The following is a 449962-nucleotide window of genomic DNA, read 5'->3' as shown; positions in this document are numbered from 1 at the left end:
CCCGGCCCCATCTGGACACCCCTGATCCCCGCCACCGAGTGGCCGGACAAGCTCCCGTCCTTCGGCCAGGACACGCCCCTGGAACGCGCGGGACAGCCCGCGGAGCTGGCAGCCGCATACGTGCTGCTCGCCTCTGAGGACGGCTCCTACATTTCGGGTGCAGTCCTGCCGGTCACCGGCGGCAAGGGGCTGTAGTCCACAAAAGTTTCACCAGGCCAGCACCATCGGCAACGCACAACAGGAGGAAGCATGACGCAGGAAAACCAGCAGGCTGAACCCGAGACCGCACCGGGCGGCTACGGCACCCCCACCGCCGAACAGGAGGCGGCCGGCACGCAGGGGGGCCAGCAGTCCAGTGGCGGCGGCCAGCAGTCCGGCGGTGGCACGTCTTCGGGCGGTGTGGAGACCAACGAGCCGCAGTCGGGCACGGGCGGAGACCCGCTCTCGCACGATATGGACCTTCCCTCCAGCGCCGCGGACATCGATGAGTCGAATGACGATTCCCAGGGGTCGGCAGGGGTCTCATCCGAGTCCGGCCAGGAAGCCACGGGCATTCCCGACGGAAGCGGCAACGACCTTCCCCAGGAGGAATCCCCCAATGACGACGACGAAAGCTTCGACGCCGGATAAATCATCCTGAACCATAGGCCCCCGTTCCGCTGCCACCTGGCAGCGGAAGCGGGGGCCTTTTGCCGTTCCGGAAGGGGCCGGTCCGGGACTCCGCGGAGTTGCGGCGGGGGATGGCGTGCGAATACATCCCGCACGGCTGGGTACGGAACACGCGAAACCAATTCGCCGGCAACGGGCAGCGGCAGGTTGTGCTGCCCCGCCGGCGCCAACTTCGACGGCAGGAAGGTGGACCGTGGCATGAGGTTTTCGGAGCATTGGGCGCAGCAACTGGACCGGCCGGACACGGCAGCGGTGGATGTCCTGGTGCCCACGTGCAACCGCCCGGCCGAACTCGCCGTCACCCTCGCGGGGCTGGCCGCGCAGCAGGAACCCGGGTTCGCCGTCGTGGTCAGCGACCAGTCAGCGGGGCAACCGGCCTGGGAACACCCCGCGGCCGCCGCGATGGTGCGGGTGCTCGAGGCCCAGGGCCGGCCCGTCACGCTGCTGCGCCACCTCCCGCGCCAGGGACTGGCAGAACACCGGCAGTTCCTGCTGGACCAGTCCACCGCGGACCAATGCCTTTTCCTGGACGACGACGTCTGGCTGGAACCGGGCGCCCTGGCACGGCTGAGCCGGGCACTCGACGAACTCCAGTGCGGCTTTGTGGGAATGGCACCCCAGGGCCTGTCCTTCCTGGACGACCGCAGGCCGGAACAGACCGCTAACTTCAAGGTTTGGGACGGCCCCGTGACCCCGGAGCGGGTCCGGCCGGGCACCCCGGAATTCGAGCAGTGGCCGCTGCACAGCGCCGCCAACCTCAGCCACCTCAGCGCCGAACTGTCACTGCAGCCCGGCCAGTGGGTGCCGTACCACGTTGCATGGCTGGGCGGGTGCGTGCTCTACCGAAGGGAAGCACTGAACGACGCCGGCGGGTTCCGTTTCTGGACGAGCCTTCCGGCCGGCCACGCGGGGGAGGACGTGGTGGCCCAGTGGCAGGTCATGGAACGGTACGGCGGGGCAGGCATCCTGCCCTCCGGCGCGGTCCACCTGGAAGCACCCACCACAGTGACGGACCGAAGCGTGGAGGCGTACGACGTGGTCCTTGGACAGGAGTCCGCCCGCACCCCCTAGGGGAGCGTTGGTAGTGCCTTAGTGGCCCGGGGTTGCCGCGAGTTTCAGGCCAAACCCCACCAGGACCGTTCCGGTGATGCGGTCCACCACCTTGATGCTGCGCGGACCCTTGAGCCACTTGGAAGCGAACTGGGATCCGAAGATGAGCAGCGTGAACCAGGCCATGGTAAGCAGGCAGTGCACGCAGGCCAGCACCACCCCCGTGAGCAGCGGTGACGTCCCGGCAGGGATGAACTGGGGAATGGTGGCGATGTAGAAAACCCCCACCTTGGGGTTGAGCAGGTTGGTGCCCGCCCCGGTGGCCCAGCCCCTCAGCAGTTGCCCGTTTGCCGCAGCAGCTACCGCAGCCTCAGTTGGCCTTCCCGGGGTCCCGGCCTTGCCCCGGCTCTTCCACAGCAGCGAGACGCCCAGCCACACCATGTAGGCGGCACCGGCCAGGGTCAGGACGCGGTAGGCAAGTTCGGAGGCTGCCAGCAGGGCGGAAATGCCGACGGCGGCTGCCACCCCCCAGATCATCGCACCGGTGCTGATGCCCAGGGCGGTGGCGAAGGCGTACCCCCGCGTCCTGGTGATCGATGAGCGCAGCACGAGCGCGGTGTCGATGCCCGGGACCAGGGTCAGGAGTCCGGCCACCACTGCAAAGGAAAGCACAGCCTGGGTAAGAGTCACTCCTCAAGGGTAATGGGGGACCCGCGCTCAATTCCCGTTGCGGCCTGCTGCTGCTTCCAGCGGGTACGCCACGTAGGCGAAACGTTCGGAGTCCGGTGACCAGCTGTTGACGTTGAGGGTGCCTTGGCCACCGAACACCGGCCAGGTGTGCAGCGGCGCCGTCCAGTCGCTGGTGGACACCAGGACGACGTCGACCGGCAGGTCCGCGGGGTGGCCCCGGGTTCCAGCCGGGAAGCGGATGTAGCTGGCCAGTCTGCCGTCAGGGGACAGGTGCGGGAACCAGTCGACGGTGCTGCTGTCCAGCAACCGCTCGAACCCGCTGCCGTCGGGCCGGATCCGGGCAAGCTGGGCGTGGCCGGGAACGCTGCTGAAGGATTCTGTGTTGAGGTAGAGCCAGTCTCCCCCGGGGGAGTACTCGGGCCCGTCGCAGTGCCCTGGACCCACCTCCACGTCGTGGGAAGCTCCGCCTGCTGCCGGGATGGTCCGAAGCCGGCCGGGTTTGCTGAAGTCCCCGCCCTCGATGTCCACGTACGCCAGCCGCCGGCCGTCGGGGCTGACACCGTGCAGGAAGTGCCGGGACCCGTCGTGGTCCGTGATCCTGGTGGCCGAGCCGCCAGCAAGGGGTGCCCGGTAGATATGGCCGTCGTCGCCTGACAGGAAGACTCCGCTGCCATCCGGGTCCAGGACATGGTCGTTGTTGAGCTCCGGGATGCCGTCGAGCGGAACCTCCGCGATGGCACCGGACGCCAGATCGAACCGCCACAGCCTGCCATCTCCATTGAGGATCAATGCCCGGCCATCGAGTGTCCAGTTAGGTGCCTCGAGGAGTATATTCCTGGTGGAGTATACGGGTTCCTGCTCCCCCGACATTGAGGCAACCCACACTTCGCAACGCTGGCCCGGCTGAAGCCTGCGCACCGGGTTCAGTCCTTGCTGCTGAACGCGGCGTCGAAGCTGGTTTGGGAGGCGGGGAAGTCGTACTTCTTGAGGTTGGCGAGGGCTTCGGGGGCGCCGTGGAGGCGGTCCATGCCGGCGTCTTCCCATTCGATGCTGATGGGGCCGTCGTAGCCGATGGCGGCCAGGGCCCGGAAGGAGGCTTCCCAGGGGACGTCGCCGCGGCCGGCGGAGACGAAGTCCCAGCCGCGGCGGGGGTCGCCCCAGGGCAGGTGGGAGCCGAGGACGGTGTTGCGTCCGGTCTGGCGGATCTTGGTGTCCTTGCAGTCCACGTGGTAGATCCGGTCTTTGAAGTCCCAGATGAAGGAGACGGGGTCGATGCCCTGCCACATCATGTGCGAGGGGTCCCAGTTCAGGCCGAACGCTTCGCGGTGGCCGATCGCTTCGAGGGTACGGACGGTGGTCCAGTAGTCGTAGGCAATTTCGGAGGGGTGGACTTCGTGGGCGAAGCGGACGCCGCATTCGTCGAAGACGTCCAGGATCGGGTTCCAGCGGTCGGCGAAGTCCTGGTAGCCGGCGTCGATGACTTTTTCCGGGACGGGCGGGAACATGGCCACGTATTGCCAGATGGAGGAGCCAGTGAACCCGACGACGGTGTCCACGCCGAGGGCTTTGGCGAGCCGGGCGGTGTGCTTCATTTCCTCGGCGGCGCGGGTGCGAACGCCTTCGGGATCGCCGTCGCCCCAGACCTTGGACCCCACAATGGCCTGGTGGCGGAAGTCGATGGGGTCATCGCACACGGCCTGGCCCTTGAGGTGGTTGGAGATGGCCCAGACTTTGAGGTTGTACTTGTCCAGGATCTCGAGCTTGGACTCGACATAGCCGGGCTCGTCCCAGCGCCAGGCGTCCAGGTGGTCGCCGGAGACCGCGATTTCCAGGCCGTCGTAGCCCCAGCCGGAAGCAAGCTTCGCGACTTCTTCGAAGGGCAGGTCGGCCCACTGGCCGGTGAACAGGGTGAAGGGGCGGGACATAAGGGGTCCTTAACTTGTGGGCGTTAGTGGCGGACGACGGTGAGGGTGCTTTTATTGGCGGCGGATTCCTCCACGGCGTTCAGCACGTACTGGACGTTCAGTCCTTCTTCAAACGACGGCGAGGGCTGGGTTCTGTCCTTGATTGCGGTAAGGAAGTCGCGGATTTGGTGGGTGAACGTGTGTTCCCAGCCGATGATGTGGCCCTGCGGCCACCACGCCTCGAGGTAGGGGTGCTCGGGTTCGTTGACAAGGATCCTGCGGAAGCCCTGTTCGCGGACCGGGAGGGTGGCGTCCAGGAAGCCGAGTTCGTTGAGGTTTTCCAGGTCGAACAGGAGGCTGCCCTTGTCGCCGTAGATTTCGATCTGGAGGCTGTTCTTCCTTCCGGTGGCCACCCGGGAGACCTCCACTGAGGCGATGGCCCCGGAGGTGAGGGACAGCGTGGCCCAGGCGGCGTCGTCGACCGTGACATCTTCGGTGCCGTCCTCCCCGGGGCGCTGGTTGATGAAGGTGTTGAGCCGGCCGGACACCTCTGTGACCTGGTCCCCGAGGAGGAACAGGACTTGGTCGATGGCGTGGGAGGCGATGTCCCCGAGCGCGCCGGACCCGGCGGTTTCCTTGCGCAGCCGCCAGGTCATGGGCGCCTGGGCGTCGGACAGCCAGTCCTGCAGGTAAGCCGCGCGGACGTGCCGGACCCTGCCGATCCGGCCTTCGGCGATGAGTTCCTTCGCCAGGGCGAGGGCGGGGACGCGGCGGTAGTTGAAGCCGATCATCGACTGCACTCCCTTGGCCCTGGCCTTGGCAGCGGCGGCGGTCATGAGTTCGGCCTCGGCCAAGGTGTTGGCCAGGGGTTTTTCGACCAGCACGTGCTTGCCTGCTTCCAGGGCTGCGATGGCGATCTCGGCGTGCATCCAGCCCGGTGCGCAGATGTCCACGATGTCGATGTCATCCCGGCTGATCACCGTTCGCCAGTCCGTGGCCGATTCCGCCCAGCCATACTTGGCCGCGGCCTCCGCGACGGCGCCGGCGTCCCGGCCCACGAGGACTCTCTGCTCGAAGGCCGGGACGTCGAAGAAACTGGCCACGTTCCGCCACGCGTTGGAATGGGCCTTACCCATGAAGGCGTAACCGATGGCGGCGACGCCCAGCGGGCGGGAAACCGGGCGGGAGGCCGGGGGTTCTGACGGGGGTGCGGGTGTGGTCATGATGCGTTCCTGCTGGCTTCCTGCTTGCTGGAGAGGTGTGGCCGGGTTAGATGGTTGCGGTTTCCGGTGCCCAGTCCTCGGGGAGGGCGGGGGATGCCGGGGCGGAGCTTTCCACGTTGATGAACGTGCCGGAGTCGATGGATTCCGAGATGGAGACCATGGTGTCCAGGACGTGGTAGGCCAGCTCACCGGTCGCGCGGTGCGGGACGCCGGCGCGGAGGGACCGTGCCATGTCCAGGACGCCCATTCCGCGGCCGTTGGCCGGCCCGGTGGCAGGAACGGTGGTCCAGTCCTCGTCGCCGGCTCGCCAGAGCTTGATGTCGCCGGTGAAGTAGTTGGGGTCCGGCAACGAAATGGTGGCCTCCGTGCCGGTGATTTCCACGAAGCCCATGCGGGTGCGGGGGGACTCGAAGGAGAAGACGCTGTGCGAGGAGGCACCGGATTCGAACTGCGCCATCGCCGAGACGTGGGTGGGCACCTCGACGGTGAACTCCTCGCCGGCCTTGGGGCCGGAACCGATCACGCGCACGTCCTTGGCCTTGGAACCGACGGCGGCCACCTTGCGGATGGAACCGAAGGCCTGCACCAGGGTGGTGAGGTAGTACGGGCCCATGTCGAACAGGGGCCCGGCACCGTGCTGGAAGAGGAACGCAGGGTTGGGGTGCCAGGACTCCGGGCCGGGGGTCTGGAACGTGGTCATGGCGGTCAGCGGGGTTCCGATGTCGCCGCGGCGGATCAGCCGCAGCGCGGTCTGCAGGCCCGCGCCCAGGAAGGTATCCGGGGCGCAGCCCAGGCGGATACCGGCGGCGTCGGCGGTCTTGAGCAGGCCCAGCCCGGATTCGCGGTCCAGGGAGAACGGCTTTTCGGTCCAAACGTGCTTGCCGGCATTGACGGCGGCGGTGGCCACCTCCACGTGGGCCGCGGGGATGGTGAGGTTGACGATGATCTCGACGTCGGGGTGGTTCAGGGCCTTGTCCACCCCGCCCCATTCGGCGATTCCGTACTCTTTGGCACGCGCCTCGGCTGCTTCCTCGAACAGGTCCGCAATGACGTGGACCTTCAGGTCCGGGAACGCGGTGAGGTTGTCCAGGTACTGCTTGCTGATCACGCCGGCGCCGATGACGCCGACGCCTACGGGTCCCTTGCGGGATGCTGTGGTGCTCATGCCTTGACTCCTTCGCCTGCGGCGTTGAGGAAGGACAAGCTTTCGTTGATGCCCTCGAAGATGTCGCCGGCGTAGTCGTCGAACTCCACCACGCCCACCTCGAGGGACTTTGCGGCGGCGATGACGTCCATGACCGGCACCTTGCCCTGGCCTGCCGGCTGCTGGGCCTTGTTGTCCTTGTTCAGCGGGCCGTCCTTGATGTGGATGAACTTCACCCGGTCGCCAAGCCGCTGGAGGAGTTCCACGGGGTCCTGGCCTCCGACGGCTGCCCAGTAGGTGTCCACTTCCAGGACCAGTTCCGGATCCAGCAGCGACTCGAAGTACTCCAAAGCTGTGCGGCCCTCGATGGTGGACTCCAGCTCCCAGGCATGGTTGTGGTACCCCACCCGGATGCCATACTCCGCACCCTTCTTCGCGGCCGTGTTCAGCTTTTCGGCCGTGGCCTGGATGTCTTCGGCCTTCTGCCAGTGTTCGGCCGGCAGGAACGGATCGATGACGGTGGTGATGCCCAGTTCCTTGGCGGCCGCGAAAATCTCGTCCTGGTCCTGGCTCATCAGGGGAGCGTGGCCGGAAGGTGCGGTGAGGCCGTTCTCCTTCAGGGCCGCGCCAAGCTCCTTGGCCGTGGCCACGAAGTTGTACGGCTCAACCTGGGTGTAGCCGATCTCCGCCACCTTTTTGATGGTTCCCGGAAGGTCCTCCGAAATGGCGTTGCGGAGGGTGTAAAGCTGCAATGAGTAAGACATGGATTTCCTTTTTGGAGTGGTTGTTCAGAGGAAGTTGGGGAGTCAGCGGCCGGCCAGCGAGCCGCCGATGCCGCCGACGCTGAAGTACTTGTTCAGGGTGGCGAAGACAATCACGGGCGGGAGCATCATGACCACGGCCAGGGCCATGACCGAAGTCCAGTCTGTCGCGTTCTGCTGGAAAAAGGACTGCACACCCATGGGAAGGGTGAAGATTTCGTTGGAGCGCAGGAACACGATGGCTACCAGGTAGTCGTTCCAGGCCAGGAGGAAGGCGAAGATCGCGGTGGACAGGACACCCGGAAGCGAGTTCCGCAGGACCACCCGGGTGAAGGACCCGAAGACGGAGCAGCCGTCGATCCAGGAGGCTTCCTCCAGGCTGATGGGGATGGAATCGAAGTACGCCGCCATCATCCAGGTGGCCACGGTCATGGTGGACCCAACGTAGATGATGGTCAGGCCCAGGAGGTTGTCCACCAGGCCCATGCCGGCGAACAGGATGAACAGTGGCACCACCGAGGTGATGATGGGCAGCGACTGCATCACGAACAGCAGCAGCGAGTAGCCGGAGACTGCCTTGCTGCGGCCGCGGGAGAGGACGTAGCCGGCAGGGGCGGCCACGGCAACGGACACCACCACGGTGGAGAGCGTGGTGACCAGGCTGTTTTTCAGCCAGGTGGCGGCCAAGGTCTTGGAAAAGACGTTGCTGAGGTTTTCGAAGGTGAAGCCGGTGGCGGTGCTGTTGGGTCCGGGCGTGAAGGCCAGCAGCACCGTGACCATGATGGGTACCAGGACAATCCCGGTGATTATCAGGATCGCGGCGAACCGCCACCAGCGGCCGCGCTGGCCGGCTTCCGAGAGGGACCTGCGCCGTTTGCCGGCATCGATGCCAAGAGACGGGCCGGATTCGGGATGGGCGTGGAGGACTGCGCTCATTATTCGACGCTCGACTTTCGGATCTGGCGGTACAGGATGACCGAGATGACCACCAGGGTCATGGTCATGAGGAAGGCGATGGCCACGCCGGGGCCGGTGGCGAAGTCCTGGAACACGGTCCGGTAGGCCAGGACCACCAGGGATGTGGTGGCGTTGACCGGGCCGCCGCCGGTGAGCAGGTAGATGGTGGGGAAGTCGTTGACGCAGAAGATGGTCATCAGGATCCAGCTGATGTAGGTGGAGCGGGCAATCAACGGCAGGGTGATCTGGGTGAACTGCTGCCAGCGGCTGGCGCCGTCCATGCTCGCTGCTTCATAAACGGTGGTGTCCACGGACGCCAGCGCGGCCGAGATCATCATCATCATGAACGGGAAGCTGACCCAGACCTTGAACACCATCACCGTGATGGAGGCCAGGTTGGGATCGGCGAGGAAGAGCGGGGTGCCCATGCCCAGGTTCCGGAACAGCGACGGGATCAGGCTGTCCGGGGTGGCCACCAGCCAGTTCCATGCGGTGGATGAGACCACGATGGGCACCACCCAGGGCAGGAGCAGCAGGACCTTGAACGTGCCGGCGGCCGGGATCTTGGTGCGCAGGAGCAGGGCCAGGCCGAGCCCCACCAGCCAGGACCCGAAGACGCCCACGATGGTGAACCACAGCGTGAACTGGGCGGCCTTCCAGAACGCCGGCGAGGTCAGGACGGTGGCGAAGTTCTGCCCGCCCACGAAGTTGCCGGTCTGGAGCAGGTTTCCGTCGTGCGTCGCCTGGACGGCGGCGTAGATCAGCGGGTAGCCGTGGATCAGGACAAGGAGGACCACGGAGGGGAGCAGGAGCCAGAAGAATGTCCTGGTGGCCTGCGCCGAAAGCTTGCTCTTGCGTTTTCCGGGGACAGCCCCGGACCCGCCGGGGGCAACCCCTCGGCGGGCCCGGGACAGGCCGGACTGGGTGGTGGCGCTGGACATGGGCGCTCCGTCCTACTTCTTCAGGACCGATTCGAGGCCGGACTGGAAGGTCTGCAGGGCGGTCTTGGCGTCCGACTTCCCAGTGATGATGGTCTGGCTGAACTGGTTCAGGGCCTGCCCGCCGTCGAGCGCTGCGAGGTTGGCGTTCAGCTTGCTGCCCTGGGCAGCGAAGGTCTTGGCGATGGGCTGCCAGTCCTTGACGATCTTGACGTTGTTGGGGTCGTTGGCGAACTCGGGAATCTCTGTGATCGACTTGAAGACCGGCAGGGCGGACATCAGCTTCTTCTGCCACAGCTGCTTGAGCTGGCCCAGGTAGTACACCAGGAACTCCTCCGAAGCGTCCTGCGACGGGGTGTTGGTGTACATCATGATGTTGTTCGGGAACACGATGGTGGCCTTGTCGCCGTGCGGGCCCTTGATGGGGTCAGCTACCAGGAGGTCGCCCGAGGTGTCGCCGACTCGCTGGGGCACGTTCACCTGGAACAGGCCGTAGCCTGCCTTTCCATCCTTCCACTGCGCCGACATGTTGTCCGTGGTGTAGCTGACCGCGGCGGGATCGATGATGCCGTTGGACACGAGTTCCAGGACGAACTCCATGGCCTCGACGTTGCGGTCGTTCATCAGGTCCAGCTCGCCGTCCTTGTTCCAGACACCGCCGCCGTTGTTGACCATCATCATGATCATGGAGTGGTTGGCGTAGTTGTTGCCCGCACCGGCGCCGGTGGTGAAGCCGAACGCTCCCACCTTCTTCAGGGCCTTGCCGGCTTCCAGCAGGGACGGCCAGTCGGTGGGAAGAGCCACATTGGCCTTCTCGAACAGGGACTTGCGGTACCAGAAGACGCGCATGTCCAGCTGCCACGGGACGGCCACGTAGCCCTTGTCCGACTTGAACGGGTCCAGCACGCCGGGCAGGAAGTCGTCGAACTGGCCGTTGGCCTTCAGCTTCTCGATGACCTTGTCCGCGTAGGCGATCTGGCCCTGCTGCTCGAACTGGAAGGCCTGGAAGCCGCCGCCTGTGGACACAGCCGGGCCCGTCTTGGACGCAATGGCCGAGGAGAAGGTCTGGTAGAAGTTGTTCCACTGGATGATCTGGTAGCTCGCCTTGGCGCCGTTGGCACCGTTGAAACCTTCCGCGATGCCCTTGGCGGCGTCGTTGTAAGCCGGTGTTGCCCACGGCATGTCCCAGAACTTCACGGTCCCGCCGGCTCCGCCTCCGCCGCCGCCCTGTGAGGCCGAACCGCCGCCGCAGGCCGCGAGGAGGGGTGTTGCGGCAGCGGCAGCCGTCAGGCCCAGGAAACCGCGCCGGGAGAAGGAGCGGCGCTGATCGGAAGTTGCGTTCATGATGTGTCCTTTCGGGACCGCTTGCGCTGTGCGCCGTTGGTGCGGTCCTGCTCATCGTTGAGAGTGGAGGTGGGACTGGACTGCTTTTTCGGTTGCGTATCGGTTGGGGCTGGTTACGTGGCAGCGAGGGTTGCGTAGAGGTCGGTCAGCCGGGCGAACCCGGCCAGATCGTCCGGGCTGGTGCCGGCGCGAAGATGGTCCTTCAGGCGCCGCCACGCTGACCGGTGGGCGGATTCGTAGAGCGTGGGAAGCCAAAGTTCACCGTGGGGGCCGGTGACCCGCACTTCGGCGGGCCAGGCGGCGTCCGGATCGGGAACCTGGACGCTCACCCCGCCGTCGGCGGTGTAGAGGCGGATGTCGACGCCGGCCGGCCGCGCAGCGGTCAATATGCCCTGGGCGGTGAACGGGGCTCCGTTGGCAAGTCTGCCGCCCACCGTGTACCCGGTGGCACCGCTGCGCAGGACGCGCAGGGCGTCGAGCGGCCCGCAAACGACCAGCAGTGCAGCGAGATGGTCGGCAAGGAGCCGCTGCGGATCCGTGCCAGGTGCCGCCGTCGCCACACTGTCCAGCAGTGACGCGGTGCCTGCGGCGCTGCGCACCGCCTCACGGGCGTCCGGTTCCGTGGAACCACCCACCAGGGCGGGGTTGGAGCCCCAGCGGAGATCAAGTACGACGGCGGTTCCTGCGGAGCCTGCCGCGGCTGCCAGTTGCGTGGTGTCTTCGGGGACGGGGTTGGCCACCACGATCCCGCGGGCACCCGCCGTGACGGCACTGGTGGCCTCGGCGCTCCAACCGGGGCCGCCCGCGATCACCAGCACATCCGCGGTACCCGGTTGCGTGTCCTGGGCGGGGCCGAAGGTTTCAGGCAATGAAGCCATGGTTGGGATGACAGCCCCGGCTTCCCGGGCTGCCGTGCCCGCCGCGACCGTGTACTGGGCGCTCATGCCGAAACTCCTGCTTCTTCTGCGGCGCCCGCGTATCCTGCCGCGGCGCTTGCAACCGTTGCATCCGCGATCGCCAGGGCGAAGGTGAGGTCGTCAATCAGGGTTTGGGCGGAGGGGGCAGGGCGGGTTCCCCGTGCGAGCCCAGCGAGTTCACGCCATTCACCCTCGTAGCCGTTGTGGCCGTACGGGCCGAAAACGCTGGTTTCGCTTCCGTTGCCACGGGAAATCATGCCGACTGCGGACCCGGCCTGGACGTAGGACGGCGTGAAGTCGATGTGCAGTGCAGCATCATCCCCGATGGCCTCGAAAGTCCATTCCGGCTTCCAGGTGCTGTTCATGACGGCCCGCAGTTCAATGACGCGGGTGGGAGTGCGGAGCGAGACTGCGTAGCCGAACGGGCGGACGTGGAACACGTGGAGGACCTCGATGTCCGCGAAGTCGGGCGTAAACCGGCGCACCAGGGGCAGGTCGTGGATGGCCAGCCCCATGATCCCGCCCTGCAGTGCGCCCTTGATCACCTCGATGTCCGAGTAGTCGGGGTTGCCGGCAGCGGGACGGGTGATGATTTCCGTTGCGAAATCCTCGAACCGGGCATTGGGCGGCAACACGATCGACGAGCGGATGGTGTGCACCTGCCCCGGAAGGTCGCCCCAGTTCTGTTCAGCCGCGAGCCAGCCCGGATCGAACGTGTGCATCGCCCCGACGACGATCGGAACGGCGGTCTCGGTGCTGACCGCCGAGATTCGGGCAGCTTCTTCAGCGTTCATGGCGAAGGGCTTCTCGCAGAGGACGGCTTTCTTGCCGGCCCTGCAGGCGGCGATGACCTGGTCTGCGTGGAATTGGTGCGGACTGCAGATCGCCACGATGTCCACGGCGGGGTCCGCCAGCAGGGCGTCCATGCTGGTGCCGGCAACCGCGCCCACGCGGGCGGCCACGGAGGAGGCCACTGCGGGGTCCACATCCATGATGTGCCGCACCTCGAAGACGTCCTGGAGGCGGGCCAGGGCCGGGAGGTGGATGGCCTGCGTGACCGGTCCGGCGCCGAGGATGCCGACGCCGAGGGGCCTGTCTGCGGGCGCTGCGTGCTGGGACAAGTTCCTACCTCTTTGTAAGCGGACTCGGGAGTGCCTGGCCATCACTGCCGCCGATGCCAGGCATCGGCTTCGCGGATGTGCCGTGAGTCACAACCTAGGACGACTTTTGACGCGCGTCAAGCAAAAGTTGTTTGTTGCGCGTCATTCTTCTGCCGTGATGACAGCAAGAAGTAAGAGTGTTATGACTTAGACATGACTCAAGCCACGGGGAAACAGGCCGCGAAGGACGCTGACGTCGGCAGCCTGTCACGGGCGGGCGACCTCTTCCAGCTGCTCCGGGACGGCAGGGCCCGCACCCGGGCCGAGCTGGCCCTGACCACCGGGCTGGCCCGTTCCACCGTCGCTTCCAGGATTGACGCACTGATGCTGTCCGGCCTGGTGGGTCCGGCAGGGGAGGCCCTCTCCAGCGGCGGAAGGCCGCCGTCGCGCTTTGCCTTCAACCCATCAGCCCGCCTGGTCCTGGCCGTGGATGTGGGTGCCACGCATGTCATCGTGGCGGTCACCGACCTTGGCGGCACCATCCTTGCCGAACACCGGCTGGCACAGCAGGTGGCCGATGGGCCGGAGGTGGTGCTGGACCGTGTGGTGGCGCAGGGCAAGGAACTGCTGGCCTCGGTGGGACGCAGCGTGGGGGAACTCGCCGGGATCGGCATCGGGCTGCCCGGCCCGGTGGAACACGATACCGGCAAGCCCGTGAAGCCGCCCATCATGCCGGGGTGGGACGGGTTCGATGTGGTCAGCTACGTGCAGCGGTCCCTGCCCGTCCACGTGCTGGTGGACAACGACGTGAACATCATGGCGCTGGGGGAGCAGTCCGCGCACTGGCCCGAGCACAGCAACTTTTTCTTCGTGAAGGTGGCCACCGGCATCGGCTCCGGCATCATCAGCAACGGGGAGCTGCAGCGCGGTGCCAACGGCACGGCAGGGGACCTGGGGCATGTCCAGGTGGCGCGGGGCGCGGACGTGCTGTGTGCCTGTGGAAACTATGGGTGCCTGGAGGCGCTCGCGTCAGGTCCCGCCGTCGTTCGCTCCCTGAAGGATCAGGGACTTGATGTGGCAATAGGCGCCGATGTGCTCCGGCTCGCCGCCGACGGCAACCTGCAGGCCATCCAGGCCCTGCGCCAGGCCGGGCGGGACATCGGCGAGGTGCTGGCCACCGTGGTCAACCTGCTCAACCCGTCCGTCATCGTGGTGGGCGGCAGTGTCGGCGAGACGGGGGAGCACCTGGTGGCCGGCATCCGCGAGGTGGTGTACCGGCGTTCTCCGCCGCTGGCCACCTCGCACCTGCGCATCAACGTTTCGCGGGCCGGCGCCCATGCGGGCGTGCTGGGGGCAAGCCAGCTGGTCACCCAGTACGTCCTGTCGCCGGCCATCATCGAGGCGACGCTGACGGCCGCAGCAGCCGGGTAGCGCCGGGGAATTCCCGGCGCCACCCATGGCTTTAGGCCTCCGCCTCCGCCTCCGGTGCCTCGGTCAGGCGCAGCGCGGTTCCGCCGTAAGCGGGCAGTTCCAGGAAGAAGCTGTGCAGGTCGTCCACCTGCCCCACGGTCTCGCCGCTGAACAGGTCCCGGACGTTGGCGCCGGACGGCAGCTCGTTGGACTGGATGCTGCCGGCGATGTCCTGGCCGGAGAAGTTCAGCGCCGTTACCTGCAGGGCGCCGTCCTTGAGCCGGTTCACCAGCACCAGTGCCCCGCGGTTGGAGACGTCCGGCACGTCCAGCAGCGTGCCGGTGGCGATTTCGTTGTCCTCACGGACGGCGAGGATCCGCTGCAGCCGGCGTGCGAACGAGTCCGGGTCCTTCAGCTGTTCAGGCAGCGGCCCGTACAGGCTGCGGGCCCGCGGCATTCCGGCCGATGAGGTGGTGGCGTCCGGGCTTGTTCCCATGAGGTCGTGGGCGCCGCGGTTGATCCAGCGCGTATCGCCCTGGGAGGTGAGTTCCCGGACCCTGCTGCGGTCCAGGGCCATGATGCCGGTGAGGTCCCAGCCGGAAAGCGCGAAGACGCCGGGCTGCAGGGCGTTGTACATGGCCAGGAGCAGGTGGACGTCGCGGATCTGGGCTTCCTGCTCCGGGGTGACGGCGTCCGGGTCCTGGATTCCCAGGGCGGCCATGATGAAGCTGACCGAGGTGCAGGCAATGCCGTTGGTGGTGAAGACGGCGTTGTAGGGTGCGTTTTCGCCGGTGAGCCGGTCCCGCAGGGTCTGCTGGATCTGTTCGGCCAGTTGGGCGCCGGTCAGTTCTTCGCCGTTGAGCTCGAACATCTCGTCCCGGTGCCCGGCAGCGAAGTGCAGGAGTTCGTAGGTGAGCTCGTCATGGTTCTGCAGGGCATGCACCAGCGAGGCCTGGTCCACGCCGATTTCCCGCGACAGGCGGAGGGTCAGCCGCAGGAACTCGGTATCGCCGGTGACCAGGGAGTAGTGGTACGCCGGCCGGGTGATGAAGTCGTAGGAGAGGTCCGGGCCGGACTCCGAGGTTGCCTTGATGTCGTCAATGGTCAGGTTCAGTTCCTGGAAGGAGAACCCGCCCACCTTGCGGATCATGGAACCGATGAGTTGGTTGGCGGCCTCGGAGAGGGGGTGGCCTTCGGACCAGCCGGGCTGTTCCTCGGCGCTCTTTTCCACGCCCAGGAAGCCGTTGGCATCCAGGCGCAGCGCCCCGGTGCCAAGGTCCACGAGCGAGTGCAGGGCATCGCCCACCACCAGCCGCATTCCGGCGAAGGTGGGGTCCAGCCAGTTGATGGAGGGCTGCCCGGCCTTGAAGTAGTGCAGGTAGACCCAGCGGCGGGTCTTGCCCGTGGTGTCCACGATGGGCCGGGTGACGCTCCAGTTGGTTTCCTTTACCCCGGGCTCGTAGAAGATCACGCGTTGCAGCCGGCCGATGATGTACCCGGCCTTCTGCAGCGCCTGCTCGGCGTCCGGGCTGAGGTTGACCGAGTCGGCCCCTTCCGGGACGTCTGGGAGCAGGTTCCAGTCCTCCTCCGGGATGTCGATCATGTGGTAGATGCCGGGGTAGTCACGGAAGTTCATTTCGGCGAGCCGGAAGTCGGCTCCCTTGCCGGTGTGGCCGGGGACGATGTCGTCGATGATGGTGCCCTCGTGCTCAGCAGCCACCTCGCACATCCTTCGGAACTCGTCCTCGGTGCCGAAGACCGGGTCGATGGCCATGCTGATGCGGTCGAAGTGGCCGTCCACGCTGGGCGTGTGGGACCAGCCGCTGATGCCGCCGGCAAGTTTCACGGGTCCGGTGTGGATGCCGCGGATTCCGATTTCGCGGAACGCCTTCCACATCTCCGGGTCACCCAGGGCGGAGAGGAATGACTGGCCGGTGGGGGTGATGAAGGACAGCGGGTAGGCGGTGAACCACACGGAGGCGCGTTCGACGGCGGCACGCGGGTTTGGGTGCGCGTACGAGTTTTGCCACATGCTGGCCTGCCCCGACAGCTGGCGTGCCAGCGTGTTGGCGTCCCCGAGCATGGCCTGGTTCCGCAGCCACTCCACGTAAGCCGCATTGCGCCCGTCGAATTCGAAGGACGGCTTGCTGCCGACGAACTGCCGCCTCCGTGCGATGGGACGCAGAGCCTTGGGGCGGGCCGCGAAGAACTGCTCGTCGAACGTGACCTCAAGGTCCGGTGACGGCTCCGCCGCGTCCTCTTCCACTTCCATGCTGGCCTCCACGGCCTCATCCGCTTCCGAAGTACGCTCGCTGGTGCCCGGCTCCCGCATAAGCTCCTCTTTCCATTGCTCGTTTCCGTGCTGGCATGGATGCTCCAAGACCCCTTGCTCAAGGTCAGGTACCCATGCGGGCAGGGAGTATTCGGTGTTCCCTCTCCCGATGCTACTGCGCAGCGGGGCCGGCGGAAGGGACACCGGCGTGCCGCTCATCCCTAACCCGTTGAATCCCCCTTGTTTCCCCGTTGTTCCCCACCAAGGCCCTTTGGGGTCGTATTCTTAGTGCAAGGGTTTTGCAGTGGGCCGACGCGCTGATAGCAGGGCTGGAGCATGGCCGCTGATCCCACGGGGCAGGTTGGCTGGGGACCGCTTCCAGTTACCCCGGAGCCGGTTTTCGACAGCAAGGACGTTGAAGACTACCTCTGGGAAGTGACCCGCGACTTCATGGCGGGTATCAAAGGTGAGCGCCGCAGCATCAGCTGGGCGGCCACCCTCTTTCGCCTGGGCAAGGCACGCACCCTCGCGGCCAGTACCGAGCAGGCAAGAGAGGCTGACCGGGAGCAATGTTCGTTCGCCGACGGACCGGTGATGGAAGCCGTGCGCTCCGGGGAATTCGTCCTGCTGTCGGACCTGAGCCGGGACCGCCGCTGGCCTGGGTATTCCAGCGCCGCCGCCGTCCACGGCGTGCAGTCACTGCTCTCGGTCCCCATCCTCACTGAGGGCGCCACCAGCGCCGCCATCAATCTTTACGCGCCGTCTCCGCACACCTTCACCAGTGACGACCTGGTGCACAGCCAAAGTTATGTGCGCCAGGTGGCGCGGGCCCTGCGTGTTGTGGTCCGGGTGGCTGAGCGCGCGGAAGCAACGGCGGGTCTCGCCGTCGTCCAAAGCTCCCTGGTCCTGGTGGACCTTGCGGTGCGCAGCCTCATGAACGAATACGGGCTCACCCGTGAGGGTGCCCTGCGGTTCCTGCAGACGCAGGCGCTGCACCACGAACTGGACCTCCGGGACGCGGCACTGAATGTAGTGGCTCCCAGCGGAATGGACCGCGGGGCCGGGCAGCCTTCGGGGCTGCGGCAGGAAACGTACGACGGCGTGTCGGAGCTCCCGCGGCCGTCGGCGGCGGGGCGTGACTTTCCAACCGGAACGTCGCCCCGCAAGGACGCGGCGGCGGGGAAGGAACCCCCGTCAGCTGCAGAAGGGAGGACGGCATGACCATCGAGAAGCAGGAACTGCGCTCCATTGAGGCAGGACCGGCCAGGCACCCCTGGCACCGGTTCGTCGCGCTGGGGGACTCCTACACCGAAGGAATCGGCGACCCCGAACCGCACAGCCTGGGCGGCCTGCGGGGCTGGGCCGATCGGGTGGCGGAGGAACTGGCCGCCGGCCAGCCTGATTTCGCCTATGCCAACCTGGCCATCCGCGGCATGCTGCTGAGGCAGATCCTCGACGGGCAATTGGCGCCGGCCCTGGAACTCAAGCCCGACCTGGTTGCCATGTCCGGCGGCGGCAACGATATCGTGTTCCGCCACGGCGACCCGGACAAGCTGGCGGAAAAGATCGACGAGGCTGTAGGGGTCCTGGCCGCCACGGGTGCCACCGTGCTGCTGTACGCCGGCCCCGACTGGGGGAATACGCCGGTCTTCGGCAAGATCCGCGGCCGCGTGGCGATCTACAACGAGCACCTGCACAGGATCGGGGCCCGGCACCACGCCATCATGGTTGACCTGTGGTGCCTGCCTGAGCTCCAGCACGCGCTGATGTGGGACCCGGACCGGCTGCACCTGTCCCCGCTGGGCCATCACTCCGTTGCCGTCGCCACCCTCAACGCCCTGGGCGTGCCACACGCGCTCAAGCCACTCCAGCCGCGGCCGCTTCCCGCCCACGGGTGGACGCAGGCCCGGGCCGAGGACCTGGTGTGGGCGCGGCAGTACTTCGTGCCATGGGTACTGAAGCGCCTGCGCCCGCACCAGTCTGACGACTCCCTCGCGGCGAAGCGGCCGCTGCCCGGTCCGGTGTTCGGCCTTGGCCGTCCAGGTCCGTTCCCGCCGGGCCACCCCGTCGCAGGCCACCCCGTCGCGGGCCGGCACACCGGAATGGCCGGCGGGCCCGCGCCGGAGGGCCACGCGGCCTAGCGTCTATTCGCCGGGCGCCCCCCGGGCGCTCGGCCTTAGCGCTTTTTCGGTGCGCGCTTCGCGGCTGCCTTCATCGCGGCCTTGGCCGCGGGAGGCAGCACGGCCTGCTCGGTTTCGGGCTCGGCCACTGTTCCGCGTGCCTTCGCGATGGCCTTCATGCCGTGGTAGATCACCAGCGCGGCAGCGGAGCCCAGGGCGATGCCGGTGAACTTCAGGTCGCCGATGGTCCAGGTGTAGTCAGCGATGCCGATGATCAGGGCTACGGCGGCTGTGGTCAGGTTGACGGGGTTGGAGAAGTTCACCTTGTTCTGCACCCAGATCTTCACGCCCAGGATGCCGATCATGCCGTAGAGCATGGTGGCCGCGCCGCCCAGTACGCCTGCCGGGACGGTGGCAATCAGTTCGCCGAACTTCGGCGAGAAGCTGAGCAGGACAGCGAACATGCCCGCCACCCAGTAGGCCGCCGTCGAATACACCTTCGTGGCCGCCATGACGCCGATGTTTTCCGCGTAGGTGGTGGTGCCGGAGCCGCCGCCGAAGCCGGCCAGCATGGTGGCGGCTCCGTCAGCCATCAGCGCCCGTCCGGAGACGCCGTCGAGGTTCTGCCCCGTCATGGCCGCCACCGACTTCACGTGGCCGATGTTCTCTGCCACCAGTACCAGGACCACCGGGACGAACAGGCCCAGGACGCCGATGTGGAACTCGGGCGTCTGGAAGTGCGGCAGGCCCACCCATGCTGCGGCGTCCATCTTGTCGTACTTCACCTCGCCGCGGAGCATGGCCACGATGTAGCCCACCACAACGCCCACCAGGATGCTGAGCCGGCCCAGGATCCCGCGGAACAGGACGCTGACCAGGATGATGGTGACCAGCGTGACCAGGGCTGTGATGGGGGCGGCATCGAAGTTTTGCTTGGCGGCGGGAGCCAGGTTCAGGCCGATCAGGGCCACGATGGCTCCGGTGACGATGGGCGGCATCAGCCTGTTGATCCAGCCGGCCCCGAACTTTTGCACCACGGCACCCACCAGGGCCAGGGTGGTGCCTGCCAGCACCACGCCGCCCAGGGCTCCGGGGATGCCGAACTGCGCCTGCGACGCGGTGATGGGCGCGATGAACGCGAAGCTTGAGCCCAGGTAGCTGGGAACCCGGCCCTTGGTGATCACCAGGAACAGCAGCGTGCCGATGCCGGAGAAGAACAGCGTGGTGGCCGGCGGCATCCCTGTGATGATGGGAACCAGGAAGGTGGCGCCGAACATGGCCACCACGTGCTGCATGCCCACGCCGATGGTCAGCGGCCAGGCCAACCGCTCGTCCGGGGCAACTACCTGGCCGGGCTTGATGTTCTTGCCGGTGCCGTGCAGCTTCCATTTGATTCCGAGCATGCTCATGGGAAGGAAAGCCTTTCAAGGGGGATGCCGCGAATGGGCGAAAATCGACTCGCTCCAGAATACCGCCAAGTTTTTCGCGTAACCCTGCTGTGTTCAAGGTCACCCGGCGTCACGGGAAGAGGAGGAAAGCACTTGAAGTTGCAACTATGGAAAGCAACAGAGGCCACCCCGGCAGGCGGGCGGCACAGCGAAAGGTAAGCCAATGACCATTGCCCATGACGAAGCAGTAATCGATTCGGCAGCCGTGGACGCCATCTTCGCCCAGGCCCGCACCGCCAACTCCTTCACTGGCGAGGTGACCGAGGAGCAGGCGCAGGCCATCTACGAGCTCACCAAGTACGGCCCCACCGCCTTCAACTCCCAGCCCCTGCGCGTCACCTACGTCCGCTCGCCCGAGGCCCGCGCCACCCTGGTGGACGCACTCTCCCGCGGCAATCAGGCCAAGACCGCCTCCGCCCCGCTCGTGGCCATCCTCAGCTATGACACCGACTGGGCCGGCAAGTGGGACAACTTCCTCCCCGGCTACAACGCCCCCAAGGCCATGTATGACGCCGATCCCGCCCTGGCTGCCGCCACCGGCAACAACAACGCGCACCTGCAGGCCGGCTACTTCATCCTTGCCGTCCGCTCGCTCGGCTTCGCCGCCGGCCCCATGACCGGCGCCGACTTCGATGCCATCGACGCCGCCTTCTTCCCGGCCGGCGACCAGAAGAGCTTCCTGGTGGTCAACATCGGCCAGCCCGGTGAAGAGGCCTGGGGCGAAGCCAAGCCGAAGTTCTCCTACGACGAGGCCGTCCGCACCGTCTGACTTCTTCCCCGGATGCTCTATCACTTATGGTCCCTATCCAGCCGAAATGGGAACCATAAGTGATAGGGCATCGGTGTTTAAAAGGCGTGCGGTGGGAGACTGGGGTATGCCGGTGCGGAACCTGATCTTTGTGGCATTCGTGGAGCCCGTTGCTGAGGGCCAGGTTTTCCCGCGGACGGACTGGCCGCTGCACATCGCCCTGGTGCGGTTTGACGTGAGGTTCGACGCCGGCAGCCAGGACAGCACGGACGTCACCGAACGCATCGCCGGGCTCGCCGGCGGCCCCGCGACCACCGCGCTCGGGGCCGGGCTGACAGTGGGCAAGGATGCTGGCTTCGGGCGCAACGGCTCCGTCCCCGTCAACCTTGTGCAACCGCATCCAGCCCTGCAGGAACTGCACGAGCAGCTGGTGCAGGCGGTGGTGGATGCGGGCGGCAGGATCCTCACCCCGCACCACACCTTGACCGGCTACCGCCCGCATGTGTCCCACCAGGCGGGCACCAACCAAGCCGGCGCCGCCCCAACCAGCGCGGATACTGAAGCCAAACGCCTTCACCCGGGTGACGCCGTCGTGCTTGACCGTATTGCCCTGGTGGACATGGCTCCCGACGGCGACCACACCATCCGCCGCATCCTCCGGCTGTGGAGCCGGGACGGTGGAAGCTAGGCGATGACGCTGTCCACCAGGGCCTTGGCCTCGGCCTGGACCTGCTTCAGGTGGTCCTCGCCCTTGAAGGACTCGGCGTAGATCTTGTAGACGTCCTCGGTGCCGGACGGGCGGGCGGCGAACCAGGCATTCTCGGTGACCACCTTCAGGCCCCCGATGGGTGCGCCGTTGCCCGGGGCTTCGGTGAGTTTGGCGGTGATGGTTTCGCCGGCCAGTTCCGTGGCGGTGACGTCCGCAGCGGAAAGCTTGCCCAGCTTCGCCTTCTGGTCGCGGGTGGCTGCGGCGTCGATCCTTGCATAGACCGGGGCGCCGAACTGGTCCGTCAGGCCCTTGTAGAGCTGGGACGGGGACTGGCCGGTGACCGCGGTGATCTCGGACGCGAGCAGGGCCAGCAGGATGCCGTCCTTGTCCGTGGTCCACACGCTGCCGTCCAGCTTGTTGAAGGATGCGCCGGCGGATTCCTCGCCGCCGAACGCGCCCTCGCCGGAGAGCAGGCCGGGTACGAACCACTTGAAGCCCACCGGCACCTCAACAAGCTTGCGGCCCAGGCTCTCAGCCACGCGGTCGATGATCGAGGAGGATACCAGGGTCTTGCCCACCACTGAGGCCGGGTTCCAGCCGCTGCGGTTGCGGTAGAGGTAGTCGATGGCCACGGCCAGGTAGTGGTTGGGGTTCATCAGGCCGCCGTCGGGGGTGACGATGCCGTGGCGGTCGGCGTCGGCGTCGTTGCCGGTGGCCACGTCGAAGGCGGGCTGGCCGGATGCGGCGGCGTCGGACATGCGCTGGATCAGCGAGGCCATGGCCGACGGCGAGGAGCAGTCCATCCGGATCTTCTCGTCCCAGTCCAGGGTCATGAATGCCCACTGCGGGTCCACCGTGGGGTTCACCACGGTGAGGTCCAGGTGGTGGCGCTCGGCGATCTCGCCCCAGTAGTCAACGGAGGCGCCGCCCATGGGGTCGGCACCGATCCGGACGCCTGCGTTGCGGATGGCATCCAGGTTCAGGACGGACGGAAGGTCGTCCACATAGCTGCTGAGGAAGTCGAACTTGCCGGTGGTGTCAGCTGCCTGGGCTTCCGACAGCGGGATCCGCTTTACGCCCCGCAGGCCGTTTTCCAGCAGTTCGTTGGCGCGGTTGGCGATCCAGCCCGTGGCGTCGGAGTCTGCGGGGCCGCCATGCGGGGGGTTGTACTTGAAGCCGCCGTCGGCCGGCGGATTGTGGCTGGGGGTGACCACGATGCCATCCGCCTGCGGTGCACCCGGCGCGGCCTTGCGGTTGTATGTGAGGATGGCGTGGCTCAGCGCCGGGGTGGGGGTGTAGCCGTGGCGGGCGTCCACCAGGACCTGTACGCCGTTGGCCGCCAGCACCTCCAGGGCCGAGTTCTGGGCCGGCTCGCTTAGTGCGTGGGTGTCCTTGGCCAGGAACAGCGGGCCGGTAACGTTCTGCGCTGCCCGGTATTCAACGATCGCCTGGGTGATGGCCACGATGTGCTGCTCGTTAAAGGAGGCCTTGAGGCTGGAACCCCGGTGCCCGGATGTTCCAAACACCACGCGCTGCCCGGGATCACCAAGGTCCGGTGTGATGTCGTAATACGCGTCAAGGAGCGCAGTGATGTCAACAAGGTCCTGGGGTTGGGCAACTGTGCCCGCGCGGCTAGCCATGGCTCCAGCATGCCAGAACCTGGCAGGAGGCAAAACGACCCGCCCAGAATCCGGACCCTGTGACACGCCATGACGACTGCAACCAAGTAGTCCACCTGAGTACAAGCCACTGAAAGTACCTATATACCGGGCCTTTCCCGCACTGCTACTTTCGGAAAAATTCCACGAAAACAAGCGGAGGGAACGGACGACGGCGGCCCGCCGCCCTGGTCGGTTCCGGCAAGGAAACGGGGACGTCCAATGGGGGCAGGAGACGGGGCAGCGGAGCAGTCCAGGCTGGCGGCCGAGCGTGTTGCCCGGCTGAAACGCCGGCTCGACGAGGCCGAACGCTCCACCAAGTCGTGGGATGCCGGGGCCGTGGGGGAGCGGGTGGTGGCGGACAAGCTCAGCGAACTGGTCCCGCACGGCTGGTACGTGCTGCACGATGTCCATTGGCCGGGCCGCCCCAAGGCAAACCTGGACCACGTCCTGGTGGGTCCCGGCGGGGTGGTGGTCATCGATTCCAAGAACTGGACCGGAGAAGTCCGCGTGGCGTCCGGCGTGCTTTGGCAGGGCCGCTATGCCAGGACCCAGGCCGTGGAAGGCGCGCTGGCCCAATGTGCTGCCGTGGCTTCAGTGCTGGCTCCGCCGCACCGCAGGCTGGTACGTCCGCTCATTTGCATGGCCGCGCAGCCGGACCTGTTCGGGGTGACCGACTCGGACGTCGCCGTGGCCGGTTTCCAGCGGGTGGTGGGGGCCATCGAAGCGCTGCCGGAGGTACTCGACCAGCAAGCAGTGGTAGGAGTGTACGCGCATCTGGGCCAGCAGCTCACCCATGAGCAGGAGCCGGGCATCACCGCCCTCCGGAACGTGCGGCCGGGAACCGTGGTGCGGCCGGCAGGAGCACTTCCGCCCGCCGCCCCCTCGACAAACCCGCGGGGAAAGCCGGGTTCCGGCGAGGATGCGGACCGGAGCCGAAGTGTGTCGAGGCACCCCGCCGGCCGTGCCCTGCCTGCGAAGGGAACGGCAAAGGGAACGCCGGCAGGAAAGTCCGCAGAAAGCCGGCAGGCGGCCCCGGGACACCGGGCAGGAACCCCCAGGGGACCCGTCCGCCATGGCCGGAACGGCAAAGCGCAGCAGCACGGCAGCACCAGCGGAGGAAAACTGGCGCTGCTGGCGGCCTTCGTCATTTTCGCCGTCTATTTCCTGCCCTACTTGGGCCGGTAGCTTCCCCCGGATCACCCGGCCGCAGTTGGTCTTTGGCTGCACTGCGCACCGCAGCGGTGAGCCGGGTGAGCCGTTGAGAATCGAGCGTCCAGGCCTGCCAGTAGAGCGCCACATCCTGGTAGGCAGCGTCCTCCAACCGGACCAGGGCGCCATTGGCCAGCTCACCGGTGAGCTGGAGTTCGGGGATCATGCCCCAGCCCAGCCCGGCTGTGACCGCGGCGAGGAATCCCTGGGAGGACGGCACGGTGTGCGTGGGCGGAGACTGCTGCACGTTTCTTGCGGCCAGCAGCTGCTGCTGCAGGTTGTCCTTCATATTGAATTTCAGGACCGGCATTGCGGACCAGTCCAGGCCCCGGGAGGTGGAAAAGCGCCGGCGCAGTCCCGGGGCAGCCACCGGGATGTACCGCATGGAGCCCAGCAGCTCCACCCGGCAGCCGCTCACGGGAACGGGGTCCGAGGTCACGGCCCCCATGACGTCGCCGTTGCGGAGCAGCTGGCTGCTGAAGCCCTGGTCCTCCACGTGGAGATCGATGATGGCGTCCTCCCACCCGGCGGCCTGCTGCAGGACGGGGACAAACCAGGTAGCCAGGGAATCCGCATTGATGGCCACCGGCAGGTGGGCCCGAATGTTCATTCCTGAACCAAGCGCCGCCGACGTCTCCGCCTCCAGTACCTGCACCTGGCGGGCCATCCGCAACAGCAGCGCACCGGCGTCGGTGGCCGTGCAGGGCAGCCGGCGGCGGACCAGGACCTGGCCCACGGAGGCTTCGAGGGCCTTGATCCGCTGGCTCACCGCGGAGGGCGTGATCCGGAGCAGGTCTGCCGCTGCCTCGAATGTCCCTTCATCGACAACGGCCACGAGGGCTTTCAGGTGCTCCAGGTTCATGAAGAAATTCTAACGATTCCCAAGAATCTGTTATTTGCCTGCATGTCCCCTGGATCCTACCGTCGTATGTGTGTGGACCGCAGGAATAACCGGAACGCTGACAGGCCTGGCGCTGATTGTGGCCATCGGTGCGCAGAACGCCTTCGTGCTGCGCCAGGGCATCCGCCGGGAGCATATCGGCGCGGTGGTGGCAGTGTGCATGGCGGGCGACGCCCTGTTGATTGTGGGCGGAACCGCGGGCATCGGTGCGGTGGTCACCCACTTCCCGGAAGTGCTGGAAGTCCTGCGCTGGGCCGGGGCCGCCTACCTGCTGTGGTTTGCGGTGCGGTCCTTCATGGCTGCAATGAAGCCCTCCGTCCTAGCCGAGCAGGCGCCCCGGTCAAGGAATTCGGTGGTGGCCACCACGGCCGCCCTGACCTTCCTCAACCCCCATGTCTATCTGGACACCGTGGTGCTGCTGGGCAGCCTGGCCAACCAGCAGGGCACCGACCTGCGCTGGATCTTTGCCGCCGGTGCGGTGACCGGGAGCGTGCTCTGGTTCTCCGGACTGGGTTACGGGGCCAGGGCGTTGGCAGGCGTGCTCAGCAGTCCCCGCACTTGGCGGTGGATCGATGGGGCCATCGGTGTGCTGATGGTGGTCCTGGCCATCCGCCTGGCGCTGCACTGAAGTAGGCTGTAGCCAGATTTACAGGGGAGAAATCATGAACAACCAGCCATCCCAGGGACCTGACTACCAGCGCAGCGGGTCTTCACCGTGGCCCGGCTACCAGCCGCCACCGCAGAATCAGGGGTCCGCCTACGGCCAGCCCCAGTACAACCAGGGCCAATACAACACGGGACAGTACGGCCAGTACAACAACACCCAGTACGGCCAGCCCCAATACTTTGGCCAGCCGTACTACGGCAGGGCCGTCGAACCGAAGACCCTGAGCATCGCCAGCATGGTCTGCGGCATCGCCTCGGTGATCATGGGTTGGCTGTTGCTTCCCCAGTTCGCCGCCATCATCACCGGCCACATGGCCCTGCGCCGCGAACCCTCCGGCAGAGGGATGTCCATCACCGGCCTGGTGTTGGGCTACCTCTGCCTGCTGGGCTACGGCGCAGTCTGGCTGCTGTTCATCATTGGCGTGACCGTAGCCGCCACCAGCGGGTCGAATACCGGCACGTTCTAGCCCGGCACCTTTTAGCCCGGTCCTCAAAAGTCCCCACCGGATGGTCAGTTCCCCTGCACAGGGCGGGGGGACTGGTCTGTGGGGCGGGCAGTTGTCTAACGCGGCGTTGCTTCGCTCCCCTAGCGGAGCAGTTCCACATCCGAGACGAGCTCGATGTGCGCCAGCATGGCCTTCGCGGCGGCGTCCGCGTCCTGCGCGCGGATCGCGTCGGCGATATTGCGGTGCGAGGCGAGGGACTGCTCGGGCCGCCCCGGCTGGCCCAGCGACTCCATCCGGGTTTCCAGGATCATCTCGGCGATGAAGGCCATCAGCTGCGCCAGTACCGAGGAGTGGGCGGCGGCGGTGACGGCCTGGTGGAACAGTTCATCGCCCTGGGCGCCGCGGTCGCCGTCGTCGATTTCCTGTGACATGACGTCCAGGGCGTTGTCGATGGCGGCCAGGTCTGCATCGGTCCGGCGTTCTGCTGCCAGGGCGGCAAGCTTGACCTCCAGCGTGCTGCGGGCCTCCACGATTTCCGGCAGCCGGCTCTGGTGCTCGCGCAGGCCCTTGACCACCGAGGCCACGCTGGGCCGCCGGGCCAGGACGGCCCCGGTGCCATGCTGCACGTCGATCACGCCGAGCACCTCCAGGGCCACGAGCGCCTGGGCCAGGGTGGCGCGGGAAACGCCAAGCCGCTCGGCGAGGTCTCGTTCCGCTGGGAGGAGGTCGCCGGGCTTCAGCTGTGCGGACTCGATGTAGGCAAGAATCTGCTCCACCAACTGCTCATAAAGTCGGGGGCGCGAGACCCGCTCCAGGCCCAGCCGTGCTGTCTTCTCCACAAAGCCTCCCTAGGACGTACCGGATCAGGATACCTGCTTCGTCTATTGACAGATAGACTCACTGTCTAAGAGGCTAGTCCAGTGAGCCAGTAACTCACGTCACACTCGTCGCACCCCAATGGAGAACCAACGATGTCCGCTCCTGTCTTATCGATCATCATCCTGGCGGCGATGTTCCTGCTCGCCACCGTCCTGCCCCTCAACATGGGCGCACTTGCCTTCGTGGGCGCCTTCCTGCTCGGCGCCGTGGTGCTTGGCATGTCCACCAACGAGATCCTGGCCAACTTCCCCGGCGGTCTGTTCCTGACCATCGTCGGCGTCACCTACCTGTTCGCCATCGCGCAGAACAACGGCACCATTGACCTGCTGGTCCGGGGCGCGGTCAAGCTGGTGGGCAGCCGCGTTGCCCTTATCCCGTGGGTGATGTTCGCCATCACCGCCGTCATCACCGCCGTCGGCGCACTGTCTCCCGCCGCCGTCGCCATCATTGCCCCCATTGCCCTGAGCTTTGCCGGCAAGTACAAGATCAGCCCCCTGCTGATGGGCATGATGGTCATCCACGGCGCCCAGGCCGGCGGTTTCTCGCCCATCGCGGTCTACGGCGTCACCGTCAACGGCATCCTGGCCAAGACCGACCTCGCTTTCAGCCCCACCGCGCTGTTCCTCTCAAGCCTCATTTTCAACCTGGTCATCGCCCTGGTGCTCTTCGTGGTCCTGGGCGGCAAGAACCTGATGTCCTCCAAGGTGGGCCACTTTGTGGAGCAGGCAGCGGAAGCCCGCATGGCCGTCAGCGTCGGAGCCAAGGCGGCCGGCGGCGACGTCCCCTTCAAAGGCTTTGGTTCCGGCATGTACGGCCCCCGGGACCCCGCCGGCGACGGCGTTGCAGCCACCAAGGAGCGCAAGGACCGGATCCCGCAGTTGGTCACCATTGCCGGGCTGATCGTGCTGGCCGTCGTGGCGCTCGGCTTCAAGATGGACGTGGGCTTCGTGTCCATCACCATCGCCATCGTGCTGGCCCTCGTCTCGCCCGCCGCCCAGAAGGGCGCCATCAACAAGATCAGCTGGTCCACCGTGCTGCTGATCTGCGGCATGCTGACGTTCGTCGGTGTGCTGGAGGAAGCCGGCACTATCAAATTCGTCTCGAGCGGAGTGGCAGGAATGGGAATGCCGCTGCTGGCGGCCCTCATTATCTGCTTCATCGGCGCCATCGTCTCCGCCTTCGCCTCCTCCACGGCCATCCTGGCAGCGCTCATCCCGCTGGCCGTCCCGTTCCTGTCCACCGGCGAGATTGGCGCCGTCGGCGTTATCTGCGCCCTCGCCGTCTCCGCCACCATTGTGGACGTCTCGCCGTTCTCCACCAACGGCGCCCTGGTGCTCGCCAACGCCCCGGAAGGCGTGGACAAGGACCAGTTCTACAAGCGGATCCTCGGCTACAGCGGAATCGTCATCGTGGCCGGCCCCGTCCTGGCATGGCTGGCACTGGTGGTCCCCGGCTGGCTCTAACGTCCACCGCACCCCAACGCAGCCTGTTTTTAGAAAGGAAACCCACACCATGAGCACCGAGAACCGCCAAGGCCCCCTGGCTGGGCACACCGTCGTCGACCTCAGCCGGGCACTGGCCGGACCGCACGCCGGCATGATGCTGGCGGACCTCGGCGCCCGCGTCATCAAGGTGGAAAACCCCGGCACGGGGGATGACACCCGCGGCTGGGGCCCGCCCTTCGTTGGCCCGGAGGACGACCTCCAGTCCACCTATTTCATGTCCTGCAACCGCAACAAGGAATCCATCACCCTGGACCTGAAGAGCGCCGACGGAAAGGCGGTCCTCCGCCGCCTGCTGGAACGGGCCGATGTGGTGATCGAGAACTTCCGGCCCGGCGTCATGGACCGGCTGGGCTTTTCCACCGCCGCGATGCATGAGCTCAACCCGCGCCTGGTGATCCTGTCCATCACAGGCTTTGGCCACGACGGGCCCGAGTCCCAGCGCAGCGGCTACGACCAGATCCTGCAGGGCGAAGCCGGGCTGATGTCCCTCACCGGGTCGGGGCCGGACGACCCCCAGCGCGTGGGAGTGCCCATTGCCGACCTGCTCTCCGGGATGAACGGGGCCTTCGGCGTGCTGGCCGCCCTGGTGGAGCGGAACCGGACGGGCCAGGGCAAGGTGGTGCGGACCTCGCTGCTGGCCTCGCTGATCGGGGTCCACGCCTTCCAGGGCACCAGGACCACGGTTGCGGGCGAGGTTCCGCAGGCCCAGGGCAACCACCACCCGTCCATCGCCCCCTACGGCCTGTTCAACTGCAAGGACGGGAGCGTGCAGATCAGCGTCGGCAGCGAGAAGCTCTGGCAGTCGTTCGCCGCGGCCTTCGGCCTGGACCCGGCGGCCCCGGGCTTTGCCAGCAACGCCGAAAGGGTGCGCAACCGCGCCGAGGTGATTGCCGCCGTCGAACGCGCCTTCGCTGAGTATGGCGCCGAGGAACTGCTGCAAAAACTGAACGACGCCGGGATCCCGGCAGGGAAGGTCCGCTCGCTGGATGAGGTATACGCCTGGGAGCAGGTGGCGTCCCAAGGGCTGGTGGTGGATGTTGAGCATCCGCTGCTGGGAAAGGTGAGCCTGCCAGGGCCGCCGCTGCGGTTCTTCGCCCCTGGCGACGCCGCCGAAACAACGGAAAAGCACCATGACGCCCCGCCGCTGCTCAACGAGGACGGGCCGGCGATCCGGGAGTGGTTGGGGCTCACTTCTGCGGCTCCCGGGGCCGAATAGCATGGCGACGGCGGAGAAGGTGCGGCACTTGAAAGCAACCGAACTGCTGGATGCAGTGGTGGACCCGGGTTCGTTCACCTCCTGGGACACCGAGCCGGAACAGCCGGCCCTGTCTGAGGAGTACTCCCGCGACCTGGCCAGGGCCCGCGAACGCAGTGGCGCCGACGAATCGGTGATCACCGGTGCCGGGCTCATCCGCGGCCGCCGGGTGGCGCTGATCGTCAGCGAATTCTCCTTCCTTGCCGGCTCGATCGGGCATGCGGCGGCACAGAGGGTCGTTGCCGCCGTCGAACGCGCCACCGCGGAGGGCCTGCCGCTGCTGGCCGGCCCTGCATCCGGGGGGACGCGGATGCAGGAAGGAACCCTCGCGTTCCTGTCGATGGTGAAGATCACCGGCGCCGTCCGCGCGCACCGCCAGGCCGGGCTTCCGTACCTGGTCTACCTGCGGCACCCCACTACCGGCGGCGTTATGGCGTCCTGGGGTTCCCTGGGGCACATCAACGTGGCCGAGCCCGGCGCACTGCTGGGTTTCCTGGGCCCGCGGGTGTACGAGGCGCTGTACGGCGAACCGTTCCCGGAGAACGTGCAGGTTGCCGAGAACCTCTTCCACAAGGGCTTGATCGACGGTGTCGTGGAACCTGGTGAGCTTGCCGACCTGGTGGGACGTGCACTGGACATCCTCTCCGCGAAGGAAGGTGCCGCTGCCGCGCTGCCTGCCCCGCCCGAAACCCTGAAAATCCGGCCTTCCACCGTCGATGCCTGGACGTCCATCGAGATTTCCCGGCGGCAGCGGCGGCCCGACCTGCGCCAACTACTGAAGTTTGGGGCCAGTGACGCACTGCCCCTGAACGGCACCGGGCAGGGGGAGAAGGACCCGGGCCTGCTGCTTGCCCTGGCCCGCTTCGGCAGCCAGCCGTGCATTGTGCTGGGGCACGCGCGTCCACTGCGGAAGGACGCAGCCGGCATGGGTCCCGGTTCGCTGCGCGAGGCGCGCCGGGGGATGAAGCTGGCGGAGGAGCTGCGGCTGCCCCTGCTCACCGTCATCGATACAGCGGGCGCCGCCCTGTCGCAGGAGGCGGAGGAAGGCGGGCTTGCGGGGGAGATTGCGCGCTCGCTGCACGAACTGATCGGGCTGGAATCTCCGTCGGTCTCCGTGCTGCTTGGCCAGGGTGCCGGGGGAGGGGCGTTGGCCCTGCTGCCGGCGGACCGGACCATTGCCGCCCAGCACAGCTGGCTTTCACCGTTGCCTCCGGAAGGTGCCAGCGCCATCGTGCACCGGACCACCGCGTTCGCTCCGGCCATGGCGCAGGCACAGGGCGTGAACGTCGGGGCGCTGTATGCCAACGGCCTGGTGGACCACATCGTGGATGAGCGCGGCGATGCTTCTTTGGAACCGCGCGAGTTCTGCGGCCGGATGGCGAAGGCCATTGAGTACGAGCTGGCTTCCGTGGCAGGTGTTCCGGTCCCTGAACTGGTGGCCGCCCGGGCCGGCAAGTTCGCCAGCCTGGGCTTCCGCTGACGCTTGGTTCCGCGGAGGGGAAATGGGGGTTCCCGATTCCCCTACGCTCTTGTCCCGCTCCGGCAGGCGTCCCTAATCCTGCTTGTCCGGGGTGTACAAAGCCATGAGGACACCTGTGCTTGTGTGGTCGGCTTCGATGAGCCGCAGCCGGGCCTTGGTGCAGCCCGCGAAAAGCTGGTGCCCGCTGCCCAGGACCACCGGGTGGATCATGAGCAGGTATTCGTCGATCTGCCCGGCCGCCATGAGTGCGCGGATCAGCACCCCGCTGCCCATGATCACGAGGTTGGACGCAAGACCTTCCCGGAGTTCCTTCACGGCCGCGGGAACGTCACCGTGGAGGAGCGTGGAGTTGGGCCACTCCAGGATGGCTGCCGGATCCGTCGAGGCGACGTATTTGGGCGTGTTGTTCAGGGCATCTTTGAAGGGTCCGCCTTGGCCGTTCCAGGACTCGAGGAGCTGCCTGTAGGTACGGTGCCCGAACAGGAAGGCGTGGTCCTGGCCCATCCGTTCGCCCATCTTCTGCACGGTGGCCTGGTCGGCGTACGGAACCGCCCAGCCGCCGTCGCTGAATCCGCCCCGTGTATCCTCGTCCGGCCGGCCTGGACCCTGCATGACGCCGTCGAGCGTCACATGGTTCATCACCACAACCTTGCCCATCGCCAGCCGCCTTTCCTTGCCGGGGGCTCTTCTGGTAGTGCCCGGTGCCCTTACCTGCGCTGTTGAGCCCTGGACCGATGGGCGTTCCGGCGCAGCTGCAGGATCCTCGCGCCGCCCGCCACGGCCACCAGGACAGCACCGGTCACCGCGGCGATGAATAGGGCCATTCCCAGCGGGACGGATCCCTCGAAGCCCAGGAACTTCACCAGGACCAGTTCCTGGTTTTGCAGGATGAAGATGATCAGCAGGATCAGCAGCACCAGGGCCGCCACTACGGCTGCCCATATGACTCCGGTGCGCGTGACTTTGCGTTCCGGAGCGCCGGCCCTGGGGGCGGTGGTGGTTCCCGCGGCAGGCGTCACCGGCTCACCCGGTGAGTAGGACGGTGCGTTGCCATAGCTTGCGCGGTCTGCCGCCGGCTGGGCTGCGTTTGACTGCGGCGTGCTGGTGTCCGCTTCCGGCCGGCGGTCCGGCCCCGGAGTGTACTGTCCTGCGCTCATGCTCGTCCCCTTTCCCAGAATGCTAAGCATGCTTATGGTTCAACCATAGACGGCCCGGTGGGACAGCACAACGACCGGCCGCCTGGGCTGGTGTCTAGAGCTTCTTCATGTACGGACAGGCTGCGGGGAAACGTGGCGGAGGGGTCCCTGTGGGGAACCCCTCCGTTTATTCGTGACTTCTGCCCGGGTATTTGCCCGGACGTCAGACCCTCTCCCTGCTCCGTTGGTTCTTGTCCTCTTCGGCGGAGGGGGTGCGCGGCGCAGGCGTCCTGCGCCAGTTGGGGAAGGCCCAGAACGTGAAATTCTGTGCCTTGACCGGCTCCTCCGGAGGTTCCGCAGGGGTTGCCGGTTCCGCTCCAGGGTGGCGTCTGGTTTCCTTCTTAGCGCCCCACCCGAAGTCCTTGCTCGATGCGTAGCACATCACAGACCTCCTTATGGTGACTGCCCTTTAATCGTCCTCCTGCCGGACGCGGGAGTCGAGAGAGCAGCGCCGGCAGGTCAGTCACCGCCGGACACCACGTCCTGCGCCTCCTGTGGGCCGTGGAACTCGCAGGGCCCCTGGTGGCGGAGCTGGAGGAGGCAGGTCCGGCCCGTGGGCAGGTGGACCAGTGCGCATCTGCCAGCCAAGGCCAGGTCCTCCCTGACATTGGCGTTGCTCAGGTCCGGCCGTTCGTCGTCGACGGTCTCTGTGGGCATGGCGCTCGCCGCAGCCTGTTCAGCGTTCATGGTGGCAACTCCTCGTCGGGGGAGGGCGAATGGAGGGTGCTGAAACGTGCATTTCCAGTGTGCGCGGCCCCGGTTACCAGCGGGTTAAGGGGGCGTTAGGTTCAGGTCAACAGGCCCGCGCAGCCAGCCGCCTAATGGGCGGCTTTCCTAATAGCCCAGCTGGTGCGCCACCTGCAGGAGGAGGGCTTCCGAGCCCGTGGGGCCCACCAGTTGGATGCCCATGGGAAGTCCGCTGCCGGCACCCCCTCCCGTCCAGTGCACGGGAAGGGTGATGGCCGGCAGTCCGCACACGTTCACCATGGAGGACCACGGCGCGTATTCGCACTGTTTCCGGTAGTCGCCGTCGGCATCCCCGGGCCACTCGGCGGCTGGCCAGCGGTCGCTTCCGTGGGCCGTACCGGTGAACCAGCCAACGGGCCGTGGAGTCTGCGCCAGCGTGGGCATCAGCATCAGGTCCCATTGCCCAAACTGCGTCACCGTATCGTGCTGGAACTGCCGCAGGAAGGCCAGCGCCTCGGCGAGCCTGGCGGGGCTTCGCTGCTGGGCCCGCCGCCGGAAGGTCCTGGTGAGGGGTGCCAGCAGCGCCTCACGGGTGGGGCTGATCCTGGCGGCACCCACACCAGCTGTCCAGGCCGTGGTGAAGGCATCCGGATAGCGGTTGTCATAGCGGATGGCGGCATCACCAAGAACGTGGCCGGCATGCTCCAGGAGGGCCGCGCCTGCGCCCAGCGCGTCCAGGGCCTCTTGCTCCAGCGTGAAGGGGAAAGTGCTTGACCACGGGCTGTCCTGGGTGATTCCAATCCGCAGCCGTGGCGGCTCCTGTTGCATCGTCCGGAGGTAGGCGTTCCCCGGGGCCAGGACGTCCATCATCAGTGCTGCGTCCCCTGAACTCCGCACGAGGGGGCCGGGCACCACCAGCCGGGCGGGGTCGCCCGCGCTTTCCCCGGCCGTCACGAGGCCCCGGCCCGGCTTCAACCCCACAAGGCCGCACGCGGAAGCCGGAATCCTGACGGATCCGCCGCCGTCGGTCCCCGGGGCGAAAGGCAGGAGCCCCGCCGCCACCGCAGCGGCGCTGCCACCGGAGGAGCCTCCGGAACTCCTGCTGGGTGCGTGGGGATTGCGCGACGGCGGCGCGATGCGGTTTTCGCTGTACGCGGTCAGTCCAAACTCGGGCACCTGCGTCTTGCCCAGCGTGGTCACGCCGGCCTCCTTAAAGAGGGACACCAACGGGCTGTCGACGGGGGCGGCCTTGTGCTCCAGCGCGGCGCTGCCGTGTGTGGTCACAACGCCGGCGACGTCCGTAAGGTCCTTGAAGGCAATCGGCATCCCGTGCAGCACGGGCAGGTCCCCAACGTCGGTGCGCGAGTGCCGGGCATCCGCCGCACGGGCCTCCTCCAGGGCCTGGTCCCCGGTCACGGTGATGAAGGCGCCGAGGAGCGGGTTCTGCTGTTCAATCCGCCCCAGGAAATGGGTGGCTGCTTCCACTGCGGACACCGTTCCGCTCCGCAGGAGCCCGCGCAGGACCAGTGCCGGGAGTTCGTGGAGTTCAGCCATGTAGACGCGCGACCGTTCGTGGCCCGGGCGCCGGTTCCATGTTGCAGCCGGGCTCTGCCGATGCTCCGGTGAGGGCGGCGATCTTTTGGGACATGGAAACCTCCTTGGATTCCTCCAGCCTAACCCGCGGCTTTTCCGGCCCATTCGGGGCGCCAAGGGGCGGAAGGGCTAGGCTTAAAGCGAACTCTGATCCGCCAAGACAGGACTCCGATGAGCGATTTCGATACCGTCCCCGTCCACGACGTCCCCGCTGACGCAGTGATCCTGGATGTCCGGGAAGACTACGAGTGGGTTGCAGGGCACGCCGACGGCGCACTCCACATCCCCATGGACCAGATCCCGGCCCGGCTCGGCGAACTCGATCCGGACGAGGACCTCTACGTCATTTGCCGTACGGGCGGGCGGTCCTTCCGCGTTGCCCAGTGGCTCACCGGCCAGGGGTACACCGCCATTAACGTCTCCGGCGGCATGGATCAATGGCTGGAATCCGGCAAACCCCTGGTCTCGGACAACGGACTTAAGCCGCTGGTCCTTTAGTGCCCGGCAGTTCCCGAGCCTATGCCTTCCTGGGACCCGAGGGCACCTTCACCGAGGCTGCCCTCCTGCAGGTGCCGGACGCACTCCAGGCCGTCAGGGTCCCGGCCTCGAACGTCAACGCAGCTCTCGACCGGGTGCGCAACGGATCAGCGGACGCCGCCATGGTCCCCATCGAAAACTCGGTGGAGGGCGGAGTCACCGCCACCCTGGATGCGATCGCCTCCGGCGAGGAACTGCGCATCATCCGCGAGGTCCTGGTTCCCATCAGCTTTGTCCTGGTGGCCCGGCCCGGAGTAAGGCTGGAAGACGTGCGGCGGGTTTCGACCCATGGCCATGCCTGGGCTCAGTGCCGGCTGTGGATGGACAAGCACGTACCTGGCGCGGAATATATGCCTGGCTCATCAACAGCTGCGGCAGCACTCGGATTGCTGGACCGGGACTGCACCTACGACGCCGCAATCTGCGCCCCGCTCGTGGCCCGGGAGCACCCGGAACTGTCAGTTCTGGGAGAGGACATCGGCGACAACCCCGGAGCCGTGACACGCTTCATCCTGGTCAGCCGGCCCGGTGCACTCCCGGCGCGTACCGGAGCGGACAAGACGACGGTTGTGGTCCCGCTTCCGGAGGACCGCCCGGGCGCATTGATGGAGATCCTGGACCAGTTCGCCAGCCGCGGCGTCAACCTCAGCCGGATTGAATCCCGGCCCACTGGGCAGTACCTGGGCCACTACTTCTTCAGTATCGACGCCGACGGCCATGCCTGCGAAGCAAGGGTGGCTGATGCGCTCGCCGGGCTGCACCGCATCAGCCCGGCAACCCGCTTCCTTGGCTCATACCCCAGGGCCGATGGTCAGGTCACGCCGGTCGCGGCGCATACCTCCGATGCAGCCTTCTCGGCGGCGAACACCTGGGTCAAATCCATACTCGCCGAGGAGTCCGTCGCAGGTGAAAGCGGTTCCGGGGCTTCGCGCACAGCGTAGGCGAATGCCCTTGGAAGTACTTCCGCGGGCTGTGGACAATGCGTATGCTTGCTTGATCCACATGGGGTATGGCCCCTGATGAAGGGAGCGGGTCATGACCAGCAGCAATGACAACGACGGCCAGGGGATGATCGTCAACCCCAAGCCGGCGGCGGACAACCAGGATTGGGACGGGGACGACGCGGACCGCGCCGACCGCCTGCGCTTCGAAGAGGAGCAGGCCATGATCCGCGAGCAATCCGAGGCGCACGCCGCTGCGAAAGAAGCCCATACCGCTGCCAAGCACGGCGCTGAGGCAGAGACGGAATCCGGGGACTGACCACGGCTGGATTGCGGCGCTGCATCATTCCGGCATCCCGTCTGGCGCCGCTCCCCATTACCGCGCGGTTGCCCCGCTGATCTGTACCTGACCCTTAACCCGGACCAGAAGCGACCGGGGCTCCACCTGGACCGTAAGCTGCGTCGCTTCCCCCGACGTGTCGCCGTCGAGCTGTGTGGGCATCGGCTCGGGGCACTTGATGACCACCTTGGTTGACCGGTATACGGTCATGATGGGCAGCTTCCCGCTGTGCTTGAACATGATCTTGACGTACATCAGGAGCCAGCCAATGGCGCTGCGAGGGCTCATCACCACCACGTCCAGCATGCCGTCGTCGATCATGGCCTGGGGGATGAAGTCGATGCCGCCCGGCACCAGGCCGCAGTTGGCGAACAGTACGCTGCGGATGTTCCGGATCTGCTCGGGACTTCCGTCCAGGGCGATGGATACCTTCTTGCGCCGGCCCGGGAGGTGCCGCACGCCGGCCTCGGTGTAGGCCAGCCAGCCCACGGCCTTCTTCAGCCCTGCGTTGGTGTCGGCCAGGACCTCGGCATCCATGCCGATGCCCGCGATGACCAGGAACACGTGTTCGGAGTAGTGCCCGGTCCGCGAGTTCTCAATGGCCATCCGGGCGGTGTCTATATAGCGCTGCCGGCCGAAAAGGGCTATCTGGATGTTGCCGTGGAGGTCGTTCACGTCCAAGTCCACGTTGCGGGCCAGCAGGTTTCCGGTGCCCAGGGGAATCAGGCCCATGGCAACATCGGTGCGTGCGAGGGCCTCAGCCACGACGCGTACCGTGCCGTCCCCGCCGCCCACCAGTACGACGTCGGGCTTTCCTGCCAGCGCGGCCTGCATCTGGGAGAAGCCGGGGTCCTCCGCCGTCGTCTCGAAGAAGACCGGTTCGTCCCACCCCGCCGCAAGGCACGCCCTGTGAATCATTTCCCTGGCTTCCCCGGCCCGCGCCTTGATGGGGTTCAGGACTACTGCCACCCGCTGCTGCTCCAGCCCGGAGTCGTAGGCTTCGCCGGCCACGGTACTGCGCACATGCAGGGCCTTGAGGCGCCGTACCCCCCACCAGCTGGAGGTGGCGAAGGCAAGCGCCACCGCAATCAGCAGGTAGAGAATCCAGTCGCTCATGGTGTTTCAACAGTAGCCCGGCACGCGGCGGGAGGGGGCACGGAGCTCACCGCCCGCCGTCGTGCGGTGAATTGGATACCCTTGTCAGGTGATCGACGTAAAAGACCTCAGCGAAAACCCGGACAAGTACCGTGCCAGCCAGCGCGCCCGCGGCGCGGACGAATCAGTGGTGGACGCGATCATCTCCGCGAATTCCGCCCGCCGCGAGGCCTTGCTCCGCTTCGAGAACCTCCGCGCCGAGCAGAACGTGTTCGGCAAGAAGGTGGCGAAGGCCAAGGGCGAGGAGAAGCAGGCCCTGCTGGCCGAGGTCAAGGAGCTGGCCAACTCCGTCAAGGCTGCCTCCGCTGAGGCCGATGCCGCGCAGACCAAGCAGGAAGAACTGCTCCGCACCATCCCCAACCTCGTGGAGGACGGCGTTCCCGAGGGCGGCGAGGACGACTACGTGGTGGTCAAGACCGTCGGCACGCCCCGTGAATTCCCGGACTTCGAGCCGCGCGACCACCTGGAGATCGGCGAGCTGCTCGGTGCGATCGACATGGAACGCGGCGCCAAGGTTTCCGGTGCACGCTTCTACTTCCTCAAGGGCGTTGGAGCGCGGCTGGAGATGGCGCTGCTGCAGATGGCCATGGACCAGGCCATCGAGGCCGGCTTCGTTCCAATGATCACCCCCACCCTGGTGCGTCCCGAAACCATGCAGGGCACCGGCTTCGACGTCAAGCACGACGCCGAGATCTACCGTCTCGCCGAAGACGACCTTTACCTGGTGGGCACCTCGGAGGTGGCGCTGGCCGGCTACCACGCCGACGAGATTCTCGACTTCTCCGCCGGCCCCATCCGCTACGCCGGGCAGAGCTCCTGCTACCGCCGTGAGGCCGGTTCGCACGGCAAGGACACCCGCGGCATCATCCGCGTGCACCAGTTCAACAAGGTTGAAATGTTCATCTACACCACCGTTGAGGAAGCTGCTGCCGAGCACCAACGCCTCCTTGCCTGGGAAGAGGAGATGCTGGCCAAGTGCGAGCTGCCGTACCGGGTGATCGACACCGCCGCCGGCGACCTCGGCACCTCCGCGGCACGCAAGTTCGACTGCGAAGCCTGGGTTCCCACCCAGGGCGCCTACCGCGAGCTGACCTCCACGTCCAACTGCACCACCTTCCAGGCACGCCGCCTGAACATCCGCGAACGCATCGTCAATGCGGAGGGCGTCTCCAAGGGGACCCGTGCCGTGGCCACCCTGAACGGCACTCTGGCCACCACCCGCTGGATCGTGGCCCTGCTGGAGCACCACCAGAACGCGGACGGCTCGGTCAACGTGCCCAAGGCGCTGCAGAAGTACCTGGGCGGCCTCGAGGTCCTGCCGGTCCTGTAGGCGCTCCCGTCTTCTTCGCGGGTGCACCCGCGACTGGCTGGCGCACCCTTGGCCGGACAGAGCACCCCCGGGTTCGGAGGTGCACTGTCCGTTATCGGGTGCCCGGTTGTCTGCTTCGGCTGCTCGGTAGGCCTGCCTGTCGGAGGCATGCTGCGAGGCGAGCCGGGTCCGAGGCCGTTGCCCAGTCCCACCGGACAACCCGGAAACCTGCCGCCCGAAGCCTGTCCTCCCGCTTCTTCTCCGCCAATACGGCCTGGCGGGCCGTTTGAGTGCCCAGATATTCATCATTGAGATATTTGGCGTCGCCGTCGAACTCACCAATGAGCCGGTACTTGGGCCAGAAGAAGTCGGTCCGCGCCAGCAAAGTCCCGCCCTGCCGCATCTTTGCCTGGAGCATAGGGGCTGGGAAGCCCAGGACATGCATTTGCGCGCGGCTGAGTGATTCACCAGCTGACTCCGATTCGGCCACTGCGAAGTTGAGTACCTGTGCCACCCAGCTTCGACGGGCCGCTGATTCGAGCTGGAAAGCCGTTCTAAACAGTTCGTCCTTGCTAACCGGAGGCCCGGATCCCCGGCGCCCGCTGATCGCATGATCCGCCAACACCACTCCTGCCGTGAAGTCCTCCCCCGCGATGACGCCAATGACTGTTTCCGCAAGAGGCGTTACCAGCAATCCTCCCCGTTGGACTGCTGCTGCATTCCCTCGATGCCGGTGGATGCCGTAGGCGGTGATGTGTTCGATGCCTGTTTGCCCGGACCTGGCACATGCCGCCGACGTTGTTGGTTTCCTGCGGCCCGCGTGGCCTCTGGTTGCCCCGGCCAGATGGATATATGCCGGCACGGCGAGAAGTTCCAGGTCCCAGATGACAGCGGCCGTGTGCAGGCAGAATGTGGATTGCGGGAGCTCCAGATCCACCGCCCGGACGGTCTGGAAGTATCTTTCCCAGGGCGGCAGTGACACCCATGCACGTTTTTCGGCGTAGATACCCTTCCGTATGCGGACGAGTTCACCTTGCGCATAGCGCCTGCTGAGTGAACGGGTGTCCCCGGTGGTGCGTCTGAGGTCTTGGGCGGAAATCAGTTGCATGCGACTCATCGTCGCCGCGTCACGGTCGGTCGCTGAAGGGCTCTGTGAGCGCATGTGGACAACCAAGAACCGCTCATTAGCACCGCAAGTGGACCGTGCACCTGCGAGTGCGGGGGTGTGGTGTCCCTGGGCGGGTGCTTACCGCAGATAACGGCGAAGGGAAGCCTGCCGCAAGGGGACTGGACCGCGTCGGCGCACCTGCATGTGGAAACCCGCCGAGTTAATCAACAGTTCAATAAACCTGTGGTCCCCGTCCTAGCGCGTGTCAGTTACGTCTGGTTCACTATGTGGATGACAACGCTGACTGAAACCTCAGTCGCCGGCAACGATGACCGGCGAGAGAACAACCAGAACACCACCCTGAACAACATCGAGTTCACCGCTATCGACCAGAAGTTCATGGTCGCCCTGGACGTGGACGGCACGCTGGTGAACCATGATGGCCACATGTCCCCGGGCGTTCGCGAGGCGGCGCAGGCCGTGGTGGCTGCCGGGCATGAGGTGATGATCGCCACCGGCCGCTCCCTGAATGCCACGCTTCCCATCATCGAAAAGATCGGCATCGAGCGCGGGTACGCCGTCTGCTGCAACGGCGGGGTGACCCTCCGGCTACATCCCGACCTGGAGAACGGCTACGAGGTGATCCACAAAGCCACCTTCGATCCGGCCCCGGCCCTGCGCGCCCTCCGCGAGCGCCTCCCGTCCGCCAAGTATGCGCTGGAGGACGCTGACGGCAACTTCCTCTCCACCGAGCGGTTCCAGGACGCCAGTTTCGGCGTCGAGGCCGTGGGCGTCGACTTCCACACCATGCTGGAGTCCACCGCAGTCCGCGTGGTGGTGTTCAGCACCGAGAACACGCCCGAGGAGTTCAACGAGGCCATCAACCACGTGGGCCTGGCGGGAGTGACGTACTCCGTGGGCTGGACCGCGTGGCTGGACATCGCCGCCGCAGGGGTGACCAAGGCCAGCGCCCTGGAAAACCTCCGGGTCCGGCTCGGCTTCGAAGAGCACCTCACCGTTGCCGTGGGCGACGGCCGGAATGACATCGAGATGCTCACTTGGGCAGGCCGCGGCGTGGCCATGGGCCAGGCTCCGGCCGAGGTGGTGGCCGCAGCGGATGAGGTCACCCACTCCGTGCACGACGACGGCGCTGCCCACGTGCTGCGCAGCCTCCTGTAAGGCGTCTGAAGACAAGGCCCGCTGCCGCGATTCCGGTCCCGGCCCGGAGCCAAGGCAGAATAGGGGCATGACCCTTACGACGTTCGCCCTCGTCCGCCATGGCCAGACCGACTGGAATGCCGAGCGCCGGCTGCAGGGGGCAACCGACATCCCCCTGAACGACGTTGGACGCGGCCAGGCGCGGGACGCCATCGCCATCCTTGCCCCGTACGAATGGGACGCCATCGTCTCCTCGCCGCTGAGCCGCGCCGCCGAAACCGCGGACATCATTGCCGAGGGGCTCGGGCTGACGGTGTCCCGCCGCGTCCCGGAACTCACCGAGCGCAGCTTCGGCCCCGCCGAAGGGATGCAGGCCGGCCCGGAGCTGGACGCGCTGCGCGTGCCCGGCGGGTTCAAGGGCGCGGAAAGCGAAGACGAAGCGGCAGACCGCGGAATTGCGGCACTGGAAGCTTTGGCGGAGGAGTTCCGCGGCCAGCGGCTCCTGGTGGTCACCCACGGCACCCTGCTGCGCGTCAGCCTCAGCCGCGCCATCGGCCAGACCCTGGCCAGCGTGGACAACGCCGCCCTTAACCTCGCACACCACCACGCGATCGATGGCTGGAAACTGGAGTACTTCAACGGCGAGCCCGTGATGGCGGCCGCCGGCAGCTGAGGGTCCAGGCGGCCCAAAACAGATGACGACGGCGGCACCGGGCTGACGCGGTTAACCCACCGCCAGGATCAGCGCCAGCAACCGGGCAGCCGCGGGCCGCGCGGCATGTTCCTCGTTCCACTGCGCGCGCGCCACGGCTTTGCTGACGGCCTGGGTGGTGATCCCCAGTTCCTGCGCCACGGCTTTTTGCTGCCCGCGGACGCCGGGAGTCAAGAGGTCCAGGACCCGCCATTCCGCGCCTGAGCGTTCCCGCACGATGTGGCCAAGGAGCCGGAGGATGGCTTCGGCATCGTGGGCTACATCAGCCCGCGGCCCCTCCACGGCAACAGGGATCCGCTCCTTGCTGTTGCGGAGCCGGTCCACCGAACGGCGGGCGTAGACCAGGCCATGGCCGGATGCATCCTTGATCTGGTTGGGCAGTGGCTCATCCACCGGCCCTGCCCCAATGCCCACGTACCAATGCCCGCTGCGGAGCGCGATCAGGGCGGCATCCACCGCCTGGTGCGGGCAGTCGACAATCCCCTGGACCTCGTCCTCGACGGACCGGTCGAAATCCAGGCGCGCGGGGATGTGCCGCAGTGCCTTGAGCAGCTGCGGAACCTGGTCGCCGTCGCGCCGGCTGTCCGTCTGGTTGATGGTGAGGGTGAACATTCTGGGTCCACACTACCCGGAAGTAGGTACGGCGGGACGGCCGGTTTCGCGGGTGGCCGCCCCATCAGGCTCCCTCCGGAAACGCCGAGGGCCCGCATCGGGTTCGATGCGGGCCCCAGTGCAGAACCAGTGGACCAGAAGTCCGGTGCAGGCTTACTGCTTGACGGAAGCGGCCGCTCCGGTTGCCGGGAACCGGTCCCAGGCGCGGTGCGCGGCGAGCAGTCCGGAGACCTCGGAAGTCACCTCGGCAGCGTTGTCGCCCGCCGCGATGCCAACCGTTTCCTGTCCAATACCGATCGCCTCAAGAACGGCCGAGCCGGAGCCCCACACGCCGATGGCCTTGGCGTGGCGGTACGCCTCGGAGAGCATGAGGGCCACCCGCGGATCCGGGGCTCCAACCGGTTCCCCGGCTTTGGCGTCGCGCCCGGCGGTGGCGTCAGGCCCGGGCTGCTTGCCCCCGGCGACGATCAGAGCATCGAACTCGGTGGACCGCGCCGTAAGGAAGGTCCGCTGCACCGTTACCGAAAGCCCGTCAGAGGAAAGCACCCCGCCGGTGGGTGCTATGACGAGCGGAACCATGCCCCCGCCGTCGAGCGCTTTGCGGGCAGCCTCCACCTCGGCCAGGTTGCTGGAGGAGTCGGCGATGATGCCCACCACGCGGCCGGCAACCGGCCAGGTTTCGCCCACCTGGGACACGGCCGGGCTGGGGTCGCGGTCCTGGACCTGCTCGGTGGCTTCGGGAGCAGGCATGCCCAGGCCGGCGGCGACGGCGGCGCAAAGTGCGGCGTCGATGTTGGCCAATGCCTGCAGCTGGCGTTCGCGGACGGCGGTTTCGAAGCACTTGCCGAGTTCGAACGTATACGCCTGGATCACGTGGTCCTGTTCCACGGCGCTGAGGCTTCGGAAGAAGAGCCGGGCCTGGCTGTAGTGGTCATCGAAGGATGCCGGATTGCGCCGTTCCTTGATGGATTCCGCAACCGCCTGGGGCACGTCCACGAAGGCCCCCATATCCTGCCCGGCCAGGAACGGGCAGCCGCCGTCCAGTGAATTGGGGCGGTACGGTGCAACTCCGGCGTGGTCCGCCGTCTGGTGCATGCCGTCGCGGAGCATGTCGTTGACCGGCGCGTGCGGCCGGTTGATGGGAATCTGTGCGAAGTTGGGCCCGCCCAGGCGCGAAATCTGGGTGTCCAGGTAGGAGAACAGCCGGACCTGCAGCAGGGGATCGTTGGTGACATTGATGCCTGGAACCAGGTGCCCGGGGTGGAACGCCACCTGCTCGGTCTCTGCGAAGTAGTTCGTCGGGTTCGCGTTGAGGGTCATGAGCCCGATGGGCTGGACCGGCGCAAGTTCCTCGGGGACGAACTTGGTGGGATCGAGCAGATCGATGCCCTGGAACATCTGGTCTTCGGTGTCCGGGAAGGTCTGGATGCCGAGCTCCCATTCGGGGTAGGCGCCGGCTTCGATGGCGTCGGCCAGGTCGCGGCGGTGGAAGTCCGGGTCCATGCCGTTGATGATCTGGGCTTCCTCCCAGACCAGCGAGTGCACGCCCTGCTTGGGCTTCCAGTGGAACTTCACCAGGGTGGTGTCACCGGCGGCGTTGACCAGGCGGAAGGTGTGGACGCCGAAGCCCTCCATGGTCCGGTACGACCGGGGAATGCCGCGGTCGGACATGTTCCACAGGGTGTGTGCCTGCGCCTCGGTGTGCAGCGATACGAAGTCCCAGAACGTGTCGTGCGCGCTCTGGGCCTGAGGAATTTCGCGGTCCGGATGCGGCTTGGCGGCATGCACCACATCCGGGAACTTGATGCCGTCCTGGATGAAGAACACCGGAATGTTGTTCCCCACCAGGTCGTAGGTGCCCTCATCCGTGTAGAACTTCGTGGAGAATCCACGGGTATCCCGGACCGCGTCCGCGGAACCCCGGGAGCCAAGCACGGTGGAGAACCGGACAAACACCGGCGTTTCGACGTCCGGGGCCAGGAAGCCGGCGCGCGTGACTTTCGCGGCGGTCCCGTAGGAGCGGAATACGCCGTGCGCCCCCGCGCCGCGGGCATGGACAACACGCTCCGGAATCCGCTCGTGGTCAAAGTGCGTGATCTTTTCGCGCAGGTGATGGTCCTGCAGCAGGATGGGCCCGCGCGGGCCGGCTTTCAGGGAATGGTCCGTGTCCTGCAGCCGCAGCCCCTGGGCCGTGGTCAGGTACTGGCCGGACTGGGCGCGTGCGGTGGCCGGCGCACCGGTCGGGCTGCCGGTGGGTGACACTGCCTCGGGACCGCGCTGGTCCGGTTTTGGCGGCAAGGGCTCCCGCGGGGTGGTGGGCTCTTCAAGCGCCGGAGGTTCACTGGACGGAACTCCGGGAATTACGACGTCGTCTTCGGCTGGCATGTCTTGATCTCCCCACATTTGATGGTCCCAGCCCCGCCAAGCGGAAGCTAAGCTTACTTACTACCCTACAGGTGGCCAGGGCCAGCAAAACAAGGTTCGACGGCGGGGGTTGCCTGCCTGCCCTTCATCTGTTGCGATGGGGGAACGGCCGCCTGCAGCGGCACACCCGAGGTGAGGATGGTTATGGCCGGCAGCGCAGGACAGGATGTAAAGCCGCAGAAAGAGATTCAGCAGGAGGGCCTGCGGCAGGAAGAACTGCACCTCGTTGACAAGTGGTGGCGGGCGGCGAACTACCTTTCCGTGGGGCAGATCTACCTGCGGTCCAACCCGCTGCTGCGCGAACCGCTGCAGGCGGAGGACACCAAGTCCCGCCTGCTGGGCCACTGGGGAACCACCCCGGGACTGAACTTCGTCTATGCCCACCTGAACCGCGTGATCCGCCGCGACAACCTTGAGATGCTCTTTGTTGCCGGTCCCGGCCACGGCGGCCCCGCCGTCGTCGCCAACGCCTGGCTGGAGGGAACCTACTCGGAAATCTACGCGCACGTGGGCAATGACGAGGCGGGCCTGGCCGAGCTGTTCCGCCAGTTCTCCTACCCCGGCGGAATTCCCAGCCACGCGGCCCCGGAAAGCCCCGGCTCCATCAGCGAGGGCGGCGAGCTCGGGTACTCCCTGGCCCACGCCTACGGATCGGTGTTCGACAATCCCCAGCTGGTGACCGCCGTCGTGATTGGCGACGGCGAGGCCGAAACGGGGCCGCTCGCAGCCAGCTGGCACTCGCACAACTTCCTGGACCCGGCTGTGGACGGCGCCGTGCTGCCCATCCTGCACCTGAACGGCTACAAGATCGCCAACCCCACCGTCCTGGCCAGGATGCCGCAGGACCAGCTGGAGCAGCTGCTGCGCGGGTACGGCCACGAGCCGTACTTCGTCAGCGTGGAGGATCCGGACAACACGGAGCAGGCGCACCGTGATTTTGCCGCCGTGCTGGACCGTTGCCTGGCCGATATCAGGGCCATCCAGGACGCCCACCGGCAGGATCCGGCCGCCGAAAAGGAGGGAGAGGGCGGGCATCGCTGGCCGCTGATCGTCCTGCGTTCCCCCAAGGGCTGGACCGGGCCCCGCACCGTGGACGGGCTCCAGGTGGAGGGCACGTGGCGGGCCCATCAGGTGCCGTTGTCCGAGGTCCGCACCAACGGCGAGCACCTGAAGCAGCTGGAGGAGTGGCTGGAGTCCTATCGCCCCGACGAACTGTTCGACGGCGAAGGCCGGCTGCGCCCGGACGTCGCCGAAGGGGCGCCCACCGGGGACTTCCGCATGAGCGCAACGCCCCATGCCAATGGCGGAGTGCTGCGCCGGGCGCTGAAACTGCCCGCGTACCAGGACCACGCCGTCGAGGTACCCACGGCCGGCGTCGAGCGCGTCAGCCCCATGGTGACGCTGGGCTCCTGGATGCGGGACGTCATCGGGCAGAACATGGAGAACTTCCGGCTGTTCGGCCCGGACGAGACGGCATCCAACCGGCTGCAGAACGTCTACGAGGTCACCGACAAGGTGTGGCAATACCGGATTGACGACGTTGACGAGCACCTTGCGCGCTCCGGCCGCGTCATGGAGGTGCTGAGCGAGCACCTGTGCCAGGGGTGGCTGGAAGGCTACCTCCTCACCGGCCGGCACGGGGTGTTCAACTGCTACGAGGCCTTCGTGCACATCGTTGATTCGATGTTCAACCAGCACGCCAAGTGGCTGAAGGTGTCCCGCAAACTGCACTGGCGGCAGCCGGTGCCGTCGCTGAACTACCTGCTGTCCTCGCACGTGTGGCAGCAGGACCACAATGGGTTTTCGCACCAGGATCCCGGGTTCATCGACCACGCCGTGAACAAGAAGGCCGAGGTTATCCGCGTCTACCTGCCGCCGGATGCCAACACCCTGCTGTCCGTTATGGAGCACTGCCTGGCGTCCACGGACTACGTGAACATCGTGGTCAGCGGCAAGCAGCCCTCGCCCACCTGGCTTGGCCCGGCGGACGCCGCCAACCACTGCCGCCGCGGCCTGGGCATCTGGACATTCGCCGGCTCGGAAGTGCCCGGGGAGGAGCCCGACGTCGTCCTCGCCTGCGCCGGTGACGTCCCCACCGTGGAGACCGTCGCTGCCGCCGAACTGCTCCGCGATGGCGCTCCCGGGCTCAAGGTCCGTGTGGTGAATGTGGTGGACCTGATGCGGCTTCAGGACGAGAGCGAGCATCCCCACGGCTTGCCTGCCCATGACTTTGACGGGATCTTCACGCCGGACAAGCCCGTCATCTTCGCGTACCACGGTTATCCGGCGCTCATCCACCGGCTGGCCTACAAGCGCACCAACCAGCAGGGCCTGCACGTGCACGGTTATAAGGAGGAGGGGACCACCACCACGCCCTTCGACATGGCCATGCTGAACGGTATCGACCGCTACACCCTGGCCATCGACGCCATCGACAGGGTTCCCGGCCTTGCCGAGAAGCACTCACTCCTGCGCCAGGAACTGCAGGACCGCCGCGCCCGCGCCCGCGAGCACACCCGCACCCACGGCGAGGACCCGGAGGAGATCCGCAACTGGAAGCTGGGCGGCTGAGCTCCTAGCCCGGGAGTCCGTCCAGGCCGCAGGACGGAAGGTGGATCCAGCCTTCGCTGCGGGCGGCGGCTGCGTGGGCGGCATCCGGCAGGAGCGTACGACGGCGGGCCACGGCACGGGCGGTCAGCGAGGCGATGACTGCGTCAAACAGGTCGTCCGAAGCAGTGATTTGGTCCCGGTGCCCGGCCAGGTCCAGCCAGGGCGCCTGCTTTTCGAGTTCTGCCAGCAGGAGGCTTAGGCGTTCGGCTTCGGGGACGCCGCGGCCCTTGTAGCCACGCCCGTTGAGGCCCCAGATCTTCAGTGATGCCGCCGGGTACACCTCGGCAAGCCGCCCGGATCCGTCCCGGAGTTGCGGGCCGTGCAGTGACGCGATCTTCGCCTGGATCACCGCGCAGCGCATGGCAGGATGTGCCAGCCGGTCCGCGGAAACGCTGAGCGGGATCAGTCCCGTTTGGGCGGTGCAGAACCGGTCGGTGTCCCGGTAGGCCAGCAGTCGCCGGCCCGCGATCCCATCGTGTTCCAGGACGGGCGCGGCGTCGAAGTCCAGGTGACCGGCAAGGAAGGGGATCAGTGCATCAGGCCAGCCCACGGGACAGTCGACGCCGGTCATGTCGCAGGTGCCGAACAGGTCCACGATTGCCTGGTCGTCCACGTCCAGGGCAAGGTGGGCGAGCCTGGCCCGGTTATCGCTCCATTCGATGACCGCCCCGGCGGTCTTCTTGGTGGCTGCCGCGAGGTCCACGCCGAGGGTTCTCATTAGCTGTCAGACGCGCCGGTAGTGGAGAGCGCCGTCCACTGCGCCAGCCTCACCGAGGTCATCCCCACGGGCAAAACCGGCCCACAATGACCTCACCGCCCTGCCGGTCATGTCCACATCCTCCCAGTTGGCGCCGGCGATCAGTCCCACGCCATCCCACGTCTTCCGGTTTCCCAGCAGCAGCGGCAGGTCCACGGTGTGGGCGGCGCCGAAGATGTTGCCGGGCGCGTGCCAGTCCATGATGTAGCGGTGCACTTTTCCGCCTGCCTTGGCATGCCGGCGGGCGAAGCGACGGTTTGCCCTTCCGTACACGGTCTCGGTCACCACCCAGTCGATGGCCCGGACGGCGGCGGGACCCACCAAGGGAACGCCGGCCAAGCGCATCAGCCGCGGACTGCGGGGGAGGAACAGTCGCGCTTCCTCTGAGGTATGCCCGATCAGCACCTCGATGGCAGGGGCCGTCCGATTCCAGGCCGCCTCGATCCCCGACTCCTCGGGGAGCGGATCGTGGCCGTATTGGGTGCCAAACGGCATGGCCGCCAGCATGCCGAACTTCTTGGCCACCTGCGTGACCTGCGCTTCGAAGGCCACCACGTCCAGGGCCGGCGTCTTCCCGGTCACAGAATCGGCAGCGATGCCCATGGCATGGTTCATCCTGGCCCGGCCCCGGGTAATGCCCAGCGGCGCGCTCTGGATGATGGCGCGCTGGAAGAGGGCTGGCGCCTCCGATGTGGCCATCAGGTGGGCGATCGCATCACCACCGGCGGACTGGCCGAAAGCCGTAACCCGGCCGGGGTCGCCGCCGAAGGCAGCGATGTTCCGCTGCACCCAGCGGAAGGCCTCGAGCTGGTCCAGGAGCCCAAGGTTGCCGGGACGCCCGGCAGGCGTCGCCAGGAAACCGAACAAGCCAAGCCGGTACGTCACGGAAACCACGATGACCCGGTTCTCGGCCACCAGCCGGGCAGGGTCGAAGATTGCCAGGTCGCCGGACCCCGTGGTGTAGGAACCGCCGTGGATCCAGACCATGACGGGCAGCTTTTCGTCCGGAGCGAGGTCGCCGGGCATGGTGATCGAAAGGTTCTGGCAGTCCTCGCTGCCGGGCAGTTCGCCGTATTTGGTGCCCAGTACGGCGTCGAGGAATGGGACCGGTGCCTGCGGGCACGCCGGGGAGAGGGACGTTGCGGCAAACTCGGCAGTCCAGTCCGGGACCGGCGCGGGCGGCTGGAAGCGTTGGGCCCGGGCGTAGGGGATGCCGGTGGCACGGATGACGTCACTGTCCCGCCATCCGCTGACGGGGCCGCAGGGCGGGTGGAACAGAAGCTGGGAGGTCAGGGCTGGCTCGGGACTCACAGCCCCACCATGCCACAACTTCCTGGGGCCGGTTCAAACGGAAAGTCCCCGCCTCCCGGACAATTCCCCCTCGCGTTGCGCGGGGATTTGTCCAGCAGACGGGGACTTCTGGTATGGGCCCACGCCGTCAAGGTTCCCTGACCGAGCGAAGCGAGGTTAGGGAGACGGTGGGGACGATCAGTGTCCGGTGGGCACGTAGCGCTTGATGGACGCTTCCAGTTCGGCCTCGGCGGCGGCGCGGTCGCCCCAGCCCTCGGCCTTGACCCACTTGCCGGGCTCCAGATCCTTGTAACGGGTGAAGAAGTGCTCGATTTCCTTGATCAGGAATTCGTTGACGTCGCTGACTTCCTGGATGTGGTCAAAGCGGGCATCCACGGGAACGCACAGGATCTTGGCGTCTCCGCCGCCGTCGTCGGTCATGTTGAAGACGCCGATGGGGCGGGACTCGACGATGACGCCAGGGTGCAGGTCGAAGTCCTGCAGGAGCACCAGTGCGTCCAGCGGGTCGCCGTCCTCGCCGAGGGTGTTCTCGAAGTACCCGTAGTGCGTGGGGTACTGCATGGAGGTGAAGAGGACGCGGTCCAGGCGGACGCGGCCGGTCTCGTGGTCAACTTCGTACTTGACGCGTGATCCCTTGGGGATCTCGATGGTCACGTCGTGCTTCATGGGAATGCTCCTCGGCAATTGCAGGGGGTGCGCGGCACACTTGACGGGCCCGCAAAAAAGAGTGTCGGTGCCGCCGACTACAATTGAGGATATAGCGAGAGGCCCTGGAATCAGGAACTTGTGGGGAAATTTCAGGACTTGAGGACCAGCACCAGCATGACCAAATCAACCGGCGGGGAACCGTTGCGCGCCCGTCGGTCCAGCCGGCGGGAAAGCCAGGGCCAACGTCCGCGCAAGCCCTGGCCGCTGGCCCTGGCGGCCTTGATCCTGGTCGTCCTTGCCATCCCGGGAGCCCTGCTGGTGGCCCCCGGGTTTAGTGGTCCCCAGGCTCCGGCGCCCGCCCCGGCGCCGCCTGCTTGGCAGCAACCGCCCGCCACGCTTTCCGCCCCGCAGGTGCTTGCCCCGCTCCAGCCCTCCGCCCCGGTCCCCGCGCGGCAAGCAGTGACAGCGCAGGTGGACCCGGTGTTGAAGGCCGACGGCGGCGGTACTTTCACGGGCATGGTGCAGGATGCGCTCACGGGCCAGGTCCTTTTTGACCGGGGCGGCGCGGACGGCCGGGTGCCGGCGTCGAACCTGAAGCTGCTGACGGCGCTCGCCGCGCTGCGAACCCTCGGCCCCGACCACCGGTTCAGCACCAAGGTGGTTCAAGGCACTGCCCCGGGACAGGTGGTGCTGGTGGGCGGCGGCGACGTCCTACTGGGCGCCGGGGAGTCGCAGCCGGAACAGGTGATGGGCCACGCGGGCCTCGCCACGCTTGCCGCAGCTACCGTGCAGGCTCTGCAGGCCGCCGGCACCACGGGGGAAGTCACCTTGTTGGTGGATGACTCCCTCTTTACAGGTCCCGCATTGAACCCCAACTGGCAGTCCGGCGACGTGGAGGCCGGGGAAATCGCCCCGCTGTACCCGCTGGCGCTGAACTCCGCGCGGTTCGATCCCGCCGTCACCACCGGTCCCCGCCCACAGGACTCCGCCATGGCTGCGGCCCAGGAATTCGCTTCCCGGCTCCGTGCGGCAGGTGCCGGCGCGGGACTCACCGTAGCGGCCGCCGTCGAACGTTCACCCGGAGCTTCCCCATCCAACGCCGCAGTCCTCGCCGTCGCTGACTCCGCCACAGTGGCGGAGCAGGTGAACCTCATGCTGCAGGTCTCGGACAATTACCTGGCCGAGACCATGGGGCGCATGGCGGCGGTGGCCACGGGGCGGCCGGGCAGCAATGACGGCGCCACCGCGGTGGTCGCTGCCGAAGCCGGGGCCGCGGGCTTGTCCCCGGGCACCATGAAGCTCGTGGATGTTTGCGGGCTGGCCATGGGCAACCAGGTTTCCGCCCGCCAGTTCACGGACGTGGTGCGGGCCATTACCACCGGTGCCGATACCAGGCTTCGTACCGTCCTGGACGGCTTCCCGGTGGGTGGCTTGTCCGGCACTTTGGACATGCGGTACGGAGACGCCACCACCTCCGGGGGCGCCGGGCTGGTGCGGGCCAAGACCGGGACTTTGAACACGGTGCTGGCGCTGAGCGGCTATGTGGTGGACGCCGACGGCAGGCTCCTGGTGTTCTCGTTCCTCGGAAACGGCCTGACGCCCGGGGCGGCCGGCAACAAGGAAGCACTGGACAGGGCGGCCACGGCGCTTGCAGGCTGCGGCTGCCGCTAGTGCTGCTGCCGCTACTGCGGCTGGACTCCCAGGAATGCAGCCATCACGACGGCGGCAAGCACCGATGCCCAGCCCTTGCGCGGGCCTGCGGCAAGGGGAGGAACAGGGCGGTAGGGGATCATGGCGGCCTCCTTCGGGGCGGATTCTTCCTGCGCTTCCAGCTTGGCTGGCGTGGATGGGGCCGCGCTTTCGGCCTCCTGTGCAGCGGCTGTGGAAGTTCGCCGGTGAGCGAACTTAAGGACGATCCCCAGCCTGCTGTGTTCTGATGGGACTCATGGAGTCCACTGCGCGCGAGTCCGCATCGACGTTGTCCTCAGCAGCCCAGTCCAACGGGGCCCAATCCAGTGGGGTCCAGCCCGACCAGGCGCAGGCCCTGATCAATTGGGACCTCGCTGCTTCCACCGCAGCGCGGCTGGCTCCGGCCGGTCCCGTGCTTGACGAAAAGGCCATCGGCGAGGCCGTGGACAGCCTGCGCCGTCTTGCGGACGCCTCTGTGCCGCACGTCCACGAAATCACCGGGCTGGAGGCAGCACGCGATCTACGCGACTCCTCGGTGCTGGTGGTGGACCGGGCGTCTTGGGCCAAGGCCAACACCCAAAGCTTCGCTGTGATGCTCAAGCCTGCCATGCAGAAGATGCTGGACAGCCGGCGCGGATCCCTGAGCCCCTCTGCGGCCAGTGTCAGCGGTGCCATCACCGGCAGCCAGTTGGGCGCCGTCCTGGCCTTCCTGTCCAGCAAGGTCCTGGGCCAGTACGATCCGTTCGCGGCACTGGCCGAGAACTCCACGGCTCCGGCAGGAGGCCGGCTCCTGCTGGTGGCACCGAACATCGTCTCCGTGGAGCGCGAACTCAACGTCACGCCGGAGGATTTCCGGCTCTGGGTGTGCCTCCACGAGCAAACCCACCGCGTCCAGTTTGCGGCAGCACCCTGGCTGCGCCACCACATGCTGGAGCAAATCGACAACCTCAGCGGACACCTCCTGGGCAACGTCGATTCCCTGATGGAGCGGGCCTCCGCTGCCGCCCGGTCCCTGAAGGACCGCTCCGCAACCGGTGACGCGCCCCGCCGCGGCGCCATCCTGGACCTGCTGCAGGACCCGGAGGAAAAGGCCGCCATTTCACACCTAACAGCGGTGATGAGCCTGCTCGAAGGCCACGCGAACGTGGTGATGGATGCCGTGGACGCCAGTATCGTTCCGTCCGTAAAGACCATCCGGCAGCGCTTCAACGACCGCGGCAAGGACCGCGGCGTGGTGGAGAAGTTCATCCGCAGCCTCCTGGGCCTGGACGCCAAGATGCGCCAGTACTCCGACGGCGCCCGGTTTGTCCGCGCCGTGGTGGATGTGGCAGGCATGGACGGGTTCAACAAGGTCTGGGAGTCGGCGGACCACCTGCCCACCGAGCCCGAAATCCACGACGCCAAGCTGTGGCTTGAGCGGATGGGCCTCTGATTGCCTGACGCCCAGTTGCCGGAAGCGGCGCCTGCCGCCATGCCCAGCGGACGACGCCGGCCCGGAAGGCTTTCGCCCGTCGTCGGCACTGCGCGCAAAATGCTGCAGAACGCCTTGGCGGACGCGGGTTACCCCCGCCACGTCATGGTGGCATGCAGCGGTGGCCCGGATTCCCTGGCGCTCGCCGCCGTCGCATCCTACTTCGCCCGCCGCGGCCACGTGGACGGCCACCCTGTCACCGTGGGGGCCGCGGTGGTGGACCACCAGCTGCAGGCCGGATCGGCTGACATCGCCGCCCGCACCGCCCGGGCATTGCAGGAGCTTGGCCTCTCACCAGTGGAAATCCGGACCGTCACCGTGGCCGGCGCCGGCATGGGCCCGGAAGCAGCTGCCCGCGAGGCCCGGCACGCGGCCCTCGAAGCCGCCGCCGCGGAACAGGGCGCGGAGGCAATCCTGTTGGGCCACACCCTGGACGACCAGGCCGAACAGGTACTGCTGGGCCTGGCCCGCGGCTCCGGCACCCGCTCGCTCGCCGGCATGCGCCCAACCCGGGGCAAACTGCTCCGCCCTTTCCTGGGGCTCCGCCGGGCAGACACGGAGGAGATCTGCGCGGTGGAGGAGCTGGACCCCTGGCACGACCCCACCAACGCCGATCCCGCCTTTGCGCGGTCGCGGACCCGCGTGGAGGTCCTCCCGCACCTTGAGGAAAAACTCGGCCCCGGCGTGGCCGAATCACTGGCCCGGACCGCCGCCATCCTGCAACTGGACGCCGACTACCTGGAGGATGTGGCGGAAAGCACCTACGCAGCGCTCGTGGAACGGGACGACGGCGAACTGAGCCTGCCGGAGGAGGTGTTGCGCGCCTTGGCCCCGGCCATCCGGTTCCGGGTGATCGCCAAGGCAGCGGCCGACGTCGGCGGGCAGCAGCCCAGTTACCAGCGCCTTTTGGCGGCGGAAGCGCTGCTGCGGCGGCAGGGTTCGGCCGGTCCTGTTGAGCTTCCCGGTGGCGTAAGTGTGTACCGGTTGTCGCTGGCGCAGTTGGAGGAATCCAAGGGCAACGCCGGCCCGGCTGCGTCCGGGGGCGGCCCTTCTGTTCCCCGCGAACGGGCGCGCTGTGGGAAGCTAGTATTCCGGCCTCAAAAACCGCCCGCAAAATAGTCGCACCCCGCATCTAAACAGGAGCCATTGGTGGATTCAAACGACGTCCAGGCAGACCTCAAGCACGTTCTCTACTCCAGGGAGCAGATCCAGCAGCGGATCACCGAACTCGCTGCGCAGATCGACAAGGACTACGAAGGCCGCGAGATCCTCATTGTGGGCGTCCTCAAGGGCGCCGTGATGGTTATGGCGGACCTGGCCCGGGCACTGCACAGCCACATTTCCATGGACTGGATGGCCGTGTCCTCCTACGGTTCGGGAACCCAGTCCTCCGGTGTGGTGCGCATCTTGAAGGACCTGGACACGGACCTCATGGGCAAGGACGTGCTGATCGTCGAGGACATCATAGACTCCGGCCTCACCCTGTCCTGGCTCAAGACCAACCTGGAATCCCGCGGGACCGCCTCGGTGGAAATCTGCACCGCGTTCCGCAAGCCCACCGCTGCCAAAGTGGAGATCGACGTCAAGTACGTCGGCTACGACATCCCCAACGAGTTCGTGGTGGGCTACGGCCTGGACTACGCCGAGAAGTACCGCAACCTGGACTTCGTCGGAACCTTGGCCCCGCACGTCTACGAGTAAACCCAGGCCCTTCCAACGCATTTGGTGCGCTGTCTGCCCCGCTACGCCCACAGGGAACTTTTGCTTTTCGCTATGCGTGATGTACTCCGGACGGTGTATAGCTAGAAGCTGACGCAGCACCATCACGGGCGCAGAGTACTCGCCGTGAAGCACTACCGGAAGGACGGGGCCAGCCCCCGAACAGATGAAAGCTAAGAACTTCTTCAAAGGCCCGGGCATCTGGATCGTCGTTGTGGTCGGTCTGCTCCTCGTGGCTTTTGCAACGCTCGCCCCCGGCGGTGCGGCCCGGATCGACACGGACAAGGGCCTGGAACTGCTCTCCGGCAACAAGGTGGAGCAGGCCAAGATCTTCGACGGCGAGAACCGTGTTGACCTCACGCTGAAGGACGACCTGCAGCTGGACGGGCAGGACAAGGGCAAGAGTGTCCAGTTCTTCTTCGTCGATGCCCGTGCCCAGGACGTAGTGAAGGCTGTCACCGACGCCAAGCCTGCCCAGGGCTTCACGGACCAGCCGATCGAAAGCAACTGGTTCTCCGGCCTGCTCTCCCTCCTGATCCCCGTCATCCTGCTGGGCGCCCTCTTCTGGTTCCTGATGACTCGCATGCAGGGCGGCGGCTCCAAGATCATGCAGTTCGGCAAGTCCAAGGCCAAGATGGTCAGCAAGGACATGCCGCAGGTCACCTTCGCTGACGTCGCAGGTGCGGACGAGGCCGTGGAGGAACTGCAGGAAATCAAGGAATTCCTGCAGGAACCGGCCAAGTTCCAGGCGGTGGGCGCCAAGATCCCCAAGGGCGTGCTGCTCTACGGCCCTCCAGGCACCGGTAAGACCCTGCTGGCCCGCGCAGTTGCCGGCGAAGCAGGCGTGCCCTTCTTCTCCATCTCGGGCTCGGACTTCGTTGAAATGTTCGTCGGTGTCGGCGCGTCCCGCGTCCGCGACCTCTTTGAGCAGGCCAAGGCCAACTCGCCGGCCATCATCTTCGTGGATGAAATCGATGCCGTTGGCCGCCACCGCGGCGCCGGCATCGGCGGCGGCAACGACGAACGCGAGCAGACCCTCAACCAGTTGCTGGTGGAGATGGACGGCTTCGACGTCAAGACCAACGTGATCCTGATCGCCGCCACCAACCGGCCCGACGTCCTGGACCCCGCGCTGCTGCGGCCCGGCCGTTTCGACCGCCAGGTTTCGGTGGAAGCGCCGGACCTGATCGGCCGCGACCAGATCCTGCAGGTGCACGCCAAGGGCAAGCCGATGGCGCCCGGCGTCGACCTCAAGGCTGTGGCCAAGAAGACCCCCGGCTACACCGGTGCGGACCTCGCCAACGTCCTCAACGAGGCAGCACTGCTCACCGCGCGCTCCAACGCCAACCTGATCGATGACCGCGCGCTTGACGAAGCGATCGACCGCGTCATGGCCGGGCCGCAGAAGCGCAGCCGCGTCATGAAGGAACACGAGCGCAAGATCACCGCATACCACGAAGGCGGCCACGCCCTGGTGGCCGCTGCGCTGCGGAACTCGGCCCCGGTCACCAAGATCACCATCCTTCCCCGCGGACGTGCCCTGGGCTACACCATGGTGGTTCCGGAGAATGACAAGTACTCCGTCACCCGCAACGAGCTCCTGGACCAGATGGCCTACGCCATGGGCGGCCGCGTTGCCGAGGAGATCGTCTTCCACGACCCCTCCACCGGTGCTTCGAACGACATTGAGAAGGCCACCGGCACCGCACGCAAGATGGTCACCGAATACGGCATGAGCGAACGGGTCGGTGCCGTGCGCCTGGGCCAGGGCGGCGGCGAACCCTTCCTGGGTCGCGACGCCGGGCATGAGCGCAACTACTCGGACCAGATCGCCTACGTGGTGGATGAGGAAGTGCGCCGCCTGATTGAGCAGGCCCACGATGAGGCCTACGAAATCCTCACGGAGAACCGCGACATCCTGGACCTGCTGGCCCTTGAGCTGCTGGAGCGGGAAACCCTTAACCAGGCTGAGATCGCCGACATCTTCCGGGACGTGCGCAAGCGCGACTTCCGCGAGGTGTGGCTGTCCAAGGAAACCCGCCCCGTCCTGGCCGGACCGGTGGAGACCCGCCGGGAGCGGGCAGAGCGTGAAGCGCAGGAAGAAGCGAAGAAGGCCCGGCTGGACGAGCCGCTGGACGCACAGCCCCCGCACCCGCAGGGCGTGCCGGAGGATGCACCCTTCAAGGGCGGAGTCACCGACTCGGGGCCTGACACCCTTCGCGGCTAAGCTTTCCCTGTGACTTCCTTCGACGACGACGACGTTCCCGCCTCCGCCGGATATCCGGCGGAGGACGGTTCCCAGCATTCGACAAGCCATAGGGTGGACCGGCCAAGGATCGAGGCGGCCGTCCGCGAAATCCTCCTTGCCATCGGCGAGGACCCGGACCGCGGCGGCCTCCTGGACACCCCCAAAAGGGTGGCGAAGGCGTATGCCGAGATGTTCGCCGGGCTGCACCACGATCCTGCGGAAATTCTTTCCACCACCTTTGACCTGGACCACGAGGAACTGGTCCTGGTCAAGGACATTCCCTTCTACTCCACGTGCGAGCACCACCTGGTGCCGTTCCACGGCGTGGCCCATGTTGGCTACATCCCCTCGCATGACGGAAGGGTCACCGGGCTGAGCAAGCTTGCCCGGGTGGTGGATATGTACGCCCGACGGCCGCAGGTGCAGGAACGGCTCACCACTGAGATCGTCGAAGCGCTGGTCAGCCACCTCAAGCCCCGCGGCGCCATCGTCGTTGTTGAATGCGAGCACATGTGCATGTCCATGCGCGGCATCCGCAAGCCCGGAGCGAAGACCGTCACCAGTGCGGTCCGCGGGCAGCTTCATGACCCGGCCACCCGTGCCGAAGCCATGAGCCTCATCCTCGGAAGGTAACCACATACCCATGGATTCACTCGCTGCAGCCCCCGGAACGGGGCCCGCAACCTCCCCACTGCCCATCCTGCGCAAGCCCCGCCCGGTTGCGCGCTTCCAAGACCTGCCCACGGGGCGGACCCTGGTCATGGGCATCCTGAATGTCACCCCTGATTCCTTCAGCGACGGCGGAAAGCACGACACGGCGGACACCGCCATCGCGGCCGGCCTGCGGATGTTCTACGCCGGTGCGGACATCATCGACGTCGGCGGCGAGTCCACCAGGCCGGGTGCGGACGACGTCAGCCCGGACGAAGAGCAGCGCCGGGTCCTGCCCGTGATCGAGGCCCTGGTCAAGGCCGGCGCCCTGGTCAGCATCGACACCACCCACGCCTCCACTGCCGAAGCGGCAGTCAAGGCAGGCGCCGCCATCATCAACGACATTTCGGGACTGAGCATCGAGCCTGAAATGGCGGAGTTCGTGGCAGCGTCCAAGGTGCCCTACGTGCTCACCCACCGCCGCGGCGACGCCCGAACCATGAACTCGCTTGCCGAGTACACCGATGTTGCCGGGGAAGTGGTGGCGGAACTGGCGGGAGTGCGCGACAAGCTTTATGCCGCCGGCGTCAGCCCGGAACAAATCATCATCGATCCGGGCCTGGGATTCGCCAAGAACGACGCCCAGAACTGGGAACTGCTGCAAAACCTGGACCAGCTGGACAGCCTGGGCCACAAGGTCCTGGTGGGCGCCTCCCGCAAGCGCTTCCTGGGCACCCTGCTCACCGTGGCCGGGAAAGCCGCCGCTCCCGAGGAACGGGACGGCGCCACGGCGGCCATTACCGCCATCAGCGCCTACCGCGGCGCCTGGGCGGTCCGCGTCCACGACGTCGGCTCAAGCCTCGACGCCGTCAAGGTGGCAGCCCGCATGGCGGCCGTACCTACAGCATCAGCCGTACCCGAAACGCAATAGGGCCGGGGGACCCATGGACAGGATTACGCTGACTGGAGTGACCGCAGTGGGTCATCACGGTGTCTTCGATTTCGAACGCCGGGAGGGCCAGCCCTTCGTGGTGGACGCGGTGCTCTACCTCGACTTCACCGAAGCGGCGCAGTCCGACGACGTCCGGGACACTGCACACTACGGCGAGGTTGCGCAGCGTATAACCGAGTGGATCTCCGGGGAACCCCTGAACCTCATCGAGGCACTTGCGGTGCGGATCGCCGACAGCCTCCTTGCCGAGTTCAAGCTCCAGGCCGTGGAGATCACCGTCCACAAACCCCAGGCCCCCATCGAGGTTCCCTTCGGCGACGTGGCGGTCACCGTCCACCGGACGCGGGTCCCCGCCGGCGCACTGTCCGGGGCCGGGACATGAACGGCATCTACACCAAGGCGGTGCTCGCCCTCGGCAGCAACCTTGGTGAGCGGAACGAGACCCTGACCGAGGCCGTGGCGGACCTGGTGGATCCGCCGGAGGTGCGCCTCCTTGCCGTCTCACCCATTGTCCAGACGAAGGCCGTGGGCGGACCCGCCGGACAGCCCGACTTCCTGAACATGGTCATTACCGTGGAAACCAGCCTCACGCCCATGGAACTGCTGAAACACTGCCAGGCCGTGGAGAACAAGCACCTCCGCGTCCGCGAGGTGCACTGGGGGCCGCGGACGCTCGACGTCGACATCATCATCTACGGGGACCTCCGCAGCGACGATCCCGCCCTGACGCTTCCGCACCCCCGTGCGTCCTCCCGCGCGTTCGTCCTCTACCCCTGGTCGCTGATCGAACCGGCTGCCACCCTGGGGGGCGAAAGGATCAGCGCGTTGGCCGCCCAGGCGGATGACTTCGCCGGCCTGGCACCCTTCGACGGCTTCGGCGACTTTGACGGGATGCCCACGGCCGGCGCGGTGGAGGAGCGATGAAACCCATCAACCCCCTACGCCTGCTGCTGATCGGTGTCATCCTCGCCATCGCCGGCTGGTCTGCCACAGTGGTGACCAGCCGGTACAGCATCGCAACGCCGGTCCTGCCTGCCACTGCGCTGGCCACCATGGGCGTCATCGTCATCATCACGCTGATCCTCGGCATCCGCATCCTGAGGTGGCGCAACAGCCACAAGCCCAACAGCACGGCTAAGAAGACGCAGTTGGACCCCCTCCTGGCCGCCCGGACCCTGGTCCTGGCCCAGGCCTGCGCGTACGCCGGAACAGTGCTGCTCGGCTGGCATGTGGGCATCTTCCTGGACCAGTTGCGAATCTGGAGCATGCGCAGCGACCAGGGAATCACCTGGCTGGCGTTGGCCATGGCCGGCGGCGGCCTGGTGATGATCGTGGTGGGGCTCATTGTGGAGCGGTTCTGCAAGATTCCGCCCGAAGACGGTGACCCAAACCTGGACGGGAAAAAGGGCCGCCCTGCCCGCGGGGAGGCCGCTGGGGAAGGCGAATATGCGTACCGAGGCGATTGACCCGCCGGGTATCGCCTGGCAGCGGGTGTCACCAAAGTACATAACAGTCCGCCTCGTGGAATGGGCCCTGGCCAACCTGGCGGCGGTCCTGGTCCTTTCCGCTCCGCTGGTGTTTGTCCTCCTCGGCTGGTGGCGCTGGCCCCCGCTGTGGCTGGCCATTACCGTTCCGGCCGTCATGACTGTGGTTGCCGTATGGCGGCTGGTGCTGATCCCGCGGCAGGTCAGGGCCATTGGCTACGCTGAGCGCGGTGACGACTTGCTGGTCAGGAGCGGCATCTTCTTCCAGCGCACCATGGCCGTTCCTTACGGGCGCATGCAGTACGTGGATATCGCCGTCGGCCCCGTGGAGCGCGGCCTGGGGCTGTGTACCGTGAAGCTCCATACGGCATCGCCCGGCACCAACGCCCGCATCCCCGGCCTTCCGGCTGCTGAAGGCGCGCGGCTCCGGGAACAGCTGGCCGCCCGCGGCGAAGCCAGGCTGGCAGGGCTGTGACGGCTGACGGCCAGCTGCCCGGGCAGCCGGCCCGGCCTCCTGTGGCGGCCGGCCCGGAAAGCAGCAGAACGCCCGACGGCGAGTGGCTGCGTGTGCATCCGGCGTCACCTTTCGTCCGCGGCTGGGTCGCCCTGGCTGCCATCGCCTTCTTTTTTGGCCGGGACCTTTTTGAGCGTTCCCTGCAGGGCCAGCCAGTTTTTGAGGAGGGGTTTGACCGCCGCGCGCCCTGGCTCCTTGGCGGCGGTGCCGTGGTGCTGGCCGTGGCCGTGCTGGGATTCGTCCTGACCTGGTACTTCACCAAATACCAGGTGTCCGCCGGGTATGTCCGGGTCAACAGCGGGCTCCTCTTCCGGCAGCACCGGCAGGCGCGGCTGGACCGGGTGCAGGCCATCGATATCGTGCAGCCCCTCCTGGCCCGCATCTTTGGCCTGGCCGAACTCAGGTTCGAGGTGGCAGACGCCGGCGAATCAGCGGTGCGGCTGGCTTACCTGAAGATCGCCGATGCCCGCCAACTACGGGCCACCATCCTGGCGCGCGCTTCCGGGGCTGTTGCCGGCGCCGGCTCTGGCAGTTGCTCCGTGGGCGGTTTGGACGGTCCGGCGGGCACTGGTCACGGCGGTTCCGCCGGTCCGGGGCAGCTTACCCAGCCCGCACCCGAGGCGCCGGAGTTTACGGTGCTGGCCGTGCCGCCGTCGCGCCTTATTGGATCGCTGCTGCTGAGTGAGCAAAGCTTCTTCATCGTGGTGGGCGGCGCCGCGTCCGTGTTCCTCTCCGCGCTGACGGACAACCGGGCCTTCTACTTTTACCTGGTGCCCGCCGCGCTTGGCCTCGCGGCAAGCTACTGGAACTTCTTCAACAAGGGGTACAACTTCACCGCGGCCATCTCGCCGGATGGCATCCGGTTGCGGTACGGGCTGCTGGATACCCAGGCGCAGACGCTGCCGCCGGGCCGGATCCAGGCCGTGAAGGTTGCCCAGCCGCCGCTGTGGCGCCCGTTCGGCTGGTACCGGATGCAGGTGAACGTGGCCGGCTACGGGACGTCGGGCAACGCCGTGGAGGGCAATACCAGGACCATCCTGCTGCCGGTAGGTAAATTCGCCGACGTCCTGGCCATGCTCTCGCTGGTCCTGCCCGACCCCGGAACCGACCAGCCGGAGGCGGTTTTCGCTGCCGGGCTTGGTGGCTTCCATTCCGACGGCGGCTTTGTCACCACCCCGCGGCGGGCGTGGCTGCTGGCTCCCCTGGCATGGCGGCGCAACGGCTTTGCGGCCACGGACACGGCGCTGCTGATCCGCTCCGGCCGCTGGTGGCGGGAACTGGTTGTTGTCCCGCACCAGCGCACGCAGTCGATGGCGCTTCACCAAGGGCCCGTGGCACGCCACTTCCGGGTGGCGGACCTGGTGCTGCACACCACCGCCGGGCCGGTGGCCCCGCGGCTGACCCAGGCAGGGTTGGATGAGGCCCGGCAACTCTTTGACGAGCAGTCGGCACGCGCCCGGCTGGCACGGAAGCGTCAAACCACCGAACAATGGTTGCGGCAGGTTGTCCCGGCCGTTGAATCAGTTGCGGTATCCTCGTCGGCCGTCGAGCCTGCGGCTGCATCAGAGCCCCGCACCCACTACCAACAGGAAGGCCAGCACCATGGCTAAGCCCGGACGCCTCGGCGTCGGAATCATCGGCGCCGGCAAGGTGGGGGCGGTGCTTGGTGCCGCCCTCCGCGCAGCCGAGCACGCCGTCGTCGGGGTTTCGGCGGTCTCGGACGCCAGCCGGGAGCGGGCCGAAACCCTGCTCCCCGGCGTGCCCATCCTGGAAGTGCAGGACATCGTGGAGCGCGCGGAACTGGTGCTGCTGGCAGTGCCGGACGACGCGCTGCCGGATTTGGTGGAGGGGCTGGCCAAGCTCGGCGCCTGGCAGCCCGGCCAGCTCGTGGCGCACACCTCCGGCCGGTTCGGCGTCGGTGTACTTCATCCAGTCCGCGCCGCGGGCGCCGTTCCACTGGCACTGCACCCAGCCATGACCTTCACCGGCATGAGCCTGGACCTCACCCGGCTGCTGGACTGCACCTTCGGGGTGACGGCCGACGCGCCCATGCTGCCCATCGCCCAGGCGCTGGTGGTGGAGATGGGGGCGGAGCCCGTAGCCATTGCCGAGGCGGACCGGACGCTCTACCACGCAGCCCTGGCCCACGGGTCCAACCATCTGGTCACCCTGGTGGCGCAGGCGTCGCAACTGCTGCGCGAGGTGGGCGTTGAATCGCCCGAGCGTATGCTGGGGCCGCTGCTGCGGGCCACCCTGGAGAACGCGCTGGCCTCGGGGGAGTCTGCGCTGACTGGTCCGGTCGCACGCGGGGACGTGGGAACGGTGCGCGCGCACGCCGAGGCGTTGCGGGAGTACGACGCCGGCGGGCACGGTGATGTGCTGGAGGCCTACCTTGCGATGGCACGCGCCACAGCCCTCCGCGCCGAAGGGCGCGCACTGCTGAAACCCGACCAGCTGAAGGGGCTGCACGAGGCCCTCGATCCGAAGGAGGACTGAATGTCCATTCAACTTGTCACCACCGTGGCCAGCTTGCGGGCCGAAAGTGCCCGGCTCCTTAGCGCCAAGCAAGGCACTTCGCAGGCATTGGTGCCTACCATGGGTGCACTCCACGAAGGCCATGCCACACTGGCCCGCACCGCCGTCGAAAACAATGACGTGGTGGTGGCGAGCATCTTCGTCAACCCCCTTCAGTTCGGCGACGCCGTGGACCTGGACCGCTACCCGCGAACGCTTGATGCAGACCTTGCCCTGCTGGAGGAACAGGGCGTGGACCTGGCCTTTGCGCCCTCCGTGGAGGAGGTCTATCCCGGCGGGGAGCCTTTGGTGCGGATCACCTCCGGACGCCTTGGGGAGAAGTGGGAGGGTGCCTCCCGGCCCGGCCACTTCGACGGCGCCCTGACTGTTGTTGCCAAACTGCTGCACTACGGGATGCCGGCGGCCGGCCTTCCGGCCGGATCTGCGGGCACATCCGGGGGCAACCTCCCCGCCTACCGGGCTTACTTCGGCCAGAAGGACGCCCAGCAGCTGGCCCTGGTCCGGCGGATGGCTGCGGACCTGAACTTCCCCGTGGAGATTGTGGGCGTGCCCACGGTCCGCGCTGACGACGGCCTGGCCTTGTCCAGCCGGAACCGCTTCCTGTCCGATGACGAACGCGATGCCGCGCTGGTCCTGTCCAGGGCGCTGCGCCTGCTGGAAGAGCGGGCGAACGCCCACGAGCCACTGGACCTTGATTCTGCGCTGGCGATGGTTGAGTCCCAGCCCCTGGTGGAACTGGACTACTTCGATGTGGTGGATCCGGGGACCCTTGAGCCGCTGGCGGAGAACTGCCGGGAAACTCCCTTCCGCGGCGAGGCCCTGGCGCTTATCGCGGCCAAGGTGGGCCCCGTGCGGCTGATCGACAACGTCCCGCTGAGTTCCTGACTTCCCGCCGCTTAGAAGTGCAACCCGTCCTCGCTGGCCATCAGCTGCTCCAGGAGTGCCTTCTCCGGCTGGCCGGGGTTGCGGGCGACGCAACGGCGAAGCCGTGCTCTGGCCAGTTCTTCGGCTGGGTTGGTGTCCGCCAGCAACTCGTCGATGATCTCCTGGGCCTGCCAGCGGAGGGATTCGAGGGCGAACTGGCGGATCTCGGCAGGAGTGTCAGAGGACATCCAGGGGTCCGGATCCGAAGGAACGCCTTCGAACATCCGCTCTGCTGTCATCTGGAGCCTCCTTGCACCATTCCGAAGCGGCCGGTGGTCTGGCCTACGCGGCCTTCAAAGCGCGGCGCGTAGGAAAACAGTACAGCGGGAAAGACCGGTCTGTCTGCCCCGGAGTACACTTCAATTGCAATGGATCCCAATGCAGATTTCTCACCGTCTGCCGCGGCTCTCACAGCCGGGGCGGCGGTTGCTCCTGCCCACCCCACAGAGCCTGCCAACCTCACGGATCTTGCCAACCCGGCAGAGCATGCCAACCCTGCGGAGCGGATCCTTTCGGTGGCGTACGAGCTGTTTTCGCGGCGGGGGATCCGCGACGTTGGCGTCAACGAGCTCATCGAACGGTCCGGCGTAGCCAAGGCCACTTTTTACCGGCATTTTCCCTCGAAGGACTCGTTGGTGCTGGCGTTCCTCGAGCGGCGGGACCGGCAGTGGACGGTTGACGCCATCCTTACTGAGGCGCGCCGCCGGGGGAGTACGCCGGTAGAGCAGTTGCTGGCCATTTTTGACGTGTTTGGCGACTGGTTCCAGCGTGATGACTTCGAAGCCTGCTCTTTCGTCAACGTCCTGCTGGAAATGGGTCCTGCCCACCCCTTGGGCCAGGCCAGCATCGACTACTTGGCCAGAATCCGAGGACATATCCAGGCGTTGGCAGAAGAAGCCGGCCTGGTGCGTGCTGAAGAATTTGCCCGTTCCTGCCAGATCCTGATGAAGGGCTCAATCATCTCGGCCACCGAGGGAGACTGGCTGGCCGCACAGCGAGCCCAGCAGATGGCGGTCTGGCTCATCGAGCACCACAGGGCTTAGCACCACGGGCCGCGGCGGAGTCGGCCCGAGCATGCCGCCGCGTGACTATGAGCTCCTGTCATCCGGAGGGTACGAGCGGCGTCGCGAGGAGTTCGGCCCAGAGTGGATAGCCCGGTGGCAGGTCGTCGGGGTGTATGAGGTGGTCGTCTACGAAGTTGTCGTCCTCCGGTTCCCAGGGAGGCAGGTCTTCGGGGCTGATCTCAAGGCAGCAGATATTGCCGGAGCGGATGGTGGGACAGCGGGCGTCGATACACCTGGTGTCCGGACACTTGGTTTCCGGGCATCTGGCGTCGGGGCCCTGGGCGCCAGGAGACTTCAGTCCGGCGGGCATCACCCATTGCGGCCAGTACGTGGGTTCGGCGTCTGGGTGTTCGGGTTTGTAGTGGCGGCCGGTGGGTGAGGTCCAGCCGGGTGGGTCGTTGGTGGTGGCTGGGTCTGGTGTCCAAGTGCTGTGGTGTTTGAGCCGGTGATGTTTGGGGCAGAGCTGTGCCAGGTTGGTTGTGCCGGTGGTGCCGCCGTCTTTCCAAGCTTGGAGGTGATCGGTGTCGTTGTCGGGGCTGTGGTTGGTGGAGCCGGGGAAGGTGCATTTGGCGTCGCGCATCCTGATCCAGCGTTTGATGGTTTCGGGAAGGCGGTAGTTCTTCCTGCCGATTTCCAGTGGTGCCCCGTCCCTGGGGTCGACCAGGACGCGGTAGAAGGACTCCGCCCCGTCGGTGACGAGTTTGCGTGCCATTGACGCGGGGATGGGGCCGAGTCCGTCAAGTACTGCCGGCTCATCCGTCGCACCCAGCAGGGAGAACACCGGCACCATGACCAGGACATCGGCCCGCGGGGCGGGGACCTTCCCGATCTCCCGGACGGGCCGCGAACCGGCAGCGGTGCCGGTCCCGTCGTCGTTACCGGGTCCTTCATCGTTGCTGACCGGCTCTGTTGCTGCGGCGGTGGTGTTGCGGTTGGTCTCCATGGCGTTGCCGGTGCTGAGGAGCAGTGATGCTGCGATGTCGGGGCGGAGTTGGGTGAGGGTGCGTGGTTCGTTGGGTCCTTGGAGGCCGCGGGCGGTGGCGGTGGTGCGGTTCCAGATGGCGCAGGCGGTGTCGCCGGGGAGGTAGAGCGTGACCCGGGCCATGCCGTCGCGGTCGGGGGTGTATTCCATGCGTCGGTCGGCAATACCTTTGGTGTGGCGTTTTTCGATGGATTCGGGGTGGTGGCGTTCGCGCCAGCCACGGACCTTGGCGCGGAACCGGGAGGGGACGAGGTCGCCGGGGGCGGCGCCGCGGGCGGGGTGGGGTGCGTCGGGGTCGAAGAAGTGCGCCACGAGCCCGGCAGCACCGGCGGGGTCGAGGCCTTCGGTTTCATCGGCGATGACCTTCGCGTGCTGCCAGGACATGCCACCGGCGGCCAGGGCCTCGAACACGGGTGGGGGGGAGCAAACTTTCTGGGACTGTTCCAGGAACGCCCCGGCCGCGGCGGAGCTGATGGTCAGGACCCCGGCGATCTCCTCCACCACGGACATCTCGGCGTAGGTGCGGTCGTGCAGCGACGCGCCCGGCGGGGTTTTGGCCTGCTGGAACCCGATGGCTTCGGCGGCGTCCCGGGCTTTCATCGCGGCGAGTTGCGCCTCCAGCCGGGCGATAACTTCGAGCCTTTCCAGCCGGATCTCGTACCGCCGCTGCAATACATCAACACTGGAACCAGCAGCAGCACCCGAACCAAAAGCAGTACCGGACGCCATCGCAGCACCTTCACAGTCCATGGCATCAAGGGCAGCAACAGAGGCAGGAACACCTTCCAAAACCACCCCAATGCCGCTGCTGATTCCCAAAAGAGAATCATCCAGCGAGGGTGTGACATTGTGAGCCTCGCTGGCGTCGGACCCGCGCAGGCATGCCGGCGCACCCAACCCGTGCCGTCGCCGTCGTACGTTTTCGACGCGAAGGCTCTTTGTCGAACCCCAAACATCCGAGGCGAAAAGGAGCTTGCGCAGCGCGGGGATCTCCAGCCTGCCGCTCCCAATATAGTCAGCTTGCTTATTACTTTCGGTTTTCCTAGGCTGGAACATGTCAGGCAATCAACTCTCGGGCGGTTGCTGCGTGCCTGAGGGCCGCGGACCGCCTCAGGCGAGGAGGAACAATGTCAGAGCACAGCATCGCAGGCAAGAAGGTCGCATTCCTGCTGACTGACGGCGTGGAGCAGGTAGAGCTCACCAGTCCCTGGCAGGCAGTGAAGGACGCCGGCGGCGAGCCCACCCTGGTGGCTCCCAAGAGCGGCAAGCTGCAGGGCTACAACGGCACGGACAAGGGAGATACCTTCGACGTGGATCTCACGGTGGCCGAAGCAAACGCTTCCGACTTCGACGCCCTGGTGCTTCCCGGCGGCGTCGTCAACGCGGACCACCTGCGCGTCGACAAGGATGCGCAGAACTTCACCCGCAGCTTCTTCGAACAGCACAAGCCGGTGGCATCGATCTGCCACGGACCCTGGCTGCTGATCGAGGCCGGCGTGATCAAGGGCCGGAACGTCACCTCCTACTTCACGCTGGAAACGGACCTGAAGAACGCGGGCGCCAACTGGACTGATGAGGAAGTGGTGGTGGACCAGGGTCTGGTAACCAGCCGGAACCCGGACGACCTCCCGGCCTTCAACAACAAGCTGGTGGAGGAGATCTCCGAAGGCCAGCACGCAGGCCAGACTGCCTAACCCCTAAAGTTCCCTCAGGGTTTTTAAACCCGTATGGAGGAATTACTCCAGCGGGTAGAGTGTTGGAATCTGCAGCGGCGCCGACCGCGCATCACTCATAAAACACCCCTGAGGGAACACCCATGTCTACCGAAGTCTCTCCGAACGCCGGCGGCCAGCCCGTCCCAGGCGAAGGCACCCGCGACGAATTCCGCGGTGGAGCCCGCCAAGGCGCCCAAACCGCTGCGCCGGAGAAGATGTCGCGGGAGTCCGTGACCATCATCAGCACGCTGCTGGTGGCGACGTTCGTGGTGATCCTCAACGAGACCATCATGAACGTCGCCCTGCAGCGGCTCATGGTGGACCTGCGCGTGGACGCCCCTACCGTCCAGTGGCTGTCCACCGGCTTCATGCTCACCATGGCCGTGGTCATCCCCACCACCGGCTTCATCCTCCAGCGCCTCTCCACGCGCGCCGTATTCATGCTGGCCATGGGCCTGTTTGCCGGCGGAACCGCACTTGCCGCGGTGGCCCCGGGATTCGAGGTCCTGCTGCTGGCCCGCATCGTCCAAGCCGGCGGCACCGCGATCATGCTGCCGCTGCTGATGACCACCATCCTCACCCTGGTCCCGCTGGCCAAGCGCGGCGCCGTCATGGGCAACGTGAGCATCGCCATCTCGGTTGCGCCGGCAATGGGTCCCACGGTTTCCGGGCTGATCCTGGAGCACTTCACCTGGCGCTTCATGTTCGTCTTCGTCCTGCCGGTGGCCCTCGCGGCGCTGGCCATCGGCGCCAAGTACCTCACCAACGTCGGCGAGGTGGAAAAGGCGCGGCTGGATGTACCGTCCGTCATCCTCACCGTCCCCGCCTTCGGCGGCCTGGTCTACGGGCTCAGCCAGATCGGCGGCGGCCACGGCGGCCAGGCCGGTCCGGGTGCCGGCGCCATCGCGGCCCTGGTGATCGGCGTCGCTGCCCTGGCCGTGTTCGTCCTCCGCCAGGTCCGGCTGCAGAAGGCCGCCGCGCCGTTGCTGGACCTGCGCGCCTTCAACTTCCGGATGTTTACTGTCTCGGTCCTGCTGATGGTGGTGGCCATGATGGCCCTGTTCGGCGGGGTCATCCTGCTTCCGCTCTACCTCCAGCAGGTCCGCGGCCTCGGCTCGCTCGAAACCGGCCTTGCGCTGCTCCCTGGCGGCCTGGCCATGGGCCTGCTGGGCCCCGTGATCGGCCGCGCGTTCGACAAGGTGGGCCCACTGCCGCTCACCGTCACCGGATCCGTCCTGATGGTGGTGACCCTCTGGCAGTTTTCAATGCTCGACGCCGGCACGGCAGTCTGGTGGATCATCACCCTTCACGTGGGGCTGAGTTTTGGCCTGGCGCTGCTGTTCACCCCTGCCTTCACCACCGGGCTGAACCCGCTGCCGCCGCACCTCTACTCCCACGGGTCAGCGATCATGAGCACCACCCAGCAGGTGGCCGGTGCCGCCGGTACGGCACTGCTGGTGTCCATCTTCGCGGTGGTGAGTGCGGCTTCAGGGCTCGTCGCCGGGATGAGTGCCGCGTTCATGACGGCAACCGTCATAGCCTTTGCCGCCGTCGTGCTTTCCGCCATGATGCGCAAGACCGAAGGTGCCGGTCCGGCCCACGGCGCAGGACACTAGCGCAAGCCGCGCTAGCCGGCGAAGAAGTCGCTCAGTTCCTTGATCAGCTTGTCCGGGGCCTTGATGGCGCCGTCGTGGCCGAAGCCGGGCAGGATGGTGTAGCTGGAGCCGGACAGTACGTCGTGGATCTGGCCGCAGGCAATGCCGAAGTAGGCCGGGCTCTTTTCGCCCACCACGATCAGCGTCTCCAGGGGCAGGTCCAGGAACGGCTCCGCAGGCATGTCCGCCGCGATGATCGCCTTGATCTCACGGACGCCGGTGCGCATGAGTTCCCGCTGCTGCTTGCCTTCGCTCGTGCCCGCGGTCAGCTTGTTGGCCAGGGTGAGCATGGAGAGCGGCATGCGCGATGAGAAGGATCCACCGGCTTCCAGGCCCCGCTGGATCACGGCGAGGGCGCGGTCATCGTCACCGGCGGCGATGGCCTTCTCGTACTCACCGATCCAGGTGGCGGTGACGCTGCCGTTCACGGACACCGCGGGATCATAAACGGCGAGGCGCTCCACCGGCAGGGTCCGCGCGGCGTGCAGGGCAACGGCACCGCCGAAGCTGTGGCCGAAGACGTCCGTGCTGGAGGTATGCTTCATGACGGTATCCAGGTCCCGGATGTCCACGTCCAGCGTGTAGTCCTCGGGCTGGGGCGACGACGAGCCGCGGCCGCGCCGGTTGAAGGTGTGCACCGGCCGGCCCAGGGAAGCGCTCAGTTTCTGGGCAAACTTGGTGTAGTCAGCGGCCGTCACCATGGAGGGCGGCACCACCACCACGCCCGAACCTGCCGAAGCCAGGTCCGCGCCGGTGGAAAAGAGCTCCACAGTGCCGCCGTCGGGGGTCCTGATGTTCTCTCGCGTCATGGTCCGAGCCTAGCCGAGCAAGCTGGCTGGGGGCATCACGGACGCGGGGTCTCCAGCTCACGCCAGTTGGTCGATCAAGGCGTGGCTCGCTGTGCGGATGGCCGGCAGTTGGTCCCCGAGTCCGCAAAGGATCAGTCCCGCGTCCGCTGCCTGCAGTGCGGACTCCGCCGTCACGGCACCATCGGCCCGCAGATAGATCAGGGATTCGACCAGTCGGAAGGTGAAGTCACCCCCGCCCGGGCCCGCGGCGGTCGCTGACAGCCCGCCACCCAGTTGCCCGTACAGCCGCCGCAGCTCCTGCCGGTCACTGAGGAAGCGGGCAAAGCGCGTGCTGCGGACTTCCGGCAAGTGGTACAGGACGCCAAGGTTCCACCGGGCACTGCACAGCTGCGTGCCGTCATAAAGCGCGACGGCGTGCAGCCGGCTTCCGGCGGGGCCGTCGGTTCCGGGACGGCCGTGGGGCAACGCGGCAACTGCGCGGGCGAACCTCAGGCCGCCCGAAACGGTCCCCTCCAGGAGGTCCTCGAGAATGTCGTCCTTGGTTTTGAAGTGGTGGTACAGGGACGACTGCCGGATACCCACGGCGTCCGCGATGGAACGGGTGGAGGTGCTGGCAAAGCCCTGGGTGGTGAACAACTCCGCCGCGGCGTCGAGGATTTCGTCGCGGGCGGTGGCGCCTGGCCGCGAGGGCTGTTGGTGGCGGGGACGTCCCGGTCCGGCTGAAGTCACGGCCTCATTCTTGCATCACGGCCGGGACCAAGGGACAACCCGGGAAGGGCCTTCCGCCGTTGTGAGGGAACGGAAATCTACGCGAAACAAGATGTCTATCCCCCTTTTACAGAGGTGAAACTGTTTGGGGACATCCCGCTGGAAAACTATCAATTGACCGGTAATCCGCAGCCTTCGGCCGAGCGCTGCAGTGCCGGGAGGCTTTGCCCCACAATCCCTTTCCAGCCCGGAGATTCCCGATGACTTCAACCGTTCTTCCCACCGTCCACCAGGACGATGCAGACCTGACGTCCCTTGGCTACCAGCCCACCCTCCACCGAAAGCTCGGCCGCTACGCTTCCTTTGCCGCCGGCTTCTCTTTCGTTTCGATCCTCACCACCATCTTCCAGCTCTTCGCGTTCGGCTACTCCTTTGCGGGGCCGGCCTTCTTCTGGACCTGGCCCGTTGTCCTGGTTGGCCAGCTGCTGGTTGCCCTGAACTTCGCCGAACTCGCCGCCCGCTACCCCCTTTCCGGCGCCGTGTACCAGTGGGCGCGGCGTGTCGGGGGAGAGGGCGTGGGCTGGTTTGCCGGCTGGTTCATGGCCATCGCGCAGGTGGTTACCGCAGCTGCCGCGGCCATTGCCCTGCAGGTGGTCCTGCCCCAACTTTGGGACGGCTTCCAGGTGGTGGGCGGCGACCCCGCACTTAACACCGTGACCGGTGCCAGCAACGCAGTGGTCCTGGGCGCCGTGCTCCTGGTGGCCACCACTGTCATCAACTCCCTGGGCGTCAAGCTCATGGCCCACGTGAACTCGGTGGGTGTTACCTGCGAGATCGTGGGCGTTGCCGCCGTCATCCTGGCCCTCATCAGCGCCGCCCAGCGCGGACCGGATGTTGTCGCGGACACCACGGTGCTGCAGGGCTCCGACCTCGGCGCCGTGGGGGCCTTCCTGGTCTCAGGACTGATGGCCGCCTACGTGATGGTGGGCTTCAACTCCGCCGGCGAGCTGTCCGAGGAAACCAAGGACCCGCGCCGCACCGCCCCGCGGACCATCCTCTCCGCCTTGCTCATCTCCGGCATCGGCGGCGCGCTGATGATCATCACCGCCCTGATGGCGGCACCCAGCCTTGACGACGGCCGCCTGGCCACCGAAGGCCTGCCCTACGTCCTCACCGCGGTCCTGGGCACCTTCTGGGGCAAGGTTCTGCTGGTGGACGTGGCCATCGCCATCTTCGTCTGCACCCTGGCCATCCAGACCGCCGGTTCCCGGCTCGTGTTCTCCATGGCCCGCGACGGCAAGCTCCCGGCGTCGGCCCTGCTTTCCTCCGTCCACCCCACCCGCGGCACGCCCATGTGGCCCTCCATCGTGATCGGCGCCCTGGCAGTTGCGGTGCTTGCCATCAACGTTGGCAACGCCGCCCTGTTCACCACCCTGTGCAGCGTCTGCATCGTGATGGTCTACCTGGCCTACCTCCTGGTCACCGTTCCGCAGTTGGCCAACCGGCTGCGGGGGGACTGGAACCGGGTGGGGCAGACCATGCCGGCGGGCCTCTTCTCACTTGGCCGGTGGGGCCTTCCCGTCAACATCCTCGCCGTTCTCTACGGCGGCGTCATGGTGGTCAACCTCGCCTGGCCCCGGCCCGAGGTGTACGACCCCACCGGTGAGAACGGACTCCTCCTCTGGTCCGCGCCGCTGATGGTCGCCGCCGTCCTGCTCCTGGGCGTCTGGGTCCGGCAGCGGAACCTGGCAGCCAAAGCCTGACACCCACAGAACTTCACGATCCACCAAGTACAGGACTGACATGACACAGACCCTTGAAACACCCGCCCCCAGCACGGCCACGACGGCCGGCGCCCGCGCCCACGCCCGGGAACAGCACGGCAAGACAGCGGACACCATGCGCTTTGTGCCCGCAGCTTCCGCCCCGGCCCACGTTCTGGCGGGAACGCCCGACGGCGTGGTCCCCACGTGGGCGGAATCCCTCGCCTTTGGCCGCTATACCACCATGGCGCTGGCCCGCGGCACCCGGGTTCGGCTCACCGACACTGCCGGCGACGCGTGCGTGCACACCCTCCTTTACCGCGCCGGCAACCTGCACGAGCGGCTGAACATCGCGGACACCGTCAAGGTCCCGTGGCAGGCCTACCCCGGCGCCGGACACCCGCTGCTGTCAGACGCCGGCCGGCTGATGGCCACGATCGTTGCCGACACCTCATCCCGCCACGACGCACTCACCGGCGCCACCACCCTCGCCGGCAACACTGCCAAGTACGGGGCCGGAACCGCCCACAGCGCCTCCCCGGCAGCCCGCGAACTGCTCACCCTGGGCACACTCAAGAACGGCCTGGGCACCAGGGACGTGGCGCCGTCGCTTGCCTTCTTCAAAGGCATCACCGTTGACCCGGGTGGCAGCATCACCTTCACCGGAAGCGCGGGGCCGGGTGCCGCCGTCGAACTCCTGCTCCAGATGGACGCCGTGCTGGTCCTGGCCAACTCCGCCCACCCGCTGGACCCCCGCCTGGACTTCACCGGCACCGCCATCGACATCGTTGCCTGGCACGCGCCCAAGGATCTCGAGGGACTGGAGGCCGGACGTCTCACCGGGCCGCTGGCCCCCGAACACCTGCAGGCCCTCCGCAACACCGACCAAGACCTCACCACAAGGAACGCCCGATGAACACCGCCACTTTCACCGAAACCCCCGCGGACACCAAGCCAGCCCCGGACGCTGCCGATACCGCACTCGCCGCCGGCAACGTGATTCTGGACGAATTCGTAGAGGCCCGTGGCCCGTGGTCAGCAGTAGTGGCAGCAGGTGACGTGCTGACTATCGTGGACCTGGAGGGCAACCAGGCCGTCGATTGCCTGCTGTATTCCGCAGCCGACACCACCGTTCGCTACTCCGCCCCCGCAACCATCGCCGCGCAGCAGTCGATCGTCCTCACCACGGGCTCGGTCCTAAGGGCGGACACTGGCACACCACTGATGACCGTGGTGGCTGACGAGGTGGGGGTGCACGACACCATTGGCGGTGCCTGCTCGCAGGAATCCAACACCCTTCGCTACGGCCAGCACACACGCGAACAGCATGCCTGCGTGGAGAACTTCCTGATCGAGGGCTCACGCTGGGGCCTGGGCAAGCGGGACCTGGTGTCCAACATCAACTGGTTCATGAACGTGCCGGTGGACCCGGACGGCGCCCTGGGCATCGTGGACGGACTCTCCGCCCCCGGCAAGCGCGTGGCACTCCGCGCGGAAGTGGACACCCTGGTGCTCGTCTCCAACTGCCCGCAGATCAACAACCCCTGCAACGGGTTCAACCCCACGCCTGTCCGCATGATCGTCACGAGGCCGGAGGCTGCACGATGAGTACTTTTGACACCCTGCTCATCGCCAACCGCGGCGAGATCGCCTGCCGCATCATCGATTCCGCCAGGAAACTGGGCCTGCGAACCGTTGCGGTCTTCTCGGAGGCGGACCGCGGAGCCAGGCACGTCCGGCTCGCCGACGAGGCCGTGCTCCTGGGACCCGCACCCGCCAAAGAGTCCTACCTCCGCGTCGACGCGATCCTGGAAGCTGCCAAGGCCACCGGCGCAGGCGCCATCCACCCCGGTTACGGGTTCCTGTCAGAGGACGCAGACTTCGCCGAGGCAGTGCAAGCGGCCGGACTTGTCTTCGTGGGCCCGACGCCTGAGCAGCTGCGCATCTTCGGCACCAAGCACACAGCGCGCGACGCCGCCCGTGCGGCCGGGGTGCCGATGATCGCAGGCTCCGGGCTGCTTGAGGACGTGGACGCCGCCGTCGCGGCCGGCAAGGAAATCGGCTTTCCGCTGATGCTCAAGGCCACCGGCGGCGGCGGGGGTATAGGCATGACGGTCTGCCGCTCGGAGGCGGAACTCGCCGAAAGCTTCCCCCGCGTGGCCCGGTTGGCCAGTGCCAGCTTCGGCACCGCGGGCGTGTTCGCCGAACGGTACGTGGAAAACGCCCGCCACGTGGAAGTGCAGGTCTTTGGCGACGGCGGGGGCCGGGTGGTGAGCCTCGGCGACCGGGACTGCTCGCTCCAGCGCCGCCACCAGAAGGTCCTCGAGGAAGCACCTGCCCCGGACCTCCCCGACGAGCTCCGGGCGGAACTGCACCGTACATCCCGTGCACTGTGCGCCTCCCTTAACTACCGCTCCGCCGGCACCGTCGAATTCGTCTACGACCCCGCACGCAAGGAAGCCTCCTTCCTGGAAGTCAACGCACGGCTCCAGGTGGAACACCCCGTCACGGAAGCCATCACCGGCGTCGACCTGGTGGAATGGATGCTCCGCCTGGCCCAGGGCGGCCCGGACGCCAGCGCCGTCCTCGCCGATGTCCCGGACGCCCTCCCCGTGACCGGCCACGCCGTGGAAGCCCGCGTCTACGCCGAGGACCCGGCCCGCGGCTTCCAGCCCAACGCCGGAACTGTCACCAACGCCGCCTACCCCACAGCGGACCAAGCGAGGGTGGACGCCTGGGTGGAAACCGGAACCGAGGTGGCCACCAACTACGACCCCCTCCTGGGCAAGATCATCACCTCCGGCGCAAGCCGCTCGGACGCCCTTGACCGGCTCGCGGCAGCATTGGAGAACACCCGCATCGACGGCATCGAGACCAACCTTGGAATGCTCCGGGCCGTGAGCGCGATGGACGCTGTCCGCAGCGTCCTGCACTCCACCAGCACCCTGGACGACGTGGGGGATCCGGAACCGCGCATCACCGTAGGCCGCCCCGGGCTGCAGACCAGCGTGCAGGACTGGCCGGGCCGTACCGGGCTGTGGCAGATCGGGGTTCCGCCCAGCGGCCCCATGGATGATCTTTCCTTCCGCCTTGGCAACACTGCCCTAGGCAACCCGGAAGGCGCCCCCGGCCTGGAGTTCACCATGACCGGCCCCAGCCTCACCTTCACCCACGCCACCACCGTCTGCGTCACCGGCGCAGAAGTAACGGTGACGGTTGGGGGTGCGGAGGTGCCTGCGTGGACCCCCGTCACGGTCCCCGCGGGAGGAACGCTCGACGTCGGCACGGCCGGCGGGAAGGGCCTGCGCGGCTACATCCTGTTCCAGGGCGGACTGGACATCCCGGAATACCTGGGCAGCGCCTCCACCTTCACCCTTGGCCAGTTCGGCGGCCACGCCGGGCGGGTCCTGCGCGCCGGCGACGTCCTTCGCACGGTGAAGTCCGGCGTCGGACAAGCCCCTGCGGAAGCGGTGCCGCTGGACAGCCGTCCCGCCCTGACCTCCACCTGGGAGCTCGCCGTAGCCGAAGGCCCGCACGGTGCCCCCGAATTCTTCCGGCGCGAGGACATCGATGAACTGTACGCCGCGGAGTACGAGGTGCACTTCAACTCCGCCCGCACCGGCGTCCGGCTCATCGGACCCAAGCCTCGATGGGCAAGGACCGACGGCGGCGAGGCAGGCCTGCACCCGTCCAACATCCACGACACCGCCTACTCCGTGGGCGCCCTGGACTTCACCGGCGACACCCCCATCCTGCTCGGTCCCGACGGACCAAGCCTGGGCGGTTTCGTCTGCCCCGTCACCGTGGTGACAGCGGAGCGCTGGAAGCTCGGCCAGCTGCGCCCGGGGGACAAGGTCCACTTCGTGCCCATCAAAGCCAGCCGGGCGCCGTCGGCCAAGGACCTGGGACCAGGCCGGCAGCTGGTGCTGCCGGGCGACGCCGGGTGGCCGCCAGCCCCTTCGCTGGGCACTCCGGCACGTTCGCTCCAAGGCGATGGCGACGACGGCGTGTTAGCCCGGGTGCCGGAAGGTTCCGGCCGTCCGGCGGTCACCTACCGCCGCTCCGGTGATGACAACCTGCTGGTCGAATACGGCGAACTGGTGCTGGACCTAGGCCTCCGGGCCCGCGTCCACGCCCTGCACCAGCAGATCGAAGGGCTCCGCGTGCCGGGCGTGGTGGACCTGACCCCGGGCATCCGGTCGCTGCAGATCAAGGTGGACCCGTCCGTCCTGTCCACCACCCGCCTGCTGGACCTGGTCCAGGAGGTGGAGGCCGCGCTGCCCGCCAGCTCCGAACTGGTGGTGCCCAGCCGCACCGTCCGGCTGCCGCTGTCCTGGGACGATCCCGCCACCCGCGAGGCCATCGAGCGGTACATGGCAGGCGTCCGCGACGACGCCCCCTGGTGCCCATGGAACATCGAGTTCATCCGGCGCATCAACGGCCTGGACTCGGTCAACGACGTCTTCGACACCGTCTTCAACGCCGAATACCTGGTCCTGGGCCTCGGTGACGTCTACCTGGGCGCTCCGGTGGCCACGCCGCTGGACCCCCGCCACCGCCTGGTGACCACAAAGTACAACCCGGCCCGCACCTGGACGCCGGAGAACGCCGTGGGCATCGGCGGGGCGTACATGTGCATCTATGGCATGGAAGGCCCTGGCGGTTACCAGTTCGTGGGCCGCACCACCCAGGTCTGGTCCCGGTACGCCGACGCAGCCCCGTTCGAGCCCGGTTCGCCCTGGCTGTTGCGCTTCTTCGACCGCATCTCCTGGTACCCGGTCAGCCCGGAAGAGCTCCTGGACCTCCGTGCCGACATGGCCGCGGGCCGGGGCCGGGGCGTGGAGATCGAGGAGGGCACGTTCTCGCTGGCCGAGCACGAACTCTTCCTGGCGGAGAACCGCGGGTCCATCGACGCGTTCCGGGAGAAACAGGGAGCGGCCTTCGCAGTGGAACGGCAGGCCTGGGCCGACGCCGGCGAGTTCGACCGGGCGGAGGCACTCGCCGCCGTCGTTGCCCCTGATGCAGACGAAGTGGAAGTCCCGGAGGGCGGCTCGCTGGTTTCGGCACCGTTCGCCGCCAGCGTCTGGAAGGTGGACGTGGCGGAAGGGGACCGCGTGGCCAAGGGCCAGCCGCTGGTGTCGCTGGAGGCCATGAAGATGGAAACCGTCCTGGAGGCTCCCTGTGACGGCGTAGTGCTCCGCGTCCTGCCGGCCGCGGGCTCGCAGGTGGTGGCCGGCGAGGCAGTTGTGGTCCTGGGCGGCAGTGAGCTGGAAGCCGTGGGTATGGACGCCCTGGACCTCGAGGCGCAGGAACTGGAAGAGGCAGCAGTATGAACATCCCATCCACTGGCGGCGCCACCCGCCGGGTCAAGGCAGCGCTCGCGGCGATTGACAAGGTGGACCGGCCGGAAATCTGGATCACGCTTCGAGGTGCTGAGGACCTGCTGGCCGAGGCCGCCGAAATCGACGCCGCTGTTGAAAGCGGCACGGACCTGCCGCTGGCCGGATTCCTGCTCGCCGTCAAGAACAACGTTGACGTGGCCGGCATCCCCACCACGGCAGCCTGCCCAGGGTTCGCTTACACCCCCGACAAGGACGCGGACGCCGTGGCGCGACTCCGCGCCGCCGGTGCCCTGGTCCTGGGGGCCACCAACCTGGACCAGTTCGCCACGGGACTGGTGGGGACGCGGAGTCCGTACGGCGCGGTCCGCGACTCACGCCGGCCGGACTACATCTCAGGCGGCTCCAGTTCCGGCTCCGCTGTTGCAGTGGCACTGGGGTTGGCGGACATCGCGATCGGGACTGACACTGCCGGCTCTGGCCGCGTCCCGGCCGGCCTGCAGGGCATCGTTGGGATCAAGGCCACCCTCAATGTGGTCTCCATAGCCGGGGTGGTGCCCGCCTGCCGGTCCTGGGACGCCGTCACCATCTTTGCCCGGCACCTGGCCACCGCCGAACTCGCCATGGGTTTCATGGCCGGCGACTCCCGGGCATGGCCCACGGACATCCGGCTCGCCGCGCCGTCCAGGCCGCGGGTGGCATATCCGGCGGCATTGCCTGCGCTGCCGCCTGAGTGGGCGGCGGAATTTGCCCGGCAGGTTGACCGCCTGCGCGCCTCGGGGGTGGACGCCGAACCAATCGAATTCGGCGACTTCCTCCAGGCAGCCCGGCTGCTGTACGACGGCGGGCTGGTGGCCGAGCGCTACGCCGCCGTGGGTACCTTCCTGGAGGAGCACGACGGCGCCGCGGGCAGTGCGGGCATTGATCCCACAGTGCAGGGCATCATCAGTGCGGCCGGCACAGTGCCCGCCCACCGGTATGTCGCCGATACCGCCAGGCTGGAGGAGCTGAAGGCCAGGGCCATGGCCCGGCTGGAGGGCTTCGACGCGCTGCTGGTTCCCACCGCGCCGTTCCACCCCACGCTGGTAGAAGTAGCTGCGGACCCCGTGGGCGTGAACTCGCTGATGGGCACCTACACCAACTTCTGCAACCTGTTCGATCTCTGCGCGGTGGCCGTGTCCGCCGGGGAGGTGGACGGCGCCCAGTTTGGACTCACGGTGGTGGGACGCACCTTCGAGGATGCCGTGGCCGCGGACATTGCCCGTCTGATCGAAACCACACCACCGGCGCCGGAACTCTTCGCCGCCGGAGCTGCGGTTCCCGGCAACCCAGGCGGGGCCGGCACTGAAGTCGGCCAGCCGTCGTCGTCCGTTCCCTGGCCCTTGGCCGCGGGCGCGGTTGCCGTGCCGCTGGTGGTGGTGGGTGCACACCGCAAGGGACAGCCATTGGCGCCGCAGTTGGAGAAGCCCGGGGCGTTCTGGGATGGCCCGGTCCGCACAGCCGCGCGGTACCGGATGGTGGCACTGGATACCGTGCCGCCCAAACCCGGCGTTTACCGGTCCGACGCCGGCGCGGAACTGGTGGGGGAGCGATGGCTGGTGTCTCCAGCGGCTTTGGGGAGGTTCCTGGCTGCCCTTCCAGAACCCATGCTGCTGGGCTCAGTGGTGCTCTCGGACGGGTCCACCGCCGTCGGGTTTGCCTGTGATGCCGTTGCCGCTGCGGACGGGGAAGACATTACCGCATGGGGCGACTGGTTGGCGGACCGGAGCGTGGAACCGAAGCCGCGCACCGTGTGGCGGAACCTCGGGGAAGTCGCCTTGGCGGGCTTCAGCCGCGGGGAGCGGGGATAGCGCCGGCCTGGTCCGGGCGGGAATCACCGTCCGGGCGGGCCTCCCCGTCCGGACGTTCGTCCTTGAAGTACGCCGCGATGGCCACCACCAGCTCCTTAACTGCTGCGGGGACAGAACCATGGAAGCACTTGGGGGAGAGCTGGTAGGTGCTGCCAGGCACGGCCGCGTGGAGCCGCTCCGCAGTCACCCTGTAGTAACTGGGACTTTTCCCGCCGGCCATGAAGTGGGTGCCCGGCGGCAGAACGCTGAAGTCCCGGGCGTGGTCCTTTTCGTCGTAGGCCGCGCGCAGCTCGCCCACGCCGCTGGGCATCACCTGCCGGAAGATTTTGTTCACCTTGGTCCCGGAGAGGACCGCCATCAGGCCGGCCAGGACGGGTTCCGGGATCCTGGCCATGGCCGAGCCCGGGCTGGTGGCCTTCTTCATGTGGGCCAGGGCGTGGCCCACCCTGCCGTTGTTGACGGCGTCCTCGAACCCGTCCAGCCACCGGGTGTCGATGCTGCCGTCGATGTTCACCGCTGCGTCGTACACCGCCAGCTTGTCCGGGACGAACGGTGTCCCCGTGAACTCCTGCACCGCGTTCAACGCCACCGATCCACCCAGGCTGTGGCCCAGGATGTTGCGGGCGCCGGTGGCGGTGAGGACGGTCCGGACATCCTCGATCTCGGTGGCCATGCTGTAGCCGGGCGGCTGTTCGGACGAATTGCCCCTGCCCCGCCGGTCATAGACGTCAACGGCCCACCCGTCGCCCAGGCCCTTCGCCAGCGCAATGGAAAACGGGCGATAGATCAGGGCCGTGAGGAATGCGCCTCCAATCAGCAGCACCCGCTTTTCGCCCGGCGCATCCTCGGCGCCGTAGCTGTACAAAGCCAGCCTGCCGCCGTCGTGCGTTGGAAGGACCCGTTCTTTCACCAGCCCATCCTAGGCAGCAAGGCTGCGCGGCAGCTGGGAACCCGGGTGGCCAATGCCCGGTAAACTTGATGATTGTGACTTCCCAAAACACCCCCGCGCCCAAGAATGCCCCAGAGCCCGTCGATGCCAGCGAGCAGATGCGGATCCGCATGGAAAAGCGCGCCAAACTCCTTGAGCGCGGCACGGAGGCATACCCCGTGGGAGTGGAACGCACGCACTCGCTTTCCGAGATCCGGGAAAAGTACGCCCACCTTGAGGCGGACGACACCACCGGCGACATCGTCGGCGTCACCGGCCGCGTGGTCTTTGTCCGCAACACCGGCAAGCTCTGCTTCGCCACCCTGCAGGAAGGCGGCACCGACGGCAAGGGAACGCGCCTGCAGGCGATGCTGAGCCTGGCCAACATCGGCGAGGAAGCGCTCGCCGACTGGAAGGCCCTGGTTGACCTGGGCGACCACGTGTTCATCAAGGGCGAGGTCATTTCGTCCCGCCGCGGCGAGTTGTCCATCATGGCGGATTCCTGGTCCATGGCCTCCAAGGCCCTGCGCCCGCTGCCGGTGCTGCACGCGGACCTGAACGAGGAAACCCGCGTCCGCCAGCGCTACGTTGACCTGATGGTCCGCGACGAGGCCCGCGAGATGGTCTACACGCGCGCTGCCATTACCCGTTCCATCCGCGAAACGCTGTTCCGGCACCGCTACGTGGAAGTGGAGACGCCCATCCTGCAGCTGGTCCACGGCGGTGCCCTGGCGCGGCCGTTCGAGACCCACATGAACGCCTTCGACCAGAAGATGACCCTGCGCATCGCCACCGAGCTGTACCTCAAGCGTGCAGTGGTAGGCGGCATCGACCGCGTCTACGACATGGGCCGCGTGTTCCGCAACGAGGGAGTTGACTCCACCCACAGCCCCGAGTTCACCACGCTCGAATGCTACGAAGCCTGGGCGGACCAGTTCGTCATGGCGCAGCGGATCAAGGAGATCATCCTTGACGCCGCCGACGCCGTGGGTGCCGGGCGCGTCCTTCAGACCGAGGCGGGGGAGATCAACCTCGACGGCGACTGGGCCTGGCTGCCCGTCTACCCCGGGCTTTCCGACGCCGTTGGGCAGGAGATCACCCCGGACACCCCGGTTGAGGTGCTGCGGGAGCTTGCCGCGAAGCACGACGTCAAGGTGGACCCCAAGTGGGACGCCGAGAAGCTGGTGGTGGAGCTCTTCGGCGAAATCGTCGAGCCCACCCTGCTGAACCCCACCTTTGTCTACGACTACCCGCCCTCCGCGCAGCCGCTGGCCCGCCCGCACCGCGAGGACGGCCGGCTCATCGAGGCCTGGGACCTGATCATCGGCGGCATGGAGCGCGGCACCGCGTTCTCCGAGCTGATCGACCCCGTCATCCAGCGTGAGCGGCTCACCGAGCAGTCCATGCACGCTGCCGCCGGCGACGTCGAAGCCATGCAGCTTGACGAGGACTTCCTGCGCGCCCTCGAATACGGTGCTCCCCCCATGGGTGGCATTGGCCTGGGCATCGACCGGCTGGTGATGCTCTTCACCGGTGCCGGTATCCGCGAAACCATCCTGTTCCCCCTGCTGAAGCCCGAAGGGCACTGATCATGGAATACGTAGCTGTACTTCTTCCCTCCCTGGTGGTGGGCCTGCTGTTCTGGTTCGCCATGAAGGCAATCTTCAATGCCGACAAGGCGGAGCGGCAGGCGGAGGCCCGCGCCCAGGCTGAGGCGGATTCCCTCCCGTCGCAACCCATGGACCGCCCGGGTTTCGAATCCAAATAGATAAAACCCCCTACTTTCGGGAATTATCCCCAAGGAACCATTAGGCGCTTTGACGCGTTGCCAAGATAAGAGTCATACTTTTTTGGGAAACATCCTGCTTTTCTGAAAACCGACTTTCCAGCAAGAGGAAGACCTTAATGGCACAGAAAGTAAACATCATCCTCGTTGATGATCTGGATGGGGGATCCGCAGACGAGAATGTTAAGTTCGGCCTCGACGGGGCCAACTACGAGATTGACCTGTCGGCAGCCAATGCCGCTGAACTTCGGTCTTCGTTGGAGAGGTTCATCAACGCTGCGCGCAAGGCGTCCGGAGGCCGCGGCCAGCGGGCCACCAAGGCGTCCACCGGGGGCCGCAGCCACGATTCAGCACAAATCCGGCAATGGGCACGTGATAACGGCTACACGGTTAACAGCCGCGGCCGAATTCAGGCCGAAATCCAGGAAGCCTACCAAAAGGCAAATTCCTAGGGCCGGCTTTAGCTCCACAGAACCCCGCTTACCGCCGCACGGCGGGGCGGGGTTTTTCAATTTCCCGATAATCCTGCTATGGGCAGGATCCGCCCATGCGCCAATTGCCTTATTCCGAGGGGCGGGCTGCAGTTGGACGGCCCACGGAAGTATTGGTTTCCTGTAGCGTTCGATGACCTGCCGAACCCGGGGACCCGGTTTCTGTGGCCGCCTGCAGTGCGTTTGCCGGCCGGATGCGCAGCGCTGAACTTCACTGCTGCTTCTATTCCCGCAAGGGGCCGGGTTTCCCCTGTGGCGAACACGCTCCACATCGCCGGACGGGCCACGTAGCATCAAAGTACGTCGTAGCTAGGAGTGTGGCGAAATGTTTGAGCGATTTACGGACCGTGCCCGTCGCGTAGTTGTGCTTGCCCAAGAAGAGGCACGCATGCTGAACCACAATTACATCGGTACCGAACACATCCTCTTGGGTCTGATCCATGAGGGTGAGGGCGTTGCCGCCAAAGCTCTTGAGTCCTTGAGCATTTCGCTCGACGGCGTTCGCGAGCAGGTGCAGGAGATCATCGGGCAGGGCCAGCAGGCCCCCTCCGGTCACATCCCCTTCACCCCCCGTGCCAAGAAGGTACTGGAGCTCTCGCTGCGCGAAGCCCTGCAGCTGGGCCACAACTACATCGGCACCGAGCACATCCTGCTCGGCCTGATCCGCGAAGGTGAAGGCGTTGCCGCCCAGGTTCTGGTCAAGCTCGGCGCCGACCTTAACCGGGTCCGCCAGCAGGTCATCCAGCTCCTCTCCGGTTACCAGGGCAAGGAAACCACCGGCGCAGGCGTCGGCGGCGGACAGCCCGAAGGCGCACCCGCCGGTTCCGTGGTCCTGGACCAGTTCGGCCGCAACCTGACCCAGGCTGCGCGCGAGAACAAGCTGGACCCGGTCATCGGCCGCGAGCAGGAAATGGAACGCGTCATGCAGGTCCTTTCCCGCCGTACCAAGAACAACCCTGTCCTCATCGGCGAGCCCGGCGTCGGCAAGACCGCCGTCGTCGAAGGCCTTGCCCAGGCCATTGTGCGCGGCGACGTCCCGGAGACCATCCGCGACAAGCAGCTGTACACCCTGGACCTCGGTTCCCTGGTGGCAGGCTCCCGCTACCGCGGTGACTTCGAAGAGCGCCTCAAGAAGGTCCTCAAGGAGATCCGCACCCGTGGCGACATCATCCTGTTCATCGACGAGATCCACACCCTGGTGGGTGCCGGTGCAGCCGAAGGTGCCATCGACGCAGCCTCGATCCTGAAGCCCATGCTGGCCCGCGGCGAGCTGCAGACCATCGGTGCCACCACGCTGGATGAGTACCGCAAGCACATCGAGAAGGACGCCGCGCTGGAGCGCCGCTTCCAGCCGATCCAGGTCAAGGAACCCTCCGTGGCACACGCCATCGAGATCCTCAAGGGCCTGCGCGACCGGTACGAGGCACACCACCGCGTAACCATCACCGACGGTGCCCTGGCCTCGGCCGCCAGCCTCGCAGAGCGCTACATCTCGGACCGCTTCCTCCCGGACAAGGCGATCGACCTGATCGACGAAGCCGGCGCCCGGCTGCGCATCCGCCGCATGACCGCTCCGCCGGAGCTCAAGGCCATGGACGAGCGCATCGCCAAGCTGAAGATGGAGAAGGAATCCGCCATCGACGCCCAGGACTTCGAAGGTGCAGCTTCGCTCCGCGACAAGGAGCAGAAGATGATCTCCGAGCGCGCGGAGAAGGAGCGCAACTGGAAGTCCGGCGGCATGGACGACATCTCGGAAGTGGATGAGGATCTCATCGCCGAGGTGCTGGCCAACTCCACCGGCATCCCCGTCTTCAAGCTGACCGAGGAAGAATCCTCGCGCCTGCTCAAGATGGAAGAGGAACTGCACAAGCGGGTCGTCGGCCAGGACGAGGCCATCAAGGCGCTGTCCCAGGCCATCCGCCGCACCCGTGCAGGGCTCAAGGACCCCAAGCGCCCCGGTGGCTCGTTCATCTTCGCCGGCCCCACCGGCGTCGGCAAGACCGAGCTCGCCAAGGCACTCGCGGAGTTCCTGTTCGGTGAAGAGGACGCCCTCATCACCCTGGACATGTCCGAGTACTCCGAGAAGCACACCGTTTCGCGGCTCTTCGGTGCCCCTCCGGGCTACGTGGGCTACGAAGAGGGTGGCCAGCTGACCGAGAAGGTCCGCCGCCGTCCGTTCTCCGTGGTGCTGTTCGACGAAGTTGAGAAGGCCCACGCGGACCTCTTCAACTCGCTGCTGCAGATCCTGGAAGACGGCCGCCTGACCGACTCCCAGGGCCGCGTGGTGGACTTCAAGAACACCGTGATCATCATGACCACCAACCTGGGTACCCGGGACATCTCCAAGAGCGTCGCCACCGGCTTCCAGTCCGGCACCGACACGCAGACCGGTTACAACCGCATGCGTGCCCGCGTCACGGAGGAACTCAAGCAGCACTTCCGCCCCGAGTTCCTGAACCGTGTTGACGACGTCGTGGTGTTCCCGCAGCTCACCCAGGACGAGATCATCGAGATCGTGGACCTGTTCGTGACCCGCCTGGAGAAGCGCCTCAAGGACAAGGACATGGGCATCGAGCTCACCAAGGCCGCCAAGGTGCTCCTGGCAACCCGCGGCTACGATCCCGCCATGGGTGCCCGGCCGCTGCGCCGCACCATCCAGCGCGAGATCGAGGACCAGCTCTCCGAGAAGATCCTCTTCGGCGAGATCCACACCGGCGACATCGTCGTAGTGGATGTCGAAGGCGAAGGCGACGACGCGAAGTTCACCTTCGCCGGCAACGCCAAGCCGCGCATCCCGGAAATCGCCCCCAGCGTCTAAGCGCTAACCCGAAAGCCCCGCCACTCCAAAAAAGGAGCGGCGGGGCTTTCGTTTTGCCTTCCGTCCCGACAGTGGTTCAGTACGGCGGCGGACGGCACAGATTTACCGGCGCCTGCTCCTTCGTCGCTTTGACGGCGCCTACATAAATCCCTGCCGTCAGCCACCTCGTGCACTGGTGGGCGTTAGGCGAAAGCGCAGGCGCCGGGGTCATTTGTGTAGCTTGCGTCAAAGCGACGAAGGAGCAGCAAGCGGCAAATGGCGCCGGGGCCGGAGCGTACCCAGCCGCGGAGAGGCACCCACGCACGTAGCCGGGCGCCGTGTGGCGACTGTGATGGCGGGCACAAAACGTGTTGAATCGGGAGCATGGCTAATCAGAATCCGGCGATCCCGGACGAGCAACCACTGACCCCTTTCCACGACCTCGACCATTACCTGTCCATCCCGCGGGTAAGCGGCCTGGCCCTGAGCCCGGACGGCTCGCGCCTGGTGACCACGGTGAGCACCTTGAACGGCAAGGGCACCGAATTCGCCAGCGCCCTGTGGGAGCTGGACCCGGCCGGGCAGAAGCACGCCCGGCGCATCACCCGCAGCGCCAAGGGCGAGGCCGGCGCCGCCTTCGCGGTCAACGGGGACGTCTACTTCACATCAGCCCGTCCCGATCCGGACAGCCCGGACGAGGATCCAGTGAGCGCGCTGTGGCTGCTGCCGGCTGACGGCGGTGAAGCGCGCGTGGTCCTCAGCCGGCCAGGCGGCGTCAGTAGGGTGATCACCGCCAAGGGCGCAGATGCTGCGTTTGTGACCGCCGAGGTCCTGGCGGGCTCAGCCGATGAGGAGGACGATGCCGAACGGCGCAAGTCCCGCAAGGACAGGAAGGTCTCGGCCATCCTGCACAGCGAGTATCCGGTCCGGTACTGGGACGCAGACCTGGGACCGGGCCAGCCACGGATCTTCGCGGTGGAAGCGGGTAAAACCGAAGGAGCCGGCAAGCCAACAACGGTTGACGCCACCGCTCCCTTGGTCCTGCGCAACCTCACGCCCGACGCCGGCCCGCGGCTTCGGGAGGCGGAGAGTGTGGTCAGCCCCGACGGGAAGACCATCTACAGCGGCTACACCAGGCCCCTTGCCAAGGCAGACAGCCGGTCCATCCTGGTGGCCGTGGATGTGGCGTCCGGCAGCCTGAAAGTGCTGCTGGACCAGGAGGGCATGAACTACTTCCCAGGCCCGGTCAGCCCCGATGGGCGCACGCTCGTGGTGGTCAGCGAGAGCGATTCCACCCCGCGGCAGGCCCCCGAGATCAAGATGCACCTGCTCGACGTCTCCGGCCAGGCGGAGGAGGATGGCGCCGGCCTCCAGCCTTTGGCACACGACTGGGACCGCTGGCCCAAGCCTGCCGCGTGGCTTCCGGACGGCTCGGGCCTCCTGGTAACAGCGGATGACGACGGCGCGTCGCCGGTCTTCCGGGTCAGCGTTCCGTCGGCTGCGGCTGAAGTGGGCGTCACCCGGGTGACGCAGGACGCTGCGGCCTACTCCGACGTCGTCATTTCGCCGGAGGGGCGCAGCGCCTACGCCCTGCGCAGCTCGTACGAGTTTCCTGCCGAGGCCGTGCGGATCGACCTGGCCACTGGGGAAACCACCCGCCTGCCTGCTCCAGCTGACCGGCCGGCCTTCCCGGGCCGGCTGGAGCGCATCGCCGCAACCGCTGCCGACGGCTCGCGCGTGCCCGCCTACCTCGCCCTCCCGGAAGGTGCTTCCGCGGACCAACCGGCACCGCTGCTCCTGTGGATCCACGGCGGTCCGTTGGGGTCCTGGAACGCGTGGACATGGCGGTGGAACCCGTGGCTCCTCACGGCGAAGGGGTATGCCGTGCTGTTGCCTGATCCGGCGCTGTCCACCGGCTACGGGCAGTCGTACATCCAGCGCGGCTGGGGATCCTGGGGTAAGGCGCCCTTCACGGATCTCATGGCAGTGACGGATGCCGCCGTGGAGCGGCCGGACATCGACCAGACCCGGACCGCGGCGATGGGCGGTTCCTTCGGCGGCTACATGGCCAACTGGGTGGCGGGCAACACGGACCGGTTCAAGGCGGTTGTTACCCACGCCAGCCTCTGGGCCCTGGACCAGTTCGGGCCGACCACCGACGCATCCCAATACTGGCTGAAGGAAATGACCGAGGAGATGGCGATGGAGAATTCGCCGCACCTCCACGCGGAAAACATCAGCACCCCCATGCTGGTAATCCACGGCGACAAGGACTACCGGGTGCCCATCGGCGAAGGCCTGCGGCTCTGGTACGAACTGCTGTCCAAGTCAAAGCTGGCGGCGGACCAGGACGGGCAGACGGCGCACCGGTTCCTCTACTTCCCGGACGAGAACCACTGGGTCCTCCAGCCACAGCACGCCAAGGTCTGGTACCAGGTGGTGGAGTGGTTCCTGGCCAAGAACGTCCTGGGCCAGGACCTCGACCTGCCGGCGGAACTCGGCCTCTAAACTGGTCGGCTCGGCGCCGTCGGCCGAGGCATTTGCCGGCGCCTGCTCCTTCGTCGCTTTGACGGCGCCTACACAAATGCCTGACCGCCGCCGCCTGTGGGCGGCGCACCTCTAGCGAAGTGAAGGTGCCGGGGCTATTTGTGTAGCTTGCGTCAGAGCTGGGCCCACACTGGCAGGGTTCCTTGGCCGAGCTTGCGAGGCCAGGGGCCAGTGGGGACGAAGGAGCAGCAAGCGGCAAATAGCGCCGGTACCGGAACGCCCCGCCCCAATCACAGAGCCGCGAGCCGTTCGCCTCGTAGGATGGCATTGTGACCGACTCCTTCCACATCCGCCCAGCACGCACCAGTGACGTCCCTGCCATCAAGAGGCTGGTGGCGCCCCTGGCCGAGGAGCGCATCCTGATGGCGAAGGAGACGGTGGCCTATTACGAGAGCCTCCAGGAGTTCCGCATCGCCGAGTCCAGCGACGGCGAAATGATCGGCTGCGGAGCGCTGCATGTCATGTGGGAGGACCTGGCCGAAATCCGCACCCTTGCAGCGTCGGGGGAGTGGCGCGGCAAAGGGGTGGGGCATGTCCTGGTGGAGAGCCTGCTGGAGGAAGCCAAGGCCCTGGGAGTGTCCCGCGTCTTCTGCCTCACCTTCGAGGTGGATTTCTTCAAGCGCCATGGCTTCGAAGTGATGGCAGACCAGTCAGCGGTGGATCCGGAAGTCTATTCGGAGCTCCTGCGCTCCCACGACGAGGGCGTGGCGGAATTCCTGGACCTGGCACGCGTCAAGCCCAACACCTTGGGCAACACCCGGATGATCCGCGCCCTCTAACACGGCGCCCGGAGGCAGCATTCCGCAGAGCCCTCTTGGTTTTACTCGAATTGATGGATAAACTGCTGGAGGCCGATATGTGGGGGGCCTCAGGAAAGGGACAGTCATTGGGGGCTGTCCCTTTGCTGCGTCCGGGGCACAAACCTGTGGGATAAGTGCGGAAAAGCGGGCTGGACGAACCTACCGCGAGCCGCGATCCCGGTAGTAGGGTCAGACACACATCCTTCAGGAGCACAGCCAGGAGCAACGCCATGAAGAAACTCATCAACGATCCAAAATCCGTTGTCCAGGAAGCTGTCCAGGGCTTTGGCCTGGCGCATGCCGCACTGGTCGCAGTCAGCGAAGACCCCATCTACATCACGCGCAAGGACGCGCCTGTGGCTGGCAAGGTGGGGCTGGTTTCCGGCGGCGGCAGCGGACACGAGCCGCTGCACGCCGGTTACGTGGGGCAGGGAATGCTCGACGCCGCGGTGCCGGGGGCGGTGTTCACCTCACCTACGCCGGACCAGATCCTTCCCGCCACCCTCGCGGTGAACTCAGGTGCCGGCGTCGTACACATCGTCAAGAACTACACCGGCGACGTCCTGAATTTCGAGACGGCTGCCGAACTGGCTGAGGCCGAAGGCGTCAGCGTCCGCACCGTCCTGGTCAATGACGACGTGGCGGTGGAGGACTCGCTGTACACCGCAGGCCGCCGTGGTGTGGGCGGCACCGTGCTGGTGGAGAAGATTGCGGGCGCCGCCGCCGAACGCGGTGACGACCTCGACGCGGTGGCCGCCATCGGCGAACGGGTAAACGCCAACGTCAGGACCATGGGCGTAGCGCTGTCCGCCTGCACCGTCCCGCACGCCGGCACACCCAGTTTCGACCTCGCCGAGGATGAAATCGAGATCGGCATCGGCATCCATGGTGAGCCGGGCAGGCACCGGATTCCCATGGAGACCGCGGACAACATCACAAACCGCCTGCTGGAGCCCGTCCTGGCCGACCTCAAGATCAGCTCCGGGGACAAGGTGCTGCTCTTTGTGAACGGCATGGGCGGCACTCCGCTGAGCGAGCTGTACATCGTGTACCGGCGGGCAGTGCAGGTACTCGGAGATGCCGGCGCCACGGTGGAACGCTCGCTGGTGGGCAACTACATCACGGCCCTTGAGATGCAGGGCTGCTCCATCTCGGTCCTGCGGCTTGATGACGAGATGACGGAACTCTGGGACGCGCCCGTGCACACCCCCGCGCTGCGCTGGGGCGTGTAACCGTGGTCCTGGACGTCAACTGGGCCGTGAAGTGGCTGACGCTGTGTGCGCAGGCCATGGCTGAACACCGCGTTGAACTCATCGAACTGGACCGGGCCATCGGCGACTCGGACCACGGCGAGAACATGGACCGCGGGTTCCAGGCTGTCCTGGCCAAGCTCGGCGAATCAACACCGGAGACGCCCGGCGCCGCGTTGAAGATGACCGCCATGACGCTGATGTCCAAGGTGGGCGGTGCCGCAGGACCCCTCTACGGCACAGCCTTCCTTCGCGCCGCCACCGCACTCGGCGATTCCGCTGAGGTTGATGCAGCCGCACTGGCCGGGGCCCTTGCGGCTGCGCGGGACGGGATTGTGGCGCGCGGGAAGGCGGAGTCCGGGGACAAGACCATGGTGGACGCCTGGACTCCGGCCGTCGACGCTGCCCGGGCGGCAGCTGACGGCGGCAGCGCGGATGTCCTGGGTGTCCTGGTGGCGGCCGCCGAGGCAGCGGAGGCAGGGGCCGTGGCAACCGATCCGATGGTCGCGCGGAAAGGCCGGGCCAGCTACCTGGGCGAACGCAGCGCCGGCCACCGGGACCCCGGCGCAGTGTCCAGCGCGCTGATCCTGCGCGCAGCCGTTGGGGCGGCTGCGTGACCGTCAGCATCGTTGTGGTGTCCCATAGCGAAAAAATTGCCGACGGCGCCGTGGAGCTTGCCGCCCAAATGGCGCCGGACGTGATGATCCTGCCCGCCGGCGGCACCGACGACGGCAGGATCGGTACCAGCCTGGAGAAGGTCCTCGCAGCCTTGGAGCAGGTCAGCGATCGAGGTGGCGGGCAGGCTGGCGGGGACGGTACTGCTGCCGATGGCACCGTGGTCATTACGGACCTGGGGTCGGCAGTGATGACCGCGGAATCGGCCCTGGAGTTCCTGGAAAATCCGGCCGGCGTCCTGCTCGCCGACGCGCCGCTGGTGGAAGGTTTGGTAGCCGCCGCCGTCGCTGCCCAGGGTGGAGCTGACGTGCAGGCGGTACGGAAGGCGGCTGAAGCTGCAGGCGGCCCGGCGCAACCGGCTGGATCGGCTGCTTCCGGGGCGGTGGAGCCGGTCACCAGCGCCGCGCCTGACAGCACCGGGGACTTTGAACTGGTCAACCAGGCAGGCATGCACGCACGGCCTGCCGCGAAGGTGGCCGGGGGGCTGGCTTCCCTGGATGCCGAGGTCACCATCAACGGCGTGGATGGTGCGTCCATGACCGGGCTGATGACCCTGGGCGCCGGTAAAGGCACCGTGCTGCACGTGGAAGCGTGGGGCCACGATGCGGAACGTGCCGTGGAGTATGTGGGCGGCCTGGTAGAGGCAGGCTTCGGCGAGCCCTGACCGCCCCGGCCGTTCCTGCTAATAAGCTCGGTGGCATGGAACGGCCGCTTACAGACAACTCCCAGGAAATCGAAGTGCTGGACGGCCAGATCTCCGTGGAGGAACTGCTCGCCGAACTCGGCTTCAACTGGACGGCCGAACCTGTGGGCGGCGGCCCGGCAGCCGGCACGTCCGAGGGCGAAGACTTCAGCCAGCCCGCGCTGTTCTAGCTGACCCTGCTCCGGGTCCGGGCCGCCTCTAACCCAGCGGAAAGACGCCGATAAACCAGAACGAAACCACGGCAAAGACGGCGAAAAACGCAATTAGGCAGCCCATCACGGTACGCGGTTCCGAGGAAACCTGGAGCGACTCGTTCGGGTTGGCCGGGTTGTAGGCCACCTCGATCAGAGAGCCCGGCGCCGGCTGCTCAACCGTTGAGACCTCTGACTTGCCCATGAAGAGGGTGCCCTGCGGATCGGTGAACTGGTAGGTGGGGTAGTAGCGCAGGTTTCTGCTCGAGCCGCCCGCGCCACTGGTCCATCCCGTGGCGCTGCCGGTGACGGTAGCCTGCGCCTTGGGCCACGCTGCCATCTGCTGCTGTTGGCGCTTAGTCCTCCGTGCCGCGTAGACCAGCGAAAATATGGCGGCAGCAACAAACAGCGCCCACACGATGTACAGGATGGTTTTCATGGTTCCCCCGGTTCCGGTCACCAAGAAGTATGCCATCCCGGCCCCGCGGCCGGTTTGCTTAGGCTGGTAGCCGGAAGCCGCCGTCGTGCATCTCCGCCAGTCCGTCCGCCAGCAGCCCTGCCAGCGCCCGGTCCAGTTGCTCGGGGGCGGAGTTGAGCCGGTGCAGGGCGGCCAGGGGCATGCCGATCCCCACTGGCGCGTAGCCAAGATCGGCGGGTTCGCGGTGGAACATGTCCGGGGGCACGGGTGCGTCCGCCAGCCGCAGCACGGCCAGCACGGCGCCGCGGACCTGGCGGTCGGTGCCGTGCCACGCCTGGCCCTTGGGAACGTACGACGGCGGGGGCTCACCGGCGGCGAGCCAGGCGCAGGAGTCTCTCACGGGACAGTCGGCGCATTTGGGTGCGCGGGCCGTGCACACCAGCGCCCCCAGCTCCATGACCGCGGCGTTCCAGCGCACGGAGGTTTCGTCGTCGTCCGGCAGCAGGGCGGCAGCCAGGCGCATTTCCGCCGCCGTTAGGGCCGGGGCGGGCAGCGCCGTGCCGGAGATGAGCCGTGCGTGCACCCTGCGGATATTGGTATCCACCACCGTTTCCCGACGGCCATAGGCGAAGGCCGCCACCGCCGCGGCGGTGTAGCTGCCCACGCCGGGAAGGGCCAGCAGTTCCGCATAAGTGCCCGGGACCCTGCCGCCGTGTTCCTGCACGATGGCCGTTGCCGCGGCGTGCAGTCTCAGGGCCCTCCGGGGGTAGCCCAGCCTGCCCCAGGAACGGACAGCTTCGCCTGCCGGTTCACCTGCCAGGCCGGCGGGAGTGGGCCAACGCTTGAGCCATTCGTACCAGACGGGCAGCACCCGGACCACGGGGGTCTGCTGCAGCATGATCTCGCTGACCAGCACGCCCCAGGGGGAGCAGTCGGGTTCCCGCCACGGCAGGTCACGGGCAATGCCGGCGAACCAGTCGTTGATCCGCCGGTGCAGCAGCTCCAGGTCTGCATAGTCGGCTGGTGCGTCCGTAATGGGGGAGGTTTGAGTTTCGATGCCAACACTGTAGTGGATGGATTCCGGCGGGCCGAAAACCGGTGTGACCAGAGCAATGGACCGGCGGCGGCGTGGTGGCCGTGCAGAACCGGAGGCGTTCCCTAGCCTAGAAGGATGGGCAGGCAAGGCAATTCATCAGCACGCGGCACGTCGGGTTCCAGCAGCGTCCGGAAACCGAGCGCCGCTGTGTACCGCCGCCGCCGGCTGGTTGTTGGCGGTGCCCTGCTGCTTGTAATCGCAATCGTGGTCAGCGGTTTCGCCTTGGCGGGCGCCTTCAAGGGCGGTTCGCAGCAGGCCAAGCCTTCTCCCACTGACCCTGCTTCCGCGAATCCGGCTGCCTCAGCCACCCCCTCTGCCTCCGCCTCGGCAACTGCTTCAGCCACGCCGTCGCCCACTGCCTCAGCAACCCCCACCTGCAACCAGAACCTGGTGACGGTCACTGCCTCCACCGACAAGCCCGCTTACGGCCCCGGGGAAAACCCGATGCTCACCCTGAAGGTGACCAACGGCGGCAAAGTCCCCTGCGAGGTCAACATAGGCACCTCGCAGATGGAATTCCTGGTGACCAGCGGCTCGGACCGGATTTTCTCTTCCAAGGACTGCCAGGCGTCCAGCGAGGACCTGGTGAAGGTCATAGCGCCCGGTGCCAGCGAAACCGCCAACTTCCCGTGGAACCGGAACCGCAGCGCCGATGGCTGCAAAGAGGTGGCCGCCGCCCCGGGCGGTGGCGGGGCGTACTACATCTTCACCGCGAAGCTGGGCTCGCGGGCCAGCCCCAAGGCCGTCTTCCAGCTGAACTAAGCGGTTTAAGTCAGGAACTGTACCGGGAGTTGGTTTGGCGCCTTTTTGAGTCTCCGGTTGTTTAGAGGAATCGGTCCAGGAGGCTGGCTTCGGCCATGCGGCTCAGGCCCTCGCGTACGGTCCGGGCGCGCTGGTCGCCGATGCCGTCAACGGTCATGAGGTCGTCAATGGTGGCGGCCATCAGGAACTGGAGGCCCCCGAAATGGTCAACCAGGCGGTCGGCGACGGCCTTGGGAACTGCCTTGAGGCCGGACAGCAGCCGGTAGCCGCGGGGCTGGACCACCGCGTCCAGATTCGCCTCGCCGCCCGCAAACCCAACTATTGCCGAGATCTTGCCCAGGTCGATCAGTTCGGTGGGACCCAGGTTGACCAGCTCATTGACGGCTTTTTCAATGTCTTCGGCGGAGGCGTTGGGGCTGGCGTAGTCGCGGATGATCACGTCGCTGCCCGGACCACGGCCCACGGTCAGCTCGTCGAGCTGGAGGGAGAGGAGGCGGCCGTCCTCGCCCAGTTCCAGGACGTACTGCGAGATTTCCTCTGAAATGCGGCGGACCATTTCCTGCCGCTGGAGGGTGACGGCCACATCGCGCACGGTCACCATGGCCTCGATTTCCAGTGCTGAGAGCGAACTGGTGACCTGGTCAAGGCGGGCGCGGTAGCGCTCCAGGGTCGCCAGGGCCTGGTTGGCGCGGGCCAGGACGTTTTCCGAGCCCTCCAGGACGTGCCGCAGGCCGTTGACATAGAGGGCGATGATCTGCATGGACTGGCTGACCGATATGACCGGTACGCCCGTCTGTTTTGCCACCCGTTCTGCGGTGCGGTGGCGGGTGCCTGACTCCTGGGTTTCGATGCTGGAGTCCGGGACCAGCTGGACGGCGGCGCGCAGGATGTTGCCGGCGTCCTTGTCGCAGATGATGGCGCCGTCCATCTTGGCCAGCTCACGCAGGCGGGTGGGCGAGAACTCGATGCCGATGTCGAAGCCACCCGAGCAGATGGAATCGATGGTGCGGTCAGATCCCAGCACGATGAGCGCGCCGGTGCGCCCGCGGAGGATTCGTTCCAGGCCGTCGCGAAGGGGAGTTCCGGGTGCAACCCTGCCCAGAGTGGCCCTCAGCGATTCTTCGGGGCTCCGCGCCATAGGTATTTCCCTTCAAAGGTGCGGACCGCCGCCCGCAGGAATGCCGGCATCCGCAGTTGGCCGGCAGGATCAAAAAGTGCTCTGATTCCCGCAAGCTCAATGATAGGGGTAAGAAACCCAAGTTCCGCACGGGCAAGCCCCAAAGTGCCCCATTAGGGGGTTTCGGAAAGTGCCGGGAAAACGCGTTCGACGGCGGGTGCGGGCAGTGCATTTTCGCCCCCCTTTTAGTTCCGGCTGGAGTGCCGTTGCTCAGGCCATCCCTCCCAAGGGCGAGATGGCCCGGGTACTGCTGTCCCAGAGTCGGGCCCCCGTGCACTGGCCTTCGAGGCGCAGGTCCAGCAGGTCCATGGCCGTTCCGAGGTGGTGGCCGGGGATACGGCGGGAAATGGTGACGTGCGGCGTCCACGCCCCCGGCAGTGTCAGCGGCAACGCGCCGGACAGGTCGTGGTGGAGGCACCTGTGCAGGTCCAGCAGGGGAGCGGTCAGCAGGACCGCCCTCGCCAGGACATACTTGCCCTGGCCCGCGGGGAAAACGATGGCGCCGGAGAACGTGATATCCATGGGCAACGCCTGCCACGGGCCATCCCCATTAACCTGCAGGTCCGCCCCGGCGGCAAGCGTGATGTGCGGGCTGTTACTGGGGGAGGTGTGGGCTGCAAGGCTCGGAAGGCCTGCGGCCTGCAGCCGCGCCCAGTCCGCCCTGATCAGGGAATCGGTGGAGCCGTCAAAGACCAACTCGATGCTGCGCATGAACCCATCATCCGGGATCAGCGCTTCAAGTCCCTGAGCATCCGCTCCAGGTCCCTGCTGACTTTTGAAAGGGACGCCGCCCGCAGCGCCTTATGTTCTTCCGCTGTCTGGACCCCGCGCTTTCGCGATGAGCCGGAGGAAAGGCTGGAATCGGAACCCCGTGTTGCGGCCGCATCGAGGCTGTTGCCGGCGCCGAAACGGTCGGCAAGGTTGGTGGCCAGCGGGTCGAAGAAGAGGTTGCCGGTGAAGGTGGCGCCATGCATCATGGGCCCAAGCTAACGTGCAGGCATTTCGCGGCTTTGAACGTTCGGTTTCGCCTTCGTTAAGCGGCGCCGCTGCCGTTTGCGGCCCTGCGATAAACTTGTACTTTGGCCGTTTGCCAATGACATTCCCCGCCCTTGAGTCGCAGAGCAGAAACCCGACAGGCCCTGGGCAGCCACAACCGCAGCGAAAGTAGCACCGTGTCCCAAGATGTCCTGACCCCCGCCCGGATCTCCGAGATTCACAAGGAGGCGGGCCGCCGCAGGACCTTTGCCGTCATTTCCCACCCTGACGCCGGCAAGTCCACGCTCACCGAAGCGCTTGCCCTGCATGCAAAAGTCATCGGCACCGCGGGCGCCTCAAGCGGCAAGGCAAACCGTAGGGAAACTGTCTCCGACTGGATGCAGATGGAAAAGGACCGCGGCATCTCCATTAGCTCTGCCGCCCTGCAGTTCTCCTACCGCGACACCGTGATCAACCTCCTGGATACCCCCGGCCACGCCGACTTTTCCGAGGACACCTACCGGGTGTTGGCCGCCGTCGACTGCGCCGTGATGCTGGTGGACGCAGCCAAGGGCCTGGAAACCCAGACCATGAAACTCTTCGAGGTCTGCAAGCAGCGCAACCTGCCTATCATCACCGTGATCAACAAATGGGACCGCCCGGGCCTGGACGCCCTGGCGCTCATGGACGAGATCACTGAACGAACCGGCTTGCAGCCCATGCCGCTGACCTGGGCCGTGGGCATTTCCGGTGACTTCCGCGGCGTCTGGGACCTGCGCAACGACCGCTTTGCCCGGTTCCAGCGCAACAATGCAGGCGCGCAGATCGCCATCACGGACTACTTCACGCCCGAGGAAGCCGCGGAAGACCAGGGCAGCAACTGGTCCGACGCCGTGGACGAGGCGGGACTGGTGATCGAGTCCAACCTCGAATTCGACATCGAGGCCTTCCACGCCGGCAAGGCCACACCCATCCTCTTCAGTTCCGCCGCGCTGAACTTCGGCGTCAAGGAACTGCTGGACGCCCTGGTGGACTTCGCTCCGCCGGCATCGCCACGTCCGGACGTGGACGGCAACCCCCGCCCGGTGGAATCCCCGTTCTCCGGCTTCGTGTTCAAGGTCCAGGCCGGTATGAACAAGGCACACCGCGACCACGTGGCCTTCATCCGGGTCTGCTCCGGCGTCTTCGAGCGCGGCATGGTTGTCACCCAGACACGCACCGGCAAGTCCTTCGCCACCAAGTACGCGCAGCAGGTGTTCGGCCGCGAACGCGAGGTCATTGACGAGGCCTACCCCGGGGACGTGGTGGGCCTGGTCAACGCGTCCTCGCTGCGGGTGGGTGACAGCCTGTTCCTTGAGGAAGCCGTGGAGTACCCGGCTATCCCGCTGTTCGCACCGGAACATTTCCAGGTGGCCCGCTCCAAGGACCCCAGCAAGTTCAAGCAGTTCCGCCGCGGCATCGAGCAGCTGGAACACGAGGGCGTCATCCAGCTGCTCCGCTCCGACCTCCGCGGCGACCAGGCGCCGGTGCTCGCCGCCGTCGGACCCATGCAGTTCGAAGTGGTGGAGGACCGCATGGCGCACGACTTCAGCGCCCCCATGCGCCTGGAGCGCCTGCCCTACTCCCTGGCAAGGATTACGACGGCGGACGCCATGCCGGCGCTGGCCAACGTACCGGGCGCAGAGGTGCTCTTGCGGTCCGACGGCGAGTACCTCGCCTTGTTCAACGACGTCTGGGCCCTGCGGCGGATCGAGAAGAACCACCCTGACCTCACACTGGTGCCGATCGGCACGCACAACCCGGCGAAGTAAGCACTGTGACTGCTCCCGGACCCCGCGCCGTCGTTACCGGACTCGGCACGATTAATCCGCTCGGCGCAAGCGTCAAGGAAACCTGGGAAGCCCTTTTGGACGGACGGTCCGGGATTGCGGTGCTGGAGCAGGACTGGGCGGAACAGCTGCCGGTCAACATCGCCGGGCAGGTGACCGCGGATCTTTCGGCGCACCTCAGCACGCGCGAAATGAAGCGGATGGACCGGTGCGGCCAGCTTGCCTTGATCGCGGCCCGGGAAGCCTGGGTTCAGGCAGGTGCCCCCGAGGCGGATCCTGAGCGGTTTGCCGTGGTGATCGGCTCCGCGTACGGCGGGCTGGGCTCCACCATCGAACAGGACCGGGTGCTGGCGGCGTCCGGCCCGCGGAAAGTCTCGCCGCATACCCTAACCCGGCTGATGGCCAACGGCCCGGCGGCCTGGGTCTCCATCGATCTCGGTGCGCGTGGCGGTGCCCGGACGCCTGTCAGCGCCTGCGCCTCCGGGGCTGAGGCGATTGTCCAGGCAGCCGAACTGATCCGCTCAGGTGCTGCCGACGTCGTCATTGCCGGTGGTGTTGACGCCTCGGTCAACGACCTGGTGATCAGCGGCTTTGCCCAGATCCGCGCCCTGTCCACGCGCTCGGACGATCCGGAACGCGCCTCGCGCCCGTTCGACGGCGGCAGGGACGGCTTCGTGCTCGCGGAGGGGGCCGCGGTGGTGGTGCTGGAGAGTGAAGAGCACGCGCGGGCCCGGGGGGCCGCCATCCTGGGAGCGGTGGCCGGCGGAGCGGTGACATCCGATGCGAACGACATCGTGGCCGCCGATCCCGCCATGCAGCGCAGGGTCATGCAAAAAGCGCTGGATTCGGCAGGCATGCAACCTGCCGACATCGGTTTCGTCCATGCGCACGCCACCTCCACTCCGGTGGGCGACCGGCTGGAAGGCCAGGCGATCAGCGCCGTCTTCGGTTCCGGTGTGCCTGTCACCTCCACCAAGGGGCATACGGGCCACCTTCTTGGCGGCGCCGGTGCGCTGGCCGCCGTCGTGGTCCTTGAAGCCCTGCGCACCGGCCGGCTGCCGGGAACCCTGAACGTCGAGGAGCTGGACCCGGAAGTGGACCTCAACGTCATCACGGAAGGCACCCACCAGTTGCCGCCGGATTGTGCGCCGGCAGGGCTGGTGAATGCCTTCGGTTTCGGCGGCCACAGCGTTGCGTTAGTGATCACAGGCCCCTAGCCAAACGCCGAAAACGCCGGAACGGTGCGCGGACGCCGGAACTGATCGGCGTTTCCGCACCGTTCCGGGGATCCGGATGTATCAGTGCGCTAAGCGGCTGGTCTAGCGGGCTGCCATGTCCTCAACCAATGCGTCGAGGATGGGCAGCTGGCCCTTGACGAGCTTGAGCCGAGCTTCCTCCTCCGGGAACCAGCGAGCGTCGTCAATTTCCGGGTAGTGCTGGATCCTGCCGGACCCCTTGGGCCACTCGAGCGGAAAGGTGTTGCTGTTGATGACCTCCGGATCGAAAGCGGCTTCCGCCGTGTAGACGGTGATGAGCTTCCCGGAGGATTGCCGGAATTCGCCAAGCAGCCGGTACTCAACTCCGGGAGCTTCAGTGCCCATCTCCTCGGCGAATTCGCGCAGGGCGGCGGCCAGCGGGTCCTCGCCGTCAACGTACTCGCCCTTGGGAATGGACCAGGCGTGCGCATCCTTCCGTGCCCAGAAGGGGCCGCCCATATGGCCGATCCAGACCTGCAACCCATTGTGGGTGCCGGCAGAGGTGCCGGTGCCGGCGGGTGCGGGCAGGTCCTGCCGGTACAGCAGTATGCCTGCGCTTCGAATGGGCATTGATCCTCCAAACAGGTCACTTCCCAGCGGAAGTGCAATTGCCGTCCGCCGTTAACGTGCAGTTCACGGCGCTGCTCTAGGTTATTCCTTCAGGCACTTCGCTCGAAGGGACCACTCATGGCCAGCATTGCTGAAGTTTTGGGACGGCTGACACCGGAAGAAGTGGACGAGCTGCGCAGCCTGGGCCCGCAAGGGCACCTGCCGCGGCACCTTGTGGACGCCCTGGACCGGGCGGCCGGGGGAGCGGGGTCCGGCCGCGGGTACTACGTGGCAAACGGCAACGTGAGCGCCACCGGCGACCCGCTGCTGGTGTTGCGCAGCGATGTTTCCCGCTGGTTGACGGCCGGTTCCTGACCGCTGACCTTTAGCGGACCTCCGCCCGCCGCGGGGATCCACCGGGAACCCGCTCAGGATGCCGGCAGGATGAAGGTTACGGTGGTGCCCACCCCGGGCGCACTGTCCAGGCTGATTGATCCTCCATGGCCCTCAATGATGGTCTTGCTGACGGACAGTCCCAGGCCTGCCCCGGGGATGGCTGTTTCACGTGAGCGTGCGGCACGGAAGAACTTGGTGAACGCCTGTTCCTGTTCCTCCCCGGTCATCCCCAGGCCGGTGTCCCTGATGGTGCAGACCAGGCCTGCTCCGTTGCGGTAGGCCGTGGCGGTGACCAGGCCGCTGTCGGGGGAGTACTTGATTGCGTTCGAGAGCAGGTTCCGGATCACCTGGCTGATCCGCTTTGGGTCCATCCTGCCGGGCAGCGGCTGCTCCGCATCGAGCGCCAGCTGCAGCCCGCTGCCGGCCGCCTTGGGCAGGACTGCATCGACCTCGACGGCGAGCAACCGGGCCAGGTCAGTCTCCTCCAAAGACAGGTCAATCCGCTCGGACGCCACTGCGATCAGGTCGTTGACCAGGTTCAGCAGGTGCTCCGCATTGCGGCGGACTACCAGGAGCTCTTCCTGGATCTCCTCATGCCCGGGCTCATCCAGGACCAGTTCGAGGTAGCCGAGGATTGAGGTGAGCGGGGTCCGGAGTTCGTGCGAGACAGTGGCAACGAAATTGTCTTTCGCCGCCAGCGCGCTGATCAGGCTGGTGACGTCCACGAACGTGATCACGGCACCGCCCTCCTGCCCGCCGGCCGGAGGGAAAGACTGCGAGCTTACGGAGTAGGCGCGCTGGCGGTCGGCAGGACCTGCCCAATACAGCTCGTCCGTGAACGCTTCCCCGGCGGCGGCGCGGGCCGCGGGAAGCAGGCCGGCTGTGACAGGGGTGGAGCGGTCTGCCGCCATGAGCAGCCCCGGCCCACCGGCAGGACGGCTTCCCCCCGTGGGCCCGACGACGTCTGCCAGGATGGGGTCCGACCGCATGGCCCTGTTGGCCAGGACGGTGCCTCCCTTGGTGTCCACCACCCAAACGCCGACTCCGACGGCCTTGAGTACTGCGTCGAGGAGGCTTTGCCGGCGGACGCTTTCGTCTAGGGTCCGTGCCATGTCGTGCTCGTTTTCGACCAAAGTCATGCGCTGGCGGCGGATGGTGGTTGCCACTACGTGCGCCGTGACCGCAATGACGGACATGACCAAGGGGAGTATCAGTGTGCGGATCATCGATCCGCCCGCAGGCGGAGCGCCTTGCAGCGCCGCGGGAGCAACGATGCTGAGGATGGTCCCTCCAATGGCAAGGGCAGGCATGTAGGGCCGGACCTGCGCAGAGAGCCAGATGACGGGGAACACCAGCATCACGCTCAGCACACTGAACGTGGGGCCGCCCGCCTGCCGGGTGAGCCCGATGGCAATGCAATCCAGGAGCGGGACCACGGCAAACGCCCCGGCCGGCACCCGGCCCCACGGCACGCCGACGCACAGTGCGGCAATCGCCAGGTGGAACACCAGGGCCGCCACGAACATACTGTTGGTGAATGTTTCAGGGCTGAAAGCAACCGTTGCTGCCAACACAAGGGCCATGGCCAACGTGACCGGCGATTGGGCAGCCACCACCCGCATGCGGGCGCTGAAGCTCCCGAACAGTCCGTCAAGCCGGTCCGACACGACCGGCTGCACCGGTGCCCTGCGTGCATGGCCCGCTTCTTCGGCGGTGCCCTGCTGTTCCTGGATTACCAAGCTTCCCCCAGCACAGAAATGTAAGCCTCCGTCTGCGGGAAGGCTCCCACTCACAGTACCCCGACCTGGAGCACCATTTGCCAAGCACAGCGGCCAGCTACCGCCCGAAAAGCCGGGGCTGCTAACCGATCAGGAGGCTGAGCGCCTCCGTGAGGTGTTCCACTTCACGGACGGAGAACCCCGGGGGCACCGGGCCCGGACCGGTGTGGCTGGCCGGAACCACGGCGTGGGTGAATCCCAGCCGGTGGGCCTCCTGGATGCGCTGGTTGATGCCTGGCACCGGCCGGACCTCGCCGGCCAGCCCCACTTCCCCAAAGGCGATCAGCCGGATGGGCAGGGGCTTGCGGGCTTTGGCCGACGCCACGGCAAGGGCAACTGCAAGGTCAGTGGCGGGCTCGCTGAGCTTCACCCCGCCAACGGTGGCGACGTACGAATCGTCCTTGTGCAGCAGGGTTCCGGCCCGCTGCTGCAGCACGGCCAGGAGCATGGACACGCGGGAACTGTCCAGGCCGCTGGTGGCCCGTCGGGGCTGCGAGTTGGGGCTTTCGGCCAGCAGCGACTGCACCTCGGCCAGCAGGGGACGCCGCCCTTCCATGGTGACGGTGATGCAGGTCCCTGATACCGGGTCCTTGGTGCGGCTGACGAACAGGCCGCTGGGATCGGCCAGGCCCTCAATGCCGTTCTCGTTCAGGTCGAAGCAGCCCACGTCGTCGGTGGGCCCGTACCGGTTCTTGACCGCCCGGAGCAGCCGCAGCCTCGAATGCCGCTCGCCCTCGAACTGGCACACCACATCCACCAGGTGTTCCAGCAGCCGCGGCCCCGCGATGGACCCGTCCTTGGTGACGTGCCCCACCAGCAGGGTGGTCATGTTCCGCCGCTTGGCCGCGGCAATGATGGAAGCCGCCACTTCGCGCACCTGGGACACGCCACCGGCACTGCCGTCCACGTCCGCGCTGCTCAGGGTTTGTACCGAGTCCACGATCAGCAGCCGCGGCTCGATCTTCTCCACCTGCCCCAGCGCCTGGCCAAGATCGGTCTCCGCGGACAGATACAGGGATTCGGCCACGGCGTCGATCCGCTCCGCGCGTAGCTTCACCTGCGCGGCCGATTCTTCACCCGTGACGTAAAGGACGTCCTGGGCAGTCCGCGCGAATTTGGCGGCGACGTCCAGCAGGAGCGTGGATTTGCCCACGCCCGGCTCACCGGCCAGCAGGATGACGGCGCCCGGAACCAGTCCTCCGCCCAGCACCCGGTCCAGTTCGTCCACTCCGGTGGGCAGGAAGGCGGCCGTGGTGGCGTCCACGTCCGCAATCCGCCGTGCCGGCTCCACGACTGTTGTGGCCGCCGTCGTCCGGGCCACCGCGGTGCCTGTTTCCTCAACGGTGCCCCAGGCCTGGCACTCGCCGCAGCGGCCCACCCACTTGACCGTGGTCCAGCCGCATTCGGCGCATTTGTACGCAGGCGCTTTGGACGCCCGGGAAGTCTTTGTTGCCATGTCTTAAACCCTAGTGGCGGGCACCGACACTACAGTGCGGGCAGCACGTCCCGGGCCTCGTCCGCGTCCATCCCGGTGGCCTCCAGCAGGTCCACCATCAGCGGCCGGAACAGCATGACCACCGTTTCGCCCTCCAGCCGCTGCACCTCCAGGAGCTTGGGATGCAGGCGAAGGGCGATCTCGCTCAGGTCGCGCCGGGCGGTGCGCAGGTGGGCGCGGCGGACGCCGTCGTGCGATTCCGCAAGGCCCAGTGACAGCTCATCAATCGCGGCAGCGGTCTCCTGCAGCACCCCGGCGATGCTGTCCGTCGCCTCGTCGGACAGCGCCGCATTGTTGATGGCACTGGTCAGCCGGCGCGCAAAAACCCGGCTGTTCCGCAGTGCCAGGTCAATGAAATCCAGGGACTGCTTGAGCCGGTCCAGCTCATCCCGGTGCCGGCGGTAGGCGGGCGCCAGGGTGGCAACCTCCCCAGAGGCGCGGAGCGACTGGCGCATTGCATCGACCAGCGGTTGGCAGTTGCGGCCCCGGATGAGGGCATGCCACGCCTGGCTGGAATCACTGTTGACCATGGCATCGGCGCACTCCCGGAGCACCTCCGCCAGCTCATGGAGCAGCTTCTGGACGTCCCTGCGAGGCTCCCGGCGCGGATCCTTGGGCATCAGGATGGTCACCAGCAGCGCGCAAACTCCACCCACCACGGCGTCGATGCTCCGGGTGAACGGGCCACCCGCCGGCGCCGGCAGCAACACCACAAGCACCGACTGCAGGGCCAGTTGGGTGGTAAAGATGACACCGCTGTCCAGGAAGCGGGCCAGCAGGATGGAGAAAAGAAGGACGACGGCGGCCTGCCAGATTCCGCTGCCCAGCCAGTGCAGGAGAAGATCACCCACGGCAATCCCGATGGTGCAGCCCAGGCCCACCTCCACTACCCGCCGCAGCCGCGGCTCGCGGGAAAAACCAAGGGCGATGAGGGACGACGTGGCCGCAAAAAGCGGTCCCGTGTGCCCCAGGACGTACTCGGCGAAGGCGTAGGCCGCCACTGCGCAGACGGTCATCTGGAGTGCTGGAATGAGGGAATTCCGGCTGCGGATCAGCCCGGTGCGGATGCGGCCATGCAGGAACCGTTTGCCTGCTGAAAGTCCTGCTGCTGGAGCCATGCCGTTCAGTCTATTTGCTGTCCGGTCCTGCACTTCGTGACGCCACTACGGCCGGACCTGTGATCCGCGCAATGGTGACCCGGCATTTGTCAGCCAATATCCCGCCGTCGTTAATCCTCCGTTCACTTTGGACAGCCCATCCCGTTACCTGCGGCCCATAACTTTCTTGAAGGTACACAACGTACGCATCGCGCAGCAGGGTTCTCCGTCCCTGTCCCGCACCTGAATAACCCTGGAAGGGGTACATCTAGTGAAGGCACTCCGCTTCGGCCGCCACGCGGCTATTGCTGTTATCGCAGCCGGCGCACTCGCGCTCAGCGCCTGCGGTTCAGACAACGCCACTGGCACCGCTCCTGCCGGCAATCAGTCCGCCGGCGGCACCAAGGTCACCGGCACCCTGACCGGCATTGGTTCCTCCGCCCAGGGCGCTGCCATGGACGCCTGGAAGACCAACTTCGCTTCCGCCAACTCCGGCGCCAGCGTGCAGTACTCGCCGGACGGCTCCGGCGCGGGCCGCAAAGCCATCCTGGACGGCTCGGCCCAGTTCGCTGGCTCCGACGCCTACCTGAAGGATGACGAATACGCGTCCTCCAAGTCCGTCTGCGGCCCCGAGGGCGCCATCAACGTCCCGGTCTACATCTCCCCGATCGCCGTGGCCTTCAACGTTCCCGGCGTCACCGACCTGAAGCTGGACGCCCCAACCGTGGCCAAGATCTTCCGCGGCCAGATCGCCAAGTGGAACGATCCCGCGATCGCCGCCCTGAACGCCGGCGTCTCGCTGCCCGACCTGAAGGTCACGCCGGTGAACCGCTCCGACGACTCCGGCACCACCCAGAACTTCACCGACTACCTGGCCGCAGCGGCACCCGAGGTCTGGACCGACAAGGCTGCCGGCGTCTGGCCCGCCAGCCTCCAGGGTGAAAATGCCAAGGGAACTTCCGGCGTGGTCAAGACCGTCACTGACACCCCCGGCGCCGTGACCTACGCTGACGACTCGGCCGTGAGCGGCAAGCTCGGCGTGGCCCAGATCAAGGTGGGCGATTCCTTCACCAAGATCTCCGCCGACGCCGCCGCCAAGGCCGTGGACGCAGGCAAGCCGGTTGAAGGCCGCGCCGCCAACGACCTCTCCATCAAGCTGGACCGCAAGACCACCATCGCCGGCGCCTACCCGATCGTCCTGGTCTCCTTCCACGTCCTGTGCAGCACCTATGACAAGCAGGAGACCGTTGACCTGGTCAAGGCCTTCGAGCACTACGTAGTTTCCGCAGAGGGCCAGAAGGCCGCGGCTGAGTCGGCCAAGTCCGCCCCGCTGTCCTCGGACCTCGCCGCAAAGGCTGCCAAGGCCATCGACTCGATCAAGGTCAAATCCTAGCCGACGCTGCAAAACCGGGTTCCCCGCCTGCCGGAAGGCAGTGCGGGGAACTTGGCTTTGCGCCCCGCCTCCTCAATCCAGCAACGAATCGAAGGGCCGTCGAATGACCGCCACCTCCTTGACCAGTACCCAGGGCGCCGGACGCGCCGGGGACAAAGTCTTTTCCGGCGCCGCGCTGGCAGCCGGGTGCCTGATCCTCGCCGTCCTCTTCGGCGTCGCTCTCTTCCTGGTAGTCCAGGCAATTCCCGCGCTGACCGCGCCCGCGGACAAGATCCAGGGCGGCCAGGGCTTTTTCGCCTACATCTGGCCCATCGTGATCGGCACCCTGATCGCCGCCGTCATCGCGCTGGTGATAGCCACCCCCATCGCCATCGGCGTGGCGCTGTTCATCTCCCACTTCGCACCCCGTGGCCTGGCCTCCGGACTCGGCTACGTGGTGGACCTGCTGGCCGCCATTCCCTCCGTGGTCTACGGCGCTTGGGGTGCGGCCTTCCTGGCCAAGGAAATCTCGCCCGCCTACGGCTGGCTCGCGGCGAACATGGGCTGGCTGCCCATCTTCGAGGGTCCGGCGTCCACCACCGGCAAGACCATCCTCACCGCCGGCATTGTCCTGGCCGTCATGGTCCTGCCGATCATCACCTCGCTGTCGCGCGAGATCTTCCTGCAGACCCCCAAGCTGCATGAGGAAGCGGCGCTGGCGCTCGGCGCCACCCGCTGGGAAATGATCAAGATGGCCGTGCTGCCCTTCGCCCGCCCGGGCATCATCAGTGCCGTCATGCTGGGCCTGGGCCGTGCGCTGGGCGAGACCATGGCGGTGGCCCTGGTGCTCTCCTCGGGTGCACTGACTGCCAGCCTGATCCAGTCCGGAAACCAGACCATCGCTGCCGAGATCGCCCTGAACTTCCCGGAAGCCAGCGGCATCAAGGTCAGCACCCTGATCGCCGCCGGCCTGGTGCTGTTCATCATCACCCTGGCCGTGAACATGATCGCGCGCTGGGTCATCACCCGGCACAAAGAATTTTCGGGAGCCAACTAAATGACCTCCACGCTTACCCCCGTCCGCAGCAAGCGGTCGGCACTGACCAAGGGCCAGCTGCCCAAGTACGCACCATACGCAGTGCTCGGTGCGGCCCTGATCGCCGGCGCTGCCATCATGGCCCTGATCGGCTTCAACCCGTTTGGCTGGGGCGTGGTTTCCGCGATCCTGTTCGCGATCGGCCTGGTGTCCTGGAGCGCGGCCGTGGAGGGCTCCCGCAAGGCAAAGGACAAGCTGGCCACCTGCCTGGTGGTGGGCTCGTTCCTCGTGGCGCTGCTGCCGCTGGTTTCGGTCATCTGGACCGTGCTGGTCAACGGCATCCCAGGGCTTCTCGATCCCGGATTCCTCACCACCTCGATGAACGGCGTGACCGGTGCCTTCGACAACAAGTCCGTGGAGAGCGGCGCCCCCGTGGTGGGCGGCATTTACCATGCCATCCTAGGTACCGTGCAGATCACGCTGCTGGCCACGGTGATCTCCGTCCCCGTGGGGCTGCTTACCGCCATCTACCTGGTGGAGTACGGCCAGAATGGACGACTGGCCAGGGCCATCACGTTCTTCGTGGATGTCATGACCGGCATCCCCTCCATTGTGGCCGGCCTGTTCGCGGCCGCATTCTTCTTCGCGGTGGTGGGCCCCGGCACCAAGACCGGCGCGGTGGCCGCCGTCGCGCTTTCGGTGCTGATGATCCCCGTGGTGGTCCGCTCCAGCGAGGAAATGCTCAAGATCGTCCCCAACGAACTCCGCGAGGCCGCGTACGCCCTGGGCGTGCGCAAGTGGCGGACCATCCTCAAGGTGGTTATCCCGACGGCGATCTCCGGCATCGCGTCCGGCGTCACCCTGGCAATCGCCCGGGTGATCGGCGAGACGGCGCCCATCCTGGTCACCGCCGGCTTTGCCACCAGCATCAACTCGAACGTGTTCGGCGGCTGGATGGCCTCGCTGCCCACCTTCATCTACACCCAGATCCTCAACCCCACCTCGCCTTCCAACCCGGACCCGTCCTCGCAGCGGGCATGGGGAGCGGCGCTGGTGCTGATCATCCTGGTGATGGTCTTGAACCTGGTGGCACGCCTGATCGCCAGGATCTTCGCTCCCAAAACGGGCCGGTAAGCAGCACCCCGTCCCGCCTTCCGCCCCTCCGCGGCGGAACCTAGACTTCAACCCATACCCAGTAAGTGAAGGAACACCATGTCTAAGCGCATCGACGTCAAGGACCTGAACGTGTACTACGGCGATTTCCTCGCCGTGGAGGACGTCAGCATCAACATCGAGGCCAAGTCCGTCACCGCGTTCATCGGTCCGTCCGGCTGCGGAAAGTCCACCTTCCTGCGCACCCTGAACCGCATGCACGAGGTAATCCCCGGCGCACGCGTCGAGGGCGAGGTCCTGCTCGACGGCGACAACCTGTACGGCCCCGGCGTGGACCCCGTGACCGTGCGCTCGCAGATCGGCATGGTCTTCCAGCGGCCCAACCCGTTCCCCACCATGTCCATCCGGGACAACGTGCTGGCGGGCGTGAAGCTGAACAACAAGAAGATTTCCAAGGGCGAGGCCGACGTCCTGGTGGAGCGCTCGCTCAAGGGCGCCAACCTGTGGAACGAGGTCAAGGACCGGCTGGAGAAGCCCGGCTCCGGCCTCTCCGGCGGCCAGCAGCAGCGCCTCTGCATTGCCCGCGCCATCGCAGTGGAGCCGCAGGTGATCCTAATGGACGAGCCGTGCTCCGCCCTGGACCCCATCTCCACCCTGGCCATCGAGGACCTCATCAATGAGCTCAAGGACCAGTACACGGTGGTGATCGTTACCCACAACATGCAGCAGGCCGCGCGTGTGTCGGACAAGACGGCATTCTTCAACATCGCGGGCACCGGCAAGCCGGGCAAGCTGATCGAATACGGCGACACCCACACCATTTTCAGCAACCCGGTCCAGAAGGCCACCGAGGACTACGTTTCCGGTCGCTTCGGGTAAGCCGGGCTCCTGTTGGCGCTCTACGCAATCATTTAGTACGCTCAACTAGATACTTACGGAACTAGTAGTAAGCCAGCTTAAGGAGTTTTGCCATGACGCAGACGGCGAGCAGCCCTCTGGGCCCCCAGCTTACGGTTTCCGTACCGGCGGTGGACGCAGGCGCAACGGTACAGGACGCGGTCCTGCCCGATCTCGGGTTCCCGGATTCCGTACTGCCTGACCCCGTCCTGCCGGCGGAGGGTTTTGCCGCTGCGGCCGGCTTGGCCGGACCCCTCGCGGCCGGGCCCTTGGCCCCGGAACTCGAACCCCACCTTGCCGTCGCTGCCGAGGAGGAGGACGTCCTCTCCGTTGTCTGGCGGGCCAGTTCGCTCGTAGAAAGCATGCAGTGGGAACTGGACAATGCCCAGGAGTCCCTGCGGCAGGCAGTCCGGGCAGCTTCCACTGCTGGAATTGCGCAGGATGAGCTCTGTTCAGCCGCGAACCTGACGCCGGAAGAGCTTGCAGCCGTCCTTCTGGCCGCGCCGGGCGGCCCGGCGGCCATCAAGCTCTAGCCAAGAGCTAAGCTCCCTCGGCAAAACCTCGCGCCGAAACCGCGACTCATTGCGAACGGGCTGCCCCTGCGCAGCGAGCCCGACTGTCACTGCGCAGGCCCGTACAGCCTGTCGGCGCTGTCACTCCGGGACTTCCAGCTGGAACCCGCAGTGGCAGCGCAGCACCCGGGTGGGCAGGGACACCGCGTTGAGGCTGCGGCCGGTCCTGCTGCTGCGGTAGCAGAGCCGCTCAACTTCGAACTCGGCCTCCTCCATGGGAAAACCGCAGTGGATGTAGTCGTCCCCGAAGATGACCACCTTGGCCATCCACCGGACCTGGTTCAGCGCAGCGGCGACGTCGGTAGCGTAGGCGGTGTGTTCCTGGAACAGGTTGCAGTCGTTGCAGGTGTAGGAGACCGTCACCAGGTCCCCACCCGCGGCGCCGATGGCCGTGATGGCGTGGATGGTCAGCTGGTGCTCGGTTCCACAGGCCTCGCACTGGGGCTGCCGGGGCTGTGGCAGGGGGCGCCGGGAATACTGGAAAGACATGACGCGTGCTCATTTCCGCGTGGTGCATCCAAGCCGCCGTGTTGCTGCAGCGGCGCTCATCCGCAGCCCTGCACACGGCGCGGACGCCGCTCCCCGGCACCATCGACCGGGGGCGCACTTTCGAATGTACGTCACGGCGGATTCCCTGTACAGGGGAGCCGGAGCCTGCGCCAACCCCGCCTAGACGGAGATGGGGGAGAGCGCCAGGGCCAGCACGAAGGCCAGGGCGCAGGTAACCAGGGGAGTCAGGGCCCAGAGCCACAGGATCCGGATGACCAGCTTCCGGTTGGTCACGGAGAAGTGCTGGTTTTCGCCGGCTCCCAGGGCTCCAGCGGTGACGGTGTGGGTGGTGGACAGCGGCCAGTGCAGCCCGATGGCGCCCACAAAGAGCATCAGCGCGCTGAAGGTCTGGGCCACGGAGCCGCGGAGGGGATCGATCCTGGTGATCTTGTAGCCGATGGTTTGCGAGATCCGCCAGCCGCCAAAAAGTGTTCCGGCCGTCATCATGACGGCGGAGAGTGCTGCCACCCAGGTGGGGATCCCGCCGTCGGAATAGCCTGCCGCCAGGAGGGCCAGCAGCAGCACGGCGCTGACGCGTTGCCCGTCCTGCAGGCCGTGGCCGAAGGCCACTGCACCGGCGGCAACAGCCTGGCCCCGGCGGAAGCGCTGGTTCACCACGTTGGGCTGGGTGTAGCGGGCCACCCACGTGGCCGGATACACCAGGAGGAAGGAGCCGCTGTAGGCCACCAGGGGAGACAGCACCAGCGGCAGGACCACCTGGAACAGCAGGGACTGGTCCACGCCGGCCACTCCCGGTCCGCCGATCGCCAAGCTGGCAAGGCCCGCGCCGGCAAGGCCGCCCACCAGGGCATGGGTGGATGAGGCCGGAATGCCGCGCCACCACATCAGCAGCCCCCAGGCGCAGGCGCTGGCCAGCCCGGCCACCAGGATGGTGAGGCCGTCGGCGCCGCTGGGAAGGTTGATCCAGGTCTGGCTTGCGGCGACGGCCAGCAGGGCGCTCAGGAGGGCCCCGACAAAGTTGAAGAACGCGGCAAGGAGCACGCCGACGCTGGGGGTGAGGGCACGGTTCCGCACGGCCAAGGCAACGGAGGTGGATGCATCGCGGAAGCCGTTCAGGAAGGCAAACGCCGCGGCCAGCAGGACCACCGCGCCGAAGATGACCGCTGCCACCTCAGGATTCCTTGACGATGATGCTGCCTACCTGGGTGGCCACCCGCCGCATGTCCTTGGTGACCTCCACCAACTGGTTGGCGATGTCCCGGTTGCGGGAGTACTGGGCCCACTTCATGTCCGCGATCATGTCCGCCACCCAGACGCGATGGGTCCGCTCGGCCCGTTTGGCGAGGCGGAGGATCTCGATCCAATAGTCCTCGAGGTCATCCAGGTCATTGAGCCTGCGCATTGCGTCCACGGTCAGTTCGGCCTGCCGGCTGATGATCTCGAGCTGGTCGGCGGCACGCTTGGGCAGGCGGTCCAGCTTGTACAGGGCCACCAGCTCCGCGGCGGCATCCATCTTCTCCATGGCCTCGTTTAGGTACCGGGACAGCGCATACATGTCTTCGCGGGGGAGGGGATTCACAAAGCTGCTGCGCATGTGGGTCAGCAGGGCGAAATGCAGTTCGGCGGACTTGGCCTCGATGTTGTGCATGTCCTCCACGAGCTTGGCGTGCTCGTCCGCGGGTACGCCAAGGATCTCGGCCAGGGTGGCACTGGCCAGCACGATCTGTTGTGCCATCTGCGAGAGCAGCTTCAGCCCTGCGGGCTCCTGGGGAAAAAGGCGCAGCTTCACGTATTTACCGGTCTCCGGGGACTTATCAAGGCGGGGTTGCTGCGGTGTGACTTGACGCCGGCGGGCAACTGTCGCTTACTCTACCGGCCCGTAGCAGCACCCTCTGAATCGGCCACCTGGATGAGGGCAGAAAAATGGTGCCGAACCGGATACGCCTCTCGGCGGTAGGCCGCTCTAGGCGGCTAATTGTTGAAGCCCGGGGGTTTCGCGGCTCGGCACCGGTTTCAGTCTTCTACTTCACCCGGCCCAAGTCAATCTTGACAGCGGGGGCCCGGTGCCTGCCGGAAAATCCGGGTTTCGGGCAAAGGCCGCCGGAAAAGAGGACTCAGTCCAGCTCGCCCAGGCGCCACGCGTTGGCGGCGTGTTCCAGGTCCTCGGCGGTCTTCACCAGTTGGTGCGAGTTCCGCGTCAGCTTGCTGGCATGTGCCTCGTTGGCATGCTCGGCACCGTCTGCGAGGGTGGCCTGGCCGAGCGCCACCACGCGGCAGAAGGCGGCGGAACGTTCCAGCGCCACGTCGAAATCGCCGTCGAATGCGCCGGAGAGGATGGCATCGGCCATGGTGCGCATTTCGTCAGCGCCCGGCGGCTCGGCGGCCCCGGCCACCACATTGGAGACCTGGGCGGTGTCCCTGCCGGCACGGAAGTACACGGAGATGCGCTCCGGGTCCTGGACGGTGGCGGCGCGGAGGGCGTAGAGGCGCCAGAGCGCGCCGGGAAGGGAACGCGCGGGGCTTTCGGCCCACATTTCGGCAATGGCGTCCAGGCCCTGTTCGTCGGCGAGCCGCACCAGGCGTTCGGTGATTTGGGGGTCGTCGCTGTCGCGGCCGTGGCGGACCAGGGCCTGGGCGGCGAGGTGGGCGGCCTCGGATACGCGTGCGGGATCAGCGCCGCCGGCGAAGGGCTCGAAGTCCATCGGTGCGAAAGGCTTGGGCTTGTGGTGCCGGTTGCTGCCGCCGTACGGACTGGTCCCTGCTTGCTCGCTCATGCCCCCACGCTACTCCTGTGCCGCAGTGGAAATCGAGCACGTTTGCGATCGTCCCGTTCCGGGCAAAAGGGCCTTCACCAGTCGCTTCAGGCGCACGACGGCGGCTCCCGGAACAGGTGCGAAAGACGCCGGAACCATGGGTTAGAGTATTAACGTCCAGAAATGGATTGGGCCGGACGGGCGGACACAACGTGTTTGGCTGGCTGGCAGGGGCCTTTAGCTCAGTTGGTAGAGCATCGGACTTTTAATCCGTGGGTCGTGGGTTCGAGCCCCACAGGGCCCACCATTTACGCAGGTCAGCGGCATGCAGCCGCTGGCCTGCCGGTGTCTTAGGACCTTGAACCAATCAAACCCCCTGTGCAGTGCCCCATCCCGCCGGGGTGTCGACTGGAAAAGTAGCATTTGCCCTACTACTTTTAGGGAAGCAGGAACGCACGTCCCCCCAATGTGCGGAGCAGCTAAAGGAAAGACCCTCACGGATCGTGTCAAGGACGTGGGGGTCTTTCCGCTTCAGGGAGGCAGGGTCAAGAAGACGGCTCCTTGGGCGGACAGCCTTTGCACAGGCGGCCCTTAAAGTGCCAGTACGGTCCCGTTCCTGGGCAGCCCGCCGGGAAACGTGATGGGAACCGCGGAAGCCTGTTCCGGATCGGGGCCGTCCATGGCCTGCACGTGCAGGTGCGGTTCGGTGCTGTTGCCGGAGTTGCCGCACGCTCCCAGCACTTCGCCGCACTCAACCCATTGCCCCGGCCGGACCCGGACGCTTCCCCGCTTGAGATGGCACAGCGAGACGAACAAGCCCGCGCTCTCGATCATCACGTGGTTGCCGGCCAGGCCCAGCCACCCTTCCCGGACACGCCTGGCCTGGGTGGCGGCATAGCCGATTGAAGGGAGGCCGCGGAAGGCGGCATGGTCAGTCTCGCCATCGTGGGCGGCGCACACCAGACCGGACACCGGCGCCTGGACTGCCCTGCCGAAACCGGCGAAGTGCTCCGGCGGCTCCGGCCGGACCAGCGACGCCAGGGTGAACCGCGCAGAACGCCCGTTCCGGTCCACCGGCGTGAAGTCGATGGCGTAGCTCGTGCCCAAAAGCCGCGTCCCATGGCTGGGGACCCGGTCCGCGGGGGAGTTCTGCACCAGCCAGGCACCCGTGAACGGATACTGCAGTTCCACTATTACTCCAGGTCCAGGCGGCCGGGTTCAGCGTTCAGCTGGCGGGGTCGTACTGGAACGCCCGCACTTCCTGGGCGCAGCGGCAGGCGGCGGCGATCTTCGCGGCCCAGTGCAGCGCAGCGTCATAGCTGGGCAGCTCCAGCACTGTGTAGCCCCCTTCCAGCTGCGCCGTCTGCGGGTAGGTGCCTTCCGTGACGGTTCCGCCGCCGTCGACCATAACCGGCCGGACGCTCTCGTCGATGCCGCCGCCGAACACCCAGACGCCGGTGTCCTTTGCCTCCTGCACCACCGCATGGGCGGCGTCGGCAACCTCCTGCAGGCCGCCGTCGGGGATGTCCATCACGCCGCTGGGAAACGAGATCAGGTACTTGGTCATTGGGCCGGCTCCTTCGTTGCAGACGCGGATGGCCTTCATCCTTCCCATCCCGACGGGACAGCGCAAGCATTCATCCACCATCAGCAGGGCCATGATTTGCATCGCGCAACACAGGCAGCCGCAGGGGCCGCAGCAGGCACAATAGGCACATGGCAAAAATCAGCAAGGGCCGGATGCCGCGCCTGGAAGACGTGGCCAAAATCGCCGGGGTCTCCCACCAGACCGTGTCCCGCGTGGTGAACAACCACCCCAACGTCAGCAAGGCGACCCGGGAAAAAGTGGAAGCGGCCATCGCGGAACTGGGGTACCGGCGCAATACCGCTGCCCGGAGCCTTGTCACGCGGCGCTCGCAGACCATCGGCGTACTGGCCAGCGAGCTCTCGCAGTACGGCCCGGCCAACACCCTGGTGGGCGTTGAAAATGCCGCCCGGAACGCTGGCTACTTTGTCAGCATCGCCGCCCTTCGGGAAGTCAGCAAGGACGCCATCTCCGATGCTGTCGGCCACTTCATGGACCAGGCCGTGGACGGCATCGCCGTGTTGGTGCCGCACTCGCAAACCCTGGCCGTGCTGGAACAGATGAACCTCCCGGTGCCCGTGGTGGCTGTGGGCTCGGCCGGCAGTGCTTCGGTGAGCGGCGCGATGGTGGACCAGCGCGCGGGCGCCAGGCTCGCCGTCGAACATCTCATCAAGGAAGGCCACCGGCAGATCGGGCACATCGCGGGCCCGCCGGACTGGACCGACGGCGCCGAGCGCGCGGAGGGCTGGCGCGCCGCGCTCCGGGACGCGGGGCTGGATGAGTCCCTGCTGGTGGAAGGCGACTGGAGTGCCGGCAGCGGCTACTCGATTGGCCGCGAGCTGGCGTCCGGACGCGCAGCGACGGCCATTTTTGTGGGCAACGACCAGATGGCACTGGGCCTGCTGCGCGCCTTCACCGAGGCTGGGGTCAAAGTGCCCGACGACGTCTCCGTGGTGGGCTTCGACGACCAGCCGGAGGCAGGGTACTTCACGCCCCCGCTGACCACCGTCCGCCAAGACTTCGAGGAGCTGGGCCGCCGCTGCATGGACATCATGCTCGAGGAAATCGAGTCCGGCGCCCCGGTCAGCTCCACCGTGGTCCCGCCGGAACTGGTCCTCCGCGCCAGCACCGCTCCGCCGGAATCCGCCTAGGAGCCAAGCCGCCAAAAAAATCTCCATGAATCTGCATCCAAATCCGGGGCTCCGCCGGTAGTAGGGGTGTCAGCACAAAATGCCCGGGAGCCGGGCCGTTCAAGGAGATGGACATGCGCAACACAATCTTCACCGCAGGTGCCGGTGCAGCAGCCATTGCAGCGGCAATCGCTCTGGCGGGTCCCGCCAGCGCAGCCGACGGGGATGCCCAGCTTTCCGTCCTGCACGGGGTCCCCGGACTGACCGTGGACGTCTGGGTCAACGGCGAACGCACGCTCGATGATTTCGCCCCGGGAGCCCTTGCCGGGCCACTGGCGCTTCCGGCCGGCACCTACGACATCGCCATCACGGCAGCCGACGCCGCCGACGCGTCCGCACCGGCCATTGGCCCGGTCAGCGTCAACCTGGCCGCCAACGGAAACTACACCGCTGCTGCCCACCTGGGCGCGGACGGCAAGCCCACCGCCAGCCTCTTCACCAATGACGTGTCCCAGATCCCGGCCGGCAAGGGCAAACTGACCGTCCGGCACGCCGCCGCTGCACCCGCCGTCGATGTCCTGGCGGGCGGCACCGCCGTCGTCACCAACCTGGCCAACCCGAACGAGCAAACCCTGACCCTCGATCCCGGCACAGTCCCGGCTGCAGTTGCCGCCGCCGGCACCACCACCCCGGTGATCGGCCCGGCGGACGTAGCTGTGGCGGAAGGGACGCACACCATCGTCTACGCCTGGGGCAGCCTGGCGGACCAGAACCTGAAGCTCGCTGTGCAGACCATCGACGGCCTGCACTCGGCCCCGGCCTCCGTGCCAGGTGCCCTTAATGGTTCCGCTGATTCCGCCGGGGTGGGCTCCGCTGCCACCACCGCCGGATTCGGCCTGGCAGCCGTGGCATTGCTGGCCGGGGCGGTGGGCGTAAGCCGCGTGGTCCGCGCCCGCCGCGCGCAGCTCTAACGCTCCCTTCGCAGGACCATAAAAGGCAGGGGCCCGGCCGCACACCCGCGGACGGGCCCCTGCCCCGGTCCTTCCAGTTGTTCGATGCACGACGTTTCCAGGAGGCGGCAGGCGTGAAGACAGGTACGACGAGGGCAGGCGCCCAGCGCCGCCGGCATTCCTTTAGTGCCGGGGCAGCAGTGCTGGCCGCCGCTGCGCTGGTTCTTTCCGGCTGCGGCGCCGGGGACCCCACCACTTCCGGGCAGTCGCCGGCTCCTGTGGTGGCTTCGGCTGTGCCCGCTCCGCCCAGCACCCCGGAGCCCCCCGCAGCTGCCGTTGACGCTGCCTCTTCCACCCCTGCTGCTGCGCCGCCAGCGGCCATCCCGGTCCGGCCGGCAACCCTGCCGGCCGCCGCTGCCGCCCCGCCTCCCACCTCGATTACTGTGGCCGGGACGGCCATCGACATGCCCGTGGTGCCCGGGGGAGTGTCAGCCGGGGGTGCGATGGAAATTCCAGACGTGTTCGACCGTGCCGCCTGGTACAAGTACGGCGCGGCCGCGGGGGCTGCCGAAGGTACGGCCGTCATCGCCGGACACATCGACACCACCTCGGACCGCGCGCCGTTCTCGGCGCTGAAGTCGCTCGCGGCGGGAACCGTTATCAGGGTGGGGCGGGAAGGTGCCCCGGCCGTTACCTACCGGGTTGTGGGCGTGGAGCTGATGGCCAAGGACAGGTTCGACGGCGCCTCCGTGTTCCGCCGCTCAGGACCGCACGAACTCAAGCTGGTAACCTGCGGCGGCAGATGGCTGGACGCGCGGATGGACTACAGCGACAATGTCATTGTCACCGCAGTCCCTGAATGAACCAGTCCCCGGATGAACCACTTCCTGGATAAGCGGTGGCCCGCAATGTATCTCGTCGCCGAAGCCGGGAGGGAGGCGCCCGTGACGCTCCCCGGCCGCGCCGCCCAAGGATGGGACGACGGGCTGACCGCCTCCTTCCTGTCCGGCGATGAGCATGCGCTGGCAGCGGCCTATCGCGAGTTCGCGCCCCTGGTGCATACCCTGGCCCTCCGGTCGCTGGCCGACCGGGCCGCAGCGGACGATGTGACGCAGGAGGTCTTCATCCGGGTGTGGCGGTCGCGGAGCACCTTCAACCCGCAGGTGGCGAGGCTTCCGGCATGGATCGTGGGGATCACAAGGAACGCAATAACCGATGCGCAGCAGTCATCGGCCCGCGAAGCACGCAAGGCGCATGCTGCTGCCGGGGCCGGCCTCGCTGCGGATCCCGGGGCGGGAACTGAGGCGGCGGAAACCCTTGCGGACCGGCTGCTCCTGGACGGCGAACTGGACAGGCTCGGCGAGCCCCAGGGTTCCATCATGAAGCTTGCCTTCTATGAGGACCTGACGCACGAACAGATCTCGCGGAAACTGGACCTGCCCCTTGGTACCGTCAAGAGCCACATCCGGCGCAGCCTGACGCACCTGAGAAGCAGATTGGAGGTAGACCATGCCGCATCTTGATCCGGACCAGTTGAGCCTCCTGGCGCTGTACGACGACTGGGAGGACCCGGCAGGCCGCGAACACCTCCTGGCCTGCCCCCAGTGCGCCGCCGACTACGCCGCCCTGCGCCGCACGGTGGAGGCAGTGAAGACGACGCCGGATACCAGCCGCCTGTCCGTCCCCGGGCCCCAGGTCTGGGCGGGAATCCACCAGGAACTTGGATTGGGGGAGTCTGTCCGGGAGGACCCGCTGGCTGCGGGACCACCCAAGGAAGGCGGGGCAACGCCTGCCGCCACGGCGGCACCCGGGGACGCGGCGCCGTCGAACGTTGTTCCCATGCCTGCCCGGCCAGAAGGTGCCCGGCCAGAAGGTGCCCGAATGAAGGGCGCCTGGTGGCAGCGCCCCGGTGCGTGGCTGGCGACGGCCGCTGCTGCTGTCCTGGTGGTTGCGGGTGCGGTCTGGGCCGTGAACCGCCCGCCCCAGCCCCGGGAACTTGCCGAGGCCCAACTGACCCCGTTGGCCCAGCATTCCGCCGCCGGATCAGCCAAGGTGGTGTCCGCTGCCGACGGTTCACGCAGCCTGGAGGTCAGCCTGGACAAGGATGAAGCCAAGGGCTACCAGGAGGTGTGGCTGATCGCCCCGGACCTCTCCAAGCTGGTCAGCCTTGGCGTCATGAACTCCACGTCGGGAACGTTCCAGGTGCCCGCCGGCCTTGACTTGTCGCAGTACCCGGTGGTGGATGTGTCGGACGAGCCCATGGACGGGAACCCGGCCCACTCCACCGTGAGCATCGCCAGGGGCACCCTTACGTCCTGATGCGTGCCCGGACCCACGCGGAGACCTTGCTCCACTGGGCAACAACGGCAGCGGCTCCCAGCGCAGCCCCCGCGTGCAGGTACAGCATCAGGTGGAGTGAGTGCACTGCCGGAGCAGCGGCCGACGACGACGGCACGCCCGGAGCGCTCCCGGCGCCGTGGTCGTGGCCCGGCAAAGGGACGGCGCTGGCGGTTGAGAAAGCTGAGAAGGCAAGGTGCAGCAGTTGCTGGGCGACGGCGGATGCCGCCAGGACAGCCCAGCCCGGCAGCTGCGGGGGCGCCAGACGTTCGAGGAGCACCGCGCCCAGGCCCAGCAGGGCCGCCAGCGCAACGACGATGACGACGGCGGGTGACGCGCCTCCGCCGGCAACATGCCCGGCCAGACCCAGGGCGGTGGCCAGGGGACCTGCCAGGCAGGTAAGGGCGCTCCCGCGGGTGCGCGGGACGGCCGCCTGCGTGCTCTCCATCCGCCTGCCCTTCCGCTGCTGGACCTCATTGTTCCCTACCCATTCCGGCAGGAGTGAACCAAGGAGGCAGGCAGGGGTGGCCTGCGGCGGTGGTCAGGGGGTGGCTAGCGGCCGAAGTGTGAGTGCGGTGTGCCTTCGGGCAGGCGCTCAAGGATGTCCTCGGCCACCTTGCGCACCTTGATGTTCCGGTGGCTGGATGCCTTGGCCAGGATGGAAAACGCCTCCTGGTAGGAGCACCTGTTCTGGGCCATGATCACTCCACAGGCCACATTGATGGACGTGCGGCTGTCCAGGGCCGACCGGAGGTCGGTGGCCAGCGAACGGGCGGTATGCAGGTTGATGGCCATCTGCAGGCTCCTGGTTGCCAGGGCGGCGAAGGTGCGTGCTTCCGCGATGGCCTGGAGCGGGAAGGCCTTCGCGTCCTGCGCAAAGAAGGCGAGCGCGGCAGTGGACTGGCCCAGTTCAGTGTTGCCGGGGATCCCGTCGTCAGCCGGAATGTCCGCATCAAGGCGGAGCCGCACCGCAAGGGCGCTGCCGAACCCGGCTGACTGCAGCTGGGTGGAATATTGCCGCCACCGGAAGTCGCCATTCCTCTGGAGGACCGCTACGGGGTGGCCGCCGGACAACACATCGGTCACCGGCCCCTCGGCCATCTCCCGTTCCCAGTCCAGCAGTCGGACAACTTCCCCCGAGGTGCCGGTGATGGCAGGGCTCCGCTTCGGCTGGCGCAGCACCAGGCCGCAGCCAACGTCCAGGTTGGCCGTCCTGGCCACATGCCCGGCAGAGACTGCCACCAGCAGATCCAGGGAATCGGTCAGGGTCTGTGCGCCGTTGACCAGGTCCAGCAGGAGGCCTGGGTTTGTGGGGGTGCCCTGGTCATGGCTGGCCTTCAACAGGGCTGTGCGGCCCCTTCGCGTGTCCGAAGGGGCAAGAGGGCCGGCGACGGCTGGGGGAGAGTCCTTGGTCTCGAAGGACTCCTCGTCGCCGGCCCCGCCTATTACCCGCGTCCTGTGGACCGGGAAGCCTGGGCCTACGTGTCGTGCGTGCATTGCCAGTCTCACACCCCCTAGTGAGCCAAGTACCGAGAACCAGAACAGGTCTTGTCTCTGGTAAAGAAACCTAATTGCCCTCCGGTCTCCCGTGAACGCGTAGCTGGTACCTGTCTTTTCGATTAGGTAGTACTTGGAGGCCAGGGGCCGCGGGGCCGATCGGGGTCCCGCCGCAGGTCAGTCCGCCTTCCGTTCCCGCAACCGGCGGAATCCCCAAGCGGGAATAGTTTGGTGCATCCCTTGACGCATGAAGAGGCAACCTCAACAATGTCTTCTATAACGTTGTAAAAAACAAGCCGAGGATGCCTTCGTGACCCAGCCAGAACCCGTTGCAGCAAAAATTACCCTTGACCCCTCCTTCACTGTGGGGCCCGTCCGCCGTCGTACTTTCGGTGCCTTCGTGGAACACCTTGGCCGGTGTGTGTACACCGGCATCTTCGAGCCGGACCACCCGGACGCCGACGAGGACGGCTTCCGCAAGGACGTCCTGGCGCTGACCCGCGAACTGGGCGTGTCCACCGTCCGTTACCCGGGCGGAAACTTTGTCTCCGGCTACCGCTGGGAGGACGGTGTGGGCCCGGTGGACCAGCGCCCCGTGCGGCTGGATCTCGCCTGGCACTCCACCGACCCCAACACCGTGGGCGTGGACGAGTTTGCCAAGTGGTCCGCCAAGGCGGGCGTGGAACCCATGATGGCCGTCAACCTGGGCACCCGCGGTACCCAGGAGGCGCTGGACCTCCTGGAATACTGCAACATCGACGGCGGCACCGCACTTTCCGGGCAGCGCCGCGCCAACGGGGCCGCCGATGGCTACGGCATCAAGATGTGGTGCCTGGGCAACGAGATGGACGGCCCGTGGCAGATCGGCCACAAGAACGCCGTGGAGTACGGCAGGCTCGCTGCCGACACCGCCCGCGGAATGCGCATGATGGAGCCGGACCTGGAGCTTGTGGCGTGTGGCAGCTCCGGGCCCACCATGCCCACGTTCGGTGAGTGGGAGCGCGTGGTGCTGTCCGAAACCTACGAACTGGTGGACCTGATCTCCGCCCACCAGTACTTCGAGGACTTTGGCGACCTGCAGGAGCACCTCGCCGCCGGACACAAGATGGACGTTTTCATCCGCGACCTCGTGAGCCACATCGACCATGTGAAGTCGGTGAAGAAGTCCGCCAAGCAGGTGAACATCTCATTCGACGAGTGGAACGTCTGGCACATGAGCCGCGACGAATCCAAGGTGCCCACCGGCAAGGACTGGCCGGTGGCCCCTGTGCTGCTCGAGGACACCTACACGGTTGCCGACGCCGTGGTGGTGGGGGACCTGTTGGTCACGCTGCTCCGGAACACGGACCGCGTCCACTCCGCCAGCCTGGCACAGCTGGTGAACGTCATCGCGCCCATCATGACCGAGCCGGGCGGCCGGTCCTGGAAGCAGACCACCTTCCACCCCTTCGCCCTGACCTCCCGCCACGCCTCCGGCACCGTGCTGCAGCTCGCCGTCGAATCCCCGCTGGTCAGCGGCGGCAAGACCGCCGACATCGCGGCCCTGTCCGCCGTCGCCACCTATGACGCGGACAAGGGCGAGGCCGTGGTGTTCGCGGTCAACCGCTCGGCCGGCCAGGCACTGAACCTGGACGCCGCCGTGGCCTCGCTGGGCAACGTGCGCGTGGTGGAAGCCGTGACCTACGCCAACAAGGACCCGTACTGGCAGGCCAGCGCCGACGATTCAACGTCCGTCCTGCCGTCCGAAAACGGAACCGTGAAGGTCGACGGCGGCCGGCTCACCGCCGAGCTTCCGGCCGTGTCCTGGTCCATGATCCGGCTGGCCGTCAACGCCTGACCCGGCCGGGTGGGAAGGCGGGGGCGTCCTTATGACGACGGCGGGCCGCAGGTGGGAGGATGGACGGCATGGAACTGCACATCACGGGGGATCCCGCCGCGGACAAGTTGTTGAGTGAGGACGCCTTCGCCCTGCTGACCGGCATGCTGCTGGACCAGCAGGTCACCATGGAATCAGCCTTCGCGGGGCCGGAGAAGATCCGGACCCGGCTCGGGTCGCTGGAACCCGGGGCCATTGCCGCCCACGATCCCGCCGCGTTCGTGGAGGTATTCAAGGAACGCCCAGCGGTCCACCGCTTCCCGGGCTCCATGGCGGCGCGGGTGCAGGCGCTCGCCGAAGCAGTCCAGAGCGAGTGGGACGGCGATGCCGCAGCCATCTGGACCAAGGGATCACCGGACGGTGCCGAGGTGCTGCGCAGGCTCAAGGCCCTGCCCGGGTTCGGGGAGCAGAAGGCCAAGATCTTCCTGGCCCTGTTGGGCAAGCAGCGCGGCCTCGAGGCGCCGGGGTGGCGGGAAGCGGCCGGCCACTACGGCGAGGACGGCTCCTACCTATCGGTGGCGGACATCGTGGACCCGGAGTCCCTGGCCAAGGTCCGCGCCAGCAAGCAGGCCGCCAAGGCTGCGGCGAAGGCAGGAAAAGAACGTTAATGGCAGTCACCATGAACGACGTTGCGAGGGCTGCAGGGGTTTCCCTCAAGACGGTTTCCAACGTCCTGAACGACTACGAATTCATCCGGCCCGCCACCAAGCAGCGCGTGCAGGATGCCATCGCGGAGCTGGGCTACGAAGCCAATCTCACCGCCCGCAGCCTGCGGTCCGGCAAGACGTCCATGCTGGGCCTGGTCCTGTCCGACCTGTCCGCCCCCTACTATGCCGAGCTGGCGTCCAAGCTGATGAAGGCTGCGGCCCGCCACGGCTACCGGGTGATGGTGGAGCAGTCCGACGCCGAAGCCTCCGCTGAACTTGGCGCCCTCCAGGGGACCTTCCGCCAGCTCACCGACGGGCTGCTGTTCACTCCACTGGTGGTGGACGCGGATGCCATTGCCGCGCGGGCGGGCAACAAGCCCGTGGTGATGCTCGGCGAGCACATCCTGGATCCCCGCTTTGACCTGGTGACCATGAAGAACGAGGAAGCCGCGGCGGCGCTGACCAGGCACCTGCTGGCCGGCGGCCGCCGTCGTATTGCCGTTGTTGGTGCCAACACGGGGGAGTCTGCCGGGACGGCCGGCCTGCGCCTGAACGGCTACCGGAAGGCGTTGGAGGAGGCAGGCGTTCCGTTCGACCCCGCGCTGATCGCCTCCGCCGAGTGGCGGCGCGATACCGGTGCCGCAGCGGTGGCGGGCCTGCTGGAGTCCGGGGTGGAGTTCGACGCCGTCTTCGGACTTAACGACGTCCTGGCACTCGGTGCCATGCACCAACTGCTGATCCGCGGCGTCAAGGTGCCGCAGGATGTAGCGGTGGCCGGCTTCGACGACATCGACGAGGCCCGATTCGCGTCCCCGTCCCTGACCACCGTCTCGCCGGGCATGGACGAGATCGCCGAACGCTCCATCGGCCTGCTGCTGGACCGGATCGCCGGCCGCGAGACGTCGGAACAGGGCGTGCACGTGGAGGCCGGATTCGAGTTGAAGGTCCGGGAGTCCGCCCCCTAACTTCCCCGGCACCTGGCCCCCACCTCCAGCCAGGAGTTTCGCGTGCGCCGCTGGCGGGTACCTCTCCGTAAAACCCGCTCAACGAGGAAAGGTGCCCACATGATTGCCCTCCTGGTCATCGACATGCAGAACGCATTCTTCGAAACACCCGAACTGGCCGCGCAGCAGGAGCGGGTGGTCAGTGAGTGTAACCGGCTGATCGAAGGGTTCAAGGCAGCCGGACACAACGCGCTCCTGGTGGGCACCGAACACGAGCGGGACAAGTCCACCTGGACCCTGAGCATGCTCGACGACGACCAGGGGTTTATCTTCCGCGGCAGCGAACAGGCCCAGTCGGTGCCAGGGCTCCTGAAGGAGGACCTGCCCCAATTGAACAAGACGAGGGACAGCGGCTTCGTGGGCACCAACCTGCTGGCGCGGCTGCGAAACTGGGGCGCCGAGGAAGTGGTGCTCGCCGGCGTCTCCACCCATAACTGCATTGCCCAGACCGCCGCGGACGCGTTCGCCCACAACATCCGGGTCACCTACGCAAAGGACGCCATGGCCTCCGAAGCCGACCAGGACGCCGCCGACATGCTCCGCATCCTTTCCACCACCTACCGCCAGCCCATCCAGTCAAGCGATGAGATCCTCGGCCGGCTCAGCGATGCCCAGTAGGCCTGCACACAGCATTTGCTGATGCTTCCGAAACCTGGCGGAAACGTGCCGGGCTTACGCTGGCAGCACGCCCCAGGCCGTCGAAGGGAACCCCATGCATCTGATGCCGCGTGAGCAGGAGAAGCTCCTGATCGTGGTGGCCGCCGACCTCGCCCGCCGGCGGCAGTCCCGCGGCCTCAAGCTCAATTACCCCGAGGCTGTGGCCATCATCAGCTATGAGCTGATCGAAGGGGCCCGCGACGGCCGCAGCGTGGCGGAGCTCATGAGCTACGGCACCACGCTGCTCACCCGGGAGGACGTGATGGAAGGCGTGCCGGAGATGATCCACGACGTCCAGATCGAGGCCACCTTCCCCGACGGCACCAAGCTGGTCACCGTCCACAACCCCATCCGCTAAGGAGCGCGGCAATGATTCCAGGCGAGTATGTCCTCCGGCCGGAGCCCATCACCGCGAATGCGGGCAGGGCGGCAGTCGAGGTCGCCGTGACCAACACCGGCGACCGGCCCGTGCAGGTGGGTTCCCACTACCACTTCGCCGAGGCCAACGCGGCCCTGGACTTTGACCGTAAAGCTGCCTACGGCCGGCGCCTGGACATTCCGGCCGGGACGGCTGCCCGGTTCGAGCCGGGGGATTCACGGACGGTCCGGCTCATCGAGCTGGCCGGCCGCCGGGAGGTCTTCGGCCTCAGCAACGCAGTCAACGGAAAGCTCGACGGCGGCAGCCGCCCGGGCGGGCCGGGCACGGAAGGGGACGCCAAGTGAGCTTCGAGATTTCGCGCCGGCAATACGCCGACCTCTACGGACCGACCGCCGGGGACAAAATCCGCCTGGCTGACACCGAACTGTTCCTGGAGATCGAAAAGGACCTCACCGCCTACGGCGAGGAAGTGGTGTTCGGCGGCGGCAAGGTGATCCGGGACGGCATGGGCCAGAACGGCCAGGCCATCCGGGATGAGGACATCCCGGACACCGTGATCACCAACGCCGTCATCCTGGACTACACCGGCATTTACAAGGCGGACATCGCCCTAAAGGACGGGCATATCTTCCGGATCGGCAAGGCCGGAAACCCTCAGATCACCGACGGCGTGGACATCATCATCGGCGCCAGCACGGAAATCATCGCCGGGGAACGGAAAATCCTCACGGCCGGCGGCATCGACACCCACATCCATTTCATTTCACCGGACCAGATCCCCACGGCGCTGGCCAGCGGTGTGACCACCATGATCGGCGGCGGCACCGGCCCCGCTGAAGGCACCAAAGCCACCACCGTGACCCCGGGGAAGTGGCACATCCAGCGGATGCTGCAGGCCGCCGAGGCGTTCCCCATGAACATCGGCCTGTTCGGCAAAGGCCATGCATCCGCCGTCGAACCCCTCGCCGAGCAGATCCGCGCCGGCGCCATCGGGCTGAAAGTCCATGAGGACTGGGGTGCCACCACCTCTTCGATCGACACCTCGCTCACCGTCGCCGACGAGTACGACGTCCAGGTGGCCATCCATACGGACACCCTGAACGAGTGCGGGTTCGTGGAGGACACCATCCGGGCCATCGACGGCCGCGTGATCCACACCTTCCACACCGAAGGCGCCGGCGGCGGCCATGCACCGGACATCATCAAGATCGCGGGCATGCCCAACGTCCTGCCGGCGTCCACCAACCCCACCCTGCCGTACACGCGCAACACCATCGACGAGCACCTGGACATGCTGATGGTGTGCCACCACCTCAACCCGGACATTCCGGAGGATGTGGCCTTCGCCGATTCCCGCATCCGCGCCGAAACCATTGCCGCCGAGGACGTCCTGCAGGACCTGGGCATCTTCTCCATCACCTCCTCCGACTCCCAGGCCATGGGCCGGGTGGGCGAGGTCATCACCCGCACCTGGCAGGTGGCGGACAAGATGAAGAAGCAGCGCGGGATCCTTGAGGACCACGACGGCGGAACGCACGGGAGTGCGGAGAGCGACAACTTCCGGCTCAAGCGTTACGTGGCCAAATACACCATCAACCCTGCCCTGGCCCAGGGCATCGCAGACTCCGTCGGCTCCGTGGAGGAAGGCAAGTTCGCCGACCTTGTCCTTTGGGACCCGGCGTTCTTCGGCGTCAAACCCGAACAGGTGCTCAAGGGCGGCCAGATCGCGTATGCGCTGATGGGGGACTCCAACGGGTCCATCCCCACGCCGCAGCCGCGGACCATGCGCCCGATGTTCGCCACCTTCGGCACGGCCGTGCAGCAGTCCTCCATCACCTTCCTGTCCAAAGCCGCGATCGACGCCGGGGTACCGGAGGAGCTCGGACTCCAGAAGGTCATCCGGCCCGTTTCCGGCATCCGGAACCTCACCAAAGCCGACCTCAAGTACAACGACGCCACCCCGGACATCCAGGTGGACCCGGAAACCTACCAAGTGACCGTCGACGGCGAGGACGTCACCTGCGAGCCGTCCGATGTGCTCCCCATGGCTCAGCGCTACTTCCTCTTCTAGTCACATCCAGAAAGTAACCACGTGATCATCGAACGAGTCCTCGGCAACCTCCACGACCTGCCGGACACAGACCTCGCCGCCTACGCCGGCCTGCACCGCGAGAAAGTCGTGATGCCCAGCGCCCAGCTGGTCAAACGCATCCAGCGCGCCACCACGGACCACGGCAAGGAAATCGGAATCCGCCTCCCCGCCGGCTCAGGGGACCTCCGCGACGGCGACATCCTGCACGTCGCCGATACCAACATGATCGTCGTCTCCGTCCTGCCCACCGACGTCCTGGTCATCGCTCCCAGGACCATCACCGAAATGGGCGTCACCGCACATTCCCTCGGCAACCGGCACCTCCAGGCACAGTTTTTTGACGTGGAGAGTGAATACGGAGCCGAAGTCATGGTGTGCGCCTACGACCACACCGTCGAGGACTACCTCATCCATGCCGGTGTGCCTTACACCCGCCAGGAACGCGTCCTCCCTGTGCCTTTCCGCCATGCTGAACACTCGCACTAAGTACCTCCCCTTTCCCCGGCTTGGGACGCCGCGAGGGATATGGGGCCGTGCCCGCTTCGCGGTGCCCGCCACGCCGCGGCCCCATATCCCTCGCGTCGCTTGCGTTCGTCACCTTGGGCGGTACTTCAGTGGGTGAGTATCAGTTGGCGCTACAGCAATTGGTCGATTCCGCTTTGCCTACTGGGGCTTTTGCTCACTCCTTGGGTTTCGAAACTTATGTCGACGGTGGGGTCGTTTTTGATGAAGGGTCCTTTGGAATCTGGCTCTCTGCTTTCATCTCTCAGTCGCTGACTTACTCGGATGGGCTTGCTGTTCGGCTTTTGTATGAGGGCGTTGATCTTGGGGAGCTGGACTCTCTCCTCTCTGCTTCTCTCTTGCCTCGGCAGGTTCGGGAGGCCTCCCTCAAGATGGGGACTCGGCTGCTCGAAATTGGTGGGGAGGTGTTTCCCTCGCCTGCGCTGGAACTGTACCGGGACCTGGTGGCCACCGGCCGGGCTTCCGGGCACCAGCCGCTGGCGTTCGCCGTCGTCGCCCGCTCCCTGGGCGTGCCGCTGCAGGAGGCGCTCGCCGCCTACCTCTTCGCCACCGTCACGTCCCTCACTCAAAACGCCGTCCGCGCCATCCCCCTCGGCCAGAACGCCGGGCAACGGGTGCTGCGGAAAGCGCACGACGACGTCGCTGCCGCCATCGAGGCGATCGCGCGCCTCACGCCGGACGACCTCGGCGCCGTCAGCCCCGGACTCGAAATTTCGCAAATGCGGCACGAACGCCAGCGTGCCCGGATGTTCATGAGCTAACCGTGCTTACCGCTTCACAGGAGGAACACCATGACTGAACCCATCAAAATCGGCATCGGCGGGCCCGTCGGCGCCGGCAAAACCCAGCTCGTGGAACGGCTCACCCGGCACATGAGCGGCGGCATCTCCATGGCCGCCATCACCAACGACATCTACACCATCGAGGACGCCAAAATCCTCGCCGCCAACGGCATCCTTCCCGTGGACCGGATCATCGGCGTCGAAACCGGCGGCTGCCCGCATACCGCCATCCGCGAAGACACCTCGATGAACACTGCCGCCATTGAGGAACTCAAAGCCCGGCATCCCGACCTCCAGGTCATCTTCGTCGAATCCGGCGGCGACAACCTCTCCGCCACCTTCAGTCCCGAACTGGTCGACTTCTCCATCTACATCATCGATGTGGCACAGGGCGAGAAGATCCCCCGCAAAGCGGGCCAAGGCATGATCAAGTCGGACCTTTTCATCATCAACAAAACCGACCTGGCTCCGCACGTCGGCGCAGACCTCGCCGTCATGGAGCGCGATTCCAAGGAGTTCCGCGGCAACAAGCCCTTCTGCTTCACGAACCTCAAAACCGACGAGGGACTCGACGCCGTCATCGAATGGATCCGGCACGACGTCCTGATGCTCGACCTGGCATGACGTCCAACAGTTCCGTCGTCGACTCACCTTGGGCGGCGCCCGCGGATGAAGGGGGCCGTGCCCGCTTCGCGGTGCCCGCCACGCCGCGGCCCCCTTCATCCGCGACCGCTGATCGCCCAGTGCGAGGACGACTGGAGCTGGGCATCACAGTGCGCGGCGGTCGGTCAGTGGCATCACGACAGTTCCATGAGGGGGCGCTTCGGGTGCTCCGGCCTCACTACCTCGATGACTCCGGGCAGGTTTGTTATGTCGTTGTGAATCCTGGCGGGGCTTATCTTGGGGCGGATCTCTTCCTGATTGATGTTGAAGTTGGTGACTCTGCTTCCCTGCTGTTGACCACTCAGTCCGCCACTAAGGTGTACCGGACTCCCGGGTCTTTTGCTGAGCAGCGGATGACTGTCCGGTTGGGGGAGGGGGCCCGGCTGGAGTCGATGCCGGACCAGCTCATCTCCTACCGGGAGGCCAGCTACCGGCAACGGACCTTCGTGACTTTGCGGCCGTCGTCGTCGCTGGTTATGGCCGAGGTGGTGACGCCCGGCTGGTCGCCGGACGGGGCCGCGTTCCGCTACGAGGAGGTCCGGCTGCGGAACGAGATCCGCGTGGAGACTGAGGGCGGCGCCGAACTGCTGGCGCTGGACAACCTGTTGATTCGGCCGCCGCTGAACGATGTCACGGGGCTCGGGTTCCTGGAGGGTTTTAGCCACCTGGGCTCGTTGGTGGTGGTGGATCCGCGAGTGGACCAGGCGCTCGCCGACGAACTGCACCAGTTGACCCAGCCGTTTGACGCCCGGACCGGCCTCTCCCTGACCCGCACGGTCGGGGGAACCACCGGACTGGTGCTGCGGGCCCTGTCCAACAGCACCGGGGAACTCAACCGGCTCCTCGGTGCCTGTGCCAACCTCCTCCGGGAACGCTGGTTCGGCCAGGGTCCCCTGGACCTGAGGAAGCACTGATGACGGCACTGACCACCATCACCGCCCTCTACCGGGACCGGGACGCCCTGCCGCTCCGGACCCGCTTGGCCTTCACCTTCGGTGCGGTGGCCGCGCTGCATGCTGCCGCCGTCGCACTCTTGCTTGCCGGGACCCTCAACGCCGGCGGGCAAGCGCTGACCTGGGGACTGGTGCTCACCGCCTACCTGGCGGGCGTGAAGCACAGCTACGACTGGGACCATCTGGCGGCGATCGACAACTCCACCCGCAAGTTCGTGGCGCAGCGGCAGGATCCGGTGAGCGTCGGATTCGCCTTCAGCCTGGGGCACAGCTCGGTGGTGACCCTGGCGGGCGTGCTGGTAATCGCCGGCGCGGCCATGGTGGGGGAGTTCATGCAGGACGGAAGCGCCGGAAACCTGGTGCTCGGCCTGATCGGCAGCGGGGTGTCCGGGCTGTTCCTGCTGGCCATGGGCCTGTTCAACGGCTCCGCTTTCGCACGCTCGGCGCGGGCCTACCGCCGCGCCCGGCACGGCGCCGCAGTAGATCCCCGGGACCTGGAGCCGCAGGGGCTGGTGGCGCGGCTCCTCGCCCGGCCGCTGGCCAGGGTGCGGCGGCCGCGGAACATCTACGTGATCGGCTTCCTCTTTGGCCTGGGCTTCGATACGGCCACCACCATCGGGCTGCTGATGATGACAACGGCGGCCTCGCTGGCAGGGGTGCCGCCCTTCGCCCTGCTCGCGCTGCCGTTGGCCTTCGCGGCCGCGATGACCTTGTGCGATTCCCTGAACGGTATGGCCATGATGCGGATGTACCGCTCGGCACTGAATGACCCGCAACGGACGCTGGGCTTCAACGCGCTGGTCACGGGGATCTCCGCCGTCTCGGCGCTGTTCATTGCCGTCATCACCCTGGGCGGCTTCGTCCACGCCGCCTTCGCCCTGGATGATCCCGTTACGGCATGGCTTGGATCGGTGGACCTCGGCCACGCCGGCCTCCTGCTCGTGGCGCTGCTTCTGGCCGTCTGGGGTGCGGCCGTACTTCGGAGGAAACGTGAATGCCGGACAACTGGTGCCGGATCTGCGGAGTGAAGGCAGGGCGCGGCGCCGGTTTCACTGACCGGCGCCGCGCCCTACCCGTTGTGTCGTGCTACCGGCTAGCCGAAATCGGCCACGTAGCTCGGAACTCCGACGGCGTCCGTCGAGACGGGCGCCCCCGTGTCGTTGACAACGTGGTCCAGTGTCCCGGCGCCAAGGTTGACCGTCAGCAGGCTGTGCAGCTTCACGCCCGGCGTCACCGGCACCTCAAAACCGCGGGTGGCGTGGATGGTGGGGTCCACGTTGTTGTACACGTAGCTGCCGCCGCCCCACAGTTCGTGGGTTTTCACGGACTCTGCGACCTTGTAGCCCGCCCAGCCCAGGATCCCGTCGTGCTGCCATGCTGCCTGGTTCGGGGCGTCGTACGGAAGTTCGTTCTGGAAGAAGACCGTTTTGCCGTTCTCCCCGTTCCAGATGACGTTGTACTCCTGGTAATGCTCCACAAAGAGGCCCGTGGCAGTGACATTGTTGCCGTTGACGATCACGCCATTCCGGCCGGTATTGGTTGTCCAGCCCACTCCGTTGCCGTGGTCGGCACGCCAGGCCCAGATGTGGTCCAGGAGCACATTGTCGCTGTTGACTTCCAGGCTGACGGAGGCCTTGCCCACGTGCGGGCCTCCAATGCGGAAGAACACGTCATGGAGTGTTGTGGGGTTTGCAGGATCGCTGTGGACGGCAGAGTTGGCCGGTCCACTTCCTTCGCCGGGAATTGCCTTGCCGAGGCGCATCAGGGCAGGGGAGTTCACCTCGCCGGCGTCCACTGTGACCGCAGCGATATCAACCCCGGGAACATCAGCCACCGTCAGGGGAACCGCTCCGTTGACGGCCGTCAGGGTGGTCATGCCCAGCCCAAGCACCACGGTGTTGGCCCGCTTGACCTCGATGCTGCGGTCAACGTCGTAAACCCCGGGGGTAAGGAGCAGGTTCTTCCCCTTGGCGAGCTGCGAGTTAATGGTTTGGACTGAATCGCCGGGCGTTGCGATGTAGAAGTCGTTGAGGGGGATGCTGCGGCCCGCGGTGGGTCCGTTTTCCCACGTGGTCCCCGCGGAGTTCTGGCGGACGGCCGGAACAAAGACGCTGTACTGGCCGCCCGCATCCAGCGTCAGGTACGGCTTCTCGCGGCTGATGGGGGTGTTGGCCAGCGTGGTGTAGGGCGGGTTCGGAAAGGAGTCCTCCGGTGCCCCGTTCACGCCGGAGAACACCTGGTTCCATACTCCGTTGGACCAGCTTCCTATGCTGCTGTCGCGCACCAGGTACTGCTGCTGGGAGCCGTTGATGATCGCCCCCTTCTTCGAATCCGCGATGAATCCGCCACTGGCGTACTGCGGGCCCGCAGTGCAGTAGTCCATGAGGGAGAGGTTGCCCCCGGTGATGTTGACCCGGCGCATGGGGGAGGCCTGTGACGCTGCCCAGAAATTCGCCGAACTGCGGCAGCCCTCGAGCCCGGTGACATTGATGGTGAGGTTGGACAGGGACCGCCAGAAGTTGTTGAGGGCGATGCAGTTGTCCGCAGTCAGGCACCGGTTATAGACGTCCACGTGCCCGTTGATGGTGACGTCGGTAGGCGCCGCGCCCAGCCCTGCCACCTCGGTGGAGTAGCCCACTTGGACAATGAGGGGTTCTGCGGGAGTGCCGTAGGTGCCGGGCTTAAACAGCAGGGAGTAACGCTTGGTTCCCATTTCGTCGTCTACCTGCTGGGCAGCGATGGAGTCCACCGTGGCCTGGATCTGCGCCACCGGCATGCTGGGATCGAAGACGTAGACATTGGGCCCGAACGGGTTCTGTGGCGACTGGGGCGGAGCTTCCGGGGACGCCGGTGCCTGAACGGGCGCCTGCCGTGCCGGGGCTGCAGACGGCACTGACGGCGCGGCCTGGGCCGGGACTGTCCCGCCTGCGGCGAAAAGCCCAATGAGAAGGGCGGCGCTGGCGGCGACGACACCGCGGCTGTGCCGGCGGCCTGCCGGTGAGGGTTGGGATGGATCAGGGCAAGGGGCTAGCGGCATTGCTGGTCCTGTCATTCGGTGGGCTGGACGACCCCGTCAGCTGCAGTTGGTAACTGGGATCATTGGTGGGAGCGCTCCCACCCGGGGAAGAGTAGCATCGCCCTCGTGGCCCGGCAAGGGTTGACGGAAGCGCTACGATACGGTCGTGTCGTAATGTCTGTTGAGTGAACCGAAAGACCACTCCAGCTGCGCCGGCCAGGGAGGGGCGGCCGCTCCCAACGCTCGAGGACCTGGCCAGGGCCGCTGGAGTTTCCCGGTCCACTGCCTCCCGGGCCATCAACGGTGGGTCCAGGGTGAGCCCCGCGGCCCAGGCCGCCGTCGACGCTGCCATCGCGGAATTGGGCTACACCCCCAACCGCGCAGCTCGCAGCCTGGTCACCCGGCGCGCAGGTTCCGTGGCGCTGGTCATCCCGGAACCGGATGCCAGGGTGATGATGGATCCCTACTTTGCTGCCGTGGTCACTGGCGTCAACCAATCCCTCCGTGATACCGACATGCAGCTGGTGCTGTTGATGTCTCGGGCAGGCGACGATTCTTCACGGACCCTTCGCTACCTGCGCGGAGGCCATGTGGACGGCGCTATCGTGGTGTCTCACCACCGCGAAGACGGCTGGGTGGAAACCCTGGGTTCCGCCGGGCTGCCTACCGTCTTCATTGGCCGGCCGTGGGACAGGAAGTCGGAACTTCCGTTTGTGGATCTGGACAACTTCGAGGGCGGGCGGTTGGCGGCGCGGCACCTTGCCGGCATCGGCCGTACCCACCTCGGAACTGTTGCTGGCCCCAGGGACATGACGGCCGCCGTCGACCGCCTGGACGGGTGGCTCCAGGGACTCAAGGAGGCGGGGCTGGAGCCGGGACCGATCGTCCACGGGGATTTCACGACGGCGGGCGGCGCCGAGGCCGCACGCAGACTTTTCGGCCAGGCACCTGGGCTGGACGGCGTGTTCGCCGCGTCGGACCTCATGGCGCTGGGAGTGGTCGATGCCGTCCGCGGTGCGGGCAGGGGCGTGCCGGAGGACGTGGCCGTTGTGGGCTTCGACAATCATGCCATCCAGGCCCCGAACGGCGTGGAACTCACGACGGTGGCCCATCCAATGGTGGACATCGCCAAAAATGCAGGGCAGCTCTTAATCCGCGCCATTGAGAACACCGGGGAGCAGTTGGAGCCGGTTATCTATCCGGCGGAACTCGTGGTGCGCGGAAGCACTGTTCCGCAGGGCTAGGCAGCCATCCCGCTCTTGGGCTTGCGGTGCTGCCGGTGCTTTGCCGGTGCCAGGCGGGAGTGCGCCCCGGCGAGGACCTCGCTGCCGTTGGGCACTGTGCTGTCGCTGTCCAGGTGGACACCGTGCTCGATGAGCACGCTGGAGCCGATCCTCGAGTGGCTGCCAATATGCACCCGGTTGCCGATGACCGTACCCCGGCCGATCCGCACCCCGTCGCCGATCACCGTCCGGTCCCCGATGGTGGCGTCGCGGTCGATCCAGCTGCCGTGGCCGATCCGGCAACCGGGACCCACCTGGGCGCCATGTTCGATATAGGTCATGGGGCCGATGCGGGCGCTGTCCGCCACCCTTGCCCCCGGGGCAATGAGCCCGCCGCCGTTGTCATGGCGGGCATACCGGGTGACCTTCCCGGCGTCGTCCTCGACTGACACAAACTTTGCGGTCATACCATCCCTCGTTAAACGCTGCGGCTATTTACCGCTCAGTAAGTTAACGGGCGGGAGCGCGCTGGGATTCCCAAAAGGGCAGGTGGGAAGGGGTTACGCCACCAGATTGGCGGCGGCAGTGTCCATGTGTTCCAGGATGGTCTTGCGGGCAAGGGTGGCGTCGCCGGTGTCGATGGCGGCCACGATGTCCTTGTGCCGGTCCACGCTCATGTTGCTGACGCCTTTTTCCAAGCCAGCGAACATGATGGACATGCGGATGGAGCCCTCCAGTGATTCCCAGGAGTGCAGGAGGGTTTCGTTGCCGGTAAGCCGGCAGAGGGTGCGGTGGAACTCGAGGTCGGACTCGATCCGTTCCTCCAGGCTTCCGCTGGCGGCGTCGGACATGGCGTCGACCGCTTTGTGCAGCGACTCGGTGACGTGCTGCCGGTCCGGGAGTTCGCACAGGGTCCGGGCGGCGAGGGATTCCAGGGCGGCCCGGACGGCGTAGATGTCCCGGATTTCCTTTTCGTCCAGGTGGCGGACGGAAAGGCGGCCGCGGGGTCCGGCGGACAGCAGGCCTTCCTGCTCCAACTGGCGGAGGGCTTCGCGCAGGGTGCCACGGCTGATCTGGAGCATTTCGGACAGTTCGGTTTCAACCAGGTGGCGGCCGGGCTCCAATTCGCCGCTGGTAATGGCGGTGCGCAGCGCGGAGAGTGCCTGCTCGCGCAGGCTTTTCTTTTCCAGTCCCAGCAGCGGGGCGGTGAGTCCGGCCATGGCTTCTGTCCTCAATGTCAGTAGTCGACTGTTTACAGTCGGTAGTGGTTTCGATATTACGGCAGAAAGCACGGCGCCGGCTTAGGGCCAGTGCCGTGCTTTCTGCATTCTTGGTGCCTTAGCCGAGTTCGGCGAGGACCTTGGCCACGATGCGGTCCACGGCCAGGCCGTAGCGGTCGTGCAGCGTGGGCAGGGCGCCCGCGTCCAGGAACTGGTCCGGCAGTGCGACCGGTACAACGCGTTTGCCCACGCCGGCGGTGACGACGGCGGAGGCGACGGTTTCGAACAGACCGCCCACCACGGTGTGGTTTTCCAGGGTGACGGCAAGGCGGTCCGTGTTGATTTCCTTGAGGACCGTTTCGGCGTCGAACGGCTTGATGGTGGGGGTGTGCACGACGGCGACGTCCACGTTGTGTGCCTCCAAAGCCTTGGCTGCCTGCAGGGCGCGCATGGTCATCAGGCCGGAGGAAATGAACACCACGTCGTTGCCACCGCGCAGGACCTTGGCCTTGCCGAGTTCAAACGTGTAGTCGTACTCGTCCAGGACCGTGGGCACGTTGCCGCGCAGCAGCCGCAGGTAGGTGGGGCCTTCCGATGCGGCAAGCTGCGGGACAGCCTGTTCAATGTCCACCGAGTCACAGGGATCCACGATGGTCAGGTTGGGCATGCCGCGGAAGATCGCCATGTCCTCGGTGGCCTGGTGGCTGGGACCGTAGCCGGTGGTCAGGCCGGGCAGGCCGCCCACGATGTTGACGTTCAGGTTCGGTTCGGCTGCATCCAGGCAGAGGAAGTCGTAGGCCCGGCGGGCGGCGAACACGGAGTAGGTGGACGCGAACGGCACCAGCCCGGACTCGGCCAGGCCGGCAGCGGCGCCGAAGAGCAACTGCTCGGCCATGCCCATCTGGAAGAACCGTTCCGGGAAGGCCTTGGCGAAGATGTGCATGTCCGTGTACTTGCCCAGGTCCGCGGTCAGGCCCACGATCTTGTCGTTCTCCTGTGCGGTCTTGACCAGGGCGTGCCCGAACGGTGCGTTGGAGGTCTTCTGGCCGGGATCGGCGAACGATGCGATCATCGCCGAGGTCTTCAGCTTGGGCTTGGCCGCTGCTGCAGTGTCCGGGGCCTCGGTGGTGGTGCTCATGCTGAAGCCTTTCCTTCGTATCCGGCGGTGAGCTGCTCGCGGCAGATCTGCCATTCGTGTTCTTCGATGCGCATGAAGTGCGCCTTTTCGCGGTCTTCCAGCAGCGGAACGCCGCGGCCCACCTTGGTGTCGCACAGGATCACGGAGGGACGTCCGACGGCGGCGGCCTGGGCGGCTGCGTTGTCGAACGCTGCGAGCAGGGCGCCGACGTCGTTGCCGTCCACGCGCTGGGTGTACCAGCCGAAGGATTCCCACTTCTCCGTCACCGGTTCGGTGCGCAGGACGGTGTCCGTCTTGCCGTCAGCCTGCAGGGCGTTGATGTCCACCATGGCTGTGAGGTTGCCCAGCTGGTGGTGGTGCGCGCCCATGGCGGCCTCCCAGGTGGAGCCCTCGTCGAGTTCGCCGTCGGAGAGGAAGTTGAACACCCGGGCGTCCGAGCCTTGGTAGCGCAGGCCCAGCGCCATGCCGACGGCAATGGTTAGGCCGTGGCCCAGGGAACCGCCGGAGATTTCCATGCCGGGGGTGTAGGTGGACATGCCGGACATGGGCAGCCGCGAGTCGTCCGAGCCGTAGGTTTCCAGTTCCTCCACCGGGACCACCCCGGCCTCGGCGAGGGCGGCGTAGTGGCCGATGGCGTAGTGCCCCGTGGAGAGCAGGAACCGGTCGCGGGCCTCCCAGTGCGGGTCCTCGGGACGGAACCGCAGCTGGTCCCCGTACACTGTGGCGAGCATGTCCGCCGCGCCCAAAGCCTGGCCCACGTACCCCTGGCCCTGCACCTCGCCCATGTTCAGGGCGTGGTGCCGGATCCGGTACGCGACGGCGCTGATCTTCTCCACCCGGTCAGGTGTCACCGCTGTCTGCAGTGTCTGGCCCTGCGGGGCGGCGTCCTGGACGGTATCTGTAGGCATTGCTTGCTCCGTGTTCGTTGCGTACGTGGCTGTCATTCAGGCGTTGACGGTGTTGGGGGTGCTTTTGGTGGCTTCGTCAGCCAGTTCGCGCTCCCGCTTGCCCCAGGTTTCCCGGGTGGCGACGGCGGCCCACAGGCCGATCAGGGCATAGGCGCCGAAGAGCAGTGCCGGGCCCATCCAGCCGAAGCTGACGAACAGCAGGGTGGTGATGAAGGGGGTGAAGCCGGAAACCATGGCGGAGATCTGGTAGGCGAGGCTGGCGCCGGAGGCGCGGGTCTTGGCCTGGAAGAGCTCGGGGAACCAGGCGCCCTGCGCGCCGGCCAGCGAGTTCTGGCAGACCGCGTAGGAGATCACGATGGTGAGGATGATCGCAATGAACAGGCCGGTGTTGACCAGCAGGAACATGGGTATGGCGAACAGGGCTGCGAACGCTGTGGACCAGACGTACAGGGGGCGGCGGCCGATGCGGTCGGTGAGTGCACCCCAGGCCTGGGTGGCGAAGATGCCGATGGCCGAGGCGATGCAGAGGGCGATCAGCGTCTGGGTCTTGTCCGCAAGGTGCTGGCTGTTGATGTAGGAAATCATGTAGGTGATGGAGACGGCGTAGCCGGCGGTCTCGGCGATGCGCAAGCCGATGCCCTTGACGATGTTGCGCCAGTCGGTCTTGATGACCTCCACGATGGGGGCCTTGACGATGGTGCCGCTGTCCTTGACCTCATCGAAGACGGGGGACTCGGGGACCTTGGAACGGATGATCAGCCCCACGATCACCAGCACGATGCTGGCCAGGAAGGGGATGCGCCAAGCGAGTTCGCCGCCCAGCTGGACGCTGAACAGGAAGGTCAGGTTGGCCAGCAGCAAGCCCACCGGGAAGCCGGCCTGGACGATGCCCGTGAACTTGCCCTTGGCCTTCCAAGGGGCGTGCTCGTAGCTCATCAGGATGGCGCCGCCCCACTCAGCGCCGAAGGCCAGGCCCTGGACGATGCGGACAAACACCAGCAGCGCCGGGGCGAGCAGTCCGACGGCCGCGTAAGTGGGCAGCAGGCCGATGGCGAAGGTGGCCAGGCCCATCAGGATCAGGGAGGCGACCAGGACGGGCTTGCGGCCCACCTTGTCACCGAGGTGGCCGCCGATGATGCCGCCGAGGGGGCGGGCGGCGAAGCCGACGCCCAAGGTGGCGAAGGAAGCGAGCGTGCCGGTGACCGGATCGCTTCCGGGGAAGAATGCAGTGCCGAAATACAGTGCGGCAGCGGTGCCGAAGCCGATGAAGTCATACGTCTCAATCACGGCCCCCACGCCGGATCCGATGGCAACTCGCCGGGCGTCCTTGGTGCCGTGGACCGGGCCGCGCATAGTCAGAGCATCTTTGCTCATGGTGGTTCCCTTTCGAAAAGCGGCTGAGGAGGTAACCGCTGTCGACTGTTAACAATTGGTACGTCCCAGTGTGACCCAGATCATTGGCACTGTCAACAGTCGACTTCGATAGTTGACTGTTGACAGTTAACGAATGTACTGTGGTGCCCATCACTAAAGCTGCACGAACCAGAGGATCAATGATGTTCCATTCCAGACTCGGGTGCTCATCCATCAGCTTCCGGCACCAGGATCTCGGTAGGGCCCTGCGCGCCATGAAGGAACTGGGCTTCGAAGAGATCGACTTGGGCGCCCTCCCAGGCGTTTGCGACCACGTGCCCTACGAGCTGAACGCGGCCGCGGTGGACGCTGTCTCCGCCGAGGTCAATGCGTCGGGCCTGCGGGTCCGCTCCGTGAACGGCGACGTGGGGGACCTCAACAAAGTGCTCGACGCCGAGGGCCGGGCTGCGCGGGAGCGCCACCTCGACGCCCTGCTCACCCTGACAGCCAACATCGGCGCCAAGGCATTGGTGCTGCCGTGCGGTGCCCTGGACCACACCCCGGTGCGAAGCGTCGAGGAAGACCTGGACCTCGTTGCCGCCCAGCTTACCGGCGCCGGACAGCGGGCCGCGGAGTTCGGCGTCGAACTCTGGACCGAATCACTGCACTTCCTCCGGTTCTGCTGGAACCTGGAACGCGCAGGACTGCTGGCCGACCGGCTGGCAGGATCCGGCGTGGGAATCGTCATGGACTTCAGCCATATCGTGGCTGCCGGCGAGGACATCCAGGCCTACTTGGACCGGCACGCCGGCCGAATCAGCCACGTCCACCTGCGGGACGCCGTGCCGGGGAACATCAACCTCAGCATCGGCAACGGGGACGCCGACTTCGCCGGCGGCCTCAAGCGGCTCGCCGCGGACGGCTACACCGGCCACTTCTCCCTCGAACTGGAAACCCGGGACGTCACCAACGACGAACGCCCCGCTGCCGCCGCCAAGGCAGCAAGCTTCATCACCGACCTTCTCCAACCATCGAATGCTCCCTAACTGCCGTTTTGACGCCTCATGAGGGCCGTTACGGAGCAATCGATCCACCAAAACAATTCAAGGAGCACCACCATGACCACCATCCAGCGCACTGCCGTCCTCACCGGAGCAACCTCGGACCGCGGCATCGGCATCACCACCGCCCGCCGCTACGCCCGCGAAGGCTGGGGCATCGTGATTCTGGACCTCGACGGCGAGAAGTCCGCCAAGGTCGCCGCTGAAATCGGCAACGAGTTCAACGTTCCCGCCTTCGGCCACGAGATCGACGTCGCCAATGAAGCCTCGGTCACGGCAGCCCAGGCCGCCGTCGCCGCCGAGGTTGCTGCCGGAAACCTGCCGCCCGTCGGCGCCCTGGCCAACATTGCCGGCATTACCTCGCCCATCCCGTTCCTGGAGACCACCCTGGAGCTGTGGCACAAGGTCATGGACGTCAACGCCACCGGCACCTACCTGGTGACCAAGGCATTCCTGCCGGACATGATCGCCAACGGCTGGGGCCGCATCGTGAACATGTCCTCCGTCTCCGCCCAGCGCGGCGGCGGCGTCTTCGGCAAGGTCCCCTACTCCGCCGCCAAGGCAGCCATCCTCGGCTTCACCAAGGCACTGGCCCGGGAAATCGGCGAAACCGGCGTCACCGTCAACGCCATCACCCCCGGCGCCGTGGACACCAACATCCGCGTGGGCAGCACCGAGGAGCAGGAAGCCGCCATCAACGCCGGCATCCCGCTGGGCCGCAACGCCACCACCGAGGAAGTGGCCTCCGTGATCACCTTCCTTTCCTCGGAGGACTCGGCCTACCTCACCGGCACCACCATCGACATCAACGGCGGCAGCCACATCCACTAGCAGTCCGCCCCAACAGCCCACCACCGACCCCCACCGCGCACGCCGGAGAACCCACCATGACCAAAATCTTCAACGATCCCTCAGAGTTCGCCGAGGAAGCCCTTGCAGGTTTCTGCGACGTACACTCCGGCCTGGTCCGGCAGGTTTCCGGCGGCGCCGTCCGCCGCTACCGCCCGGCACAGCCCAAGGTTGCCGTCCTGGTGGGCGGCGGTTCCGGCCACTACCCGGCGTTCGCCGGACTGATCGGGAACGGCTTCGCCGACGGCGCCGTAGTGGGAAACATCTTCACCTCGCCGTCCGCGCAGCAGGCCTACTCTGTGGCCAAGGCTGCCGAGTCCGGCGCCGGCGTCGTGTTCACCTACGGCAACTACGCCGGCGATGTGATGAACTTCGGCATGGCCAGCGAGCGCCTGGCCGCCGAGGGCATTGCCGTGGAGAACGTCCTGGTGACGGACGACATCGCCAGCGCACCGCCGTCGGAATCCGCCAAGCGCCGGGGCATCGCCGGTGACTTCACGATCTTCAAGGTGATGGGTGCTGCGGCGGAGCGCGGCGACTCGCTGGCCGAGGTGGTCCGCCTGGGCCGCAAGGCCAACGATCTGACCCGCACCATCGGCAGCGCCTTTGCCGGCTGCACCTTCCCGGGCGCCGACGCCCCGCTGTTCACGCTTCCGGAAGGGCAGATGGGCCTGGGCCTTGGCATCCATGGTGAACCCGGCCTGCATGACACGGACCTGCCTTCGGCGAAGGAACTGGGCCAGGAACTGGTGGCCCGCGTGCTCTCCGAGAGCCCGGCCAGCGCCGGCAAACGGATCGCCGTCATCCTCAACGGGCTCGGCTCCACGAAACACGAAGAACTGTTCGTCCTTTGGGGGACCGTGGCGCCGCTGCTCCGTGCCGCCGGCTACACGCTGGTGATGCCCGAGGTAGGCGAACTGGTCACCAGCCTGGACATGGCCGGCGTCTCGCTGACCATTACGTGGCTGGATGAGGAACTGGAGCCGCTGTGGACCGCTCCGGCTGAAACTCCCGCCTACCGCCGCGGTGCAGCGGCCAGCCAGGCGGGAACTTCCGCCAGGGAGGAAACGTACGACGCCGGCGCCTCCGCTGCGGCGTTCGTCGCTACGGATGCCTCCCGGGAGTACGCCCCGGCCTGCGTTGCGGCCCTCGGGGCAGCGCAGGCGTCGCTGCATGAGGCCGAGGAACGGCTGGGCCGGATGGATGCCATTGCCGGCGACGGCGACCACGGGCGCGGCATGGTCCGCGGGGTGGATGCCGCGGCTGCGGCGGCGTCCGATGCTTTCGGCCGGGGCGCCGGGGCAGGCGACGTGCTCGCAGCCGCGGGGGACGCCTGGGCGGACAAGGCCGGCGGAACCTCCGGGGTGCTGTGGGGTGCCGGGCTTCGAGCCTTCGGTGAGACGGTAGGAAACTCCGCCGCGCCGGAAGCTGCGGTCCTCGCGGCCGCAGTCACCGCGTTTGCGGACCGCATCATCCAGCTGGGCAAGGCCGAAATCGGTGATAAGACCATGGTGGATGCACTGCTGCCCTTCGCATCCACGTTCGGCGGCGCTGTGGCCGGCGGGGCGGACACGGGCCAGGCCTGGCAGGAAGCGGCTCGGGAAGCTGCTGCCGCGGCCGAGGCAACCCGCGACCTGCTGCCTTTGAAGGGCCGCGCCCGCCCGCTGGCCGAGAAGAGCCTGGGCACGCCGGACCCCGGTGCCACCTCCCTGGCCATGGTGTTCGCCGTGATGGGGCCGCACTTCACCACCAGCACAACCGCTGCCCGGGCAGGAGCGAAGTAATGACGACGGAAGGAACCACCATGGGGTTGCGGCTCATCGTCGGCTCGGACGAAGCCGGCGTTGATTACAAGGACAAAGTCCTGGCCGACCTGCGCAACGATCCCCGCGTCTCCGAGGTCACCGATATCGGGGTCAACCGGACCGACGCGCCGGACGACTTCACCAGGCCCTACCCCTATGTGGGCATTGCTGCCGGCGAAATGATCCGGGACGGCAAAGCTGACCGCGCCATCCTGTTCTGCGGCACGGGAATCGGGGTGGCCATCGCCGCGAACAAGGTGGAGGGCATCCGCGCCACCGCCGCGCACGACTCCTTTTCCGTGGAGCGGTCCATCCTGTCCAATGACTGCCAGGTGCTGACCATGGGGCAGCGCGTGGTGGGCATCGAGCTGGCCCGCCGCCTGGCCAAGGAATGGATCGGGTACACGTTCGACCCTGCGTCGGCGTCCGCAGCCAAGGTAAAGGTCCTCACCGACTTCGAGTCCTGCTAGCCGGAAGCGCCAGGGGACCTGCCATGAAGCCCTATCCGCATCACGCCTGGAACCGGCTGATCGGTGTACCCGTGGAGATCCGGAAGGACGCCGAGGTTGTCCGGGCCGGTGTGGTTGATGACGCCATGCCGGTCCCGGCCGCCCTGTGGCTCGCCGCCGACGCGTCCGGTGGCCGGGCCCTGTTCACCGCCGCCGAAGGCTACGAGGCTTGGATCAGGCCGCAGGCGTTGGACGGCACGCTGTGCTACAAAATGGCTGCCGACCAGTTGCATGGTGCTCCTACACTGGGACGATGATCACAGTCACCGGAAGTGTGGAAACAAACCTGTCCGCGGAGAAGGCCTTTGCCTTCATGAGTGAGTTTGAGAACACCAGCAAGTGGGACCCCAACAGCCCTGTCATGGACAAGCTCACCCCGGGACCGGTGGCTGTGGGGCACCGCTACCACGCAGAGTCCGAGTTCCGGGGAAAGCGCCAGTCCCTGGAATACGAAGTCATTGAGCTGACGGAAAACCACATCAAGCTGCGCGGAGAGAATAAGACCGTCACGGCCTTCGACTCGGTAGACGTCAGCCCCAGCGGCACCGGCTCGGTGGTGAAATACACCGCCGAATTCAGCATCAACGGCCCGGCGAAGATCATCCAGCCGCTCCTGAAACCTGCCTTCAATTCCCTCCGCGACCCCGCGCTTAACGGGATCCGGGACACCCTCAACGCTCTGGCAGCGGACTGACTGCTCCGAAGAACTCCCTGATTTCCCGCCGGGGGTCGGCTTCCAGGCGGGGTTCGGCGTCGAGCACCATGGTGCTGCGCTCCTGCCCGTACTCCGTCCAGCCAAGTCCCGCCCCGTCTGGCGTTCCCGTGTGCGCAAAGGACGCCCAGGAGCCGCTCATGGCATCGCTGAGGGACTGCGGGGCCTTGCCCCGGGTGAGGAAGGCGGCCTCGGGGATGTCCAGGTGCCGGAAGACGAAAGGTATGTCCAGGGCGTGGCAGGCGCCAAGCTTCCCGCCCATGGCGGGGCTGCGCCAGGTAAACAGGTAGGCGAAGTTTTTGCCGGCGGCACGCGGGTGGGCGCCCAGCAGCCTCGCGTCAAGCAGCCGGTTGCTCGGCTGCCGGTACACAGAATCGGCGATGGCGGCCTCAAGGAGTTCCTTTCCGGACGGCTCCCGGGACAGCACCCGGGTCAGCGCCTCTGTGTAGCCCGGCGCCTGTTCCGCCGGAACTCCCGCTCCTGCCAGCACCACGGCGGCACGGTCCGGGTAGTCCGGGTCGCCCGAAGCGGGCGGACGCATCTCCACGGCGAAGGACCCTTCGTTGAGGTTGGTTCCGATCAGCAGGTCCACCCCCGCGTTGACCCCGTTGCGCACGCTGTTTAGCGGCGGCACCGGCAGCGATGGAGTGCCCACAGTGGGTTGGAACGGCAGCGGAACGGCATAGGATTCAGCGGCAATGCGCCGTTCCAAAGCGGCCTGGGCCTCAAGCAGCCGCTCCACCGGGAGGCTCAACAACTCTGTGGCTGAGCCGCGGTCCAGGCCGCAGAGTTCAAGGAACACGGCACTGAGACGCGCCGATTCCTCCGGCTGCCGGTACCGTTCGGCAGTCCCACTCTGCATGATGGCCCGGCGGAACAGTCCTTCCGACGCCGGCATGCCCAGCAAGGTGCCGATTGCTGCAGCGCCTGCGGACTCACCGAAAACGGTCACGTTGTCCGGGTCGCCCCCGAAGGCGCTGATGTTGCGGCGCACCCAGCGCAGGGCCTCCAGCTGGTCCAGCAGGGCCAGGTTGGAGGAGTCCTCGTAGCCGGGACCCAGCAGCTCTGCCAGGTGGAGGAAACCCAGGGCGCCCAGGCGGTAGTTGATGGACACCAGCACTGCGCCCGACGCAGCGGCGAGCCTGCCGCCGTCGTACATCCCGTCGCTGTTGGCGCCCAAAAGGTAGGCGCCGCCATGAATCCAAACCATCACCGGCCTGCCCGGACCGTCCGTCCCCGGCGTCCAGATGTTCAGGTTGAGGCACCCGTCCTCGCTCCAGCTGCGCGGCGTGGCGCCCGGGGGAGCGGGGGATTCGGGGTTCTGGGGCGCCGCGGGGCCGGGAGCGGTGCAGTCCCGCACCCCTTGCCACGGCACCAGTGGGACCGGCGGCCGGAAGCGGTTGGCGCCCGACGGCGGCCCCGCGTACGGGATGCCCAGGAACCTTTGGATGGTGGTTCCGTCAGTTTCCAGGGAGCTGCCGTGGACCAAACCGCTCGGGGTGGAAAGGCGCGTCATGGATGCCAGATTACGGCCTCACCACAGGTAGGCTGTCATCACCGTTCGGCAGTGGGCGCCCACATCGTGTGGCTTTTAACTACTGTCCGGGAGGTATGACCCGTGCTCAAGGCCGGCGTCCCTGAAGGCGAGGACTTCGCAGACGTTGCCCTGCATCTCCAGGAATCGTTCCTGCAGAACCCTGAGGTTGAGGCATTCCTTCGGGACCTGGCCGAGTATGCCGCATCCAGGCTGGCTCCGCTGAACCATGAATGCTGCTGTGAAATCACGGTGCTGCGGCCCAAGAAACCCGCAGCAACTGCCGGCAGCAGGGCCGATGGAGCGCTGCTGAGCCCGTTGGAGTCCCACCATGGTGACGGCCCGGGCCTGCTGGCGATGCGGACCGGCAGTACCGTGTTGGTGGCGGACCTGCGGCGGGAGCAGCGTTGGCCGGAGTACGTCCGGGCAGTGCGGAGGCACGGTTTCCTTTCGGTGCTAAGCATCCCCGCAGCGCTGGAAGGGGATGCCCGGGGCATGATGACGTTCTACTGCACCGCGCCTGTTGACACAACTGACAAAATCAACGTTGCCGAGACCTTTGTACGGCAGGCGTCCAAGGGGCTCACACTCGCCCTGCGCATGCTGAAGCTGGAGGAAACCAGGGACGGCATGAGCGCCGCCATGCAGACGCGCACGGTCATCGATCTGGCCACGGGCGCCATCATGGCGCAGAACAGGTGCAGCCAGGCGGCTGCCTTCAAGCTGCTGAAGGACGCGTCCAACAGCCGGAACATGAAGCTCCGCGAGGTTGCGGCCGCGGTGGTCGCGTCGGTTGCCGGGGTGGCAGATACCTTCACCTACTTCGACGAGTAGGGGTCTTTCCGATCCGGGTCATGCCGACCCGGGTTCTTCCGATCCGGCTGCGGAAGGAAAAGAGCGGAGCTGCTGAAGGGAGCCCGCAGCGGCAGGCCCTCGGCAGAACAATGCTCGTTGACTGCCTGCGCCAGAGCGTCGCGCTCCTTCGGCGAAAGGGTGGCTTCGCCGGCGCAGTAATCCCGGATGAGCTGTTCGGAGGCATCCCCGCCCAGGCCAACAAACTCCAGCCACAGTTGCGCCAAATCCAGCTGGTGCTCCTTGATAACGGCACCGGTCAGGGCCTGCTGGTCCACGGCATCCATCGTCCCGTCCTAGCTTTGGTTGCACTACTACGCCCGGAATTCGTAACGGTCCGGCCGGCGGATGGGAATGGTTCAGAAAAAATTTGCTGCAAGAATGGCTCCATGCCTCTGCGCACATACCCGATCCGGCGGCTGGCAGAGGACCCTGGAAACGTCCTCGACCGCTCACGGTGGCCGGCCGACCTGCCGCCGGTGGCCCAGGTCCTTGAACAGGGGCTCGACCTGGGACCTGCCACGGTCCTGGTAGGCGAAAACGGCTCGGGTAAATCCACGCTGGTGGAAGCCATAGCGCTCGCCTACGGTTTGTCTCCTGAAGGCGGCTCAACTGGTGCCCGGCATGTTACCCGGCCCACCGAATCAGTCCTGGGGAACCACCTACAGCTGGTCCGCAACGCCGGTGCGACGCGCCGCGGCTACTTCCTCCGCGCGGAAACCATGCATGGGTTCTACACCTACCTGGAAAAGAACCCCAGCACTTCCCTTCCTGACATCCCGTTCCATGACATGTCGCATGGCGAGTCCTTCCTGCAGTTGACCGCTGACAGGTTCCATGGCCCGGGCCTGTGGCTCCTGGATGAGCCGGAATCCGCCCTGTCCTTTTCCGGTTGCCTCAGTCTGCTGTCGGTCCTGAAGGAACTGGTGGCCGACGGTAAATCCCAAGTGGTGCTGTCCACCCATTCCCCTCTGCTGGCCGCCCTTCCCGGTGCCACCATTCTTGAAGTGGGACCCTGGGGCCTGCGCCGGCGGTCCTGGGAGGAGCTGGAGCTCGTTGCCAACTGGCGGAACTTCCTGGGCTCGCCTGAGCGCTACCTCAGGCACATCTAGCTGCCTTCGCCCCGGGTGCAGCACGTCCCTGTGCCAAGGACTTTTGCCCCTAGGCAGGCACCCGGGAAAGCAGTCAACTTGAGTGTCTGGAGCAGGTGACTACAACAGGAGGCACGGACCATGGGCGCATGTGATGTCTGCGGCAGCAGCGAGGGCCGGATGTTCACCGTCAGCATGGGCAACCAAACCGGCACGTTCGACAGCTTCGAATGCGCCATCCATATGATGGCGCCCGCCTGCGAGCACTGCGGCTGCCGGATTTTGGGCCACCCCGTTGAAAGCGAAGCCGGCATCTATTGCTGCCTCCACTGCGCCAGGGAAGCAGGAAATCCACACCAGGCCGCCAAGACGGAGCACTCCACGGTGGCTGTCCCCGCACAGAGCACGACGGCGGACCAGGGCTAGTTCCGGCAGCACCAGTACAACAGGAAAAGGGGAGTCGTGGCCGGCAACGGAAGTTTCAGGATCGTCGTGGGAGTGGACGGATCCGACCAGTCCAAGGCGGCGATGGACTGGGCCATAGAGGAATCCAAGCTGCGCAAGGGTGAGGTCCAGGCGTTGACGGCCTGGAGCTTTCCTTACGTCAGCGACGCCATGGGCACGGCCTGGGACTACGACATCTTCGAGAAGGACGCACAGGCCATTCTTGAAGCGGAACTCGAACGTGTGAAGGACCGGGGTGTGACCATTTCCGGGCGGGTCGTGGAAGGGAATCCGGCGTCGGCACTCATCGATGCTTCCCGCGACGCTGACCTCGTTGCCGTCGGTTCGCGCGGCCACGGCGGGTTCACCGGAATGCTCCTCGGCTCCGTGTCCCACCAGACCATCCACCACGCGCACTGCCCGGTGCTGGTGATCCGGGAACCGGAATCCGACTAGGACTCAACATTTATTGAGGAGGGCGCCAAGAGGGCGGTGGGGTTTCAAGCTCTCCGAGTACTGACCCGATTCCTTCCGCGAGGGGCCTGATTTTCACTGCTTCCCGGCAGGTTCTCCGCCCGGGTGGCTGCTGGACCAGATATCGCCCATCTCTTCCGTGGACTGCTCCACGATCCTGCTCATGGCGGCGTGGGCGGCGCCGGCGTCGCGGTGTTGGATGGCGCTGGCTACGTCCACGTGCATCTGGAGTGCCTCGTGATCCGGAAGATGGGGCATCAAGCCATGCTGGGTGCGCCCTGCCAGCACTTCAGCCACGAGCTTATGAAGCTGCGAAAACATCAGGTTGCCGGAAGCGTTGAGCACCGCGGCATGGAATTCGATGTCCAGGCGCAGGAATTCGTCCTGGTCCCCCCGTTGCCCGGCCGCCCACAGCCGGGCGGCCATGGAAACAAGATCGCTGGCCTCATCCAGGGACGCCCGTTCAGCGGCCAGGCGGGCAGCCTGCGGCTCGATGGCGCCGCGCAGTTCGTTCAAGGCCCGCAGCTGCTCCAGCCGCTTGGCCGATGCCAGCCGCCACCGGATCACTTGGGGGTCGTAGAGGTTCCAGCTTGCCTCCGGCTGGACTACTGTCCCCAGACGGCGCCGGGACTCAAGCATTCCCATGGAGGACAGGACGCGGGTGGCCTCCCGGATCACGGAGCGGGACACCTTGTGCCGAGCCTCCAACTCATCCAGCCGCAGGATGGAATTCGGCGCCAGCGTTCCCTCGGCAATGGCGAGCCCCAGGTTCTCGACCAGCGATGAATGCAGGTCCGGGGACAACGCCGCCTTTGGGATGGTCATGAATAAATCATATGGGGACCCGGCAAGCTCTTGTATATGTCTGCCTTATTTGTTTATGCTCGCTGAACACAACAGACGTAAAGAGGCGTTTGTAACCGGTCCGCGGAGCTGCGGGCCCTGAAGGCAAAGGAAGTCGTAATGAAGCGGCGTTCAATTGTGAAGTACGCGGCAGTTGCCGCAGCGATGTCGCTGGGGCTGACAGCCTGCAGCGGCGGCGGAGGCGGCAGCGACCAGGCCAAGCAGTCCGGCACGGTCCGCGTCACCCTCGCCAACCACGTCTGGACCGATGGCATCAAGGCAGCCATCCCTGAGTTCGAGAAGTCCAGTGGACTCAAGGTCGAGCTCACCCAGTTGGGTGAAGACCAGCTGTCGGACCAGTACAACGTCAAGCTCAACGCAGGCAGCGACGAGATCGACGTCATGATGTACCGTCCCCTCCAGGAAGGCAAGGCATTCGCCAAGAACGGCTACCTGGCGGACCTGACCAAGAACGTCTCCTCCGACTCGAGCTGGGATTGGAAGGACTACCAGGAAGGCCCGGTCAAGGCCACCACCGTTGACGGCAAGGTGGTTGGTGTCCCGATCATCACCGAACGCGAAGTCCTGTACTACCGCAAGGACCTGCTGCAGGCCGCCGGGCTCCAGGTGCCCAAGACCATGGACGAACTGGAAGCCGCGGCCAAGGCCATCAAGGCATCCTCCCCGGACACCGCAGGCTTCGTAGCCCGCACCGGCAAGTCCGCCGCTGTCACCCAGTTCTCCAGCTTCCTGTACAGCTTCGGCGGCGACTTCGTCGACTCCAGCGGCAAGGCCTCCGTCAACACCGATGCCGCCAAGAAGGCCTACTCCTTCTACGGTGGCCTGATCAAGAACTACGGCCCCGCCAACGTCAGCACGGACATGAGCTGGCCGGAGGCGATGGCCATCTTCACCCAGGGCGGCGCTGCTTTCTACACCGAGGCGGATTCGCTCTACAAGAACGCCACCGACCCCGCAAAGTCCAAGGTTGCGGACAAGGTTGGCTTCGCCGCGCTTCCCGCAGGCCCTGCCGGTTCCAAGCCGTACAACATCCCCTCCTGGGCTTTGGGCGTGAACCAGAACTCCAGCAACCAGGAGAACGCCTGGAAGTTCATCCAGTGGGCCACCAGCAAGGAGCGCACGCTGGAAGCCCAGAAGGCCGGCGTCCCGGGACCCCGCACTTCCGTCTGGGCCAACCCTGACGGAACCTCCACCTACCCCAAGGACCTCGCCGACGCGATTGCCGCCAGTGCCAAGAACGGCGTGGGCCATGACCGTCCCGAGGTGGTCACCGTAGGCAAGGCCCGCGAAATCGTGGGCGCTCCGATCGTTGCCACCATCACCGGCGCTGACTCCGCCGCCGCGGCAAACGACGCCCAGACTGCCTTCCAGACCTTCCTGGACAGCGAAAAGAAGTAGGACGCCAGGCGCGCACCGCGCCCACCCATCCCGCCGGGACGGCCCCAGGGCCGTCCCGGCGCGGCCCGCTTCACCCCCGAACTCCTTAGGTGAACCATGTCTGTATTGAACCCTCCCCGCAGTGCCCGCACCCGCCGGGCCGGCGGCCCCTCCGGAGCCCGGGGGAGCTTTTCCGCCTGGGCCAACCGGCACCGCAAGTGGTTGTTTGCGGCACCGGCCATGATCTTCGTCGGCGTCCTGATCGTCTTCCCACTGGCCTGGACCCTGTACCTGAGCCTCACCGACTCCCAGGGCTCCGTCCGGGCCGCCACGGAATTCATCGGGCTCCAGAACTACCTCACGGTCCTCAGCGACACCGAGCGTTTCTGGCCCGCCGTGGGCCGCACCCTGGCCTTCACCGGCGTCGCGCTGGCCTTCGAAGTGGTGCTGGGCATGGGCATCGCGCTGCTCTTGTGGCGGCCGTTCCGGGGTGAAAAGTGGGTCCGCGTGGCCATCCTGCTGCCGCTGGTGGCCACCCCCGTGGCCGTCGGCATGATGTGGCGGCTGATCTTCGATCCCAACATCGGCTTCGTCAACCAGCTCCTGGGCATGGTGGGCATCCCGCCCCAGCCGTGGCTGTCCGGCCAGGACACCGCCCTGGGCACCACCATCTTCATGGACGTCTGGCAGTGGACCCCCATGGTGGTCCTGATCCTGCTGGCCGGCCTGACCTCGCTGTCCGATGAACCGGACGAGGCCGCCCGCGTGGACGGCGCCAACGCCTTCCAGCGGTTCTTCTTCATCACCCTGCCCCTCATGATGCCCACCGTGATCGTGGCCATCCTGCTGCGCGGCATCGACGCCCTGAAGACCTTCGACATCCTTTACGCCACCAAAGGCAAGGGCGGCGGCTCGTTCCACGAAGTGGAAACGCTGAACGTCTACGCCTACGGACTGAGCTTCGACTACAACCAGTACGGGCTCTCCTCGGCGGTGCTGATCCTGTTCTTCATGATCATCATCGGTTCCATGTGGCTGCTCACCATGCGCAAGAAAGCGGTAAGCAAATGACCGTCATGACAGACTCCGCCGCCACCACCGCGGACAACCGGCCCCGCCGCCGCCGCAAGCCCCTGGGCACCCGCGCCTACAAAGTGTTCCGCGTGGTGGCGCTGGTCCTGGTGGTGCTCTTCCTGCTGGCCCCGCTGTTCTGGATGCTCCTGGCGTCGCTGAAGACCAACGTGGACATCTACGACACCGCCAAGGCCTTCATCTTCTCGCCCACTTTCGAGAACTACGCCAACGTGCTGCAGCGCAACAACTACTTCGTCTTTGTGGTCAACAGCTTCTGGGTGGCTTTCGTCTCCACTGCGCTGTCGATCGTCCTGGGCGTCCCGGCTGCCTACGCGATGAGCCGGTTCACCATGCACCGCTCCGCGCTGGTGGTCCTGATGGCCCGCGTCATCCCGGGCGTCTCACTCCTGGTTCCCTGGTACTACGTCTTCTCCAACCTGCGGATGGTGGGCAAGTTCGAGGTGCTGATCCTCAGCCACATGTTCGTGGCCCTCCCGCTGATCGTGTACATCATGATGAGCTACTTCGATTCCCTGCCGCTTGAGCTGGAGGAGTCGGCAGAGGTGGACGGCCTTACGCCGATCGGGGCGTTCCGGCTGATCACGCTTCCGCTGGCGGTGTCCGGCATCGCCACCGCCGGCATCCTGTCCTTCATCTTCTCGTGGAACAACTTCATGTTCGCGCTGGTGCTCTCCGGTGCCAAGACCAAGACGCTGCCGGTGGCGATCTTCGACTTCGTCTCCTACGCCAGCATCGACTGGGGCGGGCTGATGGCCGCGGCGACAGTCGTGACCATCCCCATCATGATCATCGCGCTCTTCACGCAGAAGTACATCGTCTCCGGCCTGACGGCCGGCGCAACCAAGGGTTAGGAACCGCCGCGTGACCGTCATCAGCCGGATCGAAACATTCCTGGTCCCGCCCCGCTGGCTCTTTGTCCGGGTGGAGACCGAAAGCGGCATCGTGGGGTGGGGTGAGGCAACCTGCGAGGGCCGCAGCGAAACTGTGCGCACCGCCGTCGAGCAACTCTCGGAACTGCTCATTGGCAGGGACGCCCTCCGGATCGAAGACCACTGGCAGGTGATGACCAAGGGGTCCTTCTACCGGGGCGGACCCATCCTGGCCAGCGCCGTTTCCGGCCTGGACCAGGCCCTCTGGGACATCGCCGGCAAGCACTTCAACACCCCCGTGCACCAGCTCCTGGGCGGCCACGTCCGCGACCGGATCCGGATGTACGGCTGGGTGGGCGGTGACGAACCGAATGAGGTGGCCGACCAGATCAGCGCCCAGCTGGAGGTGGGCCTCACGGCCGTGAAAATGAACGCCAGCGGCCGGATGAGCCCGGTGGCCTCGGTGGCGGAGATCGACGGCGTCATCCGCCGTGTTGCCGCGGCCCGCCAGGTCCTGGGCGACCACCGGGACGTGGCCGTGGACTTCCACGGCCGCTTCAGCCTGGCCAACGCCAAACGGGTGGCACCCCTGCTGGAGCCTTTCCGGCCCTTCTTCCTCGAAGAGCCGGTGGTCCCGGAGAACACCCACCTGCTGCGGGAATTCACCTCCTCCACCACCACACCGGTGTCCACAGGGGAGCGGCTGTACAACCGGCAGGAGTTCCTGCCCGCCCTGCAGGCCGGTATTGCCGTGGCGCAGCCGGACCTCTCGCACGCCGGCGGCATCACCGAGGTCCGCAAGATCGCCGCCCTGGCCGAGGTCTACGAAGTCCAGCTGGCACCGCATTGCCCGCTTGGACCTCTGGCGCTCGCCGCCTGCCTCCAGGTCGGTTTTGCCACGCCCAACTTCCTCATCCAGGAGCAAAGCATCGGCATCCACTACAACCAGGGCGCCGAAGTCCTCGACTACGTGGTGGACAAGACCCCCTTCAAGTTCGTGAACGGCCACATCGAACGGCTCACCGGACCCGGGTTGGGCATCGAAATCGATGAAGCCGTGGTCCGGGCAGCGGACAAGCGCGGCCACGCCTGGCGCGGTCCGGTGTGGCGCCACCCCGACGGATCCTTCGCAGAATGGTGAACCCTATGACATCCCAGAATCCAGCCGTTACCCCTGCCAGCCTGCTGGCCGGCATCCGGCAGGCCCGCCTTGTCGGCATTGTCCGCGGGAACGACGGCGGTGCTGCCGCCAAGGCCGCGCTGGCGGCAATGGAGGAGGGTTTCCAGTACGTGGAGATTGCCCTCACCACGCCCAACGCGCTGGAGGCCATCCGCGAGGTCCGCGCGGCTGCCCCGGCCGGCTGCCTGGTGGGCGCCGGCACCGTCCTCAGCGAGGCCGACGTCGAACGTGTCACCGCAGCCGGCGGCCAGTTCATCGTTACTCCCTCCCTGGCACCCTCGATCAGTGAGGCAGCTGCCGCCGGCATCCCGGTCCTGGCCGGGGCGCTGACGCCCAGCGAGGCTTACGAGGCGATGGAACGCGGCGCCACTGCCATCAAGCTGTTCCCGGCGTCCATCGGCGGGCCCGGCTACCTGAAGGCCGTGCGGGATCCCTTCCCGGAGATCCCGTTTATCGCAGTGGGCGGCGTTGGGCTCAGTGAAGCCACCGGTTACTGGGAAGCCGGCGCCATCGCCGTTGGACTGGGCGGGCCCCTGTTCGGCACGTCAGCGTCAGGTGGGGACCTGACGGAAATGCGGGACCGCGCGCGCAGCTTCCTGGGCCTTGCCGCCGAATTCGCAGCCAGGACCGGTACCGGCTCATGACTGCTGGTGCCGGTTCCGCTCCGGACAGCCCGGCACCGGTGGATCTGCTGACTTTCGGCGAATCCATGGTTTCACTGCGGTCCGCCGGCCCCCTGGCGAACGGCGGAGCCCTGAACATGCAGGTAGCCGGTGCGGAATCCAACGTGGCCATCGGTGTCGCACGCCTGGGCCACACCTCTGCTTGGGCCGGTTCGGTGGGCGCGGATCCGCAGGGCGAGTTCATCGTGAAGCAACTGCGGGGCGAGGGCGTCCGGTTGCATCACACCCTGCATCCAGACCGCAGCACCGGGGTGATGTTCCTGGAACAGCGCACCGCAGACCTCAGCAGGGCCTTCTACTACCGTGCCGGTTCGGCCGGGGCCACCGTCGCACGTGATCACGTGGCTGCCGCGCTTGATTGTGGCGCCCGGATCATGCACCTCACCGGCATCACGCCTGCACTCAGCGCCGAGGCGCGGGACGCGGTGGAGTATGCCGCCGAACGCGCTGCCAGCGAATGCATTGTCGTTTCCTTGGATGTGAACTACCGCAGCAAGCTGTGGTCCCGGGACCAGGCGAGGGCCGTGCTTGGTCCCCTGGCGCGGCACGCCACCATCGTCATAGCGTCCGACGACGAACTGGACCTGATTGCCCCATCCCAGGCGGGAAGCGGGGCCGCAGGGCACCTTGGCGATGCCGGGGCCGGCGACGAGACCCCTGCCGACGGCGAAGCCTGCAATGCCCAGCGGCTGCTGGAAGCGGGGGTTCGCGAAGTGGTGGTGAAGCGCGGTGCTGCCGGTGCCGCCGTCTACACGGCTGATGGACACCTGGAAGCACCAGCCCTTGCCGTGACCTGCGTGGACACCGTCGGCGCAGGAGACGCGTTCACCGCCGGTTACCTTTCCGGCCTGCTCGACGGCGAGGGCGTTCCCGAACGCCTTAGGCGCGGCACCCTGGCCGGCGCCTTCGCCGTCAGCACCCGCGGCGACTGGGAAGGGCTGCCCCGCCGGGACGAACTGGCCCTGCTCGACGCCGCCAGGGGCAGCACCGTGCGCTGAAATTTGCCCACCAACCTGCTTTCCCAATACCGACCAACCCGACCCGAAAGCCAGCCATGAAGATCATTGCCGCTGATGTGTTTGTGACCAGTCCGTCCCGGAATTTTGTGACGCTCCGGATTACGACGGAGGACGGGGTGACGGGTATTGGTGATGCCACGTTGAATGGGCGTGAGTTGGCTGTTGCCGCGTATTTGAAGGAGCATGTGGCGCAGTTGTTGATCGGGAAGGATGCTCACCGGATTGAGGATACGTGGCAGTTCCTGTACCGGTCTTCGTATTGGCGTCGGGGTCCGGTGACGATGGCGGCGATTGCTGCGGTGGATATGGCTCTTTGGGATATCAAGGGCAAGATCGCCGGGCTCCCGGTGTATCAGTTGCTGGGGGGTGCGTCGCGGAACGGGTTGCGGGCGTACGGGCATGCCTCGGGTGCTGATATTGAGTCGTTGTTTGATTCGGTGCGGGAGCATCTGGAGTTGGGGTACAAGTCGATCCGGATCCAGACGGCGGTGCCGGGGATCAAGGCACTCTATGGGGTGGCGGCGCAGGCTCAGGCGTCGGGGGAGCGGTATGACTATGAGCCGGCCGGGCGGGGTGCTTTCCCGGTGGAGGAGGACTGGGACACCCGCGCGTATTTGCGGCATTTGCCGTCGGTGTTTGAGGCGGTGCGGAATGAGTTTGGTCCGGAGCTGCCGTTGTTGCATGACGGGCATCACCGGATGACGCCGATCCAGGCGGCGAAGCTGGGCAAGGCGTTGGAGCCGTATGACTTGTTTTGGTTGGAGGACTGCACGCCGGCGGAGAACCAGGAGGGGTTGCGCCTGGTGCGGCAGCACACCACGACGCCGTTGGCGATCGGGGAGGTCTTTAATACGGTGTGGGATTACCAGACGTTGATCAAGGAACAGCTGATTGATTATGTTCGTGCCGCGTCGACGCATTTTGGTGGGATTTCGCCGTTGAAGAAGGTGATGGATTTCGCGGCGCAGTACCAGATCAAGTCCGGGTTCCATGGGCCGACGGATATTTCGCCGGTGGGGTTCGCGGCGCAGTTGCATGTGGGGTTGGCGATCCATAACTACGGGATTCAGGAGTACATGCAGCACTCGGTGAAGACCAACGAGGTCTTTGAGCAGTCCATGACGTTCGTGGACGGCTACCTGCACCCGGGCGACAAGCCCGGCATCGGGGTCGAATTCAACGAAGAAGCCGCCGCAGCCTACCCCTACCAGCAGGCCTACCTGCCCTACAACCGCCTCGTCGACGGCACCGTCCACGACTGGTAAAACCCGCCACCACCAGTAAGCAATCCGCCACTGTCAGGGGCTTCCCGTTGACCCCGCCGTCAGCCGGTGTGAGGATGGCGCCATGAATGAGGTTTCGGCCTTTTACACCGGCCCCGGTCAGCTGTTGGCGGCCATCAGTTCTGCCCTGGATGCGGCAGGTGTGGACCGCACAGCGCTGCGGCCGCCCGACCTCGCTGCTGTCGACGAATTCCATATCCGTGGCCGCAGGGCCACGCTGGAAATCATCGAGGCACTAGCCCTCAATGCTGATTCCCATGTGCTTGACCTCGGCAGCGGATTGGGCGGTCCCGCACGGACGCTCGCCGAGGTGACCGGGTGCTCGGTGACGGGGGTGGACCTCACACCCGAGTTCTGCCAGGTGGCCACGGCGCTCTCGGAGTGGACAGGTTTGTCCGGCCGCACCCGCTTCCACGTCGGGGACGCTACAGCCACCGGCCTTCCGGACGAGTCTGTGGATGCCGTGATGACCGTCCACGTGGCGATGAACATTCCGGACAAGCCCGCGCTGTATGAAGAAGCCTTCCGGGTGCTGCGGCCGGGCGGCAGGTTTGTGGTTTACGACGTCCTGCAGGGTGAAGGCGGCGAGGTGCACTACCCGGTGCCTTGGGCGGCAGACTCCTCAACAAGTTTTCCCGCAACCCTGGAAGACATGCGCGAGCTCCTGCCGTCTGCAGGCTTCGACGTCATCTCGGAGGCCGACTCCTCGGACGAAAGCCTTGCCTGGTTCCAGCACATGCGTGACAAAATTCAGCGCGAAGGGCCGCCGCCGGTGACCTTCGCAACTTTCCTCGGCGACAGCTTCGCCCAGATGACGGCCAACCAGGTGGCCAACCTCTCCGAGCGACGCATCCGGACCGTCATGTTTACCTGCTCAAGGCCAGCCTGACGGCTCGTAAAGGCCCCGAAATCCAGCCCGCCTACTCCGCAGCGCCCCACAGCGCCTTGCGGAGCAGCCGCTTTAGTTCGCCGGACTCCTCCGCTGAAAGCATGGCCAGCTGGCCCAGTTCTGCCTCATCCATGGCCGCGCGGGCCTTGCCATGCATCCGGCGTCCCTCCGCGGTGGACACGATGATCTTGGCGCGCCGGTCCTGCTTGCCCTGCGCCCGTTCCACCAGCCCGCGGTGCTCAAGGTCGTCCACCAGGTTGACCACCTGACTGGGATCCAGGCTGAGGAAGTCCGCCAGCTCCCTCTGTGTCGGCTCCAGCCCGCTGCAGGCCAGCGTCAGGACGGAGAAGGAGCGTTCCCTCAGGCCGAAGTCCGCCAGTGCCTTGTTGTTCAGTACCGAGCCGGCGGCGTGCAGCTTGGCGAGCAGCAGGCCCACATCACTGCCGATCCTGGCTGCCGCAAGGCGGGGGGTCTGAACTTCGGTGCCCAAGGTGGCCATCACAACTCCGGTGTAAAAAACAATCGTTGACTTTTTCAATGATCCGTAATTTCATTGATTTCAACAAGGATCTCACACCGCAGTGGGATCACCCCACCGGCTTCGGCCGGCGCATGCAAAGGAGCAGGTCCATGGGCTTGAACGGCAAGGTCGCAATCGTCACCGGCAGTGGGCAGGGCCTCGGCCTTGCTTACGCAAGGGAACTGGCCCGCCAGGGTGCCGCCGTCGTCATCAATGACGTGAACGCCGACACCGCAGCGCAGGCCGTCGCGCAGATTGAAGCCGACGGCGGCCGCGCCACCGCAGTGGTGGTCCCGGTGGGCACCACCGACGCAGCCAAGGCCCTGGTGGCAGGTGCCGTGGACACCTTCGGCCGGCTCGACATCCTCGTCACCAACGCCGGCATCCTTCGCGACAAGTCCCTGCTGAAGATGACGGACGAGGACTTTGACCTGGTGATCAACGTCCACCTCAAAGGCACCTTCACCTGCGTCCGCGAGGCCTACGCCTACTTCAAGGAACACAACATCCAGGGCCGCATCATCACCATCGGTTCACCCACCGGCCAGCGCGGCAACTTCGGCCAGACCAACTACGCCGCCGCCAAGGCCGGCATCGTGGGCATGGTCCGCACTTGGGCGCTGGAAATGAAGAAGGCCGGCGTAACGGTCAACAGCGTCATCCCCGTGGCCGCCACCGCCATGACCAAGACCGTGCCCTACTTCCAGAAGGCCGTGGAGGCGGACGAGCGCGGTGAGGCCATGCCGTCCTTCTTCCGCCATGACCTGGGCTTTGGAACGGCCGACGACGTCTCCGGGCTGGTTGCCTTCCTCGCCTCCGACGAGGCAGCCAACATCACCGGCCAGGCCATCGGTGCCGGCGGTGACCGGCTCCAGGTGTGGACCCACCCCGAGGCCGCCACCACCGAGTACCACGAGGGCGGCTGGAGCTACGAGGCGCTGCAGGAAAACGCGGCGAAGCTGTTCACCGCCGAAACCCTCCAGACCTACGGCGAGGAATTCCTCCCGCTGCCGGAGGACCTGAAGCCCGCACAGCCCGCCGAGGCCCGCTGACCATGGCCGACCGCTACGAACTGGGCATCGATCCGACAAAACTCGACGCCATCGATATGCACGTCCACCTCGAGGTGGACAGCTGCGGCCACGGCTCCCTGCCGGAGGAGCTGACCGAAGCCTCGGCCAAGTACTTCAAGGCCGAGGACCGCACCCCGTCCCTGGACCGGATCGCGGACATCTACCGCGAACTGAACATGGCCGCCGTCGTTTTCACCGTGGACGCCCGCACCCAACTCAAGCACGAGCCCAACAGCATCCCCGAACTCATCGCCGGCTGCGCCCGGAACAATGACGTCCTGATCCCGTTCGGCAGCGTTGATCCGCGCACCGGCGAGGACGCCGTTGCCGGTGCCAAGCACCAGGCCATCGAGCTCGGTGCCCGCGGCTTCAAGTTCCACCCCTCGCTGCAGGGCTTCGACCCCTCCAACGAGCGCTTCTACCCCCTGTGGGAGACGCTGCAGGAACTGGGGTTGCCGGCCATCTTCCACACCGGCCAGAACGGGATGGGTGCCGGGCTGCCAGGCGGTTATGGCATCAAGCTGGCCTACTCCAACCCGCTGCTGCTGGATGCGGTGGCCGCTGACTTCCCGGGCCTGCAGATCATCATGGCCCACCCCTCGGTGCCATGGCAGGACGAGGCCAATTCCATCGCCACCCATAAGGCCAACGTGTTCATCGACCTCTCCGGCTGGTCGCCCAAATACTTCCCCGAGTCCCTGGTCAAGGCCTCCAACTCCTACCTGCAGGACAAGGTGCTGTTCGGCACCGACTTCCCGCTGATCACACCGCAAAAGTGGCTGGGCGCCTTCGCGGACCTGCCGCTGAAGGACGAGGTCCGGCCCAAGATCCTCAAGGACAACGCGGTCCGCCTCCTCGGGCTGGGTGCCTGAGATGGGCACGCTGACGACGGCGGAGGCCGGCCTGGGTGCCCGGCTCTACGAAGCAGCAGACTGGTACGACGCCGAGTCCCTCCTCACGCCCGACGAGCGCCGGGTCCTGTCCCGGCTGCGGAGCTTCCTGGATGCGGAAGCCAGACCCCTCCTGGCCGAGTACTGGGAGCGCGGGGAGTTTCCGGAGCAGCTCGCCCGGCCGCTGATCGACCTGGACCTGATGGAACCTGCCGACCTCACTGGCGCCGCGGGTGCAGGACACGCTCCGGCCCGCGGCATCTACCAGGGCTTCCGGATCTTCGAGCTTGCCCGTACGGACGCCTCGCTGGCCACCTGGTACACCGCCCAGGCCGGCCTGTTCCGGACAGCCATCCGCGTTGGTGCCTCGGCGGAACAGCAGGCCGAATGGATGCCCAAGGTCATCGACTTCTCGCTCAAAGGCGTGTTCTCGCTGACCGAACCCGAGTCCGGATCGGACATCGCCGGCGGGCTCTCCACCACGGCCAGGCGCGAGGCCGACGGAAGCTGGGTCCTGGACGGCACCAAGCGCTGGATCGGCGGCGCCGCCACCGCAGACGTCCTGGCCGTCTTCGCCCGGGACACCGCGGACGGGCAGGTCAAGGCCTTCCTGGTGGACCGCACCGCCCACGGCGTCACCCTGGAAAAGATCCAGGGCAAGACCTCGCTGCGGATGATGCAGAACGCCCACATCACCCTCAAAGGCGTCCGCGTCCCCGACTCAATGCGGCTGCACAACGTGAACTCGTTCAAGGATGTCGGCGCGATGCTCCGCGCCATGCGGTCGGACGTGGCCTGGATCGCCACGGGCGTCGCCGCCGGCGCCTTCGAGGCGGCCCTCGCATACGTGAACGAGCGCCGGCAGTTCGGGCGGACCCTCGGGTCCTTCCAGCTGGTCCAGGAAAAACTGGCCCGCATGCTGGGCAACGTCACGGCCAGCCTGTCCCTGGTGGTCCGGCTCACCGAACAGCAGGCCAAGGGCACCTACCGGGACCAGGACTCCGCCCTGGCCAAGATGCAGACGTCCCTGTTCATGCGCGACACCGTAGCCCTGGCCCGCGAAGTGGTGGGCGGCAACGGCATTACCCTCGCCGCCGACGTGGCGCGCTTCCACGCCGACGCGGAGGCCGTCTACTCCTACGAGGGAACCCACGAGATCAACGCCCTCATCATCGGCCGCGCCCTCACCGGCGAGAGCGCCTTCACCCGCTGAACGCAGCAACAACAAAACAAGCACCCAAATCAACCACACCAGGAGGCAACGATGCCCAATCTCGTCGTCGATTTCGACACCCTGCTCACCCTGTCCGGCAAGGACCTCGGCACCACCGACTACCGCCAGATCACCCAGGAGCAGATCAACCTCTTCGCGGACGCCACCGATGACCACCAGTGGATCCACACCGACCCCGAGCGCGCCAAGGACGGCCCGTTCGGTGCCCCCATCGCCCACGGCTTCCTCACGCTCTCCCTGATCATCCCGTTCTGGGGTGAGCTGTTCGACGTCGAGGGCGTCACCACCAAGGTCAACTACGGCCTGGACAAGGTCCGCTTCACCTCCCCGGTGACGGTGGGCTCGAAGGTCCGTATGCAGGCCACCATCGCGGAGGTGACCGAGGTCAGGGGCGGCGCCCAGATCAAGGTCAACGCCACTATCGAGATCGAAGGCCAGGAACGCCCGGCCGTCGTGGCCGAGTTCCTGGCGCGGTTCTACAAATAGGCCGCCTCCCCACGTAGGCCCGCTACTTTCTGTAGCCGGCACCACCACAGTCCTCACCAACACGGCGGTACCCCTGCGGCGCCGCCTTCCCAGGCAACCCCAAAACCCCACATTCCTCCGTCTTTAGGAACAGCCATGTCCGGACACACCACGCTCGCACCCGCGGGCACGGCCGCCAAGCGCAAGGAAGCGCGCACGGTCATCCTGTCCAGCTATCTGGGCAGCACCATCGAGTTCTACGACTTCCTGCTCTACGCCACGGCCGCAGCGGTAGCCTTCCCCAAAGTCTTCTTCGCCGGCACCGATGAATGGGTGGGTGTGGTGGCCGCGTATGCCACCTTCGCTGCCGGATACGTGGCCAGGCCGCTGGGCGGGATGATCTTTGGCCACTTCGGCGACAAGGTGGGCCGCAAGGGGATGTTGATTATCTCCATGGCGATGATGGGCATCGCGTCCACCCTCATTGGCCTGATCCCCGGTTCCAGCGTGATCGGACCTTGGGGCGCTGTCATCCTGGTGCTCCTGCGGGTCTGCCAGGGCATCGCCGTGGGCGGCGAATGGGGCGGGGCCGCGCTCATGGCGCTGGAGCACTCGGACCCCAAGCGGCGTGGCTTCGCGGCGTCGTTCGTCAATGCCGGTGCCCCTACCGGCGCCGTGCTGGGCACCCTGGTGATGGGAGCCTTCTCGGCCCTGCCGCAGGACGCTTTCCTGGCTTGGGGCTGGCGCGTGCCGTTCCTGCTGTCCTTCGTGCTCTTGATCGTGGGCATGTTCGTCCGCCTGCGAGTCTCCGAAAGCCCCATCTTCGCCGAGGCCGTGGCCAAAGAAACTGCGCAGGGCGCCAAGCGCAAGATTCCGCTGCTGGACGTGCTGCGCCGGCCCAGGGCGCTGATCATGATCATGTTCGCCGGCGCCGCCGGGTTCGGCCTGCAGGTAGTGCTGCCCACCTTCTCGGTCACCTACGCCGTCTCCAAGGGAGCACCACAGCAGGGGGTGCTCTACGCCTTCGCCGGCGCCTCGGCCATCTCCATCGTGTTCGTCCTCTTGGGCGGCCGCCTGTCTGACCGGTTCGGCCGCCGCCCGGTGATGATTGCCGGCCTGGCCCTGTTCATCGCCTACCTCTTCCCGATGTTCGGCATGCTCGGCTCCGGCAACGTGGGCATGGTCTTCCTGGCCTTCACCGTGGCGCTGATCCTGCACTCATCCCTGTACGGACCCCTGGCAGCGTTCGTCTCCGAACAGTTCGGCACAACCTCCCGCTACACCGGCGCGGCGGTGGGCTACCAACTGGCCACCCTTATCGGTGCAGGCTTCACCCCCGGCATCATTGCGGGCCTCTACAAGGATTCGGGGCAGAACATCCTCCCGGTGGTGGTGTTCCTGTCCGTCATGGCACTCGTCTCGATTGTCTTCATCGCCCTGACGCGCGAATCTAAGAACAACGACCTCACCACGGTCCGTTAGGAGAACCATTGGACAACAACGGAGTTGGTTCCTGGCTGCACCGGCGCCGCCGGAAATCAGGCGCCAAGACGGCCCTCGTGTCCGGAATCAGCACCCTGAGCTACGAAGAGCTCGCCGAACGGGCCGACCGTTTGGCCAACGCCCTCCGGGACAGGGGAGTGGCGAAGGGAGACCGGGTGGCTTACCTGGGGGAGAACCATCCTTCCTTCGTGGAGACGTTCTTCGCCTGCGGCCTCCTGGGCGCCATCTTCGTGCCGCTCAACACCCGACTCGCACCGCCGGAACTCCAGTTCCAGCTGCAGGACTCCGGTGCCAGGCTCATGGTCAACGCCGGCGCCCTTGAGGCGCAAGCCTCCGCCGCCGTGCAGGAGACTGCGGTGACCCACCGCCTCGTCATAGCGCCCGACGGCGGGACGGAACCTTCCGCAGCCGCCACGCCGTCCGCCGTCGAACGCCAAGCCGTGCCTGAAAGCTACGAGGAGGCACTGCAGGCGGCAGCGCCGGACCATCCGGACGTGCCGGTGAGCCATGACGACGCGGCGATGATCCTCTATACCTCCGGGACCACGGGCAAACCCAAGGGTGCGTTGCTGACCCATGGGAACATCACCTGGAACTGCATCAACACCATCGTGGACGTGGACGTCAACCGCAACGACGTGGCGCTGATGATCTCACCGCTGTTCCATGTGGCGTCCCTGGACATGGGCCTGCTCCCGATGCTCCTGAAGGGCGCCACCGTGGTCCTTGAAGCCAAGTTCGATCCCGCCAAGGCCCTGGAACTGATCCAGGAGCACAAGGTCACCTCCCTCAACGGGGTGCCCACCACGTTCCAGCTGCTCTGCGAGCATCCGGGCTGGGCGGCGGCGGACCTCGGCTCGCTGGACAAGCTGACCTGCGGCGGATCGGCCATTCCCCGGCGGGTCCTGGACGCGTACGAGGACCGCGGCATCGGCTTCACCAGCTGCTACGGCATGACCGAAACCGCCCCCGGCGTCACCATGCTGCCCGTGGAGCGGTCCCGGGACAAGGCCGGCTCGGCAGGACTGCCCCACTTCTTCACTGATGTCCGGATCGTTGATCCCATGGGCGGCGTGGTGGCCCAGGGGGAGGTGGGTGAGATCCAGATCTCCGGCCCCAACGTGATCAAGGAGTACTGGAACCGGCCAGAAGCCACCGCCGGCAGCTACGCTGACGATTCCTGGTTCCGCTCGGGCGACATGGGTTACCGGGACCAGGAAGGCTTCCTGTTCGTCTCGGACCGGCTCAAGGACATGATCATCTCCGGCGGGGAAAACATCTACCCGGCCGAGGTGGAAGCCGTCATCTCCGAGCACAGTGCCGTGGGCAGCGTGGCCGTGATCGGGGTCCCGGATGACAAATGGGGCGAGGTCCCGCAGGCCATCGTGACCCTGCGCGAGGGCGAATCACTGACAGCGGAGGAGCTGCGCAGCTTCCTCGACGGCCGGCTGGCGCGCTACAAGATTCCCAAGTCGCTGGTGGTGGTGGCGGACATGCCCCGCACGGCCAGCGGCAAGATCCGGAAAATGGAGCTCCGCAAACAGCTCTGACTGCCGTAGCGCCGCAGTTCAGGCCGCGTATGGTTCCGCCGTTGTTACCGTTCACGGTCATCAATTGGCGGAGCCATACCAGCCGGTGCCACCATGATTGGATGCTTGAGGCAACTAAACCCCAGAATTCCCCGGACGGGACACCCACCAACCCTGCGCTCGAAGCGGAAAGCAGGATCGCCCGCATCGCCGTGACGGTGTTCCCCATCCTGGTGGTGGCTGCAGGCATCATCGGCTTCCTGCTCCCCGGAGTCTTCAAACCCATCGCGCCCAGCGTGCCCTACCTGCTGGGCATCATCATGTTCTGCATGGGCCTGACCCTCACGCCGCCTGACTTCGCCGCCGTGGCCAAACGCCCGTGGGCCGTGGCCCTGGGAATCGTGGCGCACTACATCATCATGCCCGGCGCGGGCTGGCTGATCGCCGGGGCCCTCAACCTTGAGCCGGAGCTGGCCGTCGGCGTCATCCTGGTGGGATGCGCGCCTTCCGGAACCGCCTCCAACGTCATGGCCTTCCTGGCCAAGGGCGACGTTGCCCTGTCCGTTGCGGTGGCCTCCGTCTCCACCCTGATCGCCCCGATTGTCACCCCGCTGCTGGTCCTGTTCCTGGCCGGTTCCTACCTCCAGATCGACGCCGCCGGCATGGTGGGGGACATCGTCAAGACCGTGCTGCTGCCGGTGATCGCCGGCCTCCTTGCCCGGTTGTTCCTCAAGAAGCTCGTCGCGAAGGTGCTGCCGGCACTGCCGTGGGCGTCCGCCGTCGTAATCTCCCTGATCGTGGCCATCGTGGTGGCCGGCAGCGCCAGCAAGATCATCAGCGCCGGGGCCATCGTGTTCCTCGCTGTGGTGCTGCACAACGGCTTCGGACTGGGGCTGGGCTACCTGGCCGGCAAGCTGGGCCGCCTGGACGACAAGGCCCGCCGCGCCCTCGCCTTCGAGGTGGGCATGCAGAACTCCGGCCTGGCCGCCACCCTGGCTACGGCCCACTTCACCCCGCTGGCAGCGCTTCCGTCCGCCGTCTTCTCGCTGTGGCACAACGTTTCCGGTGCCATCGTGGCTGCCTGGCTGGCCCGGCGTCCGCTGCAGGACAAGCCGGCCGATGCGCCGTCGCCGGCCAAGCGGGCCTGACCAGCACCGCCTCTCCCCGGCGGCACAAAAACCCCTGTTACCAGCGGCCCCTCCTGGGTACAGGAACCGGTAGGGACAACGTCGTTTCGACGCTGCCCGCCGGTTCCGGACAGGAGATGGACAGATGACTCGGATTGACCGAATAGCTGAACCATGGGGGACAAGGACGCCGTACGGCAGCGGCGGTGATTGGCCGGTCAGGGTGGACACGCACCTGGCCGAGGGGGTGGCCCCGGAGGATGTGGACCGGTGGGTCCAGACGGCGTCGCTCCTCCACTCAAATGGCGACGCCATGGATATCGCCGTCAAGGACAACCGGATCGTCGGGGTGCGCGGGCGCGCCGTGGACCGGGTCAACCACGGCCGGCTGGGCCCGAAGGACCTGTACGGGTGGCAGGCGAACGCATCGCCGGACCGGCTGACCAAACCCCTCATCCGCGAGGGCGGCAAACTGGTGGAGACGGACTGGGACACGGCCATGCAGCGCATCGTGGACCGCTCCAAGGCGTTGCTCGCGGAGCAGGGACCCAGTGCCCTGGGCTTCTACACCACCGGGCAGCTTTTTTCGGAGGAGTACTACACCCTGGGCGCGATTGCGCACGGCGGGATCGGCACCAACCACGTGGACGGCAACACCAGGCTCTGCACGGCCACCGCCGGTGAGGCTCTGAAGGAATCGTTCGGCTGCGACGGGCAACCCGGCTCCTACACCGACGTTGACCACGCGGACGTCATCGCCCTCTACGGGCACAACGTGGCGGAGACCCAGACCGTCCTGTGGACCAGGATGCTGGACCGCCTCGCCGGACCCAACCCGCCCAAGATCATCTGCGTGGACCCCCGCATGACACCCGTGGCCAGGGCCGCCACGCTGCACCTGGCCCCAAGGCCCGGCACCAACGTGGCCCTGATGAACGGCATCCTGCACGAGATCATCTCCAACGGCTGGGTGGACCAGGAGTACATCCAGGCGCACACGGTGGGGTTCTCCGAGCTCGAAAAAGAGGTCAAGAACTACCCGCCGGCCCTCGTTGCGGAAATCTGCGGTGTCCCGGCGGAGCAGATCACCGAGGCGGCCAGCATCATCGGCCACGCCGAGCGGCTGCTCTCCACGGTGCTGCAGGGCTTCTACCAGTCCAACCAGGCCACGGCCGCCGCCGTCCAGGTCAACAACGTCAACATCATCCGCGGCATGCTGGGCAAACCCGGGTGCGGCATCCTGCAAATGAACGGCCAGCCCACGGCGGAGAACACCCGGGAATGCGGGGCCGACGGCGACCTGGCCGCCTTCCGGAACTGGTCCAACGATGCGCACATCAAGGACCTCGCACGCGTCTGGAACATCGACCCCATGTCCATCCCGCACTACTCTCCGCCCACGCACGTCATGCAGATGATGCGGTACGCCGAGGACGGCTCCATCCGGATGCTGTGGGTCAGCGGCACCAACCCGGCGGTCTCGCTGCCCGAGCTGGCGCGTATCCGCGGCATCCTGCAGCAGGAGCGGCTGTTCCTGGTGGTGCAGGACATCTTCCTGTCCGAGACCGCCCAGCTCGCGGACGTGGTGCTCCCCGCAGCCACGTGGGGTGAGAAGACGGGAACCTTCACCAACGTGGACCGCACCGTCCACCTTTCGGAGAAGGCCGTGGACCCGCCCGGGGAGGCCCGGCCCGACCTGGACATCTTCATCGACTACGCCCACCGAATGGGCCTGCAGGACAAGGACGGGCAGCCGCTGATCAAATGGCACGATCCCGAGTCCGCGTTTGAGGCCTGGAAGGAATGCACCCGCGGGCGGCCCTGCGACTACACGGGCATCACCTATGAAAAGCTGCGCGGCGGCTCGGGCATCCAGTGGCCGTGCAACGAGGAGAACCCGGACGGCACGGAGCGGATCTATGCCGACGGGAAGTTCTGGGCGCACCCGGAGTACTGCGAAACCTACGGCCGCGACCTCATCACCGGCGCGCCCGTAGACCCGTCCGAGTACAAGGCCCTCAATCCGGAGGGCAAAGCCATCATTAAGGCCGCCGAGTACATGCCGCCGCACGAGCTGCCCAGCCAGGATTTTCCGCTCCAGCTCATCACCGGCCGCACGCTCTACCAGTTCCACACCCGCACCAAGACGGGCAGGGCGCCGGAGCTGCAGGCAGCCGCGCCTGATGTTTGGGTTGAGTTGTCAGCGGACGACGCCGGCGCTTACGGGATTGCCGAGGGCGACCTTGCGGAGGTGGAGACACCCCGCGGTTCCGTCCGTGCCAAGGTGCGGATCAGCGGCATCCGGAGCGGGGTGCTGTTCCTGCCCTTCCATTACGGCTATTGGGACACCGACGGCGGCCATCAGCCGGACGGGGCAGGGCGGGCCGCGAACGAGCTGACCATTACCGACTGGGATGCCGCGTCCAAGCAGCCTATTTTCAAGACGGCCGCGGCGCGCATCACCAGGGTTTCCGCCGGCGAGGGTCCGTCATTGGCGCCCACCACCACAGCCTCGGCTCCGGTGGGCGGCTTTCCCGAAGGGGCCGCGACGAAGGGCATTCCGTCCGCGATGGCCGACGAGGCTCCGGAGATGGCAGGAGGAGCACGATGAAATTCGGGCTTGTACTTGAGGAAATGCACCGCTCCGAAAACGACCTGGCGCACCACCTGCTGACCATCTCGGAGCGGCACAAGGTGGACCACGAGATCTACCACCTGGCCCGGGACCTTGCGCGCTGGTCCCAGCAGCATGTGCGGGACATCGCGGCCATGGGCAAGAACTACGGCCTGGACCTGGATCCTGAACCGCGCGGCGAAATGGGACTGATGGAAACCATTCGCGAAAAGGGCAGCGAGATGGTGGGCCGGCGCCCCGAAACCGGCATGCTGCTGCTGCGTGATCTGCGGGAGCTCTACCTGAAGGCCTGCGGGGTGTCGGCGGACTGGGAACTGCTGGCCCAGGCAGCCCAAGGGAAGAAGGACAAGGACCTCCTCGCCTTGGCCGAGAAGTGCCACCCCCAGACCATCCGCCAGATGAAGTGGGCCAACGGCAAGCTGAAGGAATCCGCCACGCAGGTCCTGGTCAGCTAGCAAACTCCAAGCGGGAAGATCGCGCCGGCCGCGGGTGGGAATTCCAATAGTTGAACCCCTCCGTGGCCGGTCTTCGTCCCCCTGCTAGCCCTCACATTCCTTGCAGTACTTCTTGCCGTCCTTCTCCCGCGCCAACTGGCTGCGGTGGTGGACCAGGAAGCAGGACATACAGGTGAATTCGTCTGCCTGCACCGGGACCACCTGGATGAGGAGTTCCTCGTTGGAGAGGTCTGCGCCGGGCAGCTCAAAGCTGTCCGCGAGGTCCGTTTCGTCCATGTCGGGAGCAGCTTCCCGGCGGCCGGACTTATCGGACTTCAGCTCCTCCAGGGCGACGTTCGGCTCTTCCTCGGGAGTCACCCGCGGAGCGTCGTAGTCAACTGACATGTGGTGTGTTCTCCTGTCAGGATTCGGTGCCCAGATTGTTCTGAACAGATCGACAACGCAGGACGCAGGCAACTAATTCCCGTGGCTTCGGCCGGATTTCCGTGAGGATTTTCCAAGCACTTCCGACGTCGGGTCGCCAGCCTGGCGCAGGGCCAGCGCGGCCTGGACCATTGCGGCATGGGTGAGGGCCTGGGGATAGTTGCCAAGGAAGGCGCCGGTGGCCGGGTCCAGCTCCTCGCTGAAGAGCCCCAGCGGGGAGGCCAGGTCCAGCAGCGCGCGGAACGTCTTCTCCGCTTCTTCCCTCCTGCCGGTCAGGGCCAGCGCCTGGACCAGCCAGAATGAACAGGGCAGGAAGGCGCCCTCGCCGCCCTCCAGTCCATCCTGCCCGGGCGGGTACCTGTAGAGAAGGGGACCGCCGGCACCCAGCTGGTCCCGGATCGCGTCAACGGTCCGGCGGACTGCCTCGGCGCGTGGCTCCTCAAGTCCAACCAGCGGAAGGACCAGCAGGGCGGCGTCCAGGTCCGCCGATCCATAAGTGCGGGTGTAGATACCCCGGACCGGATCGAAGCCCCGGCTTCGGATATCCGCCCCGAGCCGGTCGCGGGAGGACTCCCACCGGCGCCGCTGCCTCGCTGCCAGGCGATGGGTGGCACCAATGCGCAGGGCCCGGTCCAGCGCGAGCCAGGCCATGAGCTTGGAATGGACATGATGGGCAGCGTCATCGCGGATTTCCCAAATCCCGGCGTCGGGGGCGGACCAGGATCCTGCCACCAGGTCCGCGAACCCGCGCATGGCACGCCACGTCTCCGAGTACAGCCGGTGGCCACCCTGCACCAGCACCCAGGCAGCGTCCAGCACCCAGCCGTAACCGTCGAGTTGGTGCTGCCCGGCTGCACCGTTGCCGGTCCGCACCGGTGTGCTCCCGGAATAGCCCGGCCAGCCCCGCAATTCGCGCTCGCGGGGAACGGCCCGGCCGGACAGCGTCAGCAGTGCGGGAAGCCGTGGCCGCTGCAGCCGGCTGGCGTGCAGCAGCCACCCAAAAAAGCCAAGGGCCACGTCCGCCTTGCCCACCTGCAGGAACGCGGCCACACCAATACTCGCGTCCCGCGGCCACGCGAACCGGTAGTCCCAGTTCCGGATCCCGCCCGGATTTTCCGGCAGGGAGGTGGTGGGCGCCGCGACCGGAGCGCCCGACGGTGAGTAGGTGAGGAGCCGCAGCGTCAGCAGGCTCCGCAGTACCTGTTCGCGGAACGGGAGACCGGCGTCCACTTCCTCCGCCCAGGCTTCCCATTGCCGTTCGTCATCGAGCAGCAGTTGCCAGGCGGCTTCCGGGTCCACGTGGATCAGGGGCTCGCCGTAGGCGACGGCCAGGACAAGCGTCACCGGGTGCCCGGGATGCACCACGAGTTCCTGTTCGTCGCCATCCGGGAGCGGGCAGCCTTCGCTGGAGCCCAGCGACACGGCCAACGGTCCCCATTCGCCCACCAGGTCCCGCGCCCGCCGGCTGATCCGCGGCATGCGGTGCGTTTCGCCCAAGCGCGGAGCAAAGCGGACGACGGCGGCTACCGGGCTTGAGTGCGCCGTGAGCCGCCGGACCAGGAGCGTGGTGGGCAAGAGCGCGCCGGATACCTCAGCCACCATCGCTTCGGTCAACGTCAACACGCCTCTGCCCGAGGACCAGCTTGTTTCAAGCGTTGCGGTGTGCCCGCGGTAGCGGCGGTTCAGCAGGCGCGCCGGCCCGGCCGGTCCGGCAACAAACTGGCCCGCTTCCCAGCCGCCCAGCAGGGCGCCGAAGATTGGCTCGCCGTCGAACGCAGGCGCACACATCCAATCCACAGATCCGGCAGACGATACCAGGGCCGCTGTCCGGGTATCACCGACCATCCCGTAGTCGGCAATGGCGGACGGCTGCCAGCGTGCGGCGGGGGAGGGGCCGACGCCGGCCTGCGGCTTTGGCCGCTCTGTTGCGGTCGTGCGGCGCTTCCGCCCGGATACAAGGCTCATGGCGCTCACTTCACAGAGCCCTTAGCAGGAGTCCCAGGACGGCCCCGTACGCTACATGCGCCACGATGGCCACGGCCGGGGTCTGGATGCCATAGTTCAGACCGAGCAGTCCCGGCGGCTCGAGCACGGCGGTGGTGGACAGGCCTGCGCGGGTGGAGGCCATCCTGGGGTGCACGCCGGGCAGCAGCGGAAGGATGACCGTAAGCACCACCGCCACGTGCAGCAGGCCCAGCAGTGCGCCGGTCCACCAGGCAGCCCTGCCAAGGAGGGCGAACGCTCCGGCGTAGCCGAGGGCAAACACCTGGCCCGCACCAAGGTGGATGAAGAAGCCGGCAACACGGGCACGGTCCGGATCGGGCGTCACCAGGGTGCCAAGCACCAGCGGCAGGTCCAGCCGCGTCAGGCCGGCCATTTGGGCGGCAATCATGATGATCGTCAGGACTGCGGTGGCCAGGAGCCCGAAAAGTCCCCATCCCTGCCAGTCCATCTCATGCCGCCCAACTGGCGGGAAGCAGGGCCAAGGTTCCATTCAAGGGGTAGTTGGAATGCAGCATCGGGACCTCGTTCTAAAACTGAATATCTTGAATTTAGAACTCCTGCCCATGAGTGTCAAGGACCCTGCGGTGATGGCGTTCCCGGCTCGAAGGTAAAGTAGGTAGACTGGTCTACCTACTGCTAGCTCAAGGAGTACCCATGCCTGCTGCCGGTACGGCGGGAACCGCCTCGACTCAAGCCCGACCGCCCGCCCGCGAGCTGCTGCTGGAGGCGGCTGCGCGCCTCTTCTACGCAAACGGCGTCGCCGCCACCGGAATCGATGCCATCACCACCGAAGCGGGCGTGGCCAGGAAGAGCCTCTACAACAACTTCAGCTCCAAGGCAGACCTAGTGGCGGCTTATCTCGAAGCCCGGCACGAAGAATGGCTTGGGCTTTACCGTAAGAGGCTGGAAACGGCCGGCACTGCGCGTGAACAGGTCCTGGCGGTCTTCGATGCCTACCTGGACCACGCCAACTTCGCGTACCAGCACGGGTTCCGGGGCTGCGGACTCCTCAACGCTGCGGCGGAGCTGCCCGCCGGGGATCCAGGCAGGGCCGCGGTGCGCCGCCACAAGGAGGAGGTGCAGGAACTCCTCGCGGAACATCTGGGTACCCTGCTGCCCGGGCAGAAGGAACGGGCGCCGGGAATCGCTGCGCATCTGGCATTCCTGCTCGAAGGCGCCATGGCCAGGGCCGGCCTGGAAGGTACGGACGTACCGCTGCAGGAGGCACGGCTCATCGCCGGGCAGCTGCTGGACGCCCTGTGAGCAGCGTGCGAAATTATCCGAAGGCCCAACTCCGGGGTGCCTTGGCGGTGGTGGCCGCATCGATCCTCTGGGGCACCACCGGAACCGCCGCCACCTTCGCCCCCGGCGTGAACCCGCTGGCTATCGGCGCGGTGGCGATGGGCTTCGGCGGACTGCTGCAGAGCCTGTACGCTGCACGGCACATCAGGATCCAGTCCGGCAGCCTGCTTGAGCGGTGGCGGTTGGTTTCGCTGGGCGCCGTGGCGGTGGCCGTCTACCCCTTGGCGTTCTACAGCTCCATGCACCTGGCCGGGGTGGCGGTGGGAACCGTTGTCTCCATTGGCTCGGCCCCGGTGGCGGCGGCCCTTATTGAACGTTTCGAGGACCGGAGACCCTTGAGCCGGCAATGGATTACGGGGGCCCTGCTTGGAGTGGGCGGAGCCGCCTTGCTGTCGCTTTCCGGACACGAGCCCGCTGCCGCAGGTCCAGGCGCCGATCCATGGACCCCGACGGCGGGGATCCTCCTGGGGCTGCTGGCCGGAACCACCTATGCACTGTATTCCTGGGCAGCGCACCGGCTGACGGGCCAGGGGCTCACCGCCAGGGCCGCCATGGGGGCGGTCTTCGGTCTGGGCGGGCTCCTCCTGATGCCGGTCCTCACGCTGACCGGCGCTGCGCTGCTGGAGTCCTGGCGCAGCGTCGGCGTGGGCGCCTACATGGCCGCAGTCCCGATGTTCGCCGGGTATCTCCTGTTCGGTTGGGGTCTGGCCCGGGTCGGGGCGAGCACGGCCACCAGCATTTCCCTGCTCGAGACGGTCGTGGCTGCCGTCCTGGCGGTGCTTGTGGTGGGCGAACGGCTTCCGGCACTTGGCTGGCTAGGCGCCGCCGTCGTACTGGCCAGCCTGTTCATCCTTACGCCGCGGCCGAAAAGGCCCTGCCCGGCACCGGCGGGCGCTCCGTCAACGCTCTAGCCGGTGGGCTGGCGTCCGGCGCTGCGGGCCAGCACAGTGGGGCCCAGCAGCAGGCAGGCGCCCAGCCTCAGCAGCAGAATTCCCAGCACCACCGCTCCGGGTGCCGGTAGCCCTGCCCCGGCAAGGATGAGCACGACGCCGATCAGGGCCGCTGCCATTCCCGGGAGCAGGCCTGAGGGGAAACGGCGCGCGGGATAACCGGACAACAGTTCCATGGCCAGGTGGGGATCATCCGCGATCAGTCCCAGTTCCAGCTCCTTGAGCAGGCGTCGCTCCTCATCGGACATTGGCATGGTGGGCCCCTGCTTCCCTGGGAGGCGGTATCGCTATCGACCGTAGGAGCGTTCTACCGGTTAGTCAATAGCGACGGCGCTCCTATGGCCGGGCCGCCGCGCCGGTGTCACCCGGCCACGTCATAGCGCAGTTCATGGCCCAGTACCCGCACGCCCTTGGTGGGAACGTGCGGCACCGCCTTGCCGGGCGGCATCAGGTGCTCAACGGGCTGGCCGGCCAGCAGGAGGCAGTGGTCGGAGATGAGACGGCGGTGGCAGCGCCACCACAGGGTTTCGCTGCACATGATCGCGGTCCGCACTGCCTGGGAGCCGGCAACGAGTTCGGCTGCGGCGGCCAGGAAGTCCCCCGTGCGCATATAGCCTGCATACGCGCGGAACGACTCATTGCGGAGGGCCGTGTCAGGGGAATCCGGGGGCAGCTTCCGGAACCCGCCCAGCCGTTTCTCCCACCGGTAACCGATGCCCGCGTCGGGCAGCCACTCCGCCATCAGGTCCTTGCCGAAGTGCGGATGCTTGCGGCTGCCCGGCCCAATCCGCACATCCACCAGCGACGTCACCCCCGCGCTCCTCAGCAGCGCCGTGAAGTCCGCCTGGGAGGAGGTGCCGTGACCTACCGTGAACAGCGTTTCCATCCCGGCCATCATAGGCAGGGGGTGGGGGTGGGCTTAGGTCAGGTACGACGGCGGCGTGCGGCTTCCAAGGTTTTCCCCACCTTGGATACGGTCCCGGAAAGCCGGCTACCGCCGTCGTAATTCCGCAAACTCGATGGACGGAACAATGGCGCCCGCGTCCCGCTCCACGAAGTTGGTGCCGGGCGGCACCAGGTCGTCGATGGCGTCAAGGACGGACTCGCCCAGCCGGACGTCCGCGGCGCGGAGATAGGCGGAAAGGTGTTCCTCGCTGCGCGGGCCGATGATCACGCTGCTGATGGCGGGGTGGGTCAGGGCAAAGCCCACGGCCAGGTCCACCAGGGACAGTTCCAGTTTGTCCGCCAGGCGGGCCAACGAGTCCGCGGCAAGCAGTTTCCGCTCGCTGGAGGGCCCGGAGATGTCGTACCGGCCCGGCAGCGTGTGCACCCTGGTGGGCGGCTTGCCCGATTCCAGGACGAAGCTGCCGGACAACCAGCCACCTGCCAGCGGGCCGTAAGCAAGAACCCCCAGCCCGTACTGCTGGGCAATGGGCAGGACGTCCCGCTCGTTGCCGCGGACCAGCATGGAATACGGAACCTGGTTGCCCAGCGGCGGGATCAGGTGGTTGGTGGTGGCCAGCCACTGGGCCTCGACAAGCTGTGCGGGCGTGAACACCGAGGTGCCGTAGTAGAGGATCTTGCCTTGGCGAATCAGGTCGTTGAGAGTGGTGATGGTTTCCAGGACGTCGGTGTTGTAGTCCGGCCGGTGTGCCTGGTAGAGGTCGATCCGGTCTGTCTGGAGCCGCCGCAGGCTCCCCTCCACGGCCTGGGTGATCCAGCGCCGGGAGTTGCCCGAGTGCGCCGGATTGGGGCTCATCTGGCCATGGAACTTGGTGGCCAGGAAGACATCGTCCCGGCGGCCGCGGAGCGCCCGGCCCACCACCTGCTCGGACTCGCCCTGCGAGTAGACGTCCGCTGTGTCGATCGCGGTGATGCCGGCATCCAGGGCGGCATGGATGATGCGGATGCTCTCCTCCGCGCCGGTGGGGGCGCCCTGGGAGCCGGTTCCCTCGCCGAAGTTCATGGTGCCAAGGGTGAGGGGACTGATAGGAGTGCCCGACCTGCCGAACACCCGCAGTTCGCTGAGGCTCATCCGTGGTCTCCTCCATTTGGTTGCCATGCCTTGGGTCGTCACGAGGCTACACAGATTCAGCAGGCCGCCGCAGAATCCAGCCTTAGTCCTTCGCTTTTCGTCGCAGGGAGTAACGCGGGCAGCGGGAATGACGTTTTATGGCGCGCAACCGGTGGGAAGAGCGCCTATATTGAGGCATGAGCACCCCTGGAACTGGCGATGAGTTCGTCCAACTGCACGACCTCATCATTGGCAGCAGCAACGTGGCCGACTTCCTGACCGAGCTCTCGACCGTTGCCGCTGCCACGCTCAGCGATGCCGCCGGTGTGTTCATCGAGTGCGGGGTGACGCTCCGCCGCCGCAAACGCACTGCCACCATTGCCGGCAGCAGTGAACGCGCAGCCGTGCTGGACAAGCTGGAGCAGGCGCTGGGGAACGGTCCCTGCATCGCGTCACTGGACGCCATGAAGCCGATGGTCCTGTCCGACGTCCACACCGATACGCGCTGGCCCGCTTACCAGGAGGTGCTGGCCCAGAACGGCTGCCGCAGCGCGCTGGGCGTTCCGCTCGCCCTCGATGAACACCAGGCGGCCGCCCTGAACTTCTTCGCAGCGGAGCCCGATGTGTTCACCCCCGGTGTCGTCCACCGGGCTGAAGGGTTCGCGGACCTGGCCGGCCGGGCACTGCGGTTGGCGCTGCGGATCGCGGACGCCCAGAACCTGGCCGATGACCTCAAGGCCGCCATGGCAAGCCGCACCACCATCGACATGGCGTGCGGGGTGATCATGGCGCAGAACCGGTGTTCCCAGGAGGAGGCCATGGCCCTGCTCACCAAAGCGTCCAGCCACCGGAACCAGAAGCTGCGGGACCTGGCCGGTGAAATCATTGGCCGCGTGAGCGACGGCGCTGTGAGTACGCACTTCGATCCGTAAAACCGTGCACCTGTCCCGACCCGCCTGTGTACCTTCCGGGTTTCGCCTCTGAGCTGCCCTGCAATAATCTGAACCAACGGTTGTGCATGGGGTGTCACTGCCCGGGTACAACAACAGCAGCACTGTAAGTTCCGGGACCATCACAGACGAGGCGGACACCCATGACGGCTTCAGACCAGCAGCACGCACCACGGCCAGCTATGCCCGCTGACCCTCCCGCCGCTGCCCCTGAACCCGTGGATCCGCACCTGCTGCAGCAACTGGCTGACGCCCACGGCGTCGGTACGTCCTTCCAAGGGTGGGATGGGCTTCCCCACTCCGTTGCAGAATCGACGTTGATCAAGGTGCTCGCCGCCCTGGGCGTTGACGCCCACACCAACCGGCACATCGAGGCTGCCCTGGCCGAGGCGGATCTTGCGCCCTGGCGGCGGATGCTGCCGCCCGCCGTCGTCATCAAACAGGGCGAACCCGCGCAGGTTCCGGTTCACGTCCGGGACGGGGCAACTACCCGCCTGACCATCACCCTTGAAGGGGGCGCAGGGTCCCGGGAGGCCCTCCAGCAGGACGTTTGGGTCCAGCCCCGCGAGGTCGACGGCGTTTCCATCGGACGTGCCACGTTCTCCCTTCCCGAGGACCTGCCGTTGGGCTGGCACACCCTGCACGCGGAGTCGGAGGATGCCACTTCCACCGCAACCCTGGTGGTGACGCCCGCGCGGCTGGCCACTGCCAAGCCGCTGGAGGAGCGCCGCGGCTGGGGCCTGGCCACGCAGTTGTATTCCGTCCGCTCAAAACGGTCTTGGGGCATCGGTGACTTTGCCGACCTCGCAGACCTGGCCGCGATCAGCGGGGCGCGCGGCGCCGACTACGTACTGGTCAACCCGCTCCATGCGGCGGAGCCGGTTCCGCCCATCCAGCCCTCGCCCTACTCGCCGTCCACCCGCAGGTTCTTCAACCCGCTGTACATCCGCATCGAAGCCATTCCTGAGCTGGCATACCTGCGGCCGCGGAAACGTGCGGCGCTGGAAAAGCTCCACGAGGAAGTGGCAGGGCTGAACAAGGAAGGTGCCCGGCTGGACCGGGATGCCGTGTACGCGGCGAAGCTGCAGGCGCTGGAGATGCTCTACCACACGCGCCGATCACCTGCCCGGCAGGCCGCCTTCGATGAGTTCTGCCGCCTGTCCGGCAAGGGGCTGGAGGATTTTGCGCTCTGGTCCGCTATCCGTGAGGATCTTGCGCCGGGCGACCCGCTCTGGAAGGACCCGGCGTACGCCATCGGCACACCGGAGGCGGAGGCGCTCCGGGAGAAGCTTGCGGACCGCATCGGGTTCCACCGCTGGCTGCAGTGGATCTGCGATGAGCAGTTGGAGAACGCCCAGCGCACCGCGCTGAGATCCGGAATGCGCCTCGGCGTGGTGCACGACCTCGCCGTCGGCGTGGACCACAGCAGCGCCGATGCCTGGACGCTGCGCGGCGTGCTGGCCCCGAACACCAGCGTGGGCGCCCCGCCGGACATGTACAACCAGCAGGGCCAGGACTGGGGCCAGCCGCCGTGGCACCCCACGCGGCTGGCGGAGGCCGGCTACCAGCCGTTCCGCAACATGCTGGCCAACGTGCTGCGGCACGCCGGCGGCATCCGAGTGGACCACATCCTGGGCCTGTTCCGGCTGTGGTGGATCCCCATGGGGAATGCTCCGGGGGACGGGGCCTATGTCCGCTATGACCACGAGGCCCTGATCGGAATCCTCGCGCTGGAGGCGCACCGGGCCGGCGCGGTGGTGATCGGCGAGGACTTGGGCACCTTCGAACCGTGGGTTCGTGATTACCTTGCGGCCCGCGGCATCCTGGGCACGTCCATCCTGTGGTTTGAGTACGACGGCGATTCACCCCTTGCGCCGGAAAAGTACCGTACGCAGGCACTCGCCAGCGTGAACACCCACGACCTCCCGCCCACGGCCGGCTACCTTGCCGGGGACCACGTGGGGCTGCGGAGCAGGCTGGGGCTGCTGGAACGCTCCGAATCCGAAGAACGGGCGGAGCACAATGCTTCGCTGGAGAAGATGTTCGCCCTGCTGCGGGAGCGCGGTTACCTTTCCGAGGGCGCTCCCGGGAGTGCGTCCGGGCAGGCAACCGAGGAACACACCATCGAGGCGCTGCACCTCCTGCTCGCCCAGGCACCATCGGTGCTCCTCGGGGTGGCCCTGGTCGACGCGGTGGGGGAGCGGCGCGTCCAGAACCAACCCGGCACCACGGAGGAGCTGTACCCCAACTGGCAGGTTCCGCTCGGCGGCCCGGACGGAAGGCCGGTCTACCTGGATGACCTTCCCGGCAACAAACGGTTCAATTCCCTGCTCGCGGCGGTGGAGGGAGCAATGCACCGCCAATAATTGGCACCGCTCCTAACCGGACATGAAAAAACCGTGGCCCCGCCGCTCCTGGAAGCGGCGGGGCCACGGGTTTTGTTTCCGGGGCTAACCCTGGCCCGCGGTGATTACGTGCGTGAAGTGGTCGTACCTGAAGGTGACCGGGCCGCCGTCGTGCTCAAAGACGATGTTGGCGCCCGGGGATGCCCCGCCGGCCCCGTAGCTTACATCCCACGACTTGTTCAGCGCGGCCTTGAACTCGTAGCTTCCAGCCGGAAGGTCAGGCACCGTCAGCTTCCACACCAGGTCCGCAGGGTCCAGCACCAGCTGCGCCTGGGCGCAGGACGGCTCCCAGTCCGAGGCGCAGCCCAGCTCGCTGTCCATGCTTCCCGCTGCCGCCACCGCGCCCGGTTGCTCCGACGCATACACAGCGCTGAGCACGTGCGTGCTGTTGTCGTAGCGGAAGGTGACCCGCCCGCCTGGATGATCCAGCACGATGTTCTGGCCGTTGAGCTGGCCATCCGCGCCGTAGTTCTCGTCCCAGCCGCCGTTGAGCGCCGCCTTGTACTCATACTTCCCGGCCGGCAGGTCAACGGTCAGCCGCCAGATCCGGTCCGCCGGGTCCAACACCATCTTCGCCTGCGCGCAGGCCGGGTCCCATTGGGCGCTGCACCCCATTGCTTGGTTGAGCGAGCCGGCAACAGTCACTGAGTCAGGCTGTGGCGCCTGGCCTACCGTGACGGTCCTGGTTTCGCTGGTGACGCTGAAGCCGGCACCCGTCATGGCAGCCCGGTATTGGACTTTGGTGCCGTCGGCGAGCCCCGATACGTCATCGGTTGCCGTGTACACGGGCGACGACGAGTCGCTGCCCACTGCCGTCCAGTCCCCGCCGTTGACGCTGCGCTCGAAGGACACCACGTGGCTGGCCTTCTCCGGATCGGCGGTGGCGCTCAGCTCCACCTTGCCTTCCACGCTGCTGCCCTCGGCAGGCTTCTGCAGGGTCAGGACGGGCGCCGGGACACTTGCCGATCGGCTCTGGCTGGTGGCAGTGTGCCCGCCGTTGTCCAGCACGGTGGCGCGGTACTCCAGCGGGGCGCCTGCGTCCAGCGCCGCCACGTCGTGGAACACCTGGTACGGCGCGGTGTCGTCGGTGCCGATCTGCTGCCACTGTCCGCCTGCCGTCCTTGCTTCAAAGGTGACCTCGTAGAACGAAGTACCGTCGACGTCGGCCGTCACGTTGATGCGTCCGTTGTCACCCTGGGCGGCGGCTGGCTGCTGAAGGGCGACGGCGGGGGCTGCCTTGGAGTGCGGAATCCGGCCGGAGGATTCGTAGACGACGGCGGAGAGCGGCGGTACGGTGACCGTCAGTTTGGCGTCGTCTGAAGTTTTCACTTCGTCTGCGCCCTGGCCATAGATGCGGGTGTAGCTGCGCTTGGCGATGTAGGTGGGGACCTGGGCCGTCTGCGGCTGCGCGCTGTTGTTCAGGGCCACCACGTATTCACGCTGGTCCTGCGCGTCGGTGCGCGAAAAGGCGTAGATGCCGGGCCCGTCGGAGGCGTAGCGGTGCTGGTGGGCGCCGTTCCGCAGTGCAGGGTGCTCCTTGGTGAGGGCAGCCAGTTCCCTGATCTTGGCGTAGAGCGGGTGGTCCGGGTTGAAGTTGTCGGTGGCGTGGGTGGCGTCCGTGCCCAGCAGGTCGTCGTCAAGGTAGTCCGGCACCTTGCTGGCGAAGAGGGTCTGACGCGCATCCTGGTCACCGCCCGGGCCGGTGAAGCCCTGTTCATCGCCGTAGTAGACCACCGGATTGCCGCGCGAGAAGTACATCAACTCGTGGGCCAGTTCGTCCCGGGCCACCTTCTCGGCGTCGGTAGCGGCAGGGTTGTCCTGCGCGATGAAGCTGCCGATGCGGCCCATGTCGTGGTTGCCCAGGAAGGTGGGCAGCTCGTAGACGTTGGAGTCGGCGTCGGTGTACCAGTCATCCCCGGCGAAGAAGGCCTGCAGCGCCTTGGCGTCCTGGCTCTTGGAGGCGAAGTTGCGGGCGGCGTCCTGGAAGGGGAAGTCCAGGACGGCCTGCATCTTGTTGCGGGTGGTGAACTGGGAGGTGAAGCTCTTGCTGGTGTCGAAGACCTCGCCGAACATGAAGAACTCGTCCTTGCCGTGTTCCTTGGCGTAGCTGAGGACGTTGGGGCCGAATTCCTGCCAGAACTCGTTGTTGACGTGCTTCATGGTGTCGATGCGGAAGCCGTCCACGCCGAAGTCGCCGATCCAGGACTTGTAGATGTCCTCCATGCCGTGGACCACTTTGGGGTTCTCGGTGAAGAGATCGTCCAGGCCGTAGAAGTCCCCGTACATGGAGTCCTCACCCGTGAAGGTGGTGTCGCCGCGGTTGTGGTAGAGCGTGGGGTCGTTCAGCCAGGCCGGAACCTTGAGGTTTTCTTCTCCCGGGGCAAGGACTGGCTTGTAGGGGAAGGAGGTGTTCGCGTCCAGCTTTGGGAAGGTTCCGGTACCTGCGTAGTCACGGTCGTCGAATGCTTCGCCGGAGGCCGTCTTATAGGGGACTGCGTCCTTGGACACGTAGCCCTTGCGGTCGCCTTCCTGGTAACCGATGACGTCCGCGGTGTGGTTGGTGATGATGTCGAAGTACACTTTCATGCCGCGGGCATGGGCCTCGTCAATGAGACCCTTGAGCTCGTCATTGGTGCCAAGGTGCGGATCGATCTGAGTGAAGTCGGTAACCCAGTAGCCGTGGTAGCCGGCCGATTTGTCCTCAGGCTGGACGGCCTTGTTCTTGAAGCTGGGTGTGAGCCAGATGGACGTGGTGCCCAGCCCCTGGATGTAGTCGATCTTGCTGCGCAGGCCGGCCAGGTCGCCGCCGTTGTAGAAGCCTTTTTTCGTCGGATCGAAACCGGACACCATGGGGTCGGGGCCAAGCCCGCCCTGGTCGTTGGCGGTGCTGCCGTTGCTGAACCTGTCCGCCATGACGAAGTAGAAGTTCTCGTCAGTAACCGCCCCGCGGAGTGAGTGTAGGGCGGACCCGGACCCGTTGCCTTTTGTACCGGTGCTGGTGCCGTTGGAACCAGGGCTGTTGGGGCCAGGGTTGTTCGGACCCGGCGCGGCATGGGCCGGGAGGACTGCAGCGGAGAGGGCGACGGCGGCCGCCAGGAGGCCGGCTGCCGATCGGACGGCGGTGGTGCGGCCGACGGTTCGGCGGCCGGGGGCGGGTTGTGTTCCTGCGGGCTTTGCCGGCAGTGGGGCGCGTGGGGGCGCGCCGGGAGGGGTGCGGAATAACAAGTGTGAGACCTTCCTGGGAAGCAGCGCTGCTATACAGGCTTGCCGTTGACATGGGGATGCGGCAGGAGGGTTCGGAGGACAGCATGCTGTTCTGTGAACCGAGTCACAACTGTAAGCGCTTGCACTGGATTACTCCAGTGTTTAGGTAAGGTCCATTCCGCTCGGGCAGCCCGCTGTTCTAGGTTGCAGGCGCAGGCATAGTTGCAGGCACCAGGGCCGTGGGCGATGGGGTGGGCAGGTTATGCAGCAGCGGGCCTGGGAGCCCCGTGACAGGATCCAACTCGAAGGTGGCGATGTTGTCCGACCGTTCGTGGGCCACGTGCAGCAAGTTTCCCCGGACCAAGTGGTGCCGAGGCCAGTCCCCGCCGCTGTCTATGTCCTTGACGGGGATCAGTTCGGTGCCGCCCGCTGCCACTTCCAGGACACTGATGATGTTCGAGCCCCTGACGCCGGCATACGCGAAGCTGCCCTGCGGGCCAAGGCAGATTTCGGCGGCGGAGTCGCCTTCCTGGCTTCCGCCCGCCGTTGCGGGTCCCCGGAAGACCAGTTCATAGGTACCCGCTTCGGAACGCACCACGAAGACCTCCACGGAGTATTCAGACACGATGAACACGCTGCCGGAAGGGTGCTCCACCAAGTGTCGCGGGCCGCTGCCGTAGGGGAGGACCACCTCGTGGTCGGCTACCAGTCCGGTTCCCGGCTCGTAGTTCCAGATGCGCAGGGTGTCGTGGCCCAAGTCCGTGGTCATGACGCGGCCGTCGCTGAGCATCAGGCTGGCGTGGGCACGGCTCTGCCGGGGGTTGTCGGGAGAAAGGCTGCCGTGGGGATCCACCGACGGTGCGGCGGAAAGCCGTCCGGTCATTCCGCCGTCGGCATCCAACTCGTAGAGGAGGACCTGCCCGTCACCCCAGCACGTCGCGGTGACGAAGCGGCCGCCCGGATCGACGGCAACGTGGCAGGTGGCGTCGCCCGCAGGCTCTGCTTCCCCCTGGACTTCCAGGCCAAAGTCCCCCAGACGACGGTATGCCTGAACCTTCTTGCGCTGTTCGGCGGCCGCATACACCACGGGCAGTATGGGATGGACGGCCACGAACGACGGCGACTGGGCCTCGACTGCCGTTCCCAACCATTCGAGGCTTCCGTCCTGATGGGCGCGGACAGCGCCAATGCCTTGGGCCCGGCCGCCGCCGTCGGGGGTGTAGGTGCCGATCCAGAGAAGGTTGCTGGCTGCGTTGTTGTTGGCTCCGCCGGTGGTCATGGTCCCATCCTGCCAACAGCTGCTGCTATTCCGGAGCACCGGGCCGCCGATTAGCATGGGATTTCCGGCAACGGCAGAAGGCGGTGGGTGCAATTTCGGCTCTATCAGTATCGGGTTCCCCCTCGCCGCGCCGTTCCGGGAGTTGGGCTTAGCGGCCGTGGGGGTGCCCGTCGGCTCACCGAAAGGCGCTGCTTTGCTGCATTCTGGATCGCAGGCGGTTCACGGCCAGCCCGAATCGCCCTCCTACGGGCGTATCGTCTCCCTGTTGCGGTCTGCCGGCTGCGTTTTCGCCGAAGATGAAGCCCGGCTCCTGTTGGCTGAAACCTGTAGCCCCACGGAACTCCGGCGGAATGTCCGGCGCCGCATGGAGGGTGTTCCCCTCGAACACATCCTGGGCTGGGCAGAGTTCGCCGGCGGCCGGGTCCTGGTTGAGCCTGGCGTCTTTGTGCCGCGTCGCCGCACGGAACTGTTGGTCGCCGAGGCCGTGGCATTGTTGCGGCACGACGCCTTGGCGGCACCCCCCATTGTGGTGGACCTCTGCTGTGGTTCGGGTGCGGTGGGGGTGGCCGTCCTTCGCCAGTCCCCGCGGGCGGATTTGCATGCGGCGGATATTGAACCTGCGGCCGTACGGTGTGCCCGCGCGAATCTTGAACCTCTGGGCGGTCATGTCCATGCGGGCGACCTGTTCGAGGCTCTTCCATTTGCACTGAATGGCGGGGTCCAAGTGCTGACTGTCAATGCTCCATATGTGCCCACGGAAGCCATCCGTACCATGCCGCCGGAAGCGCGCCTTTATGAACCTGCGGTGTCACTCGACGGCGGTCCTGATGGCCTGGACTTTCACCGTCGGATTGCTGTTGGTGGGATTCAGTGGCTGGCTTCGGAGGGCCATCTGCTTATCGAAACCAGTGAGCGGCAGGCAGCCGGCACCTCCGAAATCCTGGCAGCAGCCGGGTTTGCCGTACGAACAGTTCGTTCGGAGGAACTGGATGGGACTGTGGTCGTAGGGCGCCTCGTGGCCGAGAGTATGCGGCGTTAGAGTCCCCTCCGCTCCAGCTCAGGCCCCAGACAGAAACCCGCTCTTACGGACGGCATTAGCTCCCCGCCTTTCGAGCTCAGCCCGCGGACTGGGACCGTCCAAAACCAAGCGCCATCCGCTTTCCGTTTTGCGGTTCTGCCCGAGACGGACAACCGGTTAGGCCCAGGTGGGCGGACAACCAACTTCTCACACCGGCCATCGGTATCGATCCTCCAGGACGGATAACCCTCTATACCGGGACACAGCCTCCGGCGACAACACCCACCGTGGAGCACGAACGGCTGCTTATCAACGGCATGGTCCAGCCGCACAAACCGCTGATTAGCTGTCGACGGCTCGCGGGCAACCCGGGTTTCATTCCCGTGGGTGGGGTGGTGGGGGTGGTTTGAAGTAGTGGTTTTGTTGGGGTGTTTGGTTGGGGTCGAGGTGGGGTGGGGGGATGAAGGTGGGTGTGTCGTGGGTGGTGGTGATGGTCCATTGTTCTTTGTGGATGAGGTGGTGGTGGTGGCTGCAGAGCAGGACGCCGTTGTTGGTGGTGGTGGGTCCGCCGTGTGACCAGTAGGTGATGTGGTGGGCTTCGCACCAGGGGGCGGGGATGGTGCAGTTGGGGAAGGCGCAGCCTTGGTCTCGGGCGGTGAGGGCCAGGCGTTGGGCGGGGGTGAAGAGCCGGGTTTTGCGGCCGAGGTCGAGGATTTCGCCGCGGGTGCCCAGGAGGGCGGGGATGATGTCGGCGTCGCAGGCGGTTTTGCGCAGGGTGGTGGCGGCGACGGGGCCGGAGAACATGAATGCTCCGGTCCCGGTGGAGGTCCCTGTCTGGGCTTCCGGGGCCGTTTCCGGTTCCGCTTGTGAGTGCGTTCGGGCCTCTGATCCTGGTTCTGTTTTCCCGGATGTGGTGCCGGGGGTGTGAGGGAAGAGGTCTTGGTAGTGGATGGTGGCGATGATTTGGGGTCGGTTGCCGCCGGTGGTGGGCAGGGTGTTGGTGGTGAGGGCGGCTTTGGCGGCGGTGACGAGGCCGTCGAGTTGTTTTTGGGCGCGGGTGCGCCGGTCCAGGTCCGGCAGGGCGGTGTGCTCGGTGGCGTTGCCTGCCGGTGTGCTGTCTCCGGTGCCGGTACCTGTCCCTCCGCTGCCGCCGCCGCTGCCGGTGCCGCCGCCCGTGCCCGACCCCTCTGCAGTGCCAGTGGCCGTGCACATGCCGGTGTTGGGGGTGGTGGTGCGGGGGTTGGTGGCGGTGTTCATGACGGTGAGGAGGTGTTCGTATTGGTCGCTGGTGGCGAAGATTTCGACGCGGTGCAGGCCGTGGCGGGGTTTGCGGATGAAGGCGCCTTGGGTGTGGCGGAGGGCTTCTTCGGTGGGTTCGGTGCCGTCGGCGTCGATGGTGTCCATCCAGCGTTGGGCCAGGCGGGTGAGGAAGTCGGGGTCGGTGGTGGTGGCGGTTGTGGTGAGGTGGTGCTCGATCCGGTCGAGGGTCTCTTCGGTGGTGTGGTGTTGGAGCCGGTCCAGGGTGGCGGTGATGATCGTCGCCGCATGCGAGGACACCGCCGGGTGGGCGTTTTCGGTGGTGGCACCTTCAACAGTGGTCGGGGGTGTGGGGGTGAGGGCGGCGGCGAGGTGTGGCCTGGTGGGTGGGAGTGGTTCGCCGGTGATGGTGGTGGCGGGCAGGACGTGGTGGGCGAGGGTGAGGCGGCGGCGGGCTTCGCGGATGGGGATCTGCAGGCGTAGGCGGAGGAACTCGGCGCTGTTCCGGCACCCATCATCGCCCGGGGACACCACGGGGCGCGGCAGGCCTCGTGTGGAGGGTGGGCCGGGCCAGTTGCGGTCGGTCTCGCTCACCGCGCCGGTCCCGGTAGAAGTCCCGGTCGCGCACGCTGTGCTGGTGTGGTCCAGGGCGCCGGTCCCGGTAAAAGTCCCGGTTGCACACGCTGTGCTGGTTTGGTCCAAGGCGTCGGTGCTGGGGGTGGTGTTGAGGGTTTCGATGCCGTTGGCGTCCCAGCCGGTGATCCAGCCCGTGGACCCGCCTGGGCGGGTTCGGGCTGGGCGGGTTTTGGCTGTGGCGGCGTCGTTGATGGCTTGGGTGCGGGTCCGGTCCACGGCCCCCGCGGCCAGGAGTTGGAGGTATTCCATGGAGCGGGCGAGGCCCTCGATCCGGGCGGCGTAATCAGCGGCTTCGGCATGGCTGGCGGTTGCCAGCAGGTCCGGGGCGGCCAGGGCGGCGGCCGCCAGCTGTGCGGCCAGCCCATCCAACACGTCCTGCCCACCGGGCCCCGAGGCCGATGCCTGCAAAGGACCTGCCAAAGGATCCTCACTGGGGACCGGGTGAAGCCGGGCCGGGCGCGGCAGCCAACTGCCGGCGTCGTACGCCCTCCCAAGATCTTCCCCAATGGCCTCCATAACCCCACTCTGCCAGCCACCACTGACAATCAAGAGACCCCAAAACCCCTATGTGGAAAACCCGGGGAGGCTACGGAAACCACCGTTTAAACACTGCCGGCCGCCGCGTCCCCCAAGGATCGCGACGGCCGGCAAGGCGATTCAGTTGTAGCACAAAGCCCGCTTAGTCCCATGTCACGCGGCAGTGACCGCGTAATGAAGCAGGTATCAGGACTTTGCGCCGCTCCCATCGGAGGTACCAAGGTTGGTGGTTTCCGGGTGGGTGCTGTGTGCGGGGATGTGGTCTTCGCCAAGGCCGCCCGCGCTGGTTGTAGAGGTACCAGTGGCGGTGCCGGGGGAAGTGCCGGCCGCTGCGGAAGACTGGCCGCCGTTGGACGAGCCATCCCGGTGCACGGCAGAACCAAGCACGGTCCCTGCCCTGCGCGCGGCTTCGCCCAGCTGGTCCGCCACTTCAGGCGCCTTTTCCTTGATGGCCTCCGTAGCTACGGAAACCTTGTCCTGTACCGGCTTGCTGTCCCAGATGCCGGCCGCGCGGGCCTTCAGCTTGTCGTAAGCAGCACGGCCTGACCGCGAGCCGAGGACATAGCCGACGGCAACGCCTACACCCAAAAGAAGCTTGTTTTTCACGATGAACTCCTGCTCTCCGAGAAGGTTGTCAATCCTGGCCGAGGGCGGTGATACCCCGGCTGGAGAAAGTGAAAGCCGGCCCGGGGATGGTGTCCCCAGGCCGGCTTCCTGGCGTGCGCGGTTATTAGCCGCGTGCGCCGCGCTTAGTGACCATGCCGTAGATCGCAAGAACGATCAGCGAGCCAACAATCGCCAGCAGCCAGGTCTGCAGCGAGAAGAACTCCTGCAGTCCGCCGCCGAACAGGGCGCCGCCGATCCAGCCACCGAGCAGTGCGCCTACGACGCCCAGCACCATGGTGATGATCCAGCCGCCACCCTGACGTCCCGGAAGGATTGCCTTGGCAATCGCGCCGGCGATAAGTCCGAGAATCAGAAATGCAATAAATCCCATTTGTCGCTCTCTTCCTAAGTAAAGGAGGCCCCCATGTTCGGGAGGCACTTCGTCCTTCTGGCTCAATAGTAATCATGCTTACTATCTGTTTGCCAACCCCGTTTTAGGAAAAAAGTGCTGTTCAGGCCAACTTTAGTGCCCCGTTTTGTCCGAGTCGTTGCCCGCTCCGGGGCCCTCGTCCAGGACCGAAAGTTCCGCTAGATCCTGCGGGTCCAGGGCGAAATCGAACACGTCCAGGTTCTCCGCCATACGCTCCGGGGAAGCCGACTTGGGAATCGTTACCAATCCGTTTTGTATGTGCCACCGGAGGACCAGTTGGCCAGGTGTTTTTCCATGCTTTTCAGCCAGTTGGGAAAGGACAGGAGCGCTCAGTAAACCTGCTCCCGAGCCGCCCAGCGGACTGTAGGACTCAGTAACTATCCCATGCCGGGCATGGAATTCGCGCTCAGCGGTCCGGGTGATTGCCGGGCTGAGCTGGATTTGGTTCACTGCCGGCACCACATCAGTCTCGGCCATCAGCCGCTCAAGGTGGGCGGGCTTGAAGTTGGACACCCCGATGGACCGCACCTTCCCCTCGGCCTGCAGCCGTTCAAACGTCTGCCAGGTGGAAACGTACTGGTCCCGGCCGGGGAGCGGCCAGTGGATCAGCAGTAGGTCGACATAATCAAGCCCCAGACGCTTTAGCGATCCCTCCAGGCCGGCCACAGCGCGGTCGTGGCCCTGGAATTCGCCGTCCAGCTTGGTGGTGATGAACAGCTCGCTGCGGTCCACGCCGCTGGCGCGGATGCCGTTGCCAACACCCCGTTCGTTGCCGTACTTCACGGCGGTATCGATGTGCCGGTACCCGGCTTCCACGGCTTGTACGACGGCGGCTGCCACCTGTTCGTCGTCCAGCGGCCACGTGCCAAGCCCCAGCTGTGGAATCCTGTTGCCGTCATTGAGTTCGATGAGCGGTGCAAGTGTCATGCCATCAGTCTCCCCTCTATCGCCCGTTCCGGCTCTCAATGCCCGCTATTCGAGAATGCCCGCAGGATATTGCCGGCGTTGTACTCCAGCGATACCCGGGCCGTACCTGACACCGTGTCCGGCTTCTTCTGCTGGGCAAGGAAGTCCACGAACCGCTGCACTGCCTGCCCCGCCTTGGCCGGATCGCCGTCCTGGACCGCCTGTGCGGCCTGCTGGATGCTGACGCCAAGCTGGCTGGCCACCGGTCCGGAAACGTCCCCTGACTCCACCAGGTCCGTGAGGATGTCCTGCAGGGCCTTGATGCTGCCCGGAAGCCAGGCAGCACGCAGCGGGACGCTGCTGAACTTCATGTCGGACGCGAAGTAGAAGTCGGTGTAAGCAGGCTGGTTGTACGCCGTGTTCTGCCGGGCAACCTCGGCCCGGTACTGCGGATCGTGCATGAGCGTGTAGAGCTTGTGGTTGGTCACTTCGGTGCTCAGGTAGATGCGGAGGGCGGAGCTGTCAGCCGTCCGGACCACCATCTCCTCTCGCCAGTCGCCCAGGATGTCGGCCACCAGGCTTGGGGTGCCCTTGGTGCTGTTGTTGGTCCGGGTGCCGTCCGCCGTGAGCAGCCGCCCGCGCTTCCAGTCATCAATGGTGGGTGTCTGGTCGCCCGAGCCGTTGATGATCTGCGTGGTCATGTCCGCAGCCCACTTGATGCTCATGTTGGTTCCCGGTGCGCTGCTGGAAAGCTTCCGGCCGTCCGCGGACTGCATGCCGATGGCCCAGTTCTCAATGCCGGGAACAGCCGGATCCACATCGCCGATCATGCCGCGCCCGGTGTCCTTGCCGGAGTACGCGCCGAACAGCACCTCACCAGTGGCGGCATCCCGCATGGCGTAGCCGTAAGGGGCGTATGCCGCTCCTTCGTGGACGGTGAAGATTTCCTTTCCGGGCCGGTTGGGATCGATGTCGGTGACATGCATGGCGTCGCCGTGGCCCAGCCGCGCCTCTTCGCCGGGAGCGGCACTGCCTGTCGGCAGGGTGTCGAAGGACGTGTACAGAACCGAGCCGTCGTCGTCGAGCGTTGCCGACCCGTACACAATCTCCTGCTTGCCGTCACCGTCTACGTCTGAGGCGCTCAGGGAGTGGAAGCCCTGCGTGGTGAGCTTCCCATACGTAGGGTCTGTTCCGTCGCGGCCGTGCGGGGAGTCGTTGAACGGGTTGGTCATGGGCGTCCAGCCCGAGTCCACGTTCCAGACTGGTGAAAGGTTGGAGCCGTCCCAGGTATAGGTGGCGATGGTGGTGCGGGTGTAGTAGCCGCGGGCGAAGACCGCCGCCGGCTTCTTGCCGTCCAGGTAAGCGACGCCGGCCAGGAACCGGTCCACGCGGTTCCCTGGCTCTATCCGCGCCATGGCATAGTCGCCCCACATCAGGCCATCGTCCGTCCGTCCCGGGGTGTATGCCACCGTCTTCAATTCCTTGCCCGTGGCGCCTTCGAACACCGTCAGGTACTCCGGTCCGGACACGATGAAGCCCTCAAATGCACGCAGATTGTTGCGTGCACTGCGGGCCGGGGCGTAGACGTCCATGAAGTAGTCGGTGAGCTTTTCCGCATCAGCCTGGGAAAGCGGGTACTTGTACTGGGGCGCGATTCCGAATGCTTCCTCCAGCGTGGCCGGCCAGTGGCCCGCCTTGACCTCAGGGTGCTCCGTCCAGCCCTGGAAGGTTTTCACCATGTGCTGGTAGTAATCCGCGGCGCTCATGCGGTAGTCATCGGTGTTGGAGTACCCGGCGTTGATATCGGACTGGAGCAGGGAGATGAACGAGCTGGCCGCCACGCTGCCGTCTGCGTTGAAGCTGGTGCTCTTGGTCCCCGGGGCCGTCTTCATCATCATCTCTGCCCGGCCGTCGCCGTCGAAGTCGTTCACCAGCAGTTGGGTGTAGTGCGCGCCCGATCGGATGTTGACGCCCAGGTCGATGCGGCTGAGGAGCGTCCCGTCGGCCTTGTAGGTGTCGACGTAGGTGTTGCCCGTGTAGCCCACCTGCGAGACGTCCTTGGAGTTGTTCGGGTCCCATTTGACGATGAACTCATACTGCCCGTCGCCGTCCACGTCCCCCACGGAGGTGTCGTTGGCGGAGTAGGTGTAGGGCTGGCCGGCCGGGGTGACGCCGTCGGCCGGCTTCCTGAGCGGGACGTCCTTGAAGTTGCTGCCCCACGGCGTGGTGCCGGCGCTCCGGTCAACCTCAACGCCCCCGACGACGGCCCGCACCTGGTAGGACGATCCTGCGCGTCCAGCCGGGTCCAGGAAGTTGGTGCTGTCCGTGACGGTGGCCAGTTTCTGGCCGTCCCGGTAGACGTTGAAGTCGGTGCCGGTTAAGCCGGTGGGGGAGGAGCCGGTTGCCTCGTTGCCCAGCAACCGCCAGCTGAGGAACACGCCCTCGGAGGTGGCGGCGGCTACCAGGCCGCGGTCCAGATGGTCCAGTTGGACGCCTGGGATTCCGGGCTTGGGGGAGGGCCCGACGGCGGAGGCCGGGGCTGCGACACAGCTCAGCGTCAGTGCCAGGCCGGCTGCTCCAACGGAGAGCAGGCGAAGGGGAAGGGTGCGGGGATTCATCGGTGAATCCTTTCAATTTTGAGACCGGAAAACGCTTCCCCAGCAATCTAGCGGTGGGGGTGGGGGCAAGGGAAGCCTTGTTTTCCTGGCCGCAAAAGAGTATTTAGAACGTTGTAAATCGTCAGGGGCCCGCTGCGGTTGCAGCGGGCCCCCTGACACAGGCTGACTCAGGGCGTGGTGCCCGGCCTCGCCAAGTTTTTTTAGTCCAGACGAAACCTACGCCGGGTCTTCGGCCAGCTTGCGCTTAAGGATCTTTCCGCTGGGCCCCAGGGGGAGTTCCGAGAGGATCCGGACCACCCGCGGGTACTTGTAAGCGGCCAGCTGCGCGCTGGCAAAGTCGACCAACTCCGCTTCGGTCACGCTGGCTCCGGCGTCCAGCACGATGGCTGCCGCGACTTCCTGTCCGTGCACGTCATCCGGAATCCCGTACACAGCAGCACTGACCACGGCGGGGTGCGTCAGGAGGATCTCCTCCACCTCCCGGGGGTAGACGTTGTAGCCGTTCCGGATAATCATGTCCTTCTTGCGGTCCACGATGGTGAGGTAGCCGTCGTCGTCCTTTGTTCCAAGGTCCCCGCTGCGGAACCAGCCGTCCACTACGGCCTCCGCCGTTGCCTCAGGCCGGTTGAGGTAGCCCTTCATCAGCAGGTGGCCGCGAATGACCAGCTCGCCCAATTCGCCGTTGGGAAGCAGCTCAATGCTGTCCACCACCTCGGGCCGGGCGATTTCGATGTCAACGCCCCAGATCGGGACGCCGATGGTGCCCGGCCGGGGCGCGGTACCCACGTGGTTGAAGGCGGCAACCGGCGAGGTCTCCGTCAGGCCATAGCCTTCGTGGATCTCCACCCCGTAGACGTCGCGGAACTTGTCCAGGACGGCCAGCGGAAGCGCCGCGCCGCCGGAAATGCCGTACCGCAGGGCAGCGGGCCGGTCGGGTACGGTCTTGGCGGCTTCCAGGAGCGCCACGTACATGGTGGGCACGCCGATGAAGATGTTGACGTTGTGTTTGGCCAGCAGCTTCAGGGCGTCCGGGCCCGTGAACCGCGGCATCAGGACGATGGTGGCGCCGGCGCGCAGCCCCGTGTTGAGCACCACGGTCTGGCCGAAGGTGTGGAAGAGCGGCAGCCCGCCGAACAGGACGTCGCCGGGCCGGAAATCCATCACGCTGGTCAGCAGGGTGCTGGTCTGTTCCACCAAGGCAAAGTGGGTGCCAAGCGCGCCTTTCGGTTTGCCGGTGGTGCCTGACGTGTAAAGGATGGTGGCCGTGTCCGAGGGGCGGCACGGTTCGTACGTCTGGATCGGTTCCGCCGCCGCAGCTTCCGCTTCCAGCCGGGGGAACCCGCCGTCGTCGGAAGCCATCACGGTCACCACGTCGATTCCGCTGGCCGTGGCACCCGCCGCACCCTCGCCCAGCAGCGGTGCGGCGCAGATCAGCAGTTTGGCGCCGCTGTCCTGCAGGACGTACTCGATTTCGCGGGCCTTGAGCAGGGCATGCACGGGCACCACAACGGCACCGAGCGACAGGATGGCGTAGTACACCCGGGCGAAGTCAGGGACGTTGGGGATCAGGACGGCGACGGCGTCTCCCGGACCGATCCCGCGCGCCCGCAGTGCGCCGGCATAGCCGCGGGTCTGGCGCCAGAGGTCACCGTAGCTGACCTGGTCCTCGCCGACTACCAGCGCGATGTTGTCCGGAGTCCTTTTGGCTGATTCAGCCAGCACGGCTGCCACCGAGATGGTGGCGAAGCCGTCAGCGGAGTTGGTGTTGGTCATGGCCTGCTTCTTCGTTGGGGTGGGTCACGCTGAGAGGATCAGGGCGTCGCCCTGGCCGCCGCCGCCACAGAGGGCCACGACGCCGGTGCCGCCGCCGCGGCGCTTCAGGGCCAGCGCCTGGTGCAGCACCAGGCGAGCCCCCGATGCTCCCACAGGGTGGCCCAGGGCGATGGCACCACCTTCGGCGTTCACGGCCCCGGTATCAATGCCGAGGTCGTTGGCGGATTGGATGAGGACGGAGGCGAACGCTTCGTTGATTTCCACCAGGTCCAGTTCCTGGACGGTGAGTCCCTGGACCTTGAGCGCGTGCTCGATGGCCCGGGCGGGCTGGGAGTGCAGGGATCCGTCAGGTCCGGCAGTCTGGCCGTGGGCGCCGATCTCGGCGATCCATTCCAGGCCTGCGGCCTCGGCTGCCGCCTTGTTGGCAATGACCAGGGCGGCGGCGCCGTCGGAAAGGGGCGACGACGAACCGGCGGTAATGGTGGCGGTGTCCGCCTTGGAGAATGCCGGACGCAGCTGCGCGAGGGACTCGGCCGTGGTTTCCGGGCGGATGCCCTCGTCGTGCTCAAGGGTGAGGGCGGGCCCCTTGCGCTGCGGCACCTGGATGGGCGCGATCTCCTCCGCCAGCACCCCGGCAGCGCGGGCGGCTTGGGCGCGCTGGTGGGACCGGGCCGCTACGGCGTCCTGCTCCTCACGGGTGATGCCGCGTTCGGTGTTCCCGTCGTCTGTGGCCTCACCCATCAGCTTGCCGCTGACCGGGTCCTGAAGTCCGTCATGGTTGAGGGAGTCCAGCATGGGGGCGTCACCGATGACGACGCCGGCGCGGAGCCCGGGGACCAGGTGCGGTGCGTTGGTCATGGACTCCTGGCCGGCGGCGACGATGAAGTCGGCCTCCCCGGTGCGGATCATGCGGGCGGCGTCGATGACGGCGGTCAGCCCGGACAGGCAAAGCTTGTTGATGGTGATAGTGGGGACGTCCCAACCGATCCCCGCGGCCAGGCTGGCCTGCCGGGCGGGGCCCTGGCCGGCACCGGCCTGGATGACCTGCCCCACGATGACGGCGCCGATCTGCTCCGGTGCCACTCCGGTCCGTTCCAGGGCGGCCCGGATCGCGTGGGCGCCGAGGTCGCTGGAAGAGAAGGGCGTGAGGCCGCCGCGGAACCGTCCGAACGGGGTGCGGGCGCCGCCCAGGATGACGGGGATGTTGGCGTTCTGGTTCAAGAACGTTCCTTTCGGAGGTGTTGGGCGGGGTTACGCGAAGGCCGAGGTGCCGGTGATGCCGCGGCCGATGATGAGGGCCTGCATGGTCTCGGTGCCTTCGTAGGTGTGGATGGCCTCGATGTCGGCGAGGTGCCGGGCCACGCGGTTTTCCAGCAGGATGCCGTTGCCGCCCAGCAGGTCGCGCGCGTTCGAAGCGATGCCGCGCGCGGTGCGGGTGCAGGTGTACTTGGCCAGCGACGCCTGCTCGGGGGTGAGCGTCCCGGCTTCATCGAGCCGGGTCATTTGCACCACCATCAGCTGCATGGTGGCCAGTTCGCTGAGCATCCGGGCCAGCCGTTCCTGCACGATCTGGGAGGCCGCGAGGGGCCGCCCGAACTGCTTGCGCTGCTTGGCGTACTGGACGGCCGTCTCGTAGCAGGCGGTGGCATGCCCGACGGCGGACCAAGCCACGCCGAGGCGGGTCGCCAGCAGGACGCGGGCTGTGTCCTTGAAGGTGCGGGCGCCCGGCAGGACGTTTTCTTCCGGGACGAAGACGTCCTCAAGCCGGATGTGGGCCTGCCAGATGGCGCGGAGGGCCAGCTTGCCTTCGATTTTGGTGGCGGTGTACCCGGGGGAGTCCTGTGGAACCAGGTAGCCGTGGACCTGGCCGTCCTCGCCCCTGGCCCACACGATGCTGACTCCGCCCACGGAGCCGTTGCCGATCCACTTCTTTTCACCGTTGAGCAGGAAGCCGCCGTCGGTGCGGGTGGCCGTGGTCTCGAGGGCGACCGAGTCGGAGCCGTGGGTGGGCTCGGTGAGGGCGAAGGCTGCGTATTCGGCGCCGCCTGCGATCAACGGGAGCCAGCGCTCCTTCTGCTCCGGGGAGCCGCATTCCGCGACGGACCGCAGGGCCAGGCCGCCCTGGACCGCGATCATCGTTGCCACGGAGCCGTCGCCCCGGCTGACCTCCATGTTCACCAGTCCGGCGGCCATGCTGCTCATGGGCGCGCAACCCTCCACCGGTACGCCGTCGCGCAGCAGGTCCAGTTCGCCGAGGCGCCGGAGAAGGTGCAGCGGGTACTCGCCGCGTTCCCAGTAGCCATCGATGACAGGGAGGACCTCATCCTGGACAAAGTTGCGGGCGCGGTCCCAGTAGGCCCGGTCCTCGTCGCCGATGCCTGCCAGGACGGATGCCGGGTCCGTGCCCAGCGCCTCGGTGAGGAGGTAGTCCGGTTCCACAGTGCCGGCAGGAAAGCTGGTGGGACTTTCGGTGCGGTGGGGCACGCGGGTGGGGGACGTCGTCGTCATGTATCTGCATCCTTTTGGTTCAGCGGCGGCCGGGCTGCCGGTCCGTGTGGCTTGCACCACACAGACTAAGAATGCAATGAAACGCAGTTCCACGTCAAGAAACTGCGTTTCAAAGGGGGCGGGGATGCTAGGGGAGGGCGTCCCGGACTGCCTGGGCGATTGCTTCCCTGTCTGCAGGGCCGGGAAGGACGGTCACGACGACGGTCGGGGCAGGTTGGGAGGGGGCTGGGGAACCGAAGAGCGCAGGCCGGAACGTTTCCGCCAGGGCCTGGAGTTCAGCGGCCAGGGCGGTCGCCCTTTTCCGGTCTGCCGCGGCGGTGTCCCCGGCCTTGGGTGTGGTGCGCAGCCACTGGCGGAGGAAGGCGTTGTGCACGGCCACCACGGCCGCGGCGAAGGCGACGGCCTTGTACTCGTGTTGGCCCTTTCCGGGCAGCGCGTCATTGAGGAACTGGAGGAATGCGCGCTCATAACGGTGGGACGTGACCAGCTCCCGGTCGCGAAGGGCCGGGACTGCCTGCAGGAGTCCGTACCGGGCCCGGGACGTTGCCGGGTTCCGCAGGTGGTGCTCAAAGACCAGCATGGCCGCATCGGCAACGGTGGCGAGCGGCTCAAGCCTTGATTCGGCCAGCCGGTCATTGACCTGGCGCAGGATCCGCTCATGGTCAGCGAAGACCACGTCCTCCTTGGACCCAAACCTGCGGAAGAAGGTGCTGCGGCTCATTCCCGATGCCTCTGCGAGCTCCTCGACGGACGTTGCATCGAAGCCCTGCTTCGCCAGGAGCCCGATGGCTGCCGCGACGGGTCCATCGGCGGGGTGCCCGTCGTCGGGCTGGCGGGAAGGGGGCGGAGTCATGCGCCGAAATGTAGCACAACCGCCCCTGCGCAACTGCCCTGCCGCCGGAGGGAGGCAGGGCAGTAGCGTCGGTGGACGCGGGCTCAGGCTCCCTGGCGTGCCCAGCCGGTCAGCTTGTCGGAGAGCTGCATGTAGGCCTCGTCCACCTGCTGCAGTTCCGGGTGGCTGTCGTACCACTCAACAATCTCCCGGGCGCCGTCCGCGAACGGGATGGTGGCAGTGTAGTCCGGCACCAGCAATTTGATCTTGGTGTTGTCAAAGACCACCGAGTGGGACCGGTCGCCCAGGAGGTTGGAACCCAGTTCCTCGTCATGGGCGGCGATGGTTTCGGATGCCACATGCACCAGTTCGGGTTCCCGGACACCCGCTGCCCGGGCGAACAGTTGGTAGATCTGGTTCCAGGGCAGGTACTCGTCCGAGGTGATGGTGTAGCTCTCGCCCACCGCCTGCGGCCTTCCGAGCAGTCCGACGAACGCCTTCGCAAAATCCTTGCTGTGCGTCAGGGTCCACAGCGAGGTACCGTCGCCGTGGACCATGACCGGCAGTCCGTTGCGCATGCGGTGGATGTCCGTCCAGCCGCCCACCATGGCGATCTTGGTGCGGTCGTAGGTGTGCGACGGCCGGATCACAGTCAACGGAAAGTCGTCCTCACGGTACGCCCGGAACAGCAACTCCTCGCACGCAATCTTGTTTCGGGAGTACTGCCAGAAAGGGTTTTTCAGGGGTGTGGACTCCCGGATGGGCAGCCTGGTGGGCGGCTTCTGGTACGCGGAGGCGGAGCTGATGAAGACATACTGCCCGGTCCGTTCCCGGAACAACTCCATGCTGGTCTGCGCCTGGTCCGGGGTGTAGGAGATGAAGTCCGCGACGGCGTCGAACTCCCTGCTGCCCAGCGCCTCCCGCACGGCTGCTGCATCGCGGACGTCAGCGTGCAGCACCTCTGTGCCCTCCGGGATGGGTCGGGTGGACTGGCCCCGGTTCAGGATGGTGAGCCGGTGGCCCAGCGCGACGGCGCGTTCTGCCGCCGCCGCGCTGATGACCCCGGTGCCGCCGATAAAGAGGATGCTCCTCGGCGCCACGGTATCGGCCGCAAGTGGGGTTACCACGCGTAGTCTTCCGGTGCCGTGCGGTGTCCCGGGAAGATGTCGTCCAGGCGCTTGAGGGCGTCTTCGTCGAGCGAAACGTCCAGGGCGCGGATGGCGGCATCCAGCTGTTCCTTGGTGCGGGGGCCAACGATCGGAGCGGTGACCGCGGGCTGGTGCAGGAGCCAGGCCAGGGCGACGTCCCCGGGTTCGTGGCCCAGCTCGTCCGCAAAGTCCTCGTACTGGCGGATCTGGTCCTGGTGCTTCTTCAGCGTTTCGGCGGCCCGTCCTTCGGTGCGCCGCACGCCCTCGCGTTCCTTCTTCAGCACTCCGCCCAGCAGCCCGCCCTGCAGCGGAGACCAGGGGATCAGGCCCAAGCCGTACTGCTGCGCCGCCGGGATGACCTCAAGCTCGAGCTCGCGGCGGAACAGGTTGTAGATGGACTGCTCGCTGACCAGGCCGTTGTAGTTCCGGCGGCGCGCCGCTTCCTGTGCCTGGGCAATATGCCAGCCGGCAAAGTTGCTGCTGCCCGAGTACAGGATCTTCCCCTGCTGCACGGCAACCTCGATGGCCTGCCAGATTTCGTCCCACGGGGTGTCGCGGTCGATGTGGTGGAACTGGTACACGTCGATGTAGTCGGTCTGCAGGCGCTTGAGGCTAGCGTCCAGCGCCCGGCGGATATTCAGTGCGGACAGCTTGGACTCGTTGGGACGGTCCGTCATGGTGCCGTAGAGCTTGGTGGCCAGGACGGTGTGCTCGCGGCGCTCGCCGCCCTTGGCAAACCAGCGCCCGATGATTTCCTCGGTCCAGCCGCGGTGGTCGACGCCACCGTACACGTTGGCAGTGTCGAAGAAGTTGATTCCGGCCTCGTGGGCTGAGTCCATAATGCTGTGGGCGTCCGCTTCCTCCGTTTGCGGCCCAAAATTCATGGTGCCCAGGCAGAGGCGGGAAACTTTCAGGCCGGAGCGGCCCAGATGGGTGTACTGCATGGAAAATCCTTTCGGTGGGGGAGCCTGCAGGGAAAGTTGAGCCTGCGGGACCCTACATTTGCGTGAAGGAGGCGACGGCGGGATCGGAACCAATGCGGGCGCCCGACTCCAGCGCCGTGATGGCGGCCAGTTCATCCTGGGACAGGGTCAGGGACGACGCCGCAAAGTTCTCGCGGATGCGGTCCGGGTTGGCCGACTTGGGAATGACGATGTTTCCGTTGGCAAGGTGCCAGGCGAGCACCACCTGCGCCTTGCTGGCGTTGTGCGCAGCAGCGATTTCAGTGACGGCGTTCCCGTTGAGGTCCCCGCCCTGTCCCAGCGGGCTGTAGGCCTCGACGGCAATGCCCAGGCCGCGGCACTTGGCGGCCAGTTCTGCCTGCTGGTAGCTGGGGTGGAGCTCGATCTGGTTGACGGCCGGCACGGTTTCCGCAGACTCCAGCAGGGTGTCCAGGTGGTCCGAGAGGAAGTTGGAGACACCGATGGCGCGGATTTCCTTGTTCTCGTACAGCCGCTCCATCTCCTTCCAAGCCTGCACGAAGAGCCCTTGCGACGGGACCGGCCAGTGGATGAGGTAGAGGTCGACGAAGTCCAGGCCCAGCGCCTTGCGGCTGTTCTGGAATGCTTCCTGGGCCCGGCCCTGCTCGCCGTTGCGGAGCTTGGTGGTAACGAAGATTTCCTCGCGGGCGATGCCGGTGGCGGCCAGTGCCGCCCCTACTCCTGCTTCGTTGCGGTAGGCCGCAGCGGTGTCGATGTGGCGATAGCCCGCTTCCAGGGCGTCCTCCACGGTCCGTTGGGTGTCTTCCGGCGGGACCTGGAAAACGCCGAAGCCAAGCTGCGGGATGGTGACGCCATTGTTGAGTGTCAGCTCTGACATGGGTGTGCTCCTTCTGTGGGAGGTGTGGCTGGAAGATGGTGTGCTGGAAAATCGGTGCCGGCTGCTCGACAGATCAGAAAGCGGTTTCCACCGGCTCACTCCTGAGCCTATGCACTTTCCGCCACCAAGTCAGCAGGCAAAGCTGTTCCTGTTTTTCCTAGGACTGCCAGTCCTACCTTCGTTGTAGAGCAGGGCACCCAACGCAGGCAGAATGGTCTGCATGGGTCAAAGCGCCGAGTTCGGAAAATTCCTCAAAGCCATGCGGTCCCGGTTGAGTCCGGAAGTCGCCGGGACAGGTCCCAGCACGGGCGCCCGCAGGGTCCCCGGACTGCGCCGGGAGGAAGTGGCGCGGCTGGCCGGCGTCAGCACCGATTACTACGTCCGTCTGGAGCAGGGCCGCAATATCCACCCGTCCCGCACGGTCCTGGACGCGGTGGCCCGGGCGCTGCGCCTGGACAGCAGCGAGCACGCGCACATGCTGGACCTGCTTGAAAACTGCGCCAGTGCTCCCCGCGAGCCCGGTGCCGGTGCGGCCCAGGGTGTCCGGCCGGCGCTGCGCCAACTCCTTGACGCGGTTGGCGACGTGCCCGCGCTGGTTCTGGGGCGGCGCAACGATGTCCTGGCCGGAAACAGGATGGCATTCCTGCTGTTCACCGATTTCCCGTCGCTGCCGCCCGCCGAGCGGAACCTCACCCGGTGGACCATTCTTGACCCCGCCGCCCGCGAACTCTTCAGGGACTGGAAGACGGTGGCGGCCGAAGCCGCCGGATCGCTTCGCCTGGATGTGGGCCGGCACCCCAACGATCCCCAGGCGAACCACCTGGTGGGTGAGCTGGCGGTCCACAGTGAACACTTCCGCCAGTGGTGGGCAGGGCACCGGGTGGCAACCCGGGCTGCCGGAACCGTCCGGCTGCATCACCCCGCCGTGGGGGACCTGGAACTGAACTTTGAAAACCTTGTCCTGCCGGAGGACCCCGACCAGACCCTTCGGGTGTATTCCGCGCGGCCCGGATCGCCGTCCTCGGACGCCCTGGCCCTGCTGGGCAGCTTGGGTGTGGGCCCGGACACTGATGTGGAAGGGGACGCTGCCATCGTGGCGGAAAGCGGCGAGCTGGGCTGATCCGCAGGTCAGGGCGGGATGCAACTGTACGTTCGTCCATCAGGAGGGGCGGATTCTGGCCAGCCGCCCATTGGTCCGGCTCACCCCCTTTCCTAGGATGGGAGTACGTGATTTCCCGCCCAGTTTTTCGTCACCCCAGGATGGTCTCAACGATGAAACGCATCGCCCTGCTGAAGGAACGCCAGGCATCCGCCGGCGCCGCCTCCATCGCCACCGGTTCGCACTGCCCTGCCTCCGGCCTGTGGAGCCCCGATCTTGACCCCCATACGGTTCTGTCATTCTTCGAGGGCCACGTTTTCCCCGCGTTCGACGGCGTTCCCACGGTGTGGCGCCGGCGCAGCCCGGGCACCGCAAACTAGGACGCCCTTAAAGCAAAACAGGCCCGCAGCCAACAACATCCAGGACATGTTGGCTGCGGGCCTGTTGCTTTATATCAGTGCTCTTCCAAGCGGAAGCCGATCTTGATGGTGACCTGCCAGTCCGCAACCTTCCCGTCCTCCAGGTGGCCGCGGACCTCCTTGACTTCGAACCAGTCGAGGTTCCGCAGGGTCTGGGACGCCTTGGCAATACCGTTGCGGACGGCGTCGTCCACGCCTTCGGTGGAGGTGCCGACAATTTCAGAAATGCTGTACGTGTGGTTGGACAACTTCGCTCCTCGTGATCGTCGATGCTCCCGGTTGCGGGCCGTCCCTGAAGCCTAGTAGGACTGCTGGAGCGTTGAACAGGGCCAACGGCAATTAGGGGAGCCGCTTTCGCATGAGCGGGGGGACTACTTGGTTTCCAATACCAGATGCTTCAGGTCATCGAGGGTCTGCTGCATGTGGTCGTCCATGGCCTGGCGGGACCGGACTGCGTCACGGGACTGCAGGGCTTCGGCAATATTCTGATGATGGCCGATGGCGTGCTCCTGGATTTCAGGAACGGCTGAGGTCTCGGCCCTGCGCTTCTCCAGGACCCGGTGCAGCGGCTCAAACAGGACAGACACAAACACGTTGCCGGAGGCTCGCAGGATGACGTCGTGGAACGCAAGGTCTGCTTCCACGAACGCGCCCACGTCATTGATGCTGTGGGCGGCCTTCATCGCCGAAATGTAGTTGAAGAGGGAGGCGATGTCTTCTTCCGCGATTCGTCCGGCGGCAAGCTCGCAGGCTCCGGTTTCGAGCATGCGGCGGAGCTCGATGAGCTGGATGGAGGCATCGGCGTCGTTCTTGCCCTCGGACGCTGCGCGCAGGACGGCTTCCAGCGAGGCCCAGCTGCTGAGGGGATTGACGAACGTGCCGCGTCCGCGCTCCACGCTCAGGATGCGTTGCGCCTGCAGCGTCTTCATCGCTTCACGGACCGTCATGCGGCTGACCTCGTGGCGGGCGCTGAGTTCGTGCTCCCCGGGGACGGTGGAGCCGGGCGGGAACTCGCCTTCGATGATGCGGTCCAGCAGTTCGTCGGCCACCACGCCAACCAGCGACTTCCTTGCCATGTTGCCCCCGATTCCTGCTTCCGGCTTCCGCGGCGGATATGTCAGACAAGTGTACTTGCGCGTCCGTATGCCGTGTGCCACACTAACAGTCAAATGCAAGATGTCAGACATCTTACAGTTACCTTTACATCTGGATCCGCCTACCCGGATCGCTACACAACGGAGTGCACTGTGACGCATGAAGCAGACGTTCTGGCCGCCTATCCGGCAGACCTCGAGATCCCCGCTGGGCTGGTTGCCTCCGCGCTGGCCGCTTCCAACGCGGAGGTTCCCCGCGTCCTGGTAGTGCTCGACGACGACCCCACCGGAACGCAGTCCGTGGCAGACCTGCCGGTGCTCACCCGGTGGGAGGTCCAGGACTTCGATTGGGCCTTTAGTCAGGGCAAGCCGGCTGTTTACGTCCTGACCAACACACGCAGCCTCGATCCTGCAGAAGCGGCAGCCCGCAATGAGGAAGTGGTCCGCAATGCACTCGCCGCAGCCAGTGATGCCGCCATCCGCGTGGGCTTCGTCAGCCGGAGCGACTCCACCCTTCGCGGCCACTACCCGCTGGAACCGGACGTCATTGCGGCCACGGTCGTCGAGGTCAGCGGGGAGAAGACCGACGGCGTCGTGCTGGTTCCGGCGTTCCCCGATGCCGGGCGGCTCACCGTCGGCGGCGTCCACTACATGCGCGGCACTGAAGGCATCCTGGTTCCGGTGTCCGAAACCGAGTTCGCCAAGGACGCATCGTTCGGCTTCAGCACCTCGGTGATGGCTGACTACATCGCGGAGAAGTCCCAGGGCCGGTTCCCCGCGGACTCCGTGATCGTCCTGGACCTGAACATCATCCGCGCCGGTTCCTCCGCGCAGGACCCGGCGATTTCCGCCAAGGCCATCGCCGACGCCATCGAGCCCGCAACGGACTCCACTCCGATCGTGGCGGACATCGTCACCGAGAACGACCTCCGCGCCCTGGCCCTGGGCCTGGAAGAAGCCGAACGCCGCGGCAAGAAGCTCCTGTACCGCGTCGGCCCGCCGTTCGTCCGCGGCCGTATCGGCCAGGAAGTCCGCGCCGCGCTGACCGCCGAAGAAGCGTACGCCGGCAACACCCCATCGGAGGCCGGTGGCCTGATTGTGGTGGGATCGCACGTTGGCCTCACCACGCGCCAGCTCAACGTCCTCACCGCGGAACACGGCTCCGCGCGCATTATCGAGATCGACGTCGAAAAGCTCCTCGCTGAGGAAACCGAAGCCAAGGCGCACTTGGACCAGACCGTGGAAGCCGTCGTCGAGGCCCTTCGCGCCGGCGACGTCATCGTCCACACCAGCCGCCTGCTCATTAAGACCGATGACCCCGCCGAAAGCCTGCGGATCGCGCGGACGGTCTCCGCCGCCGTCGTGGACGTGGTCAACCGGACCCTGAAGACCTTCCCGCCCCGGTTCGTCATCGCCAAGGGCGGCATCACCTCCTCGGACGTGGCAGCCCACGGCCTGGAAATCAGGCACGCAATCGTCCGCGGCCCCATGCTGCCCGGCATCGTCAGCCTGTGGGAGCCCGTGGACGGACCTGCCAAGGGCATCCCCTACATTGTCTTCGCCGGCAACGTGGGCGATGACGACTCCCTGGCCCAGGTCACCCGCAAGCTCAGCACCAAGTTCTGATTTTCGACAGCGCAAGAATTCAACGGAGAAACACCATGACCAGCAACTACACCGTCACCGTCCTGGGCCTCGGCGCCATGGGCCTGCCCATGGCCACCCGACTGGCTTCCCAGCTCACCGTCCACGGCTTCGACATCGCCGAGGCGCGCCTCAAGCTCGCTGAAGAAGCCGGCATCACCACCTTCACCACGGCCCGCGACGCCGCCAAGGGTGCCAACGCGGTACTCCTGGCCGTCCGCAACGGTGAGCAGCTCAACGAGGTCCTCTTCGGCGAAAACGGCGTGGCCTCCGTGCTGGAGCCGGGCGCCGTCGTCATTCTCGGCAGCACGGTGGGCACTGACGCCATCCCCGCCACGGTGGCCAAGCTGGCCGAATACGGCGTGGACCTGGTGGACGCCCCGCTGTCCGGCGGTCCCAAGCGCGCCGGCGAAGGCGACCTGCTGATCGTCGTGGGCGCTTCCCCCGAGGCCCGCGAAAAGGCAGCCCCCGCCCTGGAACTGCTGGCCTCCACGCTCACCGTGGTGGGCGACAACCCCGGCGACGGCCAGGCCCTGAAGACCGTCAACCAGCTCCTGTGCGGCGTCCACATCGCCGCCGCTGCCGAGGCCCTGGCCCTGGCCGACGCGCTGGGACTGGACCAGGCCAAGACCCTTGCCGCCCTGGAAGCGGGCGCCGCCGGCTCCTTCATGCTGTCCAACCGCGGCCCCCGCATCCTGGAGGCCTACAACGAGGAGGGCGCCGAGGTCCTGTCCCGCCTGGACATCTTCGTCAAGGACATGGGCATCGTAGGCAAGGCCGCACGCGCCGCCGGCCTGGCAGCCCCCGTCGCCGCCGCCGCCGAGCAGCTCTACCTGCTGGGCCAGGCCCAGGGCCTCGCCGCCGCCGACGACTCCGCGGTCATCAAGGTGGTCGCCCCCACCAAGCGCACCAAGTAAGCCAGCGCGCCAACCAAGCCATCCTCCTGCCCTTGCGGCAAAAAGGTACGACGACGGCGGTCCCCCCTCCGCCGTCGTCGTACCTCCCAGCGTTGCCGGCGCAGTCCCGCAGCGTTTATCCCCACCCCGCCATTCCGTGCTGCCGCCTGCCCCCAGGCCGGCAGGCCAAAGGAGACACCTCCCCGTGAACCACCTGATCAACCCGCTGATACAGCGGGCGGCCGATGCCCCGGCCATCAAGCCTGCCGTTGAGCTGGGCACCCCGCTGCTGCTCACCATCGCAGCAGCAGGCATCGCCATCCTGCTGGTGATGATCATCCGCTTCAAGATCCAGGCCTTCGTGGCCCTGCTCACCGTCAGCATCCTGGTGGCCGTGGCCGCAACCATCCCGCTGCAGGACATCTTCACCGTGGTCTCCAGCGGCGTTGGCAGCACCATGGGCAAGGTAGCCATCCTGATCGCACTGGGCGCAGTCCTGGGCCGCATGATCGAAGTTTCCGGCGGCGTCCAGTCGCTGGCCGACCACTTCACCCGCAAGCTCGGCGCCCGCCGGGTCGCTGTGGCGCTGACCGCCGTCGGCTTCCTGGTGGCCATCCCGGTCTTCTTCGAGGTGGGCATCATCGTGCTGGTGCCCATCGTGTACGCCTTCGCCAAGATCGCCAAGGTTCACCCGGTCAAGTTCGGTCTTCCCATGGCCGGCATCATGCTTTCCATCCACGTGGCAGTCCCGCCGCACCCCGGCATCGTGGCGGGCGCGGGCGTGCTTGGCGCGGACATCGGACTCATCGCCCTGATCTCGCTGCTGATCTGCGTTCCCCTGGGCTTCCTGTCCTACTGGGTGGCGTCCATCATGAACCGCAAGGACTACGAACTCCTGCCGGCCGTGAAGACCCAGGTGGAGGAATTCGGCTCCAAGTCACTGGTCAAGGTGGGCCACGACGGACCCGGCGCCGCCGCCATCGCCCCGCCGCGGCCGGGCCTGATCATCTTCCTGATCGCGGCACCCATCGTGCAGATCCTGCTGGGTACCGTCGGCACGCTCGTCATCCCCAAGTCGGACCCCCTGTACGGCCTCGCGTCGTTCGTCGGAAACCCCTTCCTGGCCCTGCTCGTGGCCGTGGCGTTGTCCTTCTTCCTGCTGGCCGTCCGCCGCGGCTGGTCCTTCAGGGAAACCGGCGAAATCTTCGAAGGTTCCCTGCCTCCCATCGCCTCCATCCTGATGGTGGTGGCGGCCGGCGGCGTGTTCGGCAATGTGCTGCAGGTCTCCGGCATCGGCGGCGCCCTCTCCAAGACCCTGGACACCCTGGGCGTGCCGCTGCTGCTGCTCGGCTTCATCATCTCGCTGGCCCTGCGCGCGGCCCAGGGTTCGGCCACCGTGGCCATCGTCACCACCACCGGCCTGCTGTCCGCGGCGGTCAGCGGCGGCGGCTACAGCCCGGCGCAGATCGCCGTGATCGTGATCGCCATCGGCTTCGGCGCCCTGGGCCTGTCCCACGTGACCGACGCCGGGTTCTGGGTGGTGGTGCGGTACTACGGCCTGACCGTGTCCGATGGCCTGAAGACCTGGACCGTCCTGACCACCATCCTGGGCGTGGCCGGCTTGCTGCTGACCTTCGTCGCCTGGATCCTGGTGGGAGGGCTGGGCGCCTGATGCATACCCGACTGGACCACCTGGTCACCTCCGCCCTGCAGCAGGGTTCCGCAGTTCCCGCCTTCACTTGCTACGACTTCACCACAGCGCTGGCTGTTGTGGGTGCCGCGGAAGAATCCGGCAGGGGCGTGATCCTGCTGGTGGCACCCAAGACCGCCGCCACCGCCAACGGCCTCCGCCTCATCACGGCGTTGCGCGGCCTGGCCGATGCTGCTGCGGTGCCGGTCGCGGTGCAGCTCGACCACGCCTCCGACCTCCAGGTCATGGCCGACGCCGTCCAGGCGGGGGCGGATTCCGTCCTGGCCGACGGTTCGTCCCTTCCCTATGAGGACAACATTGCGCTGGTCCAGGCCGCCCGTGCGCGGCTGGGTGCCGAGGTGGTGCTCGAAGCCGAACTGGGCGGCCTGGCAGGGGACGAGGACCGTGCCTTCGGAGCAGACCAGTCCGGCGTCGACGTGGCTGGCCTGACGGACTCCGCGCAGGTGGAGGACTTTGTCTCCCGCACCGGCGCGGAGCTGCTGGCCGTCGCGGTGGGCAACGTCCACGGCAAATACAAAGGTGAGCCGAAGCTGCGCTGGGACGTGCTGCAGGACATCGCGGCGCGGATCCACATTCCGCTGGTACTGCACGGCGCCTCCGGAATACCGGCGGAGGAGCTGGTCAAGGCTGCCGTCATGAACGTCGGCAAGGTCAACTTCAACACGGAGCTGCGGACCGGCGTGCTGGCCACCCTCCAGGACCAGCTTCCCGGGCACCGTGCGGACGGCGAGAACCTGCAGGGCCTCCTGGCTCTCTGGAACGAGTCGGCCAAGGGCTTTGCCGTCACCACACTGGCCACGCTGGCACGGTAGCCGAATCTTCCCCAAGCGGGAGGCCAGGATCAAGCAGCCGGTCCTGGCCTCCTTGTTGCCCTTGGGGCCCGTGCCCTCCAGGCGGGAATCACGGCTCCAACAGGAGGCTAGGATCGAGCAATGATCCTGGCCTCCCTGTTTTTTGCCTTCCTTGCCGGCGCGCTGCATGTCTTCATCTTCACCATGGAGTCGCTGACCTGGACCCGGCCGCCAACCTGGAAGCGCTTTGGCATCGCGTCCCAGTCAGACGCGGAGACCACCAAGCCGCTGGCGTACAACCAAGGCTTCTACAACCTGTTCCTGGCGCTCGGGGCATTCATTGGGGTGGGGCTCGTGGCGTTCAGCGCCCCGGCGTCGGCGCAGTCCGTGGCAGGCTGGACCCTTGTCTTCAGTTGCTGCGGGTCCATGCTGCTGGCCGCGGCCGTCCTGGCCCTGACCGGGCGCAAGTACCTCCGCGCCGCCGTAACTCAGGGCACCACGCCGCTGCTCGCCGTCGTCCTGGGCCTGCTGGCAGTACTGCTGTAGGTCATCCCGGGCCCTATGGTCCTTAAACCCTGCCTGGAACGGGGGCACAATAGTGCCGTGGGCAGCCTCGAGCACTTGTAGGACCCGTGGGCAACAGCGGCAGGCGGGAGTCAGATTCCGTGCCGGACACGGCGAACCGTGATCCGGCCATCGACCTTGTCCGCTTCATCTGCCTGGCGCTGGTGGTGGTGGGGCACTCCATGATGGTCAGCCCCGTCCTGCACCCGGACGGCACTGTGACCACGGAAAATACCCTGGGTGATCAGCACTGGTTCGAGCCGGTCATCTGGATCTTCATGGTCATGCCCTTGTTTTTCGTCACCGGCGGCATCACTGGGCTGCAGTCCTGGCGCCGGCTCAAGGCAGGCGGCGGCACGGCGGCCCAGTTCATCCGCGCCCGGCTCCTGCGCCTGGTCCGCCCGGCCACCGCGCTGCTGGCATCCATGGTGGCAGGCCTTTCCGTGGCCGGCGCGCTGGGAGTTGACCAGCAGGTGGTCCAGCTCATGGCCACCGGCGCAGCCATGCCCCTATGGTTCCTGGCCGCGTACCTCGCGGCGCAGCTGAACATTCCGGCTTTGGCGGCGCTGCACGCCCGTGCCCCCTGGCTCACCCTCGGCCTGCTCACCGGGCTGGTGGTTGCCGTGGACTGCCTCCGGGGCGCACTGCCTGACCTTGCCAACGTCAACTTGGTCTTCGTGTGGTGCGCGGTTCAGCAACTGGGGTTCCTGGCCGCCGACGGCTACTTTTCCCGCCTTTCCCCCTCGGGGCTGCTGGGCGTGGCCGTGGCGGCACACCTGCTGCTGGGACTCGTGACCGGGCTGGGGCTGTATCGGGGAAACATGCTGGTCAACCTCAACCCACCCAACCTGACCCTGGTGATCCTGGGCGTCGCGCAGTTGGCCGTGATGGAACTGGCGCGCCCGCTCCTGGCACCGCTGGCCCAAGTGGGCTGGATCAGCCGGCTGCTGACACTCGCCGGGGCGAGGTCCCTGACGGTGTACCTGTGGCACCTGCCGCTCCTGGCGGCTATGTCCGGGCTGCTGCTCCTGGCCCCGATCCCCAAACCCGGTTCCGGCACGGCCGCATGGTGGTGGTCGCGGCCCCTGGTGGTCCTTGTGCTGGTCCTCCTGCTCCTGCCGGTGGTGGCGGCCTTTGGCCACTTGGAGGAACGGACGACGGCGATGCACGCCTTCCGCTGCCGGCCCGCCTTGGCGGGGGCCGGCGTCGTGGTGGTCTTCATCCCCGTTGCGGACGCCGCCCTTAACGGACTGTCACTGGGACTGCTCGCAGCCGGCGCCGTCTGCTTCTTTGTGGCCACTCTCTTGCTGGGTGGCGTTCCGTTGGGTGACCGGCGGAAGAGGAAGAGGGGGAGAAGGGGCATTGCCAGCGGGGTGAAGTAGTGCCACTGTCGAACCATGACCGAGAACACCGCGTCCGCGGAGGACAAGTTCACCGCCAACGTCTCGCTGCGGCGCAACGACGCCCAGCACCGGTACGAACTCCTGGTGGATGGCAGGCTTGCGGTGCAGGCGTTTTTCCGCGACCTTCCCGGGCACATCGACTTCACCCACACGGAGACCGGGCAGGAATTCGAAGGCAAGGGCCTGGGAAAAGTTTTGGCGCACTTCGCGCTGGACGATGTGGTGGCCACCGGCAAGCGCATCATCCCGCACTGCCCGTTCATTTCCGGCTACCTCCGCAAGCACGAAGGCTACGAACAGTTCGTTGACTGGCCGGACCGCTGAGTGGGCAGGCTGACGGCGTCCTGTCCCGCGCCTTCGCTTTTTGCTGAGCCGTGAGCCCCGAAGCCGCTTGTCCCTGAAGCGTTAATCCCCGGGCCACCCCGGGTACTGCTTACAGATGGCGGAGAACCAGGACCAAGTATTCGATGTTGCAGTTATCGGTGGGGGACCGGCGGGGCTGAGTGCCGGGATTGCCCTGGCGCGGGCACTGCGCTCGGTGGTGGTGATCGACGCCGGCGAACAGCGGAACCTTGGGGCGGAGAGCGTCCACGGATTCCTCAGCCGGGAGGGAATGAGTCCGCGGGACTTGATTGCCGCCGGCCGGGAGGAGCTGACCCGGTATGGGGGGACGACGGCTTCGGGCTTCGTCCGGTCGGCCAGTCGTGAAGAAGACCAGTTCATCCTGGCTATGGACGATGGTTCCACTGTTACTGTCCGTCGCCTGCTAATTGCTACTGGAATCGTGGATGAGCTGCCGGACCTTCCCGGGGTGGCCGACCGCTGGGGCCGGGATGTGCTGTACTGCCCGTACTGCCACGGATGGGAAATCCGGAACCAAAAGATCGGCGTCCTGGCAGCGGATCCCCACTCCGTCCTGCAGGCCCTGACATTCCGGCAATGGAGTGCAGACGTGACCATCCTGCTCAACGACGCCCTGGAACTTAGCGCAGGCCAGGCGGAACAGCTCGCAGCCCGTTCCGTTCAGGTGGTGGAGGGAAAGGTCCGGGAGTTGGATGTCACCGACGACCGGCTCACTGGGGCCATCCTGGACTCCGGCGTCACAGTGGCCCTGGACGTTCTGGTGGTCAGCCCCGCCGCCGTGAGCAAGGCCAACATGCTCGAACGCTTGGGACTGGAGCCGGCCGCGCTCCAGGAAGGTCCGGGAACACGGCTGGAGACGGATGAAAGCGGCCGCACATCCTGCCCGGGCGTGTGGGCTGCGGGCAACGCCACGGATGTTTCAGCGCAGGTCATCACCGCAGCCGCCGCCGGGCTTCGCGCGGCAGAGGCCATCAACGCGGACCTGGTCCTGGCGGACACGCGCCGGGCCGTGGAGGCAGCCAGGGTGCCTGCGGGGAAATAACCCCCGGGTCCAGGTTACGCGCACACGGGCAGCTGCGGGTCCCGGTTTGTGGGTGTCTTGGCTGGCTGCGGGTCCTGGTTACCCGGTCTGGCCAGCTGGCAAGGCCCCCGCCGGCTATCAGCTGGCGGGGGCCTGGAGGGTCAAGCAGGGACCGGTTAGCTGGCTAGGGCCTGGCCGCTGACCGTCATGGCGGTTCCCGGGTCATCGATCGTGAAGCCGCAGGCGCAGCGGTAGGTGACCACACTCTCCGGGACGGATCCCGGCCGAAGGGCAACGACGGAGTTTCCGTCAACGTACACGGGCTGCCGGACCGGCAGTTCGTCGTGGTCGACGCGCTGCATCGGCGTGCGGCAATGCATGCGCGAGTTCAGGGTCAACAGCAACCCTGCATCCACGGGTACGGTAGCGGTCAAGACATTTCCAGCTGCCTCAGTGCGCTCCCCAAACGCTGCCAACTGGTCTTCCATTGCGGTGGTCATTATGTTCTTCCCTGGGCTTCTTTCACGGAGCCGCCAACATCGGCAACCCCGCCGCGAACTGCTTGCGGAGGTTCATTTATCCCCACAAGCAAAGCATGCTTACTAAATGTTGCACAAGTTACAGCTGGGAAATCGGGCTCATCCGCGGCGGCGTTGCCACTGCCAGGCATGCCAGAAAAGCAGGAAAACCACGGTGGCAAAACCGGCAACAACCACCTGCGGGGCAAAGGTGTAAACGATGTACGCGAGCGGGATCCCGCCCGATGACGGCCCTGTGACCACGGGTCCGCTCAACAGTGCCCCCGCTCCGCCGGCAATCAGGCCTGCAGCCAGCAGCCACAGCACCACGATGAACGGGTTGGGCGCGTGCCATGTCCTGGCGTATTCCACACCTTCGGATTCAGGCGGTACCGGGTTTCCGTCCCGGTCCACTTCGCGGAACCCGAGTGCCGCGGATGGTTGCTGGTCCATGTTTCCCCCTTCACGGCAGCCTGGCCGGCCGCCGGCGGTTCCAGCGTAGCTTCCCCGGGCGGGGCCGTCCTGCCACACGCACTCCCAACTGGGTCCCTGGCGCTGCTTTTGCCGTATCTATACCTGGTGCAGGCAGGGCGGTCCCATCCTGCCGCCTTGCTGGCTAGGCTTGCAGCATGACGCCATCCAGCACCCGAACAACAGCACTTGTCACCGGAGCCAGCGCAGGGCTCGGCCATGAATTTGCCAAGCAGCTTGCGGCCCAGGGGCATGACTTGGTCCTGGTGGCGCGCAACGCGTCCCGGCTGGCAGAAACAGCGGAAGACTTCCGCCGGCAGTACGGCATCACGGCTGAGGTGCTTCCCGCTGACCTGACGCAGGACGACGACGTGGCGGCCGTCGTCGAACGCCTCGAGGATGCAACGCGGCCGGTGGGGATCCTGGTGAACAATGCCGGCATCGGCCTGTTGCACAACTTTGAGGACAACCATCCCGCGGAGGAGAAGAAGCACCTGAAGCTGCACGCGGAAACGTCCATGCTGCTCACCCACGCAGCGTTGCGGGGCATGTTGGAGCGCGGGGAGGGCAGGATCATCAACGTGGCCAGCGTGGCCGCGTTCCTGCCCCGCGGCACCTATTCGGCGGCGAAGGCCTGGCTGGTGAGTTTCAGCCGGTGGGCCAACCTCGCCTACCGCAAGCGTGGCATCAAGGTCACGGCCGTCTGCCCCGGCTTCACCCACACGGAGTTCCACGACCGGATGGGGATGGACAAGTCGGTGGCCCCGTCCTGGACTTGGCTGCGCGCCGAACGGGTGGTCAGCGAAGGCCTGGCGGACAACGAGCGCGGCAAGGCAGTCTCCATCCCGTCCAAGCGTTACAAGGCGGTGGCCGCAGTGGCCAAGGTCGCTCCGGCGCGCCTAATGGCCGGACCGGCCCGGAAGCCGAAGTAGGGGCGCAGAGCCGCCATTAGATTCCGGTAGGGTATGTCCGCTGCGGGAGCCGGGCCGGCGGACAGTTACCACTACCAGGATCCCCAGCAGTGCGCCCACCAGCGTCTCCACCGCGCGCTCAAGGATCAGGACCCGCGGCTCGATGGGCGAGGCCAGCTGGGTCATCAGCAGGATGACAGGTGTGAACCAGACCATGGCAAGGCCATAGTGCCTGGTCATGAACAGCTCGGTGGCGAACTGGAAGAGGATCACCAGCAGGGCCAGCACGGCCGCCCGGTGCGCCGGCTCTTGGAGTGCGGGGTAGAGGCCGGCCAGTGCCCAGGGCTCCGGCAGGAGGACGACGGCGGTGACCGCCAGCCCCACGAGCGTCCCCACGACGCGGTGGACGCCCCGCCGGACGCTGCTGGGCAGGTCTGCGCCGGCGAGCGGTACTGCCGCTGCTGCCATGGCCCAGTGCGGATGGCCGGTACCGCTGATGACGCCCGCCGTTCCCGCGGCACCCACCGCCAGCACGTACCGGGCAGCGTGGACGGATAGTTCCCGCCGCCGGGCCGATGAACGGGATGGCACGTTCCTGGTTGCGCCCGGTTCCCAGGACCTCCGCCGCACCCAGCCGCTAAAGCCGATCAAAATGGAGAACACCGACGATGCGCAAGCGATGAACATGGCGGCGTACCAGGGCACAACGGTGGGAACGGAAGCGCAGGCGCCAAGGGCAAGGATTCCGAAGAAGGGACCGTTCGGTTTCAGGCGTACCCGGTCAGCGTAGACCGAACCAACGCCTGCAAGGATTGCTTCCACGGCCACCAGCCACCACGAATGGATGTGGTTGATGGACAGCGTCACCCCCACTGCGACGCCGCTGAGCAGCACCAAGGCGCCCTGTCCCTGGTGGCGGAGCCGCAGCTGGTGCGGTTCAGACCTGCCGTACATGCCGGTGAGGGCCCCGAACACGGCGTAGATCATGAGGTCGGTGCGGCCCAGGACCAGCAGGAGCAGCGAGGGTACGGCGACGCTGAGTGCCACGCGGAGTGCGGCAAGGTGGTCGCCGGTGGCCGGTTCCAGCCGGTGGAGCGCGCGGACCTGTTCCACTACGCGCTTCATGTACCTGACCTGTCCTGTTTGGTTGTGCGACATTTATGGCGGCCCGCGGCCCGCGGACCCTTGGGAACGTATCACCGGCCTGGGGCAGAGTTCCATTGAGGCCGGTCATATTCGGAAATCCGGCAGGCACGCAAAGGCCCGCCCCGCATGCTTCCCCCAAGGAAGCACGCGGGACGGGCCAGTGAGCGTGGGCTACAAGAATGCCCGGCAGCCGGCTGGAACTGTGTCCCGGCTGGAACTGTGTCCCGGCTGGAACTAGGCGCCGGCCGGGACCCCGCGGTGTGCCTGGGGATCGTTGCCGTCGTGGGTGTCGAACGGCAGTTCGTCCAGGTTGATCAGCGGGTTCTCGTCCTGGGTGGCCACCAGTTCCTTTGCCTCCGCCGCGGAGTCAACGCTCGGCATCGATCCGGGCAGCGGGCGGTTGGCCGATTCCTTCAGGAAGTAGATGGCAATCGCACCCACCAGGGACGTGGCCATCAGGTAGTACGCGGGCATCATGTCGTTGCCCGTGGCGCTGATCAGCGCCGCCACGATGAACGGGGTGGTGCCGCCAAAGATGGCCACAGCGAAGTTGTAGGCGATGCCCATGGCGCCGTAGCGGCTGGACGTGGGGAACTGGGCCGGCAGGGCCGAGGCCAGGTTGGCCACATAGAAGGTGACCGGGAAGGCGATCAGGGCCAGTCCGGCCAGGGTGGACCAGACCTGTCCAATACCGATCAGCATGAAGGCCGGGATGGCCAGGACTACCGTGCTGATGGCGCCGATCCAGAGTACGGGACGGCGGCCGATCCGGTCGGACAGCTTGCCGGTCAGCGGGATGCAGAGGCTCATGACCACCAGGACGGGAATGGTCAGCAGCGTGCCATGCACCTCGTCGTAGCCCTTTGACTCCGTCAGGTACGTGGGCATGTAGGAGGTCAATGCGTAACCCGCCGTGTTGGCGGCGGCCACCACGACCATGGCGACGATGATGGGGCGCCAGTAGGCCTTGATGATCCCCACGGGTCCCTTGGCCTGTGCGGTCTCACCATGGGAGGCGTTCTTGGCGTGCTCCTCCTGGGCATCGAGGGTGGCCTGGAACTGGGGCGATTCCTCGATCTTGCTTCGGAAGTAGACGGCGATCAGGCCCAGCGGACCGGCCACCAGGAAGGGGATGCGCCAACCCCAGGCTTCCATGGTGTCCTGGCCGAGGGTCAGCTGCAGGACGGAGACCAGGGCGGCGCCAATGGCGAAGCCCAGATAGCTGCCCAGGTCCAGGAAGCTGGCGAAGAAGCCGCGGCGCTTGTCAGCTGCATATTCGCTGACGAACGTGGTGGCACCGGCGTACTCACCGCCGGTGGAGAAGCCCTGGATGACCTTGAGGAGCACCAGCAGTGCAGCAGCCCACAGGCCGATCTGCGCGTATCCGGGCAGGACGCCGACGAGGAATGTGCTGGCGGCCATGATCATCAGCGTGGTGGCCAGGATCTTCTGGCGGCCCATCTTGTCGCCGAGCCAGCCGAAGATCACGCCACCGAGCGGGCGGGCGATGAAGGTGGCGGCAAAGGTTCCAAGGAGGAACAGCGTCTGCGTGGTGGGGTCGGACTCGGGGAGGAAAACGGGCCCCATGGTGGTGATGAGGTAGCCGAAGACACCTACGTCGTACCACTCCATGGTGTTTCCCACGATGGTTCCGCCCAGCGCTTTTTTGAGCATCGGCTGGTCAACCACGTTGACGTCGGATTCCTTGAGGCGGCGGCGTGGCAGCAGCCTGGGCTTCTTGGCAGCCGTGGCGGCTGCGGGGTTGGTTCCGCGGGCACTTGTGGCGCCTGTGGAAGAGTCGTTCCTGCTTCGGTCTGTGGGCATTTGGGCAACTCCTGTGGAGGTCATTTGCTTGCGACTTGTAGCTGCCCCGCTCTGGGCAGGCCTTCAATTTTACGGGATTCTGCTGGCGCACGTTCGGTTTCATAGCGTAGAGTGCGCTCTTTTGAGCCCGTTCCGGGCCTGTTCCGGAGATTTTTTGCCCCGGCTTTTCCCGCGCTATCACTGGGAAGCAGGCTGATGAAAGGCACCGTTACCAAAAATTTTCCAAATTGCTCCGCCTGAACCCGCCAACTTCCGGGAAACCGGCCGCAAAAGTGACAGCAACCACCGTTCCCGGAGGGGGTTCACAGGCGCCTCGGGGGTGCCTATGGTAGAGCGATGAACACACTTCTTTCCGGGCAGTAATCTGCGCGCGCCCGGGCGCTTTGATTGGCGTTTCGTTTCAAGGAAGAACGAGGGAAGAAGGGAAGAACCACAATGGGTGAAGAGTCCAACCAGTTCCACATCAAGCCGGAGGTGGCGGACCATCTCGCGGCCGCAATGGATGTTCCGGTGGCCCCCGGCCCCGCAGCAGTCGGCGGCGTGCCCCTGGCGCAGCAGGGCGGGTGGCCGGACGGCCTGGGAAAGCGCCGCCATCCCAAGGACCGGACTGCTGGCCATGGCCGGACGGGACATGAAGCAGCCGTGACGGCGGTCCACCGCACCGGCAGGCCGCAGATGCCGCACTCCTCGTAGCAAAGGGGAGCCTGCGCCTCGCGACATGCGCATGCAGAATCGACACTGAAATTACCTGGCGCCCCCGGAATATGGGCGCGCCAGGTAATTTGTGCGTCGCGGACCCGTGGGCGCGTCGAAAACCGCGTTCCCGCCGGACTTGCCTCAGCCTTCCCGGACCACGTCCGCCGGGTCCTTGTCCACGCGCCAGCCCCGCCACCGTGGATGCCGGAGCCTGCCCGGTCCGGTCCATTCGCTGTAGGTCACTTCGCCCACCAGTTCCGGTGCCACCCAGTGCGCGTCCGCGGAATCGGGCCGGGGGACCTCGTGGAACGGCGAGCTCTTCCGGCCCAGCCGCTCCACTTTCTGCCGCAGCTCCGTGAGTTCACGGGTGCTGAAGCCCGAGCCGACGCGGCCCACGTACTGCAGTTTGTCGCCGTCGGGAATCCCCACCAGCAGCGATCCCACGGTGTCCTGGCGGCCGCCCTTTCCCGGTCGCCAGCCGCCAACCACCACTTCCTGGGTCTGCTCCGTCTTGAGTTTGATCCATGTCCGCGTCCGCTGGCCGCTGACATACCGGCTGTCGGTCCGCTTGGCCATCACGCCTTCAAGCCCAAGCTCCTGCGCGCTTTCCATGAGGAGTTCAACGGACTTCGCCAGCACCATGGACAGGTCCACCGGACAGTCCGACGGCTCAAAAAACTCCTCGAGCCGCTGCCGCCGCTTGCTGAGCGGCAGGCGCCTGAGATCCTTGCCGTCCTCGAAGAGGAGGTCGAACAGCATCAGCTGGACCGGGATGGCAGTGCGGGCCCTGGCGACGTCGGCGGCCCGGGTGAGCTTCATCCGGCCCTGCAGCAGGCCGAAGTCGGGCCGTCCACCGGGCCCGACGGCGATGATCTCGCCGTCCGCCACGAAGGGCTGCTCCGGCCAGCATGAGCGGTCCGTGAACTCCGGGTAGGTGCGGCTGACGTCGTTGCCGTTGCGCGAGAAGATGCGTATTTTCTCCCGGTCCGCCACCAGGATGGCCCGGACACCGTCCCACTTGAGCTCGTACTGCCATGAGCTGCCCTGCAGGTCCGCGGTGGTGCCGGACGTCGCCATCATGGGCTGGTATTCCAGCGGGTCCGGACCGGCGCCGGTCGAAGTAGCGTTGGCGCCAGACTCTGCCGGCACTTGAGGCGTGGCCTCTCGCCCGGGCAGCCCAGCGTCGTCGTCCTTTTCCGGCTCTTCAGCCTGCGCCGCCGGAGCCGCGTGCCGCCGTCGTCCGCCTGGCTGTTCCTGGTCCATCAGGTGGATGAGCCATTGCCCCTCGGCGTCCCTGCCCTGGCCCCGTCCGGTGTGGATCAGCGCAATCTTCCTGGTGCCGCCCAGCCCGCCGTCCTCCGAGCCGGTCAGCGTGACGATGACTTCCCTGCCGTTGATCCACTTATGCAGTTCGTAGGTGCCCGTGTCCCAAATGGTCATGACGCCCGCGCCATACTCCCCCTTGGGGATGGTCCCGTGGAAGGTCAGGTAATCCATCGGGTGGTCCTCGGTCTGGACGGCCAGGTGGTTCTTGCCGCCGGACTCGGGGACGCCCTTGGGCAGGGCCCAGGAGGCCAGGACACCCTCATGTTCCAGCCGGAGGTCCCAGTGCAGCCGGCTGGCGTGGTGCTCCTGGATGACAAAGCTGTTGCCGCCCGCGGGGAGGCCTGCGAAGGGCTCGGGCGTGGCCTTGGGATCGCGCATGGAGCGGTACTTGCCCAGGCGGGGATCGCCGTCGTCCGCGTCCTCCTGGGTGTCCGCCGCGCTTGCCCCGCTGCCTGCCCCGCCACCTGCGGCCTGGACGACGGCGGCAAACGGGTCCTTCCCGTCCCGCACCCTCCGCAGCACCTCCTGGTAGTCGAGGTGCTTCAGGTTGGGCGAGTCGATCTCCCGCCATGTCCGCGGTGCAGCCACCAGGGGCGTGGGCCTGCCCCGGAGTGAGTAGGGGACGATGGTGGTTTTCGCCGCGTTGTTCTGGCTCCAGTCCACCAGTACCTTGCCTTTGCGCAGCGACTTCTTCATGTCGCTGACTGCGAGGTCCGGGTGGTCGGCCTCGAGTGCGCGGGCCAGTTCCCGGGCGAACGCGGAAATCTGTTCGGACGTCTGGCTCCCGTCCAGTGCGGCGTAGAGGTGGATGCCCTTGCTGCCGCTGGTCACCGGCACCGGATCCAGGCCCACGTCCTGCAGGATGGCGCGGGCCAGGAGGGCCACCTCGCGGCACTCCTGCAGGCCGGCTCCGTCGCCCGGGTCCAGGTCCAGCACCAGGCGGTCCGGATTCAGCTGGTTGCCGTGCGAGTCCACCCGCCACTGCGGCACGTGGACCTCCAGCGAGTTGATCTGGCCAAACCAGGTCAGGGTTGCGGCGTCATTCACCAGTGGATAGTGGATGGTCCGGTCTTTGTGCGTGATCGCCGCCCGCGGCAGCCATCCCGGGGCTGAATCCTCCAGCTCCTTTTGGAAGAACACTTCGCCGGGCTTGTCCGCCGTGCCCACCCCGTTGACCCACCGCTTGCGGGTGGCCGGGCGGTTGGCTGCCGCAGGAATCAGGACGTGGGCCACCGCGGCGTAGTAGGCCAGCACGTCCGCCTTGGTGGTGCCGGTCTCCGGATAGATGATTTTGTCCAGGTTGGTGAGGGTCAGTTCCCGCCCCGCCACCCGGACACGCTCCCTGCTACCAGCCATGGGGCTTCACCTCCGGCCTGCTCTGATGTTGACTGTAGGAATGAGAGCCATCTGGAAAGGTGCCATCGCGTTCGGCCTGGTCAACGTGCCCGTGAAGGTCTACAGCGCCACTGAGGATCATGACATCAGTCTGCACCAGGTTCACAATGCCGACGGCGGCAGGATCCGTTACCAGCGCCGGTGCGAGGTGTGCGGCGAGGTGGTGGACTACTCGGACATCGAGAAGGCCTTCGACGAGGACGGCCGTACCGTGGTGCTGTCCAAGGATGAGCTCAAGTCCATTCCCGCGGAGAACAGCCACGAGATCGAAGTGGTGCAGTTCGTCCCGTCCGAGCAGCTCGAACCCATGATGTTCGAGAAAAGCTACTACCTGGAGCCCGACTCCAAGTCGCCCAAGGCCTACGTGCTGCTGCGCCGGGCGCTGGAGGACACGGACCGGGTGGCAATCGTCCAGTTCGCCTTGCGGGAAAAGACCCGGCTGGGTGCGTTGCGGATCAAGGACGACGTGCTGGTGCTCCAGTCCCTCCTGTGGCCCGATGAGGTGCGGGAGGCCAACTTCCCGTCCCTGGAAGCCGACATCAGGATTTCCGCCCAGGAGCGGGACATGTCCGCGGCGCTGGTGGAGTCCATGGCTGCCGACTTCGAACCTGAATCCTTCACTGATGAGTACCAGGTGCAGCTGCGCCAGCTCATCGACGCGAAGCTCGAGCAGGGAGAATCGCTGGACACCGAGGAGACCTTCGGCGTCGAGGCCGGCGAAGGCGGCAAGGGCGAAGTCATCGACCTCATGGAGGCCCTCAAACGGAGCCTGGACAGGAAACGCGGCGGCGGGGAGGGCGCCTCCGCCGGCGGAAGTTCCGAAGGCGAAGCGGACACCGGGGACGGGGAAGCCGAGCCAGCCAAGCCCGCCCGCAGAGCCTCCGGCAACAAGGCCTCCGGCAACAAGGCGTCCGGCACCGGGGCGGCCTCGAAGACGGCTGCGAAGACCGGCACGGACGATGCAAAGCCGGCCGCCAAGTCGTCCGCGAAATCGACTGCCGCCAAATCCACCGCCACCAAGGCTGCTGCCGCTAAATCACCCGCATCCAAATCCACGGGAACCAAATCAGCGGACACCAAATCCAGCGGAACAAAGACCGCGGCCAAGCCGGCCGCCAAGACCAGGACACGCAAGCCCGCCTGATCGGTTAGCCTGCCCGCTAAGCCTGCAGTCCTGCCTTTACAGGCGCCTCCATCGCGTCCACAATGAGTCGCATCACAGCCTCCGCTGTGTCAACAGCGTGCTGTCAGCCATTCGGACCGGACACGTAGAGGGGCACGGGCATGAGCCAGCAGACCGATGCAGTGGAGGCGGACCGGGAGCTCAAAAAGAAGCACCGGGCCATGTGGGCGTCCGGGGACTACCCCGCCCTCGCGGACGAGATGCTCCTGGAACTGGGCGCCGTCCTGGTGGAGGCCAGCGGCATCAGGCCGCGCCAGCGCGTCCTGGACGTGGCGGCAGGAACCGGCAACGCTGCCATCCCTGCAGCAATGATGGGTGCCAAGGTAGTGGCCAGCGACCTCACCCCCGAGCTGTTTGAAGCAGGGCGGCGGGAAGCCGCAAACCGCGGGGTCACCCTGGACTGGCAGGAAGGTGATGCCGAGGCCCTGCCTTTCGGCGATGCCGAGTTCGACGCTGTCATGTCCTGCATCGGAGTGATGTTCGCGCCGCACCACCAGGCGGCCGCGGACGAATTGCTCAGGGTCTGCAAACCGGGTGGCTCCATCGGGTTGCTGTGCTGGACGCCGGAAGGATTCGTGGGCCGGATGCTTGCCGCCATGAAGCCCTTCGCACCGCCGCCCCCGCCCGGCGCGCAGCCTGCGCCGCTGTGGGGGAGTGAGGACCACGTCCGCGAACTGCTCGGGGAAAGGATCACGGACGTCCATACCCGCAAGCAGAACCTGGCCGTGAAAAGCTTCCACCAGCCCGCGGATTTCGTCAGGTACTTCAAGTCCCACTACGGCCCCATGATCTCCGTTTACAAGTCGCTCGCGGAACAGCCTGACAAGGTCAAAGCGCTGGACAAAGCCCTCACCGATCTGGCTGACTCCTTTGGTGACGCCCACGGCGACTCCCCGTTCCAGATGGAATGGGAATACCTGCTCTTCACGGCAAAGAAGGCGTGAGCCATGACGGAAAACCACGTGGCAACCTCCGTCATCACCATCAATGCACCTGCCGAACACGTCTGGGGCGTGATCACGAATCCCGCCGCCGTAAAGGAGTTCATGTTCGGGACCACCCTGGAGACGGACTGGAGCGTTGGCAGCCTCATCACGTGGCAGGGCGAATGGGACGGGAAGGCGTACCAGGACAAGGGCCGGATCCTCCAGGTCGAACCGGGGCGGAAACTGGTGCATACCCACTTCAGCCCCCTGTCCGGCCAGGAGGACAAGCCGGAGAACTACCACACCCTCGAATGGAGGCTCGAGGACCAGGGAGGCGCCACCCGCCTGTCGCTGGCGCAGGACAACAACCCCACCGAGGAAGCCGCCGCACACTCCAAGGGCATGTGGGACAAACTCCTGGCGGACGTGAAGGCGCTCGCCGAGCGCGGCTGACTTCCCTGCACCCAGGTGGGCCGGGGCGCTTAAAACCAAGCGGCCGCCGTCGGGCGTTCCATCATGGGAAGCCCGACGGCGGCCGCCGGTTTTGTGCCTTGGGGCAGCGTTGCTGCTACTCGGCGTCGTGGTCCGTTTCCAGAATCTGCACCAACCGGTCCAGCGCATCGTCTGCGCCGGCACCTTCGGCGCGGAGAACCACCACGTCACCGTGCGAAGCGCCCAGGCTCATGAGGGACAGGATGCTGGCAGCGTCCATGGCTTCGTCTGCCGGCTCGCCTTCACGGGCGATGGTGATGTCCAGGTCGAACTCTCCGGCAGCCTCGGCAAAGATAGCGGCGGGGCGGGCGTGCAGGCCCACGCGGCTGGCAACGGTTGCGGTGCGTTCTGGCATTCTTGCTCCTTTGTCTTTCGGCGTGCTGAGGGTTCAGCGGCCGGTGAGGTGTGTGGCTAAGCCGGCTCAGACGGTTACGGGAACCGGTTCAACCGTATCAACGGTCTTCTTGACTGCCCAGCGCTTCAGGGCGATCACCGACAGGGCCGTGATCACTGTGCCGACGGCGATCGAGATGACGAACATCAGGAAGTTGTCGATGGCGAAGAAGACGAACAGGCCGCCGTGCGGTGCCTTGGAGCCGACGCCGGCAGCCATCGAGATGGCGCCGGTCACCGCACCGCCCAGCATGCTGGCGGGGATGACGCGCAGCGGGTCGGCCGCGGCGAACGGGATGGCGCCTTCGGAGATGAAGGATGCACCCAGCAGCCAGGCTGCCTTGCCGTTTTCCTGCTCGGCCAAGCTGAAGAGCTTCTTGTTCAGCACGGTGGAGGCCAGGGCCATAGCCAGCGGCGGAACCATGCCCGACGCCATGACCGCTGCCATGATCTGCCACGGGGCCTGGTTGTCGATGGTTGCAGCGCCCAGGCCGGCGACGGCGAAGGAGTAGGCAACCTTGTTGACCGGGCCGCCGAGGTCGAAGCACATCATGAGGCCGAGGATCACGCCGAGGGCAATGGCACCGGCACCCGTGAGTCCGGAGAGCCAGCTGTTCAGTCCGTTGGTGATCGCGACGATCGGGCCGCCAAGGATCACAAACATCAGGCCGGAAGCGACCAGCGACGCCAGCAGCGGGATGATCACCACGGGCATCAGGCCGCGCAGCCAGCGGGCCACCTGCAGGCGGCCCACCACGTGGGCAATGTAGCCGGCCAGCAGGCCGCCAACAATGCCGCCAAGGAAGCCCGCACCCATGAATCCGGCTACGGCACCGGCAACGAAGCCGGGGGCGATGCCCGGACGGTCAGCGATGGCGTAGGCGATGTAACCGGCCAGCGCAGGGACAAGGAAGCCCAGTGACAGTGCACCGATCTTGAACAGCACGGCGCCGAGGTAGGCCCCCAGCGGTCCCCAGGCGTTGTCCGGGAACTGGGTGGGCAGGTTGAACAGGCTGTTCTGGACCACGATCGTGTCCGCGTACTTGGTGATCAGGTAGCCGCCCATGAGGAAGCCCAGGGCGATGAGCAGGCCGCCGCCTGCCACGAACGGAATCATGTAGGAGACGCCGGTGAGCAGGGCCTTCTTGAGCTTCTGCCCAATGTGCTCGCCCTTTTCCTCTGCCTCGTGCTCTGCCTGCTCCTCCGCTCCGAAGTGCGGAACGCGGCGGGCGTTGGGGTTGTCAGCTGCTGCGAGGGCCTCCTGGACCATCTTGTCCGGTTCGTCGATGCCACGCTTAACCGGTGCGTTGATGACCGGCTTGCCGGCGAACCGCTCCTTGCCGCGCACATCCACGTCAACGGCGAAGATCACGGCGTCTGCGGCTGCGATGACCGCGGGGTCCAGTGCCTTGGCGCCGGAGGATCCCTGGGTCTCCACTTGGAGGTCGACGCCCGCTTCACGGGCGGCCGCCACCAAGGAGTCAGCAGCCATGTAGGTGTGTGCGATACCGGTGGGGCAGGCCGTAACAGCCACGAGGCGCTTGGGCCCGCGGCCAGCACCTGTTGTCGGCTCGCCGGCGGCCGCACCGGCCACGGATGAACCTGCTGCAGCGCCAACGCCGGCGCCAACCGGCACGGCGTCAACCGGGGCGGCAGCGGCGTGGGCGGCGGGCTTGTCGGCCAGGGCACCGTCCACGAGCTCTACGATTTCGGCCTGTGAGGAGGCGTTGCGGAGGGCAGCGGTGAAGTCCTTCTTGATGAGGGACCGCGCCAGCTTGGAGAGCAGCTTCAGGTGCTCCTGGTCAGCTCCGTCCGGAGCGGCGATGAAAAACACCAGGTCGGCCGGGCCGTCCTTGGCACCGAAGTCAACCTTCGGGTCCAGGCGTGCCATGGCCAGGGTGGGCACCGTGACGGCGGCCGAGCGGCAGTGCGGGATGGCGATGCCGCCGGGAATGCCCGTGGCAGTCTTCTGTTCGCGGGCGAAGGCGTCCGCGAAGAGTCCTTCGACTTCCGACGCGCGTCCGGTGGCAGCTACCTTGCTTGCCAGATGCCGGATCACCGTCTCGGGGGCGTTGCCCAGGTTCTGGTCGAGCTCGACCAGGTCCGTGGTGATGAGCTGGGTCACTGTCAATCCTTTCGAAGGGCCGTGATGGTTACGGCATCCGGGGTGGTTTGGTCTGCTGCCGGAACAGTGGATCCGGGCAGCGAGGCAGCGGCGGCACCATGGGCCACCGCCTGACGAAGGCAGTCGGCGGGGGCGGCGCCCCGGCCGTGGGCAAGCAGGTAGCCGGCAAGTGCGGAGTCGCCTGCACCCACCGTGCTGACCGCGGCGACCGGCGGGTGCGTGGCCAGCCACGCGCCGTCGGCCGTTACGAGGACAGCTCCCTTGGAACCGAGAGTTGCCAGCACAGCACCCACACCGGAACGAACGACGGCGGCTGCGGCGGCAGCAGCAGCCGCCGGGTCCGCTTCCAGCTCGTCACCGGAGGCCGGGGCAAAACCGGCGGCTGCGGCCAGTTCCGCCAGTTCCTCGGCGTTGGGCTTGAGGAGGTCCGGCTTCCCGGAACCTGTGGTTGTTCCGCTGGTTCCTGTGCCGTCGCCGGGGGTTCCGGCGTCGGTCAGGGCAGCGGCGAGGGGTGTCCCGGAGGAGTCGACGGCGATCAGCGGCGAATTGCCGTTGCCCGCCTCCCGGATTCGTCGGGCCACCGTGGCGTAGAAGTTGTCCGGGAATCCGGGCGGCAGCGAGCCGGCCAGGACCACCCAGCTGGCGACGCGGGAGCTTTCCAGCAGCAGCTTGATGAGCGCTTCCTGCTGGTCCGCGGCAAGGAGGGGCCCGGGTTCGTTGATCTTTGTGGTCACGCCGCCGGGCTCGGTGAGCGCCACGTTGGTGCGCAGCGGCTCGTCGATGGGAAGGGATACGAAGGGCACTGCACTTTCGCGCAGGCCGGCCAGGACCGGATCGCTGTCCGCGCCTGGCAGGACGGCGAGGGATTCGAGGCCGGAGGCCACCAGGGCGCGGGAGACGTTGACCCCCTTGCCGCCGGATTCCTGGCGGACGGAGACGGCGCGCTGCACTTCGCCGCGTGCCAGGGGCCCGGGGAGGGCCACCGTGCGGTCGAGGCTTGGGTTGGCCGTGAACGTGACGATCATGCGATCACCACATCAACGCCGGCCTCTTCCAGGGCGGCCGTGAGCTCAGGTCCGGGTTCACTGTCTGTGATCAAGGTGTCCAGATCTTTCAGGGAGGCGAACTGGACCAGGGTTTCCGTGTCCAGCTTGGAGGAGTCGGCCAGCACCACAATGCGGCGGGCCGACTGGACGAAGGCCGCCTTGACGGCGGCTTCTTCAGGATCGGGAGTGCTGACGCCAAAGGTGGCGTGGATGCCGTTGGTTCCGATGAACGCGATGTCCGGGCGGATCCGGGCAGCGGCATTCACCGTTGCCTGGCCCACCGCCACCTGGGTGAGTCCGCGGACGCGGCCGCCCAGGATCTGCAGGGCGACGCCGGGGACGTTGGAGAGCTTGCTGGCGATGGGCACAGCGTGGGTGATAACCACCAGTTCGTGCTGCGGCCCGGTTCCGTCGGAAGGTTCGACGGCGGTGCGCCGCGCCAGCAGGTCTGCCAGCACTTCGGTGGTGGTGCCGCCGTCCATGAGGACACTGGCAGGTGAATTCCGGGGGATCAGGTCCAGGGCGGCCTGGGCGATCCGGACTTTTTGGTCCGGGCGCTGGATGGCCCGCTCGGTGACGCTTTCTTCGGTGGTGCTGAAGCGGTCGGCCGCCACCGCGCCTCCGTGGACCCGCCGAACGGTGCCCGCGTTTTCCAACGCGGCAAGGTCACGGCGGACCGTTTCCGTTGTGATGCTGAAGCGCTCAGCCAGCAGGGTCACGCTGACCCGGCCGTTGCCGGCCACAAGCTCGGCAATCTTCTGCTGGCGCTCCTCGGCGAACACATACCCTCCGTTGCGTAGTGGCTTTCGTGACTTGGATCACTGTGATGTTGAGTTACTTGACTTTATCTTTGCTTCTGTTGGTTTGTCAATGGAAACCAACATGAAACAAGATCCGAATCTGTGCAGGGTTGGAGTTGTTGGCTCCGAAGGCGGGCCTGGGAGGGTTGTAAGCCTTTGGATCTGGATGAAATTGGCTGGGGCGGGACGCGAAAAAGCCGGGCTGGACGCTTTGGTCCAGCCCGGCTCTTGGGGTTTCTTTGGTTCCGGGGGCCCTGTCCCCGATCCCGCCCGGTGGTTAGATCCCGCCGTCGCGGCTTTCATGGCGGGTGATGCGCTCGCCGGTGCTGGGATCGATTACGGAACGGGACTCGCTGACGCGCCGGCTGCGGCCGGGGGAGGCGAGGATGAGGGAAGCAATCAGTCCGATCACGCCCACAGCCATCAGGATGTAGCCCACCAGTTGCTGGTCCACGAACGGAATCAGTCCGGGAGCCACTGCCCAGGCAAGGATGGCGCCGAGGGCGATGAGGAAGATTGACGAGCCGATTCTCATGACTTGCTCCTTATAACCGCATCCTGCGGCACTGGTAGGGCGTTACGGAAGGGTGGTGCGTCACTGCCAAAAGCTAAGCCTGCTGTCTGTCAAGCGTCACGCTACCTCCCGGTGATTCGGGATTCAACGACCCGGCCGCGCGGACGGCATGTCTCGTTAGGCTGTTGCGGTGGAAACAGTTGTGTGGTCCAAGCCTGAAGACCAGCGCGCCGGCACTCCGTTGCTGGTGATGATGCATGGTTACGGCACGGACGAGTCGCGGATGGTGCGCCTTTTCGAATACCTGCCCCAGGAGTTCACCTTTGCCGCCGTGCGCGCCCCGATGCCGATTGGCGACCACTGGGGTTGGTTCCTGCTGGACTATTTCCTGGCGAACGACTTCGCCGACGTCATTTCCGCAGCCAACTCTGTCCGCGCCTGGATCAGCTCCGTCAGGGACCAGCACAGCAGCGTGACCCTCATGGGCTATTCCCAGGGGATGGCCATGGCCAGCACGCTCCTGCGGCTGCACCCGGAGGACTACAAGGCCGTTGTGGGGTTGTCCGGCTTCGTCCTCAAGAACGAGCTCCTCTCGGTCATGGATTCCTTCGAGGCCAAGCCGCCCTTCTTCTGGGGGCGGGACAAGGCCGATCTGGTCATCAACGAGGACGCCATCGCCTACACCGCCGAATGGCTGGAGCAGAACACGTTGTTGACCAGCCGGACCTACCCGGGGATGGGGCATGCCATGTCCAAGACGGAGATGGTGGACGTCAGCGCTTTCCTCCGGCATTACGTCCTGCGCTGACTGATTATCCGCTGCGGCGAAGGGTAAGAAAAAACAGTTGCCAGCGAAAACTGCAAGCGCTTACACTCGTCTACGGCCATGATCGGTCCTGCAGTGGGCGGACAAGGAAGTGATGCTGCGCGCACGCCGCGCGGCAGAACCTCCTTTCGGCTGCCCGGCGGGGCCGGCTGTCCACAAACCGAGAGGACACCGCACCGCCGATGACACAAGAAACTGCAGCTGATACCGCCGCCTGGACCGGCGCAAAGGCAATCCTGTTCGACCTGGACGGGGTGCTGACGCCCACAGCCAGCGTGCATGAGCGGGCCTGGCAGGAACTGTTCGACGGCTACCTTGCCTCACAGCCCGGTGTTTCCGGCTACCGGGAAAGCGACTACTTCGACCACATCGACGGCAAGCCGCGCTTTGACGGGGTACGCGACTTCCTGGCCTCACGCGGGATCACCCTGCCGGAGGGCCCGCTGGATGACGATCCCGCCCACGACACCGTCCATGGCCTGGGCAACCGGAAGAACGCGGTCTTCAATGACATCGTGAGCGCCGGCGTCGAACCTTTCCAAGGCTCTGTCCGCTTCCTCCAAGCCGCGCTTGACCGCGGACTCAAGGTCGCCGTCGTCTCCTCCTCCCGCAACGCCCCCGCGGTCCTGAAGGCCGCGGGACTCAGCCGGCACTTCGCGGTCGTGGTGGACGGGGTGGTGGCCGCGGAGCAAGGCCTGCCCGGCAAGCCAAACCCGGCCACGTACGAATACGCCGCCAAGCTGCTGGACCTGTCCAGCTCAGAGTGCGTGGTGGTCGAAGACGCGGTGTCCGGCGTGCAGGCCGGGCAGGCGGGATCATTCCATTCCGTCATTGGCGTGGACCGTGGGGCCGGGCGGCAGACGCTCCTGGACGCCGGCGCCACCCTTGTGGTCAACGACCTTCAGGAACTCATCCCCTAAACCCACTCGATAACCGGTGTTGCCTTCCCCCGGGCAACCCGGCTATCCCCCCATCCAGCAGCACCCATCCGGATACAGCATTTCCCCCGAATACTCCGTGCCGGCCAGCCCGGCAGCACAGCAAGGCCAAAAGGACCCCGACCATGGCATTGATCACCGCGGACCGCGAACGGTTCCCCGACACCCCCTGGCAGCTCGTCGAAACCCGCTACGAGACCCATGCCGCCGGAACGCTTGAGACCCTGTTTGCACTGGGTAACGGACACCTGGGAATCCGGGGTGCGCACTGGGCGGCGGCCGATGCCGAACTGCCGGGAAGCTTCATCAACGGGCTGCACGAGATCTGGGACATCAAGCACGCCGAGAACGCGTTTGGCTTCGCCAGGACCGGGCAGCGCATCCTCTACATTCCGGACGCCAACAACTTCACGGTAGTGGTGGATGGGGAAAGCCTCAGCCTGGCCGAGTCCGAGGTGCTGGACTACCGGCGGACCGTGGATTTTTGTACCGGAATCTATGAATGCCGCATCACCTGGCAATGCAGGTCCGGTGCGACCGTGACCACCACGGAGCGGCGGGCCGTGGGCTTTGCATCCCGTGGCGGCCTTGGCATTTCGTTGGAGGTGGCAACGAACCAGCAGGTTTCCCTGGACGTCACCTCGTCCGTGATCAACCGCCAGGACCAGCCGGTGGAAGACCACTCCGTGCACGATCCCCGCCGCGCCGGCCGCCACGCAGGGCGCGTGCTGCTGCCCTTGCGGCTGGACGGTGGTGACGGTTCCCTGCGCCTGTCCTGGGAGGCGGCGGAGTCCAAGCAGCGGGTGGGCATCGCCGTGGACCACTGGACGTCGCCCGGGTACCAGCCGTTCGAGACGGTGGTTGACCAGGACGACAGCAGCGTCCGGTATGTCCTTGCGGTGGACGCTGACGAGCCGTTCCGGCTGGAGAAGAGCGTCAGCTACGCCGCCGGCCGCACCATCCAGGACCCGGACATCGATGCAGCCGCGGTGGCGGAAGAGGCATTGCGGCCGGTAAGCGACATCTTTGCCGAGAGCGAGGAACACTTCCGCGGCTACTGGGCCACCTCCGACATCGTGGTGGAGGGCGGCCTGCCCGGGCTGCAGCAGGCCATCCGGTGGAACCTGTTCCAGCTGGCCCAGGCCACCGCGCGTGCGGATGTTGCCGGCATTCCTGCCAAGGGCGTGACCGGGTCCGGCTACGAGGGCCACTACTTCTGGGACCAGGAGGTGTACCTGCTGCCGTACCTTACCTACACCAATCCCGACGGCGCCCGGCAGGTCCTGGAATTCCGGCACAGCATGCTTCCCGAAGCCAGGATCCGGGCCAAGGAGCTGAGCGTTGATGGTGCCCTGTTCCCATGGCGCACCATCAACGGGCTGGAAGCCAGCGCCTATTACGCTGCCGGCACCGCCCAGTTCCACATCGCGGCAGCCATCGCCTTCGCCACCAACAGGTACCTCTGGGCCACCGGTGACACCGCGTTCCGGGACGGAATGGGCGCCGAGCTGCTGATCGAGACCGCCCGGATGTGGATCTCCCTTGGCTTCTTCGGAAAGGACGGGCTCTTCCATATCCACGGCGTCACCGGCCCGGACGAGTACACGGCAGTGGTGAACGACAATCTCTATACGAACGTGATGGCACGCTTCAACCTGCGCGCGGCCGCCGCCCTTGAGCACGCCGGCGTCACGCTGGAGGAGCGCCAGCTGTGGGAGGCTGCGGCCAGCCGGATGAACCTGCCGTTCGACGAGCGCATGCAGGTCCACTCGCAGGACAACGACTTCATGACCCTGGAGGCCTGGGACTGGACCACTCCCCGGTCAAAGTACCCGTTGCTGCTGCACTTCCACCCCCTGGTGATTTACCGCCACCAGGTGCTGAAGCAGGCCGACACCGTCCTGGCCATGTTCCTGCAGTGGCAGGACTTCACTGCCCAGGAAAAACAGCGCGCCTTCGACTTCTACGATCCCCTCACCACCGGCGACTCCACGCTGTCCGCCTGTGTGCAGGGGATTATGGCGGCAGAGGTGGGCTACTCGAAGGAAGCGCTGGAGCACTTCACCAACGCTGCGTTCATCGACCTGGACGACACCCACGGCAACACCATCGACGGCGTCCACATCGCCTCCACCGGGGGAGTGTGGAGTTCGCTGGTGTGCGGTTTCGCCGGCATGCGCGACCAGGGCCCGGTGCCGTACTTCGATCCCCGCCTGCCCGCCGATTGGGACGGACTGGCCTTCCACCTGAAGATCCGCGGCCGCCTGCTGCTGGTCCGGCTCACCGCCGGTTCCATCACCCTCACGGTGCAGGAGGGTGAGCCGCTGGAGGTGGATGTCCGCGGCCGGCTCCTCACGGTGGGGGCAGGGCCCGTGCAGGTGCCGCTTGAACCGGTCGTGGAGCCGGAGCCCACGGTCTTCCCCAGCGGACTGCCGACGGCGAGCATCCCGGTGGTGCGCGGGAACAGCTGAGGCGGGGCTGCCAGGCCGGGTACTATGCCGGGCTGCGGCGCGTCCGACGGCGGGAGGAGACCAGGGCGTGTTGCCCGCCCAAGTCTCCTCCCGCCGTCGCGCTTTTTCTCTGTTTTAGCCTGCCAGGAGGGTGGCGGCTTCCTGGCGGGTGGTGCCGGAGTCCTGGATGCCTTCGGCGATGTGGGCGAGTTCGGCGGGGATGTCGCGGCCTTTTTTGCGCATGGCGGTGGCCCAGAGCCGGCCGGCGCGGTAGGAGGAGCGGACCAGGGGGCCGGACATGACGCCGAGGAACCCGATTTCTTCGGCTTCGTGCTGGAGGTCGACGAATTCCTGGGGTTTGACCCAGCGGTCCACGGGCAGGTGCCGTTCACTGGGGCGGAGGTACTGGGTGATGGTGATCAGGTCGCAGCCTGCCTGGTGGAGGTCGCGGAGGGCTTCGCTGATTTCCTGACGGGTTTCGCCCATGCCCAGGATGAGGTTGGATTTGGTGACCATCCCGTGGTTGCGGCCCTGGGTGATGACGTCCAGGGAGCGGTCGTAGCGGAACGCGGGGCGGATGCGCTTGAAGATCCTGGGGACGGTTTCAACGTTGTGCGCGAAGACTTCGGGTTTGGAGTCGCAGATCGCCTTGATATGCCCGGGGTTGCCGGAGAAGTCGGGGATGAGCAGTTCGACGCCGGTGCCGGGGTTCAGTTCGTGGATCTTGCGGACGGTTTCGGCGTAGAGCCAGACGCCTTCGTCTTCAAGGTCGTCGCGGGCCACGCCGGTGACGGTGGCGTAGCGCAGCTGCATGGACTGGACGGAGCGGGCCACCTTGGTGGGTTCGAACCGGTCCAGGGGTGAGGGTTTGCCGGTGTCGATCTGGCAGAAGTCGCAGCGGCGGGTGCAGTCGGAACCGCCGATCAGGAAGGTGGCTTCCTTGTCTTCCCAGCATTCGAAGATGTTGGGGCAGCCGGCTTCCTCGCAGACGGTGTGCAGGCCTTCCTTTTTCACCAGGTTCTTCAGGCCCACGAACTCCGGGCCCATCTGGACCTTGGCCTTGATCCATTCCGGCTTGCGCTCCACCGGGACCGCAGCGTTGCGCTGCTCGATCCGCAGCATCTTCCGGCCTTCAGGTGCCAGGGTCATGATGGTATTTCCTTTGTTTGGTGGTGTTGCCGTTGGTTGGGTGCGCTGTAGCCGGGTGTCAGCATTCGACGACGTTGACGGCGAGGCCGCCCATGGCGGTTTCCTTGTATTTGTCGCTCATGTCTTTGCCGGTTTCGCGCATGGTGATGATGACTTCGTCCAGGGAGACCCGGTGGGTGCCGTCGCCCCAGAGCGCCATTTTCGCGGCGTTGATCGCCTTGGCGGCGGCGATCGCGTTCCGTTCGATGCAGGGGACCTGGACCAGCCCGCCGATCGGGTCGCAGGTCAGGCCCAGGTTGTGTTCCATCGCGATCTCGGCCGCGTTCTCCACCTGGGCCGGGGTGCCGCCCATGACCTCGGCCAGGCCGGCGGCGGCCATCGAGGACGCGGACCCCACCTCGCCCTGGCAGCCGACTTCGGCCCCGGAGATCGAGGCCTGTTCCTTGTAGAGCACCCCGACGGCGCCGGCGGCCAGCAGGAACCGCACCACCACACCGTCCCGGTCCTGTTGCGTGGCGGTGTCCATGCCGGGGGCGAAGTGCAGCGCGTAGTACAGCACCGCCGGAATGATCCCGGCCGCCCCGTTCGTGGGGGCGGTGACCACCCGGCCGCCGGAAGCGTTCTCCTCGTTCACCGCCAACGCCACCAAGTTAACCCACTCCTGCCAATACCGGGCATCGTGCGGGCCCGCGTCCCACGCCGCGTCCTGATCGTCCAGGCCGTTGGCGCATTCCTTTTTCAGCCGTTCGTACCAGTCCGGGGCCCGGCGGCGGACCTTCAACCCGCCCGGCAGCACCCCGTCCCGCTTCAATGAGGTGGCCACGCAGTTTTCCATGACGGACCAGATGTTCAGCAGGCCCTCCCGGATCTCCTCCTCATCCCGGGAGGCTTTTTCGTTGAGGAGCATCACGTCCGCGATGCCCAGCCCGGTCACCGCGCAGTGCTCGAGCAGTTCCGCGGCGGTCCGGAACGGCAGCGGCAGTTCCTCCTTCGAGGCGTCCAGCTCCTGCTGGGCCGCGTCCTCCTCACCCTCCCGGACGATGAACCCGCCACCGACCGAGAAGAACGTCGCCGCATGCAGGACATTTCCTTCCGCGTCGGACACGGTGAAGGCCATCCCGTTCGTGTGCCGCGGCAGCACCGTCAACGGACGCAGCACCATATCGCCCACCCCGTACGGCAGGGCCACCCCGTCACCGGAACCCTCCACCACGGCAGCCAGGTTCAGGGTCCCGGTCTCCGCGATCGAGGCCAGCCGCTCCTCCACCTCATCCGGCAGGATCAGCTCGGGGTGAAACCCCTCCAACCCCAACAGGATCGCCGTCATCGTCCCGTGGCCATGCCCCGTCGCGGCGAGGGACCCATACAGATCCACCCGCAACGAAGCCACAGCATCCAGCACCCCGGATCCCACCAACTCCTCCGCAAAAACAGCAGCAGCCCGCATCGGCCCCACAGTATGCGAAGAGGAAGGCCCAATACCGATCGAAAACAGGTCGAACACGCCAACAGCCATGCGAGAGGTTCCTAACAAGATACTTAATCGGTGGGCAGTGCGTCACAAAGGCGACGTGCGCACGAGGGGCCGGCGGAGCCGGACTTTTCGGAAGCGTGCGTCAAAGCGAGGAACGAGCAGCACGCGTGAAAATGTCCGATCCGCCGGTCCCGAAGGGGACTACAGCCCCGGGTAGAGCGGGTGGGCCTTTGCCAATTCTTCGACGCGGTGACGCAGCCCGGAAAGGTCCGCGTCGGCGTCGGCAATTAATGCCTCGGCGATGATGTCCGCAACCTCGCGGAAGGCGTCCTCGTCGAAGCCACGGGTGGCCAGGGCGGGGGTGCCAATGCGCAGGCCGGAAGTGACCATGGGTGGGCGGGGGTCGAAGGGGACGGCGTTGCGGTTGACGGTGATGTCGATTGCCGCGAGCCGGTCCTCGGCCTGTTGGCCGTTAAGTTCGCAGTTCCGCAGGTCCACCAGGACCAGGTGCACGTCCGTGCCTCCGGACACCACGCTGATGCCTTTGGCACTGACGTCGGGCTGGACCAGGCGTTCGGCCAGGACGCGGGCACCGGCGAGGACCCGCTCCTGCCGCTCACGGAACTCCTCGGACGCGGCGATCTTGAACGCCACAGCCTTGCCGGCGATCACGTGCTCCAGCGGCCCGCCCTGCTGCCCCGGGAACACAGCGGAGTTGATCTTCTTGGCAACGTCGGGGTCGTTGGACAGGATGATGCCGCCGCGCGGACCGGCAAGGGTCTTGTGCGTGGTGGAGGTTGTGACATGGGCGTGCGGGACCGGCGACGGGTGCAGGCCCGCGGCCACCAGCCCGGCGAAGTGCGCCATGTCCACCATCAGGTAGGCGCCAACGGAATCGGCGATCCGGCGGAACTCCGCGAAGTCCAGTTGCCGGGCGTAGGCTGACCAGCCAGCCACGATCAGCTGCGGCTTGTGCTCCTGCGCCAGCCGCTCCACCTCAGCCATATCGATGGTGTAGGTGTCCTCGCGGACCTGGTAGGGGACCACGTTGTACAGCTTGCCGGAGAAGTTGATCCGCATGCCGTGGGTGAGGTGGCCGCCGTGGGCCAGGTTCAGGCCCATGATGGTGTCGCCGGGCTTGATCAGCGCGTGCATCACCGAGGCGTTGGCCTGCGCGCCGGAGTGCGGCTGCACATTGGCGAATGCGGCGCCGAACAGGGCCTTCACACGGTCGATCGCCAACTGCTCAATCACGTCAACGTGCTCGCAGCCGCCGTAGTAGCGCTTGCCGGGGTAGCCCTCGGCGTACTTGTTGGTCAGTACCGAGCCCTGCGCCTGCATGACGGCTGCGGCAGTGTGGTTTTCGGAGGCGATCATTTCCAGGCCGTTGCGCTGGCGGCCCAGTTCGTCGTCGATCTTTGCCGCGACCTCAGGGTCCAGGACGGACAGGTCGGCGTTCAGGCTGGGGGAGACCACCTGCTGGAAGGCCACGGTTTCGGCCGCCGCGCTCACAGTTCGCCGCCGTTTGCTGCGGCGTATTCCTCGGCCGACATCAGGGGACCTTCCTCAGTAACGGACACCTTGAAAAGCCAGCCGGCACCGTAGGGATCGCTGTTGATCAGGGCGGGGTCGGTCACCACGCCGTCGTTGATCTCGATGACCTCGCCGGTGACCGGCGCGTACAGGTCGGAGACGGACTTGGTGGATTCAACTTCGCCACAGGTCTCGCCGGCGGTCACGATGGAGCCAACCTCGGGCAGGTCCACGTACACAATGTCGCCCAGGGCATCGGCGGCCACGGCAGAAATACCAATCCCCGCAGGCCCGGACCCATCAACGGCGACCCACTCGTGCTCTGCGGAGTACTTCAGTTCAGCTACAACTTTGCTCATGATTTTTCCTATTCGTTTGAAAACTTGGTTGTGGTCAGGTTGGGTGCCGGGTGACCGAATTCCTCCGCGTGCTGCTCCTTCGTCGCTTTGACGCACGCTTCCGGAATCCGCTCACCCGTCCTTCCCTGTCACCTGGGTCGATAATCGCCAAAGGTCGAGTTGTCAGCGGTGAGCGACCCTTGCCCCTGCGGGGCCGGCATCCGGAAGCGGGCGTCTAAGGGAGCGTCACGTCCGCCCAGCGGGCGTCTTCGCGACCGAGCCCGCGGAGGATGTCGGTGCCGCCGGGCAAAGGCGACCACGGAGCGGTAGACGCTACTTTTGGCGGCGGTAGAACGGCAGTGACACTACTTCGAAGCGTTCGGGCTTGCCGCGGAGGTCTACGTCGAGGAGGGTGCCGGGTTCGGCGAATTCGACGTCGACGTAGGCCATGGCGATGGGGTAGCCGAGGGTGGGGGAGGGCTGGCCGGAGGTCACCTCGCCAACGAGGGTCCCGTCCTTGAGGACAGGGTAGTGGCCGCGGGCGGCGCGGCGTCCGGCACCCTTGAGGCCCACGAGCTTCTGCCCAATGGTGGCTCCGACGCCGGCGGCCTTGATGGCGGCCAGGGCTTCCTTGCCCACGAAGTCGCTTTCCTTGGCCAGGGACACCACGGGTCCCAGCCCGGCGGCGTAGGCGTTCACGTGGCGGGAAAGCTCGTTGCCGTAGAGCGGCATGCCGGCTTCGAGCCGGAGCGAGTCACGGGCAGCCAGGCCGGCGGGAACCAGGCCATGGCCTTCACCGGCATCCAGCAGTGCTTCCCACAGCGCGGGCGCGTCCAGGTTGGGAACGTAAATTTCGAACCCATCTTCGCCGGTGTATCCGGTCCGGGCGAGCAGCAGCGTCTGGCCGCCAATCTCCACCTCGACTGCAGCGTAGTACTTCAGCTCCGTCACCAGCGCGTGCTGTTCCGCGGGAACCAAGTTCAGCAATATGGCTTCCGCCGCGGGTCCCTGGACAGCAATCAGCGACGTTTCCGCGGAGGCATCGTCAACGGCCACGTTGAAGCCCGCGGAACGTTCCTTCAACGCCTCGGCCACCACCTTGGCGTTGCCCGCATTCGGCACTACGAGGAACTTGTCGTCCGCCCTGCGGTAGGAAATGATGTCGTCAATGATGCCGCCGTCGGTGTCGCAGATCAGCGAGTACTTGGCCTTTCCGACGGCGACCGCGGACAGCTTGCCCGCCAGGGCGTAGTCCAGGAACGCGGCAGCGTCCGGGCCTGTCACCCAGACCTCGCCCATGTGGGAGAGGTCGAACAGGCCGGCAGCCTTGCGGACCGCGTGGTGTTCGGCCAGCTCGGAGCTGTACTTCAGCGGCATCTGCCAGCCACCGAAGTCCGTGAAGGAGGCCCCGGCTTTCTTGTGCTGCTCGTAGAGAGCGGTGTAGTTCTCAGTCATTGGGTGAGTCCTTAGTTTTCGAAGTCTTCAAGGGGAGGGCAGGAGCAGATCAGGTTCCGGTCGCCGGCGGCACCGTCGATCCGTCCCACCGGCGGGAAGTACTTGTCCTGCCGCAGCGAGGGCACGGGGAACGCGGCCTGCTCGCGCGGGTAGGCGCGGCCCCAGTCGGAGCTGACGACGGCGGCAGCGGTGTGGGGTGCGTTGCGCACCGGAGATGCCTCCAGGGAGAAGTCCCCGGCAGCTACCTGCTCAATCTCGGCATGGATGGTGATCATGGCGTCGATGAAGCGGTCGATCTCGGCCAGGTCCTCGGACTCGGTGGGCTCCACCATCAGGGTGCCGGCCACGGGGAACGCCAGGGTGGGGGCGTGGAAGCCGAAGTCGATCAGCCGCTTGGCCACGTCCTCGGCCGTGACGCCCGTCCTGGCCGTGAGTTCGCGCAGGTCAAGGATGCACTCGTGCGCCACCAAACCGCTTTCACCCGTATAGAGCACCGGGTAAAACTCGTTCAGCCTCGCGGCCACGTAGTTGGCGGCCAGGAGCGCGGACTTGGTGGCCTCGGTCAGGCCCTCGCCGCCCATCAGTTTCACGTACGCCCAGGAGATCGGCAGCACGCCTGCGGAACCGAACCGGGACGCCGAGATCGCCACCCCATGTCCAGCTTCATGGGCGGCCTTGTTGGCGTCACCGGGCATGAACGGCGCCAGGTGTGCCTTGGCCGCAACGGGACCGACGCCCGGTCCGCCGCCGCCGTGCGGGATGCAGAAGGTCTTGTGCAGGTTCAGGTGGGACACGTCGCCGCCGAACTTGCCTGGCTGCGCCAGCCCAACGAGTGCGTTCAGATTGGCCCCATCCACGTACACCTGTCCGCCGGCGGAGTGGACTGCATCGCAAACCTCGCGGACGTCGCCGTCGTAGACGCCGTGAGTGGACGGGTAGGTGATCATGATGCAGGACAGGGCGTCCTTGTGCGCTTCGATCTTGGCGTAGAGGTCGTCATGGTCGATGGTGCCGTCCGATGCAGTGGCTACAACCACCACCTTCATGCCGGCCAGGACCGCCGAGGCGGCATTGGTGCCGTGGGCCGAGGCCGGAATCAGGCAGACGTTGCGCTGCTGGTCACCGCGGGAGTGGTGGTAGCCGCGGATCGCCAGCAGGCCGGCGAGCTCGCCCTGGGATCCGGCGTTGGGCTGGATGGACACCTGGTCATAGCCGGTGATCTCAGCCAGGTCGGTTTCCAGGCCGGAAATGAGTTCCCGCCAACCGGCCGTCTGCGAATCGGGCGCGAACGGGTGGATGGAGGCGAACTCCGGCCAGGAGATCGCTTCCATCTCAACGGTGGCGTTCAGCTTCATGGTGCAGGAACCCAGCGGGATCATGGTGCGGTCCAGCGCCAGGTCCCGGTCCGAGAGCTTCCGTATGTAGCGCACCAACTGGGTTTCGGACCGGTGCGTATTGAACACCGGGTGCTGCAGGTAGCCGGACGTGCGCAGTACGGTTCCCGGCAGTTCGAAGCCCTTGGCGTCCCCCACCGGACCCGCGCCAAAGGCGACGGCGACGGCGGAAAGCGTTGCCGCCGTCGTCGTCTCATCAATGGAGACGCCAACGGTGTCCTGGTCGATAAAGCGCAGGTTGATACCGCGTGCTTCGGCGGCGTTGATGACCTTGGCGGCCTTGCCCGGGACGCGCACGGTGAGGGTGTCGAAGAAGGAGCCGGCGACCAGTTCACGGCCCATGGAAGTGAGGGCGGTGGCCAGGACCCTGGTTTTGTGATGCACGGACTCGGCGATCGCTTTTAGTCCGTCCGGGCCGTGGTAGACCGCGTAGAAGGAGGACACGATGGCCAGCAACGCCTGGGCGGTGCAGATGTTGGAAGTGGCCTTTTCGCGGCGGATGTGCTGCTCGCGGGTCTGCAAAGCCAACCGGTAGGCGGGTGCGCCGGCGTTGTCCTTGGAGACGCCCACCAGCCGGCCGGGGAGCGAGCGTTCCATCCCCTTCTGCACGGCCATGTAGGCGGCGTGCGGTCCGCCGAAGAACAGCGGCACGCCGAAGCGCTGGGTGGAGCCGACGGCAATGTCTGCGCCCTGCTCACCCGGAGGGGTGATCAGCGTGAGGGCCAGGAGGTCCGCGGCGACGGTCACGAGCGCACCCCGCTCCTTGGCGGCGCTGATGACCCCGGACTGGTCCCATACCCGGCCGGAAACTCCGGGCTGCTGCAGCACGATGCCGTTGATGGCTCCTTCCGGCAGGCCCTTGGCGAGATCAGCCACTTCAACATCGAAGCCCAGCGCCTCAGCGCGGCCCTTGACGATGGCGATGGTCTGGGGGAGGCAGTCGGCGTCCAGGACAGTCCTGCCGTCCTTGGCGTCTGCGTTCTGGCCTTTGGCCTTGTTGGCGCGCCGCATCAGGAGCACGGCCTCGGCCACCGCGGTGGCCTCGTCAAGCAGGGAGGCGTTGGCCACGGGGAGTGCCGTGAGGTCCTGGACCATGGTCTGGAAGTTCAGCAGGGCTTCGAGACGACCCTGGGAAATTTCGGGCTGGTAGGGCGTGTAGGCCGTGTACCAGGCCGGGGACTCAAGGATGTTGCGGCGAATGACCGGCGGAGTGACCGTGTCGTAGTACCCCTGGCCGATCATCTGGACAGCGGTCTTGTTCTTGCCGGCGATGCGGCGCAATTCGGCCAGGACTTCAACTTCGCTGAGGGCGTCGGTCAGCTTCAGGGCGGTTTCCTGCCGGATGGAGGCCGGGACGGCAACGTCCACCAGGCCGTCCACGCTGTCGTAGCCCACGGCTTTGAGCATGGTGTCGACGTCGGCCTGGCGGCGCGCGCCGATGTGGCGGTCAACAAACGATGTTGGAAGCGATTGAATCGTCATGAGGAACTCCAGTTTTGGCCGGCCGAAGGTGGCACGGCGTGGGATGGGTTCCTCCCCGCTCTGTATTGGACCTGAGAGATTCCGCGTTGCCTGCTCTTGGCAGGGGCCGCTTGCACCGTCGGTGAACCAGGCAAAAGCCGGGTTGCTTTCCAGAGTCGCCTCGCCATGACGGTACGGGGGCCTGAGAGATTCCTGGGGAGGATTTGCTCCTACGGCGCCTGCCCGGTGTTTTCGCCGGGAGGACTCTCCCGTCACAGCTCGAAAGGCTTATTCAAATGTGGGTGATTCGGCTCACAAGGTATCGGGAATGGCGGGCGGTGGCAAATCGCGGGCCCGTGAAGCACCCGAAAGAACCGAAGAAGACGGGGCCTTGCTCCGCTTGTGTCAGGAAGGGTTTGACATTGCATCGTGACGGACACCACACTAATCCCCGGGATTGGCGCTGCCTGCGGCTGGCTCAGCGTATCCGGAGCGGCTCAACTGTGCGGCGCCTGTCCCATTGCATGACCGCCGTGGCCCCCGACAGGCCGCGGCGTCCAACTGAACATGCCTTCGACCTGCGGCGGGAGAGCCCTGCCGGGTACATTTAGCAGGCGCCGTAGGAGCAAACCCTCCCCAGGAAACTCTCAGGCCCACGTACCGCCGCGGACAGGCAACTCTGGAAAGCAGCCAGGCATGCCCTGGCTCACCGACGGTGCAAGCGGCTTGGGCTGCGGAAACTCTCAGGTTCCCTACAGAGCGGGGAGGAACCAAATCTTTTGCGGTACCCAAAATGCCGCTTTATCGATGGAGTTCCTCATGGCGATTCATCCCCCCACTTCCAACGGCGAACCAGCGCGCAACGGCGCGCGCACGGCGGTCCGCAGCGAACCTCCCCACCTGGAACGGCAGCTGACCAACCGCCATATCCAGCTCATTGCCATCGGCGGCGCGATCGGCACCGGCCTCTTCATGGGCTCCGGCAAGACAATCTCCGCGGCCGGCCCTTCAGTGATCTTCGTGTACATGATCATCGGGTTCATGCTTTTCTTCGTCATGCGCGCCATGGGCGAACTGCTGCTGAGCAACCTGAACTACAAGTCCTTCAGCGACTTCGCGGCGGACCTCCTGGGGCCGTGGGCCGGCTTCTTCACCGGCTGGACATACTGGTTCTGCTGGGTGATCACCGGCATCGCGGACGTTATCGCCATCGCCGGCTACTCCAAGGAACTATGGCCGGCGCTGCCGCTCTGGATCCCGGGCCTGGCCACCATTGGCATCCTGCTCGTGCTGAACCTCGCCACGGTCAAGGCCTTCGGCGAAACCGAGTTCTGGTTCGCCCTCATCAAGATCGTCGCCATCGCTGCGCTCATCATCGTGGGCCTTTTCATGATCTTCACCGGCTTCCAGTCCGACACGGGCACGGCCAGCTTCACCAACCTGTGGAGCCACGGCGGGTTCTTCCCCAACGAGTTCATGGGCTTCGTTGCCGGATTCCAGATCGCCGTGTTCGCCTTCGTCGGCATTGAACTGGTGGGCACCACCGCCGCCGAGGCCAAGAACCCGGAGAAGACCCTGCCCAAGGCCATCAATGCCATCCCGGTCCGCGTACTCCTGTTCTACGTGGGCGCGCTGGTCATCCTGATGGCCGTCACTCCGTGGACCCAGTTCGCCGCCGGCCACAGCCCCTTCATCGGCATGTTCTCCCTGGCCGGCCTCGGCGCCGCGGCCACCGTGGTCAACCTGGTGGTCCTCACCTCGGCCATGTCCTCCGCCAATTCCGGTATCTACTCCACGTCCCGCATGGTCTTCGGCCTTGCCCAGGAGGGCGACGCGCCGGGCATCTTCAGCCGCCTGTCCACGAGGAAGGTGCCCAGCAACGCACTGTTCCTGTCCTGCGTCCTGCTGCTCTCCGGCGTCGTCCTCATGTACGCCGGCCAGGACGTTGGCAAGGCCTTTGAAATGGTGACCACAGTTTCCGCCGTCTGCTTCATCTTCGTCTGGTCGATCATCCTGGCCAGCTACATTTCCTTCCGTCGCCGCCGCCCCCAACTGCACGCGGCGTCGAACTTCAAGATGCCCGGCGGCATCCCCGCGGTCTGGGTGGTCTACGCGTTCTTCGCCTTCGTCCTCTGGGCACTGACCACCCAGCCGGACACCCTCATCGCCTTGTTGGTAACACCCATTTGGTTCGTTGTCCTTGGCGTGGCCTGGGCCGTCTTGCGGCGCCGGCCCGCACACCTTGCCCGCTTCGAGGTTTTTCGGGCCGAGCTCCGCAATGACGCGGAGGCTAACGGGCGAAGCGCTGCCGGGGTGTCCGCCCAAGAGGTAGAGCAGGCCAGGAAGTAACGCCCGACGGCGGGCTGCCGGCAGGTGCGTTGGATCCAAGGGTGGGTCCGGCCTGCAGAGCAGCCCGCCCGCGGGTGCCGGGCGCGGAAGTTAAGCATGCTTAGTGTTTATCCACATAGGATGGAAAGAGCACGGCAGCCTCCCGCTGCAGGTCGATTGAATGAAGGTGACCATGGCCCGGCGCAGCAATCCCGCACTTCGTATCGCACAGGAAACCGCCCACAGAACCATGTTCGATTCCGACGGCAAACCCAAGCCCGGCGTCCACAACATGCTCCTGAAGGCGGTTCAGATCCAGCGGCCGCTGGTGGTTGGATACATCCGGCGGCTCCAAAAGAAGCACCCGCGCGCCACCGCAGCCCAGCTGGCGGACATCGCAGAGCGCGACTACTTGCGCGCTGTCGCCGGTGGCGGCGCCGTGGTGGGCGCTACCGCCGTCGTACCCGGTGTTGGCACTGTAGCGTCGCTGGGACTGTCCGCCGCCGCCACAGTGGGCTTCCTGGAAGCAACGGCACTCTACGCAACCTCGCTGGCCGAACTTCACGGCATCCGGCTCACCAACCCGGAGAAAGCCGGCACCATGGTCATGGCCATCATGCTCGGCGAGGAGGGTACAGCCCTGCTGGGAACCCTGAGTGGCCAGGCCTCCGGCAGCGGCAACAGCGCCGCCAATAATTGGGGCAATGTGCTCTCCAAGTCGATGGTGGGGCCGGGCTTCGGCAGTGTACGGAAGCGTATCCAGCACGCCTTCCTCAAGAACCTGCTCAAGCGGCAGGGTACTGCGCTGTTCGGCAGGGCGCTCCCGTTCGGCATAGGGGCCGTTGTGGGTGGAGCCGGTAACCTCGTGATGGGCCGTGCGGTGGCCAAGAATGCCCGTGAGGCGTTCGGGCCGATGCCGGACACCATTCCCGGGGAGCTGACGGCAGCTGCCGGGCCGGACCACCTAACGCTGGAAGGCAACATTCTTGGATCTCAACGCTGACGTAGGCCAATCATTCGGCTCCTGGACGGCAGGAGGCGACCCGGCCATGTTCCAGCTGATCACCAGTGCCAACGTGGCCTGCGGCCTGCACGCGGGCGACCCCGTCACCATGCTGGACAGCTGCCGCGCAGCCTACGAGCTCGATGTCACCGTGGGGGCCCACCTCGGCTACCGCGACCTTGCGGGCTATGGGCAGCGCGCGCTGGGGATGGGTTTCGACGAGCTGTTCGGCGACGTGCTGTACCAGTTGGGGGCGCTCGACGGCGTCGCGCATGCTGTGGGTGCCTCCGTGGACTACGTTAAAGCGCACGGAGCGCTGTACGACGCACTGATTTCCGACGCCGAGCAGGCGTCTGCCGTGGTTGCGGCAGTGAACGCCTACGACCCCGGCCTGCCCATCCTGGGCTTCCCGGGCTCCGAGCTGATCAAGCAGGCCAAAGAAGCGGGGCACCCCGTGTTCATCGAGGCTTTCGCCGACCGCGCCTACCTCGCCGATGGCAGCCTGGTGCCGCTTTCCGAAGAGGACGCAGTCCTGCACGACATCGACGTGGTGGTTGAGCGCGCCGTCCGGCTGGCAACGCAAGGGGAAGTGGTCGCCGTGGACGGGACGGTGGTCAAGGTTCGCCCGGACTCCCTCCGCCTGCAGGGCGGCAGCCCTGGCGCACTGGAGATGGCGTCGCGTATCCGTGCTGGGATTGAGGCCGCAGGCGTGGAGCTGGAGGCCTTCGCCTAGCGGGCATGGTGCCGGACTGACCGAGCCGACGTGCCGCCGTCGTACGTTTTCGACGCGAAGATTCCCTTTCGCGCCCCAACTATTCGACGCGAAAAGGAACCTGCGCAGCGCCGCAATGAATCCGCGGCCAAATCACCCAAAGATCAGCTGCGCCACCGTGAAAATCGCCAGCCCCGCAAGGGACCCCACCACTGTGCCGTTGATGCGGATGAACTGCAGATCCTTGCCCACCTGGAGTTCAATCTTCTGCGAGGTCTCTTCGGCGTCCCAGCGGGCCACGGTGTCCGTGATGACCCCGGCGATGTCTGAGCGGTAGGTCCGCACCAGGTAGCCTGCAGCGTCGCCGATCCAGGCGTTGACCTTGCCTGCCAGCTCGGAATCGTCCACCAGCCGCGACCCGAAATCGCGCACCGCTGCCTTGAACTTGATGGTGAGCTCGCTGTCCGGATCGTCCACGGCACCCAACAGTGCGTTCTTCACGGTGCCCCAGGTCCGGGACGCCAGTTCGCGCACCTCGGGATCGCCCAGCACCTGGGCCTTGATGTCCTCCGCACGGGCGATCATCGCGGGATCATGCTGCAGGTCCTGCGCCAGGTCGTTGAGGTACTTGTCGATCGACTGCCGCACCTGGTGCCTGGGGTCCGCCTGGACGGCGCGCACGAACTTGAGGATCTCGAGGTAGACCTTGTCGCCCACCAGCCCGTCCACGAACTGCGGAACCCAGGTGGGGGAGCGGTCGGACACCAGGCGGGTCACGGTCTGGTGGTTGTCGTCCACCCAGTCAGCGGCACGGTCCACCAGCAGGTCCACCAGCGTGTGGTGGTGCCCGTCATGGAAGATCCGCTCCGCCAGCCTGCCCACTGGAGGTCCCCACGGCGGAGTGAGCAGGTGCTTGCGCACCATGCCCTCGATGACGGCCTGGACGTCGTCGTCATTCAACACCTTGAACGCGCCGCGGATCACCGCTGCGCCCTCCTTGGCCACCCGGTCAGCGCCGGCGGGTGCTGAAAGCCATTGACCTGCCCGGCGGGCGATGTTGACGCTCGCCAGCTTGTCCTGGACCACCTGTTCGGAAAGGAAGTTGGTTTCCACGAATTCGCCCAGGGAGGCGCCGATCTGGTCCTTCCGCCGCGGAATGATGGCTGTGTGCGGAATCTTGATGCCCATGGGGTACTTAAACAGGGCCGTAACGGCGAACCAGTCGGCCAGCGCACCCACCATGCCGCCTTCCGCGGCGGCGCGCACGTACTGCAGCCACGGGTAGTCCTTTTGCAGCGCAAACGCGAAGATAAAAATCACCGCCATGGCAATGAGCAGGCTCAGCGCCAGCAGCTTCATCTTCCGCAGCGCTGCCGCCTTTTCGGCGTCACCGGCACCAAGCTGGCCGCGTACGACGGCGCCTGTCGCCAATGTGCCCAACCCCGCCTGCTGCGCCGGTTCGGCGGGTGCTTCCTGCGTGGTTGGCCCAGTAGTTGCCTCAGAGTTCACCTGCATGTGCCAAGCCTAGCCCCGAAGGCGGGGGCCGGTCGGCTACCGTGTGAGCATGACAACTGACGAGTCAGTGCCGCAGCGGCCGCTGGTCTTTGCCCACCGCGGTTCAAGCGGCGCCTATGCCGAACACACCCGTGCCGCCTATTTGCAGGCCCTGGCCGACGGCGCCGACGGGGTGGAGTGCGATGTCCACCTGACCCGGGACCAGCACGTCGTCCTCATGCACGACGCCAACCTGGACCGCACCTCGGACGGAACCGGTCCGGTGGCGGAACGGACGCTGCGGGAGCTGCAGCAGCTGGACTTCTCCTCTTGGAAGGGAGTCCGCATCCCGGAAGCGTACGGGGCACGCTCGGAGCAGCTCCTCACGCTTCCGGAGCTTCTGGACATCCTCCGCGGCGCGGGCAGGCCCATGAAGCTGGCCATCGAGCTCAAGCACCCCAGCCCGTACCAGCTCAAACTTGAGGACCGGGTTTTGGAGGTGCTCCGCAGCGAGGGCTGGGACCCGCAAAGCTCCACGGTGGACAACGTGGCTGTGACCTTCATGAGTTTCAACCCCGATTCCGTCCGGCACCTGCTCCTTTCCGTCCCGCCGCAATACATCTGCCAGCTCGTGGACGACCTCACCATCCACGAGATTCGTGGCGGGCTGGGTGTGGGCCCACTCACCGGGGGTGCCATCGCCAACCTGATGAAGGCGACCCAACTGGAGGGGGAACGTATCCTGGACGACCGGGAAGTGGGCATGGCCGGCCCCGGAATTGACTACGTCCGGGAGCGCCCGGCCACCGTCCGCCGCTGGCTGGAATCGGGCCGGCGCTTCCGCGTGTGGACAGTGGACTCGCCGGAGGATGTGGCACTCTGCCAGGACCTGGGCATCCAGGAGATCACCACCAACGTTCCGGGCCGTGTCCTTGACCAGCTCCGGATGGCCTCGCCACAGGGAAAGTAGGGCCTGGCGTGGATGCTGCGGTCACGTACTCTCCGCGCCGCTGGTGGGCCGGCCCGCTCGACGTCGAAGGCCTGGCACTGCACTCCGTGGAGGCCGCGGCGGCTGCCCTCAACCTGTATGCCGGTACCCCCGGCCGGTTCAGGACTACGCCTGCGCTTACCGCAGCAGCATTCGACTCTTTCGGCCACCTGCGCATTGCCGGGCGCAAACCGCAGGGCTTCGCGCCCCTCTCGGGCTTCCACCGCACCGGCGACGGCTGGATCCGCCTCCACGCCAACTACCCCCATCATGAGCAGCGGCTGCTGCAGGCACTGGGCGCCACCTCACCAGAGCAGGCGCAGCGGCGGCTCCGCTCCATGGCCGCACTGGAAGCCGAGACAGCCATCCAGGACCTCGGCGGTATTGCCGCAGCTGTCAGGACGCGCAGGGAATGGCTTACCTCGGACATGGGGCAGGCTGCCGCGTCAGGACCCTGGGTTGCCGTCGAATTCGCGGACAGGACGACGACCGGGTTGGGGCTGCGGGACTTTGCGGAGGAACGTCCAGGTGGAAACAGCGCCGGACCAGGTAGCGGCCAGTCGGAGGCTCTGCCCTTGGGAGGCAAGCGGGTCCTGGACCTGACCCGGGTGATCGCCGGTCCAGTTGCCACCCGCCTGCTCGCGGCCCTGGGAGCAGATGTCCTACGGATCGACCCGCCTGCCTTCCCCGAAATTGAAGACCAGTTCGTGGACACAGCATTTGGCAAGCGCAGTGCGGAGGCAGATCTCAGTTTGCCGGATAACCAGCACCGGCTCCGGCAACTCCTGGGCAGCGCGGACGTGGTGGTTGCCGGCTACCGGCACGGCGCCCTGGACCGCTTGGGGTTCAACCCCCGGGAACTGTTGGCCTCGTACCCCGGGCTTGCGGTGGTCACCCTGGACAGCTGGGGGAGCGCCGGTCCGTGGAGCAGGCTGCGCGGCTTCGACAGCATCGTGCAGGCCGCGTGCGGAATCGCGCACGTCTACGGCAAGGAGAACCACGACGGCGAATGGCTCCCGGGTGCCTTGCCCGTCCAGGCGCTGGACCATGCCACGGGCTATGGTGTCGCTGCGGCTGCCATCCACCTGTTGGGCCGACGCCGGGAGGCCGGGACCGGGGGCGCCGCGCACCTGTCCCTCGCCCGGACTGCCGAAGAACTCTTCTCGCTGGGCAGGAACACGGAACGTCCTTCAGAAGTGCCCGTCCCCGACTATCGGTCCACGGGCAGCACCTATGGCGAACTCCGCTACGTTGGGCCTCCGCTGACGGATGCCGGGCGGCCCCTGGACTACCCGTTCCCACCACCGCCGTATGGGGGCTCACCGCTCGCCTGGGCGTGACAGGTGCGCAGTGCGACAGATGCCCAGCGTGACAGCGGCACAATGCCTTTTCTGCCGTCACCGCCTTGTGGCAGCCGCCGGTTTCAGACCGTCGCAGTTGCTGTGATTGAGTGGTTCCATGTCTTTTCCCTGGCCCGGCCCCGCCTTTCGGAGCCCGTCCATACGCAGCCTGTCCACCCGGGGCCGGCCTTTTACGCGCTCGTCGTTTTCGCGCCCGTCCGTTGAGGGTCCAGCCGTCCAGAACCTGTCTGCGGCTGCAATGGGAGTCCTCCTGCTGGCCAGCGCAAGCAAGCATTTCCGGGATCCGGGCTTCTACCGGGAGGTAGTTCCGGACTACCTGTGCCGCCGGGATCCGGCGGCCGGCACCAACCAGGGTGGCAGCGAGCATGGCAACGTGGACCAGGGCAGCGGCGACGGTAGCAACCGGGACCAGGGCGTCGCAGCGCAGCATCCGCTGGCGCTCCTGTCCCGGGACGAGTGGATCGCCGTGAGCGGCCTGCTGGAGCTGGCTGCCGCCGTCGGAATCCTGCTGCCGCCCACGCGAAAACTCACGGCCACCGCCCTCACTGCCATGTTCACCGCGTTCCTGGCCGGGCATGTGGACGCGCTCGTGCGGGCATGCGGGCCGGCCGGTACGCCCCGCCGTCGTAAAATCCACACCGTGCGGCTGCCGCTGCAGGCACCCCTCATCCTGTGGGCCTGGAGCCTGCGCAAACCGTCCCTGCCCATGAACCGTCGTGGAGGCCGGGCGTGAAGCTGCTGGCCTCGCCGGCGGTCAGGGTGGGCCTCTCCATCAGCATCGCCACCGGCCTGTATGGGATCTCCTTCGGCGCGCTCGCGGTGACGTCCGGGCTCAACTTCTGGCAGACGATGGCCTTGAGCCTGCTCCTCTTCAGCGGCGGATCGCAGTTCGCCTTTATCGGCGTTGTGGCTGGCGGCGGATCGGGCATCGCGGCCATGAGCGCCGCCACCCTCCTGGGCATGCGCAACGGCATTTATGGGATGCAGCTGAACGCGCTGCTGCGGCCCACCGGATGGCGCAAATACATCGGGGCCCAGCTGACCATCGATGAATCCACGGCCACCAGCACCGGCCAGACGGACCCTGCGGAGCAGCGCCGCGGTTTCTGGACAGCCGGAATTGGCGTGTACGTGCTGTGGAACCTCTTCACGGCAGTGGGTGCGCTCGCCGGCAGCGGGTTGGGCGATCCCAAACAGTGGGGGCTGGATGGGGCTGCCGTCGCCGCCTTCCTTGCCTTGCTGTGGCCCCGGCTAAGGGGCCGGGAGCCCATCGCCATCGCGGCCGTTTGCGCCGTGGCCACCGTCGTGGCGGTTCCCTTCGTGCCGCCGGGCGTGCCCATCCTTGTTGCCGCCGTAGTGGCTGCACTCGTGGGGTGGTTCAGCCATGGCCGCCGTGACGAAGGCCTGGAGCCCGACGTCGAGCCTTACACACACCATCCCGGCCACCACCAGGACGCCGCCGGCACCCGTCCGGGAGCGGAGCGCCCGGACGGCGCGGATCCGGAGGCAGGTACATGAGCCTGTGGATCTGGCTGCTGATTGCCTGCGCCCTTGCCTACGCCTGGAAAATCGTGGGGTACTTTGTGCCCGCCAAATTCCTCGAGGATCCGCGCACATCGCGCATCGCGGGCACCATGACCATAGGCCTGCTCGCGTCGCTGACCGTGGTGAACGCGATGGTGTCAGGGCAGGGCCTTGCCGCTGACGCGAGGCTTGGTGCACTTGCCGCGGCGGCAATCGCCTTGACGCTCCGGGCTCCTTTCCTGGTGGTGGTCATCGCCGGCGCCGGCACAGCGGCCCTGTTGAGGTTCCTGGGCTGGAGTTAACCGGCGCGCCGATCGCGCCGGATAGTGATCCAGGTCACTCCAACTGCAAGGTGCCGGTTGTACTATGAGATCGGCTTATGCAGTTGGCCATGGCATTCCTATGAACGGCGACCATGGAAAATCAGCTGCATCCTGCAGGGGGCTTAGCGGGCAAGCCCCGTCACAAAAACGCGCGACGACGGGCAGGCCTGCCTGCCAAACGCTTCTTTAGGCGTTATTCCAGGCTTTCGGACGTTCCGGAAGAGGATCTGGAGATGCTTTCCCAAAGGCTGCGCGAGGCGCTCGACATCGATCCGGCGTCGCCCGTACCGGCACTGCAGGCCTTGGTGCATCAGGAGATGCGCAGGCGGGGAGAATCCGGCAGCGCCTAGCGCCGGCACCTTCCGGGTGCCATGTGTGGTGCACTGGAAGAGAGGCAGCCCACACCCAGGCGGCCACCAAAGGAGGAATCGAGATGGACGAACAGTCACGGCCGGTTGAGCCGCAGGACGGCCAGGGCACCGAGGACACCGGCAGGAACGCCAGGGAAGAACGGGGCGCCGGGGTGCCGGCGGCTGAGCAGACAGGAAAGCAGCGGGCTGCCTACCTGGATCCCCGGGGTTCGGAGTCGACCCGGGAGTTGCGGGACACGGCAAGGAGGCGCCGGGATGCTGAAGAAAAACTCCAGCAGCACCTGATGGAAGCGAAGGAACACGTTCCCAACGAGTTCCATGAGCACCACCACGGGCATGAAGGACACGGGTACCCGGGCCATGAACACCCCGGTCATGAACAGCAGGGTCATGAACAGCATGCTGATGAGCAGCCTGCAACGCATCACCAAAGCCAGCCCCGCCACGGCGAACCTGAAAGCAACGGGTAGGAACTAACTCCCACAGCAGGTATGCAGTCAGCTCGTTAGGTGTGCCGGCGGGGACTGCAGGACAACTGCCGGACGGCAGCGACGCGCTGCCGGCTGCAGCAGTCGGCTAAGCCACTCCGTGGGCGGTGCCGCCCGGCGACACTGCCCGGCGGCACGTTTCTTCCACACCCATCTCATACCAAACCTGCGCGCCGAACTCTGGCTCAGGGGTGTCAAGGTTCTGGTACAGGGCGTCAAGCAGTTCGACGAGTTCCCCGGCTGTCAGTGCAGGCAGGACTTCCTCCGGCCCGCGGGGATCGGTGAGGTAGTGGAGAAGCTTTGAGTGATTCATTGCAGTGCAGCCGTCGAACGGCGGATAGGCACAATGTGCATGGGTCGCTCCCGCTGGAAGTACCGAGGCTGGCTGCCTAACCCCAAGTGGAAGTCTATTGCACCTTCCCGGCGCTAACAACGAACCCCGCCAACAGCGCGCTGGGCCTGTCAGGGCTGGGCCTGCTACAGGCTCGGCGCGGCAGCCGGAACTGGCACCAGCGCGGGAAGCGGGCGCGTTGGACGGACGGTGCGGATGGCGTCCTCGACAAGCGCCAGCGGCCGGCGCCAGGCGTCCGAGCCGGGTTCCATGGTGTCCACCACCCCGATCAGCATGGCCAGCAGCCGGAACATGTCCGTCATGGAGATGTCCGTGCGAAGGCTTCCCTGGCCCTGGCCCCGAACCAGCAGCACGCCCATGGAGTCCATGAGCGACCCCGTGATTCCGGGGAGGAGCTCACGCCGCCCTGCCACAGCGCACAACAGGTTGGCGTCGTCGCTTGCCGCCGCCATCAGGGCTTCGAGGACGCGCAGCAGCCCGGCTGCGGCATCGATATCGGCCAGCGCTCCGTCCATAACCGGGTCCACCGTGAGCCGGAGTTGCCGGTTGAGCGCCGCAAGCACCAGTTCCTCCTTGTCCGCGAAGTTGCGGAACAGGGTGGCCGGGCCCACACCGGCGGTGGTGGCGATGGTCTGGAGCGGCACGTCCGGTCCGAACTCGCGGAAGCACTGGCGCGCCGCCGTGATGATCTTGTCCACGTTCCGCGCTGCGTCTGCGCGGAGGGGCTTTCGGGCGACTGCGAGGCTCATGCCCAAAAGGGTAGCAACGGAGCCTGCGGCCAACACGGTTACTCCGGGGTAGGCCCTTATGTGACGGAAGGCAGCCGGTTTTCGCGGCGAACTGCCAGCAGCCGCATGGGAGACTGGGGGCATGTTGCTTGCATTTTCTGTTGCTCCGTCAGGCGTTCCCAGCGAAGGCTCCCGGCCCAACGATGCGTCAGTGCACGACGCCGTCGCCGCCGCAGTGAAGATCGTCCGGGAGTCGGGGCTCCCCAACCAGACGGACTCCATGTTCACCACCATCGAGGGCGAGTGGGACGAAGTGTTCGACGTCGTAAAACGCGCAACCGAGGCCGTGGGCCGCTACGGAAGCCGCGTATCGCTGGTGATCAAGGCGGACATCAGGCCTGGATACAGCGGCGAGTTGACGGCGAAAGTGGACCGCCTGGAGAACGCCCTGGCGCAGGAGCCCTAAGCCTGTCTGGAGGGGCTAAAGTATCTGGACCGCCGCAACGCCGCGTGCCAAACTGTGCCCATGTTCGAGCACAAGCCCCGGCCGGAGTGGATTGCCACTGAGGAGTTCCTGTCCCGCGCCGTGGTGCATCCGGACGCGGCGGTCCAGCAAGCCATCCGCGCCGCTGCGGACGCGGGAATGCCGCCTATCGAGGTGGCACCGAACTCCGGAAAGCTCCTGAAACTCTTGGTCCAGCTGTCCGGGGCGCACCGGATCCTGGAGATCGGCACGCTGGCCGGCTACAGCACCATCTGGATGGGGCGGGGACTTCCACGCAGCGGCACCCTGGTCACCTGCGAATACCTGCCCCAGCACGCGGAGGTGGCGTGGGCGAACATCGATGCCGCTGGCCTGGGTGAAAGGGTGGAGATCCGCCTTGGCCCCGCACTGGACACGCTCGCTGCCCTCGAGGAAGAGGAACGGGAGCCATTCGACTTCATTTTCATTGACGCGGACAAGCAGAACAACAGCCGCTACCTTGACTGGGCGGTGCGGCTCGGCAGGCCGGGTGCCGTGGTGGTCCTGGACAACACCATCTGGGAAGGGGCGGTCCTGGACCCGGACATCGATCCCGTCAATGCCCCGGGAATCATCGACGCGCTCAAGCTGCTCGGGGACCACCCACGGTTGGACGCCACTGTCATCCAGACCGTCGGCTCCAAGGGCTGGGATGGCTTCGCGCTGGCCCGCATTCTTCCGGAAAACAGTAAGTAAGCTGTGGAGATGCGGCCGGTGCCCTGCCGGCCATCTTCGATGGAGGACCTTCTTGCAAGCGGCACCCACCCCTGTGCTCCTCAGCTCTACCCCCATCGACCTGTCCCCCTGGCTTTCGGCCCTCGATTCAGTCTCCGCTGCCATCGGAGACATCCCTGCCCTGCTGTCGCTGGCTGTTGAGGCCGGACGGACATGGCCGCAACCCGGGGGAGGGCGGACCGTGGTGCTGTGGGAGCTCCTGGCTTCCGTGTCCGCCATCGATGTGGCGGCGGCCCGCGTCCTGGAGCCGCACCTCGATGCCGTCGCCATTCTTTCCCAGTCCGCCCAGGCGTTTCCGGACATTCGCCCCGGAGCGGAGGGCGCCGGAGACGAAGCTTGGGGTGTATTCGCAGCGGAGGCGCCCGGCACCAGGCTTGAAGCGCGCTCCGCCGGCACCGGGACGGTCATTAGCGGGACCAAGCCGTGGTGTTCCCTTGCGGGAAGCCTGGACTCCGCCGTCATTACCGCCAACACGGACGACGGCGGCCGGGCGGCTTTCGCGGTGAGCCTTCGCCACCCAGGGGTGACATGTGAGCAGCCGGAGTGGATTGCGCGCGGGCTGCGGGAAATACCCAGCGGAAGCGTTCACTTCGAACATGTCCCCGCCGTGCCTCTTGGCGGAACAGGCTGGTACCACAGCCGGCCAGGCTTCGCCTGGGGCGGCATGGGTGTGGCTGCATGCTGGCTGGGTGGAGCCGTGGGCGTGGCCCGGGATTTCCGCACCGGCCTGTCTGCGGGAGCGGAGGGAGGACGGGAACCTGACCAGGTGTCGCTCGCCGCCCTGGGGGAAGTGGACCGCACGCTTACGGCCGTCCTGCAGTATCTTGCCCGGGTTGCCGCCCGCATGGATGACGGGACGCTCGGGAGCGGGGCAGGCCAAAGCACGTGGAGCGAGGCCCAGCGGGTCCGCGGAACTGTTGCTGCCGCCGTCGAACGCGTCCTTACCCTGGTGGGCTCCAACCGCGGTCCAGGCCCGCTTGCCTTCGACGAACGGTACGCCAAGAGAATGGCGGACCTGGCACTTTACGTGCGCCAGCATCATGGCGCACGCGATGACGCCCAGCTGGGACGGCTCGCGCTCAAAGGAGATTGCCCGTGGTGACCTTTTCGCATACGGACACAGGAACCAGCGAGGCCGCATGGGCAGCCAGCGGCCTGTCCACCATGCCGGAGCTGCCGCTTGATCCGGCTGAACTGGCCAACATGCGCTTTGTGGTGCTGGCGGCACATCCCGATGACGAAACACTCGGTGCCGGCGGCCTCATGGCCTCGTTGGTGGCTTTGGGTGCCCAGGTGGAAGTCCTGCTCTGCACCGCAGGGGAGGGGTCGCACCCGGATTCACCCACCACCAGTCCCGAACAGCTGGCACAGGTCCGCCTGGCCGAGTTTTCCGAAGCCCTCACAGTCCTCGGATTGAAGGATCACTGGACGTTCGTCGGCCTGCCGGACCGTGGGCTTGCCGGCCACGCGGAAACGATCACCCGCGCTGTCCGCGGTGCTGCACAGCGGCTGTCCGGTAATGCGGACATGCTGGCCATCGTGGCGCCATATCGCGCGGACGGACATGGCGACCATGATGCGCTGGGCGCGGTCGCAGCAAAGGTTGCCCGGGAGGACGGCCACGCACTGCTGGAATACCCCATCTGGTTCTGGCATTGGGCATCCACCCAGGACCGGGAGTGGCGGGACTGGGGCCGGTTCCACCTGGACCACCCTGCCCGCCGGGCCAAACAGCGGGCCATGGCCCAGCACGCAACACAGGTGCAGCCGCTGTCACCGCTGCCCGGGGACGAAACACTGCTCAGCAGCGAGTTCGTGGAGCACTTCTCACGCAGCTTCGAGGTATTTGCCTGGACACCGGCGCCACTTACCTCCGAAGAGGTGTACTCCAGCAGTGATGCCGAGGCGGTCTTTGACGGAGTCCACGATGGCTCTGCAGATCCGTGGAACTACACCGGGAGCTGGTATGAACGCCGCAAACGGGCGCTGACCCTTGCTGCACTTCCAGATCCTTCCTACGAAAACGGCCTGGAAGTGGGGTGTTCCATCGGAACCCTGACGGCCGAGCTTGCAGCCCGCTGCCGCAGCCTGCTGGCTGTGGACGCCAGCGGGTCTGCGTTGCGGCACGCCGGGCAGTTGCTGGAGGGCTTGCCCGGCGTCCATCTGGAGCAGCGCGTCCTTCCCGGCGACTGGCCGGAGGGGGACTATGACCTGGTGGTGGTCTCCGAGGTCGGCTACTACTTGGCGGCTGAAGAGCTAACCACGCTGTGGGACCGGGTGGAGGCTTCCCTGCAACCTGGGGGAACCCTGCTCCTGTGCCACTGGCGGCACCCAATCAAAGGGTGGGAACTCGACGGCGACACAGTCCACGCGCTGGCCCGGCAGCGGCTGGGCTGGCGAACGGCAGGGCTCTACCAGGAACGCGACTTTGTGCTGGAAGTCTTTGTGGCTCCCGGGCAGGAGGTGTCGGCGTGACGCTGTCGGCCTCACTTGGGGATGAAGCGGAATCCAGGGGCCTCGGTCAACGCAGCATCCAGCACATGGCAGTCGTAATTCCAGTGCACAACGAGGAGCAACACCTCAAGCACGCACTTGCCGCCGTGGGCAGGGCCGCAGACCTGCTTGAGTCGGAACGTCCGGACGTGGAGGTTCAGGTGGTGGTTGTCGTGGACAGCTGCACTGACGCGTCGCCGTCTATAGCCGCGGCAACAGCTGAAGCGGACCCACGGTTCCACATCCTGCCCGTCAGCTTTGGAAGCGTCGGAAAGAGCCGGCGGGCCGGCGTCAATGCAGCGTTGGAAAACGCGCGTACGCCTCCGCACGATGACAATGTCGCTGCCGGCGATCCGATGCAGTGGGTTTGGGTGGCGAATACCGACGCCGATTCGTCGGTCCCCGGACACTGGTTGGTCCGGCAGCTGGAACTGGCCGCGTCAGGACGCGATGTTGTCCTTGGCACCGTACACCCGGATCCACACGGTATGCACCACGAACTCGTGGCGCGATGGCATGCCCGCCATGCCCCCACCGAGGACCATCCGCACGTGTATGGGGCCAACCTCGGGGTCCGCGCGTCGTCCTACCTTGCCGCTGGGGGTTTCCCTGGCGTCGATTTCGATGAAGACCGCGCCATGGTGGAGCGGCTTCGTGCCAGCGGCGCCGACATTGTTGCCACAGACACAACACGCGTCCTCACATCGGGGAGAACTGCAGGACGCGCGCCGAAGGGTTTTGCAGCCTACCTCCTGGCGCTGGCGCAGCCTTGCCCGTGACAGCAGGAAGCACGGATCGGTGGCATGCAAAAGGGCTGTTGCCATTGGCAACAGCCCTTTTATGGTCGAGGGGTCAATCTTTTGGAAGACCCATCATCTCCGCATCACACCAAATCAGGAGCGCTGGAAATGATGTAGTCAGCCGCGGCTGGTCCCGTCATGGAAAGGTTATTGCTGTCCGGATTGATTCCGGCTTCGTGCATGGCCTCCCAAAGGGCGGCTGGCTGCTGGAGTTCAGCCTTCTGCAGAAGGCACCAACTCGTGTAGAGGCCGTACAGCTCGTCGCGTCCCAAGCCCAGGCCGGGCTCCTTGTCAGGGACAACTGCTTCGGCAAGAAACTGTTCAAAATGGGTAGCAGGCATGTCCGCTCATTAAAAGGTTGACCGTGATGCCGCCGGCTGCTTCAGCGGACCTGCCAGGCTCCAAAGGATCCCGGCGAGGTATTCAAGAAAGTATTGCAGTTCCGTGCGATTTGTCCAGTCGGATCTGTCCGGCTGCGGCCCCAAACCTAGGGAGTTTGAGGGGGCCGACGGCGACTGGGGGGACTGGCCTCGGTCTCAGAAGAGGCCATCTCACCGCCGACCCCGCTTTGCCCCGGGTTCGGTGCAAACCCGGGAAAACTGAACAGGACCTTTAAGATGAATTTTCCTCCATCCTAAAGGTCCTGCCTAGTCCCTCTGTTGGCCCCTTTAGCCGGGGCGTGCACCTGTCCTCTTAGGCGCTTCCGCCCCGCGGACCGCCGTCGGACTCTGTGTTGCCGGCACGGTGCTGCACCTTCTCGCGGATCCTGTCGCGGTGGCTCTCCTCGGACCGTTGGCCGTTCTGCCCGTCCTGGTTCCCACCGGATGCTTGCTGGCCATCCCCGCCGTTTTCCGCGCTGTGCTTCTCCCGGAGTTCGCGGCCGTACTTCACGTCGTCCTCGAGCTGTTTCTGCAGTTTCTCGCTCTTCTTGGTGTCCCTGGGCGGCAACTGGATGGTTTCCTCTGCCTTGATGCCGGCCTGGAGCTCACGGGCACGCTCCACCTCAGCATCGAACTCGGCGCCGAAAAGAAGCGACATGTTCAGGATCCAGAGCCACAGCAGCATGATGATCACACTGCCCAGGGCGCCGTAGGTCTTGTTGTAGTTGCCGAAGTTGCCCACATAGAAGCCGAAACCCAGCGAAGCGATCAGGAACACCACCAGCGCGATTGCGGAACCCATGCTCATCCAGCGGAACTTGGGCTGCTTGACGTTGGGGGTGGCGTAGTAGAGCACGGCGATGATGGCGATGATCAGGATGATCATGACCGGCCATTTGGCAATGTTCCAGACCATGAGGAAGGCACCGCTCAGGCCGATCAGTCCGCCCACTGCCTCGGAAACCGGGCCGCTGAGGACCAGCATGCCGGCCAGAAGCGCCACGATGACCACGGCAAGGAGGGTGATGGCGAGCAAGGTGCTCCGCAGCTTCACGAAGCCACGGCCCTCGTCCACCTCGTAGATACGGTTCATGGCCCGGCCAAAGCCGCCTACATAGCCGGATGCGGACCACAGTGCGGTAATGAGGCCGATGACCAGGGTAAATCCTGCCGCGGGCGCACTGGTCAGTTCCGACACCGGGCCGCTGATGGTGTTCACGGTTTCCGCCGGAGCAAAGCCGCGCACGATCTCAAGCAGGGCGTTGGTGGTCTTTTGAGGGTCGCCAAAGAGTCCAAGCACCGAAACCAAAGCCAGCAGGGCCGGGAACAGTGAGAGGACCGCGTAATACGTCAGGCCTGCCGCGAGGTCGGGGCACTGGTCCTTGGTGAACTCGCGGAAGGTTTTCTTGGCGATGTATTTCCAGGACGTGCCATCCAAGTCCCGCACGCTGTTCGGTTTTCGTGGATCGTCTGGGGCCGGGGCCTGTCCCGCCTTCGCGGTACTGGTTTCGGAATCGTCGTGAGTGGCCATGGGGCGTCCTCTCAATCAGGGGCGAAGCCAACAGGCCGGCCCGCGGGAAGCGGTGCCGGCCTGCTGGACAGGGCTGTTGCCTTTACGGTGCCGTAACCGGCCGGGTTAGGTGTTTTGGACGTTGTCTTTGGCGTCGGTGGCGCGGTCTTTGACGTCGGTGGCGGCTTGTTGGCCTTCGGTTTTGACGTTTTGGGCGGCGTCGGTGGCGGTGGCCTTGACGTTTTCCATGGCTTCCTGGGCGGGTTCCTTCAGGTCCTGGGCGACGGTTTTAGCGGCGTCGGTGACCTGGGCTGCCAGGGGCTGGGCTGCGGTTTTGAGCTGGTCCGCGGCTTCGCGTTCTTTCTGGCTTGGCGGAATCAGGGAAGAGACCAACAGCCCGGCGCCGAAAGCGATGAGCCCCGCGGCGAGGGGGTTGCCCGCGGTCTTGGCTTTGACCTGGTCCGGGGCGGCGGAGACGGCCTGGCCGGCGTCGGAGAGTTTGGCCGAGACGGTGTCTCCTGCCTGGTGGAGGCTGTCCCCGGCCGAGTGCATGGCGTTGGTGGTGTGCCCGGCGCCGGTGGAGGCGGTGTCGTGGACTTTGGTGGTGGCGGTGTCTGCGGCTCCCATGATTTTCTCCTTCACCCCGGTCACGGCATCGCGGACTTTGTCGGTTTGGCGGTGGACGATGTTGGACGGGGTGACTTTGTCGGCCACGGCGTCCACGTTGGTGCCCAGGCGTGCCCGGGTGGCTTCGATGTCTGCTCGGATGACGTCAGGGTTTTCGCTCATCGGTTTACCTCACCTGGTTTTAGGGTTGGGGGAATTTCTGAGAGGGTTTCCCCTGTCTGGGGCAGGCCCTTGATCTGCTTGAGTTCCTTGCGGCCTACCGAGGCCAGGATCGCGGCGATGATCGCCCAGATCACGGCGACGATCAGCGCGGCCCAGCCCAGGGCCATGACGGCGCCCAGGGCCCACATCAGGGCCAGGGAGAGGAAGAGCAGGACGAAGTGTCCGCCCACGCCGGCGCCGGCGAGCATGCCCGCGCCCTTGCCTGCCCGGGAGGTGGATTGCTTGAGTTCGGCCTTGGCCAGCTCCACTTCCTGGCGCATCAGGGTGGACAGGTCCCGGGTGACATCCCCGAGCAGATCGCCCAGGGACGCGTTGTCCGCTTTCACATGCGCCGCGCTGGGCGGCGGCTCAGGAATCTGGCTACTCATCACAGACCACCCGTCTGGCCACCCCGGCTGCGGTCCTGGGTGAGGGGATCGTTCGCCATGGGATCGTCAGCAAGCGCGCGGTCACGCAGCGGGTCGTCGGACAGCTGGTTTCCGGACCAAGGTTCCTCCACCAGCTGCGGGCTGTCGAGCCCACTGGCCGGACCGGCAGTCTCGGCGTAGTTGCTGCCCGGTGCGCCGCCGTCATAACCGGCCGTGGTGGTGGCCGGGCCGGGGAGCTGGACCGGCGGTGGCGGAACGGTTCCGCCGGCAACGGGATAGGTCTGGTTGTACTGGTCGCCGTACGTGGTGCCGGAGTACTGGCCGGACAGGCCTGCGCCACTGGTGCCGGTAGAGGTGGCGGCTTCCGGGGCGCCTGCGGTGAGGCCGCGGGTGAGGCGGCCGGCCAGGACGCCGGCGCCTGCGGCGAGGAGCAGGAAGGTGCCGGGACGGTTGCGGGCGAAGCGCGTGACTTCGTTCAGGAGGTCGCCGGGCTCGCGGTTCTCCAACCAGGACGCCACCGAGGAGGTACGCTCGGCCGCCTGCCGGACCAAATCGCTTGCCACGCCCTGCTGGTCCGGTGCGCTGGCCATGCTGTGCAGCTGGCTGGAAATGTTGCGCATGCCTTCGGCAGCCTTCTGCTGCTGCGTGCCGGCCTGGCTGGTCAGCCCCGACTTGGCCTGGTGCAGCAGGTCCTGCGCGTTGGCCTTTGCCTCATGTGCCACGTTCGCGGCCTCACTCTTGGCAGTCTCCGCCACTCCCTGCGCCGATCCCTTGGCAGTCCGGGCTACATCGGCTGCTTCTTCCTTGGCTGCATCCTTGCGGGATGAACCAGAGGCATCACCGGCCTGGGCATCAGAGCTTTGGGCGTAGCCGGCCTGGCTCTCGCCGGTCAGGGGAGCGGTGGTGGACGGGAAGGTGGCGGGCTCCCGCTCGCCAGGGATTCCTGTAGTGGCCGGAGGGGCGGTGTAAGCGGGATCCTCGGACCATTGGTTCTCTGTCATCTTCGCTCTCTTTCCAAGAAGGCCGGTTGTTGAATCAAGAACCAGCAATACTGGCCGTAAAATGATAAGCATGATTACTAATAAAAGGTAAGTACCCTTGCTAAGAGAGTTATAACCGTTCCAAAAATGTCAGCCGGAATGGCGATGGCCTGCCCGGTCACAACGAAGTGGAAAGTGGTGGGAAAAATGGACACAGCTCCATGGGTATGGGTGTTAGTTGCCGTTGTTGTGGTGGTGCTCATCGTGGTGCTGCTTCTGGCCGGAGGAAGGCGCCGGAAAGCAATGCAGGAGAAGCGGGACCAGGAGCACCGGGAAAAGGCCGCGGAGATCCGGCGCGAAGCCGAGAACATGGAGATCGACGCCCGCGAACGGGAGGCCAAAGCCATCCGGGCGCGTGCCGACGCCGAACAGGCCAAGGTTGACGCGGCGCGGCTGCAAAAAGAAGCTGAACAGCGCAGCCATGAAGCCCAGTCCCTGCGCGGCGACGTTGCCAGCCATACCCGCAAGGCGGACGAGATCGACCCCGACGCCGGAGCGGACCGCAACCGGCGCCATGACACTCCTGCCGGCCGCGATGCGGGGTACGTGGACGGTGGGCATGCAAACGCCGGATATCAGGACGCCGGCCACGTGAATGCCGACGAAAGGAACGCGGACCAAACGCACGCCGGGCATTCGAGCATCGGGCATTCCGACTCTGAGCCTGGCCACGGCGCGCACCGTGACGCGACAGCTGCGGGTGCGAACACGGAATTTCCCGAGGACGAATCCGGGCGAGGGCGCCAGCCTGGCCGCGGGGACACCTCCATGGGGCAGGAGGCGCGGGGCGAAGGAAATCCGCGCATCTAGGATCCCGGCTGTCCCGGTGGGGGGATCAACCGCGGGAGAGCTGCCGCCGGGAGCTAGGGCTTGCGCGGCTTGAGGACGGGGGAAGGGGCTACTCCTTCCCCCGTTCCCATGCCCACCAGGAGTTCCTTGACGGCGTCAGTGGAGGATACCTGTGGTTCCCATCCCAGGATCCGCCGCGCCCGGCTGGTGTCCATGATGGGCGCGCCCGCGGCCATCTCCACCCAGCCTGAATCGGTGGGCTGGATCCTTGCCCGCCATGTCAGGTCGACTATGGCGTGGAGCAGCCGCATGGGTACGGGCAGAATTCTCCTTGCGCCGAGGATGCGGGCCAGTTCCTGGGGGTTCAGGACGGGCTCTGCGGCAATGTTGAAGGCGCCGCTGGCCCGCTGGTCCACCGCGCGCCAGTAGGCCTCCGCAACGTCGTCCGCATGGACTGCCTGGAAAACCAGGTTGTCCGGAGCCGGCAGCAGCGGAAGCCATGGTTTCCTCGGTACGAGCCGCGGAAAGACGTGCCCCAGGAAGTACCTGCCAATCTCACTTCCCGCCCGGCCCTGGAAAATGAGCCCCGGCCTGAGCCTGGCCACCGAAATATCCGGATGAGCGGCAGTGAACTCATCCAGCAGTTTTTCCTGCTCGGCTTTGTGCCGGCTGTAGTGGGAGCCGGCCATTCCGGTTGCCGGCCAGGACTCGTCCCTGCGCGGCTCCTTGGCAGAGTTGCTGTAGGCGCCCACGGAGGACGCGCAGACAACCTGTTTCACGCCCGCCTTGGCAGCGGCTTCCAGCAGGTTCTTCGTGCCGGTGACATTTGTCCGGTGCAGGAGGTCCAAATTGTGGTTTGGCTGAATTTGCCACGCTAGATGGACCACCGCGTCGACGCCCAGGAGGGCCTTTTCCAGCTCTGGCCTGTCCTGCTCCAGGCCCACGTCCAGGGTGTGCCACTGCACGCCCACGTAGGGCTCCTGGGAAGTGTCGGGCAGCCTGCGGCTGATGCCCACAAGCTGCAGGCTGCCGGGCTTCCGGGCCAGTTGGCCCTGCAGGTTGCGCAGCAGTGCTGTTCCGGCATTTCCGCTGGCTCCAGTGATGGCGATGCGCATGGCAAAACTCCTTGGCGGTTTGGTCCGGTCGCCGCTTACATCCTGAGCCTACAGCGGAGAAGGATTGTTTTATAAGCAACCTTATGATTTGCTGCTTCTAAGTCTTGCCGCAGGCTTTCGGAACCAGACCGAGGGAAACCAACACTCATGCCCGAATCCTTTGCCGCATTTGCCGTGGATGCTGCGCCTGTCCACCATCAACAGCCGGAACCGGCGCCACAACAAAGTCCCCCCGCCACCTCAGGACGGCTGCGGGAGACGTTCGAAAACGACTTGGTCCTGCGCTACCTGGATCTCGCCGAAGCCCTTGCTGCGCGGTTCGAAGCCCGCGGTAGGGAACGCGCTGACCTGAACCAGGTGGCCTATCTGGGCCTGGTGAAAGCGGCACGCGGATTCGACCAGGCCAAGGGTGAAAGCTTCCCGGCCTATGCCGCCCCCACTATCACCGGGGAACTCAAGAGGTACCTCCGCGACCGCACATGGGTGGTCCGCCCGCCTCGCCACATCCAGGACCTGAGGACCCGTCTGTTCCGGGCGGAGCCTGAGTTGACCCAGTCATTGGGCCGGAGCCCCAGCGTTGCGGAGTTGGCCGGTGAGTTGGGAACTGATCCGGCTGATGTGCAGGAAGCCATTTCGGCGTCCAGCAGCATGCACCCGGACTCCCTCGACGCGGTAAATCCGAACTCCGACGCACCCTCCATCGGTGAAGTGCTGGCATGCCCGGAAACTCCGCTCGAGCGGCTTGAGGAGCTTGCCTGCCTTCGCGATGCCATGCAGGACCTGGACGACTCGGACCGCGAGCTTTTGTACCGCCGTTACTTCTGCGAGGAAACACAGGTGCAGCTGGGAAAGCGGTTGGGGATGTCCCAGATGCAGGTATCCCGCCGCCTTGCAAAGGTGCTGGTGGAACTGCAGCGGCGCCTGGAGGCAAGCGCCCAGTTCTCCCGGCCTGAGGACGCGGCCGGCAAAGGAACCTCGACCCATGCGGGGCAGGCTGACCATATGGGCAGCCCGGTTGCGCCGTTCCGCCAGGCCAGGAGCGCCGGGCACCAGGGCATGGTCCGCACAGGAGCCGGCCGTCGCCTTGGCGGCACACGGACCAGGTAGCAGCGGTCCACGTACCAACAGTCGCGGTAGCAGTAGTTCCGCAGCAGTAGTCCCTTCAGGACGCCCCCGGCAGTTTTCACGCCTGCGCAGCTAATTACGACGGCGGCACGCGGCTTCAGAGGCGCCGGTTCGGGCCTGTGCGGAGAGGCTGAAGGGGGCCCTGTAAGGAGCAGCTGCGGCGACCCGCTCCCTATCTTGCCTGTTCAACCCGGTGTCAGAACCAGCTTCGATGGCCGAAAAAGCCTGGGCCGCTGTTTAGGAGCAGCAGCAGGAGGGAACAGGTTGGTTATGGGAAGCTCTGAAACCTCCAAGCTCCGGGCTGTCCTGTTCGACCGGGACGGGACCCTGGTGGTCGATGTGCCTTACAACGGGGACCCCGGCAAAGTACGGCCCATGGCCGGCGCCAAAGCCGTGCTGGACCGCCTGCGGGCTGACGGCATCGCCACCGGCGTGATCAGCAACCAGTCGGGAATTGCCCGCGGACTGATCACGGCCGAAGACGTGGCGAAGGTCAATGCCCGCGTGGAAGAACTCCTGGGACCGTTCGACGTGTGGGAGGTCTGCCCGCATTCGGAACAGGACGGCTGCGACTGCCGCAAACCTGCCCCCGGGATGGTGCACAGCGCCTGCCGCAAACTCGGGATCCCGGAATCCGAAGCCGCCCTGATCGGGGACATCGGCGCGGACGTGGGCGCTGCCGAAGCAGCGGGAGCCACCGGAGTGCTGGTCCCCACCCCCGTGACGCGTGCCGAAGAGGTAGCCGCTGCGCGGTTGGTCGCCCCGGATCTTGCGTCCGCCGTCGGACTGCTGCAGGGGACCGCCTGATGGGGCGCGTCCTGGTGGCCCGTCTGGACAGCATGGGCGATGTCCTGCTGGCCGGCCCCGCCGTCCGGGCAGTGGCCAACGGGCGGGCACAGTACGGCGGCAGCACCAACCACGTGGTGATGCTGTGCGGCCGGCAGGGTGAAGCTGCTGCCGCGATGCTCCCTGGGGCCGCCGAGGTTTACAGCTGGGACAGCCCCTGGATCATGAACCCGGCGCCCAGGATGACCGGCCCGCATGCCGACCGGCTGATCGAATTCGTCCGCAATTCCCGGATCACCGAAGCTGTCATCCTTACGTCCTTCCACCAGTCACCGCTGCCGCTGGCGCTGCTGCTGCGGCTGGCCGGCGTGGAGCGCATCACGGGGGCCTCAACCGACTATGCAGGCTCACTGCTGGACGTTCGCCTCAAGCCCGGCGAGGACTTCCCCGAAGACCAGCCGGAGGCGGAACGGGCGCTGGGCATTGCCGAGGCTGCCGGCTTCCGGCTTCCGGCCGGAGACGACGGGAAACTCCATGTCGGCTCCGTCCCTGACGTAACCGGCCTGGTAGGCGACGAACCCTATGTCGTGGTGCACCCCGGAGCGGCCGTCCCCGCAAGGGCGTGGCCTCCGCTGCACCATGCCGCCGCCGTCGAACTCCTCCAGGGTGCCGGGTACCGCGTGGTGGTAACTGGCGGTCCGGCGGAAAAGTCGCTGACCGCAACGGTGGCCGGCCCTTCTGCCCTGGACCTGGGCGGACGCACTGATCTTTCCACCATGGCGGGCGTCATGGCAGGCGCGGATGCCGTGGTCAGCGGCAACACCGGCCCGGCCCACCTGGCGGCCGCGGTGGGCACACCCGTCGCGTGCCTGTTTTCCCCCGTGGTCCCGGCCATCCGCTGGGCGCCGTACGGCGTGCCCCTGGAGCTCCTCGGGGACCAGAACGCCCCCTGCCGCATGTCCCGCGCCCGGGTTTGCCCGGTCCCCGGCCACCCTTGCCTCGACTCCGTTTCGCCCGAAGAAGTGGTGGCGGCGGTGGAACGCCTGATCAGCGGAGTGAGCTCCTTCAGCACCCACGTGAGTACCCGTAGAAAGGCCCGCAACAGATGAGAATCCTGCTCTGGCATGTCCACGGTTCCTGGACGGACGCGTTTGTCCGCGGCCGTCATGAGTACCTGCTCCCCGTCCTGCCCGGGGGTGGGGCCTGGGGACTGGGCCGCGCCGGCAGGGATTGGCCGGAATCCGTGCGGGAGGTGGACCTGGCGACGCTCGAGGCCGACTCGGTGGACGCCGTCGTCCTCCAACGGCCCGAAGAGATCGACGAAGTGGTCCGCACGCTTGGCCGCATGCCGGGAGTCGACCTTCCGGCGGTGTTCGTGGAACACAACACGCCCAAAGGCAACTTCCCGAACATCAGCCACCCGCTTGCCGACCAAAGAAGCATCCCCGTTGTGCACGTCACCCATTTCAACCGGCTGGCCTGGGACAACGGCTCCGCTCCCACCACCGTGATCGAGCACGGTATCCCTGACCCGGGGCACCTCTACACCGGCGAGCTGCCCGAACTGGGCGTCGTGATCAATGAGCCCGTCCGCCGCGGCCGCGTCACTGGAACGGACCTGCTGCCCGGCTTCGCCTCCGTGGCGCCGCTGCAGGTGTTCGGCATGAAGACGGACGGCCTCGCGGAAGCCACCGGGATCGACCCATCACGGCTGACGGCCCGGGGCGACCTGAAAACCCGTGACCTGCACCGGGAACTGGCCCGCTGCCGGGTCTACGTCCATCCGATGCGCTGGACCTCGCTGGGCTTGTCCCTCCTGGAAGCCATGCATTTGGGCATGCCGGTGGTGGTGCTTGCGGCCACGGAGGCCCCCCGGGCGGTGCCGCAGGAAGCCGGCATCGTTTCCGCGGACGTCGACGAGCTGCTCCGTTGCGCGGCGCGGCTGGTTGCCAATCCGGATGAGGCCCGACGGCGGGGACTTGCCGCCCGTGAGGCGGCGCTGGAGCGTTACGGCCTGGGCAGGTTCCAGGACCGCTGGGATGAGCTCCTGGCAGACCTGCGGAGCCGGCCCCGGCACTCCGACAACGAACGTCCGGACGAGCGGATCCTCGTTCCGGCGCGGGAGAGGAAGACCCCATGAAGATCGCCATGATTTCCGAGCACGCCAGTCCGCTGGCGGCACTGGGCGGGGTGGATGCCGGCGGGCAAAACGTGCACGTTGCCGCGCTGTCGGAAGCCCTTGCCAATCGGGGCCACCACGTCACCGTCTATACCCGCAGGGACGCAACGAAGCTCCCCGGGAGGGTGCGGGTGGGACGCCGCCTCGAGGTGGTGCACGTTGACGCCGGGCCTGCCCGGCACGTGCCCAAGGACGAACTGCTGCCCTATATGGGTGAACTCGCCGACGGTGTGGCCAGCGATTGGGGCCAGCGGCCGCCGGACGTGGTGCACGGACACTTCTGGATGTCCGGCCTGGCTGCCCTGGACGCAGCCCGCCGCCCGGACACCGGCTACCGCGTGCCAATGCTCCAGACGTTCCACGCGCTGGGAACCGTCAAGCGCAGGCACCAGGGCGCGGAGGACACCAGCCCGGAGGCACGCCGCTGGCTGGAACCGGGCGTCGGACGCTCGGCGGACCGGATCATCGCCACCTGTTCGGACGAGGTTTTCGAGCTCAAGGCCATGGGCATCGCCACCGGCAAGATCTCCATCGCCCCCTGCGGTGTGGACCTGGGCTTCTTCTCGCCGGAGGGGCCGGTGGCCGATCGGAAGCGCCGCTACCGGATCCTGTCGGTGGGGCGGCTGGTGCCGCGCAAGGGAGTGGACCTGGTCATCCGCGCGCTCCCGTACCTCAAGGCTGCGGGATTCGAGGACGTTGAACTCCTGATCGTCGGCGGCGGCGGCGACTCGAACGTGATGCACGCCGACCCCGAAATCCGCCGCCTCATGGATCTTGCCGCCGAGCTCGGCGTATCCGGGCAGGTAACGCTGCAGGGCCAGGTCTCGCGGACTGAAATGCCCGGCATCTTCCGCAGCGCCGACGCCGTGGTCTGCGCTCCCTGGTACGAGCCCTTCGGCATCGTGCCGCTTGAGGCAATGGCCTGCGGTGTGCCCGTGGTGGCCGCCGCGGTAGGCGGGCTCCGGGACACGGTGGTGGACCACGCCACCGGCCTGCACGTGCCGCCCAAGGACCCCGAGGCCATTGCGTCGGCCCTGTCGCTGCTGCTGGAAAATCCAACCCTCAGGGCCAAGCTCGGCCAGGCCGGCGAGCGGCGTGCCCGCACCCGCTACTCCTGGGACCGGGTGGCAGCGGAAACCGAAAAGGCCTACCAGTTGGCCGTGGCCGGCGTCCAAAAAAGCGCCCAGGCGGGCGCTCCGGCCGGCGTTGTACCGATGGAAGGAGCCGCACTGTGACTGCCGAATCATCCCTGCGTGAATCAAGCCTGCGGGAAGCAGACCTCCGCACACTGATGGTGCCGCCGGCGCTGCCTGCGGTGCTCCCGGGAGCCACGTTCGTGGACCCCGCCAGCGCGGACGCCGTCCGCACCCACCTGGACAACGTGCTTCCAGCCCTGGAATCGCTGCGCAGCCAGTCCGGCAGGCTTGCCGCCTGGGGTGTTGAGCTGGCCCAGCGCCTGCTTCGCGGGCAGCGGCTCCTGGCGGCAGGAAACGGCGGCTCGGCGGCGGAAGCGCAGCACCTGACCGCCGAGCTGGTGGGGCGGTTCGACTCCGAACGGGTACCCTTCTCCGCTATCTCCCTGCATGCCGAGTCGTCCGCCGTCACCGCGATCGCCAACGATTACGGGTTCGACGACGTCTTTGCCCGGCAGGTGCGGGCGCACGGCCGCTCGGGCGACGTGCTGATGCTGCTGTCCACCAGCGGCAAGAGCCCCAACCTGCTGCGGGCCGCGGAAGCTGCCTCCCGCCTCAACGTGACCACCTGGGCGCTCACCGGCTCCGGACCCAACCCCTTGTCCGAGGCCTGCGACGAGGCGGTCATGGTCGACGCCTTGAACGCCAATGCCCAGGAAGGGCACCTGATCGCGCTGCACGCCGTGTGCCGTGCCTTTGACCTCGAGGTGGCCCGGCACACTCCATTCCTGACCACCGCGGCGGCAAACGGTGGCCGGCGATGAGGATCGTTGTGCTGGGCGACGTGATGCTCGACGTCGACCTTTCCGGTGAGGCAACCCGGCTCAGCCCTGATGCCCCCGTGCCCGTGGTGGACGTCTCGGGTGTCCGCCGCCGTGCCGGCGGTGCGGGCCTGGTGGCGCGCATGCTGGCGCAGGACGGCTGGCCAGTCACCCTGGTGACGGTTCTGGGGGATGACGACGCCGGCAGCCAGCTGCGTGCGCAGCTCGCCGGGGTGCGGCTCGTGGCGGGGAACAGCGGCTACCCCTCGCCGGTCAAGACCCGGGTCCGGGCGGGTTCCCATCCGGTGGTCCGTTTCGACCAGGGCTGCGAAAAGACACCGGTCCCCGACGTCAGCCCCGCCATGCTCCGTGCCGTGGAGAAAGCCGGCGTGGTCATCGTTGCCGATTACGGCAGGGGACTGGCGGCCAACCCGCAGCTGCGCGGCGTGCTCGCACGGCTCGCCGGCACTGTGCCCATCATCTGGGATCCGCACCCCTCCGGGCCGGAACCCGTGCCGGGCGTCGCCGTCGTGACTCCGAACATTTCCGAAGCCACCAGGGCAGTGCAGTCCGGAGCCGGCGGCCTTCCCGACTCCGATGACCCCGCAGCAGCCGTAGCGGAGGTCCTGCTGGAGCGTTGGCGCAGCCAGGCCGTCCTGGTCACGAAGGGTGAGGAGGGGGCCGTCCTGCTGCAGCAGGGAGAGGCCGCATCCCATGCCGTTCCCGCGCCACGGGTGGAAGCCGGCGACCCCTGCGGCGCCGGCGACCGGTTGGCGGCCAGCCTTGCAGTGCACCTCCTGGCCGGACGCGACCTGCCGGAAGCGGCCGCGCTGGCAGTCCATGACGCCGCGGATTTCCTGGCGGCAGGGGGCGTCTCGGCATTGCCCGAGACCGATGAACCCGATGCTGCCGCCGGTAAGCCCAGGCCCGCGCCGGCCCCGGGGCGCCGGACCACCGAGCCGCTGCTGCTGGCCCGTTCGGTTCGCGAAAGCGGCGGAAAAGTGGTGGCCACGGGGGGTTGCTTCGACCTGATCCACGCCGGCCACATCCGGTCCCTCGCGGCAGCCCGGGAACTGGGGGACTGCCTCATCGTGTGCCTGAACTCCGACGACTCGGTGCGGCGGCTCAAGGGGCCGGAGCGTCCCATCATCGGCCAGCACGACAGGGCGGAACTGCTCCTGGCCATGGAATGCGTGGACGCCGTGATGGTCTTCGACGAGGACACCCCCGAGGCAGCGCTGGACCGGCTCCGTCCCGATATCTGGGTCAAAGGCGGCGACTACAAAGGCGCCCGCCTCCCCGAGGCGGACCTGGTGGAAAGCTGGGGCGGACGCTGCCTCACCGTCCCCTTCCACCCCGCCCGTTCCACGACAGGCCTGGCGGACGCACTCGCCAAGGTCAGCTGATCCTGCCCACTTCGCAAACTTGATTTCCCCATTGAAAGGAACACCATGACTGCAGAACCAACTGCAACTGCCTCCACCACGCCCGGCCGCGTCCTGGTAACGGGAGGTGCCTCCGGACTGGGGGCCGCCGTCGTCGAAGCCGTCCTGCGTTCAGGCGGCACCCCGGTCGTCCTGGACCGCGACATCAGCAGCGTCTCCGGCGTGAAGGCGTTTGAAGTGGATGTGGCGGACCGCGCCGCCGTGGAGCACGCCGTCCGTGAAGCCGCAGAGACCCTGGGTGGCCTTGACGCAGTGGTGACGGCGGCGGGGATCGACCGCTGCGGCAAGCTCGCCGACGTCGAAGCCACCGAGTGGGAAAAGGTCATCGGGGTCAACCTGATGGGCACCGTTTCCACTGTGCGCGCGGCGCTGCCCTACCTCAAGGAAACCCACGGCCGGGTAGTCACCGTCGCCTCAACCCTGGGCAAGCGCGCCGTGGCCGATGCCACCGCCTACTGCGCCTCCAAGTTCGGCGTTGTGGGCTTCAGCCACGCGCTCGCTGCGGAAACCGGTGGCGAAATCGGCGTGACCACCATGATCCCCGGCGGCATGAAGACGCGCTTCTTCGATGACCGCACGGAACAGTACAAGCCGCAGGATGATTCCCGGCTCAACGACCCCGCCAACACTGCGCAGGCCATTCTGTTCGCCCTCAACCAGCCCACCGGCTGCGAGGTCCGCGAAATGCTGATCTGCCACGAGGAAGAAGGCTCCTGGCCCTAAGCCGGAACGGGCCGCACCACTGCTGTGGCCGCACCTGCCTGGTGCGGCCACAGCAGGACCACCAGCAGCAACACATCCAGCACCGAAAGGCGGGAGGAACACCATGCCCACCACAGCCATCGAAACAGCCGCAGGCAACGAAACAGCCCAGGGCGCCGGCGTCACCATCCAGGACCCGCGAACCGGAGAGGTGCTTTGGACAGTTCCCGAAGCGGGACCGGACGCAGTAAACGATGCCGTGAGCGTGGCCCGCAGGGCTGCACCCGGCTGGGCAGCAACAGCTCCCGCCGAACGCGGCGCAGCCCTCCGCGCCGCCGCCAAGGCCCTCGAAGCAGCTGCACAGGAGCTCGCGGGCCTGAACGCCAGCGAAACCGGACGGCCGGAAGCCGAGGCACTGGCAGGCATCGCCGCCGGTGTCTCCACCCTGGAGCAGTATGCCGAACTGGGCCCGGTCCAGCGCGGCCACAGCCTGCGCGGCAGCCGGTCAGCCACCGACTACACCATTGCTGAACCGCGCGGAGTGGCAGTCCTGCTGACTCCGTGGAACGACCCCGTAGCCGTAGCCTGCGGACTGATCGGCGCCGCGCTGGTCACAGGCAACGCGGTGATCCACAAACCCAGTGAACGCTGCCCGCGCCTGGGTGAGGCGCTGGGCGAGGTCCTGGCCCCGGCCTTCCCCTCCGGCGTCTTCCTGACCATTTCCGGCGGGGCCGGGGTGGGTGCTGCCCTGTCCCAGGCGGAAGTGGACGTCATTGCCCATGTTGGATCCAGCGCCTCCGGTGCCCGGATAGCCCAGGCGGGAGCCCTCACGGGCGCCCATGTCATCAGGGAAAACGGTGGCAACGACCCCCTGCTGGTGGACCGCGACGTGGATCCGTCGTGGGCGGCCGGGCAGGCTGCGATCGGCGCGTTCGCCAACAGCGGGCAGATCTGCACTTCGGTGGAACGGATCTATGTCCACCGCGAAATCGCCGAGGAATTCTGCAGCGCCCTGGAGGCAGAAGCGGCGCTCCGGAACAGCAACGGCACCGTAGCGCCGCTGGTGGACCTGCGCATGCGGGACGCCGTCCACGCCCACGTTGCCGATGCCCTGGCGCAGGGCGCGCGGGCGGTCGAGGGCGGTGCCGTGCCGGACGGGCCGGGTTCGTTCTACCCCGCCACCGTCCTGCTCGATTGCACAGGGGACATGCCGGTGATGACGGAGGAAACGTTCGGTCCGGTTGCCCCCGTGCAGGTGGTGGACACGTTCGACGACGGCCTGCGCCTGGCCTGCAGCGGCAAGTACGGCCTGGCCGCCACAGTCCTGAGCGGCAACATCGCACACATCCAGCAGGCAGTGGCCGCGCTGCCCGTAGGAACTGTGAAGGTCAACGCAGTGTTTGGCGGCGCACCCGGAGGTGCTGCCCAGCCCCGCGGAGAAAGCGGTGCCGGGTTCGGCTACGGGCCAGAGCTGCTGGACGAGTTCACCCAGGTCAAGGTGGTGCACATCGAAGCTCCGCCGGCACCCGCAGGCTCGCGAACCGGTTCCATCCCCGAGGAACAGGATCTGCCATGAGCGCATCCCCGGAACCCGTCGATCTCTCCACCCAGCGGGCACTGTCCGACTGGCTGCCCGGCAGGCTGGCCGCGGAGCAGCCTTCGATCCTGGTGATCGGCGACGTCATGCTGGACGGTTGGTGGAGCGGCAGCATTGAACGGCTGTGCCGGGAAGCTCCGGCGCCGGTGGTGGACATCCAGACCCGCGAATCGGTTCCGGGCGGTGCGGCCAACACCGCCATGAACCTGGCTGCCTTGGGTGCGAAGGTGTCGGTGGCCGGCATCATCGGTGCCGACGACGCCGGTGAGGACCTGCGCGGGCAGCTTGCGGCCGCAGGCATCGATGTCCAGCACCTGCTCACGCACCCGGACATGGTCACCACCACCAAGATCCGGATCAGCAGCGGGGGCCAGGTGATGCTGCGCCTCGACGACTCAGCCAAAACTGTCCCCGCCGACGCCCTCGCTGCGCTCACTGCGTCGGTGCGTGCCGCCGTCGAACGCCAGGATGCTGTCCTGGTGTGCGACTACGGAACCGGCGTGGTGGCGGACCCCGTCCGCACGGCTCTTGCCGATGTCCTGGGCAGCGGCACGGCCGGAACCGACCGTCCGCTCGTGGTGGTGGACGCGCATGACCCCCGCCCGTGGGCCGCCCTGCAGCCTGACCTGGTGACCCCGAATGCGCAGGAGACCGCGCAGCTGCTGGACCAGAAACTGCCGGAAGGCCAGGAACGGGTGGACGCGGTGGGCGCCGAGGCCGACGCGTTGCTGCGGGGAACCGGTGCGCGCGCCGTGGTGGTCACCCTGGACCGGGACGGCACCGTGCTGTTGACGTCCGACGGCGTGCGGCACCGCACGTGGGCGCGTCCGGCAGCCGAGAAACAGGCATCCGGGGCGGGCGATACCTTTGTGGCGGCCCTGACGTTGGCCCGGGCAGCCGGGCTGCCGCTGACCGCCAGCCTGGACCTGGCCCAGTCGGCCGCCGACGTGGTGGTGCACCAGCCCGGCACCTCCGTGTGCAGCACCGCCCAGCTCAGCCGGTACCTGGAGGCCTTCGCGGACACGGCGCTGAGCGCGGATGAGCTGGAGCGGCAGATGGAGCTGCACCGGGCCCAGGGCCAGCGGATCGTGCTGACCAACGGCTGCTTCGATGTGCTGCACAGCGGCCATACCCGCTACCTGAACCAGGCCAAACAACTGGGCGACGTCCTGGTGGTGGCCCTGAACAGCGACGACTCCGTGCGCCGGCTCAAGGGCGCCGGCCGGCCCATCAACAACGGGGTGGACCGGGCAGCAGTGGTGGCGGCACTTAGCTGCGTCGATTACGTGACGGTGTTCGACACCCCCACGGCCACCCCGCTGATCCGCAGGCTCCGCCCCGAGGTGTACGCCAAGGGCGGGGACTACACCCCCGAAATGCTGGAAGAGACCCCGGCCGTGGAGGAGTACGGGGGCCGGGTGGCCATCCTGGACTACGTAGCCGAACGGTCCACCACGGCAGTGGTGAACCGGATCCGGGACGGCAAGGGGGCAGCCAGCCCTGTCAACTAGGGTTGAGGCATGACTGAAGCGGGGCACGGGTAATGGGCAAACGCGGAAAGTCGGGCGGCCGGGGCCGCCCCGCGCCGGGTGTGGTGGAGGTGCCCAAGGGCGTTGCCCCCACTGGCCCGGTGGAGGGTGTCTACTACATCGACACCGGCGACTGCGAGCTGGTGGCGGACCAGGACAACTCCACAGGTTGGCTCCTGAAAATCAACGGCGTCATGAGCTCGCACATCGACCTGGCCGATCCGCTGTTCCTGGACTTCGAGTACATGCGGTGGATGGCGGCGCTCATCGAGTCCCGGTGGCCGCCGTCGTCCCCTGCTGGTTCCCCTGCCGCGGGCGGCCATAAACTCCGGGGGCTGCATCTGGGCGGCGGCGCCTGCTCCATGGCGCGCTACTTCTCCGCCGCCTACCCGGACGCCCGGCAGGTAGTGGTGGAACTGGACGGGAAGCTGGCGGAGTACGTGCGCGGCTGGTTCGACCTTCCCAAGGCGCCCTTGCTGCGCATCCGCGTGGGGGAGGCCCGGGCCGTGACCGAAACCCTCACCGCCCAGACCCGTGACTTCATCATCCGGGACGTCTTCGCCGGCGCCCACACCCCGCGCCCGCTGACCACGGCGGAGTTCACCGCCCACGCCAAGCGGGTCCTGGCGCCGGGCGGCCTGTACGTGGCCAACTCCGGCGATGCCCCCGACCTCAAGAACGCAAGGGAGGATGCCGCCACCATCGCGGCAGCCTTCAAGCACACCGTGATCATCGCCGACCCCGCCATGCTCAAGGGCAGGCGCTACGGGAACATGGTGATGGCCGGCAGCGACGTGCCTCTCGGCGACGACCCCCAGCTGCGCCGCCGGCTCCTGGGCGGTGCCGTCCCCGCGCACCTTTGGGACGATGCGCAGGTCCGGGCGTTCGCCGCCGGAGCACCGGTCCGCCACGACCCGGCCCCACCCCCATCGATTGCTCCGTAACTGCCGTTTTCAGCGGTCAAAACGGCAGTTACTCAGCAGTCGATGAGGATTCCTGCTTCCCCAGGAGCGCTTCACGGTGCTCCGCCATCCGGTCCTGGAGCGCGCGCACGACGGCAGCGACGGCAGGACGGCGCAGCGAGTCCGGGCGCAGGACCATCCAGTAAGGGAGCAGTTCGCCGATCTTGTCGGGCAGCAGCCGGACCAGGTCGTCGTGGAGGTCTGCCATGAAGCACGGCAGGAACCCCACGCCCGCGCCGGCCCGGGTGGCCTCCACATGGACGAAAACGTTGGTGGAGGTAAGGCCGTCGCGCATGGCGGGGACCAGTCGGCGCGGCGCGTCGAGGTCGTCCACTTGCAGCATTGAGTCCACGAAGTAGACCAGTGGGTGCTGGTTGAGTTCGGCCACGGTGGCCGGCATTCCATGCTCTTCGAGGTAGGTGCGGGAGGCATACATGCCGAGCCGGTAGTCGCCCAGCCGGATGGCCTCGGCCCGGTGCACCTGAGGAACGCCCACCACCACCTCGATGTCCAGCCCGGACCGCTGTTGCAAAGCCCGGCGGGTCATGGTCACCACTTCCACGCTGAGGCCGGGGTGGTCCCGTCGCAGCCGCGCCACGGCGGGGGCGGCAATATAGGCGCTGAAGCCGTCCGTCGCTGTCATGCGTACGACGCCGGCAATCGCGTCGGGTGCCTGGCCCGTCGGTCCCAGCGTGCCCAGCACCGCCTCCACCTGTTCCGCCGCCAGCACCGCTTGTTCGCCAAGCTCCGTTAATTCCCAGGCGCCGGCGGCACGGGACAGGACCCTGCCGCCGAGCGCCTTTTCCAGCGCGGCGATCCTGCGCGAGACCGTGGTGTGGTTCAGCCCCAAAGCCTGTGCCGCCGTCGTAAATTTTGCCGAGCGGGACACCGCAAGCAGGACCAGCAGGTCTTCGGGATTCGCGTTCATATCTGCAATTGTGCACACGCTTAGTGCCGTTTTGGCCATTGAAGTGCCTTCTTTGTGCAGCAATACTCATCTGAGTCACTTGTGCTGGAGATCACAGCGCGTGTCAATGTGGACACTGAGGAGAACCATGAGCATTGAGCAAGGCCGGGTAATCGACGCCGGGCATGCACCCAAGGAATCGGGACTGAAGAGGGTTGTTGCCGCGTCAATGGTGGGCACGGTGGTGGAATGGTACGAGTTTTTCCTGTACGCCACTGCCGCCACTTTGGTATTCGGCAAGTACTTCTTTCCCGCCACGGGGAATGACCTGGACGGAATCATCCAGGCCTTCCTGACCTATGCCGTGGGCTTCATCGCCCGCCCGCTGGGCGGCATTGTGTTCGGCCAGATCGGCGACAAGCTGGGCCGGAAGCCCACGCTGCAGCTCACCATCGTCATCATCGGTGTGTCCACGTTCCTGATGGGCTGCCTCCCCGGTTTCGCCGACATCGGATACCTGGCCCCGGCGCTGCTGGTGGCCCTGCGCTTTATCCAGGGCTTCGCACTGGGCGGCGAATGGGGCGGAGCAGTCCTCCTCGTGGCCGAACAGAGCCCGAACAAGACCCGGGCCTTCTGGTCCAGCTGGCCGCAGGCCGCCGTCCCTGTGGGCAACCTGCTGGCCACCCTGGTGCTGTACATCATGTCCACCACCCTCAGCAGCGAGGCGTTCCTCGGCTGGGGCTGGCGCGTGGCCTTCTGGCTCTCCGCCGTAATCGTCTTCGTGGGCTACTACATCCGGACCAACGTCAGCGAGTCGCGCATCTTCCTTGAGGCCAAGGAGTTGGTCGAAAAGGAACAGGCCGTCAGCTATGGCGTCTTTGAAGTGCTCCGCAAGTACCCCAAGGGCATCTTCCAGGCCATGGGCCTGCGGTTCGCGGAAAACATCATGTACTACCTGGTGGTCAGCTTCTCGATTGTCTACCTCAAGAGCGTGCACAAGTACGACACGTCATCGCTGCTGCTGGCACTGCTGATCGCGCACGTCATCCACTTCGCCATCATTCCGCAGTACGGCCGCCTGGCGGACCGGATCGGCCGCAAGCCCGTCTACCTGGCCGGCGCCATCCTCGGAGCCACCTGGCCGTTCTTCGCTTTCCCCATGTTCGATACCCGCAACGCCGTGGTCATCGTCCTGGCCGTGACGATCGGCCTCATCCTGCACGGCCTCATGTACGCCGGGCAGCCGGCCATCATGGCCGAAATGTTCCCCACCCGCATGCGGTATTCCGGGGCGTCCCTGGGCTCGCAGGTCACGTCCATCTTCGCCGGTTCACTGGCGCCGTTGCTGGCCACCCAGTGGCTCAAGGACACCGGGTCCTGGCTGCCCACCGCCATCTACCTGGTGGTCGCCTGTGTCATCACCGCGGTGGCCGTGCTGAGCCTGAAGGAAACCAAGGGCGTTGCGCTGGAGGACGTGGACAAGGAAGATGCTGCCCGCGAAGGGCTGCTGACCGCCGGACGCCGCTGAGCGCCGGGCTTCAGGTATCCGGGACGGGGCCTCCCCCCGGGTACCTGAAGCGGTTAAATCGTGGGTGTACAAAGGAGAACTGGAATGGACAACACGTTGAATGGACGCAAGGCCCTGGTCACCGGTGGTGCCAGTGGAATCGGCGCAGCCTGCGTGCGCGCACTTTCGGCGCGCGGCGCGAAAGTAGTGGTGGCCGACGTCGATGCCGCCGCTGCCGAGGCGCTCGCCGACGAGGTGGGCGGCAGCGCGTGGGGCGTTGACCTGCTGGACACAGATGCGCTGGCCACACTGAGCCTGGACTGCGACATCCTGGTCAACAACGCGGGTATCCAGCGCATTAACCCCATCCAGGAGTTCGATCCCGGGGACTTCCGCCGAATCATCGCCCTGATGCTGGAGGCGCCGTTCCTGCTGATCCGGGCAGCCTTGCCGCACATGTATGCCAACAACTTCGGCCGCATCATCAATGTGTCCTCGGTGCACGGCATTCGCGCCTCCCCTTTCAAGAGCGCTTACGTCTCCGCCAAGCACGGCCTGGAGGGGCTGAGCAAGGTGACTGCGCTTGAAGGGGGCCCGCACGGTGTCACCTCCAACTGCATCAACCCCGGATATGTGCGCACCCCGCTGGTGGAGAAGCAGCTGGCGGACCAGGCCCAGGTGCACGGCATCCCCGAATCCGAGGTGCTGTCCAAGGTGATGCTCACCGAATCCGCCATCAAGCGCCTGGTGGAACCGGATGAGGTGGCGTCCCTGGTGGCGTGGTTGGCATCAAACGACGCCGGCATGGTCACCGGTGCCAGTTACACCATGGACGGCGGCTGGTCCGCACGCTAGCGCAGGCTTCTTGGCACGCTAGTCACGCTAGTCCAGGGGCTTGACCAGCCGGTGGTCAAAGAAGAAGACGCCATGGGCGGTCTTGACTCCCACCGACCGGCGGTCCTGCCACACGACGACCCCTTCGCGCCTGCCGCTGAAGGGGTCGTCGCCTATGACCGTGTCTCCCACCCGGTAAGGGCAGCGGGGTCCGAGGGCCGCCAGCGTCCGGCCCCAGGCTGCCGCGAGGACAGTGCCGAGGCTGACGGGCTGGCCCATCTCAGAAAGATCCTGTGCGTAGTCCTTAACCACGTGACCAACTCCTTCAAGCGGCCGCCCGCCGCCTGCTAACGGTGCTGGTTGGCGGAACGCTCCCAGCAGAGGATGGTCCTCCCATTCCGGCCGCCACCGTATTCCTACGCTAGGCGCTAATCACACCAGTCCCACCAGTAACAGGTACTCGAATTTCGGGAGTGGGCTACTTGCCTGCTCCGGCGCCGTTGACGATTTCCTCTGCGTTCTCGAATGCCCACGCCACCAGCGGCACCAGGAGTGCGCTTAACTCGTAGCCCCGTTCCGTGAGGCTGTAGTCCACCCTGGGCGGAATGACGGGCTGCGCGTTCCTGCTCACCAGGCCGTCACGCTCGAGTGTCTTCAACGTCTGGGCCAGCATTTTTTCGCTGATGCCCTCCGCACGCCGTCGCAGGTCGCTCCACCGCTGTTCGCCCTCGGACAGCGCGAGCAGGATCAGGACACCCCATTTGCTGGTGATGTGGTCCAGTACGACGCGGCTGGGGCACCCGGCCGGGAACACGCCGTCGTCAAACGCCAAGGGCAGGGGGGCTGCTTTCATGCACCCAGCTTACCTAAAGGTCAGTACCTTACTTAGAAGTGCGTACTGCCTTTGGGGAAGTTCTGCCCGCGGGCAGTGGTTGTGCCCTTCGGCAGAGCAAATACCGAAAGGAATCATCGTGAGCATTGTTGTTACCGGCGCCACTGGACAGTTGGGCCGGCACGTTCTGGAAGCCCTTCTGGAGCGGGGAGTACCCGCGGAGGAGATCGTCGCAGCTGGCCGTTCGGTGGGAAAGCTTTCGGACTTCGCGGAGCGCGGGGTACAGGTGAAGCCTATGGACTACGCCGACGCCGACTCAGTGGCAGCCACCCTCAAGGGCGCCGAACGGGTGCTGCTCATCTCCGGCAGCGAAGTGGGACAGCGGGTCCAGCAGCACCGGACCGTCATTGAAGCCGCCAAGGCGGAGGGCGTAGAGCTGCTGGCCTACACCAGCATCGCCAACGCGGACACCACGGCCATGAAGCTGGCCGATGAGCACAAGGCAACCGAGGCGCTGCTGCGCGGATCCGGCGTGCCTTTCGTGTTGCTGCGCAACGGCTGGTACCTGGAGAACTACACGGAGCAGTTGGCCGGAACGCTCGCCCAGGGAGCGCTCGCCGGCAGCGCGGGGGAGGGGAAGGTCAGCGCAGCCGCGCGGGTGGACTACGCCCACGCCGCCGCCGCAGTCCTGGTGGCCGGCGGCCAGGCCGGCAAGGTCTACGAACTGGGCGGCGACGACGCTTTCAGCATGGCGGACCTGGCGGCGGAGATCAGCACTGCCACCGGAAGGATCGTTACATACAACGACCTGCCCGCGGAGGAATACGTTGGCGTGCTCACCGGTGTGGGCGTGCCCGGCGCCTTCGCGGAGATCCTCGCGGACTCGGACCTGGGCATTGCCCGCGGCGACCTCCTGGTCAGCACCGGCGATCTCCGCCGGCTGATCGGGCGTCCGACGACGTCGCTCGGTCAGGCCGTCCGCTCCGCCGCTGCTTCCGCCTAGGACAGAAACGCGAGGTGCCCGGCCCTCTTTGGGGGACCGGGCACCTTTAGCTTTTGCCTGGGAGACTAGCCTGGCCTTAGTTGGTTCGGCCGGCCAAGGAGACCACCGGCAGCGGCGACGTTTCATCCTCAAGGTGGGCCCGCCGTCGTCCGTCACCCTTGATCCACATGCGGTAGGCCAGGACCAGCAGCCCCAGCCACGCCGCGCCAACGTAGAGGGCGATCCGGGTGTCCTCGAAGGCACCCAGGACGCCGATCACCAGCGCCATGAAGGCAATGGTGAGCACGGAAGCGGCAGGCCACCACGGCGACGGGAATTCCGACGCCGGCAGGCCCTTCCGCGCGATCTCCCTCTTCATGGCCACATGGGACGCGAGGATCATGACCCAAACCCAGACCGTCGCGAAGGTCGCGATCGAGGCAATCACCAGGAACACATCCTCCGGAATGACAGCGTTGAGGACCACGCCCACCAGCAGGATGCCCGCCATCATGACCACGGTCATCCACGGCACGCCGTGCCGGGAGACCTTGCCGAAGGCGGCGGGCGCGTGGCCCTGGTTGGAGAGTCCGAAGAGGATGCGTCCGGCGCCGAAGATGTCGCTGTTGATGGCCGAGAGGGCGGCCGTGATGACCACCGCGTTGAGGATGTGCGGCGCGGCCGGGATGCCCAGGCTGCTGAAAATCTGAACGAACGGACTGCCGCTGGTGCCCACCTGGTCCCACGGGAAGAGGCTCATCAGGACGCCCAGGGTGAGGACGTAGAACAGCAGCACCCGGACGGGGACGGTGTTGACGGCCTTGGGAATGACCTTCTTGGGGTCCGCAGCCTCACCGGCCGTAATTCCCAGCGTCTCCACGCCGCCGAAAGCGAACATCACCACGGCGAAGGATGCCAGGAGGCCTTCGAAGCCGTTGGGGAACAGGCCGCCGTGCTCAACCAGGTTGCCCAGGCCCGGGGCGACCGGGGAATCGGCCGCCTGGAAGCCGAAAATGATGATCGCTGCGCCGCCTGCAATCATGGCGATGATCGCTGCGACCTTGATCAGTGAGAACCAGAACTCGAGCTCGCCGAAGACCTTCACGCTGAGCAGGTTCAAGGCCGCAAGGAAGCAGATGACGGCGAGGATCCAGATCCAGCGGTCCACCTGCGGGAACCAAAAACCCATGTAGATGCTGAAGGCAGTGACGTCGGCGATGGCCACGATCGCCATCTCGAAAACGTATGTCCAGCCGGTCACGAAGCCGGCAAGGGGGCCCAGGTAGCGGCTCGCATACTGGCTGAAGGACCCGGATACCGGATGCCGCACCGCCATTTCGCCGAGGGCGCGCATCACCATGAACACGGCCGCGCCGCCGATGATGTAAGCCAGCAGCACGGCCGGGCCGGCCTTCTGGATCGCCGAGGCCGAGCCATAAAAAAGGCCGGTGCCGATCGCCGAGCCGAGGGCCATGAAGCGGATGTGCCGGACATTCAGGCCACGGCTTAGCGCTTGTCCGACGACGGCTGCCGGCTTTTGCTTTTCCACCGGACTTTCGGTCCGGGCTGGGGTGGGTTGCATAGAGTTACCTTCTCGTCTTTGGGAGGGGAGCCGGTAACCAGCAGACCATTTCCGGCCCTGTCGTGATGAGGCTCACGCGGTGTTGGTGTCTTCGGTTACAGACTGTCGGCCGCGAGATGCGTACGACGGGACGCAGCCGGCAGGGCTGTCCGCCATGGATTGTCGGACCCTCGCGCGATGATGTGTTTATGGGAAGGGCGGCGGTGGCTAAGGCTTATGCGGACATTCGGGCTGCCCTTGCTGTGTTGAACGCTGAGGTTGACGGGTGTGGTTCTGAGGCGTTTTCGGTGGCTGATCCGTTGGCTGGTTCGGCTGATGGGTGCCTGGACGTTCTGGCTGGTGCCCGGGTGGTTGAGGCCGGGTTCGCTGGTTTGAAGGCGAAGGCTGCGGTGAAGTACGCGGAGAGCGCCTCTGTTGTTGCGGGGCCGGATGTGCCGGTGCAGGCGCAGGAGATGGCGGTCGCGGCGGAAATTGGGTGTGTGTTGGCGTTGGGGCCGCGGGCGGCGTCGTCGTTCCTGGCTGCTTCGCACGCCGTTGTTACTTGGTTGCCGCGGACCCTTGCGGGGCTGCAGGCCGGGTCCCTGTCGTGGCAGCACGCGGTGGTGATGGCGGACGAGGCCGCCTGCCTTGATGCTGCCGGTGCGGCGGCGTTGGAGGCGCATTTCCTGGACCCGGAGGCCCCGGATGCGGCGCGGGGGTGCCCAGTGGGGCAGCTGCCGGCGCACCGGTTTCGGGCCAAGGCCAGGACGTGGCGGGAACGCCACCATGCGGAGAGCATTGAGAAGCGCCATGTCAAGGGGGTGGTGGAGCGGCGGGTGGAGTTCCGGCCGGACCAGGACGGGATGGCGTGGCTGTCCGCGTGTCTGCCGGCGGCTCAGGCGTTGGCCGGGTGGAACCGGCTCACCGCAATGTCCCGGTCACTGCAGGGCCCCCAGGAGTCCCGCACCATGGCCCAGTTGCGGGCCGACACGTTCGCCGAGGCGATCCTCGGCAGTGGCAGCCTCACGCAAGGTAGCGGTACTGGTGCCAATGGCAGTCCCACCAACGGCGCTACCAAGGAGAGCCCCTCCTCACCAATCAGTGCGCAGGTTCTGGTCACGGTTCCGGTGTTCTCCCTGATTGGGTTGACCGATGAACCGGCGATGCTGGACGGGTACGGGCCGATCCCGCCGTCGATGGCCCGGGATTTGGTCGCGAACGGGGCGACGTCGTTTTACCGGGTATTTGTGGATCCGCGGGACGGTGCACCCTTGGAGATTGGGCGGAAGAGCTACCGGGTGACCGGGGCGATGCGGGCCTGGTTGCGGATGCGGGACGGCAAGTGCCCGTTCCCGGGGTGCAGCAACACCTCGATGGACAACGACGCCGACCACCTCCTGGCCTGGGCCGACGGCGGCCCCACTGGGCTATCGAACCTGGGACAGCCCTGCCCCAAACACCACAAGCTTCGACACGCCACCGGGTGGAAACCCACGCCTGCCACAAAGAACGAGCCACCCGGCTGGGTCTCACCCAGCGGCCGCCACTATCAAAGTGAACACCAGGACTGGGAACCGACACGATGGCCGGAGGGTCTGTCAGCCGGCGGCATAGACGTCGTTCATCATCGAGGGTCCCCTTGGGAGGATGCCCTTGAGCGGTTCCTCCGCGCCAACGCCTAGCGTTCCGGGTGCCAGTGGACACGCGTCCTGCTACGGAAGAGGCATGTCTGGTATTACAGACGATTGACCAGGATTGAGGGTCGTCACGGCCGGCCAGTAGGCGCATGCTTGAGTACGGGATACCGGACAGAGCTAGCCAGAAAGACCCCTCCACTCTATGACTACTGCACTAAGCACCGCACCACGGGGCTCCGCAACATCAAACGCCGAAGCCCAGGCTCCCAGGGTGTCCGCGAAGGCATCGTCGAAAGTTCCTGCCGCGGAAAACACCCTGCGCATCCTCAAGCTGCTGGCTTCGCGGCGAGGCCCCATGGCGGCATCCCAGATCGCCTCCAGTCTGGACCTGCCGAGGTCAAGCGTCTATCACCTGCTGGGGGTGATGGAGGCCAATGGCTTCGTCCTGCATCTCCATGAGGAGCAACGGTACGGGCTGGGCATCAGTGCTTTCGAACTCAGTTCTGCCTACTCCCGGCAGGAACCGTTGTCGCGCTTGGGCCGCCCCCTGCTTGCGAGCCTCGTTGACGCTATTGGCGAGAGCGCACACCTCGCCGTGCTGCACGGGCGGGACGTGCTCTACATCGTGGAGGAGCGGGCCAAGAACCGCCCGTCCCTCGTGACCGACGTCGGCGTCCGCCTTCCCAGCCACCTCACCGCCAGCGGCCGCGCCATCCTGGCCGCGCTGCCCAAATCCCAGGTGCGCGCGCTCTATCCGAATGCCGCGGCCTTCACGGCACGACATGAGGTGGAGGGAGCCATCATGAAGTACTCGGCCCTGTCCTCCCACCTGGACCAAGTTCGGCAACGCGGGTACGCCACCGAACACGGCGAGGTCACCCCCGGCTTCGGCTCCATCGCCGCCGCCGTCACCGATCATCTGGGCTGGCCCACGGCCGCCGTCGCGGTCACCTTCCTCGAGGACAAGCTGCCCGCGGAGGAGTGGCCCGTGCTGGCCGCCCGCGTCCAAAAAGTGGCCGACGAGCTCTCCGTGCGCATTCACGGCCGCCCCGGCAAATAGCCTCCTGCGCGCGTCTGGAATACCGGACAAAACAACGACGAAAGCCCTGTGGAGGCCCGACCCGAAGGGCTTTAGTTGATACAGAACTTCTTTCCCCAACCAGACAATCACCCGAAGGAGCCCACCATGGCACCCGCCGATTTCACCACCGGTGCCCGCCCGGTCAAAGCAGCCCGCGGCACCGAGCTCACCGCTAAGTCCTGGCAGACCGAAGCGCCGCTGCGCATGCTGATGAACAACCTGGACCCGGAGGTGGCAGAACGCCCCGATGACCTGGTGGTCTACGGCGGCACCGGCCGCGCCGTCCGCTCCTGGGCAGCATTCGACGCCATCACCCGCACCCTGGAAACCATGGAAAAGGACGAAACGCTCCTGGTCCAGTCCGGCAAGCCTGTGGGCGTCTTCCGCACCAACGAATGGGCGCCCCGGGTGCTGCTGGCCAACTCCAACCTCGTCGGCGACTGGGCCACCTGGCCCGAGTTCCGCCGCCTCGAGGCCGAGGGCCTGATGATGTACGGCCAGATGACGGCCGGTTCCTGGATCTACATCGGCACCCAGGGCATCCTGCAGGGCACCTTCGAAACGTTCGCCGCGATCGCGCGCAAGCTGACCGGAGACGAGAACGGCACGCTCGCCGGGACGTTGACCCTCACCGGTGGCTGCGGCGGCATGGGCGGCGCCCAGCCGCTCGCCGTCACCCTGAACGAAGGCGCCTGCCTGATCGTCGACGTCGACGAAAACCGCCTGCGCCGCCGTGCCGGCAAGCGCTACCTGGACGAAGTGGAAACCGACCTCGACGCCGCCATCGCCAAGGTGCTCAAGGCCAAGGAAGAGGGCCGCGGCTGGTCCGTAGGTTACGTGGGCAACGCCGCCGAGGTCTTCCCCGAGATCCTGCGCCGCCACAAGGCCGGCGAGCTCAGTGTGGACATCGTCACCGACCAGACCTCCGCCCACGACCCCCTGTCCTACCTTCCCGAGGGCATCTCGGTGGACGAGTGGCACCGCGAGGCTGAAGCGGATCCGGAAGGTTTCACCAAGAAGGCCCAGGCCTCCATGGCACGGCACGTCCAGGCCATGGTGGAATTCCAGGACGCTGGCGCGGAGGTCTTCGACTACGGAAACTCCATCCGCGATGAGGCCCGCAAGGGCGGCTACGAGCGGGCCTTCGAATTCCCCGGCTTCGTCCCGGCCTACATCCGGCCGCTGTTCTGTGAGGGGCTTGGTCCGTTCCGCTGGGTGGCACTTTCCGGCGATCCCGAAGACATCCGCGTCACGGACGAAGCGATCAAGGAGCTCTTCCCCGAAAACAAGCACCTGCACCGCTGGATCGACGCCGCCCAGGACCGCGTGGAGTTCGAAGGCCTGCCCGCACGCATCTGCTGGCTGGGTTACGGCGAACGCGCCAAGGCCGGGCTGCTCTTCAACCAGCTCGTCAAGGAAGGCAAGGTCAAGGCACCCATCGTCATCGGCCGCGATCACCTGGACTCCGGCTCCGTCGCCTCCCCGTACCGGGAAACCGAGGCCATGGCCGACGGTTCGGACGCCATCGCCGACTGGCCCATGCTGAACGCCCTGCTCAACACCGCTTCCGGTGCAACCTGGGTGTCCCTGCATCACGGCGGCGGCGTCGGCATCGGCCGTTCCATCCACGCAGGCCAAGTTTCCGTCGCCGACGGCACCGACCTCGCCGCCCAGAAACTGGAGCGCCTCCTCACCAACGACCCCGGCATGGGCGTTATTCGCCACGCCGACGCCGGCTACGAGCGGGCTCTGGATGTTGCCAAGGAACGCGGCGTCCGTATCCCCATGCAGGAATCCCGCTAACCGAGCCCCAATTCCACATCGATTGCTCCGTAGGTGCCGTTTTGAACCCTCAAAAGGGCCCCTACGGAGCAATCGACGAGAAAAAAGTAGGAAACATGACCACCGTTACCCACGAACCGCTCACCGTCACCCTTGGTCCGGCGGGTGTCACACCTGAGGACGTCCTCGCCGTCGCCCGCGAGGGCGCCAAGGTGACCATCGCGCCCGAAACCCTCGAAACTGTCGCCAAGGTCCGCGCCCACATCGACGACCTCGCCTCCAGCGATGTCCCCGCCTACGGCATCTCCACCGGTTTCGGCGCCCTGGCCAACCGGCACATCCCCAACGAACTGCGCACCCAGCTGCAGAAGTCCCTCATCCGCAGCCACGCGGCCGGCATGGGCCCCGCGGTGGAGCGCGAGGTGGTCCGCGGCATCATGTTCCTGCGCGCCAAGACCCTCGCCTCCGGCCGCACCGGCGTCCGCCCCGTGGTCCTGCAGACCATGGTTGACGTGCTCAATGCCGGCATCACGCCGTTGGTCCGCGAGTTCGGTTCGCTGGGCTGCTCCGGCGACCTGGCCCCGCTCTCGCACTGCGCCCTGGTTTTGATGGGGGAAGGCGAAGCGGAAGGGCCCGACGGCGTCACGTACGGCGGGCGCGGCGAGCGGCCTGTCGCTGAGCTGCTCGCAGAACACGGCATCGAGCCGGTCACCCTCGCCGAAAAAGAGGGGCTGGCGCTGGTCAACGGCACCGAAGGCATGCTGGGCATGCTTTTGATGGCCATCGCGGACCTCCGGCGGCTGCTGTCGACGGCGGACATCACCGCCGCGCTCAGCGTCGAGGCCCTGCTGGGCACCGACCAGGTGTTTTTGCCCGAACTGCACGCCGCGCTCCGGCCGCACCCGGGCCAGGCGGCCAGCGCGGACAACATGCTGCGCGTGCTGTCGGATTCCCCAATCGTGGCCTCGCACAGGGTGGGGGACTCCCGGGTGCAGGACGCCTACTCACTGCGCTGCGCTCCCCAGGTCGCCGGCGCGGTGCGCGATACCGTGGACCACGCTGAGCTGGTGGCCACCCGCGAACTGGCGGCAGCCATCGACAACCCGGTGGTGCTTCCCGACGGCCGCGTCAGCTCCAACGGCAACTTCCACGGCGCACCCGTGGCGTACGTGCTGGACTACCTGGCCATCGCCGTCGCTGACCTTAGCTCCATCGCCGAACGCCGGACAGACCGGATGCTGGATCCGGCCCGGTCGCACGGCCTGCCCGCCTTCCTCGCCGCGGACCCCGGCGTGGACTCCGGGCTGATGATCGCCCAATACACACAGGCCGGCCTGGTGTCCGACAACAAGCGGCTGGCTGTTCCGGCGTCGGTGGACTCCATTCCAAGCTCCGCCATGCAGGAGGACCACGTGTCCATGGGCTGGCACGCTGCGCGCAAGCTGCGCAAGGCCGTGGAGAACCTGCGCCGGGTCCTGGCCATCGAACTGGTGACGTCGGCCCGTGCGCTGGACATCCGGACGCAGCTCTCCGGGGGTGTCCTTACGCCGGGACCCGCAGGTTCGGCGGTCGTGGCAGCCCTCCGGGAAGTGGTGGACGGGCCGGGGACGGACCGGTTCCTGTCTCCGGAACTGGAAGCGGCTGACCGGCTGGTGGCCTCAGGCGACGTGCTCCGCGCGGCCGAATCCGCCGTCGGGCGCCTCGCCTGACGCCGAAGGATCTTCAGCTCCTGCCGCAGTCCCGTCCGAAAGGTGGAATTTCCGGCGCCACGGCCTGCCGTGGCGCCGGGAGTGTAGTAGAACTGAAGGTGTAGTGAAAGTCACATCAAAGAAGCTGTGGCAGCAGAACGATACAAAGGGGTAGAAGTTCAAATGAAAGCACGTGGGGCAGTCCTGTCGAGGCGCAATGCCCATTCCGCCGCGGTGTCCAACTGGAAATCCCTCCAGGCCGGGGACCACGTCGAGATCATCAAGCATGCGCATGTTGTGGCAGCCGGGGAAGTGGAAGAGGTGTCGCAGAGCGGCAACGTCCTCTGGCTCGTTCCGGCGGGTCCGTCAGGTCCTGCGGAGAAGGAGCTTTTCCTGAAGTCCGACGGCGTCCAGGTCCGCCGCGGCTAGTCCCGCCAGCAGCAAAAAATCCCCGCAGCGCCAAGACGGCGTGCGGGGATTTTTTTGCCGCCCCCAGGGGAGTCGGGCGTCGTTGCCGGCATGGGTGGTCCGGCCGCCTGGATCAGGCGGCGAAGGACTCGTAGGTTTCGCCGAAGGGTACCGTTTCGTCCAGGGCTACTGTGTAGCGTCCGGGGTGCACCCGGGTGACCAGGATGCCGCAGGACGCGTCCTTTGCAGCAACCTCAATCAGCTGGGCTACGGCGCCTTCCAGTCCGGCGTGGACCTCGTCGGCGCTGGAGAACTCCAGGCTGATGGACCGCTGGGCGGATCCTTCGACGGTCTCGGCAGCGGCGGGGATGCGCTCCAAAGTGGCTGTAGTCATGTACTGAACTTTCTGTGTTTCGTGCCAAGATGGCTCCCACATTCTACCGGCTGCTCGGGCGATATGTCAGATGTCTGTCCTCCGGCGGTCGGTCATAAACCGGATGTTGGCGGCGCCGCAGGGAAATCAAGGACCATGGAAATCGCCTCCAGCGGCCCGGAAGGCCCCCTAAGACCCTGAGGAGAATTCGGTATGAAAATCATGCGCCTGGGCAATATCGGCAATGAACAGCCAGCCGTGCTGGTTCCCTCGGCGGACGGGGCCGACCGGTATTTCAGCCTGCTGTCCGTCACCCGTGACGTGGACGGTGCATTCCTTGCTTCCGGCGGCCTGTACAAGGCCCGAAAGGCACTGGAGGCCGGGGAGCTTCCGGAGATCAGAGACGCGGCTTCGCTCCGCATTGGTTCACCCGTGGCCCGCCCCGGCTCCGTGGTGGGCATCGGGATGAACTACGCCGCCCACGCCGCGGAATCCGGGGCAGAGCCGCCCACCATCCCTGTCGTGTTCCTCAAGCCGAGCAACACTGTTACCGGTCCCTGCGACCCCGCCCCGATGCCCCCGCGCTCCACACAGTACGACTGGGAAGTGGAACTGGGCATCGTGATTGGCAAGGAAGCGAGCTACCTCCGCTCCACGGACGAAGCTGCGGGGTGCATTGCAGGTTACGTCACTGCCAACGACTTTTCCGAGCGTGAGTACCAGCTGCCGGGGGCGGCAGGGCAGTGGACCAAGGGCAAGTCGCTTCCCGGGTCAACGCCCTTGGGCCCGTGGCTGGTTCCGGCAGAAGAGATCGACGGCGGCAACTTGCGGCTGCGCAGTTGGGTGAACGGTGAGCCGCGGCAGGGTTCAACCTCGGCTGAGCTCATCTTTGACGCCGCCACACTGGTCCACCATTGCAGCCAGTACATGCGGGCTGGAGCCGGGCGACGTGATCCTTACCGGAACCCCGCAAGGTGTGGCCCTCAGCGGCCGCTTCCCCTACCTCCAGCCGGGCGATGTGGTGGAGGTAGAGGTTGAGGGCCTGGGCCGCCAGCGCCAGGAGTTGTTCCGGGCGCCGGCGGCCTCGACAGCCTAGGCAGTCCTGCTGCTAGCCGGCCTTTACTGCCAGCACCGGGCAGTCCGCCTCCAGCAGGATGCGCTGGGACGTGCTGCCCATGATCAGTTTGCCCACAGGGGTGCGGCGGCGCAGGCCAATCACGATGAGGTCGGCTTTATGTTCCTCGGCCGCGTCCAGGACCTCGGCCGCGGCGTCATGGCCCCGGACCGGCCGCTTGATCAGGTACTGGATGCCCTGGCTGGCCAGCCGCTGCTCAATGTCCTGGATCTCGCCTTCAGGGGCGAACCGGTTGTCCACCGTTGCCTCGCCCTTGGAGGAGTTGATCAGCACCAGGGTGCTGTTGTTCTTCCGGGCTTCGGTGATGGCCTGCGTCAAGGCGGCTTCGCCTTCAGGGGTGGGGACGTATCCCACAACAACGGTCATGGTCGCTCCTTATGGTCGGAATAAACGGCATCGTGGTTCGAGTGGACCGTATCACCGGCTTCCGTGGCAAGGGCCGATGCCCCGGCGGCAGGAGCAGCAGCCGCACGGTTGCGCCGGATCAGCTTGTACGCAAAGGGCCAGAGCAGGATGAGGGCAATGATGACGTAGATGACGACGGCGATCGGCTCACTGAGGAGCCCTGCCGGATCACCAGCGCTCAGCTGCAGGGTCTTGCGGAGCTGCCCCTCAATCCTCGGGCCCAGGATTACACCCAGGATCAGCGGCAGCACGGGCAACCCGAAGCGCCGCATCATGAATCCGAGGGCGCCCAGGACCAGCAGGAGCACCAGGTCGAACGCCTGCAGGTTCACCGAGTAGGCGCCCAGCGTGGCGAAGAACAGGATGCCGGCGTACAGGTACGGGCGGGGGAGTTGCAGCAGCTTGGCCCACATCGGTGCCAGCGGCAGGTTGATGATCAACAGCAGGAAGTTGCCGATGAAGAGGCTGGCGATCAGCGCCCAAACCAAGGGACCCTCGCTGGTGAAGAGCTGCGGGCCCGGCTGGATGCCGTAGGACGTGAAGGCGGCCAGCATTACCGCCGCCGTGGCGTTGGTGGGCAGGCCCAGGGCCAGCATCGGCGTCAGGGTGCCGGCGGCGGCAGCGTTGTTGGCTGCTTCCGGGCCGGCCACGCCTTCAATGGCGCCCTTGCCGAACTCCTCCGGGTGCTTGCTGAGGCGCTTTTCCGTGACGTATGAGAGGAAAGTGGGGATCTCGGCGCCACCGGCCGGCAGTGCACCGAAGGGGAAGCCGAAGGCGGTTCCGCGCAGCCACGGCTTCCAGGAACGCTTCCAGTCCGACTTGCCCATCCAGGGCTGCCCCACCGGGATCGCGTGCAGTGGGGTCCGGCGCAGGTGCGCTGCCACCCAGAGGGCCTCGCCAACAGCGAAGATGGCCACGGCCACCACCACGATGTCCAGGCCATCCGCCAGGAGCGGCTGGCCGAACGTCAGGCGGCGCTGGCCGGTGACGGAGTCCATGCCCACCAGGCCGATGGCCAAGCCAAGGCCCAGGGAGGCGAAGCCGCGCAGCCGTGACGAGCCGAGCACGGCCGTGACCGCCAGCAGGGCGAGGACCATGATGGCGAAGTAGCTGGGGGCACCGAGGCTGACGGCAAACTTGACCACGATCGGTGCGCAGACGGCCAGCAGTGCGGTGCCAATGGTGCCGGCAACGAACGAGCCGATGGCCGCCGTGGCAAGCGCCTGCGCCGCCCGGCCCGCCTTGGCCATCTTGTTGCCCTCAATGGCGGTCACCACGGAGGACGATTCGCCGGGGGTGTTGAGGAGGATGGAGGTGGTGGAACCCCCGTACATGCCGCCGTAGTAGATGCCGGCGAACATGATGAAGGCACTGGTGGGTTCCAGGGCGTAGGTGACAGGAAGCAGCAGGGCGACGGTCATGGCCGGGCCCAGGCCGGGGAGGACGCCGACGGCGGTGCCCAGGATGACGCCGATGACGGCGTACAGGAAATTCATGGGGGTCAGGGCGGTGGCGAAGCCGTCCATCAGGGAGGACCAGACGTCCATTTAGAGGATTCCTTCCAGGAGGCCGGCCGGCAACGCAATGCCCAGGCCGAGATAGAAGCCGTAGAAGGTCAGCAGGGACAGTGCCACGGAGATCAGCCCGTCCCGGATGTAGCGGCGGCTGCCGAGGGCCAGGACACTGCCCCAGAACAGGACGGTCCCGGAGATTACCCAGCCGGCCCAGTCGATGAGCAGGATGTTCGCTACGAAGGCTCCTGCCAGCGGCAGGATGGTCTTCCAGTCGGCGGGGTGGTCAAGGTCAACGTCTTCGCCGCCCTCGGCCTCGCCCTTGCCGCCGCGCAGCACGTTAATGGCCAAGAGGACAGCGCAGACCACCAGCATGCCGGCAACGATGAACGGGACAGTCTTGGGCCCTACCGGGTCCGACTTCGAATACGGGGTTACCAGGCCGTTGGCGTCCAGGAAGACCAGGACGCCGGCCGCCCCGAGCAGGAGTGCGACTCCCAGCTCGGAGCGGCCCTTGAGGCCTGTGGTCAGGGACGTCACGCCAACCCAAGCTTGGTGAGGACGTCCGCCACCCGCTTGTCCTGCTCGGTGAGGAAGGTCTTGAACTGGTCACCGGTGATGAAGGCGTCGGTCCAGCTGTGGGTCTTCAGCGCTTCCTTCCAGCCGTCGGTCCCGTGCATCTTCTCCAGGGCGGCGATCAAAGCTTCCTTGTCCTTGTCGCTGATGCCCGGAGGGGCCACGACGCCGCGCCAGTTGGTGAACACCAGGTCGATATTGGATTCCTTCAGCGTGGGTGCATCCACGCCGTCCAGCCGCTTCTCGCCACTTGTGGCCAGGACGCGGACCTCGCCGGACTCGATCTGCTTCAGGTACTCGCCGGCACCGGACGCTGCGAAGCCCAGCTTGTTGCCCAGGATCGCGGGCAGGAGGTCGCCGCCGCCGTCGTAGGCCACGTAGTTGACCTTGGTGGCATCGATGCCCACGGCGCCGGCCAGCTGCATGGGCAGCAGGTGGTCCGGGCCGCCGGGGGATGAGCCGCCGCCCACTGCAATGGAACCGGGATCGGCCTTCCAGGCCTTCACGAGATCATCGATGGTCTTGTACGGCGAATCCTTGCTGACCATGATGGCGCCCGGTTCCTCGATGAGGCGGGCCAGCGGGGTGGTGGAGGTCAGCTTGGACTCGGACTTGTTGGTGTAGCTGGCACCCACAACGCCCAGGCCCATGAGCATGGCCAGGTCGCCGTTGCCTTTTTCGTTGACGATGCGGGCCAGGCCCACGGTGCCCCCGGCACCGGCCAGGTTGAAGACCTCGGTGTTGGTGGAGATCTTCGCGTCGTCCAGGACCTTCGCGGCGGCGCGGGCAGTTGTGTCGTAGCCGCCGCCCGGGGAGTTGGGGACCATGATCTGCAGGCCGGTGATGGGTCCGGCGGCGGCGCCGGTGCTTTCCGAACCGGTGGAGCTCTTGCCGGTGGCACCGCAGCCGGTGGCCATCAGGGCGATGCCGGCAGCAACGGCGGCAATTCGCAATGCGCGGATCTGGCGCATGTGTTCCTCTTCTCTCAAAACAAATCTGATCAGCATCAGTTGACTTGTGTTTCCGATGCCTTGCGGTTCTGATGCTAGGGGCGGCCGTGACGGCGATCACTCTTGTGTACGCAGAGAAAGTTGTGTTCATTGCGTTCACGTTTCCAAAACCCCACAGCGTCCCCGCCCAGGCTTTGGGAGGGTGGCTTTGGGATATAGTTCCCGGTACACCCGGCCCTGCGCCTGTGCTGCTGCGCCCACCTTGCCCGCCAGCCCGCCGTACCGGAGAACCGCCCTACCGCACCACCAGGAAGACCATTGTGACTCGACGACGAGGAATGTCCCTCGCGGGGCAGTACCTGCTGCTGCAGTTGCTCATTGTCCTCGCGGTCCTGGTGGGCGTGGTCGCCATCTCGCTGGCCCAGTCCGCTGCCGCCTTCGAGCGCACTGAAGGCAGGCGGGCCCTGTCCGCTGCAGAAGCCCTGGGCGGCAATCCCGTGGTTCGTGAACTCCTCCCTGAGTCACAGGCGCGCGGCGGTGCCGTGCTGCCGGCCGTGGCGGAATCGGTGCGCATCGTCTCGGGCTCCTCAAGGGTGGCGCTGGCCAAAATCGACCGGACCGTGGTGGCGTCCTCGGATCCCAGCCTGCTGGGTGAGCCGCTGGAGCTTGGCGCCAGCAGGGTGATGGAAGGCAGGGCCTGGACCGGAGTGGTGGGCGGAACCCCGGCCCCGCTGCTGTCCGCGCACGTCCCGGTCCTGGATGACACCGGGCACATGATCGGGATCGCTTCCATCAGCCGCAGCTATCCCACCATGCTCGAGCGGCTGGGTGACGCGGTCCCCAACCTCCTGACGTACCTGGGCGTGGCCAGCGTCCTGGGCATCGCCGGGTCCCTGCTGCTGTCCCGGCGGGTGAAGCGGCAAACCCTGGGCATGGAACCGAGCGAAATCACCAGCCTGGTGGAAAACCGCGAAGCCATGCTGCACGGCCTCAAGGAAGGCGTGGTTGCGCTGGACCTGCACGACCGGATTACGGTGGCCAACCACAGTGCGCGTGCCCTGCTGGGCCTCCCGCCCGACTGCGTGGGCAAGCGTGTGGCGGGACTCGCCGTCGAACCTGCCTTGAAGGAAGTCCTCACCCACGAGCAGCCGGGGCCTGACCAGCTGGTGCTGGTGGGGGACCGGCTGGTGGTGATGAACCGGCTGCCGTTCGAATCCCGTGGCCGCGTGATCGGCTCCGTCACCACTTTGCGCGACCGCACGGAACTTTCCGAGCTGGAGCAGGAACTGGGGACCACCCGCACCGCCACGGACACCCTCCGCGCCCAGGCCCACGAGTTCGCCAACCAGTTGCACGTCATTTCCGGCCTGATCCAGATCGGTGAGTACGATTCCGTGGTCCAGTTCGTCAACGGTGCCACCGTGGACCGGACCCGGCTCAATGATGAAGTGACCGGCCGCATCAAGGACCCCGCGCTCGCTGCGCTGCTGATCGCCAAGTCGAGCCTCGCCGCCGAACGCGGCGCAGCCCTGCAGCTGGACCCGGACTCCATACTGGACAGGGTCGATGACGGGCTGTCCAGGGACCTCACCACGGTGGTTGGGAACCTCGTGGACAACGCGTTCGACGCCGTCACGGGCCTCCCGCACGCCGCCGTCCGGGTGTTGGTGGAAGGGAGGGCCGGGGAAGACGTTGTGGTGACGGTGCGGGACAACGGCCCCGGCGTTCCGGGCGGAGCCGCCGACCGGATTTTCCGCCAGGGCTTCACCACCAAGGAACCGGGTCCCGCCGGAAGCCGCGGCTTCGGCCTGGCGCTGTCCCGGGTGGTCTGCCGCCGGACCGGCGGGAACCTGGCCGTGGCCAACGATAATGGGGCTGTCTTTACCGCTGTGCTGAAACGAGGAACCAACCAGCCATGATCAAGGTCCTGATTGTCGACGACGACTTCATGGTGGCCAAGGTGCATGCCGGCTTCATCCAGCGCACACCGGGCTTCACCGTGGTGGGCGCGGCACACACCGGCGCCCAGGCCATTGCCGAGACCGGGCGGCTCCAGCCCGACCTGGTGCTGCTGGACATCCACCTTCCGGACATCAACGGCCTGGACCTGATGCAACGCCTTCGGGCTGTGGCCCCTGAGCTGGACGTGCTGGTGATCAGCGCGGCGCGCGAGGTGGAAACTGTGCGGAAGGCCCTGCGCGGCGGCATAGTCCACTACCTGATCAAGCCCTTCTCGCAGACCGACCTCCAGGAACGGCTGGAGCACTACCGCAACGCCTACCAAAGCCTGGATGCGTCCAAGGACGTGGCGGAACAGTCTGACGTCAACAGGGTGTTCGGCCTGGACCGCGCCGAACGGCCGCTGCCCAAGGGCTGCAGCATCGAGACGCTGAGGCTGGTGGAGGCCGCATTGAACGCCGCCACCGGCGATGTCTCGGCAGCGGAAGTGGCCGAGGAACTCGGAACCTCCCGGGTCAGCGCGCGCCGCTACCTGGAATACCTTCATGACGAGGGAACGCTGGACGTGCGGCTCAAGTACGGTGTGGGCCGTCCGGAACGGCGCTACGTCCTGAAGGCCTGACCCTTTGTGGGCGGCACCCTGCCGTCAGCGCAGCAGGGTGTCCACCAGCCGTGCCGCCGTCCGGGCCGTGCGGCCGTCGATGTCGAACGCAGGATTGAGTTCCGCCACGTCCAGGTGCAGCAGCTTGCCGCTTTGCGCCACCTGCCGGCACACCGCGGAAATGACGGGCAGCGGCACGCCGTACGCAGCGGGCGCGCTTACCCCAGGCGCCGCGGCGGCGGGCAGCACGTCAAGGTCGATGGTCAGGTACAGGACGTCAATGTCGGCCAGGAAGCCGTCGACGAAGTCCCGGACCCGGTCCGCGTCACAGTCCTCATCCAGCAGGTATTGGACGCCCAGCTTTTCCGCGGTGTCGAACAGGACCCGCGTATTGTTCGGCTCCGAGATGCCCACGACGGCGTAGCGGAATTCGCGGCCGGCGTCCGCCTCCGCGCGGGCCATTTGCAGGAACGGTGTACCGGAGCTGGGGATGGCCTCGTCGCGGAGGTCGAAGTGGGCGTCGAGGTTCAGGACGCCGAGGCGCTGCCCGCGTTGAACGGCAGGCGATGCGGCGACGCCGAGGTAGCTGGCGTAGGCCGTTTCATGGCCGCCGCCCAGCACGACAGTCTGGTGCCCGGCGTCGAGCAGGGCCGCCACTGCCCGGCCAAGCCGTTCCTGGCCGGCTTCCAGGTCTTCCCCGGAAACCACCACATCACCAACGTCAGCCACCGCGCGGTCCAGGTGGAAGGCCAGCGGGCCAAGGGCTCTGCGCAGGGCAGCCGGGGCCGCGGAGGCTCCGGTGCGGCCCTTGTTGCGGCGCACACCCTCATCGCTGGCGAAACCCAGAAGGGCGGCAGGCTTCCGGCCCGGGACCGGGGAGGGCGGTTCTATGGACGGCGCCCCCGCCGCTTCTCCCTGCCACGACGCACTGCCGGAGTTCACTGCCTGCCACCATCGGCGGTGGCCGGGACCGTCGCCGTCGAACCTTCCCGTCCAGGGCTGCGGCGGGACATCGACGTCGGGGAATTGGAAGGACATGCTCCAAGCTCACCGCATGCCGGCCGCGAAAACCAGCAAGGCCGCCGTCGTCCTGTCCGGGATCCAAGAACCCGCACTGGAAGCAAGCCTTTGCGGGAGACAGCGCGCCCGATGGGTACAAGGAATAGGGTGAGACCCAGCGGGTCCGCGGCAGCATGCAATTCCTGCCGGCCGTTCACCCAACAATTCCAGGCTGGAGAGCCCATGTTTGAAGCCCCCGACATCCTTTTTGCCGCGGCCGGCCTTGCCGTCTTCGTTGCCGCGGTGCTGCCCAAGCTGCTGCGCAATATGCCCCTGTCCATGCCGATGGTCTTCCTTGGCGGCGGGATGGGAGCATTTGCGCTGATCCCGTCGCTGCCGGACCCGAACCCGGTGGAGCATAGCGATTTCGTGATGCACCTTGCGGAAGTCTGCGTGATCATCTCGCTGATGGGTGCCGGGCTTGCCCTGGACCGGCCACTGGGGCGGAAGCGGTGGGCCACCACATGGCGGCTGCTGGGCATTGCCATGCCACTGTGCATCGTGGGGCTGACCCTGCTGGGCATGTGGTTCCTGGGGCTGGGGTTGGGCGCGGCGCTGCTGGTGGCCGCCAGCCTCGCGCCCACGGACCCTGTGCTCGCTTCGGAGGTGCAGGTGGGCGAGCCCGCGGACCAGGACGAATACGCCGACAAGGAAGACGAGGTGAGGTTCGGCCTCACTTCGGAAGCCGGGCTCAATGACGGCCTGGCGTTCCCGTTCGTGTACCTGGCCATTGCCATCAGCGTCGCCGGGGCCAGCCCGTCCGCCTGGTTCGGCGAATGGTTCGGACTGGACGTGCTGTGGCGGCTGGCGGTGGGGCTTCTCGTGGGTTTTCTTACCGGCAAGCTGCTCGCGAGGTTGTTCTTCTCGGCCCGTGCCGACAGCCTCCGGCTGTCCAACCACTCCGAAGGGTTCGTGGCACTGGCGGCGACATTCCTGGCGTACGGGCTGACGGACATGGTGGAGGGCTACGGGTTCATCGCGGTGTTTGTCTGTGCCCTGACCATCCGAGCGGCAGAACGTACCCACGGCTACCACCGCGTGCTGCACTCCTACGTGGAGCAGTTGGAGCGGCTCCTCACCGTGGTGATCCTGGTCCTGCTCGGCGGCGCCATTGCCCGGGGGCTGCTCGCCGGCGTCGGCCCTGCCGAAGTGCTGGTGGCGCTGGCCTTCCTGCTGGTGGTCCGGCCGCTGGCTGGCTGGCTGGGCCTGCTGGGCGGCAAGACCGGCCCGCGGGAGCGCGTGGCACTGTCCTTCTTCGGCATCCGCGGGATAGGTTCCGTGTACTACATCGCGTTTGCGCTGGCGGAGGGCCACTTCACGGAGCAGGCGCACTGGCTCTGGTCCTTCGTTGGGTTGGTCATTGCGCTGTCCATCGTGATCCACGGTGCCACCACCTCGCCGCTGATGAACCGGCTCGACCGGCTGCGGCAGCGCAAAGCCCTGGCAGTATCCGGGGACGAGGGGCTGGCACCGAACACTCCGGTGTAAACGCCCGTGCAAATGAAAAAGGGCTGGTGCGGCAAACGCCGCACCAGCCCTTTCTGCGCAGGGGTTACTTGATGCCCAGTGCAGCCTCGATGGGGCCGATGGCGAAGAACAGCGCGAACGCTGCGGCCACGGCCCACATGAGGGGGTGGATGTCTTTGGTGCGGCCCTGGACGGTCCTGATGATGACGTAGCTGATGAAGCCGGCGCCGAGGCCGTTGGCGATCGAGTAGGTGAACGGCATCAGGGCGAAGGTCAGGAATGCCGGGATGGCAATGCCCCAGTCCTGCCAGTCGATCTTGCCCACCTGGGACACCATCATGAAGCCCACCACCACAAGGGCGGGGGCCACGGCCTCGAACGGCACCAGGTTGATCAGCGGGGTGAAGAACATGGCAACCAGGAACAGCAGGCCGGTGACAACGGAGGCGATGCCGGTCCGGGCACCTTCACCGATGCCGGCACCGGCTTCAACGTAGATCTGGTTGGAGGATACTGAGGCGCCGCCGCCGATGATGGCACCCAGCGCGTCCACCTGGAGCACGCGGTCGACGTCGGGGATGTTGCCGTGCTCGTCCACCGTGCCGGCCTCGTTGGCAAGGCCCACCATGGTGCCCATGGCGTCAAAGAAGATACTGAGCAGGATGACGAAGGCCAGCAGCGTGGCCGCGACGAAACCGAGGTGCTGGAAGGCGCCGAACGGGTTGGCCTTGCCAATCAGGGACAGGTCCGGGGCAGCCCAGCCGGAGAATGCGGGAGCCACCAGGGACCAGCCCTGCGGGTTGAAGTTCTTGCCGTCGAAGCTGGGTCCGATGTGCAGGGTCGATTCCAGGATGACGGCCAGCACCGTGGAAGTGATGATGCCAATCAGGATGGCACCCTTGACCTTGCGCACCACCAGGGCGATGGTCAGGATCAGGCCGAACACGAACACGGCGGTGGGCCAGCCCAGGAGCTTGCCTTCGAAGCCCAGGCCAACGGGCACCGTGGTGCCTGCGACGTCGGGGATGCGGCGCACGAAGCCGGCGTTGACCAGGCCGATCAGGGCGATGAACAGACCGATGCCCACCACGATGGCGGTCTTGAGTCCGTCCGGCACGGCTTTGAAGACGGCGGTACGGAAGCCGGTGAGGACCAGGACCAGCATGGTGAGGCCGGAGAGGACCACCAGGCCCATCATGTCCGGCCAGGTCAGGCCGGGGTTGGTGGCCACGGTGACTGCGACGAAGGCGTTGACGCCCAGGCCGGTGGCCAGGGCGAAGGGGTGCCGTCCCCAGGCCCCCATGAGGATGGTCAGGATGCCTGCCACCAGCGCGGTCACGGCGGCCACCGCGGTGAAGCCGAGCGTGGTGCCGCTGGAGTCCGCGCCGGACAGGATCAGGGGGTTCAGCACCACGATGTAGCTCATGGCGAAGAACGTGGCGAACCCGCCCCGGATCTCGCGGGAAAGGTTGGAGCCGCGCTCGGTGACCCTGAAATACCGGTCCAGGGCAGAGCCTTGCTTAAGCATTAGTCCTCCGGGGGAGTGTGTGGGAATACCTGCATCCTAATGGTGCGGGAGGGGTTGGGCCGCCAAATGCGCCTAGTCTGTAAGGAAGCCAACACAAGGAGCACCCCGCACATGCGCCCAGCCCGCCCCCAGTTGCTGAGCCTGGTGCTCGGTTTCTTCGTTCTTGTAGCGGCAACTCTGGGCCTGACCAGCCCAGCATCGGCCCACGACGCCGCAGAGTCCACCAGCCCGGCCCAGGGTGCTTCGCTCGCCGCGCCGCCGGAGGAGGTCTCCGTGACCTTCGGCAACACGCCGCTGGGCATCGGATCGTCCTTCTCGGTCAAGGATGCGGGCGGCACGGAATGGGCTGACGGCTCCGTCCGGATCGTTGACAAGGTGGCAACGCAGAAGCTTCGGCAGGGCGGCCCGTCGGGTGTGTACACCGTTGTGTGGCGCGTGGTCAGCTCCGATTCCCACCCCATCGAGGGCACCTTTACCTTCACCGTGGCCGCCGGCGCGGGCGGTGCTGCCCCCTCCGGTGCTGCCCCCTCCGGTGCTGCCCCCTCCGGTGCGGCGTCCTCCGGAACTTCCACGGCGAAAAGTTCGACGGCGGCGGGTACCGTGCCGGGCATGGGCACGGCACAGCCCGGGGTGACGGAAGAGCCGTCCAGGCCCGCCAACGCCGGAGAGCCCTTCCAGTGGAGCATTGTGATCTTTGCCGTCGTCGCGGTGGGGCTGCTGGTGGCCCTTGGCGTGCTGGCCCGGCGCCGGCTTAACGGCGAGGGGGACGCGGGAGGGAATGACGGGGAGTAGCTGCCGCCAGCATGGCCGGAAGGCCGGGAGCTGACGGCGGGAAGGGAGTGGGGCGTCAGCAGCCCAGCACCGCAAAGCTCCCCGTTGCCGGGAAGGCGCCGGGTAGTTGGGCGGTGCCCTGGTTGACCTTGGCGGAGATTGCCTGGCCCACGGTCTTGGCCTGGCGCAACACTTCCTTGGGCGAGGGCGTGATCAGTTCGCCCACCCCCACCAGGTAGATGCCGATGGCCCGCATGGCCGCGGCCACGTTGCGGCCAACCGTAATGCCAAAGTCATTGAGCATGCGCCGCAGCTGGCTGTGCGCGCAGCGGGTCAGCACAATGTGGTCGGCCACCAGGACGCCCGTGGGGGTGTGCACCCGCCACTGCGGGGTCGATTCGTTTTCCGGGCCTTCCACCATGGTCAGCTGGACCGCGCGGGTGGTGTTTCGGACATCGACACGATGGCTTGCCGCGTAATTGCGGAGGTGGCGGAGGATCTCGTTCCGTTCCCGGAGGGTGTCGCCGTCTGCTGCATCGCAGCGCTGCAGGGAGGAGGTGTTGGCGGGCTGGGTGGCGCCAAGGATATCCAGGCCGTCCACCACAATGGAGTCCACGCCGTGGCGGCGCAGTTCGGCGGCCACGGCCAGCCCGGACAGGCCCGTGCCAATGATCACCGTGGTGGTCTGTTCGGTCCCGGCATCCCCAGGCATGCTTGACACTACAGTTTCCCTCCTTCGAAGCTTTCAGCAGGTGCCGGCATCCTCGCCGGCCCGCGTTCCGGTAACCCCAAATTCCGGACGCAGAACATGGCCGGAACCGTCCTGGCAGGAAGTTGCGCTTGGCGTCCCGGACCAACAATGTCCTGAAGACTACAGAACAAAAGCGGCTGTGAATAGCCCAAAGGAGAAAACAGTCTGCAGGGCGTGAAGGCGCTTTCCGACCTTCGGCCTAAAGGCTGTGGACAGTTGCGTCCAACTGCCCCTGAATGGGCTGGCCGAGCCTGTGGATAACCCGGCCAACGTGCTCCTGAGCAGGCTTGCTAAGCCTAGGGGGACGGAGAATAGTGGGAAACAGGGAACGGTCATTTCCCGCCGGTGCAGCCCGGAATCGGGATGTGCAGGGGAGGGGCGGTTTTCTGGCAGAATAGCCGCAACATCAGGCGTATCGCGAGGAGGCGGCCCCCATGGGCTCACGAGAGTTGCATCCGGACCCGGCCCGGGATGGTGGCGGTGCGTCTGACGCTCCCCATGGCATCGTGGTGGGCGTTGACGGCTCGGACCATGGCCAGTGCGCCCTGGTGTGGGCCGCGCGGGAAGCCCAGCGCCGCCGTCGTCCTCTCCATATAGTCACCGCCTACTCGGTGCCGATCTTCGCCGCGTCCGGATTGGACGGCGGCTACGCCACGGTGGACGACTCCGTTATCCGCGAAGGTGCCGAGGCCATTCTCAAGCAGGCGCTGGAGAAGATCGCGCCGTACGACGTGGACGTGACGTCCTCCGTGGAAAACGGTGACGCGGCAGGAGTGCTGCTGGAGATCTCCGAAAGCGCGGAACTGCTGGTGGTGGGAACCCGCGGCCGCGGCGGTTTCGTGGGCCGGCTCCTGGGCTCGGTCAGCAGTGCACTTCCCGCCCACGCCAAATGCCCCACGGTGACGGTGCCGTTGTTCTGCTCAGACAGGCTCGGCGAGACCACCGAGGACCGCCGGGTCAAGGCCGAGCAGGCCAAGTCCGGCTACCGGCAAGTGGAGAACGTGGTGGTGGTCGGGGTGGATGGCTCCGATCAGGCGCGCGTTGCCGTCCTCGAAGCGGCCGACCAGGCCCAACGCCTCGGCGCCTCCCTGCGCGTGGTGTGCGCCGTACCCCAGTACAGCGGTTCCCTGGCCTGGGTCCCGGCGCCGATGGACCGCAAAGCCCTGTTCGATGACATCCGGGTCACCTTGGAGGCCGGCATGGCCTGGCTTCGCAGCCACTACCCCCACCTTGACGCCGAGTATGAGCTGAAGGACGGTTCCCCGGTTGACGTGCTCGTTGAAGAAAGCCGGCACGTGGAGCTGGTTGTGGTCGGCACCCGCGGCCGTGGCGGCTTCACCGGCATGCTCCTGGGTTCGACGTCCGACGGCGTGCTCCATCACGCCAAGGGACCGGTAATGGTAGTTCCGGACCGGGAGGACCCGCGCATGGCGGACCGTGCGCGGTTCGGCCCAATATTGGGCGACGCCGCCTAAGCCACAGGACTGCCAGGCAACAGGGCTTTTCAGGCATACGGTACCTGGGACATGGCGCAGCAAAGGCCGCAGTTGGTTGGCACCAGCCCGGACGATGGGCTGGTGCTGGAGCTGCGCGGCCTCGACGCCGGGATGCTGGCACTGGTGGGCGGCAAGGCAGCCAACCTCGGAGAGCTGTTGTCCGCCGGGTTGCCCGTGCCGGAGGGGTTCTGCCTTACTACCGTCGCATATCGGCAGGCAATCGGGGCCCACCAGGCCCTGCTCCCCGCGCTGGCAGGGGTGTACGCAGCCTTGAACGCTGCAGTCGGCGCTGGAGGGGAACCTTCTGGAATAGCCGTGCTGGCAGGAAAGGCGCGGGCGGCAATTGAGGCAGCGCCGGTTCCCGCCGCCGTCGCCGAAGCCGTAGCGCATGCCTACCGGGCCCTCGGTCCGGATGTTCCGGTGGCGGTCAGGTCTTCGGCCACCGCAGAGGACCTGCCGTTTGCCAGTTTCGCGGGGCAACAGGACACGTACCTCAATGTGGTGGGAGTGCCGGCGGTACTGGACGCCGTCCGGCGTTGCTGGGCGTCGCTGTGGACGGACCGGGCAACGGCATACCGGGCAAGCCTGGGGATCGACCCTTCCGGGGTGGCGCTCGCGGTGGTGGTGCAGCGGATGGTGGACGCCCAGACAGCGGGCGTCATGTTTACGGCGAATCCGCTCACCGGCAGCCGCCGGCAGGTAGTGGTGGACGCCAGTCCCGGCCTGGGCGAGTCGGTTGTCTCCGGCGCGGTCAATCCCGACCACTTCGTGGTGGATGCGCTGACCGGCAGGGTGCTGGAACAGGAACTGGGCGCGAAGGGCGTTGAGGTACGGCCGGTCCCGGGCGGCGGGACGCATATCCGGGAGTTGCCGGAGGACCGCGACACGGCATGCCTGACGGAAAGCCAATTGCGCGCGCTCGCCGGGCTGGGCTTGCAGGCCCAAGAGTATTTCGGTGCCCCTCAGGACACCGAGTGGGCCATCGACCCGGCAGGTACCCTCTGGCTCACACAGTCCAGGCCGATCACCACCCTGTACCCCGTTCCGAAGAGCAACGGCGCCCCGGCCAGGGCTGCCCGGGGGAAATCGCTTGGCGGTACACGGGCCTACCTCTGCTTCAGCCTGGCCCAGGGGCTCACCCGGCCGCTCACCCCCATGGGGCTCGCGGCCGTATGCCTCATTGCCTCCTCCGTTGCCGCGGCTGCCGGTTTCCCTGTCCCCGATCCCCGGCGCGGGCCGTCGCCCTATGCCGAGGCCGGGCAGCGGATCTACGTTGACTTCACTACCCCCATCCGCAGCGCCATAGGTCGACGCATCATTCCCCGGGTTTTCGACGTCATGGAAGCGCTGACCGCCACGGTCATGCGCCGGCTGATGGAGGACCCAGCCTTTTCGGTGACCAGCAGGACGCCGTTCGGGCTGCTGCGCCACATCGCGCCAGTAGCGATCCGCGCCAAGGTTCCCGCCACCCTCGTCCATGCCCTGTTCCGGCCCCGCGCGGCCCTGCGCCGGCTGGACCAGTTCACCCGGGACTTTGAGGCCTCACTGGCCCCCGATGCAGGCGCTGACATCATGGCCCGCCTTGACCACGCCGAATCGCTGGTGGGGTCACGCCTGTTCCTGATTGTGCCGGCCATCCTGCCCCTTCCCGCCTTGGGCTTCGCCATGGCGGGCCTTGCCGGAAAGCTGCTGGGCGGGAGCGCATGGAATGAGCTGCAGACGGTGATCCGCGGCCTGCCGCACAATGTCACCACGGAAATGGACCTGGAATTGTGGCGCTTGGCAACGGCCATCCAGGAAGACACTGACTCACGCACCGCGCTCCTGGCGGAGAATCCTTCCGTCCTGGCGGCCGCTTTCCACGCCGGGGAGCTGCCCGCCCGCCTGGACGCCGGCCTGGCAAGGTTCCTGGAAAGGTACGGCCAGCGGGCAGTGGGTGAAATCGACGTCGGACTGCCGCGATGGTCGGAGGAACCGGAACACATCCTGGGGATCCTGGCCAATTACCTCCGGCTGGATAACCCGGCACTGGCCCCTGATGCCCAGTTCAGCAAGGCGGCCGAGGACGCGGAAGAGCAGGTGGACCGACTGGTGGCCCGGGCCGCCGCCCGTGGCAGGATTCGGGGACTCCTGGTACGTGCCGCCCTGCGCCGGGCCCGGTTGTTCGCCGGCCTGCGGGAGCTGCCAAAGTTCCTGCTGGTGACTGGCCTCGGGGAAGTCCGCCGGCAGCTGCTCCTGGTGGGGAGGGAGCTGGAGCAGGCGGGCGCCATTGAGTGCCGGGACGATGTCTTCTTCCTGGATTTCGCTGAGGTTCGCCGGGCATTGGCGGACAACACTCCGGGTGCGGAAAGGCCCGCCCAGGACCTGCGGCGGCTTGTAGCGGGCCGCCGCCAGGAGTACGCCCGCGAGCTCAGGCGCCGGCACATCCCCAGGGTGCTGCTCTCTGACGGTACCGAACCCGAAGCGGTGCGGACCGCCGTCGGAAACTCCGGGGACGGAACTTCCGGGAATGGGACCTTGGCCGGCAGCCCGGCCTCGGCGGGAACGGTGACTGCCCCGGCGCGGGTCATCCTGGACCCGGTCGGCGCCCGCCTTGAACCGGGCGAGATCCTGGTGGCGCCATCCACGGACCCCGGCTGGACTCCGCTGTTCCTTACTGCAGGAGGGCTGGTAATGGAGATGGGCGGAGCGAACTCGCACGGCGCCGTGGTGGCAAGGGAGTACGGCATTCCGGCGGTGGTCGGAGTCCCGGACGCTACCGCCCGCATCAGCACCGGCCAGGAAATAACGGTCGACGGCGGTGCGGGAACCATAGTGCCGCAACCTCCAGGAACGCCGCAGGACGGAGGGCTGCGGAAGGGAGCGGAGCCGCCGGCACGGGCGTAGTCTTTACGTATGGGCTCCAACAGGCTGGGTTCCAGCGGACGCTTGCAAGTGAATACCACAGCACCAGCCCGCCGGGCGTGGCTGCGGTGGCTGCCTGCCGTGGCGGCACCGGTCGTCATTGCCGCGGGCGCCCTCGCAGGCTCCCTCCCGGCAGGGGCCAGCGACCCCTTGCCGGCCAAGACGCCCGCCCAAGTCCTGGAGCTGGCAGCCAGCCATCAGGTGCAGGTATTTTCGGGGACCGTGGAGCAGTCGGCCGACCTGGGGTTGCCGGAGCTTCCGGCTACCGGCAAGCCGTCCGCGTCCGCGTCCCCCGGCAGCGTGGCTTCCGTGATTGAGCTGTTGTCCGGCAAGCACACCGCCCGTGTCTTCATGGACGGCAAGGACAATGCCCGGGTGCAGGTGATGGACCAACTGGCCGAGCGGGATGTCGTCCGCCATGGCAACGATGTGTGGTTCTACTCGTCCAAGGACAACACGGCAGCGCATATTGCGATGCCTGCGCGCGACGCCGCGCTGTCAAAGGACCACCAGGGTGCGGGCGGAATGCACACGCCAGCCGAAATGGCCCAGCAGTTCCTGTCAAAGGTTGACTCCACCATTGCCGTTTCCGTGGGGCCGGACGTTTCCGTTGCCGGCCGGGCAGCCTACAACCTGCTGATTGAGCCACGCACAGACGCAACCTTGGTGGGCAAGGTGGCCATCGCCGTCGACGGTCAAAACGGCATGCCCCTGTCCGTCCAGATGACCGCACGCGGAGCGGACAAGCCCGCTTTCAGCTCCGGCTTCACCAGCCTCTCCCTGGCCGTGCCCGATCAGTCGGTCTTCGCCTTCACTCCGCCGCCGGGCAGCACCGTCAAGGAACTCCCGGTTCCGGACAAGTCCCTTGAACAGGCTGATGGTTCCCATCAGGACGCCATGTACAAGGGCGCCAAGGGGCAAGTGTCCGTGACCGGCACAGGCTGGGAAACCGTGGTGGGCACCGCAAAGGGTAATGCCCCGACAGCCGAATCCGTCCTGCAGGATCCGCTGTTGTCCCAGGCCGCCGTCGCCGTACCCGGTGGCCGGCTGCTCTCCACCGCACTCCTGAACGTCCTGGTCACCGATGACGGACGCGTCTTCGCGGGAATGGTGCCGCCGGAACAGCTGCAGTCGGCAGCAGCGGCCCAGTAAGTGGTGGCCGGAGGGGGAATGGTGGCCGGGCGGGGGCTGCTCCGGTGAGCGGCGCCCTGGCGATTGAAACCCGGAGCCTGAGCAAGCACTTTGGCCAGCAGGCCGCCGTCGACCGCGTGGACCTGGCCGTTCCGCACGGGACGGTCTTCGGTTTCCTGGGGCCCAACGGGTCCGGCAAGACCACCACCATCCGCATGCTGCTGGGCCTGGCCGCAGCGTCCGCCGGGACGGTAAGCCTGCTGGGCCGCGAGATGCCGGACAAACTCCACGAGGTCCTCCCGCGCGTGGGCGCCCTGGTTGAAGGGCCGGCCTTCTACCCCTTCCTCTCCGGCGCCGCCAACCTCCACCGGCTGGATTCAGCCAGCCCCCACACCGTGCCCGCCACCCGGAAGGCGCGGGTGCAGCAGGCGCTGGAGCGCGTGGGCCTGGAACACGCCGCAGGTAAACGGGTGCACGCGTATTCGCTGGGAATGAAGCAGCGGCTGGGCATTGCGAACGCCCTGCTCTCGCCGCGGGACCTGCTGGTGCTGGACGAGCCAACCAATGGGCTGGATCCGCAGGGCACCCGGGAAGTGCGCAACCTGGTGCGGTCCCTGGCGCATGAGGGCACCACCGTTTTTGTGTCCAGCCACCTGCTGGCCGAGGTGGACCAGATGTGCACCCACGCCGCGGTGATGAGTGCCGGCAGGCTTGTGGCGCAGGGGCCGCTGGCTGAGCTGCGGCAGGCAGGGTCCACCCGGCTTCGGTTGGTGACGCCCGACGGCGGGACGGCCCGGGAGGTCCTGGCCCGGCTGGGGTTGGCACCTGACCCCGGACAGGCTGAACCGCGTGCACAAGCCGATGGGGAGACCGTTGTGGCAGTGCTCCAGGCCGGCGCCCAACAGCCGGAGGTGCTCCCGGAGGACGTCGTGGCGCACCTGGTGCAGGCCGGGGTCCGGGTCCGGGGCTTCGCCGTCGAGCGTGAAAGCCTTGAAGACCGCTTTGTTGCCCTCACCGGGGAAGGATTCGACGTTGCCCAGTAGCGTGCCGGCCGAGATGCCCGAAGCCGCCGGAACGGCCCGGCCGGCAGCAGCACCGCGAAGCTCCGGGTTCTCCCTGCTGGGGTCCGAGCTCAAGGTCCTGTTCGGGCGCCGGCGGACCTGGGCGCTGCTCCTGGCCCTGGCCGCCATCCCGGTCCTCATCGCCATCGCAGTGAAGGTCTCTTCCGCCGTCCCGCCCGGCCGGGGTCCCGCGTTCCTTGACCGGATCACCCAAAACGGCCTGTTCGTTGCCTTCACCGCGATGCTGGTCTCCGTACCGCTGTTCATGCCGCTTGCGGTAGGGGTGGTGGCCGGGGACACCATCGCCGGGGAGGCGAACCTGGGAACCCTCAGGTACCTGCTGGTGGCACCGGCCGGACGGGTGCGGCTCCTGCTGGTCAAGTACGCAGGCGCGTTGGCCTTCTGCATCGCGGCACCCTTGACCGTGGGCGCCGCAGGTGCGGCCATCGGAGCGGCCCTTTTCCCGGTGGGCCCGGTGACGCTGCTCTCCGGCGGCGTGGTCCAGCCGGGCGAAGCTGCCCTGCGCATCGTGCTGATCGCCGCCTACCTGGCGGTGTCCCTGGCGGGCCTGTCCGCAATTGGGCTGTTCCTGTCCACCCTGACCGTGGTTCCGGTCGGAGCGATGGCCGCCACCGTGGTGGTTTCGGTGGTGTCGCAGGTCGCGGACCAGTTGCCGCAGCTGGAGTGGCTGCACCCGTGGCTCTTCAGCCACTACTGGCTCGTTTTCGGCGACATGCTGCGCCAGCCGCTGGTGTGGGATTCCTTCGCCAGCAACGCCCTGCTCCAGGCCGGATACGTGGCAGTGTTCGGAGCGCTCGCCTATGGCCGGTTCGTCACCAAGGACATTCTGAGCTGACGACGGCGGCGGGGCATGTCAGTGCCGGCACCCTCCCCCCCCACGGTCCAGCGGTGAGGGTCAGTAGCGGGCTGCGTACGGGTAAAGCTCCATGCCCACCATGGAGCTGATGCTGGAAACGGTGATGCCCTCCTGCGGATTGAGGGCCTGCACCACTTGGCCATTTCCCAGGTAGATGGCTACGTGGTAGAAGTTCGGTGCCGAGCCCCAGACCAGCAAGTCGCCGCGGCGGGCTTGTGAAATCGGGACGTGGACCGGGGCAGCCGCGTACTGCTGGGAGGCTGTTCGCGGCAGATACTGGCCGGCGGCGGCGAAGGCGTTCTGCACCAGCCCGGAGCAGTCGAAGCCGTAGACTCCGGTACCGCCCCACTGGTAGTAGTACGGGGCACCCACCTTCCCCAGGGCTACGGAGATCGCTGCCTCATAGGTGCCTGAACCCGTGGAAGGTGCAGGGGCGGGTGCGGGTGCGACCGGAGCAGGTGCCGGGGCCACGGGAGCAGGGGCAGGAGCCGGCGCAGCGGGAGCAGGGGCAGGAGCCGGCGCAGCGGGTGCAGGCGCAGCAGGAGCAGGTGCCGGAGCAACGGGCGCGGGGGCCGGCGCGGGTGCAACAGGTGCCGGCGCGGCCGGCGCTGCGGGGGCCGGCGCGGGAGCTGGTGCCGCAGGGGCCGCGTCCTGGCTGCGGTTGTTCTGGCCGGCAGGAGCCTGGTTCTGCCCGCCTTGGTTCTGCCCGCCTTGGTTCTGCGCTGCCTGGTTTTGGGCTGCCTGATCCTGGGCGGCCTTGTCGGCTGCAGCCTTGTCCGCAGCTGCGGACAGCGCGGCGAGGCGGGCCTCCTCGCGCTGCCGATCCAAGGCATCTACGCGGGCTGATTCGAGCGCCACCGTGGTGTTGCGGAGCTGTGCGAGTTGGTCCACCAGGACGGTCCGCTGGGCCTTGGCGTCGGCCACGGCCTTGGCCTGCGCGGCGTTGGCCTGTTCCGCCTGGGACTTCCGCTGTTCCGCCGTCTTGGCTGCGTCGTCGGCAGCCTTGGTGGCGTCGTCCGCAGCTGCGGTCAGGGAACGGTAGGCGGTGGCTGCGGCGTCGGCAGCTTCAAAGGCCCGGCTGCGGCTGGCAGAGAGGGCCTCGAGCGTGGCGGCCTGCTGCAGGGTTTCACTGCCGCTGGCGAAGCTTCCGAGGGTGGGGTTCAGGCCGCCATTGCGGTACAGGTCGCCGGCGAGCTGGCCCACCTGCTTGCGGGTTTTGTCCTGCTGTTCCCGGGCAGAGTCGGCCTTGGCTGAGGCGACTGATGCCGCCTCGGTCCGCTGCTGCAGTTCCACCAGGGCCTCGCTGTAGGCGTTGTTGGCCTGCATGGCCACCGCAAACGCGGCCTGCTGGGCGGTGGACGCGTCGGCCAGGATGCGCTCGATGTCGGTGACCTTGTCCGCCGTTGCGGACTCGCTGGCCTTGGCTGCGGCAATGTCCTCGAGCGACGGGATCTCGGGCGACGCCGGAACGGTCAGGGGGAGGGGCAGTGCCGGGACCGCGGCCGCCGGCGTTGCCACGGAAGCAAAAAGGACGACGGCGGCGCAAAGCACGGCCGTCCTGCGGCCGGATCCGGATAAAGCCATCTGCAGAGACCTCGCAACAGTAAGGCTGGGAGTGAGGTTCTGGATGCGGCACAACCGTGCCCCTCAGCTGCTCTCCAGCAGTCCGAGGCTACGTGACCATTTGCACATTGGCAACATTAGTCACATCAATAACATAAACCACAACAGTGTCATTAGCGGCAGAATCCGCGGGGGTGTGTCGGTGCAGGCGTGTTGGCGTTCCTCGTGCTCCGAGTGGCTGGCCGGTTCCAGCTGGAAGGTGCAGTGGTCAGTGTCGAAGTGGGATCCCAGGCAGGTGATGAGCTTGTCCAGCAGTTGGTCGGCGCCCCGGGCGTTGAGCACGCCGTCCTCCACCACCACGTGGGCCGAGAACACCGGTACACCTGACGTGATGGTCCAGATGTGGATGTCATGGACGTCGGTCACACCCGCCACCGAAAGGATGTGCTCGCGGATCATCTGCACCTCCACTCCCTTCGGGCTGGCTTCCAGCAGGACGTCCACCACATCGCGCAGCAGGGTCCACGCCCGCGGGAGGATCATCAGTGCGATCAGGACGGAGGCAATGGTGTCCGCTCCCTGGAAGCCGGTCAGCATGATCACCACGGCGGCGATGATGACGGCCACCGAGCCCAGGAGGTCGCCGAGCACTTCAAGGTAGGCGCCGCGGATGTTCAGGCTTTCCCCCTGCGCCGTACGCAGGACCAGCAGCGATACCAGGTTGGCCACGGCGCCGAGGATGGCGGCAAACAGCATGATGCCCGTCTGCACTTCCGGGGGTGCGCCGAACCGCCGGATGGCTTCAGTGAAAATGACCACGGAGATCACGATCAGGATCAGTGCGTTGGCCAGGGCCGCGAGAACCTCGGCCCGCTGGAAGCCATAAGTCCGCTGATCGCTCGCGGGCCGGCCCGCGATCCACGCAGCCAGCAGGGCGATGGTGACCCCGGCCGCATCGGAGAGCATGTGCCCCGCGTCCGCCAGCAGGGAGAGCGAGCCGGAAAACACGGACCCCACGATCTGGATGACCACTACGCCGAGGGTGATTCCCAGGACGGCCACAAGTCCTTTCCGGTGCCGCCCGGTGGCGGTGATCCCGTGGCTGTGGCTGTGGTCGTGTCCCATGTTTACAAGGCTAGCCCCAGCCCAGTTCGTGCAGCCGGTCATCGGAAATGCCGAAGTGGTGCGCGATTTCGTGGACCACGGTCACCGCCACTTCGTGGATCACGTCGTCCCGCGAGGCACAGATCTCCAGGATCGGTTCGCGGAAGATCGTTATCCGGTCCGGTAGGGATCCAGCATCCCACCATGAATCGCGCTCCGTCAGCGGAACCCCTTCGTACAGCCCCAGCAGCACGGTGTCCGGATCCTCCCCGGGCCCCGGCACGTAATCGTCGTCGATGAAGGCCGCGACGTTGTCCATGGCGCGGGCCAGCCGTTCCGGGATGCTGTCCAGGGCGTCCTGGACGGCGGCCTCAAAGTCGTCGGGGGACATGGTGAAACCGGAAGGTTCGTGCGGGCCGTCGGGAACGATCGGCAGGCCCGGCGGCAGGTTGGTTGGCATGTCCGGACCTTACCGCTGGACGCGTTGTTGCCGGAGGCGGTCCGTCCGGGACCTGCGCCGGGTCAGCCCCACTCCCACCAGGCACACCAGCCCGCCCACCAGGCCCCAGGCGGTGGGGATCTCGCCCAGCAGCAGCCAGGAGATCAGGACGGTGGTGCCGGGGACCAGGTAGGTGGTGGCGGCCAGCTTCCCCGCATCGACCAGTGACAACGCGTAAGCCCAGGTGGTGAAGGCGATGGCCGTCGGGAAAACGCCAAGGTACACCAGCCCCAACGTGGCCTGGGGCGGGGCGGCCTGTACCTCGGATGCCAGCTGCCCTGCGAAGGGCAGGCAGCACAGTGCTCCCACCACGATGCCGAACCATGTCGCCTGGGCCGCCGGGAATTTCCGCACCACCGGTTTCTGGATGATGACACTGACCGCGGCGAGCACCGCTGCAAGGAGGCAAAGCGCCACACCCGCCAGGTCCGCCGTCGAACTTTCCCCTGGTGTGCGCGGCTGCCCCGAACCGAGGGCGATCAGCGCGACCCCGGCAAACGCCACCGTGCTGCCGATGAGGAGCCAGCGCGGAAACCCTTCCTTGAGGAAGATGCCCGCCATGATGGCCACCAGGATGGGGTTGACGTTGATCAGCAGGGCGCTGGTGCCGGCATCAAGGATGTGCTCCGCGGCGTTCAACGCCACGTTGTAGCCGCCGAACCACATCACACCGTAGGCGAGGATGGGCAGCCACTCGCGGCCCTTGGGCAACAGCCTGCTCCTGAGCAGTTGCGGCACCACCAGGAAGGCCAGGACGACGGCGGCAATCGCCAGCCTGCCCAGCGTCAGGGAGCCGGGGGAGAAGTGCGGGCCGATGGCCCGGATGCCCACGAACGCCGAGGCCCACAGCACCACGGTAACCACCATGGCGGCCACGCCTAAGGCTTTGACGGGAGCAGCCGCTGGAGCTTGGGGAGGAAGTGGTTGGCGCGCGGGACTGGTGGAAGGCATGGGATAAATCTACGGCGGATACGGGCACCGTACTGGCGGGAATCGGCCACGTCGGTGCCCCTGGCGCTGCGGCCAGTCCCTGTTTCCTTTGGCCCCTACTTCCCACCAGCCCAAGCGAGCAGCTTCTCCACGGGCCAGGTGGTAATGATCCGTTCGGCCGGGACGTCGTTGCGGGCGGCCCGTTCTGCCCCGTACTGCAGGAAGTCCAGTTGTCCCGGTGCGTGGGCGTCACTGTCGATGGAGAACAGGCAGCCCGCCTCCAACGCCAACTGGATCAGGGCGTCGGGTGGATCCTGCCGCTCCGGGCGGGAATTGATCTCCACGGCGACGTTGTGCTCCGCGCAAGCTGCGAAGACCTCCTTGGCGTCGAATTCCGACGGCGGCCGCGTCCCTCGTGAGCCCTCCACAAGGCGGCCGGTGCAGTGGCCCAGGACGTTGGTCTGCGGATCCTGGATGCCGCCGAGCATCCGCATGGTCATGGTCTTCCGGTCAGCGCGCAGCTTTGAATGGACGCTGGCCACCACAATATCCAGGCGCTCCAGCAGTTCCGGCTCCTGGTCCAGTTCGCCGGACTCCAGGATGTCCACTTCGATTCCGGTCAGGAGCCGGGTGGCCCCGCCGTTGCTGTTGATGCCGGCCACCACATCCAGTTGCTCCAGCAGGCGCTCGGCCGACAGCCCGTTGGCGATCGTGAGGTTGGGGGAGTGGTCGGTCAGGGCCACGTACTCCCTGCCCAGCACCTCCGCAGCAGCCACCATCAGCTCAATGGGGGAGCCGCCGTCGGACCATTCGCTGTGGCTGTGCAGGTCTCCGCGAAGCGCCGCCCGCAGGTCCGCCCCGCCGGATGCCAGCGGCTGGGCCCCCTTCTCCCTGAGGTCAGCGAGGTAATCCGGGACCTGGCCGTCCACGGCCTGCCGGATCACCGCATAGGTCCGGTCGCCGATCCCCTTCATGGATTTGAGCCGGCCGGTGCGGGCGCGTGCGGCCACTTCATCAGGGCCAAGAGGCCCGATGGCGGCCGCCGCCTTGCGGAAGGCCTGGACTTTGAACGTGGCGGCGCGTCCGCGCTCCAGCCAGAAAGCAATCTCGTTGAGCGCTGCGACGGCATCCATCCGTCCATCTTTACCCGTATTTACCGCGCACAGCGGCGGAACGGCGGGGTTTTCCGGCAATTTTGGAATATTCCCGGTTACCCCCTATAGTTGTGGAGTCCCGTTCGGAGAAACGCAGAGGACAAAGACGGAAAGCCCCGCTTGACGCCTTTTATTTTGCTCCGGACAGGTTCTGGCCCCCATCGTCTAGCGGCCTAGGACACCGCCCTTTCACGGCGGCGGCACGGGTTCGAATCCCGTTGGGGGTACGCAAGGAACTGGTCAAGCAGGCTAAAAAAGTCTGGTAGGCTGGAAGCCTTGAAAAAAGCGGTAGAGATACTGCGAAGCAAGAAAAGCAAGGCCCTGTAGCGCAGTTGGTTAGCGCGCCGCCCTGTCACGGCGGAGGTCGCGGGTTCAAGTCCCGTCAGGGTCGCTCTGATTGTTGGAAGAAATTCCGGCTGTCATGGTGACTAGTCACCTAGGCTCTGTAGCTCAGTTGGTAGAGCGTTCGACTGAAAATCGAAAGGTCACCGGATCGACGCCGGTCGGAGCCACCACTGGGAAGCATCAGTTCTTCGGAACTGGTGCTTTTCTGCTTTAACCCCTGGTCACTCTTCCAGCGCACTGTCACAGGCTGGGGATAGGGTGGAAGCAACAGAAGGGGGAGTGCCTGATGGAATACCAGAACCCACAACCCGTGGTGCCAAGCCGTCCCGCCGCAAGCCCGGCCCCGGGCCCCGGACGGACCGTCATCTCCGAGACTGCAGTGGCAAAGGTCGCAGGTATTGCCGCGCGGGCAGTTCCGGGCGTCTACTCCCTCGGTTCGGGTCCGTCCCGCGCCCTGGGCGCCATCCGTGACGCCGTCGGAAGCTCCGACCACGCCGCCGGTGTCCATGCTGAAGTGGGCGAAACCCAGGTGGCCGTGGACATCACCCTGGTGGCAAGCTACGGAACACCCCTGCACTCATTGGCCAACGACGTCCGCGCCGCTGTCTACCGGGCCGTCGAGGAACTGGTGGGCCTGCAGGTCATCGAGGTGAACGTGGAAATAACGGACGTCTACGTACCCCCGCCCGTCAAAACCACCCCAACCGCCAGCGCCGAACGGGAGGAACTGCTGTGAGCCTCACGGTGGCAGGCGCGGCGATCGGTGCCTTCGTTGCTTTCATGTCCCTGCAGTTCGGCCTGTGGGGCTTCCTTGTCTCCTTGCTCTTCATGGCCATCGGAGCGCTACTGGGCCGAGCTGCGGAAGGAAAACTGGACCTGCGCGGCGTGTTCGATGCCATCATCGGCCGGCGTTCCTCCTCATGACAACACCTGCACCCGTTGCGCGTGGGCAGGCGCTCAGCGGCCATAACCGGATCAGCACCCAGGCATTGACCAGCCTTGCCAGGGTGGCAGCGGCGCAGGCCCTGGGTGTCGACGCCCAGGACGTGCGGGCGGATTGGACGGACGACGACGGCCTGCTGGCTTTATCCCTCGTTGCCCCCATCAGCATCCCGCCTTTGCACTCCGTGGTCCTGGACCCTGCACGGGTGCAGGCGGCCGGCGGGTCCATCTGGGAGCGCACCGTCAGGGCCAAGGCGAGCATCCTGGCAACAGTTTCCCAACTAAGCGGTTCCCGGTTGAGCCGCGTGGATATCCGCATCAGCGGGGCGAGGATCAGTTCAGCAAGGATCGGCACGGAAGGGCGGGTGCGGTGAGCAGCAGCGTGGAAGACCGCGGAGTGGCTGGTGAAACCCGCGGGAACAACGGGCCCGGGATGCGCCGGGTCCTTTACCGTGAAACCCACTCGTCCCGTGCAGCGGTGTCCGTGGCCGCCGCCATCCTGGTCCTGGTGTTGGCCGCCTACGGGGTCCTGGAATCCGGGGTCCACGCCGTGGGCCAGCCGGCCTGGCTGATCGAGCCGCAGGTGGCCGCGCAGCGCATCGTGGACCTTCCCGCCGGTATCTCCCCATTGCTGCTGGCAGCGATCGGCGCCGTTCTGGCCATGCTGGGATTGATTTTCTTCCTTAACGGCGTCCTTCCCGGAAAGCGCGCCCGCCATCTGCTGGCCGGTGCGCCCGGCGAGGGGCTCCCTGCCGTGGTGGTGGATGACGAGGTCATCGCGTCCTCGCTCGCCCGCCGCGCACGGTTGGCCGCCAACGTCACGCCTGAACAGGTCATGGTCGTTGTTTCCCAGCGGCAGGTGCTGGTCAACGTGCGTCCCACGTCCGGGATCCCCGTGGATCAGGACAGGGTGCTGGAGGCCGTCCGCGACGAGCTGGACCAGATGCTGCTGGAACCGGCTCCTGTTCCCCGCGTCAACGTCACTGCTTCCGGGGTGATCGGGGCATGAACAGCACGCCGGCAATGCTCAACCGCATCCTGCTCACTGTGCTGGGCCTGATCCTGCTTGGGACAGGGATCCTGCTGGTGCTGCTGGCGGCCGTTCCTTCCGTCGCTTCCTGGTGGCATGCCTGGTCCGGCGGAGTATGGGCCGGGATCGCCCGGCTTTTCGACTCCACCCGGTTCCCCGGCCGGCCGGAAAGCTGGCTGTGGATTGTCGTGGCACTGGCGTTGCTGGCGCTGATGGGGCTCATGGTGGCCTGGATCGCCCAGCAGGGGAAGGGCCGGTCAAACCTCCTCGCGGCCGAATATGATCCCGGCGAAACCCCCGGCGATGTCCGAATCGGTGGCGGTGTGGCGGAACAGGCACTGAAGCAGGCCCTGGAGGGAAGGCCGGACTTGGCTGGGGCCACCGTCACTACCTATGACGTCAAGGGAACGCCTGCGTTGAAGGTCCGTCTCCTGCCGCGCCAGGGTGTGGCACCGCATCTGCTCGCAGCCGAGGTGTCAGGACTCCTGCACGCGCTGGAGTCCGTTGTGGGCAAGGAGGTGCCGGTCCTCATCCACATCGGGGCCGGGGCACGGACCCGCTTCAGCCGGGCCGAACGCGTCCGCTAGGCTACCGCCGGTTTCGCCGGCGCTGCTGCAGGTACTGCACGCCCTTCCGGCTACCGCCTGACCTTTCCGGCTACCGCCTGCCTTGAAGATGCCGGACGTTTTGAAGGTAAACAGTGCAGTCCACCGGAACCTCCTGCATGCCGGCCCATTCTTCGGCGGGCTCGGGACCGCTGGACAGGACCACAGCATAGCCTTCGGGCAGGGGGGCCGAGGCGAAGCCCATGTTGGACAGGACCACTGTTTCCCCATTGCGGAATGCCAACAGCCCGCTTTCCGGCGCGTGTTCATCGGTCCATTCCACGGTGCCGCTGCCCAGGCGCTGGGATGCCCTGAACGCCAATGCCGCGCGGTACAGCTCCAGCGTGGAGCCTTCCTCGCCGTCCTGCTGGTCGGCGGCCAGGGGGCCGAAGCTTTCCGGCTGCGGGAGCCACGGCCCGGGTGCTCCCGGGGAAACACCTCCAGAAAAGCCAAAGCCAGGTTCTTCCCCCGTCCATGGCAGTGGGACCCGGCATCCATCCCGCCCGATCTCGGCGCCGCGGGTCCGGAAGAACGTCGGGTCCTGCCTGGCCTCCGCAGGGAGGGTTGTGTGCTCCGGAAGTCCCAATTCCTCACCTTGGTAAAGGTAGGCCGAACCCGGCAGCGCCAGCGCAACCAGCGTGGCGGCACGGGCGCGGGCCAGGCCCAGGGCCGCGTCCGGCTGTTCGTCGCCGGGGCCAATGCCCTTTGGGAAAGTGGTGGGATCTGTCAGCCCGAACCGGGTGGCGTGACGCACGGTGTCGTGGTTGCTGAGTACCCACGTGCAGGGAGCACCTACTGATTCTGCCGCTGCCAGCGACGCGTCGATGGCGTCCGCCATGCGCTCGGCATCCCAGCCGGCCAACAGGAAATCGAAGTTGAAGGCCTGCTGCATCTCATCGGGCCGGACGTAGCGTGCCAGTCGCTCAGCCGGCTCCACCCAGGCCTCGGCAACCATCATCCGGTCTCCGCCGTATTCGGCCAGGACCTGGTTCCAGTCGCGGTAGATGGCGTGCACACCGTCCTGGTCAAAAAACGGCGACGGCGGATACATCGGGGAGACTGCCCGGTGTGGTTCCTCGGCGTCAGTGTGGGCATGGGGAGCATCCCCGGGCAGGTGGCTCTCCCGCCTGGGGCCTGATGTTCCCTCAACCATGGCAGCCACGCCGTCCCAGTCCGGCAGTCCCGCCTCCTTGACCAAGCCGTGGGCAACATCCACCCGGAAGCCGTCCGCCCCGCGGTCCAGCCAGAACCGCAGCACCGAGCGCATCTCCTCCTGAACTTCCGGGTTCTCCCAGTTCAGGTCCGGCTGCTTTGTATCGAAGAGGTGGAGATACCACTGGCCGGGCGATCCATCCGCCTCGGTTACCCGGCTCCAGGCCGGACCGCCGAACACGGACTTCCAGTTGTTCGGTGCCAGCCTGCCATCCCCGGATCCGGGCACCTCGTCCTTGCCGTCACGGAACATATACCGGTCCCGCTGCGGGCTTCCAGGGGCCGCGGCCAGCGCCTCCCGGAACCACGCGTGTTCGTCCGAAGTGTGGTTGGGAACCAGGTCCACAATGACTTTCAATCCGCGGCGGTGAGCTTCCTGCAACATTGCATCGAAGTCCGCCAGGGAGCCGAAGAGCGGGTCCACCTGGCGGTAGTCCGCCACGTCGTAGCCGCCGTCGGCCTGGGGTGACTTGTAAAAGGGGGAGAGCCAGATGGCATCCACTCCCAACCGTTCAAGGTAGGGCAGGCGGTCCAGGACACCGCGCAGATCCCCCATGCCGTCGCCGTTGCCATCTGCAAAGGAGCGGGGGTAGATCTGGTACACGACGGCGTCGGCCCACCAGGCAGAGGGGGCCGGTCCGGATGCGGGAACGGATGGGTCTGGCATTAGGTTCCCCTCTGATAACTTTTTGATGTAAACGCTTGCATTACTGACAGGTACCTTACTAGTGTGACAGTCACCACATCAACCTCACCTAGCAAGCGCACTGTCGACTTACTTGTCACTCAGCGAGGAGCTTCAAGCTAATGAAAACCCCGAGATTCCTGCTTCCGGCTGCCACGGCCGGCATCCTGGCCCTTACGTTGTCCGCCTGCGGCGGCGGAGGTGGAGGGGGCTCTACAGGAGGTGGCGGTGGCGGCGGTGATGCTGGCGCCAACCTTGACGGCCGTGGCCCCATCACCTATGTACAGGGCAAGGACAACAGCAATGTGGTCCGCCCCCTGGTCGATAAGTGGAATGCCGCCCACCCGAATGAGAAGGTCACCTTCAAGGAGCAGACGGACCAGGCCGACCAGCAGCACGATGACCTCGTCCAGCATTTCCAGGCGAAGCAGTCCGACTACGACGTTGTGGATGTGGACGTTGTCTGGACCGCTGAATTCGCGGCCAAGGGCTGGCTGCAGCCGCTGAAGGACAAGATGGCGATCGACACCAGCGCCATGCTCAAGCCGACAGTGGAGAGCGCAACCTACAAGGGCACCCTGTACGCTGCCCCGCAGACCTCTGACGGCGGCATCCTGTACTACCGGAAGGATCTGGTTCCCACCCCGCCCAAGACCTGGGACGAGATGATGAGCATGTGCTCCATCGCGAAGCAGAACAACATCGGCTGCTACGCGGGCCAGTTCAGCAAGTATGAGGGCCTCACGGTAAATGCTTCCGAGGCCATCAACTCAGCCGGCGGCTCGGTCCTCAACAAGGACGGCAAGCCGGACCTGAACACCCCCGAGGCCAAGGCCGGCCTGGGGAACCTCGCAAAGGCCTACGCGGATGGCAACATCCCCAAGGAAGCCATCACCTACAAGGAAGAGGACAGCCGCCAGGCATTCCAGAGCGGCAAGCTCCTTTTCCTGCGCAACTGGCCGTACGCCTTCAACCTGATCACCACTGAAGGCTCCTCCGCCGTGAAGGACAAGACGGGGCTGGCTGCGCTCCCGGGCAAGGATGGACCCGGTGCATCCTCACTGGGCGGCCACAACCTGGCTACCAGCGTGTACTCCAAGAACAAGGCCACTGCGCTGGACTTCATGAAGTTCATGACCTCGGAGGAAACCGAGAAATTCTACGCTACCCAGGGTTCGCTGGCTCCGGTTCTCGGATCGCTGTATGACGACAAGGAACTCGTTGCCAAGCTGCCCTACCTGCCGGTTCTGAAGACGTCCATCGAGAACGCCGTTCCGCGTCCTGTGACGCCTTTCTACCCGGCTGTCACCAAGGCAATCCAAGACAATGCCTACTCCGCTATCAAGGGAGAGAAGACAGTGGATAACGCACTCGCCGACATGCAGAAGTCCATCGAATCCGCCGGTGCGGGATCGTAGTTCTGCCATGGCAACCGAACTAGGCCCGACGCCGGTTAAGTCACCGGCGTCGGGCGGGACCCCCGTCCGTCATGCGCCCAAGGGCGTGGGGGAGGACAACAGGATCGCAAGCCAGGGGCGCTGGGCGTCCTGGCTGCTTGCCCCCACCATCGTCGCCCTGGGCATCGTGATCGTTTACCCGATCATCAGTGCCATCGTCATGTCCTTCCAGAAGGACGCCGGCCTGGATCCAGCCACCGGGCTCTTTACCGCAGGTGGCCCGGCCGGCATCCAAAACTACGTCAACTGGCTTGCACAGCAGTGTGCGGCACCGGACGGCGGGACGGTCGCCTGCCCGCCCGGCACCTTGGGCGGCCAGTTCTGGTCCGCCACGGCCACCACGTTCTTCTTCACAGTGGTGACGGTGGCATTCGAAACTGTCCTGGGTTTCTGGATGGCCATGATCATGGCCCGTGAATTCCGTGGCCGCAGCCTGGTCCGCGCCGCTGTCCTTGTGCCGTGGGCCATCCCCACTGCCGTGACTGCCAAGCTCTGGTTCTTCATCTTCGCCTTCGAGGGCATTGCCAACAAGCTGTTCAACACCACCATCCTGTGGACGGGCAGCGAGTGGCCCGCCAAATGGGCCGTGGTCATCGCGGACGTTTGGAAGACCACGCCCTTCATGGCATTGCTGATCCTTGCAGGCCTGCAGATGATCCCGGCGGACGTATACGAAGCTGCAAAGGTGGACGGGGCCACTGCCTGGCAGCGGTTCCGGCTGATCACCCTGCCGCTGGTGAAACCGGCACTGATGGTGGCAATCCTCTTCAGGACCCTGGACGCGCTGCGTATGTTCGACCTGCCCTACATCCTGACCGGCGGCGCGAACAACACCACCACGCTGTCCATCCTGGTGATCAACCAAATCAGGCAGGGCTTCAACTCGGCAGCCGCGCTGTCCACCATCACATTCATCATCATCTTCCTCGTCGCCTTCATCTTCGTGCGCTTCCTTGGGGCGAACGTCGTTGAGCAGAGCGGCGCCACCGGAAAGGGGAAGAAATGACCACGGCAACAGCAGATGCCTCGGCGCTGCGGGCCCAACAGGACAAAGGCCGCAAGGCCGCCCAGAACCGGGAGAAGTGGGCCCAGGGGCGTACGTACCTCAGTGCCGCCATCATCCTGCTCTGGTGCCTGGCGCCGGCGTACTGGATGGTGGTCACTGCATTCCGCGAGGTGGGCTTCACCTACGACACGTCGATCCTGCCCACCCATGTAACGCTGGACAACTTCAAGACCGCCTTCGACACATCGTTCGGCAACCGGTTCGGCCAGGCACTGCTGAACAGTGTGTTCATCGGCGGCGTCGTGACGTTGGTATCCCTGCTCATTGGCGTGTTCGCGGCCTACGCACTGGCCCGGCTGAACTTCAAGGGCAAGTTCCTGGTGCTCGGCTTCATCCTGGGCGCTTCCATGTTCCCCGGTGTTGCCCTGATCACCCCGCTGTTCCAGCTTTTCACCAACATCGGCTGGATGGGCACATACCAGGCGCTGATCATCCCGAACATCTCCTTCGTGCTCCCGCTGACGGTCTACACCATGACGTCGTTCTTCCGCGAGATGCCGTGGGAACTGGAGGAATCCGCACGTGTTGACGGTTGCACCCAGGGACAGGCCTTCCGCAAGGTCATCATGCCCCTGGCCGCACCGGCAATCTTCACCACGGCAATCCTGGCATTCATTTCATCGTGGAATGAGTTCCTGATCGCCAGCCAGCTGTCCAGCGACGCAACCCAGCCGGTAACGGTGGCCATCGCCAACTTTGCCGGTGCACAGCCTAACCAGATCCCCTACACGGCCATCATGGCCGCGGGCACCATCGTCACCATCCCGCTGGTGATCCTGGTGCTGGTCTTCCAGCGCAAGATTGTCGCCGGCCTCACGGCAGGTGCAGTCAAGTGACGAACAACGGTTCCCGTCCCCGCACTCCGGGGGCGGGAAACCGCAGCCGGTTGGTCCGCTCCGGTGAGGACTTCGACATCATCATCGGTTTCCTCGGGTTCTGGGCGCTGGTCCTGCTGGTGGTCACCGTGTGGATGGAAGTTACTGCCCAGCCGGCCCTTGGGTGGGCGCTGGGCTTGCTGGCAACACTGCTGGCGCTGTACGGCATGGTGCGGCTGCGCAGGAAGCTGCCGGCACGCAGGTAGGCGCTGATGCGCACGCCCGCCGCCTTCGCGGCAAATGCGTGGGTTCGCGCTGTCTGGATTTTCACTGCCTGCCCCGGAATGGAAAAATACAGGGCCGGGGGTAGACGCAGGGCCGGGCGGCCCTACGCCGCAAAGGAGTTAAAGAGGGGACACGGTGGCACGGACAACGGAACGGTCCCAGCGGGGCGGCCATAACGGCGTCAGCATCGAGGACGTGGCGGCGGCCGCCGGAGTCTCCACAGCCACTGTGTCCCGCGCAGTCCGCGGGTTGCCCAGGGTTTCGCCGGCCACCCGCGAGAAGATTCTTGAGGTGGCCGGGAACCTGGGCTACGTTGCATCCTCATCGGCTTCCGGCCTTGCCACCGGGCGGACCAGGACCATCGGAGTGTTGGCACCGTTCGTGAGCCGCTGGTTCTTCTCGAAAGCCATTGAGGGTGCAGACCGCGAACTGCATGCCCGCAATTACAACCTGTCCCTTTTCAACCTCGGTGGCCACGGCAGTAATCGGGAGCGGCTTTTCAGCAAGACCATGGTCTACAAACAGATCGACGCCCTCCTGGTCCTCTGTATGGCGCTCAGCCATGACGAACTGGACCATCTCCAGAAAATCGACATTCCCCTCATCGTCGTCGGCGGCCACGTCGAGGAGTGCTCGTACATCGGCATCGACGACTACGCAGCGGCATCAACTGCGGTGCGGCACCTGATCGACCTCGGCCACAAAAAGATCGCCCTGCTTCACGGCGATGACGAGACCGACCTTAACTTCGACGTTCCCCGGGTTCGCATTCTGGCGTTCAAGGACGTCATGGCGGGAGCCGGTCTGCCCACGCGCCGGGAATGGGACGAATGGGGCGACTTCACCGTACGCAGCGGCCAGGAAGCCCTGCGCCGGCTTTGGTCGCGGGAGGGGGAAAAGCCGACCGCCATTTTTTGTGCTTCTGACGAGATGGCCATGGGCGTCATTTTCGAAGCCAACCGCCTTGGGATCAGGGTTCCGGAGGAACTCTCCGTGGTGGGCATCGACAACCACGACTTTGCTGAACCCATGGGCCTCACTACGGTGGGGCAGCGGCCGGACGAGCAGGCCGAACTTGCCACCAAGATGCTTCTGGACGAACTGGATGGCCAGGCAGGAGCTGTCCGCTCCGCCGTCGCACCCCATGAACTGATCGTCCGGCGCACCACGGCGCCGCCAAAGAACTTCTAAAAGCCCAAAACCTCGAACAGCCAGGAAAGCGTTACGAGGCGCGGGCCAGCTGCCGGATGGGAATCCAGCGCGAGGCAAGCCGCCGGTAGGCTGCTGCAGCACCGGTCATGTCACCCTCCGCCAGGCACTCGATGCCCAGCCTGATATCCATCGGGGACTCGTCGGGGTAAACCTTGTCCGCCACGGCGCCGTAGTCCAGCTCCACCATGGAGTTCACGTGGAACAGCTCCAACCATTCCGTGAGCTGCGCCAGGTCGTCAAGCATGTCCAGGTCGGGGGCGGCGAGGGCCAGGTTGGCCACGGCATAGCGGGCCCGCTCCAGGGCATCGGTAATGGACGCCCAGACGCGCACGGTGAGGATCCGGCCACCGGCTTCCACCACGTCCTTGCGGTCGGATTCGGCGAACAGCGAGAACCAGCTGAACGGGATGCCCCACGTGGAAGCCCGCGTGTGCACCCGGACGGAACCATCCCTGGCTTTCACCAGGTCGATCCGCTCCTGGTGACGGTCCCGCTGCTCCTCCGGAATCAGCAGCTCCGCCAGCGGGCCGTGAATGCCTTCCATCAAGGCGTTGGCTGCCAATCCGGCGCGCAGGACCAACTGGCTGGGGCAATACAGCAGGGCGGGCTCGGAGCCGGCGCCGGCACCGTCGTCGGCCGTTCCGCTTTCGGGTGCCGGCGCTGTGGTGACGCGCACAAGGTCGGTGCGTCCGGTGGGGAAGGGGTCGCCGCCGGAGCGGGTGATGCGTCCCAGCGAGGCCAGCAGTTCAGCGTTTTCGACGGCGGCGCGGGAGACTGCCTGCGCTCCGGCCGCCTTGATGGCCGGGCGCTGTTCCTCCGGAAAGGCTTCCAGGGGTTCGTAGACGCGCAGGGTGGAGGAGAAAGGCAGGCCTGCCTGGCCCCGGTAGAGGTTTCCCGTCATTGCGGTCTCCTTGCATGGGTCCAGGCCATGGTCGTCAGTCCGCCAGTTCCACCAGCACGGGCGCGTGGTCGGAAGCGCCCTTGCCCTTGCGTTCCTCGCGGTCAATCGAGGCGCCGGTGACGCGCGCGGCCAGGGCGGGGGAGGCCAGGACGAAGTCGATCCGCATGCCTTCCTTCTTGGGGAACCGCAGCTGGGTGTAGTCCCAGTAGGTGTAGACGCCGGGGCCGGGCGTGTAGGGGCGTACGACGTCCGTGTAGCCGACGGTTTCGAACGCGTGGAATGCCTCCCGCTCGGCAGGGCTGACGTGCGTGGAGCGGTTTGCGATGAAGAGGTCGATGTCCCAGACATCATCGTCGAAGGGCGCGATGTTCCAGTCACCCATCAACGCCACCTGCGCCTGGGGGTTGTCCGTCACCAGGGCCTGGGCATGGGTCTTGAGGCTTTCCAGCCACTTCAGCTTGTACGGCATGTGCTCATCGTCGAGGGAGCGGCCGTTGGGGACGTAAAGGCTCCAGATGCGCATGCCTGCGCAGGTGGCTGCTATGGCCCGGGCTTCCTGGACGGGATCCTTGCCGGCCTTGCCGAACGAGGGCTGGTCCATGAACGTCCGCTCGACGTCTTCAAGCCCAACCCGGGAGGCGATGGCCACGCCGTTCCACTGGTTCACCCCGAAGTGGGCCACCTCGTAACCCATCCGCTCAAAGAGTTCCCAGGGAAAGTTGTCGTCCTTGCATTTGGTCTCCTGGATGGCCAGGACGTCGCAGTCGCTGCGCTGCAGCCATGCTTCAACGCGGTCGGCGCGGGCACGGAGCGAGTTCACATTCCAGGTAGCTATCTTCACGGTTCCTAACTTACCTTGGCGGCCGCATGCCGGGTAAAGGCACCGCCAACCCCTTCCCGTGGTGCACCTACGGTTGGTTAGGGACCGGAAGGGGCGGGTATATTCGCAAGCAGAATGACCTGGATCACTCATCCGGCCACCATGCGAAGGAGCACCCAGCCGATGACCGCAGCCACGGGGAACACGACGGACAGCACGACAGGCAGCGGGGGTGCGGACGTACTTTTTGAGCACCGGGGCAGGCTGGGGGTGGCCACCCTCAACCGCCCCCGCGCGGTCAACGCGCTCACGGCGGACATGGTGGACCTGCTGCTGAGCCAGCTCACCACTTGGGCAGAAGACGACGGCGTGGCCGCCGTCCTGGTGCAGGGCGCCGGAGAGCGGGGCCTGTGCGCGGGCGGAGACATCGTGGCCATCTACCAGGACATGCTGCACGGCGGAAGCGCGACGGCCGGTTTCTGGCAAACCGAGTACCGCCTGAACTCGCTGATCTCCAAGTACCCCAAACCGTACGTTGCGCTGATGGACGGACTGGTGCTTGGCGGCGGGGTGGGCGTTTCGGCGCACGGGAACGTCCGCGTGGTCACCGAGCGGACCAGGATGGGGATGCCGGAGACCACCATTGGGTTTGCGCCCGACGTCGGCGGGACCTTCCTGCTCTCGCGTGCACCAGGCGAAACGGGAACCCACGCCGCCCTTACGGGCGCACACCTGGGCGCCGGGGATGCCCTGTTCCTGGGCCTTGCAGACCATTATGTTCCGTCCTCCGCGCTGCCCCGCCTGGCGGCGGCGCTGGAAACCGAAAGCCCGGAAGACGCCGTCGCCCGTTACGCTGAGCAGGCCCCTGCCTCGGTGCTGGCAGGGCAGCGGGAGTGGATTGATGCCTGCTATGACTCCGACGATGCGGGGGAAATTGTGGCCCGCCTTCGCGCCTGGACCGGGCCCGGGCAGGCCGATGCGGTGGCGGCTGCAGACACCATCGAAGCCAAATCGCCGACATCGGTGAAAGTCACCCTGGCATCCCTGCGCCGCGCTTCAAACCTGACCCTGGATGAAGCGCTGGCCCAGGAGTACCGGGCAGGACTCCGCTTCCTGCAGGGGCCGGATTTCCGTGAGGGAATCCGCGCGCAGGTGGTGGACAAGGACAGGAACCCGCAGTGGAAACCGGCAACCCTTGCCGAGGTTCTGCCGCAGGATGTGGACCGGTTCTTCCAGCCGCTGGACGGCGGGGAACTGGACCTTCAGGTGAAGGAGGCCGGCCGTGCCTGACACAATCCGCGTTGCCTTCCTGGGCCTGGGGCACATGGGCGGCCCGATGGCGGTGAACCTGGCCAGGGCCGGGTACCAGGTGACGGGTTTCGACGTCGTGCAGGCCGCATTGGAGGCCGCGGAGGCCCAGGGAATCGCCGTGGCAGGTTCCGCCGTTGACGCCCTGGCCGGCGCCGACGTGGTGTTGACGATGTTCCCCAGCGGCAGGCATGTCCTGGACGCCTACACGGGCGCCGGTGGCGAACCTGGCCTGCTGGCAACAGCCCGTCCGGGAACCATGTTCCTGGACTGCTCCACCATCAACGTCGAAGAGGCCCGTGAAGCTGCCCGCCTGGCCATCGAGGCAGGCCACCGGTCCGTTGACGCCCCCGTTTCCGGCGGCGTGGTGGGTGCCGAGGCGGGCACCCTGACCTTCATGGCGGGCGGAGACGACGCGGACTTCGAGGCCGTGCGGCCGCTCCTGGAGGTCATGGGCAAGCGGGCGGTGCACTGCGGCGGACACGGCGCCGGCCAGGCTGCCAAGATCTGCAACAACCTGATCCTGGGCGTCTCCATGATTGCGGTGAGTGAGGCCTTCGTCCTGGGCGAAAAGCTGGGCCTGACCCATCAGGCGCTGTTCGACGTCGCCTCCGCCGCGTCCGGCCAGTGCTGGGCGCTGACCACCAACTGCCCGGTGCCGGGACCGGTTCCCACCAGCCCTGCCAACCGGGACTTCCAACCGGGGTTTGCATCAGCGCTGATGGCAAAGGACCTGAACCTCGCGGTCAACGCCCTCAACGGCACGGGGGTGGCGGGGGAGATGGGAGCTCTGGCCGCCCATATCTACGATAGGTTTGCGGCGGAGGGCGGCGCAGGCCGTGACTTCTCCGCCATCATCACGGAGATCCGCCGGGCGTCCGGCAAGCCTGCCTGGGACGCGGCAAGTGGGGAGCCTCCCCGCGGGGAGTCGCCCGGCAAGCACAGTACAACAGCACACGACGACGGGAGTCCCGAATGACGGAGTACGCCAACATCCTGGTGGAGCAGCAGGGCAGGGTCGGGCTGGTGACGCTGAACAGGCCCTCCGCGTTGAACGCGCTGAACAAGGCCACCATGGAAGAGTTGGTGGCAGCCGTCACCGTCATGGATTCCGATCCCGGCGTGGGGGCGGTGGTGATCACAGGCTCGGGCAAGGCATTCGCCGCGGGAGCCGACATCAAGGAGATGGCGGACCAGGGCTACATGGACATGTACCTGGCGGACTGGTTCCGGGGCTGGGAGGACTTCGCCCGGCTGCGGATCCCCACCGTCGCAGCAGTGTCCGGCTTTGCCCTGGGCGGCGGCTGCGAACTTGCCATGATGTGCGACCTCATCATCGCCGGCGACAATGCGAAGTTCGGCCAGCCGGAAATCAACCTTGGCGTCCTCCCTGGCATGGGCGGGTCGCAGCGACTTACCCGGGCCGTAGGCAAGGCCAAGGCGATGGACATGATCCTCACCGGCAGGTTCATTGACGCGGACGAAGCGGACCGGTGCGGGCTGGTGTCGCGCGTGGTTCCGGCAGCGGACGTGGTGTCCGAGGCGCTCGCGGCGGCGGAGGTGATAGCCGGCAAATCCAAGCCAGCTGCGATGGCCGCTGTGGAGGCGGTCAACGCGGCCTTCGAAACCGGCCTGGCCCAGGGCGTCCAGTTCGAACGGCGCCTCTTCCATTCCCTGTTCGCCACCGAGGACCAAAAGGAAGGCATGGCGGCGTTCACTGAGAAGCGCCAGCCGGAGTTCAAGCACCGGTGACGCGGTTGTCCCGCCTGCCCGGATAAAGCGTGCGACGACGGGAAGCCCCCGTAAGGTAGGCATGACGGGTCAGCACGCGGCCATGGCATGCAGCGGAACGGGACAGGCGTATGTGGACAATCATGACCGGTGCAGCCAGCCCCACCGAGGGGCTCACGGGAATCGTGGGCTTTGCGGCGAGGGCGATTGATGCCCTGGGCGAGGGGGGTGTTGGCGCCTTCACGCTCGCCGAGACGGTGCTGCCACCCATCCCCAGCGAGGTGATACTCCCGCTGGCGGGCTACCTTGCCAAGCAGGGCTCCCTGAACCTCTTCCTCGTCTTCGGCACCAGCACCCTTGGCGCGTACCTCGGCGCATTGTTGCTCTACTGGCTTGGGGCCAAACTGGGCCTGGACCGGTCCATCCGGTGGCTGGCCAAGCTGCCGCTGGTGGACCGGGAAGACTTTGAGCACGCGGCAGGCTGGTTCCGGCGCCACGGGAGGTCCTCCATTTTCTTTGGCCGCCTGCTGCCTGGGGTGCGCAGCCTCATTTCCCTGCCGGCGGGAGCAGCGGCCATGCCCGTGGGAACCTTCAGCCTCTTTACCCTCGCGGGCAGTGGCCTCTGGAACGGCGCCCTCATTGGCCTGGGCTACCTGTTGGGCACCCAGTACCGGCTCATTGAGGAGTACTCGCACTACCTGAACTACGCCGTCTACGCCGCGCTCGCCGTTGCCGTGGTCCTGCTCGTCATCCGGCGGACCAAACGCGCCAAGGCCAAGCGGGCGCCGGACGAGCGGGCTGAGAACAAGCGCTGACAACTGGCGCCGGAGAGGTTGTCAGGCCCCGGAGCCTCTCGATACCATCACATTGGTAAGCATACTTAGTTTTGATGGCCGTGCCCGCAGGGGTGCGGGACGGAGGCGGGATGCGGGTCAAAAAGGCAGTTGTGGTTATCACCGGAGCCTCAAGTGGCATCGGCCGCGCAACAGCGCTGGCATTCGCGGACAAGGGCGCCCGGCTGGTCCTCGCAGCGCGGAGTGCCGCAGCCCTGGAAAGCCTGGCGCACGAGGTGAAAAGACGGGGCGGCAGGGCCATTGCAGTCCCGACCGATGTCACGGACGCCGGCAGCGTGGAAGCACTCGCGGCCCGCGCCGAAAAGGAGTTCGGCCGGCTGGATGTGTGGGTGAACAACGCCGCGGTGGGTGTCTACGGGCGCGTCGCCGACATACCCCTGGCCGACATCAGGCGCGTGCTGGACGTCAACATCGGCGGATACGTCAACGGAGCACGGGCAGCTCTGCCGCGGTTTCGGACCCAAGGCGCGGGGGTGCTTATCAATGTGGGATCCATCGTCGGTGAAGTATCCCAGCCCTACGCCGCGGCGTACTCGATGTCAAAGGCTGCGGTGGGTGCCCTCAGTGTGAGCATCCGCTCGGAGTTGAGGCTGGACGGGATCCGAAAGGTAAAGGTGTGCACTGTCCTGCCTGCGGCCATCGACACGCCCTTCTTCCAGCATGCCGCCAACTACACCGGACGGAAGGTTCTGGCCCTGCCGCCGGTCTACACCCCGGAACGCGTGGCAGGAACCATCGTCAGCTTGGCATCCAGGCCGCGGCGTGAAGCCGTGGTTGGTCCTGCCGGCCGTGTGCTGGTGCTCCAGCACAAGGTGATGCCGGCCAAGGTGGAAGCCGCCATGGCCGCGCACGTGGACAAGACGCACCTGTCCCGGAAGAAGCCGGCAGCGGCCTCCACCGGAACCCTCTACGAGCCGTCGGGCCACAGCCGCAAGGCTTCCGTCAGCGGCGGCTGGCAGGGGAGGCGGCGGACGGCGCGGCGCAGGATGGTGGCCGCAGGCACTCTGGCGGGGGCCGCCGTCGTGCTTTGGAGCCGTAAGCAGCCGAGGCACCCCGCAGCCTGACCGCTACAGGGACTCGTCGGCGAAGCTGCGCAGCGCTGCCCGGACGAAGCCCGCGCCCTCCATCCCGCCGTAATTCACAGCGAACCGCGGATCCGCGACGTACATGTCCGCCAGGCCGAGGACGTACCCGCGAAGGTCTCCGTTGCCGGCGGCGGGGGTTCCGGGGATGGACTGCAGCCAGGCCACGTGCCGCCGTGCCAGGTCCTGGGCCTCCTGCCCGTCCGGCGCGGCTCCGGCGGCCGCTGCCGCGCTCCAGTCACTGCTGAGCTCTTCCGCCTTCGACTTCCACTCCTGCTTTTCCGCAGCAGCCATGCCGCGCCACCAGGCATCGGACGTGGCATAAGCGTCCTTGCCCCAACGCTCCTCGACCTCATCCTTGTACCGGGTGTGGTCGAAGCCTTCAAACATGTCCTCTGCCATCAGCTGGCCTCCTGCCCTCACTGTTTCGATGGTTTGCCGCACGGACTCCGCCTGCCGGGCCAACCGCTGCTGCTCCTGGTCCAGCCACTCGAGATGCCGGGTGAGCGCCGCAACGGGACCGGCCTGCCGGTGGAAGACCTCCGCAATGGCCGGCAGCCCCAGGCCCAGCTCCCGCAGCAAAAGGATGCGCTGCAACTGGAGGAGGGCGCCGCCGTCGTAGTAGCGGTAACCGTTGCTGCCCACCCGGCTGGGCTTCAGCAGGCCGATGTCGTCGTAGTGCCGCAGGGTGCGGCTGGTGGTGCCTGCGATCCTGGCCACCTCCTGGATGGACCAGTCCCGTCCCCCGCGACCTGCCGTTTCTTCCATGGTTCGAGCCTAAGGTTTGACGCTGCGTCAAGGTCAACGCCGGATGGCCGGCAGGCGTTCAGCCGGGTTACCTGGCGTGGCGGTCGCGGGGCGTGCGGTGCCTGACCTGGGCAACCAGCCGCGTAAACGCAAAAATAAAGATCGCCTCGAACAGCAGCATGAGGCCCATCAGCAGCCACTGCTGCCGGGTGATAAAGACGATGCACCCGGTCAAGGCCAGGATGGTGCCCAGGGCCAGTGCGTAAACGGCGAAGCCGAGCGCCACCCGGGCGCTGCGGACGCCGGTCCGGAACCCAAACCCGTGCGGCTCCCCGCCGGGCTGGCCGGGAACGCGGTCCGGCGCGGCAGGCCCGAGGGAGTCGAACTCCTCCCACGGATCCCTGTCCTGGTGCTGAGCGCTCATGCCTTAATTATCCCAAACTGTAGAAGCGAAGGGGCGCCCAACAGCCTGGGCATGAAAACAGCGGCCCCTCCACCGTGGGTGAAGGGGCCGCTGGATGGGGTCCCGGCAGTTGCCGGAGGCCGCCGAAGACTTAGAGCGGGCGGATGTTCTCAGCCTGCGGGCCCTTGGGGCCCTGGGTCACATCGAATTCGACCTTCTGGTTCTCGTCCAGGGAGCGGTAACCGCTGGTGGCGATTGCCGAGTAGTGGGCGAAAACGTCAGCGGACCCGTCATCGGGGGCAATGAAGCCAAAACCCTTTTCGGCGTTGAACCATTTAACTGTGCCTGTTGCCATGGCTGCATTCCTTCATGTGACTCTGATTCTCTCCCCGGGGATCGTCCCGGAGTGCGCGGGAGGTAATCCCCCACTGTCCCCAAACGTACGGGGCGCAGGGCCGCGGTGCAAGGGTATATGCCATAAAGCGTTGTCTAAAGTGCTCTCAACAGGGCCTTTGACTGACTCTACGGCTGTACGGGGTGTGCCGGCCCTTCGCCCCGCAACCGGCCAATCCGGTCCTGGACCATCAAATCCGCCGCAGATTCATGGTTGAAAAGGATCCGATAAATCACCGGAGCAACCACGGTGTCCACAATCTGCGACGTCTCCGGCGCGCTTTCGCCGCGGAGTCCGGCCAGTCGTGCCTGAGGCACCCGCCGGCCGGGAAACAACCGGGCCGGCGCACCACCACGGGTACGCCGGCCGCCAGCCCAAGCCAGTTTGTAACCCGAACCAGCTCCGGGGGCAGGCTTTCAGACGGCTTCAAGCACGCTGACATAGTTCGCGATGCCCACGCCGCCCATGTTCTGCACGGCTGCCCTCCGGGGAGCGGCCAACTGCATGTCGCCGGCGGTACCGGTGAGCTGCATTGCACTGATGACGTGCTGTGAGACTCCGGTGGCCCCCACAGGGTGGCCCTTGGCTTTAAGGCCGCCTGAGACGTTGATGGGAAGCTTGCCGTCCTTGAAGACCCAGCCTTCCTTCACCGCGCGGGCGCCCTGGCCGGGTTCGGCCAGGCCGATGGCCTCGTACATCAGCAGTTCGGCGATGGTGAAGCAGTCGTGCACCTCCGCGAAGTCCAGGTCCTCCAGTCCAACGCCGGCCATGCCCAGGGCGCGCTGCCAGGAGGCACGGGTAGCGGCGAAGGCGGTGGGGTCCCTGCGGTCGGTGGGGAAGAAATCGTTGGCCTGGCCGAAGCCGGCGAGCCGCACCGGTGCGGTGGCACCACCCGTGGGCGCCACGCTGAGCACCACGGCGGCAGCGCCGTCGGAGACCGGGGAGCAGTCCGTGCGGCGCAGGGGATCTGCCACCATCGGGTTCTTGTCCGAGACGGTCTGGCAGAACTCCTCGCCAAGGTCCTTCCGCAGCTGGGCGTAGGGGTTGTCGACGCCGTTGCGGTGGTTCTTCGCCGCGATGGTGCCTAGCACGTCGGACACCGGGCCGTAACGCTTCTCGTAGTGCTTGGCCACCTCGGCGAAGAGGCCGGTGAAGCCCGTGGTGGAAGGCTTGCCGGCCATGTCGTAGTCGGCCCCCAACAGGGCCGAGCCCACCACGTCGGCGCCGGCGTGGGTCATCTTCTCGGCACCAATGACCAGCACAGTCTTCGCGGTCCCGGCCAGCAGCGACTTGGTGCCCTGCTGGAACGCGGCCGAGCCCGAGGCGCAGGCGTTCTCCACGCGGGTGGAGGGGACGTTGGCCAGGTCCGGTGAAACCTGCAGCGCCAGTGAGGACGGGAACGCCAGCGGCATCATGCCGGAGTTGAACTGGCCCACGTAGACCTCGTCGACCTGGCCTGGCTCGATCCCGGCGTTGCCGATGGCCTCGCTGGACACCTGCACGATCAGGGACTCGAGGGTTTCCTCAGCGAGTTTGCCGAACCGGCTGTGGCCCCAGCCGGTTAGCAGTATGTCCTTGCCGAACTGTTCCTTCAGGCTCATGCCGCCACTTCCTCATTCTCGAGCCGGACCTCAAAGTCGGCTTCGGTCTTCTCCCGGATCTCCTCCACCGTGACCCCCGGAGCCAGGCGGGTGAGCGTGAGCTGCCGCACGCCGTCGTCCGTCTTGTGCAGGTCAAAGACGGCGAGGTCGCTGACGATCCTGTCCACGCAGCTGAGTCCGGTCAATGGCAGGCTGCATTCGCGCACGATCTTGGCCGTGCCGTCCTTGGCGTTGTGCTCGGTGAGGACCACCACGCGCGGGGTCCCGGCGACCAGGTCCATGGCGCCGCCCATGCCCTTGACCATCTTGCCCGGGATGGTCCAGTTGGCCAGGTCGCCGTTGCCGGAGACCTGCATGGCACCCAGGATGGCCACTTTGACGTGCCCGCCGCGGATCATGCCGAAGGAGGTGGCGGAATCGAAGATACTCCCGCCGGGCAGCACCGTGACGGTCTGCTTGCCGGCGTTGATCAGGTCCGCGTCCTCGTCGCCTTCGTACGGGAACGGTCCCATGCCCAGCAGGCCGTTCTCGCTCTGCAGCACCACCCGCACGCCCTCGGGCAGGTTGTTGGCCACCAGCGTGGGGATGCCGATCCCCAGGTTCACGTAGTCGCCGTCGTTCAGTTCCTCGGCCGCGATGGCGGCCATTTCATCCCTGGTCCATCCCATGGGGTTTCTCCTTAATCTCTTAGCTGACTCAGTTGGGTATTACCGGCGGCACGAACTCGAACGTCATCCCCAGCAGCCAGGCCAGCAGCAGGACCACCGGCAGGTGGAACAGGAACTGCTGGAAGGTGAAGCCCACCAGGTCCCGGGCGCGCAGGCCCAGGACCGCCAGCAGCGGCAGCATGAAGAACGGGTTGACGAGGTTGGGCAGGGCTTCGGCCATGTTATAGATCTGCACGGTCCAGCCGAGGTTCATGTTCACGTCCGTGGCGGACTGCATGACATACGGTGCTTCCACCAGCCACTTTCCGCCGCCGGAGGGGACGAACATGCCCAGTAGGGCCGTATAGATGGCGATGATCACGGCGAACCCGCCGTTTCCGCCGATACTGGTGAAGAAGTGGGCCAGATGCTCCGATACTGAGAGGCCGCCGGCGCCGGTGGCCTTGGTCAGGATGGCGGCCATGGCGGCGTAGAGCGGGAACTGCACCAGGATTCCTGCCGTGGCAGGGACGGCTTTGGTGACTGACTGGAGGAACTTGCGCGGCGTTCCGTGCAGCACCAGCCCCAGCATCAGGAACACCAGCAGGTAGCCGTTGAGCGAGCTGACAACGCTCAGGATGGGCAGGGTGAGCAGTTGGGACACCAGCCAGCCCAGGGTCAGGACCCCGGCCAGGATGGGCAGGACCCTGCTGTATTCAAGCCATTCGCCGGGCCGGGACTGTGCGGCCGGCGGTTCAGGCTGGTCATCGAGGTCGACGCCGAGGTCGGCTGCCGTTTTGACGCCGGCTCCCGTCGGGGCCGAGAAGTGCGCGATGACGGTGGTCAGGAGCATCAGGATGGCCAGTGTCAGCAGGGACTGCCAAGTGAAGATGGTGGTTCCAAAGTCCAGGACGCCGGTGATCTTCAGCAGTGCCGGCGGGATGGACGCCTTGGTCGCCTGCAGTTGGGCGGCGGAGGAGGACATGCCGAGGGCCCAGACTGCGCCAAGGCCCATGAAGGCCGCCGCGCCGAGGGCCCGGTAATCGACGCGGAGGTCGGCGCGCCGGGCAACCGCACGCGCCAGGAGACCGCCGAAGATCAGGCTCAATCCCCAGTTGACGAATGACACCGACATGGACATGACGGCTACGAAGCTGACGGCGGATCGGGCGGAGCCGGGAACCTGCGCCAGGCGGTCGATCAGCCGGGCCACCGGCGGGGATGTCGCCACGACGTAACCGGTCAGGACCACCATGGCCATCTGCAGGGTGAACGCGGTGAGGTCCCAGAACCCGTTACCGAAGGAATCCACCACGGCTTTGGGTGAGGCGCCTATGGCCAGCGCCGCGATTGCCACCAGCAGTACGCCCGCCAAGGCAAAGATATAGGCATCCGGGAACCACTTCTGCGTCCACCCTGCCAGCTTTTCAGCCATCCGGGCCAAGCCTTTCTGGCGGACATCCTGCTGGTTCAACTGCATGGTGGTCATGGGGTATAGCTCTCCATTGAGTAGTGGCTTGGGGCGCGGCGCCCTTTGGACGGCGGGGGTCTGGGGCGGTGGCGGTCAGGCCGGGACAAGTCCGGCGCGCTGCCGGACGGTCCGCTGCTCGATGTCCTTGACCCGGTCCGTTGCCTGGACCAGCCGCTGGACAAAGACGCCGGGGGTGACGATGTGGTTGGGGTCCAGCTGGCCGGGCTCCACGACCACTTCCGCCTCGGCGACCGTGAGGATCCCTGCCGTTGCCACCACGGGGTTGAAGTTCCTGGCGGTGTAGCGGTAGACCAGGTTGCCGTCTGTGTCCGCGGTGTGGGCGTGGACCAGTGCGACGTCGGCCAGGATGGCGCGCTCCTGGACGTACGTTTCGCCGTCGAACACCTCGTGCGGCTTGCCTTCGGCAACCAGGGTGCCCACGCCGGTTTTGGTGTAGAAGGCCGGGATGCCGGCGCCGCCGGCGCGGAGCCGTTCGGCGAGGGTGCCCTGCGGGGTGAATTCCACCTCGAGCTTGCCGGCGAGGTACTGCTCGGCGAACAGCTTGTTTTCGCCCACGTAGGAGGCAATCACCTTGCGGACCTGGCCCGCCTCAATCAGGATGCCCAGGCCCTTGCCGTCCACACCCATGTTGTTGGATACGACCGTGAGGTCCCGGACACCGGAGTCCCGGACGGCTTCGATCAGGTCGGCTGGGATGCCGCTCAGGCCAAACCCGCCGACGGCGAAGGTGATGCCGTCCTGCAGGGCCCCTTCCAGGGCGGCAGCGGCTGAAGCCTGGAGTTTCTTCATGACGTCTCCTCGTTGAGAGCGACGGCGTCCACCAAGTGGACGCCTGGATCTGAGTTTGGAGACTACGGGTGCCTTGCCGAGAGTGTCAAGAATCACTGTGGCAGGCCTTACAGTATGGACAGTAGGATCGAAAGCATCCATATTGTGGACATTGGGAGGTTTTATGGCAGCCGCGCCGGTTCAGGGTGCCCAGGTTGTGGCGAGGATAGCCGGGCTGCTGCGGCTGGTGGGGCGTAGCGCCGAAGGAATGCCGCTTGCCGGCTTGGTCCGGGAATCTGGCCTCACCCGGCCCACGGTCCACCGGCTCCTGGCCTCACTGGCGGCGGAAGGCCTTCTGGACCACGACCCGGTGACGGGCAACTGGGTGCTGGGCCCGGAAGTCCTGTTGATGGGGTCGGTTGCTTCGGCCCGGTTTCCCATGGAGGACATCGCCCGGCCCAGCCTGCGCCGGCTGGCACAGGCCACGGGCGAGAGCGCTTTTTTCTCGATCCGCCGCGGGGCGGAGACGGTCTGCCTGCTGCGTGAGGAAGGCAGCTTCCCGGTCCGCTCCTTCGTCCTGCACGAGGGCGTCCGGTTCCCGCTGGGAGTGGCATCGGCCGGAACCGCCATCCTGGCGTTCCTGCCGAAGAGCGAGCAGGAGGAACTGCTGGGCCACTGGAACGAACACGCCGGAGCCTTCGCCGCGAACCACACTCCGCAGCTGGTGCGGGAGAACCTGGCCCGCACCAGGCTGGCCGGCTACTCGGTGAACCCCGGGCTGGTCCTGGAGGGAAGCTGGGGGATGGGTGCCGCCGTGTTTGACCGTTCCGGGAAGCCTGCCTGGGCGCTGTCCCTGACCGGCATCGAGCCGCGCTTCAAGCCCGAGCGGCAGGAGGAACTGGGCGGCCTGCTGATGGCGGAAGCGCACCGGATTACCCAGCAGCTGGGCGGGGGAGGCGACGGCGGGCGGCGCCCCCGCTGAGTCTCCCCGGCTTTGGCCTGGAACGACGACGGCGGGCCGCGCTTTTTCGGCACGGCCCGCCGTCGTACTCCCCAATGGTGGGGAAAATCAGCAGAAGCAAAGGCTACAGGCCCGCGCGGGGCTCCTCCGGGCCTTCTTCCTTCCACCAGGTGTCGAAGATGGTCACCGGCACGGTGCGCTTGTGGCGGGTCCGCAGGTACTTCTGCTCGATCGACTCGGCCACAGCGCCCGGAACCTCGCGGCCTTCGAGGTAGTCGTCGATCTGGTCGTAGCTGATGCCCAGTTCGTCCTCGTCGGTGCGGCCCGGCCGGTCGTCGAGCAGGTCGGCGGTGGGGACCTTCTCCCAAACGCGCGCCGGCGCTCCCAGTTCGGCCAGCAGGGCCCGGTTCTGCCGCTTGTTGAGGCCGAACAGGGGCAGGATGTCCGCGCCGCCGTCGCCGTATTTGGTGAAGAACCCCGTGACGGATTCGGCGCCGTGGTCCGTGCCGAGCACCAGGTAATTGAACTCGCCGGCCAGCGCATACTGGGCCGTCATGCGGGTGCGGGCCTTGGTGTTGCCCTTGTGGAAGTCGGAGATCTCCGAGCCCACGGTCTTTTCGAACTCTTCCTCGAAACCGTCCACGGCCGCGGAGATGTTGAAGGTCCATTCGGTCTTGGCCTTGATGAAGTCCAGGGCCGCCTGGGCGTCTTCCTCGTCGTGCTGCACGCCGTAGGGCAGGCGGACGGCGACGAAATTGGCTTCGACGCCCTCGGCCTCAAGCTCATCGACTGCCAGCTGGGCAAGCTTTCCCGCGAGGGATGAATCCAGCCCACCCGAGATGCCCAGGACAAAGCCCTTGGTGCCGGTGGCCTTCAGGTATTCCTTCAGGAACGTAACGCGTTTGCGCACCTCCCCTGCGGGATCGATCCGGGGCTGAACGCCCATTTCTTCAATGATCTTGGCCTGGAGTTCGCGCATGTGGTCCAGCCTAGCCAGCGCTGTCAACAACCCTCAACTGTTCCACGAGGGTTCTGTGGGGCGTAGCGTAATGCCATGAAGCGGACGGGGTGTGCCGTGGTGGGCGGGGGCCCGGCGGGGATGATGCTGGGCCTGCTGCTGGCCCGGGCCGGGGTGCACGTAACGGTCCTGGAAAAGCACCGCGATTTCCTGCGTGACTTCCGCGGTGACACGGTGCATGCCTCAACCGTCCGGCTGATCGACGAACTGGGTTTGGGGGCAGGGTTCCGCGCCCTGCCGCAAAGCCGCCTAAGCAATGTCGCCGTCCCGGTCCCGGGCGCCGGCCTGGTCACCCTTGCCGCCTTCGATTCCCTGAAACCGCCGTACAACTACGTGGCCATGATGCCCCAGTGGGACTTCCTGGATTTCCTCGCGTCCGCGGCCGCGGAGGAACCAACGTTCACGCTGCTCCTGGAGACCGAAGCAACGGGTTTGGAGTTCGACGGCGGGCGGGTCACCGGAGTGCGCTGCCGCAGGGCCGGAGCCACCGGTGAGCAGGTGCTGCACGCCGACGTGGTGGTGGCCGCAGATGGACGGCATTCGGTGCTGCGCCAGGCGGCCGGGATGCGGACCAAGGAGTATCCCGTGCCTTTCGACGTTTGGTGGTTCAGGCTTCCGCGCCGCGCCTCGGAGAAGGGCGAGGTGGCTGGGGTGGTGCCCGCGCTGGGGCACCGGGATGCCATGATCGCGCTCAACCGCACCAAGTACTACCAGATGGGATACCTCGCGCCGAAGGGCTCCGACGCCGGGATTCGGGCCAACGGTGTGGACCGGTTCCGGCAGCGGGTGGCGGCTCTCCGCCCGGACCTCGCGGACCGCGTCGATTCCATCCGCAGCGTGGAGGACCTGCACTGGCTGGACGTCAAACTAAACCGCCTGCGCCGCTGGTACGTGGACGGCTTCCTGTGCATTGGGGACGCGGCGCATGCGATGTCTCCCGCCGGGGGAGTGGGGATCAACCTTGCCATCCAGGACGCAGTGGCGGCCGCGGAACGGCTGGCTCCGGACCTTCGCCGGGGATTCGTGCGCACCAAGACCCTTGCCGCGATCCAGCGCCGCCGCCGCATGCCCACGGTGGTGGTGCAGACCGTGCAGCGCATCATGCACCGGGTGGTGTTCGTTCCGCTCTTCGAGGGGAGGCTGTCCAGTGACACGCTGTCAGGCAAGGGGGTAGGTGGCAGGTTTGCGATACAGCGTGCCATCTTTTTCATCCTGCGCCACAACCCCGTGGTAAAGCGCGTCCTCCCGCGCGTCATCGCGCTGGGACCGCGCCCGGAGCATGCGCCGGGGTTTGCGCGCCCGCTCACGGTCCGCCCACCCACTAAACTTGAAGCCATGACTTCGCCCACTGACACTGCGGTAGACACCGCGGCTGCCCGCGCCCGACTGCTCGAACTGATCAAGGAACTCGCCGTGGTCCGCGGCAAGGTGATCCTTTCCAGTGGAGCGGAGGCCGACTACTACATCGACCTCCGCCGCATCACGCTGCACCACGAAGCGTCCAAGCTGGTGGGCCAGGTCATGCTGGCGCTCGCGGACGACGCCGGCATCGATTTTGAGTGCGCCGGCGGGCTAACCATGGGTGCCGACCCCGTGGGTACCGCCGTGATGCACGCCGCCGCTGACGCCGGCCGCACCGTTGACGCGTTCGTGGTCCGCAAGGCGCAGAAGTCCTACGGCATGGGACGCCAGGTGGAGGGCCCCTCCGTAGAGGGCCGCAAGGTGCTGGTCCTGGAGGACACGTCCACCACGGGCGGTTCCGCGCTGACGGCAGTCGAAGGCGTCCGGAAGGCCGGCGGTAACGTGGTGGCAGTGGCCGTGATCGTGGACCGCGACACCGGTGCCAAGGAAAAGATCGAAGCCGAAACCGGCGTGCCGTACCTGTTCGCGTTCGGCAAGGACGAACTGGGGCTGGACTAGGTCCCGCGGCCGGACGGGCCGCTGGGTTGAGCGGTGAGCCGCTGCTCCGCCCTTACGTTTTGGCCAAGATGGCTTCCTTTCCCAAAGTAGTGGCGGAATGTATAGAACATGGGCCGCCAGGTTCGCACGTCCACATGGGAAGAATCTAGCGCCAGGTCATCGCGGACATGCACCTGCTGGACGCGCACATGGATTGCATGCAGGCCGGCTTCCAAGGGCCACGAATTGTCCAGGGTCGCCTCGATATGGATGGGACATTGCGCAATCCGTTGGGGGGCGGTCCGCAGGCCCGGCAACGGGTCCCAGCCCGCCACGGCCCATTTGTCGTGCTCGGTGCGGTAGCTGCTGCCCTTCACGGCCGGCACTGGGTCACTGCCCGTGGTCATGGAGATCCGCTCGATGGCCGGTGCCATGCATTCCTCGGGAAGATTGAGCACCACCTCGCCGGTGCGGATCAGGTTCCGGTATCCCTGATGGTGGGAGCTAAGCCCCAGGACGTAGTGGTCTCCCAGTGACCACGCGGAGGAAATGGGCGTGATGTTGGTGCTTCCATCCGGGTTGCTGGTGGTCAGCAGGGCCACCAGGGATCCGAAGTAGTGCACGCTCGGGGAAATCGTTGTGAACATCCGTTCATCCTTCCCGGAGGAAGGTTTGAGGGCGGACAAACTGTCCGCCGGGCAGGATAGCTGCATGACATCGTATTGGGCTGAGGACCTCGCCCTGATAGCCAGGGCGATGGGAGAAGCATCGCGGGCGCGGATTCTGGTCGCCCTCATGGATGCCCGCGCCTGGACGGCCTCGGAACTTGCCGGTTGCGCGGGGATCAGCAAGGGCACGGCCACCACGCATTTGAACCACCTCGTCGATGTAGGCCTGCTGGACGAAGTGCGCCAGGGGCGGCACCGTTACGTACGGTTGAAGAACCAGGATGTAGCCGACGCGATCGAAGCCATGGTCCGGCTCAGTCCTTCGCCCGGCCCAGGAGTTCCCTCGACCTACCGCGGCGGCAGGCATAAGCAGGAGTTGCAACATGGCCGGACCTGCTACCAGCATTTGGCCGGGGCGATGGGGGTCAAACTGACCGCCCTGTGGCAATCCCATGGGTTCATCACCCCGGCTTGGGAGGTGAGCGGGGCCGGGTTTGACTGGGCGGAATCGATTGGCCTGCGGTTGCCCCACAAGCCGGCACGCCCATTGGTCCGGCCGTGCTTGGACTGGACCGAACGTGTTGACCATGCCGCCGGCGTGCTGCCGGATCTTTTCACCCAGCACGCACTGTCGTCCGGGTGGTTCAAGCGCGGATCGCATCCCCGCTCCGTCATCCTGACCGAACCAGGCGCAGGGCAGCTTGCCGGCTTTGGACTGGCCAATGCACTTGGAGCCTCCATTCGCGCTGATTTATGATGTGCGTTAACACTTTTCAGTTGCTTGGAGACCATGCATTTTGCTCCCCCCAGAACAGCCCTTGAGCGCAACCGACCAGGTGCAGAACCTGATCCTGGAAAGCGCTGATTTCGAGGATTTCCTCAACGAACTCGCCCGGTTCTCCGCCCACCAGATGGCAGGGGACGGCGACGACGCCCTGTGCGGCATCACACTGCTCCGGGATCGCAAGGCGGCCACCATTGGATGGAGCAGCCCCTCGGCCCGGGAAGTGGACGAAATCCAGTACTCCCTTTCCCAAGGTCCGTGCCTGACTGCGGCGAAGGAAGAACGGGAAGTCTACGTTCCGGACCTGCTGGAGGAGGACCGGTGGGGCCCGGACTATGCCGCTGCGGTTGCCTCCCATGGCCTGCGCTCGGTCTTTTCCCTGCCCTTCCACCTGCAGGGCGAAGCCAGGGCAGCCCTGAACCTCTACTCTGATTTCCCGCACAAGTTCGATGGCCGGGCTGCGGAGAGGGCCAGGGACTTCACCCGGGAGATCTCACAGGCCCTGCGCCTGGCCGTCAGGTTCTCGCTGCACGCGGACAGCGCGATCAACCTCAAGGCCACCCTTGAATCCCGCACCATCATCGACATCGCGGTGGGCATCGTCATGGCGCAGAACCGCTGCAGCCAGGAGGCCGCCGTCGAAATCCTCACCGAGGCGTCCAGCAACAGCAACACCAAGCTGCGGGATATCGCCAAGTCACTGGTTGCTTCGGTGGGCGGTCCCGGTGCGCGCACCTACTATCAGGAGCCGGGGAAGGTCGGGTCGGGCCCCGGCGCCTAAGGGCAGGTTGTGCGGGGGCTCCCACGGGGGTTACGCTTGCGGAGGTTGAGCCGTCGGCCATAGACCTCTTTTGGAGTACCTATGGACCGCGCATTAGACGCACTCGTTAACCTGGATGTCCCTGCCGACATCGTCCGGATTGAAGTCCGGGGGACCCTTCACCATGGCACCCGTGCTGAACTGGTCCACATCATCCGGCGTGTCCGAAGAATGGGCATCCGCTGCCGCATCTGCGTTGATCTTTCGCAGGCCGAGCTCATTGAATCCTCAGCGCTGGCAGGGCTGCGGACAGATCTCAACGCGATCGCCACCAACTCGCTGCTGGGTGTTCCTTCCGCCTCAGTGGGCCTTCAGCTCGCGCCCCCCGCCCACGACTGGGCCCCGGAGGACACCGCCAGCCGCCAGCCGCTCCTGATGGACGACGACGTCCGTGAACTCTTCCCCGGCGGCGAGTTTGCCGGCGAGTTCCCCCAGTTGCCCGTCATGTGGATCGAGGAACTGTACGGCCGCCCGCTGACCGAATACACGGACGAAGAACTGCTCCAGGCAAGTGACTCGGTCTTCGCGCTCCTGGACACCCCGGAAGCCCCCGACGGCGCTGACCTGCTGGGCCGCTACAACGACATCGGCCTGGAAATCCTCCGCCGCCGGCAGCAACCCCACGCGCCGTTCCCGGCCGCGGAAGGGCAGGCCGCCAGCTGACCCTCCCGTCACCAAACGGTTACCTGCACCGGTTGCAGTGGCCACTTTCGGTGGGCTTACGGTAGGAGGGTGCCGTATGAGGGGGAGGTAAGTCCGCAGGGCCGGCGCTGGGTCCCAGACGCCCGGCTGCTGGTGGAAGCGGCTGCCCTGAAGCGCTTTTCGCGGCGCAGCTTCCTGGCCGGTGCCGGGGCGTCCGGACTTCTGGCTGCAGACATGCTGGTGACCCGCGAAGTCCAGTCGCAGCGCCGCAGCACCAGGATCCTGACTGTTGCCGATGACTTCGCCGACGCCTATTACCCTGACGCCAGCTGGTTCCTGTTCCCGGGTTACAAAACCAGCTGGGAAGAGGCGCAGTGGATCCTCAACACCATGCGCGGCGCCCTGAACAAGCGGGCCCGGCTCGCCGCCGTCGGGTACTCCAACCTGGGCCTGAACATCACCGAGGTGGTTAACGCAATCACTGACTACATAGCCGCGGAGAAAATCACCAAGCTGTTCTTTTACGGACACAGCTTCGGCGGCATGCTGGCAACGCAGGTGGCTGCGCGGCTGCTGGCGTTGCAGGGAGTCCAGGCGCAGTTCATCCTCCTGGACTCCAGCCCCTACAGTGCCCACGACGTCCTGGACCAGAGCTGGTTCGACGGCGTGGTGTTCCTTTACGAGAGCGGCGTCAGGTTCCCGTCCACCCTCCGCGGCGGTTATGAACTGGGGGAGCGGATCATCCATAAGGACGAGCGGAGCTGGCGACAGATCCTGAACCAGACGCTGGAGCAGTTGTCACCGATTGCCCCGTCCAATGTCCTGGTCCAGACGGAGTCCGCCTACATCTACCACTTCGAGGGAAGCCAGTTTGCCGGCCATCTCGGCACAGCCAAGATGGCCTATATCGGCAATCCCAAGGACGGGACCGTGGATTACGAGACCGCATCCGAGACATGGTCAGTGGTGTTCAAGGACAACATGGTCTCAAGCAACCTGCAGACCACCGGTGCTGCCCCCGCCCACGCCAGCCCGGGCTGGAATCCGCAGATCTACCGGCCGCTGGTGAAGGAACTGCTGGACGAGTACTTCCCCCTGCCCCGGGGCGGTTCCCGGGTCAGCATCTTCTAGATCTGGTTTTTCAGGTCCGCCACCGAGTTCAGCACCTGGTTGGGCCGGAACGGGTACGCGGCAATGTCGTCCTTGTGCGTGATGCCGCTCAGGACCAGGACCGTGTGCAGTCCGGCCTCCATGCCGGCGATGATGTCCGTATCCATCCGGTCGCCGATCATGGCGGTGGTTTCTGAATGGGCGTCGATCTGGTTCATCGCCGAACGGAACATCATGGGATTCGGTTTGCCCACAATGTAGGGTTCCCTGCCGGTGGCCTTGGTGATCAGGGCCGCGATAGCGCCGGTGGCGGGCATCGGCCCGTCCTTGGAGGGGCCGGTGGCATCCGGGTTGGTGGCGATGAACCGGGCACCGGCCAGGATCAGGCGGATGGCGGTGGTGATCGCTTCGAAAGAGTACGTGCGCGTCTCGCCGAGCACCACGAAGTCCGGGTTCTGGTCGGTGAGGATGAAGCCGGCCTCGTGCAACGCCGTCGTCAGCCCCGCCTCACCGATGGTGTAGGCGCGGTTGCCGGATTCAGCGCCCGCGGCGGACACCTGGTCCTTCAGGAATTGGGCCGTGGCGAGGGCGGAGGTCCAGATGTTCTCTTCCGGAATCTCCAGGCCCGACGCGCGCAGGCGGGCGGCGAGGTCCCGGGGCGTGAAAATGGAGTTGTTGGTCAGCACCAGGAAGCGCTTTGAGGTATCCACCCAGCGCTGGATCAGCTCCGCGGCCCCCGGGATGGGCTGGTTTTCGTGGACCAGGACGCCGTCCATGTCCGTCAGCCAGCACTCGATTTCCTGGCCGCTGCGGTAAACCGCGGGGTTGCCTGTTACCTCGTCTGCTTCTGCCATGCCTGCCTCCGCCTGTGATGGTTGCCCGAAGAACCCAGTCTAGTGTTGAAGGGTGAACCAAACGCCCGGCATGACAGACGAACCCGACCACCAGCCCGGGGAAGCCGAACCCGCAAAGGCAGAGGTCGGCGTCGGGCCCTGGGAAGGCGAGCTGCCCGAAGGCGACCACTGGGACCCCGACCTGCTGGCTGACGGCGACCGGCGGAACGTCCTGGACAAGTACCGGTACTGGAAGCACGAGGCGATTGTTGCCGAGCTGGACTCGCGGCGGCACAACTTCCACGTGGCCATCGAGAACTGGCAGCACGACCTGAACATCGGCACCGTGGTGCGCACCGCCAACGCCTTCCTCGCCAAGGAAGTGCACATCATCGGACGACGGCGGTGGAACCGGCGCGGTGCCATGGTCACCGACCGCTACCAGCACGTCCGCCACCACCCCACCGTCGAGGACTTCGTCCACTGGGCGCAGGGGGAGGGGCTGGCGATCATCGGAATCGACATCTTCCCGGACTCGGTGCCGCTGGAAACGTACGAACTGCCGCGGGACTGCGTGCTGGTCTTCGGGCAGGAGGGGCCGGGCCTGACCCCGGAAGTCCACCAGGCCGCCGTCGCCACCCTGTCCATCGAGCAGTTCGGCTCCACCCGGTCCATCAACGCCGCCTCCGCCGCGGCCATCGCCATGCACGCCTGGATCCGCCGGCACGTCTTCAACCAGCACGTGGGGGCGTAACCCAGAGCACTCCCGGCCCGCTAATGGCTAGGATGGTGCCAAGCCGTAAGCGGTCTACTTGAGGGTCTTCCACCCACAGACGAAACTCAGCAGAGGAGCCAGCATGCCCATTGCAACCCCAGAGATCTACTCCGAGATGATCGACCGCGCGAAGGCGGGCGGCTTCGCATACCCGGCCGTGAACGTCACGTCCTCGCAGACCCTGAACGCTGCCCTCCGTGGCTTCGCCGAGGCCGAGTCGGACGGCATCGTCCAGGTTTCCACCGGCGGCGCAGCCTACTGGTCCGGCGCCTCCACGAAGGACATGATCGCAGGCTCCCTGGGCTTCGCGGCGTTCGCCCGCGAGGTTGCCAAGAACTACGACGTGAACATCGCCCTGCACACGGACCACTGCCCCAAGGACAAGCTGGACGGCTTCGTCCTGCCGCTGCTCGAGGCTTCCGAGGCCGAGGTCAAGGCCGGCCGCAACCCGCTGTTCAACTCGCACATGTGGGACGGCTCCGCGGAGACCCTGCAGGAGAACCTGCGCATCGCCCGCGACCTGCTCCAGCGCACCGCTGCTGCCAAGATGATCCTCGAGGTGGAGATCGGCACCGTCGGCGGTGAAGAGGACGGCGTGGAGAACGCCATCAACGACAAGCTGTACACCACGGTTGAGGACGCCCTGGCCACCATCGACGCCCTGGGCGCCGGCGAGAACGGCCGCTACATCACCGCCCTGACCTTCGGCAACGTCCACGGCGTCTACAAGCCCGGTGGGGTCAAGCTCCGCCCGGAGATCCTCAAGGACATCCAGGCCCAGGTGGGCGCCAAGATCGGCAAGGAAAACCCGTTCGACCTGGTGTTCCACGGCGGCTCCGGCTCCTCCGACCAGGAAATCGCTGACGCCGTCTCCTACGGCGTGATCAAGATGAACATCGACACCGACACCCAGTACGCCTACACGCGTCCCGTGGCGGACCACATGTTCAAGAACTACGACGGCGTCCTGAAGGTGGACGGCGAAGTGGGCAACAAGAAGACCTACGATCCCCGCGTCTGGGGCGCCTCCGCCGAAGCCGGCCTGGCAGCCCGCGTGGTGGAAGCCACCAAGCAGCTCGGTTCGGCCGGAAAGACCTTCTAGATGTCGGACGAGTTCCGCCGGAACCTGATGGGGCCGGAGCCCACGCTCCTGCCCGCCGAGACCGAGGTCAACGCACAGCTGGAGGCCGGGCACGAAGCACTGGACCTCGTTGAAAAGCACCCCACCTCCTCATTGCTCTGGGCCATCCTGGCCGAGGAAGCATGGTCGGAAGGGCGCACCATCGACTCCTACGCCTACTCACGGGTGGGCTACCACCGGGGCTTGGACGCGCTGCGCCGCAACGGCTGGCGCGGCGTGGGACCCATCCCATGGGAGCACGCGCCCAACCGCGGGTTCCTGCGGGCGCTCTACTCCCTGGGGCGGGCGTCCTCGGCCATTGGCGAGGCGGACGAGCCGGAACGGATCGAGAAGTTCCTCAACGACTCGGATCCCAAGGCGAAAGCGGCCATCGAGGGCAAGTGAAGCGCCACGTGCTTAAATGACGACGGCGGGTGGTGACTTTCAGGTGAAAGTCACCACCCGCCGTCGCGCGTTGGTCCGCTAGGCCTTCCGGGCGATGCCGGTGCGGGCCATGGCGTCTGCGTAGGCCGTGCGCATGTCCTCGAGGAACTCCTCCTGGCGTGCAGGGGAACCGGCGAACGCGCGGCCGCTCAGCGAGCGGACCTTGTAGGTCTTCAGGCCGCGGCGCCACAGCAGGGGGACCTCGGTCTTCAAAAGCAGGTTTGCCAGGCGGTTGGCTTCAGTGCCGTGCGCCACGATGACCGATGCACGCGGCACCAGGGCCAGGAACTTCAGCAGGGGCTTCAGGCCGGCCTGGACCTGGTCCGGGGTGAACTTGCCGTTGGCTTCGCCGGGGACGTGCCACGGGTGGACGTTCCACGGCATCACGAACTCGGGGCGCAGTCCCAGCTTCCACTGGATGCCCAGCATACGGGTGGCGGCGTCCTGGTCTCCGGCGGTGATGAAACCGGAGGGATCTGCCTCGCCGATGTTGGAGTAGAGGCTGATAATGCGGCATTCCTCGACGTCGTGCATGGGGTCGACGTAGGGGACCACAGTTCCGGGCTTGGCCTCCTGCAGGGAATCGCACAGTTCGTTGACGGCTGCAACGCTCGGTTCGTAGCGGCGGCTCATGAGCTGTTCGTGGAAAGTTTCGGGGGCCAGGGCTGTCATGAAGTGCTGGTTCTCCTGCGGGGATTGGCGTTGCTGCCGCGGCCGGATGAGGGCGCGGGGAGGCGCGACGCATCAGCAGCGGTTGGTTGGGGTGGGCCGGACCTCGCCGGCCTGCTCCAGTTTAGCAAGCCCCCGGAAGCGAAACGCCGGCTGCCCCATTCCGGTGACGGAAGGAACAGCCGGCGCGGCGGCACGGCCGGCCGTTTACCAGAGGCGCTTGGTGGCGCGGCGGGCGCCCTCGCCCAGTGCTTCCAGCTTGGCAAAGGCTATCTGCGGGTGGACCCTGCCGCCCAGGCCGCAGTCGGTGGAGGCGATAACATTTTCCCTGCCCACGACGTCGGCAAAGCGGACAATGCGGTCCGCCACCAGGTCCGGGTGCTCCACCACGTTCGTGGCATGCGAGACTACCCCGGGGATGATGACCTTGCCCTCCGGGAGTTTGGTGTCCTCCCAGACCCGCCACTCGTGTTCGTGGCGGACGTTCGCGGCCTCAAAGGAGTAGGCGCCGGCATTGACCTGCAGCACCGACCCGATGATGTCCGCGAACGGGATGTCCGTGGTGTGCGGGCCGTGCCAGGAGCCCCAGCAGACGTGCAACCGGATCTGTTCCTGGGGAAGATCCCGGAGGGCCCAGTTGGTGGCTTCGACACGCAGCTGGATGAACTTCAGGTAGTCCTCCAGGGAGGGCTCGGGGTTGATCTGGTCCCAGCTCTCGGCCAGTGACGGATCATCGAGCTGCACGGTGAGGCCGGCATCGATGATCGCCTTGTATTCCTCCCGCATGGCGTCGGCGCAGGCGTAGACCAGTTCCTCGTCTGACTTGTAGTACTCGTTGGCCACCCTTGCGCAGGAGCCGGGGGAGAGCGAGGCCACGAAACCGTCGGAGAGGCCCGCGGCAGCCAACCCCGTCTTCAGGTTCCTGATGTCCGACGCCACCAGGTCCTGGCCCGTGTAGGTCAGGGGGCCGGCGATCTTGGGCTGGGCAACGCTCTTGCGGTGGGTGAGGATGCCCGAGGAGGGATCGTTGTACGCCTCGTTGAACGCCTGCCGGTCCCGCCGGTCCGGGAAGGAGGTCAGGACGATGTGGCCCGGCGAGGAGCGGTGCACCTGCGAGTCGGCCCAGCGGTCAACATTGGTCGGCTCCAGGCCGCCGAGTCGGGAGAACGAGTAGTTCCACCAGGCGCCGTAGTCCACGGAACTGGACATGGTGTGGCCGTATTCGCCGTCGTTGGGGATGTCGATGCCCAGGTCTTTTTGGCGCCGGACGATGTCCACCACCGAAGCCTCCAGGAGCTCAAGGAATTCGGGGGAGATGCCGTCGGCTTCCTTGGCGGCGTTGGCGGCAATGAGTTCCGGGGTTCGGGGCAAGGACCCGGCGTGGGTTACGCGGATGTGGTCAGTGTTCAGGGACATGCTGGAATCTCTCTTTCCATCGGTCCTGGCAGTAGCACCTTCGGGCAGCAACAAATCTGCTGATCCGTGGTTGCTGCGGCGTCATCGAGCCAGGTCTCTCGGCCGCTCCGGATGGTTCCCTCTCACTTAAATCGAGAAGCCCGCGTCCGGGCAAGTCCTGCACGCTTTATTTCGGCGGCTTCCCTTGGCGCCCAAAATAATCATCCATCGAGCGGCTCCTTGTGCCTTACAGAATTCGTCCAGCGTATTGACAGACTTTGTCCAGCTTGGTTGGCTCTTGTCACAGCCAAATGAGGGAAATGACGGCTGGCTGCCCCACTCGCATGCACCACATCACACTCAAAGAAGAGGTACCGCAGCGTGAACAAATCCCTGCAAACCTTCAGGAACCTTGCCCTTTCCGGGGCCCTGGCGCTCGCTGTCGTGGCGGGACCGGCACCGCTGGCAAACGCGGTGGGCGAAGGACCCGGCTATGACGGCAATGGCCAGATCACTACAACGAAACTGGCCACCTATGACCAGATGGTTTCCTTCCTGAAGGACCAGGACGCCAAGCAGCCGGCCATGGAACTGGAAGTCATCGGCCGGACCGTGAAGGGCCGCGACATCCACCTGGTCAAGTACATTTCCGATCCGGCCAAGCCCACCATCCTTTACCTGACCCAGCAGCACGGCAACGAGCAGCTCACCACCGAGGGTGCCATGGAGGTCATCAAGCACCTGGGTACCGGCAAATCGGCGGACATCCTCAAGGGCGTGAACATCCTGGTGCTGCCAATGCTCAACGCCGATGGCGCCATGGGGGACGTGAACTTCTCCCTGGACAACTACCTCGCCAAGGGGGACCGGCACCTCACCCGCTACAACGCGGAGGGCGTGGACCTGAACCGCGACCACGTGGCCAAGGTCCAGCCGGAAACCCAGGCGCTGCACAACAACGTGATGCGCAAGTACCGGATCGACTACATGATTGACCTGCACCACCAGGGCACCCGTGCTGAGCGTGACGGCAAGCTGGTCTCCGGCTCCATCCTGTACCCCACCACCCCCAACGCAGATCCCGCCGTCGTCGAAAAGTCGAAGCAGCTGGGTGCCGTGGTCTTCAATAACGTCGACTCCACCGGCTGGGGCCACCTGGGCAAGTACCAGGGCGGCAGCGCCGAAACCATCAGCCGCAACGGCATCTCCGTGGAATACGGCATCGCCACCTTGCTCTTCGAGATGCGCGGCATGTCCGACCACTACCTGGACGGCTACGCGCTGGGCCAGCGCAGCAACGGCTACCTGATCAAGCAGACGGTCACCACGCTGACGTCCACCGCCGCCGCCATTGCGGACGGTTCCATTGCCGACGCCGACACCTCCTTCTGGGACACGCTCGCCGAGCAGACGTCCCGGCCCGCAGGGGAGGCGGAGGACGAGTAGCAGCACCGGCGCGCCGCGGCGGTTCTGACCAGGGCCGCCGCGGCCCTTCCCGCATAAGGGGCCGCGGCGGGCCAACAATGGACAAAGTGCCCCATCGGCTAAACTTGGGTGGTAAGAGCCCCGGGACTCTTCTTTCGCCGTGCCGTGCTGCGGCCGCGTGAAGGCCGGTATGTTCGGGGCATTCTCATGAACGGCGCTGCATGGGCCCGCCACCTCGTGGCAAACCCGGGCAGCCCGAACGAATGGGGGAGGATCCCATGCCAGCAATTGTGATCGTAGGAGCCCAGTGGGGCGACGAAGGAAAAGGCAAGGCCACCGACCTGCTGGGTGGCCGTGTTGACTACGTCGTCAAGCCCAACGGCGGCAACAACGCCGGGCACACCGTCGTCGTGGGCGGTGAAAAGTACGAACTCAAGCTGCTGCCGGCGGGCATCCTCAGCCCAAACGCCGTTCCCATCATCGGCAACGGCTGTGTAGTGAACCTCGAGGCCCTCTTCCAGGAGATCGACGGCCTGCAGGCCCGCGGCGCCGACACCTCCAAACTGCGCGTCTCCGCCAACGCACACCTGGTGGCCCCGTACCACCAGGTCCTGGACAAGGTGACCGAACGCTTCCTCGGCAAACGTGCCATCGGCACCACCGGCCGCGGCATCGGCCCCGCCTACATGGACAAGGTGGCCCGGCTGGGCATCCGCGTCCAGGACGTCTTTGACGAATCCATCCTCCGCCAGAAGGTGGAAGGCTCGCTGCGCCAGAAGAACGAACTCCTGGTCAAGGTCTACAACCGCCGCAGCGTGGTGGTGGACGAGATCGTGGAGTACTTCCTGTCCTATGCTGAGCGGCTCCGCCCGCTGGTCATCGACAGCACCCTGGTCCTGAACTCCGCCCTGGACGAAGGAAAAGTGGTGCTGATGGAGGGCGGCCAGGCCACCTTCCTGGACGTGGACCACGGCACCTACCCGTTCGTGACCTCCTCCAACCCCACCGCCGGCGGCGCGTCGGTGGGGTCTGGCATTGGCCCCACCCGGATCTCGCGCTCCATCGGCATCATCAAGGCCTACACCACCCGTGTTGGCGCCGGCCCATTCCCCACGGAACTCTTCGACGAGATGGGCATGTACCTGCAGAAGACCGGCGGTGAGTTCGGCGTCAACACGGGCCGGCCGCGCCGCTGCGGCTGGTACGACGCCGTCCTGGCCCGCCATGCCTCCCGCGTCAACGGCTTCACGGACTACTTCGTCACCAAACTGGACGTACTGACCGGCATCGAACAGATCCCCGTGTGCGTGGCCTACGACGTTGACGGTGTCCGGCACGACGAAATGCCCATGACGCAGACCGAGTTCCACCACGCCAAGCCAATCTTCGAGTACTTCGACGGCTGGACCGAGGACATCACCGGCGCCCGCACCCTTGCGGACCTGCCGGAGAATGCCCGGAACTACGTGCTGGCGCTGGAAAAGCTCTCCGGCACCCGCTTCTCCGCCATCGGCGTGGGGCCGGACCGGGACCAGACCATCGTGGTGAACGACCTCATCAACGACTAACCTGCGCGGCGAGCGCAGGATGACGACGACGGCAGGCCACCCTTGCGGGTGGCCTGCCGTTTGCTTTGGGACTGGGGTGGAAGCAATTTACACAGGCTTAACGCTCCCGGTCTTGTGAGGCGGTTGGCGCGGCAGCCACACTCGGTAGTACCCCCTGGTGCCCAAGGAAGGACTGTCATGGCCGGAAAATTCGAAGCATTCATCGACGCCGATTCCTTCTTTCGGTTCCGGCTCCTGGCCCCTGACGGAGCAGTCGTCGCGATCTCCGGTCCGTACGAAGATAAAGCATCGGTGGCAGCCGGGATCGCCGCGGTACGGGAATGTGCCGGCACAGGCCTGGTCACCGACCTGTGCCCGGCTGGAGCCGTGACCCGTCCCGGCGGAGCGGTAAACCGTCCCGGAACCCCGCCCGCTGCGGAAGCTGCCGCCAGTGCCGCGGAGCCGCCGGCCGCCGTCGTACCCGTCTGCGGCGAAGAGCGCATGCCCGCCAGGCTGCACGCATTCGCGCCGGCCAAGTCGCCCCGGCGGCAGGCCACGTCCCCGCGGTGGACCAGGGCAGCAGCCCGCTGAAAAAACTTTTGGAAGTTTTTCTGAAAACGCGTAACCCTTGCGGCAGCGTTGGCGATTACCCCTATGAAGTGCCGGTCTGGAACCTGTCCCCCATCACGTTCCAGGCCGGCTCTTTTATCTTTCCCCGTGGGTAGCTTCCCCGGCCTCACTCCGCACCGGCCCGTACCCCGGCACCGTGGCGTTCCGGCAGGTTGGTTACCGGAGGGTAGAGTGGGGCCAGCGTTCCGGATGTACTGAGCGCTTGCCTTGCCAACACCCTCTTTGACGGAAAGCACTACGTCAGTGACCGATGCACACACAGACGAGGCTCCGGAGCAACCAGTTTCCGGTACCGCTGCCTTCAGCCTCGTCTACAGGACATACGCATCACAGGTACTGGGCTATCTCACCGCCCGGGGAGTCGAGGATCCGGAGGCCGCCATGCAGGAAGTGTTCCTTTCGGTGCTGCCCAGGCTCGACACCGTCCATGGAGGAGAAGCCGGGCTTAAGACATTCATCTTTTCCGTTGCCCACGCCCGGATGGTGGATGACCACCGCCGCCAGAGCCGTACTCCCGCCAAGCTGTCCTTCGAGCCCGAACTCGACCAGCGCGAAGATACCTCTGCGGAGAAGGAAGCCCTGCAGCGCATCTCGCCCCGGGAAGTCCTTGGGCTGCTGGACGGACTGCCCCAGGACCAGCGGGAAGTGCTGTCGCTTCGGCTGGTGGGCGGCCTTTCCATAGAACAGACAGCGGAAGCCATGGATAAGAGCGCCGGTGCGGTAAAACAACTCCAGCGGCGCGCCTTGCTCAAACTCCGGGAACTTAAGGCAGTGAAGGAGTATCTCACGCCATGACATCCGCCTCGGATAACCTCGCCGCCCTTGTGGACGACATGCTCCAGGACGCGGGCTGCGGCCAGGACGCGGAACTCCGTGACGCCCTGCTCTCGCTGGGCACCATGGCATCGCTGCCCGTACCCGCTCCCACCGGGGAGCTGGCCGCATTGCTTACTGCAGGTGAGCCGCAGGAGCAGCCAGTGGTCCCGCCGCGGGACGAACTTGCCCGCCGTCGCCGCCGCCACCGCCCCACGGCGCTGGGCCTGGTGCTGGTGGCCGGGATGGGACTCGGCGTCGGCGGGGTTGCTGCCAGCACCACCGCCCCTGAGGGCAACGCCATCAGGCAACTGCTGGAGGAATGGGCGCCGTGGAGCCGGCCGGCCGCGGACGCGTCCGCCGCCGGGGAAGGTGCCGGGGGCACACGTGCAGGTTACCGTGCCCCTGAAGTGGCGGCGGACGGTGAGCCAGCATCGACCGCTGCTCCCGGCGGGGCTGCCGACCCCACGAATCTTGCCTCCCGGCTCCTGCGGGGTCCTGCAGGCCTTTCCGGAAACTTCCCGCCATGCACCGCCCCGCTGAGGCACGACGCCGAAACCGGTCCAGCGAAGTGCGGGGGGAACGGTGCACCCGGGATACCTGCACAGGGCAATGGGTCAGGCAGCGCAAAGGACACCGCCGGACCGGCCGGCGATGGAGTTCCGGCAGCACCGGGCTCGCAGGGAGCGGCGAAGGCTGAACCCCCTGCAGCCAGCACTCCAGCCGGGGCACCAGGCCCAACGGCTGCCGGCGCGCAGAAGCCGGGAGGCTCCACGGGCAATGCGGGGCAGGGTCAGCCCCAAAGCCAGACACAGGGCGGAAGCCCGGGCAACGCGCAGAAGGGCGCCTCCCCGGCCAAATAGCCGTTAAGACGAAAGCGGGCCCGTGCCAACGGGCCCGCTTTCGCTATTCGAAGGGATGCGTTACGCCAGGACCTGGCGCTTGGAGGAAACCACGCCGGTATCGAAACCGGCCAGGTGAAGTCCGCCATGGAAGCGCGCGTGCTCGATCTTCACGCAGCGGTCCATCACCACATTGAGCCCCGCGGCTTCCGCGGCTGCTGCCACGCCTTCATGCCATGAGCCCAGCTGAAGCCAGAGCGTCTTGGCACCCGCGGCCACTGCCTCGTCAAGGACACCGGGAAGGTCGTCGTGCTTGCGGAACACGTCAACAATGTCCGGGCTTTCCGGCAGGTCCGCCAGTGAGGCGTAGGTGGGCTGGCCCAGGATCTCCTTGACCACCGGGTTGACGAAGTACACCTTGTAGCGCGTGGAGGACAGCAGGTAGGTGGCCACAAAGTAGCTGGCGCGGGACGGCTTGTCAGACGCGCCAACGATCGCAATGGACTTCGCCTGCCGGAGAAGGGAGAGCCGCTCCGGTGCGGACGGGCCAGTCCAGGTACGTTCGGCGGTGCTCATGCGTTTGCTCCGATCGTGCAGGCTTCTGCGGGTTCTTCAGAAACGGCTCCGGGCACTGCTTTGGACGCCTCGGTGAGGGCCTGGTCCAGGTCCCACAGGATGTCCTCAATATCCTCAAGGCCAACTGAGATGCGGACCAGGTCCTCCGGCACACCCGCCGATTCGAGCTGGGCCGCGCTGAGCTGCTGGTGGGTGGTGGAGCCGGGGTGGATCACCAGGGTACGGGAGTCGCCCACGTTTGCGAGGTGCGATGCCAGCTGCAGGGACTCGATGAACTTCTGCCCGGCAGCGCGCCCGCCCTTGACCCCGAAGGAGAACACCGATCCGGGGCCCTGCGGCAGGTACTTGCGTGCCCGTTCGAAGTGCGGGTGCGACGGCAGACCGGAGTAGTTGACGTAGGCCACCCGGTCATCGTTTTCCAACCATTCGGCCACGGCCTGTGCGTTCTTCAGGTGTTCATCGAGCCGCTGCGGCAGGGTTTCAACACCCTGGAGCAGCTGGAACGCCGACTGCGGCGAAAGGGCCGGGCCGATGTCCCGCAGCTGTTCGGAGCGGAGCTTGGTGAGGAAACCGTACTCGCCGAAGTTGCCCCACCAGGAGACGTTGCCGTAGGAAGCCACCGGCTCGGTCATGGTGGGGAACTTGCCGTTGCCCCAGTTGAACCGGCCGCTTTCCACCACCACGCCGCCCAGCGTGGTGCCGTGGCCGCCCAGGAACTTCGTGGCGGAGTGGATCACGATGTCGGCGCCGTGTTCGATGGGCCGGACAAGGTACGGCGTGCTCAAGGTGGCGTCGACCACCAGGGGGATGCCGGCGTCGTGCGCCACCTTTGCCAACCCCGCCAGGTCCTGGACCTCCGACGACGGGTTGGCCACCACCTCCACGAAGATCGCCTTGGTGTTGTCCCGGACAGCCGCGGCATAATCCGCGGGATCCGTGCCGGGGACGAACGTGGTGTCCACGCCGAACCGGCGGAGGGTCACGTCCAGCTGGGTCACCGTGCCGCCGTACAGCTGGGAGGCGGCCACGATGTGGTCGCCGGCCTGGGTCAGCGCGGCGAAGGTGATGAACTCCGCGGCCATGCCCGACGACGTCGCAACCGCTCCGATGCCGCCTTCCAGGGACGCGATGCGCTCCTCAAAGGCCGCAACAGTGGGATTGCCAATGCGGGAGTAGATGTTGCCGTACTTCTGCAGTGCGAACAGGTTGGCGGCGTCGTTGGTGTCCTTGAAGACGAAGGACGTGGTCTGGTAAATCGGGACGGCGCGGGCACCGTGCTCGGCGTCGGGAGTGCCGCCGGCGTGCAGGGCGCGGGTGCGGAAACCGAAACTACGCTCAGCCATCAGGCAGCCACCGCCTCTGCAGCAACCGGGGTGCCGGACAAATCGAGTTCCGTGCCGTTCTTCCGGGCCAGGTCTGCTTCCAGTTCGCGGACGATCGGCAGGATGTCCCGGCCGAACGCCGCCACCTCCTCCTGGAAGTGCAGGTAGCAGGTGAGGAACAGGTTCACGCCGATCTTCTTGTATTCAACGATCCGTTCGGCGATCTGCTCGGGAGTGCCGATCAGCTGGGTCTTGAAGCCGTCGTTGTACTGGATCAGGTCCTCGAACGTGGAGTCCGCCCACATGCCCTTGCCATCCTTGGTGGACGCACCGGCTTCCTGGACCGCGTCCCGGAAACCCTGGACGGCCGGCTTGTGTGCCTTCTCCACGATCTCGCGCAGGGTGTCCCGCGCTTCCTTCTCGGAGTCGCGGGCGATGACGAAGCCGTTCAGCCCGAACCGGGGCGCGGCCAGCTGTCCTGGAGTGCCACGGCGTGCCTCACCGGCTGATGCGACGACGCCGGCGATGTTCTCCTTGAAGCCCTCCAGGTCCTTGCCGTTGGAGAAGTACCAGTCCGCCACGCGGCCGGCGGTGGCCTGGGCCGCGGTCGAGTTGCCGCCGAAGAAGATCTCGGGGTGGGCGCGGCCCGGAACGTCCACCGGGGCGGGGTTCAGCGTGAAGTCGGTGATGTTGTAGTACTTGCCGGACTGGCTGTATTCCTGCTCGGTCCACAGGCCTCGCAGCACGTTGATGAATTCCTCGGTGCGGACGTAGCGCTCGTCGTGCTCCAGCCACTCCAGGCCGAAGTTGGTGAACTCACTCTTCAGCCAGCCGGAGACGATGTTGACGGCTGCGCGGCCGTTGGAAATGTGGTCCGCGGTGATGATGTACTTCGCCAGCACGCCGGGGTGCCACATGCCGGGGTGGACGGCGGCGATCACCTTGAGCCGCTCGGTTGCGACCAGCAGGGCCAGGCTGAACGAGGTTGCCTCGTGCTGCTTGTCCGCCCCATAGGAGGCGGCGTAGCGGGTCTGGGTCAGGGCGTATTCGAAGCCCGACTCCTCCGCGATGCGCGCCAGCTTCTTGTTGTAGTCGAAGTCCCAGCCGGTGCGCTGTTCGATGGTGGATACCACCAGGCCGCCGGAGACATTGGGCACCCAGTAGGCGAACTTGAGCGGTTCGGAGAGACGTGCGACGTTGCTGATGTCTGTCATGATTCTTCCTTCGGTAGGGCCCGCTGCTGCAGGACTTCCTGGATGCCGGCGATGGCCGGCTCGTTCTGGAGTGAGGTGGTGTCGCCCAGGGGGGCTCCTTCGAACAGCTGGGTGAGCAGCCGGCGCATGATCTTGCCGCTGCGGGTCTTGGGAACGTCAGGGACTACGACGACGTCGCGCGGCTTGGCGATGGGGCCGATCTCCTTGGCCACGTGGTTCCTGAGCTCGTCGGTGGTTGAGCTTGTGGAAACCCCGGCCTTCAGCACGACGAAGGCGACGACAGCGTGCCCGGTCTTCGGGTCCGCCACCGGGCAGACGCCGGCTTCCACCACGTCCGGGTGCGAGACCAGGGCGGACTCAATTTCGATGGTGGAGAGCAGGTGGCCGGAGACATTCAGGGTGTCGTCCACGCGGCCCAGGATCCAGATGTCGCCGTCGGCATCGTACTTGGCGCCGTCGCCGGCGAGGAACCAGCCCTGGTCCGCATACTTGCTCCAGTAGGAATCGAAGTAGCGCCGCGGGTTTCCCCAGACGGTCCGCGCGATGGCAGGCCCGGGGGAGTCAACCACGATGTTTCCCTGGACGCCGGGCGCAACGGTATTGCCGCCGTCGTCCACGATCCTGGTGCTGACGCCGGGAAGCGGGCGCGCCGCGCAGCCCGGCTTGAAGCTGGTGTCCGTGGGGGCGGGGGAAAGGATGGTGGCGCCGGTCTCGGACTGCCACCACGTGTCCACCATGGGGGCGGTGCCGCCGCCAACGTTCTCCCGCAGCCAGCGCCAGGCCTCGGGGTTGACGGCCTCGCCCACGGTGCCCAGCAGCCGGATGGAAGAGAGATTGTAGGTGCTCGGCACGCCGTCGGGGAACCAGCCCATAAGGGACCGGACCAGTGTGGGCGCGGTGTAGTACTGCGTCACGCCGTAGCGTTCGATGATCTCGAAGTGCCGGCCCGGATGCGGGGTGTTGGGCGTGCCCTCGAAGATCACCTGGGTGACGCCGTTGGACAGCGGCCCGTAAATTTCGTAGGTGTGGGCCGTGACCCAGGCCAGGTCCGCAGTGCACCAGTGCACGTCCCGGTCCCGCAGGGCCGGATCCGGGTTGCTGAACAAGTGCTCAAAGCTCCACGACGCCTGCGTCAGGTAACCGCCGGAGGTGTGCACCAGGCCCTTGGGCTTGCCGGTGGTACCGGAGGTGTACATGATGAACAGTGGCGTCTCGGCGTCGAACGCCTCCGGCTCGTGGACGTCCGAGGCAGTTTCGACGACGTCGTGCCACCACACGTCGCGGCCCTCGGTCATGGCGACGGCCGCCAGGTCGGCGGCCGGGGTGGTGCGGTTGACCACCAGGACGTGCTCAATGGCGTTCTCGCCGGATACGGCTGCGTCAGCGTTGTCCTTGACGGGAACGGCAACGCCGCGGCGGAACTGGCCGTCCGTGGTCACCAGCAGCTTGGCGCGGGTGTCCTCCACCCGGAACTTCAGTGCCTCCGCCGAGAAGCCGCCGAACACCAGCGAGTGGATGCCGCCGATGCGGGCCACGGCGAGGGTGATGATGATGGTTTCGGGGATCACCGGGAGGTAGATGACCACCCGGTCCCCCTTTGTTATGCCCAGGGCCAGGAGGGCGTTGGCTGCCTTGGACACCTCGCGCTGGAGTTCGGCGTAGGTGATGGAGCGGCGGTCGCCGGGCTCGCCTTCGAAGTGGAGGGCCACCTTATCGCCGCGCCCCGCGGCAACATGCCGGTCCACGCAGTTGGCGGCCACGTTGAGCTTGCCACCCTCGAACCAGGTGATTTCCGGGCCGCGGCCCGCCTCGGCATCTGCCGGGATCCAGCGATGCGCCGTGTGCCAGGGGCTGTCCCAGTCGAGGCGCAGCGCCTGCTGCTCCCAGAAAGCAACGTTGTCCGGGTGCACCCCTGCGTTCAGGTCCAACGTTTCGGTGGTGCTCAAGCCCATCGTTTCACCGCCCATCTTTCGGCCAGGCCCAGCAGGGCGTCGGTAATCTTTCCAATCACAGCCAGCATCACGATGGCCAGGAGCAGCCGGTCCGTCCGGCCGTTGTTCTGCGAGTCAGTCAGCAGAAAGCCCAGGCCCATGGAGGACGCGATCAGTTCAGCAGCCACCAGGAACAGCCAGGCTTGGGCAAGGGCCAGGCGCAGGCCGGAAAACACGGCGGGGACGACGGCGGGCAGCTGCACGGTGGTCAGCAGCCGGATCCCCTTGAGCCCGAAAGCGCGGGCGGCCTCCACCAGGTTGCGGTCCACGTGCCGCAGTGCCAGGGAGACGGTGGTGAACACCGGGAAGAAGGCGCCGATGATGATCAACGTGACCTTCGAGTCCTCGCCAATCTTCATCCACAGGATCAGCAGCGGCACCCAGGCGAGGGACGGCACTGCGCGCAGAGCGCCGATGGTGGGTGCCAGCAGGGCATCGGCGAGTTTGGACAGTCCCACGGTTGCGCCGAGGACCAGGCCCAGGGCCGCGCCCACCAGGAATCCGATGAGGACCCGCTGGGTGGAGATGGCGATGTGCGTTCCCAGCTCGCCACGGTCCACGAGCTCGCCGGCAGCGGACAGCACCATGGCCGGCGGGGGAAGCTGGACCACGGTGAACATCCCGCTGGTGGAGGCGAGCTGCCACGCTGCCAGCAGGGCTGCCGGAATGATCAGGCCAAGGGGCAGACGCGCCCAGTTCCTGGAACGGACTCCGGCGGGAGACCATCCCGGTGCCGGAGCGGGCGCCGTGGCGGCACCCGTCTGGGCGGCGTCTGCCGCGGTTGCGGTGGCGGCTGCAGCACGCTCATCCGCAACACTTGCGCCGGTGGTGTAAGGCTCTCCTGGGTAACTCATCAGGAGGCCTTAATGGCTGACGGATCAGCCTTCTTCACCAGCGAGTCGTCGAGAAGGGAGGCCACGGCGTCGTCAATCTGCTTCTGAGTCTTGACGTCGCCGGTTTCCACGAAAGTGGGGCCGATCTTCTCCAATACTTTGCGCTGGGCGTCACCCGGTGCCGGGTTGACGTCCAGGTTGCTTCGCTCCAGGACCACGGTTTTGGCCACGGAGAGGTCCAGGCCGGCTACGTCGGCCAGGATCTGGGCGGTCTGGTCCGGGTTCTGTGCTGTCCAGGCACGGGCTTTTTCATAGGCGTTCACCACGGCCTGTGCCAGTTCAGGCTTGTTCTTCAGGAAGGATTCGGTGGCGTTGAGGAAGCCGTAAGTGTTGAAGTCCAGGTTGCGGTAGAAGAGCTTGGCGCCCTTCTGCTCCGCCCCCGCCATGATCGGGTCCAGCCCGGACCACGCTTGGACCGAGCCGTTTTCCAGGGCTGTGCGGCCGTCGGCGTGCTGCAGGTTCTGGACCGTTACGTCCCCAGGCTTCAGCCCGGCCTGCTCCAGTGCCTGCAGCAGGAAGAAGTAGGGGTCGGTGCCCTTGGTTGCGGCAACGGACTTGCCCTTGAGGTCTGCCACGGACTTGATGTCCGAACCGGCAGGTGCCACCAGGGCCGCCCACTCCGGCTGCGAGAAGATGTCGATGGTCTTGATCTCCGAGCCGTTGGCCCGTGCCAGGAGAGCCGCGGATCCGGCGGTGGATCCGACGTCGATGGCCCCGGAACGCAGCGCCTCGTTGGCTTTGTTGGACCCCGCGGACTGTACCCAGTTCACGGTGACGCCCTGGTCCTTGAGGCTGGCCTCGAGCCACCCCTGCTTCTTGATCACCAGGCTCAGCGGGTTGTAGGTGGCGAAGTCGATATTCAGGGTTCCACCGCCCTTGCTGCTGCCGGCCGCCGCGGCACTGCCGGAGGAACCTTCACCTGCAACGCATCCGGTGAGTGCCAGGACTGTGGAGACGGCAAGGGCTGCTGCGCCAAGGACTGAACGGCGGGAGATGGGCGATGCGTGCGGCATTGGTTTCCTTTGGAAGCGGGTGATGGAACGGTGCGGAGAAGGCGTGGCCGGTATGGTGCCTGCCAAGGGGATTGAGTCCGACGGCGGCAGGGGCCACCGGGGACAGGTGGAGATTGTGGCGGGTCAGGGGCGCCTAGTGCCCGTCGACGCCCAGCGTTTCCAGGAGCGAGCTGCGCATGAGGGCGAGTTCGGCTGAGGCGCGTTCGCGCGGCCGGCTGCCGGGTACCTGGACAGTCCTGACGATGGTTGCGCCCTGCCCGGCGGCGTCGGGGCCGAGGACGATGATGCGGTCTGCGAGCTGCAGGGCTTCATCCACGTCATGGGTGACCAACAGGACGGTGGTGGGCTCTGCCCGGTGGATGTCCAGGAGCAGGTCCTGCATCTTGATCCGGGTGAGCGCATCCAGGGCCCCGAAGGGCTCATCGAGCAGCAGGACGCCGGGGCTCCGTGCCAGCGCCCTTGCCAGGGACGCCCGCTGCGCCATGCCGCCGGATACCTCCCGGGGGCGGTGCTTGGCGAACTTCTCGAGCCCCACCAGTTCCAGCAGGCGGGCGACTTTTGCCTTGCCCTCTTTCGCGCTGCATCCGGTGGGCAGCCCGATGGCCACGTTGGCCTGGAGGGTGTGCCAGGGCAGCAGCCGGGGTTCCTGGAAAGCGAAGGCGCAGCGGGGATCGATGCCGTGCACCGGGGTGTCCTCGATAACCACGGAACCGGCGCTCGGGAAGTCAAGGCCGGCCGTGGCGCGCAGGAGCGTGGACTTTCCGCAGCCGGATGGTCCCAGAATGGCCAGCACCTCTCCTGCTGCCACGTCGAACGTCACGTCGCGGAGGACGGTATGGGCTGCGGTGCCGGCTCCAAACGTGCGGCGCAGGTTCCGAAAGGATACGGGGAGGGCCGGCGCGTTGGCGGGGTTCGCCCCGGCAGGCAGGGGCGACAAAACTGCGGTCATAGGATCACTCCATCGGTCCTGGCAGTAGCACCCTACGGAGGCAGCCTTCGCCGGAGTGGTCAGTTCCGGCACCCACGGCTGCAATCCTTGCTATCGCCGGGGCCGTTGGGGAGCGTCCGGCGACCAGGGTTGCTGCGGCGTCATCGATCCAGGTCTCTCGGCCGCTCGGGATGGTCAAGCACCACTACACAGCAATGAATCGCCGAGAGCAAACTCTCGCGTTTGCCCGCGTAATATTCGTTCACAGCGGTAAGGGCGAGGGTGGATCGTTCTTTTATTCGACCGTGCTGCTTGGTCCAAGTTGAGCGTAGGCTGATCCCATGGGCCACGCGAACGATCCTGCAGTCATTGAACGCCTCATGCGAACCAAGGGCCATTGGGCCATCGTGGGCCTGACCACCAACGAATGGCGTGCCGCCTATGATGTATCGCTCTTCATCCGCGACAGGTTGGGCATGGAGATTATTCCGGTGAACCTGCCCGGCGACGCTGTCCACGGCGAAACCGGGTACCGCACGCTGGGTGACATTCCGGCGGAAAAGCGGCCCATCGACGTCGTTGATTGTTTTGTGAACTCGCAGAAGGTGGGCAGCGTGGTGGACCAGGCCATTGCAGTGGGGGCCACAGCTGTGTGGCTGCAGTTGGGGGTTATCGACGAAGCGGCGGCGGAGCGCGCCAAGGCCGCGGGACTGGACGTGGTGATGAACGCCTGCCCTGCCCAGTTGGCCTGGAAGTACAACCTTTAGGACTTCACGCGCCCCGGTGCTTCAGTAACTCCGGGTAGTGCCGTTCGGTGACGTCGGGGTGCGCCCGCATCCGGCCTTTGAGCATGTTCATGCCAAAGGATGCGAGGAGCGGGTTGGCGGGATCGTCGGTGATTCCCCTGGCAGCCGCCTTCAACTCTGGAGCCAGCGGCACGGGTTCGATGACCGCGTCCAGCCGTGGTGACCAGAAAAACGGCACCGAGTAGCGGTCAACACCGGGCGGCGGCGCCTGCACGCGGTGGACGGTTGCCGCCAGGTACCCCTCGGTGGCCACTTCCAGCATCTCGCCAAGGTTTACCACCAGCGCTCCCGGAAGCGGTTCCACCAGCAGCCACTCGGTAGTCCCGGGCGGCAATACTTCCAGGCCGCCCACCTCGTCCTGCAGCAGGAGGGTCACGAAGCCGTAGTCTGCGTGCGAGCCCACGCCTTGGTCGCCGGCGGCCTCCACCACGCCGCCCACGTAGTGCACCAGCTTGCCCATCCACGCCGGTGAATCGCGGAAAGGCTCGTCGAAGTAGTCCTCCGGCAACTGCAGGGAAACGGCAATGGCCCGTAGCAGTTCCATCCCCACCCCGGACATCAGGTCTGCCCACTCCATGGCGGCAGTCCGAAGTTCGGGGAATTCCTCGCCCGGCCACAGGTTGGGTCCCTGCAACAGCCAGTAGGGCTGGTCGTCCGGATAGTCCCTGACCGGTTCCCGCTCCGGTGAATAGTCAATTTGCTCACGGGCGTCCGCCCGGCCCTGGGTCACCTCCGTGCCCATGCGGGTGTAGCCGCGGAAGTGCGGGGAAAGGCGGTTGTCCAGCTTCATCCGCTCCTCAAGCGGCAGGTCGAAGAAGCGCAGGATAAGGCCCAGGAGCTCCTCGGCCTGGCCTGGCCGGCCGCCGTATCCCGTGATTTGGAAGAACCCGACATCGTGGGTGGCATGCCGCAGCTGCTCAATAAACTCAGGGCGGAAAGATCCGTAAGGCTGCCGTGCGGAACTCAAATCCAGAACAGGTATTGCTTCCTGGTCGCGTGACATCCCTGCACACTAGCACCGTGCAGCCCCGCTTTATAGGCTTCCTTTATGGACCCAACTGCGCTGCGGGAGCTCTGCCTGTCTTTCCCGGGAACCTACGAGGATTTCCCCTTCGGGCCCGAAACCTCGGTGTTCAAGGTCCGTGCGCACATTGCTGGAGGCGCCCGCCACGAGGCCAAGCTGTTTGCGCTGTCCTCCATGGACCAGGCCGACTTCTACGTGAACCTTAAGTGCGAACCGGCCCTGGCCGTGCAGCTGCGCGCAGTGCATCCGGCGATTACCGGCGCATGGCATATGAACAAAACCCACTGGAACGGCATCCGCCTTGACGGGTCTCTGCCGGACGGAATGGTCCGGGACATGGTGGAGGACTCCTATGACCTTGTGGTGGCAGGCTTGAGCCGGAAGCAACAGGAGCAACTGGGGTGGGCACGCCTCGAGAGGGCAGGCGGCAATGACTGAAGAGGGACAGATTCCGGGCAAGCTCGGTTACCCGGGAGTGGGCGGCACCGAGCAAGGCAGCGCGCCCGAAGGCTATGACCGCGTCCTTGAGGAAGCGCGGCTGGGCGCCGGGCTGGACGTCTACCGGCGCGTGGCGAACGGCATCCTGGGCTGGGAACTGCAGCGGCGGGCAGGGCTTCGGGTCCGTGCCGACTCCCCTCGGGCCGTCCCCGGGGCACACGTGGTGAGCGGATTCGGCATCGGGCCTTTCCGGCTGCCCGCCCCCTGCCAAGTGGTGTGGGTGCATGAGCCGGACCCGGACGGCGTTCCCCAATCCGCCGGCTTCGGTTACGGCACGCTGCCTGGCCACCCCGCCCGCGGGGAGGAATCGTTCGAGGTGGAGATCAACAGCCAGGGGGAGGTGTGGCTGAGGATCCGTGCGTTCAGCAGGCCCTCCAACTGGTTCTATGCGGCCGGCGGCCCGGTCACCCGGGCGACGCAGCGCTACGTTACTTCCCGGTACATTGAAGGAGCACGCAGTCTCGCCGCGGAAGGAAAATCCCAGTGATCTTTATCGTCGTCAAGTTCAAGGTCAAGCCCGAGTGGTCCGAGCGCTGGCCGGACCTCGTGGCCGATTTCACCGAAGCCACCCGCAAGGAACCGGGCAACCTCTGGTTCGACTGGTCCCGCAGCCTGGACGACCCCAACGAATACGTCCTGGTGGAGGCCTTCAAGGACGACGCCGCCGGGGACCACGTCAACAGTGACCACTTCAAGAAGGCCATGGCGGACATGCCGCAGGCCCTCGTCGAGACGCCCAGGATTATCAGCCGCCAGCTCGACGGCGAAGGCTGGGACCTCATGGGCGAACTCACCATGGAGTAAGGAAGGCCCCAGGCCCATGTGGATCGGCTGGATCGAGTTCGACATCCTCCTTGGCGACGTACACAGCCTGAAGGAGAAACGCTCCGTGGTCCGGCCGATCCTGGCTGAGCTCAAGCGCCGCTTTGAGGTCTCAGTCGCCGAGGTGGGCGACCACAGCCAGTACCGGCGCACGCAGCTTGGCGTTGGCCTCGTGGCAGCCGACCGGGCGCACCTCGTGGAGGTGCTGGCCGCCGTCGAACGCTTCGTGGCTGGCCGGCCCGAAAACGAACTGCTCAGCGTCCGCCAGAGGGAGCTCCACAGCGAGGACTGACCATCGATTGCTCCGTAAACGCCCTTTTGGAGCCTCAAAAGGGCGTTTACGGAGCAATCGATGAGGGGTGTGGATAACTTCTGCGGGGCTTGCTGGGATTTGCTCTGATGGAGCAATGAAGACTGCACGTCCGCTTCCAGAAGCACTCGAGGGCCGTCCTTTCACTGCAGCTGAGGCTGCACGGGCAGGAGTTTCCGCCAAGCGGCTAAGGCACGGTTCCCTGAGCAGGCTTGGTAAGGGCATCAGAGCAGATAGCCCGACGGCGGGGCTTCCGTTGGGCACGCGGGTCCGGCCTTTCATCGAGGTCAATGAGCTCTGCGCTGCCTCGCATGTCACGGCCGCGGAGCTTCATTCGCTGCCGCAGCGGCGCCAGGACAACGCCCTGGACGTCTACCACCTCATCCGTCCCGAGGGCGCCGCCCACCTGGACAGGCCCCACGTCATCGTGCACCGGATGAAGCTGTATGAGGACGAAGTCACCAGAATCGACGGCGTTCCGCTGACGACGCCGGCGCGTACCTGGCTGGACATGGCTGAGCTGCTGTCCGTCGATGACATCGTGGCCATGGGGGACCACTGCGTCCGGGTGCCCAGGCTCGAGTTCGAAGGCCGGGACATGCCACTGTGCAGCATGTGGGATCTGCAGCGGACGATTGACAGGCATCGGGGAAAGCGGGGGCTCCGGAAGGCGAAGGAGGCCCTGGAACTCATCCGGGTCGGATCGGATTCACCGCAGGAAACAATGCTGCGGCTCGCCATCGTCCGCGCAGGCCTGCCCGAACCCGAGCTGAACGTTCCGATCATTAGTGCGGACGGCATCAGGCATCATGAGCCGGACTTGTCGTACCGCAAATACAGGATCGGCATTGAGTACGACGGCGAACACCACGGCGGGGAAGGCCAGATTGCCAGGGACATCACACGATCCGAACGGTACGCCGCGTTGGGGTGGACTGAGGTCAGGATCTCCAAGCGGCACATGGTCAACGATGCGAAGCCTGCCGCCGCCAAAGTGCTTGTTGCCCTGGCCCAGGCCGGTTGGCGAAGGGGTTCTTAAGAACGACTGCTGCGTACTTGTCGTTCTGACGGTTCAAAACGACAAGTACGCAGCAGTCGATAGGGGAGGCTGTGGGGAAGACTAGCCGAAGTACTTCGGCAGGGTCCCCTCGTGGGCTTCACGGAGGGCGTCCAGGGACAGGCTCTCCACGCCGTTGATCTCCAGGGCACCGCTGGCTGCGTCCACCACGCCGATGCGGGCGTGGGCGAAGCCGCGGGCGGTGCACATGTCCGTGAAGCGGACTTCCTCGGAACGTGGGACGCCCACCACGGCGCGGCCCTGCGACTCGGAGAAGAGCGCCGTGAACAGGTCCACGCCGTCCCGGTCCATGATGTCCTGCAGGGCGATCCGGGCACCCACGCCGTAGCGTAGCGAGGACTCCACGAGGGCGGCAGCGAGGCCACCTTCGGAGAGGTCGTGCGCGGCGTCGATCATGCCGTCACGCGAGGCGTTGATCAGGATCTCACCCAGCGCGCGCTCGGCCTCGAGGTCAACCTTCGGCGGCTGGCCGCCCAGGTGGCCGCGCATGTTGGCCCACTCGGAACCGTCCAGCTCCGCAGCAGTGGTGCCCAGCAGGTAGATGGCCTGGCCATCTTCACGCCAGCCGGACGACGTGCGGCGCGCGACGTCGTCGAGCTTGCCCAGCACCGCCACCACGGGGGAGGGGTGGATGGGCGTGGTGCCCGTCTGGTTGTACAGCGAAACGTTGCCGCCGGTGACCGGGATGCCCAGCACCATGCAAGCGTCGGACAGGCCGCGTATGGCCTCGGCCAGCTGCCACATGACGTCCGGGTCCTCGGGGGAGCCGAAGTTCAGGCAGTCGCTGACGGCCATGGGGATGGCGCCGGCGGTGGCCACGTTGCGGTAGGCCTCGGCCAGCGCCAGCTGCGCGCCGTGGTACGGGTCAAGGTAGGTGTAGCGGCCGTTGGCGTCGGTGGCCAGGGCCACGCCCAGGCCGGTCTCCTCGTCAACGCGGACCACGCCGGCGTCGTCAGGGAACGCCATGGAGGTGTTGCCGCCGACGTACCGGTCGTACTGGTTGGTGATCCAGGACTTGGAGCACATGTTCGGTGATGCCACGAGTTCCGTCACGGCAGCCGCGAGCGACGCCGGGGAAGACGGGCGCCCGGCGTCCTGGACCGAACCGGTGAAGGTGTCGGCCTGGACGGAGTCCTGCCACTCGGGGCGGGCGAACGGGCGGTCATACACCGGGCCGTCGTGCGCCACGGTGCGGGGATCGACGTCGACAATCACGTCGCCTTCCCATGTGATGATGAGGCGTCCGGTATCGGTCACCTCGCCCAGCCAGGAGTATTCCACGGCCCACTTGTCCATGACGGCCTCGAACGCTTCCACGTTCTCGGGGGTGACCACGGCCATCATGCGTTCCTGCGACTCGGACATCAGGATCTCGCCCGGGGTCAGCGTGGGGTCGCGCAGCAGGACGGAGGTCAGCTCAACCTGCATGCCGCCGTCGCCGTTGGAGGCCAATTCGGACGTGGCGCAGGAGATGCCCGCCGCGCCAAGGTCCTGGATGCCTTCCACCAGAGAGCCCTTGAAGAGCTCCAGGCAGCACTCGATGAGCACCTTCTCGGCGAACGGGTCGCCCACCTGCACGGCGGGGCGTTTGGACGGCTTGGTGTCGTCGAAGGACTCGGAGGCCAGAACGGAGGCGCCGCCGATGCCGTCGCCGCCGGTGCGTGCACCGAAGAGGACCACCTTGTTGCCCTTGCCGGACGCGTTGGCCAGGCGGATGTCCTCGTGGCGCATGACGCCAACAGCCAGTGCGTTGACCAGCGGGTTGCCCTGGTAGACGGAGTCGAACACCATCTCGCCGCCGATGTTCGGCAGGCCCAGGGAGTTGCCATAGCCGCCGATGCCGGCCACTGCGCCGTGCATGACGCGCGCGGTGTCGGGGTGGTCGATGGCGCCGAAACGCAGCGGGTCCATCACGGCCACGGGCCGGGCGCCCATGGAGATGATGTCGCGGACAATGCCGCCGATGCCGGTCGCAGCACCCTGGTAGGGCTCAACGAACGACGGCGAGTTGTGCGATTCGATCTTGAAGGTCACGGCCCAGCCGTCCCCCAGGTTGGTCACGCCGGCGTTTTCGCCGATGCCCACCAGCATGTCCTTCTTCATTTCCTCGGTGACCTTCTGGCCGAACTGGCGCAGGTGGTTCTTGGAGGACTTGTAGGAGCAGTGCTCGCTCCACATGACGGAGTACATGGCCAGCTCTGCGCCGGTGGGGCGCCGGCCCAGGACCTTGACGATCTCGTCGAACTCGTTCTGCTTCAGGCCCAACTCGGCCCAGGGCAGCTCGGTGTCCGGGGTCTTGGCAGCGTTCTCGACGGTGTCGATATTGAACTTCTTGGTGGTCTCGGTGGTCACTTGTCGCCTCCCACAATCTTGTTCAGTACGGAGGTGAAGAAGCCCAGTCCGTCGGTGTCGGACCCGCCGATGCCATCGAGGGATTCGGGGCCGAAGCCCGGCTCAACGGCGTGCTCGGGGTGCGGCATGAGGCCCACCACGTTGCCGGCGGCGTTGGAGATGCCGGCAATGTCGCGGCGGGACCCGTTCGGGTTGAAGCCCACGTAACGGAAGACTACGCGGCCCTCGGCCTCCAGGGCATCCAGGGTCTTCTCGTCCGCGATGTACTGGCCGTCCTGGTTCTTCAGCGGGATGGTGATTTCCTGGCCCGCCTCGTAGTCCAGGGTCCACGCGGTGTTGCTGTTCTCAACGCGCAGGACCTGGTCGCGGCAGAGGAACTTCAGGTGGTCGTTCTTGATCATCGAACCGGGCAGCAGGTGCGACTCGGTGAGGATCTGGAAACCGTTGCAGATTCCGAGGACGGGCAGTTTGGCGTCGCTGTTGGCGGCGTCGATGATCTTTGACATCAGCGGGGCGAAGCGGGCAATGGCACCGGCCCGGAGGTAGTCACCGTAGGAGAATCCGCCGGGGATGATGACGGCGTCCACGTCGCCGAGTTCGGCGTCGCCGTGCCAGAGTTCGACGGCGGTGGCACCGGCCAGGCGCACGGCGCGGGCAGCGTCCCGGTCGTCCAGGGTGCCGGGGAAGGTAACGACGCCGATCCGGGCGCCAGCGAGGCGCGGCACCGCCGCGACGGCGACGGCCTCGCCGATCAGGGGAAGTTCACTCATCTCAGGCCTCGACGACCTCGACGTTGACGACGTCCTCGATGACCGGGTTGGACAGGAGGGTTTCCGCGGCGTCACGTGCCTGGGCGAGGATCTCCTCGGTCACCTCGCCGTCGACCGTCAGTTCGAAGCGCTTGCCCTGGCGGACAGAGCTGAAGCTGGTGAAGCCCAGCCGGGGGAGGGCGCCAACGATTGCCTTCCCCTGCGGGTCCAGAATCTCGGGCTTGGGCATGACGTCAACAACGATCCGGGGCATCCGGTAACTCCTGTGCGTGAGCTTGGGTAAGGGCGCAGCGGAGTGATGCCGTCTCACGCCGTACCGGGATGTTGGGGACAAGTGGTCACCTGCGTTGGTTCACCATGAGGTCGGGCGCTCCGCGAGCTTGCCTTCCCATTCTACCGGCCCGGGCGCGTCCCTCTGTATTCGGCGGGTTGGGGGCAAGGGCTGCCGCATGTAACGTCCACTCCGGTTCCGGTCCCAAGGGTGGTCTGGAGTTGCCTGAAGGCCTTCACTAGGATTGCTGGATGGCTGAGAATTCAAAGTCCGTGTTGTTGCCGATGGTTGCCGCGGCGGTGTTCGCCGGCCTGGGCAGGATGGTCTTCCAGAAGATCAAGGCAGACCGGGTGGCCCGCGAGACGCGGGTGGCCGGCCCGGTGGACGAAAAGACCAGGCAGTGGATCAGCGACGTGGTGCGGACTCCGCGCCACTAACGCAGCCTCCCGCCCGCAAATCGTCGGGGCGTCCTTTGGGGCGCCCTTTTTCATGCCCGGAACTGCCCGGGCATGACGGTGTGACAAGCGAAAAATTCGTAAATGTGCTCTATGTCATATCCCGCTCTCAGTCTGTACTCTGTGAACAGTCTGGTCTCAGCAAATTACAAAACCTGTAATTTCCTTCTGCAGTGCCAGTCGTTCGGGGGCGCCCACCAAGTCTGGGCGGCACATCGTGAAAGGGTTGCACGTGAAATCAACTGGAAAGAGCCCCTTGCGGGCTGGGGGACTCCGGAAGGCGGCCGCGCTGGCCGTTGGGTTGCCCCTTATCCTCAGCTCGCTGGCAGTGGGTCCCGCTTCGGCGGCCCCTGACGGCCAGGGCGCGGGGAATGCTTCCTCCAGCGCAAAAGACAGTCAATTCAAGGACGGCCGGTACATCGTGGTGCTGGCCGGATCCGCTGCCGCGGCATATGAAGGGGGAGCTGCCGGGCTTGGTGCAACCAAGCCCCAGCAGGGCAGGAAGCTCGACGCCGGAAGCCCCAACTTCAAGGCCTACGACGCCCACCTGCGCAAGCAGCAGCGTGACGTTGCGGCCGCCCAGGGAGTCACGCCGGCCAAGCAATACACCGCTGCCCTGAACGGGTTCACCGCGGAACTGACCGCCGCACAGGCCTCGGCGCTGTCCAAGGACAGCCGGGTCCTGGTAGTGGCACCCGACGTCGAAAACAAGCCGGACTACACAACCACCGACTTCCTCAAGCTCACCGGTCCAGACGGTTCCTGGGCCAAGCAGTTCGGGGGACAGGCCAACGCGGGCAAGGGTGTGGTGGTGGGGGTCATCGACTCCGGCTACGCACCGGACAACCCGTTCCTCCAGGGCGAAGCGCTGAAGCCGCTGCAGGGCAGCCCGCAGGTGGGCGTCCCCTACCGCACCGCTGACGGCAAGATCGCCATGCTGAAGTCAGACGGCACCACCTTCGAGGGCGAATGCCAAAAGGGTGAGGGAACCGGGGCAGGCTTTGACGGCTCGCTCTGCAATTCGAAAGTCATCGGTGCCCGCTACTTCGCCGACTCTTTCCTCCAGTACGTCGCGCCGGGAAACCGGGCACCGGAAGAGCAGATCTCCCCGGTGGACGTCGGCAGCCACGGCACGCACACCGCCACCACGGCAGCCGGCAACGCCAATGTTGAGCAGGTGATCGACGGGGCCAGCTTCGGCAAGAGCTCGGGCGTGGCCCCGGCCGCCAAGGTCTCCGTTTACAAGGTCTGCTGGGAGGACACCAACCCGGACACCGGTGGCTGCTACTCCTCGGCTTCCGTTGAGGCTGTGGACGCAGCCATCAAGGATGGCGTCGACGTCCTGAACTACTCCATTTCAGGCAACAACAACAGCACCACCGATCCGGTCGCGCTGGCCTTCCTGAACGCCGCAGCCGCAGGAATCTTCGTCTCGGCCTCTGCAGGAAACTCCGGCCCCACGGCCTCCACCGTGAACCACGCATCACCGTGGCTGACCACGGTGGCCGCCTCCACTTTCCCGAGCGACCTGCAGGGCACGGTCAAGGTCTCCGACGGATCGCTGTACCGCGGCGCCTCGATCATGAAGTCCGAAGTGGCGGACAAGCCCGTTGTGGTCGCCGCCGCAGCCGCTGCTCCCGGCGCCGCTAATCCCAACCTGTGCGGTCCAGGAACCCTTGACGCCACTAAGGTGGCCGGCAAGGTAGTCGTCTGCGACCGCGGAGTGGTGGACCGGACCGCAAAGAGCAAGGAGGTCCAGGACAAGGGTGGCGTGGGCATGATCCTGGTGAACCTCACCAGCAGCTCGGAGGACGCCGACAACCACGTTATCCCCACGGTCCACGTCAATGCGCCCAAGAGCCTGGAACTGAAGTCCAAGCTGGAAGCCAACCCCGCGCTGACCGTCAGCCTGGTCAAGGGCGACCTGACCGGCCTTCCCCCCGCTCCGGCACCCCAGATTGCAGGCTTCTCATCGCGCGGACCCACCCTCGCCTCCGGCGGTGACCTGCTGAAACCGGACATCTCCGCCCCGGGCGTCAACGTCCTGGCCGGCGTCTCCACCATCGGCAACCACGGCGACCAGTTCGGGTTCATGTCCGGCACGTCCATGGCCGCACCGCACATCTCCGGTTTCGGCGCCCTGGTGCTGGGCAAACAGCCCAAGTGGAGTCCCGCCATGGTGAAGTCCGCCATGATGACCACCGCCTACCCGCTGGTCAACGCCGATGGCTCGCCCAACACCGACCCGTTCCAGGGCGGTGCCGGACACATCGATTCAACCCGGGTCCTCGATCCCGGCCTGGTGTATGACTCCGGCATCCAGGACTGGCTCGGCTTCCTTAACGGCCAGGGTGTGGACACCGGCGCTCCACAGGCAGGCTCCATTGCTGCCCGCGACCTCAACCTGCCCTCCATTGCCCTGGGCAGCCTTGTGGGCGAGGTCCAGGTGAAGCGCAAGCTGACCGCGCTGGTGCCGGGCATGTACCGCCCCGAGGTGAACATGCCGGGCTTCAACGTCAATGTGGAACCCAAGGCCCTGAACTTCGCCAAGGCGGGCCAGACCCGCGAAGTGACCGTGACCATCCGCAACGTCGGTGCACCGGTGGGCAAGTTCAGCACCGGAAGTCTTACCTGGAAGGGGCCGCGGACGGTGACTTCACCGATCGCCGTCCGCCCGGTTGACGCCCAGATTGCCCCGTCGTTCTCGTTCAGCTCCGCCACCGGCACCGGGAGCGGCACCATGGAACTGGTGTCCGGCTCGGACAGCCCCATCGCCGTCGGCGTCGAGGGCCTTGCACCGCTGAGCCAGACCGCGGTCACCAAGACGCCCGGAGAGTACGCGCCTACAAATGACGCGCACAACGCCCTGCTCCAGGTGAAAGTGCCTGCCGGTGCCTCGTTCGCCCGGCTGGGCATCCAGGCGCAGTCGAACGACGTCGACTGGGACATGGTGGTCTACGCACCGAACGGTTCGGGCGGGCTGACGGCCACCCAAGTGGCCACGGCATCTGCCAGTGAGTTCCTGGACATCGAGTCTCCGCGGGCAGGCACCTACTACGTGGTGGCCAACCTGTACGCCACGCCGGACAACGGGCCTGCCACTGCCTCCGTGCAGGCGGTGACCTTCGCCGGTGACGCAGGCAACCTTACGGTGAACCCGAATCCCATTGTGGCACCGAACGGAACCGCCACCTCTGCGACGCTGAACTGGACCGGGCTCGCTGAAGGCTCTTACCTTTCACGGCTGAGCCTTGGCAGCAACGGCATCAAGACCTGGGTGAACGTCCAGGTGGGAGCGGGCACCGCCCCTGCCCCGGCCGGCGCTCCCCAGCTTGGCCTGGCCAAGGCGGTACCCGCCACCTGACCGGGTAGAGATGGGGGGAGGTCCCGGGTGGTCGTCAGACCGCCCGGGACCTTTTCCGTTCCTGCGGCGTCTTCCCTTGCCCGGGAGTAGCTAGGTGGCCGTGCCGCCCAGCAAGGGGGCCATCGCCTTCCAGCGTGCGATCTCGCACCCGTCTGTGCGCGTGAAGGTCGAATGCACGGTGCGCCCATGGAATGTCCCGGTGACCACGGCTACCTGCGGCCCGCCGTACTGCTGGGTGCACAGCTTGGGCGGTCCGTGCTTGGGGAAGAAGATGTCCTCGCCGAAACGCTCAACGGCTGCCAGTGCCGCCCCTGGGTCCGGCAAGGTGGTCCCGGCATCGGGGTGGCCGTCGCTGGCCAGCAGGCGGAACACGTGTTCGGGAGCTTCCGGATCTTCCCGGATGCTGATCGTCAGGTCGATCACAGTGAAGCGCCTTCGGCCAAGGCCGCAAGCTCCGTCGCGAGCCTGTCCCTCAGGGTCCCCGCTTCGACTGCAAAAGCCCGCTGGTGCTCGACGTAGGCGGCTTTGCCCTGGGGCGTCTCGATGGCAATGGCAGGGTAGCCCCACTCGGCCAGATCATAGGGGGACGCCTGCATGTCCATGGCCCTGATCCGCCATGACAGTTCAAAGCAGTCCATGACCAGTTCGCTGGACAGTGCAGGCAGCAGTTTGTACGCCCACTTGTACAGGTCCATATTGGCGTGGAGGCAGCCGGGCTGCTCCAGGTGCCGCTGCGTTTCCCGGCTGGGCGAATGTTCATTGAGCGGGATGGCGTCCGGAGTGTAAAAGCGGAACGCATCGAAGTGGGTGCAGCGGATCCTGTTGTCCTCCACCACCTTGTCGGTGCCCGCCGCTCCGAGCCGGAGCTGCAGGTACTCATGGCGGAGGTCGAACTTGTCCTGCCGGTAGACCATGGCCCACTCGTGCAGGCCGAAGCAGCCAAACTGGGCAGGCCTGGCCGCAGTGCCGCGAAGGATAATGCCGGCAAAGGCCACTGCTTCCTTGCGGTCGTCGAGGAAGGCGCTCCGGTCGAAGGTGACCGCAGGGCTGCCCGCAGGCAGCCCCAGGGAGGCGAGCTCGCCGTCGTCGAGCCTCCGGTAATGCTTCCAGCCAACCCGTGCGGAGGCCGGGCCGCCGGTGAGGACTGTTCCGGCACCTGGGTGCCAGCGCTTCAGCTGGCCGGGTTTCTGCGTGTAGTAGGTGAAGAGGAAATCCTCTACGGGGTGTTTCTGTCCGGCCGACCGGCGGGCCAGGTAGGGATCGGCATAGCGGCTGACACGCTGCACGTGGGCTTCCTCCCTGTCCCGCGCACTGTCAGCCGCCAGGAGCTTAAGAGGCTCCACCGGCCGTGCCCAAAACGTCCTTGGCGGCATCCCACGCGCTGATTTCACATCCATTGGTCCGGGCAAAGGATGAATCGACAGCGACACCGTCCACCACACCCGTGATGGTCGCCTTTTGGGGGCCGCCGTATTGCTGGGTGCACGCCTGGGAGCTTCCCGGCTTCACCGGAGCCAGAATGTCCGGGTTTGCCTTGATTGCCGTGCAGGCAGCAGCCGCATTGGGATGGCTGCTCTCTGCGGCCGGTGTTCCCGAGGTACAGACCAGGGTGTAGTTGACTTCCGGGGCGCCCTGGGACGGCACCAGCGTGATGGCCAGTTCGGCGTTCCCCTGTCCCGGGCCTGCGCTGGGCCGCGACGTGGCGGGGGCAGGGGCTGTTTCGGAGGTTTCCGTGTCTGGGGAGGGGGTGGCAGAGCCTGCGGGAGAGCTTGAGGAGCTGCCCTCGGTGGAAGGGGCTGTGGACCCAGTTGTGCCGTTGTCGGGGGTACCACTGCAACCGGAGACCAGCCCGGCGGTCACGGCCAGGAAGACCGCGAGTGTCCGAAAATTGCGCATCAGCCCACCTCTCGTTCGTCCAGTAATTCTAGTCGCTTGGCGTACGGCGGCAGGTTTCCGTTTGGCCGCAATCACTTACTGGGAAGTGGCGGCAATCAGCCCCATCATCGAGGCATGCAGTTCGGCGACCTGTTCGCGGGTCAGCCCCAGCCGCTCCATCATGGTGCCCGGCACCCTCAGTGCCTGCTGCCTCAATGCGGCACCCTTGGGTGTCAGTTCAACGGAGAGCGCGCGCTCGTTCCCGTCGGCCCGCTGCCGAGTGATCAGGTCCGCTGCCTCCAACCGGCGGAGGAGCGGGGAAATAGTGGCCGGTTCCTGAGCGAGCGCCTCACTGATGTTCCGGACCGTCCGCGGGCTGTCTTCCCAAAGGCAGAGCATCACCAGGTACTGCGGATGAGTGAGGTTGAGCTTTTCCAGCACGGGTTTATAGGCTCCCACCACGCTGCGGGCAGCCACGGTGAGGGCAAAGCAGAGTTGGTGTTCCAGCAGCAGGTCTTCCTCCTGCGCATCTGCTCCTGCCGCGTCTGTTGCTTTTGCTTCCGTCGCCGTTGTGGCGGTCATGGCCCCTCCAACTGTTAGTGCACTAATCATTAGTGTACATTTAGTGTAGTTGGATGGTGAGTGGAAGGAACTTCTTCATGGGCAGGGACAAGTCCGCGGACAAGGGCAACGCCTCCCAGCGCTTCATGCGCGCCACGGGAAAGTTGAGGGCCATCTTCGGTCCCGCCAGCCGCACCGCCCTGGGACACGACATGACCGAAGAGAACCGCAGGCTGCTTGCCCAGCGCCAGGCGGAGACCCAGCAGTGGGAGACCATCACCAGGCCGGACGGCAGCACCTATGTCGTCCCAAAGAACCCCGAAGACCGCTCCCTGCGGTGACGAGTCCGCCTCCCCACACCGGCTCCTTTTTCACTGCCCGGGCTTAAAATAAGGGCACTGGCTCCCAACGGAGCCGGCTGCACTTTCGCCCGAGGATCGGGAAGGGGGTGGAAACAGTGGCACATGTCCTCAGCGGCTTCATGAGCCTGACTGACAGGCTCCGTTTCGTTTTCGGTCCCGCCACCCGACTGGATACCGATGCGCCGGTGGTGCACAAGCACGACGAATTTGAACAGGCCTCCGAAGAGGAACTCACGCACTTCGTCGTTGAAACCGACTCAACCGGACACCACTACGCCGTGCGCCGCGAAGACCTGGAACGCGAAGGCTGATTTCTTTCCGGCGCGCTGCCTGAAACCACAAAGCATCATGGCACCAAAAAGGCCGGGCTGCCCTTCCTCTTGGGTAATCCAGGGAAAGGCAGCCCGGCCTTTTGTCGGCGCGGTTTTAGCGGCCGGTGCCGCCGTAAACCGTGGCTTCGCTTTCGGTATCGAGCCCGAACGCTTTGTGGATGACCCGCACAGCTTCGTCGAGCAGGTCCGCATGGGTCACCACGGAGATCCGGATTTCGGACGTGGAGATCATGTTGATGTTGATGCCGGCGTCGGAGAGCGCCTTGAAGAAGGTGGCGGAGACTCCAGGGTGGGACCGCATGCCAGCACCGATCAGGGAGAGCTTGCCGATCTTCTCGTTGTATTCGATGGCCTCGAAGCCGATCTGGTCCTGCGCGGCGTGAAGGGCGGCCAGGGCGTCGGCACCTTCAATGATGGGCAGGGTAAAGGAGATGTCGGTCTTGCCCGTGCCGTGGGTGGAGACGTTCTGCACGATCATGTCGATGTTCGAGTGTGCAGCGGCGATGACCTGGAAGATTGCGGCGGCCTTGCCGGGGATGTCGGGGACGCCGACCACGGTGACCTTCGCTTCGGAACGGTCATGCGCAACGCCGGAGATGATTGGCTGCTCCAAGGCAACTCCCTCTTGAGTGGTGATCTTGTCGTCGGCGCTGGGGATGACCCAGGTGCCTTCATGCTGGCTGAATGAGGAACGGACGTGCAGCGGCACACCGAACCGGCGGGCGTACTCGACGCAGCGCAGGTGGAGGATCTTGGCGCCCGAGGCAGCGAGCTCCAGCATCTCTTCGCTGGAGATGGTGTCGATTTTCTGTGCCGACGGGACAACACGGGGGTCGGCGGTGAAAATGCCGTCCACGTCCGTGTAGATCTCGCAAACATCAGCTTCAAGGGCTGCGGCCAGCGCCACTGCCGTGGTGTCGGAACCGCCGCGGCCCAAGGTAGTGATCTCGTGGGTGGTGCGGCTCATGCCCTGGAAGCCGGCCACGATGGCGATGTTGCCCTTGTCCAGGGCGGTGCGGATGCGGTGCGGGTCGACGTCGATAATCCGTGCCTTGCCGTGGATACCGTCGGTGATCATGCCTGCCTGCGACCCCGTGAAGGACTGGGCGGAGGCGCCCAGCTTGTTGATGGCCATGGCCAACAGCGCCATGGAGATGCGTTCGCCGGCCGAAAGGAGCATGTCCATTTCGCGGGCGGGCGCGGAGTCGGTGACCTCGGCGGCGAGGTCGAGGAGTTCGTCCGTGGTGTCGCCCATTGCCGAAACAACCACCACCACCTCGTTGCCGGCCTGCTGGGCAGCCACCACCCGCGCGGCCACGCGCTTGATCCCTGCCGCGTCAGCAACGGACGAGCCGCCGAATTTCTGCACAATGAGCTGCTTGGTCACCGCGCCGGCGGCGGGTGCTGCCTGCGGCTCTGTTGCGTTGTGCACTTCGGTGGTGGGCGTACTCATGCGCGTACCTTCATTGGGTCAATTGGAGTTCTGGGAGGCCAGGCGGCCCGGCGCCGGGCGGGCGCAGCATTCCTTGGGACAGTTTATCGCCGTGCCCGGAGGGACGTTTAATTGTGACCACATACCGGCCGCCGGCACATCTGGTGGCGGCAGGTCAGGGCGGGGATGATGTACGACGGCGGAAGGCGCCTGGGTGCTTCAGCCCAGGGCGTTTCGGCGGCCTTCGAAGGCCCTGCCCAACGTAACCTCGTCGGCGTATTCCAGGTCCCCGCCCACGGGAAGGCCGGAGGCAAGGCGGGTGACGGCTATGCCGATCGTCTTCAGCATGCGGGCCAGGTACGTCGCTGTTGCCTCACCTTCGAGGTTGGGGTCCGTGGCGATAATGACTTCCTGGATCTGGCCGTCGTTCAAACGGGTGAGCAATTCGCGGATCCGCAGCTGGTCCGGTCCCACACCGGCGATGGGATTAATGGCACCGCCCAGCACGTGGTACCGGCCACGGAACGACCGGGTGCGCTCCACCGCAAGCACGTCCTTGGACTCCTCCACCACGCAGATGACAGCAGGATCACGGCGCGGGTCGCGGCAGATGTTGCACAGCTCCTGCTCGGTGACGTTGCCGCACACGGTGCAGAATTTGACCCGTTCCTTGACGGTGGTGATGGCCTCCACCAGCCGCTTCATGTCCTGGGGATCAGCTTCAAGGATGTGGAACGCCAGCCGCTGCGCGGACTTGGGTCCCACCCCCGGAAGGCGTCCGAGCTCGTCGATCAGCTCCTGGACAGCACCTTCGTACACGTTTCCCTCTTCAAATTGGTATGGATGCGGATGGAGCGGTCATGGTTGAGGCCGCGGGGCAGCCTTGCCCACCTGTCAATAGCGTGGGGTGACCGGGCTGCCGTCCAGTGACCGTTCCTCGATCAGCTTGCCACCCAGGATTCGTTCCACGGCCGCCCGGCCGAACACGCCCGATTCCTCGATGGTCTCATCATCGGCGCTTGGTATGTCCTGGACATAGGTGCTGGGAGCGGCAGCAGCCCTGGCAGGCGCCTTGGCCCGGCCGGCCTCAGCTTCCGGACTGCTTGAAAGCCGCTGGTACAGGCTTTGCCGTGTTTCGGTTCTTCCGGCCACCGGAGCATCTGCAGAGGGCTGCGCGCTGGCCGGGGCAGCGGGGGCAACCGTGGCAGGTGTAGCTGCAGGCGCCTGGGCGAGGGCTGATGCAGCGGGCGCACCCGTGGCGGGCGCGGCGGAGGCCATGGCGTATTCGGGTACCGGGGCGGGCTGCGGTGACGACGCCTGGTAGCTTTCGGTGGCGGAGGCCGCATGACCGTTGCCGGAAATTGACGCCGGATCCCAGCCGTGCCCTGGCGCACCGGCAGCAGGCACCGGAGCCACGGGAATGGACGGCGGTACCTGGGCTGTTGCCGGCGCATAGTGCGGAACGGTGGCCTGCGCTCCCATGTTGTCGCTGCCGGAGGCGGCTACGGGTTTGACACCCACATTGCTCTTGTCTCCCACAACCCAGACTCCAGGGGCCTGCTCAACCGCCCGTGTCCATGGATCGTGGGGCGCGCCTGCAGGCTGGGCGGAGGATGGGGCAGGTTGATGGGCGGCACTGTCTGCCCGCGGAGCAACGGCCGAACTTCCGTGGGAACTTGTCCCGGCCTCCCCATGGCTGGTGCCAGGCAGGCGGCCGCCAGGTGCGGGGGAGGATGAGGCACCGTGGTTGCCGGGACCTCCCGAAGGTTCCCAGTCCATAGGGGGTTCCTCGTCCAGCGGGGGAGCGTCCTCGTCCCGGGGCGGGCCCCAGTCGTCATCCGAGTAGGAATAGTCGCCGCCGGTTGACGGGTAGGGGGACTGGCCGGCGGCAGGGCCGGAGGCGCTATGAGGGGTTCCGGGGCTCCCGGCCGCCGTCTGTACGGGCTCGGGGTCCTGCTGGGCGCGGCCGCTCGCATCCTGTGCGGGACGTGTTTCAGCGGTGGTGGCGGCAGCAGGCCTACCCTCCGGTGCGGCCATGGCCTGGCGGCCGGCAACAGCAGTGCTCCCGGAAGTTCCGCCACTTGGGTTGGTACCGGCAGCGGAGGGACCATCAGGACTTCCGCCTGACTGGGCTGCCGGGGTGGCCGGAGTTCCAGGGGTGGTCCCGGGCGTGGTGGGAGTGGGCGGTGCCTGATGGAGCGGTGAGGCAGGGCCCTGTGCCGGGGAAGCTGGTTGGGCCGGCGCAGGAGCCAGACCCCAGGCAACGTCAGCTGAAGTGGCCGGAACCACCGGGCTGGCGGGCACTTTTGGGTTTGGCTCAGAGCTCGCCTGGCTGGCGCCACCGGCAACGGCGTTGATCTGGCAGTCAAGGCCAACGGTCCTGTGGATGGCCTGGCGCAGGTTGTCAGAGTGGTCCGCGCGGCCGAAGGCGCCTGCAAGTCCGGACGTGGTGAAGGACAGGGTAAGGACGCTGCCATCGAACGCGCTTACCTGGGCATTGGGCTCAACAAGCGCCCAGGTGCTGCGCTTGATCTTGGACAGTGCCTTCAGGACGTCCGGCCACGCCCTGCGGAGGACCTCCACATCACCCATGGCCGGGGGACCGGCGGGTGCTGGCCTTCCGGGTGCCCCCTGCTGCGGCGCGGGTGCCTGCCGGTGTTCCTGTGGCTCCGGCGCTGTGCCGGGATGCGGCCCCGCGTTCGCCTGTGCTGCCGTCCGGTTTGCACCCGCAGTCTCCGGGCCGTGCTGTGCACGGGGCCGGGCGGCTTCCTCAACTGGCCAGTCGCTGGTGCTGACCCGTGGCGGTGTAAGCGGGCTCCGGGGTGCCTCGGTGGCAGGAGAGTCCTTGCTGCCGGACGAGGGTGCGGCCGACGCACCGGGCGCGGATGGAGTGGATGCCTCTGGGGCTGGCTGCGACGCGGGGCTGGCCTGCTCCGGCATGCGGCTCGCTTCAGGGCTCGCCTGTTCCCGGGCAGGGCCAAGTCCGGCAGACGACTCGCCGGAAGCTGCACCAGGAGTTTCAGTGGCGGCTGTTGCCTGGGCTGTTGGCGTTGCCGCTGCTGGCCCTGCCTGAGCTGAAATGGCTGCCGGCGCTGAGGCGGCGGGAGCTCCGACGTCGTTCCCCGCGTAGTTCAGCCGCCGCTCCACCCGGTCGATTCGGGCAGCCATGCCGCGCTCGTTCTGCTCGGAGCTGGGCAGGAGGACCCGGGCGCACAGCAGTTCCAGGTGCAGCCGCGGGGACGTGGCACCGGTCATTTCGGTCAGCGCAGTATTGGTGACATCCGCCGCGCGGGAAAGTTCCGCAGCACCCAGGTTGTGGGCCTGGTTCTGCAGCCGCGCGATCTGGTCGGCCGGCATCCCCCGGAGGATGGCGTGGGCGCTTTCGGGCATGGCCTGGACGATGATCAGGTCGCGGAAGCGCTCCAGCAGGTCCTCCACGAACCGGCGCGGATCGTGGCCGGTCTGGATGACGCGGTCCACGGCGCGGAAGACGGTGGCGGAGTCGGAGGCGGCGATGGCCTCCACGACGTCGTCCAGCAGTGAGGCGTGGGTGTAGCCCAGCAGTGCGACGGCGAGTTCATAGTCGAGGCCGTTGGGGCCGGCACCGGCCATGAGCTGGTCCAGGACGGAGAGCGAGTCACGGACGGAACCACCACCGGCCCGGATGACCAGTGACAGCACGCCCGGGGCAACGGGGACGTTTTCCTGGCGGCACAGGAGCTCAAGGTAGGCCATCAGCGGTTCCGGCGGCACCAGCCGGAACGGGTAGTGGTGGGTCCGGGAACGGATGGTTCCGATGACCTTGTCCGGCTCCGTGGTGGCGAAGATGAACTTGATGTGTTCCGGCGGCTCTTCCACGATCTTCAGCAGGGCGTTGAAACCCGCGGAGGTGACCATGTGGGCTTCGTCGATGATGAAGATTTTGTAGCGGTCGCGCACGGGGGCGAAGGTGGCCCGCTCGCGGAGGTCGCGTGCGTCGTCGACGCCGCCGTGGCTCGCGGCGTCAATCTCGATGACGTCGAGGGATCCCGAGCCGCCCCGCGCCAGTTCCACACAGCTGGGGCAGGTTCCGCAGGGGGTGTCGGTGGGACCCTGGGCACAGTTGAGGCAACGGGCCAGGATGCGGGCGGACGTGGTCTTTCCGCAGCCCCTGGGGCCGGAAAAAAGGTAGGCGTGATTGACCCGGTTCTTCCGCAAAGCCGTCATCAGCGGCTCGGTGACGTGCTCCTGCCCGATAACGTCAGCGAACGAGTCGGGACGGTATCTGCGGTACAGGGCGGTAGTAACTGTCACAGAGAAAACCCTACCAATCCGGGCTGACATCATGCCGCCCTGTGGGGGAATAGTAAAGACCCCCCATGCACCCGCCAGAGCCCGTCTACCCTTGCTACCTTCCGGTCCTGGGGGAGTTCAACAGGATGACGCCACATGAGGGGCCGTCAGATACTTTACCCGAACATGTGGCCCGACTCGAATCGGGCTCCCGTCATCGCCAGCCATCCACGCGCCAGGTCATGAAGGCGGGTTCCTCGTAAGGGTGCGCGGCCCGCAAGGCGGCCACGACGGCGGCCAGTACATGTTCTTCCACCACGCACTCAATGCGTTCCTCGGCAGCTGCTTCAGGGGTGCCTGGCCGCCCAAGGAAGGGGCGGGCGCCCTCCTGCGGTGTGAACCTCCCGGTCCCCGGGGTGACAAAAGAGCAGTGGGAGTAATTGCCCAGACGCCCGGCTCCAGCGTCGCCGATGGCATCGAGAACCTTCCGGGTGTGGGACGTGGGAACATAAACCACCAGTGCGTGCAGCTCGGCCATGAACCCATCCTGCCCGATGCTCCGGGGGCGGCACATCACGGATTCCATTGCTTATCTCCGCCCCAGCCGCGATCATGGAAACGTACACCGATTGGGGCAATCTCAAGGTTGTGAGCTGCGTGGCCTGGTTGGGCGGGCCGGACCCGGCAGCTCAACGGTGCACCAGGGAATGGGCGCATTGGGGGCGTCCATTTTCAGATTAAAGACTCCCCAATAGAGGCCTCCGTGATGCCCGGACGCTGACGCCCCAAACCTGCTCCGTAAGGGCCAATTGGGCGATGCGGAAAAGTTCAGGTAATCTAGTACCTGCTTTTGATTCAGAAGCAGATGGAGAATTCGCCTAGCGGCCTATGGCGCACGCCTGGAACGCGTGTTGGGTTAACGCCCTCGGGGGTTCAAATCCCCCATTCTCCGCCGGTTGAGAACCCGGTCCCAGCAACGCTGGGGCCGGGTTCTTGCTTTTCCGCCGCCGCCGGCACTGTTGCCGCCGGCTTTCGTGTTGCCCGCCGTGCCGGCAGATGATTGCTCAGGCCAGGTTTGCCGAAGGCTCCCCGAGCCGCTTCAGGCGCTGCCTCGCGGCGATTTCGCTCGGACCCATGCGCCGGCCGATGCCGCCCAGGGCGAGGTGTACGACGCCGAGCACAACCTTCGTGGCCAGCCGCACCGGAAGGGGAAAGGGGCCCAGCCGTGGCACGGAAAGCCCCAACATCTCGCGGTACCGGGGTTCCAGGCCGTACACGGCGCCGGCAAACAGGATCCGGTAGCCGGGCCTGAGCAGGGGATGCAGCGGAGCCTTGCGGATGAACTCCACGGTCTCTTTCACCCGCCCGTCTGCCCTCAGCTGGCCCTGCGCGTACCACCGTTCCAGCTGGCTCCGCATCTCCGCCTCCGTCGTCGGCGGGTTCTCCACCCCCATCAGCCGCCCCGCCTGGGCCCACTCCCGGACGTAGGCGTCGGCGCCGCCCGGAATGGGGCCACCCCAGATCTTGTGCGCTGCGAGGAAGCCGTCCGTGAAGGCGTTGTGGATCCAGCTGGCGAGTGCCGGATCGTTGGCACTGTAGGTGCGCTGGCCGCCGTCGTTGTCCTGGTAGCTGCCCTGGACGGGCCCATGCAGGTGGCGGACACGCCGTGTTGCCTCCTCCGCCGCAGCCGTGGATCCATACGTCACCGTGAAGATCCAGCGGATGGTGTTGGCCAGCCGGCGCAGGGGGTCCTCGCGGAAGTTGGAGTGCTCGTGAACGCCCGCCAGGGCGCCCGGATGCAGCGACTGCATGAGCAGCGTGCGGATTCCTCCCACAACGGGCGTCATGGAGCCATGGACAGCCCAGACCGCTGAACCGGGCAGGTGGTAGCCCGCGTCGTCGCCTTCCGCCAGGCGCAGCGACCACTCCGGTGGAGCGTCGGCCTTGCCTGAGAAGGTCTTCTTGACCTCGTCCTGCCATGTTCGAAGGACATTGCGCATGAACCATTGTTGCCTATTCCGTCCGGGAGAGCAGGGCCGCCGGCTCCAGCCCACCACCCGCACCCCCTAACGCCCGATAAAAAACCCGCATTGCCCGTACGCGGGGTTTCCACCCGTGCGGTCCTGTGGTCCCATGGGACGTACCGTCGAGACAACGTGCGGCAGGCCACGTCGTGGAGTCAGTCAATTGGCTAAGAAATCCGTACCCGGAAGCAGGAAGCCGGACCAGCGTACGTTTTCCCCCGTTGCCCGCGCCGCCGCCGCTGCAGGTGTGCTGGCCGCGTCTGTTTACGCTGTTAATCTTTCCGCCGGTTCAGCAGAACCAGGACAACTGGCAGGATCCGTTTCCCCGTCCGGGGTAACTCCGGGTGCTGCCGTCCGGTTCGAAACTCCGGGTACAGACCCGGGCGAAATGCCCCAAGGGCAACCAGCTCCGCCTGCATCAGACCACGTTGTGGCCGGCGCGTTACCGCCCGCCGTCTTGTCCAGCCCGCAGGTCACGCTGGCGTTCCCGCACACCTCCATCGGTGGCGCGGCGCAAGTGGGTCCGGGCCCCTTGACCTTGGGACCGGCAGGGGCGGCCAGGCCGTTGGCCGGTTTCCTGATGTCACCGCTCCAGTTCCTCGATCCGAGTTCGCCTTTCGGTTTCCGGGTCAGCCCGCTCAGCGGGACAGCGGGAGACTTCCATTTGGGCCAGGACTATGCGGCAGGCTGCGGCACACCCGTCTATGCAGCTGATTCGGGTGTTGTGCGGGCCGCCGGCTGGCATCCGTGGGGCGGCGGCAACCGGATAGAGATCGACCACGGCGACGGGCTCATCACCACCTACAACCACCTTGAGTCCATCGGCGTGCATACCGGCGACAAGGTGAAGGTTGGCCAGGTCATCGCCCGTGTGGGCACCACCGGGTGGTCCACGGGCTGCCACCTGCATTTCGAGGCCATCCTCAACGGCCGCTACACCAACCCCCTCCGGTGGAGCTTCCTCCAGCTTCGCGCGCTGGGCCAGGTTCCGGCCGACATGGTTTCGTACGCGCCGGGGCAGGGGACTTCCGCGGGCATGATCAGCTGGACCATTCCCCTCCAGGTGGACCCCGGCGATGGGTCGCCGGCGGCCGGGCTGCTCCCGTCGCCCTTCCCGCCGCTCCTGCCACCTGCTCCAAACCCGGTGCCGTCCGAAGCGACGGGCATTGTGCTCCCACCTCCCAGCACGCAAACGACGACGTCGGCACCGCCACCGCCCGAACCTTCCGGAGGTGCCGTGCCGCCTTCGTCCGGCCCGGCACCCAGCGGACCGCCGGCTGCCCAGCCAAGCCCGACGCCGTCGCCCACTTCTCCGAGTCCGTCGCCTTCCCCGACAGAGCCGTCGCCGGCACCCACTTCGCCGAGCCCGTCGCCTTCGCCAACTGGGCCGACGCCGTCGCCCACTTCGCCGACCGCGCCGACCCCAACAGAGCCGGTGAGCCCGACTCCAACGCCCACTGATCCGGCGCCGTCGCCTTCGCCGACCCAGCCGACCCCCACAGAGCCGGTCAGCCCGACTCCCACGCCCAGTGATCCGGCGCCGTCGCCCACTTCACCGGCGCCCGTCGACCCGGCTCCTGCCCCGCCGGCTCCTACACCGGCCCCGGTCGAACCTGCGCCAACGCCAATTGCACCTGCTCCGGCTCCTGCTCCGGCTCCCGCCCCGACGACGGTAGCGCCTGCTCCGGCTCCCGCGCCCGCTCCGGAGCCAGTACCTGCTCCCGCACCTGCCCCGGCGCCGACGACGGTAGCGCCTGCTCCGGCTCCCGCGCCCGCCCCGGCACCGACGACTGTGTTGCCTGCGCCAGCCCCCACGCCTTCGCCGTCGTTGACCGGCCCCGTACCGACAACGCCGCCAGCATAGGAAATCTCCAGTCCGCACCCGTACGTGGGGGCTTCGGCAACGAACTCCCCATATGAACAATCCTTCGCTGATGCGCAGACCGCGGCCCCTGTATCCGATCCCGCTGATCCTCAATGACGGGACCAGGACGAATTTTGGACAATTCGAAGGAAAAGTAGTCCTGGTGGTCAATGTCGCCTCGAACTGCGGATTCACCCGCCAGTACGCAGGCCTCGAAGCCCTCTACGGCAAGTTCCGGGACCGGGGGTTCGAGGTCCTGGGCGTCCCGTGCAACCAGTTCGCCGGGCAGGAACCCGGTACCGACGACGAAATTGCGGACTTCTGTGAACGGAACTTTGGCGTCACGTTCCCTCTCACGGCCAAAACCGATGTCCGCGGCAGGAACCAGCACCTGCTCTACGGCGAGCTCACCAAGTTCCGGACCGGCCTGCTGCCGGGGCTGGTGAAGTGGAACTTCGAGAAGTTCCTGGTCAACCGCGAGGGAAATGTGGTGGCCCGGTTCGGTCCCACCGTGGAGCCGGACTCAGCAGCAGTGATGGACGCGATTGAGCAGGCGCTCGGGTAAGCGCGCGTTGTTTCGAATTTCTTCTGCAAAACCGCAGTTCTTTTAACTTTTTCCACATCAGCAACGGAGATTTACCCCAAGTTTGCCAAATGTCTGATTGGATAAATATTACTGAAGGGTACAAGGGAAGAACGGCTTCCCACCGACCATAGAGGTAGCAATGGAGCACATCGAGGCCGAACATCCCCGGCCACGCCACTTCCTACTCCACCTGAGCGATCCCCACCTGTTGGGAGGTCCAGAACCCCTCTACGGAACCGTCGACAGCGAAGCCAGGCTTATCCAGCTCTTCGACGAAGTCAAAGCATCCGGTGCCAGGCCGGAAGCAGTGATCTTTACCGGCGACCTCGCCGACAAGGGCGACGCACAGGCCTACGTGAAGCTGCGCGCCATTGTCGAACCCGCCTGCAAGGAGCTTGGCGCCCAGGTCATTTGGGCCATGGGCAACCACGACGACCGTGCCAATTTCCGCAAGGGCCTGCTCGACCAACCCGGCACGGACGAGCCGGTGGACCACAGCTACTTCATCAACGGGCTGCGTGTCATCACGCTGGACACCACCGTCCCGGGTTTCCACCACGGCGAACTGAGTGCCGCCCAGCTGGAGTGGCTTGCCCGGCAGCTGGAAACCCCCGCGCCGGACGGTACCATCCTGGCCCTCCACCACCCTCCGGTCCCGTCCGTCCTGGATCTTTCGGTGCTGGTGGAACTGCGGGACCAGGCGTCCCTGGCGGCCGTGGTGCGCAACTCGGACGTCCGCACCATCCTGGCCGGCCACCTGCACTACTCCACCACGGCCAGCTTCGCCGGCGTGCCCGTGTCGGTCGCGTCCGCGTCCTGCTACACGCAGGACCTCAATGTTGCAGTGGGAGGCACCCGCGGGCAGGACGGCGGCCAAGCTTTCAACCTGGTGCACGTCTACGAGCACACCATCGTGCACTCGGTGGTTCCGCTGGGCAGTTCGCCCACCGTAGGCGAGTACGTGTCACCCGAGGAAACGGCCCGGCGTCTTGAAGCAGCGGGCGTCCGGATCCCGGAAACCACCAAGCAGCTCGGCGGCTCCAAACTCGGGATCAGCGCGAGGCGCTAGAACCGCTTGAAGACCAATGCCGGTCCCCGTTGGGGGCCGGCATTGGTCTTGCCTGGCTACTTTTCCCAGGGTGCCTTGATGGGGAAGTACCGCTCAAGGAAGTCGGTCACCAGTTCGGCCCGCTCGTCCGCGCTGACTTCAGGGAAGCTGCCGTCGTTCAGGCAAAAAAAGTCCATGTTCCGCTTGCCCAGGAGCTTGGGCAGGTACTTCAGCCCGGACCGCATGGTGGTGTCCACGTAACGCACCTTGGCCGCTGTCTGGGTGACCGCCCGGCCGGTGAGCAGGGCGTAGTAGTGGTAGAACGAGTTGGTCACGGAGATGTTGTCCGCGGCACGGAAGCGGCTGGCTGCCGTCTTCCGGAACTCCTCAGGGAACTCTTCCTCCATCTGGCTTACCACGCTGCGACGCAGGGGCGCGGCGGTGTGCTCCAGGTGCCGGGTGGTGATCCGGCCGAACCGGTTCCACAGCAGCTTGCGGTTCACGCGGGCGGCGTTCTCGAATCCGCTGCGCTCGGCATCGTTTTCGCCCAAGCCGATCCTGGTTTCCGCCTCGATGAACTTGGTGATGCCGCCCGGGGTGAAGAACATGTCCGGGCCCACGGGGCGGCCAAAGAACATGTCGTCATTGGAGTAGAGGAAGTGCTCGGACAACCCCTCGATGTTGTGCAGCTGGCACTCCACCGCCTGTGAGTTGTGTGTGGGCAGCACGGAGGGATCGGAGAAGAACTCCTCGCTGCGGACGATCGTGACGGAGGGGTGGTCGGCCAGCCAAGCCGGCGCGGGGGAGTCCGTGGCAATGAAGATGCGGCGGATCCAGGGCGCGAACATGTACACGGAGCGCAGCGCGTATTTGAGCTCGTTGATCTGCCGGAAGCGGGCCTCGTGGTCATCGCCTTCACCCAGGACATGTCCCTTTTGCTGGGCGCGCCGGGCCGCGATGTATTCGGGGGAGCTGCCGTCCACCCAGGAGAACACGATGTCGATGTCGAAGCTGATGTCGCTGGCGTGGTCGGCGAACATGTTCTCGATGGTGGGCCAGGTGTGCCCGTAGCGCTCCACGGTCCCGCGGACCGCGTCCTGGCGCAACAGCGTCCTGCGGGTCAGGGAGTTCTCGATGGGAAGGATCAGTTGTTCGCCTTCAAAGGCCCACAGTTCAATCTGCACGCCGGCGGAAGCGCCGAACTCGAACCCGCCCACCGGCTCCACGCGCGGACGGTAGAGGCGGAAGATGCGGCCCTGGCGGTTGGGGGAGAGTTCACCGTCCGCCACCAGGACGGAGGTCTTCTTCTTGGCATCGACGGTCATGGAGTAGAAGGGCTCGTCCCGGCAGGCCTCAACCAGGGCAGCGCGAAGCTTCTTCCGGTCCTTCCAGTCCAAGGCCAGCACGGGACGGTCGTTGTTCCCCCGGACCAGGAGGTAGGAGAGGCCGGCGTTGGCCAGGACATTGCGCAGGAACAGCAGGTCTTCCACCATGGCCTGGTAAGGGGTCCTGGTGTCATTGATCAGGGCATAGCGGCCCTTGTGCCGGATGACGTCCGGCCGGTGGCTGAGCCGCTGCTCCGCCGCTGCCGACGTAATCTCGGCATGAAATTGTTCCTCCACGGACGCCTGGCCGCCGTAGTAGACCTCGTCCTGGACCGGTGCTTCTGTAATGGTTGTCTCCGTGCTGGTGGAAGTGGGCGTTCTTACCTGCATGATAGTCCTGCAGTAGTAACGGGAGGTTTCGGAGCGCCGTCGGGGCACCCCGGTGAACGTTCGACGGCGGTCCGGCAGCGGCTCAGGCGTCCAGCGCCTCCCGCCAGGCGCGCAGGAAGGCCCCGCCGGCGTCGTCGTGGATCACTGTGGCTTCCAGCCCCAGGTCCTCCGCCGTAAGTACCGGATAGGGCTTGTTGGGTACGCCGTCCGCAGGGCGCACGTCCACGTGCTTAACGGGGTGGTCGTTGTGGTGCAGCCAATCAGCCATGGCGTAGTCGGTACGCGAATCGCCCACGGTCCGCCACGCCTGCGGCGTGATGCCCTGGGTCGCCAGGAGTTCCACGGCGCGGCTGGCGCCCAGGTCCTTCCCCAGGCGCACAGACTCGATGTCAGTGGAAATGATGGTGGGATCCACGCGGTAGTCCACCTCGTCGTCGGAATTGGGAACGTGGTGGTCCAGCCGGACAACGCCGAGGCCGTGGCGCACCATGAGCTCCATGGCCTCGGCGTCGAACAGCTTCTGCTCGGCCAGGTAGTCGGCGCTGGGCACATCGATGTGCTGCTCCACGGACACCATGGCCCGCTTGGTCTCGTCAAAGAACATGTGCGCGGCATAGTCCTCTGCCACCAGCCGGCGGATATCGTCGCCGTACGCTGCCGGCACGGCCAGCTCCCGGTCCACGTGGATGGGTCCGGGCCCGGCGGAGGTGTAGCTGAACCAGACTGCACCCTTTTCGCAGATGGCGTGGATGACGGTGCCTGCCGGAATGCCGGCTGCGATCATCGGTGCCATGACCTGTTCCCGGATGAAGGCGTCGGAGCGGCCGGTGTTGAAGATGACGGGGATCCCTGCCGTGGCGAGGGCCACGAGGTCCAGGATGATGTCCGCCTTAACGTCCCGGGTCACCGGGCTGGCCACCGGCCCGTCCACATCCAGCAGGAGCGCCAGCGGCGGTGCGGATTGCGGGCGGATTCCGGGTGCGGGCACGGCTGGGGACTCGGTTGCTGTCATGGCTCCATTGTCTCAGTACGGGCGGTGGTGCACCGCGCGGCCGCCGGGGCCCGCGACGTGGCGGTTTGTCACTGTTTGGCTACAACCTGGCACCCGCCAGCCCTGCTACTTTCGCTGGCGCGGCGCGGTGCCTACTGTGGCATGGTGATATTCAAAGCTGTGGGCGAGGGCCGCCCTTACCCCGACCATGGTTTCAACACCCCTAAACAGTGGGCCTCCCTGCCGCCCCGGCCCGTCCGGCTGGACGAACTGGTGACTACCAAGCGCACCCTGGACCTGGAGGCCCTGCTGGCGGAGGATTCCACCTTCTTCGGCGACCTTTTCCCGCACGTGGTGCAGTACCAGGGAACCCTGTACCTGGAGGACGGGCTGCACCGCGCGGTCCGCACCGCCCTGCACCAGCGCACCGCAATCCACGCCCGGGTCCTGGTGCTCGATGGCTAGGAAGCGGCCGAAGGACCCCAGCGTCCTTCACGGCCACCATGTTGTTTCCGGCCCCGAGCTGCGCGCCGCTATGGAGGCGGCCAAGGACGCCGATGAGACCGCCCGGGTCCGTCGCCGCGTACTGCACGGAGTGGTGCTGGTCCTGCTGATCGGCCTGATCGCCGCCGGCATCATTGTTGCCATGGCCATCATCAATGGCCGGCTGAAAATTCCCGCCGCCGAACCGGCCCCGACGCCGGTGTCATCCTGTCCCGCCTCGCAATTCGATTACACGCCCAACGACAAGATCAACCTCAACGTCCTGAACTCCACCAGCCGGGCCGGGCTGGCCCGATCTGTGGCGGACGAGTTCCTGGCACGGAAGTTCGTGGTGGGGAACGTGTCGAACATCAACGCCGGCTACCGGGGCGTCGCTGCGGTGGTGTCAGGTGCGGCCGGACAAGCGGCGGCCTTCACGGTGCAGCGCAATCTTCAAGGGTCCGACTACTTCCAGGACGGCAGGACCGACGCCAGCGTTGACGTGATCCTGGCGCAGGACTACAAGGGCCTCGTCCCGCCGGAACTGGTGGACCAGACGCCGGGCCAGCTCAGCTGCCCCCGGGAAAGCCGGCGCATAGCAGATCCTGACAAGCTGCCCGTTACGCCTGCTGCCTGATCCCCCGGCCCCGGATCTTTTGTCCAGGCGCCTGGTACCTGCCCGTCAGCTGGCCACCGCCGGAAGCTGCGCCACCCTGATGGGCCGCCCCCCGGCGTCGAACCTTGCACCGGCGCCCAGCTGAATGAACCGCACGGTACGGGCTACCCGGGCCTCCAGCTCGGCGGGCTCGTCGCTGCCCCTCGCCGCGCTGGAGGACAGGGTGCCCAGGATCAGCTGCGACTGCTGGCCCACATCGGCTACGGGCAGGTAGCCCTGTTCCATGCCGTCCCGCAGGATGCCCTGGAGCAGGACGCTGAGCTCGCCCACGTGGTCCGAAAGTTTGGCAAAGGACGACGGCGACAGCACAGCCCCCATGGCAGGTCCCGGCGGGAGGTGGCGGCGGCTGAGGTCAACCACCTGCGCGCGGACGTACAGGGCCAGCCGTTCCACCGGGTTCTCCAGGCGCTCCAGTGCGTCGCGCAGGTCGGAGAGGAACTTCTCGGTTTCGTCGAGGGCGTAGGAGATCAGGAGCTCTTCGATATCGGCGAAGTAGTTGTAAACGGCTGTCCTGCCAATGCCTGCGTGGCGGGCCACGTCGGTCATGGTCAGCCCTGGAAGGCCGTGGGTGAACAGGAGCTCGCCGAAAGCGGTGAGGATGCGGCGCTGGGTCTCCGCGCGTTGTTCGGCATTGCTGGCCGCTGAAATCCTGGGCATGCGGACACTTTACCGCTATGTGTCAGTAAAGTGCGCTAGATCGCGCAACCGTCCGGACCGCAGGCTTCGGCGTCAGTGGAGTTGACCAGGACCAGCGGGTTGGCTTCCTGCCAGGCTTGGTTCAGGGCGGCCGTGAACGTTTCCGTGGGCTGGGCGCCGGAGAGCCCGAACTTGCGGTCGATCACGAAGAACGGGACGCCGCTGATGCCCAGGCCCCGGGCTTCCTGGAAGTCGAACCGTACCTCGTCCGAGTACTTGTCCGTGGTGAACAACTCATCCACCTCGGCCGCCGGCAGCCCCAGGTCCTTGCCGAGGGCGGACAGGTACTCCCGGCTGCCGATGTCCTTGCCGTGCTCGAAGTGGTCGCTGAGCAGGCGTTCCTTCGCCGCATCCTGTACGCCGTGTGCCGCGGCCAGGTGGATCAGGCGGTGGGCGGTGAAGCTGTTGGCCACCACCACTTTGTCGAACCGGTAGTCCAGGCCTTCGCCCTTTGCCTGCCGGGCCACGTGCTCGAACATTTGCGAGACCTGCTGGGCCGGCATGCCCTTGCGGCTGCTCAGGTACTCCAGTTCCGTGCCGTCGTAGTGTTCCGGAAGCGTGGGATCCAGCTGGTAGCTCCGCCACACCACGTCAACGGCGTCGCGGTGCGGAAATGCAGCCAGGGCAGCCTCGAACCGGCGCTTGCCAATGAAGCACCACGGGCAGGCGACGTCGGACCAGATCTCAATCTTCATGTCCTTCACAACCAGTGCGTTGCGACCGCCATTCCTGGGCCTGGTATGAGATGGCCCACAACCGGGTCTTGTGGCGCGGGCGATCCTGCGGAATAGTCGGAGCAGAGGTCAAGCAGCGGGCCCTTTCGTAGTGGAAAGCACCGCGGCGCAGGAAATCCGCCCGGTGAAGTATTGCCCGGCCAGCTGGGGAGCCCGGCCTGTCAAACCTGGGAGCCAGGAATGCGGATTGGACTTGTCACAGGGCCGTGGATTCAGGTTCCACCGGCAACGTACGGCGGAACCGAGAGAGTGGTGGACACGCTGGCCAGGGGCTTCGCGGCCGCCGGGCACGAGGTGCTTTTGGCGGCACCGTCAGACAGCACCTGCCCGGTGCAGCTGGTGCCCGGGATGCGGCCCACGGACTATGGGGGACTGGGGACCACGCTCTCCGAGCTCAGCCATGTGGTCAGGGCCTACGAGGGGCTTAAGGGCGTGGACATCATCCACGACCACACGCTGGCGGGTCCCCTCTACCTGCACCGGCCCGGTGGGGTTCCGTTGGCAACCACCATCCACGGGCCCATCCACGAGCAGGCGGCGGACATCTACCGTGCCGTGGCCAGGAGCGGGGCGGTCATAGCCATCTCCAGGGACCAGGCATCACATGCCCCCACGGTTCCCGTGACCCGCGTGATCCACCATGGAATGGACCTTTCCGCCGTACCGGTTGGATCGGGAAGCGGTGGCTACCTGTGCTTCGTGGGCCGGTCGTGCCCGGACAAGGGCCTGGTAGAGGCCATCACCATCGCGCGGCAGGCCGGCATGCACCTTAAGATCGCGGTCAAAATGCGGGAGCCGGAAGAAATCCGCTACTTCCGGGATGTTATTGAACCGATGCTGGGTCCCAACGAGGACTTCGTAGGTGAGGTGGACGACGCCACCAAGTACCGGCTGATGGGGGAGGCGGCAGCCTTCCTGAACCCCATCCGGTGGTCGGAGCCGTTCGGCCTGGTGATGATCGAAGCCTTGGCCACCGGAACGCCCGTGGTGGGGACATACATCGGCTCCGCCCCGGAGATCGTCAAGCACGGACGCACGGGATTCCTGGGAAAGACAGAGGAACTGGCCGGCTTCGTTCCTGCTGCTGCAGCCCTGGACAGGGCTGGTTGCCGCAAATCCGTGGAGGACAGGTTCAGTGCGGAACGGATGGTTGCCGAGCACCTGGAACTCTACAGCGACCTGATCGAAGGGAGGATGCCGCCAGGGGTTCCGCACGGTACCCGGTTGCACCAGAATCGATAGGGGCAGAACTGCTTTCCCGATCCCCGGGAAGCGTCCCCTTCAGAAGGGAGTCCTTCCATGACCGCCTGGAACGAAGACATAGAAGCATCCGGATCTGACTCGGGTGCGGTTACGGTCCTGGAGGGCTCTTCGTTCTGCATCTCGTCGGGCAGTGGCGACATCAGTCCCGACGCCGGCACGAACGGTGCGTTCTACCAGGACACCCGCGTCGTGTCGCGGTGGGTCCTGCGCATCAACGGCTCACTGCGCGAACCGCTTTCCGCCCAGCGTCCGCAGCCGTTCCAGGCCACCTTCGTAGGCCGGGCAAAGTGGCCCGGTGGCAGGTTCGACAGCCCGCTGGTGGTCCGGCAGGTCCGCCACATTGGTCCGGGCCTGCAGGACGACATCACGCTGGAAAATTATGCCGCCGAGCCCGTGGAATGCGACATCGAACTCCTGGTCGACGCCGACCAGGCCGACCTGTTCGACGTGAAGGGTGGACGAACCACGGGAGCGGATGACACCACCCGGACCGTGTCCGAGGGCAGGCTTGTCATCGAAGCCGGCCGCCACGGCCAGCAGCGCGGCTCCGCCATCGGGGCCCGGGACGCGGAGGTCAGCACGGACGGGCTGCGCTTCCGGGTGACCGTCCCGGCCCGGGGCAAATGGGCCACCAGTGTCATTGTGGTGCCGCTGGTGAACGGTGAAGCGCCGGAAGAGCCATTCAAGGAAGGACAACTGCCGCATCACCGCGAGGGTGTGCGCCGGCACCTGGCCTGGGAGGAGAACATCCCGCGGATCAGCATTGAGGACACCAGCCTCCAGAACCTGCTCAACCGAAGCCAGAGCGATCTTGGTGCCCTTCGCATTTTCGATGCCCATCACCCGGAACGGGCCGCGGTTGCTGCCGGTGCGCCATGGTTCATGGCCCTGTTCGGGCGTGATTCGCTGCTGACCTCCTACATGAGCCTGATGGTCAATCCCAACCTTGCCCTGGGCACCCTGCAGACCCTGGCCGGAATCCAGGGGAAGAAGGTGGACCCGGACTCGGAGGAAGAACCCGGGCGCATTCCCCATGAGGTTCGGCTGGGCGTGACGGCGGGCCTTTCCCTCGGCGGCACGGCGTACTACGGCACGGCGGATGCGACACCGCTTTTCGTTGCGGTCCTCGGTGAGCTGAGCCGCTGGGGGTTGTCCCGGGACAAAATCCAGCCGCTGCTGGCCCACGCTGACCGTGCGCTGGAATGGATCGAAAAGTACGGCGACCGGGACGGTGATGGATTCGTCGAATACCTCCGCGCCAACGACCACGGCCTGGTCAACCAGGGCTGGAAGGACTCCTGGGACGGCATCAACTTCGCCGACGGCAGCATCGCCGAAGCCCCGATCGCCCTGTGCGAAGTCCAGGCCTATGTGTACTCCGCCTACCTGGGCAGGTCACTTCTGGCCCATTGGAGCGGCGACCCGGCCCTGGAACTGCACTGGGCCGACAAGGCAGCGGCGTTCAAGGAGGAGTTCAACAAGAAGTTCTGGCTCCCGGACAAGGGCTACTATGCGGTGGCGCTGGACAAGGACAAGCGGCCGGTCGACGCCCTGACCTCCAACATCGGCCATTGCCTGTGGACCGGCATCGTGGACCAGGACAAAGCGGTGTCCGTGATGGAGCACCTGATGTCTCCGCAGATGTTCACGGGTTGGGGCATCCGCACCCTGGCCTCGGACATGGGCGCCTACAACCCGGTCAGCTACCACAACGGCTCAGTGTGGCCGCACGATACGGCACTGGTGGCCACAGGCCTGATGCGTTACGGGTTCGTGGATGAGGCCAAGCGGGTGGCCCTGGGCATCTTCGACGCCGCTGCCCACTTCGACGGCCGGCTGCCGGAACTGTTCTGTGGCTTCGACCGCGGTGAGTTCGCCAGCCCGGTGCCCTACCCCACGGCGTGCTCCCCGCAGGCCTGGGCCGCAGCAGCGCCAATCCAGCTCGCCCGGATCCTGCTCCGGTTCGACCCCGTCTTCACCCGCGACGTGGTGCATCTTTCACCCATCCTGCCTGAGGTGGTGGGCGCGTTCCGCGCGGAAAACGTCATGCTTGACTCAAGCCGGGTCACCATCAGCGCTGCCGGAACCAAGGGGAGTATCGATGGGCTTCCGCCGGGACTCAAGCTCCTGACCGAGCCCCGGCCGCCACTTGCCTACCCACCCAACGGTTTTTCCGGCAGTTCGGTGCGGCACGGACTCAACCAGTCCGGCGCCTGAAGCCGCTTGCCTTGCCGGTTCAGGGCAGGGAGCGCTCCAGCACGAAGTCGTGTTCAACGGTGCCTCCCAGCCGGAACGACTTGGTGCCCACCTTGCGGAAACCGGACTTCTCATAGAACCGGATGGCCCGGGCGTTCTGGCTGTTCACGCCCAGCCACGCTCCGGCGCCACCGCATTCTGCCGCCGCCTGGAGGCTGGCGTGCATGAGTTCTGCGGCCGCGCCCAGGCCGTGGTAGTCAGGGTGGACGTAGCACTTGCTGACTTCCACGGACGGCAGCAGCGTCAGGACAGAGGCCACGTCGGGATCGGTGGCGGGCCGGTCCACCAGCAGGCTGTAGCCGTTGAGCCGGCCTTCAGTGTCGATGACCAGGATGGTGGTGTCCGGGTCGGCAAGGTACCCCTTGAAGTGTTCCTCGCTCAGGGTGTTGGCCAGGTGGGAGGCAATATCGGCAGGTGACGACGACGGCGGGCAGGCCAGCGGAAAGGTGACGGCCGCCAGCGCAGCCAGCGCGCCGGCGTCGTCCGCTGTTGCCCTGCGGATGGTGTGGGTCATGCTTGTCTTTCCGGGTCAGGCGGTGACGGTTCGGATGGGGGAGCCGGCCAGCCAGGCCGTGATGTCCTCAAGGGCGCCGCCGTAGAACTGCCGGTAGCTTTCCTGGGTGACGTAGCCCAGGTGCGGGGAGAGTACGGTGTTGGGCGCAGCCAGGAGCGGGTGCCCGGCCTGCAGCGGCTCCTGGTCGAAGACGTCCAGGGCAGCGCCGCGGATCCACCCCTCGTTCAGCGCTTTGATCAGCGCTTCCTGGTCCACCAGCGGCCCGCGGGCGGTGTTCACCAGGATGCCCTCAGGCCCCAGCAGCCGCAGTTCCGCCTCGCCCACCGTGTTCTCCGAGCGTGGGGAGAGCCTTAGGTGGAGGGTGGCCACATCGGCAACAGTGAAAAGCTCCTCCTTGGACACCAGCCGGGCCCCGGCCTCCTTGGCTGCTTCGGCAGTGAGGTTCTGGCTCCACGCCACCACGTCCATGCCGAACGCCTGCCCGTAGGCAGCAACCCGCCGTCCGATCTTGCCCAGCCCCACGATGCCAAGGGTCTTTCCGGCCAGCTCCACGCCGACCGTCGACTGCCATGTACCGGCCCGGAGGGAGGCCTCCTCAGCGGGAAGGTGCCGGGCGATGGCCAGCAGCAGGGCCCAGGTCAGTTCCGGCGCTGCCGAGGGTGAACCGGGCGTGCCGCACACCGTCACCCCGTGCTCGGCCGCTGCTGCGACGTCGATGGCGGCGTTCGCCATTCCGGTGGTGACCAGCAACTCAAGCCCCGGAAGCTTCTCAAACACCTCACGCGGGAACGCGGTCCGCTCGCGCATGGCGATCACCATGGTGGTGTCGGCCAGCGCCGAGACCATGGCGTCCTGGGAAGCGAAAGGCTCACGGTAGGACGTCACGGTGACCCCCTCCGCCTCCAAGGCGGCGAAGTCGGCGAAGCCGTGGGCCACGTCCTGGTAGTCGTCGAGGATGGCCAGGCGGTGCGTCATGGGGGGTCCTTCCCAGCGTGCTGCGTCCTTCGGGTCACGTTCATCGTATGGCAGCACCGGCCGGGGAAGGTGCCTAGAACCCCGGCGACGCCGGGCATGATAGCAATGGGAGTGATGAATCCACGCCCATTCCCGATTTTGCCCCTGTGAGCGGCCGCGTCCTCTCCCGCATCCCGAAGAGCTGGGTCCTGTTGGCCTGCATCGGCCTGCTTGCGCTGAACCTCCGCGGCCCCTTCGTTGCCGTGGCACCCCTGGTTGACCTCATGCAGGCGGAACTGCACTTTTCGCCGGTCATGCTGGGGCTGCTGACCAGCATCCCGGTGCTTTGTTTTTCGCTTGCTGCTCCGTTGGCCTCACTGGCGGCCAGGAAATTCGGTGCCGAGTTCGCTGTCACGCTGACCATACTGGGAGTGCTGGCCGGCGTGCTGATCCGCTCCGCCGGGGGACCGGTGCTGGTGGTGGCCGGTACGGTGGTGCTCGGTGTCGCCATCACCGTGGGCAACATTGCTGTTCCTTTGATCATCCGGCGGGACTTTGCGCCGCGGCGGCAGGGAACCGCCATGGGGATCTACACGGCCGCACTGAACATCGGGTCCTTCCTGACCTCGGTCATCATGGCCCCGCTGGCGGCCGTGACAGGGTGGCGGTTGGCCTTGGCCGCCGTCGCCGTGCTGGCCGTCGCCGCGGTGGTGGTGTGGGTCCTGGCAGTGGGGCCCCGGACCGCTTTTTTGGCCGAGGCTGAGGATGGCGGGGATGCGCCCGGGGCCCGCTCGGGTGGGTCCGGCTGGATCACATTTGGGCTCACGGCCGGGTTCGGTGGCCAGGCGTTCTCCTACTACGGCGTCACGGCGTGGCTGCCCAGCTACCTGCACGACGAGCTGGGGATGACGGCCGCGGAAGCAGGGGCCGCCTCCTCCATCTTCCAGATCCTTGCCATCGTGGGCGGGCTCGGCGTGCCATTTGCAGCCAAGTACATGAGTACGACGGCGGTGGCGGTCACCCTGGGTGCCCTGTGGCTCCCCGTTCCGGTGGGGCTGCTTCTCGCACCGCAGCTGTGGTGGCTGTGGTCCACCTCCGGCGGCATCGCCCAGGGCGGCGGCATCACGTTGATCTTCATTGCCATCATCAAGCTGGCGCGCGACCAGGCCTCCGCCGGGCGGATGTCCGCCACGGTCCAGGGCCTGGGCTACTGCCTCGGGGCGGTGGCTCCGCCGCTGGTGGGCTTCGTGCACGACAACGCGGAGTCATGGACCCCCGCGTTGCTGGTCATCCTGGTTTCGGTGTTGACCTTCTTCGTCAGCACCACGCTGTCCGTGCGCCGGGTGCCGAAGGGACGCTGAGGCGAGGCGCCGCCGTCGAACCTTCCCTCCAAACCCCCGCTCACTTATGGCAGTGAATACGACGACGCCCGCTCACTTCCCCGGGGAAAGTGAGCGGGCGTTTGGGGTAGTGCTCCGTCGCCGGGCCGGCGCCCCGGATTTCGGGGGGCCTGTTGCGAAGGGCATGCCGGCCCGGCAAACGGAAGTTGTTATTCCTGGCTAGGCCGCAGCCAGCTCCTCGACCGTTGCCTTTTCGCGGGCTTCGGTCAGGTAGCGGGCGTAGGCGGGGAGGGTGAGGAAGGACGGGAACTCGGTGGCCAGGGTGACCTCTTCGAAGATGTCCCGGGCGTCTTCGAACCGGTCGCCGTCGAAGCGTTCCAGCCGGGCGAACTCCTCGTCCAGGAGCTCCTCCACCCACTCGTGGCTGACGATCTCGCCGTGGTCGGTGATGGCCCGGGCATAGATCCACTGCCACAGTTGGGAGCGGGAGATTTCGGCGGTGGCGGCGTCCTCCATGAGGTTGTGGATGGCCACCGCGCCGTTGCCGCGCAGCCAGGACTCGATGTAGCGGATGCCCACCTCGATGTTGTTCCGGATGCCCTGTTCGGTGATGGTGCCGTGCAGGGAGGCGATATCGATGAGGGCACGGTCGTCAGGGGTCACGTCCTCGCGGAGCTTGCCGAGCTGGTTGGGGCGATCGCCGAGGACACCGTCGAACACCTCCCGGCAGATGGGCACGAGGTCCGGGTGGGCCACCCAGGAGCCGTCGAAGCCGTCGTTGGCCTCGCGGGTCTTGTCGGCGCGGACCTTTTCAAGGGCGTTGGCGTTGGCTTCAGGGTCCTTGCGGTTGGGGACAGCAGCTGCCATGCCGCCGATGGCCATGGCACCGCGCTTGTGGCAGGCGCGGACCAGCTGTTCGGTGTAGGCGCGCATGAAGGGGGCGGTCATGGTCACCTGGCTGCGGTCCGGCATCACGAAGCGGGGGCCGCGGGTGCGGAAGTTCTTGATGATGGAGAAGATGTAGTCCCAGCGGCCGGCGTTCAGGCCGGCGGCATGGTCGCGCAGTTCGTAGAGGATCTCCTCCATCTCGAACGCAGCGGTGATGGTCTCGATCAGCACCGTGGCACGGATGGTGCCCTGCGGGATGCCGAGCAGGTCCTGGGCCAGGATGAAAATGTCGTTCCACAGCCGGGCTTCGAGGTGGTTTTCGATCTTGGGCAGGTAGAAGTACGGGCCCTTGCCCTGTGCCAGCAGGCGGCGGGCGTTGTGGAAGAAGAACAGGCCGAAGTCCACGATGCCGCCGGCGATCGGCTGGCCGTCGATCAGCATGTGCTTCTCCGGCAGGTGCCAGCCGCGGGGCCGGACCACGATGGTGGGCAGGTCGCCGGCCGGGCGGAGCTTGTATTCCTTGCCCTCTTCGCTGATGAAGTCGATCCGGCGCTCCAGGGCATCGGTGAGGTTCAACTGGCCCTTGATGACGTTCCGCCACGTTGGGGTGGAGGAGTCCTCCATGTCCGCGAGCCACACCTTGGCGCCCGAGTTCAGGGCGTTGATGGTCATCTTCTTGTCCACCGGGCCCGTGATTTCCACGCGGCGGTCCTCCAGGCCGGGTGCCGGGGGAGCCACCCGCCACGAGGCATCATTGCGGATGTGCTCGGTTTCCCGCAGGAACCGCGGATCGGCGCCGGCAGCAATGTCAGCCCGCCGTGCACGCCGTGCCTGCAGCAGCTCCTGCCTGCGCTCCGCTGTGGCGCGGTGCAGTTTGGCAATAAAGGACAGGGCATCCGGCGTAAGCACCTCATCCTGCCGGCAGATCGGCTGCGCGGTGAGGGTTATGCCATTGATCGTAAAGCTATCGGTGAAGCTGTTCATGGGAATCTCCTGGTAACCCCGGTTGCTCTATCACTTTTGGTTGCCAAGGGGGCCTGTTAGGGGCCAAAAGTGATAGAGCAACGAGCGGGAAAGGCTGGGTTTTAGTGGAACTGGCCCTCTTCGGTGGATCCCACGAGGGCGAGGGTGGACGCGTTGGGGTTGAGCGCCGTGGAGATGCTGTCGAAGTAGCCGGTGCCGACTTCGCGCTGGTGCTTGGTTGCAGTGTAGCCGCGGGACTCGGAGGCGAACTCCTTCTCCTGGAGCTCGACGTAGGCGCTCATGCCTTCGCGGGCGTAGCCGTGGGCGAGGTCGAACATCGAGTAGTTCAGGGCGTGGAAGCCGGCCAGGGTGATGAACTGGAAGGTGAAGCCCATGGCGCCGAGTTCACGCTGGAACTTGGCGATGGTGTCGTCGTCCAGGTGCTTGCGCCAGTTGAAGGACGGCGAGCAGTTGTAGGAGAGCATCTGGTCCGGGAACTCGGCCTTGACGGATTCGGCGAACTTGCGGGCCAGTTCCAGGTCCGGGGTGCCGGTCTCCATCCAGATGAGGTCGGAGTAGGGTGCGTAGGCCTTGGCGCGGGCGATGCAGGGTTCGATGCCGTTGCGGACCTTGTAGAAGCCCTCTGCGGTGCGCTCGCCGGTGATGAATTCCTGGTCCCGCTCGTCGACGTCGGAGGTGATGAGGGTGGCGGCCTCGGCGTCGGTGCGGGCGATGACGACGGTGGGGGTGCCGGCGACGTCTGCTGCCAGGCGGGCGGCGTTCAGGGTGCGGACGTGCTGCTGGGTGGGGATGAGGACCTTGCCGCCCAGGTGGCCGCACTTCTTCTCCGAGGCGAGTTGGTCCTCCCAGTGAACACCTGAAGCGCCGGCCTGGATCATGGACTTCATGAGTTCGTAGGCGTTGAGCGGGCCGCCGAAGCCGGCCTCGGCGTCGGCAACGATCGGGACCAGCCAGTCCTCAACGGTCTGGATGCCTTCGGAGAACTCGATCTGGTCCGCCCGGAGCAGGGCGTTGTTGATGCGGCGGACCACGGTGGGGACCGAGTTGGCCGGGTAAAGGGACTGGTCCGGGTAGGTGTGGCCGGAGTTGTTGGCGTCGGCGGCAACCTGCCAACCGGAGAGGTAGATGGCGCGCAGCCCGGCTTTGACCTGCTGCACGGCCTGGTTGCCGGTGAGGGCGCCCAGGGCGTTGGTGTAGCCGCCGGTCTTGTGCTCCTCGGTGAGCTGCTTCCACAGCTTCTCCGAGCCCCGGCGGGCCAGGGTGTGCTCTTCGGAGACGCGGCCGCGGAGGCGGACGACGTCGGAAGCTGAGTAGTCCCGGGTCACACCTTCCCAGCGGGGGTTGGCGGCCCACTCGAGCTCCAGGGCGGCGGCCTGCTCTTCGGGCGTCTGCTGGGTGGGCTCAAATGCTGCAGTCATCGTTGATCTCCTTGATTGAGCTCCGGATGGAGTAGGTGGGAACCGCGTCGTTGAGGCTCCCACCGGCTTATCCGGTGCGGTGTTTCTTTCCGTGACAACTACTTTTCAGCACTTTCAACCCCCTTTCTAGACAAAAAGTATGGAAAGAAATGCGGTTCTTCACGTATTCTTCAGAAATGTCGCCTTCAAGCTGGAACAGGGACGTTTCCCAGCCATCGTCCACCGCCGCTGCCCCGGAACTCGACGTCTACGCGCTCGGCCGGCGCGTCCGCCACCTGCGCAAACAAGCAGGGCTTACGCTCGATGACCTGAGCGCCGCCGTCGGGACTGCTCCCAGCCAGCTCAGCCTGATTGAGAACGGCAAGCGCGAGCCCAAGCTGACGCTGCTGCAGCACCTGGCGGGTGCGTTGAATGTCAGCATCGACCAGTTGCTCGGGGCCGAGCCGCCCAGCCGCCGCGCGGCCCTCGAAATCGAGCTGGAACGCTACCAGCGCGGACCGCTGTATGAATCGCTGAACCTGCCCAAAATCCGTATCAGTTCGCGGTTGCCGCTGGATGTGCTGGAGGCCCAGGTGGGGTTGCTGCATGAGCTGGAGCGGAAGATGAATGAGCAGGTGGCCACTCCTGAGGAAGCGCGCCGCGCGAACGGTGAATTGCGGGCCATGATGCGGGAACGGGGCAACTACTTTCCGGAGTACGAGGCCGAGGCGCAGAAGGTCCTCAAAGAGGTGGGGTACACCACCGGTCCGCTGAGCCAGCACGTTATCGCGGACATCGCCGCGCACCTCGGTTTCACCCTGCACCATGTGGGTGATTTGCCGCATTCCACCCGCTCCGTGACGGATTTGAAGAACCGCAAAATTTACCTGACGCAGAGCCAGCGGCAGGACCACGACCCCCGCTCGGTGCTGCTGCAGGCCCTGGGCCACTACGTTTTGGGCCACGAGACGCCCAAGAACTACGGCGACTTCCTGGCCCAGCGGGTGGCCACCAATTATTTTGCCGCCGCTCTGCTCCTGCCCGAGCAGGCCACCGTGGATTTCTTGCAGAAAGCCAAAGCGGCCAAGGAGATTGCGGTGGAGGATATCCGGGATGCTTTCGCCGTGTCCTACGAGACCGCAGCGCACCGCTTCACCAACCTGGCCACCAAGCACCTGGGCCTCACCACGCATTTCCAGAAGACGCACCAGAGCGGCATCATCTACAAGGCCTACGAAAACGACGGCGTCAATTTCCCGCAGGACCACACCGGCGCCATCGAGGGGCAACCGTCGTGCAAGGCCTGGACTTCCCGTGCTGTTTTCGACGTTCCTGACAAGTTCAGCGCCTACAGCCAGTACACCGATACACCGTCCGGAACCTACTGGTGCACCGCGCGCACGGAGCGGTCAGCGAGCGGTGAATTCTCGCTCAGCATCGGGGTGCCGTACCAGCATGTGAAGTGGTTCCGGGGTCGCGAGACCACCGCCCGGGCCACGTCCAACTGCCCGGATCCCACCTGCTGCAAGCGGCCCCCGGCGGAGCTGGCCACCCAGTGGGCCGGCAACGCCTGGCCCTCCGCGCGGGCGCACTCGCACCTGCTGGCCGCGATGCCTCCGGGAGCCTTCCCCGGCGTGGACGAGACCGAGGTGTACAGCTTCCTTCAGGCACACTCCGGCAGTTGAGCTGTCAGCGGATGCAGCGGGGACGTCGTCTACACCTGCGGGGTGCGCAGTCTGACGCTCATATCCAGACAGATGATGTCCGTCAGGATGCCGTTCACTGCCCGGTACGATTCCGAGCTGCCGAACCACCGGCCGGAATCATGCAGGAAGTTCATAAATTGCATCAGCGAATAGGCGGCCGCGAGGCCTTCGTACACGGCACTGATTATGAGCGACGCGAGTCTTTCCGCAAACTCGTACGGGTCGAGAGCCGTGATGGCACGTTTCTCGTCAAATTCCGGGTAGTAGCGGAAGAAGCACTTCAGGTTTTCCAACACGACTCCCACGTCGGCGATGAAGGGGTGTTCGCCATACCAGCCAATACATGCTGGGGCCAAGGCCTCTAACTCGCGAACATTGCTGGATGAGGGGGGCACCACGTCTGTGGTGGTGGCTTTCCGTTGGTCTCCGGATTGGATACAAACATGGTTCGTTCGTGCCGCCCGTCGGCGCTGGTTCCTGCCCACACTATTCCTCCGCTTCATACCGTTCTGGATGTCCAAACAGTAGGGAGGAAATTGTCGGCCCTGCTACACCCGGAACCGCGTATGTGGAAAGTCGATCTGCAAGCGCCAAAAGTGAGCGGGCGATAGGGGATTTGCAGCAAGATGTGAGCGGGCGTTGGGTCAGCCGTGGAGGGCACGGTACGCATCCGCGGCGGCGGGGTGAAGGGGGACGCCGGCGGTGTTGATCAGGCTCTCGGCGCTAAGGAACTGCACGCCCAGGGTGGACTGCGGAATCAGCTCGCCGGCGTTGTGCACCAGCAACTGGACGGTCCGCTCCACGGTGGTGTTGTCCAAGTCCCGGCGGCACAGGAGCAGGTTGGGTGCGCCCACGGTCCACACTGCCGGAATTCCGGGGTAGCTGCCTTCGGGAATCAGGACGCGGTCGTACATGCCGCCATATCGCCGGCGCAGTTCCGGGAGCAGGCCGGACAGGTCCAGCAGCCCCAGAGCCACCTCCTGCTGGGCCGCGGCGATGGCCGCCGTGGGCACCCCGCCGGACCAGAACAGGGCCTCCACCGTTCCGGCTTTGAGGGCGGCGATCCCGTCATTCAGGCCAAGATTTTCGACGGCGGCAGTTCCGGCGGCGGGCGCGGCTCCCTCCGTTGAGGTGCCCAGCCCGGCCGCTTCCAGGAGCCTGGGAGTGGTGAGGGACGTGCCCGATCCCGGCTGGCCCACTGCGACCCTGCGCCCGGCCAGCCCGGAAATATCCCGGATGCCGCTGTCCTTGCGAACCACGCAGTGGACGTAGTTTTCGTACACCTTCCCGATGGCGGCGACCTCCGCGGTGTCCCCGCCCGGCTGGCTCGCGGCATCGGCCAAGGCTACGGCGAAAGCGGCACGCCCTGCCCGAAGCTCGGCGATGTTGTCCAAGCTTCCGCCGGTGGCCTCAGCCCGGGCATGGGCGGCAACGCCATGGCGTTCCAGTGCCGCAGCCAGCAGGGTTGAGAACTCCAGATAGAACCCGCCCGGTTCACCGCCGGCCACCACGAGATTCTCCGGCCGGTCGCTGCCGGTACAGGCGCTGAGGGCAGGCGGCAGGATCGCTGCGAGTCCGACGGCGAAGGCTGACTTCAGCACGGAGCGTCGCGCCGGCAGGGGGCCGGGACAGCCCGGGGCAAGTGGTTCACGCATTGGCACCACCCGTATCCGGAAGCGCCGGGTCAGAAGCAGCAACGGGGAACTCGATCCGGGCTGACAACCCATGCGGGGAGGCCTCGGCCAGCACCAGGCGGCCACCGTTGGCCGAGGCAAGCTCACCCACGATCGTCATACCCAACCCGGTCCCCGGAACTGAAGAGTGCCGCGGGGACCGCCAGAACCTGGTGGCAGCAGAGGCGCGCTCTGCGGCCGGAAGCCCAGGACCGTCGTCGGAAATCTCCACAACCACCACATCCTGCTCCAGCCGGACCGCCGCCGCCACCGTGGCGCCGGGGGCGTACTTGATGGCGTTGTTGAGAAGTTCGCCCGCCATCTGGGCCAGCTCTGCCGGGTGGCAGGCGACCAGCGCCGGCGGCTGCGGCGGCCCGGCGAGGACCAGCCGGCACCCCGCCTGTTCCGCCAGCGGCGCTGCACGCTCGATCTCCCCCTGAAGCACCGGGTAAGGATCCAGCGGCTGGGCAGGCAAATGCTCGCCGGGACTACCGGCCGCGCGCAGGTAGCCTTCGGACGCCCGGTGCTCCGCCGCGGCAAGCTTCAGCACCCCGTCCAGGATCTCCTCCACGCGGTCCAGCTCCGCCACGGCACGCTCGGCTGCATCGTGTTCGCGGGCTGTCTTCAGCTCAAGCTGCAGCAGGTCAAGCCGCAGCCGCAAGGCGCCCACCGGGTTCCGCAACTGATGCGAGGTATCGGCGATCAGCTGCCGCTGCGCCGCCATGCTGGCGCTGACGGTCCTGGCCATGGCCGTGAAGGACCGGCTCAGTTCCCGCAGCTCAGGTGGGCCGTCCTCCGGAAGCCGTTCCATGCGCCCGGTCCGCTCCAGCTCATGTACCGCCGAATCCAGGCGGAGGACGGGCCGCAGGACCCAGCCTGTAACCCGTGCCGCCCCCACCAGGAGTATGGTGGCCAGCGCGAGCGCGGCCACGCCCACCCCCAGCCAGCGCTCACGGAGTTTCTGCCGGGCCGTGTCTGCATGGACGTCCAACACCACTGCACCCAGGACCTGGCTGGCGCTGCCGAAGGGGCGGAAGATGACCTGGGAGCCTGAACTGAACGGCTCCAGCGGCTTCAGTGATGTGCCGCTCACGTTCAGCCGGGCCAGGGACAAGGCATTCTGCACATCCTGGCGTTCGGCGGACAGGCCCCCTGAGACCAGGGTGGACGCCTGCACCCGCACCACGATTCCCTCGCCATACAGCCCCGAGTACGTGTCCATTTCCCGCTGCAGGCGCACGGTGTCGCCGTCATTCGCCGCATCGAAGGCCACCTGGGCCAAGCGGTTCAGCGACGCCGCCCGGTTGATCTGCAGTTCCTGGGTCAGCTCACGGGATGCGGACGTGAGGATGGTGCCCGAGATCAGGAAAACCACCACCAGGCAGAGGACGCTGAGCACGCCCAGGACCCGCAGCCTCATGCGCCGGCCGCCTCCACCCGGTAGCCCACGCCGCGGACGTTGATAATGAACCCGGGCTTCTGCAGCTTTGCCCGCAGCCCGGTGAGGTGGACGTCCAGTGAGCGGGATGAGGCCAGGAAGGCGTCACCCCATAGCGCATCCAGGATCTGTTCGCGGGTGACGACAGACCCTGCGTGGCGTGCCAGCAGGGCCAAGAGTTCGAACTCAGTGGCAGTCAGGGCAAGCGGCAGGCCCGCTTTGGCGGCGCTGCGCCGGTTCAGGTCGATGGCGAGGTCGCCCAGCACGATGACGTCCTCCTGCGGGGTGCCGCCGGCGCGCCCGGCCCGTCGGGTCACGGCTTCGATCCGGGCCAGGAGTTCCACCAGTTTCACGGGTTTGACCAGGTAGTCGTCCGCGCCGGAACGTAGGCCGAGCACAACGCTGCGCTCGTCGTCGCGGGCGGTGAGGATGAGGATGGGGACGTTGGTAACCTGGCGGAGTTTGCGGAGGACCTCCAGTCCGTCCATGTCCGGCAGGCCAAGGTCCAGGAGGATTACCTGGAAGTTCCGGTGGGACAGCAGCGCGTCGGCGCCGCGGGAGAGCCTCTGCGCGTGGTGCCCGGCGCTTTCGACGGCAGCGGTAAGGGCGCCGGCCATGGCGTCGTCGTCCTCGACGATCAGCACATCCATTGCCATTCCTTGCTCTTGCCGCGGTTCCGGATCATCCCCCGCCTTTGGAGACTACCGCCTAAGGAACGGTTATGCCGGACGGCGGCGGCCCGGCAAAGCGGGCAAAGCGGGGAGGGCAGTCAGCCAAAACCTAAGGAAGTGTTAGGAAATGCTCCGCAGCGTTGGTTGTGCGGTGGATCACCCATACCGTGGATGAGGCCCTCCGGCGTTGGAGGACGCACGTCATCACAAGGAGGAACTCACCGATGAGCACCCAACAAACCGCGCCCTTATCGGAGGCCGCCCAGACCCGGCGGGCCGTGGGCAACATCCTGAAGGGTTCCGCGGGCAACCTTGTGGAGTGGTACGACCTCTACGTCTACACCGTCTTCGCCGCCTACTTCCAGGCCCACTTCTTCAACTCCAAGGATGAGCTCCAGGCGGGCCTCGAAGCGATGGCCGTCTTCTCGACATCCTTCCTCATGCGGCCCATCGGTGCCTGGTTCTTCGGCCGGTACGCCGACCGCCACGGCCGTAAGGCTGCGCTGACGCTCAGTGTCACCCTGATGTCCGCCGGCTCCTTCGCCATCGCCGTGCTGCCCACCCAGGATGTCATCGGACTGTGGGCCATGATCCTGCTGGTCCTCATCCGCGTGATCCAGGGCTTCTCCGTCGGCGGCGAGTACGGCACCAGCGCCACCTACATGTCCGAGGCCGCCACCACCAAGCGCCGCGGCTTCTTCTCCAGCTTCCAATACGTCACCCTGGTGGGCGGCCAGATGCTGGCCCTGCTGGTCCTGGTGATCCTGCAGAACGTCATGCCCAAGGGCGACCTGGGCGAGTGGGGCTGGCGCATTCCGTTCGCAATCGGCGGCGTGGCCGCACTGGTGGTGCTGTGGCTGCGGCGCTCCATGGAAGAGACCGTTTCCGCTGAACAGATCAACGCTGCGAAGACCCCCGCGAAGTCCGGCCAGGCACAGCCCGGCACACTCAAGCTGCTCTTCACCGGTTACTGGAAGCCGCTGCTGGTCTGCATCGGCATCACCCTGGGCGGCACCGTGGCCTTCTACACCTACACCAACTTCATCCTGAAGTTCATGAACGATACGTCCGGCATCGCCAAGACCGACACCTCCGTGATCAACTTCTGGGCCCTGTTCATCTTCATGCTGCTCCAGCCCGTCTACGGCATCATCTCCGACAAGGTGGGCCGCAAGCCCTTGCTGATGTGGTTCGGCATCACCGGCGTACTGTTCACCTGGCCGCTGCTGTCCACCCTGGCCGGCACCAAGGATCCGTTCGCCGCGTTCCTGCTCATGATGGGCGGCCTGGTGATCGTGGGCGGCTACACCTCCATCAATGCCCTCGTGAAGGCAGAACTCTTCCCGGCCTCCATCCGCGCCCTCGGCGTGGGCCTGGGCTACGCCATCGCCAACTCTCTCTTCGGCGGCACCGTACCCCTGATCGGTGCGGCCTTCCAAAAAGCGGAGCGGGAGGACCTGTTCTTCACCTACGTCACCGTGGCGATCGCCATCTCGCTGGTGGTCTACATCTTCGCGTTGAAGAACAAGAAGGCCACGCACCTCGACGATGAGCAGGGCCACGCCTGGGAGCAGGCACCGCAGGGCGGCGGCAAGGACAAAGACGCCCTCGGCGTCTAGTCCAGGCGTCCAAAGGGACGTGACTCCCCAAGGAAGCGTACGACGGCGGCTGCCGGGCCGCCGTCGTACGCCTCCTTTTGTTTGGACTGCTGCTGCTGAACACCTGTTCTGAAGTGCCCGCTGAGGTGGGCGGACTATATTGGGCCATGTCAGAACACCACCACAAACGCGGGAGTCTGCACCTATGGCCAAGGAACTTGCCACCCAGCTCATCGAACAACTCCAGGCTGCCGGCGTGCAGCGGATCTATGGAATTGTGGGTGACAGCCTCAACCCGATCGTGGACGCCGTCCGCCAGACGGGAGGCTCCGCGAAGGGCGGCATCGACTGGATCCACGTCCGCCATGAGGAAGCCGCCGCGTTCGCCGCAGCGGCCGAGGCGCAGCTCACCGGCAGGCTCGCCGTCTGCGCAGGATCCTGCGGGCCCGGCAACCTGCACCTGATCAACGGCCTCTACGACGCCAACCGCTCCGGGGCGCCCGTGCTGGCCATCGCCTCGCACATCCCCAGCAAGCAGATCGGCACCGACTTCTTCCAGGAAACCCACCCGGACCGGCTCTTCAACGAGTGCTCCGTGTATTCCGAACTGGTCAGCACCGCCGAGCAGGCGCCGCGCGTGATGCACAGCGCCATCCAGCACGCGCTGGGACTCGGGGGAGTCGCCGTCGTGACCCTGCCCGGTGACATCGCCGGCCTGGAGGCTGTAGGTTCCACCCCCGCCCCGGCCACCTTCCGTCCCGCCTCCCTGGTGCCGGATCCCGCCAGCGTGCAGGCGCTCGCGGACGCGATCAACGACGCCGGCAAGGTGGCCATTTTCGCCGGCGCCGGCGTGGAAGGGGCGCACAGTGAGCTGATGGCGCTCGCCGAGCTCGCCAAGGCGCCTGTGGGGCACTCGCTGCGCGGTAAGGACTTTGTCCAGTACGACAACCCGTTCGACATCGGCATGACCGGCCTCCTCGGCTACGGGGCCGCGGCGGAGGGCATCGAGGACGCCGACCTGCTCATCCTCCTTGGCACGGACTTCCCGTATGACCAGTTCCTGCCGGACACCCGCACCGCCCAGGTGGACCGCGCGGCCCAGCGCCTGGGCCGGCGGACCGACGTCGACATCGCGGTCCACGGCGACATCCTGCCCACGCTGCGGGCGCTGCTGCCCCTGGTGAAGGCCAAAAAGAGCCGCCGGTTCCTGGACCAGATGCTCAAGAAGCACGACCGGCTCATGAACAAGGCCGTGGGCGCCTACACCCGCAAAGTGGAGAAGAAGCAGCCCATCCACCCGGAGTACGCGGCGTCGCTGCTGGACCAGGTGGCCGCCGAGGACGCCATCTTCACCGCGGACACGGGCATGTGTAACGTCTGGACCGCGCGCTACATCAACCCGCTGGGCACGCGCCGGCTGATCGGGTCCTTCCTGCACGGCTCCATGGCCAACGCCCTCCCGCACGCCATCGGCGCGCAGCTGGCGTATCCGGGCCGGCAGGTCATCTCGGTCTCCGGCGACGGCGGCCTGTCCATGCTGATGGGCGAACTCATCACAGCCGCGGCGTACAAGCTGCCGGTCAACGTGGTGGTGTTCAACAACTCCACCCTGGGCATGGTGAAACTGGAGATGCTGGTGGACGGCCTGCCCGACTTCGGTGTGGACGTGCCGGATGCCAACTACGCGGCCGTGGCACAGGCACTGGGTTTCCACGCCGTGCGGGTGGTTGACCCGAGCCAGATCGAGGCGGCCTACCGGGAGGCGTTTGCCCACCCCGGCCCGTCACTGGTGGAGCTCATCACCGACCCCAACGCGCTGTCCATCCCGCCCAAGATCTCCGGCTCCCAGGTGATCGGCTTCGCCACCGCCATGTCCAAGGTGGTGCTCAACCGCGGCGCAGGCGAGGCCGTCAGCATGGCCCGCAGCAACCTCCGCAACATCCCGCGTCGGTAAAGCGGGGCGCCGGTTCCCAGATGAAACGGCACCAAATCGTGACCCGGGCACGGTCGCGCTATCCCGTGGCCGGTGCTTGACTGGCCGTAGGCGGATCTCCGCCATTATTCGCGGTGTATGGGCGTTGGGGGACGCGATGAAACGTAAGATTCCGGCACGCATTCTTGCGGGCGCAGCGGGCCTGGCGCTGGTTCTGACGGCTTGTGCGGCCTCGCCGCCGGCAGTGTTGAAGGCCGACGGCGTCGAACGCGTGTCGGTGGGCCGGTCCGACTATCAGGCCGAGCTGGCGCAGCTTAAGGCATCAGCCCGGAAACTGGGCGCAACGCTCCTCGCCAACGGCGGGGAGGCTGGAAACGGCAACGTCGTTGCGTCCCCGGGCAGCCTGCTGCTTGCCCTGGCCATGCTGCGCACGGGTGCGTCTGGGGCGACGGCCGCCGAGATGGACAAAGTCATTGACCTCCCCACACAGCACCGCGAGGAGGCGCTGGCCGCGCTGCTCGCTTCCTTGGAGGCTTTCGACGGCGACCCCGGCTCGGTGGACGAGCAGAATCCTCCGCGGCTGCCGGTCCTGCACACCGCCAACGGACTGTTCGTGGACAAGGGCGTGCCGACGGGGGACGGTTACCTCCGCGCCCTGGCCCGATACTTCGGGGCCGGTGTATATCCAGTGGATTTCCAGGATGAGGGCACCACCAAACCGGCGATCGACGCCTGGGTAGACAAGAACACCGGCGGACGGATCAAAAAGGCACCCGCTGGTTATCGCCGCGAAAACACCTTCAGTATGGTCAATGCCGTGTATTTCGCCTCGGCATGGAAGGTCCCTTTCAATCCGGCGGACACCGCAGACCGTCCGTTCACGACGGCGACCGGCGAGAAGGTTTCCGTTCCCACCATGTCCGGCGTCCAGGATCTCGCCTTTGCCCGGGGCGAGGGTTGGCAGGCCGTCGACCTTCCCTACGCCGAGGGGTTCGTGATGCGGCTGGTTCTTCCCGATGCAGGGACTCCCGGCGCCGCGGTGCCATACCTGGCAGATGCTGCCCCGGCGCTGGCCGCGGCTGCCCTGGCGCCTACGCAGATTTACCTGCCGCACTGGGACGAAAAGAGCAGCTTCGAGCTGCGGGAGGTTTTCGCTGGCCTCGGCCTGCGGAAGATGCTTGAAACCGAGACAGATTTCGACTCGATCCAGCCTGGCCTGAAGATCACGCAGGCCGCGCAGGCCGCCAACATCACCGTTGCGGAGAAGGGCACCATTGCGGCCGCCGCCACCCAGATCAACGCGCAGGCGGTGAGCGGCACCTTCTCCTCGCGCACGATCCGTTTCGATCGGCCGTTCCTCTACGAGATCGTCCACGTCGAGACCGGGCTGCCGCTGTTTATGGGCAGGGTGTCCGATCCCCGCTCATCATGAGACCTTCCCCGGGATTTTGAAGGCCAGTCCTGACGCTCCCTCAGAGGTGAGGGAGCGTCAGGACAGGAAGGTCAACGCGCGCCACCCTGCCACAGGGCATCGAAGGGGGCGCCGGAGGCAACCCGGTTCCGGATGCCGGCGGTGACGAACTCCTTGGCCGTCCGTGCCGCCTCCAGCGGGCTGGCACCCTTGGCAAGCTCCGCCGTCACGGCCGCCGCGAGCGAGCAGCCGGCCCCGGAGACGGCCACCTCGCCCACCTTGGGAGCGCTCAGGACTTCGAGGGTGTCACCGTCGTAGAAGACGTCGACGGCGTCCGGGCCTTCCAGCCGCACCCCGCCCTTGGCCAGCACAGCCGCGCCGCTCAGCTCATGGATGCGGACGGCAGCGGCCTTGAGGGACTCAACGTCGGTGATTTCCAGGCCGGACAGCGACTCCGCCTCGAAGTGGTTGGGCGTGACGAACGTGGCCAGCGGCAGGATCTGCGCCTTCAGGGCCTGGTCCGTGTCCAGTGCGTGCCCGGGCTCCTGGCCCTTGCAGATCAGTACCGGGTCCAGGACAACATTGGCGAAGCTGTTCTCCTGCAGTGCGCCGGCCACCGTGCTGATCGTGGCCGGGCTGCCCAGCATGCCGATCTTTACCGTGTCCAGTGCGGAAGGCGCGCCCGACGCCGGGCCGTACGCTGCCGTCGTCGCCTCCAACTGGTCCGCGATCACCTGCTGGTCCACCGGCACGAAGCGGTGGTTCCAGCTGTCCTTCGGATCGAAAGACACGATGCAGGTGAGGTTGGCGATGCCGAAGACCCCCAGCTCCTGGAAGGTCTTCAGGTCGGCCTGGGCGCCGGCTCCGCCGGTGGCCTCGGAGCCTGCGATGGTGAGGACGACGGCGGGGGCGTCCGCGGACAGCGTTGCGTCAGGGGATACGGAAGTCATGAACCCATCCTGCCACCCGGCGTGCGACGCTTTCCATGTGTCACCGGACAGGGCTCCGGGACGCCGTATGGTCAGGGTTCCAGCGGTGCAGGTGCGGGTACCCCGGGTTGGTGCCCGGCTGCGTCATGGACGGTGACGAGGCCGGACACGGCAGCGCGCCCCAGGGCTGCGCAGAACCCCGTCCACAGGACTGTGCCCCACATGGCGGGCCAGTGGCTCCCGGTAATGAACATGAGCGTGAGCATCCCGGTAACCAGCCCTGCCGCGCCGACGGCCAGGACGTGCAGCAGCTGGTTGCGGACCGGCCGCATGCAAACTCCGGCAGTCAGCGCCAGGGGCATGCCCAGAAGCAACGCGGAGAGCGTTCCGTAGAGATAGCCGGGGAAACCCAGGGGGAACCCGAAGACCAGGACTGTGAGGAACGTGCCGGCAAGGAACGCGCCGGGACCGAAGGTGACGCGCACCGGGCGGCTCATCCCTGGCCCTTGGCAATCTGCAGCAGTGCCCGCCCCAACTCCGGCTGGCTGTAGACAAAGCCCGCGTCAAGGAGTTTCTGCGGCTGCACCCAGCGGCTTTTGAGCACCAGTTCGGTCTCCGTGCGGATCAGGACGGCGCCTGCCCGGAGGAGCCAGGCAGGAGTGGGTATGCCGAAACGCGCGCCATAGGCCCGGCGCACCAGGCGCATCATCTCCTGGTTGCTGACCACGTCCGGTGAGGCCACGTTGACCGGCCCTGTGATCGCGGTGCGGGCGTGCAGGAAGCGGATGCTGCGGTACAGGTCCTCCACGTGGACCCAGCTGAACTGCTGCCGGCCATCACCCATGTGGCCGCCCAGCCCCAGCCGGGCGAGGTTGGCGAACGGCGTCAGTGCACCGCCGCCGGGGCCCAGCACGATGGCGATGCGCAGCGGGATCTTCCGGGTGTCCGGCGTGGCGGCGGCCTCGAGGGCTGCCTCCCAGGCTTTGGCCACGTCCACGGAGAACCCGGAACCAAGCTCGCCCCCGGCTTCGGACTGCGGGCGGTCGCGGGCGTCGCGGTAGATGGTGCCGGTGCTGGCATTCAGCCAGGTCGACGGCGGCTCCTGGCACTGCGCGATGGCCCGGCCGAGGGCCTTGGTGGTGGCCACGCGTGAGTCGATGATGATCGCCTTGTTCCGCCTGTTGTAGCGGCAGGAGACGGACCGGCCGGCGAGGTTCACCACCAGTGCGGCGCCGTTGAGCACCCGGACCATGCCGGCGTCGTCGTCCCACGCTGCCGCGGAACTGCCGGTTCCCTTGCGTCCTATGGTGCGCACCGTCCAGCTGTCCTCCTGGAAACGCCGGCGAAGGTACGTGCCGATGAAGCCGGAGGCGCCTGCCACCACAACGGTTTTTCTACTGCTCATCTTTTCCCCCAATGTTCTTCCCTAAGCGCGGATGCTGCGGCTCAGGTCCAGGACATCGTCCAGAACCTTGTTGACTCCCGGGATGCGGGCCAGTGCCAGTCCGCGGGCAATGAGTGGGGCCGCGCCGTCCACCAGCTTCCTGGTCCGCCGCTGGCCCTCCGAGGTGTCATAGACCCAGAAGAGCGTGACGCCCATGTAGCAAAACCACAGCAGCTCCGGCAGGTCGGCCCGCAGCTTTTTCGGCACGGCAGGTTTGGCCCCCTCCACTGTGCGCCTGAAGATGTCCAGGGATGCCTCCCGCGCGGTCGTGGACCCTGCTGAAAAGGGGTTAACCGGTGATGTGGGCCGGATGGCGGTAGCCACGAAGTCGGCGCCGAACCGGTGGTACGGGGCCATGACGTCAAGGCCGGCATGCAGCGTGGCCTTCAGCCGGTCGGCCAGGGCGGCGGTCCCGTCCAGCGCCTCTGAGGCCCGTGACGCGTGCTCTGCCTGTACCTGGATGTACAGCTCGTGGACCAGGTCATCCTTGGACGCGAAGTAGTAGTAGGCGTTGCCCACGGAAACGCCTGCCTCGGCGGCGATGGCGCGCATGGTGGTTTTCTCGAACCCGATGTCCCGGAACATGCGCAGCGCTGTGTCCGCCACCAACTGCCTGGTCTGTTCGCTCTTCGCTGCCACGGCATCCCCATTCTTGAACGTGTTCAAAAGCAGTGTGCCACACTACTTGAACATGTTCAAAAAATACTCCGCGCCGGTCAGCCCTGCTGCTCGAGGAGCTTTGTTGCGCAACGCGGTGCGAGAATGACACGAGTGCTAATACAACCGGCCGCCCATGACGGCGCGCCGGCCAACCACTCCTGAACGGATCCCTTGATGACCCCTGCCCCCGGCCGCAGCGCCGTGCCCGAAGACATCCAGCAAACTGCCGCACGTTCCGCCGCCAGATTCGCGGACATCGGTTCGCCCTACTTCGGGATCATGCTGGCGGCCATGGCAGTGGTGCTGATCCTGTCCAACATCGGAGCGTCCAAGGGAGTGGCATTCGGCCCCATCGTCACCGACGGCGGCTTTTTCCTCTTCCCGCTCGCGTACATCCTCGGGGACGTGATCAGTGAGGTCTACGGCTTCAAGGTTGCCCGGAAGGCTATTTTCACCACCTTCGCGTTGTCCGTGTTCGCTTCCCTTTGCTACTGGGTGGTCATCGCGCTGCCCGGGTTCGACGACGAGTACGGCGCCGCCAAGCAGTCCGCCCTGGAAGGCGCCCTTGGCCCCGTGCCGCAGATCGTCCTGGCCTCCCTGCTGGCATTCCTGGCAGGGCAGACCATCAACTCCTGGATCCTGGTCCGGATGAAGGCCCGCACGGGGGAGAAGTCCCTGTGGGCGCGGCTCATGGGATCCTCGGGGGCCGGGGAGTTCGTGGACACGCTGATCTTCTGCAGCATCGCCGCGCCCGTCATCGGCATCGCCGACTTCGGCAGCTTCGTGAACTACGTGCTGGTGGGCTTCGTCTACAAGACCCTGGTGGAGTTCCTCTTCGTCCCCGTGACCTCGCTGGCCATCAACTGGGTCAAGCGGCGCGAGCCCAGTTACGGTGCCCCGGCCCGCCCCGCGGAAGCGGTGACCAACGCCGCGTAGCTGCCACGCGGCGTCGTATGTTCCAACAGCTAATCGTGTGGAATGGCCGGAAACCTGCCGGCTCGCCGCAACGTTTCGGCGGGCCGGCAGCTTTCCGGCGGGTTCGACGGCGGCTGGCCGGCTTAGCCCTTCAGCGCGCCATCCAGCAACGCCCGTAGCTCCGTGAAGTGCCGCTCGGTGGCTTCCGGATGGAAGGCCGAGGTGTCCGCCATGGTGTAGCCGTGTGGGGCGCCTGCGTAGATTTCATTGGATGCCTCCAGCCCCGCGTCCTTGAGCGTTTCGCCAAGGCGGGCGACGGCGGCGGGCGCCATGCTTGGGTCGTGGTCCGCATGGCCGAACACGAAACGGGCCTTTGCGTCCTTGAGCCCCTGGTGCGGGCTGTCCGGTTCTTCCGTGACAAGGCCGCCGGCGTGGAAGCCGCCGCAGGCTGCCACGTCGTCGGGGTGGGAGGTGGCCGTGCGGACGGCGAGACGGGCACCCATGCAGTAGCCGGTGGTTCCGATGGGGCCGGACGCCACCCCGTCGAGCGACCTCAGCGCGGAAACCCAGGCATCGATGTCCGGCAGCACCTTGTCCGAGGTCAGCCTGCCAACCCGCGGGAAGGCAGCCTTGCCGGCGGCTTCCCGGCCTTCCTGGCTGGTCATGTCCATTGAAGGGGCCAGCTCCGCAGCCGATCCTTCCCGGTAGAAGACATTCGGCGCGAGCACCACGTAGCCCCAGTCAGCGATGCGCTGGGCCATCTCCTGGATGCGGGGACGCAGGCCGAAGGCGTCCATGTAGAAGATGACGCCCGGGAAAGGGCCTGTTCCGGTGGACGGGCGGGCCACCAAGGCCTCTGCGGTGCCGTCGGCGGCAGGGATTTCGATGGATTCGATAGGCATGGGGACACCCTACCGGAGCTCCCTGATGGTCCTGCCTAGGAGTAGTACCGGCCCAAGGTGTCAGCCTTGAACTCGAAGAAGCTCCCGGACTCAATGGCCAGCCGGGCGTCGTCCACCATCTTCACCACGAACCGCTCGTTGTGGATGGAGATGAGGGTGGCTGACACCATTTCCTTGGCCTTAAAGAGGTGGTGGATGTACGCGCGCGAGTAGTTGGCGCAGGCGTAGCAGTCGCAGCCTTCCTGCAGCGGCCCGAAGTCGCGTTTGTACTTGGCGCCGGAGAGGTTGAACCGGCCTTCCGGGGTGTAGAAGGCGGAGTTCCGGGCCACCCGGGTGGGGGAGACGCAGTCGAAGGTGTCGGCGCCGTTTTCGATGGCGGTGAAGATGTCGTCCGGTTCGGAGATGCCCAGCAGGTGCCGCGGCTTGTCCTCCGGGAGCTCCTCGTTGCACCAGCGGACGATGGTGCCCAGGTTTTCCTTCTCCAGCGCCCCGCCGATGCCGAACCCGTCGAACGGCATGGCGCCAAGATCACGGCAGGCCTTCCGGCGCAGGTCCTCATACTGGGCGCCCTGGATCACGCCAAACAGTGCCTGGTACGGCTTGCCCGCGCGTTCCTCCGTCAGGCGGAAGTGCTCCTCCAGGCAGCGCTCCGCCCACAGCCGGGTGCGTTCCAGCGATTCTTCCTGGTACCGCCGCGAGTTCTGCAACGTGGTCAGCTCGTCGAACGCGAACATGATGTCCGCGCCGATCTGGTGCTGGACCTGTATGGAGATCTCGGGGGAGAACCTGTGCCGGTCGCCGTTCAGGTGGGACTTGAACCAGACGCCGTCGTCGTCGATGTGCGCCAGGCGTTCCTTGCCGGGTGCCACGGCGTCATCGGGCCCGGAGGCGTCCACAGACTTCATATCGATGACCTTCTTGAATCCCGAGCCCAGGCTCATCACCTGGAATCCGCCCGAGTCCGTGAAGGTGGGGCCCGGCCAGTTCATGAACGCTCCCAGGCCGCCTGCTTCGTCCAGGATGTCCGGGCCCGGCTGCAGGTAGAGGTGGTAGGCGTTGGCCAGCAGTGCCTGGGCGCCAAGGTCCGCCATGGACTCGGGGAGGACGGCCTTCACCGTGGCTTTGGTACCGACGGCGATGAACGCGGGCGTCTGGATCTCACCGTGCGGGGTGGTGATGGTGCCGGTGCGGCCCAGGAACTCCCCGCCGTTTTCAGCAACCTGTGCCTGGGAGGGCGGGCAGGACTCCGCCAGGCGCGTGCCTACCGTGAAGGAAAACTGTGAGCGGGTATCAGGCAGGGCGAAGGCAGGGTTGGCTGGCACCGTACCAGTGTGCCAGCAAACCGCCCGGCGCCCGTAAGTCGCGGCTACCGGGCGGGAGCGGAAACGCTGCGGCCAAGTGAGTGCCCAGCGCCCTGTTGCCGTTCCCGGTACCGGTGAACGGCGTGGGTGTTGCCGCACTTGGCACTGCAGTACGCCCGCCGTCCGTTCTTGCTGGTGTCCACGAACACCCGCCCGCATCCGGGCCGGGCACATACTCCCATGCGTCCGGCTTCAGCTTCGACGGCAAAAATGGCAAGGCCCCCGGAAGTGAGTGCCTTCACCCGCTGCACCAGGTCATCCTCAGTGCCGGCGAAGTGCAGGTGCGGGGGCAGGCCGTCGTGGACTGCCAGCCGCACCGCGCGGACGCCCTCCTCGAGGAGCACATTCAGGTGCTCGGTGCGGGCGGCCACCGAGTGGCTGTCAAAGACGGACCGCAGCTGGTGGGTCCAGTCACGCAGGCTCCGCAGCGTGGCGTCATCCAGTGCATCGAGGTCAACGGACCGGACGAAAGAACCGCGCAGGAGCCGGCACACCGCCAAGTGGGTCCACCCGCCGCTGCAGGCCAGGTTCACGAGGTCTTCGGCGAGGCGGACACCAATCATGTTGTCATGGTTGAAAGGCATTGACCTATGACACCACACTAAGGTCCATGACGTCCCGGACTCCCGCTCCTGCCGCCACGGCCGCAGACTCCCACCAGGCATCTGTCCAGCGCAGGATCCTTGGTGTCCTCGTCCTCGCCCAGATCATTGGGACGGTCGGCGTGGGCGTGGCGCCTTCCATTGGGGTCCTGCTGGCTGAGGACGTCACGAACAGCGAGGTGTGGGCCGGCCTGGCCCGTATGGCGAGCACCCTGGGAGCTGCATTTTTCGGGCTTCCCCTTGGCTCTCTTGCCGCCAGGAGGGGACGCCGTGTTGCCCTCAGCGCAGGATGGCTGGCCGCGGCCTCCGGTGCAGCCATGCTCGTCGGCGCATCCCAGTGGCAATCCGCGCTTTTGCTGTTTCCGGGCCTGGTCCTGATCGGCATCGGTTCCGCCGTGGCCCTGCAAAGCCGCTTTGCAGCCACCGACCGCGCCCTTCCACATCAGCGCGGGCGGGCGCTGGCGTTCGTCGTCTGGGTGGGCACCCTCGGTTCGGTCATCGGCCCCAACCTCGGCATCCCCGGTGGCTGGATCAGGGACGCCACCGGGCTCACTGCATACGCCGGCGCCTTCCTCATCGCGGCTGCCGCGCTTGGCGGAGCAGGCCTTGTTGTGGCCCTTGCCCTTCGGCCCGAGCCCCTGTCCCTCGGGCTCCCTTCCGCCGGACCCGACGCCGGCAAATCAGGCGGCGCAGAACCATCCCCACGGTCACAGGGGATGCGTCAGCCCATGCGGGAACTGGTCACCGCTGTGCGCAGCAGCAAGCGGGCAGGTACTGCGGTCCTGGCGATCGTCACCGCGCAGGTGGTCATGGTCTCGGTGATGACCATGACCCCGGTGCATCTGCACCATCATGGCGGCACTGTCACCATTATTGGACTTACCATCAGCGTCCATATCGTCGGCATGTACGCGCTCGCACCCATCGTTGGGGTGGTCATCGACCGGAAGAGTGCCCGGTTCGCGGTCGCAACCGCCGTCGCCATCCTCGCCGCCGCGCTCCTCCTAGCCGTTGCCAATCCGGAAAGCACCGCCACGGTCGTCGTTGCGCTGGTCCTGCTCGGCATCGGCTGGTCCTTCACCAACGTTGCCGGGTCCGCCCTCTTCAACGAGGCACTCACTACGCCGAACAGGGCCAGGGCACAGGGTGCGGTCGATGCGCTCGCCAATCTCTGCGGTGCCGCAGCTGCATTCCTGTCGGGCCCGTTCCTCGCTGTGTCGGGTTTCGCCGCGCTCGCGCTCGCCGGACTTGTGGCCCTGGTCCCGTTGGTCCTGGTGACGACCGTCCCCGGGCGCTGGAGGGAGCCCGGGGGCATCAACTGACCAGCCCCGGTGAACTCAGCTGGCCGGTTCCGAGGCCGGGTAGTTCGAGGCCCGCCAGGAATCCCAGGACTGCCGGATGGCATCGAACGCCCCGGCCCCGAGGTCGTAGGTGGAGGCGACAACCAGCGAGCCGTCGCCCTCGGCACGCACGTCCTTGATGGCGGGGTGGTCGGCAACCACCAGCAGCCCCTCGCCGTGCTCTGCGTAGCTGTGCACCGTGAGACCCACCTGGTGGCTGGTCCGGTACCAGACCTTGCCGCTGATCTCCTCGCCGGTGCCCAATGTCACTTGGTACGGCTCCCCAGGCGCCGGGAGGTCTGAGAGCCCAAGTTTTTCGATGGCAGAACCGTTGCCCTCCGTCAGGTGCAGGAACAGCGTGTGCCGCTTGCCGTGGGGGTGCCGTTCCAGGGCAAACCGGAGCTGCTGCAGGAACGTCAGCCAGCCCTGGGTGATGTCCTCATCCCAGGCGGCCCACTCGGAGTCGTGGTCCACCGCGCCGCGGGTCACTGAAACCTGGGTCCCGCCCGCCACCGGATGCAGCTCGAACGTGTCCCCGCCGTGCACGGTCAGGCTGGTGTGGTCCGCGGATTCCTCCACGTCGCTGGAGAAGTAGATCTCCTTGATCTCGGACTCCAGGTCCTCGGCCTGCCAGCCGTGCCATTGGGCCACCTTGGACGGTTCACGCAGCATGGTCCAGACCTGCGGCGCGTCGGCGTTGATCACTACGCTGAGATTGTTCGTCATAGCCCCGAATGTACGCCGTGGACACAGCCCCGGGTAGGGGGAATTTCCCCATCCGGGCAGTCGCCGGAAAGCTCAGGAACGGACGGCTTCCAGCTCGTTGTTGATGCGCCGTTCAAGCTCCGACATTCCGATGGTTTCCGAGCCGCCGTGTGCCCGCAGGAAGAGCAGGGACTCCAGCCTCAGCAGCCGCCACTCGCGCTCGGCGTCGTGGTTGGAGTTGTCGATGGAGCGGAAGATCTCCTTGTCGTACAGGTTGGGCTCGTTGAGCGAGCGCTGCCGCACCTTGGCGGCCATGCGCGCCTTGAACGGGTCCGTTTCCTGGTTTTCCGGCGTGCGGATCAGCTTCTCGTAGACCTCGGCGCGCTTGTCCTGGCCGTCCTGCCGGCAGATGTAGCTGGCCAGCGCCAGGGACGCCTCCACGGAGGTCCAGCGGCCGGGGTTCCCGTCGTAGGGCAGCACGGTCAGGAGGTCCGCCACGGACAATGCCCCGTCGGCGTCCTTGAGGGTGATGAACAGTTCGTGCGCCAGGTCGCTGAGGTCCTTCAGGCAGCTTCCGGACTTGAAGTTGACGCCCTTGGACAGCCGATCGGCCAGGAGCAGGACGCCCTCCGCGTCCGGGTGCGCCTCGGCGGCGGCTTCCACCACCGACTCAGGGGTGCCGGCAGGGGCCGGGATGAGCGCCAGTTCCTCCTCACTTGGGCCGGTGGCGGCGGGCGGTACCGGCGGAAGGGGAGGTACGACGACGGCGGGCGCCACCGGGATGGGACCGGTCCCGCCGCCGGGCTGCTCCTGCCGCCCGTCGTTGAGTGCGGTGGTTTCAGCATACGGCGTGGGTTCCGGAAGGTTTGCCGGCAGCGGAAGCTGGGTGACGTCGTCGTGCGCTCCATCCACAACCGTGACCATGGTGCCGATGGCCACCCGCAGCGTGCCGCCGCCGGAAAGGCTCGCCAGCACCAGTGCCGGGGAGCCGAAGTCGTCGTGCTCGAGCTCAACCTGGTCGATTTCGGCAGTGCGCCGGCCGTCGGGAAGGAGGATGTGGCTGCCGGTGGTCAGAGATCCAGCCTGCTGTTCACTGTGGTGCCTGGCGGCTGGTGATTCGGTCATGGGAGTCCTTAAGTTCTCTTGCGGTCCGCCCTACAGTCTACAAAGGCGGGCACTCAAAACCGGGGACCCCCACGTCCCGGCGGGGTGGTTAGAAGCCCACGCCTGCGAACGCCAGGGCCTGCCGGATGAGGCCGCCGCGGCCGCCGGGAAACTCCAGCTGGACGCCCGGGCTGAGGACTTCCTCGGGGGTCATCCACGTCAGTTCCAGGGCGTCCTGGCGGGGCTCGCACTCGCCCGTCACCGGAATGACGTAGGCCAGGGACACGGCGTGTTGCCGCTCATCCGTGAACCCTGTCTGTGAGGGTGCGGGGAAGTATTCGGCCACCGTGAACGGTACGGGGCTCAGCGGCAGCTGCGGAAACGCCAAGGGACCCAGGTCCTTTTCCATGTGCCGCAGCAGGGCGGCCCGGATGGTTTCGCGGTAAATGACCCGGCCGGACACCAGGGAACGCACCATGGTCCCGTCCGCGTCAGCCTGCAGCAGCGTGCCCACCTCGTTGACGTACCCCAGCGGATCCAGCCTGACCGGTACTGCCTCCACGTACACCATGGGCAGCCGCCCGCGCGCCTCAAAGAGGTCTTCTTCGGAGAGCCAGCCGGGATTCGGGTCAGGTGTGCGCACGTTCATGCTTAAGTTCTACCCCATGGGGCGGCGCTGGGAGATCCACACCGTGGCGGGCGCGTTGGGGCTGCCGGCGTCCGGATTGGCCACGTGGAGGGTGCTTCCAAACGCCTCCTCGGTGAGGCTGGCGGCAAAACCGGCGGCGGTGAGCCGGTCCCGCAAAGGTTCCAGGCCGCCGTCGTACTCAAAGCCCAAACCCGACCGGGACGCCCCTGCCGCCGGCCGCACCAGGAGGACGCCGCCGTTCTTGGCAGTGAAGTCGGCGGTCTCATCGTTGTCCGGGACAGGGCGGGGGCGGGCGCCGACATGCAGCAGGGTGCGGACGGCTCCCTCCGGGTCCGCCGTGTACCAGACCGCGACGACGGCCAGGGCGGGGTCGGCGTCAGCGCACTGGGCGGCGTGGGTTGCTTTGCCAGCCATGAAACTGAAGCCGTCCGGGGCGCTGATCCGGCAGGCTTCGCCGTGGGCTTCCGTGACCAGCTCGGCTGGCTGCGCTCCTTCCCCCCGTGTCCCATCCTCCTGCGCGGACAGATTGGTGCGGCGCGCGAATTCGGCCACGTCGCCCACCTCCACCGCGAATACGGTGTGGCCGTCCTGCCCGGACCCGGCCTCCGCATCGTGGAGTGCCAGCCGTCCGGACGCTGAATCGAAGACGTGCCAGCCGCCGTCGTCCTCTGTCTGCACCATGCCCAGCGCGGTGAGGAACTGCTTCCAGGAGTCGGTGCGTGAGGTGAAGTGGACGGGGCGGACTCGAAGCATGGCGTTGTCCTTGAGGTGGGGAAACGGTCTGTAGGGCCATGATGCCATCTGAAGACCCGGTGCACATGGGGCTTGTGGCCCGGGATTCCGCGGGCAGAATTAGGCCATGGCCGATGACCTTGAGGAACTGCTGGTGCCTGATGCCGCTGCCTGGCGCGCCTGGCTGGAAGAAAACCACAGGACCAGCCCGGGCGTGTGGCTGGTCGTGCACAAGAAGGGCGGGAACGTGACCAGCCTGGACTATCCGGCGGCGCTGGACGAGGCGCTCTGCTTTGGCTGGATCGACGGGCAGGGCAGGCGCCGCGACGCCGAAAGCGTGTTCCAGCGGATGACGCCCCGCCGCCCCCGCAGCATCTGGTCGGCACGGAACGTGGGCCACGTTGCCCGGCTGGAGAAGGAGGGGAAGATGACCGACGCCGGCAGGGCGGCAGTAGAGGCCGCCAAGGCCGACGGCCGCTGGGACGCGGCCTACGGCGGGCAAGCCGATGTTCAGGTTCCGGCAGACCTGGCGGCCGCCATCGCAGCGAACCCGGCGGCGCAGGCAACCTTCGACGTGCTTACCAAAACCAACCTGTTCTCCCTTGTGTACCGGACCAACTCCGCGAAGCAGGCCGCCACCCGGGAGCGCAGGATCGCCGGGTTCGTTGACATGCTGGCCCGCGGCGAGACGCCCTATCCGCAGAAGAAGCGCCCCGCCGGGCTGGACTCAAGCGACCCCGGTTAGGGCAGGCCTGCGGCGGCTACGGACGCGGCAGCCTCCAGCGTCATCCATGCCTGCAGTTGGGTGGAGAGTTCGACGGCGGCGCCCGGCGGATACGTCGCGGCCGCCGGTTGCGCGGCGTGCATAGAGAAGACACTCCTGCCGTGCAACCTCGCACCGGCTTCGCTGGGGCCCACCGGACGGCGGCCGGACCAGAACGCCCCGGCCGTGTCCGTCACCAGCCGGGCAGCAGTGGTGCGGGTGGCCTGGGGAAGCCGGGTATCCACGGCCGCAAGCGCCAGGTAACGGCACAGGATCCCGGTGAACAGGCCGCCGTCGCCGGTTCCTTCGCAGCGGAGCACCGAATCGCCGGCGGAAACGCCCTCCGGTCCGCCGGCAGGAACCGTCAGCAGCCGCTGTACCGCGTCCACCACGACGGCCGCCCGGGCCAGGTTCGCTTCGCCGCCCAGTTCCAGGAGCGCGCCCAGCACCGGGCCCTGGTTGTAGGTGTACACGGCCCGCTCCAACACCACCTCGCCGGCCGGGTTGAGGCGGGCGCCGTCCAGGTACAGCCCCTGCCCGGCGTCGAACAGGGTTGCGTCCAGCCAGTCCAGCAGTGCCTGGGCCTTGGCGTGCCGGCCCGTGCGGGCATAGAACAGTGCCACCGGCGCCGTTGCGGGGGTGTTCTTGAAGTCGCGTTTCTTGCTCCAGAACGTTCCGCCGCCAAGGTCGTCGGTGCAGGCGGCGTCGAACTGCAGCGCCAGTGACGCACGGACTTTGGCGTTGCGGCGGCGGCCAGGGCGGCGCGTCTCCTCGGCCAGCCGGTCCAGCCGCAGGGTTGCCAGGGCAAGCCAGGCCATGTCGTCGTAGTAGCTGTTCACGAAGGTCAGGGCGTTGCGGAGCCTGATGCCCGTCACCAGCCGCGAGGCCAGGTGGCCAGCGCTGGGACGCTCCGGGCCGTCGAACCGGGCAGCGGGGGTTGCCCCTCCGCCAAGTTCGCGCCGGCCGGTATCCACCAGGCAGTCCACATAATGTGCCTGCCACCAGTAGTGCCAGGGGAGGGCCAGGGCAGCCGCCGGCCGGGCACGCCGGAGCAAAGCGAGCCACCGGTTACCCGGATGGACGGCTTGATCCTGTTGTTCCTGCCGGGCCTGCCGGCCCGGATGCCTGCCCTGCCACAGCACCGCGCCCAGATGGGTGCCGGGGAGGAACAGCAGCTTGTGCCCGAACAGGGCGGTGACGGACCGGGCCGCGTGGTTTGCCCTGTCCGGCCAGATGCTCATGGAAGTGCTGCTGGACGTCATGCCGTCCACCCTAACCGTGCCTAAGGAGCCGCCGGGGCAAGGCGGCATGCGTGCAGGGTGCGGGAGATCGCAATTTCAGTTAACATGCATTAACTGTTGCTCGACGCCGCGCCGCGGCATGGGGACACGCATCAAGGAGGATGTATGGACATCAAAGGCAGCGTCGCACTGGTGACGGGCGGTGCGTCCGGGCTGGGGGCGGCCACCGCGCGGAGATTGTTCGACGGCGGCGCATCGGTAGTGCTTGTTGACCTGCCGTCCTCCAACGGGCAGGCAATGGCGGACGAACTCAACAGCCGCGCCGAAGCCGGTCAGTCCGCCGTCTTCGCCCCTGCGGACGTGACCAGTGAGACTGACGTGCGGGCCGCCGTCGGGACCGCCGCGGGGCTGGGACCGCTTCGGATCGTGGTGAACTGCGCCGGGATCGCCACGCCGGGCAAGGTGCTGGGACGCGACGGCGTGCTGCCGCTGGAGACGTTCAGCCGCGTCATCCAGGTGAACCTGGTGGGCACGTTCAACGTACTGCGGCTGGCCGCCGAAGCCATGGTGGCCACCGAACCCGCCGCCACCCCGGTGGGCGGCCCCGAACGCGGGGTCATCATCAATACGGCCTCCGTGGCGGCCTTCGACGGCCAGATCGGCCAGCCCGCTTACTCCGCGTCCAAGGGTGCGGTGGCGGCGATGACCCTGCCCATCGCCCGGGAGCTGGCGCGCTCGCTGGTCCGGGTGGTCACTATCGCCCCGGGCATCTTCGAGACGCCCATGATGGCCGGCCTGCCGCAGGAAGCGCAGGACTCACTCGGCGCCCAAGTCCCTCACCCCTCCCGCCTGGGCAAGCCCGAGGAATACGCCAACCTGGTGGCGCACATCGTGGACAACGCCATGCTGAACGGCGAAACCATCCGCCTGGACGGCGCCATCCGGATGGGACCGAAATGAGCGCCCCAGACCTTTCACAATTGCCGGCCGCGGACTTCTTCGCGGTGGAATCGATGCTGGGCCAGGCCGAACGGAACAAGCTGGCCGAGCTCCGGGACTTCCTGGCGGCCGAGGTTGCCCCCTACGCCGGGGACTGGTGGAACAAGGCCGAGTTTCCGGCGCACATCCTGCCCAAGCTGGCCGCCCTGGAACTGAGCACCCCCGTGCACCGCGGCTACAGCCACCTTTTCGCCGGGCTGGTCATCGCGGAAATAACCCGGGTGGACACGTCCCTGGCCACCTTCTTCCTGGTCCACCACGACCTCTTTGTTGAATCCCTCCATACCTTCGGCAGCGACGACCAGAAGGAGCGGCTGCTCGCTGACGCCTCGGAGCTGCGCACCACCGGTGCCTTCGCGCTCACCGAACCGATGCACGGGTCCGACGTGGCGGGCGGCATGGAGACGCGTGCCAGGCGGGTTTCGTCGGCAACAGGAGAAGCGGACGACGGCGGCGACGCCTGGGTGCTTAACGGCGCCAAGCGCTGGATCGGCAACGGGACGTTTTGCGACTACATGCTGGTGTGGGCCCGGGACGAGGCGGACGGCGCAGTCCGGGGCTTCATTGTCGACGCCACGTTGCCGGGGGTCAGCCGGAGCAGGATCGAGAACAAGATCGCCCTGCGCACGGTGCAGAACGCGAACATTGAGTTCCGGGACGTCATGGTGCCGGAAGCGGACCGCTTTGCCGGAATCAACAGCTTCGAGGACACCAAGGAACTGCTCCGCAGCTCCCGGGTCATGGTGGCGTGGCAGGCGGTGGGCCAGCAGTTGGCGGCGTTCGACGTCGCCCGGCAGTACGCGGTGGAACGCCACCAGTTCGGCCGGCCGCTGGCCCGTTTCCAGCTGATCCAGCAGCAGCTGGTGACCATGCTGGGCAACGCCGTGGCCAGCATGTCCATGATGGCCGGGATCGCCAGGCTGCAGGACCAGGACGCCGCCGACATGCCGCAGGTGGCCCTGGCCAAGTCCTACCTCAGCGCCAGGATGCGGGAAACCGTGGCGCTGGGCCGTTCCATCCTGGGTGGAAACGGCATCGTCACCGACTACCGGATGGCCAAGATCTTCGCCGATGCCGAAGCCATCTACACCTACGAGGGCTCATTCGAGGTCAATACCCTGATCGTGGGCCGGGCCATCACCGGAATATCCGCCATCTCCTGAGCTCGGATGCTAGGCGGGATACGGCTGCTTCTCGCCCGCCTCAACCCGCACATCCAGGCTGTTGTTCTTCACCGGCATGGGGCAGGTGCCGTACGGGGTGAATGCGCTGGGGTAGTTGATGGCACGGTTGAAATCCAGGACCACGGAGCCGTCGGGGCGGGGCCGCGGCACCGAGAGTTTCCGCCAATCGTCGGTGGTGTCCCCGTTCGTTTCATCATGGAACGTGACGGTCAGGGCGCCGAGCTTCTCTTCCTCCGCCTGCAGCCGGAACTCGTGGTCGCTGCCGGGGAGGCAGAAGACCACCTCGCCCACGCTGCGGTGCACGCCGTCCACCAACGGGTTCGCGGTGCCGATCGGCACGTCCACCGGGGCGGGGTACGGCTCAAACCGGCCCGTTACTTCCCAGTCCGGGTTGTAGGGGTAGGTGGGAACGCCGTCGAACTCCGTGAAGACCGGTGAGGCGTTGTCCCGGGTACGAATGGCATACCTCCCGCCGCGCATGGCCAGTTCCACCACCACCTGGTCCCCGTCCGGGCCGCCGTACTGCACCCACATCAGGGACTCCTCGTCCGCCAGCACGGCGGACACCGTGCCATCCACCTTTTCGCCCGTCTCCACCAGCGTGAGCCCGTCCTCGGGCAGTGCGGCGAGGAACGCCGTCGTGCCCGTGGCGTCGGTGGACCATAATCCCGGGGCGAGGTCGACGGCGGCGGGGGAGTCCCCGAGCCACTGGAAGGAGGTGAGGGTGAGCCAGCCGTGGGGCGAGGCCAGTGCCTTGTCCCGGTTGGCGCGGAAGCGCTGCCAGCGCTCCACTTTCGCGGCTGGGGCGGGGGCTGTGGCGGCTGGGGTGGTGGACATGATTCCTTCCGTTGCGTGTGCCCCCGCTACAACCGCATGCATGGCGTGTTCATTCCGCCCTAAGTCCTCTTGTTCCCTCTGCAGCGGAGAGTCGCGTGCTGCCATGAAGATCGCAGTTCTTGGCTCGGGCACTGTAGGGCGCACGCTGGCAGCAGCATTCAGCGGGTTGGGCCACGAGGTGGTCCTGGGCACGCGGGACCCCGGCGAAACCGTGGGCCGGACCAGCCCGGATCCCATGGGCGGCCCGCCCTTCAAGGAATGGCAGGCAGGGCATAACAACATCCGGCTGGCCACCTTTGCGGACGCGGCGGGTGGCAGTGAGCTGGTGGTCAATGCCACCAATGGCGCCGCATCCCTTGCAGCCCTGGGGGCAGCGGGCGCTGCGCGGCTGGCCGGAAAAGTCCTGATGGACGTGTCCAACCCGCTCGACTTCTCACAGGGAATGCCGCCGGTGCTGAATCCCGTCAACACCGAAAGCCTGGGCGAACGGATCCAGCGCTCGTTCCCGGAGACGCGGGTGGTGAAGACGCTCAACACCATGAATGCCGGCCTGATGGTGGACCCGCGCCGGCTGGCGGACGGAGACCACTCCGTGTTCGTTTCCGGCGACGACGCCGAAGCCAAGAAGGTTGTCACCGGCCTGCTGGAATCCCTGGGCCACCGGGAATTCATCGACCTCGGCGACATCACCACGGCCCGCGGCGCCGAGATGGTGCTGCCGCTTTGGCTGCGGCTGTTCGGCGCGCTGGGCACCCCGGATTTCAACTTCAAGATCGTCCGCCACGGTTGAATGGGGAGGTGGACATTCTTGGCGGAGTGAATCGGGAGTGGCTGGCGGCGCTCACCTGGATGGCAGCCGCGGCTGCCTGTACGGGCGTACTGGTGTGGCGGCGAAGGCGGGCGGACCTCGCCGCGCTCGCCGCCGTCGTCGTCTTCATGGCAGCAAACGTCGGCGCCGGCATCTATGTCCTCAACCACCTGGCGGACGGGCGCTGGGGCGGGGATGGGCAGGCCAAGCTCACCCCGCCGTCGCTCTCCGGGACTCCCGTGGTGGGCCAGTTCCTGGAACCCCTTGAGGGAACCATGGCCGGAATGGCCGGCGGCGTCAACGACTTCATCGACTTCCAGGCCGCGCTGCCTGTTGCACTGGGTTTCTTCGCGGCCGCAGGTTGGGCGCTGGCCTTTTCCGTGCCGGTGGCGCTGGGAGCCGCGGCAGTGCAGGCCAGGCGCGCACGACGCCGAAAGGCTGAGGCTGCTGCGTGGCAGGGCGAAGTGGAAAAACTACGGATGGAACTCGACGCCGTCAGACGCCACGTGGGTATCACGACATCTTTTGAGACGGATTCCACTGCCGCGCAGGAGCGGGGGTAGCATCTTTAGCTAGTAACGTGGCTCACAGTATCCAGCGCAGTGTACGAGCCAAGTCCGAACCCCTCGAAAGATTGTTTCAATGGCTCACACTGCAACACCTCCCGAGACCGATCTTGCCTCCGAACTGCGCGCGGACGTCCGGCGCGTTTCCACCCTGTTGGGCGAATCCCTGGTCCGCCAGCACGGACCGGAACTCCTGGACCTCGTGGAGCAGGTCCGGCTCCTGACCAAGGAATCCAAGGAGGCGGCGCGCGGCGGTGCGCACGCCACCGGCCCCTGGAGCGCGCACGACGTCGTTGCCCAGGTCCGTGAACTCCTCGGCTCCCTGCCCATCGAGCAGGCAACCGACCTGGTCCGTGCCTTCGCGTTCTACTTCCACCTGGCCAACGCCGCCGAGCAGGTGCACCGCGTTCGCGGACTGCGGACGCGCGCCGAAAAGGACGGCTGGCTGGCCAAGACTGTGGCGGACATCGCCGCCAAGGCCGGACCCGACGTCCTGCAGGAGGTGGTCAACGGGCTGGATGTGCGCCCGATTTTCACTGCCCACCCCACCGAGGCCTCCCGCCGCTCGGTCCTGGACAAGATCCGCAAGCTCTCCGACGTCCTGTCCCAGTCCACCGCCGAAGGGTCCACCGCCCGGCGCCGGCAGGACCGGCAGCTGGCCGAGATCATCGACCAGATGTGGCAGACGGACGAGCTGCGCCAGGTCCGCCCCACTCCGGTTGACGAGGCCCGGAACGCCATCTACTACCTGGGCGGCATCCTCACCGACGCCATGCCCGAAATGCTGTCCGAACTCTCCGAGCTCCTCGGCGAGCACGGCGTCACCCTCGCCTCCAAGGACGCCCCCATCCGCTTTGGCTCCTGGATCGGCGGTGACCGCGACGGCAACCCGAACGTCACCGCCGCCGTTACCCGCGAGATCCTGCAGATCCAGAACCAGAGCGCCATCCGGATCAGCATCGGGATGATCGACGAGCTGATCTCCATCCTCTCCAATTCCACGGCACTCGCAGGCGCGGACGAAGCGTTGCTCACCTCCATTGACGAGGACCTGAAGAAGCTGCCCGGCCTGGACAAGCGAGTCCTGGAGCTGAACGCCCAGGAGCCCTACAGGCTCAAGCTCACCTGCATCAAGGCCAAGCTCATCAATACCGGCAAGCGGGTTGCCGTGAACTCCAACCACGAGCACGGCCGCGACTACAGCGGGACCGATGAACTCCTGGCGGACCTGCACCTGCTGGAGCTGTCGCTCCGCAACCACTCCGCAGCCCTCGCCGCGGACGGCTCCCTGGCCCGGGTCCGCCGGGCCATCGCCTCCTTCGGCCTGCACCTGGCCACCCTGGACATCCGCGAACATGCGGACCACCACCACGACGCTGTGGGGCAGCTGATGGACCGGATCGGCGGTCCGGGGCTGCGCTACGCCGAACTCAGCCGGGAAGAACGCTTCGAGGTGCTCGGCTCCGAGCTGGCTTCCCGCCGCCCGCTGTCCGGCCACCCGATCAAGCTCGACGGCGCCGCGGACGGCACCTACGACGTCTTCCGCGAGATACGCCGGGCGCTGCGCATGTACGGCCCGGACGTTATCGAGACCTACATCATCTCGATGACCCGCGGCGCCGATGACGTCCTTGCCGCGGCCGTGCTGGCCCGAGAGGCCGGGCTGATCAACCTCTTCGGTGACAAGCCCTACGCCAAGCTCGGTTTCGCGCCGCTGCTGGAGACCGTGGAGGAACTGCGGGCCTCCGCCGAGATCATCGACCAGCTCCTGTCCGACCCCTCCTACCGTGAACTGGTGCGGCTGCGGGGCGACATCCAGGAAGTCATGCTGGGCTACTCGGACTCCAACAAGGAATCCGGCGTGATGACCAGCCAGTGGGAGATCCACAAAACCCAGCGCAAGCTGCGTGATGTCGCCGCCAAGCACGGTGTCCGCGTCCGCCTGTTCCACGGCCGCGGCGGTTCGGTGGGCCGCGGCGGCGGGCCAACCTACGATGCTATCCTGGCCCAGCCCAACGGCGTCCTGGAAGGCGAGATCAAGTTCACCGAACAGGGTGAGGTCATCTCCGACAAGTACTCCCTGCCGGAGCTTGCCCGGGAAAACCTGGAACTGTCGCTGGCCGCGGTGCTGCAGGGCTCGGCCCTGCACCGCGACCCGCGCACCTCCGAGGACCAGCGCGAGCGCTACGGGCACGTCATGGAGGCCATCTCGGACGCCGCCTTTGACCGGTACCGGAAGCTCATCGACCACCCGGACCTGCCTGCCTACTTCATGGCCTCCACCCCCGTGGAGCAGCTGGGCTCCCTGAACATCGGGTCCCGCCCCTCCAAGCGCCCCGATTCGGGGGCCGGACTGGGCGGCCTCCGTGCCATCCCGTGGGTTTTCGGCTGGACCCAGTCCCGGCAGATCGTCCCCGGCTGGTTCGGCGTGGGTTCAGGCCTCAAAGCGGCACGTGAGGCCGGACATTCCGCCCAGTTGGTGGAAATGATGGACCACTGGCACTTCTTCCGCTCCGTGCTGTCCAACGTGGAAATGACCCTGGCCAAAACGGACATGGACATCGCCGGCTACTACGTCTCAACGCTGGTTCCCGAGGAACTGCACCACCTGTTCCGGACCATCCGTGAGGAGTACGAGTTGACGGTGGCGGAGATCCAGAAGCTCACCGGCGAGAATGTCCTCCTGGACGCCCAGCCCACGCTGAAGCGCTCCCTGGAGATCCGCGACCAGTACCTGGATCCCATCAGCTACCTCCAGGTGGAACTCCTGCGCCGCATCCGCACCGAGGCTGACATCAGCGGGGCCGAGCTCGACGAGCGCCTCCAGCGGGCCATGCTGATCACGGTCAACGGCGTGGCTGCCGGCCTCCGCAACACCGGCTAATCTCTCCTGTTGCTCTATCACTTATGGTCCCTAACAGGCGCTCTTAGGGACCATAAGTGATAGAGCATCCGGGCGTTTGGATAGGGTGGAGGGCATGCCTTCCTTCCAGACCCGCCTCAAGATCACCGGGCTCCGGCCGGGCAATCCGCCTGAGTCCGTCATGGACGCGGCCGTGGAGGCGCTTGGCACCCGGCACCACGTGGAAGCGCACCAGCTCCAGATCGCCGGAGGCGTGCCGCAGCTGAACCTGCGCTTCCTCGTGGAGGCGAGCGAATACAGCGGCGAGAACCGCCAGGCGGTGGAATCGGCAGCAATGATGCGCGACGCCGTCGAACGCGTTGCGCTGACGGGTTCACTGAGCGTGCTGCGGCGCAGCCGCGGCAAGTGGCTGCCCGTCTAGCCTGCGTCGGGGATCGGCTCCTCCTCGACCGGGGAACGGGTGCCCCGCCGGCGGGTGACGATGATGCCCACGACGGCGCCGATCACCAGGCCCACCGCCACGCCGATGAGGGAGCTGGCCCAGAACGGCAGCTTGGTGGTTGAGCCGGTAAAGTAGCCAAGCCCCACCAGCCAGCAGGCCCACAGGACTGCCCCCAGGCCCGCGCACAGACTGAAGCCGCGGACCGAAACGTTCGCCACGCCTGAGGCTGCCGAGGTGGCAAGCCGGCCGCCGGGGATGAAGCGGGCGCCGATGATGGTCCCGTAGGTGGAGGACCGCCCCGCCTTGGCCAGGGCCGAATGGATACCGGCATGGACGCGCCGGCCCCACTTCCAGCGGTCCAGCACATGGCTGAGGCGGCGCCGGAAGAGATGGAAGACCACCATGTCGCCCAGCCAGGACGCCAGGGCTGCGAGCACCAGCACCAGGAACACATTGGCCCGGCCGTCCGCGGACAGCGCGCCGCCGGTAATCACCACCATTTCGGACGGGATGGGCGGAAAAATGGCGTCGCCGATCACCATCGGGATGACCCACAAATAGAAGGTCGCTCCCCAGCTGTCGATGCCGCCGAAGTCCATTGCCACAAGGTACCGCACTTGGGAAACTGGCGGCATGCGGATCTCTGTTCTGCAGGGCGACATTACGCAGCGGCGGGTGGACGTGGTGGTGAACGCCGCCAATGCGTCGCTGCTCGGCGGCGGGGGAGTGGACGGGGCGCTGCACCGGGCCGCGGGGCCGGAGTTGTTGGCGGCATCCGGGAACTGCGGAAAAGCGCCTTGCCGCACGGGCTCCAGACCGGAGCCGCCGTGGCAACCCCCGCATTCCGGTTGCCGGCCCGCTGGGTGGTCCACACCGTGGGGCCCAACCGGCACGCCGGCCAGACCAACCGCGCGCTCCTGGTGTCCTGCTTCAGCGAAAGCCTACGGCTGGCCGATACGTTGGGCGCCGAGGACATGGCCTTCCCCGCGGTGGGAGCCGGTGCCTATGGGTGGAGCGCGGCGGCCGTGGCGCAGGCGGCGGTGGACGCGGTGGCGGGGTTCCAATCCCTGCATCCGGACAGCGGACTGGAACTCGTGGAGTTCGTGCTGCACACCACCGAGGTCGAAGCTGTGTTCAGGGACGTGCTCGGTGCCTAAGGCCGGTGCTAACGCCGTGCCCGGACCGCTTCGCTGAGCTCCAGGCTGCTGCGGTACTCCACAGGCTTCCCCGAGATCGGGTCCACGAACCGGATGCCGCGGGCCAGGAGCTGGAGCGGCTTGGTGTAGTCGTCCGGGGCCTTGTCCAGCAGGTCCGGGTAGAAGGCGTCGTTCACAATCCCCAGCCCCAGTGAGGCCATGTGGACGCGCAGCTGGTGGGTCTTGCCGGTGTGCGGCTCCAGCCGGTATCTGGCGAGGCGCCTGGCGCCAGCGGTGCCGTCGGCACCTGGGGCCGTGCCGCCGTCGAACGTTTCCAGCCGCTCAATCCTGGTTTCAGCGTTCGGCTCACCGTCGATGACCTCGGCCAGGAGGTAGCTGCGGGATTTGGTCATCCGGTTGCGGACCACCACGGGAAACTCGACGGCGGGATACCCTGGCGAGGGCTCGGCGGCGGACACGCACTCGTACTCTTTCTGCACCTGCCGTTTCTCGAACAGCACCTGGTACTTGCCGCGCGTTTCAGGATTGGTCGAGAAGAGCAGGACACCTGCAGTCATGCGGTCCAGCCGGTGCATGGGGATTAGGTCCGGCAGGTCCAGCTGGTTCCGCAGCCGCACCAGGGCCGATTCCTGGATGTAGGTGCCGCCCGGCGTGGTGGGCAGGAAGTGCGGCTTGTCCACCACCAGCAAGTGCTCGTCCTGGTGCAGGATGCTGAGCTCCACCGGAAGGCGCGTCTCCGGTGGCAGGGTCCGGTAGTACCAGATGAAGGTGTGGTCCTCCAGCTTGGTGTGCCGGCTCAGCGGGATGCCGCCCTCGCCCACGATCTCGCCGGCGTCAAACCTGTCCTCGATGCCCTGCGGATCGATGTGGCCCCAGCGGTGCATCATGTAATCCATCGCGGTGTCCCACGGCCCCTCGTCCGGGAGGCGCAGGCGAGTGGCGTTGACGCCGTCGCGCACGGGAAGGGGGGATTGCATCACCGGTCCATTCTACCGGCGCAGGAGCGGCGCCATCCTGACGCAGTCCCTCCGTCCGACCATAAAAAAGTTCTTGACAAAAAAACTTGTCGGTTGCCAGACTTATGGCATGCAGGACATTGCAATCATCGAGGACCCGGCCGCGGCCGAGGCATCCCTTGACCCCATCCGCACGCAGATCCTGCGCGAGCTGGTCCAGCCGGGCTCAGCCACGCAGCTGGCGGTCCGCCTGGGCCTGCCGCGGCAGAAAGTGAACTACCACCTCAAGGCCCTGGAGCGGCACGGGCTGGTTGAGCTCGTTGAGGAGCGCCGGAAGGGCAACGTGACGGAGCGGGTAGTACAGGCCACGGCGGCGTCCTACCTCATCTCACCCACCGCGCTTGCCGCGGTGTCCCCCGACCCGCGGCGGTTTGCGGACCGCTTCTCCGCCTTCTGGCTGCTGGCGCTGGCGGGACGGATGGTCCAGGAGGTGGGCAAGCTTATTGCCGGCGCCGCCGCTGCCAGGCAAAAGCTGGCCACATTCGCCATCGACGGCGACATAACCTTCCGCAGCGCCGCTGACCGTGCCGCTTTCGCCGAGGAGCTCGGCGTGGAGGTCACGCGGCTGGTGGATAAGTACCACGACGGCGGGGCAGCGCCCCAGGGGCGGAGGCACCGGCTCGTCGTGGCGCTGCACCCTGCCCTCAAAGAACCGGCACTCCAAACTTCCGATCAGACCCCTTCACAAAAGGAACAGGACAATGACTGAGAACCGAGACTTCGAAATCGTCTACGACACTGAACTTCCCGGCACTCCCGAGCGGGTCTGGGAAGCGGTCACCAACGGGACGCCGGCGTGGATGTTTCCCACGGACCAGTGGCCGGACGTCAAGACCGTGGAGGAGTACCCCCGCCATCTGGTGTCCCGGATGGACGGCCCGGACGGCTGGGTCAACCAGCTAGAGCATGTGCTGGAGCCGCTGGAGGGCGGCCGCGCGCGGCTCCACTACGTCCACAGCGGCATCTTCGCCGACAACTGGGACCAGCAGTACGACGGCGCCAGCCGCCACACAGAGTTCTACCTGCACACGCTGGGCCAGTACCTGCAGTACTTTGACGGGCGGCCCGTGGTGTTCACCGATATCCAGGCCCCTGCGGCCTCCCAGGAGCCGGGCGGGTTCAGCCGGCTGCGCGAAGCCCTGGGTGCCGGTTCCGTGGGGCAGGGGGCGCGGGTTGAAGTGGAACTCGACAGCGTCGGCCGGCTTGAGGGCGAGGTGGACTTTTCCAACGAGCACTTCCTGGGCATTCGCACCGCTGACGCGCTGTACCGGTTCTTCGGCCGCAACGCGTGGGGTGCCCCCGTGGGCATGACGGTGCACGACTTCAGCGGCGCGGGTGATTCCGAGGCAACTGCCAAGGCGTGGGGCGGCTTGCTGGAGCGGGTGTACGGGTAGGGGTCCCCTTCCGTTTCGCGCCCGAATCGCCGGAACGGTGCCCGCCCGCCGTATCTTTTCAGGGGTGTGGCACGCGTCCGGCGGTTTCGTTGGCCGCCGGTCAGGCGATGGCGACGGCGGGCGCCTGGGTCAGAGACCGCCGGAGCTGGGGTACCGCGTCGAGTTTGTCCTGGGCGGCCCGCAGCGCCAGGACCGCGGTCTCCAGTTTGTCCGGCGGGAGCGTGAAGGGCAGCCGCAGGTTGCGTTCGAAGGCGCCGCCGATCCCGAAGCGTGGACCGGCTGCCAGCCTGAGGCCAAAGTCCGGTGCGAGTACGGTCAGGGCCGTGCTGATGGGTCCGGGCAGCCGGCACCACACAGAGAGGCCGCCCGGCGGAGGTGCCACCTGCCATGTCGGCAGGTGCTCGGCAAGGAAGCCGAGCAGTGCGGACCGGTTGCGGCGAAGCGTCTGCAGCAGCGCGGGCAGTGGCTCCTCCAGTGCCCGGACCAGGTGGGCTGCCGCCAGTTGCTCCATCACGGGCCCGCCGAGGTCCAAGGTGGTGCGGGCGGCGGCGAAGCGCTGGATCATTGGTTCCGATGCCCGGATCCAGCCGGTGCGCAGGCCGCCCCAGTGGGATTTGCTCAGCGACCCGATGGACACAACAGTGCTGCTGAACCCGGCGAGGGGAGTAGTGGCAACGCCGTCGAGGTTGAGGTCGCGAAGCGTCTCATCTGCCACCAGCACGGTTCCGGCCGCGGCGGCCGCGCGCGCCAGCCGGCGGCGCTGGGCGTCAGGCATGATCATGCCCGTGGGGTTGTGGAAGTCCGGGACCACGTAGGCAAGCTTTGGCTGTTGTTGCGCGATGGTGGATTCCAGTGCGGGCAGGTCCCAGCCGGACTCTGTGAAGGCCACCGGGACCGGGCGGCACCGGGCGGAGCGGATGGCATCAAGTGCGTGGGGGTAGCTGGGATGTTCCACGAGGACCCGGTCCTGCCGGTCCGTCAGGGTGCGGATGATGATGGTGAGGGCGTGCTGGGCACCCGACGTCACCATGACCTGGCCGGGCTGCGTTGGCACTCCGGCCGCCGAATACCGGTCCGCCACGGCCTGGCGCAACGGCAGCAGCCCCAAGGCGTCGTACCCAAAACCTGGGAGCAGGGCAGGTAGTTCCGTCAGGGCCGCGGCGAAGGCCCGGTGCACCACCTCGCCGCTCGCGGGGAGCGCGGAGTATGCAAGATCGATGAGTCCTCCGGGCGCGGCCAGTCCAGGTGCAGTGAGTCCGGGCGCCGTCAGCCCTGGCGCCAAAGGGCCGGCCGACGGCGGCTGGGGGCCAGAGGGGGCAGGCCCGAAGAGTGCCGGGCCGAAGGGAGTCAGTTCAGGGATGCGGGTCCTGCCGCGGCTGCCTTGCCCGCTGCTGAGGAATCCTTGCTCCCGCAGGCTGGCGTAGGCCGCGGTGACGGTGGTTCGGCTGACTGCGATCGCGGCGCAAAGGGAACGCTCGCTGGGCAGGGCCGTGTCGAGTGGGATCCGCCCATCCAGGATGAGCAACCGCAGCACGTCGGCCAGTTCACGGTAGGCCGGGCCGGTTCCGGTGTTCCAAGGGCCAAGGAGGCGGGACAAAGCAAGGGCAGTAAGCGCGGCAGCCATGTAGCCAGTATTTCAGACTGGATATGTAATTGAATGCCAGTTGGCTGCGAACATGATTCCATGATGACCCGCAGACTGATCCAGCTCTTCACCGGCCTCGCCCTGTACGGCATTTCCCTGGCCATGTTCATCCGTGCCGGACTGGGCCTGGATCCCTGGGACGTCTTCCACCAGGGACTGGCCAACCGGTCCGGGCTGAGCATCGGCCTGGTGGTCATCATCGTGAGTTTCCTGGTGTTGCTGCTCTGGATCCCGCTGCGGCAGATGCCCGGCTTCGGAACACTGTGTAACGCCATCCTCGTGGGGGTCTTCGCGGACATCGGACTGGCGCTGCTGCCGCCGGTGTCCCACCTGGCCCTGCAGATTGTGCTCCTCGCCGGCGCAGTGCTGATGAATGCCATAGCCTCAGCCTGCTACATCGGCGCCGGTTTTGGGCCGGGCGCCCGCGACGGTCTCATGACCGGCCTGGCCCGCCGGACCGGATGGACTGTCAGGGTGTCACGCACCCTCATTGAGGTGACAGTGCTGGCGGCCGGCTGGCTGCTGGGCGGTTCGGTGGGCGTGGGCACTGTGGTCTACGCCCTGGCCATCGGTCCCTTGGTGCACGTGCTGCTGCCGCGTTTCACGGTGGCTGCCGCGCCGCGGATATCCAGCACTGAAAGCAGCACCGCGAACTGTTGACGCCTGCCTGAACGCGGGACGTCAGGTAGGCGCCGGCTGGCATTTCGGGCAGAAGTAGATGTCCCGCTCCTCCTCGCCGTTCGGCTTGCCCAGGAGCCCACGCCGGATGGGTGTGCGGCATTTGAGGCACGGCTGGCGCTCCCGGCCATAGACCCAGTAGCCGGGCCTGCCGGCCATCCTGCCCACCGGCATGCCCCGTGAGTTGAGGATGGTGACGCGGCGGCCGGGTCCAAGGTTGACCTCCAGGAGCTGCTTGGCGTCGGTCATCATGGTCCGGACGTCGGCCACCTCGGCCACAGGCGTGGCGGGATGCACCCCTGACAGGAAGCACGCTTCGCAGCGGTAGATGTTGCCGATGCCGGCGAGGTTCCGCTGGTCCAGCAGGGCTACTCCGATGGGGACTTCGGGACGGGCGCGGATGCGGCGTTCAGCCTCGTCCAGGTCCCAGTCCGGGCCCAGGAGGTCCGGGCCGAGGAATCCGACGATGGAGTCTTCGTTGGCTGTTGCCACCACTTCCACAATGCCAAGCGAAAAGCCGACGGCGTCTGCCGCTGCCGTGCGCAGCACGCACCGGGCGGTGAAGCCCGGTTTGCGCCACCTTCCGCCGGGCGGATAGACCTGCCACGCGCCTTCCATCTTCAAGTGTGAGTGGATGGTGAGTCTTTTGTCCTCCGGGCTGACCACCCGCATCAGAAGATGCTTGCCGCGGGGGACAACTTCGTCCACGGTCCAGCCGGCAAGGTTCAGTGTGGCGAACCGGGGCACGCGGAAGTCGGAGGCAAGCAGTGTCTGTCCGGCCAGTGCGTCGTGCAGTTGGTGGGCCGCCCGCCAAACGGAATCGCCCTCAGGCACGGATTCTCAGTCCCTTCGGGGTGGAGTAGGCGCCGGCGGAGCTCAGGGCAGCAGCGACAGGGGTGTCCAGGAGGTCGTGACCGTTCACCTTCTCCATGATCAGCTTGTCCACCGCCCCGCGGGTTACCACCCCCACCAGCGCAGTACCAGCTGCCGCCAGCACGGCGTCGTCCTCGCTGAACGCCAGGAGGGTCTTTCCGCCGCGCTCCACGTAGAGCACCAGCGCACCGTCCACCAGCACCACCAGGGCCCCCGCTTTGCGGCCCGGCCGGTGGCCCGTGCCGGCGTCCTGCTGCAGGGCCGGCCAGGGCAAGGCGGCGCCATAGGGGTTGGCGGGATCGGTGGCGGCGAGGGCCAGGGCCACGGGTTCGGCTTTTGCCAGCTGGGTGTCCTCCGAGTAGGAGCGGAGCCGGTCCACGGTGGCGGGAACCGCGAACTGGGCGGCGCCCAGGTGCTCGATGAAGTAGCCCCGGCGGCACCGGCCTGCTTCCTCGAGCCGCGCGAGCACCTTGTACATGAGCCCGAAGCCGCCCAGGATCTGTTCCGCCATGACCGAGCCCCTGGTGACCACGCCGTAGCGGTCCAGCAGGAGTTCGGCGGTGGCGCGGGCATGGATGGTGGGATCGAGTTCCGGCTCCGGGAGCGCGGACCAGCGGCCTGCCGCGGTGGGCGGTGTGGCGGCACCCTGGGTTCCGTACCGGCCGCCGGCCAGCCCCGGGGACCCCATCAGGCCGGTGCCATGGGAGCGGCCCAGCCGGCTAAGCCGCGGCGCCCTGGCACGCGGGGCACGGGCCACCTGCCGGTGTGAGGTGTGGCCACCGGCGATCAGGGCCCGGACGGGGGCGAAGGTGTCGCCGGTGATTCTCCCCGCCCATGCGAGATCCCAAAGCGCAGTCACCACCTCCTGGTCGCCCAGGACGGCGTCCATGCCGCCGGCCACTTCCGTCAGTTGCCGGAAGAAGTATCCGCCGCCGTTGTTGCGCAGGTGGTCCAGGAGGCGTTGTCCCGCATCCCCCGGTTCGAACTCGGGCGCGGGGTTGAGCGTCAGCTCGGCTGAATCCGCCAGATGCAGGCTGATCCAGCCGTCGTTGCCGGGAAGGGCGCCCGCCCCGGACCAAAGCACTTCACCGGCGGCCATGAGTTCGTCCAGCATGGCGGGCTGGTAGTTGGATACGCGGGTGGCCAGCACCAGCGGTTCCCAGGCTGATGCCGGGACGGGCACTCCCGAGAGCTGGTCGATGGCGGTGATGATGCCGTCCAGTCCGCGCAGCGAGGGCTGGCCGCGGCCACCGCCGGGCGTCCTGACGTGCTGCCACGCGGGCAGGAAGCGTCCGTAGGCGGCGGCATCCACTGGCTCCACTTCCGCGCGCAGGGCAGCCAGCGAACGACGGCGGAGCTTGCGCAGCACCTCGGCGTCACACCATTCGCTGGCGATGGAGTGGGGCACCTCCGGCGCGTGTGCTTCAGCGGGCGGCGGAGCCACGTCGCCAGTTGGCTGTGCTGGTTCATGAGTGCCCGGGGCGGTGGCAGGATGGCCGGCTTCCAGCTGGGCGGCTTCAAGCGCGCCTGCTTCCGCCGGCGCTGCTTCAGGGAGTGCGGCTTCATCCACCGCTGGTTCAGCAAGTGTGCCTGCCGTCGAGGTGACATGGGGCCGGAATTCGCCCTCCACCACTCGGCCGTCCGCTGCCAGCCGTTTCAGCGCGGTTCCCACCACGGCCACGCCCAGGCCGAGCCGGGTGGCTGCTTCGGCGGCAGTAAAGGGCCCATGCGTCCGTGCGTAGCGGGAGACAAGGTCACCCAGGGGATCGGCAACCGGTTCAATGAAAGCCAACGGCACACCCATGGGCAGCGGCACACCGATGGCATCCCGAAGGCGCGCTGCATCCTCCACGGCGGCGAAACGCTCAACCCCGCCGATGTTGACCTTAATGGCGCGGTTGGCTCGCTGCAGCGCCGCGAGATGTGCTGCCGCTTCTGCCACGGTGGCTGCGGGCATGGGTCCAGGCTCCGCTTCAACCTGCCCCGGGCCGCCGCTTTCACTCGGCGGCTCCGGAGTTGCAGTGGCCGCGCTTCCGGCCGGCCCCGGCGTGGTAGTTTCCTGATCAGCCCCAGCCGCGCCCTGCAGCCGTGCCGCGGTTTCTTCGGGCGCCAGCGGACCCAGCAGCCGCAAGAGGTCCGCGACGCCTTCCATCCCACGTGCCCTGCGGTCCGGTGCCAAGCGCTGCAACTCGCGCTCGGTGGCCTCGATGACCTTTGCATCCAGGAGTTCGCGCAGTTCCACCCGCCCCAGGAGTTCGTTCAGGAGGGTGGAGTCCAGCGCCAGGGCGGCTGCCCGCCGTTCCGCGAGTGGGGAATCGCCCTCGTAGAGGAACTGGGCCACGTAGCCGAAGAGCAGGGACTTGGCGAACGGTGAAGGCTGCTGGGTGGTGGTCTGCAGGATCCGTAGTTCCCGCCGTTCCACGGATGCAGCGATGTCCTTCAACGCCGGCAGGTCGTAGACGTCCTGGAGGCATTCACGCACTGTTTCCAGGACGATGGGGAATGTGGGGTACTTCCGGGCCACATCCAGCAACTGGGCTGACCGCTGGCGTTGCTGCCACAGCGGCTGCCGCTTGCCGGGGGTCTGCCGGGGCAGCAGGAGCGCGCGGGCGGCACATTCGCGGAACCGCGACGCGAACAAGGCGCTGGCGCCAACCTCGGCAGTGACGATCTGCTCCAGTTCCTCCGGATCGAAGAGGAATAGTTCAGCACCCGGCGGTTCGTCCTCCATCATGGGTACCCGTAGCACGATGCCGTCGTCGGCCGCCATTGCCGAGCCGTCCAGCCCGTAGCGCTGGTGGAGCCGCTGCCCCACGGCCAGTGCCCACGGCGCGTGCACCGGCATGCCGAAGGGGCTGTGCAGGATCACGCGCCAGTCGCCCAGTTCGTCGTGGAACCGCTCCACGACGAGGGTGGTGTCGCTGGGGACTACCTCTGTGGCCTGTTTTTGCTCGGTGAGGTACTGGATAAGGTTGTTCGCCGCGAAGTCGTCCAGCCCGCTGGCCTTGCAGCGCTCGGCGGCAGGGCCGGCGTCGGAGGCCGACAGCTCGCGGACAAACGCGCCCAGGGCCCGGCCCAGGTCCACCGGCCGCCCCAGCGAATCGCCCTTCCAGAACGGAAGTTTGCCGGGCTGCCCAAAAGCGGGGGAGACCAGGACGCGGTCGTGCGTAATGTCCTCGATCTTCCAGCTGGTGGCACCCAGGGCAAAGACGTCGCCCACCCTGGACTCGTAGACCATCTCTTCGTCCAGCTCGCCCACGCGCCGGCCGCCTTTCGGGGCGCGCGCAGGTTTTCCGTCCTCGGCAGGGGAAGCCGCCCCTTCCTGCTCGGTGCCGATGATGTAGACGCCGAACAGGCCGCGGTCCGGGATGGTGCCGCCGGACGTGACGGCCAGGCGCTGGGCGCCGGGCCGGCCTTCGATGGTTCCGGCATTGCGGTCCCAGATGATCCTGGGCCGCAGCTCGGCGAACTCATCGGAGGGGTAGCGGCCGGCGAGCAGGTCCAGGGTGGCCTCGAACGCCGAACGGGGAAGGGAAGCGAACGGCGCTGAACGCCGGACGGTGCTGAACCACTCCTCCACATCGATGCTGCCCAGGGCGGTGGCGGCCACGGTCTGCTGGGCCAGGATGTCCAGTGGGTTGGCCGGGATGCTCAGGCGCTCAATCTTGCCGTCCAGCATCCGCTCCACGGTGATGGCGGTGTGGACCAGGTCCGCCCGGTGCTTGGGGAAAAGGACGCCCTGGGAAATCTCGCCCACCTGGTGCCCGGCCCGGCCCACGCGCTGCAGGCCGCTGGCCACCGAAGGCGGCGACTCCACCTGCACCACCAGGTCCACTGCTCCCATGTCGATGCCGAGCTCGAGGGACGACGTGGCCACCACGCAGCGCAGCCGCCCGGATTTGAGGTCGTCCTCGATGAGGGCGCGCTGGTCCTTGGAGACGGAGCCGTGGTGGGCGCGGGCCAGGACAGGGTCCGCACCGGCGGTGCTTCCGGCCTGGGCCATCATGTGCGCGGGCGTGGCGGTTGATGCGGGAGTGCCGGACGCCGATGCCTCCCGGCTTCCGGACGCACCCGCGTGCCCTTCCGGGGCGGGATCGTCCCACCCGCCGCCCACCGCAACCAGCTGGCGCTCCGCATAGATTTCGTTGAGCCGGGCCGTCAAGCGCTCGGCCAGGCGCCGGGAGTTGGCGAAGACAATGGTGGACTGGTTGGCCAGCACCAGGTCTACGATCTTCTCTTCCACATGCGGCCAGATCGATGCCTGCGGCTGGAGCCCGGAGGCCGGCCCGGAATCGAATGCTCCCGCTGCGCCCTGCAGGTCAGACATATCCTCCACGGGTACGGAGACCGTAAGGTCCCAGTTCTTCCTGGCGGGCGGTGCCACAATCTCCACCGGAGCCGAACCGGCAAGGAACTGGGCCACGAGCTCCTTGGGTTCCACCGTGGCGGAAAGCCCGATGCGCTGTGCGGGTTTGGGCAGCAGCGCGTCCAACCGTTCCAGGGATACCGCAAGGTGGGCGCCGCGCTTGGTCCCGGCCACGGCGTGGACCTCGTCGATGATGATGGTGTCCACCTCGGTAAGGGTCTCCCGGGCCTTGGAGGTGAGCATGAGGAACAGGGACTCGGGGGTGGTGATGAGGATGTCCGGCGGGTTGCTCAAAAGGGCACGCCGGTCCGCAGCGGGCGTATCCCCGGACCGGACCCCCACCGTGATCAGCGGCGCCGGAAGCCCCAGCCGCTTGGCTGTCTGGGTGATGCCGATCAGGGGGGACCGCAGGTTGCGTTCCACGTCCACGCCCAAAGCCTTCAGGGGCGAAATGTAAAGGACCCGGGTCTTGCGCTTGGGCGCGCGGGTCCGCCTTCCCTTCGCGGGCGTCTCAGCCGCTACGGATTCAGGGGCTTCGGGGGCAGATGCCAAGAGCCGGTCCAGTGCCCAAAGGAAGGCGGCAAGGGTTTTGCCGGAGCCCGTGGGGGCCACCACCAGCGCATGCGACCCCGAGGAAATGGCGTTCCAGGCTCCTGCCTGCGCAGGTGTTGGTTCGGAAAACGCGCCCAGGAACCACTCCCGGGTGGGCCGGCTGAACTGGCCCATGGGTGCAGCCGCACCGGAAGCACTGCTGCCGGCAGGACGCTGTTCCTGGTTCATGCCTCCATCATGCCCCAAGCCACCGACAGTCAACTGCGCCCCATTCAACTCCACCCTGCTCAGGCAGTTCCGGCCTCCGGCAGGTCTTTGGTGGCGGGGCCTTCGAGCAACCGGCCCTCGTTTGTGAACCGGGAGCCGTGCAGCGGGCAGTCCCACGACCGCTCGTTGTCGTTCCAGTGCAGGATCCCGCCCATATGGGTGCAGACTGCGGACAGCCGGCACGTGGTTCCGTCCACGGTGGACACTGCCACCGGGCGGTTGCCGTCCCGGTAAACCTTGCCTTGCCCTTCCGGCGGGGCAGCGGCCGCGGACGGACCGGCCACCGCAGGTGCGTGGGCCTGGTCCGTGCCGCGTTTCAGGCCGTCGATCTTGCGGCCCTCGGCGGTCACCTTTCCCCAGTCCGTGGCCATCCTGGCAGCCACGCCGGCGTTGAGCGTGACGGCGGAGAGGGCGCCTGCCGGCGATGTGATGCGGTGGTGGATGGTTTCCGCCCAGGGCACCTGCCCGCCCAGGATGTCCGCGGAGATGCCCAGTGCGGCGGCCACGGCGTTGGTCATTCCCCACTTGTTGTAGCCGGTGCCGAAGTAGATCTGGCCCTTGCCGCGGGGGAGTTTGCCGAAGAACGGCATGAGGTTGGTGGGCATGTAGTCCTGCGCCGACCATGTGTGGGTGGTGACGGCGCCGGGGTAATGCTTCCCGGCCCAGTCCAGCAGGCCCGCGAGATGGGCCTTTTCGGACTCCGTGCGGCCTACCTGGTGGCCGTGGCCGCCCACCAGCAGCAGGTTCCTGCCGTCCACTTCGTAGTCCCGGAGGGAGTGGGTGGGCTGCTCAACGGAGATATACATGCCCGGCGGAGGTGCCTGGTCCTCCTGCAGTTGAAGTGCGGCGGCATAGGAGCGGCTTGGCTTCAGCTTGGCGAAATAGAGGCCGCGGTCCAGGACGGGGATGCCGGTGGCCAGGACCACCCTGTCCGCCCTCACGCTGCCCCGGTTGGTGCGGACGGCGGAGGGGGAATCCCCGGTGACGTCGCGGAGGCGCACGCCGCTGACGATGCGTCCGCCCCGGCTGCGGATGTCTGCCACCAGTGCGTCAAGGACGTCCAGCGGGTTGATCTGGGCCTGGTTCCGCATGCGCACGGCACCGTGGACCGGAAAGGGCAGGCCGGCGTCACGCACGTAGTCCACGTCCAGCCCGGCGGTGGTGGCGGCGCCAATCTCTTCGCGCAGCTTTTCGGTGCCCTGGGCGGAGGCGGCGTAGGTGTAGGCATCCCGGCGCTGGAAGGGCACGTTCTGTTCCTCGAGGTAGCGGAGCAGCCATGCCTGCCCTTCCCGGTTTCCGTCAACGTAAGCCTGCACCTGTTTCCGGGAGTACTGGCGGGCAAGCTGGGACAGGAAGGTTCCCTGCAGCAGTGTTACTTTGGCCGTGGTGTTGCCGGTGGTTACGGCGCCGGGGTGCCGTGCCTCCAGTACCAGCACATCCTGCCCGGACCGGGCCAGCAGCAGGGCTGTGACCAACCCGGTCAGGCCTGCGCCCGCCACCACCGTGTCGTACTTGGTGTCCGGCTCAAAAGGATCAGATGTAAAGGGCTCCCTGCGGTCCAGCCAAATTGACGTCATGCCAGTCCAACCTGCCTCCGGTCCAAGGCCTCTACAGGCCAGTTTGTGATGGGTCCGTTATGGACCCCTGCTATCCGCGGCGGATTTGATAAGTATACTTACGATGTCGGGGTTTAAGTCTACGGTCGAGCACTTTGGTCATGCATCACCGGCAGCCAGAAATGCACCAACGACACAAGCAGGAGAAATCATGACAACCATGAATTCCGGCGGTCGCACCGTAGGCCGGACCAACATCCAAAAAGCCACCCTTGCCGTAGGCGTGGTCTTCCTCCTGGTGGGGATTCTGGGGTTCATCCCCGGCATCACTTCCAACTACGACTCCCTGGGCTTCGCCGGACACGGATCCGGGGCCCTGCTGCTGGGCATTTTCCAGGTATCGATCCTGCATAACATCGTGCACCTGCTGTTCGGCATCGCTGGCGTCGCTATGGCGCGCAGCGCGGCAGCCTCCAGGAACTACCTGGTGGTCGGCGGCGCCATCTACCTGGTGCTGTGGCTCTACGGCCTGCTCATCGGCCAGGACAGCGGAGCCAACTTCGTGCCGGTCAACAGTGCTGACAACTGGCTGCACTTCGTCCTCGGAGTCGCCATGATCGGGCTGGGCGTGGCCCTGTCCCGTGGGACGGCGCGTGCAGGCCGCACCAGCACGGCAGCCCGGTAGCCATAACGCAGCGTGAATAACTGAACAGGGCCGCCGTCGGGGTGAAACCTCCGACGGCGGCCCAGGACCAGCGAAGGCGGCCCGGCTTGATTGCCGGGCCGCCTTTCGCTGTTCGGGGAGTGGCCGCCGGGTCAGGCGGGCTGGAACGCTCCGATGGAGAGCAGGGCGATGTCTGCGTTGCTGCAGGCCGTCGTGGGCTGCGGGATGAACAGCGAGTCGGTGTCCTCGGGCGGGTAGATCCGGTAGCCGGCGGCATCCACGGGTGAGCAGCCCTGGTAGTTACGGGCCTGTGTGTAGCGCAGCACCGCGGTGCCTGTCTGGCCGGGAGCCAGCAGGACGTCGACGACGCCGGCGGAGTCGTCCCGCGTTGCCGGGGCACCGATCGGTTCGCCGGCGGCGTCCGCCACCAGGGAAACGCCGGGGAAGCCCCTGAGGATGCAGGGCTCGGAGCCTTTGTTGGTGAGGTTCAGCTTCATGTAGACGCTGCCCGCGGCGCCGCCGCCGGAAGCGTCCGTGGCGGCGGTGAGGCCGGCGGCCTTGCACAGGCCGGGGGCGCCGGCGGCAGTGGTGCTGGGAGCCGGGGAGGACGGCGTGGACGTGGCCGGCGCCGAAGATGCCGGAGGCGGCGTGCTGGCCGACGGCGTGGCGGACTGGCTCGCCTGCCCACTGCCCGAAGGCGAAGGCGAGGGCGACGTCGTCGTCTGGGACTGCGGCTGGCTTGGACCGCACGCGGTGAGCAACAGTGCTGCCGTTGCGGCCGCCGTCGTCATAACCAACCCCTGGGAAATTTTCTGAGACCTCATG

Annotated in this window: 428 protein-coding genes, 5 tRNA genes, 1 other RNA gene, 4 pseudogenes and 4 riboswitches (1 of these 442 running past the window's edge); of the genes and pseudogenes, 246 read left to right on the top strand and 192 right to left on the bottom strand. The window is 66.5% G+C overall.

All coding sequences use genetic code 11. From position 1 onward, the window contains the following. The 3 genes from FBY30_RS05430 to FBY30_RS05420 all read left to right on the top strand — a co-directional run. Window positions 1–195: the end of an SDR family oxidoreductase gene (locus FBY30_RS05430; RefSeq protein ID WP_142131730.1), read on the top strand. It extends 705 nt beyond the left edge of the window; 195 of the gene's 900 nt are visible here — the last part of the coding sequence; the start codon falls outside the window, past its left edge; its stop codon occupies window positions 193–195. A gap of 54 nt (window positions 196–249) precedes the next feature. After that, entirely contained in the window at window positions 250–630 is a 381-nt protein-coding gene (locus FBY30_RS05425; RefSeq protein ID WP_142131728.1) for a hypothetical protein, read from the top strand. 237 nt (window positions 631–867) lie between these two features. Further along, a complete protein-coding gene (locus tag FBY30_RS05420; RefSeq protein ID WP_142131726.1) occupies window positions 868–1740 on the top strand; it encodes a glycosyltransferase in 873 nt (290 codons plus the stop codon). Between the two features lie 18 nt (window positions 1741–1758). On the opposite strand, the gene FBY30_RS05415 is transcribed toward FBY30_RS05420, so the two are convergent. From FBY30_RS05415 to FBY30_RS05365, 11 genes are all read right to left on the bottom strand, one after another. Next, the gene (locus FBY30_RS05415) at window positions 1759–2409 is read right to left on the bottom strand and encodes a LysE family translocator (protein WP_142131724.1); all 651 of its coding nucleotides are present in this window, start codon (window positions 2407–2409) and stop codon (window positions 1759–1761) included. A 27-nt stretch (window positions 2410–2436) separates the two neighbouring features. Beyond that, window positions 2437–3279 (bottom strand): TolB family protein, encoded by an 843-nt coding sequence (locus FBY30_RS05410; RefSeq protein ID WP_142134930.1) that lies wholly within the window; start codon window positions 3277–3279, stop codon window positions 2437–2439. Between the two features lie 53 nt (window positions 3280–3332). Continuing rightward, window positions 3333–4334: a sugar phosphate isomerase/epimerase family protein gene (locus FBY30_RS05405; protein WP_142131722.1), complete on the bottom strand. Its 1002-nt coding sequence runs from the start codon at window positions 4332–4334 to the stop codon at window positions 3333–3335. Between the two features lie 23 nt (window positions 4335–4357). Continuing rightward, window positions 4358–5536 carry a Gfo/Idh/MocA family protein gene (locus FBY30_RS05400; RefSeq protein WP_142131720.1) on the bottom strand — a complete coding sequence of 393 codons (1179 nt, stop codon included), beginning with the start codon at window positions 5534–5536 and terminating at the stop codon, window positions 4358–4360. Window positions 5537–5582: 46 nt separating this feature from the next. Beyond that, window positions 5583–6701, bottom strand: coding sequence for a Gfo/Idh/MocA family protein (locus FBY30_RS05395; protein WP_142131718.1), 1119 nt, complete (start codon window positions 6699–6701; stop codon window positions 5583–5585). Next, complete coding sequence (locus FBY30_RS05390) at window positions 6698–7444, bottom strand: sugar phosphate isomerase/epimerase family protein (protein ID WP_142131716.1); 747 nt, start codon at window positions 7442–7444, stop codon at window positions 6698–6700. The genes FBY30_RS05395 and FBY30_RS05390 overlap by 4 nt, the downstream gene beginning before the upstream one ends. Before the next feature lie 42 nt (window positions 7445–7486). Continuing rightward, window positions 7487–8377, bottom strand: coding sequence for a carbohydrate ABC transporter permease (locus tag FBY30_RS05385; RefSeq protein ID WP_142131714.1), 891 nt, complete (start codon window positions 8375–8377; stop codon window positions 7487–7489). Then, window positions 8377–9339 (bottom strand): carbohydrate ABC transporter permease, encoded by a 963-nt coding sequence (locus FBY30_RS05380; protein ID WP_142131712.1) that lies wholly within the window; start codon window positions 9337–9339, stop codon window positions 8377–8379. Before FBY30_RS05380 ends, FBY30_RS05385 begins: the two co-directional genes overlap by 1 nt. A 12-nt stretch (window positions 9340–9351) precedes the next feature. Beyond that, window positions 9352–10680, bottom strand: coding sequence for an ABC transporter substrate-binding protein (locus FBY30_RS05375; protein ID WP_142131710.1), 1329 nt, complete (start codon window positions 10678–10680; stop codon window positions 9352–9354). A 113-nt stretch (window positions 10681–10793) separates the two neighbouring features. Continuing rightward, window positions 10794–11624 carry a hypothetical protein gene (locus FBY30_RS05370; RefSeq protein ID WP_142131708.1) on the bottom strand — a complete coding sequence of 277 codons (831 nt, stop codon included), beginning with the start codon at window positions 11622–11624 and terminating at the stop codon, window positions 10794–10796. Beyond that, on the bottom strand, window positions 11621–12718 hold the full coding sequence (locus tag FBY30_RS05365) for a Gfo/Idh/MocA family protein (protein ID WP_142131706.1): 1098 nt from the start codon (window positions 12716–12718) through the stop codon (window positions 11621–11623). Before FBY30_RS05365 ends, FBY30_RS05370 begins: the two co-directional genes overlap by 4 nt. 192 nt (window positions 12719–12910) lie before the next feature. Between FBY30_RS05365 and FBY30_RS05360 the strand changes: the two genes are divergently transcribed. Continuing rightward, the gene (locus FBY30_RS05360; RefSeq protein ID WP_142131704.1) at window positions 12911–14128 is read left to right on the top strand and encodes an ROK family transcriptional regulator; all 1218 of its coding nucleotides are present in this window, start codon (window positions 12911–12913) and stop codon (window positions 14126–14128) included. A gap of 31 nt (window positions 14129–14159) precedes the next feature. Here the strand turns inward: FBY30_RS05360 and treS are convergent, their stop codons facing one another. After that, on the bottom strand, window positions 14160–16439 hold the full coding sequence (gene treS / locus FBY30_RS05355) for a maltose alpha-D-glucosyltransferase (protein ID WP_142131702.1): 2280 nt from the start codon (window positions 16437–16439) through the stop codon (window positions 14160–14162). A 276-nt stretch (window positions 16440–16715) separates the two neighbouring features. On the opposite strand from treS, the gene FBY30_RS05350 reads away from it, so the two are divergent. Then, a complete protein-coding gene (locus tag FBY30_RS05350; protein ID WP_142131699.1) occupies window positions 16716–17600 on the top strand; it encodes a GAF domain-containing protein in 885 nt (294 codons plus the stop codon). Beyond that, window positions 17597–18520, top strand: coding sequence for an SGNH/GDSL hydrolase family protein (locus FBY30_RS05345; protein WP_142131697.1), 924 nt, complete (start codon window positions 17597–17599; stop codon window positions 18518–18520). Before FBY30_RS05350 ends, FBY30_RS05345 begins: the two co-directional genes overlap by 4 nt. A gap of 35 nt (window positions 18521–18555) precedes the next feature. Here the strand turns inward: FBY30_RS05345 and FBY30_RS05340 are convergent, their stop codons facing one another. Beyond that, complete coding sequence (locus tag FBY30_RS05340) at window positions 18556–19908, bottom strand: uracil-xanthine permease family protein (RefSeq protein WP_142131695.1); 1353 nt, start codon at window positions 19906–19908, stop codon at window positions 18556–18558. Window positions 19909–20110: 202 nt separating this feature from the next. Here FBY30_RS05340 and FBY30_RS05335 point away from each other — a divergent pair, with 202 nt between their 5' ends. Then, window positions 20111–20716: a malonic semialdehyde reductase gene (locus tag FBY30_RS05335; protein ID WP_142131693.1), complete on the top strand. Its 606-nt coding sequence runs from the start codon at window positions 20111–20113 to the stop codon at window positions 20714–20716. A gap of 106 nt (window positions 20717–20822) precedes the next feature. Continuing rightward, on the top strand, window positions 20823–21383 hold the full coding sequence (locus tag FBY30_RS05330) for a 2'-5' RNA ligase family protein (protein ID WP_142131692.1): 561 nt from the start codon (window positions 20823–20825) through the stop codon (window positions 21381–21383). Here FBY30_RS05330 and pgm read toward each other — a convergent pair. Beyond that, window positions 21380–23044 carry a phosphoglucomutase (alpha-D-glucose-1,6-bisphosphate-dependent) gene (pgm, locus tag FBY30_RS05325; RefSeq protein WP_142131690.1) on the bottom strand — a complete coding sequence of 555 codons (1665 nt, stop codon included), beginning with the start codon at window positions 23042–23044 and terminating at the stop codon, window positions 21380–21382. The genes FBY30_RS05330 and pgm overlap by 4 nt on opposite strands. A 240-nt stretch (window positions 23045–23284) precedes the next feature. Between pgm and FBY30_RS05320 the strand changes: the two genes are divergently transcribed. Continuing rightward, window positions 23285–24250 (top strand): nuclease-related domain-containing protein, encoded by a 966-nt coding sequence (locus FBY30_RS05320; RefSeq protein WP_142131688.1) that lies wholly within the window; start codon window positions 23285–23287, stop codon window positions 24248–24250. Here the strand turns inward: FBY30_RS05320 and FBY30_RS05315 are convergent. Then, complete coding sequence (locus FBY30_RS05315; protein ID WP_142131686.1) at window positions 24210–25136, bottom strand: LysR family transcriptional regulator ArgP; 927 nt, start codon at window positions 25134–25136, stop codon at window positions 24210–24212. The genes FBY30_RS05320 and FBY30_RS05315 overlap by 41 nt on opposite strands. Before the next feature lie 70 nt (window positions 25137–25206). Here FBY30_RS05315 and FBY30_RS05310 point away from each other — a divergent pair, with 70 nt between their 5' ends. Next, entirely contained in the window at window positions 25207–25803 is a 597-nt protein-coding gene (locus FBY30_RS05310; protein WP_142131684.1) for a LysE/ArgO family amino acid transporter, read from the top strand. A gap of 34 nt (window positions 25804–25837) precedes the next feature. Then, a complete protein-coding gene (locus FBY30_RS05305) occupies window positions 25838–26308 on the top strand; it encodes a DUF4190 domain-containing protein (RefSeq protein ID WP_142131682.1) in 471 nt (156 codons plus the stop codon). 119 nt (window positions 26309–26427) lie between these two features. Here FBY30_RS05305 and FBY30_RS05300 read toward each other — a convergent pair whose 3' ends face one another. Then, on the bottom strand, window positions 26428–27126 hold the full coding sequence (locus FBY30_RS05300; protein WP_142131680.1) for a FadR/GntR family transcriptional regulator: 699 nt from the start codon (window positions 27124–27126) through the stop codon (window positions 26428–26430). Between the two features lie 132 nt (window positions 27127–27258). On the opposite strand from FBY30_RS05300, the gene FBY30_RS05295 reads away from it, so the two are divergent. The 3 genes from FBY30_RS05295 to FBY30_RS05285 are packed head-to-tail and all read left to right on the top strand — an operon-like array spanning window position 27259 to window position 31406. Continuing rightward, window positions 27259–28629, top strand: a complete 1371-nt coding sequence (locus FBY30_RS05295) for an SLC13 family permease (RefSeq protein WP_142131678.1) — start codon at window positions 27259–27261, stop codon at window positions 28627–28629. 49 nt (window positions 28630–28678) lie between these two features. Next, window positions 28679–29887, top strand: coding sequence for a CaiB/BaiF CoA transferase family protein (locus FBY30_RS05290; RefSeq protein ID WP_142131676.1), 1209 nt, complete (start codon window positions 28679–28681; stop codon window positions 29885–29887). Window position 29888: 1 nt separating this feature from the next. Next, complete coding sequence (locus FBY30_RS05285) at window positions 29889–31406, top strand: carboxyl transferase domain-containing protein (protein WP_142131674.1); 1518 nt, start codon at window positions 29889–29891, stop codon at window positions 31404–31406. 72 nt (window positions 31407–31478) lie between these two features. Here the strand turns inward: FBY30_RS05285 and FBY30_RS05280 are convergent, their stop codons facing one another. The 4 genes from FBY30_RS05280 to FBY30_RS05260 form a co-directional block, all read right to left on the bottom strand. Next, window positions 31479–32063 (bottom strand): dihydrofolate reductase family protein, encoded by a 585-nt coding sequence (locus tag FBY30_RS05280; protein WP_142131672.1) that lies wholly within the window; start codon window positions 32061–32063, stop codon window positions 31479–31481. Window positions 32064–32113: 50 nt separating this feature from the next. Next, the gene (locus FBY30_RS05275) at window positions 32114–32563 is read right to left on the bottom strand and encodes a LapA family protein (RefSeq protein ID WP_142131670.1); all 450 of its coding nucleotides are present in this window, start codon (window positions 32561–32563) and stop codon (window positions 32114–32116) included. Between the two features lie 498 nt (window positions 32564–33061). Beyond that, window positions 33062–33289 (bottom strand): hypothetical protein, encoded by a 228-nt coding sequence (locus tag FBY30_RS05265; RefSeq protein WP_142131666.1) that lies wholly within the window; start codon window positions 33287–33289, stop codon window positions 33062–33064. A gap of 147 nt (window positions 33290–33436) precedes the next feature. After that, entirely contained in the window at window positions 33437–34843 is a 1407-nt protein-coding gene (locus FBY30_RS05260; protein WP_142131665.1) for an amidase, read from the bottom strand. Window positions 34844–35053: 210 nt separating this feature from the next. Here FBY30_RS05260 and FBY30_RS05255 point away from each other — a divergent pair, with 210 nt between their 5' ends. The 3 genes from FBY30_RS05255 to FBY30_RS05245 all read left to right on the top strand — a co-directional run bounded on the left by FBY30_RS05255 (window position 35054) and on the right by FBY30_RS05245 (window position 36679). Then, the gene (locus FBY30_RS05255) at window positions 35054–35380 is read left to right on the top strand and encodes a rhodanese-like domain-containing protein (protein ID WP_142131663.1); all 327 of its coding nucleotides are present in this window, start codon (window positions 35054–35056) and stop codon (window positions 35378–35380) included. Beyond that, window positions 35380–36360, top strand: coding sequence for a prephenate dehydratase (gene pheA, locus FBY30_RS05250; RefSeq protein ID WP_142131661.1), 981 nt, complete (start codon window positions 35380–35382; stop codon window positions 36358–36360). The genes FBY30_RS05255 and pheA overlap by 1 nt, the downstream gene beginning before the upstream one ends. 94 nt (window positions 36361–36454) lie before the next feature. Continuing rightward, window positions 36455–36679 (top strand): hypothetical protein, encoded by a 225-nt coding sequence (locus FBY30_RS05245; protein WP_142131659.1) that lies wholly within the window; start codon window positions 36455–36457, stop codon window positions 36677–36679. Between the two features lie 57 nt (window positions 36680–36736). Here FBY30_RS05245 and FBY30_RS05240 read toward each other — a convergent pair whose 3' ends face one another. Next, window positions 36737–37816, bottom strand: coding sequence for a diacylglycerol/lipid kinase family protein (locus tag FBY30_RS05240; protein ID WP_142131657.1), 1080 nt, complete (start codon window positions 37814–37816; stop codon window positions 36737–36739). Window positions 37817–37904: 88 nt separating this feature from the next. On the opposite strand from FBY30_RS05240, the gene serS reads away from it, so the two are divergent. Continuing rightward, on the top strand, window positions 37905–39185 hold the full coding sequence (serS, locus tag FBY30_RS05235; RefSeq protein ID WP_142131656.1) for a serine--tRNA ligase: 1281 nt from the start codon (window positions 37905–37907) through the stop codon (window positions 39183–39185). 91 nt (window positions 39186–39276) lie between these two features. Here serS and FBY30_RS05230 read toward each other — a convergent pair whose 3' ends face one another. Further along, window positions 39277–40272 carry a hypothetical protein gene (locus FBY30_RS05230; protein WP_235009343.1) on the bottom strand — a complete coding sequence of 332 codons (996 nt, stop codon included), beginning with the start codon at window positions 40270–40272 and terminating at the stop codon, window positions 39277–39279. A gap of 291 nt (window positions 40273–40563) precedes the next feature. Here FBY30_RS05230 and FBY30_RS05225 point away from each other — a divergent pair, with 291 nt between their 5' ends. Both FBY30_RS05225 and FBY30_RS05220 read left to right on the top strand, forming a co-directional pair. Next, window positions 40564–41451, top strand: a complete 888-nt coding sequence (locus FBY30_RS05225; protein ID WP_142131655.1) for an HAD family hydrolase — start codon at window positions 40564–40566, stop codon at window positions 41449–41451. A 67-nt stretch (window positions 41452–41518) separates the two neighbouring features. Next, complete coding sequence (locus FBY30_RS05220; protein WP_142131653.1) at window positions 41519–42103, top strand: histidine phosphatase family protein; 585 nt, start codon at window positions 41519–41521, stop codon at window positions 42101–42103. Between the two features lie 51 nt (window positions 42104–42154). Here FBY30_RS05220 and FBY30_RS05215 read toward each other — a convergent pair whose 3' ends face one another. Together FBY30_RS05215 and FBY30_RS05210 are read right to left on the bottom strand one after the other, a co-directional pair. After that, a complete protein-coding gene (locus tag FBY30_RS05215) occupies window positions 42155–42754 on the bottom strand; it encodes a MarR family transcriptional regulator (RefSeq protein WP_142131651.1) in 600 nt (199 codons plus the stop codon). A gap of 153 nt (window positions 42755–42907) precedes the next feature. Further along, on the bottom strand, window positions 42908–45139 hold the full coding sequence (locus FBY30_RS05210) for a catalase (RefSeq protein ID WP_142131649.1): 2232 nt from the start codon (window positions 45137–45139) through the stop codon (window positions 42908–42910). 183 nt (window positions 45140–45322) lie between these two features. Between FBY30_RS05210 and FBY30_RS05205 the strand changes: the two genes are divergently transcribed. Continuing rightward, window positions 45323–47749, top strand: coding sequence for a phosphoketolase family protein (locus FBY30_RS05205; RefSeq protein ID WP_142131647.1), 2427 nt, complete (start codon window positions 45323–45325; stop codon window positions 47747–47749). Between the two features lie 4 nt (window positions 47750–47753). Here FBY30_RS05205 and FBY30_RS05200 read toward each other — a convergent pair whose 3' ends face one another. The 3 genes from FBY30_RS05200 to FBY30_RS05190 all read right to left on the bottom strand — a co-directional run bounded on the left by FBY30_RS05200 (window position 47754) and on the right by FBY30_RS05190 (window position 50522). Continuing rightward, window positions 47754–48506, bottom strand: a complete 753-nt coding sequence (locus tag FBY30_RS05200; RefSeq protein WP_142131645.1) for a DUF429 domain-containing protein — start codon at window positions 48504–48506, stop codon at window positions 47754–47756. 6 nt (window positions 48507–48512) lie between these two features. Continuing rightward, window positions 48513–49856, bottom strand: a complete 1344-nt coding sequence (locus tag FBY30_RS05195; protein WP_142131643.1) for a carboxylesterase family protein — start codon at window positions 49854–49856, stop codon at window positions 48513–48515. A gap of 177 nt (window positions 49857–50033) precedes the next feature. Continuing rightward, window positions 50034–50522: an inorganic diphosphatase gene (locus FBY30_RS05190; RefSeq protein ID WP_018762663.1), complete on the bottom strand. Its 489-nt coding sequence runs from the start codon at window positions 50520–50522 to the stop codon at window positions 50034–50036. A 156-nt stretch (window positions 50523–50678) separates the two neighbouring features. On the opposite strand from FBY30_RS05190, the gene dacB reads away from it, so the two are divergent. The 14 genes from dacB to FBY30_RS05120 all read left to right on the top strand — a co-directional run bounded on the left by dacB (window position 50679) and on the right by FBY30_RS05120 (window position 64652). After that, a complete protein-coding gene (gene dacB, locus FBY30_RS05185; protein ID WP_142131640.1) occupies window positions 50679–52175 on the top strand; it encodes a D-alanyl-D-alanine carboxypeptidase/D-alanyl-D-alanine endopeptidase in 1497 nt (498 codons plus the stop codon). Between the two features lie 274 nt (window positions 52176–52449). Beyond that, a complete protein-coding gene (locus FBY30_RS05180) occupies window positions 52450–53625 on the top strand; it encodes a zinc-dependent metalloprotease (protein ID WP_142134926.1) in 1176 nt (391 codons plus the stop codon). Between the two features lie 99 nt (window positions 53626–53724). Beyond that, on the top strand, window positions 53725–54783 hold the full coding sequence (gene tilS / locus FBY30_RS05175) for a tRNA lysidine(34) synthetase TilS (RefSeq protein ID WP_200830749.1): 1059 nt from the start codon (window positions 53725–53727) through the stop codon (window positions 54781–54783). 30 nt (window positions 54784–54813) lie between these two features. After that, window positions 54814–55365, top strand: a complete 552-nt coding sequence (gene hpt / locus FBY30_RS05170; RefSeq protein ID WP_142042755.1) for a hypoxanthine phosphoribosyltransferase — start codon at window positions 54814–54816, stop codon at window positions 55363–55365. A 184-nt stretch (window positions 55366–55549) separates the two neighbouring features. Continuing rightward, a complete protein-coding gene (ftsH, locus tag FBY30_RS05165) occupies window positions 55550–57610 on the top strand; it encodes an ATP-dependent zinc metalloprotease FtsH (protein WP_142131638.1) in 2061 nt (686 codons plus the stop codon). Window positions 57611–57619: 9 nt separating this feature from the next. After that, on the top strand, window positions 57620–58264 hold the full coding sequence (folE, locus tag FBY30_RS05160) for a GTP cyclohydrolase I FolE (protein ID WP_142131636.1): 645 nt from the start codon (window positions 57620–57622) through the stop codon (window positions 58262–58264). Between the two features lie 10 nt (window positions 58265–58274). After that, window positions 58275–59213 carry a dihydropteroate synthase gene (gene folP, locus FBY30_RS05155; RefSeq protein WP_142131634.1) on the top strand — a complete coding sequence of 313 codons (939 nt, stop codon included), beginning with the start codon at window positions 58275–58277 and terminating at the stop codon, window positions 59211–59213. Window positions 59214–59226: 13 nt separating this feature from the next. Then, window positions 59227–59616 carry a dihydroneopterin aldolase gene (gene folB / locus FBY30_RS05150; protein WP_142131632.1) on the top strand — a complete coding sequence of 130 codons (390 nt, stop codon included), beginning with the start codon at window positions 59227–59229 and terminating at the stop codon, window positions 59614–59616. Continuing rightward, a complete protein-coding gene (gene folK / locus FBY30_RS05145) occupies window positions 59613–60158 on the top strand; it encodes a 2-amino-4-hydroxy-6-hydroxymethyldihydropteridine diphosphokinase (RefSeq protein ID WP_142131630.1) in 546 nt (181 codons plus the stop codon). Before folB ends, folK begins: the two co-directional genes overlap by 4 nt. Beyond that, window positions 60155–60700 (top strand): DUF3180 domain-containing protein, encoded by a 546-nt coding sequence (locus FBY30_RS05140; RefSeq protein ID WP_142131628.1) that lies wholly within the window; start codon window positions 60155–60157, stop codon window positions 60698–60700. Before folK ends, FBY30_RS05140 begins: the two co-directional genes overlap by 4 nt. Further along, window positions 60681–61193, top strand: coding sequence for a PH domain-containing protein (locus FBY30_RS05135; RefSeq protein ID WP_142131626.1), 513 nt, complete (start codon window positions 60681–60683; stop codon window positions 61191–61193). The genes FBY30_RS05140 and FBY30_RS05135 overlap by 20 nt, the downstream gene beginning before the upstream one ends. Beyond that, a complete protein-coding gene (locus FBY30_RS05130; RefSeq protein ID WP_142131624.1) occupies window positions 61190–62842 on the top strand; it encodes a PH domain-containing protein in 1653 nt (550 codons plus the stop codon). Before FBY30_RS05135 ends, FBY30_RS05130 begins: the two co-directional genes overlap by 4 nt. Continuing rightward, window positions 62835–63728, top strand: coding sequence for a Rossmann-like and DUF2520 domain-containing protein (locus FBY30_RS05125; RefSeq protein WP_142131622.1), 894 nt, complete (start codon window positions 62835–62837; stop codon window positions 63726–63728). Before FBY30_RS05130 ends, FBY30_RS05125 begins: the two co-directional genes overlap by 8 nt. Next, complete coding sequence (locus FBY30_RS05120) at window positions 63729–64652, top strand: 4-phosphopantoate--beta-alanine ligase (RefSeq protein WP_142131620.1); 924 nt, start codon at window positions 63729–63731, stop codon at window positions 64650–64652. 11 nt (window positions 64653–64663) lie between these two features. On the opposite strand, the gene FBY30_RS05115 is transcribed toward FBY30_RS05120, so the two are convergent. Next, window positions 64664–64930 (bottom strand): hypothetical protein, encoded by a 267-nt coding sequence (locus FBY30_RS05115; protein ID WP_142131618.1) that lies wholly within the window; start codon window positions 64928–64930, stop codon window positions 64664–64666. A 129-nt stretch (window positions 64931–65059) separates the two neighbouring features. On the opposite strand from FBY30_RS05115, the gene FBY30_RS05110 reads away from it, so the two are divergent. Next, window positions 65060–65734 carry a TetR/AcrR family transcriptional regulator gene (locus tag FBY30_RS05110; RefSeq protein WP_142131616.1) on the top strand — a complete coding sequence of 225 codons (675 nt, stop codon included), beginning with the start codon at window positions 65060–65062 and terminating at the stop codon, window positions 65732–65734. Between the two features lie 58 nt (window positions 65735–65792). Here FBY30_RS05110 and FBY30_RS05105 read toward each other — a convergent pair whose 3' ends face one another. Next, a complete protein-coding gene (locus tag FBY30_RS05105) occupies window positions 65793–67487 on the bottom strand; it encodes an HNH endonuclease signature motif containing protein (protein WP_235009538.1) in 1695 nt (564 codons plus the stop codon). Between the two features lie 377 nt (window positions 67488–67864). On the opposite strand from FBY30_RS05105, the gene FBY30_RS05100 reads away from it, so the two are divergent. Then, on the top strand, window positions 67865–68431 hold the full coding sequence (locus tag FBY30_RS05100; RefSeq protein ID WP_142131614.1) for a type 1 glutamine amidotransferase domain-containing protein: 567 nt from the start codon (window positions 67865–67867) through the stop codon (window positions 68429–68431). 122 nt (window positions 68432–68553) lie between these two features. Continuing rightward, window positions 68554–70068, top strand: coding sequence for an MDR family MFS transporter (locus tag FBY30_RS05095; protein WP_142131612.1), 1515 nt, complete (start codon window positions 68554–68556; stop codon window positions 70066–70068). Window positions 70069–70079: 11 nt separating this feature from the next. Here the strand turns inward: FBY30_RS05095 and FBY30_RS05090 are convergent, their stop codons facing one another. Next, window positions 70080–70916, bottom strand: coding sequence for an alpha/beta fold hydrolase (locus FBY30_RS05090; protein ID WP_142131609.1), 837 nt, complete (start codon window positions 70914–70916; stop codon window positions 70080–70082). 57 nt (window positions 70917–70973) lie between these two features. Then, window positions 70974–71645, bottom strand: a complete 672-nt coding sequence (locus tag FBY30_RS05085) for a TetR/AcrR family transcriptional regulator (protein WP_142131608.1) — start codon at window positions 71643–71645, stop codon at window positions 70974–70976. Between the two features lie 239 nt (window positions 71646–71884). Between FBY30_RS05085 and FBY30_RS05080 the strand changes: the two genes are divergently transcribed. The 5 genes from FBY30_RS05080 to atzF are packed head-to-tail and all read left to right on the top strand — an operon-like array spanning window position 71885 to window position 80576. Then, entirely contained in the window at window positions 71885–73387 is a 1503-nt protein-coding gene (locus FBY30_RS05080; protein ID WP_142131607.1) for an amino acid permease, read from the top strand. Between the two features lie 40 nt (window positions 73388–73427). Continuing rightward, window positions 73428–74303, top strand: coding sequence for an urea amidolyase associated protein UAAP1 (locus FBY30_RS05075; protein ID WP_142131605.1), 876 nt, complete (start codon window positions 73428–73430; stop codon window positions 74301–74303). Next, window positions 74300–74995, top strand: coding sequence for an urea amidolyase associated protein UAAP2 (locus FBY30_RS05070; RefSeq protein ID WP_142131603.1), 696 nt, complete (start codon window positions 74300–74302; stop codon window positions 74993–74995). Before FBY30_RS05075 ends, FBY30_RS05070 begins: the two co-directional genes overlap by 4 nt. Further along, window positions 74992–78720: an urea carboxylase gene (gene uca, locus FBY30_RS05065; protein ID WP_142131601.1), complete on the top strand. Its 3729-nt coding sequence runs from the start codon at window positions 74992–74994 to the stop codon at window positions 78718–78720. The genes FBY30_RS05070 and uca overlap by 4 nt, the downstream gene beginning before the upstream one ends. After that, on the top strand, window positions 78717–80576 hold the full coding sequence (gene atzF / locus FBY30_RS05060) for an allophanate hydrolase (RefSeq protein ID WP_142131599.1): 1860 nt from the start codon (window positions 78717–78719) through the stop codon (window positions 80574–80576). The genes uca and atzF overlap by 4 nt, the downstream gene beginning before the upstream one ends. Here atzF and FBY30_RS05055 read toward each other — a convergent pair. Next, window positions 80554–81486 (bottom strand): alpha/beta fold hydrolase, encoded by a 933-nt coding sequence (locus FBY30_RS05055; RefSeq protein WP_235009342.1) that lies wholly within the window; start codon window positions 81484–81486, stop codon window positions 80554–80556. The genes atzF and FBY30_RS05055 overlap by 23 nt on opposite strands. Before the next feature lie 68 nt (window positions 81487–81554). Between FBY30_RS05055 and lysS the strand changes: the two genes are divergently transcribed. The 10 genes from lysS (at window position 81555) to FBY30_RS20790 (ending at window position 92723) form a co-directional block, all read left to right on the top strand. Further along, window positions 81555–83093, top strand: a complete 1539-nt coding sequence (gene lysS / locus FBY30_RS05050; RefSeq protein WP_142131597.1) for a lysine--tRNA ligase — start codon at window positions 81555–81557, stop codon at window positions 83091–83093. A gap of 2 nt (window positions 83094–83095) precedes the next feature. Beyond that, a complete protein-coding gene (locus tag FBY30_RS20795; protein ID WP_200830638.1) occupies window positions 83096–83272 on the top strand; it encodes a hypothetical protein in 177 nt (58 codons plus the stop codon). 137 nt (window positions 83273–83409) lie between these two features. After that, a complete protein-coding gene (locus tag FBY30_RS05045; RefSeq protein WP_142131595.1) occupies window positions 83410–83742 on the top strand; it encodes a histone-like nucleoid-structuring protein Lsr2 in 333 nt (110 codons plus the stop codon). A gap of 364 nt (window positions 83743–84106) precedes the next feature. Then, a complete protein-coding gene (locus FBY30_RS05040) occupies window positions 84107–86599 on the top strand; it encodes an ATP-dependent Clp protease ATP-binding subunit (RefSeq protein WP_142131592.1) in 2493 nt (830 codons plus the stop codon). Between the two features lie 363 nt (window positions 86600–86962). After that, complete coding sequence (locus tag FBY30_RS05035; protein WP_142131590.1) at window positions 86963–89086, top strand: S9 family peptidase; 2124 nt, start codon at window positions 86963–86965, stop codon at window positions 89084–89086. Between the two features lie 308 nt (window positions 89087–89394). Then, complete coding sequence (locus FBY30_RS05030; protein WP_142131588.1) at window positions 89395–89904, top strand: amino-acid N-acetyltransferase; 510 nt, start codon at window positions 89395–89397, stop codon at window positions 89902–89904. 251 nt (window positions 89905–90155) lie between these two features. After that, window positions 90156–91157, top strand: coding sequence for a dihydroxyacetone kinase subunit DhaK (gene dhaK / locus FBY30_RS05025; RefSeq protein WP_142131586.1), 1002 nt, complete (start codon window positions 90156–90158; stop codon window positions 91155–91157). A gap of 2 nt (window positions 91158–91159) precedes the next feature. Further along, window positions 91160–91792: a dihydroxyacetone kinase subunit DhaL gene (dhaL, locus tag FBY30_RS05020; RefSeq protein WP_142131584.1), complete on the top strand. Its 633-nt coding sequence runs from the start codon at window positions 91160–91162 to the stop codon at window positions 91790–91792. After that, entirely contained in the window at window positions 91789–92514 is a 726-nt protein-coding gene (gene dhaM / locus FBY30_RS05015) for a dihydroxyacetone kinase phosphoryl donor subunit DhaM (protein WP_142131582.1), read from the top strand. The genes dhaL and dhaM overlap by 4 nt, the downstream gene beginning before the upstream one ends. Window positions 92515–92549: 35 nt before the next feature. Beyond that, complete coding sequence (locus FBY30_RS20790; protein WP_200830637.1) at window positions 92550–92723, top strand: hypothetical protein; 174 nt, start codon at window positions 92550–92552, stop codon at window positions 92721–92723. A gap of 28 nt (window positions 92724–92751) precedes the next feature. On the opposite strand, the gene FBY30_RS05010 is transcribed toward FBY30_RS20790, so the two are convergent. Together FBY30_RS05010 and FBY30_RS05005 are read right to left on the bottom strand one after the other, a co-directional pair. Beyond that, window positions 92752–93183 carry a DUF3592 domain-containing protein gene (locus FBY30_RS05010; protein WP_142131580.1) on the bottom strand — a complete coding sequence of 144 codons (432 nt, stop codon included), beginning with the start codon at window positions 93181–93183 and terminating at the stop codon, window positions 92752–92754. Between the two features lie 58 nt (window positions 93184–93241). After that, complete coding sequence (locus tag FBY30_RS05005) at window positions 93242–94168, bottom strand: A/G-specific adenine glycosylase (RefSeq protein WP_142134920.1); 927 nt, start codon at window positions 94166–94168, stop codon at window positions 93242–93244. 165 nt (window positions 94169–94333) lie between these two features. Here FBY30_RS05005 and FBY30_RS05000 point away from each other — a divergent pair, with 165 nt between their 5' ends. Then, window positions 94334–95020 (top strand): hypothetical protein, encoded by a 687-nt coding sequence (locus FBY30_RS05000; protein WP_142131577.1) that lies wholly within the window; start codon window positions 94334–94336, stop codon window positions 95018–95020. 61 nt (window positions 95021–95081) lie between these two features. On the opposite strand, the gene disA is transcribed toward FBY30_RS05000, so the two are convergent. From disA to FBY30_RS04985, 3 genes are all read right to left on the bottom strand, one after another. Beyond that, window positions 95082–96158, bottom strand: a complete 1077-nt coding sequence (gene disA / locus FBY30_RS04995) for a DNA integrity scanning diadenylate cyclase DisA (RefSeq protein WP_142131575.1) — start codon at window positions 96156–96158, stop codon at window positions 95082–95084. Between the two features lie 249 nt (window positions 96159–96407). After that, window positions 96408–96908 carry a 2'-5' RNA ligase family protein gene (locus FBY30_RS04990; protein ID WP_142131574.1) on the bottom strand — a complete coding sequence of 167 codons (501 nt, stop codon included), beginning with the start codon at window positions 96906–96908 and terminating at the stop codon, window positions 96408–96410. A gap of 17 nt (window positions 96909–96925) precedes the next feature. Further along, entirely contained in the window at window positions 96926–97174 is a 249-nt protein-coding gene (locus FBY30_RS04985; protein ID WP_142131572.1) for a hypothetical protein, read from the bottom strand. 195 nt (window positions 97175–97369) lie between these two features. On the opposite strand from FBY30_RS04985, the gene FBY30_RS04980 reads away from it, so the two are divergent. Next, window positions 97370–98983, top strand: coding sequence for a peptide chain release factor 3 (locus FBY30_RS04980; protein ID WP_142131571.1), 1614 nt, complete (start codon window positions 97370–97372; stop codon window positions 98981–98983). A 5-nt stretch (window positions 98984–98988) separates the two neighbouring features. After that, window positions 98989–100218 (top strand): beta-ketoacyl-[acyl-carrier-protein] synthase family protein, encoded by a 1230-nt coding sequence (locus tag FBY30_RS04975; protein WP_142131570.1) that lies wholly within the window; start codon window positions 98989–98991, stop codon window positions 100216–100218. Window positions 100219–100320: 102 nt separating this feature from the next. Here the strand turns inward: FBY30_RS04975 and FBY30_RS04970 are convergent, their stop codons facing one another. Next, on the bottom strand, window positions 100321–100827 hold the full coding sequence (locus tag FBY30_RS04970) for an NUDIX domain-containing protein (protein WP_142131569.1): 507 nt from the start codon (window positions 100825–100827) through the stop codon (window positions 100321–100323). A gap of 117 nt (window positions 100828–100944) precedes the next feature. Between FBY30_RS04970 and FBY30_RS04965 the strand changes: the two genes are divergently transcribed. Further along, window positions 100945–101181, top strand: coding sequence for a hypothetical protein (locus FBY30_RS04965; protein ID WP_142131568.1), 237 nt, complete (start codon window positions 100945–100947; stop codon window positions 101179–101181). Between the two features lie 53 nt (window positions 101182–101234). Here the strand turns inward: FBY30_RS04965 and FBY30_RS04960 are convergent, their stop codons facing one another. The 3 genes from FBY30_RS04960 to FBY30_RS04950 form a co-directional block, all read right to left on the bottom strand. Further along, window positions 101235–102941 (bottom strand): sensor histidine kinase, encoded by a 1707-nt coding sequence (locus tag FBY30_RS04960; RefSeq protein ID WP_142131566.1) that lies wholly within the window; start codon window positions 102939–102941, stop codon window positions 101235–101237. A 121-nt stretch (window positions 102942–103062) separates the two neighbouring features. After that, window positions 103063–104436: a DNA repair protein RadA gene (gene radA / locus FBY30_RS04955; protein WP_142131564.1), complete on the bottom strand. Its 1374-nt coding sequence runs from the start codon at window positions 104434–104436 to the stop codon at window positions 103063–103065. Window positions 104437–104465: 29 nt separating this feature from the next. Next, the gene (locus FBY30_RS04950) at window positions 104466–105593 is read right to left on the bottom strand and encodes an FUSC family protein (protein ID WP_142131562.1); all 1128 of its coding nucleotides are present in this window, start codon (window positions 105591–105593) and stop codon (window positions 104466–104468) included. Between the two features lie 250 nt (window positions 105594–105843). Between FBY30_RS04950 and pstS the strand changes: the two genes are divergently transcribed. The 5 genes from pstS to FBY30_RS04925 all read left to right on the top strand — a co-directional run bounded on the left by pstS (window position 105844) and on the right by FBY30_RS04925 (window position 110523). Continuing rightward, a complete protein-coding gene (gene pstS, locus FBY30_RS04945; RefSeq protein WP_142131560.1) occupies window positions 105844–106965 on the top strand; it encodes a phosphate ABC transporter substrate-binding protein PstS in 1122 nt (373 codons plus the stop codon). A 103-nt stretch (window positions 106966–107068) separates the two neighbouring features. Beyond that, window positions 107069–108001, top strand: coding sequence for a phosphate ABC transporter permease subunit PstC (pstC, locus tag FBY30_RS04940; RefSeq protein WP_142131558.1), 933 nt, complete (start codon window positions 107069–107071; stop codon window positions 107999–108001). Then, window positions 108002–109114 (top strand): phosphate ABC transporter permease PstA, encoded by a 1113-nt coding sequence (pstA, locus tag FBY30_RS04935; RefSeq protein ID WP_142131556.1) that lies wholly within the window; start codon window positions 108002–108004, stop codon window positions 109112–109114. A 78-nt stretch (window positions 109115–109192) separates the two neighbouring features. Then, complete coding sequence (gene pstB / locus FBY30_RS04930; RefSeq protein WP_018763202.1) at window positions 109193–109972, top strand: phosphate ABC transporter ATP-binding protein PstB; 780 nt, start codon at window positions 109193–109195, stop codon at window positions 109970–109972. A 92-nt stretch (window positions 109973–110064) separates the two neighbouring features. Further along, window positions 110065–110523: a hypothetical protein gene (locus FBY30_RS04925; protein ID WP_142131553.1), complete on the top strand. Its 459-nt coding sequence runs from the start codon at window positions 110065–110067 to the stop codon at window positions 110521–110523. 120 nt (window positions 110524–110643) lie between these two features. Here the strand turns inward: FBY30_RS04925 and FBY30_RS04920 are convergent, their stop codons facing one another. From FBY30_RS04920 to FBY30_RS04905, 4 genes are all read right to left on the bottom strand, one after another. After that, window positions 110644–111051: a hypothetical protein gene (locus tag FBY30_RS04920; protein WP_142131551.1), complete on the bottom strand. Its 408-nt coding sequence runs from the start codon at window positions 111049–111051 to the stop codon at window positions 110644–110646. Window positions 111052–111231: 180 nt separating this feature from the next. Continuing rightward, complete coding sequence (locus FBY30_RS04915) at window positions 111232–112242, bottom strand: inorganic phosphate transporter (RefSeq protein WP_142131549.1); 1011 nt, start codon at window positions 112240–112242, stop codon at window positions 111232–111234. A gap of 1 nt (window position 112243) precedes the next feature. Then, window positions 112244–112861 carry a DUF47 domain-containing protein gene (locus tag FBY30_RS04910; protein ID WP_142131547.1) on the bottom strand — a complete coding sequence of 206 codons (618 nt, stop codon included), beginning with the start codon at window positions 112859–112861 and terminating at the stop codon, window positions 112244–112246. Window positions 112862–113186: 325 nt separating this feature from the next. Continuing rightward, window positions 113187–113846 carry a hypothetical protein gene (locus FBY30_RS04905; RefSeq protein ID WP_142131545.1) on the bottom strand — a complete coding sequence of 220 codons (660 nt, stop codon included), beginning with the start codon at window positions 113844–113846 and terminating at the stop codon, window positions 113187–113189. A gap of 210 nt (window positions 113847–114056) precedes the next feature. On the opposite strand from FBY30_RS04905, the gene FBY30_RS04900 reads away from it, so the two are divergent. After that, window positions 114057–114132: transfer RNA gene (locus tag FBY30_RS04900), tRNA-Lys, on the top strand. A gap of 284 nt (window positions 114133–114416) precedes the next feature. Here FBY30_RS04900 and FBY30_RS04895 read toward each other — a convergent pair. After that, window positions 114417–115016 (bottom strand): M23 family metallopeptidase, encoded by a 600-nt coding sequence (locus FBY30_RS04895; RefSeq protein WP_235009341.1) that lies wholly within the window; start codon window positions 115014–115016, stop codon window positions 114417–114419. 34 nt (window positions 115017–115050) lie between these two features. Next, window positions 115051–115392 (bottom strand): YciI family protein, encoded by a 342-nt coding sequence (locus FBY30_RS04890; protein WP_142131541.1) that lies wholly within the window; start codon window positions 115390–115392, stop codon window positions 115051–115053. Window positions 115393–115541: 149 nt separating this feature from the next. On the opposite strand from FBY30_RS04890, the gene FBY30_RS04885 reads away from it, so the two are divergent. The 5 genes from FBY30_RS04885 (at window position 115542) to FBY30_RS04865 (ending at window position 119809) form a co-directional block, all read left to right on the top strand. Further along, entirely contained in the window at window positions 115542–116561 is a 1020-nt protein-coding gene (locus FBY30_RS04885) for a LacI family DNA-binding transcriptional regulator (RefSeq protein WP_142131540.1), read from the top strand. Window positions 116562–116674: 113 nt separating this feature from the next. After that, window positions 116675–117511: a DUF4397 domain-containing protein gene (locus FBY30_RS04880; RefSeq protein ID WP_142131538.1), complete on the top strand. Its 837-nt coding sequence runs from the start codon at window positions 116675–116677 to the stop codon at window positions 117509–117511. Window positions 117512–117624: 113 nt separating this feature from the next. Then, entirely contained in the window at window positions 117625–118353 is a 729-nt protein-coding gene (locus FBY30_RS04875) for a class F sortase (protein ID WP_200830636.1), read from the top strand. A 45-nt stretch (window positions 118354–118398) separates the two neighbouring features. Continuing rightward, a complete protein-coding gene (locus FBY30_RS04870; protein ID WP_200830748.1) occupies window positions 118399–119013 on the top strand; it encodes a sigma-70 family RNA polymerase sigma factor in 615 nt (204 codons plus the stop codon). Continuing rightward, entirely contained in the window at window positions 119000–119809 is an 810-nt protein-coding gene (locus FBY30_RS04865) for an anti-sigma factor (protein ID WP_142131534.1), read from the top strand. The genes FBY30_RS04870 and FBY30_RS04865 overlap by 14 nt, the downstream gene beginning before the upstream one ends. On the opposite strand, the gene FBY30_RS04860 is transcribed toward FBY30_RS04865, so the two are convergent. Together FBY30_RS04860 and FBY30_RS04855 are read right to left on the bottom strand one after the other, a co-directional pair. Then, window positions 119799–120275: a hypothetical protein gene (locus FBY30_RS04860; RefSeq protein WP_142131532.1), complete on the bottom strand. Its 477-nt coding sequence runs from the start codon at window positions 120273–120275 to the stop codon at window positions 119799–119801. The genes FBY30_RS04865 and FBY30_RS04860 overlap by 11 nt on opposite strands. 104 nt (window positions 120276–120379) lie before the next feature. Then, the gene (locus FBY30_RS04855) at window positions 120380–121324 is read right to left on the bottom strand and encodes an ANTAR domain-containing response regulator (RefSeq protein WP_142131530.1); all 945 of its coding nucleotides are present in this window, start codon (window positions 121322–121324) and stop codon (window positions 120380–120382) included. Window positions 121325–121634: 310 nt separating this feature from the next. On the opposite strand from FBY30_RS04855, the gene arfA reads away from it, so the two are divergent. The 12 genes from arfA to FBY30_RS04795 all read left to right on the top strand — a co-directional run bounded on the left by arfA (window position 121635) and on the right by FBY30_RS04795 (window position 131927). Next, window positions 121635–123161, top strand: coding sequence for an arabinosylfuranosidase ArfA (arfA, locus tag FBY30_RS04850; protein WP_142131528.1), 1527 nt, complete (start codon window positions 121635–121637; stop codon window positions 123159–123161). Window positions 123162–123220: 59 nt separating this feature from the next. Next, window positions 123221–123808 carry an HhH-GPD-type base excision DNA repair protein gene (locus FBY30_RS04845; protein ID WP_142131526.1) on the top strand — a complete coding sequence of 196 codons (588 nt, stop codon included), beginning with the start codon at window positions 123221–123223 and terminating at the stop codon, window positions 123806–123808. Continuing rightward, window positions 123808–124812 carry a LacI family DNA-binding transcriptional regulator gene (locus FBY30_RS04840; RefSeq protein WP_142131524.1) on the top strand — a complete coding sequence of 335 codons (1005 nt, stop codon included), beginning with the start codon at window positions 123808–123810 and terminating at the stop codon, window positions 124810–124812. The genes FBY30_RS04845 and FBY30_RS04840 overlap by 1 nt, the downstream gene beginning before the upstream one ends. A 99-nt stretch (window positions 124813–124911) precedes the next feature. After that, a complete protein-coding gene (locus FBY30_RS04835; protein ID WP_142131521.1) occupies window positions 124912–125469 on the top strand; it encodes a cysteine hydrolase family protein in 558 nt (185 codons plus the stop codon). Window positions 125470–125563: 94 nt separating this feature from the next. After that, window positions 125564–125866 carry an urease subunit gamma gene (locus FBY30_RS04830; RefSeq protein WP_142131519.1) on the top strand — a complete coding sequence of 101 codons (303 nt, stop codon included), beginning with the start codon at window positions 125564–125566 and terminating at the stop codon, window positions 125864–125866. Between the two features lie 11 nt (window positions 125867–125877). Continuing rightward, a complete protein-coding gene (locus tag FBY30_RS04825) occupies window positions 125878–126231 on the top strand; it encodes an urease subunit beta (protein ID WP_142131517.1) in 354 nt (117 codons plus the stop codon). Beyond that, entirely contained in the window at window positions 126228–127958 is a 1731-nt protein-coding gene (gene ureC / locus FBY30_RS04820) for an urease subunit alpha (protein WP_142131515.1), read from the top strand. Before FBY30_RS04825 ends, ureC begins: the two co-directional genes overlap by 4 nt. Before the next feature lie 21 nt (window positions 127959–127979). Further along, window positions 127980–128465: an urease accessory protein UreE gene (gene ureE / locus FBY30_RS04815; RefSeq protein WP_142131513.1), complete on the top strand. Its 486-nt coding sequence runs from the start codon at window positions 127980–127982 to the stop codon at window positions 128463–128465. A gap of 128 nt (window positions 128466–128593) precedes the next feature. Next, window positions 128594–129262 (top strand): urease accessory protein UreF, encoded by a 669-nt coding sequence (locus FBY30_RS04810; protein ID WP_142131511.1) that lies wholly within the window; start codon window positions 128594–128596, stop codon window positions 129260–129262. A gap of 30 nt (window positions 129263–129292) precedes the next feature. After that, entirely contained in the window at window positions 129293–129907 is a 615-nt protein-coding gene (ureG, locus tag FBY30_RS04805) for an urease accessory protein UreG (protein ID WP_142131509.1), read from the top strand. Then, entirely contained in the window at window positions 129904–130860 is a 957-nt protein-coding gene (locus tag FBY30_RS04800) for an urease accessory protein UreD (RefSeq protein ID WP_142131507.1), read from the top strand. The genes ureG and FBY30_RS04800 overlap by 4 nt, the downstream gene beginning before the upstream one ends. Next, window positions 130860–131927, top strand: coding sequence for a HoxN/HupN/NixA family nickel/cobalt transporter (locus FBY30_RS04795; protein WP_142131504.1), 1068 nt, complete (start codon window positions 130860–130862; stop codon window positions 131925–131927). The genes FBY30_RS04800 and FBY30_RS04795 overlap by 1 nt, the downstream gene beginning before the upstream one ends. Before the next feature lie 65 nt (window positions 131928–131992). On the opposite strand, the gene FBY30_RS04790 is transcribed toward FBY30_RS04795, so the two are convergent. Continuing rightward, entirely contained in the window at window positions 131993–133936 is a 1944-nt protein-coding gene (locus FBY30_RS04790; RefSeq protein ID WP_235009339.1) for an adenylyl cyclase, read from the bottom strand. Between the two features lie 164 nt (window positions 133937–134100). Here FBY30_RS04790 and FBY30_RS04785 point away from each other — a divergent pair, with 164 nt between their 5' ends. Next, complete coding sequence (locus tag FBY30_RS04785) at window positions 134101–135159, top strand: LacI family DNA-binding transcriptional regulator (protein WP_142131502.1); 1059 nt, start codon at window positions 134101–134103, stop codon at window positions 135157–135159. Here the strand turns inward: FBY30_RS04785 and FBY30_RS04780 are convergent. The 5 genes from FBY30_RS04780 to FBY30_RS04760 form a co-directional block, all read right to left on the bottom strand. Further along, complete coding sequence (locus tag FBY30_RS04780) at window positions 135156–135605, bottom strand: DapH/DapD/GlmU-related protein (protein ID WP_142131500.1); 450 nt, start codon at window positions 135603–135605, stop codon at window positions 135156–135158. The genes FBY30_RS04785 and FBY30_RS04780 overlap by 4 nt on opposite strands. A 93-nt stretch (window positions 135606–135698) precedes the next feature. Further along, on the bottom strand, window positions 135699–136358 hold the full coding sequence (locus FBY30_RS04775) for a GntR family transcriptional regulator (protein WP_142131498.1): 660 nt from the start codon (window positions 136356–136358) through the stop codon (window positions 135699–135701). A gap of 118 nt (window positions 136359–136476) precedes the next feature. Further along, complete coding sequence (locus FBY30_RS04770) at window positions 136477–137496, bottom strand: transketolase family protein (RefSeq protein ID WP_142131496.1); 1020 nt, start codon at window positions 137494–137496, stop codon at window positions 136477–136479. Then, a complete protein-coding gene (locus tag FBY30_RS04765; RefSeq protein WP_142131494.1) occupies window positions 137493–138404 on the bottom strand; it encodes a transketolase in 912 nt (303 codons plus the stop codon). The genes FBY30_RS04770 and FBY30_RS04765 overlap by 4 nt, the downstream gene beginning before the upstream one ends. 36 nt (window positions 138405–138440) lie before the next feature. After that, a complete protein-coding gene (locus FBY30_RS04760) occupies window positions 138441–139778 on the bottom strand; it encodes an MFS transporter (protein ID WP_142131492.1) in 1338 nt (445 codons plus the stop codon). Between the two features lie 182 nt (window positions 139779–139960). On the opposite strand from FBY30_RS04760, the gene FBY30_RS04755 reads away from it, so the two are divergent. The 6 genes from FBY30_RS04755 (at window position 139961) to FBY30_RS04730 (ending at window position 144675) form a co-directional block, all read left to right on the top strand. Continuing rightward, entirely contained in the window at window positions 139961–140803 is an 843-nt protein-coding gene (locus FBY30_RS04755; RefSeq protein WP_142131490.1) for a sugar phosphate isomerase/epimerase family protein, read from the top strand. A gap of 72 nt (window positions 140804–140875) precedes the next feature. Beyond that, the gene (locus tag FBY30_RS04750; protein ID WP_142131488.1) at window positions 140876–141649 is read left to right on the top strand and encodes an SDR family NAD(P)-dependent oxidoreductase; all 774 of its coding nucleotides are present in this window, start codon (window positions 140876–140878) and stop codon (window positions 141647–141649) included. Between the two features lie 56 nt (window positions 141650–141705). After that, window positions 141706–143451: a dihydroxyacetone kinase family protein gene (locus FBY30_RS04745; protein ID WP_142131487.1), complete on the top strand. Its 1746-nt coding sequence runs from the start codon at window positions 141706–141708 to the stop codon at window positions 143449–143451. Further along, window positions 143451–143942 carry an RpiB/LacA/LacB family sugar-phosphate isomerase gene (locus tag FBY30_RS04740; RefSeq protein WP_327437001.1) on the top strand — a complete coding sequence of 164 codons (492 nt, stop codon included), beginning with the start codon at window positions 143451–143453 and terminating at the stop codon, window positions 143940–143942. The genes FBY30_RS04745 and FBY30_RS04740 overlap by 1 nt, the downstream gene beginning before the upstream one ends. Window positions 143943–143965: 23 nt before the next feature. After that, window positions 143966–144238, top strand: coding sequence for a hypothetical protein (locus FBY30_RS04735; RefSeq protein WP_142131485.1), 273 nt, complete (start codon window positions 143966–143968; stop codon window positions 144236–144238). Then, window positions 144235–144675 (top strand): SRPBCC family protein, encoded by a 441-nt coding sequence (locus FBY30_RS04730; RefSeq protein ID WP_142131483.1) that lies wholly within the window; start codon window positions 144235–144237, stop codon window positions 144673–144675. Before FBY30_RS04735 ends, FBY30_RS04730 begins: the two co-directional genes overlap by 4 nt. Here FBY30_RS04730 and FBY30_RS04725 read toward each other — a convergent pair. Beyond that, entirely contained in the window at window positions 144653–146209 is a 1557-nt protein-coding gene (locus FBY30_RS04725) for a carboxylesterase/lipase family protein (protein ID WP_142131481.1), read from the bottom strand. The two genes, FBY30_RS04730 and FBY30_RS04725, sit on opposite strands and share 23 nt — an antisense overlap. A 102-nt stretch (window positions 146210–146311) precedes the next feature. On the opposite strand from FBY30_RS04725, the gene FBY30_RS04720 reads away from it, so the two are divergent. Further along, window positions 146312–147061, top strand: a complete 750-nt coding sequence (locus tag FBY30_RS04720; protein WP_142131479.1) for a GAF and ANTAR domain-containing protein — start codon at window positions 146312–146314, stop codon at window positions 147059–147061. Here FBY30_RS04720 and FBY30_RS04715 read toward each other — a convergent pair. Then, window positions 147046–147366, bottom strand: coding sequence for a hypothetical protein (locus FBY30_RS04715; protein ID WP_142131477.1), 321 nt, complete (start codon window positions 147364–147366; stop codon window positions 147046–147048). The genes FBY30_RS04720 and FBY30_RS04715 overlap by 16 nt on opposite strands. Window positions 147367–147468: 102 nt before the next feature. Here FBY30_RS04715 and FBY30_RS04710 point away from each other — a divergent pair, with 102 nt between their 5' ends. From FBY30_RS04710 to FBY30_RS04700, 3 genes are all read left to right on the top strand, one after another. Next, window positions 147469–148191 (top strand): AAA family ATPase, encoded by a 723-nt coding sequence (locus FBY30_RS04710; RefSeq protein WP_142131475.1) that lies wholly within the window; start codon window positions 147469–147471, stop codon window positions 148189–148191. A 120-nt stretch (window positions 148192–148311) separates the two neighbouring features. Further along, on the top strand, window positions 148312–148596 hold the full coding sequence (locus FBY30_RS04705) for a hypothetical protein (protein ID WP_142131474.1): 285 nt from the start codon (window positions 148312–148314) through the stop codon (window positions 148594–148596). A gap of 36 nt (window positions 148597–148632) precedes the next feature. Then, window positions 148633–149070 carry a universal stress protein gene (locus tag FBY30_RS04700; protein WP_142131472.1) on the top strand — a complete coding sequence of 146 codons (438 nt, stop codon included), beginning with the start codon at window positions 148633–148635 and terminating at the stop codon, window positions 149068–149070. Between the two features lie 93 nt (window positions 149071–149163). Here FBY30_RS04700 and FBY30_RS04695 read toward each other — a convergent pair whose 3' ends face one another. Next, entirely contained in the window at window positions 149164–149913 is a 750-nt protein-coding gene (locus tag FBY30_RS04695; RefSeq protein WP_142131470.1) for a FadR/GntR family transcriptional regulator, read from the bottom strand. A gap of 138 nt (window positions 149914–150051) precedes the next feature. Between FBY30_RS04695 and FBY30_RS04690 the strand changes: the two genes are divergently transcribed. From FBY30_RS04690 to FBY30_RS04655, 8 genes are all read left to right on the top strand, one after another. Beyond that, on the top strand, window positions 150052–151350 hold the full coding sequence (locus FBY30_RS04690; protein WP_142131468.1) for an ABC transporter substrate-binding protein: 1299 nt from the start codon (window positions 150052–150054) through the stop codon (window positions 151348–151350). A 96-nt stretch (window positions 151351–151446) separates the two neighbouring features. Beyond that, complete coding sequence (locus tag FBY30_RS04685) at window positions 151447–152400, top strand: carbohydrate ABC transporter permease (RefSeq protein WP_235009338.1); 954 nt, start codon at window positions 151447–151449, stop codon at window positions 152398–152400. Beyond that, window positions 152397–153275 carry a carbohydrate ABC transporter permease gene (locus tag FBY30_RS04680; RefSeq protein WP_142131466.1) on the top strand — a complete coding sequence of 293 codons (879 nt, stop codon included), beginning with the start codon at window positions 152397–152399 and terminating at the stop codon, window positions 153273–153275. Before FBY30_RS04685 ends, FBY30_RS04680 begins: the two co-directional genes overlap by 4 nt. A 10-nt stretch (window positions 153276–153285) precedes the next feature. Next, the gene (dgoD, locus tag FBY30_RS04675) at window positions 153286–154434 is read left to right on the top strand and encodes a galactonate dehydratase (RefSeq protein ID WP_142131464.1); all 1149 of its coding nucleotides are present in this window, start codon (window positions 153286–153288) and stop codon (window positions 154432–154434) included. 5 nt (window positions 154435–154439) lie between these two features. Then, window positions 154440–155117, top strand: coding sequence for a bifunctional 4-hydroxy-2-oxoglutarate aldolase/2-dehydro-3-deoxy-phosphogluconate aldolase (locus tag FBY30_RS04670; protein WP_235009337.1), 678 nt, complete (start codon window positions 154440–154442; stop codon window positions 155115–155117). Beyond that, window positions 155114–156154 (top strand): sugar kinase, encoded by a 1041-nt coding sequence (locus FBY30_RS04665; RefSeq protein WP_142131460.1) that lies wholly within the window; start codon window positions 155114–155116, stop codon window positions 156152–156154. The genes FBY30_RS04670 and FBY30_RS04665 overlap by 4 nt, the downstream gene beginning before the upstream one ends. A 56-nt stretch (window positions 156155–156210) precedes the next feature. Further along, the gene (gene manD, locus FBY30_RS04660; RefSeq protein ID WP_142131189.1) at window positions 156211–157440 is read left to right on the top strand and encodes a D-mannonate dehydratase ManD; all 1230 of its coding nucleotides are present in this window, start codon (window positions 156211–156213) and stop codon (window positions 157438–157440) included. 82 nt (window positions 157441–157522) lie between these two features. Next, window positions 157523–158347, top strand: coding sequence for a class I SAM-dependent methyltransferase (locus FBY30_RS04655; RefSeq protein ID WP_142131458.1), 825 nt, complete (start codon window positions 157523–157525; stop codon window positions 158345–158347). Window positions 158348–158378: 31 nt separating this feature from the next. On the opposite strand, the gene FBY30_RS04650 is transcribed toward FBY30_RS04655, so the two are convergent. Then, entirely contained in the window at window positions 158379–158846 is a 468-nt protein-coding gene (locus FBY30_RS04650; protein ID WP_142131457.1) for a MarR family winged helix-turn-helix transcriptional regulator, read from the bottom strand. A gap of 131 nt (window positions 158847–158977) precedes the next feature. On the opposite strand from FBY30_RS04650, the gene FBY30_RS04645 reads away from it, so the two are divergent. The 9 genes from FBY30_RS04645 to FBY30_RS04605 all read left to right on the top strand — a co-directional run bounded on the left by FBY30_RS04645 (window position 158978) and on the right by FBY30_RS04605 (window position 169778). Beyond that, entirely contained in the window at window positions 158978–159919 is a 942-nt protein-coding gene (locus FBY30_RS04645) for an SDR family NAD(P)-dependent oxidoreductase (protein ID WP_142131456.1), read from the top strand. A gap of 2 nt (window positions 159920–159921) precedes the next feature. Next, on the top strand, window positions 159922–160812 hold the full coding sequence (locus FBY30_RS04640; RefSeq protein ID WP_142131455.1) for an amidohydrolase family protein: 891 nt from the start codon (window positions 159922–159924) through the stop codon (window positions 160810–160812). Window position 160813: 1 nt separating this feature from the next. Beyond that, window positions 160814–162043: an acyl-CoA dehydrogenase family protein gene (locus tag FBY30_RS04635; RefSeq protein ID WP_142131454.1), complete on the top strand. Its 1230-nt coding sequence runs from the start codon at window positions 160814–160816 to the stop codon at window positions 162041–162043. 51 nt (window positions 162044–162094) lie between these two features. Beyond that, window positions 162095–162550: a MaoC family dehydratase gene (locus FBY30_RS04630; protein ID WP_142131453.1), complete on the top strand. Its 456-nt coding sequence runs from the start codon at window positions 162095–162097 to the stop codon at window positions 162548–162550. Window positions 162551–162685: 135 nt separating this feature from the next. Beyond that, window positions 162686–164011 (top strand): MFS transporter, encoded by a 1326-nt coding sequence (locus FBY30_RS04625; protein ID WP_142131452.1) that lies wholly within the window; start codon window positions 162686–162688, stop codon window positions 164009–164011. Between the two features lie 8 nt (window positions 164012–164019). Next, on the top strand, window positions 164020–165582 hold the full coding sequence (gene menE / locus FBY30_RS04620) for an o-succinylbenzoate--CoA ligase (protein WP_142131451.1): 1563 nt from the start codon (window positions 164020–164022) through the stop codon (window positions 165580–165582). A gap of 101 nt (window positions 165583–165683) precedes the next feature. Then, complete coding sequence (locus FBY30_RS04615; RefSeq protein WP_142131450.1) at window positions 165684–166709, top strand: bile acid:sodium symporter family protein; 1026 nt, start codon at window positions 165684–165686, stop codon at window positions 166707–166709. 124 nt (window positions 166710–166833) lie between these two features. Further along, a complete protein-coding gene (locus tag FBY30_RS04610) occupies window positions 166834–169299 on the top strand; it encodes a molybdopterin oxidoreductase family protein (RefSeq protein ID WP_142131449.1) in 2466 nt (821 codons plus the stop codon). Beyond that, window positions 169296–169778 (top strand): hypothetical protein, encoded by a 483-nt coding sequence (locus FBY30_RS04605; RefSeq protein ID WP_142131448.1) that lies wholly within the window; start codon window positions 169296–169298, stop codon window positions 169776–169778. The genes FBY30_RS04610 and FBY30_RS04605 overlap by 4 nt, the downstream gene beginning before the upstream one ends. Window positions 169779–169862: 84 nt before the next feature. Here FBY30_RS04605 and FBY30_RS04600 read toward each other — a convergent pair whose 3' ends face one another. The 3 genes from FBY30_RS04600 to FBY30_RS04590 all read right to left on the bottom strand — a co-directional run bounded on the left by FBY30_RS04600 (window position 169863) and on the right by FBY30_RS04590 (window position 172653). After that, window positions 169863–170162, bottom strand: a complete 300-nt coding sequence (locus FBY30_RS04600) for a DUF4193 domain-containing protein (protein WP_018772148.1) — start codon at window positions 170160–170162, stop codon at window positions 169863–169865. A gap of 72 nt (window positions 170163–170234) precedes the next feature. Beyond that, complete coding sequence (locus FBY30_RS04595; protein ID WP_142131447.1) at window positions 170235–172166, bottom strand: glycoside hydrolase family 15 protein; 1932 nt, start codon at window positions 172164–172166, stop codon at window positions 170235–170237. Window positions 172167–172176: 10 nt separating this feature from the next. Next, window positions 172177–172653 (bottom strand): hypothetical protein, encoded by a 477-nt coding sequence (locus FBY30_RS04590; RefSeq protein WP_142131446.1) that lies wholly within the window; start codon window positions 172651–172653, stop codon window positions 172177–172179. Between the two features lie 206 nt (window positions 172654–172859). Between FBY30_RS04590 and FBY30_RS04585 the strand changes: the two genes are divergently transcribed. Both FBY30_RS04585 and FBY30_RS04580 read left to right on the top strand, forming a co-directional pair. Then, complete coding sequence (locus tag FBY30_RS04585; protein ID WP_142131445.1) at window positions 172860–173468, top strand: TetR/AcrR family transcriptional regulator; 609 nt, start codon at window positions 172860–172862, stop codon at window positions 173466–173468. Continuing rightward, the gene (locus FBY30_RS04580) at window positions 173465–174418 is read left to right on the top strand and encodes a DMT family transporter (RefSeq protein WP_200830635.1); all 954 of its coding nucleotides are present in this window, start codon (window positions 173465–173467) and stop codon (window positions 174416–174418) included. Before FBY30_RS04585 ends, FBY30_RS04580 begins: the two co-directional genes overlap by 4 nt. Here the strand turns inward: FBY30_RS04580 and FBY30_RS04575 are convergent. From FBY30_RS04575 to FBY30_RS04565, 3 genes are all read right to left on the bottom strand, one after another. Continuing rightward, on the bottom strand, window positions 174415–174711 hold the full coding sequence (locus tag FBY30_RS04575; protein ID WP_142131444.1) for a DUF3040 domain-containing protein: 297 nt from the start codon (window positions 174709–174711) through the stop codon (window positions 174415–174417). The two genes, FBY30_RS04580 and FBY30_RS04575, sit on opposite strands and share 4 nt — an antisense overlap. 107 nt (window positions 174712–174818) lie before the next feature. Further along, the gene (locus tag FBY30_RS04570; RefSeq protein WP_142131443.1) at window positions 174819–175343 is read right to left on the bottom strand and encodes a DUF488 domain-containing protein; all 525 of its coding nucleotides are present in this window, start codon (window positions 175341–175343) and stop codon (window positions 174819–174821) included. A gap of 105 nt (window positions 175344–175448) precedes the next feature. Continuing rightward, a complete protein-coding gene (locus tag FBY30_RS04565; RefSeq protein ID WP_142131442.1) occupies window positions 175449–176492 on the bottom strand; it encodes an aldo/keto reductase in 1044 nt (347 codons plus the stop codon). A 176-nt stretch (window positions 176493–176668) separates the two neighbouring features. Between FBY30_RS04565 and FBY30_RS04560 the strand changes: the two genes are divergently transcribed. Together FBY30_RS04560 and malQ are read left to right on the top strand one after the other, a co-directional pair. Next, a complete protein-coding gene (locus FBY30_RS04560; RefSeq protein ID WP_142131441.1) occupies window positions 176669–177403 on the top strand; it encodes a GAF and ANTAR domain-containing protein in 735 nt (244 codons plus the stop codon). A 161-nt stretch (window positions 177404–177564) separates the two neighbouring features. After that, complete coding sequence (gene malQ, locus FBY30_RS04555) at window positions 177565–179787, top strand: 4-alpha-glucanotransferase (RefSeq protein ID WP_142131440.1); 2223 nt, start codon at window positions 177565–177567, stop codon at window positions 179785–179787. A gap of 84 nt (window positions 179788–179871) precedes the next feature. Here malQ and FBY30_RS04550 read toward each other — a convergent pair whose 3' ends face one another. Continuing rightward, window positions 179872–183051 carry an alpha-amylase family glycosyl hydrolase gene (locus FBY30_RS04550; RefSeq protein WP_142131439.1) on the bottom strand — a complete coding sequence of 1060 codons (3180 nt, stop codon included), beginning with the start codon at window positions 183049–183051 and terminating at the stop codon, window positions 179872–179874. A 178-nt stretch (window positions 183052–183229) separates the two neighbouring features. Continuing rightward, entirely contained in the window at window positions 183230–184309 is a 1080-nt protein-coding gene (locus tag FBY30_RS04545; RefSeq protein WP_142131438.1) for a lactonase family protein, read from the bottom strand. Between the two features lie 265 nt (window positions 184310–184574). Between FBY30_RS04545 and FBY30_RS04540 the strand changes: the two genes are divergently transcribed. Further along, the gene (locus FBY30_RS04540) at window positions 184575–185348 is read left to right on the top strand and encodes a putative protein N(5)-glutamine methyltransferase (RefSeq protein ID WP_442858295.1); all 774 of its coding nucleotides are present in this window, start codon (window positions 184575–184577) and stop codon (window positions 185346–185348) included. A 354-nt stretch (window positions 185349–185702) separates the two neighbouring features. On the opposite strand, the gene FBY30_RS04535 is transcribed toward FBY30_RS04540, so the two are convergent. The 12 genes from FBY30_RS04535 to FBY30_RS04480 form a co-directional block, all read right to left on the bottom strand. Continuing rightward, entirely contained in the window at window positions 185703–187736 is a 2034-nt protein-coding gene (locus tag FBY30_RS04535; RefSeq protein WP_268815683.1) for an HNH endonuclease signature motif containing protein, read from the bottom strand. 207 nt (window positions 187737–187943) lie between these two features. Continuing rightward, window positions 187944–188363 carry a YtxH domain-containing protein gene (locus tag FBY30_RS04530; protein WP_142131437.1) on the bottom strand — a complete coding sequence of 140 codons (420 nt, stop codon included), beginning with the start codon at window positions 188361–188363 and terminating at the stop codon, window positions 187944–187946. A 124-nt stretch (window positions 188364–188487) separates the two neighbouring features. Further along, complete coding sequence (locus FBY30_RS04525; protein ID WP_142131436.1) at window positions 188488–188754, bottom strand: GlsB/YeaQ/YmgE family stress response membrane protein; 267 nt, start codon at window positions 188752–188754, stop codon at window positions 188488–188490. Window positions 188755–188886: 132 nt separating this feature from the next. Continuing rightward, window positions 188887–189720, bottom strand: coding sequence for an aldo/keto reductase (locus FBY30_RS04520; protein ID WP_142131435.1), 834 nt, complete (start codon window positions 189718–189720; stop codon window positions 188887–188889). Window positions 189721–189755: 35 nt separating this feature from the next. Continuing rightward, window positions 189756–192317, bottom strand: a complete 2562-nt coding sequence (locus FBY30_RS04515) for a rhamnogalacturonan lyase (RefSeq protein ID WP_142131434.1) — start codon at window positions 192315–192317, stop codon at window positions 189756–189758. A 216-nt stretch (window positions 192318–192533) separates the two neighbouring features. Next, complete coding sequence (locus FBY30_RS04510; protein WP_142131433.1) at window positions 192534–194090, bottom strand: long-chain-fatty-acid--CoA ligase; 1557 nt, start codon at window positions 194088–194090, stop codon at window positions 192534–192536. Window positions 194091–194114: 24 nt separating this feature from the next. After that, the gene (locus tag FBY30_RS04505; protein WP_142131432.1) at window positions 194115–195311 is read right to left on the bottom strand and encodes an acetyl-CoA C-acyltransferase; all 1197 of its coding nucleotides are present in this window, start codon (window positions 195309–195311) and stop codon (window positions 194115–194117) included. Between the two features lie 30 nt (window positions 195312–195341). Further along, complete coding sequence (locus FBY30_RS04500) at window positions 195342–196598, bottom strand: acyl-CoA dehydrogenase family protein (RefSeq protein WP_142131431.1); 1257 nt, start codon at window positions 196596–196598, stop codon at window positions 195342–195344. Window positions 196599–196725: 127 nt separating this feature from the next. Continuing rightward, a complete protein-coding gene (locus tag FBY30_RS04495; RefSeq protein ID WP_142131430.1) occupies window positions 196726–197451 on the bottom strand; it encodes a TetR/AcrR family transcriptional regulator in 726 nt (241 codons plus the stop codon). 83 nt (window positions 197452–197534) lie between these two features. Further along, entirely contained in the window at window positions 197535–198557 is a 1023-nt protein-coding gene (locus FBY30_RS04490; protein ID WP_142131429.1) for an SDR family oxidoreductase, read from the bottom strand. Continuing rightward, window positions 198551–199522, bottom strand: a complete 972-nt coding sequence (locus tag FBY30_RS04485; RefSeq protein WP_142131428.1) for an aldo/keto reductase — start codon at window positions 199520–199522, stop codon at window positions 198551–198553. The genes FBY30_RS04490 and FBY30_RS04485 overlap by 7 nt, the downstream gene beginning before the upstream one ends. A 52-nt stretch (window positions 199523–199574) precedes the next feature. Continuing rightward, window positions 199575–200396: an aldo/keto reductase gene (locus tag FBY30_RS04480; protein ID WP_142131427.1), complete on the bottom strand. Its 822-nt coding sequence runs from the start codon at window positions 200394–200396 to the stop codon at window positions 199575–199577. Window positions 200397–200616: 220 nt separating this feature from the next. On the opposite strand from FBY30_RS04480, the gene FBY30_RS04475 reads away from it, so the two are divergent. Both FBY30_RS04475 and FBY30_RS04470 read left to right on the top strand, forming a co-directional pair. Next, window positions 200617–201516: a helix-turn-helix domain-containing protein gene (locus FBY30_RS04475; RefSeq protein ID WP_235009335.1), complete on the top strand. Its 900-nt coding sequence runs from the start codon at window positions 200617–200619 to the stop codon at window positions 201514–201516. Between the two features lie 152 nt (window positions 201517–201668). Then, the gene (locus FBY30_RS04470; RefSeq protein ID WP_142131426.1) at window positions 201669–201875 is read left to right on the top strand and encodes a hypothetical protein; all 207 of its coding nucleotides are present in this window, start codon (window positions 201669–201671) and stop codon (window positions 201873–201875) included. Window positions 201876–201949: 74 nt separating this feature from the next. Here FBY30_RS04470 and FBY30_RS04465 read toward each other — a convergent pair whose 3' ends face one another. After that, the gene (locus tag FBY30_RS04465) at window positions 201950–202162 is read right to left on the bottom strand and encodes a dodecin (RefSeq protein ID WP_142131425.1); all 213 of its coding nucleotides are present in this window, start codon (window positions 202160–202162) and stop codon (window positions 201950–201952) included. A gap of 123 nt (window positions 202163–202285) precedes the next feature. Beyond that, complete coding sequence (locus FBY30_RS04460; RefSeq protein WP_142131424.1) at window positions 202286–202990, bottom strand: FadR/GntR family transcriptional regulator; 705 nt, start codon at window positions 202988–202990, stop codon at window positions 202286–202288. A gap of 171 nt (window positions 202991–203161) precedes the next feature. Between FBY30_RS04460 and FBY30_RS04455 the strand changes: the two genes are divergently transcribed. From FBY30_RS04455 to FBY30_RS04420, 8 genes are all read left to right on the top strand, one after another. Next, window positions 203162–204634: a four-carbon acid sugar kinase family protein gene (locus FBY30_RS04455; protein WP_142131423.1), complete on the top strand. Its 1473-nt coding sequence runs from the start codon at window positions 203162–203164 to the stop codon at window positions 204632–204634. Between the two features lie 35 nt (window positions 204635–204669). Continuing rightward, on the top strand, window positions 204670–205569 hold the full coding sequence (locus FBY30_RS04450) for an NAD(P)-dependent oxidoreductase (RefSeq protein ID WP_142131422.1): 900 nt from the start codon (window positions 204670–204672) through the stop codon (window positions 205567–205569). Between the two features lie 184 nt (window positions 205570–205753). Further along, the gene (locus tag FBY30_RS04445; protein ID WP_142131421.1) at window positions 205754–207220 is read left to right on the top strand and encodes a GntP family transporter; all 1467 of its coding nucleotides are present in this window, start codon (window positions 205754–205756) and stop codon (window positions 207218–207220) included. Further along, on the top strand, window positions 207220–208071 hold the full coding sequence (locus tag FBY30_RS04440) for a class II fructose-bisphosphate aldolase (protein WP_142131420.1): 852 nt from the start codon (window positions 207220–207222) through the stop codon (window positions 208069–208071). Before FBY30_RS04445 ends, FBY30_RS04440 begins: the two co-directional genes overlap by 1 nt. Before the next feature lie 120 nt (window positions 208072–208191). Further along, the gene (locus FBY30_RS04435) at window positions 208192–208596 is read left to right on the top strand and encodes a DUF1304 domain-containing protein (RefSeq protein ID WP_142131419.1); all 405 of its coding nucleotides are present in this window, start codon (window positions 208192–208194) and stop codon (window positions 208594–208596) included. An 86-nt stretch (window positions 208597–208682) separates the two neighbouring features. Further along, the gene (locus tag FBY30_RS04430) at window positions 208683–209996 is read left to right on the top strand and encodes an acyltransferase family protein (protein ID WP_142131418.1); all 1314 of its coding nucleotides are present in this window, start codon (window positions 208683–208685) and stop codon (window positions 209994–209996) included. Between the two features lie 15 nt (window positions 209997–210011). After that, on the top strand, window positions 210012–210341 hold the full coding sequence (locus FBY30_RS04425) for a GNAT family N-acetyltransferase (RefSeq protein ID WP_142131417.1): 330 nt from the start codon (window positions 210012–210014) through the stop codon (window positions 210339–210341). Between the two features lie 115 nt (window positions 210342–210456). After that, window positions 210457–211422: an NAD(P)/FAD-dependent oxidoreductase gene (locus FBY30_RS04420; RefSeq protein ID WP_142131416.1), complete on the top strand. Its 966-nt coding sequence runs from the start codon at window positions 210457–210459 to the stop codon at window positions 211420–211422. Window positions 211423–211577: 155 nt separating this feature from the next. Here FBY30_RS04420 and FBY30_RS04415 read toward each other — a convergent pair whose 3' ends face one another. Both FBY30_RS04415 and FBY30_RS04410 read right to left on the bottom strand, forming a co-directional pair. Beyond that, entirely contained in the window at window positions 211578–211901 is a 324-nt protein-coding gene (locus FBY30_RS04415; protein WP_142131415.1) for a hypothetical protein, read from the bottom strand. A 138-nt stretch (window positions 211902–212039) separates the two neighbouring features. Continuing rightward, complete coding sequence (locus FBY30_RS04410; protein ID WP_142131414.1) at window positions 212040–212372, bottom strand: hypothetical protein; 333 nt, start codon at window positions 212370–212372, stop codon at window positions 212040–212042. A 176-nt stretch (window positions 212373–212548) separates the two neighbouring features. Between FBY30_RS04410 and FBY30_RS04405 the strand changes: the two genes are divergently transcribed. Further along, on the top strand, window positions 212549–213322 hold the full coding sequence (locus FBY30_RS04405; RefSeq protein WP_142131413.1) for an SDR family NAD(P)-dependent oxidoreductase: 774 nt from the start codon (window positions 212549–212551) through the stop codon (window positions 213320–213322). On the opposite strand, the gene FBY30_RS04400 is transcribed toward FBY30_RS04405, so the two are convergent. Together FBY30_RS04400 and FBY30_RS04395 are read right to left on the bottom strand one after the other, a co-directional pair. Continuing rightward, complete coding sequence (locus FBY30_RS04400; protein ID WP_142131412.1) at window positions 213290–214426, bottom strand: FUSC family protein; 1137 nt, start codon at window positions 214424–214426, stop codon at window positions 213290–213292. The genes FBY30_RS04405 and FBY30_RS04400 overlap by 33 nt on opposite strands. Before the next feature lie 255 nt (window positions 214427–214681). After that, the gene (locus FBY30_RS04395) at window positions 214682–216271 is read right to left on the bottom strand and encodes an MFS transporter (protein ID WP_142131411.1); all 1590 of its coding nucleotides are present in this window, start codon (window positions 216269–216271) and stop codon (window positions 214682–214684) included. A 435-nt stretch (window positions 216272–216706) separates the two neighbouring features. Here FBY30_RS04395 and FBY30_RS04390 point away from each other — a divergent pair, with 435 nt between their 5' ends. Then, window positions 216707–216964: a hypothetical protein gene (locus FBY30_RS04390; protein ID WP_142131410.1), complete on the top strand. Its 258-nt coding sequence runs from the start codon at window positions 216707–216709 to the stop codon at window positions 216962–216964. 144 nt (window positions 216965–217108) lie between these two features. Here the strand turns inward: FBY30_RS04390 and FBY30_RS04385 are convergent, their stop codons facing one another. Further along, entirely contained in the window at window positions 217109–219649 is a 2541-nt protein-coding gene (locus FBY30_RS04385) for an ATP-dependent DNA ligase (protein WP_142131409.1), read from the bottom strand. Between the two features lie 40 nt (window positions 219650–219689). On the opposite strand from FBY30_RS04385, the gene ku reads away from it, so the two are divergent. The 3 genes from ku (at window position 219690) to FBY30_RS04370 (ending at window position 222250) form a co-directional block, all read left to right on the top strand. After that, entirely contained in the window at window positions 219690–220832 is a 1143-nt protein-coding gene (gene ku / locus FBY30_RS04380) for a non-homologous end joining protein Ku (protein WP_142131408.1), read from the top strand. A gap of 140 nt (window positions 220833–220972) precedes the next feature. After that, window positions 220973–221815: a class I SAM-dependent methyltransferase gene (locus FBY30_RS04375; protein ID WP_142131407.1), complete on the top strand. Its 843-nt coding sequence runs from the start codon at window positions 220973–220975 to the stop codon at window positions 221813–221815. Window positions 221816–221818: 3 nt separating this feature from the next. After that, window positions 221819–222250, top strand: a complete 432-nt coding sequence (locus FBY30_RS04370; RefSeq protein ID WP_142131406.1) for an SRPBCC domain-containing protein — start codon at window positions 221819–221821, stop codon at window positions 222248–222250. A gap of 115 nt (window positions 222251–222365) precedes the next feature. Here the strand turns inward: FBY30_RS04370 and FBY30_RS04365 are convergent, their stop codons facing one another. The 5 genes from FBY30_RS04365 to FBY30_RS04345 all read right to left on the bottom strand — a co-directional run bounded on the left by FBY30_RS04365 (window position 222366) and on the right by FBY30_RS04345 (window position 227188). Next, window positions 222366–222644, bottom strand: a complete 279-nt coding sequence (locus FBY30_RS04365; protein WP_142131405.1) for an HPr family phosphocarrier protein — start codon at window positions 222642–222644, stop codon at window positions 222366–222368. Window positions 222645–222710: 66 nt separating this feature from the next. Further along, entirely contained in the window at window positions 222711–224807 is a 2097-nt protein-coding gene (locus tag FBY30_RS04360) for a PTS fructose transporter subunit IIABC (protein WP_142131404.1), read from the bottom strand. Window positions 224808–224809: 2 nt separating this feature from the next. Then, a complete protein-coding gene (locus tag FBY30_RS04355; RefSeq protein WP_142131403.1) occupies window positions 224810–225832 on the bottom strand; it encodes a 1-phosphofructokinase family hexose kinase in 1023 nt (340 codons plus the stop codon). Then, a complete protein-coding gene (locus FBY30_RS04350) occupies window positions 225829–226635 on the bottom strand; it encodes a DeoR/GlpR family DNA-binding transcription regulator (RefSeq protein ID WP_142131402.1) in 807 nt (268 codons plus the stop codon). The genes FBY30_RS04355 and FBY30_RS04350 overlap by 4 nt, the downstream gene beginning before the upstream one ends. Before the next feature lie 295 nt (window positions 226636–226930). After that, on the bottom strand, window positions 226931–227188 hold the full coding sequence (locus FBY30_RS04345) for a DUF6458 family protein (RefSeq protein ID WP_142131401.1): 258 nt from the start codon (window positions 227186–227188) through the stop codon (window positions 226931–226933). Window positions 227189–227357: 169 nt separating this feature from the next. On the opposite strand from FBY30_RS04345, the gene FBY30_RS04340 reads away from it, so the two are divergent. The 3 genes from FBY30_RS04340 to FBY30_RS04330 all read left to right on the top strand — a co-directional run bounded on the left by FBY30_RS04340 (window position 227358) and on the right by FBY30_RS04330 (window position 231402). Beyond that, window positions 227358–227975, top strand: a complete 618-nt coding sequence (locus FBY30_RS04340; protein ID WP_142131400.1) for an alpha/beta hydrolase — start codon at window positions 227358–227360, stop codon at window positions 227973–227975. Window positions 227976–228175: 200 nt separating this feature from the next. Continuing rightward, window positions 228176–228913 (top strand): HAD family hydrolase, encoded by a 738-nt coding sequence (locus FBY30_RS04335; protein ID WP_142131399.1) that lies wholly within the window; start codon window positions 228176–228178, stop codon window positions 228911–228913. A gap of 143 nt (window positions 228914–229056) precedes the next feature. Beyond that, complete coding sequence (locus FBY30_RS04330) at window positions 229057–231402, top strand: glycoside hydrolase family 65 protein (protein ID WP_142131398.1); 2346 nt, start codon at window positions 229057–229059, stop codon at window positions 231400–231402. Window positions 231403–231516: 114 nt separating this feature from the next. Here FBY30_RS04330 and lipA read toward each other — a convergent pair whose 3' ends face one another. The 6 genes from lipA to gcvP all read right to left on the bottom strand — a co-directional run bounded on the left by lipA (window position 231517) and on the right by gcvP (window position 240206). Then, window positions 231517–232530 (bottom strand): lipoyl synthase, encoded by a 1014-nt coding sequence (lipA, locus tag FBY30_RS04325; RefSeq protein ID WP_142131397.1) that lies wholly within the window; start codon window positions 232528–232530, stop codon window positions 231517–231519. 58 nt (window positions 232531–232588) lie between these two features. Further along, window positions 232589–234046: an L-serine ammonia-lyase gene (locus FBY30_RS04320; RefSeq protein ID WP_142131396.1), complete on the bottom strand. Its 1458-nt coding sequence runs from the start codon at window positions 234044–234046 to the stop codon at window positions 232589–232591. Between the two features lie 159 nt (window positions 234047–234205). Next, window positions 234206–235516 carry a serine hydroxymethyltransferase gene (gene glyA / locus FBY30_RS04315; RefSeq protein WP_142131395.1) on the bottom strand — a complete coding sequence of 437 codons (1311 nt, stop codon included), beginning with the start codon at window positions 235514–235516 and terminating at the stop codon, window positions 234206–234208. Continuing rightward, complete coding sequence (gene gcvH, locus FBY30_RS04310) at window positions 235513–235896, bottom strand: glycine cleavage system protein GcvH (protein WP_142131394.1); 384 nt, start codon at window positions 235894–235896, stop codon at window positions 235513–235515. The genes glyA and gcvH overlap by 4 nt, the downstream gene beginning before the upstream one ends. A 312-nt stretch (window positions 235897–236208) precedes the next feature. Then, window positions 236209–237330, bottom strand: coding sequence for a glycine cleavage system aminomethyltransferase GcvT (gcvT, locus tag FBY30_RS04305; RefSeq protein WP_142131393.1), 1122 nt, complete (start codon window positions 237328–237330; stop codon window positions 236209–236211). Window positions 237331–237341: 11 nt separating this feature from the next. Then, on the bottom strand, window positions 237342–240206 hold the full coding sequence (gcvP, locus tag FBY30_RS04300; protein WP_142131392.1) for an aminomethyl-transferring glycine dehydrogenase: 2865 nt from the start codon (window positions 240204–240206) through the stop codon (window positions 237342–237344). A 159-nt stretch (window positions 240207–240365) separates the two neighbouring features. Next, a riboswitch (glycine riboswitch) is annotated at window positions 240366–240467 on the bottom strand. A 292-nt stretch (window positions 240468–240759) separates the two neighbouring features. Next, a riboswitch (glycine riboswitch) is annotated at window positions 240760–240858 on the top strand. Further along, window positions 240859–240953, top strand: a riboswitch (glycine riboswitch). It begins immediately after the preceding riboswitch. A 51-nt stretch (window positions 240954–241004) separates the two neighbouring features. Here gcvP and cycA point away from each other — a divergent pair. From cycA to FBY30_RS04285, 3 genes are all read left to right on the top strand, one after another. Further along, on the top strand, window positions 241005–242534 hold the full coding sequence (cycA, locus tag FBY30_RS04295) for a D-serine/D-alanine/glycine transporter (RefSeq protein WP_200830634.1): 1530 nt from the start codon (window positions 241005–241007) through the stop codon (window positions 242532–242534). 172 nt (window positions 242535–242706) lie between these two features. Continuing rightward, entirely contained in the window at window positions 242707–243516 is an 810-nt protein-coding gene (locus FBY30_RS04290; RefSeq protein WP_142134903.1) for a hypothetical protein, read from the top strand. After that, window positions 243500–244249 carry a LamB/YcsF family protein gene (locus FBY30_RS04285; protein WP_142131391.1) on the top strand — a complete coding sequence of 250 codons (750 nt, stop codon included), beginning with the start codon at window positions 243500–243502 and terminating at the stop codon, window positions 244247–244249. Before FBY30_RS04290 ends, FBY30_RS04285 begins: the two co-directional genes overlap by 17 nt. Before the next feature lie 132 nt (window positions 244250–244381). Here FBY30_RS04285 and FBY30_RS04280 read toward each other — a convergent pair whose 3' ends face one another. Next, the gene (locus FBY30_RS04280) at window positions 244382–245743 is read right to left on the bottom strand and encodes a DUF445 domain-containing protein (RefSeq protein ID WP_142131390.1); all 1362 of its coding nucleotides are present in this window, start codon (window positions 245741–245743) and stop codon (window positions 244382–244384) included. A 49-nt stretch (window positions 245744–245792) separates the two neighbouring features. Between FBY30_RS04280 and FBY30_RS04275 the strand changes: the two genes are divergently transcribed. The 6 genes from FBY30_RS04275 to FBY30_RS04245 all read left to right on the top strand — a co-directional run bounded on the left by FBY30_RS04275 (window position 245793) and on the right by FBY30_RS04245 (window position 250759). Next, the gene (locus tag FBY30_RS04275) at window positions 245793–246692 is read left to right on the top strand and encodes a glycerophosphodiester phosphodiesterase (protein ID WP_142131389.1); all 900 of its coding nucleotides are present in this window, start codon (window positions 245793–245795) and stop codon (window positions 246690–246692) included. An 8-nt stretch (window positions 246693–246700) separates the two neighbouring features. Continuing rightward, on the top strand, window positions 246701–248050 hold the full coding sequence (locus FBY30_RS04270) for a CoA transferase (protein WP_142131388.1): 1350 nt from the start codon (window positions 246701–246703) through the stop codon (window positions 248048–248050). Window positions 248051–248309: 259 nt separating this feature from the next. After that, window positions 248310–248804, top strand: a complete 495-nt coding sequence (locus FBY30_RS04265; protein WP_142131387.1) for a DoxX family protein — start codon at window positions 248310–248312, stop codon at window positions 248802–248804. Further along, on the top strand, window positions 248801–249589 hold the full coding sequence (locus tag FBY30_RS04260; protein ID WP_142131386.1) for an AzlC family ABC transporter permease: 789 nt from the start codon (window positions 248801–248803) through the stop codon (window positions 249587–249589). The genes FBY30_RS04265 and FBY30_RS04260 overlap by 4 nt, the downstream gene beginning before the upstream one ends. After that, the gene (locus FBY30_RS04255) at window positions 249586–249897 is read left to right on the top strand and encodes an AzlD domain-containing protein (RefSeq protein WP_142131385.1); all 312 of its coding nucleotides are present in this window, start codon (window positions 249586–249588) and stop codon (window positions 249895–249897) included. Before FBY30_RS04260 ends, FBY30_RS04255 begins: the two co-directional genes overlap by 4 nt. 454 nt (window positions 249898–250351) lie before the next feature. Further along, complete coding sequence (locus FBY30_RS04245; protein ID WP_235009334.1) at window positions 250352–250759, top strand: hypothetical protein; 408 nt, start codon at window positions 250352–250354, stop codon at window positions 250757–250759. Window positions 250760–250865: 106 nt separating this feature from the next. Here the strand turns inward: FBY30_RS04245 and FBY30_RS04240 are convergent, their stop codons facing one another. Both FBY30_RS04240 and FBY30_RS04235 read right to left on the bottom strand, forming a co-directional pair. Then, window positions 250866–251090 carry a hypothetical protein gene (locus FBY30_RS04240; RefSeq protein WP_142131383.1) on the bottom strand — a complete coding sequence of 75 codons (225 nt, stop codon included), beginning with the start codon at window positions 251088–251090 and terminating at the stop codon, window positions 250866–250868. A 164-nt stretch (window positions 251091–251254) separates the two neighbouring features. Then, on the bottom strand, window positions 251255–251878 hold the full coding sequence (locus FBY30_RS04235) for a TetR/AcrR family transcriptional regulator (RefSeq protein ID WP_142131382.1): 624 nt from the start codon (window positions 251876–251878) through the stop codon (window positions 251255–251257). 121 nt (window positions 251879–251999) lie between these two features. On the opposite strand from FBY30_RS04235, the gene FBY30_RS04230 reads away from it, so the two are divergent. From FBY30_RS04230 to FBY30_RS04210, 5 genes are all read left to right on the top strand, one after another. Further along, window positions 252000–252323 (top strand): thiamine-binding protein, encoded by a 324-nt coding sequence (locus tag FBY30_RS04230; protein ID WP_142131381.1) that lies wholly within the window; start codon window positions 252000–252002, stop codon window positions 252321–252323. A gap of 60 nt (window positions 252324–252383) precedes the next feature. After that, the gene (locus FBY30_RS04225) at window positions 252384–253076 is read left to right on the top strand and encodes an O-methyltransferase (RefSeq protein ID WP_142131380.1); all 693 of its coding nucleotides are present in this window, start codon (window positions 252384–252386) and stop codon (window positions 253074–253076) included. Between the two features lie 52 nt (window positions 253077–253128). After that, window positions 253129–254217, top strand: coding sequence for a hypothetical protein (locus tag FBY30_RS04220; RefSeq protein WP_142131379.1), 1089 nt, complete (start codon window positions 253129–253131; stop codon window positions 254215–254217). After that, window positions 254211–255590, top strand: a complete 1380-nt coding sequence (locus tag FBY30_RS04215) for a bifunctional PIG-L family deacetylase/class I SAM-dependent methyltransferase (RefSeq protein WP_142131378.1) — start codon at window positions 254211–254213, stop codon at window positions 255588–255590. Before FBY30_RS04220 ends, FBY30_RS04215 begins: the two co-directional genes overlap by 7 nt. 65 nt (window positions 255591–255655) lie before the next feature. Next, window positions 255656–256387, top strand: coding sequence for a glycosyltransferase (locus tag FBY30_RS04210; protein WP_142131377.1), 732 nt, complete (start codon window positions 255656–255658; stop codon window positions 256385–256387). A 104-nt stretch (window positions 256388–256491) separates the two neighbouring features. Here the strand turns inward: FBY30_RS04210 and FBY30_RS04205 are convergent, their stop codons facing one another. From FBY30_RS04205 to FBY30_RS04185, 5 genes are all read right to left on the bottom strand, one after another. Then, entirely contained in the window at window positions 256492–256749 is a 258-nt protein-coding gene (locus FBY30_RS04205; RefSeq protein WP_142131376.1) for a hypothetical protein, read from the bottom strand. Window positions 256750–257101: 352 nt separating this feature from the next. Continuing rightward, complete coding sequence (locus FBY30_RS04200) at window positions 257102–258319, bottom strand: YihY/virulence factor BrkB family protein (RefSeq protein WP_142131375.1); 1218 nt, start codon at window positions 258317–258319, stop codon at window positions 257102–257104. A 105-nt stretch (window positions 258320–258424) separates the two neighbouring features. After that, the gene (locus FBY30_RS04195) at window positions 258425–259087 is read right to left on the bottom strand and encodes a DUF3618 domain-containing protein (protein WP_142131374.1); all 663 of its coding nucleotides are present in this window, start codon (window positions 259085–259087) and stop codon (window positions 258425–258427) included. Beyond that, window positions 259084–259515 carry a phage holin family protein gene (locus FBY30_RS04190; protein ID WP_142131373.1) on the bottom strand — a complete coding sequence of 144 codons (432 nt, stop codon included), beginning with the start codon at window positions 259513–259515 and terminating at the stop codon, window positions 259084–259086. The genes FBY30_RS04195 and FBY30_RS04190 overlap by 4 nt, the downstream gene beginning before the upstream one ends. Continuing rightward, window positions 259515–260516 carry a hypothetical protein gene (locus FBY30_RS04185; RefSeq protein ID WP_142131372.1) on the bottom strand — a complete coding sequence of 334 codons (1002 nt, stop codon included), beginning with the start codon at window positions 260514–260516 and terminating at the stop codon, window positions 259515–259517. Before FBY30_RS04185 ends, FBY30_RS04190 begins: the two co-directional genes overlap by 1 nt. Window positions 260517–260702: 186 nt before the next feature. Here FBY30_RS04185 and FBY30_RS04180 point away from each other — a divergent pair, with 186 nt between their 5' ends. Continuing rightward, window positions 260703–261365, top strand: a complete 663-nt coding sequence (locus tag FBY30_RS04180) for a hypothetical protein (RefSeq protein ID WP_142131371.1) — start codon at window positions 260703–260705, stop codon at window positions 261363–261365. Between the two features lie 53 nt (window positions 261366–261418). Here FBY30_RS04180 and FBY30_RS04175 read toward each other — a convergent pair whose 3' ends face one another. Then, window positions 261419–262459: an NAD-dependent epimerase/dehydratase family protein gene (locus tag FBY30_RS04175; RefSeq protein ID WP_142131370.1), complete on the bottom strand. Its 1041-nt coding sequence runs from the start codon at window positions 262457–262459 to the stop codon at window positions 261419–261421. Between the two features lie 147 nt (window positions 262460–262606). On the opposite strand from FBY30_RS04175, the gene FBY30_RS04170 reads away from it, so the two are divergent. From FBY30_RS04170 to FBY30_RS04120, 11 genes are all read left to right on the top strand, one after another. Next, window positions 262607–263566, top strand: coding sequence for a sigma-70 family RNA polymerase sigma factor (locus FBY30_RS04170; RefSeq protein ID WP_142131369.1), 960 nt, complete (start codon window positions 262607–262609; stop codon window positions 263564–263566). Window positions 263567–263854: 288 nt separating this feature from the next. Then, on the top strand, window positions 263855–264391 hold the full coding sequence (locus FBY30_RS04165) for a D-glycero-alpha-D-manno-heptose-1,7-bisphosphate 7-phosphatase (protein WP_142131368.1): 537 nt from the start codon (window positions 263855–263857) through the stop codon (window positions 264389–264391). Continuing rightward, complete coding sequence (locus tag FBY30_RS04160) at window positions 264391–265479, top strand: glycosyltransferase family 9 protein (protein ID WP_142131367.1); 1089 nt, start codon at window positions 264391–264393, stop codon at window positions 265477–265479. Before FBY30_RS04165 ends, FBY30_RS04160 begins: the two co-directional genes overlap by 1 nt. Then, window positions 265476–266510: a glycosyltransferase gene (locus tag FBY30_RS04155; RefSeq protein WP_142131366.1), complete on the top strand. Its 1035-nt coding sequence runs from the start codon at window positions 265476–265478 to the stop codon at window positions 266508–266510. The genes FBY30_RS04160 and FBY30_RS04155 overlap by 4 nt, the downstream gene beginning before the upstream one ends. After that, window positions 266507–267784, top strand: coding sequence for a glycosyltransferase (locus FBY30_RS04150; RefSeq protein WP_142131365.1), 1278 nt, complete (start codon window positions 266507–266509; stop codon window positions 267782–267784). The genes FBY30_RS04155 and FBY30_RS04150 overlap by 4 nt, the downstream gene beginning before the upstream one ends. 56 nt (window positions 267785–267840) lie before the next feature. Continuing rightward, window positions 267841–268506, top strand: coding sequence for a D-sedoheptulose-7-phosphate isomerase (locus FBY30_RS04145; protein ID WP_142134901.1), 666 nt, complete (start codon window positions 267841–267843; stop codon window positions 268504–268506). After that, window positions 268503–269909, top strand: a complete 1407-nt coding sequence (locus FBY30_RS04140; RefSeq protein WP_142131364.1) for a PfkB family carbohydrate kinase — start codon at window positions 268503–268505, stop codon at window positions 269907–269909. The genes FBY30_RS04145 and FBY30_RS04140 overlap by 4 nt, the downstream gene beginning before the upstream one ends. Window positions 269910–269954: 45 nt before the next feature. Further along, on the top strand, window positions 269955–270671 hold the full coding sequence (locus FBY30_RS04135; protein WP_142131363.1) for an SDR family oxidoreductase: 717 nt from the start codon (window positions 269955–269957) through the stop codon (window positions 270669–270671). A gap of 103 nt (window positions 270672–270774) precedes the next feature. Then, a complete protein-coding gene (locus tag FBY30_RS04130) occupies window positions 270775–272226 on the top strand; it encodes an aldehyde dehydrogenase family protein (RefSeq protein WP_142131362.1) in 1452 nt (483 codons plus the stop codon). After that, window positions 272223–273758, top strand: coding sequence for a D-glycero-beta-D-manno-heptose 1-phosphate adenylyltransferase (rfaE2, locus tag FBY30_RS04125; protein ID WP_142131361.1), 1536 nt, complete (start codon window positions 272223–272225; stop codon window positions 273756–273758). The genes FBY30_RS04130 and rfaE2 overlap by 4 nt, the downstream gene beginning before the upstream one ends. A gap of 32 nt (window positions 273759–273790) precedes the next feature. Beyond that, window positions 273791–274720 carry a spermidine synthase gene (locus FBY30_RS04120; RefSeq protein ID WP_142131360.1) on the top strand — a complete coding sequence of 310 codons (930 nt, stop codon included), beginning with the start codon at window positions 273791–273793 and terminating at the stop codon, window positions 274718–274720. A gap of 28 nt (window positions 274721–274748) precedes the next feature. Here FBY30_RS04120 and FBY30_RS04115 read toward each other — a convergent pair whose 3' ends face one another. Then, on the bottom strand, window positions 274749–275666 hold the full coding sequence (locus FBY30_RS04115) for a LysR family transcriptional regulator (RefSeq protein WP_142131359.1): 918 nt from the start codon (window positions 275664–275666) through the stop codon (window positions 274749–274751). Window positions 275667–275793: 127 nt separating this feature from the next. Here FBY30_RS04115 and FBY30_RS04110 point away from each other — a divergent pair, with 127 nt between their 5' ends. Both FBY30_RS04110 and FBY30_RS04105 read left to right on the top strand, forming a co-directional pair. Then, complete coding sequence (locus tag FBY30_RS04110) at window positions 275794–277173, top strand: MFS transporter (protein WP_142131358.1); 1380 nt, start codon at window positions 275794–275796, stop codon at window positions 277171–277173. Window positions 277174–277257: 84 nt separating this feature from the next. Further along, the gene (locus FBY30_RS04105; protein ID WP_142131357.1) at window positions 277258–278007 is read left to right on the top strand and encodes a 3-hydroxybutyrate dehydrogenase; all 750 of its coding nucleotides are present in this window, start codon (window positions 277258–277260) and stop codon (window positions 278005–278007) included. 27 nt (window positions 278008–278034) lie between these two features. Here FBY30_RS04105 and FBY30_RS04100 read toward each other — a convergent pair whose 3' ends face one another. Together FBY30_RS04100 and FBY30_RS04095 are read right to left on the bottom strand one after the other, a co-directional pair. After that, window positions 278035–278298, bottom strand: a complete 264-nt coding sequence (locus FBY30_RS04100) for a hypothetical protein (protein WP_235009333.1) — start codon at window positions 278296–278298, stop codon at window positions 278035–278037. 166 nt (window positions 278299–278464) lie between these two features. Next, window positions 278465–278839, bottom strand: coding sequence for a winged helix-turn-helix transcriptional regulator (locus tag FBY30_RS04095; protein ID WP_142131356.1), 375 nt, complete (start codon window positions 278837–278839; stop codon window positions 278465–278467). A 118-nt stretch (window positions 278840–278957) separates the two neighbouring features. Between FBY30_RS04095 and FBY30_RS04090 the strand changes: the two genes are divergently transcribed. Beyond that, complete coding sequence (locus FBY30_RS04090; protein WP_142131355.1) at window positions 278958–279821, top strand: SDR family oxidoreductase; 864 nt, start codon at window positions 278958–278960, stop codon at window positions 279819–279821. Window positions 279822–279897: 76 nt separating this feature from the next. Here FBY30_RS04090 and FBY30_RS04085 read toward each other — a convergent pair whose 3' ends face one another. After that, entirely contained in the window at window positions 279898–281382 is a 1485-nt protein-coding gene (locus tag FBY30_RS04085; protein WP_200830633.1) for an amino acid permease, read from the bottom strand. Window positions 281383–281570: 188 nt separating this feature from the next. Here FBY30_RS04085 and FBY30_RS04080 point away from each other — a divergent pair, with 188 nt between their 5' ends. The 5 genes from FBY30_RS04080 to FBY30_RS04060 all read left to right on the top strand — a co-directional run bounded on the left by FBY30_RS04080 (window position 281571) and on the right by FBY30_RS04060 (window position 287978). Next, window positions 281571–283043 (top strand): HNH endonuclease signature motif containing protein, encoded by a 1473-nt coding sequence (locus FBY30_RS04080; RefSeq protein WP_142131354.1) that lies wholly within the window; start codon window positions 281571–281573, stop codon window positions 283041–283043. A gap of 157 nt (window positions 283044–283200) precedes the next feature. Then, window positions 283201–284058, top strand: a complete 858-nt coding sequence (locus tag FBY30_RS04075; RefSeq protein ID WP_235009332.1) for an IclR family transcriptional regulator — start codon at window positions 283201–283203, stop codon at window positions 284056–284058. Between the two features lie 126 nt (window positions 284059–284184). After that, window positions 284185–285882 carry a urocanate hydratase gene (hutU, locus tag FBY30_RS04070; protein WP_142131353.1) on the top strand — a complete coding sequence of 566 codons (1698 nt, stop codon included), beginning with the start codon at window positions 284185–284187 and terminating at the stop codon, window positions 285880–285882. Between the two features lie 95 nt (window positions 285883–285977). Beyond that, entirely contained in the window at window positions 285978–287570 is a 1593-nt protein-coding gene (gene hutH, locus FBY30_RS04065) for a histidine ammonia-lyase (RefSeq protein ID WP_142131352.1), read from the top strand. A gap of 162 nt (window positions 287571–287732) precedes the next feature. Further along, entirely contained in the window at window positions 287733–287978 is a 246-nt protein-coding gene (locus FBY30_RS04060; protein WP_142131351.1) for a hypothetical protein, read from the top strand. A 112-nt stretch (window positions 287979–288090) separates the two neighbouring features. Here FBY30_RS04060 and FBY30_RS04055 read toward each other — a convergent pair whose 3' ends face one another. After that, window positions 288091–288351, bottom strand: a complete 261-nt coding sequence (locus FBY30_RS04055) for a hypothetical protein (RefSeq protein WP_142131350.1) — start codon at window positions 288349–288351, stop codon at window positions 288091–288093. Between the two features lie 192 nt (window positions 288352–288543). On the opposite strand from FBY30_RS04055, the pseudogene FBY30_RS04050 reads away from it, so the two are divergent. Next, a pseudogene (locus tag FBY30_RS04050) lies at window positions 288544–289426 on the top strand (fumarylacetoacetate hydrolase family protein). A 12-nt stretch (window positions 289427–289438) separates the two neighbouring features. Here FBY30_RS04050 and FBY30_RS04045 read toward each other — a convergent pair. From FBY30_RS04045 to FBY30_RS04030, 4 genes are read right to left on the bottom strand one after another with little or no spacing between them, the layout of a single operon-like run. Further along, window positions 289439–289831, bottom strand: coding sequence for a universal stress protein (locus FBY30_RS04045; protein ID WP_142131349.1), 393 nt, complete (start codon window positions 289829–289831; stop codon window positions 289439–289441). Beyond that, window positions 289828–291417 (bottom strand): tripartite tricarboxylate transporter permease, encoded by a 1590-nt coding sequence (locus FBY30_RS04040; RefSeq protein WP_142131348.1) that lies wholly within the window; start codon window positions 291415–291417, stop codon window positions 289828–289830. The genes FBY30_RS04045 and FBY30_RS04040 overlap by 4 nt, the downstream gene beginning before the upstream one ends. Next, window positions 291418–291921 (bottom strand): tripartite tricarboxylate transporter TctB family protein, encoded by a 504-nt coding sequence (locus FBY30_RS04035; protein ID WP_142131347.1) that lies wholly within the window; start codon window positions 291919–291921, stop codon window positions 291418–291420. After that, window positions 291918–292928, bottom strand: coding sequence for a Bug family tripartite tricarboxylate transporter substrate binding protein (locus FBY30_RS04030; protein ID WP_142131346.1), 1011 nt, complete (start codon window positions 292926–292928; stop codon window positions 291918–291920). The genes FBY30_RS04035 and FBY30_RS04030 overlap by 4 nt, the downstream gene beginning before the upstream one ends. 317 nt (window positions 292929–293245) lie before the next feature. On the opposite strand from FBY30_RS04030, the gene FBY30_RS04025 reads away from it, so the two are divergent. Together FBY30_RS04025 and FBY30_RS04020 are read left to right on the top strand one after the other, a co-directional pair. Next, window positions 293246–294826, top strand: a complete 1581-nt coding sequence (locus tag FBY30_RS04025; RefSeq protein ID WP_142134894.1) for a sensor histidine kinase — start codon at window positions 293246–293248, stop codon at window positions 294824–294826. Beyond that, window positions 294823–295488 (top strand): response regulator, encoded by a 666-nt coding sequence (locus FBY30_RS04020; RefSeq protein WP_142131345.1) that lies wholly within the window; start codon window positions 294823–294825, stop codon window positions 295486–295488. The genes FBY30_RS04025 and FBY30_RS04020 overlap by 4 nt, the downstream gene beginning before the upstream one ends. A gap of 24 nt (window positions 295489–295512) precedes the next feature. Here the strand turns inward: FBY30_RS04020 and hutG are convergent, their stop codons facing one another. Further along, window positions 295513–296505 (bottom strand): formimidoylglutamase, encoded by a 993-nt coding sequence (gene hutG, locus FBY30_RS04015; protein ID WP_142131344.1) that lies wholly within the window; start codon window positions 296503–296505, stop codon window positions 295513–295515. 204 nt (window positions 296506–296709) lie between these two features. Between hutG and FBY30_RS04010 the strand changes: the two genes are divergently transcribed. Next, window positions 296710–298014 (top strand): cation:proton antiporter, encoded by a 1305-nt coding sequence (locus FBY30_RS04010; protein WP_142131343.1) that lies wholly within the window; start codon window positions 296710–296712, stop codon window positions 298012–298014. A 64-nt stretch (window positions 298015–298078) separates the two neighbouring features. Here FBY30_RS04010 and FBY30_RS04005 read toward each other — a convergent pair whose 3' ends face one another. After that, on the bottom strand, window positions 298079–299521 hold the full coding sequence (locus FBY30_RS04005; protein ID WP_142131342.1) for an NCS2 family permease: 1443 nt from the start codon (window positions 299519–299521) through the stop codon (window positions 298079–298081). A 111-nt stretch (window positions 299522–299632) separates the two neighbouring features. Here FBY30_RS04005 and FBY30_RS04000 point away from each other — a divergent pair, with 111 nt between their 5' ends. After that, a complete protein-coding gene (locus tag FBY30_RS04000; protein ID WP_142131341.1) occupies window positions 299633–300313 on the top strand; it encodes a copper resistance CopC family protein in 681 nt (226 codons plus the stop codon). A gap of 55 nt (window positions 300314–300368) precedes the next feature. Here FBY30_RS04000 and FBY30_RS03995 read toward each other — a convergent pair whose 3' ends face one another. Then, entirely contained in the window at window positions 300369–301004 is a 636-nt protein-coding gene (locus FBY30_RS03995; RefSeq protein WP_142134892.1) for an NAD(P)-binding protein, read from the bottom strand. A 473-nt stretch (window positions 301005–301477) separates the two neighbouring features. Between FBY30_RS03995 and FBY30_RS03990 the strand changes: the two genes are divergently transcribed. The 5 genes from FBY30_RS03990 to FBY30_RS03970 are packed head-to-tail and all read left to right on the top strand — an operon-like array spanning window position 301478 to window position 308491. Beyond that, window positions 301478–302518, top strand: coding sequence for a universal stress protein (locus FBY30_RS03990; RefSeq protein WP_142131340.1), 1041 nt, complete (start codon window positions 301478–301480; stop codon window positions 302516–302518). 51 nt (window positions 302519–302569) lie between these two features. Continuing rightward, window positions 302570–305425 carry a PEP/pyruvate-binding domain-containing protein gene (locus tag FBY30_RS03985; RefSeq protein WP_142131339.1) on the top strand — a complete coding sequence of 952 codons (2856 nt, stop codon included), beginning with the start codon at window positions 302570–302572 and terminating at the stop codon, window positions 305423–305425. A 48-nt stretch (window positions 305426–305473) separates the two neighbouring features. Beyond that, window positions 305474–306595, top strand: a complete 1122-nt coding sequence (locus FBY30_RS03980) for a LolA family protein (protein WP_235009331.1) — start codon at window positions 305474–305476, stop codon at window positions 306593–306595. Window positions 306596–306639: 44 nt separating this feature from the next. Continuing rightward, on the top strand, window positions 306640–307617 hold the full coding sequence (locus FBY30_RS03975) for an ABC transporter ATP-binding protein (RefSeq protein WP_235009330.1): 978 nt from the start codon (window positions 306640–306642) through the stop codon (window positions 307615–307617). A 13-nt stretch (window positions 307618–307630) separates the two neighbouring features. Beyond that, window positions 307631–308491, top strand: coding sequence for an ABC transporter permease (locus FBY30_RS03970; RefSeq protein ID WP_142134886.1), 861 nt, complete (start codon window positions 307631–307633; stop codon window positions 308489–308491). Window positions 308492–308551: 60 nt separating this feature from the next. Here FBY30_RS03970 and FBY30_RS03965 read toward each other — a convergent pair whose 3' ends face one another. From FBY30_RS03965 to FBY30_RS03945, 5 genes are all read right to left on the bottom strand, one after another. Continuing rightward, window positions 308552–310096: a C40 family peptidase gene (locus tag FBY30_RS03965; protein WP_200830632.1), complete on the bottom strand. Its 1545-nt coding sequence runs from the start codon at window positions 310094–310096 to the stop codon at window positions 308552–308554. Window positions 310097–310216: 120 nt separating this feature from the next. Continuing rightward, window positions 310217–311200, bottom strand: a complete 984-nt coding sequence (locus FBY30_RS03960) for a cation diffusion facilitator family transporter (protein WP_235009329.1) — start codon at window positions 311198–311200, stop codon at window positions 310217–310219. Between the two features lie 10 nt (window positions 311201–311210). Beyond that, entirely contained in the window at window positions 311211–311639 is a 429-nt protein-coding gene (locus tag FBY30_RS03955; protein ID WP_142131338.1) for a metallopeptidase family protein, read from the bottom strand. Between the two features lie 9 nt (window positions 311640–311648). Further along, on the bottom strand, window positions 311649–312629 hold the full coding sequence (locus FBY30_RS03950) for a DMT family transporter (RefSeq protein ID WP_142131337.1): 981 nt from the start codon (window positions 312627–312629) through the stop codon (window positions 311649–311651). A gap of 95 nt (window positions 312630–312724) precedes the next feature. Then, window positions 312725–313741: a PHP domain-containing protein gene (locus tag FBY30_RS03945; RefSeq protein ID WP_142131336.1), complete on the bottom strand. Its 1017-nt coding sequence runs from the start codon at window positions 313739–313741 to the stop codon at window positions 312725–312727. A gap of 175 nt (window positions 313742–313916) precedes the next feature. Here FBY30_RS03945 and FBY30_RS03940 point away from each other — a divergent pair. From FBY30_RS03940 to FBY30_RS03905, 8 genes are all read left to right on the top strand, one after another. Beyond that, window positions 313917–313989, top strand: a tRNA-Glu gene (locus tag FBY30_RS03940). A 90-nt stretch (window positions 313990–314079) separates the two neighbouring features. Beyond that, window positions 314080–314153 (top strand) — tRNA-Asp (locus FBY30_RS03935). Window positions 314154–314201: 48 nt separating this feature from the next. After that, window positions 314202–314277, top strand: a tRNA-Phe gene (locus tag FBY30_RS03930). 116 nt (window positions 314278–314393) lie between these two features. Continuing rightward, window positions 314394–314843, top strand: coding sequence for an Asp23/Gls24 family envelope stress response protein (locus tag FBY30_RS03925; RefSeq protein ID WP_142131335.1), 450 nt, complete (start codon window positions 314394–314396; stop codon window positions 314841–314843). Continuing rightward, window positions 314840–315031, top strand: a complete 192-nt coding sequence (locus FBY30_RS03920; protein WP_142131334.1) for a DUF2273 domain-containing protein — start codon at window positions 314840–314842, stop codon at window positions 315029–315031. The genes FBY30_RS03925 and FBY30_RS03920 overlap by 4 nt, the downstream gene beginning before the upstream one ends. Further along, window positions 315028–315423 (top strand): hypothetical protein, encoded by a 396-nt coding sequence (locus FBY30_RS03915; protein WP_142131333.1) that lies wholly within the window; start codon window positions 315028–315030, stop codon window positions 315421–315423. The genes FBY30_RS03920 and FBY30_RS03915 overlap by 4 nt, the downstream gene beginning before the upstream one ends. Continuing rightward, a complete protein-coding gene (locus FBY30_RS03910) occupies window positions 315420–316058 on the top strand; it encodes a hypothetical protein (protein ID WP_142131332.1) in 639 nt (212 codons plus the stop codon). Before FBY30_RS03915 ends, FBY30_RS03910 begins: the two co-directional genes overlap by 4 nt. Beyond that, on the top strand, window positions 316055–316666 hold the full coding sequence (locus FBY30_RS03905; RefSeq protein ID WP_142131331.1) for a hypothetical protein: 612 nt from the start codon (window positions 316055–316057) through the stop codon (window positions 316664–316666). The genes FBY30_RS03910 and FBY30_RS03905 overlap by 4 nt, the downstream gene beginning before the upstream one ends. A 70-nt stretch (window positions 316667–316736) precedes the next feature. Here the strand turns inward: FBY30_RS03905 and FBY30_RS03900 are convergent, their stop codons facing one another. After that, window positions 316737–318563: a glycoside hydrolase family 13 protein gene (locus tag FBY30_RS03900; protein WP_142131330.1), complete on the bottom strand. Its 1827-nt coding sequence runs from the start codon at window positions 318561–318563 to the stop codon at window positions 316737–316739. A 140-nt stretch (window positions 318564–318703) separates the two neighbouring features. On the opposite strand from FBY30_RS03900, the gene FBY30_RS03895 reads away from it, so the two are divergent. The 5 genes from FBY30_RS03895 to FBY30_RS03875 all read left to right on the top strand — a co-directional run bounded on the left by FBY30_RS03895 (window position 318704) and on the right by FBY30_RS03875 (window position 323395). Next, complete coding sequence (locus tag FBY30_RS03895) at window positions 318704–319999, top strand: ABC transporter substrate-binding protein (RefSeq protein ID WP_142131329.1); 1296 nt, start codon at window positions 318704–318706, stop codon at window positions 319997–319999. A gap of 7 nt (window positions 320000–320006) precedes the next feature. Next, on the top strand, window positions 320007–321044 hold the full coding sequence (locus tag FBY30_RS03890; protein WP_142131328.1) for a carbohydrate ABC transporter permease: 1038 nt from the start codon (window positions 320007–320009) through the stop codon (window positions 321042–321044). Next, window positions 321041–321940 (top strand): carbohydrate ABC transporter permease, encoded by a 900-nt coding sequence (locus FBY30_RS03885; protein ID WP_142131327.1) that lies wholly within the window; start codon window positions 321041–321043, stop codon window positions 321938–321940. Before FBY30_RS03890 ends, FBY30_RS03885 begins: the two co-directional genes overlap by 4 nt. Further along, window positions 321937–322185 (top strand): hypothetical protein, encoded by a 249-nt coding sequence (locus tag FBY30_RS03880; RefSeq protein WP_142131326.1) that lies wholly within the window; start codon window positions 321937–321939, stop codon window positions 322183–322185. The genes FBY30_RS03885 and FBY30_RS03880 overlap by 4 nt, the downstream gene beginning before the upstream one ends. Window positions 322186–322339: 154 nt before the next feature. Further along, on the top strand, window positions 322340–323395 hold the full coding sequence (locus FBY30_RS03875; protein ID WP_142131325.1) for a LacI family DNA-binding transcriptional regulator: 1056 nt from the start codon (window positions 322340–322342) through the stop codon (window positions 323393–323395). A 31-nt stretch (window positions 323396–323426) separates the two neighbouring features. Here FBY30_RS03875 and FBY30_RS03870 read toward each other — a convergent pair whose 3' ends face one another. Next, window positions 323427–324317, bottom strand: coding sequence for a hypothetical protein (locus FBY30_RS03870; RefSeq protein WP_142131324.1), 891 nt, complete (start codon window positions 324315–324317; stop codon window positions 323427–323429). A 34-nt stretch (window positions 324318–324351) separates the two neighbouring features. Further along, a complete protein-coding gene (locus FBY30_RS03865; RefSeq protein WP_142131323.1) occupies window positions 324352–325158 on the bottom strand; it encodes an exodeoxyribonuclease III in 807 nt (268 codons plus the stop codon). Between the two features lie 162 nt (window positions 325159–325320). Between FBY30_RS03865 and FBY30_RS03860 the strand changes: the two genes are divergently transcribed. From FBY30_RS03860 to FBY30_RS03840, 5 genes are all read left to right on the top strand, one after another. After that, window positions 325321–326427, top strand: a complete 1107-nt coding sequence (locus FBY30_RS03860; protein WP_142131322.1) for an enoyl-CoA hydratase/isomerase family protein — start codon at window positions 325321–325323, stop codon at window positions 326425–326427. Between the two features lie 34 nt (window positions 326428–326461). Continuing rightward, on the top strand, window positions 326462–327424 hold the full coding sequence (mmsB, locus tag FBY30_RS03855; protein WP_235009534.1) for a 3-hydroxyisobutyrate dehydrogenase: 963 nt from the start codon (window positions 326462–326464) through the stop codon (window positions 327422–327424). Beyond that, window positions 327421–328197: an enoyl-CoA hydratase gene (locus FBY30_RS03850; protein WP_142131320.1), complete on the top strand. Its 777-nt coding sequence runs from the start codon at window positions 327421–327423 to the stop codon at window positions 328195–328197. The genes mmsB and FBY30_RS03850 overlap by 4 nt, the downstream gene beginning before the upstream one ends. A gap of 110 nt (window positions 328198–328307) precedes the next feature. After that, entirely contained in the window at window positions 328308–328991 is a 684-nt protein-coding gene (locus tag FBY30_RS03845) for a DedA family protein (protein WP_142131319.1), read from the top strand. A gap of 74 nt (window positions 328992–329065) precedes the next feature. Next, window positions 329066–330094, top strand: coding sequence for an SDR family oxidoreductase (locus FBY30_RS03840; RefSeq protein ID WP_327437000.1), 1029 nt, complete (start codon window positions 329066–329068; stop codon window positions 330092–330094). Window positions 330095–330097: 3 nt separating this feature from the next. Here FBY30_RS03840 and FBY30_RS03835 read toward each other — a convergent pair whose 3' ends face one another. From FBY30_RS03835 to FBY30_RS03805, 7 genes are all read right to left on the bottom strand, one after another. Further along, window positions 330098–330880 (bottom strand): MerR family transcriptional regulator, encoded by a 783-nt coding sequence (locus FBY30_RS03835; RefSeq protein ID WP_142131317.1) that lies wholly within the window; start codon window positions 330878–330880, stop codon window positions 330098–330100. A 67-nt stretch (window positions 330881–330947) separates the two neighbouring features. Further along, complete coding sequence (locus tag FBY30_RS03830; RefSeq protein WP_142131316.1) at window positions 330948–331283, bottom strand: hypothetical protein; 336 nt, start codon at window positions 331281–331283, stop codon at window positions 330948–330950. 130 nt (window positions 331284–331413) lie between these two features. Next, entirely contained in the window at window positions 331414–331617 is a 204-nt protein-coding gene (locus FBY30_RS03825) for a cold-shock protein (RefSeq protein WP_009357211.1), read from the bottom strand. Between the two features lie 455 nt (window positions 331618–332072). Continuing rightward, the gene (locus FBY30_RS03820) at window positions 332073–333257 is read right to left on the bottom strand and encodes an acetyl-CoA acetyltransferase (RefSeq protein ID WP_142131315.1); all 1185 of its coding nucleotides are present in this window, start codon (window positions 333255–333257) and stop codon (window positions 332073–332075) included. Next, window positions 333254–333925 (bottom strand): CoA transferase subunit B, encoded by a 672-nt coding sequence (locus FBY30_RS03815; RefSeq protein WP_142131314.1) that lies wholly within the window; start codon window positions 333923–333925, stop codon window positions 333254–333256. The genes FBY30_RS03820 and FBY30_RS03815 overlap by 4 nt, the downstream gene beginning before the upstream one ends. Before the next feature lie 28 nt (window positions 333926–333953). Next, window positions 333954–335393, bottom strand: a complete 1440-nt coding sequence (locus tag FBY30_RS03810) for a short-chain fatty acid transporter (RefSeq protein ID WP_200830631.1) — start codon at window positions 335391–335393, stop codon at window positions 333954–333956. Between the two features lie 75 nt (window positions 335394–335468). Continuing rightward, window positions 335469–336185, bottom strand: coding sequence for a CoA transferase subunit A (locus FBY30_RS03805; protein ID WP_142131313.1), 717 nt, complete (start codon window positions 336183–336185; stop codon window positions 335469–335471). A gap of 163 nt (window positions 336186–336348) precedes the next feature. Here FBY30_RS03805 and FBY30_RS03800 point away from each other — a divergent pair, with 163 nt between their 5' ends. Next, window positions 336349–337146 carry an IclR family transcriptional regulator gene (locus FBY30_RS03800; RefSeq protein WP_142131312.1) on the top strand — a complete coding sequence of 266 codons (798 nt, stop codon included), beginning with the start codon at window positions 336349–336351 and terminating at the stop codon, window positions 337144–337146. A 103-nt stretch (window positions 337147–337249) separates the two neighbouring features. On the opposite strand, the gene nadE is transcribed toward FBY30_RS03800, so the two are convergent. After that, a complete protein-coding gene (gene nadE, locus FBY30_RS03795; RefSeq protein WP_142131311.1) occupies window positions 337250–338104 on the bottom strand; it encodes an ammonia-dependent NAD(+) synthetase in 855 nt (284 codons plus the stop codon). 75 nt (window positions 338105–338179) lie between these two features. Between nadE and FBY30_RS03790 the strand changes: the two are divergent. Beyond that, a pseudogene (locus tag FBY30_RS03790) lies at window positions 338180–339430 on the top strand (FAD-dependent oxidoreductase); the annotation flags it as partial. A gap of 48 nt (window positions 339431–339478) precedes the next feature. Beyond that, a complete protein-coding gene (gene pyrE / locus FBY30_RS20785) occupies window positions 339479–340063 on the top strand; it encodes an orotate phosphoribosyltransferase (protein ID WP_200830744.1) in 585 nt (194 codons plus the stop codon). Here pyrE and FBY30_RS03785 read toward each other — a convergent pair. Continuing rightward, window positions 340060–340689: a flavin reductase family protein gene (locus FBY30_RS03785; protein WP_160141447.1), complete on the bottom strand. Its 630-nt coding sequence runs from the start codon at window positions 340687–340689 to the stop codon at window positions 340060–340062. The two genes, pyrE and FBY30_RS03785, sit on opposite strands and share 4 nt — an antisense overlap. A gap of 64 nt (window positions 340690–340753) precedes the next feature. Here FBY30_RS03785 and FBY30_RS03780 point away from each other — a divergent pair, with 64 nt between their 5' ends. The 4 genes from FBY30_RS03780 (at window position 340754) to FBY30_RS03765 (ending at window position 344087) form a co-directional block, all read left to right on the top strand. Beyond that, window positions 340754–341467: an ArsR/SmtB family transcription factor gene (locus FBY30_RS03780; RefSeq protein ID WP_142131308.1), complete on the top strand. Its 714-nt coding sequence runs from the start codon at window positions 340754–340756 to the stop codon at window positions 341465–341467. Between the two features lie 61 nt (window positions 341468–341528). Continuing rightward, window positions 341529–342275 carry a GAF and ANTAR domain-containing protein gene (locus FBY30_RS03775; protein WP_235009327.1) on the top strand — a complete coding sequence of 249 codons (747 nt, stop codon included), beginning with the start codon at window positions 341529–341531 and terminating at the stop codon, window positions 342273–342275. Between the two features lie 81 nt (window positions 342276–342356). Continuing rightward, window positions 342357–342977, top strand: a complete 621-nt coding sequence (locus FBY30_RS03770; RefSeq protein WP_142131306.1) for a hypothetical protein — start codon at window positions 342357–342359, stop codon at window positions 342975–342977. A gap of 69 nt (window positions 342978–343046) precedes the next feature. Further along, complete coding sequence (locus tag FBY30_RS03765) at window positions 343047–344087, top strand: alpha/beta fold hydrolase (RefSeq protein WP_142131305.1); 1041 nt, start codon at window positions 343047–343049, stop codon at window positions 344085–344087. On the opposite strand, the gene FBY30_RS03760 is transcribed toward FBY30_RS03765, so the two are convergent. Then, window positions 344084–344920, bottom strand: a complete 837-nt coding sequence (locus tag FBY30_RS03760) for an HAD-IIA family hydrolase (RefSeq protein WP_142131304.1) — start codon at window positions 344918–344920, stop codon at window positions 344084–344086. The genes FBY30_RS03765 and FBY30_RS03760 overlap by 4 nt on opposite strands. Before the next feature lie 70 nt (window positions 344921–344990). On the opposite strand from FBY30_RS03760, the gene FBY30_RS03755 reads away from it, so the two are divergent. From FBY30_RS03755 to FBY30_RS03745, 3 genes are all read left to right on the top strand, one after another. Further along, window positions 344991–345653 (top strand): TrmH family RNA methyltransferase, encoded by a 663-nt coding sequence (locus tag FBY30_RS03755; protein WP_200830630.1) that lies wholly within the window; start codon window positions 344991–344993, stop codon window positions 345651–345653. Window positions 345654–345756: 103 nt separating this feature from the next. Beyond that, on the top strand, window positions 345757–346776 hold the full coding sequence (gene fbaA / locus FBY30_RS03750) for a class II fructose-bisphosphate aldolase (protein WP_142131302.1): 1020 nt from the start codon (window positions 345757–345759) through the stop codon (window positions 346774–346776). Continuing rightward, entirely contained in the window at window positions 346777–347199 is a 423-nt protein-coding gene (locus tag FBY30_RS03745; RefSeq protein ID WP_142131301.1) for a DUF3151 domain-containing protein, read from the top strand. A gap of 78 nt (window positions 347200–347277) precedes the next feature. Here the strand turns inward: FBY30_RS03745 and FBY30_RS03740 are convergent, their stop codons facing one another. Then, window positions 347278–347910 carry a uracil-DNA glycosylase gene (locus FBY30_RS03740; RefSeq protein ID WP_142131300.1) on the bottom strand — a complete coding sequence of 211 codons (633 nt, stop codon included), beginning with the start codon at window positions 347908–347910 and terminating at the stop codon, window positions 347278–347280. A 204-nt stretch (window positions 347911–348114) separates the two neighbouring features. Continuing rightward, the gene (locus FBY30_RS03735) at window positions 348115–349323 is read right to left on the bottom strand and encodes a cobalamin-independent methionine synthase II family protein (protein ID WP_142131299.1); all 1209 of its coding nucleotides are present in this window, start codon (window positions 349321–349323) and stop codon (window positions 348115–348117) included. Between the two features lie 13 nt (window positions 349324–349336). Then, window positions 349337–349441, bottom strand: a riboswitch (SAM riboswitch). A 242-nt stretch (window positions 349442–349683) separates the two neighbouring features. On the opposite strand from FBY30_RS03735, the gene FBY30_RS03730 reads away from it, so the two are divergent. The 5 genes from FBY30_RS03730 (at window position 349684) to FBY30_RS03710 (ending at window position 354580) form a co-directional block, all read left to right on the top strand. Continuing rightward, window positions 349684–350748 carry a M14 family zinc carboxypeptidase gene (locus FBY30_RS03730; protein ID WP_142131298.1) on the top strand — a complete coding sequence of 355 codons (1065 nt, stop codon included), beginning with the start codon at window positions 349684–349686 and terminating at the stop codon, window positions 350746–350748. A 257-nt stretch (window positions 350749–351005) separates the two neighbouring features. Continuing rightward, complete coding sequence (locus tag FBY30_RS03725) at window positions 351006–352295, top strand: adenylosuccinate synthase (RefSeq protein WP_142131297.1); 1290 nt, start codon at window positions 351006–351008, stop codon at window positions 352293–352295. Window positions 352296–352472: 177 nt separating this feature from the next. Next, complete coding sequence (locus FBY30_RS03720; RefSeq protein WP_142131296.1) at window positions 352473–352865, top strand: YegP family protein; 393 nt, start codon at window positions 352473–352475, stop codon at window positions 352863–352865. A 282-nt stretch (window positions 352866–353147) separates the two neighbouring features. Beyond that, window positions 353148–353699: an RNA polymerase sigma factor gene (locus FBY30_RS03715; protein ID WP_142131295.1), complete on the top strand. Its 552-nt coding sequence runs from the start codon at window positions 353148–353150 to the stop codon at window positions 353697–353699. Further along, a complete protein-coding gene (locus FBY30_RS03710) occupies window positions 353696–354580 on the top strand; it encodes a hypothetical protein (RefSeq protein ID WP_142131294.1) in 885 nt (294 codons plus the stop codon). The genes FBY30_RS03715 and FBY30_RS03710 overlap by 4 nt, the downstream gene beginning before the upstream one ends. 60 nt (window positions 354581–354640) lie before the next feature. On the opposite strand, the gene FBY30_RS03705 is transcribed toward FBY30_RS03710, so the two are convergent. The 7 genes from FBY30_RS03705 to FBY30_RS03675 form a co-directional block, all read right to left on the bottom strand. Beyond that, on the bottom strand, window positions 354641–355135 hold the full coding sequence (locus FBY30_RS03705) for a CoA-binding protein (protein ID WP_142131293.1): 495 nt from the start codon (window positions 355133–355135) through the stop codon (window positions 354641–354643). After that, on the bottom strand, window positions 355132–356478 hold the full coding sequence (locus FBY30_RS03700; RefSeq protein ID WP_142131292.1) for an O-acetylhomoserine aminocarboxypropyltransferase/cysteine synthase family protein: 1347 nt from the start codon (window positions 356476–356478) through the stop codon (window positions 355132–355134). Before FBY30_RS03700 ends, FBY30_RS03705 begins: the two co-directional genes overlap by 4 nt. Then, on the bottom strand, window positions 356478–357671 hold the full coding sequence (gene sfnG, locus FBY30_RS03695; RefSeq protein ID WP_142131291.1) for a dimethylsulfone monooxygenase SfnG: 1194 nt from the start codon (window positions 357669–357671) through the stop codon (window positions 356478–356480). Before sfnG ends, FBY30_RS03700 begins: the two co-directional genes overlap by 1 nt. Further along, window positions 357668–359623, bottom strand: coding sequence for an acetate--CoA ligase (gene acs / locus FBY30_RS03690; RefSeq protein ID WP_142131290.1), 1956 nt, complete (start codon window positions 359621–359623; stop codon window positions 357668–357670). The genes sfnG and acs overlap by 4 nt, the downstream gene beginning before the upstream one ends. After that, the gene (locus FBY30_RS03685) at window positions 359614–360516 is read right to left on the bottom strand and encodes an ABC transporter permease (protein ID WP_142131289.1); all 903 of its coding nucleotides are present in this window, start codon (window positions 360514–360516) and stop codon (window positions 359614–359616) included. The genes acs and FBY30_RS03685 overlap by 10 nt, the downstream gene beginning before the upstream one ends. Then, a complete protein-coding gene (locus FBY30_RS03680) occupies window positions 360516–361568 on the bottom strand; it encodes an aliphatic sulfonate ABC transporter substrate-binding protein (RefSeq protein ID WP_142131288.1) in 1053 nt (350 codons plus the stop codon). Before FBY30_RS03680 ends, FBY30_RS03685 begins: the two co-directional genes overlap by 1 nt. A 133-nt stretch (window positions 361569–361701) precedes the next feature. After that, on the bottom strand, window positions 361702–362517 hold the full coding sequence (locus FBY30_RS03675) for an ABC transporter ATP-binding protein (RefSeq protein ID WP_142131287.1): 816 nt from the start codon (window positions 362515–362517) through the stop codon (window positions 361702–361704). 320 nt (window positions 362518–362837) lie between these two features. Between FBY30_RS03675 and FBY30_RS03670 the strand changes: the two genes are divergently transcribed. Then, a complete protein-coding gene (locus FBY30_RS03670; protein WP_142131286.1) occupies window positions 362838–363263 on the top strand; it encodes a CoA-binding protein in 426 nt (141 codons plus the stop codon). A 4-nt stretch (window positions 363264–363267) separates the two neighbouring features. On the opposite strand, the gene FBY30_RS03665 is transcribed toward FBY30_RS03670, so the two are convergent. Continuing rightward, a complete protein-coding gene (locus FBY30_RS03665; protein WP_142131285.1) occupies window positions 363268–364305 on the bottom strand; it encodes an isopenicillin N synthase family dioxygenase in 1038 nt (345 codons plus the stop codon). A gap of 45 nt (window positions 364306–364350) precedes the next feature. Between FBY30_RS03665 and FBY30_RS03660 the strand changes: the two genes are divergently transcribed. The 5 genes from FBY30_RS03660 (at window position 364351) to FBY30_RS03640 (ending at window position 366995) form a co-directional block, all read left to right on the top strand. Then, complete coding sequence (locus FBY30_RS03660; protein ID WP_142131284.1) at window positions 364351–364764, top strand: MmcQ/YjbR family DNA-binding protein; 414 nt, start codon at window positions 364351–364353, stop codon at window positions 364762–364764. Then, window positions 364757–365311 (top strand): DUF1990 family protein, encoded by a 555-nt coding sequence (locus tag FBY30_RS03655; protein ID WP_142131283.1) that lies wholly within the window; start codon window positions 364757–364759, stop codon window positions 365309–365311. The genes FBY30_RS03660 and FBY30_RS03655 overlap by 8 nt, the downstream gene beginning before the upstream one ends. Next, a complete protein-coding gene (locus FBY30_RS03650; protein WP_142131282.1) occupies window positions 365308–365628 on the top strand; it encodes a putative quinol monooxygenase in 321 nt (106 codons plus the stop codon). Before FBY30_RS03655 ends, FBY30_RS03650 begins: the two co-directional genes overlap by 4 nt. 16 nt (window positions 365629–365644) lie before the next feature. Continuing rightward, entirely contained in the window at window positions 365645–365938 is a 294-nt protein-coding gene (locus tag FBY30_RS03645; RefSeq protein ID WP_142131281.1) for a DUF503 domain-containing protein, read from the top strand. A gap of 115 nt (window positions 365939–366053) precedes the next feature. Beyond that, complete coding sequence (locus FBY30_RS03640) at window positions 366054–366995, top strand: hypothetical protein (protein ID WP_235009325.1); 942 nt, start codon at window positions 366054–366056, stop codon at window positions 366993–366995. A gap of 81 nt (window positions 366996–367076) precedes the next feature. On the opposite strand, the gene purL is transcribed toward FBY30_RS03640, so the two are convergent. The 3 genes from purL to purS are packed head-to-tail and all read right to left on the bottom strand — an operon-like array spanning window position 367077 to window position 370409. After that, the gene (gene purL / locus FBY30_RS03635) at window positions 367077–369386 is read right to left on the bottom strand and encodes a phosphoribosylformylglycinamidine synthase subunit PurL (RefSeq protein WP_142131280.1); all 2310 of its coding nucleotides are present in this window, start codon (window positions 369384–369386) and stop codon (window positions 367077–367079) included. Then, a complete protein-coding gene (gene purQ, locus FBY30_RS03630) occupies window positions 369383–370156 on the bottom strand; it encodes a phosphoribosylformylglycinamidine synthase subunit PurQ (protein ID WP_142131279.1) in 774 nt (257 codons plus the stop codon). Before purQ ends, purL begins: the two co-directional genes overlap by 4 nt. Before the next feature lies 1 nt (window position 370157). Beyond that, window positions 370158–370409: a phosphoribosylformylglycinamidine synthase subunit PurS gene (purS, locus tag FBY30_RS03625; RefSeq protein WP_015935902.1), complete on the bottom strand. Its 252-nt coding sequence runs from the start codon at window positions 370407–370409 to the stop codon at window positions 370158–370160. Between the two features lie 269 nt (window positions 370410–370678). Here purS and FBY30_RS03620 point away from each other — a divergent pair, with 269 nt between their 5' ends. Together FBY30_RS03620 and FBY30_RS03615 are read left to right on the top strand one after the other, a co-directional pair. Then, the gene (locus tag FBY30_RS03620) at window positions 370679–370864 is read left to right on the top strand and encodes a hypothetical protein (RefSeq protein ID WP_142131278.1); all 186 of its coding nucleotides are present in this window, start codon (window positions 370679–370681) and stop codon (window positions 370862–370864) included. Window positions 370865–371114: 250 nt separating this feature from the next. Beyond that, window positions 371115–374246 carry a S8 family serine peptidase gene (locus tag FBY30_RS03615; protein WP_235009324.1) on the top strand — a complete coding sequence of 1044 codons (3132 nt, stop codon included), beginning with the start codon at window positions 371115–371117 and terminating at the stop codon, window positions 374244–374246. A gap of 90 nt (window positions 374247–374336) precedes the next feature. On the opposite strand, the gene FBY30_RS03610 is transcribed toward FBY30_RS03615, so the two are convergent. The 4 genes from FBY30_RS03610 to FBY30_RS03595 all read right to left on the bottom strand — a co-directional run bounded on the left by FBY30_RS03610 (window position 374337) and on the right by FBY30_RS03595 (window position 376703). Next, window positions 374337–374669: a serine protease inhibitor gene (locus tag FBY30_RS03610; protein WP_142131277.1), complete on the bottom strand. Its 333-nt coding sequence runs from the start codon at window positions 374667–374669 to the stop codon at window positions 374337–374339. Then, window positions 374666–375619, bottom strand: a complete 954-nt coding sequence (locus FBY30_RS03605) for a 3-methyladenine DNA glycosylase (protein WP_142131276.1) — start codon at window positions 375617–375619, stop codon at window positions 374666–374668. Before FBY30_RS03605 ends, FBY30_RS03610 begins: the two co-directional genes overlap by 4 nt. Then, window positions 375576–376142, bottom strand: coding sequence for an SSI family serine proteinase inhibitor (locus FBY30_RS03600; protein WP_142131275.1), 567 nt, complete (start codon window positions 376140–376142; stop codon window positions 375576–375578). The genes FBY30_RS03605 and FBY30_RS03600 overlap by 44 nt, the downstream gene beginning before the upstream one ends. Window positions 376143–376217: 75 nt before the next feature. Then, on the bottom strand, window positions 376218–376703 hold the full coding sequence (locus tag FBY30_RS03595) for a MarR family winged helix-turn-helix transcriptional regulator (RefSeq protein WP_200830629.1): 486 nt from the start codon (window positions 376701–376703) through the stop codon (window positions 376218–376220). Window positions 376704–376780: 77 nt separating this feature from the next. Here FBY30_RS03595 and FBY30_RS03590 point away from each other — a divergent pair, with 77 nt between their 5' ends. Further along, window positions 376781–377023 carry a hypothetical protein gene (locus tag FBY30_RS03590; RefSeq protein ID WP_142131274.1) on the top strand — a complete coding sequence of 81 codons (243 nt, stop codon included), beginning with the start codon at window positions 376781–376783 and terminating at the stop codon, window positions 377021–377023. Window positions 377024–377139: 116 nt separating this feature from the next. Continuing rightward, a complete protein-coding gene (locus FBY30_RS03585; protein ID WP_142134874.1) occupies window positions 377140–377355 on the top strand; it encodes a hypothetical protein in 216 nt (71 codons plus the stop codon). A gap of 115 nt (window positions 377356–377470) precedes the next feature. On the opposite strand, the gene FBY30_RS03580 is transcribed toward FBY30_RS03585, so the two are convergent. The 5 genes from FBY30_RS03580 to FBY30_RS03560 form a co-directional block, all read right to left on the bottom strand. Beyond that, entirely contained in the window at window positions 377471–378829 is a 1359-nt protein-coding gene (locus FBY30_RS03580) for an aspartate kinase (protein WP_142131273.1), read from the bottom strand. 198 nt (window positions 378830–379027) lie between these two features. Continuing rightward, complete coding sequence (recR, locus tag FBY30_RS03575; RefSeq protein WP_142131272.1) at window positions 379028–379627, bottom strand: recombination mediator RecR; 600 nt, start codon at window positions 379625–379627, stop codon at window positions 379028–379030. Window positions 379628–379702: 75 nt separating this feature from the next. Further along, window positions 379703–383131, bottom strand: a complete 3429-nt coding sequence (locus tag FBY30_RS03570; RefSeq protein WP_142131271.1) for a DNA polymerase III subunit gamma and tau — start codon at window positions 383129–383131, stop codon at window positions 379703–379705. A 21-nt stretch (window positions 383132–383152) separates the two neighbouring features. After that, window positions 383153–383249: signal recognition particle sRNA small type (gene ffs / locus FBY30_RS03565), an RNA gene on the bottom strand. A 45-nt stretch (window positions 383250–383294) separates the two neighbouring features. Next, the gene (locus tag FBY30_RS03560; protein WP_142131270.1) at window positions 383295–383618 is read right to left on the bottom strand and encodes a hypothetical protein; all 324 of its coding nucleotides are present in this window, start codon (window positions 383616–383618) and stop codon (window positions 383295–383297) included. A 329-nt stretch (window positions 383619–383947) separates the two neighbouring features. On the opposite strand from FBY30_RS03560, the gene FBY30_RS03555 reads away from it, so the two are divergent. Beyond that, window positions 383948–384032 (top strand) — tRNA-Ser (locus FBY30_RS03555). Between the two features lie 112 nt (window positions 384033–384144). Here the strand turns inward: FBY30_RS03555 and FBY30_RS03550 are convergent. After that, entirely contained in the window at window positions 384145–385080 is a 936-nt protein-coding gene (locus FBY30_RS03550) for an oxygenase MpaB family protein (protein ID WP_142131269.1), read from the bottom strand. Window positions 385081–385213: 133 nt separating this feature from the next. Between FBY30_RS03550 and FBY30_RS21165 the strand changes: the two are divergent. After that, window positions 385214–385990: pseudogene (locus tag FBY30_RS21165) on the top strand (M23 family metallopeptidase); the annotation flags it as partial. Window positions 385991–386037: 47 nt separating this feature from the next. On the opposite strand, the gene FBY30_RS20930 reads toward FBY30_RS21165, so the two are convergent. Beyond that, a complete protein-coding gene (locus tag FBY30_RS20930; RefSeq protein WP_235009581.1) occupies window positions 386038–386919 on the bottom strand; it encodes a hypothetical protein in 882 nt (293 codons plus the stop codon). 119 nt (window positions 386920–387038) lie between these two features. On the opposite strand from FBY30_RS20930, the gene FBY30_RS03540 reads away from it, so the two are divergent. Next, a complete protein-coding gene (locus FBY30_RS03540; protein WP_142131267.1) occupies window positions 387039–387533 on the top strand; it encodes a glutathione peroxidase in 495 nt (164 codons plus the stop codon). A 160-nt stretch (window positions 387534–387693) separates the two neighbouring features. Further along, window positions 387694–388623 carry a phosphodiesterase gene (locus FBY30_RS03535; protein ID WP_142131266.1) on the top strand — a complete coding sequence of 310 codons (930 nt, stop codon included), beginning with the start codon at window positions 387694–387696 and terminating at the stop codon, window positions 388621–388623. Window positions 388624–388679: 56 nt separating this feature from the next. On the opposite strand, the gene FBY30_RS03530 is transcribed toward FBY30_RS03535, so the two are convergent. Further along, window positions 388680–390317 (bottom strand): stealth family protein, encoded by a 1638-nt coding sequence (locus FBY30_RS03530; protein ID WP_142131265.1) that lies wholly within the window; start codon window positions 390315–390317, stop codon window positions 388680–388682. An 82-nt stretch (window positions 390318–390399) separates the two neighbouring features. After that, on the bottom strand, window positions 390400–391329 hold the full coding sequence (locus tag FBY30_RS03525; RefSeq protein ID WP_142131264.1) for a hypothetical protein: 930 nt from the start codon (window positions 391327–391329) through the stop codon (window positions 390400–390402). 144 nt (window positions 391330–391473) lie between these two features. Between FBY30_RS03525 and FBY30_RS03520 the strand changes: the two genes are divergently transcribed. Together FBY30_RS03520 and FBY30_RS03515 are read left to right on the top strand one after the other, a co-directional pair. After that, window positions 391474–391773: a type II toxin-antitoxin system VapB family antitoxin gene (locus FBY30_RS03520; protein WP_200830628.1), complete on the top strand. Its 300-nt coding sequence runs from the start codon at window positions 391474–391476 to the stop codon at window positions 391771–391773. Then, window positions 391766–392428, top strand: coding sequence for a LytR C-terminal domain-containing protein (locus tag FBY30_RS03515; RefSeq protein ID WP_142131262.1), 663 nt, complete (start codon window positions 391766–391768; stop codon window positions 392426–392428). Before FBY30_RS03520 ends, FBY30_RS03515 begins: the two co-directional genes overlap by 8 nt. Before the next feature lie 45 nt (window positions 392429–392473). Here the strand turns inward: FBY30_RS03515 and FBY30_RS03510 are convergent, their stop codons facing one another. Next, window positions 392474–393124 carry a TetR/AcrR family transcriptional regulator gene (locus FBY30_RS03510; protein WP_142131261.1) on the bottom strand — a complete coding sequence of 217 codons (651 nt, stop codon included), beginning with the start codon at window positions 393122–393124 and terminating at the stop codon, window positions 392474–392476. A 35-nt stretch (window positions 393125–393159) separates the two neighbouring features. Then, a complete protein-coding gene (locus FBY30_RS03505; protein ID WP_142131260.1) occupies window positions 393160–393858 on the bottom strand; it encodes a DsbA family oxidoreductase in 699 nt (232 codons plus the stop codon). 219 nt (window positions 393859–394077) lie between these two features. On the opposite strand from FBY30_RS03505, the gene FBY30_RS03500 reads away from it, so the two are divergent. Both FBY30_RS03500 and FBY30_RS03495 read left to right on the top strand, forming a co-directional pair. After that, window positions 394078–395139, top strand: coding sequence for a glycosyltransferase family 4 protein (locus FBY30_RS03500; protein ID WP_142131259.1), 1062 nt, complete (start codon window positions 394078–394080; stop codon window positions 395137–395139). Window positions 395140–395196: 57 nt separating this feature from the next. Further along, window positions 395197–397377: an amylo-alpha-1,6-glucosidase gene (locus FBY30_RS03495; protein WP_142131258.1), complete on the top strand. Its 2181-nt coding sequence runs from the start codon at window positions 395197–395199 to the stop codon at window positions 397375–397377. Window positions 397378–397396: 19 nt separating this feature from the next. On the opposite strand, the gene FBY30_RS03490 is transcribed toward FBY30_RS03495, so the two are convergent. Both FBY30_RS03490 and FBY30_RS03485 read right to left on the bottom strand, forming a co-directional pair. Further along, window positions 397397–397930 (bottom strand): GNAT family N-acetyltransferase, encoded by a 534-nt coding sequence (locus FBY30_RS03490; protein WP_142131257.1) that lies wholly within the window; start codon window positions 397928–397930, stop codon window positions 397397–397399. Window positions 397931–397945: 15 nt separating this feature from the next. Next, complete coding sequence (locus FBY30_RS03485; RefSeq protein ID WP_142131256.1) at window positions 397946–398905, bottom strand: D-2-hydroxyacid dehydrogenase family protein; 960 nt, start codon at window positions 398903–398905, stop codon at window positions 397946–397948. A gap of 146 nt (window positions 398906–399051) precedes the next feature. Here FBY30_RS03485 and FBY30_RS03480 point away from each other — a divergent pair, with 146 nt between their 5' ends. Further along, the gene (locus tag FBY30_RS03480; RefSeq protein ID WP_142131255.1) at window positions 399052–400245 is read left to right on the top strand and encodes an MFS transporter; all 1194 of its coding nucleotides are present in this window, start codon (window positions 399052–399054) and stop codon (window positions 400243–400245) included. Between the two features lie 198 nt (window positions 400246–400443). Here the strand turns inward: FBY30_RS03480 and aceB are convergent, their stop codons facing one another. Then, complete coding sequence (aceB, locus tag FBY30_RS03475; protein WP_142131254.1) at window positions 400444–402096, bottom strand: malate synthase A; 1653 nt, start codon at window positions 402094–402096, stop codon at window positions 400444–400446. Between the two features lie 101 nt (window positions 402097–402197). Then, the gene (gene aceA, locus FBY30_RS03470) at window positions 402198–403514 is read right to left on the bottom strand and encodes an isocitrate lyase (protein ID WP_142131253.1); all 1317 of its coding nucleotides are present in this window, start codon (window positions 403512–403514) and stop codon (window positions 402198–402200) included. A gap of 149 nt (window positions 403515–403663) precedes the next feature. Here aceA and FBY30_RS03465 point away from each other — a divergent pair, with 149 nt between their 5' ends. Further along, window positions 403664–405178 carry a helix-turn-helix transcriptional regulator gene (locus tag FBY30_RS03465; RefSeq protein WP_142131252.1) on the top strand — a complete coding sequence of 505 codons (1515 nt, stop codon included), beginning with the start codon at window positions 403664–403666 and terminating at the stop codon, window positions 405176–405178. Window positions 405179–405207: 29 nt separating this feature from the next. On the opposite strand, the gene FBY30_RS03460 is transcribed toward FBY30_RS03465, so the two are convergent. The 4 genes from FBY30_RS03460 to FBY30_RS03445 form a co-directional block, all read right to left on the bottom strand. After that, window positions 405208–405720 (bottom strand): hypothetical protein, encoded by a 513-nt coding sequence (locus FBY30_RS03460; protein ID WP_160141446.1) that lies wholly within the window; start codon window positions 405718–405720, stop codon window positions 405208–405210. A 123-nt stretch (window positions 405721–405843) separates the two neighbouring features. Beyond that, the gene (locus FBY30_RS03455; protein ID WP_142131250.1) at window positions 405844–406854 is read right to left on the bottom strand and encodes a TAXI family TRAP transporter solute-binding subunit; all 1011 of its coding nucleotides are present in this window, start codon (window positions 406852–406854) and stop codon (window positions 405844–405846) included. Beyond that, a complete protein-coding gene (locus FBY30_RS03450; protein ID WP_142131249.1) occupies window positions 406847–408292 on the bottom strand; it encodes a HAMP domain-containing sensor histidine kinase in 1446 nt (481 codons plus the stop codon). The genes FBY30_RS03455 and FBY30_RS03450 overlap by 8 nt, the downstream gene beginning before the upstream one ends. After that, a complete protein-coding gene (locus tag FBY30_RS03445; protein ID WP_142131248.1) occupies window positions 408289–408960 on the bottom strand; it encodes a response regulator transcription factor in 672 nt (223 codons plus the stop codon). The genes FBY30_RS03450 and FBY30_RS03445 overlap by 4 nt, the downstream gene beginning before the upstream one ends. 245 nt (window positions 408961–409205) lie before the next feature. Here FBY30_RS03445 and FBY30_RS03440 point away from each other — a divergent pair, with 245 nt between their 5' ends. The 3 genes from FBY30_RS03440 to FBY30_RS03430 all read left to right on the top strand — a co-directional run bounded on the left by FBY30_RS03440 (window position 409206) and on the right by FBY30_RS03430 (window position 413944). Continuing rightward, a complete protein-coding gene (locus FBY30_RS03440; RefSeq protein WP_142131247.1) occupies window positions 409206–410600 on the top strand; it encodes an MFS transporter in 1395 nt (464 codons plus the stop codon). Between the two features lie 184 nt (window positions 410601–410784). After that, window positions 410785–412533 (top strand): pyruvate dehydrogenase, encoded by a 1749-nt coding sequence (locus FBY30_RS03435; RefSeq protein ID WP_142131246.1) that lies wholly within the window; start codon window positions 410785–410787, stop codon window positions 412531–412533. Window positions 412534–412669: 136 nt separating this feature from the next. Further along, window positions 412670–413944, top strand: coding sequence for a serpin family protein (locus tag FBY30_RS03430; RefSeq protein WP_142131245.1), 1275 nt, complete (start codon window positions 412670–412672; stop codon window positions 413942–413944). A 71-nt stretch (window positions 413945–414015) separates the two neighbouring features. Here the strand turns inward: FBY30_RS03430 and FBY30_RS03425 are convergent, their stop codons facing one another. The 4 genes from FBY30_RS03425 to FBY30_RS03410 all read right to left on the bottom strand — a co-directional run bounded on the left by FBY30_RS03425 (window position 414016) and on the right by FBY30_RS03410 (window position 416935). Next, window positions 414016–414873, bottom strand: coding sequence for a hydroxymethylpyrimidine/phosphomethylpyrimidine kinase (locus FBY30_RS03425; protein WP_142131244.1), 858 nt, complete (start codon window positions 414871–414873; stop codon window positions 414016–414018). A 71-nt stretch (window positions 414874–414944) separates the two neighbouring features. Beyond that, on the bottom strand, window positions 414945–415349 hold the full coding sequence (locus FBY30_RS03420; RefSeq protein ID WP_142131243.1) for a hypothetical protein: 405 nt from the start codon (window positions 415347–415349) through the stop codon (window positions 414945–414947). After that, window positions 415346–416257 (bottom strand): TIGR01777 family oxidoreductase, encoded by a 912-nt coding sequence (locus FBY30_RS03415; RefSeq protein WP_142131242.1) that lies wholly within the window; start codon window positions 416255–416257, stop codon window positions 415346–415348. Before FBY30_RS03415 ends, FBY30_RS03420 begins: the two co-directional genes overlap by 4 nt. Window positions 416258–416278: 21 nt before the next feature. Next, the gene (locus FBY30_RS03410; protein ID WP_142131241.1) at window positions 416279–416935 is read right to left on the bottom strand and encodes a TetR/AcrR family transcriptional regulator; all 657 of its coding nucleotides are present in this window, start codon (window positions 416933–416935) and stop codon (window positions 416279–416281) included. A 195-nt stretch (window positions 416936–417130) separates the two neighbouring features. Between FBY30_RS03410 and FBY30_RS03405 the strand changes: the two genes are divergently transcribed. Continuing rightward, a complete protein-coding gene (locus FBY30_RS03405) occupies window positions 417131–417892 on the top strand; it encodes a queuosine precursor transporter (RefSeq protein WP_142131240.1) in 762 nt (253 codons plus the stop codon). 122 nt (window positions 417893–418014) lie between these two features. On the opposite strand, the gene FBY30_RS03400 is transcribed toward FBY30_RS03405, so the two are convergent. The 3 genes from FBY30_RS03400 to FBY30_RS03390 are packed head-to-tail and all read right to left on the bottom strand — an operon-like array spanning window position 418015 to window position 420697. Next, window positions 418015–418773: a dienelactone hydrolase family protein gene (locus FBY30_RS03400; RefSeq protein WP_142131239.1), complete on the bottom strand. Its 759-nt coding sequence runs from the start codon at window positions 418771–418773 to the stop codon at window positions 418015–418017. Window positions 418774–418808: 35 nt separating this feature from the next. Further along, entirely contained in the window at window positions 418809–420095 is a 1287-nt protein-coding gene (tgt, locus tag FBY30_RS03395) for a tRNA guanosine(34) transglycosylase Tgt (RefSeq protein ID WP_142131238.1), read from the bottom strand. Between the two features lie 44 nt (window positions 420096–420139). Continuing rightward, window positions 420140–420697, bottom strand: a complete 558-nt coding sequence (locus FBY30_RS03390) for a CGNR zinc finger domain-containing protein (RefSeq protein ID WP_235009323.1) — start codon at window positions 420695–420697, stop codon at window positions 420140–420142. 47 nt (window positions 420698–420744) lie between these two features. Here FBY30_RS03390 and FBY30_RS03385 point away from each other — a divergent pair, with 47 nt between their 5' ends. After that, window positions 420745–422058, top strand: a complete 1314-nt coding sequence (locus FBY30_RS03385) for an MFS transporter (protein WP_142131236.1) — start codon at window positions 420745–420747, stop codon at window positions 422056–422058. A 15-nt stretch (window positions 422059–422073) separates the two neighbouring features. Here FBY30_RS03385 and FBY30_RS03380 read toward each other — a convergent pair whose 3' ends face one another. From FBY30_RS03380 to FBY30_RS03365, 4 genes are all read right to left on the bottom strand, one after another. Continuing rightward, window positions 422074–422802, bottom strand: a complete 729-nt coding sequence (locus FBY30_RS03380) for an SRPBCC family protein (RefSeq protein ID WP_142131235.1) — start codon at window positions 422800–422802, stop codon at window positions 422074–422076. A gap of 72 nt (window positions 422803–422874) precedes the next feature. After that, on the bottom strand, window positions 422875–423906 hold the full coding sequence (locus FBY30_RS03375) for a DUF6707 family protein (protein ID WP_142131234.1): 1032 nt from the start codon (window positions 423904–423906) through the stop codon (window positions 422875–422877). 88 nt (window positions 423907–423994) lie between these two features. Further along, a complete protein-coding gene (locus tag FBY30_RS03370; RefSeq protein WP_142131233.1) occupies window positions 423995–424534 on the bottom strand; it encodes an NUDIX hydrolase family protein in 540 nt (179 codons plus the stop codon). Window positions 424535–424543: 9 nt separating this feature from the next. Further along, complete coding sequence (locus FBY30_RS03365) at window positions 424544–425287, bottom strand: VOC family protein (protein WP_142131232.1); 744 nt, start codon at window positions 425285–425287, stop codon at window positions 424544–424546. A gap of 106 nt (window positions 425288–425393) precedes the next feature. Here FBY30_RS03365 and FBY30_RS03360 point away from each other — a divergent pair, with 106 nt between their 5' ends. Next, entirely contained in the window at window positions 425394–426011 is a 618-nt protein-coding gene (locus tag FBY30_RS03360; RefSeq protein WP_142131231.1) for a YdeI/OmpD-associated family protein, read from the top strand. Here the strand turns inward: FBY30_RS03360 and FBY30_RS03355 are convergent. Continuing rightward, on the bottom strand, window positions 426008–427291 hold the full coding sequence (locus tag FBY30_RS03355) for a glycoside hydrolase family 76 protein (RefSeq protein WP_142131230.1): 1284 nt from the start codon (window positions 427289–427291) through the stop codon (window positions 426008–426010). The two genes, FBY30_RS03360 and FBY30_RS03355, sit on opposite strands and share 4 nt — an antisense overlap. Window positions 427292–427435: 144 nt before the next feature. On the opposite strand from FBY30_RS03355, the gene FBY30_RS03350 reads away from it, so the two are divergent. Beyond that, a complete protein-coding gene (locus FBY30_RS03350; protein ID WP_142131229.1) occupies window positions 427436–428230 on the top strand; it encodes a 3-hydroxyacyl-CoA dehydrogenase in 795 nt (264 codons plus the stop codon). After that, a complete protein-coding gene (locus FBY30_RS03345) occupies window positions 428227–429432 on the top strand; it encodes an acyl-CoA dehydrogenase family protein (protein WP_142131228.1) in 1206 nt (401 codons plus the stop codon). Before FBY30_RS03350 ends, FBY30_RS03345 begins: the two co-directional genes overlap by 4 nt. Before the next feature lie 9 nt (window positions 429433–429441). Here FBY30_RS03345 and FBY30_RS03340 read toward each other — a convergent pair whose 3' ends face one another. Continuing rightward, the gene (locus tag FBY30_RS03340; protein WP_142131227.1) at window positions 429442–430290 is read right to left on the bottom strand and encodes a DUF1684 domain-containing protein; all 849 of its coding nucleotides are present in this window, start codon (window positions 430288–430290) and stop codon (window positions 429442–429444) included. A gap of 103 nt (window positions 430291–430393) precedes the next feature. Between FBY30_RS03340 and FBY30_RS03335 the strand changes: the two genes are divergently transcribed. The 4 genes from FBY30_RS03335 (at window position 430394) to FBY30_RS03320 (ending at window position 434948) form a co-directional block, all read left to right on the top strand. Then, window positions 430394–431080 carry an NADPH-dependent F420 reductase gene (locus tag FBY30_RS03335; RefSeq protein WP_142131226.1) on the top strand — a complete coding sequence of 229 codons (687 nt, stop codon included), beginning with the start codon at window positions 430394–430396 and terminating at the stop codon, window positions 431078–431080. 8 nt (window positions 431081–431088) lie between these two features. Then, complete coding sequence (locus FBY30_RS03330; RefSeq protein WP_142131225.1) at window positions 431089–431661, top strand: hypothetical protein; 573 nt, start codon at window positions 431089–431091, stop codon at window positions 431659–431661. A gap of 79 nt (window positions 431662–431740) precedes the next feature. Next, window positions 431741–434548, top strand: coding sequence for a phosphoenolpyruvate carboxylase (gene ppc, locus FBY30_RS03325; protein WP_142131224.1), 2808 nt, complete (start codon window positions 431741–431743; stop codon window positions 434546–434548). Between the two features lie 94 nt (window positions 434549–434642). Next, a complete protein-coding gene (locus tag FBY30_RS03320) occupies window positions 434643–434948 on the top strand; it encodes a hypothetical protein (protein WP_141158180.1) in 306 nt (101 codons plus the stop codon). Here FBY30_RS03320 and FBY30_RS03315 read toward each other — a convergent pair. Beyond that, window positions 434945–435604 (bottom strand): DedA family protein, encoded by a 660-nt coding sequence (locus FBY30_RS03315; protein WP_235009322.1) that lies wholly within the window; start codon window positions 435602–435604, stop codon window positions 434945–434947. The two genes, FBY30_RS03320 and FBY30_RS03315, sit on opposite strands and share 4 nt — an antisense overlap. Here FBY30_RS03315 and FBY30_RS03310 point away from each other — a divergent pair. Then, window positions 435603–436126: pseudogene (locus tag FBY30_RS03310) on the top strand (O-acetyl-ADP-ribose deacetylase). The gene FBY30_RS03315 and the pseudogene FBY30_RS03310 overlap by 2 nt on opposite strands. A gap of 8 nt (window positions 436127–436134) precedes the next feature. On the opposite strand, the gene FBY30_RS03305 reads toward FBY30_RS03310, so the two are convergent. Then, window positions 436135–437103, bottom strand: a complete 969-nt coding sequence (locus FBY30_RS03305; protein WP_142134870.1) for an RluA family pseudouridine synthase — start codon at window positions 437101–437103, stop codon at window positions 436135–436137. A gap of 109 nt (window positions 437104–437212) precedes the next feature. Between FBY30_RS03305 and FBY30_RS03300 the strand changes: the two genes are divergently transcribed. Both FBY30_RS03300 and FBY30_RS03295 read left to right on the top strand, forming a co-directional pair. Then, window positions 437213–437851 (top strand): winged helix-turn-helix domain-containing protein, encoded by a 639-nt coding sequence (locus tag FBY30_RS03300; protein WP_142131223.1) that lies wholly within the window; start codon window positions 437213–437215, stop codon window positions 437849–437851. After that, window positions 437844–438536 carry an SRPBCC family protein gene (locus FBY30_RS03295; RefSeq protein ID WP_142131222.1) on the top strand — a complete coding sequence of 231 codons (693 nt, stop codon included), beginning with the start codon at window positions 437844–437846 and terminating at the stop codon, window positions 438534–438536. The genes FBY30_RS03300 and FBY30_RS03295 overlap by 8 nt, the downstream gene beginning before the upstream one ends. A 100-nt stretch (window positions 438537–438636) precedes the next feature. Here the strand turns inward: FBY30_RS03295 and yczR are convergent, their stop codons facing one another. Continuing rightward, window positions 438637–440160 (bottom strand): MocR-like transcription factor YczR, encoded by a 1524-nt coding sequence (yczR, locus tag FBY30_RS03290; protein ID WP_142131221.1) that lies wholly within the window; start codon window positions 440158–440160, stop codon window positions 438637–438639. Between the two features lie 60 nt (window positions 440161–440220). On the opposite strand from yczR, the gene yczE reads away from it, so the two are divergent. Continuing rightward, window positions 440221–440841 (top strand): membrane protein YczE, encoded by a 621-nt coding sequence (gene yczE, locus FBY30_RS03285; RefSeq protein ID WP_142131220.1) that lies wholly within the window; start codon window positions 440221–440223, stop codon window positions 440839–440841. A 21-nt stretch (window positions 440842–440862) separates the two neighbouring features. Here the strand turns inward: yczE and FBY30_RS03280 are convergent, their stop codons facing one another. From FBY30_RS03280 to FBY30_RS03270, 3 genes are all read right to left on the bottom strand, one after another. Next, window positions 440863–441693 (bottom strand): Fpg/Nei family DNA glycosylase, encoded by an 831-nt coding sequence (locus FBY30_RS03280; RefSeq protein WP_142131219.1) that lies wholly within the window; start codon window positions 441691–441693, stop codon window positions 440863–440865. Beyond that, window positions 441686–446824: an Lhr family ATP-dependent helicase gene (locus tag FBY30_RS03275; protein ID WP_442858294.1), complete on the bottom strand. Its 5139-nt coding sequence runs from the start codon at window positions 446822–446824 to the stop codon at window positions 441686–441688. The genes FBY30_RS03280 and FBY30_RS03275 overlap by 8 nt, the downstream gene beginning before the upstream one ends. A gap of 113 nt (window positions 446825–446937) precedes the next feature. Then, window positions 446938–448494, bottom strand: a complete 1557-nt coding sequence (locus tag FBY30_RS03270; RefSeq protein ID WP_142131217.1) for an FAD-dependent oxidoreductase — start codon at window positions 448492–448494, stop codon at window positions 446938–446940. A gap of 190 nt (window positions 448495–448684) precedes the next feature. Between FBY30_RS03270 and FBY30_RS03265 the strand changes: the two genes are divergently transcribed. Then, on the top strand, window positions 448685–449158 hold the full coding sequence (locus FBY30_RS03265; RefSeq protein WP_142131216.1) for a DUF4383 domain-containing protein: 474 nt from the start codon (window positions 448685–448687) through the stop codon (window positions 449156–449158). A 131-nt stretch (window positions 449159–449289) separates the two neighbouring features. On the opposite strand, the gene FBY30_RS21160 is transcribed toward FBY30_RS03265, so the two are convergent. Then, entirely contained in the window at window positions 449290–449703 is a 414-nt protein-coding gene (locus FBY30_RS21160; RefSeq protein ID WP_142134866.1) for a DUF4232 domain-containing protein, read from the bottom strand. Here FBY30_RS21160 and FBY30_RS21155 point away from each other — a divergent pair. Next, complete coding sequence (locus tag FBY30_RS21155; RefSeq protein WP_327437022.1) at window positions 449696–449953, top strand: hypothetical protein; 258 nt, start codon at window positions 449696–449698, stop codon at window positions 449951–449953. The genes FBY30_RS21160 and FBY30_RS21155 overlap by 8 nt on opposite strands. Window positions 449954–449962 lie beyond the last annotated feature (9 nt).

The sequence above is a fragment of the Arthrobacter sp. SLBN-83 genome (assembly GCF_006715285.1).
Classification (GTDB): domain Bacteria; phylum Actinomycetota; class Actinomycetes; order Actinomycetales; family Micrococcaceae; genus Arthrobacter.
Note: the sequence above shows the minus strand (reverse complement) of the source record. Positions and strands in the feature narration are given on the sequence as shown.

Bases quoted from the DNA above. Each gene is read 5' to 3' on its own strand.
- FBY30_RS03355 (WP_142131230.1), bottom strand. From the start codon at position 427,291: ATGACGTCCAGCAGCACTTCCATGAGCATCTGGCCGGACAGGGCAAAC.
- nadE (WP_142131311.1), bottom strand. From the start codon at position 338,104: ATGCGCGAACTCCAGGCCAAGATCATTGAAGAAATGGGCGTTCAGCCC.
- FBY30_RS03440 (WP_142131247.1), top strand. From the start codon at position 409,206: ATGAGCACCCAACAAACCGCGCCCTTATCGGAGGCCGCCCAGACCCGG.
- FBY30_RS04745 (WP_142131487.1), top strand. From the start codon at position 141,706: ATGACCAAAATCTTCAACGATCCCTCAGAGTTCGCCGAGGAAGCCCTT.
- FBY30_RS04680 (WP_142131466.1), top strand. From the start codon at position 152,397: ATGACCGTCATGACAGACTCCGCCGCCACCACCGCGGACAACCGGCCC.
- FBY30_RS03595 (WP_200830629.1), bottom strand. From the start codon at position 376,703: ATGACCGCCACAACGGCGACGGAAGCAAAAGCAACAGACGCGGCAGGA.
- FBY30_RS03745 (WP_142131301.1), top strand. From the start codon at position 346,777: ATGTCGGACGAGTTCCGCCGGAACCTGATGGGGCCGGAGCCCACGCTC.
- FBY30_RS03665 (WP_142131285.1), bottom strand. From the start codon at position 364,305: ATGTCACGCGACCAGGAAGCAATACCTGTTCTGGATTTGAGTTCCGCA.
- pstA (WP_142131556.1), top strand. From the start codon at position 108,002: ATGACCTCCACGCTTACCCCCGTCCGCAGCAAGCGGTCGGCACTGACC.
- FBY30_RS04635 (WP_142131454.1), top strand. From the start codon at position 160,814: ATGGGCACGCTGACGACGGCGGAGGCCGGCCTGGGTGCCCGGCTCTAC.
- FBY30_RS04030 (WP_142131346.1), bottom strand. From the start codon at position 292,928: ATGCGCCAGATCCGCGCATTGCGAATTGCCGCCGTTGCTGCCGGCATC.
- FBY30_RS04180 (WP_142131371.1), top strand. From the start codon at position 260,703: ATGGACACAGCTCCATGGGTATGGGTGTTAGTTGCCGTTGTTGTGGTG.
- FBY30_RS03340 (WP_142131227.1), bottom strand. From the start codon at position 430,290: ATGTCCACCACCCCAGCCGCCACAGCCCCCGCCCCAGCCGCGAAAGTG.
- FBY30_RS03915 (WP_142131333.1), top strand. From the start codon at position 315,028: ATGACAACACCTGCACCCGTTGCGCGTGGGCAGGCGCTCAGCGGCCAT.
- FBY30_RS04390 (WP_142131410.1), top strand. From the start codon at position 216,707: ATGGGTGAAGAGTCCAACCAGTTCCACATCAAGCCGGAGGTGGCGGAC.
- hutG (WP_142131344.1), bottom strand. From the start codon at position 296,505: ATGTCCTTCCAATTCCCCGACGTCGATGTCCCGCCGCAGCCCTGGACG.
- FBY30_RS03465 (WP_142131252.1), top strand. From the start codon at position 403,664: ATGCGGTTCTTCACGTATTCTTCAGAAATGTCGCCTTCAAGCTGGAAC.
- FBY30_RS03725 (WP_142131297.1), top strand. From the start codon at position 351,006: ATGCCAGCAATTGTGATCGTAGGAGCCCAGTGGGGCGACGAAGGAAAA.
- FBY30_RS04925 (WP_142131553.1), top strand. From the start codon at position 110,065: ATGACGCAGACGGCGAGCAGCCCTCTGGGCCCCCAGCTTACGGTTTCC.
- FBY30_RS03985 (WP_142131339.1), top strand. From the start codon at position 302,570: ATGGCGCAGCAAAGGCCGCAGTTGGTTGGCACCAGCCCGGACGATGGG.
- FBY30_RS04485 (WP_142131428.1), bottom strand. From the start codon at position 199,522: ATGCAGTACACCCATCTGGGCCGCTCCGGCCTGAAAGTTTCCCGCCTC.
- FBY30_RS03850 (WP_142131320.1), top strand. From the start codon at position 327,421: ATGACGGAGTACGCCAACATCCTGGTGGAGCAGCAGGGCAGGGTCGGG.
- FBY30_RS03955 (WP_142131338.1), bottom strand. From the start codon at position 311,639: ATGCCAACCAACCTGCCGCCGGGCCTGCCGATCGTTCCCGACGGCCCG.
- FBY30_RS04835 (WP_142131521.1), top strand. From the start codon at position 124,912: ATGATTGCCCTCCTGGTCATCGACATGCAGAACGCATTCTTCGAAACA.
- FBY30_RS05125 (WP_142131622.1), top strand. From the start codon at position 62,835: ATGGCTAAGCCCGGACGCCTCGGCGTCGGAATCATCGGCGCCGGCAAG.
- FBY30_RS05370 (WP_142131708.1), bottom strand. From the start codon at position 11,624: ATGAGCGCCCAGTACACGGTCGCGGCGGGCACGGCAGCCCGGGAAGCC.
- disA (WP_142131575.1), bottom strand. From the start codon at position 96,158: ATGGCGCGGAGCCCCGAAGAATCGCTGAGGGCCACTCTGGGCAGGGTT.
- FBY30_RS03970 (WP_142134886.1), top strand. From the start codon at position 307,631: ATGCCCGAAGCCGCCGGAACGGCCCGGCCGGCAGCAGCACCGCGAAGC.
- FBY30_RS03845 (WP_142131319.1), top strand. From the start codon at position 328,308: ATGTGGACAATCATGACCGGTGCAGCCAGCCCCACCGAGGGGCTCACG.
- ureG (WP_142131509.1), top strand. From the start codon at position 129,293: ATGACTGAACCCATCAAAATCGGCATCGGCGGGCCCGTCGGCGCCGGC.
- manD (WP_142131189.1), top strand. From the start codon at position 156,211: ATGAAGATCATTGCCGCTGATGTGTTTGTGACCAGTCCGTCCCGGAAT.
- FBY30_RS03295 (WP_142131222.1), top strand. From the start codon at position 437,844: ATGACTGAGAACCGAGACTTCGAAATCGTCTACGACACTGAACTTCCC.
- FBY30_RS03755 (WP_200830630.1), top strand. From the start codon at position 344,991: ATGACAGACGAACCCGACCACCAGCCCGGGGAAGCCGAACCCGCAAAG.
- FBY30_RS05360 (WP_142131704.1), top strand. From the start codon at position 12,911: ATGACTCAAGCCACGGGGAAACAGGCCGCGAAGGACGCTGACGTCGGC.
- FBY30_RS04435 (WP_142131419.1), top strand. From the start codon at position 208,192: ATGATCCTGGCCTCCCTGTTTTTTGCCTTCCTTGCCGGCGCGCTGCAT.
- FBY30_RS04640 (WP_142131455.1), top strand. From the start codon at position 159,922: ATGGCCGACCGCTACGAACTGGGCATCGATCCGACAAAACTCGACGCC.
- FBY30_RS05405 (WP_142131722.1), bottom strand. From the start codon at position 4,334: ATGTCCCGCCCCTTCACCCTGTTCACCGGCCAGTGGGCCGACCTGCCC.
- FBY30_RS04665 (WP_142131460.1), top strand. From the start codon at position 155,114: ATGACTGCTGGTGCCGGTTCCGCTCCGGACAGCCCGGCACCGGTGGAT.
- FBY30_RS04405 (WP_142131413.1), top strand. From the start codon at position 212,549: ATGACGCCATCCAGCACCCGAACAACAGCACTTGTCACCGGAGCCAGC.
- FBY30_RS03405 (WP_142131240.1), top strand. From the start codon at position 417,131: ATGACCCCTGCCCCCGGCCGCAGCGCCGTGCCCGAAGACATCCAGCAA.
- FBY30_RS05215 (WP_142131651.1), bottom strand. From the start codon at position 42,754: ATGTTCACCCTCACCATCAACCAGACGGACAGCCGGCGCGACGGCGAC.
- FBY30_RS04040 (WP_142131348.1), bottom strand. From the start codon at position 291,417: ATGGACGTCTGGTCCTCCCTGATGGACGGCTTCGCCACCGCCCTGACC.
- FBY30_RS04245 (WP_235009334.1), top strand. From the start codon at position 250,352: ATGGACGAACAGTCACGGCCGGTTGAGCCGCAGGACGGCCAGGGCACC.
- FBY30_RS05205 (WP_142131647.1), top strand. From the start codon at position 45,323: ATGGCCGGCAGCGCAGGACAGGATGTAAAGCCGCAGAAAGAGATTCAG.
- FBY30_RS04695 (WP_142131470.1), bottom strand. From the start codon at position 149,913: ATGACCATCCCAAAGGCGGCGTTGTCCCCGGACCTGCATTCATCGCTG.
- FBY30_RS03830 (WP_142131316.1), bottom strand. From the start codon at position 331,283: ATGAGCGCTCAGCACCAGGACAGGGATCCGTGGGAGGAGTTCGACTCC.
- FBY30_RS05080 (WP_142131607.1), top strand. From the start codon at position 71,885: ATGACTTCAACCGTTCTTCCCACCGTCCACCAGGACGATGCAGACCTG.
- FBY30_RS03810 (WP_200830631.1), bottom strand. From the start codon at position 335,393: ATGACCACCATGCAGTTGAACCAGCAGGATGTCCGCCAGAAAGGCTTG.
- FBY30_RS03590 (WP_142131274.1), top strand. From the start codon at position 376,781: ATGGGCAGGGACAAGTCCGCGGACAAGGGCAACGCCTCCCAGCGCTTC.
- folK (WP_142131630.1), top strand. From the start codon at position 59,613: ATGAACGGCATCTACACCAAGGCGGTGCTCGCCCTCGGCAGCAACCTT.
- FBY30_RS04005 (WP_142131342.1), bottom strand. From the start codon at position 299,521: ATGCTTAAGCAAGGCTCTGCCCTGGACCGGTATTTCAGGGTCACCGAG.
- FBY30_RS04570 (WP_142131443.1), bottom strand. From the start codon at position 175,343: ATGGAAACGCTGTTCACGGTAGGTCACGGCACCTCCTCCCAGGCGGAC.
- FBY30_RS03300 (WP_142131223.1), top strand. From the start codon at position 437,213: ATGCAGGACATTGCAATCATCGAGGACCCGGCCGCGGCCGAGGCATCC.
- FBY30_RS04120 (WP_142131360.1), top strand. From the start codon at position 273,791: ATGGGCAAACGCGGAAAGTCGGGCGGCCGGGGCCGCCCCGCGCCGGGT.
- FBY30_RS04535 (WP_268815683.1), bottom strand. From the start codon at position 187,736: ATGGAGGCCATTGGGGAAGATCTTGGGAGGGCGTACGACGCCGGCAGT.
- FBY30_RS04345 (WP_142131401.1), bottom strand. From the start codon at position 227,188: ATGAGAATCGGCTCGTCAATCTTCCTCATCGCCCTCGGCGCCATCCTT.
- FBY30_RS03965 (WP_200830632.1), bottom strand. From the start codon at position 310,096: ATGGCTTTATCCGGATCCGGCCGCAGGACGGCCGTGCTTTGCGCCGCC.
- FBY30_RS04255 (WP_142131385.1), top strand. From the start codon at position 249,586: ATGAGCCTGTGGATCTGGCTGCTGATTGCCTGCGCCCTTGCCTACGCC.
- FBY30_RS04690 (WP_142131468.1), top strand. From the start codon at position 150,052: ATGAAGCGGCGTTCAATTGTGAAGTACGCGGCAGTTGCCGCAGCGATG.
- ftsH (WP_142131638.1), top strand. From the start codon at position 55,550: ATGAAAGCTAAGAACTTCTTCAAAGGCCCGGGCATCTGGATCGTCGTT.
- gcvH (WP_142131394.1), bottom strand. From the start codon at position 235,896: ATGAGCAAAGTTGTAGCTGAACTGAAGTACTCCGCAGAGCACGAGTGG.
- rfaE2 (WP_142131361.1), top strand. From the start codon at position 272,223: ATGAGCGCATCCCCGGAACCCGTCGATCTCTCCACCCAGCGGGCACTG.
- FBY30_RS04865 (WP_142131534.1), top strand. From the start codon at position 119,000: ATGCCGCATCTTGATCCGGACCAGTTGAGCCTCCTGGCGCTGTACGAC.
- FBY30_RS04320 (WP_142131396.1), bottom strand. From the start codon at position 234,046: ATGGCTGTTGGCGTGTTCGACCTGTTTTCGATCGGTATTGGGCCTTCC.
- FBY30_RS04630 (WP_142131453.1), top strand. From the start codon at position 162,095: ATGCCCAATCTCGTCGTCGATTTCGACACCCTGCTCACCCTGTCCGGC.
- FBY30_RS04240 (WP_142131383.1), bottom strand. From the start codon at position 251,090: ATGAATCACTCAAAGCTTCTCCACTACCTCACCGATCCCCGCGGGCCG.
- FBY30_RS03905 (WP_142131331.1), top strand. From the start codon at position 316,055: ATGAACAGCACGCCGGCAATGCTCAACCGCATCCTGCTCACTGTGCTG.
- FBY30_RS03500 (WP_142131259.1), top strand. From the start codon at position 394,078: ATGCGGATTGGACTTGTCACAGGGCCGTGGATTCAGGTTCCACCGGCA.
- FBY30_RS04290 (WP_142134903.1), top strand. From the start codon at position 242,707: ATGGCCCGGCGCAGCAATCCCGCACTTCGTATCGCACAGGAAACCGCC.
- FBY30_RS04990 (WP_142131574.1), bottom strand. From the start codon at position 96,908: ATGCGCAGCATCGAGTTGGTCTTTGACGGCTCCACCGATTCCCTGATC.
- FBY30_RS04130 (WP_142131362.1), top strand. From the start codon at position 270,775: ATGCCCACCACAGCCATCGAAACAGCCGCAGGCAACGAAACAGCCCAG.
- FBY30_RS03450 (WP_142131249.1), bottom strand. From the start codon at position 408,292: ATGAGGCTGCGGGTCCTGGGCGTGCTCAGCGTCCTCTGCCTGGTGGTG.
- FBY30_RS03600 (WP_142131275.1), bottom strand. From the start codon at position 376,142: ATGCGCAATTTTCGGACACTCGCGGTCTTCCTGGCCGTGACCGCCGGG.
- FBY30_RS03675 (WP_142131287.1), bottom strand. From the start codon at position 362,517: ATGACCGCAGTTTTGTCGCCCCTGCCTGCCGGGGCGAACCCCGCCAAC.
- FBY30_RS05420 (WP_142131726.1), top strand. From the start codon at position 868: ATGAGGTTTTCGGAGCATTGGGCGCAGCAACTGGACCGGCCGGACACG.
- FBY30_RS04600 (WP_018772148.1), bottom strand. From the start codon at position 170,162: ATGTCAGTTGACTACGACGCTCCGCGGGTGACTCCCGAGGAAGAGCCG.
- FBY30_RS03820 (WP_142131315.1), bottom strand. From the start codon at position 333,257: ATGAGCCTGAAGGAACAGTTCGGCAAGGACATACTGCTAACCGGCTGG.
- FBY30_RS03945 (WP_142131336.1), bottom strand. From the start codon at position 313,741: ATGGATGCCGTCGCAGCGCTCAACGAGATTGCTTTCTGGCTGGAGCGC.
- FBY30_RS04150 (WP_142131365.1), top strand. From the start codon at position 266,507: ATGAAGATCGCCATGATTTCCGAGCACGCCAGTCCGCTGGCGGCACTG.
- FBY30_RS03515 (WP_142131262.1), top strand. From the start codon at position 391,766: ATGGCTAGGAAGCGGCCGAAGGACCCCAGCGTCCTTCACGGCCACCAT.
- FBY30_RS05295 (WP_142131678.1), top strand. From the start codon at position 27,259: ATGTCCGCTCCTGTCTTATCGATCATCATCCTGGCGGCGATGTTCCTG.
- FBY30_RS04920 (WP_142131551.1), bottom strand. From the start codon at position 111,051: ATGTCTTTCCAGTATTCCCGGCGCCCCCTGCCACAGCCCCGGCAGCCC.
- FBY30_RS05210 (WP_142131649.1), bottom strand. From the start codon at position 45,139: ATGCCAGCCGAAGACGACGTCGTAATTCCCGGAGTTCCGTCCAGTGAA.
- FBY30_RS03490 (WP_142131257.1), bottom strand. From the start codon at position 397,930: ATGACCCACACCATCCGCAGGGCAACAGCGGACGACGCCGGCGCGCTG.
- FBY30_RS04385 (WP_142131409.1), bottom strand. From the start codon at position 219,649: ATGGCTGGTAGCAGGGAGCGTGTCCGGGTGGCGGGGCGGGAACTGACC.
- FBY30_RS03525 (WP_142131264.1), bottom strand. From the start codon at position 391,329: ATGACAGCAACCGAGTCCCCAGCCGTGCCCGCACCCGGAATCCGCCCG.
- FBY30_RS05090 (WP_142131609.1), bottom strand. From the start codon at position 70,916: ATGACGCGAGAGAACATCAGGACCCCCGACGGCGGCACTGTGGAGCTC.
- FBY30_RS05425 (WP_142131728.1), top strand. From the start codon at position 250: ATGACGCAGGAAAACCAGCAGGCTGAACCCGAGACCGCACCGGGCGGC.
- FBY30_RS04770 (WP_142131496.1), bottom strand. From the start codon at position 137,496: ATGAGCACCACCACCGAGGCCCCGGACACTGCAGCAGCGGCCAAGCCC.
- pstC (WP_142131558.1), top strand. From the start codon at position 107,069: ATGACCGCCACCTCCTTGACCAGTACCCAGGGCGCCGGACGCGCCGGG.
- FBY30_RS05110 (WP_142131616.1), top strand. From the start codon at position 65,060: ATGGATCCCAATGCAGATTTCTCACCGTCTGCCGCGGCTCTCACAGCC.
- FBY30_RS04615 (WP_142131450.1), top strand. From the start codon at position 165,684: ATGCTTGAGGCAACTAAACCCCAGAATTCCCCGGACGGGACACCCACC.
- FBY30_RS05180 (WP_142134926.1), top strand. From the start codon at position 52,450: ATGGAGTCCACTGCGCGCGAGTCCGCATCGACGTTGTCCTCAGCAGCC.
- FBY30_RS04200 (WP_142131375.1), bottom strand. From the start codon at position 258,319: ATGGCCACTCACGACGATTCCGAAACCAGTACCGCGAAGGCGGGACAG.
- FBY30_RS03580 (WP_142131273.1), bottom strand. From the start codon at position 378,829: ATGAGTACGCCCACCACCGAAGTGCACAACGCAACAGAGCCGCAGGCA.
- FBY30_RS03670 (WP_142131286.1), top strand. From the start codon at position 362,838: ATGGGCCACGCGAACGATCCTGCAGTCATTGAACGCCTCATGCGAACC.
- FBY30_RS04840 (WP_142131524.1), top strand. From the start codon at position 123,808: ATGGCAGTCACCATGAACGACGTTGCGAGGGCTGCAGGGGTTTCCCTC.
- FBY30_RS05035 (WP_142131590.1), top strand. From the start codon at position 86,963: ATGGCTAATCAGAATCCGGCGATCCCGGACGAGCAACCACTGACCCCT.
- FBY30_RS04105 (WP_142131357.1), top strand. From the start codon at position 277,258: ATGGACAACACGTTGAATGGACGCAAGGCCCTGGTCACCGGTGGTGCC.
- FBY30_RS05260 (WP_142131665.1), bottom strand. From the start codon at position 34,843: ATGGCTGAACTCCACGAACTCCCGGCACTGGTCCTGCGCGGGCTCCTG.
- FBY30_RS03885 (WP_142131327.1), top strand. From the start codon at position 321,041: ATGACCACGGCAACAGCAGATGCCTCGGCGCTGCGGGCCCAACAGGAC.
- FBY30_RS20790 (WP_200830637.1), top strand. From the start codon at position 92,550: ATGGAACGGCCGCTTACAGACAACTCCCAGGAAATCGAAGTGCTGGAC.
- FBY30_RS04420 (WP_142131416.1), top strand. From the start codon at position 210,457: ATGGCGGAGAACCAGGACCAAGTATTCGATGTTGCAGTTATCGGTGGG.
- FBY30_RS04175 (WP_142131370.1), bottom strand. From the start codon at position 262,459: ATGCGCATCGCCATCACTGGAGCCAGCGGAAATGCCGGAACAGCACTG.
- FBY30_RS03455 (WP_142131250.1), bottom strand. From the start codon at position 406,854: ATGCGTGAACCACTTGCCCCGGGCTGTCCCGGCCCCCTGCCGGCGCGA.
- ppc (WP_142131224.1), top strand. From the start codon at position 431,741: ATGGCTCACACTGCAACACCTCCCGAGACCGATCTTGCCTCCGAACTG.
- FBY30_RS05390 (WP_142131716.1), bottom strand. From the start codon at position 7,444: ATGTCTTACTCATTGCAGCTTTACACCCTCCGCAACGCCATTTCGGAG.
- FBY30_RS03655 (WP_142131283.1), top strand. From the start codon at position 364,757: ATGACTGAAGAGGGACAGATTCCGGGCAAGCTCGGTTACCCGGGAGTG.
- yczE (WP_142131220.1), top strand. From the start codon at position 440,221: ATGATGACCCGCAGACTGATCCAGCTCTTCACCGGCCTCGCCCTGTAC.
- FBY30_RS03275 (WP_442858294.1), bottom strand. From the start codon at position 446,824: ATGGGCCAGTTCAGCCGGCCCACCCGGGAGTGGTTCCTGGGCGCGTTT.
- FBY30_RS05400 (WP_142131720.1), bottom strand. From the start codon at position 5,536: ATGACCACACCCGCACCCCCGTCAGAACCCCCGGCCTCCCGCCCGGTT.
- FBY30_RS03320 (WP_141158180.1), top strand. From the start codon at position 434,643: ATGCCTTCCTTCCAGACCCGCCTCAAGATCACCGGGCTCCGGCCGGGC.
- FBY30_RS03535 (WP_142131266.1), top strand. From the start codon at position 387,694: ATGGAGCACATCGAGGCCGAACATCCCCGGCCACGCCACTTCCTACTC.
- FBY30_RS03345 (WP_142131228.1), top strand. From the start codon at position 428,227: ATGAGCGCCCCAGACCTTTCACAATTGCCGGCCGCGGACTTCTTCGCG.
- FBY30_RS04000 (WP_142131341.1), top strand. From the start codon at position 299,633: ATGCGCCCAGCCCGCCCCCAGTTGCTGAGCCTGGTGCTCGGTTTCTTC.
- FBY30_RS04230 (WP_142131381.1), top strand. From the start codon at position 252,000: ATGTTGCTTGCATTTTCTGTTGCTCCGTCAGGCGTTCCCAGCGAAGGC.
- FBY30_RS03530 (WP_142131265.1), bottom strand. From the start codon at position 390,317: ATGCAGGTAAGAACGCCCACTTCCACCAGCACGGAGACAACCATTACA.
- FBY30_RS05190 (WP_018762663.1), bottom strand. From the start codon at position 50,522: ATGAAGCACGACGTGACCATCGAGATCCCCAAGGGATCACGCGTCAAG.
- FBY30_RS05105 (WP_235009538.1), bottom strand. From the start codon at position 67,487: ATGGACTGTGAAGGTGCTGCGATGGCGTCCGGTACTGCTTTTGGTTCG.
- purS (WP_015935902.1), bottom strand. From the start codon at position 370,409: ATGCCCCGGATCGTTGTTGACGTCATGCCCAAGCCCGAGATTCTGGAC.
- FBY30_RS05375 (WP_142131710.1), bottom strand. From the start codon at position 10,680: ATGAACGCAACTTCCGATCAGCGCCGCTCCTTCTCCCGGCGCGGTTTC.
- FBY30_RS04480 (WP_142131427.1), bottom strand. From the start codon at position 200,396: ATGTCAGAGCTGACACTCAACAATGGCGTCACCATCCCGCAGCTTGGC.
- FBY30_RS03825 (WP_009357211.1), bottom strand. From the start codon at position 331,617: ATGGCAACAGGCACAGTTAAATGGTTCAACGCCGAAAAGGGTTTTGGC.
- FBY30_RS03335 (WP_142131226.1), top strand. From the start codon at position 430,394: ATGAAGATCGCAGTTCTTGGCTCGGGCACTGTAGGGCGCACGCTGGCA.
- FBY30_RS04085 (WP_200830633.1), bottom strand. From the start codon at position 281,382: ATGCAACCCACCCCAGCCCGGACCGAAAGTCCGGTGGAAAAGCAAAAG.
- treS (WP_142131702.1), bottom strand. From the start codon at position 16,439: ATGCGGGAGCCGGGCACCAGCGAGCGTACTTCGGAAGCGGATGAGGCC.
- FBY30_RS05200 (WP_142131645.1), bottom strand. From the start codon at position 48,506: ATGAGAACCCTCGGCGTGGACCTCGCGGCAGCCACCAAGAAGACCGCC.
- FBY30_RS03990 (WP_142131340.1), top strand. From the start codon at position 301,478: ATGGGCTCACGAGAGTTGCATCCGGACCCGGCCCGGGATGGTGGCGGT.
- FBY30_RS05120 (WP_142131620.1), top strand. From the start codon at position 63,729: ATGTCCATTCAACTTGTCACCACCGTGGCCAGCTTGCGGGCCGAAAGT.
- FBY30_RS05350 (WP_142131699.1), top strand. From the start codon at position 16,716: ATGGCCGCTGATCCCACGGGGCAGGTTGGCTGGGGACCGCTTCCAGTT.
- FBY30_RS04410 (WP_142131414.1), bottom strand. From the start codon at position 212,372: ATGGACCAGCAACCATCCGCGGCACTCGGGTTCCGCGAAGTGGACCGG.
- FBY30_RS04655 (WP_142131458.1), top strand. From the start codon at position 157,523: ATGAATGAGGTTTCGGCCTTTTACACCGGCCCCGGTCAGCTGTTGGCG.
- FBY30_RS04740 (WP_327437001.1), top strand. From the start codon at position 143,451: ATGACGACGGAAGGAACCACCATGGGGTTGCGGCTCATCGTCGGCTCG.
- FBY30_RS04890 (WP_142131541.1), bottom strand. From the start codon at position 115,392: ATGACCAAGTACCTGATCTCGTTTCCCAGCGGCGTGATGGACATCCCC.
- FBY30_RS03270 (WP_142131217.1), bottom strand. From the start codon at position 448,494: ATGACGTCAATTTGGCTGGACCGCAGGGAGCCCTTTACATCTGATCCT.
- FBY30_RS04860 (WP_142131532.1), bottom strand. From the start codon at position 120,275: ATGGAGAGCACGCAGGCGGCCGTCCCGCGCACCCGCGGGAGCGCCCTT.
- FBY30_RS03685 (WP_142131289.1), bottom strand. From the start codon at position 360,516: ATGAGTTACCCAGGAGAGCCTTACACCACCGGCGCAAGTGTTGCGGAT.
- FBY30_RS04365 (WP_142131405.1), bottom strand. From the start codon at position 222,644: ATGCCAGAACGCACCGCAACCGTTGCCAGCCGCGTGGGCCTGCACGCC.
- FBY30_RS04710 (WP_142131475.1), top strand. From the start codon at position 147,469: ATGCCTCTGCGCACATACCCGATCCGGCGGCTGGCAGAGGACCCTGGA.
- FBY30_RS04685 (WP_235009338.1), top strand. From the start codon at position 151,447: ATGTCTGTATTGAACCCTCCCCGCAGTGCCCGCACCCGCCGGGCCGGC.
- FBY30_RS03735 (WP_142131299.1), bottom strand. From the start codon at position 349,323: ATGTCCCTGAACACTGACCACATCCGCGTAACCCACGCCGGGTCCTTG.
- FBY30_RS04595 (WP_142131447.1), bottom strand. From the start codon at position 172,166: ATGAGCCTTGTATCCGGGCGGAAGCGCCGCACGACCGCAACAGAGCGG.
- pgm (WP_142131690.1), bottom strand. From the start codon at position 23,044: ATGGCTAGCCGCGCGGGCACAGTTGCCCAACCCCAGGACCTTGTTGAC.
- FBY30_RS04010 (WP_142131343.1), top strand. From the start codon at position 296,710: ATGTTTGAAGCCCCCGACATCCTTTTTGCCGCGGCCGGCCTTGCCGTC.
- FBY30_RS04235 (WP_142131382.1), bottom strand. From the start codon at position 251,878: ATGAGCCTCGCAGTCGCCCGAAAGCCCCTCCGCGCAGACGCAGCGCGG.
- FBY30_RS04645 (WP_142131456.1), top strand. From the start codon at position 158,978: ATGGGCTTGAACGGCAAGGTCGCAATCGTCACCGGCAGTGGGCAGGGC.
- FBY30_RS04525 (WP_142131436.1), bottom strand. From the start codon at position 188,754: ATGGGATTTATTGCATTTCTGATTCTCGGACTTATCGCCGGCGCGATT.
- FBY30_RS05220 (WP_142131653.1), top strand. From the start codon at position 41,519: ATGACCCTTACGACGTTCGCCCTCGTCCGCCATGGCCAGACCGACTGG.
- FBY30_RS04330 (WP_142131398.1), top strand. From the start codon at position 229,057: ATGGCATTGATCACCGCGGACCGCGAACGGTTCCCCGACACCCCCTGG.
- FBY30_RS04155 (WP_142131366.1), top strand. From the start codon at position 265,476: ATGAGAATCCTGCTCTGGCATGTCCACGGTTCCTGGACGGACGCGTTT.
- FBY30_RS03605 (WP_142131276.1), bottom strand. From the start codon at position 375,619: ATGCCGCCAAGGACGTTTTGGGCACGGCCGGTGGAGCCTCTTAAGCTC.
- FBY30_RS05245 (WP_142131659.1), top strand. From the start codon at position 36,455: ATGACCAGCAGCAATGACAACGACGGCCAGGGGATGATCGTCAACCCC.
- FBY30_RS03400 (WP_142131239.1), bottom strand. From the start codon at position 418,773: ATGCCTATCGAATCCATCGAAATCCCTGCCGCCGACGGCACCGCAGAG.
- FBY30_RS04225 (WP_142131380.1), top strand. From the start codon at position 252,384: ATGTTCGAGCACAAGCCCCGGCCGGAGTGGATTGCCACTGAGGAGTTC.
- FBY30_RS05285 (WP_142131674.1), top strand. From the start codon at position 29,889: ATGGCGACGGCGGAGAAGGTGCGGCACTTGAAAGCAACCGAACTGCTG.
- malQ (WP_142131440.1), top strand. From the start codon at position 177,565: ATGACGGCTTCAGACCAGCAGCACGCACCACGGCCAGCTATGCCCGCT.
- FBY30_RS03315 (WP_235009322.1), bottom strand. From the start codon at position 435,604: ATGCCGCCAGTTTCCCAAGTGCGGTACCTTGTGGCAATGGACTTCGGC.
- pyrE (WP_200830744.1), top strand. From the start codon at position 339,479: ATGACTTCGCCCACTGACACTGCGGTAGACACCGCGGCTGCCCGCGCC.
- FBY30_RS05385 (WP_142131714.1), bottom strand. From the start codon at position 8,377: ATGAGCGCAGTCCTCCACGCCCATCCCGAATCCGGCCCGTCTCTTGGC.
- FBY30_RS04725 (WP_142131481.1), bottom strand. From the start codon at position 146,209: ATGACGCGCCTTTCCACCCCGAGCGGTTTGGTCCACGGCAGCTCCCTG.
- lipA (WP_142131397.1), bottom strand. From the start codon at position 232,530: ATGACCCTGGCACCTGAAGGCCGGAAGATGCTGCGGATCGAGCAGCGC.
- FBY30_RS04825 (WP_142131517.1), top strand. From the start codon at position 125,878: ATGATTCCAGGCGAGTATGTCCTCCGGCCGGAGCCCATCACCGCGAAT.
- FBY30_RS05275 (WP_142131670.1), bottom strand. From the start codon at position 32,563: ATGAGCGCAGGACAGTACACTCCGGGGCCGGACCGCCGGCCGGAAGCG.
- FBY30_RS04585 (WP_142131445.1), top strand. From the start codon at position 172,860: ATGCCTGCTGCCGGTACGGCGGGAACCGCCTCGACTCAAGCCCGACCG.
- FBY30_RS04705 (WP_142131474.1), top strand. From the start codon at position 148,312: ATGGGCGCATGTGATGTCTGCGGCAGCAGCGAGGGCCGGATGTTCACC.
- FBY30_RS03720 (WP_142131296.1), top strand. From the start codon at position 352,473: ATGGCCGGAAAATTCGAAGCATTCATCGACGCCGATTCCTTCTTTCGG.
- FBY30_RS04335 (WP_142131399.1), top strand. From the start codon at position 228,176: ATGACACAAGAAACTGCAGCTGATACCGCCGCCTGGACCGGCGCAAAG.
- folP (WP_142131634.1), top strand. From the start codon at position 58,275: ATGGATTCACTCGCTGCAGCCCCCGGAACGGGGCCCGCAACCTCCCCA.
- FBY30_RS04880 (WP_142131538.1), top strand. From the start codon at position 116,675: ATGCGCAACACAATCTTCACCGCAGGTGCCGGTGCAGCAGCCATTGCA.
- FBY30_RS04375 (WP_142131407.1), top strand. From the start codon at position 220,973: ATGAGCCAGCAGACCGATGCAGTGGAGGCGGACCGGGAGCTCAAAAAG.
- FBY30_RS04985 (WP_142131572.1), bottom strand. From the start codon at position 97,174: ATGATGCATGGCGCCACCTTCACCGGCAACCTCTTCTTCGACCCGCTG.
- uca (WP_142131601.1), top strand. From the start codon at position 74,992: ATGAGTACTTTTGACACCCTGCTCATCGCCAACCGCGGCGAGATCGCC.
- FBY30_RS04195 (WP_142131374.1), bottom strand. From the start codon at position 259,087: ATGAGCGAAAACCCTGACGTCATCCGAGCAGACATCGAAGCCACCCGG.
- FBY30_RS04080 (WP_142131354.1), top strand. From the start codon at position 281,571: ATGGGAAGGGCGGCGGTGGCTAAGGCTTATGCGGACATTCGGGCTGCC.
- FBY30_RS04730 (WP_142131483.1), top strand. From the start codon at position 144,235: ATGATCACAGTCACCGGAAGTGTGGAAACAAACCTGTCCGCGGAGAAG.
- FBY30_RS04160 (WP_142131367.1), top strand. From the start codon at position 264,391: ATGGGGCGCGTCCTGGTGGCCCGTCTGGACAGCATGGGCGATGTCCTG.
- FBY30_RS03960 (WP_235009329.1), bottom strand. From the start codon at position 311,200: ATGGGACACGACCACAGCCACAGCCACGGGATCACCGCCACCGGGCGG.
- FBY30_RS03770 (WP_142131306.1), top strand. From the start codon at position 342,357: ATGGACCGCGCATTAGACGCACTCGTTAACCTGGATGTCCCTGCCGAC.
- FBY30_RS04885 (WP_142131540.1), top strand. From the start codon at position 115,542: ATGGCAAAAATCAGCAAGGGCCGGATGCCGCGCCTGGAAGACGTGGCC.
- FBY30_RS05000 (WP_142131577.1), top strand. From the start codon at position 94,334: ATGGGCAGGCAAGGCAATTCATCAGCACGCGGCACGTCGGGTTCCAGC.
- FBY30_RS03760 (WP_142131304.1), bottom strand. From the start codon at position 344,920: ATGGCAGAAGCAGACGAGGTAACAGGCAACCCCGCGGTTTACCGCAGC.
- FBY30_RS04020 (WP_142131345.1), top strand. From the start codon at position 294,823: ATGATCAAGGTCCTGATTGTCGACGACGACTTCATGGTGGCCAAGGTG.
- FBY30_RS05100 (WP_142131614.1), top strand. From the start codon at position 67,865: ATGTCAGAGCACAGCATCGCAGGCAAGAAGGTCGCATTCCTGCTGACT.
- FBY30_RS03870 (WP_142131324.1), bottom strand. From the start codon at position 324,317: ATGACGGGAAACCTCTACCGGGGCCAGGCAGGCCTGCCTTTCTCCTCC.
- lysS (WP_142131597.1), top strand. From the start codon at position 81,555: ATGATTGTGACTTCCCAAAACACCCCCGCGCCCAAGAATGCCCCAGAG.
- FBY30_RS05240 (WP_142131657.1), bottom strand. From the start codon at position 37,816: ATGAGCGACTGGATTCTCTACCTGCTGATTGCGGTGGCGCTTGCCTTC.
- FBY30_RS04670 (WP_235009337.1), top strand. From the start codon at position 154,440: ATGACATCCCAGAATCCAGCCGTTACCCCTGCCAGCCTGCTGGCCGGC.
- FBY30_RS03640 (WP_235009325.1), top strand. From the start codon at position 366,054: ATGAAGACTGCACGTCCGCTTCCAGAAGCACTCGAGGGCCGTCCTTTC.
- FBY30_RS04795 (WP_142131504.1), top strand. From the start codon at position 130,860: ATGACGGCACTGACCACCATCACCGCCCTCTACCGGGACCGGGACGCC.
- FBY30_RS03540 (WP_142131267.1), top strand. From the start codon at position 387,039: ATGCGCAGACCGCGGCCCCTGTATCCGATCCCGCTGATCCTCAATGAC.
- FBY30_RS04765 (WP_142131494.1), bottom strand. From the start codon at position 138,404: ATGCCTACAGATACCGTCCAGGACGCCGCCCCGCAGGGCCAGACACTG.
- dacB (WP_142131640.1), top strand. From the start codon at position 50,679: ATGACCAAATCAACCGGCGGGGAACCGTTGCGCGCCCGTCGGTCCAGC.
- mmsB (WP_235009534.1), top strand. From the start codon at position 326,462: ATGGGCGGCCCGATGGCGGTGAACCTGGCCAGGGCCGGGTACCAGGTG.
- FBY30_RS04575 (WP_142131444.1), bottom strand. From the start codon at position 174,711: ATGCCAATGTCCGATGAGGAGCGACGCCTGCTCAAGGAGCTGGAACTG.
- FBY30_RS05330 (WP_142131692.1), top strand. From the start codon at position 20,823: ATGCCGGTGCGGAACCTGATCTTTGTGGCATTCGTGGAGCCCGTTGCT.
- purQ (WP_142131279.1), bottom strand. From the start codon at position 370,156: ATGAGTGAACTTCCCCTGATCGGCGAGGCCGTCGCCGTCGCGGCGGTG.
- FBY30_RS04565 (WP_142131442.1), bottom strand. From the start codon at position 176,492: ATGAGCCTCAGCGAACTGCGGGTGTTCGGCAGGTCGGGCACTCCTATC.
- FBY30_RS03485 (WP_142131256.1), bottom strand. From the start codon at position 398,905: ATGACGCACCGCCTGGCCATCCTCGACGACTACCAGGACGTGGCCCAC.
- FBY30_RS03705 (WP_142131293.1), bottom strand. From the start codon at position 355,135: ATGAGCACCGCCGAACGTACCTGGACTGGCCCGTCCGCACCGGAGCGG.
- FBY30_RS04450 (WP_142131422.1), top strand. From the start codon at position 204,670: ATGACCAGCAACTACACCGTCACCGTCCTGGGCCTCGGCGCCATGGGC.
- FBY30_RS04605 (WP_142131448.1), top strand. From the start codon at position 169,296: ATGAAATTCGGGCTTGTACTTGAGGAAATGCACCGCTCCGAAAACGAC.
- FBY30_RS04905 (WP_142131545.1), bottom strand. From the start codon at position 113,846: ATGAGCGAGCAAGCAGGGACCAGTCCGTACGGCGGCAGCAACCGGCAC.
- FBY30_RS03495 (WP_142131258.1), top strand. From the start codon at position 395,197: ATGACCGCCTGGAACGAAGACATAGAAGCATCCGGATCTGACTCGGGT.
- FBY30_RS03840 (WP_327437000.1), top strand. From the start codon at position 329,066: ATGGCCGTGCCCGCAGGGGTGCGGGACGGAGGCGGGATGCGGGTCAAA.
- aceB (WP_142131254.1), bottom strand. From the start codon at position 402,096: ATGAACAGCTTCACCGATAGCTTTACGATCAATGGCATAACCCTCACC.
- tilS (WP_200830749.1), top strand. From the start codon at position 53,725: ATGCTGCAGAACGCCTTGGCGGACGCGGGTTACCCCCGCCACGTCATG.
- gcvP (WP_142131392.1), bottom strand. From the start codon at position 240,206: ATGACGATTCAATCGCTTCCAACATCGTTTGTTGACCGCCACATCGGC.
- FBY30_RS05075 (WP_142131605.1), top strand. From the start codon at position 73,428: ATGACACAGACCCTTGAAACACCCGCCCCCAGCACGGCCACGACGGCC.
- gcvT (WP_142131393.1), bottom strand. From the start codon at position 237,330: ATGACTGAGAACTACACCGCTCTCTACGAGCAGCACAAGAAAGCCGGG.
- FBY30_RS05225 (WP_142131655.1), top strand. From the start codon at position 40,564: ATGACAACGCTGACTGAAACCTCAGTCGCCGGCAACGATGACCGGCGA.
- FBY30_RS05410 (WP_142134930.1), bottom strand. From the start codon at position 3,279: ATGTCGGGGGAGCAGGAACCCGTATACTCCACCAGGAATATACTCCTC.
- FBY30_RS04025 (WP_142134894.1), top strand. From the start codon at position 293,246: ATGTCCCTCGCGGGGCAGTACCTGCTGCTGCAGTTGCTCATTGTCCTC.
- FBY30_RS04475 (WP_235009335.1), top strand. From the start codon at position 200,617: ATGGGTCAAAGCGCCGAGTTCGGAAAATTCCTCAAAGCCATGCGGTCC.
- radA (WP_142131564.1), bottom strand. From the start codon at position 104,436: ATGGCAACAAAGACTTCCCGGGCGTCCAAAGCGCCTGCGTACAAATGC.
- dhaK (WP_142131586.1), top strand. From the start codon at position 90,156: ATGAAGAAACTCATCAACGATCCAAAATCCGTTGTCCAGGAAGCTGTC.
- FBY30_RS04780 (WP_142131500.1), bottom strand. From the start codon at position 135,605: ATGACCGCAAAGTTTGTGTCAGTCGAGGACGACGCCGGGAAGGTCACC.
- FBY30_RS03780 (WP_142131308.1), top strand. From the start codon at position 340,754: ATGACATCGTATTGGGCTGAGGACCTCGCCCTGATAGCCAGGGCGATG.
- FBY30_RS04590 (WP_142131446.1), bottom strand. From the start codon at position 172,653: ATGGACTGGCAGGGATGGGGACTTTTCGGGCTCCTGGCCACCGCAGTC.
- FBY30_RS04800 (WP_142131507.1), top strand. From the start codon at position 129,904: ATGACGTCCAACAGTTCCGTCGTCGACTCACCTTGGGCGGCGCCCGCG.
- FBY30_RS04400 (WP_142131412.1), bottom strand. From the start codon at position 214,426: ATGAAGCGCGTAGTGGAACAGGTCCGCGCGCTCCACCGGCTGGAACCG.
- FBY30_RS03550 (WP_142131269.1), bottom strand. From the start codon at position 385,080: ATGCGCAATGTCCTTCGAACATGGCAGGACGAGGTCAAGAAGACCTTC.
- FBY30_RS04970 (WP_142131569.1), bottom strand. From the start codon at position 100,827: ATGCCCATTCGAAGCGCAGGCATACTGCTGTACCGGCAGGACCTGCCC.
- FBY30_RS03710 (WP_142131294.1), top strand. From the start codon at position 353,696: ATGACATCCGCCTCGGATAACCTCGCCGCCCTTGTGGACGACATGCTC.
- FBY30_RS03815 (WP_142131314.1), bottom strand. From the start codon at position 333,925: ATGGGATGGACCAGGGATGAAATGGCCGCCATCGCGGCCGAGGAACTG.
- FBY30_RS05340 (WP_142131695.1), bottom strand. From the start codon at position 19,908: ATGAGCATGCTCGGAATCAAATGGAAGCTGCACGGCACCGGCAAGAAC.
- FBY30_RS04165 (WP_142131368.1), top strand. From the start codon at position 263,855: ATGGGAAGCTCTGAAACCTCCAAGCTCCGGGCTGTCCTGTTCGACCGG.
- folB (WP_142131632.1), top strand. From the start codon at position 59,227: ATGGACAGGATTACGCTGACTGGAGTGACCGCAGTGGGTCATCACGGT.
- FBY30_RS03360 (WP_142131231.1), top strand. From the start codon at position 425,394: ATGGCCGATGACCTTGAGGAACTGCTGGTGCCTGATGCCGCTGCCTGG.
- FBY30_RS04625 (WP_142131452.1), top strand. From the start codon at position 162,686: ATGTCCGGACACACCACGCTCGCACCCGCGGGCACGGCCGCCAAGCGC.
- FBY30_RS04075 (WP_235009332.1), top strand. From the start codon at position 283,201: ATGACTACTGCACTAAGCACCGCACCACGGGGCTCCGCAACATCAAAC.
- FBY30_RS05335 (WP_142131693.1), top strand. From the start codon at position 20,111: ATGACCATTGCCCATGACGAAGCAGTAATCGATTCGGCAGCCGTGGAC.
- pstB (WP_018763202.1), top strand. From the start codon at position 109,193: ATGTCTAAGCGCATCGACGTCAAGGACCTGAACGTGTACTACGGCGAT.
- FBY30_RS03620 (WP_142131278.1), top strand. From the start codon at position 370,679: ATGGCTGAGAATTCAAAGTCCGTGTTGTTGCCGATGGTTGCCGCGGCG.
- atzF (WP_142131599.1), top strand. From the start codon at position 78,717: ATGAACATCCCATCCACTGGCGGCGCCACCCGCCGGGTCAAGGCAGCG.
- FBY30_RS04355 (WP_142131403.1), bottom strand. From the start codon at position 225,832: ATGATCGTCACGTTCACGGCCAACCCAAGCCTCGACCGCACGGTGGCC.
- FBY30_RS03350 (WP_142131229.1), top strand. From the start codon at position 427,436: ATGGACATCAAAGGCAGCGTCGCACTGGTGACGGGCGGTGCGTCCGGG.
- FBY30_RS04650 (WP_142131457.1), bottom strand. From the start codon at position 158,846: ATGGCCACCTTGGGCACCGAAGTTCAGACCCCCCGCCTTGCGGCAGCC.
- FBY30_RS04870 (WP_200830748.1), top strand. From the start codon at position 118,399: ATGTATCTCGTCGCCGAAGCCGGGAGGGAGGCGCCCGTGACGCTCCCC.
- FBY30_RS03680 (WP_142131288.1), bottom strand. From the start codon at position 361,568: ATGCCGCACGCATCGCCCATCTCCCGCCGTTCAGTCCTTGGCGCAGCA.
- hutU (WP_142131353.1), top strand. From the start codon at position 284,185: ATGGCACCCGCCGATTTCACCACCGGTGCCCGCCCGGTCAAAGCAGCC.
- FBY30_RS04790 (WP_235009339.1), bottom strand. From the start codon at position 133,936: ATGCCGCTAGCCCCTTGCCCTGATCCATCCCAACCCTCACCGGCAGGC.
- FBY30_RS04210 (WP_142131377.1), top strand. From the start codon at position 255,656: ATGGCAGTCGTAATTCCAGTGCACAACGAGGAGCAACACCTCAAGCAC.
- FBY30_RS04370 (WP_142131406.1), top strand. From the start codon at position 221,819: ATGACGGAAAACCACGTGGCAACCTCCGTCATCACCATCAATGCACCT.
- fbaA (WP_142131302.1), top strand. From the start codon at position 345,757: ATGCCCATTGCAACCCCAGAGATCTACTCCGAGATGATCGACCGCGCG.
- FBY30_RS04470 (WP_142131426.1), top strand. From the start codon at position 201,669: ATGAAACGCATCGCCCTGCTGAAGGAACGCCAGGCATCCGCCGGCGCC.
- FBY30_RS04275 (WP_142131389.1), top strand. From the start codon at position 245,793: ATGACAACTGACGAGTCAGTGCCGCAGCGGCCGCTGGTCTTTGCCCAC.
- FBY30_RS04950 (WP_142131562.1), bottom strand. From the start codon at position 105,593: ATGGCTCCAGCAGCAGGACTTTCAGCAGGCAAACGGTTCCTGCATGGC.
- FBY30_RS04135 (WP_142131363.1), top strand. From the start codon at position 269,955: ATGACTGCAGAACCAACTGCAACTGCCTCCACCACGCCCGGCCGCGTC.
- FBY30_RS04185 (WP_142131372.1), bottom strand. From the start codon at position 260,516: ATGACAGAGAACCAATGGTCCGAGGATCCCGCTTACACCGCCCCTCCG.
- FBY30_RS04775 (WP_142131498.1), bottom strand. From the start codon at position 136,358: ATGGCCGGACTCACCGCCCCGCTGCTGGGACTGGAAAAGAAAAGCCTG.
- FBY30_RS04965 (WP_142131568.1), top strand. From the start codon at position 100,945: ATGGCCAGCATTGCTGAAGTTTTGGGACGGCTGACACCGGAAGAAGTG.
- FBY30_RS05290 (WP_142131676.1), top strand. From the start codon at position 28,679: ATGAGCACCGAGAACCGCCAAGGCCCCCTGGCTGGGCACACCGTCGTC.
- FBY30_RS03510 (WP_142131261.1), bottom strand. From the start codon at position 393,124: ATGCCCAGGATTTCAGCGGCCAGCAATGCCGAACAACGCGCGGAGACC.
- FBY30_RS03570 (WP_142131271.1), bottom strand. From the start codon at position 383,131: ATGTCAGCCCGGATTGGTAGGGTTTTCTCTGTGACAGTTACTACCGCC.
- FBY30_RS05315 (WP_142131686.1), bottom strand. From the start codon at position 25,136: ATGAACCTGGAGCACCTGAAAGCCCTCGTGGCCGTTGTCGATGAAGGG.
- FBY30_RS04845 (WP_142131526.1), top strand. From the start codon at position 123,221: ATGGACGGCATGGAACTGCACATCACGGGGGATCCCGCCGCGGACAAG.
- FBY30_RS04515 (WP_142131434.1), bottom strand. From the start codon at position 192,317: ATGAATCCCCGCACCCTTCCCCTTCGCCTGCTCTCCGTTGGAGCAGCC.
- FBY30_RS03365 (WP_142131232.1), bottom strand. From the start codon at position 425,287: ATGCTTCGAGTCCGCCCCGTCCACTTCACCTCACGCACCGACTCCTGG.
- FBY30_RS05255 (WP_142131663.1), top strand. From the start codon at position 35,054: ATGAGCGATTTCGATACCGTCCCCGTCCACGACGTCCCCGCTGACGCA.
- FBY30_RS03430 (WP_142131245.1), top strand. From the start codon at position 412,670: ATGAAACGTAAGATTCCGGCACGCATTCTTGCGGGCGCAGCGGGCCTG.
- FBY30_RS05265 (WP_142131666.1), bottom strand. From the start codon at position 33,289: ATGAACGCTGAACAGGCTGCGGCGAGCGCCATGCCCACAGAGACCGTC.
- FBY30_RS04545 (WP_142131438.1), bottom strand. From the start codon at position 184,309: ATGACCACCGGCGGAGCCAACAACAACGCAGCCAGCAACCTTCTCTGG.
- aceA (WP_142131253.1), bottom strand. From the start codon at position 403,514: ATGACTGCAGCATTTGAGCCCACCCAGCAGACGCCCGAAGAGCAGGCC.
- FBY30_RS03560 (WP_142131270.1), bottom strand. From the start codon at position 383,618: ATGGCCGAGCTGCACGCACTGGTGGTTTATGTTCCCACGTCCCACACC.
- FBY30_RS03785 (WP_160141447.1), bottom strand. From the start codon at position 340,689: ATGTTCACAACGATTTCCCCGAGCGTGCACTACTTCGGATCCCTGGTG.
- FBY30_RS05140 (WP_142131628.1), top strand. From the start codon at position 60,155: ATGAAACCCATCAACCCCCTACGCCTGCTGCTGATCGGTGTCATCCTC.
- FBY30_RS03385 (WP_142131236.1), top strand. From the start codon at position 420,745: ATGACGTCCCGGACTCCCGCTCCTGCCGCCACGGCCGCAGACTCCCAC.
- FBY30_RS04205 (WP_142131376.1), bottom strand. From the start codon at position 256,749: ATGCCTGCTACCCATTTTGAACAGTTTCTTGCCGAAGCAGTTGTCCCT.
- FBY30_RS03835 (WP_142131317.1), bottom strand. From the start codon at position 330,880: ATGGAAGAAACGGCAGGTCGCGGGGGACGGGACTGGTCCATCCAGGAG.
- FBY30_RS20795 (WP_200830638.1), top strand. From the start codon at position 83,096: ATGGAATACGTAGCTGTACTTCTTCCCTCCCTGGTGGTGGGCCTGCTG.
- sfnG (WP_142131291.1), bottom strand. From the start codon at position 357,671: ATGACAGACATCAGCAACGTCGCACGTCTCTCCGAACCGCTCAAGTTC.
- FBY30_RS04495 (WP_142131430.1), bottom strand. From the start codon at position 197,451: ATGACTCCGCCCCCTTCCCGCCAGCCCGACGACGGGCACCCCGCCGAT.
- FBY30_RS04460 (WP_142131424.1), bottom strand. From the start codon at position 202,990: ATGGCAAGGAAGTCGCTGGTTGGCGTGGTGGCCGACGAACTGCTGGAC.
- FBY30_RS04755 (WP_142131490.1), top strand. From the start codon at position 139,961: ATGTTCCATTCCAGACTCGGGTGCTCATCCATCAGCTTCCGGCACCAG.
- FBY30_RS04045 (WP_142131349.1), bottom strand. From the start codon at position 289,831: ATGACCGTTGTTGTGGGATACGTCCCCACCCCTGAAGGCGAAGCCGCC.
- FBY30_RS03390 (WP_235009323.1), bottom strand. From the start codon at position 420,697: ATGATTGGTGTCCGCCTCGCCGAAGACCTCGTGAACCTGGCCTGCAGC.
- FBY30_RS05395 (WP_142131718.1), bottom strand. From the start codon at position 6,701: ATGAGCACCACAGCATCCCGCAAGGGACCCGTAGGCGTCGGCGTCATC.
- FBY30_RS05320 (WP_142131688.1), top strand. From the start codon at position 23,285: ATGGGGGCAGGAGACGGGGCAGCGGAGCAGTCCAGGCTGGCGGCCGAG.
- FBY30_RS04760 (WP_142131492.1), bottom strand. From the start codon at position 139,778: ATGAGCAAAGATGCTCTGACTATGCGCGGCCCGGTCCACGGCACCAAG.
- FBY30_RS04115 (WP_142131359.1), bottom strand. From the start codon at position 275,666: ATGAACGCGAATCCCGAAGACCTGCTGGTCCTGCTTGCGGTGTCCCGC.
- yczR (WP_142131221.1), bottom strand. From the start codon at position 440,160: ATGGCTGCCGCGCTTACTGCCCTTGCTTTGTCCCGCCTCCTTGGCCCT.
- FBY30_RS03265 (WP_142131216.1), top strand. From the start codon at position 448,685: ATGACAACCATGAATTCCGGCGGTCGCACCGTAGGCCGGACCAACATC.
- FBY30_RS03660 (WP_142131284.1), top strand. From the start codon at position 364,351: ATGGACCCAACTGCGCTGCGGGAGCTCTGCCTGTCTTTCCCGGGAACC.
- FBY30_RS05135 (WP_142131626.1), top strand. From the start codon at position 60,681: ATGCGTACCGAGGCGATTGACCCGCCGGGTATCGCCTGGCAGCGGGTG.
- FBY30_RS04510 (WP_142131433.1), bottom strand. From the start codon at position 194,090: ATGACCAACACCAACTCCGCTGACGGCTTCGCCACCATCTCGGTGGCA.
- FBY30_RS04610 (WP_142131449.1), top strand. From the start codon at position 166,834: ATGACTCGGATTGACCGAATAGCTGAACCATGGGGGACAAGGACGCCG.
- hutH (WP_142131352.1), top strand. From the start codon at position 285,978: ATGACCACCGTTACCCACGAACCGCTCACCGTCACCCTTGGTCCGGCG.
- FBY30_RS04425 (WP_142131417.1), top strand. From the start codon at position 210,012: ATGACCGAGAACACCGCGTCCGCGGAGGACAAGTTCACCGCCAACGTC.
- FBY30_RS03420 (WP_142131243.1), bottom strand. From the start codon at position 415,349: ATGAGCCGCCCGGTGCGCGTCACCTTCGGTCCCGGCGCGTTCCTTGCC.
- FBY30_RS04395 (WP_142131411.1), bottom strand. From the start codon at position 216,271: ATGCCCACAGACCGAAGCAGGAACGACTCTTCCACAGGCGCCACAAGT.
- FBY30_RS04060 (WP_142131351.1), top strand. From the start codon at position 287,733: ATGAAAGCACGTGGGGCAGTCCTGTCGAGGCGCAATGCCCATTCCGCC.
- FBY30_RS05040 (WP_142131592.1), top strand. From the start codon at position 84,107: ATGTTTGAGCGATTTACGGACCGTGCCCGTCGCGTAGTTGTGCTTGCC.
- FBY30_RS04560 (WP_142131441.1), top strand. From the start codon at position 176,669: ATGAGCACCCCTGGAACTGGCGATGAGTTCGTCCAACTGCACGACCTC.
- FBY30_RS04750 (WP_142131488.1), top strand. From the start codon at position 140,876: ATGACCACCATCCAGCGCACTGCCGTCCTCACCGGAGCAACCTCGGAC.
- FBY30_RS03890 (WP_142131328.1), top strand. From the start codon at position 320,007: ATGGCAACCGAACTAGGCCCGACGCCGGTTAAGTCACCGGCGTCGGGC.
- FBY30_RS04715 (WP_142131477.1), bottom strand. From the start codon at position 147,366: ATGGATGCCGTGGACCAGCAGGCCCTGACCGGTGCCGTTATCAAGGAG.
- FBY30_RS03645 (WP_142131281.1), top strand. From the start codon at position 365,645: ATGTGGATCGGCTGGATCGAGTTCGACATCCTCCTTGGCGACGTACAC.
- FBY30_RS03860 (WP_142131322.1), top strand. From the start codon at position 325,321: ATGACCGCAGCCACGGGGAACACGACGGACAGCACGACAGGCAGCGGG.
- FBY30_RS04265 (WP_142131387.1), top strand. From the start codon at position 248,310: ATGGGAGTCCTCCTGCTGGCCAGCGCAAGCAAGCATTTCCGGGATCCG.
- FBY30_RS04520 (WP_142131435.1), bottom strand. From the start codon at position 189,720: ATGACACTTGCACCGCTCATCGAACTCAATGACGGCAACAGGATTCCA.
- FBY30_RS03375 (WP_142131234.1), bottom strand. From the start codon at position 423,906: ATGACCGAATCACCAGCCGCCAGGCACCACAGTGAACAGCAGGCTGGA.
- FBY30_RS04190 (WP_142131373.1), bottom strand. From the start codon at position 259,515: ATGAGTAGCCAGATTCCTGAGCCGCCGCCCAGCGCGGCGCATGTGAAA.
- FBY30_RS04855 (WP_142131530.1), bottom strand. From the start codon at position 121,324: ATGCACGCACGACACGTAGGCCCAGGCTTCCCGGTCCACAGGACGCGG.
- FBY30_RS05095 (WP_142131612.1), top strand. From the start codon at position 68,554: ATGTCTACCGAAGTCTCTCCGAACGCCGGCGGCCAGCCCGTCCCAGGC.
- FBY30_RS03950 (WP_142131337.1), bottom strand. From the start codon at position 312,629: ATGCCTTCCACCAGTCCCGCGCGCCAACCACTTCCTCCCCAAGCTCCA.
- FBY30_RS03895 (WP_142131329.1), top strand. From the start codon at position 318,704: ATGAAAACCCCGAGATTCCTGCTTCCGGCTGCCACGGCCGGCATCCTG.
- FBY30_RS04440 (WP_142131420.1), top strand. From the start codon at position 207,220: ATGCATACCCGACTGGACCACCTGGTCACCTCCGCCCTGCAGCAGGGT.
- FBY30_RS05010 (WP_142131580.1), bottom strand. From the start codon at position 93,183: ATGAAAACCATCCTGTACATCGTGTGGGCGCTGTTTGTTGCTGCCGCC.
- FBY30_RS03925 (WP_142131335.1), top strand. From the start codon at position 314,394: ATGGAATACCAGAACCCACAACCCGTGGTGCCAAGCCGTCCCGCCGCA.
- FBY30_RS03445 (WP_142131248.1), bottom strand. From the start codon at position 408,960: ATGGATGTGCTGATCGTCGAGGACGACGACGCCATGGCCGGCGCCCTT.
- FBY30_RS04170 (WP_142131369.1), top strand. From the start codon at position 262,607: ATGCCCGAATCCTTTGCCGCATTTGCCGTGGATGCTGCGCCTGTCCAC.
- FBY30_RS04280 (WP_142131390.1), bottom strand. From the start codon at position 245,743: ATGCAGGTGAACTCTGAGGCAACTACTGGGCCAACCACGCAGGAAGCA.
- FBY30_RS03800 (WP_142131312.1), top strand. From the start codon at position 336,349: ATGGCAGCCGCGCCGGTTCAGGGTGCCCAGGTTGTGGCGAGGATAGCC.
- FBY30_RS05380 (WP_142131712.1), bottom strand. From the start codon at position 9,339: ATGTCCAGCGCCACCACCCAGTCCGGCCTGTCCCGGGCCCGCCGAGGG.
- FBY30_RS05305 (WP_142131682.1), top strand. From the start codon at position 25,838: ATGAACAACCAGCCATCCCAGGGACCTGACTACCAGCGCAGCGGGTCT.
- FBY30_RS05070 (WP_142131603.1), top strand. From the start codon at position 74,300: ATGAACACCGCCACTTTCACCGAAACCCCCGCGGACACCAAGCCAGCC.
- acs (WP_142131290.1), bottom strand. From the start codon at position 359,623: ATGGGCTTGAGCACCACCGAAACGTTGGACCTGAACGCAGGGGTGCAC.
- FBY30_RS05345 (WP_142131697.1), top strand. From the start codon at position 17,597: ATGACCATCGAGAAGCAGGAACTGCGCTCCATTGAGGCAGGACCGGCC.
- FBY30_RS03425 (WP_142131244.1), bottom strand. From the start codon at position 414,873: ATGACTTCCGTATCCCCTGACGCAACGCTGTCCGCGGACGCCCCCGCC.
- FBY30_RS05045 (WP_142131595.1), top strand. From the start codon at position 83,410: ATGGCACAGAAAGTAAACATCATCCTCGTTGATGATCTGGATGGGGGA.
- FBY30_RS04055 (WP_142131350.1), bottom strand. From the start codon at position 288,351: ATGACTACAGCCACTTTGGAGCGCATCCCCGCCGCTGCCGAGACCGTC.
- FBY30_RS04110 (WP_142131358.1), top strand. From the start codon at position 275,794: ATGAGCATTGAGCAAGGCCGGGTAATCGACGCCGGGCATGCACCCAAG.
- FBY30_RS03415 (WP_142131242.1), bottom strand. From the start codon at position 416,257: ATGAGCAGTAGAAAAACCGTTGTGGTGGCAGGCGCCTCCGGCTTCATC.
- FBY30_RS04415 (WP_142131415.1), bottom strand. From the start codon at position 211,901: ATGACCACCGCAATGGAAGACCAGTTGGCAGCGTTTGGGGAGCGCACT.
- FBY30_RS04095 (WP_142131356.1), bottom strand. From the start codon at position 278,839: ATGAAAGCAGCCCCCCTGCCCTTGGCGTTTGACGACGGCGTGTTCCCG.
- FBY30_RS03370 (WP_142131233.1), bottom strand. From the start codon at position 424,534: ATGAACGTGCGCACACCTGACCCGAATCCCGGCTGGCTCTCCGAAGAA.
- cycA (WP_200830634.1), top strand. From the start codon at position 241,005: ATGGCGATTCATCCCCCCACTTCCAACGGCGAACCAGCGCGCAACGGC.
- FBY30_RS04735 (WP_142131485.1), top strand. From the start codon at position 143,966: ATGAAGCCCTATCCGCATCACGCCTGGAACCGGCTGATCGGTGTACCC.
- FBY30_RS03995 (WP_142134892.1), bottom strand. From the start codon at position 301,004: ATGCCTGGGGATGCCGGGACCGAACAGACCACCACGGTGATCATTGGC.
- FBY30_RS03740 (WP_142131300.1), bottom strand. From the start codon at position 347,910: ATGACAGCCCTGGCCCCCGAAACTTTCCACGAACAGCTCATGAGCCGC.
- FBY30_RS04830 (WP_142131519.1), top strand. From the start codon at position 125,564: ATGCATCTGATGCCGCGTGAGCAGGAGAAGCTCCTGATCGTGGTGGCC.
- FBY30_RS03900 (WP_142131330.1), bottom strand. From the start codon at position 318,563: ATGCCAGACCCATCCGTTCCCGCATCCGGACCGGCCCCCTCTGCCTGG.
- FBY30_RS04500 (WP_142131431.1), bottom strand. From the start codon at position 196,598: ATGACGACGACGTCCCCCACCCGCGTGCCCCACCGCACCGAAAGTCCC.
- FBY30_RS04145 (WP_142134901.1), top strand. From the start codon at position 267,841: ATGGTGCCGCCGGCGCTGCCTGCGGTGCTCCCGGGAGCCACGTTCGTG.
- FBY30_RS03805 (WP_142131313.1), bottom strand. From the start codon at position 336,185: ATGAAGAAACTCCAGGCTTCAGCCGCTGCCGCCCTGGAAGGGGCCCTG.
- ku (WP_142131408.1), top strand. From the start codon at position 219,690: ATGAGAGCCATCTGGAAAGGTGCCATCGCGTTCGGCCTGGTCAACGTG.
- FBY30_RS05115 (WP_142131618.1), bottom strand. From the start codon at position 64,930: ATGACAGCAGAGCGGATGTTCGAAGGCGTTCCTTCGGATCCGGACCCC.
- FBY30_RS03380 (WP_142131235.1), bottom strand. From the start codon at position 422,802: ATGACGAACAATCTCAGCGTAGTGATCAACGCCGACGCGCCGCAGGTC.
- FBY30_RS03435 (WP_142131246.1), top strand. From the start codon at position 410,785: ATGGCCAAGGAACTTGCCACCCAGCTCATCGAACAACTCCAGGCTGCC.
- FBY30_RS04140 (WP_142131364.1), top strand. From the start codon at position 268,503: ATGAGGATCGTTGTGCTGGGCGACGTGATGCTCGACGTCGACCTTTCC.
- FBY30_RS03505 (WP_142131260.1), bottom strand. From the start codon at position 393,858: ATGAAGATTGAGATCTGGTCCGACGTCGCCTGCCCGTGGTGCTTCATT.
- FBY30_RS05280 (WP_142131672.1), bottom strand. From the start codon at position 32,063: ATGGGCAAGGTTGTGGTGATGAACCATGTGACGCTCGACGGCGTCATG.
- FBY30_RS03305 (WP_142134870.1), bottom strand. From the start codon at position 437,103: ATGCAATCCCCCCTTCCCGTGCGCGACGGCGTCAACGCCACTCGCCTG.
- FBY30_RS05230 (WP_235009343.1), bottom strand. From the start codon at position 40,272: ATGCAACTGATTTCCGCCCAAGACCTCAGACGCACCACCGGGGACACC.
- FBY30_RS03700 (WP_142131292.1), bottom strand. From the start codon at position 356,478: ATGGCTGAGCGTAGTTTCGGTTTCCGCACCCGCGCCCTGCACGCCGGC.